This is a genomic window from Mucilaginibacter rubeus, from assembly GCF_003286415.2.
GTDB classification, from domain to species: domain Bacteria; phylum Bacteroidota; class Bacteroidia; order Sphingobacteriales; family Sphingobacteriaceae; genus Mucilaginibacter; species Mucilaginibacter rubeus_A.
This window is the reverse complement of the sequence record NZ_CP043450.1, coordinates 115,343-576,715: the sequence shown is the minus strand read 5'-3', so window position 1 is coordinate 576,715 and position 461,373 is coordinate 115,343. Positions and strand designations below refer to the sequence as shown.

General features: G+C 43.6%; 371 protein-coding genes, 2 tRNA genes and 1 riboswitch (2 of these 374 only partly in view). Of the genes, 151 read left to right on the top strand and 222 right to left on the bottom strand.

The window, feature by feature from the left end; genetic code table 11:
• The 6 genes from DEO27_RS02350 to fbp all read right to left on the bottom strand — a co-directional run.
• Positions 1-571 carry the 5' portion of a helix-turn-helix domain-containing protein gene (locus DEO27_RS02350; RefSeq protein WP_112569349.1) on the bottom strand. It extends 317 nt beyond the left edge of the window, so 571 of the gene's 888 nt are visible here — the first part of the coding sequence; the start codon lies at positions 569-571; its stop codon lies beyond the left edge, outside the window.
• Between the two features lie 203 nt (positions 572-774).
• On the bottom strand, positions 775-2,916 hold the full coding sequence (locus tag DEO27_RS02345) for a family 43 glycosylhydrolase (protein WP_112569347.1): 2,142 nt from the start codon (positions 2,914-2,916) through the stop codon (positions 775-777).
• A 28-nt stretch (positions 2,917-2,944) separates the two neighbouring features.
• Positions 2,945-4,900 (bottom strand): alpha-L-arabinofuranosidase C-terminal domain-containing protein, encoded by a 1,956-nt coding sequence (locus tag DEO27_RS02340; protein WP_112569345.1) that lies wholly within the window; start codon positions 4,898-4,900, stop codon positions 2,945-2,947.
• Positions 4,901-4,915: 15 nt separating this feature from the next.
• Positions 4,916-5,875, bottom strand: a complete 960-nt coding sequence (locus DEO27_RS02335) for a family 43 glycosylhydrolase (RefSeq protein ID WP_112569343.1) — start codon at positions 5,873-5,875, stop codon at positions 4,916-4,918.
• 188 nt (positions 5,876-6,063) lie between these two features.
• Positions 6,064-8,529 carry a TonB-dependent receptor gene (locus DEO27_RS02330; protein WP_112569341.1) on the bottom strand — a complete coding sequence of 822 codons (2,466 nt, stop codon included), beginning with the start codon at positions 8,527-8,529 and terminating at the stop codon, positions 6,064-6,066.
• Between the two features lie 369 nt (positions 8,530-8,898).
• On the bottom strand, positions 8,899-9,942 hold the full coding sequence (gene fbp / locus DEO27_RS02325; RefSeq protein WP_112569339.1) for a class 1 fructose-bisphosphatase: 1,044 nt from the start codon (positions 9,940-9,942) through the stop codon (positions 8,899-8,901).
• 417 nt (positions 9,943-10,359) lie between these two features.
• Between fbp and DEO27_RS02320 the strand changes: the two genes are divergently transcribed.
• The 7 genes from DEO27_RS02320 to DEO27_RS02290 are packed head-to-tail and all read left to right on the top strand — an operon-like array spanning position 10,360 to position 19,985.
• Positions 10,360-11,526 carry an iron-containing alcohol dehydrogenase gene (locus tag DEO27_RS02320; RefSeq protein WP_112569337.1) on the top strand — a complete coding sequence of 389 codons (1,167 nt, stop codon included), beginning with the start codon at positions 10,360-10,362 and terminating at the stop codon, positions 11,524-11,526.
• A gap of 11 nt (positions 11,527-11,537) precedes the next feature.
• Complete coding sequence (locus tag DEO27_RS02315; protein ID WP_112569335.1) at positions 11,538-12,470, top strand: dihydrodipicolinate synthase family protein; 933 nt, start codon at positions 11,538-11,540, stop codon at positions 12,468-12,470.
• A complete protein-coding gene (gene pdxA / locus DEO27_RS02310) occupies positions 12,467-13,507 on the top strand; it encodes a 4-hydroxythreonine-4-phosphate dehydrogenase PdxA (protein ID WP_223818141.1) in 1,041 nt (346 codons plus the stop codon). Before DEO27_RS02315 ends, pdxA begins: the two co-directional genes overlap by 4 nt.
• A gap of 3 nt (positions 13,508-13,510) precedes the next feature.
• Positions 13,511-14,677, top strand: coding sequence for a four-carbon acid sugar kinase family protein (locus tag DEO27_RS02305; protein ID WP_112569333.1), 1,167 nt, complete (start codon positions 13,511-13,513; stop codon positions 14,675-14,677).
• Complete coding sequence (locus tag DEO27_RS02300; protein WP_112569331.1) at positions 14,674-16,239, top strand: sodium:solute symporter; 1,566 nt, start codon at positions 14,674-14,676, stop codon at positions 16,237-16,239. Before DEO27_RS02305 ends, DEO27_RS02300 begins: the two co-directional genes overlap by 4 nt.
• 9 nt (positions 16,240-16,248) lie before the next feature.
• Positions 16,249-17,670, top strand: a complete 1,422-nt coding sequence (locus tag DEO27_RS02295; protein WP_112569329.1) for a sialate O-acetylesterase — start codon at positions 16,249-16,251, stop codon at positions 17,668-17,670.
• 2 nt (positions 17,671-17,672) lie between these two features.
• Positions 17,673-19,985, top strand: coding sequence for a DUF5703 domain-containing protein (locus DEO27_RS02290; RefSeq protein ID WP_112569327.1), 2,313 nt, complete (start codon positions 17,673-17,675; stop codon positions 19,983-19,985).
• 413 nt (positions 19,986-20,398) lie between these two features.
• Here the strand turns inward: DEO27_RS02290 and DEO27_RS02285 are convergent, their stop codons facing one another.
• The 23 genes from DEO27_RS02285 to DEO27_RS02175 all read right to left on the bottom strand — a co-directional run bounded on the left by DEO27_RS02285 (position 20,399) and on the right by DEO27_RS02175 (position 63,164).
• Positions 20,399-22,441: a glycoside hydrolase family 127 protein gene (locus DEO27_RS02285; protein WP_112570025.1), complete on the bottom strand. Its 2,043-nt coding sequence runs from the start codon at positions 22,439-22,441 to the stop codon at positions 20,399-20,401.
• A 4-nt stretch (positions 22,442-22,445) separates the two neighbouring features.
• Positions 22,446-25,775 (bottom strand): glycosyl hydrolase, encoded by a 3,330-nt coding sequence (locus DEO27_RS02280; protein ID WP_112569326.1) that lies wholly within the window; start codon positions 25,773-25,775, stop codon positions 22,446-22,448.
• Complete coding sequence (locus tag DEO27_RS02275) at positions 25,772-29,080, bottom strand: glycoside hydrolase family 2 TIM barrel-domain containing protein (protein ID WP_223818140.1); 3,309 nt, start codon at positions 29,078-29,080, stop codon at positions 25,772-25,774. The genes DEO27_RS02280 and DEO27_RS02275 overlap by 4 nt, the downstream gene beginning before the upstream one ends.
• Positions 29,077-31,224, bottom strand: a complete 2,148-nt coding sequence (locus tag DEO27_RS02270; protein WP_223818139.1) for an alpha-L-rhamnosidase C-terminal domain-containing protein — start codon at positions 31,222-31,224, stop codon at positions 29,077-29,079. The genes DEO27_RS02275 and DEO27_RS02270 overlap by 4 nt, the downstream gene beginning before the upstream one ends.
• 54 nt (positions 31,225-31,278) lie before the next feature.
• Positions 31,279-32,868: a sodium:solute symporter family transporter gene (locus tag DEO27_RS02265; protein ID WP_112570023.1), complete on the bottom strand. Its 1,590-nt coding sequence runs from the start codon at positions 32,866-32,868 to the stop codon at positions 31,279-31,281.
• An 8-nt stretch (positions 32,869-32,876) separates the two neighbouring features.
• Positions 32,877-33,956 (bottom strand): Gfo/Idh/MocA family protein, encoded by a 1,080-nt coding sequence (locus tag DEO27_RS02260; protein ID WP_112569320.1) that lies wholly within the window; start codon positions 33,954-33,956, stop codon positions 32,877-32,879.
• A 22-nt stretch (positions 33,957-33,978) separates the two neighbouring features.
• On the bottom strand, positions 33,979-34,731 hold the full coding sequence (locus DEO27_RS02255) for an L-rhamnose mutarotase (protein WP_223818138.1): 753 nt from the start codon (positions 34,729-34,731) through the stop codon (positions 33,979-33,981).
• Positions 34,728-36,650 carry a hypothetical protein gene (locus tag DEO27_RS02250; RefSeq protein ID WP_223818137.1) on the bottom strand — a complete coding sequence of 641 codons (1,923 nt, stop codon included), beginning with the start codon at positions 36,648-36,650 and terminating at the stop codon, positions 34,728-34,730. Before DEO27_RS02250 ends, DEO27_RS02255 begins: the two co-directional genes overlap by 4 nt.
• A gap of 10 nt (positions 36,651-36,660) precedes the next feature.
• On the bottom strand, positions 36,661-37,545 hold the full coding sequence (locus tag DEO27_RS02245; protein ID WP_112569316.1) for a sugar phosphate isomerase/epimerase family protein: 885 nt from the start codon (positions 37,543-37,545) through the stop codon (positions 36,661-36,663).
• 3 nt (positions 37,546-37,548) lie between these two features.
• Positions 37,549-38,949 carry an acetylxylan esterase gene (locus DEO27_RS02240; protein ID WP_112569314.1) on the bottom strand — a complete coding sequence of 467 codons (1,401 nt, stop codon included), beginning with the start codon at positions 38,947-38,949 and terminating at the stop codon, positions 37,549-37,551.
• A 121-nt stretch (positions 38,950-39,070) separates the two neighbouring features.
• Positions 39,071-40,204 (bottom strand): sialidase family protein, encoded by a 1,134-nt coding sequence (locus DEO27_RS02235; RefSeq protein ID WP_223818136.1) that lies wholly within the window; start codon positions 40,202-40,204, stop codon positions 39,071-39,073.
• 4 nt (positions 40,205-40,208) lie between these two features.
• Complete coding sequence (locus tag DEO27_RS02230; RefSeq protein ID WP_223818135.1) at positions 40,209-40,934, bottom strand: DUF3826 domain-containing protein; 726 nt, start codon at positions 40,932-40,934, stop codon at positions 40,209-40,211.
• Positions 40,935-40,946: 12 nt separating this feature from the next.
• The gene (locus tag DEO27_RS02225) at positions 40,947-43,703 is read right to left on the bottom strand and encodes an alpha-L-rhamnosidase (protein WP_112569312.1); all 2,757 of its coding nucleotides are present in this window, start codon (positions 43,701-43,703) and stop codon (positions 40,947-40,949) included.
• 3 nt (positions 43,704-43,706) lie between these two features.
• A complete protein-coding gene (locus tag DEO27_RS02220; protein WP_112569310.1) occupies positions 43,707-46,493 on the bottom strand; it encodes a glycoside hydrolase family 2 protein in 2,787 nt (928 codons plus the stop codon).
• 8 nt (positions 46,494-46,501) lie between these two features.
• Complete coding sequence (locus tag DEO27_RS02215; protein ID WP_223818134.1) at positions 46,502-47,959, bottom strand: sialate O-acetylesterase; 1,458 nt, start codon at positions 47,957-47,959, stop codon at positions 46,502-46,504.
• A complete protein-coding gene (locus tag DEO27_RS02210; RefSeq protein WP_112569308.1) occupies positions 47,959-49,794 on the bottom strand; it encodes a six-hairpin glycosidase in 1,836 nt (611 codons plus the stop codon). Before DEO27_RS02210 ends, DEO27_RS02215 begins: the two co-directional genes overlap by 1 nt.
• Positions 49,787-50,737 (bottom strand): glycoside hydrolase family 43 protein, encoded by a 951-nt coding sequence (locus DEO27_RS02205; RefSeq protein WP_112569306.1) that lies wholly within the window; start codon positions 50,735-50,737, stop codon positions 49,787-49,789. The genes DEO27_RS02210 and DEO27_RS02205 overlap by 8 nt, the downstream gene beginning before the upstream one ends.
• A complete protein-coding gene (locus DEO27_RS02200) occupies positions 50,738-52,123 on the bottom strand; it encodes a glycoside hydrolase family 140 protein (protein ID WP_112569304.1) in 1,386 nt (461 codons plus the stop codon).
• Positions 52,124-52,293: 170 nt separating this feature from the next.
• Complete coding sequence (locus DEO27_RS02195; RefSeq protein WP_146749996.1) at positions 52,294-55,389, bottom strand: DUF6298 domain-containing protein; 3,096 nt, start codon at positions 55,387-55,389, stop codon at positions 52,294-52,296.
• Between the two features lie 269 nt (positions 55,390-55,658).
• Positions 55,659-57,320, bottom strand: coding sequence for a polysaccharide lyase family 1 protein (locus DEO27_RS02190; protein ID WP_112569300.1), 1,662 nt, complete (start codon positions 57,318-57,320; stop codon positions 55,659-55,661).
• Positions 57,321-57,384: 64 nt separating this feature from the next.
• Complete coding sequence (locus DEO27_RS02185) at positions 57,385-59,193, bottom strand: RagB/SusD family nutrient uptake outer membrane protein (RefSeq protein WP_112569298.1); 1,809 nt, start codon at positions 59,191-59,193, stop codon at positions 57,385-57,387.
• 12 nt (positions 59,194-59,205) lie between these two features.
• Positions 59,206-62,391: a SusC/RagA family TonB-linked outer membrane protein gene (locus DEO27_RS02180; RefSeq protein WP_112569296.1), complete on the bottom strand. Its 3,186-nt coding sequence runs from the start codon at positions 62,389-62,391 to the stop codon at positions 59,206-59,208.
• A 107-nt stretch (positions 62,392-62,498) separates the two neighbouring features.
• Positions 62,499-63,164 (bottom strand): DUF3826 domain-containing protein, encoded by a 666-nt coding sequence (locus tag DEO27_RS02175; RefSeq protein WP_112569294.1) that lies wholly within the window; start codon positions 63,162-63,164, stop codon positions 62,499-62,501.
• A gap of 436 nt (positions 63,165-63,600) precedes the next feature.
• Between DEO27_RS02175 and DEO27_RS02170 the strand changes: the two genes are divergently transcribed.
• Positions 63,601-64,494 (top strand): AraC family transcriptional regulator, encoded by an 894-nt coding sequence (locus DEO27_RS02170; protein WP_112569292.1) that lies wholly within the window; start codon positions 63,601-63,603, stop codon positions 64,492-64,494.
• A 220-nt stretch (positions 64,495-64,714) separates the two neighbouring features.
• Here the strand turns inward: DEO27_RS02170 and DEO27_RS02165 are convergent, their stop codons facing one another.
• From DEO27_RS02165 to DEO27_RS02065, 21 genes are all read right to left on the bottom strand, one after another.
• Positions 64,715-65,647 (bottom strand): dihydrodipicolinate synthase family protein, encoded by a 933-nt coding sequence (locus DEO27_RS02165; protein ID WP_112569290.1) that lies wholly within the window; start codon positions 65,645-65,647, stop codon positions 64,715-64,717.
• 10 nt (positions 65,648-65,657) lie between these two features.
• On the bottom strand, positions 65,658-67,214 hold the full coding sequence (locus DEO27_RS02160; protein WP_112569288.1) for a sodium:solute symporter: 1,557 nt from the start codon (positions 67,212-67,214) through the stop codon (positions 65,658-65,660).
• 362 nt (positions 67,215-67,576) lie between these two features.
• The gene (gene galB / locus DEO27_RS02155; RefSeq protein ID WP_112569286.1) at positions 67,577-69,976 is read right to left on the bottom strand and encodes a beta-galactosidase GalB; all 2,400 of its coding nucleotides are present in this window, start codon (positions 69,974-69,976) and stop codon (positions 67,577-67,579) included.
• A complete protein-coding gene (locus tag DEO27_RS02150) occupies positions 69,977-71,098 on the bottom strand; it encodes a glycosylase (RefSeq protein WP_112569284.1) in 1,122 nt (373 codons plus the stop codon).
• A gap of 319 nt (positions 71,099-71,417) precedes the next feature.
• Positions 71,418-74,180, bottom strand: a complete 2,763-nt coding sequence (locus tag DEO27_RS02145) for a family 78 glycoside hydrolase catalytic domain (protein ID WP_112569282.1) — start codon at positions 74,178-74,180, stop codon at positions 71,418-71,420.
• Between the two features lie 9 nt (positions 74,181-74,189).
• Positions 74,190-77,681, bottom strand: coding sequence for a malectin domain-containing carbohydrate-binding protein (locus DEO27_RS02140; RefSeq protein ID WP_223818133.1), 3,492 nt, complete (start codon positions 77,679-77,681; stop codon positions 74,190-74,192).
• 330 nt (positions 77,682-78,011) lie between these two features.
• Complete coding sequence (locus DEO27_RS02135) at positions 78,012-80,819, bottom strand: glycosyl hydrolase family 95 catalytic domain-containing protein (protein WP_223818132.1); 2,808 nt, start codon at positions 80,817-80,819, stop codon at positions 78,012-78,014.
• 5 nt (positions 80,820-80,824) lie between these two features.
• Positions 80,825-83,572 (bottom strand): hypothetical protein, encoded by a 2,748-nt coding sequence (locus tag DEO27_RS02130; protein ID WP_223818131.1) that lies wholly within the window; start codon positions 83,570-83,572, stop codon positions 80,825-80,827.
• A gap of 220 nt (positions 83,573-83,792) precedes the next feature.
• Positions 83,793-85,340, bottom strand: a complete 1,548-nt coding sequence (locus tag DEO27_RS02125; protein ID WP_112569274.1) for an MGH1-like glycoside hydrolase domain-containing protein — start codon at positions 85,338-85,340, stop codon at positions 83,793-83,795.
• 3 nt (positions 85,341-85,343) lie between these two features.
• Positions 85,344-86,357, bottom strand: coding sequence for a zinc-binding alcohol dehydrogenase family protein (locus DEO27_RS02120; protein WP_112569272.1), 1,014 nt, complete (start codon positions 86,355-86,357; stop codon positions 85,344-85,346).
• Positions 86,358-86,507: 150 nt separating this feature from the next.
• Positions 86,508-88,160, bottom strand: coding sequence for a UxaA family hydrolase (locus tag DEO27_RS02115; RefSeq protein WP_112569270.1), 1,653 nt, complete (start codon positions 88,158-88,160; stop codon positions 86,508-86,510).
• A gap of 11 nt (positions 88,161-88,171) precedes the next feature.
• Positions 88,172-89,665 carry a tagaturonate reductase gene (locus DEO27_RS02110; protein ID WP_112569268.1) on the bottom strand — a complete coding sequence of 498 codons (1,494 nt, stop codon included), beginning with the start codon at positions 89,663-89,665 and terminating at the stop codon, positions 88,172-88,174.
• Positions 89,666-89,689: 24 nt separating this feature from the next.
• Complete coding sequence (locus DEO27_RS02105; protein ID WP_112570013.1) at positions 89,690-91,591, bottom strand: glycoside hydrolase family 88 protein; 1,902 nt, start codon at positions 91,589-91,591, stop codon at positions 89,690-89,692.
• A gap of 8 nt (positions 91,592-91,599) precedes the next feature.
• Positions 91,600-92,592, bottom strand: coding sequence for a pectinesterase family protein (locus DEO27_RS02100; RefSeq protein WP_112569266.1), 993 nt, complete (start codon positions 92,590-92,592; stop codon positions 91,600-91,602).
• Entirely contained in the window at positions 92,592-94,247 is a 1,656-nt protein-coding gene (locus DEO27_RS02095; RefSeq protein WP_112569263.1) for a glycoside hydrolase family 28 protein, read from the bottom strand. Before DEO27_RS02095 ends, DEO27_RS02100 begins: the two co-directional genes overlap by 1 nt.
• A gap of 535 nt (positions 94,248-94,782) precedes the next feature.
• Complete coding sequence (locus DEO27_RS02090) at positions 94,783-96,828, bottom strand: hypothetical protein (protein ID WP_223818130.1); 2,046 nt, start codon at positions 96,826-96,828, stop codon at positions 94,783-94,785.
• 27 nt (positions 96,829-96,855) lie between these two features.
• Entirely contained in the window at positions 96,856-98,283 is a 1,428-nt protein-coding gene (locus DEO27_RS02085) for a hypothetical protein (RefSeq protein WP_223818129.1), read from the bottom strand.
• A 122-nt stretch (positions 98,284-98,405) separates the two neighbouring features.
• On the bottom strand, positions 98,406-100,004 hold the full coding sequence (locus DEO27_RS02080; protein ID WP_112569258.1) for a solute:sodium symporter family transporter: 1,599 nt from the start codon (positions 100,002-100,004) through the stop codon (positions 98,406-98,408).
• 9 nt (positions 100,005-100,013) lie between these two features.
• Positions 100,014-101,024: a GntR family transcriptional regulator gene (locus tag DEO27_RS02075; RefSeq protein ID WP_112569256.1), complete on the bottom strand. Its 1,011-nt coding sequence runs from the start codon at positions 101,022-101,024 to the stop codon at positions 100,014-100,016.
• A 72-nt stretch (positions 101,025-101,096) separates the two neighbouring features.
• On the bottom strand, positions 101,097-102,749 hold the full coding sequence (locus DEO27_RS02070; protein ID WP_112569254.1) for a RagB/SusD family nutrient uptake outer membrane protein: 1,653 nt from the start codon (positions 102,747-102,749) through the stop codon (positions 101,097-101,099).
• Positions 102,750-102,760: 11 nt separating this feature from the next.
• Positions 102,761-105,859, bottom strand: a complete 3,099-nt coding sequence (locus DEO27_RS02065) for a SusC/RagA family TonB-linked outer membrane protein (protein ID WP_112569252.1) — start codon at positions 105,857-105,859, stop codon at positions 102,761-102,763.
• An 817-nt stretch (positions 105,860-106,676) separates the two neighbouring features.
• Between DEO27_RS02065 and DEO27_RS02060 the strand changes: the two genes are divergently transcribed.
• On the top strand, positions 106,677-110,108 hold the full coding sequence (locus tag DEO27_RS02060; RefSeq protein WP_112569250.1) for an SUMF1/EgtB/PvdO family nonheme iron enzyme: 3,432 nt from the start codon (positions 106,677-106,679) through the stop codon (positions 110,106-110,108).
• A gap of 307 nt (positions 110,109-110,415) precedes the next feature.
• Here the strand turns inward: DEO27_RS02060 and mnmE are convergent, their stop codons facing one another.
• Positions 110,416-111,783, bottom strand: a complete 1,368-nt coding sequence (gene mnmE / locus DEO27_RS02055) for a tRNA uridine-5-carboxymethylaminomethyl(34) synthesis GTPase MnmE (RefSeq protein ID WP_112569248.1) — start codon at positions 111,781-111,783, stop codon at positions 110,416-110,418.
• A gap of 227 nt (positions 111,784-112,010) precedes the next feature.
• Here mnmE and DEO27_RS02050 point away from each other — a divergent pair, with 227 nt between their 5' ends.
• The gene (locus tag DEO27_RS02050) at positions 112,011-113,069 is read left to right on the top strand and encodes a nucleoid-associated protein (protein ID WP_112569246.1); all 1,059 of its coding nucleotides are present in this window, start codon (positions 112,011-112,013) and stop codon (positions 113,067-113,069) included.
• Between the two features lie 81 nt (positions 113,070-113,150).
• Entirely contained in the window at positions 113,151-113,444 is a 294-nt protein-coding gene (locus DEO27_RS02045) for a hypothetical protein (RefSeq protein ID WP_112569244.1), read from the top strand.
• Between the two features lie 12 nt (positions 113,445-113,456).
• Here DEO27_RS02045 and DEO27_RS02040 read toward each other — a convergent pair whose 3' ends face one another.
• The 3 genes from DEO27_RS02040 to proS form a co-directional block, all read right to left on the bottom strand.
• On the bottom strand, positions 113,457-114,290 hold the full coding sequence (locus DEO27_RS02040; RefSeq protein ID WP_223818128.1) for a TIGR02757 family protein: 834 nt from the start codon (positions 114,288-114,290) through the stop codon (positions 113,457-113,459).
• Between the two features lie 46 nt (positions 114,291-114,336).
• Positions 114,337-115,476, bottom strand: coding sequence for a cystathionine gamma-synthase (locus DEO27_RS02035; protein ID WP_112569242.1), 1,140 nt, complete (start codon positions 115,474-115,476; stop codon positions 114,337-114,339).
• A 144-nt stretch (positions 115,477-115,620) separates the two neighbouring features.
• Positions 115,621-117,093, bottom strand: coding sequence for a proline--tRNA ligase (gene proS, locus DEO27_RS02030; protein WP_112569240.1), 1,473 nt, complete (start codon positions 117,091-117,093; stop codon positions 115,621-115,623).
• Positions 117,094-117,193: 100 nt separating this feature from the next.
• On the opposite strand from proS, the gene DEO27_RS02025 reads away from it, so the two are divergent.
• The 3 genes from DEO27_RS02025 to DEO27_RS02015 all read left to right on the top strand — a co-directional run bounded on the left by DEO27_RS02025 (position 117,194) and on the right by DEO27_RS02015 (position 121,717).
• Positions 117,194-118,138: a hypothetical protein gene (locus DEO27_RS02025; protein ID WP_146749995.1), complete on the top strand. Its 945-nt coding sequence runs from the start codon at positions 117,194-117,196 to the stop codon at positions 118,136-118,138.
• 33 nt (positions 118,139-118,171) lie between these two features.
• On the top strand, positions 118,172-119,653 hold the full coding sequence (locus DEO27_RS02020) for an OmpP1/FadL family transporter (RefSeq protein ID WP_112569236.1): 1,482 nt from the start codon (positions 118,172-118,174) through the stop codon (positions 119,651-119,653).
• A gap of 279 nt (positions 119,654-119,932) precedes the next feature.
• Complete coding sequence (locus tag DEO27_RS02015; RefSeq protein ID WP_112569232.1) at positions 119,933-121,717, top strand: DUF885 domain-containing protein; 1,785 nt, start codon at positions 119,933-119,935, stop codon at positions 121,715-121,717.
• A 272-nt stretch (positions 121,718-121,989) separates the two neighbouring features.
• On the opposite strand, the gene DEO27_RS02010 is transcribed toward DEO27_RS02015, so the two are convergent.
• The 3 genes from DEO27_RS02010 to kduI form a co-directional block, all read right to left on the bottom strand.
• Positions 121,990-122,769 carry a DUF4350 domain-containing protein gene (locus tag DEO27_RS02010; protein WP_112569230.1) on the bottom strand — a complete coding sequence of 260 codons (780 nt, stop codon included), beginning with the start codon at positions 122,767-122,769 and terminating at the stop codon, positions 121,990-121,992.
• Positions 122,770-123,235: 466 nt separating this feature from the next.
• Positions 123,236-124,051: an SDR family oxidoreductase gene (locus DEO27_RS02005; protein WP_112569228.1), complete on the bottom strand. Its 816-nt coding sequence runs from the start codon at positions 124,049-124,051 to the stop codon at positions 123,236-123,238.
• Between the two features lie 31 nt (positions 124,052-124,082).
• A complete protein-coding gene (kduI, locus tag DEO27_RS02000; protein WP_112569226.1) occupies positions 124,083-124,913 on the bottom strand; it encodes a 5-dehydro-4-deoxy-D-glucuronate isomerase in 831 nt (276 codons plus the stop codon).
• Between the two features lie 266 nt (positions 124,914-125,179).
• Here kduI and DEO27_RS01995 point away from each other — a divergent pair, with 266 nt between their 5' ends.
• Positions 125,180-125,794 carry a YhcH/YjgK/YiaL family protein gene (locus DEO27_RS01995; protein WP_112569224.1) on the top strand — a complete coding sequence of 205 codons (615 nt, stop codon included), beginning with the start codon at positions 125,180-125,182 and terminating at the stop codon, positions 125,792-125,794.
• A 355-nt stretch (positions 125,795-126,149) separates the two neighbouring features.
• On the opposite strand, the gene DEO27_RS01990 is transcribed toward DEO27_RS01995, so the two are convergent.
• Entirely contained in the window at positions 126,150-126,668 is a 519-nt protein-coding gene (locus DEO27_RS01990) for a lipocalin family protein (protein WP_112575992.1), read from the bottom strand.
• Between the two features lie 111 nt (positions 126,669-126,779).
• Between DEO27_RS01990 and DEO27_RS01985 the strand changes: the two genes are divergently transcribed.
• From DEO27_RS01985 to DEO27_RS01970, 4 genes are all read left to right on the top strand, one after another.
• Positions 126,780-127,577 (top strand): SDR family oxidoreductase, encoded by a 798-nt coding sequence (locus DEO27_RS01985; protein WP_112575991.1) that lies wholly within the window; start codon positions 126,780-126,782, stop codon positions 127,575-127,577.
• 75 nt (positions 127,578-127,652) lie between these two features.
• Complete coding sequence (gene guaA, locus DEO27_RS01980) at positions 127,653-129,182, top strand: glutamine-hydrolyzing GMP synthase (protein ID WP_112575990.1); 1,530 nt, start codon at positions 127,653-127,655, stop codon at positions 129,180-129,182.
• Positions 129,139-130,398 carry an ABC transporter substrate-binding protein gene (locus tag DEO27_RS01975; RefSeq protein ID WP_146750157.1) on the top strand — a complete coding sequence of 420 codons (1,260 nt, stop codon included), beginning with the start codon at positions 129,139-129,141 and terminating at the stop codon, positions 130,396-130,398. The genes guaA and DEO27_RS01975 overlap by 44 nt, the downstream gene beginning before the upstream one ends.
• The gene (locus DEO27_RS01970; RefSeq protein ID WP_112575988.1) at positions 130,395-131,567 is read left to right on the top strand and encodes an RsmB/NOP family class I SAM-dependent RNA methyltransferase; all 1,173 of its coding nucleotides are present in this window, start codon (positions 130,395-130,397) and stop codon (positions 131,565-131,567) included. Before DEO27_RS01975 ends, DEO27_RS01970 begins: the two co-directional genes overlap by 4 nt.
• 243 nt (positions 131,568-131,810) lie before the next feature.
• Here the strand turns inward: DEO27_RS01970 and DEO27_RS01965 are convergent, their stop codons facing one another.
• From DEO27_RS01965 to DEO27_RS01950, 4 genes are all read right to left on the bottom strand, one after another.
• Positions 131,811-132,383, bottom strand: coding sequence for a MarC family protein (locus DEO27_RS01965; protein WP_090528400.1), 573 nt, complete (start codon positions 132,381-132,383; stop codon positions 131,811-131,813).
• Between the two features lie 12 nt (positions 132,384-132,395).
• A complete protein-coding gene (locus tag DEO27_RS01960) occupies positions 132,396-133,559 on the bottom strand; it encodes an MFS transporter (RefSeq protein WP_112575987.1) in 1,164 nt (387 codons plus the stop codon).
• Between the two features lie 96 nt (positions 133,560-133,655).
• On the bottom strand, positions 133,656-135,212 hold the full coding sequence (locus tag DEO27_RS01955; RefSeq protein ID WP_112575986.1) for an amino acid permease: 1,557 nt from the start codon (positions 135,210-135,212) through the stop codon (positions 133,656-133,658).
• Positions 135,213-135,706: 494 nt separating this feature from the next.
• Complete coding sequence (locus tag DEO27_RS01950) at positions 135,707-136,066, bottom strand: hypothetical protein (protein ID WP_112575985.1); 360 nt, start codon at positions 136,064-136,066, stop codon at positions 135,707-135,709.
• 150 nt (positions 136,067-136,216) lie between these two features.
• Here DEO27_RS01950 and DEO27_RS01945 point away from each other — a divergent pair, with 150 nt between their 5' ends.
• Positions 136,217-136,555 (top strand): single-stranded DNA-binding protein, encoded by a 339-nt coding sequence (locus DEO27_RS01945; RefSeq protein ID WP_112575984.1) that lies wholly within the window; start codon positions 136,217-136,219, stop codon positions 136,553-136,555.
• 254 nt (positions 136,556-136,809) lie between these two features.
• On the opposite strand, the gene DEO27_RS01940 is transcribed toward DEO27_RS01945, so the two are convergent.
• The 5 genes from DEO27_RS01940 to DEO27_RS01920 form a co-directional block, all read right to left on the bottom strand.
• Positions 136,810-137,478 (bottom strand): DUF6624 domain-containing protein, encoded by a 669-nt coding sequence (locus DEO27_RS01940; protein ID WP_112575983.1) that lies wholly within the window; start codon positions 137,476-137,478, stop codon positions 136,810-136,812.
• A complete protein-coding gene (locus DEO27_RS01935) occupies positions 137,471-138,850 on the bottom strand; it encodes a PAS domain S-box protein (protein ID WP_262714153.1) in 1,380 nt (459 codons plus the stop codon). The genes DEO27_RS01940 and DEO27_RS01935 overlap by 8 nt, the downstream gene beginning before the upstream one ends.
• Positions 138,851-138,969: 119 nt before the next feature.
• Positions 138,970-139,674 (bottom strand): SDR family NAD(P)-dependent oxidoreductase, encoded by a 705-nt coding sequence (locus tag DEO27_RS01930; protein WP_112575981.1) that lies wholly within the window; start codon positions 139,672-139,674, stop codon positions 138,970-138,972.
• Positions 139,675-139,793: 119 nt separating this feature from the next.
• Complete coding sequence (locus DEO27_RS01925) at positions 139,794-141,575, bottom strand: aromatic amino acid hydroxylase (RefSeq protein ID WP_112575980.1); 1,782 nt, start codon at positions 141,573-141,575, stop codon at positions 139,794-139,796.
• A gap of 102 nt (positions 141,576-141,677) precedes the next feature.
• Entirely contained in the window at positions 141,678-142,637 is a 960-nt protein-coding gene (locus tag DEO27_RS01920; protein ID WP_112575979.1) for a YbhN family protein, read from the bottom strand.
• Positions 142,638-142,883: 246 nt separating this feature from the next.
• Here DEO27_RS01920 and DEO27_RS01915 point away from each other — a divergent pair, with 246 nt between their 5' ends.
• From DEO27_RS01915 to DEO27_RS01905, 3 genes are all read left to right on the top strand, one after another.
• The gene (locus DEO27_RS01915; RefSeq protein WP_112575978.1) at positions 142,884-143,753 is read left to right on the top strand and encodes a carbon-nitrogen hydrolase; all 870 of its coding nucleotides are present in this window, start codon (positions 142,884-142,886) and stop codon (positions 143,751-143,753) included.
• A gap of 148 nt (positions 143,754-143,901) precedes the next feature.
• Positions 143,902-144,957, top strand: a complete 1,056-nt coding sequence (locus tag DEO27_RS01910; protein WP_112575977.1) for an agmatine/peptidylarginine deiminase — start codon at positions 143,902-143,904, stop codon at positions 144,955-144,957.
• A 213-nt stretch (positions 144,958-145,170) separates the two neighbouring features.
• Positions 145,171-145,578: a LiaF transmembrane domain-containing protein gene (locus DEO27_RS01905; protein WP_112575976.1), complete on the top strand. Its 408-nt coding sequence runs from the start codon at positions 145,171-145,173 to the stop codon at positions 145,576-145,578.
• Positions 145,579-145,668: 90 nt separating this feature from the next.
• Here the strand turns inward: DEO27_RS01905 and DEO27_RS01900 are convergent, their stop codons facing one another.
• Entirely contained in the window at positions 145,669-146,817 is a 1,149-nt protein-coding gene (locus DEO27_RS01900) for a hypothetical protein (protein WP_112575975.1), read from the bottom strand.
• A gap of 216 nt (positions 146,818-147,033) precedes the next feature.
• On the opposite strand from DEO27_RS01900, the gene DEO27_RS01895 reads away from it, so the two are divergent.
• The 5 genes from DEO27_RS01895 (at position 147,034) to DEO27_RS01875 (ending at position 150,960) form a co-directional block, all read left to right on the top strand.
• The gene (locus DEO27_RS01895) at positions 147,034-147,888 is read left to right on the top strand and encodes a LiaF transmembrane domain-containing protein (protein ID WP_112575974.1); all 855 of its coding nucleotides are present in this window, start codon (positions 147,034-147,036) and stop codon (positions 147,886-147,888) included.
• Positions 147,889-147,921: 33 nt separating this feature from the next.
• Positions 147,922-148,257 (top strand): DUF4288 domain-containing protein, encoded by a 336-nt coding sequence (locus tag DEO27_RS01890; protein WP_091218060.1) that lies wholly within the window; start codon positions 147,922-147,924, stop codon positions 148,255-148,257.
• A 26-nt stretch (positions 148,258-148,283) separates the two neighbouring features.
• Positions 148,284-149,318 (top strand): sensor histidine kinase, encoded by a 1,035-nt coding sequence (locus DEO27_RS01885; RefSeq protein ID WP_223818127.1) that lies wholly within the window; start codon positions 148,284-148,286, stop codon positions 149,316-149,318.
• A complete protein-coding gene (locus DEO27_RS01880; RefSeq protein WP_112575973.1) occupies positions 149,315-150,061 on the top strand; it encodes a LytR/AlgR family response regulator transcription factor in 747 nt (248 codons plus the stop codon). The genes DEO27_RS01885 and DEO27_RS01880 overlap by 4 nt, the downstream gene beginning before the upstream one ends.
• Before the next feature lie 200 nt (positions 150,062-150,261).
• Entirely contained in the window at positions 150,262-150,960 is a 699-nt protein-coding gene (locus tag DEO27_RS01875; protein ID WP_112575972.1) for a L,D-transpeptidase family protein, read from the top strand.
• A 168-nt stretch (positions 150,961-151,128) separates the two neighbouring features.
• On the opposite strand, the gene DEO27_RS01870 is transcribed toward DEO27_RS01875, so the two are convergent.
• The 3 genes from DEO27_RS01870 to DEO27_RS01860 form a co-directional block, all read right to left on the bottom strand.
• Complete coding sequence (locus DEO27_RS01870) at positions 151,129-152,019, bottom strand: flavin reductase family protein (RefSeq protein WP_112575993.1); 891 nt, start codon at positions 152,017-152,019, stop codon at positions 151,129-151,131.
• 138 nt (positions 152,020-152,157) lie between these two features.
• Positions 152,158-153,153 carry a fumarylacetoacetate hydrolase family protein gene (locus DEO27_RS01865; RefSeq protein WP_112575971.1) on the bottom strand — a complete coding sequence of 332 codons (996 nt, stop codon included), beginning with the start codon at positions 153,151-153,153 and terminating at the stop codon, positions 152,158-152,160.
• Positions 153,154-153,419: 266 nt separating this feature from the next.
• Entirely contained in the window at positions 153,420-154,592 is a 1,173-nt protein-coding gene (locus tag DEO27_RS01860) for an IS4 family transposase (protein WP_112576068.1), read from the bottom strand.
• A 331-nt stretch (positions 154,593-154,923) separates the two neighbouring features.
• On the opposite strand from DEO27_RS01860, the gene DEO27_RS01855 reads away from it, so the two are divergent.
• From DEO27_RS01855 to DEO27_RS01815, 9 genes are all read left to right on the top strand, one after another.
• Complete coding sequence (locus DEO27_RS01855; protein ID WP_223818126.1) at positions 154,924-156,162, top strand: homogentisate 1,2-dioxygenase; 1,239 nt, start codon at positions 154,924-154,926, stop codon at positions 156,160-156,162.
• A 113-nt stretch (positions 156,163-156,275) separates the two neighbouring features.
• Positions 156,276-157,400, top strand: coding sequence for a 4-hydroxyphenylpyruvate dioxygenase (gene hppD, locus DEO27_RS01850; RefSeq protein ID WP_112575940.1), 1,125 nt, complete (start codon positions 156,276-156,278; stop codon positions 157,398-157,400).
• 103 nt (positions 157,401-157,503) lie between these two features.
• The gene (locus DEO27_RS01845; protein ID WP_112575941.1) at positions 157,504-158,757 is read left to right on the top strand and encodes a TPR end-of-group domain-containing protein; all 1,254 of its coding nucleotides are present in this window, start codon (positions 157,504-157,506) and stop codon (positions 158,755-158,757) included.
• 97 nt (positions 158,758-158,854) lie between these two features.
• Complete coding sequence (locus DEO27_RS01840) at positions 158,855-159,094, top strand: hypothetical protein (protein ID WP_112575942.1); 240 nt, start codon at positions 158,855-158,857, stop codon at positions 159,092-159,094.
• Positions 159,079-159,378, top strand: a complete 300-nt coding sequence (locus DEO27_RS01835; protein WP_112575943.1) for a type II toxin-antitoxin system RelE/ParE family toxin — start codon at positions 159,079-159,081, stop codon at positions 159,376-159,378. The genes DEO27_RS01840 and DEO27_RS01835 overlap by 16 nt, the downstream gene beginning before the upstream one ends.
• Positions 159,379-159,414: 36 nt before the next feature.
• Positions 159,415-159,885 (top strand): YciI family protein, encoded by a 471-nt coding sequence (locus DEO27_RS01830; protein WP_112575944.1) that lies wholly within the window; start codon positions 159,415-159,417, stop codon positions 159,883-159,885.
• A complete protein-coding gene (locus tag DEO27_RS01825) occupies positions 159,886-160,542 on the top strand; it encodes a DNA alkylation repair protein (RefSeq protein WP_112575945.1) in 657 nt (218 codons plus the stop codon). It abuts the gene before it with no gap.
• 452 nt (positions 160,543-160,994) lie between these two features.
• Positions 160,995-162,476: a PAS domain-containing sensor histidine kinase gene (locus DEO27_RS01820; protein ID WP_112575946.1), complete on the top strand. Its 1,482-nt coding sequence runs from the start codon at positions 160,995-160,997 to the stop codon at positions 162,474-162,476.
• A 17-nt stretch (positions 162,477-162,493) separates the two neighbouring features.
• Positions 162,494-162,937, top strand: a complete 444-nt coding sequence (locus DEO27_RS01815) for a two-component system response regulator (RefSeq protein ID WP_112575947.1) — start codon at positions 162,494-162,496, stop codon at positions 162,935-162,937.
• A 16-nt stretch (positions 162,938-162,953) separates the two neighbouring features.
• Here DEO27_RS01815 and DEO27_RS01810 read toward each other — a convergent pair whose 3' ends face one another.
• The 3 genes from DEO27_RS01810 to DEO27_RS01800 form a co-directional block, all read right to left on the bottom strand.
• Positions 162,954-163,430, bottom strand: coding sequence for a hypothetical protein (locus DEO27_RS01810; protein WP_112575948.1), 477 nt, complete (start codon positions 163,428-163,430; stop codon positions 162,954-162,956).
• A gap of 19 nt (positions 163,431-163,449) precedes the next feature.
• Complete coding sequence (locus DEO27_RS01805) at positions 163,450-164,430, bottom strand: type I phosphomannose isomerase catalytic subunit (RefSeq protein WP_112575949.1); 981 nt, start codon at positions 164,428-164,430, stop codon at positions 163,450-163,452.
• A gap of 135 nt (positions 164,431-164,565) precedes the next feature.
• Complete coding sequence (locus tag DEO27_RS01800) at positions 164,566-165,795, bottom strand: NADP-dependent isocitrate dehydrogenase (RefSeq protein ID WP_112575970.1); 1,230 nt, start codon at positions 165,793-165,795, stop codon at positions 164,566-164,568.
• A 210-nt stretch (positions 165,796-166,005) separates the two neighbouring features.
• Between DEO27_RS01800 and DEO27_RS01795 the strand changes: the two genes are divergently transcribed.
• Entirely contained in the window at positions 166,006-166,716 is a 711-nt protein-coding gene (locus DEO27_RS01795) for a hypothetical protein (RefSeq protein WP_112575950.1), read from the top strand.
• Positions 166,717-166,803: 87 nt separating this feature from the next.
• A complete protein-coding gene (locus DEO27_RS01790; RefSeq protein ID WP_112575951.1) occupies positions 166,804-167,226 on the top strand; it encodes a hypothetical protein in 423 nt (140 codons plus the stop codon).
• A 78-nt stretch (positions 167,227-167,304) separates the two neighbouring features.
• Here DEO27_RS01790 and DEO27_RS01785 read toward each other — a convergent pair whose 3' ends face one another.
• From DEO27_RS01785 to DEO27_RS01775, 3 genes are all read right to left on the bottom strand, one after another.
• A complete protein-coding gene (locus DEO27_RS01785; protein ID WP_112575952.1) occupies positions 167,305-169,092 on the bottom strand; it encodes a DNA polymerase III subunit gamma/tau in 1,788 nt (595 codons plus the stop codon).
• Between the two features lie 106 nt (positions 169,093-169,198).
• A complete protein-coding gene (locus DEO27_RS01780; RefSeq protein ID WP_112575953.1) occupies positions 169,199-170,653 on the bottom strand; it encodes a capsule assembly Wzi family protein in 1,455 nt (484 codons plus the stop codon).
• Between the two features lie 424 nt (positions 170,654-171,077).
• Complete coding sequence (locus DEO27_RS01775; RefSeq protein WP_146750156.1) at positions 171,078-171,314, bottom strand: hypothetical protein; 237 nt, start codon at positions 171,312-171,314, stop codon at positions 171,078-171,080.
• Positions 171,315-171,475: 161 nt separating this feature from the next.
• On the opposite strand from DEO27_RS01775, the gene rpsF reads away from it, so the two are divergent.
• From rpsF to mtgA, 4 genes are all read left to right on the top strand, one after another.
• Positions 171,476-171,844: a 30S ribosomal protein S6 gene (rpsF, locus tag DEO27_RS01770; RefSeq protein WP_091218122.1), complete on the top strand. Its 369-nt coding sequence runs from the start codon at positions 171,476-171,478 to the stop codon at positions 171,842-171,844.
• A complete protein-coding gene (gene rpsR, locus DEO27_RS01765) occupies positions 171,844-172,107 on the top strand; it encodes a 30S ribosomal protein S18 (RefSeq protein WP_022833472.1) in 264 nt (87 codons plus the stop codon). The genes rpsF and rpsR overlap by 1 nt, the downstream gene beginning before the upstream one ends.
• A gap of 15 nt (positions 172,108-172,122) precedes the next feature.
• On the top strand, positions 172,123-172,566 hold the full coding sequence (rplI, locus tag DEO27_RS01760; protein WP_091218124.1) for a 50S ribosomal protein L9: 444 nt from the start codon (positions 172,123-172,125) through the stop codon (positions 172,564-172,566).
• A 329-nt stretch (positions 172,567-172,895) separates the two neighbouring features.
• On the top strand, positions 172,896-173,564 hold the full coding sequence (mtgA, locus tag DEO27_RS01755) for a monofunctional biosynthetic peptidoglycan transglycosylase (protein ID WP_394339793.1): 669 nt from the start codon (positions 172,896-172,898) through the stop codon (positions 173,562-173,564).
• Between the two features lie 257 nt (positions 173,565-173,821).
• Here mtgA and msrA read toward each other — a convergent pair whose 3' ends face one another.
• Entirely contained in the window at positions 173,822-174,313 is a 492-nt protein-coding gene (msrA, locus tag DEO27_RS01750; RefSeq protein ID WP_190295296.1) for a peptide-methionine (S)-S-oxide reductase MsrA, read from the bottom strand.
• Positions 174,314-174,525: 212 nt separating this feature from the next.
• Here msrA and DEO27_RS01745 point away from each other — a divergent pair, with 212 nt between their 5' ends.
• Complete coding sequence (locus DEO27_RS01745; protein ID WP_112575957.1) at positions 174,526-175,617, top strand: alpha/beta hydrolase; 1,092 nt, start codon at positions 174,526-174,528, stop codon at positions 175,615-175,617.
• An 11-nt stretch (positions 175,618-175,628) separates the two neighbouring features.
• Here the strand turns inward: DEO27_RS01745 and DEO27_RS01740 are convergent, their stop codons facing one another.
• The 5 genes from DEO27_RS01740 to DEO27_RS01720 all read right to left on the bottom strand — a co-directional run bounded on the left by DEO27_RS01740 (position 175,629) and on the right by DEO27_RS01720 (position 180,070).
• Positions 175,629-176,240: a YdeI/OmpD-associated family protein gene (locus DEO27_RS01740; protein ID WP_112575958.1), complete on the bottom strand. Its 612-nt coding sequence runs from the start codon at positions 176,238-176,240 to the stop codon at positions 175,629-175,631.
• Between the two features lie 497 nt (positions 176,241-176,737).
• On the bottom strand, positions 176,738-178,549 hold the full coding sequence (gene typA / locus DEO27_RS01735; protein ID WP_112575959.1) for a translational GTPase TypA: 1,812 nt from the start codon (positions 178,547-178,549) through the stop codon (positions 176,738-176,740).
• A 93-nt stretch (positions 178,550-178,642) separates the two neighbouring features.
• Complete coding sequence (locus DEO27_RS01730; protein WP_112575960.1) at positions 178,643-179,026, bottom strand: type II toxin-antitoxin system VapC family toxin; 384 nt, start codon at positions 179,024-179,026, stop codon at positions 178,643-178,645.
• On the bottom strand, positions 179,026-179,241 hold the full coding sequence (locus DEO27_RS01725) for a DUF2281 domain-containing protein (RefSeq protein WP_112575961.1): 216 nt from the start codon (positions 179,239-179,241) through the stop codon (positions 179,026-179,028). Before DEO27_RS01725 ends, DEO27_RS01730 begins: the two co-directional genes overlap by 1 nt.
• 40 nt (positions 179,242-179,281) lie before the next feature.
• On the bottom strand, positions 179,282-180,070 hold the full coding sequence (locus DEO27_RS01720) for an alpha/beta hydrolase (protein WP_223818125.1): 789 nt from the start codon (positions 180,068-180,070) through the stop codon (positions 179,282-179,284).
• Between the two features lie 164 nt (positions 180,071-180,234).
• Between DEO27_RS01720 and DEO27_RS01715 the strand changes: the two genes are divergently transcribed.
• The 7 genes from DEO27_RS01715 (at position 180,235) to DEO27_RS01685 (ending at position 189,609) form a co-directional block, all read left to right on the top strand.
• Positions 180,235-180,942: an esterase family protein gene (locus tag DEO27_RS01715; RefSeq protein WP_112575963.1), complete on the top strand. Its 708-nt coding sequence runs from the start codon at positions 180,235-180,237 to the stop codon at positions 180,940-180,942.
• A 115-nt stretch (positions 180,943-181,057) separates the two neighbouring features.
• Entirely contained in the window at positions 181,058-182,263 is a 1,206-nt protein-coding gene (locus DEO27_RS01710) for a RimK family alpha-L-glutamate ligase (RefSeq protein ID WP_112575964.1), read from the top strand.
• 178 nt (positions 182,264-182,441) lie between these two features.
• Positions 182,442-183,539 carry a carboxylate-amine ligase gene (locus DEO27_RS01705; protein ID WP_112575965.1) on the top strand — a complete coding sequence of 366 codons (1,098 nt, stop codon included), beginning with the start codon at positions 182,442-182,444 and terminating at the stop codon, positions 183,537-183,539.
• A 179-nt stretch (positions 183,540-183,718) separates the two neighbouring features.
• The gene (locus DEO27_RS01700) at positions 183,719-184,552 is read left to right on the top strand and encodes a type 1 glutamine amidotransferase (RefSeq protein ID WP_112575966.1); all 834 of its coding nucleotides are present in this window, start codon (positions 183,719-183,721) and stop codon (positions 184,550-184,552) included.
• Between the two features lie 120 nt (positions 184,553-184,672).
• Positions 184,673-185,866, top strand: coding sequence for a hypothetical protein (locus tag DEO27_RS01695; protein ID WP_112575967.1), 1,194 nt, complete (start codon positions 184,673-184,675; stop codon positions 185,864-185,866).
• 59 nt (positions 185,867-185,925) lie between these two features.
• Positions 185,926-186,087, top strand: coding sequence for a FeoB-associated Cys-rich membrane protein (locus DEO27_RS01690; protein ID WP_091218164.1), 162 nt, complete (start codon positions 185,926-185,928; stop codon positions 186,085-186,087).
• A gap of 66 nt (positions 186,088-186,153) precedes the next feature.
• Complete coding sequence (locus DEO27_RS01685; protein ID WP_112575968.1) at positions 186,154-189,609, top strand: glycosyltransferase; 3,456 nt, start codon at positions 186,154-186,156, stop codon at positions 189,607-189,609.
• 153 nt (positions 189,610-189,762) lie between these two features.
• On the opposite strand, the gene DEO27_RS31820 is transcribed toward DEO27_RS01685, so the two are convergent.
• From DEO27_RS31820 to porV, 4 genes are all read right to left on the bottom strand, one after another.
• A complete protein-coding gene (locus tag DEO27_RS31820) occupies positions 189,763-190,170 on the bottom strand; it encodes a transposase (RefSeq protein ID WP_112576067.1) in 408 nt (135 codons plus the stop codon).
• Between the two features lie 5 nt (positions 190,171-190,175).
• On the bottom strand, positions 190,176-190,961 hold the full coding sequence (locus tag DEO27_RS01675; protein ID WP_112576066.1) for an IS4 family transposase: 786 nt from the start codon (positions 190,959-190,961) through the stop codon (positions 190,176-190,178).
• 137 nt (positions 190,962-191,098) lie between these two features.
• Positions 191,099-191,581 (bottom strand): 2-C-methyl-D-erythritol 2,4-cyclodiphosphate synthase, encoded by a 483-nt coding sequence (gene ispF, locus DEO27_RS01670; protein ID WP_112575933.1) that lies wholly within the window; start codon positions 191,579-191,581, stop codon positions 191,099-191,101.
• Positions 191,581-192,750: a type IX secretion system outer membrane channel protein PorV gene (porV, locus tag DEO27_RS01665; RefSeq protein ID WP_112575932.1), complete on the bottom strand. Its 1,170-nt coding sequence runs from the start codon at positions 192,748-192,750 to the stop codon at positions 191,581-191,583. The genes ispF and porV overlap by 1 nt, the downstream gene beginning before the upstream one ends.
• A 242-nt stretch (positions 192,751-192,992) precedes the next feature.
• Here porV and DEO27_RS01660 point away from each other — a divergent pair, with 242 nt between their 5' ends.
• Positions 192,993-194,651: an SUMF1/EgtB/PvdO family nonheme iron enzyme gene (locus tag DEO27_RS01660; RefSeq protein WP_112575931.1), complete on the top strand. Its 1,659-nt coding sequence runs from the start codon at positions 192,993-192,995 to the stop codon at positions 194,649-194,651.
• Positions 194,652-194,744: 93 nt separating this feature from the next.
• Here the strand turns inward: DEO27_RS01660 and DEO27_RS01655 are convergent, their stop codons facing one another.
• The 30 genes from DEO27_RS01655 to DEO27_RS01505 all read right to left on the bottom strand — a co-directional run bounded on the left by DEO27_RS01655 (position 194,745) and on the right by DEO27_RS01505 (position 225,408).
• A complete protein-coding gene (locus DEO27_RS01655) occupies positions 194,745-195,131 on the bottom strand; it encodes a nuclear transport factor 2 family protein (protein ID WP_112575930.1) in 387 nt (128 codons plus the stop codon).
• Between the two features lie 90 nt (positions 195,132-195,221).
• Positions 195,222-196,643, bottom strand: coding sequence for a RagB/SusD family nutrient uptake outer membrane protein (locus DEO27_RS01650; protein ID WP_112575929.1), 1,422 nt, complete (start codon positions 196,641-196,643; stop codon positions 195,222-195,224).
• A 15-nt stretch (positions 196,644-196,658) separates the two neighbouring features.
• Positions 196,659-199,715, bottom strand: a complete 3,057-nt coding sequence (locus tag DEO27_RS01645; RefSeq protein ID WP_112575928.1) for a SusC/RagA family TonB-linked outer membrane protein — start codon at positions 199,713-199,715, stop codon at positions 196,659-196,661.
• Positions 199,716-200,387: 672 nt separating this feature from the next.
• A complete protein-coding gene (locus DEO27_RS01640; protein WP_223818124.1) occupies positions 200,388-201,050 on the bottom strand; it encodes a DUF4159 domain-containing protein in 663 nt (220 codons plus the stop codon).
• The gene (locus tag DEO27_RS01635; protein ID WP_112575927.1) at positions 201,047-201,757 is read right to left on the bottom strand and encodes a 16S rRNA (uracil(1498)-N(3))-methyltransferase; all 711 of its coding nucleotides are present in this window, start codon (positions 201,755-201,757) and stop codon (positions 201,047-201,049) included. Before DEO27_RS01635 ends, DEO27_RS01640 begins: the two co-directional genes overlap by 4 nt.
• Positions 201,758-201,770: 13 nt before the next feature.
• On the bottom strand, positions 201,771-203,111 hold the full coding sequence (locus DEO27_RS01630) for a hemolysin family protein (protein WP_112575926.1): 1,341 nt from the start codon (positions 203,109-203,111) through the stop codon (positions 201,771-201,773).
• Between the two features lie 7 nt (positions 203,112-203,118).
• Positions 203,119-203,667 (bottom strand): inorganic diphosphatase, encoded by a 549-nt coding sequence (locus DEO27_RS01625; RefSeq protein WP_112575925.1) that lies wholly within the window; start codon positions 203,665-203,667, stop codon positions 203,119-203,121.
• Positions 203,668-203,704: 37 nt separating this feature from the next.
• Positions 203,705-204,340, bottom strand: coding sequence for a DedA family protein (locus DEO27_RS01620; RefSeq protein WP_112575924.1), 636 nt, complete (start codon positions 204,338-204,340; stop codon positions 203,705-203,707).
• Positions 204,341-204,395: 55 nt separating this feature from the next.
• Positions 204,396-205,778, bottom strand: a complete 1,383-nt coding sequence (locus DEO27_RS01615) for an NADH-quinone oxidoreductase subunit N (RefSeq protein WP_112575923.1) — start codon at positions 205,776-205,778, stop codon at positions 204,396-204,398.
• 22 nt (positions 205,779-205,800) lie between these two features.
• Entirely contained in the window at positions 205,801-207,276 is a 1,476-nt protein-coding gene (locus tag DEO27_RS01610; protein ID WP_112575922.1) for a NuoM family protein, read from the bottom strand.
• Between the two features lie 25 nt (positions 207,277-207,301).
• Positions 207,302-209,215 carry an NADH-quinone oxidoreductase subunit L gene (gene nuoL / locus DEO27_RS01605; RefSeq protein ID WP_112575921.1) on the bottom strand — a complete coding sequence of 638 codons (1,914 nt, stop codon included), beginning with the start codon at positions 209,213-209,215 and terminating at the stop codon, positions 207,302-207,304.
• A 193-nt stretch (positions 209,216-209,408) separates the two neighbouring features.
• Positions 209,409-209,738, bottom strand: coding sequence for an NADH-quinone oxidoreductase subunit NuoK (gene nuoK / locus DEO27_RS01600; protein WP_090533902.1), 330 nt, complete (start codon positions 209,736-209,738; stop codon positions 209,409-209,411).
• Complete coding sequence (locus DEO27_RS01595) at positions 209,738-210,241, bottom strand: NADH-quinone oxidoreductase subunit J (RefSeq protein WP_112575920.1); 504 nt, start codon at positions 210,239-210,241, stop codon at positions 209,738-209,740. Before DEO27_RS01595 ends, nuoK begins: the two co-directional genes overlap by 1 nt.
• Before the next feature lie 56 nt (positions 210,242-210,297).
• Positions 210,298-210,795: a NuoI/complex I 23 kDa subunit family protein gene (locus tag DEO27_RS01590; RefSeq protein ID WP_112575919.1), complete on the bottom strand. Its 498-nt coding sequence runs from the start codon at positions 210,793-210,795 to the stop codon at positions 210,298-210,300.
• A gap of 16 nt (positions 210,796-210,811) precedes the next feature.
• On the bottom strand, positions 210,812-211,843 hold the full coding sequence (nuoH, locus tag DEO27_RS01585) for an NADH-quinone oxidoreductase subunit NuoH (protein ID WP_112575918.1): 1,032 nt from the start codon (positions 211,841-211,843) through the stop codon (positions 210,812-210,814).
• On the bottom strand, positions 211,843-212,832 hold the full coding sequence (locus DEO27_RS01580; protein ID WP_394339788.1) for a 2Fe-2S iron-sulfur cluster-binding protein: 990 nt from the start codon (positions 212,830-212,832) through the stop codon (positions 211,843-211,845). The genes nuoH and DEO27_RS01580 overlap by 1 nt, the downstream gene beginning before the upstream one ends.
• A 163-nt stretch (positions 212,833-212,995) precedes the next feature.
• Positions 212,996-214,354, bottom strand: coding sequence for an NADH-quinone oxidoreductase subunit NuoF (nuoF, locus tag DEO27_RS01575; protein WP_112575916.1), 1,359 nt, complete (start codon positions 214,352-214,354; stop codon positions 212,996-212,998).
• 3 nt (positions 214,355-214,357) lie between these two features.
• Positions 214,358-214,882, bottom strand: a complete 525-nt coding sequence (nuoE, locus tag DEO27_RS01570) for a complex I 24 kDa subunit family protein (protein ID WP_112575915.1) — start codon at positions 214,880-214,882, stop codon at positions 214,358-214,360.
• Positions 214,875-216,086: an NADH-quinone oxidoreductase subunit D gene (locus DEO27_RS01565; RefSeq protein WP_189549459.1), complete on the bottom strand. Its 1,212-nt coding sequence runs from the start codon at positions 216,084-216,086 to the stop codon at positions 214,875-214,877. The genes nuoE and DEO27_RS01565 overlap by 8 nt, the downstream gene beginning before the upstream one ends.
• 119 nt (positions 216,087-216,205) lie before the next feature.
• A complete protein-coding gene (locus DEO27_RS01560) occupies positions 216,206-216,709 on the bottom strand; it encodes an NADH-quinone oxidoreductase subunit C (RefSeq protein WP_112575913.1) in 504 nt (167 codons plus the stop codon).
• Complete coding sequence (locus DEO27_RS01555; protein WP_091175781.1) at positions 216,709-217,251, bottom strand: NADH-quinone oxidoreductase subunit B; 543 nt, start codon at positions 217,249-217,251, stop codon at positions 216,709-216,711. Before DEO27_RS01555 ends, DEO27_RS01560 begins: the two co-directional genes overlap by 1 nt.
• A gap of 124 nt (positions 217,252-217,375) precedes the next feature.
• Entirely contained in the window at positions 217,376-217,747 is a 372-nt protein-coding gene (locus DEO27_RS01550) for an NADH-quinone oxidoreductase subunit A (protein ID WP_090533920.1), read from the bottom strand.
• 178 nt (positions 217,748-217,925) lie between these two features.
• Positions 217,926-219,614, bottom strand: coding sequence for a tetratricopeptide repeat protein (locus DEO27_RS01545; RefSeq protein ID WP_223818123.1), 1,689 nt, complete (start codon positions 219,612-219,614; stop codon positions 217,926-217,928).
• Positions 219,615-219,630: 16 nt separating this feature from the next.
• Positions 219,631-220,557, bottom strand: coding sequence for a PstS family phosphate ABC transporter substrate-binding protein (locus tag DEO27_RS01540; protein ID WP_112575911.1), 927 nt, complete (start codon positions 220,555-220,557; stop codon positions 219,631-219,633).
• Between the two features lie 223 nt (positions 220,558-220,780).
• Positions 220,781-221,611 (bottom strand): energy transducer TonB, encoded by an 831-nt coding sequence (locus tag DEO27_RS01530; RefSeq protein ID WP_112575909.1) that lies wholly within the window; start codon positions 221,609-221,611, stop codon positions 220,781-220,783.
• Between the two features lie 40 nt (positions 221,612-221,651).
• A complete protein-coding gene (locus tag DEO27_RS01525) occupies positions 221,652-222,197 on the bottom strand; it encodes an ExbD/TolR family protein (protein ID WP_112575908.1) in 546 nt (181 codons plus the stop codon).
• A gap of 6 nt (positions 222,198-222,203) precedes the next feature.
• A complete protein-coding gene (locus tag DEO27_RS01520; RefSeq protein ID WP_112575907.1) occupies positions 222,204-222,827 on the bottom strand; it encodes an ExbD/TolR family protein in 624 nt (207 codons plus the stop codon).
• A gap of 88 nt (positions 222,828-222,915) precedes the next feature.
• On the bottom strand, positions 222,916-223,752 hold the full coding sequence (locus tag DEO27_RS01515; protein ID WP_112575906.1) for a MotA/TolQ/ExbB proton channel family protein: 837 nt from the start codon (positions 223,750-223,752) through the stop codon (positions 222,916-222,918).
• Positions 223,753-224,180: 428 nt separating this feature from the next.
• Complete coding sequence (locus DEO27_RS01510) at positions 224,181-224,516, bottom strand: translation initiation factor (RefSeq protein ID WP_112575905.1); 336 nt, start codon at positions 224,514-224,516, stop codon at positions 224,181-224,183.
• A gap of 4 nt (positions 224,517-224,520) precedes the next feature.
• Positions 224,521-225,408, bottom strand: coding sequence for a diacylglycerol/lipid kinase family protein (locus DEO27_RS01505; protein WP_112575904.1), 888 nt, complete (start codon positions 225,406-225,408; stop codon positions 224,521-224,523).
• A gap of 216 nt (positions 225,409-225,624) precedes the next feature.
• Between DEO27_RS01505 and metK the strand changes: the two genes are divergently transcribed.
• From metK to DEO27_RS01475, 6 genes are all read left to right on the top strand, one after another.
• On the top strand, positions 225,625-226,875 hold the full coding sequence (gene metK, locus DEO27_RS01500) for a methionine adenosyltransferase (protein WP_112575903.1): 1,251 nt from the start codon (positions 225,625-225,627) through the stop codon (positions 226,873-226,875).
• 159 nt (positions 226,876-227,034) lie between these two features.
• Entirely contained in the window at positions 227,035-227,553 is a 519-nt protein-coding gene (locus tag DEO27_RS01495; protein WP_112575902.1) for a hypothetical protein, read from the top strand.
• A 379-nt stretch (positions 227,554-227,932) separates the two neighbouring features.
• Positions 227,933-229,009, top strand: a complete 1,077-nt coding sequence (locus DEO27_RS01490) for an AAA family ATPase (RefSeq protein WP_112575900.1) — start codon at positions 227,933-227,935, stop codon at positions 229,007-229,009.
• Between the two features lie 493 nt (positions 229,010-229,502).
• Complete coding sequence (locus DEO27_RS01485) at positions 229,503-229,919, top strand: hypothetical protein (protein ID WP_112575899.1); 417 nt, start codon at positions 229,503-229,505, stop codon at positions 229,917-229,919.
• A 12-nt stretch (positions 229,920-229,931) separates the two neighbouring features.
• Positions 229,932-230,387, top strand: coding sequence for a helix-turn-helix domain-containing protein (locus DEO27_RS01480; RefSeq protein WP_112575898.1), 456 nt, complete (start codon positions 229,932-229,934; stop codon positions 230,385-230,387).
• Positions 230,387-230,896, top strand: a complete 510-nt coding sequence (locus DEO27_RS01475) for a hypothetical protein (protein WP_112575897.1) — start codon at positions 230,387-230,389, stop codon at positions 230,894-230,896. Before DEO27_RS01480 ends, DEO27_RS01475 begins: the two co-directional genes overlap by 1 nt.
• 672 nt (positions 230,897-231,568) lie before the next feature.
• On the opposite strand, the gene DEO27_RS01470 is transcribed toward DEO27_RS01475, so the two are convergent.
• Both DEO27_RS01470 and DEO27_RS01465 read right to left on the bottom strand, forming a co-directional pair.
• Positions 231,569-232,114: an REP-associated tyrosine transposase gene (locus DEO27_RS01470; protein WP_112575896.1), complete on the bottom strand. Its 546-nt coding sequence runs from the start codon at positions 232,112-232,114 to the stop codon at positions 231,569-231,571.
• 536 nt (positions 232,115-232,650) lie between these two features.
• Positions 232,651-233,415, bottom strand: a complete 765-nt coding sequence (locus DEO27_RS01465; protein ID WP_112575895.1) for a hypothetical protein — start codon at positions 233,413-233,415, stop codon at positions 232,651-232,653.
• A 426-nt stretch (positions 233,416-233,841) separates the two neighbouring features.
• Here DEO27_RS01465 and DEO27_RS01460 point away from each other — a divergent pair, with 426 nt between their 5' ends.
• The 4 genes from DEO27_RS01460 (at position 233,842) to DEO27_RS01445 (ending at position 236,618) form a co-directional block, all read left to right on the top strand.
• Positions 233,842-234,234 carry a hypothetical protein gene (locus DEO27_RS01460; protein ID WP_112575894.1) on the top strand — a complete coding sequence of 131 codons (393 nt, stop codon included), beginning with the start codon at positions 233,842-233,844 and terminating at the stop codon, positions 234,232-234,234.
• Between the two features lie 204 nt (positions 234,235-234,438).
• A complete protein-coding gene (locus DEO27_RS01455) occupies positions 234,439-234,915 on the top strand; it encodes a DoxX family protein (protein ID WP_112575893.1) in 477 nt (158 codons plus the stop codon).
• A gap of 73 nt (positions 234,916-234,988) precedes the next feature.
• Positions 234,989-235,735 carry a sulfite exporter TauE/SafE family protein gene (locus DEO27_RS01450; protein ID WP_112575892.1) on the top strand — a complete coding sequence of 249 codons (747 nt, stop codon included), beginning with the start codon at positions 234,989-234,991 and terminating at the stop codon, positions 235,733-235,735.
• Between the two features lie 67 nt (positions 235,736-235,802).
• Positions 235,803-236,618: a DUF5995 family protein gene (locus DEO27_RS01445; protein WP_112575891.1), complete on the top strand. Its 816-nt coding sequence runs from the start codon at positions 235,803-235,805 to the stop codon at positions 236,616-236,618.
• 328 nt (positions 236,619-236,946) lie between these two features.
• On the opposite strand, the gene DEO27_RS01440 is transcribed toward DEO27_RS01445, so the two are convergent.
• On the bottom strand, positions 236,947-237,384 hold the full coding sequence (locus tag DEO27_RS01440) for a hypothetical protein (RefSeq protein WP_146750153.1): 438 nt from the start codon (positions 237,382-237,384) through the stop codon (positions 236,947-236,949).
• Positions 237,385-237,708: 324 nt separating this feature from the next.
• On the opposite strand from DEO27_RS01440, the gene DEO27_RS01435 reads away from it, so the two are divergent.
• From DEO27_RS01435 to DEO27_RS01410, 6 genes are all read left to right on the top strand, one after another.
• Entirely contained in the window at positions 237,709-238,659 is a 951-nt protein-coding gene (locus DEO27_RS01435; RefSeq protein WP_223818122.1) for a TIGR01212 family radical SAM protein, read from the top strand.
• A gap of 500 nt (positions 238,660-239,159) precedes the next feature.
• Positions 239,160-240,377, top strand: a complete 1,218-nt coding sequence (locus tag DEO27_RS01430) for an acyltransferase family protein (protein WP_146750152.1) — start codon at positions 239,160-239,162, stop codon at positions 240,375-240,377.
• A gap of 31 nt (positions 240,378-240,408) precedes the next feature.
• Positions 240,409-241,251, top strand: coding sequence for a hypothetical protein (locus tag DEO27_RS01425; RefSeq protein ID WP_146750151.1), 843 nt, complete (start codon positions 240,409-240,411; stop codon positions 241,249-241,251).
• A gap of 5 nt (positions 241,252-241,256) precedes the next feature.
• On the top strand, positions 241,257-242,597 hold the full coding sequence (locus DEO27_RS01420; RefSeq protein WP_190295295.1) for an acetylxylan esterase: 1,341 nt from the start codon (positions 241,257-241,259) through the stop codon (positions 242,595-242,597).
• A 14-nt stretch (positions 242,598-242,611) separates the two neighbouring features.
• Positions 242,612-243,946 carry an acetylxylan esterase gene (locus tag DEO27_RS01415; RefSeq protein ID WP_112575885.1) on the top strand — a complete coding sequence of 445 codons (1,335 nt, stop codon included), beginning with the start codon at positions 242,612-242,614 and terminating at the stop codon, positions 243,944-243,946.
• Positions 243,947-243,958: 12 nt separating this feature from the next.
• Positions 243,959-244,810, top strand: coding sequence for a hypothetical protein (locus tag DEO27_RS01410; protein ID WP_112575884.1), 852 nt, complete (start codon positions 243,959-243,961; stop codon positions 244,808-244,810).
• 400 nt (positions 244,811-245,210) lie between these two features.
• Here the strand turns inward: DEO27_RS01410 and DEO27_RS01405 are convergent, their stop codons facing one another.
• On the bottom strand, positions 245,211-245,771 hold the full coding sequence (locus DEO27_RS01405; RefSeq protein WP_112575883.1) for a 5' nucleotidase, NT5C type: 561 nt from the start codon (positions 245,769-245,771) through the stop codon (positions 245,211-245,213).
• A gap of 66 nt (positions 245,772-245,837) precedes the next feature.
• Here DEO27_RS01405 and DEO27_RS01400 point away from each other — a divergent pair, with 66 nt between their 5' ends.
• The gene (locus DEO27_RS01400; protein WP_112575935.1) at positions 245,838-246,587 is read left to right on the top strand and encodes a DeoR/GlpR family DNA-binding transcription regulator; all 750 of its coding nucleotides are present in this window, start codon (positions 245,838-245,840) and stop codon (positions 246,585-246,587) included.
• A gap of 11 nt (positions 246,588-246,598) precedes the next feature.
• Entirely contained in the window at positions 246,599-247,777 is a 1,179-nt protein-coding gene (locus tag DEO27_RS01395; protein WP_112575882.1) for an MFS transporter, read from the top strand.
• Between the two features lie 128 nt (positions 247,778-247,905).
• On the opposite strand, the gene DEO27_RS01390 is transcribed toward DEO27_RS01395, so the two are convergent.
• From DEO27_RS01390 to DEO27_RS01375, 4 genes are all read right to left on the bottom strand, one after another.
• A complete protein-coding gene (locus tag DEO27_RS01390) occupies positions 247,906-248,379 on the bottom strand; it encodes an SRPBCC family protein (protein ID WP_112575881.1) in 474 nt (157 codons plus the stop codon).
• Positions 248,380-248,562: 183 nt separating this feature from the next.
• Positions 248,563-249,399: a sulfurtransferase gene (locus tag DEO27_RS01385; protein WP_112575880.1), complete on the bottom strand. Its 837-nt coding sequence runs from the start codon at positions 249,397-249,399 to the stop codon at positions 248,563-248,565.
• 59 nt (positions 249,400-249,458) lie between these two features.
• Positions 249,459-249,932, bottom strand: a complete 474-nt coding sequence (locus DEO27_RS01380; protein WP_112575879.1) for a ribonuclease H-like YkuK family protein — start codon at positions 249,930-249,932, stop codon at positions 249,459-249,461.
• Between the two features lie 334 nt (positions 249,933-250,266).
• On the bottom strand, positions 250,267-250,671 hold the full coding sequence (locus tag DEO27_RS01375) for a putative quinol monooxygenase (RefSeq protein ID WP_112575878.1): 405 nt from the start codon (positions 250,669-250,671) through the stop codon (positions 250,267-250,269).
• A 176-nt stretch (positions 250,672-250,847) separates the two neighbouring features.
• On the opposite strand from DEO27_RS01375, the gene DEO27_RS01370 reads away from it, so the two are divergent.
• Complete coding sequence (locus DEO27_RS01370; RefSeq protein ID WP_112575934.1) at positions 250,848-251,243, top strand: cupin domain-containing protein; 396 nt, start codon at positions 250,848-250,850, stop codon at positions 251,241-251,243.
• A 118-nt stretch (positions 251,244-251,361) separates the two neighbouring features.
• Here DEO27_RS01370 and DEO27_RS01365 read toward each other — a convergent pair whose 3' ends face one another.
• The 8 genes from DEO27_RS01365 to kdpF form a co-directional block, all read right to left on the bottom strand.
• Positions 251,362-252,093: a lysophospholipid acyltransferase family protein gene (locus DEO27_RS01365; RefSeq protein ID WP_112575877.1), complete on the bottom strand. Its 732-nt coding sequence runs from the start codon at positions 252,091-252,093 to the stop codon at positions 251,362-251,364.
• A 39-nt stretch (positions 252,094-252,132) separates the two neighbouring features.
• Positions 252,133-252,693, bottom strand: coding sequence for an NUDIX domain-containing protein (locus DEO27_RS01360; RefSeq protein ID WP_112575876.1), 561 nt, complete (start codon positions 252,691-252,693; stop codon positions 252,133-252,135).
• A gap of 161 nt (positions 252,694-252,854) precedes the next feature.
• Positions 252,855-254,576 (bottom strand): ATP-binding protein, encoded by a 1,722-nt coding sequence (locus DEO27_RS01355; protein WP_112575875.1) that lies wholly within the window; start codon positions 254,574-254,576, stop codon positions 252,855-252,857.
• 2 nt (positions 254,577-254,578) lie between these two features.
• Positions 254,579-255,709 carry a sensor protein KdpD gene (locus tag DEO27_RS01350; RefSeq protein WP_112575874.1) on the bottom strand — a complete coding sequence of 377 codons (1,131 nt, stop codon included), beginning with the start codon at positions 255,707-255,709 and terminating at the stop codon, positions 254,579-254,581.
• A gap of 393 nt (positions 255,710-256,102) precedes the next feature.
• Positions 256,103-256,669, bottom strand: coding sequence for a K(+)-transporting ATPase subunit C (locus DEO27_RS01345; RefSeq protein ID WP_112575873.1), 567 nt, complete (start codon positions 256,667-256,669; stop codon positions 256,103-256,105).
• A 109-nt stretch (positions 256,670-256,778) separates the two neighbouring features.
• Complete coding sequence (kdpB, locus tag DEO27_RS01340) at positions 256,779-258,809, bottom strand: potassium-transporting ATPase subunit KdpB (RefSeq protein ID WP_112575872.1); 2,031 nt, start codon at positions 258,807-258,809, stop codon at positions 256,779-256,781.
• A gap of 155 nt (positions 258,810-258,964) precedes the next feature.
• Positions 258,965-260,680, bottom strand: coding sequence for a potassium-transporting ATPase subunit KdpA (gene kdpA, locus DEO27_RS01335; protein ID WP_112575871.1), 1,716 nt, complete (start codon positions 260,678-260,680; stop codon positions 258,965-258,967).
• A gap of 9 nt (positions 260,681-260,689) precedes the next feature.
• Positions 260,690-260,767 (bottom strand): K(+)-transporting ATPase subunit F, encoded by a 78-nt coding sequence (kdpF, locus tag DEO27_RS31950; protein WP_083879072.1) that lies wholly within the window; start codon positions 260,765-260,767, stop codon positions 260,690-260,692.
• 622 nt (positions 260,768-261,389) lie between these two features.
• On the opposite strand from kdpF, the gene DEO27_RS01325 reads away from it, so the two are divergent.
• Positions 261,390-262,562: an IS4 family transposase gene (locus DEO27_RS01325; RefSeq protein ID WP_112576068.1), complete on the top strand. Its 1,173-nt coding sequence runs from the start codon at positions 261,390-261,392 to the stop codon at positions 262,560-262,562.
• Positions 262,563-262,661: 99 nt separating this feature from the next.
• On the opposite strand, the gene DEO27_RS01320 is transcribed toward DEO27_RS01325, so the two are convergent.
• From DEO27_RS01320 to DEO27_RS01290, 7 genes are all read right to left on the bottom strand, one after another.
• Positions 262,662-264,008 carry a sigma-54-dependent transcriptional regulator gene (locus tag DEO27_RS01320; protein ID WP_112572310.1) on the bottom strand — a complete coding sequence of 449 codons (1,347 nt, stop codon included), beginning with the start codon at positions 264,006-264,008 and terminating at the stop codon, positions 262,662-262,664.
• 143 nt (positions 264,009-264,151) lie between these two features.
• On the bottom strand, positions 264,152-264,352 hold the full coding sequence (locus tag DEO27_RS01315) for a YqaE/Pmp3 family membrane protein (RefSeq protein WP_112572312.1): 201 nt from the start codon (positions 264,350-264,352) through the stop codon (positions 264,152-264,154).
• Positions 264,353-264,407: 55 nt separating this feature from the next.
• The gene (locus DEO27_RS01310; RefSeq protein WP_112572314.1) at positions 264,408-264,959 is read right to left on the bottom strand and encodes an acyl-CoA thioesterase; all 552 of its coding nucleotides are present in this window, start codon (positions 264,957-264,959) and stop codon (positions 264,408-264,410) included.
• A 209-nt stretch (positions 264,960-265,168) separates the two neighbouring features.
• Entirely contained in the window at positions 265,169-266,419 is a 1,251-nt protein-coding gene (locus tag DEO27_RS01305) for a DUF5103 domain-containing protein (RefSeq protein WP_112572316.1), read from the bottom strand.
• 172 nt (positions 266,420-266,591) lie between these two features.
• Positions 266,592-268,514 carry a ribosomal protection-like ABC-F family protein gene (abc-f, locus tag DEO27_RS01300; protein ID WP_112572318.1) on the bottom strand — a complete coding sequence of 641 codons (1,923 nt, stop codon included), beginning with the start codon at positions 268,512-268,514 and terminating at the stop codon, positions 266,592-266,594.
• A 183-nt stretch (positions 268,515-268,697) separates the two neighbouring features.
• A complete protein-coding gene (locus DEO27_RS01295; RefSeq protein ID WP_112572320.1) occupies positions 268,698-269,471 on the bottom strand; it encodes an SGNH/GDSL hydrolase family protein in 774 nt (257 codons plus the stop codon).
• Between the two features lie 233 nt (positions 269,472-269,704).
• Positions 269,705-270,064, bottom strand: coding sequence for a hypothetical protein (locus tag DEO27_RS01290; RefSeq protein WP_112572322.1), 360 nt, complete (start codon positions 270,062-270,064; stop codon positions 269,705-269,707).
• Between the two features lie 159 nt (positions 270,065-270,223).
• Between DEO27_RS01290 and DEO27_RS01285 the strand changes: the two genes are divergently transcribed.
• Positions 270,224-270,721 carry a TspO/MBR family protein gene (locus DEO27_RS01285; protein WP_112572324.1) on the top strand — a complete coding sequence of 166 codons (498 nt, stop codon included), beginning with the start codon at positions 270,224-270,226 and terminating at the stop codon, positions 270,719-270,721.
• A 66-nt stretch (positions 270,722-270,787) separates the two neighbouring features.
• Positions 270,788-271,321 carry a hypothetical protein gene (locus tag DEO27_RS01280; RefSeq protein WP_112572326.1) on the top strand — a complete coding sequence of 178 codons (534 nt, stop codon included), beginning with the start codon at positions 270,788-270,790 and terminating at the stop codon, positions 271,319-271,321.
• A gap of 193 nt (positions 271,322-271,514) precedes the next feature.
• Here the strand turns inward: DEO27_RS01280 and DEO27_RS01275 are convergent, their stop codons facing one another.
• The gene (locus DEO27_RS01275) at positions 271,515-273,878 is read right to left on the bottom strand and encodes a BamA/TamA family outer membrane protein (RefSeq protein ID WP_112572328.1); all 2,364 of its coding nucleotides are present in this window, start codon (positions 273,876-273,878) and stop codon (positions 271,515-271,517) included.
• On the opposite strand from DEO27_RS01275, the gene DEO27_RS01270 reads away from it, so the two are divergent.
• The 3 genes from DEO27_RS01270 (at position 273,869) to DEO27_RS01260 (ending at position 274,940) form a co-directional block, all read left to right on the top strand.
• Positions 273,869-274,618: a TrmH family RNA methyltransferase gene (locus tag DEO27_RS01270; protein ID WP_112572330.1), complete on the top strand. Its 750-nt coding sequence runs from the start codon at positions 273,869-273,871 to the stop codon at positions 274,616-274,618. The two genes, DEO27_RS01275 and DEO27_RS01270, sit on opposite strands and share 10 nt — an antisense overlap.
• Before the next feature lie 46 nt (positions 274,619-274,664).
• A tRNA-Cys gene (locus DEO27_RS01265) sits at positions 274,665-274,735 on the top strand.
• A 31-nt stretch (positions 274,736-274,766) separates the two neighbouring features.
• Positions 274,767-274,940, top strand: a complete 174-nt coding sequence (locus DEO27_RS01260) for a spore protein (RefSeq protein ID WP_090527770.1) — start codon at positions 274,767-274,769, stop codon at positions 274,938-274,940.
• 337 nt (positions 274,941-275,277) lie between these two features.
• Here DEO27_RS01260 and DEO27_RS01255 read toward each other — a convergent pair whose 3' ends face one another.
• The gene (locus DEO27_RS01255) at positions 275,278-276,324 is read right to left on the bottom strand and encodes a quinone-dependent dihydroorotate dehydrogenase (RefSeq protein WP_112572332.1); all 1,047 of its coding nucleotides are present in this window, start codon (positions 276,322-276,324) and stop codon (positions 275,278-275,280) included.
• Between the two features lie 649 nt (positions 276,325-276,973).
• Here DEO27_RS01255 and DEO27_RS01250 point away from each other — a divergent pair.
• On the top strand, positions 276,974-278,434 hold the full coding sequence (locus DEO27_RS01250) for a glycoside hydrolase family 30 protein (RefSeq protein ID WP_112572333.1): 1,461 nt from the start codon (positions 276,974-276,976) through the stop codon (positions 278,432-278,434).
• A 51-nt stretch (positions 278,435-278,485) separates the two neighbouring features.
• Here the strand turns inward: DEO27_RS01250 and DEO27_RS01245 are convergent, their stop codons facing one another.
• Entirely contained in the window at positions 278,486-279,367 is an 882-nt protein-coding gene (locus DEO27_RS01245; RefSeq protein WP_112572335.1) for an endonuclease/exonuclease/phosphatase family protein, read from the bottom strand.
• 164 nt (positions 279,368-279,531) lie between these two features.
• Between DEO27_RS01245 and DEO27_RS01240 the strand changes: the two genes are divergently transcribed.
• The gene (locus DEO27_RS01240) at positions 279,532-281,421 is read left to right on the top strand and encodes a tetratricopeptide repeat-containing sensor histidine kinase (protein ID WP_112572337.1); all 1,890 of its coding nucleotides are present in this window, start codon (positions 279,532-279,534) and stop codon (positions 281,419-281,421) included.
• A gap of 171 nt (positions 281,422-281,592) precedes the next feature.
• Here the strand turns inward: DEO27_RS01240 and purU are convergent, their stop codons facing one another.
• The gene (purU, locus tag DEO27_RS01235; RefSeq protein ID WP_112572339.1) at positions 281,593-282,417 is read right to left on the bottom strand and encodes a formyltetrahydrofolate deformylase; all 825 of its coding nucleotides are present in this window, start codon (positions 282,415-282,417) and stop codon (positions 281,593-281,595) included.
• Positions 282,418-282,535: 118 nt separating this feature from the next.
• Between purU and DEO27_RS01230 the strand changes: the two genes are divergently transcribed.
• Complete coding sequence (locus tag DEO27_RS01230; RefSeq protein ID WP_112572341.1) at positions 282,536-282,958, top strand: hypothetical protein; 423 nt, start codon at positions 282,536-282,538, stop codon at positions 282,956-282,958.
• Between the two features lie 146 nt (positions 282,959-283,104).
• Here DEO27_RS01230 and DEO27_RS01225 read toward each other — a convergent pair whose 3' ends face one another.
• The 6 genes from DEO27_RS01225 to DEO27_RS01200 all read right to left on the bottom strand — a co-directional run bounded on the left by DEO27_RS01225 (position 283,105) and on the right by DEO27_RS01200 (position 288,148).
• Positions 283,105-283,464 (bottom strand): hypothetical protein, encoded by a 360-nt coding sequence (locus DEO27_RS01225; protein ID WP_112572343.1) that lies wholly within the window; start codon positions 283,462-283,464, stop codon positions 283,105-283,107.
• 20 nt (positions 283,465-283,484) lie between these two features.
• A complete protein-coding gene (locus DEO27_RS01220) occupies positions 283,485-284,084 on the bottom strand; it encodes a DUF998 domain-containing protein (RefSeq protein ID WP_112572345.1) in 600 nt (199 codons plus the stop codon).
• A 466-nt stretch (positions 284,085-284,550) separates the two neighbouring features.
• Positions 284,551-285,459, bottom strand: a complete 909-nt coding sequence (locus DEO27_RS01215) for a LysR family transcriptional regulator (protein ID WP_112572346.1) — start codon at positions 285,457-285,459, stop codon at positions 284,551-284,553.
• A gap of 9 nt (positions 285,460-285,468) precedes the next feature.
• Positions 285,469-286,251: a hypothetical protein gene (locus DEO27_RS01210; protein WP_112572348.1), complete on the bottom strand. Its 783-nt coding sequence runs from the start codon at positions 286,249-286,251 to the stop codon at positions 285,469-285,471.
• Positions 286,252-286,323: 72 nt separating this feature from the next.
• On the bottom strand, positions 286,324-287,064 hold the full coding sequence (locus DEO27_RS01205; RefSeq protein ID WP_112572350.1) for a hypothetical protein: 741 nt from the start codon (positions 287,062-287,064) through the stop codon (positions 286,324-286,326).
• Positions 287,065-287,140: 76 nt separating this feature from the next.
• Entirely contained in the window at positions 287,141-288,148 is a 1,008-nt protein-coding gene (locus DEO27_RS01200; protein WP_112572352.1) for an aspartate-semialdehyde dehydrogenase, read from the bottom strand.
• Between the two features lie 534 nt (positions 288,149-288,682).
• On the opposite strand from DEO27_RS01200, the gene DEO27_RS01195 reads away from it, so the two are divergent.
• The 5 genes from DEO27_RS01195 to DEO27_RS01175 all read left to right on the top strand — a co-directional run bounded on the left by DEO27_RS01195 (position 288,683) and on the right by DEO27_RS01175 (position 292,531).
• Positions 288,683-289,636: an NAD-dependent epimerase/dehydratase family protein gene (locus DEO27_RS01195; protein WP_112572354.1), complete on the top strand. Its 954-nt coding sequence runs from the start codon at positions 288,683-288,685 to the stop codon at positions 289,634-289,636.
• A gap of 152 nt (positions 289,637-289,788) precedes the next feature.
• Positions 289,789-290,514 (top strand): YebC/PmpR family DNA-binding transcriptional regulator, encoded by a 726-nt coding sequence (locus tag DEO27_RS01190; RefSeq protein ID WP_112572356.1) that lies wholly within the window; start codon positions 289,789-289,791, stop codon positions 290,512-290,514.
• A gap of 149 nt (positions 290,515-290,663) precedes the next feature.
• On the top strand, positions 290,664-290,879 hold the full coding sequence (locus tag DEO27_RS01185) for a DUF2442 domain-containing protein (RefSeq protein ID WP_112572358.1): 216 nt from the start codon (positions 290,664-290,666) through the stop codon (positions 290,877-290,879).
• A 93-nt stretch (positions 290,880-290,972) separates the two neighbouring features.
• Complete coding sequence (locus DEO27_RS01180) at positions 290,973-292,124, top strand: hypothetical protein (protein ID WP_112572361.1); 1,152 nt, start codon at positions 290,973-290,975, stop codon at positions 292,122-292,124.
• 110 nt (positions 292,125-292,234) lie between these two features.
• Positions 292,235-292,531 (top strand): GIY-YIG nuclease family protein, encoded by a 297-nt coding sequence (locus tag DEO27_RS01175; protein WP_112572363.1) that lies wholly within the window; start codon positions 292,235-292,237, stop codon positions 292,529-292,531.
• A gap of 238 nt (positions 292,532-292,769) precedes the next feature.
• Here the strand turns inward: DEO27_RS01175 and DEO27_RS01170 are convergent, their stop codons facing one another.
• The 7 genes from DEO27_RS01170 to DEO27_RS01140 all read right to left on the bottom strand — a co-directional run bounded on the left by DEO27_RS01170 (position 292,770) and on the right by DEO27_RS01140 (position 306,510).
• Positions 292,770-293,567 carry a dienelactone hydrolase family protein gene (locus DEO27_RS01170; protein WP_112572365.1) on the bottom strand — a complete coding sequence of 266 codons (798 nt, stop codon included), beginning with the start codon at positions 293,565-293,567 and terminating at the stop codon, positions 292,770-292,772.
• Between the two features lie 103 nt (positions 293,568-293,670).
• Positions 293,671-295,023 carry a glucoamylase family protein gene (locus DEO27_RS01165; RefSeq protein WP_112572560.1) on the bottom strand — a complete coding sequence of 451 codons (1,353 nt, stop codon included), beginning with the start codon at positions 295,021-295,023 and terminating at the stop codon, positions 293,671-293,673.
• A 117-nt stretch (positions 295,024-295,140) separates the two neighbouring features.
• A complete protein-coding gene (locus DEO27_RS01160; RefSeq protein ID WP_112572367.1) occupies positions 295,141-296,622 on the bottom strand; it encodes a RagB/SusD family nutrient uptake outer membrane protein in 1,482 nt (493 codons plus the stop codon).
• An 11-nt stretch (positions 296,623-296,633) separates the two neighbouring features.
• Positions 296,634-299,657, bottom strand: a complete 3,024-nt coding sequence (locus tag DEO27_RS01155) for a SusC/RagA family TonB-linked outer membrane protein (RefSeq protein WP_112572369.1) — start codon at positions 299,655-299,657, stop codon at positions 296,634-296,636.
• A 249-nt stretch (positions 299,658-299,906) separates the two neighbouring features.
• Positions 299,907-302,801: a triple tyrosine motif-containing protein gene (locus DEO27_RS01150; protein ID WP_112572371.1), complete on the bottom strand. Its 2,895-nt coding sequence runs from the start codon at positions 302,799-302,801 to the stop codon at positions 299,907-299,909.
• Between the two features lie 102 nt (positions 302,802-302,903).
• Positions 302,904-303,860: a rhodanese-related sulfurtransferase gene (locus DEO27_RS01145; protein WP_112572562.1), complete on the bottom strand. Its 957-nt coding sequence runs from the start codon at positions 303,858-303,860 to the stop codon at positions 302,904-302,906.
• Positions 303,861-304,029: 169 nt separating this feature from the next.
• A complete protein-coding gene (locus tag DEO27_RS01140) occupies positions 304,030-306,510 on the bottom strand; it encodes a DUF5686 and carboxypeptidase regulatory-like domain-containing protein (protein WP_112572373.1) in 2,481 nt (826 codons plus the stop codon).
• Positions 306,511-306,640: 130 nt separating this feature from the next.
• Between DEO27_RS01140 and kbl the strand changes: the two genes are divergently transcribed.
• From kbl to DEO27_RS01100, 8 genes are all read left to right on the top strand, one after another.
• Positions 306,641-307,831, top strand: coding sequence for a glycine C-acetyltransferase (gene kbl / locus DEO27_RS01135; protein ID WP_112572374.1), 1,191 nt, complete (start codon positions 306,641-306,643; stop codon positions 307,829-307,831).
• A 102-nt stretch (positions 307,832-307,933) separates the two neighbouring features.
• Positions 307,934-308,968, top strand: coding sequence for a phenylalanine--tRNA ligase subunit alpha (gene pheS / locus DEO27_RS01130; protein ID WP_190295294.1), 1,035 nt, complete (start codon positions 307,934-307,936; stop codon positions 308,966-308,968).
• The gene (locus tag DEO27_RS01125; protein WP_112572378.1) at positions 308,965-309,378 is read left to right on the top strand and encodes a Rieske (2Fe-2S) protein; all 414 of its coding nucleotides are present in this window, start codon (positions 308,965-308,967) and stop codon (positions 309,376-309,378) included. The genes pheS and DEO27_RS01125 overlap by 4 nt, the downstream gene beginning before the upstream one ends.
• Entirely contained in the window at positions 309,378-309,959 is a 582-nt protein-coding gene (locus DEO27_RS01120; RefSeq protein ID WP_091220479.1) for a TetR/AcrR family transcriptional regulator, read from the top strand. The genes DEO27_RS01125 and DEO27_RS01120 overlap by 1 nt, the downstream gene beginning before the upstream one ends.
• A 337-nt stretch (positions 309,960-310,296) precedes the next feature.
• The gene (creD, locus tag DEO27_RS01115; protein ID WP_112572380.1) at positions 310,297-311,631 is read left to right on the top strand and encodes a cell envelope integrity protein CreD; all 1,335 of its coding nucleotides are present in this window, start codon (positions 310,297-310,299) and stop codon (positions 311,629-311,631) included.
• Between the two features lie 546 nt (positions 311,632-312,177).
• Positions 312,178-313,590 (top strand): 23S rRNA (uracil(1939)-C(5))-methyltransferase RlmD, encoded by a 1,413-nt coding sequence (gene rlmD / locus DEO27_RS01110; RefSeq protein ID WP_112572382.1) that lies wholly within the window; start codon positions 312,178-312,180, stop codon positions 313,588-313,590.
• A gap of 132 nt (positions 313,591-313,722) precedes the next feature.
• Complete coding sequence (locus tag DEO27_RS01105; protein ID WP_112572384.1) at positions 313,723-314,118, top strand: hypothetical protein; 396 nt, start codon at positions 313,723-313,725, stop codon at positions 314,116-314,118.
• Between the two features lie 85 nt (positions 314,119-314,203).
• Positions 314,204-314,716 carry a phosphoribosyltransferase family protein gene (locus DEO27_RS01100; protein WP_112572386.1) on the top strand — a complete coding sequence of 171 codons (513 nt, stop codon included), beginning with the start codon at positions 314,204-314,206 and terminating at the stop codon, positions 314,714-314,716.
• A 118-nt stretch (positions 314,717-314,834) separates the two neighbouring features.
• Here DEO27_RS01100 and DEO27_RS01095 read toward each other — a convergent pair whose 3' ends face one another.
• From DEO27_RS01095 to DEO27_RS01080, 4 genes are read right to left on the bottom strand one after another with little or no spacing between them, the layout of a single operon-like run.
• Positions 314,835-315,335, bottom strand: coding sequence for a shikimate kinase (locus DEO27_RS01095; protein ID WP_112572387.1), 501 nt, complete (start codon positions 315,333-315,335; stop codon positions 314,835-314,837).
• Between the two features lie 10 nt (positions 315,336-315,345).
• The gene (locus DEO27_RS01090; RefSeq protein WP_112572389.1) at positions 315,346-316,404 is read right to left on the bottom strand and encodes an ABC transporter permease; all 1,059 of its coding nucleotides are present in this window, start codon (positions 316,402-316,404) and stop codon (positions 315,346-315,348) included.
• A 1-nt stretch (position 316,405) separates the two neighbouring features.
• On the bottom strand, positions 316,406-317,572 hold the full coding sequence (locus DEO27_RS01085; protein ID WP_112572564.1) for a BT_3928 family protein: 1,167 nt from the start codon (positions 317,570-317,572) through the stop codon (positions 316,406-316,408).
• Between the two features lie 4 nt (positions 317,573-317,576).
• Positions 317,577-318,068 carry a DUF1599 domain-containing protein gene (locus DEO27_RS01080; protein WP_112572565.1) on the bottom strand — a complete coding sequence of 164 codons (492 nt, stop codon included), beginning with the start codon at positions 318,066-318,068 and terminating at the stop codon, positions 317,577-317,579.
• 117 nt (positions 318,069-318,185) lie between these two features.
• Here DEO27_RS01080 and folP point away from each other — a divergent pair, with 117 nt between their 5' ends.
• The gene (gene folP, locus DEO27_RS01075; protein ID WP_190295293.1) at positions 318,186-319,115 is read left to right on the top strand and encodes a dihydropteroate synthase; all 930 of its coding nucleotides are present in this window, start codon (positions 318,186-318,188) and stop codon (positions 319,113-319,115) included.
• Positions 319,116-319,304: 189 nt separating this feature from the next.
• Here the strand turns inward: folP and DEO27_RS01070 are convergent, their stop codons facing one another.
• The 3 genes from DEO27_RS01070 to recJ all read right to left on the bottom strand — a co-directional run bounded on the left by DEO27_RS01070 (position 319,305) and on the right by recJ (position 323,420).
• Positions 319,305-320,825 (bottom strand): GH3 auxin-responsive promoter family protein, encoded by a 1,521-nt coding sequence (locus tag DEO27_RS01070; RefSeq protein WP_112572391.1) that lies wholly within the window; start codon positions 320,823-320,825, stop codon positions 319,305-319,307.
• 6 nt (positions 320,826-320,831) lie between these two features.
• Complete coding sequence (gene lptB / locus DEO27_RS01065; protein WP_112572569.1) at positions 320,832-321,572, bottom strand: LPS export ABC transporter ATP-binding protein; 741 nt, start codon at positions 321,570-321,572, stop codon at positions 320,832-320,834.
• Positions 321,573-321,722: 150 nt separating this feature from the next.
• The gene (gene recJ, locus DEO27_RS01060; RefSeq protein ID WP_112572393.1) at positions 321,723-323,420 is read right to left on the bottom strand and encodes a single-stranded-DNA-specific exonuclease RecJ; all 1,698 of its coding nucleotides are present in this window, start codon (positions 323,418-323,420) and stop codon (positions 321,723-321,725) included.
• An 83-nt stretch (positions 323,421-323,503) separates the two neighbouring features.
• On the opposite strand from recJ, the gene DEO27_RS01055 reads away from it, so the two are divergent.
• A complete protein-coding gene (locus tag DEO27_RS01055) occupies positions 323,504-324,274 on the top strand; it encodes an MBL fold metallo-hydrolase (RefSeq protein ID WP_112572395.1) in 771 nt (256 codons plus the stop codon).
• Here the strand turns inward: DEO27_RS01055 and DEO27_RS01050 are convergent.
• The 3 genes from DEO27_RS01050 to gcvP all read right to left on the bottom strand — a co-directional run bounded on the left by DEO27_RS01050 (position 324,271) and on the right by gcvP (position 328,202).
• Positions 324,271-324,690 (bottom strand): response regulator, encoded by a 420-nt coding sequence (locus DEO27_RS01050; protein ID WP_091172136.1) that lies wholly within the window; start codon positions 324,688-324,690, stop codon positions 324,271-324,273. The two genes, DEO27_RS01055 and DEO27_RS01050, sit on opposite strands and share 4 nt — an antisense overlap.
• Positions 324,691-324,893: 203 nt before the next feature.
• Positions 324,894-325,256, bottom strand: coding sequence for an antibiotic biosynthesis monooxygenase family protein (locus DEO27_RS01045; RefSeq protein ID WP_112572397.1), 363 nt, complete (start codon positions 325,254-325,256; stop codon positions 324,894-324,896).
• Between the two features lie 54 nt (positions 325,257-325,310).
• A complete protein-coding gene (gene gcvP, locus DEO27_RS01040) occupies positions 325,311-328,202 on the bottom strand; it encodes an aminomethyl-transferring glycine dehydrogenase (RefSeq protein WP_112572399.1) in 2,892 nt (963 codons plus the stop codon).
• A 401-nt stretch (positions 328,203-328,603) separates the two neighbouring features.
• Between gcvP and DEO27_RS01035 the strand changes: the two genes are divergently transcribed.
• Positions 328,604-330,958, top strand: coding sequence for a gliding motility-associated C-terminal domain-containing protein (locus tag DEO27_RS01035; RefSeq protein ID WP_112572401.1), 2,355 nt, complete (start codon positions 328,604-328,606; stop codon positions 330,956-330,958).
• Here the strand turns inward: DEO27_RS01035 and DEO27_RS01030 are convergent.
• Positions 330,955-331,671, bottom strand: a complete 717-nt coding sequence (locus tag DEO27_RS01030; protein ID WP_112572403.1) for a pyridoxine 5'-phosphate synthase — start codon at positions 331,669-331,671, stop codon at positions 330,955-330,957. The two genes, DEO27_RS01035 and DEO27_RS01030, sit on opposite strands and share 4 nt — an antisense overlap.
• Positions 331,672-331,726: 55 nt before the next feature.
• Here DEO27_RS01030 and DEO27_RS01025 point away from each other — a divergent pair, with 55 nt between their 5' ends.
• Positions 331,727-332,266 carry a hypothetical protein gene (locus DEO27_RS01025; protein WP_112572405.1) on the top strand — a complete coding sequence of 180 codons (540 nt, stop codon included), beginning with the start codon at positions 331,727-331,729 and terminating at the stop codon, positions 332,264-332,266.
• On the top strand, positions 332,247-333,245 hold the full coding sequence (locus tag DEO27_RS01020) for a polysaccharide deacetylase family protein (protein ID WP_112572407.1): 999 nt from the start codon (positions 332,247-332,249) through the stop codon (positions 333,243-333,245). Before DEO27_RS01025 ends, DEO27_RS01020 begins: the two co-directional genes overlap by 20 nt.
• A gap of 82 nt (positions 333,246-333,327) precedes the next feature.
• Here the strand turns inward: DEO27_RS01020 and DEO27_RS01015 are convergent, their stop codons facing one another.
• From DEO27_RS01015 to DEO27_RS01000, 4 genes are all read right to left on the bottom strand, one after another.
• Positions 333,328-333,924: a hypothetical protein gene (locus DEO27_RS01015; RefSeq protein ID WP_112572409.1), complete on the bottom strand. Its 597-nt coding sequence runs from the start codon at positions 333,922-333,924 to the stop codon at positions 333,328-333,330.
• Positions 333,925-334,360: 436 nt separating this feature from the next.
• Entirely contained in the window at positions 334,361-335,677 is a 1,317-nt protein-coding gene (ahcY, locus tag DEO27_RS01010) for an adenosylhomocysteinase (protein WP_112572411.1), read from the bottom strand.
• 263 nt (positions 335,678-335,940) lie between these two features.
• Positions 335,941-336,324, bottom strand: a complete 384-nt coding sequence (locus tag DEO27_RS01005) for a polymer-forming cytoskeletal protein (RefSeq protein WP_112572413.1) — start codon at positions 336,322-336,324, stop codon at positions 335,941-335,943.
• A 140-nt stretch (positions 336,325-336,464) separates the two neighbouring features.
• On the bottom strand, positions 336,465-337,334 hold the full coding sequence (locus DEO27_RS01000) for a M23 family metallopeptidase (RefSeq protein WP_112572415.1): 870 nt from the start codon (positions 337,332-337,334) through the stop codon (positions 336,465-336,467).
• A 200-nt stretch (positions 337,335-337,534) separates the two neighbouring features.
• Between DEO27_RS01000 and DEO27_RS00995 the strand changes: the two genes are divergently transcribed.
• Positions 337,535-337,945, top strand: a complete 411-nt coding sequence (locus tag DEO27_RS00995) for a BrxA/BrxB family bacilliredoxin (protein WP_112572417.1) — start codon at positions 337,535-337,537, stop codon at positions 337,943-337,945.
• Positions 337,946-338,194: 249 nt separating this feature from the next.
• Here the strand turns inward: DEO27_RS00995 and DEO27_RS00990 are convergent, their stop codons facing one another.
• From DEO27_RS00990 to DEO27_RS00975, 4 genes are all read right to left on the bottom strand, one after another.
• Positions 338,195-340,588, bottom strand: coding sequence for an ABC transporter permease (locus DEO27_RS00990; protein WP_112572419.1), 2,394 nt, complete (start codon positions 340,586-340,588; stop codon positions 338,195-338,197).
• A gap of 122 nt (positions 340,589-340,710) precedes the next feature.
• Entirely contained in the window at positions 340,711-343,071 is a 2,361-nt protein-coding gene (locus DEO27_RS00985) for an ABC transporter permease (RefSeq protein WP_112572421.1), read from the bottom strand.
• Between the two features lie 89 nt (positions 343,072-343,160).
• The gene (locus DEO27_RS00980; RefSeq protein ID WP_112572423.1) at positions 343,161-345,590 is read right to left on the bottom strand and encodes an FtsX-like permease family protein; all 2,430 of its coding nucleotides are present in this window, start codon (positions 345,588-345,590) and stop codon (positions 343,161-343,163) included.
• Between the two features lie 171 nt (positions 345,591-345,761).
• A complete protein-coding gene (locus DEO27_RS00975) occupies positions 345,762-348,545 on the bottom strand; it encodes an ABC transporter permease (RefSeq protein WP_223818121.1) in 2,784 nt (927 codons plus the stop codon).
• Between the two features lie 331 nt (positions 348,546-348,876).
• Here DEO27_RS00975 and DEO27_RS00970 point away from each other — a divergent pair, with 331 nt between their 5' ends.
• Positions 348,877-349,923: a sterol desaturase family protein gene (locus DEO27_RS00970; RefSeq protein WP_112572425.1), complete on the top strand. Its 1,047-nt coding sequence runs from the start codon at positions 348,877-348,879 to the stop codon at positions 349,921-349,923.
• A gap of 51 nt (positions 349,924-349,974) precedes the next feature.
• On the opposite strand, the gene DEO27_RS00965 is transcribed toward DEO27_RS00970, so the two are convergent.
• Both DEO27_RS00965 and DEO27_RS00960 read right to left on the bottom strand, forming a co-directional pair.
• Positions 349,975-350,529, bottom strand: a complete 555-nt coding sequence (locus DEO27_RS00965) for an arylesterase (RefSeq protein WP_112572427.1) — start codon at positions 350,527-350,529, stop codon at positions 349,975-349,977.
• A gap of 12 nt (positions 350,530-350,541) precedes the next feature.
• Positions 350,542-350,751 carry a hypothetical protein gene (locus DEO27_RS00960; RefSeq protein WP_091175047.1) on the bottom strand — a complete coding sequence of 70 codons (210 nt, stop codon included), beginning with the start codon at positions 350,749-350,751 and terminating at the stop codon, positions 350,542-350,544.
• Positions 350,752-350,852: 101 nt separating this feature from the next.
• Here DEO27_RS00960 and DEO27_RS00955 point away from each other — a divergent pair, with 101 nt between their 5' ends.
• Positions 350,853-351,602, top strand: coding sequence for a YdcF family protein (locus tag DEO27_RS00955; protein WP_112572429.1), 750 nt, complete (start codon positions 350,853-350,855; stop codon positions 351,600-351,602).
• Here DEO27_RS00955 and DEO27_RS00950 read toward each other — a convergent pair whose 3' ends face one another.
• Together DEO27_RS00950 and DEO27_RS00945 are read right to left on the bottom strand one after the other, a co-directional pair.
• The gene (locus DEO27_RS00950) at positions 351,603-351,827 is read right to left on the bottom strand and encodes a hypothetical protein (RefSeq protein ID WP_112572431.1); all 225 of its coding nucleotides are present in this window, start codon (positions 351,825-351,827) and stop codon (positions 351,603-351,605) included.
• Positions 351,828-351,895: 68 nt separating this feature from the next.
• Entirely contained in the window at positions 351,896-352,900 is a 1,005-nt protein-coding gene (locus tag DEO27_RS00945; protein WP_112572433.1) for a nucleoside hydrolase, read from the bottom strand.
• 748 nt (positions 352,901-353,648) lie between these two features.
• On the opposite strand from DEO27_RS00945, the gene DEO27_RS00940 reads away from it, so the two are divergent.
• Positions 353,649-354,386 carry a peptidase gene (locus DEO27_RS00940; RefSeq protein WP_112572437.1) on the top strand — a complete coding sequence of 246 codons (738 nt, stop codon included), beginning with the start codon at positions 353,649-353,651 and terminating at the stop codon, positions 354,384-354,386.
• Between the two features lie 4 nt (positions 354,387-354,390).
• Positions 354,391-355,239, top strand: a complete 849-nt coding sequence (locus DEO27_RS00935; RefSeq protein WP_112572439.1) for a transglutaminase-like domain-containing protein — start codon at positions 354,391-354,393, stop codon at positions 355,237-355,239.
• Between the two features lie 365 nt (positions 355,240-355,604).
• Here DEO27_RS00935 and DEO27_RS00930 read toward each other — a convergent pair whose 3' ends face one another.
• A complete protein-coding gene (locus tag DEO27_RS00930; RefSeq protein WP_112572441.1) occupies positions 355,605-356,006 on the bottom strand; it encodes a transmembrane 220 family protein in 402 nt (133 codons plus the stop codon).
• A 305-nt stretch (positions 356,007-356,311) separates the two neighbouring features.
• Positions 356,312-356,426: riboswitch (SAM riboswitch) on the bottom strand.
• A 458-nt stretch (positions 356,427-356,884) separates the two neighbouring features.
• Here DEO27_RS00930 and DEO27_RS00925 point away from each other — a divergent pair.
• On the top strand, positions 356,885-357,646 hold the full coding sequence (locus tag DEO27_RS00925) for an SDR family oxidoreductase (protein WP_112572443.1): 762 nt from the start codon (positions 356,885-356,887) through the stop codon (positions 357,644-357,646).
• Between the two features lie 162 nt (positions 357,647-357,808).
• A complete protein-coding gene (locus DEO27_RS00920) occupies positions 357,809-358,744 on the top strand; it encodes a DUF72 domain-containing protein (RefSeq protein ID WP_112572446.1) in 936 nt (311 codons plus the stop codon).
• Here DEO27_RS00920 and DEO27_RS00915 read toward each other — a convergent pair.
• Both DEO27_RS00915 and DEO27_RS00910 read right to left on the bottom strand, forming a co-directional pair.
• The gene (locus DEO27_RS00915; protein ID WP_112572449.1) at positions 358,736-359,239 is read right to left on the bottom strand and encodes a hypothetical protein; all 504 of its coding nucleotides are present in this window, start codon (positions 359,237-359,239) and stop codon (positions 358,736-358,738) included. The two genes, DEO27_RS00920 and DEO27_RS00915, sit on opposite strands and share 9 nt — an antisense overlap.
• A gap of 9 nt (positions 359,240-359,248) precedes the next feature.
• Positions 359,249-360,514, bottom strand: a complete 1,266-nt coding sequence (locus tag DEO27_RS00910; RefSeq protein ID WP_112572573.1) for an ectonucleotide pyrophosphatase/phosphodiesterase — start codon at positions 360,512-360,514, stop codon at positions 359,249-359,251.
• Positions 360,515-360,673: 159 nt separating this feature from the next.
• Here DEO27_RS00910 and DEO27_RS00905 point away from each other — a divergent pair, with 159 nt between their 5' ends.
• On the top strand, positions 360,674-361,642 hold the full coding sequence (locus DEO27_RS00905; protein WP_223818120.1) for a glycoside hydrolase family 5 protein: 969 nt from the start codon (positions 360,674-360,676) through the stop codon (positions 361,640-361,642).
• 212 nt (positions 361,643-361,854) lie between these two features.
• Here the strand turns inward: DEO27_RS00905 and DEO27_RS00900 are convergent, their stop codons facing one another.
• A complete protein-coding gene (locus DEO27_RS00900; RefSeq protein ID WP_112572453.1) occupies positions 361,855-363,429 on the bottom strand; it encodes a GDSL-type esterase/lipase family protein in 1,575 nt (524 codons plus the stop codon).
• 186 nt (positions 363,430-363,615) lie between these two features.
• On the opposite strand from DEO27_RS00900, the gene DEO27_RS00895 reads away from it, so the two are divergent.
• A complete protein-coding gene (locus tag DEO27_RS00895; protein WP_112572455.1) occupies positions 363,616-364,083 on the top strand; it encodes a hypothetical protein in 468 nt (155 codons plus the stop codon).
• Between the two features lie 134 nt (positions 364,084-364,217).
• Here the strand turns inward: DEO27_RS00895 and DEO27_RS00890 are convergent, their stop codons facing one another.
• From DEO27_RS00890 to DEO27_RS00875, 4 genes are all read right to left on the bottom strand, one after another.
• Complete coding sequence (locus DEO27_RS00890; protein ID WP_112572457.1) at positions 364,218-364,640, bottom strand: BLUF domain-containing protein; 423 nt, start codon at positions 364,638-364,640, stop codon at positions 364,218-364,220.
• 96 nt (positions 364,641-364,736) lie between these two features.
• Positions 364,737-365,177, bottom strand: coding sequence for a BLUF domain-containing protein (locus DEO27_RS00885; RefSeq protein ID WP_112572459.1), 441 nt, complete (start codon positions 365,175-365,177; stop codon positions 364,737-364,739).
• A 72-nt stretch (positions 365,178-365,249) separates the two neighbouring features.
• Positions 365,250-366,011 carry an MBL fold metallo-hydrolase gene (locus tag DEO27_RS00880; RefSeq protein WP_112572461.1) on the bottom strand — a complete coding sequence of 254 codons (762 nt, stop codon included), beginning with the start codon at positions 366,009-366,011 and terminating at the stop codon, positions 365,250-365,252.
• Entirely contained in the window at positions 366,008-366,280 is a 273-nt protein-coding gene (locus tag DEO27_RS00875) for a hypothetical protein (protein WP_110586553.1), read from the bottom strand. Before DEO27_RS00875 ends, DEO27_RS00880 begins: the two co-directional genes overlap by 4 nt.
• Before the next feature lie 117 nt (positions 366,281-366,397).
• Here DEO27_RS00875 and DEO27_RS00870 point away from each other — a divergent pair, with 117 nt between their 5' ends.
• From DEO27_RS00870 to DEO27_RS00860, 3 genes are all read left to right on the top strand, one after another.
• Positions 366,398-367,459, top strand: a complete 1,062-nt coding sequence (locus DEO27_RS00870) for a polysaccharide deacetylase family protein (RefSeq protein ID WP_112572463.1) — start codon at positions 366,398-366,400, stop codon at positions 367,457-367,459.
• A 9-nt stretch (positions 367,460-367,468) separates the two neighbouring features.
• Positions 367,469-367,930 carry a DUF4265 domain-containing protein gene (locus DEO27_RS00865; RefSeq protein WP_112572465.1) on the top strand — a complete coding sequence of 154 codons (462 nt, stop codon included), beginning with the start codon at positions 367,469-367,471 and terminating at the stop codon, positions 367,928-367,930.
• Positions 367,931-368,094: 164 nt separating this feature from the next.
• Positions 368,095-368,628 (top strand): AAA family ATPase, encoded by a 534-nt coding sequence (locus DEO27_RS00860; RefSeq protein WP_112572467.1) that lies wholly within the window; start codon positions 368,095-368,097, stop codon positions 368,626-368,628.
• 466 nt (positions 368,629-369,094) lie between these two features.
• On the opposite strand, the gene DEO27_RS00855 is transcribed toward DEO27_RS00860, so the two are convergent.
• Both DEO27_RS00855 and DEO27_RS00850 read right to left on the bottom strand, forming a co-directional pair.
• The gene (locus tag DEO27_RS00855) at positions 369,095-369,772 is read right to left on the bottom strand and encodes a LolA family protein (RefSeq protein ID WP_112572469.1); all 678 of its coding nucleotides are present in this window, start codon (positions 369,770-369,772) and stop codon (positions 369,095-369,097) included.
• Positions 369,773-369,841: 69 nt separating this feature from the next.
• Positions 369,842-372,454 (bottom strand): FtsK/SpoIIIE family DNA translocase, encoded by a 2,613-nt coding sequence (locus DEO27_RS00850; protein ID WP_112572471.1) that lies wholly within the window; start codon positions 372,452-372,454, stop codon positions 369,842-369,844.
• Positions 372,455-372,727: 273 nt separating this feature from the next.
• Between DEO27_RS00850 and DEO27_RS00845 the strand changes: the two genes are divergently transcribed.
• Positions 372,728-373,375 carry an ankyrin repeat domain-containing protein gene (locus tag DEO27_RS00845; protein WP_112572473.1) on the top strand — a complete coding sequence of 216 codons (648 nt, stop codon included), beginning with the start codon at positions 372,728-372,730 and terminating at the stop codon, positions 373,373-373,375.
• Between the two features lie 128 nt (positions 373,376-373,503).
• Positions 373,504-374,487 (top strand): GlxA family transcriptional regulator, encoded by a 984-nt coding sequence (locus DEO27_RS00840; RefSeq protein WP_112572475.1) that lies wholly within the window; start codon positions 373,504-373,506, stop codon positions 374,485-374,487.
• Positions 374,488-374,510: 23 nt separating this feature from the next.
• Here the strand turns inward: DEO27_RS00840 and DEO27_RS00835 are convergent, their stop codons facing one another.
• The 7 genes from DEO27_RS00835 to argH all read right to left on the bottom strand — a co-directional run bounded on the left by DEO27_RS00835 (position 374,511) and on the right by argH (position 380,956).
• The gene (locus tag DEO27_RS00835; protein WP_112572477.1) at positions 374,511-374,912 is read right to left on the bottom strand and encodes a helix-turn-helix domain-containing protein; all 402 of its coding nucleotides are present in this window, start codon (positions 374,910-374,912) and stop codon (positions 374,511-374,513) included.
• Between the two features lie 9 nt (positions 374,913-374,921).
• Positions 374,922-376,556 carry an amidase gene (locus tag DEO27_RS00830; RefSeq protein WP_112572479.1) on the bottom strand — a complete coding sequence of 545 codons (1,635 nt, stop codon included), beginning with the start codon at positions 376,554-376,556 and terminating at the stop codon, positions 374,922-374,924.
• Between the two features lie 386 nt (positions 376,557-376,942).
• Positions 376,943-377,641 (bottom strand): DUF1345 domain-containing protein, encoded by a 699-nt coding sequence (locus DEO27_RS00825; protein ID WP_112572481.1) that lies wholly within the window; start codon positions 377,639-377,641, stop codon positions 376,943-376,945.
• A gap of 62 nt (positions 377,642-377,703) precedes the next feature.
• Positions 377,704-377,907, bottom strand: coding sequence for a YwbE family protein (locus DEO27_RS00820; RefSeq protein WP_112572483.1), 204 nt, complete (start codon positions 377,905-377,907; stop codon positions 377,704-377,706).
• Between the two features lie 70 nt (positions 377,908-377,977).
• Positions 377,978-378,439, bottom strand: a complete 462-nt coding sequence (locus DEO27_RS00815) for an HAD domain-containing protein (protein WP_112572484.1) — start codon at positions 378,437-378,439, stop codon at positions 377,978-377,980.
• 39 nt (positions 378,440-378,478) lie between these two features.
• On the bottom strand, positions 378,479-379,576 hold the full coding sequence (locus DEO27_RS00810; protein WP_112572486.1) for a TlpA disulfide reductase family protein: 1,098 nt from the start codon (positions 379,574-379,576) through the stop codon (positions 378,479-378,481).
• 45 nt (positions 379,577-379,621) lie between these two features.
• Complete coding sequence (gene argH / locus DEO27_RS00805) at positions 379,622-380,956, bottom strand: argininosuccinate lyase (RefSeq protein ID WP_112572488.1); 1,335 nt, start codon at positions 380,954-380,956, stop codon at positions 379,622-379,624.
• A 300-nt stretch (positions 380,957-381,256) separates the two neighbouring features.
• Here argH and DEO27_RS00800 point away from each other — a divergent pair, with 300 nt between their 5' ends.
• The 9 genes from DEO27_RS00800 to DEO27_RS00760 all read left to right on the top strand — a co-directional run bounded on the left by DEO27_RS00800 (position 381,257) and on the right by DEO27_RS00760 (position 391,517).
• A complete protein-coding gene (locus DEO27_RS00800; protein ID WP_112572490.1) occupies positions 381,257-383,926 on the top strand; it encodes an alpha-L-rhamnosidase in 2,670 nt (889 codons plus the stop codon).
• A gap of 136 nt (positions 383,927-384,062) precedes the next feature.
• The gene (locus DEO27_RS00795; protein WP_112572492.1) at positions 384,063-384,707 is read left to right on the top strand and encodes an START domain-containing protein; all 645 of its coding nucleotides are present in this window, start codon (positions 384,063-384,065) and stop codon (positions 384,705-384,707) included.
• A 333-nt stretch (positions 384,708-385,040) separates the two neighbouring features.
• Positions 385,041-385,781, top strand: coding sequence for a (Fe-S)-binding protein (locus DEO27_RS00790; RefSeq protein WP_112572494.1), 741 nt, complete (start codon positions 385,041-385,043; stop codon positions 385,779-385,781).
• On the top strand, positions 385,778-387,166 hold the full coding sequence (locus DEO27_RS00785) for a lactate utilization protein B (RefSeq protein ID WP_112572496.1): 1,389 nt from the start codon (positions 385,778-385,780) through the stop codon (positions 387,164-387,166). The genes DEO27_RS00790 and DEO27_RS00785 overlap by 4 nt, the downstream gene beginning before the upstream one ends.
• On the top strand, positions 387,163-387,756 hold the full coding sequence (locus DEO27_RS00780) for a lactate utilization protein C (protein ID WP_112572498.1): 594 nt from the start codon (positions 387,163-387,165) through the stop codon (positions 387,754-387,756). The genes DEO27_RS00785 and DEO27_RS00780 overlap by 4 nt, the downstream gene beginning before the upstream one ends.
• Positions 387,757-388,029: 273 nt before the next feature.
• The gene (locus DEO27_RS00775; RefSeq protein WP_112572502.1) at positions 388,030-388,767 is read left to right on the top strand and encodes an SDR family oxidoreductase; all 738 of its coding nucleotides are present in this window, start codon (positions 388,030-388,032) and stop codon (positions 388,765-388,767) included.
• 83 nt (positions 388,768-388,850) lie between these two features.
• Complete coding sequence (locus DEO27_RS00770) at positions 388,851-390,392, top strand: DHA2 family efflux MFS transporter permease subunit (RefSeq protein ID WP_112572504.1); 1,542 nt, start codon at positions 388,851-388,853, stop codon at positions 390,390-390,392.
• A 30-nt stretch (positions 390,393-390,422) separates the two neighbouring features.
• Positions 390,423-391,025, top strand: coding sequence for a TetR/AcrR family transcriptional regulator (locus DEO27_RS00765; RefSeq protein ID WP_112572506.1), 603 nt, complete (start codon positions 390,423-390,425; stop codon positions 391,023-391,025).
• 102 nt (positions 391,026-391,127) lie between these two features.
• Positions 391,128-391,517 (top strand): two-component system response regulator, encoded by a 390-nt coding sequence (locus DEO27_RS00760; protein ID WP_112572508.1) that lies wholly within the window; start codon positions 391,128-391,130, stop codon positions 391,515-391,517.
• 77 nt (positions 391,518-391,594) lie between these two features.
• Here the strand turns inward: DEO27_RS00760 and DEO27_RS00755 are convergent, their stop codons facing one another.
• The gene (locus DEO27_RS00755; RefSeq protein ID WP_112572510.1) at positions 391,595-392,056 is read right to left on the bottom strand and encodes a DUF4268 domain-containing protein; all 462 of its coding nucleotides are present in this window, start codon (positions 392,054-392,056) and stop codon (positions 391,595-391,597) included.
• 158 nt (positions 392,057-392,214) lie between these two features.
• Between DEO27_RS00755 and DEO27_RS00750 the strand changes: the two genes are divergently transcribed.
• From DEO27_RS00750 to DEO27_RS00740, 3 genes are all read left to right on the top strand, one after another.
• Positions 392,215-392,502, top strand: a complete 288-nt coding sequence (locus tag DEO27_RS00750; protein ID WP_112572512.1) for a DUF3892 domain-containing protein — start codon at positions 392,215-392,217, stop codon at positions 392,500-392,502.
• A gap of 176 nt (positions 392,503-392,678) precedes the next feature.
• Entirely contained in the window at positions 392,679-393,497 is an 819-nt protein-coding gene (locus DEO27_RS00745) for an oxidoreductase (protein ID WP_112572514.1), read from the top strand.
• A 29-nt stretch (positions 393,498-393,526) separates the two neighbouring features.
• Complete coding sequence (locus tag DEO27_RS00740; RefSeq protein WP_112572516.1) at positions 393,527-394,330, top strand: helix-turn-helix domain-containing protein; 804 nt, start codon at positions 393,527-393,529, stop codon at positions 394,328-394,330.
• Positions 394,331-394,336: 6 nt separating this feature from the next.
• Here DEO27_RS00740 and DEO27_RS00735 read toward each other — a convergent pair whose 3' ends face one another.
• Entirely contained in the window at positions 394,337-394,693 is a 357-nt protein-coding gene (locus tag DEO27_RS00735; RefSeq protein ID WP_112572518.1) for a nuclear transport factor 2 family protein, read from the bottom strand.
• Positions 394,694-394,834: 141 nt separating this feature from the next.
• Here DEO27_RS00735 and DEO27_RS00730 point away from each other — a divergent pair, with 141 nt between their 5' ends.
• From DEO27_RS00730 to DEO27_RS00720, 3 genes are all read left to right on the top strand, one after another.
• A complete protein-coding gene (locus DEO27_RS00730; RefSeq protein ID WP_112572520.1) occupies positions 394,835-395,326 on the top strand; it encodes a hypothetical protein in 492 nt (163 codons plus the stop codon).
• 612 nt (positions 395,327-395,938) lie between these two features.
• On the top strand, positions 395,939-396,511 hold the full coding sequence (locus DEO27_RS00725; RefSeq protein WP_112572524.1) for a Crp/Fnr family transcriptional regulator: 573 nt from the start codon (positions 395,939-395,941) through the stop codon (positions 396,509-396,511).
• 71 nt (positions 396,512-396,582) lie between these two features.
• On the top strand, positions 396,583-397,020 hold the full coding sequence (locus DEO27_RS00720; RefSeq protein ID WP_112572526.1) for a carboxymuconolactone decarboxylase family protein: 438 nt from the start codon (positions 396,583-396,585) through the stop codon (positions 397,018-397,020).
• A 70-nt stretch (positions 397,021-397,090) separates the two neighbouring features.
• On the opposite strand, the gene DEO27_RS00715 is transcribed toward DEO27_RS00720, so the two are convergent.
• Positions 397,091-397,381, bottom strand: coding sequence for a YciI family protein (locus DEO27_RS00715; protein WP_112572528.1), 291 nt, complete (start codon positions 397,379-397,381; stop codon positions 397,091-397,093).
• Between the two features lie 88 nt (positions 397,382-397,469).
• Here DEO27_RS00715 and DEO27_RS00710 point away from each other — a divergent pair, with 88 nt between their 5' ends.
• Both DEO27_RS00710 and DEO27_RS00705 read left to right on the top strand, forming a co-directional pair.
• Positions 397,470-397,970: a DUF3859 domain-containing protein gene (locus tag DEO27_RS00710; protein ID WP_112572530.1), complete on the top strand. Its 501-nt coding sequence runs from the start codon at positions 397,470-397,472 to the stop codon at positions 397,968-397,970.
• A gap of 79 nt (positions 397,971-398,049) precedes the next feature.
• Positions 398,050-398,400, top strand: a complete 351-nt coding sequence (locus DEO27_RS00705; protein WP_112572532.1) for a nuclear transport factor 2 family protein — start codon at positions 398,050-398,052, stop codon at positions 398,398-398,400.
• Positions 398,401-398,523: 123 nt separating this feature from the next.
• Here the strand turns inward: DEO27_RS00705 and DEO27_RS00700 are convergent, their stop codons facing one another.
• The gene (locus tag DEO27_RS00700) at positions 398,524-400,479 is read right to left on the bottom strand and encodes a sialate O-acetylesterase (protein WP_112572575.1); all 1,956 of its coding nucleotides are present in this window, start codon (positions 400,477-400,479) and stop codon (positions 398,524-398,526) included.
• Between the two features lie 228 nt (positions 400,480-400,707).
• Here DEO27_RS00700 and DEO27_RS00695 point away from each other — a divergent pair, with 228 nt between their 5' ends.
• Complete coding sequence (locus tag DEO27_RS00695) at positions 400,708-403,095, top strand: TonB-dependent receptor (RefSeq protein ID WP_112572534.1); 2,388 nt, start codon at positions 400,708-400,710, stop codon at positions 403,093-403,095.
• Between the two features lie 58 nt (positions 403,096-403,153).
• On the opposite strand, the gene DEO27_RS00690 is transcribed toward DEO27_RS00695, so the two are convergent.
• On the bottom strand, positions 403,154-403,510 hold the full coding sequence (locus DEO27_RS00690) for a winged helix-turn-helix transcriptional regulator (RefSeq protein ID WP_112572536.1): 357 nt from the start codon (positions 403,508-403,510) through the stop codon (positions 403,154-403,156).
• A 97-nt stretch (positions 403,511-403,607) separates the two neighbouring features.
• Between DEO27_RS00690 and DEO27_RS00685 the strand changes: the two genes are divergently transcribed.
• Entirely contained in the window at positions 403,608-404,351 is a 744-nt protein-coding gene (locus tag DEO27_RS00685; RefSeq protein ID WP_112572538.1) for an SDR family NAD(P)-dependent oxidoreductase, read from the top strand.
• A 77-nt stretch (positions 404,352-404,428) separates the two neighbouring features.
• On the opposite strand, the gene DEO27_RS00680 is transcribed toward DEO27_RS00685, so the two are convergent.
• Positions 404,429-405,178 (bottom strand): hypothetical protein, encoded by a 750-nt coding sequence (locus DEO27_RS00680; protein WP_112572540.1) that lies wholly within the window; start codon positions 405,176-405,178, stop codon positions 404,429-404,431.
• 685 nt (positions 405,179-405,863) lie between these two features.
• Here DEO27_RS00680 and katG point away from each other — a divergent pair.
• Entirely contained in the window at positions 405,864-408,137 is a 2,274-nt protein-coding gene (gene katG / locus DEO27_RS00675; protein WP_112572542.1) for a catalase/peroxidase HPI, read from the top strand.
• Positions 408,138-408,194: 57 nt separating this feature from the next.
• On the opposite strand, the gene DEO27_RS00670 is transcribed toward katG, so the two are convergent.
• From DEO27_RS00670 to DEO27_RS00660, 3 genes are all read right to left on the bottom strand, one after another.
• Positions 408,195-409,187: an amidohydrolase family protein gene (locus tag DEO27_RS00670; RefSeq protein WP_223818119.1), complete on the bottom strand. Its 993-nt coding sequence runs from the start codon at positions 409,185-409,187 to the stop codon at positions 408,195-408,197.
• Positions 409,188-409,967: 780 nt separating this feature from the next.
• Positions 409,968-410,039, bottom strand: a tRNA-Arg gene (locus DEO27_RS00665).
• Between the two features lie 88 nt (positions 410,040-410,127).
• Positions 410,128-410,970 carry a helix-turn-helix domain-containing protein gene (locus DEO27_RS00660; RefSeq protein WP_112572544.1) on the bottom strand — a complete coding sequence of 281 codons (843 nt, stop codon included), beginning with the start codon at positions 410,968-410,970 and terminating at the stop codon, positions 410,128-410,130.
• Positions 410,971-411,057: 87 nt separating this feature from the next.
• On the opposite strand from DEO27_RS00660, the gene DEO27_RS00655 reads away from it, so the two are divergent.
• Both DEO27_RS00655 and DEO27_RS00650 read left to right on the top strand, forming a co-directional pair.
• Positions 411,058-411,453 (top strand): DoxX family protein, encoded by a 396-nt coding sequence (locus DEO27_RS00655; protein WP_112572545.1) that lies wholly within the window; start codon positions 411,058-411,060, stop codon positions 411,451-411,453.
• Positions 411,454-411,457: 4 nt separating this feature from the next.
• The gene (locus tag DEO27_RS00650; RefSeq protein WP_112572547.1) at positions 411,458-412,402 is read left to right on the top strand and encodes a polysaccharide deacetylase family protein; all 945 of its coding nucleotides are present in this window, start codon (positions 411,458-411,460) and stop codon (positions 412,400-412,402) included.
• Positions 412,403-412,707: 305 nt separating this feature from the next.
• Here DEO27_RS00650 and DEO27_RS00645 read toward each other — a convergent pair whose 3' ends face one another.
• The 5 genes from DEO27_RS00645 to DEO27_RS00625 form a co-directional block, all read right to left on the bottom strand.
• Complete coding sequence (locus tag DEO27_RS00645) at positions 412,708-414,921, bottom strand: alpha-galactosidase (RefSeq protein WP_223818118.1); 2,214 nt, start codon at positions 414,919-414,921, stop codon at positions 412,708-412,710.
• Between the two features lie 14 nt (positions 414,922-414,935).
• Positions 414,936-418,274, bottom strand: coding sequence for a DUF5107 domain-containing protein (locus DEO27_RS00640; protein WP_112572550.1), 3,339 nt, complete (start codon positions 418,272-418,274; stop codon positions 414,936-414,938).
• A gap of 13 nt (positions 418,275-418,287) precedes the next feature.
• The gene (locus tag DEO27_RS00635; RefSeq protein ID WP_112572552.1) at positions 418,288-419,646 is read right to left on the bottom strand and encodes a sugar porter family MFS transporter; all 1,359 of its coding nucleotides are present in this window, start codon (positions 419,644-419,646) and stop codon (positions 418,288-418,290) included.
• Positions 419,647-419,747: 101 nt separating this feature from the next.
• Positions 419,748-421,709, bottom strand: a complete 1,962-nt coding sequence (locus DEO27_RS00630; RefSeq protein WP_112572554.1) for a glycoside hydrolase family 97 protein — start codon at positions 421,707-421,709, stop codon at positions 419,748-419,750.
• Positions 421,706-422,746: an aldose epimerase family protein gene (locus DEO27_RS00625; protein ID WP_112572556.1), complete on the bottom strand. Its 1,041-nt coding sequence runs from the start codon at positions 422,744-422,746 to the stop codon at positions 421,706-421,708. The genes DEO27_RS00630 and DEO27_RS00625 overlap by 4 nt, the downstream gene beginning before the upstream one ends.
• 223 nt (positions 422,747-422,969) lie before the next feature.
• Here DEO27_RS00625 and DEO27_RS00620 point away from each other — a divergent pair, with 223 nt between their 5' ends.
• Both DEO27_RS00620 and DEO27_RS00615 read left to right on the top strand, forming a co-directional pair.
• Positions 422,970-423,866 (top strand): AraC family transcriptional regulator, encoded by an 897-nt coding sequence (locus DEO27_RS00620; protein WP_112572558.1) that lies wholly within the window; start codon positions 422,970-422,972, stop codon positions 423,864-423,866.
• A gap of 127 nt (positions 423,867-423,993) precedes the next feature.
• The gene (locus DEO27_RS00615) at positions 423,994-424,620 is read left to right on the top strand and encodes a DUF6886 family protein (protein ID WP_149301861.1); all 627 of its coding nucleotides are present in this window, start codon (positions 423,994-423,996) and stop codon (positions 424,618-424,620) included.
• Positions 424,621-424,864: 244 nt separating this feature from the next.
• On the opposite strand, the gene DEO27_RS00610 is transcribed toward DEO27_RS00615, so the two are convergent.
• The 5 genes from DEO27_RS00610 to DEO27_RS00590 form a co-directional block, all read right to left on the bottom strand.
• A complete protein-coding gene (locus DEO27_RS00610) occupies positions 424,865-426,076 on the bottom strand; it encodes a DUF5000 domain-containing lipoprotein (RefSeq protein WP_112573496.1) in 1,212 nt (403 codons plus the stop codon).
• Between the two features lie 20 nt (positions 426,077-426,096).
• The gene (locus DEO27_RS00605; RefSeq protein ID WP_112573494.1) at positions 426,097-427,323 is read right to left on the bottom strand and encodes a DUF4959 domain-containing protein; all 1,227 of its coding nucleotides are present in this window, start codon (positions 427,321-427,323) and stop codon (positions 426,097-426,099) included.
• A gap of 51 nt (positions 427,324-427,374) precedes the next feature.
• On the bottom strand, positions 427,375-429,294 hold the full coding sequence (locus DEO27_RS00600) for a RagB/SusD family nutrient uptake outer membrane protein (protein ID WP_112573492.1): 1,920 nt from the start codon (positions 429,292-429,294) through the stop codon (positions 427,375-427,377).
• Positions 429,295-429,315: 21 nt separating this feature from the next.
• Positions 429,316-432,603: a SusC/RagA family TonB-linked outer membrane protein gene (locus DEO27_RS00595; protein WP_223818117.1), complete on the bottom strand. Its 3,288-nt coding sequence runs from the start codon at positions 432,601-432,603 to the stop codon at positions 429,316-429,318.
• Between the two features lie 539 nt (positions 432,604-433,142).
• A complete protein-coding gene (locus tag DEO27_RS00590) occupies positions 433,143-435,608 on the bottom strand; it encodes a TonB-dependent receptor domain-containing protein (protein WP_112573490.1) in 2,466 nt (821 codons plus the stop codon).
• Between the two features lie 400 nt (positions 435,609-436,008).
• Here DEO27_RS00590 and DEO27_RS00585 point away from each other — a divergent pair, with 400 nt between their 5' ends.
• The 3 genes from DEO27_RS00585 to DEO27_RS00575 are packed head-to-tail and all read left to right on the top strand — an operon-like array spanning position 436,009 to position 438,342.
• Positions 436,009-437,142, top strand: a complete 1,134-nt coding sequence (locus DEO27_RS00585) for a sensor histidine kinase (protein WP_112573488.1) — start codon at positions 436,009-436,011, stop codon at positions 437,140-437,142.
• Positions 437,139-437,879 carry a LytR/AlgR family response regulator transcription factor gene (locus DEO27_RS00580; RefSeq protein WP_112573486.1) on the top strand — a complete coding sequence of 247 codons (741 nt, stop codon included), beginning with the start codon at positions 437,139-437,141 and terminating at the stop codon, positions 437,877-437,879. Before DEO27_RS00585 ends, DEO27_RS00580 begins: the two co-directional genes overlap by 4 nt.
• Positions 437,880-437,919: 40 nt before the next feature.
• Positions 437,920-438,342 carry a DUF1801 domain-containing protein gene (locus DEO27_RS00575; protein WP_112573485.1) on the top strand — a complete coding sequence of 141 codons (423 nt, stop codon included), beginning with the start codon at positions 437,920-437,922 and terminating at the stop codon, positions 438,340-438,342.
• A gap of 163 nt (positions 438,343-438,505) precedes the next feature.
• Here DEO27_RS00575 and DEO27_RS00570 read toward each other — a convergent pair whose 3' ends face one another.
• Positions 438,506-439,948, bottom strand: coding sequence for a PLP-dependent aminotransferase family protein (locus DEO27_RS00570; RefSeq protein ID WP_112573483.1), 1,443 nt, complete (start codon positions 439,946-439,948; stop codon positions 438,506-438,508).
• A gap of 90 nt (positions 439,949-440,038) precedes the next feature.
• On the opposite strand from DEO27_RS00570, the gene DEO27_RS00565 reads away from it, so the two are divergent.
• The 12 genes from DEO27_RS00565 to DEO27_RS00510 all read left to right on the top strand — a co-directional run bounded on the left by DEO27_RS00565 (position 440,039) and on the right by DEO27_RS00510 (position 454,005).
• The gene (locus DEO27_RS00565; RefSeq protein ID WP_112573481.1) at positions 440,039-440,506 is read left to right on the top strand and encodes a GNAT family N-acetyltransferase; all 468 of its coding nucleotides are present in this window, start codon (positions 440,039-440,041) and stop codon (positions 440,504-440,506) included.
• A gap of 7 nt (positions 440,507-440,513) precedes the next feature.
• Positions 440,514-441,716 carry an aminotransferase class V-fold PLP-dependent enzyme gene (locus DEO27_RS00560; protein WP_112573479.1) on the top strand — a complete coding sequence of 401 codons (1,203 nt, stop codon included), beginning with the start codon at positions 440,514-440,516 and terminating at the stop codon, positions 441,714-441,716.
• Between the two features lie 275 nt (positions 441,717-441,991).
• Entirely contained in the window at positions 441,992-442,849 is an 858-nt protein-coding gene (locus DEO27_RS00555; RefSeq protein ID WP_112573477.1) for a helix-turn-helix domain-containing protein, read from the top strand.
• A gap of 67 nt (positions 442,850-442,916) precedes the next feature.
• Positions 442,917-443,489, top strand: coding sequence for a DUF417 family protein (locus DEO27_RS00550; RefSeq protein ID WP_112573476.1), 573 nt, complete (start codon positions 442,917-442,919; stop codon positions 443,487-443,489).
• A 20-nt stretch (positions 443,490-443,509) separates the two neighbouring features.
• Complete coding sequence (locus DEO27_RS00545; protein ID WP_112573474.1) at positions 443,510-444,049, top strand: carboxymuconolactone decarboxylase family protein; 540 nt, start codon at positions 443,510-443,512, stop codon at positions 444,047-444,049.
• 14 nt (positions 444,050-444,063) lie between these two features.
• The gene (locus DEO27_RS00540; RefSeq protein ID WP_208644907.1) at positions 444,064-444,465 is read left to right on the top strand and encodes a nuclear transport factor 2 family protein; all 402 of its coding nucleotides are present in this window, start codon (positions 444,064-444,066) and stop codon (positions 444,463-444,465) included.
• 312 nt (positions 444,466-444,777) lie between these two features.
• A complete protein-coding gene (locus DEO27_RS00535) occupies positions 444,778-445,380 on the top strand; it encodes a DUF1684 domain-containing protein (protein WP_112573472.1) in 603 nt (200 codons plus the stop codon).
• Positions 445,381-445,872: 492 nt separating this feature from the next.
• Positions 445,873-446,472 (top strand): RNA polymerase sigma factor, encoded by a 600-nt coding sequence (locus tag DEO27_RS00530; RefSeq protein WP_112573470.1) that lies wholly within the window; start codon positions 445,873-445,875, stop codon positions 446,470-446,472.
• Between the two features lie 73 nt (positions 446,473-446,545).
• Positions 446,546-447,487, top strand: coding sequence for a FecR family protein (locus DEO27_RS00525; protein ID WP_112573468.1), 942 nt, complete (start codon positions 446,546-446,548; stop codon positions 447,485-447,487).
• A gap of 121 nt (positions 447,488-447,608) precedes the next feature.
• Positions 447,609-450,959 carry a SusC/RagA family TonB-linked outer membrane protein gene (locus DEO27_RS00520; protein ID WP_223818116.1) on the top strand — a complete coding sequence of 1,117 codons (3,351 nt, stop codon included), beginning with the start codon at positions 447,609-447,611 and terminating at the stop codon, positions 450,957-450,959.
• Positions 450,960-450,985: 26 nt separating this feature from the next.
• Entirely contained in the window at positions 450,986-452,524 is a 1,539-nt protein-coding gene (locus DEO27_RS00515; RefSeq protein ID WP_112573466.1) for a RagB/SusD family nutrient uptake outer membrane protein, read from the top strand.
• A gap of 134 nt (positions 452,525-452,658) precedes the next feature.
• Positions 452,659-454,005 (top strand): alkaline phosphatase family protein, encoded by a 1,347-nt coding sequence (locus DEO27_RS00510; RefSeq protein WP_112573464.1) that lies wholly within the window; start codon positions 452,659-452,661, stop codon positions 454,003-454,005.
• 176 nt (positions 454,006-454,181) lie between these two features.
• On the opposite strand, the gene DEO27_RS00505 is transcribed toward DEO27_RS00510, so the two are convergent.
• The 5 genes from DEO27_RS00505 to DEO27_RS00485 form a co-directional block, all read right to left on the bottom strand.
• Entirely contained in the window at positions 454,182-455,186 is a 1,005-nt protein-coding gene (locus DEO27_RS00505; RefSeq protein ID WP_112573462.1) for a basic secretory protein-like protein, read from the bottom strand.
• A gap of 15 nt (positions 455,187-455,201) precedes the next feature.
• Complete coding sequence (locus tag DEO27_RS00500; RefSeq protein ID WP_112573460.1) at positions 455,202-456,155, bottom strand: hypothetical protein; 954 nt, start codon at positions 456,153-456,155, stop codon at positions 455,202-455,204.
• A gap of 69 nt (positions 456,156-456,224) precedes the next feature.
• The gene (locus tag DEO27_RS00495) at positions 456,225-458,042 is read right to left on the bottom strand and encodes a RagB/SusD family nutrient uptake outer membrane protein (RefSeq protein ID WP_112573458.1); all 1,818 of its coding nucleotides are present in this window, start codon (positions 458,040-458,042) and stop codon (positions 456,225-456,227) included.
• A gap of 20 nt (positions 458,043-458,062) precedes the next feature.
• Positions 458,063-461,221, bottom strand: a complete 3,159-nt coding sequence (locus DEO27_RS00490; RefSeq protein WP_223818115.1) for a SusC/RagA family TonB-linked outer membrane protein — start codon at positions 461,219-461,221, stop codon at positions 458,063-458,065.
• A 51-nt stretch (positions 461,222-461,272) separates the two neighbouring features.
• Positions 461,273-461,373: the 3' portion of a discoidin domain-containing protein gene (locus tag DEO27_RS00485; RefSeq protein ID WP_112573454.1), read on the bottom strand. It continues 451 nt past the right edge of the window; 101 of the gene's 552 nt are visible here — the last part of the coding sequence; its start codon lies off the right edge, out of view; its stop codon occupies positions 461,273-461,275.

Genomic DNA, 461,373 nt, shown 5'->3' with positions numbered 1-461,373 from the left:
TGAGTTTACCTACCGGATCATCATTGTATTCATGGTGCTGAATGATATTGCTGATCAAGCCTAACAATTGTAAGGTCATGGCTGATATTTGCTGAGGATAGCCCGGTAATGATGAACGCACACTTTCAACCAAATTATGAAACAGCGCCAGGATATCTTTATTCAGGCAGGAAGGAACAAGCGGGTTCTTCCGGTCGAAAAAGCCGTTGCTCATCAGCTGCTCCACATAAAAACCATTGAAGCCCACCCAAAACTCCTCCCAGCCCGATCCGGGATCGGGTTTATACCGGTGCCATACTCCCGGATACAGGAAAAAGCAAGTACCTTCAACAACTTCAGCCGGCTTGGTAAGCGCTGAACCATAAACACCTTTGCCTCTTGAAATGAATACGATATAATAATCGTTAAGTATGCGGCCACGGTTCCAGGTAAGTTGATGGCTTTCGGGATGTACCTGGTTAGGGTAATTATCATTAGGCTCAATTTTGGAATAGCCTACCGTAGTTACATAAATCCCCCATCGCTCTTCAAGCTCACTTACGTTAAGATATTTGAAATAATTCTTCAACATCAGTACAGGTTTACATTGGTTAACGGCTCATTTGGTCAGCCTTGAGTTTTGACCAAAACGATAGCGATTTTATAAAATTACGAATAAGCTATGTACCAAAACTTACTATTATTTGCACTTTTTGATATTTTACAAAACCAAACCGGCCCGAAGTGATCATCTCCGGGCCGGTTAATTATTTACGCTACAGTAAATTTGTCGGCTTATTTTTTTACATGCACTGGCTGAATACCTTCGTGTGTTGGTATCACCTGTTTAATCATTCCTTTATCGTCAAACTCCATTTTATCGATGCATACCTCGCGGTTATACCCGGCAGCATCGCCCATGGTGATCCCTTTAGGATAATTAAAGCGATGGTAAACGATATACCATTCATCCGTCCCCGGTATTTGTATCACCGAATTGTGGCCGGTACCGTAAATGCCATTAGCAGCATCTTTAGTGATCACGATGTTGTTTTCTGGAATTTCGATTGGGCCATAAGGCGATTTAGCAGTGCCATAATGTACGCTGTAATCCGGACTACGGGTATCATTTTCTGACCACATAAAGTAGTAAGTGCCCTTACGATAAAATACATAAGTCCCCTCGTTATAATGCGAATATGGTGTCAGGATTTTGGTAGTACCAGGCTTTAACGAAATCATATCGTCATTTAATTCGGCCACGGCCATATAGCCATTACCCCAATACAAGTAATTTTTGCCGGTTTGCGGATCTGAAAACACATCGGCATCAATTTGCTGGCCGCCTTTAACGCCTTCGGGCAGTTGAGCTAATAATGGTTTGCCAGAATCGGTGAACGGACCTATAGGATCATTCGCGACAGCTACACCTATCTTTTGCGCGGCAGCGAAATAGTAGAAATATTTATACTCGCCGCCAATCTTTTTCTCGATGATGCAAGGTGCCCATGCATTCTTTTTTGCCCAGCTTACATCTTTTGGCAAATCAAGGATCTTACCTTCATCTTTCCAGTTAACCATATCATCCGAAGAAAAAGCCTTGAAATAAGTACCTGACCAGCCATCGAAACCATCGCTGGTTGGGTAGATGTAAAACTTACCTGTTTTCTCGGCATATAATATCTCCGGGTCAGCATAGTAACCGGCTATAGCGGTGTTATGCAGCTCCTGAGCGGTAACTTCAAAAACCTGCGCCTTTTTACCGGCTATAGTTACCGAATATTTAACCGGGCTTTTAGTAAAATCCTGCGGCTTTGCCGGACTAACAGTAACGCCGGGGAATAGGATAAACTGCGGATCAAACGATTTCAGGTCAGTACCAGGTTTCACTGGCAGATGAACCTTGTGATTTGCAGAATCAACCACGATATTGATAGTTTTTATCTGCTTGTTAACAGCCGAGAGCATCACATCTTCGGCGGTTTCCCATTTAGCGGTTAGGGCAGCGGCTTCTTTTGCAGTAATTGGCATTACGGTACCGTGACGAGGGTGGAAATTCATGGAAACCTCGTCGTCAATCAGTTTAAAGTTTTCCAGATCTGTGGTGCGGGTAAATTGGTATTTGCCCTGCGTGTACATATCGTACATCAAAATGTAGCCGGTACCGTTGTTTAGCTTGAATGTACCGGCGCCTTCTACCGGGTCTTTGGTTTGTTGTACATATTTATCGCGCAATACATATCCGGATGTCAGTTTATCCGACACCGCTATTTTTATACCGGCACCAGATCCCTCGGTTTTGAAAAACAGGTAATATTTCTTGTCTTTATAAACAATATCACCATCGATACAAGCACCGCCATCGGGCTTGAAAAAAAGCTGTTTAGGCTCGGTTTCCAAACCTGTAAAATCCTTATTGGCATAAGCGTAATAAATTTTATCAGCCTCGTTCCCAAAACGCATAGACCAGTAGATCATATACTTTTTTACCTGGGGATCATAAATAGTTTGCGGAGCCCATACCCTGTTTACCCCGGCAAATTTTTCATAGGTTTTAGTGATATCAATTGATTTTGACGACCAGTGCACCAGGTCGGTTGATTTTAATAACACCATCGAATAGTCTGGGCCCCAACCGTATTTTTCGGTGTTCATATCGGTAGCCACCATGTAAAAAGTTTTCCCATCAGCAGCGCGCATAATATGCGGATCGCGTACGCCGCCTGTAACGCTGATATCGGCCGAATTTAAAACAGGGCGGTTATTATTCAACGCGCGAAAGTGATAACCATCATTGCTCAAAGCAAAACGAATGGCTTCGCCGCTTTTATTACCTGTGAAATAAGTAAAGAGATAGGCACTGAATTTTTGCTGCGGCTGCGCGATGACTGCCGTATAAAAGCTAAATAAAACGCCCAGTAAAACTATTTTTTTCATGTATGTATTGGTTGGATTTTTTAGATGATTATTTCTGCTTTCCTACTGTTCCGGCACTTATCCTGACAACCGTCAATGAATGAGCAGGCACCGTGAAAGCCCATTTCTTCTGCAATTTTACGGTTGATGATTGAGGAAGAACAGCCTGAGGATTATCCGCGCCATTTTTCACCTCCGGGTTATCGGAAATGACAGTAAGCGTGGCGGATTCAGGTAACTTACCAATTGCAGAAAGATCAGCCTGCCCCGAAATTTGAGTAGTACCAGCATTGGCTATCTTTAGGATAATATCACCGGTAGCGCTATCTTTTACCACTGAAGTTCCGGCAGTAGTATCAAGCGTAGTCTTTTCGCCTTTTAGCTTTACCATACCCGGCAAATACACATCGCCGGCGTTAGCGGCAAACTGCTGCTGAACATAGTAGTTTACTGTTGGGAAAACCTTTGTGCCATTAAAATATATCAGGTTGGGATTCCATGATGTATGACCAATTCTCGCTATTAGCGGCGCATATGATGCCATCCTTACCACATCTCCATTACGTTCTAAATGGGTCATGTATACAGCCTCGGCCAGGGCGTTATAAAGCGTATTGCCCCATGAAGCATATTCACCAATGTAAACTTTTGACCTTCGCCTGTTGTAGCTATCATAGCGGGTAGTATTTTTCAAAAACCATTGCGGTTTTTCGTAGTAATGCTCGTCAACAATACCAACTGACAGTTGATCGGCCAGCTTCCAGCCTTTCTCAAAGTCTTCGCCGTTGGGGCTTGGGCCTACTGTGCCAATGATCTTAATTTCGGGATGAGCCTTGTGAACCGCGTCATAGATCATCCGGAAACGTTCTTCAAATACACCGGTGATCTTATCTTCATTACCTATACCAAGATATTCTAAATTGAATGGAGCTGGGTGCCCCGCCGCGGCGCGTTTAGCGCCCCAGGTAGATGTGGCAGGCCCGTTGGCATACTCAATCAGGTCAAGCACATCTTGTACATAAGCTTTCATTTCATCCATCGGGATACCCTTTTGCCCTGTCGAGCCTATTTTCCAGGTACCACCCGAATTTTGGCAACTCACGCCTGCCGCAAGTACCGGCACCGGCTTAGCGCCAATATCCTCACAGAACTGAAAATATTCAAAGTACCCCAACCCTACCGATTGATGGTAATTCCAGATGTTGCGCTGTTCAACCCGCTGCTCAACCGGACCGATAGTATTTTTCCAGCGATAAATGTTGGCAACGCCATCTCCATGAGTAAGACAACCGCCGGGGAAACGCATAAACTTCGGCTTTATATCGGCAATAACCTGTGCCAGATCGGCCCGTAACCCATTTTTATGGTTTTTAAAAGTTTCTTCAGGGAATAAGGACACCATATCAACCCCAACTTTTCCTTTCGCTTTAATTAACAGTACCAGTTTGGCGCTGTCATTATCAAAATTCACATGGATCTGCTCTGCATATTTTTTCCAGCCTTTATCTGCCGCTGTAAATGACGATGAACCCAACTCCTTTCCATTCTTATCCACAAGCGCAACTTTTACCGGTAATGATTCACCGGATATCACGTTCAAAAAAACCGAAAAATCATAGTTTTTACCGGCCTTTACAGGTATGCCGTCAAAGCCCGAATTTTCAAGTCCTACGCCTTTTTGTCCTTCATCCTGAATATCGAGTAAAATATAGTGTGGGTTATTGGGATGGATTGGAGCAGCCGTTTCTACAGAAATAATTCCATAACCAAAACCATCGGTCTGGTATTTCCAGGCGGTCAGTGAGTTCCAGTCCCGGTTATCGGCCGGACTGTATTCAAATGAGCGGTTTTGAATCAGTTCGGCATAAAGGCCACCATCAGCTGCATAGCTTAAATCTTCAAAAAAGATCCCAAAAAGGTCGGGGCTTATCTTCTTAGGTTTATTTTGAGCGTTAGCTGCAAAACAAAACAATAGCAAAGCTGTGAGAACGAAGCCGTAGCGCATAAATTTCTATCTGGTTTAGTTAAACTTTTGAACACCTTTAGTACTCACCTTTTTGATATTTCCGTTTGAATCAAAATTCAAACTATCCAGGCAAAGCTGCCTTAATACAAAAGATTCCTTTTGAGGAAAAATGCGGTGATATAAAATATAGCGCTGCCCTTTTTCAACAAAGGTGGTGTGATGACCGGGCCCAATCACAGTACTATCAGCAGAAGTGCTGAGTATAACCCGGTGTTCATCCTCCTGAAACGGGCCCAGCGGACTGTTTCCTTTAGCATAACCAACCTGATAACTGGCATCAATAGCTTTACCTTCCGAAAACATAAGGTAATAGGTTTTATTACGTTTCACCAAATGCGCGCCTTCAAAAAAATGAGGTGTGGTAATATCCTTAGGGGCTCCATCAAACGAAACCATATCATCCTTCAGCTTTACAGCCATACAATGTCCGTTGATCCACTTATAGCCCGAACCCCAGTAAAGATAGATGCTGCCATCACTGTCAATAAAACAATCCGGATCGATGTTATGCACATTTGGATAGTCTGTTGATTTCACCATTGGGGTGTTATCTTTCTTCAGGTTTTTCCAGGGACCGAGCGGTGTGTTACCTACACCTCCCCAAATCTCGCCGCCTACGGCTACATACATGTAAAACTTATTGTCTTTCCCTTTTACTACCGATGGTGCCCAAACCATTTCATCAAGCGAAGTGGGACTGGTACAAGCTTCTTTTGTAGGCCAGTTGATATGATGACGTGTAAATTTAACAAAGTCGGTTGTTTCCAGTACAGCCAACTCTTTAGCACCCCAGGGATCAATGGTAGCGTAAATGAAATAATGGCCTTTATCTTTAACTATGGTTGGGTCGGCAAAGTATCCTCCTGTTATCGGGTTCGGGATCATTTGCTTTTGCGCCAGCGCCGCCACGCAAAATAACATGAAGGCAAAAAAGACAGATACACGCTTCATCATAATTAAAAGGTTAAAAAGGAAACCCAATATTAAGTGTTATTTTAACAATTAACTAATTTTTAGCAGGATTTTATCTCATTTATTTTGGAGGATTGGTTTTCAGTTAGAATCGAGAGCCGTAAAACCAGATTTACGAAGTTTTAAAAACTCCGTAAATCTCCTGCTTTGAGATTCTTAACACAGATTCATTAAAACGGAAAAACCAGTTTAAAGCTAACATTCCGCCCGATGTTATAAATACCGAGGTGCCCGTTTGGCGACGATTGGTAATATTCAAAATATTTTAAGCGGTTAAGATTTGATTGATAGGCCTTATCAAATAGGTTATCCACCTGCAAAAAAAGCTCGCAAATGGTTCTGTCCGCTTTATTTTTAATGGTGGATCCCGCACCCAAATTAAACAGCGCATAGCCTGGTGTGGCCGTCTCGGTGTTATCCAGGGCATAGTAGCGGTTTTGTGTAGTATAGGCATCCATTTCGGCCTTGAAATAGATCTTTGAAAAAGCCCCGTACGCTTTCTGTAAACTCACTTTAAACTCCGACCGGATATGCAACGGAGGAATAAAAGGCAGGTATTTAGCCGCGCCGTCAGATTCATCAATGAGTTGTTTGTTGCCGTTGATACCCGTTACATAAGCCAGGCTGTTGTTAAAAGCCAGCCACTTGATATTCTGCGGATGCATATTAAGCGTAAATTCTGCCCCGTATAATCGGGCACTGCTTTGCTGGTATTGATAGGTACTGTTACCCGGAACAATCACAACAGGATTGCCGTTGACATCAGTGAGTTTGGCCTGGTAAATATAATTGTTGATATGGTTGTTAAACAGCTCGGCAATCAGGTCTACATCCTTCAGATAAGCAATAAAGCCAACATCTTCCTGCAAGCTGAATTCAGGGTTAAAGCCACGATTGCCTAAGTACACGATATGCGCGCCGGGATCCAGTCCGTTGGAGCCAATTTCGGTGATATTGGGTGCGCGATATCCTCTGGCAATATTCGCCTTAAGCAGCAAGCGCTCGCTGATATTATAGGTTATACCCAAACTACCCGATACGCCCTGGTATACATGCTTAAAAGCCGGGAACTGCAAATGAGCGCCTGCTGTATCCGGTAATATCACATGCTGTTCAAATCCGTTTTTAGGATTTGGGCCAACGTAAAAATCATGCCAGTTGATTTGCCGATTATCATACCTGATACCGCCGGAGATATCAACTTTCCCGATAGTTTTTTTGGCGAAAAAGAAAGTCCCCGCATCAAAAAGATTATAATCCGGGATGGGAAAATCTGTTGCCGCCTTGCTCCGGTTGGTTTGATACATACCGTTCAACCCGAGGGTACTTTCAATACCTGCTATAGTCGGCAGATTGTATTTTACATCGTAATTAAGTGTATTAAGCACAACATATAAACCCGGCTGGTTTGCCTGTGTAGGGTGGTTATATTCCCGGCGGATACTCTGCTGTAAACCAAGCGAGGCATTGATACTGCTGCCTTCGCCCAATTTAAACTCATTGTTTGCGTATACACGATAATGTTGAATGCGCTGGTGCAGAGGGGTTATAGTGTATGATCTTAGCTCATCATTACTTACAACCGGCCGGTTCCTGATATTGTCGGTGCTGCTTTCGGCTACCTGCCTGGTAAACTGCCGTGTAAGTGAATCCCGACTGCCATCAGGTATTTCCTGCCGGTTATCGTAAACTGTCGCCGCTATTTGCGAGTAGCCCCATTTTTTATCAACCCTGGCCATTCCCGACAGGTTAAACTCACGAAAACCAGTATTATACACATAGCCATCAATACTGTTTTGATAATCATGTGCAGCTTTCGCGGTTGCCCGGAAGGCGTACCGCCAATCATCTTTTCTGTAAGATAAGCCAAGCGAAGTACCAATCATGCCGTTATTGGTATGATAGTCGGCAGTGTAATCGCCTTTTAAAACCCGGTTTTCGCCTGCAAGCAGGTAAGGGATCATATTGATCACCCCGGCTAAGGCATCAGATCCATAAGTTAAACTTGCCGGCCCTTTTACTACTTCCGCACGACCGATACCGTATTGATCTATCTCAATGCCATGTTCATCGCCCCATTGTTGCCCTTCCTGCCGTACGCCGTCATACAAGGTTAAAACACGGTTGTAGCCCAATCCCCTGATAAACGGTTTGGAAATATTAGGCCCGGTGGTAACCGCGTTAACTCCGGGCACGCCCTTTACAATAGCATCAATAATGTTGTTGTTCACATTCTGATCCATCTCTTTCCGGGTCATTACCGCTATGGGTATGGGGTTACTCCTTAATTCGGTTTTACGTGATACCCCGGTTACGGTCACCTCATTCAGCTTAGAGCTGCTTTCTTTCAGATTTCCGTTCAGTAACGTGGCCTCACCAGGCTTTACGCTCACATTATAGCGCTCGGTGACATACCCAATGTTCGAAAAAACAACGGTGTAAGTACCCGCCGGAACATTTTTTAAATAGTAATAGCCTTTATCGTTCGTGGTTACGCCAATTGCGGTTCCGGAAAGCGTGACAGTAGCAAAGGAAAGCGGCTCGCTACCGGTGGTTAATCTCCCTTTAAGGGAGCCATGCTGCGCCAAAACCAAACCTGGGATTAATAAAAAGCATAGTATAGATAATATTTTCATTCGCTTTAGCATATCTTAAATAATATACAAAACAAATAAAAAAAATTAGTCTTACCTAATTTTTAAATTAAAGAAAGTAAAATTATAACCTATGCCACTACAAATGACACAAGTCTGCAAACCGAGAATAGTTTATTAATTAACGAGAGTTAGGAATAAGAGAAATTTGCCCTATTTAATAAAAAATGTCATTTCGATAGAGCCGGGTGGTAAAGAGCGTAAGGGCGAAAGAGAAATCTTCTACACCCAGCAAGTCCCTATGCATAGTTCACAGGTAGGGCGTAGAAGATTTCTCCTCACTCCTCCATCCCAATCCTTCCACGTTCGTTCGAAATGACATTGGCTTTGCTTATCTCGAACTCACATTAACTAAATAACTTTTTTATGCGGAGCTATAGATGGTTGTTGCGGAGAAAAGGCCAGCATAAACTCTTCTGCCCGTTTAATCATGTTTTCCGAACCGATAAAAATAGCCGAACGCTGGTGAAGCTCATTCACATCCAAATCAAGGATCCGGTCATAACCTGTAGATGCCAGGCCTCCCGCCTGCTCCACAATAAAGGCCATAGGGTTGCACTCATAAACCAGTCGCAATTTTCCGTTTGGATACTGGGCTGTAGTAGGATAAAGGAAGATACCGCCTTTAATCAGGTTACGGTGAATATCGGCTATCATAGATCCGGTATAGCGCGAGGTATAAGGACGGTTGGTGCCCTCGTCCTCAACCTGGCAGTACTTGATGTATTTTTTTACGCCTAAAGGAAAATGCGTATAATATCCTTCATTGATAGAATACAGATTACCATCTTTCGGCATTTTTATATCAGGGTGCGACAGGCAAAACTCCCCTATTGAAGGATCAAGCGTAAAGCCGTTAACCCCTTTACCTGTAGTATAAACCAGCATGGTTGATGATCCGTAGATCACGTAACCGGCGGCTACCTGCTCAGTACCTTTCTGCAGTACATCCTGCAAAGTAGCTTTACCGTCCACAGATTTACGGCGGTAAATGGAAAATATAGTGCCCACACTCACATTTACATCGATATTTGAGGAACCATCCAGCGGGTCAATAGCTACGATATATTTGGCATGCTTGGAGATCTCAGATTCTATCAGGATGTGCTCATCATTCTCCTCCGAAGCCACTACGCAGCACTCGCCCCCACTCCGCAACGCCGAAATAAATTGCTCATTGGCATAAACATCCATCTTTTTTTGCCGCTCGCCATGAGAGTTTACCGAGTCGGTTTCGCCGATGATGTCAATAAGCCCGGCTTTGCTGATCTCGCGGTTTACAATTTTGGCTGCGATGCCGATATCGCGTAAAAGTCTTGATAACTCGCCTTTGGCAAATGGGAAATCTGCCTGTTTCTCTATAATAAATTGTCCTAACGTTATTACTCTTTTCATGAGGATGTGTATTTAATCGGTTAACAGAAATATTAAAAAATACCGGCGGTAGACCGGGTTGTTTATAATTAGGATGTGGCGTTATGATTGGCAACAAATAGGAATAAAAATATTAACCCAACAGGTTCAAACTGCGTCCTATTATCTCATAATCAACTTTTTGCTAAGTTACCGGCCTTGAGTTACCGAACTGTCATGCTCCGTCTCCCGGCATCTTAGCACCTGTTCACTACCATTGCTGCCTTCAAAAGCCAATTACAAGCAGATAATATCGCAACTGTTTACCTGCCAGTATTCCTTTTGATAATATCGTACAATAATTGGATAACGGTTGGATGAAAATGGGAGACGGCAGTATCCATCTTTGTTTTATATCAAAACCAATTAAAAAGGCCTGTTATTATAATTTATAAGTATATGCCGCAAACTGTACATCCTTATCGCGACATCACTATCCGGTTTCCGGGCCAGGTAATTGTTGGCAAAAACTCGCTTTTAAAACTAACCGATGAAGTTGTTGGCCAGGGTTATAAATCAGCTTTGATAATCACCATCAACCCGCTTTTAGATAAGCTTGAGCCACTTTTAGCTCAGCTCGAGGAAGCCGGAGTTACCGTTCATTTTGATACATCGATAGTAAGGGAGCCATCATTTAAAGATTTTGAAGATCTGCTTACATCTGTTAAAAACACCCGGGCAGATGTGATCATAGGTATTGGTGGCGGCAGTGTGCTTGATATAGCTAAACTGATAGCCGCGCAAATTGATAATGATCAGACTTTGAAGGAAATTACCGGCATAGGCCTGCTTAAAAATCGTAATAAAAAACTTATTTGCGTGCCTACAACAGCGGGTACAGGCAGCGAAGCCTCACCTAATGCCATATTGATAGACAATGCGGACAACCAGAAAAAAGGGATCATAAGCCCATACCTTGTTCCGGATGTGGTGATCATTGATCCGGAATTGATGATTAGTCTGCCGGCCGAGGTTACCGCGGCTACCGGTCTTGATGCTTTAACCCATTGCCTTGAAGCTTATACCAACCTTTATGCGCATCCTTTTATAGATATGTATGCCCTTGAAGGGATCAGGCTGATAGCCCGCAACCTTGTTAAAGCAGTAAACGATGGTACCGATGAAGATGCCCGTACACAATTGGCCATTGGCAGTTTAATGGGTGGTTTTTGCTTAGGCCCGGTTAATACGGCAGGTGTTCACGCGCTCTCCTATCCGCTGGGCAGCATGTATCATATCGCTCACGGCTTATCAAATGCCTTACTGCTGCCTTTTGTAATGGAATACAATATCCCTGCAGCGCCGGAAAGATATGCGGCAATTGCACGCGCGTTGGGTTGTAGCAGCAGTATCAACGATTTTGAAACGGCCCATGCAGGCGTAGAAAAGATCCGCCAATTGATTAGGGATTGCGGTATCCCGGCAACACTGAAAGAAATAGATATAGATAAAAACACCATACCACAAATGGCCGCCGACGCCATGAAAATTACGCGCTTGCTTAAAAACAATCCGCGACCGATAACAATAGATGACGCTGTAAACATTTACGAGGCTGCTTATTAATACATCCATAAATGAAACTAAAAAAGAAATATAATGGCCTGGTAGTGCCATCAATTACGCCACTGACCGATAGCTACAAACTTGATCACGAAGCGGTTGAAAAGATATTCGACAATATTTTCAACTACGGCGGCGTGCCTTTTATACTGGGCACCACCGGCGAATCGGCCTCCTTACCAAACGATCTTAAGCTTGACTTTATTAAACTGGCAACATCGGTAAGGCAGCCCGGCAGATTGCTTTACGCCGGCATTTCATCAAACTGCCTTGCCGACTCAATTGAGCTGGCCAAACGCTGTGCCGATGAAGGCATTGACGTTGCGGTAGCGCACTTGCCTGCCTATTTTACTTTAACTGAATACGAAATTAAAACATACTTTGAAACGCTGGCTAACGAGGTACCTATCCCACTGATAGTTTACAATATACCGGCTACAACCAATGTATCTATAAACCTAAACCTTCTCGACGAATTAAGCCATCACGATAATATTGTTGGAACCAAAGACTCGGAACGTAACCACGACCGGCTAAAAGATTCGCTTAAATTATGGGCTGGCCGGGCCGATTTCAGTCACTTCCTGGGCTGGGGCGCACAATCTGCCCACGCCCTGTTTACCGGCAGCGACGGCCTGGTGCCAAGCACCGGAAACCTTTTCCCCGATATTTATTACAAAATGATAGTGGCGGCCGACAATAATGATGAAGCGGCAGCATTGCTATTGCAAAGGCACTCCAACCTGGTTGGCGATATTTACCAGGGCAAACGCCTGCTTGGCGAATCATTAGCAGCATTAAAATCATTAATGCAAAGTGCCGGGTTATGCCGCTCGTACATGATGCCGCCGCTGTTAAAAGTAAGTGAGGCCGAAGCTACCGAACTGCAAAATAAACTACAGGCTATGCTCAATGTTGAGAACCTAAGCTTACCTATTTACCAATGATAGCCGAGAAACCGATCATAGCGATAACCATGGGCGATCCGGCCAGTATTGGCCCAGAAATTGCCGTTAAAGCCCTGCTTACCGAAAGGTTGTTTGAGATCTGCCGTCCATTGATTATAGGTGATACCGGGGTATTTTTTGATATCATAAAACGATTAGGTTTAGAGGCACGCATCAACTCCATAAAAGATATCCGCAAGGCCAACTTTGAGTTTGGTAAACCCGATGTTTACGACCTGCAAAATGTGGATATGGAACAGCTGCGCTTTGGCGAAATCTCGGCCATGGCAGGCAATGCCTCTTTTGAAGCGGTAAAAAAAGCTATTGAACTGGCACTTAGCGGTGAAGTTGACGCTACGGTAACAGGCCCTATCAACAAAAAATCAATTAATGAAGCCGGGCACCACTTTGCCGGGCATACCGAGATCTACGCGCATTACACCGGCACAAAAAAATACGCCATGCTGCTGGTTGAACATAACATGAAGGTAATCCACGTATCAACCCATGTTTCGTTAAGGCAAGCTTGCGATCTTGTAAAAAAGGATCGCATCATTGAGGTGATTGAACTATTGCAGGATGGTTTAATTTCATTGGGCGAGAAAAACCTGAAGATAGGCGTAGCCGGACTTAACCCTCATGCCGGTGATTCGGGTTTGTTTGGTACAGAAGATGAATTTGAGATCCTTCCGGCTGTGCAGGAGGCTCTAAAATTAGGTTATGATGTGGATGGCCCGGTACCTGCCGATACCTTGTTTTCCAAAGCATCAACCGGGTATTATGGTGGTATCGTGGCTATGTACCATGATCAGGGGCACATCCCCTTCAAGCTTACCGGCTTTAAATGGAATGCCGAAAAGCAGCAGATGGACAGTGTAAAAGGTGTTAACATCACCATGGGCCTGCCTATCATCCGTACTTCGGTGGATCACGGTACCGCTTTTGAAATTGCCGGAAAAGGGATTGCAAGCAGCGACGCCATGATACTGGCCATCGAGTCGGCAGTGCAATTGAGCAAAAATAGAGTAAAAGTATAAGCTATGATCGCTGTAATTGCAGATGATTTAACGGGAGCCGCCGAACTGGCAGGCATAGGCCTCAACCACGGGTTAAGAACCGAGGTGAGCACCACTGTTGATGAATACTGCGATGCAGATTTGCTGATCATAGCTACCGACACCCGTTCGCTTACTGAAGCGCGGGCTAAGGAGATTGTTCATGACCTTACCGTTCAGTTACAGCGACTGAAGCCCCGGTTTATTTTTAAAAAGATAGATTCGGTTTTACGGGGGCATATTATTGAGGAATTGCAAAGCCAGCTTGCTGCATCAGGTTTAAAAAGAGCTTTGATTATCCCCGGCAACCCCCATCATTCAAAAAAACTTATCGGCGAAACGTTCCATTACAACGGCGCGCCTATCCATCTCAGTAATTTTGCTAAAGATCCAACCTTCCCGGCATTAAGCTCAAATATTATTGAATTATTAAGGGCCGATGAAAAGATCCGGTTGATTAAAAAAGAGGACAAGCTACCAGCGACAGGAATCGTTATAGGAGCGGCCAATGACGAGGATGATCTTAAATATTGGATCAGTAAAACAGATAGCGATACCCTTTTAGCTGGCTCGGCAAACCTTTTCACTACTTTGCTCCAATCTTTAACCAATCCGCAAAAGGTTGAAACCACTGACCCCGAAACTACCGGTAGGCGGCTGTTTATATTTGGCAGCACGTTTTACCAGGGCAAGCTAAACCTAAGCGATGGCCGGCACAACAATATCCCGGTACATTATGTACCTGCCGCAACCATCTGCGCCGAAACCAGCGGCGACAATGTTCATGCTCTTTTTGCCAGTCATGTAGCATCAAGCATTGTGGCGGGCAACAACGCCATCATCGCCATAAACCCCGATTTTATAAAGGATATAAAAGTAGATCCCCTATTACTGAGCCACAAAATGGCAGATATTGTAAAACAGGTTATTGACCACACTTCCCTTCACGAATTGCTGATTGAGGGTGGCGCGACCGCCTGGGCCATACTTGAGCGTTTAAACATCAAAAAATTATATCCCTCAAAACTAATAGCTCCCGGAGTTATTCATATGCGCATAGCAGGCAATAACCAATTATGTTTAACTTTAAAACCGGGCAGCTACCCCTGGCCTGCTCCCGTTTGGGAAACCAACAATTATACCTGCATATGAAACATGAAACCCTGCACCTGGCAGATTATATTATCATAGCCCTGGCACTGGCCATTTCATTAACCATCGGTCTCAAATTTTCAAAAGGACAAAACTCCACCAAAAAATATTTCGTATCGCGCGGCTCTATTCCGGCCTGGGCCATAGGCATGTCGTTAATGGCTACACTCATCAGCAGTGTAACTTTCCTGGCCTATCCCGGCGAGGGTTTTGCATCCAATTGGATCTTGTTGGTTCAGGGCTTAATGGTTCCGGTAGTTTTATTGCTGATGGTTTGGTTTATAGTCCCCCTTTACCGCGAGGTAATAGGCGTAAGCACCTACGAGTATTTTGAAAAACGCTTCGGCCTGTTTGCCCGCTTTTATAGCTCCATCAGTTTTGTGCTCACCCATTTTTCAAAAATGGGAACGGTATTTTTCCTGCTGGCGCTTGCGCTTTCTAATATGACCAATACCAATACCTTCGCCATTATCTGGGTAATAGGGTTTGTGATCATCGTCATTACGCTTATTGGCGGCATCGAGGCCGTGATCTGGGCCGATGTTGTGCAGGGCTTTTTGCTGATAGGCGGCGGCATTGCATCGTTCATCATCCTCATCTGTTCAATTAAAGGCGGCTTTCCTGAGCTTTGGCATATCGCCAGTGTTAATCACAAAAATAACTTCGGCCCCTACTCCTGGAATTTCAAGAAGCTTACGTTTATCGTTATGGCTATAAACGGCGTATTTTACGCCATCCAAAAATACGGCACCGATCAAACTATGGTGCAACGTTATCTGACAGCAAAAACCGACAAAGCAGCTATTCGCGCATCCATATTAGGAGTGGCGCTTACCGTGCCTTTATGGGCTTTGTTCATGTTTATTGGCACTGCATTATTTGCCTATTATCAGCAAAACCCACTACCTGCAGATATTAAAGCCGACGCGGTTTTTCCTTATTTTATCATGAGCCAACTGCCTACCGGCGTTGTTGGATTGATATTGGCGGCATTGATCTCGGCGGCTATCTCCAGCCTGGGAGCTGATCTCAACTGCCTTTCGGCCATTGGTGTGGAAGATTATTACAAAAAATTCAGGCCCCATAAATCAGATAAGGAATACTTAAAAGCCGGTAGATGGATAGTAGTACTGGCAGGATTTGGAGCAATGGGGATTGCTACCCTGTACCTGTTGGCGGGCGACGAGGGAGCGTTGGGCATTGTGTTTACCCTCTACGCCATATTTTCGGGCGGCATAGCCGGGATCTTTTTATTGGGATTATTCAGCAGCAGGGCAAATAGCCAGGGGGTAAACATCGGCATCATTGCCTGTATCCTGTTTACCGGTTACGCCTTTTTAACATCCGCCAAAATTGGCTTGGGCGCCGATAAACATATCCTGCTCGATCTTGGAAAATACAATTTCAACCAGCATAAATACATGCTCGGGGTATACAGCCATCTGGTGGTGATCATAGTTGGCTACCTGGCCAGTTTGTTTTTCCCTAAACCCGAATTAAATAAAAACCTCCTTTTCAGCGGGTGGCTTGAGGCAAAACGCGCCGGAAAGCTTATAAAATAATCTACAGCAATGAAAAAGTTACTGGCATCCGGCTTGGGTTTGTTCCTGTTTATATCCACACAGGCACAGGTAAAATTGGCATCCATTTTTACCGATAACATGGTGCTGCAACAGCAAAGCGAAGCTCCTGTTTGGGGTTGGGACAAAGCAGGATCTACAGTTACCGTTAATACTTCATGGAACAAAAAAACCTACAAAGCCAAAGTAAATGCCAATGGCAAATGGCTTGTTAAAGTAAGTACCCCGGTTTATGGCGGACCATATACTGTTACCATAAGCGATGGCAATACAATCCAACTAAATAATGTACTTATTGGCGAAGTTTGGCTTTGCACGGGACAATCAAATATGGAAATCCCGATGAAGGGCTATAAAAATCAGCCTATCAGCGGTTCAGTTGATGCCATCCTGAAATCAGCCAATAGTAACATCCACATTTACACCGTCCCCCACTCATCTGTAACCGAAGTTCAGGAAAATAGCAAACCATCCGAATGGCATGTGGCCTCGCCTGAGTTTGTAGCCAATTTTAGCGCTACAGGTTATTATTTCGGCAGGTTATTGAATGAGATGCTTCATGTGCCCATCGGTTTGATCAGCGACTGTTATGCCGGTTCAAATGCCGAAGCCTGGCTGGACCCAGAAGGGTTAAAAGAGTTTCCGGAGATTAAGATCCCTGCTAAAACAGATACAATCAAAGCTGTATCACGCACGCCTACTACCCTATTCAATGGCATGCTGAACCCGGTTATTGGCTATGGCATTAAAGGCTGTATCTGGTACCAGGGTGAATCAAATTACGACAGGCCGGATCAGTACCAAAAACTTTTTCCGGCCCTGGTAAAACGCTGGCGTGAGCTTTGGCAGCAAGGTGACTTCCCGTTTTACTATACGCAGATTGCCCCTTACGATTATGCCCAGTTACCACCATACAATACGGGTGGCAAATACAATTCGGCTTACCTGCGCGATGCTCAGCGTAAATCATTAAAGATTATCCCCAACAGCGGCATGGCTGTATTGCTTGATGTTGGCGAACAGGCTCTTATTCACCCTTCACGTAAAGAACCCGTAGGTACCCGGCTGGCTTATCTTGCATTAGCTCAAACTTATGGCATCAAAGGTTTCGACTATGCAAGTCCGCTGTACAAAGAAATGACTGTGGATGGCAATCAGGCTACCATCAGGTTTGAACATGCCGAAAACGGGCTTACGTCCTTCAACAAGTCTATCCAAAACTTTGAAATTGCCGGTAAAGACAAAATATTTTACCCCGCTCAGGCCATGATATCGGGCAGCGCAATTATTGTATCTTCACCTTTGGTAAAAGAGCCTGTTGCTGTGCGTTACGCCTTTAAAGATTTTGTTGTAGGCGATTTGTTCGGCACCAACGGGCTCCCCGTTTCCTCATTCAGAACCGACGATTGGTAATTATGAAAAAACTCCTGCTGCTCTGCTTCCTGTACTGCAATATTGCGTTAGCTCAAAATAAAGGCATCGAACAATACAATGAAGTGTGGACCAGCCAAAGCCAAAATTCAGGCCAGTCGATGCCATGCGGCGGTGGCGATATCGGCCTAAACGTTTGGGTTGAAAAAGGAGAACTGCTTTTTTATATAGCCCGGAGCGGCACTTTTGATGAAAATAATGCCATGCTTAAACCTGGTCGGATAAGGGTTAAACTATCGCCCAATCCTTTTGATGGCAATGATTTTAAACAGGAACTCAAACTTCAAAATGGCTCGGTACTCATCAACGGAAAAAAAGGAGATTTAAAAGCCGAAATAAAGCTTTGGGTTGATGTTAACCGCCCGGTGATCCATGTTAATATCAGCAGCAATAAAGCTATTAAAACTGAAGTTATTTTTGAAAGCTGGCGTTACCGTAACAGGGAAGTTAAAGGCCTCGAAAAAAATGAGGGCTCGTGGAAATTCGCACCGCGTAATGATGTAAAAACGCTGAAGGATAACATAGCGTTTCAAGGCGATGCCATCCGGTTCTATCACCACAACCTCGATTCCACCATATTTGATATTACGGTAAAGCAGCAAGGAATGGATGCGGTTATGGATCAGATGTACAATCCGCTTAAAAATCTAACCTTTGGCGGGCAGGTGCAGGGTAAAAACCTGAAAGCAGCCGGGAACACCGAAGGGCAATACCTCAACACTGATTTTGAGGGCTGGAAACTGGAAAGCATTAAACCGGCAACTAACCAGGATATCGAAATCTATCTCAATACCCAGCAAACCGCATCCGTAAATGAATGGCGGCGAGGCCTCGAAAAAGTAATTAAGGAAGCCGAAACCAATACAAAAACCGCCTGGCAAAAAACGGCCGACTGGTGGAAACAATACTGGGACAGGAGTTTCATCTATATCAACCCGACAAAACCTGACAATGATACAACAGCCTGGCAAACCGGTAAAAACTACCAGCTTTTCAGGTATATGCTGGGCTGCAACGCTTACGGACAAGCACCCACCAAATTTAACGGCGGGTTATTTACCTACGATCCCGTTTTCATCAACCCTCAATATGCTTTTACACCCGATTTCCGCAATTGGGGCGGTGGCCTGATGACGGCCCAAAACCAGCGGCTGGTTTATTTCCCGATGCTCAAAAGTGGCGATATTGATATGATGAAACCGGAGTTCGATTTCTACCTCCGTTCCCTTAAAAACGCCGAGCTACGCAGTAAGGTTTACTGGGGCCATAACGGTGCCTGCTTTACTGAGCAGATAGAGAATTTCGGTCTGCCCAATAGCGCCGAATATACCTGGAAGCGCCCTGCCGATTTTGACAAGGGGCTGGAGTATAACGCCTGGTTGGAATACACCTGGGATACCGTTTTTGAATTTTGCCTCATGATGCTGGAAACGGAACGCTACAAAGGCGATGACATTCATCAATACATTCCGTTTATTGAAAGCTGTCTCATTTTTTTTGATGAGCATTACCAATACCTTTCGCGCAAGCGCAGTGCCAAAGCGCTTGATGGCAACGGGCAACTTGTGCTATATCCCGGCTCATCTGCCGAGACATTCAAGATGGCCTATAACTCCAATTCGACTATCGCCGCCCTGCAAACCATCACCAAACGGATGCTGGCCTTACCGGATAATTACCTGAGCAAAGAAGAGCGCGGCAAACTGGAAGGCTTTTTAAAGCGCATCCCTCCTATTACGTTTGGCGAGATTGAAGGGCATAAAATCCTGACACCGGCAAAATCATGGGAACGGGTTAACAATGAAGAAAACACCCAGTTTTACCCGGTATATCCCTGGGGCATATTTGGCTTAGGCAAACCAGGATTGGATACCGCTTTGAATACCTGGAAACTGGACACCCTTGTAGCAAAATTCAGGAGCGGCATTGGCTGGAAACAGGATAATATTTTTGCGGCCAGATTGGGTCTGACAGATGAGGCAGCTAAACTAACCACCTTCAAGCTCAAAAATTCCGGCAGGCGTTTCCCTGCTTTTTGGGGCCCGGGCTTTGACTGGACACCCGACCACAATTGGGGAGGCTCAGGCATGATTGGCTTACAGGAAATGCTGATGCAGGTAGATGACAAAAAGATCATGCTGTTCCCCGCCTGGCCAAAGGATTGGGATGTACATTTTAAGCTTCACGCGCCTTATAGTACCACTGTTGAAGCTACACTGAAGGATGGAAAAGTTGTTGATTTAAAAGTTTTTCCGGAAGAAAGGAAGAAGGATATTGAGGTGATGTTAGATAAATAAAGGCTCCTCAAAATCTCCGCCGCCGCTTGGCTCCAGCCGAGTGGCAATTATCAGGGCGGCCTCTGGCCGCCGCGACTAAACTTGGATTAAAATAGCTTTTACCCTTGCGCTTCGGCGGCCAGAGGCCGTATAATAGTTGCCACTCGGCTGGAGCCGAGCGGCGGCGCGTTTTTTTTACAAACTTTTGCCTTTTACCTCATCACTGGCCAAGCGGCTGCGTAGAGGGTTAACAGGGTTAACACTTTTCGAATACTCACAAAGCAAATAACTGACAATCAAATATTTAAAAATCAACAGGGGTAACACTAAAGATTGATTAAAAATATCAGCCTCACGCCGCCGCTCGGCTTGAGCCGAGCAGCGACCTGTGCATTTTTATTGCAACCTTTTGCCTTTAACCTTTCGCCTCGAAACTACCTGTCCAGCGGCATCCAGGTCTCCATATCCACATGCCCACGGTTACCCCATGCGTAGTATGGAATCAGCCTGATATCGACAGCATTTTGCTTTGGTGCAGATACCTGTTTATATAGCTGATTACTCCAATTGTTTTCATCACGTAGGTCGGCTTTACCAACAAGGCTCACGATCTCGCTGTTATCTATCTTGATCAATTCAGGTTTAAGTTGATTATTGGCAGATAGCGCTACATTGAAAACCTTTTGCCCCTTACCCAAATCGGCCGATTCCAGGCAATAAACCACTGGGCCACGTTTTACCGCTACCTGGTTGCGGGTTTCCTCAACCAGCGGGTTGGCTTCCATCAGGGTAACCGGCATAGGCAGATCAAGATCAATAGTCATTCCTTTTTCCCAAACGGCGTTAATTTGAGTATAGGTCCCAGGCGTAGTATCCAGTTGTGGTACCGGCTGACCAGCAAGCTTTATACTTGCGCCCTTACACCATCCCGGGATCCTCAAAAAGACGGAGAACGCTTTATTGCCCGGCACTTCATCAAACCGGATGCGGATCTTGCCATCCCATGGGTAATTGGTGGTTTGTGTTAGTTTTACCGGCGTACCATCTTTCAGTTTTGCGGTTATGGTATTGCTGCCGTATAGGTTAAACCAAAGCCCTTTATCCGATACGCTGTAGGCATAATCGCTCACCTCGGCAATGGTACGCACTACATTTGGCGGACAGCAGTTGGAAAGTTTAATGTAGCCAACCCTATCTTTGGACCAGCGCTGTTTAAACGGCAAACTATCCGAATAAGCCAACGGGTTGGTATACAAAAAATTACGCCCATTAAGACTGATACCCGAAAGTACACTGTTGTATAGCGCCAGTTCCATCACATCGGCATATTTGGCCTCGCCGGTTATCTGCAGCATGCGCCAGTTCCAGAGCACATTGCCAATGTTGGCGCAGGTTTCATTGTGGGCTGTAAAGCTCGGTAATTGATAATCACGCCCGTATGCCTGATGTACCTTTTGTACCTCGTTAGGGTTATAAGAAGTGCCGTCGGGCGAAACTCCGTCATACAACGCGCCACAGCCACCGGTGATGTACATTTTACGGTTCACTACATCGTTCCACATCAGGTTTAAGGTGTGCATTAGAGAGGTATCGCCGGTTTCGGCATAAACATCGGCAGCGCCCGCGAACAGGTAATTGGCACGGACCGCGTGACCCGTAGCCTGTGTTTGCTGGCGGAAAGGTGTTCTGTCCTGGTTATCGTCGGTACCATCCTTCATCAATCCCCGGATATCGATCAGATTTTTAGCCAGTTCAAGATATTTCGGATCGCGGGTGGTTCGGTACATTTCGACTACCCCCATGTAATGCGAGGGGCAAATGGCATTCCGTGCCAGCTCGGGAGAAGCTGTTTTATAAAACTTATAAAGGTAATCGGTTGCCTTGATAGCTACTTTCAACAAGGTAGTTTTACCCGTAACCCGGTAATGAACACAGGCCGCTGTCATGAGGTGACCAAGGTTATAGGTTTCAAAATTAAGACGATCGTTAAAAGCCTTTTCCTTACCGCTGTTCTTGCGTTCTTCAATAAGGGTTGGCGTGTGGATATAGCCATCAGCGCGTTGGGCTTTGGCGATGACAGCTATGGTTTTATCCATCAACGCATCCAATTTGGGATCATGCGTGGAGGCGTACATGCTGGCTACCGCCTCAAACAGTTTATAAAAATCACCGTCATTAAATGGCGGTCCCTCATGCGATCCGGTATCCAGTCCCGCGGCTATCTCAAAATTGCGGTAGGCATGACTGATCTTCGGATCGGTATAAACGCGCCACAGGTTGGGGATCATGGTATCGCGGCAAACCTTAAACCTGTCGGCCCAGAAGCCGCCTGTCCACTGTACTGCGCCCATATCAAGGCTGCTGAGTTTTGCGTAACTGCTTTTACTTGTATTTACAAGGGATTTGTTTTGGGCCGATAGTTTTAACGCGCAGCTTAACAACAGTGCAACTCCAATATATTTAAAAGTTCTTTTCATATCATTAAGGGATATCAATGAGCAATTTCACCGGGCTCAGCAAGCCGGCCGGTAAAAGCGGGCGACCTTCCAACCGGTAAGGCGCGTTTGTCCATGTAATACGTTTATTTTCGGACAGGGCATGATCGCCCATCAGGCGGTTTGCCCAGGTGTTGGTTACTTTGATTACCAGCTTATTTTCACCATGCTTAATGGCTTTACTGATGTCTACCTGGTAAGGATATGTCCAGGCCGTGCCGCAATTGATACCGTTTACATACACTTCGGCTATGTTAGCGACATTTTCCAGGTCAAGATATGTTTTGACCCCTGCTTTTCCGGTAAACTGAAACGTGTGACTGTAAACCGCCGTTCCTGAATAATACTTTATGCTATCATTGGCATAGCGCGACCAGTCTTCAGGCTGATCGAATATTACAGGTTTCGCAGGGCCTCCATATTTAGGATCGAACTGTACCTGCCAGTTTGTAAAAGTTTGTATCGTTTTAAAATGAGCAGATTTATTATCCTTGATTTTTGCCTTAGAAGAGGAATTTCTGAAAATGATAAAGGCAGAGCCGTTGGCGGCCAACTCAAGCTTAATATTTGTACGGGGTGATTTACTGGTTGTATGCAATTGCCTGATCTCACCGGTTAAAGGATCCCAAAGTTCAGGGGTACGGCCTGCCGCCCTCAACGATAAATCAATTGTACGATTTAAAGCCTGCTGATTGGAAATAAAATAGATATCAAGATTAGCTGAGCTCCGATGTGTCCAAGCCAAATCCTTTGCGGGCTGATTAACGGAGTCTGTCGCGGTCAAATCACGGGGTAGACCTAATTCATCAAATGTTTCTTTTTGGTAAGGGCCGATGAGTACTTTATCTTTCAAAACAGCTTTCATCCGCTCATCGCCCAATAGAATGGTAGCACCTTCATTAACCAGTTGCTGAAGCTTTTTAACGACCTCTGCCGATAATTGCCAGGGCTGAGGCGACATCGGGCTTACCCCGGGAATCACCAGCATGGCATAGCTTGCACCACCGGGCAAAATGATCCTGCCGTTTTTTACCGTAGCTAAACGCAGCAGCGCGTCTTTATTGAAGGAATCGTAGGCATATCCTCTCAGCGGGTCTATCCAGTTTTCGGGTAACGCCATATTAGCCGAGTGGCTCGCATCTTCAATTGAATTAATGATGGGCACACCTTTGTTGGCCAGGCGTTCAGTTTCTTGCCTTACCCGTTCCACACCGAAGATTCCAGGCAAAGTAGTAAGCAACCTGTCGGGCAAAATAGCACGGCGCGGTGTTTCTTCGCCGGTAAAAACAGCGATATCGGCCACCGGGTGTCCCTGCTGTAACATGGCCTGGCAGCGACTGATATAATCAAACCAGGCTTTACCGGGTTGCCACCAAGTTTGGTCGCGCTGGAAAAACAGGCCTATACCATCCAGCGTCATACCGGGCTTACGGTCAAGCCATGGGTTATGTACGTTTACATGAAAAACATAACGGTTGATGCCGAGGGCAAAATTGCGGTCGGCAGTGGTTTTGAGCATACCGGGATGTTCGTCCCATAATAACCGCAGTTCGGTAAAAGCCTCAGCCTGGATAATATTTTTACCATAGATGTGCCCGCCCGATATGGCATCCAGCATATCATTGGGCTTATCATGCGTAGGACTCCGGAACCAGAACTCGCCCATCGGGATATCGGCCTTTTGGTAATGCAGCATGCCATCGCTCATCATGGTTGGTGCCATGCTTTCGGCGGTGAACGTGCAGCCTTTTTCATGCGCCAGCTTGGCCATTGTACCGTAGAAATTATCTACCAGTAATTCGGCTATGGTTTGCCTTACATCGGCCAATACTTTTTCGGATTTTTCCGCGCTTTCCATCGGCACGCCGGCCATTAAAGGCAGATACGGCAGCAGGTCATACCCGCGTCGCTTCTGAAATTTGGCAGCAAATACCGGCGACCAGTTTTGGCTTCCGCATTCCCAGCTATCCACATGAAAGATTTTCAGTACACGCTTTGCCAACTCCGGCCCCGCCTGCTTCACGGCCTCTCCAAACCAGTTATCAAACTGTATTTTGGCGGCTTCGGGATTAAACTTATCGCACTCCAAACCAATACCGCCACCGCCGGTAGCATTGGTATGCCCGGTAGAAGTATGTCCGATACGGATAATTGTCCAATTACCCGCAGGCACCTGCCAATTCAGTTTGCCGTCTGCTCCTAATTTATCGGTAAGGTTAATGATCTTGCTTTTATCTACACAAAGGTTAGCCGGTAATTGGGCATTTGTAGTTTGCTTGCTCAAACGCCAAACCTCACCGGTTTTGCTTTCATACTGATGAATGCGCGGTTCGCCTAATAATTCAATGCCCGATAATTTTAAAGTTGGTTTCCATTTGGCAAAGTCAAGGTCTTCTGCTCCGGGTTCCGAACCTTCTTTATCGTAGGTGAACCTGAAATATCTGGCAGTCGTCGGAGCGATGGAGTTTGTGATCTCAGCATCCCCATCCTGCCAGCCATGGCGTGGCGGCTCCAACCTACCTATCGAACGATAATTTTTACCGTCATCACTTATCTCAAGCAACAACCGTTGCGACTGGTAATTACTTGCCGAAGTATGGATAATGAGCGAGCGGCAGGTAAAAGGCTTTTCAAATTCAAGCTGCAGCCAACATTGCTCGTTGCTTGTAAAACTTTTGGTATTTCCTTTTTCTGCAAGATATTGCACGTCCGTATTCGCTACACTGGTGCTTACCTTCGGATGCTCATCATAACTGCTTATCCCCTCGCCCTGGAGCGACGGATAGGCCAGTATCTCGATATCTTTATAATAGTTTTTATAGTGCTTAGGGACAGGCAATGTATCGTGATAAACTTTGCCACCTTCAAGCTCAACTTTTGACCATACTACTTTTTGCATGGAAAGCTCCGGGGTTATCCATGGGCCACCCGCCAATGCAAAACCATCGCTATCGTGCATAGCCAGTTTTAAGCCCATTCTGTCGGCTTCCTGCATGGTAAACTTTACCATCGCCCACCACTCCGGGCTTAGCTGATTGATTGATGGGGTAATAAATGGCGGATTAGCAGGCCCCTTAATGGGCATTAAATATGCCCCAGCAATGCCCGCCTGTTTCATGGCCTGCAAATCGGCGGTGATCCCTTCACGGCTTACAGCGCCTTGCATCCAATACCAAAATACCCAGGGCTTTGCCGATTCGGGCGGGTGCAAAAAGGCCTGCTTCAAACCATCCTCGGAGGTTGATGCTTTTCGCTGCTGAGCTATCCCCGGTAAAAACAGGCAGCAAAGGCAAATTGTGAAAACGTATTTTCTCATGGCTTCCTGTTAAATTTTATCTGATATGCCGCGTTTCCTGCCGCCTCAGGTTTACCCTCATATGGTTTCAGGCGAAAACTGTATTGATACTTTTTGGCAGGAATGCGGTATTGCTCCAAAGGCTCGGCCACTTCCGACCAGCTATCGTTACCGCCTACGCCCATTTGCATCAGGTCGATATTCAACGTAATAAATCCTGCATCCATTAGCTTATTGGTGTGCTTTGCTTTTTGAATATTCTCTTCGGTATAGGGCCAGGCACTCATGCTCAGCAGGCTATCGGCAGTTATCAGCAAACCGCCCGTTTTATGGTGTAGCAGCATCCAGCGTACATCCGTGCGGTTGCCATTTTCCTGGGGCACAACATAGGGTTCCATAAACTGACTGATGGATTGTGAATAGATGCCCGCTTCTGAGCCGGTACGCCTGTCGATATAGTTTTCAAAAGGCCCCCGGCCATAATAACTGATATTACTATCGGCCTGTGCAATCCCCATTTGCATGCCAACTTTAGGAAGGTTTGGCAAGCCCGGTTTAGCGTCAAAATCATAAGCAACATTCAGCAAGCCATTACCGCGAATGGTATAACTTACTTGTACCGAGGCACTATCGTTAACCATAGAATAAACACTTGTAACCACTACCGAACCATCTCCGGCTTTTTGGCCTGAGATCTTTTTCAGTATCGGCACAGCCTTAAACCATGCCGCCAGTTTCTTTTCCATTTTCCAGCCACGACGATCATTATCGGTAACCGGTCGGGTAAAATGTGGCAATAAAGGGGCGAACACCTGCTGAGCGCCTTTGTACAGGTACGAGGTTAAAGCACCATTTTCTTTGCTGATGCCTATCTCAAAATCCTTTCCACTGATATGATAAGCCTTATCATCTTCAGATAATTTGGTTTCAGGATAACGCTTATCATTAGCGTTTGCGGCTAATGTTTTCGGCTTGGTTAGCTGAAACTGGTCGCTTGCTATTTCGTACCCTTTACCTGCCCACGGCTTATCTTCGGCAAGGGTAAAGTGAATATCGGCCATGTATTCATGGTTTGCTTTTAAATTTGGCAGGTATTGTTTAATGCTGATGGTTGTATCACGCCCGGCTGCAAGGTTGATATGGGGAATTTGTTTTTTTAGGATGATATTGCCGTCTTCCCTCAACTGCAGGGTAACATCGTAATCAGCCAGCGAAGCTACGCTATGCCAGTTTTTGATGTGGATAGTTGCCTTATCAGCGTCAACCAATTCACAAACTGCCGGCTGAAAAACGTGCTTACATTCGTAAATGGCAGGCTTTGGTCGCCCATCGGATGCTACGATGCCTTTAATGGTGAAATTATCAAAATAGCGTTCGCCGTAATCACCGCCATAGGCATAATACGCCTTTCCGGTTGAATCATATTTCAACAAACCCTGGTCTTTAAACTCCCAGATGGCCCCACCAATAACCCGTTTTGTCGATCTCCACTGATCCCAAAACTCTTTTAGGTTTCCGTTGGAATTACCCATCGCATGCGAGTACTCCACAAAAAATATCGGGCGGTTATCGCCATTTTTCTGGTTAGCCAGCAAAGGCGCGGTATAAATGCCAGGATACATCCGGCTTACAATATCCACATAAGGCTGGTCGATTGGGTTCTGCAACCTGTGCGAGTGATCATTGGTTTTAGGGTAACGCGGATCGGTTGGATCGATATAACCTTCGGCCTGCGGCGTGCCCTGGGCCGGTTCATAATGAACCGGACGGGTGATATCAAAATCATGGATCCAACCGGCCATTGCCGCATGGTTTGGCCCGCGACCGGCCTCGTTTCCCAAACTCCAGATGATTACACTTGGGTGGTTTTTATCACGCATCACCATGCGCGTTGCCCTGTCAAGATAAGCGCCGGTCCACATGGGGTCGTTGCTTAGCTTTGATCCCAAACCGTGAGTTTCCAGGTTAGCTTCGTCTATAACCAATATGCCATATTCGTCGCACAGATCATACAGGTACGGATCCATTGGGTAATGGCTGGTGCGGATACAATTAAAATTGAAACGTTTGATGGTGCGCACATCATTCAGGATATCCTCGCGCGATAATGCCTTTCCTTTTACCGGATCGTGATCTGGCCGGTTTACACCGTACAGGTAGGTTACTTTTCCGTTGATGAGGAGCTTGCTGTCTTCTTTACTAAACTCGATGCTCCGGATACCCACCTTGCAGCTTTTAACCTCCAGGGTTTGGCCCGTACTATCAACCAGGGATAAAGTAAGCGTATACAGGTTTGGCTTTTCATCGCTCCATTTCTCCGGGTTTTTCAGCGTGGTTTCCAGCAAACCGAATTTCACGTTATCCAACCGGGGATAGATCTCATTGATGATGCTTTCCACACTTCGCTCCAAAGGTTTCTGCAATACTTCTTTATTATTTCTATCGAAAAGCCTTGCTTCAATTTTATAACCGGGAACAGCTTTGCCCGTCAGGTTTTCAATCCGCGGGCGGATACTGAAAACGGCGTCTTTGTATTGCTTATCCAGTTTTGCCTGCCATTGAAAATCGGCTATGCGTAATTTAGGCTCGGCTAACAGCATTACTTCCCGGTGGATACCGCTCATGCGCCACTGATCCTGGTCTTCCAGGAAATAACCATCGCTCCATCGGATCAACTGTACCGATATTACATTTTCACCTGCTTGCAGGTATGGCGTAATGTTAAATTCAGAAGGCAAAAAGCTATCCTCGCCATAACCTAAAAACTTGCCATTGAGCCAAACCTTAAAACCCGAACTTACACCGCCGAAATGCAGGGTGATGTTCAGATCCTTCCAGTTGGCAGGCAAAGTGAACGTACGCTGGTAACTGCCAACGCCATTATAATCCTGCGGTACATGAGGCGGGTTGACCGGTCGGAACGGATAAACCGCACTTTTATAAATAGGCTTATCATAGCCCTGCATTTCAATACTTGAGGGTACAATGATCTTCTTCCAGCCACTTACCCTGCTTTTATAAAAATCTTTAGGTGCGTCGGCCGGTTTTGCGGCGTAGCTAAAATCCCAGTAGCCATTCAGGGATAACATTCTGCCCGATTTTTCCCTGTCACCCGCCAGTGCATCTTTAATATTGCTATATGAATAGGCTGTAGCACGTGCGGCATCCCGGTTTATACCATCAACCAAAGGGTTTTCCCAGGGTTCGGCATCATAAACCGTTGGCGCGTTGGGTATGGCAGCGGGTGTTTTATCAACCAGCTGCGCGTAAAGCCCTGTTGATGAAAATGCTGTTAAAAGCAGGATATTTATGAGCCGTTTCATCATTTTTTTGCGCTATAGTTTATGGTGTATTGTTTTTGCTTTTGGATGGTAAGTTCATAGGTACCGTTAGCTTTTGCGGTTAATTCTCCCTCTCTGCAAACCGGTTTAGATGTACTTATAAAGCGTAATAGTCCAGTCCCGGTATTACTGCTTACTTTAATTTGTTTAGTACTGCACGATACTTTGATATCCCCATTAGCAGTTGGTACACTACCTTCCATCCACTGTAGGTCACCTAATTGCGGCTCAATTAAATATTGCTGATAACCCGGTGCTGTTGGCTTTACACCCAGATAATATTTACCCAGCAGGTAGATCGGGCTTGCACCCCAGGCATGGCACAGGCTTTTACCAAATGGGCGCCCATACATAGCGTAGCGGTCGGCGCCGGTTTTGGCGGGATTGTATTCTTCCCAAAAAGAGGTAGCGCCGAGGTTGAGCATGCCACCCCAGTAGTCCTTCATTTCTTTAAGCACATAACTTTGCTCGCCCATGGCGCAAAGCGCTTCCAGTTCATAAAAGCGCATGTAGGGCGTAGTTATCTTTTGGATATTATCATTCAGCAGTACGTATTTTTTTATTTCCTGCTGCTGGCCGGGATTCAGATAATTGAAAAATATCGAAAACATATTAGTATAGCGGGTAACATTATCGCTTTGCTTACCATCAACCAGGCTGTGTACAAAAGCATGCTTATCACTGTTCCAGTACAGGGAGAAGATCTTTGATTTCAGATCTGCCGACAGTTTTTGGTATTGATCGTTACCTGTTTTATCATCCATAACATTGGCGCATAAAGCCATGGTTTCCAGGCTGCGGCAGAGCAGTAATTGCTCAAAGCTTACATCTCCTTTTTTGCTGAGTTTATCGGCCCAGTCAATAAATACCCAATCGCCGGGTAAGCCTTCCATGAGGCCATTTTTATCGCGGCGTTGCAGGCAATAGCTCATCAGGCTTTGCATGCGGGGATACATTTGTTTAATGAAGCTTTTATCGCCGGTGTATTGGTAGTAATCATAAATACCCATGAACCAGTAAAAGGTATAATCCATAATGGTGTTGATATGGCTGGTTACCGGGTCTTTACCGCGGAGGGCATACAATGTTCTGGTTACCGTTGGCGAATCAAAATACAGGTAATAATTCATCAGATAACTTTGGTAAGCATCGCCCGACCAGATCCACCTGTCGCGTTTTATACCATCGATAAAAAACTCGCGGGTGTTCAGGTGCAGGGTATAGGCCGAAACATCCCAGATCTTGTTGATCAGCTCGTCCGAACATTTGAAGCTGCCCCGCTGCTCAATCGGCGAATACTCGTAAAGCATGGAAACATCATCGGCGCTTACATTAGCATCAAACAATATATTGATGTAACGGAAAGCACGGGAACCTTCCATGGTATAATCGGCTTTCTGAGGCTGATCGATGTAAACACTATCCAACAGTTCACAATTGGTTAAGGATAAAGCTTCTTCCCTTGATTCCCCGTAACAGAATTTAACATTGCCTTTACCTTTTAAGCCGATAAGCTTAGCGTAACCAAAGGTTTCCTTACCAAAATCAACTAAAATAGAGTGTTCCTTCCGTTCCGTTTTTTCAGGTTTATGTTCTTCTGTGGGCAAATGAAATGCAGAGGGTAATTTGTCAGCCGAATCAAAATTCCAGTTACCGGCATTTACATATTTTGTGGCCGATACATCTGAAGTTTTCCCCGATTCGTCAATCCATTCCTTATCCTCATAAGTTACCAGCCATGAGGTATCTGACACCAGTTGCCGCCCCTTAACAAATATGGCGGGAGCAGCGGCCTGGTTATAGACTTTGAGACTAAGCCTGTGCCTGCCAGCCGGCACATGAATATTTTTTGGGTAACCTGCCAAAGCCTTGCCATCAAGCTTTACATTGTATTGGCCCTCAACGGCCAGTTCAACCGTTTCGGGGTTTGTAAGCGTAAAATCCTTATGAAAATCAACCAGTAGATAATGGCTGTCGAGTTTCCAGAACGGCGGAAAGAAAGCGCCCCGCTCGGTACGACGGTTTTGCATCCGGTTGCTCAGCCATACCTCGTAATCGCCGGGATACCAGATCCAGGTAGCTTTTTGCGCTTTGGCGATATCAGTACAAAACATAAAGCTTAGCAGCATTATAAATACGTAATGCTTATTAAATTTTATATGGGTAGCTATTTTATGCATAGATTAATGTCCGTTAAAAATGAGGTATAAGGCGATCATGACTACCGTAAGCAGCAGCCAGGCTATTTTCACACGCCGGGTAGGTTTTGCAGTATTTTCGATTTCGGATTGTTCGGCAACATACACCGCGGGTGTCTTATCAAGCAATGAGATAAGCACAGCCGATACCGCCAGAGAAACAAATATGAAAAACGACAACATCAGGTAATGCGGCCAAAAGCTGTACTTATCGGGTGGTAATACCCACAGGTAAACTACCCCGGTACCCAAACTAAAAACCGAACCCGCCGAAAGAATGATATTCACCGCCTTGCGGGTAGTGCGTTTCCAATAAACTGTAAGCAGGAAAACCACAGCCAAGGGCGGAGCGATGAAACCCAATACGGATTGAAATACATCAAACAAATTGAGGCCTTTAATGCTGTCAATAGCCAGCGCCATACCTATGGCAAACACGCAGCCGCCAATTACGGTGTAACGCCCCACACGGATAAGATCTTTATTGGTGGCGTTTGGGTTAATTTTTTCAGCGTAAATATCCATGGTAAACACGGTGCTCAGCGAGTTGAGCGATGAGCCAATGGTACCCACCAAAACCGCTATCAACACTACAATAACCAGTCCGTTCATCCCAGGCGGAAAAAGATTAGTAACCATGGTCATGTAGGCTAAAGCAGGATCGCTCAGATGCGGAAAAAGGATAAAACACAGGATACCCGTTAGGATAAACAGCGGCAGCGATAATATTTTAAGCCAGCCAATAAAGTTAACGCCAAGCTGCCCCTGCTCCAGGTTTTTAGCACCCAATACCGATTGTACCATGGCCTGATCTGTACAGAAAAAAGCCACAGCCGACACCGGGTAACCCAGCAAAATAGCATACCATGGGTATTTAACATCACTTGCCGGATGGATAAGGTTCCAGTAGTTCGCGGGTGTGTGATGAAATACGGCTGATAAGCCTCCGGCTTTGTTTACGCCTAAAACAGTCAGCGTTAATGATACGCCGATGAGCAGCAACATTTGGAAAACATTTACTTTGGCAATAGCCTTTAAGCCGCCGGTAAACGCGAATAAGCCCGCGAAAGATACCAGCACAATAACCGATTGCCACATGGGGATACCCAATATCTGCCTCACTAAAAAGCCACCTGCAAACAGGCCTAATGAAAGCCAGGAGATCAGCATTTTGATGAGTGCGTACCAGGCCAGGATATTACGGGTGGAATCGCCGTACCTGTTACCCATAAACTCGGGCATGGTTGATACTTTGGCGGCGATGTATTTAGGCGCGAATACCAGGGCCAGCAGCATCAGAAAAACAAAGGCATACCAATCGAAATTGACGGCCACTATACCTGTGCTGTAACCAATGCTTGCAAAAGCCAGCAACATGGACGGCCCCACATTGGTGCCCCACATATTAAAACCTATACTTGCCCATCCCAATGATTTATTGGCCAAAAAAAGCGTCTCATCCGTTTTGTTCTTATTACTAAAGCTGGCGCGGAAGCCGATTACCATTAAAACAACCAGGTACAACGCAACCACCGAGTAATCCAACAGCGTAAGGCGCGATACGATATTGCTCATGCCCAATATCATGCGCTTAGCTCGTTTACGGTTAAATTAAATTCGGTCAGGATCTCATCAACCTTTACGGGTTTGCCAGTTTGTAACGACCTATCCATGGCCTGAAGCAGGGCGATGGTGCCGATACCTTCTTTAATATCCGGATAAGCGGTGTAGCCTTCGGTAATGCTATCGGCAAAGTATTCGAGGTAGTTTTGGTATTCGCCGGCGTGGTGGCTTTTGCCCTCAAACCGGAAGTAGTGTTTAAGCTTGTGCTCCCAGGTGATGATGCGTTCTTCGCCGGTATTATCGGTGATGGCATAGCGTAAATCCATGTAATCCCCTTGGCTACAGCCTTCGGTGCCACGTAAAATGCAGCTCATTTCACTATCGCGGGTTACGGGTTGTACCGGCCCGGTATAACAACCGCTCACACGTGCAATACGGCCATCCTTTGCTTTGAATATAAAGTGCATCGTGTCGGGATTCTTTAAACCGCCTTTGGCGCCATTAGCGCTTAGCATACCGTATCCCATCACCTCTTCAATCTCCGGCAGATACCAGCGGATAAAATCAACCGGGTGACTCAAGCCGCCGTATAGCCATTTAAAAGCCTGTTGTAACGACCATGGTTTCTCTAAAAACCAGCGGTGATCTGCATGGTAGTAAGCTTCAACAGTTATCAAATCCCCTATCAAACCTGCCTCATAATCTTTACGCTGCTTTTTCATAGGTTCAAAAAATCGTGAGCTTTGACCTACAAATACCTTTTTGCCGCTTTGCTCAACCAGTTCAAGCAGCTCGGCGGCTTTCCTTAAATCATCAATAAATGGCTTGGTACATACCACGTGTTTGCCATGCAGTAAAGCCTGTTTAACGTGCTCGGCATGTAAATGATCGGGCGTATAAATGGCAATGATTTCTATTTCGGCATCGTTGAGCATGTCCTGGTAATTGGTGGTATAGTTATGAAAGTTAAACTCCTCCGCACGGTGTTTACACATTTCAATATTCATATCGCATACCATTTTCAGTTCAAGCTTTTCGCTTTTTAATACTGCCGACATGGTGCTGCGCCCTTCGCCTAATCCTAATATTCCTATTTTCATGTTATATCTTATTGCTGATGCTTTAGTTAGTATGAACAGGTTTAAATCCAACCCAAACCTCGCCCAGCTTTGTACCGGGGATACCTTCCTGGTATTTTTTCATCAGGCGGTTCCATTCGTTTACTCTTGGGTTATTTTCGGTGGTTTTAGGGTTCAGTTTGTCCAGGGTTTCTCCTTTGGGAATGCTGATGACCAGCATTAACTGCCTGCCGTTTTTAAACACAAGCAGTTGCTGAAAATTAGCATTGCAAAAGCCTTTTGCTACCTCCGGCCAGTTCTTAAACTGTGTAGCATGGTAGTTTAAATATTCCTGCTGAAGCTTAGGATCGTTAACCAGGTTAGCGGTCATGACTATATTTTCCCATTGTTTGGCCCTAATGGTATCCGCGCACATTTTCCGGTTAAATGCGTAGAAAGGTTTTTCGTAGTATTTGATCGAATCCTGCGGATATGATTTCTTTATTTCCTTAAGTACACTTTCGGGATTTGGGATGTGGAGGTAAATGGTAAAATGATTTTTCCATTGGCGAATGTCGTCAATATCACCGTCTACACTTTTGCCGATATCGAACAACCCGTCATAGTCAAAGTGGGCCTTATCATGTGTAATAATTTCAATAACAGCCGGGCGCACAATCAAGCGTGGTTTTACCTTAACTACAGCCTTTGGTTGGCTGGCCTTTTTGGGAAGAGGAAGATCACAAGCGCTTAAAATCGATGTAAGGCAAGCTCCAAAGGACATCGTGAACAATAAATATTTTCTCAACTGCCTCATTCTGTTTTATAATTAATGGGCCAATTGTCCCTGTTTATCGATTTGTATTTAAGCAGATATCTATAAGGTACTTCCAGCCCCGCGGCATTCTTTATGGCAGCATCAACCTGCGGACCATTATTTTCCCAGACATTGCCGGGGCCATTGGCATTTTTCAAAAATTTATCTGCCGGGCACCAGTTATTTTTTAGGGTGATGTATGACGATCCCTCATCAGTGTACAGGTAAAACCAATGCTGCGGATCATGCGCGTAAGGGGCTTTATAAATGCTATCCACATAGTTATCACTGATAACCGAACCGGGCTGCGCAGATAGCGTATAGATAGCCGCCACATCATACATATTGCGGGCGTAGTGATGAATTTTATTAGCCGCGATGCGATTATCACTCATGGCGTTAACGGTTTTGGTCCAGCCCCAGCCCATGCTTATGCCGGTATAGTTTATGTCGCAAACCTCGTTGTGGGTTATGCTGATGCCTTTAACATAACCCGCGCCAATGCCCACACAGCCCCAATCTTCGTTGGTAGCGTCGGTGATTAAATTGTTGGTGACGGTATCATAGGTGCAGATCTCCCGTTTATCGCCTGGGTTATAGGGCAAATGCACTTCCTGTGCTTCGTCAGAATATACGCCGTCAAGTACCGCCGTACCGCCAATATCTTTAAAGAGACTGCCTTTAACCACATTATTATGTGTGCCACGCTGAAAATCTAAGCCGGTTGAGGCCATGTGTTCAAAACCACAACCATCGAAGTTGATATGCGAAGCGTAAGCCACCTCCACGGCAGCCTTTGGCCGGCCTACCCATGCCTGGTTTTCCAGTCCTTTCTTATCCGGTGTTCCGGGGATCTTCAGCTTGTAGGCGTCCAGCATATACATTCCCGCCTGGTGCGGTACCAAGCCTTCTTTTGAAGGGCGAAGCCAGCTACTATGTTCAAAACTGAGATTTTTAAAGCTGACGTAATTAACCGGGTTATCAATAGTCCCCTGCATTTTAACCAGGGTTTCCAATTGAGGGACTGTTGCCGTGGCCGTTTGCAGATCTTCTCCCTTGCGGGAGATGTAGTAAATTTTGTTAGTCCTGCGGTCATGGTACCATTCGCCGGGCTTATTTAAAAAGCTGATAGCATTGCTGAGATAAAAAGCTGAATTACCTGTTTTTTTGGAGATCCAGGGCGCGGGCCAGGGGTGCTCTGACTGGATACGGCTTTCGGGCTGATAAAATGATAAGCGGGCGCTATCACCCATCGCTTTAACAGCCTTAACCCGTAAAATGGCAATGGCCCACCACTGGTGAATAAACATATCCATCCCCTTGAGATGAGAGGTATCTACCGAAGCCGACCATGGAATTACGCAAGTCTGAGTTTTATGATCCCAGGAAAGGATGCGGTTCATCAATGGCGCTTCGGTATCCCGGGCACGAACAGCCTTTTCGTTGTTCACCCAAAGCTGCCTGAATTGCACTGGCTCATCGCCGATTACGGGGCCATCGGCAACCCAAACTTTACCTTTGGCTTCCGCAGGCAAGCCGGGGATTTTGTTGTTTACTTTATGCCAACCATTTACTTTGATACCGCCGCTTAAAATAGCTTTACCAATGCCCTCGCCCTCAATAACGGTCGGGCTATCGGCAGTACCCGAATCTTCCGGGCGAATAAATAACGGCTCATTTAAATAGTAAACTCCGGCAGCTACCCTGATATAAATGCCGCCTTTTACCGACGCGTCATTTAAGCGCCTCAGTTCACGGGCTTTCCTTATGGCCATGACTACGGTGGCCAGCGGCTGTTCTCGGGTACCGGTGTTGGTATCTGAACCCTGGGGTGATACCCAGATTTCGGCCGCAAAAAGGCTGCCTGTCAAAATAACATTTAACAGAAATACCAAAACAATGATGCGGCGGATGCTCATTTACGTTTTATTAATTAGCCTGAAAAATTGATTTTACATAGGTGGTGTTCGCGCTGAAATTCCACTTCACGTTATGCGGGTCTTTTGCATCGCGCGATCGTTCAATCACCAACCAACCCGACCAGCCCATTTTGTCTAAAGTGGCTTTTACATGCTCCATGTTGATTTTAGGATCATTTTGCAGCCAAACGCCATCGTCATTGGTGCAATGGATTTGAATAATGTTGGTTTTACCCAATATTTTCAACTCCTTATCCAGATCGCGACCGTTCCTGATGGCGTTTTCAAAATTGAAATAGCTTTTGATAGCCGGCGAGCCTATATCTTTCAAGAGCTGCAACTCGCCCTTGGCATCTAACGCCGTTTCAATACCAATTACCACACCCGCTTTTTCGGCTATCTTGCCTACCTCTTTCAGGCGGGAAACTATATTCGGTCGCAATTCAGGAAATTTCACCAGGTCGCCTTTTACGCCCATAGGCAAAAAGCCAACTTTAACACCCATTTGCTTCATGGTCTTGACACCATCGGTAACGGCTTTAATTGCTGTTGGCCGTTCGGCAAATGATTGGGCGAAGAAGCCGGTCATGCCTATAGATGGGATTTCGAGATTCAGCTCTTTCGCCTTGCTCAAAAACACTTTTCTGATCGAATCATTGGCCAGTTGGTTATCAAAAGTTTCCCGGTCGCCAAGGCCGCCCATATCAACTTCAACCCCATCAGCACCGATGTCTTTAGCCAACTGAAAGGCACCCGGCTTTTGCCGTTTAAGGATCATCAAATCAACCACCGCAACTTTATAACGCTGTTTTGAGGTGGTTTGAGCAACCGACGGCAAGTCAAAGGCGCAAACCATTAACCCTATCCAAAAACCTGATATCAACCTGTATTTCATATCTTATTTTTTTATTGACTGCGCAAATACTTTCTCTAACTGATCAAATCCTTTTATGGCATTGGCCGGGAGGTTTTCGCCTTTATCACCAAATACATACATGGCAGGTTCTTTTTGTATTGTGACCTTTTTGTCATCGAAATTGCCGCTGCCGTCTTTGATCTTATTAAGATCTAACCGGAAGTTTTTAGCTACGAAAGCATACAACGCTGCCCTTTTTGATGGCCCGAAATCATGCCCTTCGTTGGGCAGGTGTACATTCTCTACTTTATCTGCAACGCCGTAATAACCGTACATTTTTTGGAGGTATGGAAAATCATGTTCAGGCATATTGGCTGTCCAGTCCTGCCCGTCCGAGATCAGCAATTGAGGTCTTGGCGCTGCCATAGCGGCCAGTTCTACATTATCGGTTCCGTTGCCGCATTGATGGATAGGCATGCCGCTTTCGCAAGGGCATCCCCCATAAAAATAAGATGACACCGACACCACCGGGGCGCTCAATTTGATCCGGTCATCCAGGGCTGTCATTAAAACGGTATGACTGCCGCCACCCGAACCGCCGCTGATGCCTACCCGTTCAGAGTCGGTTTCTTTAAGTGAAAGCACATAATCCAATATCCGGATAGCGCCAAGTGCCTGAATGGTTTGTGCCAGACTACGGCGATGATCTTCGTCTTTAAATTGCAGCAAGGATTCGCCCCAGGCAAAAAGATCATAACTGTAGGCCATCGCCCCCATCCGCGCCAGCGACGCACAACGGATCTGGCAATCGGCACGGTAACGCTGATGCTCCCAGTGTCCGTCAGGACTCAGTATCACCGGTATTTTACCCTTAATTTTTAACGGTTTGTACAGCGAACCATTGATGTACAAGCCCGGCAGTATTTCAATAGCGATATTCTCAACCGTATAACCATCAAAGGTTCTTTTAGAGGTAATGATTGGTTTTGATGCAGGCTTGGCAGGCAAAGGTGATAATTCCAAAGCTTTGTAAAGCTCGGGCTTTAGTATGGCCTTGCGTTGTTCCCAGGTATCACGATCGTGGTACTGGGCGGCTATCCTGTCAAGCTCTTTCCAGCCGTCGCTTATCGCCCAGCGGAAGTATTCATATTCTTTGAGCTTATACCTGCCGGGAGCCTCTTTATTCACTTTCAGATCGAGCGGGGTAAGGATATTGGCCAGCGTGGTATCCACATTGGGCCTGAAACGCCATTGCGCGTAGTTAACCCATTTACCATCAACCTGGGCGGCAGTGTATTTGATCTTTACATGGTATTTGTCCTGCACTTCATCAAGCACCTCCTTCAGCGTTTTCCTGTACATGGCATCGGTAGTTTGCTGCGCATGGGCGACAAAGCTCATTGCTATAAAGCAGGTTACCAGTATATAGATCAGTTTTTTCATTGTTTATTTTTTGTTAAAGCAATCTTAAACAGCGTCATTGCGAGGTACGAAGCAATCCCCTATTTGCAAATCCGCTCTGTACAATTTGGGATTGCTTCGTACCTCGCAATGACGTTATTGTTTACAAATCCTTGGTTTCTCCTGTCGGTACCTGAGGCGTATACCCCTCCACCTTAGGCCAAATGCCATCCTTTATTTTTTTCAGCTCCAACTTTGAAGGATCAATAACTACATGCTTTATCTTTTGCCTGCGCCAGGTGTAAACCACATGTACCATTCCATCAGAGGTTTGAATAACCGATGGATAGGAATACTGACTGATTGGCGAATCTTCAAGGATCAAAGCCGCATACCACGTAATGCCATCTTTAGAAACAGCTACATTCAAAGGCGTACGGGCACCTTTAGCCAGATTGCCCGGCGGCAAAACATGGTTGTAAACCAATAGTTGCCGACCATCTTTCAAGGTCACAGCGTCGGTACCGGAGTTGTTATTTGGCAGATTTGTCTTTTCCAAAGGCGACCATGTTTGCCCGCCATCTTTAGACCAAGTGCTTAATATCGCCCGGTTCTGGCTCCTGCAAAGCGCCTGTAGCCTGCCATCCTTATAAGTTAAAATACTGGGCTGTATGGCTTTCAAATCTTTGCCATCACTGATAGGGCCTATCATTGTCCAGTTTTCCCCAAAATCTTTGGTGGCTTCAAAATGAACCTGCCAGGCCTTACCTTCGGTACTCACCGGACTCAACAGCATGCCGTTTTTAAACAATACCGGCTTGTTTTTGATTGGGCCTAAAAAGCCCTCGGGCAAAGCCTTTTGCTCCGACCAGGTGATGCCGCCATCTTTTGATGTTTTTACAAAGCCTTTCCATTTTGCCGGGCTTGGGCCTATTTTATAATAGAGCTGCAATTCGCCTTTTGGTACCTGGTACAATACCGGGTTCCAGCAGGCGTAGCGTAAAGTATCATTCTGGATGCCGTTGGCTACGTTGATACTCTCAGTCCATTTACCGCCAACAAAACGGCTTACCCAGATACATACATCGGGGTTACGCTCCTTGGTGCCGCCAAACCATGAGGCTACAAGGCCGGTCGGCGTTTCGGCTATCGTTGCAGCGTGACATTCAGGGTATGGTGCTTTATCGTATATAAACTCGTCCTTCACAATGCCCTTACGCCAGGGATTTTGGGCAATAGCATTGATCATGAATAAGCAGCTTACCGCTCCGGCGAACAAGATCTTTTTTAACATCATAACATTATTTTTGAGTGGCAGCCTTATCTTTTGCAACTTTGTCAGCAGCCTTTTTTGCGATGATTGCTTTGGTATAATCGCCGTATAGTTTGTGCCAATTGCGGCCGTTGCTGTTGAGGTATTGTTCGTTTTTGGTTTTGTAAATCTCGAAAATGGCCGATACCTGCTTGATATTCTTAAAATCGACTGCCTGTTCGCGGGCTTGCTTCAGGTTAGCGAGGATTGCAGCTTCTTCAACCGGTGTCAGGTCGGGGATAATAGACTTATAACCAGCCAGCGTAAAAGCTACTTTACCAATGGTGTATTTATCAAGCACGGTTTCAACCTGCTCTTCGGTCAGGTCGTTATGCAAACCAGTCATCAGGTTTTCGTGTACCGATTTTGGCAGCGATGAATTAATGATGATCTGCCTGTCCATGGTGCTCAAAGTTTTACCCGTAGCCGGATCAATACCTGCCGGAACTGATTCATAGGAATGGGTATTGTTCCAATCGCGGATGGCTTTGAGGTGGGTTGCTATCACATTTTTTACGCGGGTAGCCTTTGCTGTATCGGTAAGCGATAATGAGGCAACCCAATCCGTAGCTTTCTTTTCAACCTCAGCATCGGCTTTGGCCTGGGCTTCGGGAGATGGGACTGCTTTAGTTACCTGTTGCTCCTGGGCTTTCAACGTACCCGCCAGCGCTAATAAGGCTATTAGCATAGCACCCGCCATGTTTAATTTTTTCATATCGATGTTGCTTTAATATTTTACTTCAAAATCATAATCGCCCGAACCTATGCTGAGTATCGCTCTCCCATTCTCCATTTTTACAGGTTTAATATCTTTTATGGCCGATACCTTCTTTCCGCCCTCGGTGACTGCATCCGTGTTTTTTGCAGGCACATAAACCAACGCCGAACTGTTTGGCGGTACGGTAACATGCCAGTTAAAACTGCTTTTAGTATTGGTATAACTGCTTTTTATAAGGCCATAGGCGGTTTGGTACGAAGCGTTAACACTATCCAACCCTTTGATAATAGCCGGTTGCATCACCAGTTGCTTAAAGCCGGCGTTAGCCGTTTTTATGCCGGCTACGTCCTGGTAAAACCAAGTGATCAGATCGCCCAGCAGCATAATGTGATTACGTGAATTCATAGCCGGGTTGGCAGTATCGCCATTCCATAATTCCCAGATGGTAGTAGCGCCCCTCTCGGCCATATAGCCCCAGCTTGGGTAAGTGGTATTAGATGCAATTTTCCAGGCCAGATCGGGGCGGCCAAACTCGGCAAGTCCGCGCATGAGCCATTGGGTGCCGATTACACCGGTACTGATATGATCATGCGCCTCGTTGATCTTGGCCACTATATTTTTAAATACCGCTTGTTTATTCGCCGATGGCGTGATCCCGAAATACAATGGCAGCAGGTTGGCTGTTACTGTATTGTTACTGTATTTCGATGTAGGTTGATCAAAATATTTATCATTAAAAGCTTTAGCTACGGCTTGCTTTATGACAGCAAAAAACTGTGCATCAGCAGGTTTGTGTAGCATTGTCGCGAACTTTTCCATCAAACCTGATAAATGATAGTAATAGGCAGTGGCAATCAGTTGTCCGTCTGTATTCAGTGATGAATCTTTGGCGTGGATCAGTTCAAGTGATTCCGGCGGTACGCACCAATCACCGTATTTATCTTTGATGATGATGTTGTTCTTCATGTACTTAACCCGCATATAATCCATCCATTTTTTCATGGAGGCATAATGCTTTTCAATAGGCGCTTTATCGGCAAACTGGCGGTAAAGCATATCGGCCACCAGGATATAAGTGCCGGGCCAGGTCATGTTATCGCTGTAATAATTCCAGTAAGCGGGCGCTACATCCGGGATAGCGCCCACCAGGGTTTGCGATTGTGCAATATCATCCAGCCATTTGGCGTAGAAATTACCGTTGGCAAACACAAAGCTTTCGCCAAGCGAGCCTACCGCCCTGTCACCAAGCCATGGCATCCGTTCGTTGCGCTGCGGGCAATCTACGGGCATACCTTTGTAATTGCTCAGGATCCCCCAATAAGCATTGTGGTAGATCTTGTTGACGATAGCGTCAGATGTTTCAAAACTACCGATGGTTGGCAAGGCATCGTAAACCACCTGCCCCTCAAAATCGGCTAATTCAGGCTTACCGGGATACCCGCTGATTTCTACATACCTGAAACCATGGTACACAAATACCGGGTGCCAGGTTTCTTCCGCCCCGCCTTTCAGGGTATAAACATCGGTTACCTTGGCATCGCGAAGGTTAGCTACGTAAAGTTCATTGTTGGGCTGCAGCGTTTCTGCATAACGGAGCGTTACTTTATCACCCCGGGTACCCTTTACACGCATTTGGATCCAGCCCGCCATGTTTTGTCCCATATCCAGGATCCACACATCTTTTTTAAGCTGACTGATGCTAACAGGTTTAACCGTATCCATCACCCTGATCGGCTCATTCATTTGCGCGCCGAGCTTCCCACCGGGGGCCTGCACCAGTTCGGCTTTAAGCCATTGGCTGTCATCAAAACCAGGAGTATTCCATCCCGAAAATTCTTTGGTAGCATCGTATTCCTCACCGTCATATTCGTTATTGGTGCGGATAGGGCCATCAGCGGTAAAATGCCAACTGTTATCGCTTATGATAGTTTGCTTTGTTCCATCTGTATATTCTACCTCCAGTTGAAGCAGCATTTTTGGGAAACCAAATTCCTTGATCTTTTTAGGTTTATATTTTGGCCGCATGGTAAAATACCTGCCGTTGCCCAATACCGTTCCTATGGCATTACCTCCCTGTTTCAAATAGCCTGTAACATCAAAAGTATTGTACTTAACGGATTGGGTGTAGTCGGTAGGTGCTTCGGCCAAAACCTGGTCGCCGATGATTTGGCCGTTTACATATAACTCGTAATGCCCTAAGCCAACTATGTAGGCTGTAGCCTGTTTAATAGCTTTATTCAAACTAAACCCTCGGCGATAATACCGGGCCGAAAGGCGTGAAAACTTGGAAACACTATCCCAGGCAAATCCACGATCACAGCCTATCCATCTGGCTTTCCAGTCGGCAGGATTTAAAAGTCCAACGCTCCATTTAGCCGGTTGGCTCCAGGCACTGGCACCGTTGTTTGTCCAAACCCTTACTTTCCAGTAACATACTGCACGACTCACGAGGGGCTTGCCCGCGTAGCTGATCATGATGGATTCAGCAGAATTTACTTTGCGCGAATCCCACAGATCGCCCTGCCCGGCTGTTAGTTTTTCGGGAGTTGAGGCTACTATAATTTGATAAGCTATCTGCCTGGTGTTACGGACATCGCTTATGATCTGCCAGCTTAACCGTGGTTTATTAGTGCCGATGCCTAAAGGGTTGTTCAGCATTTCGCATTTCAAGTTTTGCAAACCGATACGGGCATCTGCATAGCAATTGCCCAGGCAGGTTAACATAACCGCCACAGCCAAACTGATATGTGCGAGCAACCTTCTCATCGATTATTTACCCGAAAAGTCGAAATACAGGTTTAGCGAAAGCGCGTCTTCTATATTCCTGTCGTAATTAAAATATTGGTTCTTTTGTCCGCCTGGCCCGAGTTTTTCAGGCTTTTGCGATTTGGTGCCTATTGGCGTGATACCATGCATAAATGAAATATCGCCCGATGGAAAAGCCGGAGCTGTATTGTAAACCTTTGCAGGGTTTGCCGGCGTGAACAGGCGCATAAAAACATCGCGGCTGTTGCATACAATGGTTACAGGCTGCCCTGTAGTTTGCAACTTCATCCAATACAGGTTGGAGTAATAGCCTTTAAACTCGGGATAAACAACTTTGCCCTGCCCGGTTACGGTGTTGTTATAGGTTTTATCCCATACACCCAACGATGTACCCTTCATCCTGTTTTTCCATACCCGGTAAGGGCCATCGCCCATGTAGGTTACGCCTTTGATCTCTTTTTCGGGGAAGGAGAAATTAACACCCATTAACGTAGCATCCTCGCCAATTGGCCAGTATTTAAGATCAAGCTGCACCCAGCCCGATGGGTAGATAATCCATTTCAGTAATGGCTCTGATTTTTTAGGCGGGAATACCGCTTCAACTACCAGGTTGTCTGCCTCGTAATGATAGCTGAGTTTTTCAAAACCTGTTTGATCCTGTCCTTCAACCAAAACAGGGCCCTTGTTAAAAGGAATATCACCTTTAGCATTTTTCACACTAACCAATATGCCCGAATTACGGTTAAACGCCAGTTCGATCCCGTTGCCGGTTTTTACTTTATACAGCGAATCTGTCTCGGTAATTACCGCCTTACTTCCGCCTTTTTTTGTGATGATGCGGTTGGTGATTTGATCGTGGTTGCTTACCGGGAAACTCCAGGTAAACAGCTCGTGCTTATTTACATCAAAAGCCGATATATACAGCACATCATAATTTTGCCAGTCGTGAGGCAATTGCAGTTGCAAGTTTCCGTACTGACCGGGCGCAACATCCGGCGAAGTGATGGTACCGGTTTTACTTGTTGAACCGGCGCCATTAAGTGTAGCCAGTTTATAGCTGAATGTGCATTGTTTGAGGTTAGTATAGGCGTACCTATTTTCTAAACGAAGCATACCGTTAAACGCGGGAGTTATTTCGCGGGGCTCGAGGTAAACCGGACTCCAGATTTCTTTAATAGCATAGTAGCTACCTTCTTTTTCGTGGTAAGGGCCTACTATACCATCGGGGCCATGGTCGCCATCGCTGTCAAGCTCGCCGTTTTTATCTGTACGCACTACGGCTTCATCGGCAAAATCCCAGATAAAACCACCTGCCGAGATCGGGGTATGCCACATCTGTTTCCAGAAATCATCCAGTCCGGCACCGCCGCCGCCATCATATAGGCCGTGTAAAAACTCGGTCGGGAAAAATACTTCATGCCCGTTTATGCCTGTGTTGGTACCGTAATCATAATTGATATAATGCTGTGTGTTTGTTCCGCGGAAGATCCCCCATGGATGGATGAGCGGGCGTTTTTGAAGATCCAGTTCATCAAACCAATGATCGAGGTTAAAGTTGAAACCGCCCTCGTTACCGTTGTCCCATATCACGATGGATGGATGGTTGATATCTTTTTCGATAAGCTCTTTCGCTAATTTCGATCCTACCACATCATCATAAGCATGGTGCCAGCCGGTGAGCTCATCCAATACAAAAAGGCCTAATGAATCGCACACGTCCAGGAAATGATCATCGGGCGGGTAATGCGACATACGCACGGCGTTCATGTTCATATCCTTCATGAGCTGAACATCTTCGATACTTACTTTTTTACTTAAGGCCCTGCCTGTAGTTGGCCAAAACGAATGGCGGTTTACGCCTTTAAACTTGATCTTTACGTTGTTCACATAAATGCCGTCATGCTCCCTCAACTCAACCGTACGGAAACCGATACGTTGTTTTACGATATGAACAGGCTTGCCATTTTCATTCAGCGTAAACACCACATTATACAGGTTAGGAAACTCCGGTGACCATAATTTTGGCGAGGCAACATGCGTGCTAATGTTGGCAACGGTATCACCCGCGTTAACTTTTACAGAAAAGGCAGCACCAAACTTTTGCCCAGCCAAGGTATACACCTGCCCGGTTACCGTGCCGCTTTTTACAGATGCAAGTTTCAATTGTGCTTTTAAATTACCATTGGCTTTTGCATCAACGGCGTAGTAACTGATGTGCGATTTAGGTGCCGCCTCCAGAAATACCGGCCTGAATATTCCGCCGAAGATCCAGAAATCACCTTTGCGTTCGGCCGCGTTTACCGATGCATTGGCCGAATGTTTGGATACTGTTACCTCCAGCAGGTTCGGTTTTCCGTAGTTGAGCAAAGCGCTTACATCATATTTAAAACGATAAAATGATCCCTGATGAATTGGCCCGGCCGATTTGCCGTTTAGTTTCACTTCGGTATCGGTCATCGAGCCATCAAAAACAATATTGATTGCCTTGCCCTGCCATGACGTGGGCACGTTAAACTCGTATTTATAAAGTCCTTGTTCCTTACCTTTTAAACTATCTTTTGCAAGCCCATAATTGTACTTGCCAAAGCCCTGAAACTCCCAGTTTGATGGCACCGGAATGGTAGTCCATTTACCTGAATTATTGCCCGCGGTACAGTAAAACTGCCAGTTTACGGTATGGTCGCTCCCTGTACCCGAAAGGAATAACTTTTGCGTTTCCTGGCCATGGCTTACCGACCAGTTGATAACAAACAGTAAAGCAATCCATATTTTAAAGCAGGCAGATCTCATTAGTATATTCAGTTAGCAGTTAAAGTAAATTTCAAAGGGTTATCTGTGCGGAAAGGGGCAGCAGGCAAACCATCTTTGTTATAAAAATTGGGTTGTGCCGATTCCGACCAGGCAAAGCGCACGGCTACAGGTTTGGCAACCGATGCGGCCGATACTTCAACCGTGTTCCCTTTTATTGTGGCCGTAGCCGCGACAAAATTTCCGTCGACACCGGCAATGGTGAAATCAGTAAGCGGCTTAGCATCATGGCTCACCAGTCCGACTCCTACATGATCAAACTCAAGGATGATCTTATCGCCGCTTATCTTCATGCTTTTATATACCGGGCCCGAAAAAATCACCCGTTGCTTGTAGGTATTGGCCAGGGCCTGCAGTTCAAGCCTCCTGCCTATTTCCCATTTAAATGGCGGGTGAATATTTTTAAGATCATCGTTTAAATCGGTAGTGATGATCATGCCTGTATGAGGAATTTGCAGTGCGGCGGCTTGCGCCTCACGAAATTCGGGCTCGGTAAATGGCGTATAGGTTACGGGGCCTTTTCCCTGGGTATAGTAATAGGGCGCTATCTGCACATAATAAAACGGCAATGTTTTATCGCCCCAGAGTTTGCGCCAGTTATTGATCAGCGCCTCCATTTTGTAAGTGTAGCTGATGGTTTCACCTAAAAAACAGCCACTTTCGCCCTGGTACCATAAAAAACCTTTAAGTGCGAACGGCGCGACAGGCTCAATCATTTTGGCATAAAACTTACCCGGATCGCCATCAATTTTAATGTTGTTTGCCTTGAAATAAGGAATAGCATCAAAACCTTCCTGCGATACCCAGGGCTCGATCCTACTACCGCTTACCGCCGATGAAATAATACCTACCGGTACATTCAGATCATGCTGCAGATTTTTGGCGAAGAAATATCCTGCCGCCGAAAATGCCCGCAAAGCCGAATCTTCGGCCACACTCCAACCCGAATGGGTTGAATCGGGCTTTAGCAAATTTTTCTGCGTAACCAGGAAGATCCTGATCTGCGCATTATGCGCGTGGTCCAATTCATCAACAGGTGAATTTGCCGTGCTTGTATCCGGCTTTTTCATCTTGCTGTTCTTGCGCATTTCGTACTGCATGTTTGATTGGCCCGAACAAAGCCATACCTCACCCACCAGTATATTTTGCAGTTGAATAGTGTTTTTACCTGATATGGTCAGTGTTTCGGGTTTAGCAGATGCCGGCATCGCGTCAAGCTTTATCATCCATTTGCCCGCTGCATCAGCTGTAGTTGTTTTGGTTTGCTTATTGAACTTTACCGTTACCTTTTCGCCGGGCGACGCGGTGCCCCAAACAGGTACAGGTGCATTGCGCTGCAATACCATGTTGTTGCCCAAAACTTTAGGTAAAACTACCTGCGCCCTGGCAATCCCGAAACTTAGCAGGCAGACCGTTAACCAACAATATTTTATCAGGCGCGGTATCATTAGTAATTACTTGTTTTAAATGATTTGATATAGAAAACAGCTTGTTTTGCTGCTTCACCGGCGTTTGGCCGGTCGAAATCCTGATCGGTAGGTGTATCGGCATCCGGGAACCTTCTGATATCCCCCGTACGGAATACAACCCGATTTACGCTTAGCACCGGCGCGAAAAACAGGCCGGTAATTACATCCTTGCCGTTCACATTCACCGTGTAAAAGCGGGTATCGGTATTGAGCCTGATCACTACATGATACTGGGTACCGGCTTCATATTTCATAAAGTTTTTATTGCGGTACCCAGCTTTTGTCCTAAACTGCCCAGCCGAATCAAGCGTAAGCCTGATGGCAGCCGTACCTTTTTCATCCTGAAATTCAATGTCCAGCATACCTGTATTATTTTGCCCGGCCGTGATGGTGAAATCGGTCATCAGTTTTTTTGACACCGGCACAACACGCTCTGCTTTAGCAAAGTCAAATGGGTCGCTGTCTTTTAGGGTTAACGCGCGCTCACCATCAGGCGACTTGTCGATACTTGCTGGCGCCCACTGCGGGCTGTAAATATTCCATTTCTCCAGTTCTTTGCCAGCAGGTAATTCGTTAAAAACCTCGTTAGCGTGCGTATCCGCTTTTTCGGTGATCGGCACCGGGATGGATGATACCCAGATATCCTCCTTATTCATGCTGTAGGTTACCCAGAGCTTACCATACGGCGGGGTGCCGTTTCCTTCCTCAATACCGCGTGTATATTGCGGCCCGTATGATTTATAGGCACCGCCATAACGCATGGTGGTTATCTCGCCATTAACCAGTAGTAGATTAGTATAATCTAATCCATCCTTACTAACGGACAAAGCCAGCGGCCAGCGGAACTCCGAGGGATTGTAAACCGTAGCGTATTTGCCGTCGGATGTGCGCTGCCCCCAGATCTTGGCATTGGCGGTTACAAAACGTGGTGCGCGGGCAGCATTGGTAGGCCATGTTTTGCCATTATCTGTGCTGATGGCGGTAAGCGCGTATTTCCATAGACCGACAACGCGGCCATCGGGCAGGTGGTAGAAGTTAAATGCCTTATAATCCTTATGCAGCGGAATTAATGGATCTTTCCGGTCGGTTTCCTCAACCCATTGCATCATCATCAGTGGGTTGGCCATCAGCTCGTCACAGGCCTGTACAAAACCTTTGTCCTTACTGGTTTTGTAAAAAGGATATGAGGTATTCTTTTCGTTCCATTTAGGGTTATAGTGGATAAAATATATCGGCCCAAATTTGCCGTTAGGTAAAACCTCACGCACCACACGGCCAATACCTAAACCATCGTTAGGATCGTCATGGCCATCTAAACAAATGCCATAAAAACCCAGCACCAGCAAGCGTTTTGATTTGGAAGTATAAAAGCCCATGCGCTGGTGCATTACCGAATACAGGTCTTTAGCCACGCCGGGATGCCCTTCTTTAGTGGTGCCATCCGGTATTTTATACTGAGGAAAAACTACCGTAGGCTTTGACCAGGTTTCGCCATCTTTTGAAGTCATGAGTAGGGTTTGACCCGGTGGCACGCTTTCACCTACCTTATCGCTCAGGTATTCTACATAAAAAGTATTGTTCCAGTAGGCCAGCATGGGCGCATGGTTGTAAGTAAAACCAAACCCATCGGCCAGTTCCGGGTGTTCGCGATTAGCCCTAAAGATTTGTTTGCTGTGCACACCTATCACCGGGGTTAACTGCCCGTGATGATAATCAACATTGGCAACCGTATTGCCGCTGTAATGCACGGTATCCTGTGCATTGGCAACGCAGGCCATCGATATAAAAAACAATATGCTGATGAACTTATTCATGTTTAGCTGCTTTGGTTTGCTCGGCTGCCTGTAAAAGCTGCGCAAGCTGTTTTTTGGTAACCTTAAATATGGTGCCATGCTTATGCCCTACCGGTACGCTTACGCTATCGGCCAGGTCTGTAAAAGTTTTAAAGTCGGTTGTGCGCATTGCGCCATATCTCTTTAATCGGTACGAATCATAATAGATCAGCCAGCTATCGCCTGCTTTGGTCATGCTCGGGCCTTCGCTGTAAGGTTCGGTAAACCTTGCCGTATAATTGCTATATGGCCCAAGCGGATTATTGCTAAACGCCACCAGGATATTGCGGTTAGGCCGGGTGTTATCCTTCATCACCAGCGCGTAATCATTTTTGGCCCGCTTTACAATCTCGGCATCAATCACACTAAAACCCGGGTCAAGAAAAAGCGTTGAAGGACTAAAGGTTTTAAAATCTTTGGTTGTGGTATAGTAAAGTCGGTGATTGTTATTTTCATCCTCCTGCCCTTTTGGAAAACGGAACGGTACTGTTGAAGCCCAAACAATAATGAAATACTTATTCTCCTCATCATAAAACAACTCCGGTGCCCAGGCATTTACCGCGGTGGGCTCGTTGGCCATTACCTCAATATGCTCTTCGGCCGACCAGTGGATCAGATCTTTTGAACTGGCATAACCAATACCTTTATCATTTTTCCAGCCGGTTGTCCATACCAGGTGATAAACCCCGTCTGGCCCCTGGGCTATGGATGGGTCGCGCATGATTTTGGCGTCGCCAACTTCCGGTTTAATGAAAATATGATCAATGGCATTCCAGTGATAAGCATCATTACTGTATAAAAAACGTAAACCTTCATTAGCAGGCTCATGAAACGATGTAAAAAGGTACACGCTTTTACTGGCCTTGCATGAAAACATCAACGCAATGGCAAATAGTAAGCTGATATGTTTAATCGCCCTTTTCATTTATATCGCGTCGACAATGAGCACCCAGTCGTTTCCGTTTGATACTTTACCGGGCGGTTTAAATTTGATTGTTTTAGCTTTCGCGAAGGTGCCAATAGCCGTAGTTTGCCCGTTGCGAGGGTTAAACCATGATGCTTTTAATTTCGAGCCCTCCAGATTATCAGCATTGATATTGATCTCGCGGCCGGTACAGGTATACACAAAAGCATAATTTTTACCACGGGTGGCGATCAGCCTGTTATATTTTTCGCCATTGTTACCCGCTATTATTGATTGATCGGGCACACGATCAAAATACGGGTGCGACAGCATCAGTTTTTTCAGGTAAACCATCTGCTTAGCTCCCGGATCATTAACCGAATTATACCAGTAGCCTTTTGAACCGTACGCACTGCCTTTATCAGTTGGCTTGTGCATCTGCATCACATCATTATCGCCATAAGTATATCCGCAAGCCCCGGCAAAAACCGACCAGTAACCGTAGCGTCTTACATCGGCAGCAGTCCAGCGGGGCAGCTTGATGTCATGCAGACCATAAGGGATCTTTTCATAGGATGGTTCGGCATCAAGCGTTGGTTTTGCAGGCGATAGATTGTAATCCGTTTGCACATAGCGCCAATTGTCCTCACCATATTTCAGATCTTTTTTTGAGGTATCCTGCGCATAGGTACGATGGCCGGATTGGAAGCAATTAAAATCTAACCAATTCTCATTTTGAAACCATTTTGATGATTGCGTGCGGCCACGCGGATGGTACGTTACCAGGTGCGTTCCGTCCTGATCATGCAGCGTGTTGCCTATAGCATTCCAGGTTTTTAATGAATCTGAACCGGCGATGTCACCACCATTCATCCAGATCACATTCGGCCGGTCGCGATATCTTTTGGCCAAAAATTCGGCATAGATTTTAGCTTTATCAGCACCAATATGGCTTTCCTTCACAACGGATCCCCAAACAGGAACCAAGGCAACGTATAATCCTTTTTCTGCAGCTTTGGTGATGATCCAATCGATATGATCCCAATAGTCATACTCGTTTCCTTTACCAAAAGTATTGCCGGGAGTTGTTTTTGGTTGAGCGATATTTTTATTGCTTAGCGCGGAATCCCCGTAAGCATTGGTTTCCTTAATGCTGTGCACTACCATCACCTGTATCACGTTAAAGCCCTGTTTTGCGCGAGTATCAAAATACTGTTCTGCTTCTTCTCTTTTCAGTTTGGAGAATAACAACCAGCCTGTATCACCCAGCCAAAAAAACGGCTTATCCCCGGCCATGAAATAGCGGTGATTGGCAGATATGCTTAAACGAGGCATGGTTGTTTCATTGCTTTTAAATGCAAAAAACAAACAGGCTATAGCGATTAGTATTGTAGATTTTTTAAGCATAGTATAGTAACATTTATAAGTTCCCCTCTTGAGAGGGGGCGCGTTGGGTTGAGCATTGGCAGGGGTGTGTTTCGCACGCGTTTATTATCGCTTGGTTAAACACGCCCCGCCGCCCCTCTCGAGAGGGGAATCGCGCGAGCCCCCGCTTTTTATTTATATTTTTCAATCATTCAATTTCTGCTTAGCCACAAAATAGCAGCCTCATTACCTTGCGCTTTAATTTCTGTATTCCCGGCACCTTTTATCGTTTCATTACCGGGTAAAAGTTCACCAGTTCTTGGGTCAATCCATTGTGCTTTATATGTGGTACCCACTGATAAATTAAGATGGATAGCATTACTTCCACCATTGTAAACGATATACCCTTTTAATGAGGCCAATCCCCATTGATCTTTAGGCGAACCCGGCAGATCGGCAGGTTTCATACTGCTTGCATCGGCCAGGAAAGCTTTGTTAGTGTTAGCAGGCAGCACAGGCAATGAGCCACCGGCTATGAAAACAGCCCAACCGAAACGGTCATAATCATCAGCAGAAAACAATACCGCTTTATCAGGGTATTTGGCGCGATACTCGTGAACCGCGCGATAAACCTGCTCAAATGATGTTGCCTTTGGTTTTAAAATGCGGGCCTGCTGGCGTGGTGCAAGGCTCTGACCACCTTCAGGTTGGTAAGCCGTTCCGTTGGCCTGGTAATACCAGTAACGGATATCTATTACGTTGATCACCGAAGCTGTCGCCGAGTTGGCAAGAATGGCATCCTGCACATCCTTTGTGGCGCTTAAACCTATGATCTGTTTCTTTTTATGCGTGGTTTCCCATTGTTTAATGGTCTCTACCCAAAACTTCATAAAATGCAACGGACCGGTAAACTCTGCCCCTATCTGCTGGATTACACCAGTATTGCCGGCAAAGTTGTCCATGCATTTGTTGATGTAAGCGATATGAAGCTTACGGCGAGAAGGATCGTTTTCATCATAAAACTGCTCGGCCATAAACTGGCGCTTGTCACCGGCATAAGGTACGGGTTCGGGAAAACCACTGCCATTGATGTTATTGGCCGTACGCCAAGGAAAATCAGTGTAATGCGCTCCTGCCTCAATGATATTATGCTGAAAGTAGTTTTGATGAACCAGTACCAAACCTTTTTCATCGGCCAAATCGGCAAATTGTTTAAGGCGGTTCCAGTACCAAGTATTGTATTTAGTAAGATCGTATTTGCTTAAGCCATCGTAAGCCAGTTCTTTACCACTGCGGGCAAAAGGCAACTCATAAAACGGTGCCCAAACATCACCATCCATCCGGCGAATGCGCTCATGATCATCACGACGGCGATCATACCATAAACCGTAGTTATGTTCAAAAACCACGATATTATCTTTCTTCATCCAATCGGTTACCGCATTAAGATCGTCAGTTAAACCGGTTCCGGTTTGTCCGGGTACCCAACGGGAGATAGCTGGCTTGGCCTCTTTTTCCGTATAATCCGGATGAACCGTACCATTCCACCATGGTGTTTCAAAATGTTTCCCGGTTAGCACAACATTACCACGGGTTAACCAACCGTTGGTAACAGTCATTTTAGGGGCTAAACTTTTCGGTGCGATGGCTTTATATCCAATTTCATCAATAGTTTTTGCACCAGCCGACTCAACGCTAATTGTATTTCTTTTTGGCGATTGATCTATCCAGTTACTGATGGTTACAGCCGGTTTACGGGCAGCAGCCATTAACTCGGCAGCCTGCTCAACTGTGGGGCTGCTTGATGGCTCAGTGGCCGGATACAAGATATCGGCTTGTTTGCTTACATCTTTGTTAAGCCTGTTAGCTAATTGGGTGTAGTAAAAGCTGCGTGGGCTTATGGTGCTGTTTGGTGTGCTCCAATAGCCATCGCCTGCAAATTGCGCCCATGTACCAAAAGCCCAGTTTTGAGCAGTTGGCGGCTGGTAATTATCAACGCGCGCTGCTGTACAATTCCAGAACAGGCTGTTGGCAGCGCTCCATCCGGCACCCTGCCCGTCCTGTCCGCGGTTCATATAGCTTAGGGGCTGCCCGTCGATATTTGCGATATCAAACAAAACGCCCGAAGCCCAGCTATCAATACCTCCGCTGAAACCCAACGAACCTACCGACATACATTGCACAAATGCGTTTGGCCCCGGCGCGCAATACCCGGTGGCAAAATCATGAAATCCCTGCTCAGAATATAAACGCTGAAACAGGTTTTGCCCGCCCATAGTCAGAAAGGTGTTTCGTCGCTGTCCGCCTATTTCTGAAACTGGCGCGAGCGATTTACAATCCTCAACTGTAACCCGGTTACCGGTAGTGCCAACAAATACCGCCGAGCCTGCAAAATGTTCGAACGTTACCTGCCGCACCCAGGCATCGCTTACGTTTTCCATGGTGATAGCCATCCAGCGGTGAGCTTCATCTTTGGCATTAGCAGTGTTATAAGCCGACTGTAGTTTTAGGTTTTCGATACCTACCTGCGCGATCCTGCCAGGCCATTGGTAGGCTGCTATTAAGCCCCCTCCGTAAGTAGTATCTAAAGCTGTTGTTAAGGGCGCATTAAGGGTTACGGTGTTGCCATCAACCGAGGTTACTTTACGGTCCCAGTAAATATCACGTTCGCCGGGTTTCCAGGCCAAGGCGGTTAGGTCGCCACCAAAATGATCGGTTTTGATGGTACTTATCCAGGCCTGTGTACTTGGACGGTGGATTAAAACCGGATCGCCGGTTTTAAGATCCGCGCCATCCGCAATATGCACCGTATTGGCGTTTACCGGTACGTAAGCATCAGTAATTTTAATTTCTTTGGATGTTTTCCGGTCATTTTTACCGGCTACGTGGATAAAAGTTTCCCTATCCGTTCCGGCAGCGAATAGTACGGTACCGTTAGCTCCCATCCCACTTCCACGTAAAACAACGCCTGATGCATTTATTTTAAGGCTACCATTAACCTGGTAAGTGCCTTTGTTGAGCAGAACCGCCCCACGAAATCCGTCTTTATCGGCAGGTAAACCGGCAACATAATCTAAAGCGGCCTGGATCCTCAGTGTAGCATTACCTGCTTTTACAGGTACTACAACTTTTACAGGCACAAAAGGGATGGGCTTTTCGGAAGCCATGTACCCGCAGTATGAATAATCAGGAATACGGTCGCCGTTTGGGGCAACTGCGTAAGTTAGCTTGCCGTTTTTATCGGCAGTAACGGGCGGCTGTGGTTTAGGGGCTTTTTTCTTATCCTGTGCAAATAAGGGGGAATGCATAAGCATCCCCCCAGTCATTAAACCAACCCAAATATAAATCCTTGAAAACCTCAATCCCCGCATTATAGCAGTTGTTTAAAATGTAATTTTTTTCATTGCCGTTGGTTTTAACCAACGGTTATAGAAGCTAAAAAATCCGGGCTTCAGCCAAATTATGCATTGTCATTTGGGCTAAAGCCCTTTGTTTCCATTTATTATTCCGTTGGTTAAAACCAACGGCAATGATTTTTATAAACGGCGCAAATGACTTCAAGGCTTTCTATATCTCTTTACTTTAACGAAGCCAATTTCTTTTCGCCTTTAGCGGCTACTGTATTTAAATATACTTCGATATTGGTATAACCACCGCCATTTTTTGCAGGCAAGGCCGAGTCTTTACCATCTTTAGGGTTCAGGCCATGAGCGGTTTCCCAATCATCCGGCAAACCATCATGATCCGAATCTTTGTAAGGCGTGCCTTTGTATTCAGGGTAGCCACCCACCTGCCATGGAGCAGTGATAATACCCAGCTTGTACGAGTCTTTAGGTAATTTACGCACTTTAAACTGGTAAGCGGTATCGGTTTCCATTTCCTTGTAAGTAATTTTACCGGTGCGTACCTGCTCGGTGATGCGCACATCAACGGGGTCGCGTTTGGGTAGGGTTGCTCCGGCGTTTGCCACAACAAATTTGAAAGCATCCTTTGCCGACATGATCGTCATTGAAGGCATAGGAAACGGATCATCCGATTTCATGTAATCTTTATATTCACCTGCATCAGGCAATTCTTTACCACCGGCACCTTCAACCTGGATACCACCGTTCCAGGCGTCTTTAGTTACTTCAGGATAACCTTCCATAATATTGCCAGAGGCATAAACCCTGCCGAATACTTTCTCCTTCAGTTTGCTCCTGCCCGATTCCGGTTTCAGGATGCGGTGGCCTACCGGCTCATCTTTTGGTGTAACCGGACCCGGTTTAAAATAGTTATTGATAACGTTGTAGTTGGTAGTATAGTCGCCGCCATCCATTGAACGGTGGTGCCAGTTAAATACCACGTTGTTTACAAAGTTGTAAACACCATTCCAACCTACAGATGGGTTACGGCCTGTATTATCAGCCCAAAGGTTACGCATTAATGAGCTGTTTTCGCCCCCGGTTGTCGAACCGAAAGCATGGTTCCAGTAATCCAGTGATTCTGAATAGATACAGTTTTGGATGGTGATATTCACGGTACCCAATTTCTCTTCTTTTGAGCCGTCACCAGGGTCAAACATGTGACGATACATAGAGAAGTTCTCGTCCAGGCCCCAGCTTGCAGAAACGTGATCGGCAATGATGTTACCAACCGGGTTACCACCCAAAGCGTCATCCCTGCGGCCAACATTGGTTTCGCCACGACGGAAACGCATGTAGCGGATAACCACATCATGTGTATTTACCCAAAATGATTCCCCGGCAATACAAACGCCATCACCTGGCGCTGTTTGTCCTTCAATGGAAATATATGGGGCCCTCACAATGATCGGTGTTTTGATGCGGATGATACCGGCAACATTAAATACCACGATACGGGCACCACCTTTTTCACAGGCTTCGCGCAGAGTACCGGGGCCATTATCTTCCAAACTGGTAACTACATACACCTTACCGCCACGACCACCAAAAGTGAATTTACCACCACCTTCGGCACCCGGAAAAGCCGGGATCTTAGCCTGCGGCAAATCGGTTGGGCGCGCGGCCCACGGTACATATACCTTGCCTTTTCTTTGATCGGCTTTTATAATGGGCAGTGCAACCGCCCATGCTGAATCTGAACGACGGGTAGCCTCTTTCATCAAAGCTTCACTCTCTGCTTTAACCTTCTCCGGCACTTCAGGGTACTGGGCAAAAGCCGGTTTAGCTAAACCCAATGCCGCTGCTACTAAAAATAAAGCTGTGTGTTTTTTCATATTTGTATCGATAATATTCTTTTTGCTGAGTGATTAGCAGGCACCCATCGTTCCATTAATTTTATTATTGAAGCGGATCAAACGGCCCACCCCAAGTGTTGTTTTGTTGTAAATTGATATTGTTTAACAACGCTGCCGAAGGGATCCCGAAAAAGTAATCACCTGCCTGAACCGCGATGTTGTATGAATCTAAAGCTTTGGTTTTAACTGTGAATGAGGTGCTGTACAGGGCATCTAAAGATGCAGCTGCCGAGGCATCGCGTGTACCGGTGATATAATCTTTAGCGCTCGCGTTGTTGTTCAGGGTAACTGTCAAACCGGTTCTTTTTGTTCCGTTCAGCGTGCTTTCAAGCAGTTTACGGCGACGAAGGTCCCAGTAACGTTTACCCTCAAAGGCGAACTCAATCTTACGCTCGTTCATGATAGCGGTGATCATCTGATCTGGGCTCATGCCCGCGTCTAAGCCATATTGGCTATCGCCACCGGCTTCAATGCCTGCACGTTTTCTGATAGCTATAATATTGGTATAACCGGTAGTTACGTTACCCAACGCTGCGGCGCATTCGGCCTGGTTAAGCAACACTTCGGCATAGCGGATCTCCATCCAATCGGTACCCACATATTGCGCGTTAGATACGCTGATGTTGGGGTCGATAGCTTTACGCAAGTAAAAGCCTGAACCGGTTGCCGATGTAGGTTCGGTAGTTTTAACACCCGAGCCATCTGCCTTGTTGTAGTAAAAATAAGTCCACAGGCGGTATGAGGTATTACCGTTTATAGGCCAGTTACAACCGTTGTAAGCAATGGTTTTGTTAAACCTTGGGTCGCGGTTGGCAAAAAACTTTGAATCATCATAAACGTATTTGGTTGACGCGCCAGGGGCTTTACCATCAAGCATCGGGTATGATTTTACAATATCCCAGGTTGGCTGGTTTGAACCGCCTTTGGTACCTAAATAAGCCGGACGGGTTGCATTATCGTACGTATTGTTATTCTGGTTCTGATCGGTTGTTGATGTGTTATAGCCCGTAACCAAAATAGCTTCAGGGTTGCTGCTGCTTTCGGTAAACCACATATTATCATATGATGGGTTTAAGCCATAGTTATTGGCATTAAGTATCTGAATGGCCTTGTCATTGGCGTCAGCAGCAGCTTGCCAGCGGGCAGCATCATTATTAGCGTTAAACTGAGGGCTTGCATAAGTTAACAATACCCTGCCTTTGAAAGCCGCGGCCGCAGCCGATGAGATCCTGCCGTAGTCGCTTCCGCTCCATTTGGCGGGCAGGTATTTGATACAGCTGTCTAAGTCGCTTACAATTTGGTTAAAGCATTCTGAAGTTTTGTTACGAGGCAATAAAGCCGCGTTTTTAGCGTCCTGACCAATGGCATCCAGCGGTTTTAATACCAGCGGAACACCACCGTATAACCTTACCAGATCAAAATACCTGAAGGCCCGCCAGAAATAAGCCTGTGCTTTATACCTGTTTTTGGTTGATGCCGGTAAAGTACTGGCATCAAGGTCCTGCAGGGATTGGTTGATGTTACGGATGCGGCCGTAGTTATTACTGATGTTTACCGATGTACCGATATCGCCAACGGTTTCGGTAGTAACGGTACCTTTTACGTACGCGTTATCGCTGTAAAACTCGTCGCATTTATCGCCGCCACCACCAAGGGCGCCGCCGGTATCGCCAAACCAGCCGGGCTGATTGGCAGTGTAAAGGTAATTTATGTTTAGTATGGCTACTGTTGAGTCATTAAACACCTGACCGGGAGTACTATGGGTAAGATCCTCCTTATCAAGCACCTTTTTACAGTTTGTAAACAGGGCTGATACGATCAAAGCTGCAAATATGGTTTTAAATAATTTCATGTCTTTCAAAGTTTAGAAGCCTAAGTTTAAACCAAAAGATACTGTACGTAAGTTGGGATATGCCCCAAATGGTGATGAAATATCACGGTAATGATCAGGGAAAGGGTTTACAAAGTTGATAGGGTTTGTTGCTACCACGTATGCCCTTATGCTTGACATGCCAAGCCTTTTGGTTAAACCGGCAGGCAGGGTATAGCTTAAGTTAGCGCTGGAAATATTCCAGGTGAACGGACTAACAAACCAGAAATCACTTGTAGCACTTACATCATCTGAATAGTATGGATCCGGATATCTTGCGTTTGTGTTAGTCGGGGTCCAGTGATCGGCCCAGAATACCGGTCTGTTTTGGTTAGCCGTACCCTGTTTAATGGCCGCGCTCTCAATTGATTGCGTACCGCCCCAGCTCATTCCCATTACCACATTAAGGCTTAGTGTTTTATATGAACCACCTAAGTTTAAACCAAGATTATAGTGGTTGTTGGCTTTATGACCTAAATAAAACTGATCGTTAATATCATTCTGCTTGATGATACCATCGCCGTTTTTATCAACGTAATTGATCATACCAGGAGCCGGAGTGTAACCGAAGATCTTAACGTTTTGCGCGCCACCGGCAGCGGCAGCTCTTTCAGCAATGATCGCGTCGGCATCAGCCTGGGTACGGATGATGCCCAAGGATTTGTAGCCCAATGTACCTGGGTCGCCAGATTTGCCTGTCAAATCCTGGATGGTTCCAACCTGCGCGGCAGCGATATCATATTTGATATATTTATTATCGCTCCATGAAAAGAACGGGCTGAAGTTGTAGCTAAAGTTTGATCCTATTTTATCTTTCCAGCTTACCGATATTTCATAACCAAAAGTATTGATGATACCATAGTTTTCGGCAGATGGCGCGGCGCCAATAGTTACCGGAACCGAGGTATTCAATGAAGCTAACATATCATAACGATGCTCCCAGAAATAATCGGCCGAAACTGATAAACGGTTATTCAGGAAAGCCGCGTCCAAACCGTAGTTTGTTTTCAAGTCGTGGTCCCAGGTTAGGTTAACGTTAGGGATAGCGATGTTTAACAACGCGCCCAGTCCCCTATCGCCATTACCGCCGAAAACCGCACCGCCCTTGTTACCTGTACCAAACTGGTAGTTAACTGCGTACAGGAATGAAGGTGTATTATCAGAACCTAACAAACCTACCGAACCTCTGAATTTCAACAGGTCAACAAAGCTTACTGATTTAAAGAAGTTCTCCTTCGAAATTACCCAACCTGCCGATGCCGAAGGGAAATATCCCCACTGGTGGCCTGGTGCAAAGTTGGTATTGGCATCGGCCCTCATGGCCAGTTCAACCAGGTATTTATCAGCGTAAGCGTAGTTTATCCTGCCTGCAACCGCTTTACGGCCATATTCTTTAACCAATGTAGCCTGGTTTGATGATTGATCACCGATGGTGAAGGTCTGATTGTCTTTTCCGCCTACAATTACACCGTCTGCCTCAGCTGCAACACCTTCGCTGTATGATTCATACTGTTCATACAACGCAAGGGCGGTAATTTCATGCGCGCCAAAGCGTTTGTGGTATGTCAGGTTAGCGTTAAATTGGTAATTATCAGCCAATGATGGTGTAAGACGAACCTTGTCACCATTTTTGATGGCTTTTACACCTACCACAGTGCCTCCCGGGATGTGGTTGTTATCGCCTTCGCCAGAGTATTGGTTGTAATAAAATGTTGAACCATATTGCTTGTTAAAAGCGTTATTGATGTTACGGTTATAGCTTACATTGGCGGTTAACCCGTTAATGCCCGGAATTTCGTAACTCAAATTGGCTAAACCATTAAATACAGTATTATTGTTACCTGTGTAGTTATTTGAATTTTGAACAGCAAAAAAGTTAAGGTTATCGTTATTGCTGGTTCCTAAGTATACAGGATGCCCGTCGATAAAATATTTTTGCCATGGTGGTGCCTGGTTAAGCGACAGAAAGTCGTTATCAGGGCTTTCGCTGGTGCTTGCCAGTTTATACCAGTATATTTTACTTTTGGCAAGATCCTCACTCAATGATAACGATAGTTTTAAACCTTTGGCCACTTTAGCATCAACACTGGCCCTAAAGCCAAAACGGTTGGTATTTACACCTTTAAAGTTTGAATTTTGGTTTACGTAATTGGCTCCTGCAAAATATGTAACCTTATCATTACCGCCGGTTATGCTAAGCGCGTTCCTGGTGGTTACGGCCGGTTTAAATGCCTGTTCCAGGAAATTTTGGTTATTGTTTTTAAAGTACTCCAGCTCATCAGGCGTATAATATTTTAAGTCTTTATTGCTTAAATCGCCGTTGATGTAACCTTCGGGAGTAATGGTGTGGTTATACCTTGTTTGCTCAATATCATTCAGATAAGTAGCCATTTGAACCCCCGACATCATTTTCGGTAACTGAATAGCATCAGCAACACCTACTGATGAACTGAAGCTCACTTTAGGTGCACCTGCCTGACCGCGTTTGGTAGTTACCACAATAACACCATTCGCGCCTAAAATACCATAGATAGCAGCGGCTGCATCCTTCAATATCGAAATATTTTCAACCTCACTCTGATCAAGCAGGTTGAAATCGGCTTCGGTACGTTGTACTCCGTCAATAATATATAAGGGAGTTGTGCTACCACCATTTTTGGCCAGGAAAACCGGGTTACGGATAGTGATAGTACCGCTTTGACCCGGCCTTGCTATACCACCGGTAACGCTAACTGCCGCGTTAGTTCCGCGCAATGCTGCCGCAAGGTTGGTAGTAGGGATATCCTGGATGGTTTTCATATCAACCGGGGCAACAGCGCCTGTTAAATGAATTTTCTTTTGGGTGCCGTAACCAACTACAACCACTTCCTCAAGGGCGTTTTGTGATGGCAACATTTTAAAGTCGGCATTCATTTCGCCAATCTTCAGGGCTTTTTCCTGGTAGTTATAGCCCAGAAATTTAACTCCAACCACAATGGCTTGCAAGTTGGTAGCCTTAAGTGAATACTTACCATCGGCATTGGTTAATGTACCGGTGTTGCTGCCCTTTACCTGTACAGCAACCCCTGGCAGCGGAGCACCTTTCTCGTCCGTAACGACACCCGTTATGTTACGATCCTGGGCTTTTAGCGCGCTGCCTAAACACAGCAACACCGAAAGTAAGAGGAAAAGTTTTCTCATAAACTTGATAATTTAATTTTCATGATCAGGTTAATTAATTGGTATAATTGGTTTGCCCGGCTAAAGCTTATATCATGATACCGGGGATATTTAGGTTAGTTCAAAAATTACTGCTTTGCAGCCTGTCGCTCCTTGATGCGCTTTTGCCATTCTTCCCCCTCCTTCTTCATATCGTAGCCCTGTGCAGACAGGTAGTTATTAATGCGGCCCTTAAATTTGCCAAACCAGGCATGTTTTTTCTCCGATGATTCGGCATCAATGGCGTTTTCCCGTGCTTCCAGCAGCCAGCCTTTAATCTTGCTTTTTTGATCTTCGGTTAGGTTAGGGATTTCGTCCTGGTAAGCGGTGTAGGTGATTGGATAAATGCGGTAAGTCATGCCATCTTTTATCTTATCAACCTCATCGGCACTTAACTCTTTATTTAAGTTCTTGATGTATGCAGTATGTAAAACTTTAACCTGCTTTACCACATCGGTATCTATAAGGGCTATTTTAGTATTAGCACCTGCTTTATCATCTGGCATTTGCGCTTTAATATCGTTTACTTTTGTTTTACGTGCTTCGTAAACTGTGTTTAAATCGTTGTATTGTGCAACCACGATATCACGCACTTTCTTAAATTTTACCGAATCGGTAATGCCTGCCCCGGTAACAATTTTGTTTGAGCGCTCGGTTATTACTTTAATGTAGTTGTTATCAGCAGGGGCCTGTGCAAAAGCGGTGCTGCCTGCAACTGATAATAACAATAGGGCTATGTATTTAAAGTGCTTCATGGTGGTTTTAATTGGTTAAAATATTATACAGCTTATTTAAAAAGCCTCTCAAAAATTCATAGAATACTGCCGTTTTTCACGCAATTAATTGTTTATATCACAATTAATTAAATGTTAAAATCTTGTCAGTTCTAAAAGCCTGATAAAAAGTATAATTAATTTTATTGGTTTATATTTCCTGGTATCCTGCAGCCTGATTTACAAGTTGCTTGAACAAATATCACGTGTTAGGCTTTGCGTTTCCTATTTGTATTTATCTATTTATTATACAATCTTACCATAACCCATTTTTCCTGTAAAGCTAAATTTTTGTCAAAAGAAAATTACATTGTCGCAAATAGGGTTTAATTAAAAATTGTTACTTTTAAAAATATAAACCGAAGCGGCGCATACCTAATCGCCTGCCGATCTGCTAACCTTTATTGATTTTTATAAAATGAAGCCCCATTTCCTTAAGGTTGCGGTAAAACCGCAAAATTCATTCAGTATCAGGCATGATATTTTGCCCACCTTCAGGGGTATCTGGCATTACCATCCTGAGCTTGAATTGCACTACGTAATAAAGGGCGAAGGGGTTAGGTTTATCGGTGATAATATCAGCAATTTTTCGCCAGGCGAAATTACTTTACTTGGTGAGGCCCTGCCGCACTGCTGGCGCTGCAAGGACGAATATTTTTTGCCCGATTCGGGATTGAACGTTGAAGTGATTGTGATTCATTTTTTGCCCGACTGCCTTGGCCGTTACTTGTTAAATTTACCCGAAGCCTACATGCTGCCCAAGCTTTTTGAAAAAGCCAAAAGCGGTATGGTAATTAAGGGCGAAGCAAAAACCGAACTGGCCAAACTGATGCGCCAGGCTGTTGAAGCAACCAACCTCGACAGGATCATTATCCTGTTATCGATATTGAAAGTGCTTGCCGAAAATGAAGAATTTGAACCGATAACGCTATCGCACAGCGACTTCCACCAATCCAACGAATCGGATACCATCCGCCTCAATAAAGTATGTTCATATACACTGGCCAACTATAAGCAGGAGATCAGCCTGGAGAAAATAGCAGCTATCGGCAATCTTAGCGTTACCTCATTCTGCCGCTATTTTAAACTGATGACCAAGAAAACTTACTTTGATTTTTTAACCGAGATCAGGATCAGTCATGCCTGTCGCTTTTTGATTGAGGACAAGCTGCCTACCGAAGTTTTGTGTTTTGAATGCGGTTATAACAATATCTCTAACTTCTACCGTCACTTTAAAAGGGTTACCGGGATGACACCGCTTGAATATAAACGCCGTTACATCAAAGGGCAAAAACAGGCGGTGTCTGCTTGATTTGGTTAAGTCTTAAGTCGTCAACTGAACCCTTAAGTAACAAAGCGAAAATTCTTAAAAGTTTTTTAAAACGATTCAATAAAATTGATATCCTCCAACGTCATTGCGAGGTACGAAGCAATCCCCTACTTTACAGGGCGGATTTACATAGCCTCTCTGCCTGTTGGGGATTGCTTCATACCTCGCAATGACGTTTTTTTATTTTTAAACAGCCTCTTACTTAATATTGATATATACCTATCTCGCTTCGCAACATTGTATAATTGCTATGCAGATCTTCGATCTTATTGCGGATAGCGGGTGAAAAATAACCAACATCGCGCCGGGTGATAGTTGATATTTTCAGACCCCGTTTGGTAAGATAATATTTTGCGATAACCGGGTATACATTGTGCATTACATCCATGTTTTCGGTTAAAAACTCCTGCACCATAGCAACCTCATGCTGACGCGATTCATCTGCATAATGATCACATAACCAAACAATAAGCTCCGGAAAGAAATTACCCTGAATACATGACAATCCTGCCGAACCGGCTTTCAGCGATTCTACCGCGTGGACCATGTAAGCATCATACAAACCAAAGGCTGGGTTAATTTTGCTCGCCTCCAGCTTCTGTTTTACCATGTCAAGATTCAGGCAGGTATCTTTATGATATATTATCCTGCCGGTGGCTGCAAAATGATGAAGCTGCTCTGCCGATAATAACCTTTTGTAGGGCACCGGGCATTCGTAAAAACCTAAAGGAATATTTTTGGTTTGATCGAAGAGATCAAACACGCGGTCATTAAATACCGCATCGGGTTCATCGGCATCGGCCAATAAACTTGAGATGGCAATTACCGCCGAAGTGCCTGTATCATAAACTCTTTTTACAAAATCGGCTTGCTTTTCAACCGGGCCGCCAAAGGTTCCAGTAGCAACTACGGGCACAGCGCCGTCAACAGTTTCAACCACGTGCCTGATAATGGCCAGCCGCTCCTCACCACTCAGTTCAAACATTTCGCTTGAGAGACAATTGGCAAACACACCGGCGGCGCCGGCGCGTAAATACATTTCGGTAAGGCGGGTCAGGGCTACATAATCAACCGCGCCGTTATCTTTAAAAGGCGTTAACATTACCGGGATAAAACCCTTTTTTGATTGTTCCATTTGATGATGATTAAACTGTTAACTGCCTGGTTTTGGTTAAAAATATTCCTGTTAAAAATATGGCAAGCGTACCCGCAACAATGATCATATTGGTATTGAGCGTGCTGCGGAGAGCGGCATACTGTTCCGGAATGAGCGATGGAAAAGTAAGCCAAAGGATCACTAAAACGCCAATAATACTGGCGATAATGGCTTCATGGTTACGGGTTTGCCTGCTAATAATGCCCAGCAAAAACAAGCCCAGCATACCCGCGGCAAAAATGCCCGAAAGCTGCCACCACAAATCAAGGATACTCTTTACCCCTATCATGGCTATCCCAGCCGCCATACCCGCGAACCCGAAAAGTACGGTGCCAATATGCAGGGCATTCAAAGTATTTTTGTCGTTGAGTTGTGGCTTAAAATACCTTTTATAGATATCGATGGTAAAAACAGTAGCTGAGGCGTTCATGCCCGAACTGATGGTACTCATAGCGGCCGATAAAATAGCTGCCACAATAACGCCAACCAGCCCTGCCGGGATTTTGGTAACCATAAAATGCGGCATGATCTTATCACCGTAATCAGCAGGCGTAAGTTTGCTTATAAATGCCGAAACCTCATTTGCCGAAGCCGTAGCAGGCAGGCGCTCAATGGCTACCTGGTGTTTAAGGCTCAGGATCAGATCCGGATGCTGACTGTAGTAAGCATATAAGCATGAGCCTATTACAAAAAACAGAAAAGATGCAGGTACATAAATACCAACGCAAAGCCAAACCGATTTGGCCGCCTGTTTAGTAGATGTAGCAGCATGATAACGCTGAATATAGTTTTGATCCATCCCAAAATTGTTAAGATTGATGAAAAACCCGTAGAATAGGATCACCCAAAATGTCGGCTCGGTGAGGTTAAGCGAAAAACTGCCAAGACTAAATTTATGATCGGCTTTGCCAATTTCTACAATCTTATCAAAGCCGCCGGGGATACTGTTTATCACCAGGTAAATGATCAGCAAAGCTCCTAAAGTTTTAATGATAGCCTGTACCACCTCCGTCCAGATCACAGCCTTGATCCCTCCGGATACGGTATACAATATGATGGAGATGCCCATAACGATCATGATGGTCTTCATAGAGAGCCCGGTAAGCGCCTGCAAACTCAATGCAATGCCGAAAAACACGGATCCCATGCGGGCTATCTGCGTAAGCAAAAAACATATAACCGCGTAAACCCTTGCCCAGGGACCAAAGCGTTTTTCAAAATGCGTATAGGCCGATATATTACCGGTGTTACGATAAAATGGTATAAAATATTTAACCGCTATCCATGCTGCAAATGGCATGGACAAGCTAAATACAAAAGCGTTCCAGTTGCCCCCGTAAGCTTTGCCGGGTACTCCCAAAAAGGTGTTACTGCTTAAAAAAGTGGCATAAATTGATAAACCGATGGCCCAGCCGGGTATTAAACCTGAAGCAACGGTGAACTGCTCGGCATTTTTATTTTTACGCGAAAAATAAAAACCAACCAGTACCATAGCTATAAGGTAAATACCTATAATCGCGAAATCTAACACAGGCAACACTTTCATGCGTTAATCGGGTAGTACGGTAAAAATTAGTATTGTGGTTTAAAATTGTATAACAAATTTAACGCACCACGGGTAACCTTTACTGTAATATTTTCTCCTGCTATTGTAGGATATTATCTTCAATAAATAAAGCGCTACCACCCGGCTGGAGGCAATAGTTATTAGAAATACAAAAAACGCCGCCGCTCGGCTGTAGATTTTAAAATTCCCCTCTTGAGAGGGGGCGCGTAGGAACGTGTGATAGCAGGGGTGTGTTTCTGCTATGTACCTATCAATGCAGAAACACACCCCTCCGCCCCTCTCAAGAGGGGAATCGCACAATCCTGCCTTTTTTTCGTTAACGGCAATGAATAAATAACTGCTTAACGCTTGGCTTGAATAACTAATCTGGCCGGTTGTAACCCATCAGCAATAGCGCTAACAGTAATCTTACCAGCGACAGATTTAGATCGGATAATTGCCAACCCCAAGCCGTTAAACAAATGGTGCTGATCAGATACAAACGGATCCAGATCGGTTTGCGAACCATTGTCCACTCCTTTCAATATACCTTGTCCGGACACTTTAAACTTCACCAACTGATTGGCATCAGGCACCGGTACATTGTTTTTATCCAGAACAGATACGGTAATATATGACAAGTCTTTGCCATCTGCGCTAATCTTATCCCTATCTGCTTTTAACTGTATTTTATAAGGCTCGCCTGCTGTAACCACCTGCGTGGTCATAACCACTTTACCGTTGCGGCGCGATACAGCTTTTAACACTCCCGGCTCGTATTTAACGCGCCACATCACATGCAGGTCATCGCCGATTTTCTTCCTCACACCTATCGATTTACCGTTTAAAAAAGCTTCCACTTCATCGGCATTATTGTAATAGGCCCAAACATCAATTATCTGTCCAGGCTTCCAGTTCCAGTGCGGTAACAGGTGTAAAACAGGCTTGGTTGTCCACTCGCTTTGGTACATGTAATAAACATCTTTGGGGAAGCCGGCAAGATCAACAATGCCAAAATATGAGCTGCGGGCAGGCCACAGGTATGGAGTAGGTTCGCCAATGTAGTCAAATCCTGTCCACACAAAAAGGCCTGAAAGGAAATCATGTTTTTTGATGATCTTCCAGGTTTCCTCGTGCGTTGAACCCCAATAGGCCGAAACATTATCGTAAGATGATACCGTAAAATCGGCATTACCATCTTTCAAAGGAGTTTTACCATCTTTTGGCCAGCGCCTGATACTATCCGAGGGCATATCATAATGTCCCCTTGTTGCCAGGGCCGACATGTTTTCGGTGCCGATAAACTTTTGCCCGGGATAGTTTTTCTGAAAATCGGCGTATACTTCCTGGTGGTAGTTTAAGCCAACCAGATCAAGCGCTCCCGACTGGTAAATGAAATTCTTTTTAGGATCCGCATCGCTCAAAGCCGATGTAACAGGCCTGGTATTATCCAACTGCTTTACAATGTTCACCAGCTCTCGGCCTATGCTCACGCCGGTACTATCAAATTGTTCCCTGATCTCGTTGCCGATACTCCAGGCAAAAATGGATGGATGGTTGCGATCGCGTAAAACCTGGTCTTGCAAGTCTTTCACATGCCATTCGTCCCAATCTTCGTGATAGTCGTGTTTGCTCTTTTTCTTCTTCCACATATCAAAGGCTTCATCCATCACCAGCAAACCCATTTTATCGCACAGATCAAGTAACTCCGGCGCTGGCGGATTATGTGAGGTACGGATGGCATTGCAGCCCATATCCTTCAATATCTGCAATTGTCGTTCAATAGCGCGTGTATTAACAGCCGTGCCCAAAGCCCCCTGATCATGATGCAGACAAACACCAAGAATCTTCATTGGCTCACCATTTAGACTGAAACCTTTATCTGCATCGAAATTAAAATACCTAATGCCTGTGGTAGTAGTATAATCATCAATAACCCGATTACCAGCTATCAACTGCAATTTTACTTTGTACAGGTAAGGATGTTTTACCGACCATAGTTGAGGATTACTTAACCGAATACTTTGCTGAATTACGGTATCGGTTATTGGTGTTATGACAGATCCGACAACCTTAACTTGATCATCCAGAACAGAAGCTTTAAGCTTAAACCCTGAGTTTATGGAACCCGGCAAAACCGTGCGAATACTGATCTCCGCATTTTGATGATCAACCTGCGGTGTAGTGATAAATGATGACCATTGTGGCAGATGAATTTTATTGACGGTCGTCAGCCACACATTACGGTAAATGCCCGAACCGGTATACCAGCGCGAATTAGGCTGATCGCTGTTATCCACCCTCACAGCTATAACATTTTGTTGTGTGCCGAATTGGAGGTAAGGCGTTAAATCATACCTGAATGAGATATAACCGTTAGGTCGTTTACCTAAATAATGGCCATTGATCCAAACTTCGCTGTTATGAAAAACACCGTCAAAATCAATCAAAATAGTTTTAGCTTTTGATGATGCCGGGATGAGAAAGTTTTTACGGTACCAGCCAATGCCGGCTGGCAATCCACCTTCAGCCTGTGTGGAGGGGTTTTTACTGTCGAATTTACCTTCGATGCTCCAATCATGCGGAAGGTCGAGTTTCCGCCAGTGACTATCATCATATTTTATCGCGTTAGCAACGCTATCATCGCCTAAAAAAAACTTCCAGCCGGCATTGAAGCTCTCAGTTTTGCGTATGTTTTGGGCAGATACAAAACCGGCCGTGAAAAACACCAAACACAGCGTATATAAATAACGTAGCCTCATTTATTTCGATTTGCTTTTCTTAACAGGCGGCGCTACAAAGTTGAGCTCGCTTTTACCCAAATCTTTTGATACAGCAACTGCTATACCTCGCTGATCGGCTTTGTTTACGGCACAATAAAAGTGATAAACTACGCCTTTATACTTCACCACGCACGATTTATGGGCAAACATATTATCATAAGGCTCGGACGATTGAATGAGCTTCTCGCCTGTCCAGTCTGTCCAGTGTACCAGGTCATACGAGCAGGCAAAGCGATTAAATACGCCCGAGTCACCAGTCTTCCAGAACGCTCCGAAATAGAACATTACATATACGTTTCCTATTTGTTGGATATACGGATCGCCGGTGATACCGTCGCCGTGATTCAACACCGGGTCTTTACCGAAGCGTTTCCAATGCAGCATATCATCAGATACGGCCATGCCAATCCGCTCGGCACCACGTTTTTTATTTACGCTGTCGCCATTGGCATTGTAATACATAATGAAAGGGTGACCTGTCAGCTTCTTTTTATCCCAGATTACGGTTTGCTTATACTGCGTATGGTTATCCCACCAGCTTACATCCTTATCAATGCTTGATAATACCGGATGATCTAAGCCTTGCCACTCATGTACCGTACCCGGATCTTTATCAGTAGAAGCTACGCTTATAGATAGCAGACCTTTTTCATACCCCTTGCTTTGTCCGCCGAAGTACGATAGCCAATACTTGCCATTATACTGCTGCAATTTGTATGAGCCACCCCATTTGTAATCCTGCAGACCTACATAACCCGCCTTTTGATTGTTATCCCATTTGGTGGTATCGTCAGAGAACGACAGGATCCTACCACGGGTTTTCCAGTGCAGCAGGTCCTTACTATCGGCCAGCCAGGTTTCATAGCCCCTGCCATTGAAAATAATATAACTCATATACCAGCTATCGCCCTGGCGAAAAACCGTAGGACAATCGGCCTTTTGACTATTATCTTCCGGCGCTATCACCAGGCCATATTTATAGGGCGTTTTTACCTGTTCATAAATGCCTTTCATCACCTTTTCGGGTACATCCTGGGCATGTGCCTTCAGCATTAAGAAAGCACAAACAAAGAATGCAGATGATTTGAAAATGTGTTTCATATTTTGTTTTAAATAAAGTCTATTAATTAATTTCACATACAACCATCACCCCAAACTAATAATCAATTCATTAGATTTCAGAGAAATCGCTTTTAAAATCTGTAGTAAACAGGAGGCACCTACGGAGCCAATCCTCTTCGATTTTCATTTCTACAAACATGTTACTCCTCCGGAGTTTAAAAAAGTATAATTATAACTCCGTAGGAGTAACATGTTTATAGCAAAACCAACAGATATGTATTGGCTCCGTAGGTGCCTCCTGTTTAAAAGCGATTTCCCTGTTTCAGCTTTATGCGTTTGGCCTTAGCTTTTATATATTTTATTTGGCGATGAATGTATAGTTGCCTGAACCTGCCTTGATCTCAGCTTTCCCATCGTGATAGCCTATAAATTTGATATCATGACGGGTTTTAATATTTTGCCCGTCTACCATAATAGCTGCGTTATTTTTCACAGGCATAAAGATGCTCGCAGTTGTATTTGCAGGGATGCTCACCTCCAGTTTAAACTGCCCCTTCCCCTTCGCCCAACTGCTCGAAATATTGCCATAGGGCGATTGATAATTGGCTTTAGCCCAGGTTACATTGCCCACCGCTTCCGGCCTGATCTCTATTTTATTAAACGCGATGGCATCATCAGTTGGCCGGATTCCTGCAAGGCCGCTGTAAAACCATTCCATCAGGTGCCCCAACATAAAGTGGTTATTGGACACTGAAGGCAGCGCCGCCCATGATTCCGTTAAGGCTGTAGCGCCATGAGCCAACTGATAACCATAACCCGGCACATCGGCACGACTGTTCATATCATATATTACATCCGAAAGGCCTTCATCATCCAGCACACGCAACAAGTAACGATAACCTATATCGCCTGCGGTAAGAGCATTGCCACGGCCACGGATATCTTTTACGATATTGTTCACCACAGCTTTTTTATACTGTGACTCAACCAAACCGGCATAAATCGACATGGCGTTGGCTGCCTGACTGCCGGTGCCATATTGCTTTGTTTCAGCGTTAAAAAATGTTTTATTATAAGCCTGCTTTACTTCAGCAGCCACCTTTTTATATGATACGGCATCATCGTTTTTGCCAAGCAGGGTAGCTATTTTGGCGGCTATATCCAGATCGTAATAATAAAGCGAGGTTGCCGTAATGCCCTGAGGTGTTAATTGCGAAACACCAGGAGGGTTTGGGCCCAGATCATACCAATCGCCCAGGCCCTGGTACAATAAATGATTTTTTGATTTTTTGTCGAGATAGGCCAGGTACCGTTTAATCATATCATAATTTTGCGTAAGCACTTCCTTATCGCCATACCATTGGAACACGTACCAGGGCAGGATCACCGCATTACTCCCCCACTCGGGCGAATCGCGGAATGGCTCGTCAAACTTTACATATTCGGGCGAAATCTCGGGAATCAGCCCATCCTCGGTTTGGGAAATACGCATATCGTTGATACACTTACGTGCCAACCCAACTATATCGTAATTGTAATGCAGCGAACTGCCAACCAAGTGCGCTTCTTCCAGCCAGCCCAGTTTTTCGCGGTGAGGGCAATCGGTAAATACGCTGGCCATATTGCTTTTCATGGCCCAGTCAATCAATTTAAAAGTTTTGTTAAACAGCTCGTTTGAGCAGGCGAAATTCCCGACTGTTACTGCTGAGTTACGGGTGTGCAGTCCTTTAACATCAACAATTATGGGTTGCTGCGATGTGTTGGTTTCACCCTGGGGAACCGCGCCCTGCACCTGCAAATACCTGAAACCGTAGTAAGTAAACAGAGGATGCCAGGTTTCAATGCCGTTACCCTTCAATACGTAGCTATAATAATGCGGACTGCCGGATGCTTTCTGGTTGGCGCTACCATCCTCGTTAACCAGTTCGGCAGGGATAATGCGTACGGTATCTCCTTTTTTGCCCTGAACGCTGATCTGTGGGATGCCTGAAAAGTTTTGACCAAGATCATAGATCCATGCGCCATTAGCGAGTTGCTTTTTACTTTGCGGTTTCAGCTCCTGCATAATTTTCAAAGGCTCGGCCATTTGCGCGTTTAGCTCAGGTATGCCATCTACCTTAACCACGCCGCGCCATTTTGAATCATCAAAGTTGTTGGTATCCCAACCCGGTTGTTCAAGATTGGCGTTATAATCCTCTCCGCCGTAAATACTGCTGAAAGTAACCGGCGAAGGAGTTGTTTTCCATGAGCCATCACTAACCACATTATCTACCCTACTCTTGTCATATTCTAACATCAAACGGCAAATCATTTTGGGATATCCGAAAGCACCGGTGAGCTTTCGGTAACGCCTATCGCGCGGGATATAGTAGAACCCGTTGCCCAGCGTTACGCCAATGGTATTTTTACCAGAAACAAGCTGATCAGTGATATCAAAAGGCACATACAAGGCCTGTTTATCATACTTTGTCCAACCTGGATCAAGGAAATGATCTCCTACTTTTTTACCATTCAGACTCAGCTCAAAATGCCCCAATCCGCATAAATAAAGCGTGGCTTTTTTTAGCTTGCCATTAACATTAAAACCCTTACGCATTAAAGGCAAAACATCATTGGCAGCACCCAACTTTTTGGGACCTTTACCATGATAAAAGGGAACAATGGCCGATGAATCAGGCAGTTTATCGTAAGCAATCCACTCGGCATTGTGCCAGTCGGCTTTTGTGAGCAGGCCCATTTGCCAATTGGTAATATTGCTCCAGGCCGATGCTTTGCCATGATTATCCCAAATCATCACCTTCCAGTAATAAGTTTTTGCGGCCTGCATAGGCTTGCCATTATAGGAAACCTGTAAAGATGCGCTGGATGAAACCTTGCCCGAATCCCATACATCCGCATTATTGTTTGCCAGCTTAGCAGCGTCATCGGCCACCAAAACCCGGTAAGCGGTTTGCATTATATTGCGGGCATCGCTTTGCATTTGCCAACTCAACTTTGGCTTAAGCGATTCGATGCCCAGCGGGTTTGTTTTATACTCGCATTGCAGGTTTAACACCTTCAGGCTTTGAGCAAAAACGCCGAAGGGCAGTAACAAAAACAATAGGCAGATACTTTTCTTCATGTTAATATTTTATTGCATTTCGATACCCGAAACAGCTAAACCATCGGCCTTAATGCCTGTGATTACCAGTTTATAATTACCCGCGTTGATACTTGTGCCCGTATTAGTTGTAACCGTGCCCGATTTATTTTTGGCAACCGGTTTAAAACTCAGTTCTTCCTCCTTCATCACCGTACCATCGGCGGCCAGTAATTGCATTTTTGCCGTAAAAGTTTGATTGCTCAGGTTATAATATTTTATGCGTAAGGCATACAGATCGGCAACACCCGGTGTTAACGCGAATGCCACACTGCCACCTGCCACACTGCTAAATTTAATTACTTTCTTTCCGTTCAGGGTATCGGCTTTTAAGCCCTCGCCTCTTATTTCAGCCGTCTCCGCCTTATAGCTTACGGTTTTACGAAGATCAGTAGCCGGTTGCAACGAAGTAACAGGCATCACCACCACGGTGTACATGAACCTGCCTTTATTTTCGCCCAACGTAACTACATCAGCCTTTCTGAAACGCTTCCTGTAAACAGACAGTTGATGCCGCCCATCGGCATCATTTTTTACAAATAAACCGGTATTTTCATAACCGGCAACCCAATCTGTCCTGTCCGATGCTGACTTGTCCATGGCAACATATACGTCAGCATCAGCATTCAAACTAAACGAGCCTGTTTGCCCTTGAACCGAATTTGCTGTACTTATCCAATCTGCACCGTAAAATATCGGCGGCAGATCATTAAAGCTTACCCCGGCATCGGTGTATTGTTTTTGGCCGATGTCCATCCAGTTTTTTATCGCCCACTTACTATTGCCTTGTAATTGGCCGATTATCCCTTTGCCCGACTGGTTTGGCTTTGTAACCTTATTTAAAGTACTGATAGCTATGCCTGATATGATAGCTTCGCCGGCCGCGGCATTTGGAAAAGATATGGTTAGCATCCCGCCCATAACGTGCGCGGTGATACTTTTCTTAAGCGCCTCAGCATAGCCTGCTTCCTTCCAGATGTCCAGATTGCGGATCATGGTTTTATTATTCACCGCTATATCAAACAAACGCCAGCCCGAGCAGTCTACCCCGCCACCTGTGCCATACCAGGGTTCGGTAAAATATAGTTCGATGCGGTAATCGCCATCCGGTACCGGAAAATTGAATTTCAGTTTATCCAAACCATACCTGAAAGTCTGGAACAACCCCCCATCCGCAGTATTGCTGATCCTGTCAAAAGTGCGTTGCTGACTGGCAAAAAATGCAGGCATACCAGGGTAATCATCCGTCCACGATGTAGAGCCGGGCTGTTCTTTATTATCCTGATGCTTATCGGCCATCCAGGTATTGCCATAGATATCGGTGTAATCCGGTCCGCCGCAATTGAGGCGGTACAAATAGTTATAACCGGCTTCCGGTTTCAGGATAGCTGGATTCTCTTTGGGCAGATGAGGTGCCAGCGGCAGGTGGTTCAGCATAATCTCATCGTGCGTTACCTGCTTACCATTAACATATCCCACAGCATACAGCACATTGTATTTAATATCTACAGCATCCCACTGAAAATGTGTGCCGATACCCTGCCGTTTTCGTTTGCCTAATGACGCATGATTGACATCATTAAAAAGCTCAACCTCATCGCAGTTGGAATAAACAATTATGCTATCCTTTTTGCCGGGAGCCAACCAGCGGTTTGGCCAGGTATGCGATACAATGTAAACCATCGGCTCCTTATCTTTTGGCGCATAATTGGCCCTGTACATGTAAAAAGCATCGGTTGGCTGCCCCCAGGGTGTAAACAGACCCTTGTAATTAACAGGACCAACCCTGTCCAGCTCGCGCTGACCTTCGCCACCTTGCGTTCTTCCGGGGTTTTCATGCGAGTATAACAGCCATTGAAAATGGCCCGCTACCTGATCTTTTACAGACTCGGCCAGGCGGGCTTTAGTTTCCATCAGCTGGGTCATACGGTCTTCACTTAGCGGGCCGTTTGCATCAAAAGGCCCTTCGGTATGTAAACCAAGGCTTCGCCAGGCCCCATACTCACCTACTAATATTTGTTTTTTTAGGTCTTCGCCGTAAGTAAGCGGATTACCGCCGTAAGTGCCTGTCCAGTTTTGAGGCACGTCCCAATCGGTACCTTCACCGCCGTTGCAGGTTGTTATTTTGCGTTGCGACGAAGCCGTAGGATCAAGCTTGCGGATAATGTCGCTGCATTCCCGGGCAAAGTCAGCAGGTAGCTTACTTTCGTTCTGTAAGCCCCATAATATAACCGAGGGGTTGTTACGCCGTTCCTTAACCCAGTCAACCAATAAAGCTTTATAATTGGCCCTGAACTCCGGCGAATCATACCAGATATGCGCCGAATACTGCGGCCACCATAAAATCCCCAGCTTATCCCAATACTCCTGATAGGCAAGATTATGTGGTTGATGCGCATCCCGGAAAGCATTAAAACCGGCGGCCTTTACCTGCATTACCCGGGCTTTGATCTCCTGGGCTTCAAAAGCCTGGCTTTTTCCCATCAGGTGTTCATACTCGGCAATGCCATTGATAAAAACAGGCTTTCCATTGAGGTAAAAACGATTGTCGTTATTATTCCTGCCAATGGGCCAGCTAATCCACCGGATACCATAAGGTGTTTGCATCCTGTCGATCAATTTTCCATCGGCCCAAACCTCTGTTATTACATGGTACAGGTAAGGTTTCTCCAACGACCAAAGCTGTACATTTTTAACATCGGCAAACTGTTGACTTACCGTATTAACTTCACCGGCTTTTAATATTTTATTTGTTTTTGCTTGCGCGATAGTTTTACCACCGGCATCAACCATGCTGTTTATTATGGTTATTGCAGATGGCTTACCGTTGTAGTTTTTAACTTCAGTTTCGAGGTTAAGTGTAGCTGATTTTTCGCGAACGGTGGTATCATTCCAGATATGTACGCCAAAGGGTTCAATCCTGATAGCGTTTGTAACCATCAAATGCACCGGTCTGAAAATCCCCATTGGCTGCGAACCCTCCGAAAACCCCGGATCATCTGAACAGGCGCCGCAAACCCAGGGCAGATCTTTAATAAACGAAGGATGATCTGCCCGGACGCATAACAGGTTTTGTTTGCCTGCTTTGATAGCATCTGTTACATCAATAGTAAAAGACGTACGTCCGCCGGCGTGGTACCCAACCTGCTTTCCGTTGAGCCAAATAGTAGCATAAGAGCCTACCCCCTCAAACCACAGGAAATACCGCTTATCGTTTTGTTTTTTCTCAAGCGTGAATATTTTGCGGTACCACGCGGTGCCGTGCCTGTTGCCATGTTTGAGGCGGCGATAGCCTCCGTAAGTGTCCCAGTTATGAGGTACGTTTACCCTTTGCCATTGGGCATCAATAAAACCGGCTTTTTCAAAACCGGCATTAGCTTTTGGATTGTTATCATCGGCGATGCTTCTCCAGTTGGTATTTAATAAAACATCTTTACGCTGTGCAAAAAGGTAACTATTGGAAAAAAGGAGTAGAAGCAGCAATGAGGCGATTAGCTTAAAAAAAGGGAAACACAGCCCTCCCTCTTTCCCAAGAGTAATAGCCCATGAATTGACAATTCCCTCCCCTGGGAGGGGCGCGTTAGGATTGCGTGTTGGCAGGGAGGGGTTTATGCGCCTTTCTGACGACAAGATATCTCGCCGAAACCCCTCCCTACACCCTCCCTGGGGAGGGAATCGCGCAACCCAACGCGCTTTAAACTTCTCTATAGCCTTATGGGCTACTACTCTCTCAAAAGGGCAATCACACAGTGCTAAAACACATTGTTCTTTTACTGCAATCCCGCTGCGATATTTTTGCGCTTCGCCCATCTTTTACAATTGTTTCAGATCGGCATCAAAGCGATAGTTTTTACCTGTTTGAGTTTCAATGCTGATTGTCCTTCCGGCATAAGCCAAGCGACAGGTTTTACCCAATTTTGAAAGTACCTGCAGATTTTTCAAGCGCCCGTTTTGCCATTCAAGATCCAACACGAAACCACCCCTGGCACAAATACCTTTGATACTACCTTGTGGTAAAGCAGTTGGTAAGGCTGGCAGCAATTCTATAGCATCGCCCTGACTTTGTAAAAGCATTTCGGCTAAACCTGCCGCACCGCCAAAATTTCCATCAATCTGAAATGGCGGGTGTGCGTCGAACAGGTTATGGTAAACTCCGCCCTTCTCCTTACCCGAGCTTACATCGGCAGGCGACAATAGTTTGGTTAACATGAGATAAGCATGATCGCCCTGGTGCATCCGCGCCCAGATATTTACCTTCCAGGCAATGCTCCAGCCGGTACCTTCATCGCCACGGTATTTCATAGATTTTTCGGCGGCATTCAATAGTTCCGGCGTTTTAAAAGTAATATCCGTTCCGGGATAAACGCCCCACATATGCGAAACGTGGCGATGAGTATCCGTGGTATCATCTTTATCTTCCATCCATTCCTGCAGCTGGCCGTATTTGCCAATTTTATTGGGCGCTATCTGGCTGTATTTTAACTTGAGCGTATCGGCAAAAGCCTTATCAATGTTAAGCACTTTAGCTGCTTCGAGGCAGTTTTTTAACAGATCACGGATGATTTGATGATCCATTGTTGGCCCGGCAACCAAACCACCATGCTCCGGCGAGTTAGACGGCGTGCTGATGAGGTATCCTGTTTTAGGATTTTTAACCAAAAAGTGTACGAAAAACTCCGCGGCACCTTTCATTTCGGGATATGCTCTTTTTTGCAGAAAACCTTTATCGCCGGTGTACAAATAGTGCTCCCATAACTGGTGACAAAGCCACGCGGCCCCGCTAACCCAGATACCATGGTTGGAAGCGTTAACAGGTGCCGCCCCTCGCCATAAATCGGTATTATGGTGCAATACCCAACCTGGCGCGCCATAGTGTTCAGCCGCGGTTTCATGACCTGTTTTTGAAAGGTCATCAACGATACTAAAAAACGGCTGACTGCAAGCTGATAAGTTAAGCACCTCAGCAGGCCAGTAATTCATTTGAAGGTTAATATTAGTAGTAAACTTGCTGCCCCAGGGCGGCGTGAGCAGGTTGTTCCACAAGCCCTGCAAATTTGCGGGTCCGTTGCCCGGTCTTGATGATGAGATCAGCAAATACCTGCCATATTGCGCATAAAGGCTGATAAATGAGGGATCGACCGACTGGCCAAATTTCAGGATCCGTTCATCCGTCGGCAGGTCCGCGTTTTCGCCCTTACCTAAATCGATGGAAAATGTATTGAAATACCTTTGATAATCTTTAATGTGAGCATCTCTGATAGCTGCATAATTCTTGTGCGTTATTGCCGCTATTTGAGCTTTGCAGATAGCCTCCGGATTACCTGATACATCATGATAGTTTTTAAAATTGGTTGCCGCTGTGAGATAAAATGTAGCTTCGTTAGCTCCTGTGACTGATATATTCTTTGGGGTTACCACAACCTTACCACCCATGGCCTGTACATGCAAGTAGCTTACGCCACGCAAAACACCATCTTTTACTTTTAAAGACAGGCCGAGCGTATGATCATCAATTTTACGGATAACGTAGTTTTTGTGCAGACTGCCAAGCAAAGCTTTCAGGCTAATTTTGCCCGGTTTATCGGCAATTAAATGTACAGCCATCACCTGATCAGGCGCACTGCTAAAGTACTCGCGGGTATAAATAACACCATCTGCTTTATAACTCACGTGCGCGGTGGCGGTGGTAAGATCAAGATCGCGTTTATAGTCTGTTACCTCCTGCTTTGGAAATTGCAGGTACAAATCAGCGAAGGGCTGATAATCGGCATTGTAGCGGGGATATGCAGGTGGCTTATCATCCTGTATAAAATACTTCCATTCACCGGCAAGGCTAATCGCATCATTTTCACTTCCTTCGGGATAAACTGATAAAGTTTTAGCGTTGCTCGTAAAGCCACCCTTATCATAAAAGTTGATTACCTGTACTGCAAGCCTATTCTCACCGATATGTATTTTATTTGCCGGGATAATGTATTTCCGGTAGGCGTTACCCGAAGTTGTGCCGATGTAATCTCCATTAAGCCAGGTGCGGTCGATATCTCGTATCCTGCCTAAACTGATCACCAGGTTCTTCCCTTTCCAATCAGCCGGAACATTAAAATGTTTTATGAACCAAACCGCGCCATCAACTCCTTCAAACCCTGGCGAGACTTCCCATCCCTGTTCTGTCGGCAAATTGATAGTTTTAAGATTATCATCATGAAATAGCTCGTCTTGTGGCAAATGGTACGAACCTATCATCTTAAACCACTTTGCAGAATCAGCAGCATAGGTAGCTTCATCGCTCTTCGTACCCATAAAATGTTGTTGGGCCATGGCCTCTGCTTCGGCTTGTTTACCATCAGCAAGGAGCTTACGGATGGGCTCCAAATATTTCACGGCACCTTTGCGGTTATAGTCGCGCGGGCCGCCTGTCCACAGGCTTTGTTCGTTATATTGGATATGGTCTTCGGTAACGCCGCCATAAATCATGCCACCAATGCGGCCATTACCTATGGGTAAGGCATCCGTCCATTTTTGAGCGGGCTGTTTATACCAAAGCTTAAGGGGTTGCTGGGCAAAAGCCTGTACAACTCCAAACATTAACATAGCGATATAAAAACTTTTCCTGCTATTCATAAACATCAGTTAAAAAGCCAGCGTAAATCTTTGATATTACCTTCGTTGCTTAAGCCGGCATCGTACACCGGCACATTGGCCTCCGCATCAACAATGCCCAAAACCAAGGCCGCACCTTTACCCAAGGTAAGTGTATTTGAACCAGCTTTAAAGGTATAAGTATGAATATTTACCGGCGGCAAGCCATCAATTTGAATAGCATTGGCAATCTTGATATCTGCCTGACCATAATCGTTAGCGCTGGCATCTGTTTCCAGTTGTGGTTCGGGCAGGTATTGAGGCATTTTACTGTTGAAAAAGCCAACCAATACCTTTACCGGTCTGTCATTTTTAAAGCTGATGGTTGTACCGTTCTTTTGCTGATCTGCCTTAGGTAGCTTTACACCTTTTAAACCTGCCAGTTCTTTCGCGATATTTTTGATTGCTGCCGATGTATCGGCAAATACCCTCTCACCGGCGTTGACCTGATAGCTATTATTTTCAAACTTCACAGGCGCATCTTTCAAAACTGCAACCTCTTTTTGCTTTTGCTGTGTTTGAGGCGATTTTAGCGAATCAATATTGCGTTTAAAATTGTCCAGTTCCTTTTGGTAAACCGGCAAAAGCTCGGCCCAGGTTTTCATTTTGGCATCATTACCTCCAACCGGGATTTTGCGTTGTTTGGTTTGCATGCTGTTGGCATACAGGTAAGTATTTTCGGTTAGTTTCACCAGTTGTTTATAATAATCCAGACTGATTTGCAGTTCGGGCAAAGCCTTTTCCAGATCGGCAACATTATCCGAATATTTATAGCGCAATACCCACAAAGCCGCTTTTGCCTTGTAGGCATAGTTATTGGCCATGGCGTTATAGCAATACATGTCGTTTTTCAGGCGATCAAACTCTGCTTTGTCTTTAGTTACCTTTGCAGACGCTTCGTTGATAGCCTCAACCGCCTTTTGTCCCTGTAGTATTACGCTATCGATCACCTTAACCGGCGTTTCGCCGACATGCAGCTGGTGTTTCCATTCTCTCTCGGCATATTCGCTCATCATTTCACCAACCGGGCCCTCTGAATTGTACAGCAGCGAAAACAAACCATATTTTTCGGGATTAACCAACTGGCTCATCAGCATGCCCAAAGTCATGGTTTGGCGGTTGCCATCGGTAATACCAAAGCGGCGCAGCAGTTCGGGCGAGATATTGCCCGATTGCTCATAAGCTTTTAAGATGGCCTCGCCATGTGCCTGATCGCATCCGTATTTATCAGCCAGTTGCTTTGCCCAATAGCTTATTTCGCCGGCCCTGTCCCGCTTGCTATCCCAGGCATAGCGCGACCATGCTTTATACCAGATCCAGTCCCTATCTAACTGCAGCAAACGCTCGCCGCCGGTATTATCAGCAGTATAAGGCCAATCCCAATATGATGCCTGCGGGTATAGGTGCAGGGCATTAGCACCATAAACCGTATGCATGGCCTGTACACATTTCTGAATAAAATCGGCCGAGCCATAACGGAAAGGCTCCAGGTTAGCCATGATATGCACATTCTCTATTTGTACGGTACCAATGCTACTCAACGTGCGGTGCAGATCGGCCCAGGGGCCATGGGGTTCATAAGTAGTTAGCGCCTCGCCGTTGTACTTTGCTTCGGTGTATAAATTTGAATAAAGCGGCTTGGCATATTTCATCACCGCGGGGGCATCGGTATCATGAGCCCGGAGTACAATCGGCGGTTCATCGGTGCGGCCCAAAGCTTTTAATCCGTCCTTTACCCCCGGAATAATGGTTTGCGTAAACCAGTCGATATCATCTTGCCCTACGCCTTCCATGGCCTCGCCCAGCGTAACCAATAAACCCACATGCGGATATTTTTGAACAAAGGCCGCGATAGATTTGCGGGTATAGTCGGCAATGATAGGTACAATGTGCCGGTTCCTGTCCTGCGTTTTCAGGTTATTTTTTTCGGCGAAGGGTTTGGATACAATGATATTATAAAATCCCTGAATAAGCCAGATGCCGCGCTTATCAGCTTCATCGGCTAAAAAGCTGTAGATCTCTTCATTTTGCTTAAAAGTGGCGTCATCAACCTCAACAGCGTAAGGATATTCCTTTACCCGCACCAGCGAGGCAAAGGGGTGCCCGTTCCATAAATACAGGGAATTCATCCGGTTATGCGCCAATGAATCCAGGTAACGGATCCATAAAGCTTTATCATAAAACCATGGGAAGTTTTGAGGGGTGTAAGGATACTCATAAGTGCCGCGACCGGGAAGTAAAGCAGGTTTCTGTACACCGATACAAGTACCCCGCAAAACCATTTCAGGCTGATCATGCAGGTTGATATTTACCGGAAGTTTTTTATTTATGTCGATCCTATCTGCCAGTTCAAGACAGCCGTAAAGCGCACCGGAATTATCGGAACCGGCTATTAGTAGTTTATTTTTAAGGCCGCTATCACTGATGATAAAACCTTCTTTGCCCGGATGATTATTTACAGTGCCAGCCAATTTCTTAATCGGGGCATCCGTAAGTAAACCAACAACTATGGCATTACCTGAAGGAAATGTGCCTTTATAAGATTGCTCAGTAACCAAATACCCGGCATGGCGCAGAGCCAGCGTCAGTTTTTGTACACCGTAACTTATCCTTGCGTGATGCTGGGGCAAAGTAACGATGGTAATTTTTTTAAATTGGTTTTGAGCGTGTGAAGTTGAATAAAAACAAAAGATCAGCGTAAATAACAGCAACAGGTAACGGTTGAACATCTTCATTTTCATTCGTATTAACAGGCTTACCAAAGCCTCTTTCGTTGATTTGAATGAAGGCTTTAGTATCTTAAATGATACCCAGGGTTTTGAACTTAATTGGTTGTATAGTATTCAAAAATATCAGTGCAAGGCTGCAATTTCATCTGATATTTTCTCTATCTACTATACGATATTATCATCATTAAAGTCAGCAAACCAACAAACAAGAAAAAATGAGTCAAGATTAGCCCGGAAGCTTAACCAGGATACGTTTCAATTGCGCACTCCGGGATATCACCTTACCATCGGCATAAATAATAAAACCTTTGCCTTTATGGTATTTGGTACCCGTTTTATCCCATACCACGCTGATGGTATAACCGTGATAAAGCACATTATCCAGCGCAAACCATTTCCACTGGTTTTGAGGGATAAGCGGGAAAACTTCTAACATATTATCTTCACGTGGTTTCAGGCCAACAAGATCATTGATCACCAGATCACAAAATCCGGAGTGGTTGTAATAGCTGCTTCGCGGGTTATCGCCTTTAAGCCAGTAGCCGGTCTTTTCGTCCTGGTATTCGCCAAGGTAAGGTTGCCCACGCTTAATGTGCGAAAGGGCATACTTGTGCAGTTCATCATAAAAAATACCCGGCGTCATGCTGCCTTTGTTTTGATAAGCGGTTAGCAGGTTAGCCAGTCCCTTCAGGGTTTGCGTAGTAGCAAAAGGCCATACCGCACCGTCCCATTCACAACCATGCCCCGTACCATGGGTACGGAACAGCGGGTGCCTGCGTTCGGCTGTGGTAATGCCCCAGGGGGCATTGAAGCCTTTGTCATCGGTTAATTGATCCCATTGTTTGGCATAAACCGCTTTATCATCAGGCAGGCTAAAATACCAGGGAATGAAACCCAGTTCTTCGCGGGCACCGGCAAAATGGCCATCGGGTTTACGCACTTCAAAAAAGGAGACACTATCGTTCCACAAGCTATCCTGCACCAGTTTTTTCAGGTCGATAGCTTTTTGTGTGTATTTTATTTTCAGCGAATCATTGCCGGTTAAAGCCGCCATTTTTGATAGCGCCATGGCGTTGCCATACATATAACTGTTAATGGTAGGCCGGGTGTTTTTTACCTTGCGGCCCCCGCTGATACTTTCTTCCATGGCGTCGCGCACATCAAACTGCCAGAACAATTTGGATGGCAGCTGTTTTTCCGTTTCCCAAACACGGTAATCGGTGTTAAGCAAGGGCAAAGCCTGTTCAACAAAATGTTTATCAAGATTTACCAGGTAGTAATTATACACAGCGTCATCAATCCAGCTGCTGAAAGCATGTAAATGCGGCTTCTTTTGCTTAGGGTCAACATACAGCCAGAAGTTGATATATTGGTTTATATATTGCGGATCATGCAGCCAGCGCCCTTCATAAATCTGGTGACCAAGCGCACTGCTCGAACTGTTGTAAACACCGGTAAAGCTAACGGGAGTTATAAATTCTGTAAAAATAAAACCATCTGGTGTTTGTTTCAGGTGTTTTCGGAATGTCCACCAACGGTAATAATAGATCTTTTGAATAGCCGAATCCGGGCACTCAAACAAGGGTACATTTTTGGATAACCATTCGTAGGCATGATCGTTAGTGATGTAATTTTTAACCGTTTCGGTATCGGCTTTATTAAAACTATTTACATAAATTTTCAGCTTTTCAAAACCTAATACACGCTTTTGCTGCGCAAAAACATTACCTGCCACACAAAATAACAAACTAATTAAAAATGCCCTTTTTATCATCACTTATACCTCTACAATAGCCTTGATAACTCCATTTGCCGGGTTCAGCCAGCTCTCAAACTGATCTTTTACTTCATCAAATTTTACCCGGTGGGTGATGTAAGTCTGCGGGTTTACCAAACCGCTTTTCATTGACCTAATCACATGCTCAAAATCCTCGCGGGTAGCGTTACGGCTGCTCATCAACGTACTTTCGCGTTTGTGAAACTCTGGGTGACTTACAATAATCTCATCACGCTGTAAACCAACCAGCACATACCTGCCGCCATGGGCCAGGTACAAAAACGCGCCATTTATAGCCTTTTGATTGCCGGTAGCATCAATGATTACGGTAGGCATATCGCCATTGGTGATCTGTTTAAGTCGCTCCGTTACATCTTCGTTTTTTACGTTGATGGTATAGTCGACTTTAAGGTTTTCACGGCAAAAATTCAGGCGTTGTTCGTTTACATCGGCAGCAATCACTTTTGCTCCGGCAATGCGGGCAAATTCCATAATACCCAGACCGATAGGTCCCGCGCCGATGATCAGCACAAACTCGCCTGGTTTTACATCTGCCCGTCGCACACCATGCGCACCTATAGCCAGTGGCTCAACCAATGCCAGTTCATCAAAGCTCAATCCCTCGCCATGAACCAATAAATGTGACGGTACCTGCAGGTATTCGGCCATACCGCCATCGGTATGTACACCGCAAACCTGGATATTTACACAACAATTTGGTTTGCCCGAGCGACAGGCAATGCAATGCCCACAATTGAAATATGGAATAAATGTAACAGCCTCAGCCTTTTCAAAACCTTCGGCGTCGCCTGCTTCAACCAGTTCGGCCGCGAGCTCGTGGCCCAAAATTCTTGGATAGCTAAAAAAGGGCTGGGTACCTTCAAAGGCATGCAGATCGGTGCCGCAAATGCCTATACGTTTTATTTTGAGCAGCGCATTACCCGGCTTTAATTGTGGAGCTTCGGCAGTGCCGTACTCCAGTTGACCGGGCGTTGTACAGGTTAGTATTTTCATTGGTTTTTCGTCATGTTTTTATCCCGTTTCCGTGTCCTCACGGAAACTTGGTGTTTTTTTACTATGGTTGTTCTCTTTTCATTCCATATACCCCTCAATACCTGTCTACGGGTGTTCGTGGGGACACGAACACGGGAGGAGGAAATTAAACTATAGTGAAACCCCTCTTTTCCAGGGGATAAAATCATCCTGCCCGTGACGTACAGCATGAACTTCAATTTCGCCGCTGGCTACTTTTACCACGTAATCCAGGATTCGCTCACCGGCTTGTTCAATGGTTTCGTCACCTTCTACAATAGTACCGGTATTGATGTCGATAATATCACTCATGCGGTTATATAACGCCGTATTGGTAGCAATTTTCACAACCGGAGCTATTGGGTTACCTGTGGGCGTTCCTAATCCGGTAGTAAACAATACAATATTAGCGCCCGAGCCAACTTCGGCCGTGGTTGATTCAACGTCGTTCCCTGGCGTGCAAAGCAGGTTAAGTCCGGGTTGTGTTACCTTTTCAGGATAATCCAATACATCGGCAACCGGCGATGTGCCACCCTTTTTAGCCGCCCCGGCCGATTTGATAGCATCAGTGATCAATCCGTCTTTAATATTACCCGGCGAAGGGTTCATATAAAAGCCAGAACCGGCTTCTTCTGCACGCTGGCTGTAAGTACGTACCAGATCGGCAAAGCGATCAGCTTTAGATTTATCTACACAACGGTCAATCAGGTTTTGCTCAACACCACAAAGCTCCGGAAACTCGGCTAAAATAACCGAACCGCCCATAGCCACCAACAGATCGGAAGTATAACCAATAGCAGGATTTGCTGAAATACCCGAAAAACCATCCGAACCACCGCATTCCAAACCAATGGTCAGTTTGCTTAATGGGGCCGGTTTACGGCTATGCTGATTGGCCTGCATTAAACCGGCCAACGTTTGCCTGATGGCCAGCTCCATCAAATCGGCCTCCTTGCCTGTTTTCTGCTGATCTAATATGTATAAAGGCTTGTTAAACTCCGGCGAGCGTTTATTGATCTCTTCCTGCAGGGTTTTTACTTCGGCATTCTGGCAGCCCAAGCTTAAAACGGTTGCCCCGGCTACGTTGGGGTGGGTAATATACCCCGCCAGTAAGCCGCAAAGCGCCGATGAATCCTGACGGGTACCGCCGCAACCGCCGGTATGTGTTAAAAACTTAATGCCATCAACATTTGGGAAAACTTTGTTACCGGCGTTTTGATTGGTATCACTGCCTATTTCGGTATATAAAACCTCGTCTATTTCAGCTCCGGCTTTAATTTTACCAATAAGTTCCTGCGCTTTGATCTCGTATGTTTTTTTGCGGCCGTAACCCAGCGGCTTCACCAATGCTTCCTGCAATACCTCGATATTTCGGTTTTCGCAAAACACCATCGGTACTACCAACCAGTAATTGGCTGTGCCTACGCTGCCATCTTCACGATGATAACCATTGAATGTTTTACCCTCCCATTTGCTGATATCCGGCTTATGCCAATCGGTATGGCTTTGGCCTGTCAAAAAGCTGTTTGCAGCGTGCTTAACATTGGCAGTACTGATTAAACCACCAACCGGGATCGGGCTTTGGGCCTTGCCTACCAACACGCCGTACATAATAATTTCGCCGCCTTCGGGAATATCCACAATGGCAAATTTATGTTTAGCCGGGATCAGTTCTTTTACGGCATAAGTTTTATCCTGGTAAGTAACCTGCTCGTTAGCCTGTAAATCTGCAAGTGCCACAAGCACATTATCGGCAGGGTGTACTTTTAATATATTCTGTTTCATTGTTATTCTGTTTAAATAGCACGTAAGGCTAATTCTCCCTCTTCATTAATCAGTTTAAACTGACGTGTTACTGCTTCGGTGAAGCCGGGTAAAGTTGTCAGATCGTTATCCCAAAGGCTTTTATTTTTTAGGATGGCGGCTATAGCGGTTTCGGCATCAGCCCCATTCCATGCTTTGCTTAAAGCAGGTGCCTGATCGTCAGTTACCGTATAATTATCCGAATGAGCTGTACCCGTGTACTTGCCTTCCGCAGTTTCCGTAATCTGCATAAAACGGATAAATGCCGCGAAACCGAGGGCTATCATCTGCGGTGCTTTATTGTTTTGTTTATAGTAGTTTAATAATAACGGAATAACACGCATTTTAATTTTAGTAGCGTATTGTACCGAAATACTTAACCACTCATGCCTGATGTTAGGGTTACGGAACCTATCAAGCACTTTATTACCAAAATCGCGGGCTACATCCTCATCAATTTGGTAAGGGATGGATGGCATGATTTCGGTGAACATCAGTTGGGTAATAAACTTGATAAAATGCACATCGTCCATAGCTTCCTTAACAGTGTTGAAGCCTGAAAGGTAGGCTACAGCACAACTTAGTGTGTGCGTACCGTTAAGCAGGCGAAGTTTCAGCTCCCTGAACAGTTCAATGTCTGGGGTGATCACAACACCTTTATCAGCCTGGGCAAACGATAAAACTTCGGCTATTTTTTCATCACCCTGGATAGCCCAAAGACTATAAGTTTCGGACATGATGCTCAGGTTATCGGTATAACCACGCGCTGTTTCCATAGCATCGCTTAGCTGCTGATCGGGCCTACCGGGAACAATCCTGTCTACCAGCGAATTGCAAAAGCTATTGCTACTCTCCAGCCAATCCATAAACGCGGGCTCCAGTTTATTTAAATGCGCAAGCTCCAATACTATGGCTTCCAGTTTTTTGCCGTTATCAATGATCAGCTCGGTTGGAATGATAACCAGGCCAGTATCCGGTCGGCCATCAAATGCCCTATAGCGCTCATACAAAATAGCCAATAACTTACCGGGGAACGATACCGGCGGATGCTTGCGCACATCTTCCTTTACCAACTGAATGCCTACTTCAGTTGTATTGGAAATCACTACTTGTAAACTTTTACTACGCGCTATCTCCAGGATCTCTTCCCACTCGTTTGAGGCGGAGAGTACCCGGCTTATCGCCGAACAGATCACCTGCTGGTTAACTTCTTTACCATTTTCGATACCTTTTGAGTAAATGGTATACAAACCATCCTGCATATCAAAATCTGTGGTCGAACCTTTATCTGTCGATTTAACAACGGCTACCCTTCCGTTAAAAATGGCCGCGCGGTTAGCCTTATCAATAAAGTAATCGGGCAGGCCACGCAGCAGTACGCCTGTACCAAATTGCAGCACCTTTTCAGGCAGATCGAATACATTGGCAGGCGGTAGCTCGGTTGCCGGTACAGTTGTTTTGTTCAGATTATATCGTGATAATATCATTTGCTTATGGGTTGTAAGGGGTTACTATTTTTTTGTTTGAGGGATTTGTTTAACCAGCCAGCTTACCAAATCGTTAGCTGCTTTAAAATTGTCATATTCAGGAGGCAGTTTCCGGCCGTCTACATACTCGTTATAAAACCAGGGATCGCCAACGGCGAATACAGTGCCTTTACCATATTTGGCAGTGGCAACAATAATATCCTTGCCATTGGTTAGCTGCGGAACTGCCGGGTTGCTTAATTGTAGCGTGCTCAACTCTTTGATGTAAACTTTACGGGCTGTTTTAAAGATGGCGTTGCCCGCAGGAATAATGATAGCGCCCTGCTCAAAGCTACGCCCAACCACTTTGTTAACACTATTTTGGTTAAAGCTGATGCCAAATTTAGCCATCAGTTTGTTCAGGTGTGTAAACTCGGCATTGCCGGTATCGTTATTTAAAACCAACAGTACACCGCCATTTTTCACCCAATTGCCAATGGCATTGTTATGGGGTTCTTCGATATACTTAGCATCCGGGTTTTCCTTTAGGATATCCGGGTCAACAATAATATAAACCGAAGCTTTTTTAAGGTTTGCATCATCCGGGGCATCGTTTAAAGTCTGGGTATGCAGACCGTAATTATTAAAGATCTGCGCTAAGAACGAAAATCCATTAGGACTCAGTTCATCCCATTTGTAGTGATATGGGATACTTTTACCGGTAACATCTGTGCGGTGCTCGTTGTTGAAATAGCTATCCAACAGCACCGTTCTACCTTTTCCCTGGTTCAGGTTGGCAATGCGTTCCATCTCCACGCTGGCCAACATAAATGCGCCTACACCTTTGGTTTCATTGGTGATAGTTTTTACGCTTGTATAATATTCGTAGCTGCCATCGCGGTAAGGTTCGCCGCCAAGGCCTACAGCACCTGCCGTACCTTTAAGATTTACTTGGCCGGAAGCATCTGTTTCGATAAAGTTTTTGATGATACTATCATAAGCCTTTTGGGCAACCGGTAAATATTTTTGAGGCAGATATCCTTCCCTTACACCTTTTGCCAGTGTATAAACAAACATGCATGATGCGGATGCTTCCAAATAATTATCTTTTTTACCGCCCCGATCAAGCACCTGGTACCACAAGCCGGAAGCTTTATCCTGGCTGCCTTGTATAGCTACAGCAAGGCGGTTTAAAATAGATATTAACGCCGCCCGTTTAGGATGATTAGCCGGAAAATATGGCAACACATCAACCAAGGCCATGGCGTACCAACCATCGGCACGGGCCCATAAACTGGCAGATAAACCGGTTTGCGGGTTGGCCCAGCGTTCTTTTTTGCTCTCGTCCCAGGCATGATAAAGCAAGCCTGTTTTACTGTCGCGGGCGTGTTGTTCCATCCAGATAAATTGATCGGCTATCTGGTCAAAATCCGCATCTTCATGATAAACAGAAGCATATTCTGCATAAAAAGGTTCGGCCATGTACAGGCCATCAAGCCACATTTGGTTTGGGTATCTTTTTTTATGCCAGAAACCGCCCTCAGGTGTTTTAGGTTGTCCGTCCAGTTGCTTGCGAAGCAATGACGCTGCTTTATAATACTTTTCGGTGTTTAATACCCGGTGCATCAGCAACAGGCTCCGGCCTGAAAGGATATTATCCAGCGTATAATCATTGGCTTTATAAGTGCGAATATTTCCATCGGCACTTACGTACCTGTCCATTGATTTTTGGATATAACTGAAATACTCGCCCTGTGCCGATTGCTGCCAAACGCTTTGCAAGCCCAGCAAAACAATCCCCTGATCGTACGACCAATTGGTACCCGGCAATGAATCCTTCCAGATATGCAGAGCGGTATTAGCCATGCGTTGTGACCAGGGCAGTGTCTGCGCGCTAATCCCCAAACCCGTAAACAGGAATACACCCAACAACCATATTTTTTTCATCGTCCAATTCATTTTATCAGCGTTACATCCCATTTGTCGTTCCCGGCAAGTATGTTATTCAAAGTATATTTTTTCGCTTCAGCATCCGTCAATTGGTGCGACCATGGTGCCCGCTTACTTATATCGGTACCCTTACTCTTGTATTCGGCAAAAAATGCGGTCTTTTCATTTTCAGGATTACGCCAGTTGTCCCAGCCTGTGGCGGAGATGTGAGTATCCATCTGCGTATTGATAAAAACCGATTTGGCATAAGGTCGCCATGGCCTGCCCAGAAAAACTTTTTTAACAGCCGTATCAGCAGGAATCAACTTACAGCTCAAAAACACAAAGCCAAACTGCTGCCTTGCTGTGGTTGCGGGAGCGGTTATGAAAGAGTTTTTAAGGCTCCTGATCACACAGTTTTGAAAAACCGCCGTGGCTTCGCCAAAAATAAAATCGGTAGTACCTTCAATATAGCAGTCCTTATAAAACTGGCGACTGTTCTCGGTTCCCGCGTAAACCGTATCCTGATTGCCCAACAGCCTGCAATTGATCACTGCGCACCTGTCACCCTCAACATGTAAAGCTACAGCCTGGCCTACCGGTCCGGCGGCATTTGCAATGGTTAAATTACGGGCTATAAAATCGTTGCCCTGAGCCAAAACCGTGTAGGAAGTATAAGTTGTAAACTCGGCTTTTGCGAAAGCATCCTTTCCCTGAGGATTTGGCTTGCCGGAGAAATCGCTGTTGATTACGATGGTTTTATTCTGATCCTCACCCAACAGTTCGATATTGCATTTCCAGGATGGGATCACCAGTTTTTCCTGATAAATACCAGCTTTGATATTAATAACAACCCTTTGCTGCGACAGATCACGGACTGCGTTTACAGCCTGCTGAATGGTTTTAAAATCGCAGCTGCCATCCTGCGCTACAGTAAAATGATTTGGATAAGTAACAGCCTGTGCCAGCAGCAGAGCAGGTACAAAAACAATCCACATCAATAGCGCCGCCCTCTTCATTATTTTGAACCGATTAAAGCGTTTTCGGTTGCCCCTGAACTAAATGCTGCTTTGTTTTTAGCTTTCGAGGTATCTGTACTCAGCAGTTTTATTTGCTGCGATTTCTTTCCGCTGATCCTGAGCAGCAACTGCGTATCGCCATAAGTAATATGATCAAAGCTGATATTGCTGCTATTTTGAATATTGATGAGCGGGTTGGTTTCTTTACTTTCGAAATGGATATTTTTCAGGGAGATATTCTGTGCTTCAATCACATCCGCTCCTTTAGTAGTTTTGAATGTACTGTTTTCGATGTGGATATCCTTAATTCCCATCTCGGGTAGTCCCCTGATCATGAGCGCTTTTTCGGTGCCGTTGCAAGCCACATTATCTACATAAAATTTGCGGAAAGCAGGTGTAGCTTCGGTTACCGGTACAACGGCCTGGTCATTTACATCGCCATCTTCGCCGGGCGATTTACCGCCATAGTACATATCAAACAAGATGGCCTCATGAACAATATCTTTCATGGCGATATCCTTAATAAAGATATTTTCGACCACGCCACCCCGGCCACGGGTAGTTTTAAAGCGCAAACCAATATCCGAGCCTATGAATGTGCAGTTAGATACAAAAATATTCCTCGCCCCGCCAGACATTTCGCTGCCTATCACAAAGCCTCCGTGCGAACGGTAAACCACATTATCCCTTACAATTACATTTTCGGTAGGTTTGCCCCGTTTGCGGCCTTCCCCGTCCCTGCCCGATTTGATGCAGATACCATCATCGCCGGCATCAAAAGTGCTGCCTTCTATCAGAACATTCCTGCACGATTCTACATCGATACCGTCACCATTCTGCGCGTTCCAGGGATTTCTAACCTTTACGTTTTGCACCGTAAGATCTTCGCACAATAGCGTGTGAATATCCCATGCCGGCGAATTTTGCAGCGTAACGCCCTGCAACAATACCTTTTTGCAGTTGGTAAGCACCAACATATTGGGCCTGAAAAAGTCTTTAAAGGCTTCGTTATCTTTTATAGTTTTGCCGTTGCCTATTACCCCGGCTCCTGGAGCTTTTAACCCATTGACATAGCTTTGGGATGGATACCATGCTTTGCCGTTTTCGCTCACCACACCACCTGAAACTACCAGTTTATTCCATTCGGCTTCGGTTAACCTATCTTTACCAATAGCCCGCCAAACCTCGCCATGTCCATCAATGACACCCTCACCCGTTATGGCAATGTTTGTAAGATCGGTTCCCGATATCGGCGATTCATTACGTACGGCGGCGTGACCTTCGTAATTGCCTTCAACAAGCTTGTATTGGGTTTTATCATCGGTAAATTGTAACAGTGCCGCACGGCTTACATGCAGGTTAACATTACTTTTCATCGCCAGCGGACCAGTCAGCCATAATCCCTGCGGAATAAGCACTACCCCACCGCCTTTGGCGCTGCAAGCAGCTATGGTTTTGTTGATACTAACCGTATTCAATGTAATGCCATCGGGCTTAGCGCCGTATTTTAAAATGCTGATGGTGTCCTTTTTAAACACAGGCTTGCTCACCTGCGGCAAATGCTGCCAGGAGTATTGCTGTACCTGTGCCTGCGATGTAACACAGCCTGCCAAAAGCAAAACCACTACCCTAACCGTTGTTTTTATTACCGACATGTTTTTATTTTAAAACAGCTATTTATCGCCTTATAATTGGATGCAGGATTGTTAAATCCCAAACAAGATTAAAGGCTGAGGGCAATAAAAAAAAGGAATTGTCCAACTAAAAAAGCGCAAACGTTCCCAGAAACGTTTGCGTAAAATTTTAAGCGGTTTGAAAACATAGCCGGATTGCTAAGTTGGCCGGACGGACACATCCCGCCAATTTGCACCGTCAGTTGCTGTTCAATCAATACACGGGAGAAGCATGTTTGAAAGGGTAGCACCTACGGCGCAAAAAATCCAATCTGTTATTCTGCTACAAACAGGTATCCCCTACGGGGAATTAAGGTCTGATAAAAATTATGCTCATGGGGATTGGGCCAATTTGAAAACATAGCAGAATAGCTATCCCAGTTGGATAGCAATCCTGCCAATTTGCGCCGTTAGGTGCTACCTATTTGTAGATTATCATCCCGAAAATCCAATTGCGCCGTAGGTGCTACCCAATCGCCCATGGAAGAATCATCTTTAAGAGGGTATCATCAAGGCCCTACAATACCACTTTTACGGTATCGCCGTTTTTGATAACGTAGGTATGCTGTTTAGCTCCCTGGATAACTTTTACGGCAATTTTTCCACCCGCCTGTCTTGAAATACGGAGGTTAAAAACTTTTCCGAAGGCTTTAATTCTATTCAAGGCCATATCGTTCCAGTTACTTGGTAGCCTGGGCGTGCAATTAAAGCTGTTAAAACCGGTAGGTCTTATACCGAATAATCCCTCGGTGAAGATCCGGCAATACAGACCACTTTCTGCCGATAAATGGCGTTGGTTGCCCTCGGGATAAGCCTCGACCGGGTATGGCACATGCTCTCCCAACAGTCTGCGGGTTGAGTAATAATGCAGATAGTTTATTGCCTTGTCAGTTGCACCGGCCTGTAACACACCACGTAAGGCATACAAAGTTGACCGATCCCAGAATGTTTCTTTTCCGGCTTCGGTTGCCAGTCCATCTGCTGTCCATAGTTTTGGCGAAAACAGCGCCTGGATAGTTCCTTCTTTCCTGTCGAAAATACCCATGGCCAATGGCATACAGATCCAAGCCCGGAGGGTATTGTTGGTTTCGTAATAACGATAGGTTTGGTATCCGTCGATAGTCGCGCCAAAGTATTTTTCTATTGCGGCTTTAAGCTGGGCCGCTTCTTTCCGGTAGCCATCGGTAATTTTAGCAGGAACCTGCAACTGTTTACCAAGCAGCGCTGCTGATGTCAAAGCATCATAATACAAGCAATTGGTTGATAAATTGGCTTTCCCCGCCGGAAACCGTCCTTCCAGTTCGTCGGCATCAGATGTTACTACACCTTCCTGGTTAATGTGCCTGCGGCTGTACTCCAGGCACCAGGTTATCAGCGGCCATAATTTGCGGGCCGAATCTATTTTACCATAAGCAAGCGCAAATCTTGAAGCTCCGTAAGCTATCATAGCCTGGTCGCCGCGGTCGCCTGCCCCATTCCAGTAAGTATCGCCCTCGGCTACAATTGAACTGGGGATTGGCTTGTATTGCGGGTTCATATAACTTGCAAATAAGCGATAACAATTCATGGCCGATAAAACGCCTATGCTATCGCCAGAAAAAGCAAAATACGGACTTACATATTCTGCCTGGTCATTAGCCCAGATAGCCGCATAATATGATAAACCACCTGGCCCGTGCATATAACCTGCTTTTGTTTTAAAAATGCTCTCTGTGGCGCGTATTTTGGCAAAAGCAAACTCGGTATTTAAAATGCTATCGGGCGTTTGCAATTGCAGGGGCGATAAAATCTCCGCTACACGTTGTTTCCTTGCGGTTTCTTCGGCTGAGGGATTAACCGGGTTTAACATTCCCGGATGATCGGTAGCGAGGTAACAAACAGACAAGGCTACCGATTGCCCCGGCTGCAATACATGCCTGCCATCATTAACCGTTTGCATGATCACTGTATGCGGTGCCGATTTACTGGTGGCGGAATCGGTTGTAACCATCCGGCTTAATTTTTCCATCGAAACAGTTACCTGTTCGCTGCCCTTATTTGTGATGGTAAACTTTTCAATAGCCAAAGGTTTATCAACCGAAGGAAACAAACTGCGGTCTATACTGATTGTTCCTTTTTTACCTGCCTGGCCCAATACATGCATAATACCATGTTGGTTAATGCTTTTAACTTTTAGGTTTATATCCCCGGCACCTTGTTCACTGGTTATATGCAGCAGCTGGTTATTAATATAAATGCGCGGCAGTTCATTATCATGAAAGGTGTAAGCGATATGGCTCCGGGTGTCATCAGGCAGCATCCGGAAAGTAGGAAAAACCACGGTGCGGGTCAGGTTAGCCAGGCCGCTGGTATCCACTCCATACTTAACCCATAATGAAACCTTTTCGCCCGACATTTCGATATGGTCGGTATGTGGTAGGCGGTTATCTGTTTTCCAGGAGATACTGCCATTAGGTTGTATAGCCCACCTGTTATTTTGTTTAGCAAGACCAGCTTGTTGCGACTGAGCACAATAGGCCGATAAAATAGAATATAGAAAGATGCAGTTTTTAATAAACTTCATAAGGCAGAAAGCATAATTGCCGATAGATTAATATACTTTGATGTTAACTTTTTGATTGGGGTTAACGGTGGTTTCAACAAAAGATACTGCTTTGTTTTGCAGATCCTTTCCCGCTTTAGCGGCCATAGCTTTACCGTTAACATTGGCATGTTTAAAACTGCCGTAAAACATGGCTTTCCATTTAAAAGACCGGCCCCCTGTATTTTTTATGGCCGATTGCTGCCCGCTTAAATGATCCAAACTGATATTGGTGTTTAAAAGCGGCACATCGCTGATAGCAGCGTTACCAGAGGCATCGGTTTTGTAAATGGTGCTTAAAGTTTGTGTACGGGCGTCGGGCGATATCCCCATTAAGCCTTGTACTACACCCTCTACTATGCCGTAAGATACTTCAGGATATTCCCGGCGAGCGGTTGAGGGATCGGAAAGCAACAGGATATAATCACGGGCCTTTTCCCACCGGCCAAACTTGTAAAACAGGAAGGGATAGTACGACATATTTTCGACATTGATCCTGGCCGCGGTAACCCTATCCAGGGTTTTGCCCGCCCTTGCGCTATCTTTCAAGGCATCAAACCAAAGCAAAAACGTTTCTCCTTCATCTTTTCCAAACTGACCGGTGTTGCTGTGATAGGTATAGTATTGGTTATCCTTATCGCTCCACCAGTCGGCCTCAAGGCGGTCGAGATATTTTTGTGCTTTTTTGGCGTAAACCGCAGCCTCTTTTGTTTTTCCTTTAAGGGTAAGAATATCCGAGTAGGTAATCATCCCACGATAAAGTGCTGCTACCAGATCGACACCGGTTTTAAGGTTTTGTACTCCTTCCGAATAAGAAGGTAAGCCCCGGCAACGGTGAAAGGAATCACTTTCATTATACGGAACGGGCGCGTTAGGATGCGCGGGACGTTTCAATAAAGAATCGGCGGCCAATACCCAGCTGTTGATATACTCGTTCACAGATCTCTGCTGAAAATTAACAAACGCAGGGGCATCAATATAGTGACGGTTGCCGGTCCACAGGTACATTCGCCAGCTTGCATTTAACACATCAAAATTCGCGGGCAGGTTATACCAAAACTCCTTATCGTTGCGGTAATCATCGGGAGCAGGCTTATTCCATTTGTTGATTTCCCAGTATGAGCACCAATCTTTTGACTGCGAAATGTTACCGGCAAATAAATTGAACATATTAATGTTCTCCCGGCTCAAGCCTAATACTTCGGCACCAATGCACTGATGTGACACATCCCGCATACAAAATGCAGATCTTGGAGGAAGCGCAGATTCATACCAGGGGCCAACAGGGTCTGTAGCACCACCTCTGTAATGCAGGGCTTGCTCTTTTGCCCAATTAAAGGCCTTTTCAACAGCCTTATCCGACGATGTAAAGGCCGGTTGAGCGACGGCGTTAAAACATACAAAAAGCAATAAAAGCAGGCTTGCTTTATATTTCATTAAGGCCATATCGTAAATTATTTAATGTTTATAATGTATTAAGGTTATAGCAAATATACAATAAAGTATAAATTCTATTCTGTTCTATTCTATAAATTATAAAATATATTTTAAACCAAGATTTACTTTGCCAGAATCAATGGGGAGAACATCACAAATAACGCTATCATGAGGATAAGCAGGATAGCTGCAAAATAGTACCGGTTTTCCCAGGGGCGGATATCTACCAGGTTATTCAGCTTTAAAGTATAGGGCACCGGCATAGGATATAACTTACCGATAAGCAACATCAAACCACATGTAATCACAAACAAAATGGCCAGGATATGCAGGAAATGAATATGCGTATTCACCACCAATTGAGTACACGCGTAGCAGGTAATAAAAAAGCCCAACCCTATTTTCGCAGCTACGCCAGGCACTTTTTTAGTTACAAAACCGATGAACATGATGGTAAAAATGGGCACGTTGAAAAAGCCGTTAACAATTTGTACGTAGGTGTAAAAACCATTTTTAACAAACATGATAAGCGGGGCTATAAACATGGCCAGCAGGCAAATCAAAATCTCAAACTGTTTGGCTGTGCGCACCAGCTTTTTTTCTGTAACCGGTTTTGAGTGTTTTTTCAACCATGGCTTGTAAATGTTCAGCATAAAAAGGGTGCTTGAGCTGTTGAGCCCGGCATTAAACGTTGTAAGCGATGCCACAAAAACAATTGCCGAAATAAAACCCGCGATAAAAGGCGGCGATACCTGGCTAACCAATCTTGGAAAAGCCTCGGCGGTGTTGTGCATATTGGCAAAAACATGTACAGCAATAATCCCGGGGATATTGAGCAACAGCGGCGATATCAGCTTTCCTAAACCGGCAAGCGCGATACCTTTTTGCGAGGTTTCCAGATCTTTTGACGAGAGTACCTGCTGAATAATATATTGCTCAGTGCCCCAGTAATAAAGGTTAACCAGCAGCATTCCCGTAAACAGAGCGCTAAAAGGTATAGCATCGTGTACTGAACCTATACTGTTCAAGTGCCAGGTATTTTTGGTTAGCACCTGCTGTAACCCGTTCCCTATGTTTCCGTGGCCAATGTACTTAAGGCCAAAGAAAGGCAGCAGAACCCCTCCGCAGAAAAAACCCACACCCAATAATATATCAAGCTTTGTAATTGCCTTTAATCCCCCAATAATGGATACAATGCAGCCGATAATCCCCATGATCCACACCAACACCACAATCACGGTAGTATATGATATTCCCCATACATCAGAAAAATGGTATAAACCATTAAATGCGACTGCGCCTGCATAAAGCACGGACGGTAACAGGTTGAATATATAACTGATCAGGAATATTACCGACACCAGTCGGCCTACATCTGCCCCATATCTCGCCGTCAAAAAATCGGGAGTTGTTGCTATGCCCATTTTGAGGTACAGCGGCATCATAAATTCGGATACCAGCAGCATAGCCACTACCGAACTTACGCCCCAGGCCATAACCGTCATGTTATTGGTATAGGTGAGCTCGTTTTCGCCAATGATGGATGCCGCGTTAATATTGGTAAACAACAAGCCACTGCCTACCAGCACAAAGCCAAGGCTCCTGTTGGCAAAAAACAGGTTATTCAGGGTATTAACCCGCGCAGTGCCTCTTCGGTACCATGATATAAAAACTACTATCCCGGCAAAAAATAAAAAACCGGCAATCATCATGGCATTCATATCGGTGGGTTATAACGTATTCCTGTCAAACAATAACATCGGAACGGTTAGCTGCAGTTTCTCCTTAGATAAAACAGCTTGCCCGGCCCTTTGCCCCATGCTTGAGAAATCGGCCGAGAAAGTGGTTATGCCGATAATTTCCTTAGCGGGCTCATCATTGTGCGATAATACGCCAAGGTCCTTACCAGGTTCAAGCATCTGCGTTTTACAGTCGCGCATAATTTGCCAGAGGGCAAAGTTGTCAAGCGTAAAATATACCTTCCCTTTTTGGATAGACCCGGGCACGTATTCTTCCAGTATCTTACCTTTCACGTCAAAATCTTTCAGAAATTTATTGAACGATTGTACGATCTCTTTTGGATCGAGCGAGTTTTTAGAATGGTAAAATATAAACTCATCAAACTGCTTTATCCGCGGAGCAAGCTTCGAAAACACATCGTAAGAGCTGTGCCCAAACTCCTGGGTGATGTGGTTAAACTCCCCTTCCAGCGGTTCAAACCTGTCAAACATCAGGAATTTATTACGGGGGATAATCTCCAGCAACTCTTTAGTTTTAGGATGCGGGATAGGTGCAACTACATACATTTCGTACTTCCCTCTTATCTGCAAAAGTATGGTTTCAAATATCTCGATATTACCGTGATGAAAATAGGTGGTGAGCTGTACGGTTTCCCCAAGCTCATGCCTGAAGTTACGGTAAAACTGCTCCTCAAAAGTATCCAGGTTATACATGAGCAAGGCTACATTTAAGGTTTGCCCGGTATTTCCGTTGCCAACAAAGTAGCCCAGCCTGTTTTTACTCTCCACAATCCCCCTGCTGATGAGATCTTTATAACCCTTCATGATGGTTTCGCGCGAGAAACCCAGTTCCTTGATCAACCTGTTCACCGATGGTAACACCTCATCCTGGCCGATGAATTTTTCGTCGATAGCGTTGATAATTCCCTGAACAAACCTGTCATGCTTGGAGTAAGAAGGAACTTCCGCCAGCTTTCTTATCTCATCAAATATCTTATCCATTAAGTACGTAGTTTTAGGCAAAGTAAGAAAAAAAGGCAGCTACGCTGCTGCCTTTTTTATGCATTGTTTATTTTAATTGTAATTAGGGTTCTGTTTAATATTAGGATTGATCTGGATCTCTTTACGAGGGATCGGGTAATAATAAAAACTTGGCACCCAGGTACGTTTTTGTATCGTGGTTACTTTATAAGTGAACGATGTATTGGCCGGCGAGGTTGGAGTAATAGTAATACCCAGCGCGTCTTTAGAGCCTATTTCGGCCATGCCCCATCTCCTGATATCAAAGAAGCGGTGCCCCTCAAAACATAGCTCGATCCGGCGTTCGTGACGGATGGCGTCTGTTAGCGCCGCTCCTGTAGCGGTAATAGTTGGCATGCCGGCCCTCACCCTGATCTTGTTCAGGTAGTTCAGTGCCTCGCTGCTGTTGCCAAGTGCGGCTTCAGCCTCGGCATAGTTCAGGTAGATCTCGCCCAAACGAAAAGCAACCCACTGGCAGGCACTATAAGGCTGTACATTAAAGTCATAGCTCTCATCAACCATCTTCCTGATTGTGTAACCTGTTTTTGAAGCGTTCCATGGAGATAATGAGCTTGTTTTTGAATCAAGCCCGCCCTCATAAAACTGCGCACTGCGCTTCTGAAAAGGCGCTCCATTATATAAGATATCCGCATAAAAACGTGGCTCCCTGTTTTGATATGGGTTGGTACCATTTGCAGTCCAACTAAAGTGGCTGCCATCGGCCATATCAAAATCCTCAACCATTTGCTCCAGTACATTGTATGCGCTGTAGCCATTGTAACCGTTGGGGCTCAGGTCGCGGTAAAGGGTATTGTAGCGGTCTTCCTGTACCTGGGCATTAAATACCCGCGAAAAGATCACTTCGCTGTTAAAGAAATCGGTAAAGATGGTGTTATAGGTTGTCGCGTTTCCGTGTAAGGAATAAATATTCAGGTCTATCACCGCCTTTGCAGCATCGGCGGCAGCCTGCCAGCGGCTTACATCATTACCGGTGTTAAAAGTTGGACTGGCAGCATACAACAACAAGCGGGATTTAAGGGCAAGAGCCGCGCCAAGCGTAGCCTTACCATAATCGCTGCTGTTGGTATACGTTTTTGGCAGTATCGCGGCGGCGGCGGCTATCTCGGTCAGGATAAAATCGCGTGTCTGATCATAAGTAGCCCTTGACTCAGTAAAAGTATTATCGTTAGCGGTATAAACTTTGGTGATCAGCGGAACGCCGCCAAAACGCTTTAACAATTCAAAATAGCATAATGCCCGTAAAAAGTGCACCTCTCCTTTCATATTGTTCAGCTGTGCACCATGTCCAACGCTATCGGCCATGCCTACGTTTTGAAAAAACAGGTTCGTTTTCTGAATGGTGCTGTACAGCGTTGTCCAGTAATTTAATGTGGAGCTGTAATTTAAAGGGAATGAACTCGATTGGTTATCAGGCGTTGCCTGGCCCATGATATAGGTATTTTCATTACACCAGTTAAAATTACTGTACAATTCGTCTGTTTGTGATCCCCAGCCAAAGCCGCCGTCTTTAAAGGCAAATACCGATTCTTTATAGATCTGGTTAACAAACACCTGTATCAGCGAGGGGTCCTTCCAAACGTTGTTGGTTGTAAAGGAGCTTGTGGGCTGCAGATCGATCACTTTTTTACAGGAAAAACCCGTAATCAGCAGCAGTAATAAACTAAAGGTTATATATATCTTTTTCATCACTCAATTCATTAAAATGTAACATTTACGCCCAAATTGATGATCCTTTGTTGCGGGTAGATCCTGCCATCGTTAACAGTACCTGTAGCACTTTCAGGATCAAACGAAGGCCCGAACTTATCAAACGAAAACAGGTTGTTACCGCTTACAAATACCCTTGCGCCTTTTACTTTAATCTTGCTCAGCAGCTCTTTTGAAAAGCTGTAACCCAATTCAACATTTTTGAGGCGAAGGAAGGAATCATTACGCAGCCAGAAAGTTGAGGGATACGCATTTGACCCGAACGTACGGCTGGTTGGGCCGTTAAACGTGCGCGGGTAATTGTTATCGCCCTCTTTTAACCAGCGGCCATCAAAAAACTCTTCGGCCATATTTAAGCCATTAGGTTTTAAAATAGCCTGGGCCCTTGCCTGCCCCTGGAAAAAGACAGTAAAGTCAAAGTTTTTGTACCGGCCCCCAAGCGTTAAACCATAAAGTATCTGGGGTGTGTTGGATAAGGTATTCCTTACTTTATCCAGGTCATTGATAACACCATCATGATTTACATCTTTATACCTGATATCGCCCACACCTGTACCTACCGGATGTGGATAAGCGTTAAGCTCGGCAGTGTTTTGAAAAATGCCATCGGCCTGGTATAAAAGCCATGAATCAATCGGATGACCGGTAACGCGCTGGTAATCGGGTACATTGGCCGGCTCGGCACCATAAACTACTTTGTTAACCGCGTAAGTAAGGTTTCCGTTGATGTTAAAAGAGAAATCATTGCCGAGTTTTTTGCTGTAGCCCAGGTCAAGCTCGATACCTTTGTTATCAACCTTACCCAGGTTTACATCCGGCAAAGTCAAACCGGTGTAATCAGGTACCGACGCGCTTGGCGGAACCAGGATATTTCTGCGCGATGAACGAAACGCGTCGACACTTACCGAAAAGGCATGGAATAACTGCGCGTCAAAACCGATGTTAGTAGTTGTAGCAACCTCCCAGGTTATATTAGCATTAGGCGTTGGACCTAAAGTAAAACCAGGTGTCTGTGTAGCGTTAGGGCCATAGTAATAACCGGCACCCAGGTACTGCGAAATCTGACCGGCCTGCAATCCATAAGTTTGCAGATACTGAAACGAGGCCACAGCATCGTTACCTGTTTTACCCCATGAACCCCTCAGCTTCAGGTCGTCAATAACTGATGAATGAAAAAACGGCTCCTGTGAGATACGCCATGCAGCCGAAACAGACGGGAAGAAACCGAAACGTTTACCGGCTGGGAAGTTTGGCGAACCATCATAACGCATATTATAATCAAGCAGGTACCTGTCGTCATAATTGTAAGATAGCCTGCTGATGAAGTTTTGGCGGGCAAATTGAGTAGTTGCCGAGTTATTGGTTTGCCCTTCGGTACTGCCTGCAAATAGTTCCTGCACGTTATTACTCAGGAAACCGGTGCGGTAAGCATCCAACTCGGTATAAGTTTGTTGCTGCTGCTCGTAAGCCACAAAAGCCTCAATCCCATGTTTACCAAATTTACGCTCATAACCAAGTTTGATGTTGGTTAGCCTGCTTTTGGTTTGATAATTACTGATAGAAAGGTTTGGCGGCACCGTAGAGGTATACTCATCATAGTTAGTGGTGATTTTGTTATAGCTGTAAGCAGGCGGCGGCATAGCATTAAAGCCTTTGTATGCCCTGCTATTGACATCGTAAGCAAAATAACCGTCCAAATGCAAGCCCGGGGTAACTTTGGGTAAAGCCCAGCTAAATGATGTTTTGGTTTGTAAAAAGTCGTAGGTGTTGTGGGTATAACCTAAATCCTGGTTCAGGATGTAGACCATACTGGTAGCCGGACCGCCACCAATACCAACGCCAACTTTACCATTTGGATAAACCGGGGTAAGGTAAGGATATGCGTTCCACAACTGCTGGAAAATGCCGTTGGCGTCATAACCCGGCGCTTCGCCATTTTTAAATTCGCTCCGGTACATCACATCTACGCCAATTTTAAAATTGTCGGTGGCGGCAATGTCGATATTGGCGCGGGCATTATCATTTTTATAATAATCGGCACCGCTGTTATAAATACTGTTTTGGTAAAGGTGCTGGCCAGAAATGTAATATTTCACCTTATCCGAACCGCCCCTTAATGTAAGGGTATTATTGGTTTGTGTTGCCCATTTACGCATAACGGCATCCCACCAGTTGGTATTTGGGTGACCAAGCGGATCAGATCCGTCGCGGTATTTCTGAATATCATCGGCTGTATATTCGTGCTGCTGGCCAACCAAATCGTCATATTCATTGGCTGCCTGCGCATACTGCCATGAACTTAACATTTTAGGCACCCGGGTAGGCTGCGTAATAGAAAAATTAGAGGTAAACGATAAAGTGGCTTTGCCTGCAGTACCCCTCTTGGTGGTGATCAGGATTACGCCGTTTGCCGCTCTTGCACCATAGATAGCGCCCGAAGCGTCTTTCAATACCGTAAAAGATTCTATGTCGGCAGGATCTAAACGGTTAAAGCCACGGTCGGGAATACCATCAATTACCACCAGCGGACTGGTGTTGCCTAAAGTTCCCTTACCACGTACAAGGATGCTGGCATCATCCGCACCGGGTTCACCACTGCGGGTGTTAACGATGAGGCCGGGTACCGCGCCCGCCAAGGTATTGGATACGTTAGCAACCGGCGATTTCTCCAGTTCGGTACCTTTAACGGTACTAACCGCGCCGGTAAGGTTTGCTTTTTTCCTGCTTCCGTAACCTATAACTACAACCTCGCCAAGACTGCCCGCGTTTTTATCAGGCGTCAGGGATACGTCGCCGTTCCAGTCTTTAGTAACGGATACGATTTTTTTAGTGTAGCCAACAAATGAAAACGAAAGCTTTGCATTGGCATCGGGAACGCTGATCTTATAAAAGCCGTTTTGGTCGGTACTGGTGCCCAGGCCTGTGCCCTCCAGTAAAATACTTACTCCCGGCAGGGCCTGACCATGCTCGTCGGTAACATGGCCGATGATACTTCTTTTTTGCTGGGCAAAAACGTGCTGATAACAAAGCAGCATGATACAGCACAGCAAATACATGCCCAGTTTTTTAGGTGGTACTTTTTTTTTCATAATGGTTTTTAATTTGAATAATTGGTTATTCTGTTCTGGTCTATTCTTTAATAAAGGTAGTAACAAAAATGATACGTCCAAACATTTTTATTTTTTTTGGTGAAGATTTATTGGGGAAAGGGAAGATTGGCGAGGGAACAAGGGATTACTACTTACGGTAGGTGTCCGCCTGAATAATAGATTGCTGAAAGTTTCGAATAGGAAATCCGTAATTATTAAGCTGGATTAGAGTAGTTGAGAGAAACCGTTTTTTAATTGAGTTAAAACCGGTGACGGTGTTCCAGTCAGGACTACATGGTTAAACAGCCGAGCCTGGAAATATTCAGCACGTAGTTGAATAATCCCGATCGGGAAGGTTTGACAATTAAGCAAGGAGCGTCTATTATAATAAAAACAAATTTTTATACGCTCAAACTGTAAAACAAAAGATAAATCAGAATGATAAATTATTTAGGTAAGCTTATTTAATGCTGCCTTTAATTCTAAAAAATATTGTTGCGAGCGTATCAAATCCTCATTGTTAGCTGGCAAGACTTTCTCCCAAATATTTATTGCTCTTTGCATAAATTCATAACAATTTTTAAGATCGCCTAAGTATGAATATGTGATAGCTGTATTATAGTATGCCTTGCCTAAATCCGGAAATAAAACAAGAAAATCAATTCTATGGAAATTACACTGATCGACTTTGCTGTAAACATTGATTAGGGATATAAAAAAATGATATTTTTATCTTTTGAAATCAATATTAATCATTTACTCCTTTTTTTGTTTTGTATGAATAATTAATTTTAAGCATGACTTTATAATAGGCACTATGTCGGCAAGGCAAACCAAAAAATACGACGTATTTCTCAGTCATAACAGTTTAGACAAACCAATCGTCGAAGAGATAGCCCAATGGCTGGTTAAAGAAAGCTATAAAGTTTGGTTTGATAAATGGGAGCTAATAGTTGGGGAAGCGTGGCAGGAAGAACTGGAATTAGGATTAAGCCATTCAGCTTGTTGCATCATTTTTTTTGGTTCGAATAAACTAAGTCCTTGGCAAAATGAAGAAATGAGGGTAGCCTTGTCTGCAAAAGCGTCCAATCGTTCGATAAGAGTTATACCTGTTTTATTACCATTAGCCAAAAACGAAGAAAAAGAAAGCCAACTGCCAGCTTTTCTGCAACGTTTAACCTGGGTTAAATTTGAAAACAACATATATGAAGCGGAGCCTTTGAGGCGGCTAAAATGCGGTATTGACGGAATCCCCCCAGGCCGACCGAGTAAAATTTCTAATAAAAGAACTTCAGAAAAAAATCCCTTTAAAGGCCTAGAAGCATTTGGAGAAAAAGATAAAGAATATTTTTTTGGCAGAGATTTCTTTATCCAAAAGCTAAAAAACCATATTGATCTTTACAAGCTATTAATCTTAACTGGCCCTTCAGGTAGCGGCAAGTCATCAATTATACTAGCAGGTTTAGTCCCATTACTGAGAGAGAGTAACTTGATTACCGCGATTTTCACTCCGCGGATAGATCCGATTAACGAGCTTACTGTTGCGTTAAAAAGAAGTATCGAAACCAAACAGACAGGGGAATCTTTAAAAAAAGAATTAAAAAATTCGGAGAGTGGTGAAGCTCTATATTTTTTTTTAAGACACTTTACCTCAGAAGACAAAAAAATGCTGCTTATTGTTGATCAGTTTGAAGAGATTTTCACGCAAACAACGGAAGACCTACGGATACAGTTCATAAATCTGCTTTTAAAAGCAAGAGATGATGAGAACGTCAGGATTATATTGACCATGCGTTCGGATTTCATCGGCAACTGCGCGGTGTATCCCAATTTAAATTTACTTGTTAACGACCATTTGGTTCAGATTGGCCCAATGAGCGAGGACGAATTAAGGGCAGCTATTGTTGAACCTAGCATGTTAGAAAATTTGCGGCTTGAAGAGGGGTTGGTAGACCGAATAATTTCAGATTCAAAAGGAGCATCAAGTGAATTACCTTTAATTGAATACGCATTATCTGAACTTTGGCGAAAAAGACAAGGTAATACGCTGACAAACATTGCTTACAAAAGTATTGGAGGCGTTGAAGGCGCGTTGGTAAATCGTGCAGACGCAGAATATAATCTTCTCAGCCCATCCGAACAACAACTACTCCGCAGAATGATCTCATTAAGACTTATTCAGCCCGGAGATGGAGCAATGGACACAAAAAGAAAAGCGAGCAAGACTGAACTACACTCTATGGGAGAAGAAAAATCCGTAGAAAAAATGATTCAACTTTGGACTGGCAAAAACTTAAGAATGATGACAGTCTATGAGGATCCAATTAGTAAGCAAGTTTATGTCGAATTGGCTCATGAAACATTAATCAGAAATTGGGGAAAGATTCAAGAATGGATGCAGGAAGATCGTGAGACCTCAAAGATTATAAACAAGATAAGACTCCTAGCAATAGATTACACAAATCTGGGAGAAGACTATTTATTACATGGCACTCAATTGCAACATGTAATTAAGTTTTCAGACATTTTAAGTGGTAGATTGACAGAGACCGAAGAAAAGTTCATTAAAGATAGCATAGAGAGGGAAAGAACACTAAAGGCTCGAGAGTTCAAGACAGCGCAGGATTTGAAAAATGCAAAGTCAAGGTCGTTGACTTTGCTTGTAATAACTTTAATAATCATTTTTCTAGGTTTAACAACCGTTACCATTTTGTTCTATTCTAAAAAACAGACCTTGAATGAATACGAAAGGTTAGCGGATTCAGAACGGATCAACCGGGCAAAAACGGAAGCGGAAAAGCTTTGGCCATTAGGACCTAAGTCGATTGAACCTTTGAATCAATGGATTATCAATTATAGTTTTTTGATAAACAGGCTCAAATTACATCAAGCTGCGTTAGATCGGCTTCGTTTATCAGCCTTGCAGTATACTCATAAAGAAAAATTAGCTGATTTTTTTCCAGAAATAACCGCGTTGAAGAATGCGGTTGAAGCTGAAACAAAAATCAAATCTCGACTCATGTATGCTAAAGAAAAAGAAAAACCTCCTTTAAAAAAACAGTTGAAAGAAGAAGAAGAAAGGATAGCCAAACTGAGATCGGACACAGCTGGACGCAGAACTTGGAATTTCGGAGATGATCTAGAAAAACAGTTTCGTCATGATATCCTAAGTAAACTTGTCGTGGCTTTAACTGATTTCTCGGCAAAAAACGGCTTGTTTGCCGACATAAAAGCCAGGTTAAACAAATCAAAAAAAATTAAGAAAAGCACCATTGATGATTTTAAAGCTCAATGGGCTCAAGTTAATATGCGTCTTGCTCGGAGTAAAAAATACATGAACTTAAGACTAAGTCCGCAGCTCGGATTAATTCCTCTTGGCCCCGATCCAAAGTCCGGTCTAGAAGAATTTATAGATTGGCAGACAAATGAGAAGGAACTACCGGAAAGAGCCGAAACAGGAAGTTTCACAATTAAACCGAGCACAGGAATTATTTTCGTTCTAATACCTGAAGGTGAGTTTTACATGGGCGCTCAAAAAAAGACACCGAGCTTAACTAACTACGATCGACAGGCATTAGAAAACGAAATGCCTGTCAGGAAAGTCAAGCTTAAAGCATTTTTTTTGTCAAAATATGAAATGACACAAGGGCAATGGCTTCGAATAACAGGCAAAAATCCAAGTTTTCATAAACCCGGCTATATTAGGCAACCAATGCCAAGTCCAGTAACTCTTTCGCATCCTGTAGAGCAAGTAAGCTGGAATGAGGCGAAGAGCACATTAAGCAAACTTGGTCTTGACCTACCAACTGAAGCACAGTGGGAACGGGCTGCAAGGGCTGATTTGAATTTAATTTACGCTGGAACATCAAAAATCAGTGAACTAAGCAGATTTAGCAATATCGGCGGAATAGAAGCCAAGAAAGTTTGGCCGGATCTGAAATCCACATACAAAGATAGTTGGTTGATACACTCTCCTGTGGGAAGTTTCGAGCCCAATAATTTCGGGTTGTATGACATGACAGGCAATGTTTTTGAATGGTGTAAAGATCAATATAGCGACTATTCTATTCCCCCCCGAAATGGAGATGGTTTAAGAATATCGGGCGAAACCGCTAGAATTGACCGTGGCGGAGGCTTCGCTTACGATCAACTTTCAGCCCGGATCGCTTCTAGAAATAAGGTCGACCCTGATTATAAAGATTATTTTCTGGGAGTCCGGCCTGTTCGTCTCATTTCCTATCTAAAATAACAAAAGATTTTTAGGAGATAGAACATTTATAATGTAGACTGTTATGAATAAACCGAAACTCACTGGCCAAATATTTGATAATTGGAACAATATGTATAGAAGACTTACTATGCTACTATCACCCTAAAAACTTCGATAACAAATTTCCTCACATCTTTTAGGTTATTTTTGTTACTTTCTTGCTTTCGGAGTGTGGAAAACTTATGAAGTTAGGCATTACTTTCATTAATCGTCAAATCATTTTCCTTGATTAATTTATATTCATTAAATAGATGTTCTTAAAATAAGATCAGTAGTCTCAACCAGATTACTTGCCGATACAAAACTTACTAAATATATTCTCCAATAAATCGTCCGTCGTAACAACACCGGTAATCTCACCGAGGTAGTGAAGCGCTTGTTTAATATCCATCGACAGGAAATCAGAAGTAATACTGCCATCTATGCCGCCAAGCACTCTAATGAGGGCTTCTTCTGTTTTTTGCAGGGCTTCGAGGTGACGGATATTTGTTATCAATGTTTCGTCGCCACTTAATTGATCTTTCACTGCCGACGAATAAATCTTGTGTTTAAGCTCATCGATATGTCGCTTTTCTTTGGCCGAGATAATAATAGCCCTATCGGTATGTGGCAGGGCCGATAGTTGTTCAGGATTAAGCAAATCAGCTTTATTGGCTACTACCAACATGGTAATCCCTGGCTTTTGCAAGCTTTCTATATCCTTGTTCAGTTCTTCTATGGTGATTTCCGCCGCGTCAAACACATAAATCAACAAGGCCGACTGGCTGATCTTCTCCATGGTACGCTGCACACCTATCTGTTCAATGGCATCTGTGGCTTCGCGGATTCCGGCGGTATCTATCAGCCTGAAATTAATGCCCTGGATATTCAGTACTTCCTCAATCGTATCTCTTGTGGTACCGGGGATATGGCTCACTATCGCGCGCTCTTCATTAAGCAGCGCGTTCAACAGCGTTGATTTACCGGCATTCGGCCTGCCGGCTATTACTGTATTTACACCGTTTTTAATAGCATTCCCCAACTCAAACGAATTGATAAGCCGGCCTACGATCCTGGTAATTTCATGGATCAGATTTTTCAACTGATCACGGTTAGCAAACTCTACATCTTCTTCGGCAAAATCAAGTTCCAGTTCTATCAGGGAGGCGAAGTTTACCAATTGTTCACGTAGGGCCTGTAATTGGGTACTGAAACCTCCGCGGAGTTGCTGTAGAGCTACTTGCTGCGAAGCTTTAGAATTTGAAGCAATCAAGTCGGCTACCGCTTCGGCCTGGCTCAAATCAAGCTGACCATTTAGGAATGCCCTTAGGGTAAATTCGCCGGGCTTGGCTGATCTTGCACCTTTTTTGATGAACAGCTTAATAATACTTTCAACAATATATCCGGAAGCGTGGCAGGATATCTCCACAACGTTTTCGCGGGTGTATGACCGCGGACCAACAAACAATGATACCAGCACCTCGTCCAAAATCAGGTCGCCATCGGCAATGCTACCAAAATGGATAGTGTGTGATGCCTGTTTACTCAGGTCTTTACCCTTAAACACGCTATTGGCAATGCTTATGGCATCAGGGCCCGAAAGGCGGATCACTGCTATGGCACCCACCCCATTCGGTGTGGCAAGGGCTACTATGGTATCGGTATTATCTGTCATCTTTTAGTTGATAGTTAATGGTTCATAGATCATAGCCTAAGCTCGCCTAATTACCAGGGCACAAAGGTCGTTATTTCAGGGATATTTTCCCGCCGGCCAATCACAATCCAATATTTATATGACCTAACTATTAAGAAAACCTCGCTCGTGGCCATGATCCATGAACTATTATCTATGAACTCTCCCCATCAACCTAATGACTAAAAACCTTACCTTCGCAGGCAATTATGGTAACTTTTTTTGAAGCTTCGCTCGAGACTATTTCGGTACATCATGTTGGTAATCAGTCGCAGGAAGAGATGTATGCGCTTTCCGAACAGCCTCTGGAATTAAAGGATGATGTAATCCCCAACCTGCTTATGCAATACTTTCTGAAGCCTTTTGAAAAGGCCAACGAAGTTTATCACCTGATGCACAGCAGCGGCGATCTGCAACTGAACGAGCTTCATCACTTTGCCACACAGGTGTTTGATGATAACACAAAATTCCATGAGGCATCTGAGAAAATAGCGAAGCATTTGTATAAAGTTACCAACCACCCCAACATTAAAGGCGGCGAACTTTATGTGGTTTACTTCAACAAAGTACAAATTGAAGGCAATCCATTAAATGCCATCGGAATTTTCAAATCAGAAAATAAGGAAACCTATCTTAAGGTTTATCCGGATAAAGGCGGTTTCCAGGTTGATTATGAGCAGGACGCCATCAACATCAATAAACTGGATAAGGGTGTACTGATTTTCAATATCGAAAAAGAGAACGGCTACAAAGTGGTAGTAGTTGATAAAACCAATACAGGACAGGAAGCGGCCCGATTCTGGAAGGATGATTTTCTGCAGCTCAAAATTCGTAACGACAGCTTTAACCAAACCAACAATACGCTCGGCATCTACAAAAACTTTATCACCGAAAAAATCGACGAAGAGTTTGAGATGAGTAAAGCTGATAAAATCGACTTGCTCAATCGCTCCATGAAGTATTTTAAGGAGAAGGAAACTTTTGATATGGAAGAGTTTTCAAACGAAGTGATAGGCAACGAGCAGGCTATCGAGTCGTTCAAAAACTTTAAAAACCAGTATGAGGAGGAGTTTGACAGCCCTATTGCCGATAATTTCATCATTTCAGAAAACGCGGTAAAAAAACAGGCCCGTGTTTATAAAAGTGTGCTCAAGCTTGATAAAAACTTCCACATCTACATTCATGGTGATAAAGAACTGATTGAGAAAGGCTTTGATGATGGTCGGGCAATGAACTATTATAAAGTTTATTTTAAGGAAGAGGCTTAATCGCAAAAAATAACAGATTGTAGATAAACCTTTGTTTTTCGTCAGAGTCATACCTGTAACACGAAAAATAAACTTAATCACATGTCTGCCTTAAAAAACGTACTGATAACGCTGTCCTTTTTGCTGATCCTTGCCGGTTGCAGTGTAAAACACTATACCATTGGAATGAGTGAAAGCGAATTTAAAAACTCAGAAAAGTATAACCTCGAGTTGGTTGAAGAAACCTCGCAACATGCTGTTTACAGACGGGTGGCCTCCGCAGATGCTCAAATGAAACCGCTTTCATATCATTATTATTATTTCAATAGCGGCACACTGGTACGCACAGAGCTTATTGAAACGAACAAGCCGGACATTGTTTTACTGAGTAAATAAGTGCGCTTATCTTTAAAACTGCACACCCCAACGTTCTTCTATCCCCAATCCAAACAAAGCGAAATCGTACTTAACCGGATCATTAGGATCAAACTCGCGGAGCCTTTGGGTTAGTTCCACGGCGGTTTGCCAGTCGGTTTGTTTGCGGTTAATGAGATTGAGTTTACGTGATACCCTGTCTACATGCAAATCAAGCGGACAGATCAGGTCGGCAGGTTTAATGCGGCTCCAGATACCAAAATCAACACCGTTATCGTCCTTACGCACCATCCAGCGCAAAAACATATTTAGCCGCTTGCAGGTAGATTTTTGCGAAGGCGATGACACATGTTTTTTTGTGCGATGAGGAAAATCAGGCAAAGAAAAGAAATACGACCGGAAACTATTAAGCGCATGCTCTACAGCTAACCCATGCTCCCGCTTTTGGGGTCCAGGGGGCAAAAACGCATCTTCCAGCGATCCAAACCGTTCATAATGCTGCCTGAAAAAAGCTATAAAATAAAGCGTATCCACATCGTTAAACGTGCGGTGCTTAAACTTTAAGAGTCTTTTAAGATCAGGCTCTTCGTGATTTATAATGAAATCATAAGGCGCGCCATCCATCAAAGCGATGAGTTCCTTACATTTTTTGATGATGGTAACCCGTTGCCCCCAAGCCAGGGTGGCTGCCCAAAAACCCATGATCTCGATATCCTGCTTCTGGCTAAACATATGCGGGATAGTCACGGGATCATTCTCAATAAATTCAGGGCGATTGTACTGGGCAACTTTAGCGTCGAGGAAGGCTTTGAGGTTTTCTGTCATGATTTTATTGGTGGCAGTTGCGGTAGCAGTAGCAGTTGTCATTAACTGAATTAAAAAAACAACTGCTACTAATTTCTGCCACTGCTACTTAACTCAATGCTTGCTTAATATCCTCCAACAAATCCTCAATATCCTCTACCCCTACGCTCAGGCGCAGCAGGTTGTCAACTACACCGGCTTTTTCACGCTCGGCTTTAGGGATTGAGCCGTGGGTCATGCTTACCGGGTGGTTGATCAACGATTCAACACCGCCTAACGACTCGGCCAATGAAAACACTTTAAATGATGACGCGATGCGGAAAGTTTCCTGCAAATCGGCATCTTTTAATACGATGGAGATCATGCCACCAAAATCACGCATTTGTTTTTTGGCGATGTCATGATTTGGGTGATCGGTAAAGCCCGGCCAGTAGATCTTTTCAACTTTAGGGTGATCTTTCAAAAACTCAGCTATTTGCCTGCCATTCTCACAATGTGCTTTCATGCGCAGGTGCAGGGTTTTGATACCACGCAGCACCAGGAAGCTGTCCATAGGTCCCGGAGTGGCACCGCAGGCGTTGTAAATGAACCAAAGCTTTTTGTAAAGTTCTTCATCATTCAGCATCAATGCGCCCATTACCACATCGCTGTGGCCACCAATGTATTTGGTTACGGAATGCATTACAATGTCTGCGCCCATATCTATAGGATTTTGCAGGTATGGCGAAGCAAAGGTATTATCCACCACAAAAAGCAAATTCTTCTCTTTCGTGATCTTACCGATGGCTTCTACATCCACAATCCGCATTGTTGGGTTGGTAGGTGTTTCTATCCAAACCAACTTAGTTTTATCATTTACATGAGCGCGAACAATCTCCGGATCAGACAGATCCAAAAAATGGAATTTAACCCCGTAGTTGGCAAATATTTTAGTGAAGATACGGTATGAACCTCCGTACAGGTCATTACCGGTAATCACCTCATCGCCCGGAGCAAGCAATTTCATTACGGCATCGGTAGCACCCATGCCGCTCGAAAACGCCAGACCAAACTTCGCGTTTTCCAAAGCAGCCAAACAATCTTCCAAAGCCTTACGGGTTGGGTTGGTGCCACGCGAGTACTCATACCCCTTATTATCCCCCGGCGATTTCTGCCAGTAGGTTGATGTCTGGTATATCGGCGTCATGATAGCGCCGGTTGTTGGATCGGGCTCCTGCCCTGCGTGTATTGCTTTAGTTGCGAATTTCATAAGCCCCCCAGCCCCCTAAAGGGGGTGTTTGGAATGCGTTTCAATCCCTACAATGAAACCTGTTTACATTAATTATATCCTTTAGGGATGGATACATAAATTAGCCCTCTACTCCAGCACTCCCCCTTTAGGGGGCCGGGGGGGCTAATAAGCCCTTGCAAAAAGAACCCTCTGCGTGGAAGGCTTACCGGTAAAAATACATTTGCCTTCTTCCTGCTTGTTATTCAAAGGTATGCAACGGATTGTCGCCTTAGTTTCCTCTTTTATTTTTTGTTCGGTTTCAGATGTGCCATCCCAATGGGCGCTGATAAATCCAGGCTCTTCGTCAAGTACACGTTTAAACTCTTCCCAGGTGTCAACCTCTTTAGTATTCCCGGCACGGAAATCGAAAGCTTTTTTGTAGATATTTTGTTGAATCTCCTCAAGCAGGTTTTCGATAACCTGCGCAAGACCTTCCTGGTTAACAGTCTCTTTAGTCTTCGTATCACGGCGGGCCAGCTCAACAGTACCGTTCTGCATATCACGGCTACCGATGGCTACACGCAGAGGCACGCCTTTCAACTCGTACTCGGCAAATTTGGCGCCTGGACGATGGGTATCGCGGTTGTCAAACTTAACCGAAATGCCTTTTGCCTTAAGCTCCTTGCTCAACGCTGCTACATAAGCCGAAATATTGTCAAGCTCTTCCTGGTGTTTATAGATAGGCACTACCACAACTTTTATAGGGGCAATTTTTGGAGGCAATACCAAACCGGCATCATCACTATGTGCCATGATCAGCGCACCTATCAAACGGGTTGAAACACCCCATGAAGTAGCCCAAACGTAATCAAGCTTATTTTCTTTATTGGTGAACTTTACATCAAAAGCTTTGGCAAAGTTTTGTCCTAAAAAGTGTGATGTACCAGCCTGTAAAGCTTTACCATCCTGCATTAATGCCTCAATACAATAGGTATCCAATGCTCCGGCAAAACGCTCGTTAGCTGTTTTACGGCCTTTTACTACCGGTAACGCCATCCAGTTTTCAGCAAAATCAGCATATACATCCAGCATTTGCTCGGTTTCGGCAATTGCTTCTTCTGCTGTCGCGTGTGCAGTGTGGCCTTCCTGCCATAAAAACTCGCTGGTGCGTAAAAACAAACGGGTACGCATTTCCCAGCGCATTACGTTTGCCCACTGGTTAACCAGGATAGGCAGATCACGGTATGATTGGATCCAGCCTTTGTATGTATTCCAGATAATAGTTTCTGATGTTGGGCGAATGATCAGCTCTTCTTCAAGCTTGGCTTCTTCATCCACAATAATATTCCCCTCGCCATCATTTTTGAGGCGATAATGGGTCACAACGGCGCATTCCTTTGCAAAACCGTCAACATGGCTGGCTTCTTTACTAAAAAAAGACTTGGGTATTAAAAGCGGGAAATAGGCATTGCTGTGCCCGGTTTCTTTAAACATTTCGTCAAGCACCGCCTGGATCTTTTCCCATATCGAATAACCGTACGGTTTAATGATCATACAGCCCCTAACCGGCGAATATTCGGCCATGTCAGATTTAATTACTAAGTCGTTAAACCATTGCGAATAATCTTCGTCTTTACTAATAACACCTTTGCTCATATTGATTGGATAGAATTTGGACTTGTGTAATTGTTGTATATTGCTGCCAAATTTATAAATTTAAAACTTATTTGACCTTGCACTTTTTACTTACCTGCATATGAAACGGAACATCGCGATAGGAATGTTTATTATCGGTGCCATGGCGCTGAGTTCCTGCTCTACAACCAAGCTTGCATCAACCCAAAGTAATGACGACGTTTATTTTTCTGACGCGCGAGCGGGCGATGAACCTGTTTACGCACAGCAGCCAGCCTACAACCAAACTCCGGCTGCCCAGGACGGCTACAGCGATGACGACGATGACTACTTTTATTACGATGATTATGCTACACGCATAAACCGTTTCAGTTATTTTTCTCCTTTTGGCTATTACGATGATTTTTATTCGGCATATAACAACTATCCTTACTATAACTACGGATTGGGCTATGGTGGCTTAGGCTACTATGGTGGCCCTGGCTATTACAGCGGTTGGGATTTAGGCTATGGCTACGGCGGTTATGGTTATGGCTGGGGCCTTGGCTACGGTTATGGTGGCTTAGGTTTAGGTTACGGCTATGGATACGGTGGCTGGGGACACGGCTATTACGGCGGTGGTTACGGATACGGTGGTGGCTATGGCGGTTATTACGGAGGTGGTTATGCTTCATCCGGTACGGCAAGACCTTACCGTGGCAATGGCAATCCGTTTGCAGGTAGCGGCGGTCGCCCTGTTAGCAGCGCCGTTTCGGGCATAGGGTATGTTCCCGGAGGCCGCAACCGACCTCTTGGCAGCCGCACAAATACTTACAGTACATATAGTACCGGTAGCAACGGTAGCAACAGCTATAATAATAACACGGGCACCCGTTATGCACGTCCGGCCCGTACAGATGCGGCCCCTACACGTGACTCGCAACCTGTTTACAGGCAACCACAGGTTGAGCGCGCATCGCAGCCGCAACCATCATATACACCGGCATCATCAAGCTCAAGCGGCGGCAGTTCACGCAGCACCGGCAGCAGCAGCGGAGGCGGCGGTGGCAGACCATCAAGACCATAAACCTAAATCTTATATCTCTTTTACCTGAATTTTATGAAAATCAAGTATTTACTAAGCGTAATTGCTATAGTAGCAATTACTAAAGATAGTTTTGCGCAATACTCACAGGATGCCATCAGGTTTTCAACCTTTCAAACCGGGTCAACATCACGCATTAAAGCTATTGGCAACGCGGGTACAGCCATAGGCGGCGATCTGAGTTCGATAAGCGGTAACCCTGCAGGTTTGGGCTTTTTCACCCACTCGGAAGTGAGCCTTACGCCTGAGTATGACAACTCAAAAATAAACTCAAGCTTTTTTGGGCAGGCCGGCAGCGCAAACCGCAACGATCTAAACATGAGCAATGCCGCGGTAGTGTTATATCAGCAGCTTAATACCACGCACAAGGATAAAAGCAAAGGCTGGCTAAGTATTAATTACGGCGCGGGCTACAGCCGTACCAACAATTTTTATGAAAACGTTGCTTACGGTGGTACCAATCAAACAAGTTCCATTTCTGATTACTACGCTGGTATAGCCAAACGCGAGGTTTCCCAGTACGGCAGCGTTAACCCCAACGGTCTTGACGGCTGGGCTTATGATCATGTATTAATCGATAACTTTGGCCCGGCTACCGATCCAAACTCTTACTCAAGTACAGTAAATGTTCCCGTAAGACAGCTGGCAGGTATCACCCGCACTGGTGGCCAGTCGGAGTTTAACCTGTCATTCGGTGCCAATTACAGCAATAAACTTTATGTAGGTTTAGGCCTGGCTATTACAGATATCAGGTACAACTCAAATAGCGCGTTCACCGAAAATGGTAACGCTGTTATCACGAATGGCGGTGCCCCTACCGATTTTTCATCAACCTTTTTGCAAAGTCAGGCAACTAAAGGTTCGGGCTTTAACGCCAAACTGGGTATCATTTACAAACCGGTACAGGCAGTACGCTTAGGTTTCGTATTTACTTCGCCAACGTTTTATAATATCGACGACTCTTACACTGAAGGACTTCAAACCCAATACACCGGCGGAAGCAGCTACAGGAATGTATCTGAGCCATATCAGCTGAGTTATAACCTGCGCACACCATTAAAATTAGCAGGTGGTGCCTCCGTTTTCATTGGCAAATATGGTTTTATAAGCGGCGATGTTGAATATATTGATTATACCACTACACACCTGAGCAGCAACGATAGCTATACTGCTGATGGCGATAACAGCGATATCAAATCACTTTATCGCTCAACAGTAAACCTGCACGTAGGTGCCGAAATTAATGTAAACAGCCTGGTTTATTTGCGCGGCGGTTACAGTCAGCAAGGCAACCCAATGAAAGATCTGGGTAGCGATATTAAAACCGTTAGCGGTGGTATAGGCGTGCACTTTGGCGCTTACTTTATTGATGCTACCTACGCGAGGGTAACCGGCAGACAAACCTTGTTCCCTTATGATGTTGGAGCAACCAGTCCTTTCGCCGATTTGAAAAAAACTAATAATAATGCGTTCCTAACTTTAGGATACCGTTTTTAGACCGTTGATCTTTTTGATTGATTACGCTGATTGCGTTGATCTGTTCAGCCTCCCTTTTTATGAAAAAAGGGAGGCTATTTTTTTTATCAAGAATTCAACATTGCGCTATTGTTAGTGACAACACCAACGACGGCAAAAAATCAACTATCAAAAAACATCTGCGAAATCAACGTAATCAAAAAAGTCAACAGTCAAAATATGCCATTATCAGCGAAATCAACGCAATCAAAAAAATCAACGGTCAAATAACTAACTTGCCATTCAAAATTTAAATTGACTATGAATAAAAACCTACTTAAAAGCGCGGGCATACTGATGCTATTGACTGGTATCGGCATTAATACCCGGGCCCAGCAATCTGCTGAAACCAAAGCCTGGGTAGCTAAATCAAACGAGTATACTAAAATCATTATCGATCTGGATAAAAAATATTCGCCCGAATACGGATCATCACAGGGGCTGGCGGAGTACGACAGCGATATTGCCGTACCAACCCTGCAAAACATAATGGCCGAACGTAAGGACGAGGAAGCCGTTGTAGCCAAACTTACCGAAGCCCTTAAAACCGAGAAAAATACTTTTATCCAGCAGGATATCAATATCATCATCACCCATCTTAAACTGGGTTTCCGTCAGCAGGATTTTGAGCTGAGCCGCCAGGTGCCTTTTCTTAATGCATCATCAACCATTTATAGTGGTTTGGAAACCCTGCTTGACGATCAAACACCGGAAGCCCGCCGCCAGGCAGCTGTAATGCGCATCCGTAAATATGCCGGACTTGAAAAAGGCTATAAACCTTTAGCAACTATTTACATGGAGCGTGTTCAACAACAGATGGCAGGTAAAAACATGATCTATCCGTCAAAGCAACGTATGGAAACCGATCTGTCGCGCAACGCCAGCATCGTAAGCGGTATTGCAGAGCTTTGCACCAAATACAAAGTAACCGGCTGGGAACAACCTTACGCAACTTTAAAAAAACAACTGGAAGGTTATGACAAATGGGTAAAAGCAAACGTACTGGTAAAGGCCCGTACAGATTTCCGCCTGCCGCCCGAAGAATATGCTATGAATTTAGAATCCTATGGCATTGATATCCCACCGGCCAAAGTAGCTGAAATGGCACACGCCTTATTCAATGAACTTCAGAATGAAATGAAACCCATTGCCGAGCAGATTGCAAAAAAACGTAACCTGCCGTCAGGCGATTATCGTGCGGTGATCCGTGAATTAAAAAAAGAGCAGATCCACGGTGATTCTATTATCCCATTATACGAACAGCATTTAAAGGATATTGAAGGTATTATCCGTGAGCATCAGCTGGTAACCTTGCCAAACCGTCCGGCCATTATCCGTTTGGCTACTGCTGCCGAAACCGCGCAGGGCCCGGCCCCGCATATGGTGCCGCCGCCGTTCCTGAACAATACCGGCCAGCGCGGTGTATTTGTACTCCCTCTAAACATGCCTGCATCGCCCGGCGAAAAAGCGACCGACAAATACGACGACTTTACTTTTGATGCCGCCTCATGGACCATCATAGCTCACGAAGCACGACCAGGTCATGAATTACAATTTGATAAAATGGTAGAAGAAGGCGTATCACAGGCACGCGCGCTGTACGCCTTTAACTCAACCAATGTTGAGGGCTGGGGTTTATATTCTGAATACATTACCCGCCCGTATATGCCTTTAGAAGGTCAGCTGGTATCATTAGATTACCGCCTGCTCAGGGCAGCCCGCGCTTTCCTCGACCCCGAACTGCAGGCTGGCAAAATAACCCAGCAGCAGGCACTCGATGTGCTGATGAACGATGTAGTACAATCGCGCGCTTTTGCCCGTCAGGAGGTTGAACGTTATACCATTAACGCCCCCGGTCAGGCTAACAGCTATTTTTATGGATTTACCAAAATGATTGCCCTGCGCAAGGATACCGAAACCGCTTTAGGCAGTAAATTCAACGCCTTGCATTTCCATGATTTTATCCTGTCGCAAGGTATCCTGCCTCCGGCCTTGATCCGCGAAGCGGTCATGAATGATTTTGTGCCGAAAGAGAAAGCTTTGTAAGATTATTTCAGGAAGAAGACATCCCCCAAACGTACCATCAGGGTCTCTCGGAGAGGACCCTGATGTATACGCTATCCAGGTTCGCTGTTTAAAACACGCAGAGCCTCAGGGTCCTCTCCGAGAGACCCTGAGGGAACATGAAAAGCTCTATTTCTGGAAGGACATAAACACCAAAACGTCATTGCGAGGTACGAAGCAATCCCAAACTATACAGGGCGGACCTGTTAATCGGGGATTGCTTCGTACCTCGCAATGACGCTCTTTTATATCTTCTACTTCCTCGCCTGCTTCAGCAACCATTGTGCTACATCATTTGCAGCCTTATCATTCTCGTATCCGGCGGGTAACCTGCCGTTCACGTATTCATTGTACAACCATGGGTCGCCAACGGCTATTACGGTTCCTTTGCCGTATTTAGCGGATGCGATGATGGTTGCCCCTTCTTTGTTTTTGAGTACGGATACTGCGGGGCCGCTTAAGCCTATTGAACAGGCATCCTTCATGAAAACTTTGGTCGCGGTTTTTAAAACCGGGTTGTTTTTAACATAAACGGCACCATCTTCAAAGTGGGCATCATCAATTACGTGGTTTTGCAGATCATTATTAAAATGCATCCCGAACTTAGCGGCGAGATTATTAAAATGAGGTAGCTCAACGTTAACACTGTCATTGGCCATCATCAGTAACACGCCACCCTTTTTAACCCAGGCTGCAATTTGCTCAATATCATTTTCTTGGATATAGTTAGGATTTGGGCTTTCCTTTTTGGTATCCGGGTCAACAATAATGTAAACCGATGATCCTTTCAGGTTTTCCAATGTTGGAGCCGAGCCAAGTGTATCCAGCTTAGCGCCGCGACTTGTAAAAGCTTCACCAAAAATCTTGAAACCGTTGTTATCCGTTTCATCCCATAGGTAATGAAAACGCTCAGGTTGGCCATTAGCACCTTTGTGTACCTCGTGGTTAAAATAATAATCGAGGGTTACGGTTTGGGCGCTTGCCGCAAAACCCGCAAGGGTGAATAATGTGATGAGTGATGATTTGAGTTTCATTGTAGGCTTATTATTGGGTTAGCTTTCGGTAGGCGTTATTAACTTTTATTATCTGTTTTTCCATGTGTTCAACTTTTAAAGTGTAAACACCCTCACTTATTTCAAAAACAAAACACCACTGATAATCAACAAGTTGAATTTTATAAAAACAGTTACTTTAGCAAAATAGAACACATTGGTATTGATAATCAACAAGTTACATTAGAGCAAAATAAAAAATTGAACACCCGTTTTTCAAAAATTGAACACTCATTTCCGGATGCAATTTTGCAGCTTGTGGCCATCATTATTACAACAACTATTCCGATGATTTATAATTCCCTCCCCCGGGAGGGGTGCGGCTGGATGTGTGATGGCAGGGAGGGGTTTATTCGCTTTGCTAAATGTTTTACATAGCGACGAAACCCCTCCCTACACCCTCCCAGGGGAGGGAATCGCACAGGCCTCTCTTTCTTCTTTTTTTTAATTACACTCCTCCAAAAATCGAGAACCCGCCGTCAACGCAGATCATCGAACCGGTTACAAATGCCGAGGCATCACTTAGTAACCATACCAACGCGCCTTTAAGCTCATTGGCCTGGCCAAAGCGTTTAAATGGCGTTTGTTTGATCACCAGCTCGCCGCGCTGGGTATAACCTCCCTCGGGCTTGGTTAGCAGGTTACGGTTTTGTTCGGTAAGGAAAAAACCGGGAGCTAATGCGTTCATCCTGATCTTGTCGCCATGACGGTTGGCCAGTTCAACCGCAAACCATTGGTTATAGCAATCAACAGCGGCTTTGCCCATATTGTAGCCCAAAACTTTAGTAATGGCCCTTTTGCTGTTCATGGATGATATATTAACAATGCTGCCTTTACCTGTTTGGGCAATGGCTTCGCCAAAAACCTGCGTAGGGATCAGTGTGCCCCAAAGGTTCAGGTCCATTACTTTTTTCATCCCTTCGATATTCATTTTAAAAATATCCTCGTCGGGCTGCAAAACACCTTCGGGCATGTTACCACCGGCTCCATTTACCAGGCCATCTATCCTGCCAAAAGCTGCCAGCAATTTATCTTTAGCCGCTACCAGTTCGGCCTCATTCATCACATCAGCTACCAGGGCAATAGCTTTACCACCTGCCTGGTTTATCGCGTTAGCACGCTCTTCTGCTACTTCAGCATTACGACCCAGGATACCTACGGCACCTCCGGCTTCAACAATGCCATCAATAAACGCTTTTCCTAATATGCCTGTTCCGCCGGTAACTACTATTACTTTACCGGCTAATGAAAATTGATTATCCACTTAAATTATATTTTTCGGGTTGATTGTATGATTATTTCAGATCTGTTATCGCGATGGCATCCATATCGGTATAATCCAGGTTTTCACCTGCCATACCCCAAATAAAGCTATAGTTTGATGTACCACTGCCCGAGTGAATACTCCATGGCGGCGATACCACTGCATCGTAGTTATCCATAGTGATATGCCTGGTTTCCTGTCCCTCGCCCATATAATGGAAAATCTTTTGTCCTGCAGGCACATCAAAATAAAAATAAGCCTCCATACGGCGGTCGTGCACGTGTGCAGGCATGGTATTCCAAACGCTCCCCTCGTGCAGGATAGTTAAGCCCATTACCAGCTGGCAGCTTCTTACACCCTCCAGATGGATGTATTTATTAATAGTACGCTTGTTTGCTGTGGCTATTGAGCCAAGTTCAACCTTAACAGCATCGGCATGGGTAAGCTGCGTTGTAGGGTAAAGCGCGTGCGCCGGCGACGATAACAAATAAAATACAGCAGGTGCAGAGGCATCCTTACTTTCAAAAGTTACGCTCTTAGTCCCTTTGCCAATGTACAGGCAATCCAGTTTGTTCATTTCAAAGGCCTGTCCATCGGCTGTTATGACGCCTGCACCGGCTACGTTGATGATGCCTATCTCGCGGCGCTCTAAAAAATATTCGGCGCGCAGGTTTGGGTAGTTTGGCAACTCGAGTGTTTTATTTACCGGGTTGGCCATGCCTACAATCATCCTGTCGTAATGGGTATAGGTGCAATTGATCTGATCTGGCTGTACCTGTTTATCAATCAAAAATCGTTCACGTATGGTGGTGGTATCGTAGCTTTTAAAATCCGATGGGTGGACGCTGTGTATTGTTTTCAAAGCAAATGTTGTTTTAGAAAGACATTGGTTAATAACTACAATTCTACAACGTTAAAAAGTATTAAAAAAGGTATCCATGCCTTATTTTCACTCAAACGTTATAGTTTATCTGCCGTACCTTAGCGCTAATAAAAATCAAACTATAACGTTAAAGTAAATATTTAACGGTTAGTATATTGTTTTATTTATTTAAGCTTGTATAATTGAATGCCTTAACCGGACTTGTTGCCGCGCTACCAATTCAATAACCGATAAATAAAAAAACTATGAAACATTTAACAACTTATAAATATATCATGTTGCTAATACTTTTTTCGCTTACAGCTGCAGGTGCTTCGGCTCAACAGCAGGACATTACGGCAAAAAGCGCCAAAACCTGGGTAAAAAGCCGCGTTTGGGCCAATGGCCTTAAACTTAAGTTAAACTCATCAACAAATGATGTGGAGTTTGCCAAGCAATATGCTGCCAACAAAGCCGCATGGGATAAAGCGTTTGAATTTCTTCGCGAACGTAACCTCGAAACTATAGAACCAGGCAAATACACTATTGATGGTGATAACGTTTATGCCATGATCACCGAAGGCCCTTCAAAAGAGCCTGAGCAGGCAGCATGGGAATCGCACCAAAACTATATCGACGTGCAGTACGTGATCAAAGGCAAAGAAAAAATCGGCGTTGCCGCTATTGAAAGCCTTACTGTTACCAAACCTTACGACGCTGAAAAAGATTTTGCCAACTACAGCGGCGAAGGAAAATATTACACTGCAACACCCGAAGAGTTTTTCCTGTTTTTCCCAAGTGATGGTCACAGGCCTAATATGAAGGTTAACGGCTATGACAAGGTGAAGAAACTGGTTATTAAGGTTAGGGAGATAAAGTAAATTTCCCGTTTGTCATTGCGAGGAGGAACGACGAAGCAATCGCATACTATACAGGGCAGACCTGCATAGCATGAGATTGCCGCGCTTCGCTCGCAATGACATATTTATGTCTCTATTTATCTTCGCCGTTGTTGGTGTTGTCACCAACAACTTTACTTCCGTATTTTTCAAGGATCAATAAAGCCGTCATGCGCGGCATAGAGTTGTTGGTGACAACACCAACAACGGCAGTGTAATCGTTTATTAATAAAACGTCATTGCGAGGAACGAAGCAATCCCCGATAAGCAGAGCCGCTCTGTATAGTTTGGGATTGCTTCGTTCCTCGCAATGACATTTCTTTTTTATACCTGTAACTTATACCTGCACCGTTTTCACCAGCTTTCTCACATCAAATCCCTGTTCGGCGGCCTGCACTACCAGCTGGTTATAGATCTGCTCATCCAATGTTGAACGGCGGCTTATTATCCACAGATAATTTCTGTTAGGATGCCCTACCATGGCGTAGCTATAATCATCGGCCAAAGCTATTATCCAATACTTGCCTTTAAAGGGCCACTGAAATTGAACTTCAAGCTTCGCGTTACTTGTTTTATCAGCAACAACGGCACGGCCTTCGGCTATTTTTATTTTATTATCTTTTATACAACGGTTTTTAACAACGATGCTGCCGTCTTTGGCTAAACCATAGGCCGCTGAAGTAAAAGTGCATCCCGATTCAAAACATTGCGGTAAAGCGGCAATTTCAAACCATGAACCAACATATTTTTTCAGATCGACGTAGGGAACAGTTTGCAGTGGTTTGCAGCGGGTAGCCTGCAGGGCCAAAGCTGTTAAACCTAATGCTACAGAGGTTGCAATAATCTCTTTCTTCATAAAACATTAACGCCCGGTATGCCCAAAAAGTTTAAAACAAAAGCACATTAATGGCAGCCAAACACCATATCATTATTTAATTACCTTTGCGCCAAAGCATTATTTTACAACATGCCCGGTATAACAAACATCAGTATTTTAGGCTGCGGCTGGTACGGCAGCGCATTAGCAAAAGCTTTGCTTGCCAGTGGTATGCAGGTAAAAGGATCAACTACCTCGGCAGCTAAACTTGACGACTTGGCGGCTATGGGTATCAAACCTTACCTCATTAACTTTTTGCCCAACCAGGAGATATATGATGCTGATTTTTTTAACTGCGAGGTTTTATGGATAGCTATCCCGCCCAAAACCCGTGGCGGCGAAGCAGGTATTTTTTTGGATAAAATAAAGAGCATCATCGAAGCCATAAAACGTCATCAGATCAAAAATGTAGTTTTCATCAGTTCCACAGCAGTTTATGCCGATAGCAATAAGCATGTAAATGAACAAACCGATCCTCAGCCCAATACAGAATCAGGGCGCATATTATTGGAGGCCGAAAACCTTTTCCTTGCAGAGAGCAGATTCAAAGCAACCATCATTCGCTTTGCCGGATTGTTTGGCCCTGCACGTAACCCCGGCAGGTTTTTCGCAGGTAAAAAGGATATCCCTAACGGGGATGCACCTGTAAACCTCATCCACCTTGATGATTGTATCGGGATAAGCAAGGCCATATTAGCTAAACAAGCTTTCGGATATTTATTTAACGGATGCTCGCCCGATCACCCTGCAAAGGCCGACTTTTATACCCGCGCCGCTATTGATTCGGGACTTGAAAAACCTGAATTTATACGTGAGCTCAACGAATGGAAAATTGTGGATAGTTTGAATACCAGCGCGATCCTTGATTATCAATACAGCGGTTTATGATCAATCATTTCAATCTCCCATAAAAAATCCGGAATCGGGAATCCCTATTTTCAAATCAAAATCCTATCTTTGCCCATGCAAGAAAAAATCCTCATTCTTGACTTTGGCTCGCAATTCACCCAACTTATAGCGCGCCGTGTCAGGGAGCTCAATATTTATTGTGAGATCCACCCCTTCAATCATTATCCCGAAATTGACAGCACTGTAAAAGGTATTATCCTTTCAGGCAGTCCTTATTCTGTAAGGCAGGAAGACGCTCCTCATTTCGATTTTGAAAAATTCCACACCACACGCCCTATTTTAGGTGTTTGCTATGGTGCTCAATACGTTGCCCATTTCCACGGCGGCGAAGTATTGCCATCAAGCACCCGCGAATACGGTCGTGCAAACCTGGAATACATTAAACAGGATAATCCATTGTTTAAAGATGTTCCCGGCGGCTCACAGGTATGGATGTCGCACGGCGATACCATTGCTACCATTGGCGATAACTTTGAGGTAATTGCAAGTACCGATAGTGTTAAAGTTGCGGCTTACCAGGTTACCGGTACCCAAACTTACGGTATCCAGTTTCACCCGGAAGTTACCCACAGTATTGACGGCAAGCAATTGCTGCAAAACTTTTTGGTTGATATTTGCGGTTGCAAACAAGACTGGACACCAGACTCGTTCATCGAAACCACTGTTGCCGCTCTTCGCGAAAAACTGGGCGATGATAAAGTAGTACTTGGCTTATCAGGCGGTGTTGATTCATCAGTTGCGGCTGTGTTACTGCACCATGCCATCGGCAAAAACCTGCACTGTATATTTGTTGATAACGGCCTTTTGCGTAAGGATGAATTTGAGCAGGTGCTTGAATCATACAAACACATGGGCTTAAACATAAAAGGCATCGACGCCAAACAACGTTTTTATGACGCGCTTGCCGGCTTAACCGATCCTGAAAAGAAACGTAAAGCTATCGGTCGGGTATTCATTGAAGTATTTGATGATGCCGCGCACGAAGTACAGGACGTGAAATGGCTTGGTCAGGGTACCATTTATCCGGATGTTATCGAATCGGTATCGGTTAAAGGCCCTTCGGCTACCATCAAATCGCACCATAACGTAGGTGGCTTGCCCGACTTTATGAAACTTAAAGTTGTTGAGCCACTTAATACTTTGTTTAAAGACGAGGTAAGGAAAGTGGGCAAGGCATTAGGTATCGATCCTAATATTTTAGGTCGCCACCCATTCCCGGGCCCTGGTCTGGCTATCAGGATTTTGGGCGATATCACCCCTGAAAAAGTGGCGATATTACAGGAAGCCGATGCAATTTATATAAACAATTTACGTGCTGCCGGAGTTTACGATAAAGTTTGGCAAGCCGGCTCTATATTTTTACCGGTTCAATCGGTAGGTGTAATGGGCGATGAGCGTACTTACGAAAACGTGATTTGCCTCCGTGCCGTTGAATCGGTTGACGGGATGACCGCCGACTGGTGCCATTTACCGTACGACTTGCTGGCTAAGATCAGCAACGAGATCATCAACAACGTAAAAGGAATTAACCGGGTAGTATATGATATCAGTTCAAAACCACCGGCCACCATTGAGTGGGAATAAGTGGTTACCGTTTTTTTGCATAGCATTGCTGCTGGCCGCGTGTTCACCAAAAACGCGGCCGGTAGCAACTACCGTAAAAAAACCGACTGATAACACCGAAAAAAAGCCCGGCAATACCACCGAGAAACCGGCAGAAAAGGCTTCGGAACAAAAAGTGGCAAACATTGCCATGCTCCTGCCCCTGAATTTGGAGCACTTAAATCCGGCTCAAAAATACAGTCCGCTTCAGATAAGCCAGGCAAATATCGCGGTTGAATATTACCAGGGATTTAAACTCGCCCTTGATTCGCTTACTGCTTACGGGAATAACTATAAGCTGCAGATCTTTGACTCAAGAGACGAGGCAATGCAGGCGCATGACCTGGCTTTAAACGCGTTTGTCCGCTCGAGCGATCTGATCGTAGGCCCTGTTTTTCCGGATGGTGTAAAGGCATTTTCCGGCGCGCTATCTTATTCAAAAGGACCAATCTTGTCGCCGTTGTCGCCGGCTAACCCGGCTACTATCAACAGCAAAAACTTAATAACTGCCATCCCTCCGCTTGAATACCATGCCTGGGGCGCTGCTGAATACCTCAACAGAACAGTTAAGCCTAAAAAGATCTTCATACTGCGTTCGGGCTTTAACCAGGAAAATGATTACGCCGTCAACTTTAAAAAAGCTATTGATAGCTTAAGCAAAAAGAAGATTAAGGTTACCAATGTATATGTTGTACGCGGGAAATTAAGCAGCCTGCTGCCGCAGCTTTCCAAAACCGAAAAAAATGTGTTTGTGATCCCCGCTACCGATCAGGCATTTTTAGGTGTAACCCTCCGCTCATTAGATACTTTGAACAAACATTATCCCGTTATGGTTTTCGGGCACCCCAGCTGGGAAAAGTTCAGCTTCCTGAAACCGCAACTTTTACAACGTTTGAATACGCATATCACCTCTACCGAAAAAATAAATTACAAAGCAGGGGCTACAACAACATTTTTACGTAACTATAGGCGCGCATATCACGTTGAACCGACCGAATACGCCATTAAGGGTTTTGATGAAGGATTATACTTTGGAAGGCAGCTTTTTGCTGATAAAGGATTATCATCAATTGAGGGAACCGATTTTACCGGCTTGCATAACAGCTTTCATTTTATAAAGAAGCCGGGGCAGGGCTGGATCAATACCCACGTAAATATATTAATGTACACTAACTTTGAGCTAAAACAGGTAGAATGAAGGCTATAAATCAGCTTAAAACGTTTCAGCGAATTTTGGGTGAATACCCTGCCGATACGCCACTAAGTAAATTTTTACCCGGCTTTTACCGGCAAAACAAACAAATGGGCTCAACCGACCGGCGGGTTGCCAACCGGTTGGTGTATAACTACTTTCGCCTGGGCAGGGCATTGCCCGATGTGCCCGAAGACGAGCGCCTTTTAGTCGCCGAGTTTTTATGCAATACCCAAACTAACTCCTACCTGCAAAACTTTAAGCCCGAATGGGCCGCTTGTATAGGTTTTAGTGACGATGATAAACTGGCCCTGGTAAAAACCTCCTACCCCGATTTTAAACTGGAAGATGTTTTCCCCTGGAGCAGCCAGCTTTCGGAAGGGATTGATAAGGAAGCTTTCCTGAAATCGTTTTTTTGCCAGCCCGATCTGTTTATCCGTGTCCGTAACGGTTACGATCATTTGGTGAAGGCCGAGTTAACCAAAGCCCAGGTTGTATTTAAAGATGAGGGTAACGGCTGCTATTCGCTTCCAAACGGTACACGCCTTGAAACCATATTTGCCAAGCAGCACTGGTTTGAGGTGCAGGATTATTCATCGCAGCAAACAGGTAATTATTTTAAACCGCAACGCTGGGATAGCTGGTGGGATGCCTGCGCGGCATCGGGCGGTAAGTCATTATTGCTTCACGAGGATGAGCCTAATATTAAACTGGTTGTATCCGATATCCGCGAGTCCATACTGGCCAATCTTGATGAGCGCTTTCAACTGGCCGGATTAACCAAGTATCAGAAAAAGGCACTTGATCTTACGCAGAACATCGATTCGGTGATGCATGATTACGCTTTCGACGGGATCATCCTCGATGCGCCCTGCAGCGGTTCTGGCACCTGGGGACGTACTCCTGAAATGATAGCCCAGTTTGACAATCATAAAATCGAGTTTTTCCAGAAGCTTCAAAAAAGCATCGCCCAAAACGTAGTAAAATATCTTAAACCCGGTAAGCCCCTTATCTATATCACCTGCTCTGCCTTTAAAGGCGAGAATGAAGATGTGGTTGATTACCTGGTAAACGAGCTTGGATTAAAGCTTGAAGAAAAAGCAGTATTAAAAGGATACGAGCGTAAAGCTGATACTATGTTTGTAGCGAGATTGAGCCCTTCTCCAATCGTTTAATAAGAAATATGTCATTGCGAGCGAAGCGTGGCAACCGCATGCTACACAGGGCGGCTTGACTTCCATGCGATTGCTTCGTTGTTCCTCCTCAATGACATGGTTTTTATTTAAACAACTGCCCTTGCTCCGCCGGATATGTCATTGCGAGCGAAGCGTGGCAATCGCACGGAGACAGAGACGCTCTGTATAGCATGCGGTTGCTTCGTCGTTCCTCCTCGCAATGACATGTAGTATATTGAACACCTACAAATGCGTATTACTCCTGAACAGCTTAATCGCTATCGCCAATAGAATAATCCCGAATGCCTTACGCAGCACGCTTAATCCTATAGGGCCAAGCAGCCTTTCCAGCCATTTTACATTTTTAAGCACCAGGTAAACTACAAGGGTATTCAGCACAATACCTACAAGGATATTCTGCGTTTGATACTGCGACTTAAGGGAAAGCAGCGTGGTCATGGTTCCTGCGCCGGCTATAAGCGGGAAAGCCAGCGGTACGATAGACGCCGCCTGCGGCAATTCTTCTTTAAAAAAATCGACACCTAATATCATTTCCATGGCAATGATGAAGATCACCAGTGAGCCAGCGATGGCAAATGACGAAATATCCAGACCTATTACCGCCAGCAGTTCATCTCCAATAAAAAGAAAGGTCACCATAAGCACCAGCACGGCTATACTGGCCTTTTCCGATTCGATGTGACCTACACGTTGCCTCAGCTGAATAATTACCGGTATAGCGCCCAAAATATCAATAATAGCAAACAGGATCATCGTAACCGAAATGATCTCCTTAAAAATAAATGGGTGCGGCATGGTGTCTTGAATTTATTCTTTTTTCTTTAACCGGATACTTAGCAGCAAAGCAGCCAAAATATAGCATGAAGATAAGAAGAAAATAGCATGTACCGATAGCAAAGCTGCAAAGCCCGCGGTAACCGGACCCAGGGTTTGACCAATAGAGGCGTACGATTGGTTGATCCCCAATATTTTGCCTTGCTCTTTATGATCAATATGATCGGCAATAATAGCGTTGAGCATAGGATTTCGCAAACCATTGAAAAGGCCATAAATACAAATACCGATGACAAAAGGAATGAAATGATTGGTGAGCCCCGTTACAAACATGGCCGCCAAACAAAGAAAAGTAGAAAGCATCAGGATCATTGATTTGGACGAGAACCATTTGGTGAACAATGGCACGCAGATCTGCATAATAATACCGCTTACGCCGAAACCGGCATACAAAATACCAATCTGTGTAGGATTGATCTGCAGTACATCAACACTAAAAGTTTGAAAACCGATGATCATGGTAAACTGCGCCATGGTGAGCATAAAACCGGTAAACACCGCCGTACCAATGATGGGGCGCTTAAGCGTAGTGGCCAGGGCCGTGAACGAGAATTTAGTTTTTTCTGAATCTTTCTTTGTCTTATCTGGCGGATTGGTCTCCTTCAAAAAGAACAGGCTGCAAAGCGTGCCGATAAGCGATATACCCGCCGCGAAATAGAAAGGCACCTGCATACCATACCTGTTCAGCAAACCGCCTATAGCCGGCCCTATCACAAAACCAAACCCAAATGCAGAGCTTAGTATACCAAATCTTTTAGCCCGGTTATCCGGCCCGGCCGTGTCCGATACCATGGCTTGCGCCACAGATACGTTGCCGCCGGTAAGGCCGTCCAGGATGCGGGCCGCGAAAAGCATAGCCATACTTCGGGCTTCGGCAAAAAGAATGAAGGAGATACAGGTACCCGCCAGGCTGATCACCAGTAAAGGTTTTCTCCCCCATTTATCCGACAGGGAACCTAAAACCGGTGTGGCAAAAAACTGTGCTACCGAAAATGAAGCGGTCAGGATCCCCAATGTTTCGCCGGTAACGCCGAAGGTTTTACCGTACGAGTAAAGTATCGGTACAATGATGCCAAACCCCAGGGAGTTAATAACACATATAAATACTAATACCCACAGGTTTTTATCACCCTTCATGAAGCGGTTTTATTGGTTTGATAATGTAAAATGGAATGTAACAAAAAAGGTTCTGAAAATTCAGAACCTTTTTTGTTTATCATAACATTGTTATGATTACTCAACAAATTTAGGATTGATAGGGTTATTGGCGGCTTCAACCTTGCCATGGCGTACATGTGAGCGTTTGATGCTATAGCGGAAGTAAATTACAAAGCCAATCAGCAACCAAACAATAAGCCTTGCCCAGTTTTCCCAGCCCTCACTTGCAATCATACACAAGCAAATGATGGCGCCCAGAGGGCAAACTATCATGTAAGCCGGGGTTTTGAACGGACGCACAATATCTGGATCAGTTTTTCTTAAAATTAAGATCCCAATGCATACCAGTACAAATGCGAACAATGTACCTATACTCACCATGTCGCCAACATATTTATCAGGGATAAAACCGGCAAATAATGATACAAACACAAAGAATAACCATTGTGATTTATACGGTGTGCGGAACTTAGGGTGCAACTTTGAAAACACTGAAGGAATTAACCCATCTGTACTCATGGTGTAAAACACGCGGGTTTGGCCCATCAGCATCACCAGGATCACTGAAGAGAAACCTGCAAGTATAGATACAGTAACAAATGAAGCCAACCAGCCATAACCAGGCATAGCTGTCTTAATAGCATAACTTACAGAAGCCTCTTTACCCTGGATAAGGAAATCCTTATATGAAACCAAGCCGGTTAACACGTGTGAAAACAAGATATAAAGCACAGTACAAAACACCAATGATATCAAGATACCCTTTGGCATATCTCTCTGTGGGTTTTTAGCTTCCTGCGCAGCGGTTGAAACAGCATCAAAACCGATAAAGGCAAAAAACACAACACTTGCACCACGTAAAACACCGAGCCAGCCATGGTTAAAAGTATCAGCATAATCAACTACGCCGGCGCTAACCTTGATCTTACCGGCATCGGCCGGGATAGTATAAGGCGTGTGGAAAGCCGGGTTAATAAAATGCCAGCCTAAACCTATGATCAATAATACGATGGCAACTTTTACAACCACAATAATATTGTTAACAATTGCCGATTCGGCTGTACCGCGGATCAACAACAGGGTTAGCAGGAACAGAACCAGGATAGCCGGCAGGTTAATAATACCTCTTGTACCCAATTCGGCGGCATACATACCTGTGGAAGTATTTGAAACCTCCATAAACGAGTGTGACCACGCGTATGGTATATGCACGTTAAAGAAAGTTGTTAAAAACTCATTAAAATACTGCGACCAGCCAATAGCAACCGTAGCGGCGCCAAGGGCATATTCAAGCACTAAGTCCCAACCAATGATCCAGGCAATAAACTCGCCCATGGTAGCATAAGAGTAGGTATAAGCAGAGCCCGCGATAGGGATCATACTTGCAAATTCGGCATAGCATAAACCAGCCAGGGCGCAACCTGCAGCTGCTATAAGGAAAGAAATGGTAACCGCAGGCCCGGCGTGTTCACCTGCCGCAGCTGCCGTACGAACAAAAATACCGGCACCTATAATTGCGCCGATACCGAGTGCTATAAGCGAGCCAACACCTAAGGTTCTCTTAAGCGATTTCTCTGTTTCTGCCGAAGCAGCCATTAGTTGAGCAATCGGTTTCTTAATAAATAATTTCATTTTAAATTAGTAAGATCAGTCAAAAATTAAAAATTTACATTTCCCCAAACGTACTTAAATTTATTGAAAACATAAAGAGCCGAATGAAACAACAGTTAAGTATTAATTATCAAAATATTAAACTGTTAAATGCTATTAAATCTATAGAGATTGAGACTATGCATTGATATTTTACCGCTCAGATAATTGTTTAAACCGGCAACTTAAAGGATAATTACGATTTTCTATTCTCCAAAAACAGATTTATGGGAGTAATCTTAGATTTTACCGGGCTTACATCCGTGCTTAAATCGAATTGAGCGATTCAGCAGGTATTTTAGGATTTAAAAATTATTGTTTTTTTGTCTGAACCAGGATTTTTAGGATTAATGGATTTTCGGATTCCTGCCGCCCCAACAAAGCAGAAGTACCGCAACTGCAAACTATAAACTGCCCACTTAAACTGCTACTGCAAACTGCCACTGCTACTAAAACCTGAAAACTGCCCACTGAAATTACTCCCCTTCCCTTTTCACCAGCAACACCTCATCATTATCCAACAGCAGGTAACCGTATTCGTAATTAAAAAAATACGTTGATCCGGTTTTGGTTTGGTAGATGCTGGTGATATGGTCAAAATCAAAACCCTTTGCGGTAAGTTTTTTTCGGGTTGTTTTGGTTTTACCTGTTGGGTTCAGTTCTTCCAGTATACGGCGGTTACGGCGCAGGATATTATTGATATTACGCACCAGGTTATAACTGTTACTGTTGAGTTGATTGTTATAATTATTGCGGCACAGATCGTTACAAAACTTTTTGTCGGCACGGCCTTGTAGCGGTGTACCACAATCTAAGCATACTCTTTCCTGGTTCATAGTATAAAGGTAACGAATAATTTATCCGTTTGCAAACGCTTACAAACGGATACTATCGACTATAAACGGTTATTATCCGGCTAATTTTTCCTGTCCTCCCCACCTTTGTATTGTTAACTCAAACAATATTAAACAGTAAATATTAAAACGATGAACTCATTAAGAAACAGTGTACGCCTGGTAGGTAACTTAGGTATGGATCCGGAAGTAAAAGTATTTGACAGCAATAAAAAAATGGTGCGCCTATCTATCGCTACCAACGAAAGCTATAAAAATGATAAAGGCGAAAAAATAACCGACACCCAATGGCATAACTTAATTTTCTGGGGCCCACAAGCCAGCCTTGCCGAAGACCTGCTTAAAAAAGGCGATGAATTAGCTATAGAAGGCAAACTGACCAATCGCAACTATACTGATAAAGATGGCATTAAACGCTACGTGTCAGAAATAGTAGTTAACGAATTTTTAAAGGTAGGTGCTAAGGCCTGAAGAGCAAATGGCGAAATATCTAAAACTACAGGACATTGGCGGATAAAACCTGTAAATGTAGTAGGTATGGTATCTCCGAAAAATGAATAACTATTTTATACGAGACATGCCTCTCAACTAACGGAATCGAAATGTATCAGTGACAATACCGGCAGAAAAAACCTCCCATTAACTTGACGGAGAAATTAAATTATAGAAAGTGGCTTTAAACCTAAACCTTATCTTAATTATAACATTTCTCCCTGCTGGTATTGTCATTTATTAGCTTGTTCACGTACCAATTTCTCTATCTCGGGCAGTTGCCTTTTATATTCCTCAGTATCCCAGTTTTTTGCATAATCTTTCATTGGCGGCATTCCCATTGCTTTGCGTCGCTCATCCAGATGGTCAACGTCAACAATGGGATAAATATATGTTTTACCGGTTTGTTTGTCGGTAAATCCCTGGCTCCCGTAAACTTGCTTTTTGCCGGTCCGCATGTTGATCCTGTCTTCAAGGATAGCCATGTTACTTGACAGGATCTCGCCGTTTTTCTCTGCTGTCCGGATCATCGGTAAGTAGTTTTGCTGTGTTTGCAAATCGGCATGTTGAATTACCAGGAACAGGGCCTGGCTGCCTATAATGCCCACCTTTTGCGGACCTAACCAACCATATTTTGTTAATATCGTGTTTACCCTGATCAAATTTTGGCTATCCGTATTACGCATAACCTTTTGCAGGCTATCAACAATATTGATCTGAGCATTATCTTTTTTTGCCTGAAGATATTTTATTCTTACCGATTGATCTGATTGGAAAATGGTATCCAAAACAGCCATTAAAGGCTTGTTTAATTTACTGCTATCAATAGTGAATGAAGTAACCTGGGCCGAAGAGATATTTCCCAACAATAGAAAAACACTTATGATAAAAAGCCTATGCATCAGCCCCAAAAGCTTTGATAAAGGCCGTTCTTTCCACAATAGAATGGATCACCCCATCAAGTTGTTGTGATGTTGTATCAATATGTTCGATGATCTCTTTATTGAGCGGATTTTGCAGATCATCGTTATCAAATAAATTAACCAGGCCTAAAATAGTGGCTACCGGCTTACGCAATTCGTGCGAGCTGATATTGGCGATAGTTTGCAGCCGGTTATTCTGTTCACGGATATTGTCTTCTGTTTTTTTGCTTTCTATTAACACCCTGAGAATGTTAACTGTACGCTCTATGATGCTTTGCTCATCATTGCTTGGCTCACGTGTTTCATGATAATAGATGCCAAACACGGCCAAAACTTTTGATCCTTTTGAGCTCAATACCGGGGTAGACCAGCAGGCTTTTAAACCGTAAGGCCTTACCATATGTGCATAATTATCCCAAAGCGGGTTGTTTTCTATGTCGCTTACAATTACCTGTTCCCGATGGTATACCGCCCTGCCGCATGAGCCTATATCCGGGCCTACAGGCAACCCCTCAAGCAAATCGCAATGAGCCTGTGACAAACGCGGGGCGGCCAGTACATGCATTTTTTCCTGTCGATCATCAACTTCAAGTACCGAGCATACCATGTCCGGAAAAATCCGCTCAATGCCCCGTAATAGTTCACGCGTAGTTTGCCCAAGTGTGTATTGTGCTGTAGCATTCAATTCAAGCACTTCTTTTTCGAGTTCCAATACCCATTCCTGCATCTTGATTTCTGTGATGTCGCGGATAAAAATGGCTAACTGGTTTTTATAAGGGTAAACATTGATGCGTAACCAACTATTGGAATTGGTATTGAGATATTGTACCTGTATAGATCGTCTCTCGGTTAACGATAACCGGAATTCATTAGCAACCCGTTCACTTAAGCCCAGGTTTTCTATCTGCATAAAATTAGCCTCTTTCACCTCTTCAACACTTAAGTTGGTCATGGCATGAAAGGCTGGATTAAACGCAGTAATGTTCCAGAACGAATCCAATACGGCAAAACCTTCGTTAAGGCCCTGAATGGTATGCTGAACTATATCATTTTCCGGCTGCCCTACCATACCGGCAAGGGTATTACCGCTTGAATAAATGAGGTTATCGTCCTCATTTAATATCACCGACCAGATAATGCTGAAATAACACCCGTCTTTGGCCTTTATCCGACTTTGATAACCTACCAGCTTTTTATGAAGCAGGAGGCTGGCCTGAGATTCGGCCTGGCGTTCCTTATCGGCAGGGTGACAAATAGATGCGATATTTAAACCTGCTAAATCCTGATCGGTATAGTTAAATGTATTTCGAAACGCGTAATTGGTATGAAGGATCACACCATTCATATCCATGACAAAAAAAATGTCTTTCGAATGAGTAAAAAGTGATGTAAACCTGGTGTCCATTAGCTAAGAGCATAACATATTTATAATAACTAAGTTATAAAAATGTTTGCAATATTATTCAATATTCATGGAGTAGTTGCCGCTACAGGTATTATTTTTCCGTTAAAAAATTTACTACCGGTTAATGCGAAGTCGGCAATATATTTTCCCATTTCAAAGGCCATCACCGGCGATTCATACCCAGGAAAGGCCTGTTCCAGCATCTCGGTTTGTGCCGATCCTAAAGCCAGGCAATTCACTTTGATACCTTGCTCGGAAAACTCCTGTGCCAAACATTCAGTCAGCGTATGTAAAGCTGATTTACTTGCCGAATAGGCTGCGAGGCCCGGGAATTTAGCACTCCCCTGGAAACCACCCATACTACCGATATTAAGGATATGTGCGCCTGCAGGCATTAAAGGTAACAGTGCCTGAATCGCCCTTACATGACCAATAAAGTTGCTTTGCAGCATCTCTACAAAGTCCGACTCAAGCAATTGGGCAAATGGCTTATTGATAAGCACCCCGGCGTTGTTGATCAAAATATCAACCCGGTTATCAAAATGCGACGCTATAAAATGCTGCAAGCCTTCGTAATCGTCATGCACAATATCAAATTTCAGGGCAAACAACTGGCAATCGGGATTTAAGCCATGAGCTATTTCCAGCAAACGTTCCAGTTTATCCTGTGAGCGGGCCAAAGCAATTACTTTATGGCTGCCCGATAGTATCAATTCAATTACGGCTTCAAAGCCCACGCCACTACTGGCGCCGGTTATTACGATGTTCATATGCCCCCTAACCCCCTAAAGGGGGAATAATTGTTTGTTATTAATTTTATTTCCCAACGTCATTGCTTCGTACCTCGCAATGACGCTTGATTTAATACCCCTAAGATGGTAAATCAACGCTAAACTACCAATTTTTGCTCAACCGGGTGCTTGATCAGGTAAAAACCGTCGCTGATGAGTTTACCGTATTCGGATTCGGTGCTTCCTTTTTGTTCCAGAAAATGTTTGATTTCGGTGGCTAAGGGGAGATCTACTTTTTCATGATCGAGTATTTCAAGGATCTCCAGGGCGCAAAGCCAGTCGTCATGATGGTCTTTTTGCAATTGCTGCCAAACGTTGCCTAAAAAACCATAATCACCATGGTTAATGCGACAAGCGCGCACCTGCTGGTAAAGCCGGTGCAGTTCTTTGGTTTTATGATCGTGCACAACATGGTGGGTTTCTGTTTTTGATTTATAAACGATGGTTTCGTAAGCCTCCCTATCGGCCGCGCCGCAAAATACTGAAACAATTTCCTCACCTACAGCCATATCATAAACACCCCAGGCCGGGTCAAACAATATCGTTCCCTTATCATCAGTAACAGTTACATCGTTAAAAGTGATCAGGCAGATTCTACCATCCACCGAAAGAACATTTTTCACAACGCCGCTTACTGTGATCCCGCTTTCAAAAAGCAGTTCAGTTCTGTTAGCATTTACTATGCCGGCTGCTTTTAAATCTTCTTCCGAAAAATTCTCTAAAGCCACTTCAGTGTTACTCTTCAGTTTACCAACCGGCGAGCTGAAACCATCTTTATGATAATCTTTTCCTTGGCCTTTTAACTGTTTGTTATTAAATGCCAAAGCAGTAGGGCCGGTTGTTTTGATAAAATAAGGCTTACCATCGGCACCTGTTTTAAAATCAGTAATGGTACCGGAAACCTGCAGACCCGAGCTATAAACCGCGGTACAGGTATTTTTGCTCTCTACAGCTTTATTTAAACCGTAAGCCCCACCCTTTCTGAATGACATGGTATCGGCAAACTCTTCCAGTACATTGATCAGGTTCTGAAAATTGGGGGTTACAAAAAGCTGAGGTTGTGGTTTGGTAATATCATATGAATACTTAACGGCATCAATAGTATACCATAGTTTTTCAACATTCTTATTCATACAGGTGGAGCTTTCGCCGATGGATGAAAGCAAGCCTGCTCCATAGATCTTTGGCTGCTCCAAAGTCCCGATCAGCCCGTATTCTACCGTCCACCAATGTAAACGGCTCAATAAGGCCATTTCTGAAGGTTCGCCTATGTTTTCCTGGCAATACGTTACCAGTTCTTCTGCCTTTATGATCTCCTGTTCATCGGCATCAGGCATTTCTTTTAAAATCGATAAAGCCCGGATAGCTTCGTACAACTCAAAATCCTGTGCCGAAAACATGGCCTTAGCCCCTATTGATCCAAAATAACTCAGATATTCGTGATAGTCCTTATCTGCAATAATGGGTGCATGACCAGCCGATTCATGGATAATGTCAGGTGCAGGTGTATATTCGATATGTTTTAACTGGCGAATATCTGCCGCGATAACCAACACCCTGTAAGCCTGGTACTCCATAAATGCAGCCGGCGGGATAAACCCATCAACAGTAACTGCCCCCCAGCCAATTTTGCCGAGGGCATCATTCATCTCCTGTAAATTGGGGATATGCTCAATGGTTAAACCGGCTTTCTGCAATCCAGGTATATAAGGATAGTAAGCCACATCTTTCAGATAGCTATAATTCTGACGCATAACGTAACGCCACACCGCATGGTCAATAGGTGTATAATGCTCGTAGTGCTGGTCGACTATAAATTGTTTTAAATGACCGGGCAATGCCGCAACCTGCGGATTATTAAAATCATTAAAATGGCTCATTGCTAAACTTGACGATTTATAATATAACGCCAAGTTTAGCAGATGCTTGCCATGAAAACAAGTTTCAGTTTATTATTACGAAATTAAATTTTAAACAGAATATTATTCTTCTATTGGGTGATTTTCCATTTTTGGTTCTTCGCCTTTTTTAAGATTGCCATCCAAACGCTTAGGAACAAGCACGTAATACACGCCTAATAAAGCCACAATAATAGAGATGAGATAAAACCCGAAGCTCAGGTAAACAGCCATGTCTTCGGCTAAATTAAACTGACGGGCTAAGGTAAGGAACAACGCGTCGCGGATACCGCCACCGCCTAAACTAAACGGAATAATTGCCGCTAAGGATGAGAAAAGAAACGACAGTAAATACGGAGCAAATTTACCGTTGAAATCCTGTGCAAGCAGTAAACAAACAATGGTAAGCAATTGCATGCTTTGTACACCTATGGCTTTTAAATGCGCCTGTACAAAGTTGTGGGTATATTCTTTAAAAAACTTGCGGGCTACAAAGTAATAGATCACCGAACCAACCGACACTATGCCAAGCGGCCAGCCCAGGTGATAAGGGAAACTTGGTATTAATATAACCAGGCCCACTACAATAGCACCAATGGCCCAAAAACCACTAAGCCTGTCAAACAGGATAGCCCAGAATACTTTTTTTGTAGGCAAATGATAGCGTTTGTGCAGCAGGTAAATTTTGTAGCCATCGCCGCCTATACCGCCGGGCAATAGCACGTTATAGCACAAGCCAAGAAAATACAGGCGAAGGTTAAAACGCCAGTCTAATCGTAAACCAATGGATTTAAAATAACTTAATAACCGCCATGATGAAAAAAACATCGAACCGACATAACAGGCTATAGCAGCGGCTAACCAGGCACGGTTAGCATGAATTAAACGAAATTTTATTTTGGCAAAAGGCACTTTACTGAAAACCCAATAAAGCAAACCGCCGGTTATTACTATGATAAGAATTACTTTTATAACGCCCCAAAGCTTACCTTTCCAGGTTTTATGTTCGGCACCTTCGTCAATGATGTCTTCTGTTTGTGTCATTCGGCTGCAAAGCTATGTTATTTTTTTATTTGGATGTACAGGATAGTCAATTAACAATTTTTCTTCATTTTGTTTTCAGAAACATTAAAAGCAGTAAATCAGGTTATTATTTAAGGCATACTGTAATTTAAAACAACAGACGCAATCTCACGCCAGTGTAATCCTACTTTCAACTCAGTGTAATCATAATATTAAAAGGCTGAAATCCTTGTTACAAAGTGTTACTTTTGCGCAAATTTTTTGAAGATGAGTAAAGTAAAAGTTGGTTTAGTACAAATGAGCTGTACTGCTGATAAACAGCAGAACCTGGAAAAGGCGATTGTTAAAGTAAGGGAAGCTGCTGCTAAAGGCGCGCAAATAGTTTGTTTACAGGAACTTTTCACCTCGCTTTATTTTTGCGATGTAGAAGATTATGACAATTTTAAGCTGGCCGAAGCTATCCCTGGCCCATCAACTGATGAACTATCAAAAGTTGCTGCCGAGCTTAACGTAGTGATCATTGCTTCATTATTTGAAAAACGTGCTCAGGGTGTTTATCACAACACTACCGCGGTGCTTGATGCCGACGGAAGCTATTTAGGCAAATATCGCAAAATGCATATCCCTGATGATCCGGGCTTTTACGAAAAATTTTACTTCACCCCTGGTGATCTGGGTTACAAAGTATTCAATACTAAATTTGCCCGTGTAGGCGTATTGATCTGCTGGGACCAATGGTATCCTGAAGCAGCCCGTATCACTGCTTTAATGGGTGCCGATATATTATTTTACCCAACCGCTATCGGCTGGGCTACCACACAAGACGAAGCCACAAATACCGAACAATACAATGCATGGCAAACCATCCAGCGTTCGCACGCGGTAGCTAACGGCGTACACGTAGTAAGCGTAAACCGTGTAGGCGAAGAAGCCGGTGTAAAATTCTGGGGCGGTTCATTCTTTGCAAATCCATTTGGCGCAATCATCCACCAAACATCACACAATGATGAGGAAGTGGTAGTACAGGAGCTTGATCTGGATAAATCTGATTACTACAGGAGCCATTGGCCGTTCCTAAGGGATCGTCGTATCGATTCTTATCAGCCGATAACTAAAAGGTTATTAGACGAAGACTAATATAATACACGCGTCATTGCGAGGTACGAAGCAATCCCTAATTGGCAGGTCGGCAATGGAAGGCCGCTCTGTAAAATTCGGGATTGCTTCGTACCTCGCAATGACGTTTTCTTTGATGTAATACTGTTACATTTGCATTAACCAAATTATGAGCCAACAAATATCAACTATACTCACCCCTGCTTCACAAGGCTTCTCCTTTCCTGCCGAGTGGGCCAAACATACAGCTACCTGGCTTAGCTGGCCTCATAAAGAGGCTTCGTGGCCGGGTAAAATCGATACCATTTACGCGCCTTACATTGAGTTTATCAAAGTAGTTACCCAAGGCGAACTGGTACGTATCAACGTAGCAAACGAAGGCATGAAAGCCTCGGTGATTTTCCAGTTGCAAAACGCCGGCGTTGACCTTAATAAAATAGAGATCTTTGAATTCCCGACTAATGATGCCTGGTGCCGCGACCACGGGCCTGCGTTTTTGATCAACCCTACTACAAGGCAAAAAGCTATTGTGGACTGGGGCTATAACGCCTGGGGCGGCAAATACCCCCCTTTTGACCTGGATGATGTGATCCCTACCAAAATAGGCAACCACTTTGGCTTACCGGTATTTAACCCGGGCATTGTGATGGAAGGCGGCTCTGTCGACTTTAATGGTAAAGGCACTATTTTAACTACCACCGCCTGCCTGCTTAACAAAAACCGCAACCCGCAGCTTAACCAGCAGCAGATTGAAAGCTACCTGCAAAACTATTATGGTGCAGAACAGATCCTTTGGTTAGGTGATGGCATTATAGGCGATGATACCGACGGTCATATTGACGATATCACCCGCTTTGTTAACGAGGATACCGTAGTTACCGTTGTTGAGGAAGATAAAAACGATGAGAACTATCACATCCTTCAGGAAAACCTTGAAACGCTGAAAACCATGCGCCTGCTTAACGGCAAACAACTAAACATTGTTGAGTTACCGATGCCTGATGCAGTAATTTATGAAGATACCCGTTTACCGGCCTCATACGCTAATTTTTATATAGCCAACTCGGCCGTGATAGTGCCTACTTACCGTTCAAAAAACGATGATAAAGCACTTGAGATATTAACCCAATGCTTCCCCGACCGTAAGGTTGTAGGCATTGACAGCACCGACATTATCTGGGGCCTTGGCAGTTTCCATTGCCTGAGCCAGCAGGAACCGGAATAAGCCCCACCCAACCCTCCCCTGAAGGGGAGGGCTTTAAAATACTCAACTTTACTCACCTTGCTATTAAAAGTCTCCCCCTTCAGGGGAAGATTTAGAGGGGGCTTTCACCGCCTTTATCCCCTGCTTTACCGACTTCTCCCCTTACATCGCCAAGTATTGATTGCCCAGCCTGCCGCACTGCTGTAGATTTGGGTAACATTAAAACTTAAAGCGATGAACAACGATATAATAAACACCGAAAACAAAAGAAATGGCAAAATCATGTTAGGAATAATATTACTGGCAGCCGGTGGTTTATTTCTGATAGATCAGCTTAACGCCTTCCTTATTCCCGATTGGCTTTTTAGCTGGCCAATGTGGTTCATAGCCTGGGGCGCTTACATGGGTGCCAAACACGACTTCAAGAAACCATCATGGATCTTTATGATACTGTTAGGCGTAATATTCCTGGTAAATGATAACGTTAACGATGCCGACCGCATAACCTGGCCAATTGCATTGATGCTGCTTGGCACCTGGATAGCCATCAGGCCGGCTAAACAAACCGACAGGGATTTCTGGGAAAAGAACGAAAAAGCCAAACAACATTTTGATTTTGAACAACCCAAAACCGAAGCTTAAACTCAATCATCCATCATATATAAATCAAAGCCGGGGCATTTTTAAAAAGCCCCGGCTTTTTGTTTTATCTGCTAATTGTGTTTGAGAACTTTAGCGACTTATGTAAAACCAGGGTATATTAAAAAACCCTTTTTTAACATTCACATTCACAATATCTCCCGGCGATATGGTTTTATAAAGTGAGCCAGGTATATCAACATCTTCATTTTGCTTTCGGTGCCCCCACGGCCCCAATGTTAACGTATAAGTAGTTACTTTTTCGGTCGTTTTAAACTGGCTTTCTACTTTGGCCGTAGTAATTGCCGGGACTGATCTGTCTAAATCACAATTGATAATTATAGTACCTCCAAAAGCATAACATGCTATTATGATTACTATCAGTATGTACTGGCTTTTATAAGTTTCGCCGGCAGTATTTTTATTTACCCGGCTAAATAAGCCGAACAAAACGGCACCTATTACCAGGGCAGGCATCCATACCCTTGCATAATCAAGTACTTCGTATCTAAGCAATACAATAATAGCCATACACAGTGGCGGCATTACCAACCCTAAGCCAATGTTTGGATGGTTTGATTTGGCAGTTGTATCCAATAATATTACACCTCTATTTAAAAATAATATCAGGATACCAACAAAAGGATAAATCAGCATAATGCTATTCACTGTTATATTGCCATCTATATAAGGCGTTGCAATAAAGCCAAAGCTTATCACATTATAGACACGGGTTATAAGCCTGGCGCGTTTAAATTTAACGGCCTTTTCGCCGGTGGTAAAGCCAAAATCCGGATTAGCGAGAATCTCCTGGGTTTCTTTTACATATGCCAGGTGATTAAGCTCATTAAACTGATAGCTGAGCCAGTTGATAAGACCTCGATAATTTCCAAGATACCGATAACCATTAATACGGATTTTCTTTTGGCCCTTTTGACGCGGAAATATGGTAAGAATGTTACCATCAATTCTAAAAGCTTCGATATCGGTTCTGTGAATAACAATCGTAGTAAACGCGTGTATTTCGGTTATTTGCCGATCAGATATGATAAGTTTATATTTCCATATACGGATAAGCATATAAACCGACCATATAAAAAAAGGGATTGAGTACGCAAGCAACACCGGTTTACCTTCAATAAGCACTCCATATGACATGCCCACCGCCGCAGCTATAAATAAAACACAAGCTATATAACAAAATATTTTCCAGCCCCTGGCAAGACTAAATTCTTGTTCCATTTTGATATGATAAGTTTAGTGTGGTTATTTATCGATAAAAAACCGTCACAACATACAAATTTTTATTTTTGCCGAATGTTAAAAAATCAAACACAACTTTTTCACCGCCAAAACATCCCTCTTTACCGATTTCTTTAAATACGTCGCCAGTTTTTGATTGACTCAACTATAATGTTACCTTAGTTTTGGATATGATTTCAATTTGCAGATAATACAATGAACAACGATATAGAACATCCAAAAGATCCCAACAAAGGCAAGTCTGTTGCCGGGATCATTTTACTTGCTGTAGGCGGCATATTGCTGCTTCAGCAATTCCGAATTTTTTTCATACCCGATCATCTTTCCCTATGGCCATTGTGGCTTATTTTCTGGGGAGTATATGTAGGTGCCAAGCATAATTATAAAAAGGCTTCATGGGTAATGCTGGTAGCTTTAGGTGTCATATTCCTGATAACCCAAAACATCAACAACTCCGATCGTATAGTAGGCCCTTTGGCTGTAATTGGCTTTGGCATGTGGTTAATATTAAGGCGCAACAAACATTTTGATCCAAACCAGTGGAAAAACGATTTCAAAGGCGAAAAATGGACAAACTGGGATAAAAAAGAGCCCTTTCAATTTGAAAAGACCGAACCTGTTGACTACACTGTAAAAGACGAAGGTGATCCGGTACCTCCCGTTGATCCGTACGCCCAGAAACAGCAGCAGTACAACACTAAATACTCTGGCGACGACTATATAGATACCGTATCTATTTTTGGCGGGGTTAACAAAACTATTCTTTCCAAACAATTTCGCGGAGGCGATATCGTAAACATATTTGGCGGCGCCGAGCTTGATTTTACCCAGGCAGATATCAACGGCAGGATCATCATCGATATTACCCAGATCTTTGGCGGCACTAAAATCATTGTGCCATCCAACTGGCAGGTAGTATCTGACCTTGCAGCTGTTTTTGCCAGTGTTGATGATAAACGCATCAGGAGCACCGCAAGTGTAGGCAGCGAAAAGGTGCTGGTACTTAAAGGTGTATCCATTTTTGCAGGGGTAGATATCCGCAGTTATTAATTAAGGCAGCTAATTACGAAAAGCATAAACAACATGAACTGGTACGTAGCAAAATTAGTTTTCAGGGTGATAAGCGGGGATGGCGATCATCAGGCGCAATTTGATGAGCAATTAAGGCTGATCAGCGCTGACAGTGAACTGGTAGCTTATGAAAAAGCAAACCGCATTGGTCACGCCAACCAGGATAGCTTTAAGAACATTGAAAAGCAAACCGTTAAATGGCAATTTATTGATGTAGCCGAACTAAACCAGCTTGGCGAACTTACCGACGGTACCGAGTTGTATTACAACATACATGAAACGCCCGATGCTGATTTATATATTGCCTGGGCGCATCATAAATCGGCCTTACTGGGCATCAGAAACTAAACCTTAAAAACAGAAAGCAACCCGTTTTGGAAGTCCCATCAATACAATCATCAAAACTATACGCGGCATTTGTAATATGCGGTGTGGCCTGGGCTGCATTGCAAACCTACATCATCCATAGTTTTGGTTTTTTATGGTTCACTGCCGCTACTGATGGTCTGCTCAGCGCAATATTCCTTTCATGTGCTTGCTGGCTTATCAATAATAACTTACGCTACTACCAACCGGGTAAGGGCAGCTACATTAACCTGTTTATCTGGTGCGTTGCGCTTGCAGGTATCTGTACCGCGGGTTGCCGTTACATCTTACCGCTAATTAATAGCGACACGATCTACACCGGTTTCCTGGCCCAATCATTAACCATCCGCTTTTTTACCGACTTTTTGGCGATAGGCTGGATGGCGATGATAAGCTTGTTGTGGTTTTCACAACTGGATCAGAAAGAGACCCTAAAACGTAAAACCGAAGCCGAGCAACTGGCTCGCGAAGCCGAATTATATAACCTGAGGCAGCAATTGCAGCCACACTTTTTGTTTAACAGCTTAAACTCTATCAACGCGCTTATCGGCTTTAAGCCCGATGAAGCCCGCAGGATGATTCACCAGCTATCTGATTTTTTACGCGGAACACTAAAAAAAGACGATCAGTTACAGGTGAGCCTCACTGAAGAACTTGCGCACCTCAACTTATACCTCGATATAGAAAAAGTACGCTTTGGGCACCGTTTACAAACTGAAATAAGTTGTGACCCAAAATGCGGAACCGCCATACTGCCATCAATGCTGTTACAGCCTTTGGTTGAAAATGCCATTAAATTTGGCCTTTATGATACCATAGGCGAAGTTACCGTGAGCATTCGCGGCGAAATTGAGGATGGCTATCTGAATTTAATGGTACAGAACCCGTATGATCCGCAAACATCAAAACCAAAAAAAGGTACAGGTTTTGGTTTGCGGGGAGTGCAACGGCGATTATATTTGCTGTATGCCCGCAATGATTTAATGGAAACCCATGCGAGCGATGATCTGTACACTACCATTATAAAAATACCGCAACTATGAAGCGAGCTTTAATTATTGATGATGAACCTTTAGCCCGCATGGTTGTAAGGGAATACCTGCTTGATTTTAAAGACATTGAACTGATACAGGAATGTAACGATGGCTTTGAAGGTCTTAAAGCTATTCAGCAGCACCAGCCCGATTTGGTTTTTTTAGATATCCAGATGCCTAAAATTACCGGCTTTGAAATGCTTGAACTGGTTGAGCAGCCCCCTGCCGTAATATTTGCCACCGCCTTTGATGAATACGCCATAAAAGCTTTTGAAGCCCACGCGGTTGATTATTTGTTAAAACCTTTCAGTAAAGAACGCTTTAATAAAGCTGTTGAAAAGTTCCTGGCTACTGCTGCTCCAAAACCGGCAGCTAAGCAAACGGAAGAACTGTTGGAAACCGCAGCCACCCAGTCGCCGGCACAGCATGAGCGTATTGTGGTAAAAACGGGCACTAAGGTAAAGATCATCCCGGTTGCCGATGTTGAATACCTGCAGGCCGATGATGATTACGTAAGCGTGATCACCAAAGAAGGTTCGTACCTTAAAAACAAAACCATGAGCTTTTTCGAGCAAACGCTTGATCCCAATCATTTTGTGCGTGTGCACCGCTCATACATGGTAGCCATTCCGCAGATCACCCGTATCGATCCATACGAAAAAGACGCGCACCTCGCTATCCTGAAATCCGGCGCCAAGATCCCGGTAAGTAAAACAGGATATGTGAAATTAAAACAGGTGTTGGGCATATAATAGTATCCCCAACACGTCATTGCGAGGCACGAAGCAATCGCATGCTATACAGAGCGGCTCTGTACCGTTCGCGATTGCTTCGTTCCTCGCAATGACGTGTTAAGAATAGCAGGTTTCAACTACAACAAAAAAATCTCCAGCCCCACATAATTTCCTCCCGGCAACTCCGTTAACTACAATTATAGTTAACAACCTGACCAATGCCTAAACTAATCACATTGCTGCTATTAATCCTATTATTAGCACTTCACAAAACCGAAATTCCAGATAGCAAACGAGCCAGCGATGTACGTCTTAAAGTTTGGCCCAAGCTTCAGAAAGAGCTTAAAGAGAAAGGCCTCGCTCCCTATGGTTCAGTATATCTCCGTATTATTAAAGACATTAGCGTGCTTGAGGTATGGGTAAAATCGGCCAATAAATACCAGCTATTTAAAACTTACGATGTATGCACCTACTCCGGCGGCCTCGGTACAAAAACCCGCGATGGTGACGGCAAAAGTCCGGAGGGATTATATACCATTGAACCTAAACAGCTTAACCGGGTAAGTAATTATTATTTGGCTATTAATGTTGGCTACCCTAACGTGGTTGATCAAGCCAAAGGCTATACCGGCAGCGCTATTATGGTACATGGACATTGTGCTTCGATAGGCTGTTACGCCATGACTGATGCCCGCATAGAAGAAATTTACACCCTGGTTTACGAAGCGTTTACAGCCGGTCAAAAACAAATCCGGGTTGATATTTTTCCTTTCCGGATGGATGATACTAATTTAAAGCGCTATGCAGTATACAAACAAGATGCCTTTTGGCGCTCATTGAAACCAGCCTACGAACTATTTGAAAAAAGACAGCTACCGGTTGATTATCATCTTAAGGGGAAGGATTATGCTTATTGAAGGATAGTCGGACAATAATTTGGCGATAAAAGAGGTCATTTCGAATAACAAAACCATGTCATTGCGAGCGAAGCGTGGCAATCGCACGGAAGCGTAACCACTCTGTATAGCATGCGATTGCTTCGTCGTTCCTCCTCGCAATGACATAATTTTATTAAATTCACGGAATCACTCCATCAAAAGCACCATCAAAGCTTCCTCTACCCTTTCCAATTCCAAAAGCTGTTTGGCTTTCAAATGCAGTTGCAATTCGCGGGTTTGGCTATCGCCGATGGTGGCATCGAGTACTTCTTTTATCTCGGGAGTGAGCGCGAAGGCTTCAATAGCTTCGTCGGTGGGGATGGTTTCCAGGTTGCCTAATTGCCCAAGGTTGTTACCGGTTAATATTCTTGAATTACGGATGGCATAGGGCAAGGCATCAACACCAATGCCTATCCTGATGTTTGGTTTGGCTACTTTAAACAGGTTGTCTTTAGTAACACGGCAATACCAGTCGCCGCCAAGACGGGCTACCAGGTCCATTTTGGCCTGGTCTATTTTTCCGTCCGCGTCTAAAACAGCATCACTAATGTGGATCAGCTTAATTTCGGCGAGTACCAGGTTACCGGCACCGTGGCTTTGTCCTAATTCAATTACCTCATTAACTACACATTCCAGTTGCACATATGATTCGGCTACCCGCGGTGGTTTTACCAATTGTGATGGCACCGGTGTTAAACCCGATTTGATAAACTCGTTAACCCCCAGCGGATATTCTACACTTGAAAGTGAGGTTTGCTGTACCATATCGTAATTAACAATATTGATCACGCATTCGGGTACTTCTTTAACATTTTCGAGCGTGTGTTTAGTAGTATTGTCCCTCACCCGGCGCGATGGTGAGAATATACATATAGGCGGATTAGTGCTGAAAAAATTAAAAAAGCTGAAAGGACTCAGATTTACATTACCTGCTTTATCAATAGTAGAGGCCAGGCATATAGGCCGTGGTGCTATTACAAAATGCAGGTAGCTTTGAAGCTGAACAGGAGAAAGATCGGCTATATTAATGGTGGGCATGGACGTTTTATTCACAACCGTCATTGCGAGGTACGAAGCAATCGCTAACTGTACAGAGAGACTTGCATAGTCGCCCTGCAAATCGGGGATTGCTTCGTACCTCGCAATGACGCGTTTTTATGTTTATGCTATTATCTTTTACTTCTTCAATTTCAATATCGAAAAATCACTATTGGCTTTTTCAATAATATTGCCCAGCATGCCTAAGCCGGTGATCTCCATTTCAACCAGATCGCCGGGTTGCAACCATTGTGGTTCGTAGTCGGCATTATTAAGTACACCGGTGCCATTCAGTTCAAGGAAGCAACCGGTACCAACCGTGCCCGAACCTATCACATCGCCAGGCAAAACATCGCAGCCATAGGCAGCGCGCTCAATGATTTCAGCAAAGGTCCAGTCCATATCGGCCATATTACCTGCCGATACCTGTTTGCCATTCACCACACATTTCATCTCCAGGTTATAGGCGTTACCCGTGTGACCAGGTTTTGCGGGCACTTTATATTGTTCCAGTTCATCTGGCGTTACCAACCACGGACCAATAACCGTCGAAAAATCTTTACCCTTTGCCGGGCCAAGGTTCAGCAGCATTTCTTCCATTTGCAGGGTACGGGCACTCATATCATTCATGATCATGTAACCCGCAATAAAGCTATCGGCCTCAGCAGCTGTAATGTTGCGACCCTTCTTATTCAGTACCACAGCTACTTCCAGTTCAAAATCCAGCTTCTGAAAATGATCGGGCATGCACTCAATTTCGCCGGGGCCTTGTATGGCATTATGGTTGGTGAAATAAAAAATAGGATACTGATCAAACTCCGGTATCATATCCAGTTTACGGTTGCGCCTTGCTGAGGCTACGTGCTGCCTGAAAGCGTAACCATCCCTGCACGATGTTGGATGAGGTACAGGCGCCATCAGCTCAAAAAACAATTCTTCCTTAGCCTCTATCTTTCCCGAACGAATATCTTCATTAACCCGCGCGGCATGCTCCATCAGTTCGGGCCCTCCCCATAAAAATTCATTCATATTGTCGGGGATCAGCTTATCGCAGGAGTTTAAATTATAGATGTGGCCATTAACAAAAACACCAAGATGTTCGCGGTCTTCAGTTTTATAGGATACTAATTTCATAGAGTAGCTTAATTGGTATAATCAAAGCTAATGATTTTGGTTGATGGTTTATGAGGTGAATGGTTGATTAAGTTGATTGGAGAGTGGTGAGTAGTTGATTGGGTTGATTAGGTGATTAGTTTCTTACGCGGATATATATTCCGCCGCCGCTCGGCTCCTGCCGAGTGGCCGTTATCCCCAGGCCTCTGGCCTGTATACATCACGCCGGCGGCCAGAGGCCGTGAAATAGTTGCCACTCGGCAGGAGCCCACAGGTGTTGGGAAGAGTTACCAAAAAGGGATGTGTCCATTTGTGGGAGGTTTATCGGGATCTCCACCATAAAGTCTTACAATAAATTTCATGAGTTCGGCTTCCATTTCCAAGGCAAACTGTTGTTTAGCAGACTTACTACTTTTAATTCGATTTAACTTTTGGTAAGTTATTATTAACAGCGATAGGATCATCCTGACATACAGTACGGCTTTGATGCCGTTTATGCTTCTGGATAGTAGATGTGAGAAGTTAAGTTCTTGTTTGATGAATTTGAAGAACACTTCTATATCCCATCTTTTCTTATACAGTGCGGTTATTTCATAAGCTTGAAAATCAAAGATATTGGTCAAAAAAGCGAGTACTTCTCCATTGGGTTTGACTGCTTCGATATATCGATAAACGTTCTTTGTCTTTTTTCCCTTCCTGTTATATAGGTAAAGCTTACGGTCTGTTACCAGCCTAAGCTTATAGTCATCAGGAGTAGCTTCAAATAAGTTATTCTCTTCAACAACTACACTACGTGGGTTCGGATTGATTCGTGTAATAAAATTGATTCCCTGGTCAAAGAGCTCATCATAGGCGTCTCTTGATTGTAGGCCGGCATCGACTATAACGATACTTTTATTAGATGCAGGACAGCCAACAATGGCTTGTTTCAAAGCTACGTTCTCACTGTTAAATGTAGCCTGATGATGAAAAGCCACATACTCAGGTATTTCTGAATAGCCTATAGTAAATTTAAGCTGTTTTACATGTTCCTGGCTTCCTCCGGAACGAAATCCGATCCTGATCAGCTTGGATGAAAGTGATATCAGCGTTGAATCAAAACGCAACAACTGATGCTGTTTATTATCTTTCGAAGGTAATTGGGCTGAAAAACGTTCAATACAATCCTGGTATAAAGCTTCAAAAAAAACCGCGTCCGCACGGCTTAGGCGTTCGCTGATTGAACTGTAATGTATCTTTTGCGCTTCGGATTTGTCAGATAAATGACTGAAAGCATACGAATTAAAGATATTCTCCATTACCCTGAGGCTATTGTGCTTTACTTCGAACTGACTGTAAAGTAATAGCTTAAAAAGGACTGAGACCGGTAGTTTCTTTACCTTATGGTCTGTTTTATGATAGTCAGCCAAAAACGCAAGACGCTCCTCTGGAATTAACTTTAACAAGTCGGGCACACGCATATGCCACTAAAAATACAATTTCTATTTCTCTTCCCAACACCTGTGGGCAGGAGCCGAGCGGCGGCGTTAAAAAATAATAGCAACCACTCACCCAATCAACTTAATCAACCACTCACCATCTTCCAACCAAAACTTGCATCCTAAATATAATCCTGCTAACTTAGTATCATGTTACAGGTACAAATGCATTTTCTGTTTTCATTGGGGTTAACCTCCATGAGCGATGCTTCATCGTTCAGAGATGCTATGCTCGCTAAGATCGTATTGGCGCAATACTAATTCCTCCCTTCCGCTTTCTTCATTTTTTTTAACCATTATTTATTAAATGGTTATGGCTACGCGTAACGGACTTTTTAGCCCGAACACAAATCAGCATTTTATACGTTTTATTGTTAACCAATTAAACCAATCCATGCCTGTATATCATAGTTTAGGATTAATTCCGCCTAAGCGGCATACGCAATTCCGTAAGCCCGATGGTAGTTTATATGCCGAAGAACTGGTATCAACCGAGGGCTTTTCGAGCCTTTATTCATTAGTGTACCACGCCTACCCGCCTACCATTGTAAAAACCCTGGGCGAGCCCTACAGCGTGGAGCCTAAAATAGCGCGCGAAAAGCACCTGAAGCATACCAGCCTGATAGGTTTTAATGTACAGCCCGAAGATGATTACCTGCAAAGCCGCAAGCCGGTACTGGTAAACAGCGATCTGCATATTTCACTGGCAGCACCGCGCCAAAGCATGACCGACTATTTTTACAAGAACAGCCAGGCCGACGAGGTAGTTTTTATTCATGAGGGCACCGGCACCTTAAAAACCGGTTTTGGCAATATAAAATTTCAATATGGCGATTACCTGGTGATTCCGCGCGGTACTATTTACCAAATGGAGTTTGATGGTACAGCAAACAGGCTTTTCATTGTAGAAAGTTTTAGCCCTATTCGCCCGCCTAAACGTTACCGCAACCAGTACGGGCAGCTGATGGAACACTCGCCCTATTGCGAACGCGATATTAAGCGACCGGCCGATCTGAAAACTTACGATGAGCATGGCGATTTTAAAATTCTGATTAAAAAGCAAGGCCTCATTTATCCTTATATCTATGGCACCCATCCGTTTGATTTTGTAGGCTGGGATGGCTTTCATTATCCATGGGCTCTATCCATTCATGATTTTGAGCCGATAACCGGAAGGCTGCACCAGCCGCCGCCTGTACATCAAACTTTTGAGGGCAACAACTTTGTGATTTGTTCTTTTGTGCCCCGCAAGTTTGATTATCACCCGCTATCTATCCCTGCACCGTACAACCACAGCAATGTGGATAGCGACGAGGTATTATATTATGTTGATGGCGATTTCATGAGCCGCAAAAGCGTGGTAAAAGGACAGATCACCCTGCACCCCGGCGGTATCCCGCACGGGCCGCATCCAGGCTCTGTCGAAAAATCGATAGGTAAGGAATCAACAGACGAACTGGCTGTAATGATAGATCCATTCAGGCCACTAATGTTAACAGAGGACGCGATCAGGATAGAGGATGAAAATTATTATAAAAGCTGGCAATATTAACCGCTATATCATTACGAGCGAAGCGTGGCAACCGCACGGAAGCATATTCGCCCTGTATAGCATGCGATTGCTTCGTCGTTCCTCCTCGTAATGACATATTTAATTTAATTAAAATGACTACTCAAACTTTAGATAAACAACAAACCACAACCGATTTCCTGCCCCTTAACGGTACGGATTATGTTGAATTTTATGTAGGCAACGCCAAGCAGGCGGCCCATTATTATAAAAGCGCTTTCGGCTTTCAAAACCTGGCTTATGCAGGACCTGAAACCGGCGTGCGAGACCGTGCCTCATATGTTTTACAGCAGGGCAAGATCAGGATTGTGCTTACTACCCCCCTTCACTCCAGCCACCCCATTGCCGAGCACATCAAAAAACATGGCGATGGCGTAAAAGTACTGGCCCTTTGGGTTGATGATGCATATGATGCCTTTGAGCAAACTACTAAGCGCGGTGCCGAGGCCTATCAGCAACCGCAAACTTTAACCGACGAACATGGAGAGGTACGTACCAGCGGTATTAAACTTTATGGCGAAACCGTTCATATGTTTGTAGAACGTAAAAACTACAATGGCTTGTTTTTGCCCGGCTACCAAAAACTCGAAAATACCTTTAATCCAACCGATACAGGTCTGCTATATGTTGACCATTGCGTAGGTAACGTAGGCTGGCATAAAATGAATGAATGGGTTAATTTTTATGAGGAAGTTTTAGGCTTCAGGAATATCCTCACCTTTGATGATAAAATGATTTCAACCGAGTATTCGGCTTTAATGAGTAAGGTGATGAGCAACGGGAATGGCTATGTAAAATTCCCGATCAATGAGCCGGCCGAAGGCAAAAAGAAATCGCAGATTGAGGAATATCTGGAATTTTATGAAGATGAAGGGGTACAACACCTCGCCCTTGCTACCCATGATATTGTAGCTACGGTAACCGAATTGCAAAGCCGGGGTGTTGAATTTTTAAAGGTGCCGTCTACCTATTACGACGATCTGCTTGATCGTGTAGGCCACATCGACGAAGACCTTGAACCTTTAAAGCACTTAGGTATTTTGGTTGACCGTGATGACGAAGGCTACCTGCTGCAGATCTTCACCAAACCAGTAGAAGACAGGCCGACCCTGTTCTTTGAGATTATTCAGCGCAAGGGTGCCAAATCATTCGGTGCCGGTAATTTCAAAGCTTTGTTTGAAGCTATTGAACGCGAACAGGAAGCACGAGGAAACCTTTGATTTCGGATTTCGGAATTTCGATTTCGGATTTTTCTAAATTTGATTTATGATTAGAAGCCGGGCGCTGCCCGGCTTTTTATTTTCATTTTGCTATTTTTAGCTTATGTATAAATACCTGACCTTTTTCTTTACGCTGCTATGCTCCGCAGTATTTGGACAAAAAAGCCTGAGCAGCAAGGGCGATAGCCTGTACGAGGCAAAAAACTTTATCCAGGCGGGCAGTTGTTACCTGCAATCGGCCAGGCAAGCTGAGTTTAAGGCCTCTGCCACCGGCGATTATTATAATGCCGCCTGTTGCTACGCCCTTGCCGGTAAAGCGGATAGCGCCATGACCATACTGAAATTGGCAGCAAGCAGCGGTTATAAAAATGCTGCACACCTGGTAACAGATTCCGACCTGAATTCGCTGCATCAAATGCCGGATTGGCGGCCGCTGCTAAACTCCGTAGAAAAAACAAAAGGGTTCACCGATGATCCGTCAAAAGTTCATTTGGTAACAACGGATGTTAAAAATTTCTGGACAGCTTATGACCTTGCTCAAAAAGACACGGCCAATCGCCTCAAAATTTACAGGCAATACTACGTTGACCCGGGGTCGCCGGGCTTGCAGGATTATTTTGCTTACAAAGTTGTGAGCATGAAAAGGTTTGTAAGAGGGCACGATAAAAAACCGAAGTTTTATGCAGCCATCCGCAAAAACACGTTCACTGTAGATAAGCAAAAGCCGCAAATGATGGCATCATTCGCGAAATTTAAAGAGATCTATGCTCAGGGCAAACTTCCTGATGTTTACTTTATTATCGGCTCATTTTCATCCGGCGGTACATCAACAGATAACGGTCTGCTTATTGGGCTTGACCAGGCAGTGCGTACGGCTGATATACCTGTGGATGAGCTTAGCCTTTGGGAAAAAAATAATTTTGGAAAACTCGACTACCTGCCAAACCTCGTAGCGCATGAACTCATTCATTATAACCAGGGTGGCATGTTAGGCGGCGATACTACTTTACTAAGGGCTGTTTTGGTTGAAGGCATGGCCGATTTTTTAGGTGAGCTGATATCTAGCCGCACTGCCAATGAGCGTCTGCATGTATGGGCAAAAGGCCATGAAAAGCAAATATGGGCCGATTTTGAGAAAGAAATGTATTTAAAACGGGCCTATAACTGGATAGCCAATTCCAATCAGGAAACTGCCGATAAACCATCCGATCTGGGATATTGGGTTGGTTACCAGATTTGCAAAGGCTACTATGATAATAGCGCAGATAAAAAGCAAGCCATTTATGATATGCTTAATATCAAGGACTATAAAGCCTTTTATGAAAAAAGCGGAACCAGTAAAAAATTCGGTAATTAGCGTGAACACATACTCCTTATAGATTATGAAGCCGGGCGTTTGCCCGGCTTTGTTGTTAATGATTAAATTAGTAATTTGACATTATAAAAGGAAGGCAATGAATATTAAGGAAGATTTTCATCATTTGATAGATACCATTGATGATGAGCAATTATTGAAAAGTTATTATCAGTTAATTCAGCAATTAAATGCTAACCAAACCGGTCATCTTTGGAATAACCTGAATGAAGCTGAAAAACAGGAGCTCTTAATAGCCTACGACGAAAGCTTTGACGATGCTAATCTTTTGTCCCATGATGCAGTAAAACAGATGCATAAAAAATGGCTAAAACAATAATCTGGAATCGCAAAGCCAGCGATAAATTCAATTCCATTATAGCATATTTAGAACAGGAATGGGGTGAAAGTGTTACAAAGAATTTCGTTATCAATACCTACAAAATAATTGAGCTCATAGCAAATTACCCTGAGATGGGGACTTTAGAAAATAAAGAAAAGCAAATAAGGGGCTTTGTTATAACCAAACACAATACTCTATTTTACAGAATTGAAGAAGATAAAATAATCCTGATCACCTTTTTCGACAACAGGCAAAATCCAATAAAAAAACCTAAAGGCTAACCAATTAATATTTCTGGTTGTATAAATCATAAATCAATGAAAAAAGCTTTACTCATCATTGCCTCCGTAGCATTAAGCCTTAACTGCTTAGCCCAAAGCTCCCCTGCCGCCAAGCCAGTTTATGATGCCGCCCTGGCTAAAAAACTGGGAGCCGACGATTATGGCATGAAAAAATATGTAATGGCATTTTTGAAAGAAGGGCCAACCCAACTGAAAGATTCGGCGGCTAATATGCAGCTGCAAATGGCGCATCTTAAAAATATTGGCAGGCTTGCGGCCGAAGGTAAGCTGGTTGTTGCGGGTCCGTTTTTGGATAATCAGCCCCTGCGTGGTATTTTCATTTTTAATGTAGAAACCGTTGAGGAAGCGAAAAAACTCACAGAAACAGACCCGGCTATTAAGGCTGGAGCTTTAGTAATGGAACTACACCCCTTTTACTGCAGCGCGGCGCTGATGCAGGTTGTGCCCATCCACAATACCCTCCAGAAGAAAAGCATGACCAATTAAATGGATACCGTAACATTTGTACTTGAACATCTCAAAGAAAAGGCCGACGCCACCTACTTAAAAGGCATGGCCCGCTTTGGTATCGACAGTTCGCGGGCTTTGGGTGTAAAGTTGCCCGAGATCCGTAAGCTTGCCAAGCTCATTAAAAAAGATCATGAATTGGCCTTAGCGCTTTGGGATACTCAAGTACATGAAGCCAGGATGCTGGCATCAATGATTGCCGAGCCCAAACAGGTAACGCCCGAACTCATGGATAAATGGGTTGCAGACTTTTATTCCTGGGATATTTGCGACCAGGTTTGCGGCAATCTTTTCGACAGGACTCCATTTGCTATTGATAAAGCTATTGAGTACAGCAGCCACCAGGAGGAGTTTGTAAAACGTGCTGGTTTTGTGCTGATGGCCGAATACGCCATCCACAATAAAACCGCACCCGACGAGGTTTTCCTGAACCTGTTCCCCATTATGGAAAGGGAAGCCTGGGATAACCGTAACTTTGTTAAAAAAGCCATTAACTGGGCCTTACGACAGATAGGCAAACGAAATAATATATTAAAAGTTAATGCTATTAACACAGCAAGAAATATTTATAACCAATCCTCCAAATCGGCCAAGTGGATAGCTAAAAGTGCAATAGATGAACTAATAAGCAAATAAGCTTGATAATATTTTTCTATATAATTAAAAACACCCAAGTTGCCTGTAAAATAGGACATTATAATACCCAATAATAGTTCACCCATATTCACTAACTTAGTGCCCGCTATTTTTACAATCAAATTACGTCAAAGTATTTTATAGGGAATATCTTCAACTTTTAGTGTATTTAAACAAAGTTTAGGTTCTTTGATGGCTGTTTTACAAAATAATACTTCAATTAGGAGTACATATAGCCAAATATTCTAAAAACCGTAATTACCAGTAAAAGAATACATTATAAAGTATCAAAAATATTATATTTGAGGCTGAGCAAATGTGGAATAATGATTGAGAAGAATATAACAACAAAACAACTGGTAGTTGTAAGTTAAAAAACTTCAAATCATGGCACATATTTTATAATAAGCACGTGTCAAAAAACAAATTGAATTAGTGAACGGATTGTTGATATGAGTTTTTCGGAAAAGGGTAAACTTTCTGGCGATGACATTCATCTTACCCCTTTGATCAATGATCTGGATACGGGTATTTGGCAATATAATTTCAATACCAGGGAAGTAAAATGGTCATCTGGCTTTTATGCTGTATTAGGCTATCAGTTCAATGAAATTGAATGTTCTGTCAATACTTTTTTTGAGCACCTGCTTTACCATGGCGATAAGCCTGCTTTTACCAACGCAATCAACAACAGGGTAACCGACGATACAACTCCCCTTCAGTTACGTTTTTTAACCAAAAAAAATGGCTACCAATGGTTTGAAACTACCATCAGGAAGCAGGATGACGAAAACGGCAGTATCGTTTACGGTTCGCTTATAAATATCAACCGCTACAAGCACAACGATTTATTATCGGCCCACAATCAGGCTACAAATGATGATGCCTTTAAAACAGCCCGCTTGGGCATTTGGGAAATTGACACGCAAAACGTTAATACCATTGTATTGTCAAAACAGGTTTATGAGTTGTTTGATCTCCAGAACCACTTAAACCTGAGCGTTGAAGAGTTTATCAGCTTTTTTGAGCCTCCGTACCGCCCGGTTTTACAAAACGCTGTTAATAATACTATCAACCACAGCCGGCCTTTTGATATCGATCTGCTTTTACGATCGGCCAAAAACAATATGCTTTGGCTAAAAGTGAAGGCCGTACCGGTAATTAACCACTTTGGTAAATGCACCGCTATTAAAGGGATTGTTCAGGATATCGACAGCGATAAAAGAAAGCTGCTTAAGCTGGAGCAATCCATAAATCTGCTTACGGACCAGAATCGCCGTTTGCAAAATTTCGCGTACATCGTATCGCATAATCTCCGTTCGCATACAGGGAACCTTCAGTTTATGGTGAACCTGTTTGAGCAGGCAGACGCCCGGGAAGAGCGGGAGGAGATCTTTTCGCACATCAAAGCTATCAGTGAAAGTTTGGATGGCACCATTGAGCACATTAATGAAATAGTTAAGATCCAGACCGAAATTACAAAGGAACGGAAGGTAGTTGAATTGGAGCCGATGTTCAGGACTATTTGCTCAGCGTTAAAAAATAACATCGAGGCTATAAACGCCCGTGTTGAATGGGACTTTACCCAATGCCGTGAAATTAGTTACATCCCGGCTTATATGGAAAGCATTTTGCAAAACCTGCTTACCAACTCGTTAAAATATAGCAGCCCGGAAAGGCAACCCATCATAAAATGTTACACGCTGGCCGAAGGAAACCACATATATCTCATTTTTGAAGATAACGGCCTGGGTATCGATCTTGAACGGTATGGCGACAAGCTCTTCGGAATGTATAAAACATTCCATAACAACAGTGACGCCAAGGGAATTGGCTTGTTTATAACCCGCAACCAGGTTGAAGCGTTAGGCGGTAGCATTAAAGTTGACAGCACTGTAAATGCTGGCACAAAATTTACTATCAGGTTGGTATAATTTACAAATACGGAGAGATGATTGAAGAGCGAAATTCCACAAACACCTGGATTGTGGACGATGACAGCATTTATGTTTACGGCCTGAAAAAACTGATAGGCATAAAGGGGGTGAATACCAATTTAAGTCACTTTATTAACGGACAAGAGGGCATTAACGCACTAAAAAATGCAAACGAAGATCAACAATTGCCGGATTTGATATTACTGGACATTAATATGCCCGTAATGGATGGATGGGAGTTTATGAATGAATTTGCGAAATTAAAGCCACAATTAGGGAAAAACATTACTGTATATATCGTGAGCCCCTCTCTTGATCTCAACGATATCCACCGGGCTAAAAGTATTCCGGAAGTTGCCGACTATATTTTTAAGCCTGTAAAGATCAGTCAGCTTACAGAAATTTTTTCTCAAACCCAGTATCAGGCAAACGAAAGAATAAGACAATACGGAACATGATGTTCCGTATTGCTTTTTATTGTTTTACCAAAACCGATGTGGATATAAAGTTTTGAGAAGTATCCTTAAATGTAAGCTGAACTTTTCCACCCACATTACTCAATTGCCCATATGAGGCGTTGTTGCCCGAAACGGTAAATTTTATCCTGTTACTGCCACTCATTACCCACTGACCTGCGGCAGCATCACCTTTTGCCCCTATTATAGTAACGCTATTCGGTGTTCTTGAAACATAACAATCTTCCGCCCCTACGTAACCCCCGGTCCAGGTTCCATCGTCTTTAAGCGTAGTTTGGTTATCGCTCAAACATGGCGAAACTGTGCTTGTATATGTTTCGGAAGCACCCGTGCTGGTGTCAAAATCGGTTTTAGATATAAGCACATATTTACCAGCATATGCGCTTTTGGGATTACTGTTTTCCTTTTTGCAGCTATTACCGGCAAACAATACTGTTAGGACAAGGCTAAAAAAGGTTATTCGTTTTTTATACATGCAGGTGTATACGTGTTAATTATTCGATATAGCTTTCCAGAATTTTAAAGCCACCGGTTGTTTCCAATTCAATTTTATCAATGCTTTTTGGCAACAGGATACACTCGCCCATTTTAACGGCATATGCCTCGTTGTTATATTTTACAGTGTAACCGCCTGCAACACAAACATGGATAACAAATGAATCCAGGGCCGAATAGTCTTTAGATGTACTTTCGTCAAAATCAAGCACATTGGTTGTAAAGTAAGGGCAGGTAACCAACTTTACTGTTTCATTCTTTTTAGGCTCGTATTGCGTTTTGTACTCGTCGTAATGTTTGTAATCAATAGCGGCAAGGGCCTCTTCGGTATGTAATTCACGTTTCTGACCTTTGTCATCAACACGATCAAAATCATAAATACGATAGGTAATATCTGATGTTTGCTGAATTTCGGCAATCAGTAATCCTTTACCAATGGTGTGTACCCTGCCTGCAGGCAAAAAGAAAACATCGTCGGCAACGGCCTTCTCCTTGTTCAGGATATCCATAATGTGTCCGCTGTTTAAAGCATCTACATATTTTTGCTCGGTCATTTCCTGGTTAAAGCCGGTAATCAACGTCGAACCAGGATCGGCCTCGATGATATACCACATTTCGGTTTTACCAAATGAGTTATGACGCTCTTTTGCCAGTTTATCATCAGGGTGTACCTGTACAGAAAGATCATCATTGGCATCAATAAATTTCACCAATAAAGGGAAGATATTGCCAAAATGATCGTAAACCTTTTTACCAACCAGTTCGTCTTTATATTGCTCCAGCAAATCGGCCAATGACTCGCCTTCAAGCGCGCCAGATGCTACTACCGAAACATCAGATTTTACGCCTGATATTTCCCAGGTTTCGCCACAGTTTGGCAAGCTGCCAAAATCTTTATGCAAATAGGTTTTGATCTTTTGACCGCCCCATATTTTATCCTTATATATGGTTTTGAATTTTAACGGATATAATGCCGACATAGTGTTGAGTATTTTGACTGCTAAGTTAGGAGTTAAATAGATAATTGAAAATGCTAAATTGATTTACTTAACATATTGTATAACAAAAAAGCCCATGCTAATGCATGGGCTTTTCTATATTAAACTTGTAGGTAATTACTTGCCTAAGCGTTTTTTCAGGTTTTCGTCAATTGCAGCCAAAAACTCTTCGGTGTACAGGTAATCAGTACCGTGCTCCACTTTGGGTTTAATGGTGATGGCCAAATCTTTGGTCATTTTGCCACTTTCAACAGTTTCGATACAAACTTCTTCCAAAGCTTTGCAGAAATCAATCAGTTCCTGATTTTTATCCAGGATACCGCGGAATTCCAAACCTCTTGTCCACGCGAAAATTGACGCGATTGGGTTAGTTGAAGTTGGTTTACCAGCCTGGTGGTCACGATAGTGACGGGTTACTGTACCGTGAGCTGCTTCAGCTTCCATTACAGTACCATCCGGGGTAACCAGGGTTGAGGTCATTAAACCTAATGAACCAAAGCCTTGAGCTACGGTGTCAGACTGTACGTCGCCATCATAGTTTTTACAAGCCCAAACAAAGTTACCGTTCCATTTCAGGGCCGATGCAACCATGTCGTCAATTAAGCGGTGCTCATAAGTGATGCCGGCAGCATCAAACTTTTGTTTGTAATCACTTTGATAGATCTCTTCAAAAATATCTTTGAAGCGGCCATCATATTTTTTAAGGATCGTATTTTTAGTTGAAAGGTATAAAGGCCAGCCTTTCATTAAAGCCTGGTTAAAGCAAGCATGGGCAAAGCCTCTGATAGACTCATCGGTATTGTACATGGTTAATGCAACACCATCACCTTTAAAGTTAAATACCTCATATGACTGCTCTGGGCCGCCATCTTCTGGAGTAAATTTAACGGTAAGTTTGCCTTTACCTTTAGTTAAGAAATCGGTAGCGCGGTATTGATCGCCAAAAGCATGACGGCCAATGCAGATAGGTGCTGTCCAGTTAGGTACTAAACGAGGTACGTTTGACATAACGATTGGCTCACGGAAAACAGTACCATCTAAAATGTTACGGATAGTTCCGTTAGGTGATTTCCACATTTGTTTTAATCCAAATTCAGCAACCCTTGCTTCGTCGGGAGTAATAGTAGCACATTTGATACCAACACCATATTGTTTAATAGCGTTAGCTGCATCAATAGTAACCTGGTCGTCGGTTTGGTCGCGGTACTCAATACCTAAATCGTAGTATTTGATATCAAGATCAAGATACGGTGTAATCAATTTGTCTTTGATGAATTTCCAGATAATGCGGGTCATTTCATCTCCATCCAGTTCAACTACCGGATTTTCTACTTTTATTTTTGACATGCCTGATGTGGTTTTTGTTTTACAAACGGCCAAATATATAAAATAGACTTTATGAATTTTATCAAATAATGCAATGAAAAATCACACATTTCGTTATTATGACAATTATTAACGCGGGTATTGTTGTTTTTATAAACTTTGGTGCTATTTTTACTAAAACAAAATGCTTACCATAAAACAAACTCCTTTTAGCCGGGGTTAACGTTTATTATGATAAAACTGATACTAAAAACCTCCTTTATAATCCTGTTGTGTTCTGTTTCGTTTTTAGCCAAAGCCCAGATTGGGTTCGACTATGCACAATATGATGTTGGTTTTGCCGCAGGTATTAACCAGGCCAGTTCGGCCGATGTGCAAACCCTAAAAACAACACCTTCCATAAATCTTAACTTTACTTACAATCAAAGCCCATTCATTAATTATATATTTAATGTAGAGGTGGGCAGATTAAAAGGTGGCTCTCCAAACACTACAACACAAAGGCAGTTTGAAAATCATTTCAGCGCCTACTCATTCAGGGTGCAGGTGCAGGCCGGCGAATTAATTGACTATTCGCAAAGCGCTATAGCTAATGCCTTTAAAAACCTTTACCTGTCATCAGGTTTGGGCTATATTAATAACAACATTGTATACAGAACGGATGACGCTCTTTTATTAGCGTACAACCAGGTTTTGCCATTTGAACCTAAAACAAATGAAATATTTATACCAGTTAGATTAGGGTATGAATTTAAATTCTTTAACAGCTACAACCAACCTTCTGTTAAAATTGACCTGGGCTATCAATACAACTTTATTATGGGCGATAACCTTGACGGATATGTTGCCGGCGCTCATAATGATGCCTATTCGCAGGTTACCTTAGGCTTTAAATTTGCTATTGGCGGCGTTACTTCGTACCGCAAACAGATCCATTATTAAGCTTTACGTAAAAATCTTTTTTTTAATCAGTTTGTTTTTTTGGCAGGGTTTTTACTGTGTATATTTATACTATAAAAACACAGACCTATGAACAACGATCAAATTGACGACGCAGGTTTTAACGACGAGCTGCCTGATCGCGACGAAACACTAAAAGATGAGCTGGGTGAAACCATTGATGAGGAAAACCTGAACTACAATCCGGACGATAACAGTTACGAATACGATGTTAAGAGTGATGACCCGGATTATGACCATCCGGATCCGTATCATACCACGGCAAAAAACGGCGAGGACTTTAACTCCACTTATGATGAGGCAAACCCCTATGATGTTGAGGGCGAATTTGACGAAGACCGCTCGCTTGAAACTGATGTAGACGAATTAGGAATGCACATTGACCACGGCGAGAGTGTGGAAGTTGATCCCGTTGATGCCGCCCTTTCTCATACTGCTGAAGATGACAGGGACGACCTTGACGAGGAAGGATACCCAAAAAACGACAGATAATCAATTACCGGGAATATTTTTATTGATACTGAGTTGTTGGTATTATTAATACCCGCGACTCAGTATCCAAACGTGCCATTAATCAAAATCAAGATTAAACCTGCTCTTTAACTCCAATAACTGTGGATTGCGGGTGGCCATATGCTGAAACTTTTCGGGAGCTGTATAAGGCTTACGTACTACCTTTAGTTCGTCAACACGGGCATTTACATCAATAGTAAAATTTTTAAGTGTGCTGCGCAGATAATTCAGCATAAGAGGTTTTTCATCCCTAAACGTGGTTTCCTGCACCATGTTGCCTACTATTACCTCAAAAACATATGGTTTTAGCATACGTGGCGCGTTTGATGTAAAAATGGTTACCAGGTTTTTCTTACCCTCTTTTTTGGCAAACGCGGCAAAATCACTCCAGCATTGCAAGAAGGCATCCATGGTAAAATCCTCATTGTCATCACCCTTTAAATAAGGATCTTCCTCTTCAAGTAGTTGCTCCTGCGTTTTCACCTCGCCTGTTAATGAAGGGGTGAGTGTACTGCGCAACGGCATTATTATCTTAGGCTTTTCGGCCGGAGGGGCTTCTTTTACCGTTACAGGTGGAGTAGCTACCTCTTTAGGGGCAGTTTTATAAACGGGTACTGCTTCACTCACTACCGATACCGTGGAGCTTGCCAGGATATTATTAACCGGCGCTACTGCTGAGGTATCAGGTTTTTTTTTTAATCCCCCGTCGGCTGCGGGCGTTACTGTGAGTGGTGTGGTTGCCAGGTTAAATACCGATGGCAGGTGGCACATCTTGAGCAACGCCAGTTCCACCTGTAGTCGCTGATTTTTACTTAGCTTATAACTGATATCGCACTGGTTGGCAATATTCATAGCCGAAAGCAAAAACGACACCGATGACTGTTGCGATTGCTGCAGGTATTTTGTTTTGATGCCATCACTTACCTCAAGCAGCTTTAAGGTTGATTGATCTTTTCCAACCAACAGGTTCCTGAAATGCTCAGACAAACCGGCTATGAAATGTGCGCCATCAAAACCTCGTGAAAGGATCTCATCAAAAAAGAGCAATACTTTGGCGGTATCCTCCCTAAGCAGGCTTTCGGTTATATTAAAGTAGTAATCGTAATCAAGTATGTTCAGGTTATCAATAACCGACCGATAAGTTACCTTGGCACCCGAAAAGCTAACGATCTGGTCAAACATCGACAATGCGTCGCGCAAACCGCCATCGGCTTTCTGGGCTATGATGTGCAAACCATCAGGTTCATAGCTAATATTTTCCTTACCGGCAATTGATGCCAGGTGATTAGCCATATCCTCAACCCTGATGCGGTTAAAATCAAAGATCTGGCAACGGGAAAGAATGGTTGGTAGGATCTTGTGTTTTTCGGTAGTGGCTAATATGAATATAGCATAGTGAGGCGGCTCTTCCAGCGTTTTCAGGAACGCGTTAAAAGCGGCCTGCGATAGCATGTGCACCTCATCAATAATATACACCTTGTAACGCGCGGCCTGCGGTGGGATCCGTACTTGCTCTATCAGGCTCCGGATATCATCAACAGAGTTATTTGACGCGGCATCAAGCTCATGTACGTTGAAGGAATTTCCATTTTCAAAGGCTTTGCATGACGGGCATTCACCACAGGCTTCGCCATTAGGTTGCAAATTGGTGCAGTTAATGGTTTTTGCCAGGATTCGCGCACAGGTAGTTTTACCCACACCACGCGGACCACAGAACAAAAATGCCTGTGCCAGCTGGTTATTTTTTATAGCATTTTTGAGCGTGTTGGTTATATGTTGCTGACCAACAACGGTTTCAAAAGTAGCCGGGCGATACTTACGGGCCGAAACAATGAAATTATCCACAAGTGCTAAGGTAGTGAGAAATTAGATTGGGTGAAAGAGCGCATTTGCTAATTTTTTACACATTGACAACCTAAGCGTCTCAAATAAATACCGATCCCGGCTTTAATTACATAAATGATTTTGATACTTTCAGGATAACGCCCAACGAATTATAAAGCAGCCCTCCATGATCATAGGCCAGATCATAACCAACAGTATAGCCGTTTTTTAATGGCCTGATCCCTTCAAGAAAAACCGAATACTGGTTCACTTTTGTGAACGCTCCGTAATTGGAAGGGTTTCTTATTTTTCCTCCAACAGACCGGTAAGGCTCAGTACCATTATCAAAAGTACCCATGTTTTGCGAGTAAGAAAACTTACCCGTGTAAAACCAGTTAAACGCATAAAACTGAACACCGGTATGCAAGGCTAAAACCCTGTTATTTACAAAAAACTGCTTATTATTATTACCTATTTGACTCTTTCTTACATCATTTACGGTAGTTATAAACGGATTACCTAAAGCCATTTCGTTGTAAGACCATCCTTCTTCATACTCATAGTTGTTATAATAATTTTCGGCGCCCGATTTTGTTTTCTTTGAGCTAACCATACCTGCCTGATTTGCAGTATACAGATATTCAAATACAAATTTCTTCCAGTAAAAATCCCCCGCACCTGGCCGGTTATTAACAATGCTGACTCCGTTTAATCCATCATTAATATTAGCAAGTGACCTTAAAGCACCTATATCATAAAAGTTTTGGCGATACAGTAACACCGTGAAAGCATCAAATCTATATTCTGCTCCAAAATCTAACGAACCTAAATGATTACCAACTTTGCTTCCCTGGTATAACTTACCCGTTAGCACATACCAATACGCTTCTGCAGATGATAATTGAAATTTGTTGAATACCCGTTTTTCATCTCCCCACAAGGCTTCGTGATTGTACCCACCCTGAACTTTAAATCGCCAGGATGGTTTACCTATTTTAAAGTAGAGCGTATTTTCAAGATAATAGCCCTTAAAATCTTTTGGCCTTTCGCCAACTCTGACCTTAACATCTCCCAAATAACCGTTTGCCAATGATGCTTTAACCGCAAACAGTTTCCCCAAAACAGGGATACTGTAATACTCGGGAATACTTAAACTAACCTTGGGGATACCCAGGGCGTTACCTGATACAGAAAAAGAACCGGAAGAAAGCGTTGAATCGGCAAGTCCTATAATATCCTTAGAGCGACCTGCTTTTAATTCAAAAATACTCGCATGGGCTTTAATTGATCCTTCAATGAGCGAAAAGCGGCTATCTTTTCCCGCATTGCCCCGACCTTCAAATGAAAATCCCCAGCCAAACGTTTTTGTTGTATCATAATCCTTCCTGATTTTTCCAATCAAGCTACCGGAACCTCCCGATAGCGGAACACTCCCAAACTGATTTGCCCTTAACCAAAAAGGAACCACATTATTCGTGGTGACAATACCCTGAGCTTCCAAACTGATGTGCACATTCTGATCTTGTGCTTTCGCTAAAAAAACGAACGAAAGTAGTGGCAATAAAACAAGTAGCTTTTTCATAGATAGATAGTTTCGGCAAACGATTAATTTCAAATAACGAAAAATGAACTTTTACTAATAATAATGTTATTTCATTGTTAAATCCATATCATTATCACCAATAAAAACGCATAACTATCACAATATATTCTATTTAGTTCGATAATTTAAATTAAACCAATAATTAAATTTAACTATTTGTTTAAATATATGAAAATCAGGTCGAAAAAATTTAAATCCTAAAGAAACAATAAAATCCATGCAGACCAAGTCTGCAATAAGCTTTTTGTTTAAATTTTAAAGGATAAAGGACAGTTTAGAAAATAACTATCCAGGTTGCCTCAAAACGGCAACACGTAGGGTAATAAATATTAATACACTATACTATTAAGCTTACACGTAGTACATGGAATAGTGAAGCTTTTGATTTGATTGAGATATCTATCTAAAAATCGTCATCAGGTAAATGATCATCATCTTCCGGGTCGGGCTCGCCCATATCATCATCAACCTGTATTTCATGCAAGTCCTCCTTATCATCAAGTATATCGTCAAAATCTTCATCTTCCTGGTCATCCCAATCACCCTCAAGAGGTTCATCCCCTCCGCCATACATCAGGATATCGTCAAATGAAAGCACTTTTGAGTTGTCAACACCGGTTAAGTCTGTCAGTAACTGCATAGCTATAAGTTTTTTAGGATAGAACGGCACATTACTCTATAAGTTTTAAAAAAACGCTTAAATAGTTATTAACCAATATCAACATTGATTTGAAAATCAGAAAACTATTTGTACATTTGCAGCCCCGTTAATAGCGGGTAAATAATTAAAAATCAAGTATAATGCAACAGTACGAAATCGTGATCGTTCTAACCCCGTTGCTTTCAGAAGAAGTTGCTAAAGAGGCGAATGCCAAATTTAGCAAGATCTTAACTGATGGCGGAGCCGAAATTGTCCAGGAGGATAATTGGGGTTTGAGAAAATTAGCGTACCCTATCCAAAAGAAAACTACAGGGTACTATCACTTAACTGAATTTAAGGCTCCGGGTGAATTAATTAACAAATTGGAGGTAGAGTTAAGGCGCGATGAGCGTGTATTGCGTTTCCTGACCATTGCTTTGGACAAACATGCCATTGCTTACAATGACAAAAAACGCAGCGGTGCTTTTAACAAAAAACCAGCAGCTAAAGCAGAGGAGGCAGCAAACTAATGGCTAACGAACAAATTAAATACGTTACCGCTCCAAAAGTGGAGGATAACCGTAAAAAATACTGCCGTTTCAAAAAGAACGGTATCAAGTATATCGATTACAAAGACGCAAACTTTTTATTAAAGTTCATTAACGACCAAGGTAAAGTATTACCACGTCGTTTAACTGGTACTTCATTAAAATTCCAGCGCAAAGTAGCTCAGGCTGTTAAACGCGCTCGTCACATCGGTTTATTACCTTACGTTACAGATTCATTAAAATAATAGGAGATTTAAGAAATGGAAGTTATTTTAAAACAAGATGTAAAAAACCTGGGTGATAAAGACGATATCGTAAATGTGAAACCAGGTTATGGCCGTAACTACCTTTTACCTAAAGGTTACGCCATATTAGCTACTGAAAGTGCACGTAAAGTTTTAGCTGAAAACCTTAAACAAGCTCAATTTAAGCAAGAGAAAATCCGTAAGGATGCTGATGCTATTGCAGCCCGTTTAGAAGGTGTTAAACTGAACATTGGTGCTAAAGCCGGCGAAACTGGCAAAATCTTCGGTGCTATCAACACTATCCAAATTGCTGATGCATTGAAAAAAGAAGGTTTTGACGTCGACCGTCGTCGTATCACTTTTGATCAGGAGCCAAAATTTGTTGGTGAATACGTAGCCAACATCAACCTGCACAAAGAAGTTAAAGTTCAGGTTCCGTTTGAAGTAGTAGCGGAATAATTATATTTCGGAATTCGGATTTGAGATTTCGGATTTTGAAAAGTTTAAAAAGGTGTTTTGAATTATCAAAACACCTTTTTTTATGATTAAAATCAAATAAGAGCGAATCCGAAATCTCAAATTCGAAATCTGAAATCAAGAATATTTATTTCGGATTTCTGGAAAAAATTTAGAATTTTAGAGGGTGCTTTGCCAAACCAAAGTACCCTCTCTTTTTATAAGGAAATATTATAGCAGTGTTAAAGTTCTTCAGTAAAAACAACCAGAAATCGAAGTCGAACGCGCGAAATTCAAAATCGGATTCTAAATATTACGGCATACCTAAACTTATCTTCAGGATCTTTAAACTGGCTTTCCTCCTCTTTTTTGGTCTGAGTTTATTAGGTGTGATATTTTACCGCTTTGTTAATCCGCCTTTTACCTGGCTCATGATTGAACGCGGCTTTCAGCGTAAATCTGCCGGTAAGGAATGGAAGATTGATAAAAAATGGAAAGATTTTGATGATATCTCTGACAATATGAAACGGGCGGCCGTTGCTGCTGAAGATCAAACTTTCCTGGAACACCACGGCTTCGATTTTAATGCTATTGAAAAAGCTATTGAAAAAAACTCGCACAGTAAAAAACTGATTGGCGGTAGTACGATATCACAACAGGTAGCCAAAAACGTTTTCCTTTGGGAAGGCCGCTCCATACTTCGTAAAGGTATCGAAGCCTATTTTACCGTATTGATCGAAACCTTCTGGAGCAAAAAACGCATTATGGAGGTTTACCTCAATGAAATAGAAATGGGCGACGGTATTTATGGTGTTGAAGCAGCTTCGCAGGCCTATTTCCATAAATCAGCGTCGGACTTAACCCGTCAGGAGGCCGCTGCCATAGCGGTAATTTTCCCGAGCCCGCTAAAATGGTCGGCCACTAACCCTACCAAATATTTAAAGCACAGGCAATATCTCATCATGAAAAACATGAAGAGGTTAGGGCCTTTGGATTTTTAGAAATAGCAAAAAATTGTCATTTCAACGAGGAACGAGGAGAAATCTTGTACGTCATACTTTGCAAACCATACAGAGTAATGACTTACATGTTGTATAAGATTTCTCTTTCGCCCTGCCGCTCTTGCCCTACCCTGCTCTATCGAAATGACATCGCTTCTAACTTGCTCTAAGTTATTATCCCTTCCTGATCGAAGTTACGCTATCGCCAAACTTCGACCAGTATTAATATCAGAATTTATTCAGCTTCTTATTTATAATCAACTCAATTTCCAATCAGGCCGTTCAAAGTGACAGGTATAGCCATATGGATTTTTTTGAAGATAATCCTGGTGTTCAGCTTCGGCATTCCAAAAATCAGTTGCCGGTACTACTTCCGTAACAATTTTTCCAGGCCAAATACCAGAAGCCTCCATTTCGGCTATCAGCGCGTTTGCCACTTCCCGCTGGCTTTCATTCAAATAAAAAATAGCCGAACGATAAGAAGTGCCGATATCATTTCCCTGCCTGTTCCGGGTAGTAGGGTCATGGATCTGAAAAAAATATTCGAGGAGCTTACGATAAGACAATTGAGCAGGATCAAATTCAATTGCAATACCTTCGGCATGTGTTCCATGATTTCGATAAGTCGCGTTAGGTACATCACCGCCTGTGTATCCCACTACTGTAGAAATAACACCGGGATAATGTCTGATCAATTCTTCTACCCCCCAAAAGCAGCCGCCTGCTAAAATGGCTTTTTCCGTATTCATAATACTTTATATTTAATAAGATAAAGGTAGGTTACAAATGAGTAAATGACAAAAGATAGATGAATGATATCTTCTGCCGGCGAAGCCCGGGCTACTATTAAATCTATACGCGTATCCGATAATTCACTAAACCCCATACTCCTCTTTTTATTTTACCAGGACTGTAACCTTTTGTAAATTAAGGCTATCTTAACTACATAACTAAAACTGCCATGTTAAAACAAAACCTAAAATCCAGCATAATCCTAATTGCGATTTTGTTTGTTGTCGCAAACATCACAACCGCGCAGGTTAAAAGTGACACCCCTACCCCCTTTTCTGATAAAGGCTTGGTGCAATGGGATTACCACTCAACGGTTATAGGCGAGGATTATACCATCTATGTACTTTTACCACCCGGTTATGATACCACCAAAAATAAATATCCGGTTTTGTACATGACTGATGGCGACTGGAACATGACCGTTGCCATGAACTGCTTTAACATGCTCAGACAAGATTACGAAACCACCGAGGCGCTCATTGTAGGCATAGGCTACGGCAACCGCCCCAACCAACGCAGCCGCGACCTGAACCCGGCAACAGGCGGCCCAAAATTCATTTCATTTATTGAACGGGAGGTAATGCCATTTATACAAAACAAGTACCGTGTAAGCGATAATAAAGCCTTGTACGGCTATTCATATGGCGGCATGTTTACTACCATGGTATTATTTGAACATCCCAACCTGTTTAACATGATATTTATTGGAGCGCCGGGAAATAGCGGCAGCGAACTTATCCCTTCGGCTAAGAAATATTTTACAAACAACCATGATCTTAACAGTAAGGTATTTTTAGGCGTAGGCTCCTTTGAACATACCACAGCCAAAAACATTGAAGACTTTAAAACCTACATGGTAAACCAGCATTGCAAAAGTTTGGATATAGCCACTGCAATCACCCCCAATGCCGGGCATGGCGCGGCGCTTGCCCAGGTGATGCAAAACGCCATAGCCTTTGCCTATTGTAAAAAACACAAAGAGATTACGATACCGGTAAAAGATCTGCAGCAATATACCGGCACCTACATTATAGCCGGAGATACTACTAATAGCAAATTCAAGCTGTACATAGCTGACAATAAACTTTATTTTGCAAATAATGGCCAACCGCCTATAGCGTTTGTGCCGTTTGCTAAAGATTCATTTTTCATGTACGAAAACGAAAGGGATGAGGTTTTCTTTCATACAGAAGCCGGCAAAATGTATATACTTTACAGTCCGCTTCATGAAAAACCGACAAGATTGGATAAAGTGAAATAAGCTTACAGCTCTTACTTATACTTCCAATGCCTTGATTTACCTTCGGCAAGCCACTCAGCGGCTGTTTCCATCCGTTTAAGGCGGGTAGCTTCTGTCTTGGCTTCGGTTATCCACTCTATGTATTCTTTTTTCTGTGAGTAGCTAAACTGGTTGAGATTAAGCCAGGCTTGCGGGTGGGCTTCTAAAAATTTCACAAAGTAATCGGGCACAACCAATTCGTCGCGTTGGGCGGGTGTTTTCTTCTGAGAGGCTGGTCTTACCTTATTATCTTCATTTAGCATTATGGCCTGATGGATGAATTCGATAAGCACTTCTTTGGGAGGTAGGTCATCAATACTGGTTAAACGGCCGAAACTACCGGCGGCCTGATCGGCCAGGCTCAGTATTTTCTGTGGATCGTGCAATAACGATGCCTTCCAAAAGCCAAACGAGCAATGTTGTTTAAAAGCGGCCATATTGCAAACCACACCCTTATAATCAAAAAAAGGCATGCTCCATTTCATGGTTTCAACTATTGCAGGTGAGGCCTCGTGTACTACAGTCCTCAGATAATTTAAAATTGGTTTTGCAAAATCGGGCGATTTCTCAATGTAGGCATCAATCCGGTTATCGTAATGTTCCATAAAATTAAAGGTAGCAAATTCGTTATAAATCTGATTATAGCAAAACCTCCCTGAAAATCACTTTTACGATACGAGGCACCTACGGAGCCCTAAAATCAACATAGCTATTGCTATAAACACGACACCCCTATGGATGGGACTATCATCAGCGTTCTGCACTCACTCTGGTGTATAAGTGCTGGAAAGATAAGTATCGCCGGGGATGTCAATATAAAAAAATATGTCATTGCGAGGATGGACGACGAAGCAATCTCGTAGCTGTGCATATCGGATATGCATTGGCTACGGGATTGCCACGCTGCGCTCGCAAAGACATGGTTTTTGTTTGTTTTTCGGAAAACTTTCATCTTCCCAACACCTATAACTCCGGAGGAGTAACGTGTTTATAGACAAAGTTAAAAGCCACCTTTGGCTCCGTAGGTGCTCCGTGTATATCAATAAACAAAAAAGCCCCTCCGAATAATCAGAGGGGCTTCCAAAAAACATATTATAATCAATTATTGATTAACAAACCTTTTAGCGTTTACTTTACGCTCATTTTCGGTTAAGTAGATTTTACGTAAACGCATGCTTTGCGGTGTAACTTCGATGTATTCATCGGCCTGGATATACTCCATTGATTCTTCTAATGAGAATTTGATAGCCGGCGCGATACGAACGTTATCATCACTACCTGATGCACGCATGTTGGTTAACTGTTTACCTTTAACAACGTTGATCACCAAATCGTTATCGCGAATGTGCTCACCAAGGATCTGACCTTCGTAAATATCAACACCCGGATCAACGAAGAAACGACCACGATCCTGCAGTTTGTCAATTGCATAAGCAGTTGTGTTACCTTTTTCCATCGAGATCAATACACCGTTTGAACGGCCTGGGATTGGGCCTTTCCATGGTTCGTAAGCTTTAAAGCGGTGTGCCATGATAGCTTCACCGGCAGTAGCGGTAAGTACGTTGTTACGTAAACCGATGATGCCACGTGAAGGGATTTCAAACTCTAAGTGTTGCAAGTCGCCTTTTGGCTCCATGATCAACAAATCACCTTTACGTTGTGTTACCAGTTCAATTACTTTACCGGCAACCTCACCAGGAACGTCAACTATCAGGGTTTCAACCGGCTCACATTTAACACCATCAATGTGTTTAACGATAACCTGTGGCTGACCTACCTGTAACTCGTAACCTTCACGACGCATAGTTTCGATCAATACCGACAAGTGAAGGATACCACGGCCATACACCAGGTATGAATCAGGCGATTCGGTTTCAACAACCTTAAGCGCCAGGTTCTTCTCCATCTCTTTGTACAGACGGTCACGTACGTGACGTGAGGTAACAAATTTACCTTCTTTACCAAAGAAAGGTGAGTTATTGATGGTGAACAACATGTTCATTGTTGGCTCATCAATTTTGATAACCTCTAATTGCTCTGGGTTTTCAAAATCGGCAATAGTATCACCAATGTCAAAACCATCGATACCAACTACAGCGCAGATATCACCAGATTTTACTTCGGTAGCTTTTACTTTACCCAAACCTTCGAATGTGTAAAGTTCTTTAATCCTTGATTTTTGGATAGTGCCATCGCGTTTTACCAAAGATACCGGCTGGTTTTCTTTGATAGTACCACGAGCCACACGACCGATAGCGATACGACCTACGAAAGATGAATAATCTAACGAAGTGATCTGCATTTGCAGCGTACCTTCAGCAATTGGAGCCGGTGGAATGTTCTCCAAAATAGCGTCCATCAACGGGAAAATATCTTCCGTTGGCTTTTTATAATCTGTGCTCATCCAGCCTTGTTTTGATGAACCGTAGATAACCGGGAAATCCAGTTGTTCTTCGGTAGCTTCAAGGTTGAAGAATAATTCAAAAATTTGTTCGTAAACTTCTTCGGGGCGGCAGTTCTCTTTATCAACTTTGTTTACAACCACAATTGGCTTAAGGCCTAAAGCCAAAGCTTTTTGAGTTACGAAACGAGTTTGAGGCATGGCGCCTTCAAAAGCGTCGCAAAGTAATAATACACCATCGGCCATTTTCAATACACGCTCAACCTCGCCACCAAAATCGGCGTGACCAGGGGTATCAATAATGTTGATCTTAACATCTTTATACCTTACAGATACGTTTTTTGAAACGATGGTGATACCACGCTCACGTTCAAGGTCGTTGTTGTCGAGGATCAGCTCTCCGGTTTGCTCATTGTCCCTGAAAATGGTACAGCTGTGCAGAATTTTATCAACCAAAGTAGTTTTACCGTGGTCAACGTGCGCAATGATTGCGATATTTCTTATTTTTTGCATGAAAATGCTCCCTAAAATTTGGCGCAAAGGTACGCTTAATATATGAGATTATAAAGCGTTTACAAGTTATAGTTGATAATTAATTCATTAGGTTTACCAAACAACGCTCGCCGGATAGGCTTTAAAGTGCTGATCGGCCGAAATGATAGTAAGATTTTCAGAGATAGCCTGGGAGATAATGAGACGATCAAAAGGATCTCCGTGATGATGGGGCATAGACGTTAATTTACTTAAATGATAAGGCGTTATATCAAGAATCTCAAATTGCTTCCCTATCAGATAGCTATAAAAATTTTCATAGCCAATTTCGATATCAAGCTTTTTTAAAGCAACCTTAATAGCCATCTCCCATAGCGATGCCATGCTTATATAGCATTGATTAGCGGGATCTTCAATTAGTTGTTTGGCTGTTTTAGATAATCTATCATCAGAAGCCTGGAACCAAAGGATTGCTTGTGTATCTATAAGCAATTGCATTACATATAATCTTTGAAATCCTCAAGCGGCTCCTCAAAATCTTCCGACATCCAAATTTTTCCTTTCAAACTTCCATATCCTCTTACAGACTGATCATCATTTAATGATTCAGCATTGGTAAACTTTTTCAAAAGCTTATCTACGTCTTTCTCTATCTGAGTTTGCAGGTCAGGTGGTAATTGATCAAGCTTTTTTATAAGTGCAGCACTAACCATGTTCTTAAACTTAATAAAGCTAATTTACAAAAACTATACCTTATCTCCCAAAAGCCCAAACCAAAAACTTGGCCATTGCTTTACCCCAGGTAGCGGTGTCATGGGTACCTCCTATTATTTCAACATATTGAATTTCGTCCGGGCGTTTAAAGCCTTTGACTTCCATTTCTTTGATCAGGTCGATAGTATCATCAATGGCGTCAATAATTCCGTTTTTATTGCGGTCGCTGGTTTCATCTTTGGTGCCGGTTTGCAGCCAGGCGTTGATAGCCGGTTTGGTTTTAGTTTCCCGTATCGCCTGGTGCATCAGCCTGTCTGCATCAGTATAGCCTTTGGCAAGGTCTTTTCCCCTCCACCAAAATGAACCCGAAAAAACACCGGTTTTATTAAACAATGCAGGATTGTTCCAAACAATATCAAAAGCTGATAAACCACCAAGCGAAAAACCTGCGAATGCAGTGGTATCAAATTCATTAAAGCCGGTTAGTTGTTCTAATTGTGGCAGCAATTCTTCTTTTATAAATTGTGTATACACATCGGCTTTAGCACCGCGGCCTTTAAAATCGGGCTTGCCGGCAATGCCATATTCGTCAAGGCGGTTATCACCAGCATGAATTGCAACAACCAAAACTGGTTTAAGGCGATTGGTATTATATAATGTTTCGAGCGTATTTCTTGCCCCCAGGTTTTCAAGCTCCTGACCATCGTTAAGCAACAGCAGGTTCAGCGGTTCGGCAATATCACTGTCCTCGGGTTTCAGGATGGTTAAAGTTACTTCCCGCTCAAGCAGCGCAGAGGTTATATTTATTTCTTGTTCGGTTATCGTCATTTCAGTATCAAGCCAGCCCGGGTACATCTCTTTCTAAATTAAAATTAAGGGCACAAAAGTAAGCTATACTTTTTACTTTTTGGGGCTAAGGATTAATATTATCAGGCTGTTGCCTTTTTCAAACAAACCTCCTAACTTACAATCATTATAAAAACTACACTGCTTTGACCGAAAAATTTCACCGCTGGCACTCCCCCAACACCAACACCGACCTTGAAATGCTGGTATTCGGCGACCGCGGTTACCCCGTTATCGTTTTCCCTACCACCAAAGGTCGTTACTATCAAAATAAAGATTTCGGCCTTATTGAGAGCGTAAAATGGTTTGTTGACAATGGTCTGGTGAAGATCTATTGTCCTGATACTATTGACGACCGCAGTTGGTACAACAAAGGCATCCATCCGGCCGACAGGGCCAAAACCTATGCCGGGTATGATCGTATGCTGACGAACGAGCTTATTCCCTGGGCCATGCACGAAACGGGAGTTGGCAAAGTAGCCGTTGCCGGCTGTAGCTTTGGCGGATACCACGCGGCTAACTTCGCTTTTAAGCACCCCGAAAAAGTCAGGCATTTATTTACCATGGGCGGGGCATTTGATATTAAAATGTTTACCGATGGTTATTACGATGACAACATTTTTTACAATAACCCGGTCGACTTTTTACCGGGCAACAATCGCCACGACCTCTGGCAAATGAACATTATTCTCGGCACGTCTGAGTACGATATATGTAAAGGGTATAATATCCAGCTTTCAAACATATTAAAACAAAAAAACATTAAACATTGGTTGGATATCCGCCCGTTTGCCAATCATGACTGGCCTATCTGGCGCGAAATGTTCCCGCACTATTTATCAACGATTAAATAAAGAACCAAGAGATCAAGATTCAAGAAACAAGAAAAGACAATTTAAAAAGCAGGAAACAGGAGGCAAGATATAACACACTGAAACCCCAAAAACAAACAAATAAATACCTACTACCATGAAAAAAATTGGCATCTTATTCGGACAAGAGGATTCATTTCCGCAAGCATTTGTTGACCGTGTAAACCAAAAAGCAGAAAAAGGCATCAGTGCCGAGTTTGTAAGGCTTGATAAGATTATGCAGGCCGAGCCGCTTGACTATGCTGTTATTGTAGACCGTATTTCGCAGGATGTTCCCTACTATCGCGCGGCCTTAAAAAATGCAGCTATTTGCGGTACCGCCGTAATTAACAACCCTTTTTGGTGGAGCGCCGACGAAAAGTTTTTCAACAATGCCCTTGCTGTAAAAATTGGAGTACCGGTGCCTAAAACCGTGATCCTGCCATCAAAGGAGCTTCCGGACGATACCACCAATAAATCGTTCCGTAACCTGGCCTACCCACTCGACTGGAATGGCATTTTCAACTACGTAGGTTTCCCGGCCTATATGAAACCTTTTGATGGCGGCGGCTGGAAAGAAGTTTATAAGATTGAGAATGAGAAAGACTTTTTCAGTAAGTATGATAAAACCAAACAGCATGTCATGATGCTGCAGGAAGAAGTTGTTTTTGACGATTACTTCCGCTGCTATTGCATTGGAGGCAAACATGTACGCATTATGCAGTATGAGCCGCGCAACCCACATCATTTGCGCTACGAGCACGGCAAAGCGCCTGCCGCCAAAAAACTGCTGGATACCGTTAAAGACTATGTTATAAAATTAAACCAATACTTAGGTTACGATTTTAACACTGTTGAGTTTGCTGTTCGCGATGGTGTTCCTTATGCTATTGATTTCTGCAACCCTGCTCCCGATGCCGAGGTAACCAGCGTTGGACAGGAAAACTTTGACTGGGTGGTTGAAACCGCCGCCGACTACGCCATCGAACGTGCCAAAAACCAAAAAGACGGTCTGGACAACCTTACCTGGGGCGAGTTTGTAAAAACATCGGCAGCAAAAAAAACTTTGGTAGTGGCTCCATCTAAAGCCGCGGCAAAAGCCGATGTTACTGTAGCTAAAGTTGATCACGCAATTGAAGACGAAGGCAAAGCGAAGAAAGCTAAAACAACTAAAGCACCTGCCGCAAAAATAGCTGCGACAAAAGAGCCCGTGGTAGCAAAAGAACCTGCAACCAAAGCAGCGGTCGTGAAAGAACCTGTTGCTAAAGCAGTCGCTGTAAAAGACAAAGCGGCGCCTAAGCCTAAAAAGGCAGCTAAGAAATAGAAATTCCAAGACTCCCCTCTCGAGGGGGGGGCGCGGAGACAGCGAGCGGTGGCAGGGGTGTGTTTATACGATTAGAAAATCAAAGCAGAAACACACCCCTCCACCCCTCTCAAGAGGGGAATCGCACTTCCCCCTCTTTTTATATTTTGAAGAAGAAGAGTACTAACCACAACCAATTATGAACGAATTTACCTTAGGCGTTGAAGAAGAATTTATGGTGATTGATCCCGTATCGCGGGAACTTAAATCACATGAGCAAAGAATTGTGGATGCCGCCCAAAAGATCCACGAAGACCAGGTAAAGGCCGAAATGCACCAGGCCGTGGTTGAGGTAGGCACACATATTTGCCGCAATACCGAAGAAGCCCGTAAAGAAGTAGGTAAACTTCGCACCACAGTAGCCCAACTGGCCGGCGACATCGGCCTGCGTATTGGCGCTGCAGGAACGCACCCCTTCTCGCACTGGCAGCATCAGCTCATTACCGATCATCCAAGGTATTTTGAAATTGTGGACGAAATGCAGGAAGCCGCCCGCTCTAACCTCATTTTTGGTTTGCATGTCCATGTGGGTATCCAGTCGCGGGACATGGCTATTCATATTGCCAACCAGGTACGCTATTTTTTGCCGCACGTGTATGCGCTTTCAACTAATTCGCCGTTTTGGGAAGGGCGAAATACCGGCTTTAAATCGTTCCGTACCAAGGTTTTTGATAAATTTCCGCGTACCGGCATTCCTGATTATTTCAGCAGCATTGAAGAGTACGACCGTTACATTAAACTGTTGGTAAAAACCAATTGCATTGATAACGCCAAAAAGATCTGGTGGGATATCCGCGTACACCCATTCTTTGAAACTATTGAATTCCGCATTTGCGATTGCCCCATGCTGGTTGATGAAACTATCGCTTTCACTGCACTATTTCAGGCATTATGTGCTAAACTGTATAAACTCAGGGCACAAAACATGAAGTTCATCAACTATTCGCGCGCACTTATCAATGAAAATAAATGGCGTGCGGCCCGTTATGGTATTGACGGTAAAATGATTGATTTTGGTAAGGAAACGGAGGTAAATACCCGTTCGTTGATATTAGAATTGCTTGACTTTGTTGATGATGTGGTTGATGACCTTGGCTCGCGCGATGACTTGCAATATGTGCACAACATACTGGAGCATGGTACCGGCGCCGACAGGCAACTGGCCATTTACCAGCAAAATAATAACTTTGCCGACGTGGTTGATTATATTACATCGCAAACATTGAAGGGTTTGTAAGCCCATCCTGACTAAAAATGTCATTTCGATAGAGCAAAGACGGGACTGTGCGACGGGGCGAAAGAGAAATCTTATACGCCATACAATACATAATGCTCCGAGCAAAACTTATGACAATTGTTTTTTAATTGCTAAATGCGGAATCCTAAATCAAGGATAATAATAGATAGATACAACAGATGACTGAGAAACCGGAAATAAAAGTAGCCATACTTGATTTGTATGATGGGATAGCGAACGAGGGTATGCGCGGCTTCCAGGATATTTTGAAGCGATACAAAGCCGAACACCATCTGAATTTAACATACCAGATTTTTGATGTACGCCGCAAATGTGAAATGGCCGATCTCAACTTTGATATTTATATATCAAGCGGTGGTCCGGGTAACCCGCTGGAAACCGAGGGCACCGAATGGGAAAAGAAATACTTTAACCTGGTTAACAAGCTTGAAGACCATAACCTGTCCAACAACAGCAATAAAAAACATGTGTTATTCGTGTGCCACTCGTTTCAGTTGATGTGCCGTTATTACAAACTGGGCGATATTAATATGCGCCGCTCTCCTTCATTTGGGGTGCTGCCGGTAAATAAAACTGATCTCGGCTTAAACGAACCTTTATTTGAAGGTTTGGCAGAACCTTTTTATGCCGTTGATTCGCGCAGCTGGCAGGTAATCAACCCTGATGAAAAACGCTTTAATGAATTAGGCATGCAATTGGTAGCGATAGAAAAAGAACGCCCGCATATTGATTTGCAAAGGGCCATGATGGCTATAAGGTATAGCGACTACTTCTTCGCTACGCAATTCCATCCCGAGGCCGATGCCGGAGGAATGAAAGGCATGCTGCTTCGCGAAGAAAAAAAACAGGAAGTGATCAGCGAGCACGGCGAGGTAAAGTATAAAGAGATGCTGGAACGCCTCGACGATCCGGATAAAATAACACATACCCAGCACACGCTTATCCCTAACTTTTTGGATATAGCGGTGGGAAGTGCGTTGGGCGTGGTATAATTATAACATTATGTCGTTGCGAGCGAAGCGTGGCAATCGCAGGCTATACAAAGCAGCCATGCTTCCGTGCGATTACTTCGTCGTTCCTCCTCGTAATGACATGGACAATATGAAAAGGTAATGAATCCATCAGCCAGAAAAACATTTAACGAAACGTTCAGCGACGAAAAGTACAGCCAGTTTCTGAGTCATCTTAATGAGGGGTTACGCGAACCTGTCCCTTTCCGTGTTGCGGAAACACCTGTTTTTTTAACCGCTGATTTTCGTGACAAACTCATAACCGCGGGCGATGAGATTATTGATACCATCCTCCGGCCCGACTTTAAGGAGATTACAGAACGGGCCATCCCCGATTTCTGGCGGGTAGCTAATGAAGGGAATCATCCTCATTTTATCGCGTTGGATTTTGGGATCTGTAAAGATGAGCAAGGCAATATCGTACCCCAATTAATAGAATTACAGGGTTTCCCTTCGCTTTATGGTTTCCAGGTACATTTGGGCGATACCTACCGCGGGGTTTATGATATTCCCGGCGATGAAACCATCTTTTTCGGCGGATTGGACAAGGAAAACTATCTCAATCTGCTCAAAAAAACAATCGTTGGCCCTTATCAACCCGATGAAGTTGTGCTGATGGATGTTAACGCTCCGGAACAAAAAACCGCGGTAGATTTTTACCTCACCCAAAAATACATTGGTACACCGGTTGTTTCGCTATCCGATCTGATCCAGGATGGTAAAAAGCTTTATTACTTGGCCGGCGACGAAAGGAAACAGATCAAGCGTATTTATAACCGTCTGATATTTGATGAAATAGCCGGCGACCCGGATGTTTTTACCAAAGTAGCCGATATCAGGCAGCCGCTTGAGGTTGAATGGATCACCCATCCCAACTGGTTTTACCGTATCAGCAAGTTCACCATGCCATTTTTAAACGGCGATTACGTCCCCAAAACGCAGTTTTTACATCAATTACAACAAATCCCTGCCGATTTGGAAAACTATGTACTTAAACCGTTGTTCTCATTTGCGGGTCAGGGGGTAATTATTGATATTAGTAAGGAGGATATTGAGGCCATTACCGATTCGGAGAACTGGATCCTGCAGCAAAAGGTAAATTACGAACCCGTTGTTCAATCGCCCGAAGGTGGTGTAAAGGCCGAGATCAGGCTGCTTTACCTTTGGCCAAATGGCGATGAAAAGCCAACGCTGGCCATTAACCTTGCAAGGTTAAGCAGAGGAAAAATGATAGGTGTACGTTATAACAAAGATTACAACTGGGTTGGTGGTACAATTGCTTTTATGCCCCGTTAAACTTTACACTAATTACCCTGTCTGTACGTATATATTAAATAATGTTTAATTTTGTCTTTATGAATATGCAAATCATCATTATCGCGATACTTTTTGCAGGCGCTGTTTTTTACATAGGCCGTATGATGTACAGGGCACTTACTACCAAAAAAAGCTGTGGTGGCAATTGCAAATGTGGTGTTGATTTTTCAGGTATTGAGCCTGGAAAAACCGCCAAATAGTGCTAAATTCCCATTTCATACAATCTTCATAAGTAACCTATACTTTTAAAAAAGTAATTTCCCTTAATGTCGTCAAGCAAGCAAGTTTTTCAGGCTGATAACCCCGGTAGGTGGAACCGTTTTAAATGGTTAAGCCGCGTACTACTGGCTGTGTTGGTTATTGGCATCATAGCCGTAATCGTAACTATACGTTCAACATACTATCCCGAACTTCCTAACCTTAATCCTGCTCCTAAAAAAATGACCAAGGAGGAGCTTGAGCAGTTAAAAAGGTCAACCAAGTTCAAATCGTTCAAGATTCAAAAATCAGAAATAGAAGCTCTTGAACGTGCCCGCAAGCAACACCAGCTTAAACAGCCCAATAATAAAGACCGTATCAATGCCGCCTTTTACCGCGCGTGGGAACCACAGGCTTATAACTCGCTGGTAGTGAATATCAGCCACCTGGATATGGTGGTGAGTGAAGGTTTTTTCATTGCACCCAAAACTGATACGGTTGTTACCAAGCTCGATACCGGACTAATGAACCTTAACAAAAAGTACAATAAGCCTATTATTGTATCGCTGTCAAACTACGTGAACCTTGACAATGCTCATGGTGGCTATGACACTAAGGATGTTGACCGTATTGTTAATAATAAAGCCCTTCGCGGTACATTTATCAACAGTATAGTTAACTCGCTTACTAAACATAAGCTTAAAGGTATCAACGTTGATTTTGATGAGCTGCGCGATCGCAACAGCAAAAACTATATCGCCTTTCAAAACGAGCTTTACAATACACTGCATGCCAAAGGCTTCCTGGTTACACAAAATGTAGTGCCCGAAGATGAAAGTTTTGATATTACAAGACTGCAGCATGTGAACGATTTCCTGTTTATCATGGCTATTGATGAACACTATGAGGCCACCAATGCGGGCGATCTTTCAAACCAGCGCTGGGTTGAACAGATCCTGGATGATGTTTGCTCAAAAGTGCCGTCAGAGAAAATCATCTTAACTTTTGCTGGTGGCGCTTATGACTGGCCCGAAAACAGCGTAGGTAAAACCATCGGTTACCAGCAGGCAATCAGTACCGCCGAAGAACAAAAAAGCAAGATCACGTTTGATCCTAACTCGGCCAATCTGCACTTTACATACATGGACAAGGATAGCCTTGACCATACCATTTACTTTACCGATGCCGCTACAAACTTTAACGTAATCCGCATGGCCGATGACTGGGCAACCGGTGGTGTGGCTTTATGGCGTTTAGGCGCCGAAGACCCTCGTCTGTGGACTTTCTTCCAGAAAAACCTATCGATAGATTCTTTAAAGAAAACCGGTATCGATATGCGCAAGCTTACCTCGGTAGGTTTGAACAACCGAGTAAATGTTGATTATGACGGTGATGGCGAGGTGCTTGACCTTATCACCACCCCTACTACAGGTGTGATTGATGTAAAAATGGACAGCTCCACTTTTACCATTCTTGATCAGCATTATATCAAACTGCCAACCAAATATGTGATCCGCAGGTATGGTTATGCGCCTAAAAAAGTGGTTTTAACTTTTGACGACGGGCCTGATCCCGACTTTACCCCACGTATTTTAGATATTCTTAAGGCCGAAAAGGTACCGGCGGCATTCTTTGTTGTGGGCTCAATGGCCGAAAAGAATATGCAGCTGCTTCGCCGCGAGTATGAAGAAGGTTATGAAATAGGTAACCACACCTTCTTCCACCCCGATATTTCAACAATCAGCTTAAAAAGGGTAATACTGGAGCTTAACTCCACCCGCAAGCTTATTGAGTCGGTAACGGGACGAAGTACTATCCTTTTCCGCCCACCATTTAATGCCGATGCCGAGCCGCAGACACTTGCCGAGGTTATTCCGGTTGCTGAAAGCCGCCGCCAAAGCTATATCACCATTGGCGAATCTATCGACCCATGGGATTGGCAGCCAGGCGTAACAGCCGATAGCATCATTGCCCGTACCATCAGGCAAAAAGACAATGGTTCGATGATATTGTTGCATGATGCCGGTGGCGATACCCGTGAAGAAACGGTTAAGGCCCTGCCCGAGATCATCCATTACTTTAAATCGCACGGTTACCAGTTTACAACCATTGCCGATGTGTTGGGCAAAACTAAAGATGACCTTATGCCGCCAATCAAAAACGATCCGAGCACAGGCATTTTTGGTCCGGCTTATGACGTTTTTGTACATGGTTATTATTACATTAACTGGGCGCTGATCTATATCTTCCTATCAGCGATATTCCTGGCCATTGGTCGTATTGTGCTTATCGGTATACTGGCAGTAAGGCAGCGCAGCGTTGATAAAAAATCTAAAAAGCTTGATCGTGATAAAGACACGATGCCTGCGGTGAGCATCATTGTACCGGCCTTTAACGAGGAGGTTAACGCTGTAGCAACCATTCAAAGCTTGCTCAAAACCGATTACCCATCATTTGAGATTATTTTTATTGATGACGGATCAAAAGATAAAACCTTTGAGGTTGTGGAAGCTGCTTATAAAGGCAACCCACTGATCAAGATCCTAACCAAACCTAACGGTGGCAAAGCATCGGCCTTAAACTTTGGTATCACTCACGCCCAAAATGATTTTGTGGTTTGTATCGATGCTGATACCCAATTGAAAACTGATGCGGTTTATCAACTCATGACCTATTTCACCGATGAGGAAATAGGCGCGGTAGCCGGAACGGTTAAAGTTGGTAACGAAACCAATATCATTACACGCTGGCAGTCGATAGAGTATATCACCGCTCAAAATATGGACCGCCGTGCGTTCGACCTCATCAACAGTATTACTGTTGTGCCGGGAGCTATTGGCGCGTTCCGCAAGTCGGCTATTTTCCGCGCGGGTGGTTTCACCTATGATACCCTTGCCGAGGATTGTGACCTTACTATGCGCATCCTGAAACAAGGCTATGTGGTACGTAACTGTGCCGAGGCTGTTGCTTATACCGAAGCTCCTGAAACCATAAATATGCTGCTTAAACAGCGTTTCCGCTGGAGTTTTGGCGTAATGCAAAGTTTCTGGAAAAACCGCGACGCGCTGTTTAACAAAAAATATAAGTTTTTTGGAATGGTGGGGATGCCTAATATCCTTATTTTCCAGATCATATTACCGTTGTTCTCTCCGCTGGCAGATCTGATGATGCTGTTCGCCCTGTTTGGCGAAAAACCAGAGAAGATGTTGCTTTACTACGTAGCGTTTGTTGTGGTAGACTTTATTGTAGGCATCATCGCCTTCCGGATGGAAAAAGAGGATTACAAAAAACTCATTTACATCATACCTCAGCGTTTTATGTGGCGCCAGCTGATGTATTATGTACTGTTTAAATCGCTGCGTAAAGCATTAAAAGGCGAGCTAAGCGGCTGGGGCGTACTCAAGCGCACCGGTAACGTAAAAGTAGACGGATCAGGCGGCAAAAAAACTCAGCCGATATATATTGTGATCGGTGTGGCGATAGTTGCGGTGATCATATATTTGCTGTATAAGCATTATAGTTAGACTTGCTTGAGCCTGTAGTTACAAACTACAGGCATACAAATTCGAAGTCAGAGACTATTAGTGTCCGGTAAAGATCCGAGGCGACTAAATAAGTTCAGAAATAGAATAGATATCTACGATTTTAGGCAATAATGTGAACAGCAGGCCCAGACCTTATGTAATTAAAAGCAGTTGTTTAGAGTTTGGTGAACGAATATTTGAAAATTTGCTTTGTAGTGCCTTTTCAGGCGATCTGAGAAAACCGCGTATATCTATGTATGTCATAAGATGTAAGCGGATCATAGCAGCTAAATTAGCGAAAGACCATTTAGCTGCTATGCCTTTTTTGAGGATTTTTAATATTAGATCTGCTATCAGAGCTGACCATATTTGTAACTTGATAGCGTTTTCAGAATCACCAAGAAAATACTTAAGCGGATAGTTTTGCTTTATTCTTTTGAATAACAACTCTATTTGCCAACGTTTACGGTATAATTCAGCTATAGTCATCGCACTCATTTTCATGTTGTTGGTCAAGAACTCATATATTTCACCACTATCAGGACTTTTAAATTGAACCATTCTGCCTAAACACGATTGCAGCCTCTATGGCCCAGCCGAATGCGTTTGTCTGCAATAACTCCTTTTTCTTTGTGGGGATTATCCAATTCTTCCAGTACATCATAAGCCGATCTACTTCGCCTTCGTGTAATCCATGTTACCCCTGATGCTGAAAAACTGTTAAGTTTTATATAGTCTGCATAGCCTCTGTCAAAGACAAGAATAGAACCTTTAGGTAGATGAACCTCTTTTAAAAAACTGGAATCGTTTGCAGCAGCAGCACTATAACAAATCATACAAGGTATATCCAGATCGCTTCTTATCAGCGTATGGACTTTGATCCCGCCCTTTCGCTTCCCTACAGGATTTTGACCAGAGGTTCGTAGTATTTCCTGAAATAATGATATAGTGGTCGAATCAAAGATATACAGTCGGGAAGCTATGCTTTTCTTCCTGCTGTCCGATAAAAATCCCGAGTATCGTTGATATAGCTTGTAATAAATAGAACCGAATACATCAGCTTGTCGCCTTTGATTGGCGTCTGATATGGTACTACGCCTGGGATGATAGCGAACGCCAAGGTGATTAACCCGTTGCTCTGCTGCAAGCATACCTGTTGTCACCTCCCGTAATGAATTACAGTGATTGAAAACGGCATAAAGCATGGTTACCAAATGCTCGTAAGTATTGAATCGCTTGCAATACCTATCCGCGTTATGTTCAGCGGATATGCGACGGATCATATCCCGGGGAATAAATCTTAATAACTGCGCGAATATCGGCTGTCCGGTAAAAAAAGTACTTTTGTTCATTGGTGTTTTTTGTGTGGTAACTTAAAACTACCAATAAAGGGGGGCTGTTAAAAGCCTCCCTTGCTTTTTATTATCTTTTACCGGACACTAATAGTCAGAGACTTCGGATTTATATGGCTGTAGTTTGTAACTACAGGCTACTCCCGCTCAATCAAACAAACAGCATAAGCCACTACGCCTTCCTCCCTGCCTATAAAGCCCATTTGCTCATTGGTAGTAGCTTTAATAGAGATGTCCTCTTCGCCGATACCGGCGGCTTCGGCTATATAAGTTTTCATTGCCGGAATATGCGGATTGATCTTTGGCGCTTCGAGGCATACCATGGCATCTATATTGCCAATAACAAAACCTTTCTCTTTGATCAGCGCCACCACATGTTGTAAAAGGATCAGGCTGCTGATACCTTTCCAGCGATCGTCTTTATTTGAAAAATGAAAACCAATATCACGCAGATTTGCCGCCCCGAGCAGGGCATCGCAAATAGCATGTAACAATACGTCGGCATCTGAGTGACCATAGGCACCCGCATAGTGCTCAAGCTTTACTCCGCCTAAAACAAACGGGTGATTTTCTTTTAACTGATGTACATCAAACCCAAACCCTACCTTAATTTTACCCATTATCTTCTTGAAGCATTTGTTGTGCCACCAAAACTTGCCGACAAAGAGAAGCGCAAAGTATTGGCCAGGGCACTATTTTGCTGGCTGGCCGCCAGGTATGAAAAGTCGAAATCAAAAACGCTATACTTAAATCCTAAGCCCATGGTAAGATAATGCCTATCTCCTTTGTTAGGGTTTTCGTAAAAATAGCCTGCCCTTAACGCAAACTGTTTATTGTACCAATACTCAACACCTGGCGAAAAGCTGATCTCTTTCAGCTCTTCACTGAAACCACCCGGTGCATCGCCAAATGATTGAAAAATACCGGCAGGTACCGATACATTGTCATCCTTGCCTTTGATGATATTACCATTCTGGTCACGCAGAGGTGGAGTAGGCACCAACAGTTTATTGATATCAAAAGTTGCAGTAAACTCATTAACATCATCCAACTGCCATGTATTGGCTACACCCAGTTTGAGGTTGGCCGGTAAAAAATATTTATTACCTACATCGCTGTAGCTGATTTTGGTACCAATGTTCGATATGTGTGTTCCAAAGGCAAAAAGGTTACCATCACCATAAGGTGCCGTGTAATACAGTGAAACATCGGCGGCAAAGGCATTACCCGCTTTTGCTGCCTGACTTGAGCCGGTAGCAAACGATATGCTTGAAATATTAGAGTGAATATACCGCGCGGTTAAGCCTAATGAAAAATTATCACCAAACTTACGGGCAAATGAAACATCTAACGAATACTCATTAGGCGTATAGGTGCCCTGATCGTTGGTATTATCATCGGTAAGCTGGATGGAACCATAATTAAAATACCGGAGCGAGGCGCCTAAAGTATTGCGCTCATCAATTTTATGGGCGTAGCTTAAATACGACAGGCTGATATCAGGCACCAAATGCCTTAACCATGGGCTGTATGATACCGATAACGCGTCGTTACTTTCCAGGAATGCAAGTTTTGAAGGGTTCCAGAAATTTGCATTTACATCCGGAGAAAGTGCCACACCAGCATCCCCCATTGCTCCCGAACGCGAATCGGGCGAAATATTTAAAAAAGGTACTTCGGTAGGGATTGCATTAATGTTACTCCCATTGGTATTGGTTTGTGCCGAAGCAGCAAGAGGTATTAAAAGGGGGGTAATGAAAGCAAGGCCTCGAAATGTAAAAAGCTTCATTTGTAGGAGTTAGGTTGCAAAATTCTATTATATGGTATGTAATACTAACGTGCTTTGCCTGTTTTATGTTACATCCCATTTGTTGAAAGTTAAATCAAAAATTCAAATCAACGCAACTAATTTCATCAATTTTTCGTTAAAACCCCTGATAACTGTACTATTTATTTATAAATAATGATTTACGAGCGTAAGCAACGTATCCAATTTTTTATAAATTTACCACACATTAGAACTGTAAAAATATGAAAATACTTTTTACTAAAACTGCTTTGGGATTGTTGGCTTTAGGGGCCGTGCTTAGCAGCTGCAGTAAACGTGAGCAATCGCAAAAAACGGGTATAACTTATAACGACAAAAACAACGGCGGTTACGAGCGTTTCAGGCAAAGTCATCCTTCTCCGGGCCCAGGATTGGTGCCTATTGAAGGCGGTACCTTTGTTATGGGTGGCAGCGCAGATCAGGACATTACTTACGATTATAACAACGTACGTCGCAGGGTTACCGTACCATCTTTTTACATGGACGAAACGGAAGTATCAAACCAGGATTGGCTTGATTACCTGCACTGGATCAATATTACTTTTCCTCAGGACCGCGAATTATATTACAACGCAACACCTGATACATTGGTTTGGCGCCGCCCATTATCATATAATGAGCCTTATGTAGATAACTATCTGCGTCACCCGGCTTTTCAGGATTATCCCGTTGTAGGTGTAACCTGGGATCAGGCACAGGCTTATTGCGCATGGCGTACCGACCGTACAAACGAAAACATTTTACGTGAAACCGGTAAACTTGTAGCGTGGAAAGATCAGGGCAAAAAAGGTGGCGGTGGCGATGCCGGTGCTGCAATTAACGGCCAGCCTTTCAATACCGATATTTATCTGAACGGTCAGATGACAGGAGCAGGCATTGATGGTAAAAAAATGATGCCTAACCTGAGCCCTAACGCCCAGGCAGGTACAGGTAAAGGCGGTAAAGCCGTTAGGCCGGTACGTATGGAAGATGGTATCCTGAAACAAGCTTACCGTTTACCATCAGAAGCCGAATGGGAATACGCCGCATTAGCACTTGCAGGTAACACCCAATTTGAAAATATCGACGACGGCAAAATGTATACCTGGAATGGTATGGGTGTACGTTCGGCAAAAAGCAAAACCCGCGGTTTGATCATGGCTAACTTTAAACGTGGCAGCGGTGACAACGCAGGTGTTGGCGGTTACCTGAATGATAAAGCCGACATTACAGCTCCTGTACGTTCTTACGCTCCAAACGATTTTGGTTTGTATAACATGGCAGGTAACGTTAACGAGTGGGTTGCCGATACCTACCGTCAAACATCATTTGAAGAGTTCGAAGACTTTAACCCTTTCCGTGGTAACGAGTTTACCAACAAACGTCTTTCAGATCCAAGCAAAGGCCTTTATGCTAAAGATAAATATGGCAAGCCGATCAAGGATCCTGCACATGCTAACAAAAAATTAAAATATAGCGAGCTTTTGGCCTTACAACAGCAAACTACAGCTGCGCAAAGTGCTAATCCAAACGCGCCGCTTGCAACTACGCAAACAGGTTCGCTTCCGGTTGATTCATTGTTGCCTAAAAACTCAGGTAAAGCTTATAACCCTGATGCAAGGGGCGAAAAAGATGAAGTTAACAAAGCCCTTTACGGTACAACAACACTGGTTAACGACCACTCTAAAGTGTACAAAGGCGGCTCATGGAACGATATGGCCTACTGGTTAAACCCAGCTACCCGCCGTTTCATGGATCAGGATGAATCAAGTGCCGAAGTTGGTTTCCGTTGCGCGATGACCCTGGTAGGTGCTCCTGAAATTAACCCTAATGGTAAACCTCATTATCCGGTAAAAAAGGCAAAACCTTTTAAAGCAAGATAATTTTTAAAACATAATACATGCAAGGCCTTTTCAGAAATGAGAGGCCTTGTTTGTTTTATAGCCCATTCATTGCCTCAGGTATGCCCCAGTATGTTATCCGTCAATTGGCTCAACCCATTGGCTTCGCCACGCAGGTGCCTCAAAGGGATCGGCAAAATATTGTGTTTCGTGTATTACCTTCCCCTCACGAAACTCCATAATACTTACTGTGTATGCCGGCTTATCCTGATAGTTAATGGTATATTCGGTAATCCAGGTATCCCCGCTCCCCAGGATCCTCCTGACACGAAAGCCTGACGGTTTACCTGGATGATGCCCTCGCAAAGTCTGCAAATTAGCCCGTCCAAAAATTCGCTCGCCCGACTGCGGGTAATCGCAAATTACATCGTTATCATAAATATCATGTTCCGCATTGATATCACCGGCTGCTGATGCCTGCCAATGTGCATTCAGGGCTGCAAGTATTTGTTCATCTTCCATGGTGTTTTAGGTTTTGGTTAGATTTTGTTTTTATAAAAAAATCCCGGTGACGAAACGTCACCGGGATATATACTTTTAATAAATTTACTACTATTGATACCCTTCGTTTTGCGTTAAGCTGGGATTAGCATCGCGTTCGCGTTTAGGAATCGGAAATATTAATTTAGGTGAATTCCATGGGAAAGAGGCAACCACATTTCCATCCTCATCTGTTGTTTCAGTTGTTTCTTTGTAACGTTTCAAATCCCATAACCTGAAGCCTTCAAATGCAAGTTCTACGCGGCGTTCGTGTTTAAGGACGGTAAATAAGGCGGCGGCTGTATTCGCGGTTGTGTTAGCCAATTTAGCCCTGTTCCTCACAATATTAATGTCCTGTGCAGCACCTGTTAAATCCGGCGCAGACTTTCTGATCCGCGCTTCGGCTCTTATCAGGTAAATTTCGGCCAGGCGCACAACTATAACGTTACCAAAAAGGTTATTGAACTTTGAAGTAAAGTTATCAGAGCCATCGTTATAAAACTCCTCTGCCCTTTTATCGCCGGCCTCATATCTTGCAAAATGCTGATCGTTGATCACCGTTTCGCCACGGCCACCAAAATCGGCGCTTGCGAAAACTTCGTTCAAAGCATTAAATCCTGATTGGTTAGAAATCTGGATCGCGAAAATATCTTCGGTGCTATTGAACACACGGGTAGGCTGCGTAGGGTGCTGAAATTCGCTTCCGAAATCACTCACTAATGAAAATGCACCCGAGCTTATGATTTTTGTTGCTTCTGTTTCAGCATCTGCAAACTTTTCCTGGGTAAGATAAATGCGCGCAAGGATCGCTGATGCTGCAAAAGAATCAGCATAAGGAGTTCTTGACCCAGGACTTGGATCACTGTTAAGCTTTGCTTCTGCAACCAGAAGGTCAGATATCGCCTGTGCATAAACTTCCGCCACTGTATTACGCGATACCCGCTGAATACCCGGAATGCTTGTTGTAGGAGCTAAAACTATAGGCACCGCCAAGTTTGATGTTGGTGTTCCATCATTCCATGCTTTGCCAAAACAACGGGCCAGGTCAAAATAGGCAAGACCGCGTAAAAATTTAGCTTCACCCTCAACCCTGTCTTTGTTAGCGGCGTCAACCAAATTCAGGTTAGCCAAAACGTTGTTACATACGTTAATGGCGTTAAAACCTGCATCCCATACCCCTTCAACAAAGAAATTATTAACGGTGATGGTTTTATTTGAAAGCTCGGTGTATTCGGAAAAAGTGCCGAAGTAGGAGAAATCGCCGTCATCAGCTAAAAAATCATTGGTTGACATTACCCTGCCACCATATAATCCCCTAAGGGCTGCTGCTGTGTAAGCTCCAATAAGCACACCCTGAACATCTTTTGATGTTTTAATAGCCTGATCCTGCTCAACTGTATCTTTTGGCTTTATATCCAGTTGCTTTTGGCAACCGGTACTGTATAGCACCAGTAACGAGCTTAATGCTATGATTGTATATTTAGTTTTTTTCATCTCTGTCAGCTTAAATTAAAATCCTACGTTTAATCCAAAAGTTATTGTTTTAGCCTGCGGAGCGGCATAAAAGTCATAACCTTGTGTAATGTTGCCCGAAAAAGCATCTGAGTTTAACTCAGGGTCCCAACCTTTATATTTTGTCCATGTAATTAAGTTGGTTGCCTGTGCATAAACCCTAATGCTCGACAGTTTGATTTTACTAACCCATGCCTTAGGGAAATTATAACCCAAAACAACATTCTTCAAACGAATGTATGATCCGTCATCTAAAAACCTTGAGCTTGGACTTATACCATTACCGCCAAACAACCGGGCCTGAGGCACATTGGTAATTTGCCCGGCTTTTGTCCAGGATTGAAGCTGATCAATAGTTTGGTTATCAAAACCGTTGCTAAAACCGGTTGACATGTACTGACCACCACCATTATAGATCTTATTTCCGTGAACCTGTTGTAATAAAAAGCTGAAATCAAAACCCATATAAGAAACCGAGTTATTTAAACCGGCCAGATATTTAGGATTTGGATCACCTACCACTACAGGTACCGCCTGATTGTAATCATTTGTAGTAGTTCTGTCTCTTTTACCATTTCCGAGATCAGTATTCTTATAATAAAGCGCATCGCCATTTTTAGGATCGGCACCGGCAAACTCAGCAGTATAAAAAATGCCAAGCGGCTGGCCTTCAATAGCACGGTTAACCTGATCGCCGCCGCCAAGCAGGATCTGTCCTTTAAGGTCGGTGATCTTATTACGATTAATAGAAAAGTTAAAGCTTGTTGACCATGTAACCTTACCAACAAGGTTTTTAGAGTCGATTTGAATTTCCAAACCTTTATTTTGCAGTTTACCCAGGTTTTGAGTTATTGTTGTAAAACCTGATGTAGCTGGTACCTGTACGTTTAGCAAAAGGTCTTTGGTTTTTTTCAGGTAAACCTCAAATGAACCAGATAAACGGCCATTAAAAAAGCCTACATCCACACCAAGGTTGGTGGTAGCCGTTGTTTCCCATTTCAAATTAGGATTTGGTAATTGTGTTGGCCTCGCACCGGCTACCCCGGCATAACCAAATGCCGAAAATAAACCACGCGAAGGGAAATTACCAATTTCAGAGTTACCTGTTAAACCATAGCTGGCCCTCAGTTTCAGTTCAGATACCAGCTTTTGGTTTTTCATAAATTCCTCCTGAGACAATACCCAACCAACAGAACCTGCCGGGAAGAAACCATAACGGTGATTAGCTCCAAACCTTGACGAACCGTCGATACGGCCGCTTAATGTTAAGAGGTATCTATCATCATATTTATAGTTGGCCCTGGCAAAATATGAAAGCAGTGAGTAGCTTGTTGAATTTGATGCCGCGCCGGTAATATCAGCCGCGCTGTTCAGCTTTTTGTAAGCGTCTGAAGGGAACTGCTGACCGTTGATAGAGTTGAGATCGTTCTGCTGTCTTTGGTAAGTCATACCACCTACCGCGTCGATATTACTTTTATCGATGTCTTTTAGGAAATGTAAAAAGTTATTGGTGTTAAAATTCAGCGATGTAACTGATGAATTAAAACCCACACCATTTCCTGTACCCGAGTTACGCAGGGTTAAACTTCCTGCATAACTATCTTCAGTAGAATTTAAGATATCCATACCAACCTCTGACCGAAAGGTTAACGACGGCATTAATTTTATCTCGCCAAAAACGTTACCAAGGTTGCGGTAATCGGTAGTGATAAAATAACTGCTTTCTGAATTCAGCAAAGGGTTAAAATAAGTTGGGAAGTTACCGTTAGGATTACCTGTGGCTGGGTCAAGCGCACCGCTTAATAAACCAGTACGTGGATCGATAACAGGGGTTATTGGCGCCAGGGCCACAATTTGCTCCGGTGTCGAAAACGCGTTGTCATTATCCAAACGATGGTTCTGGGTACGTGAAACACTCAGGTTGGCCCCTATAGTTAACCAACTGTTGGCCTGGTTTTCGATATTAGTACGTAAGCTATATTGGTTAATCTGATTTTTAAGGATCCAGCCTTTTTGATCGTTATACGTGCCCGAAATATAAAACTTGGTCTTTTCCGTACCTCCGGAAAAAACAAGATTATAATTTTGTACCGGGGCATGCTGAATGATCTGCTTTTGCCAATCGGTATTTACTTTGTAAGTTTTATAATCATCATTACCGGCCGAGTAACGTAGCAGCCTGCTTTCAATAGTTGCTGATGAGTAGCCGCCTGCCGTACCTGCTTCTCTTAATAAAGTAACATACTGCTGCGCATCTAAAAATTTACGCTCGCCCGTTGGCTTGCTAAAACCGTAGTATTGATTATAAGTGATTTTTGTAGAACCCGCTTTACCTTTTTTGGTAGTAACCAAAACCACACCATTTGATGCCCTTGAACCGTAAATGGCTGCCGCGGATGCATCTTTTAAGATGTCGATAGATTCGATATCATTTTGGTTCAAATCAACCAACGGGTTGGTTGATGCGCCATTGGTCGAAAAATCATCAACCGTAATGGGCATACCATCTATTACATACAATGGCTGATTACCTGCGGATACAGAAGACGCACCACGGATACGAACCTGGATGCCCTGCCCCAATTTACCGTTTTGAGCCTGGATATATACACCCGGACTACGGCCCTGTATAGCCGATTCAAGACTTGGTACCGGAATATTTTCTATATCACCGCCTTTGATTTTTGAAACGGATCCTGTTAATGAACGTTTGCTTTGTGTTCCATACCCCACAACTACAACCTCATTAAGCAGCTTCGAATCGGCACCTAATTGCGCATCAACCGATGTTCCGGTTATAGCGACTTCCTTAGGGAGATATCCTAAAAAACTAAAAGTCAAAATTTTTGCTGTTGCCGGCACACTAAGCTTGTAGCTACCGTTAATATCGGTTTGGGTGCCCACCCCCGTAACACCTTTTACGGTTACGCTTACCCCAGGTAAGGGCGAGCTGTCCTTCTGATCTGTTACTTTACCTGTAATAACCCGGTTTTGAGCAAAACCAAGGGTAATACAAGTACATAACAACAGGATTGTTAGTAAATGTTTCTTCATAAAAGTTAATATTGTTAATTAAGAAAGTAAGTTCGTAAAAAAAATGTGTAGAAACAACAAATACCTCAAAATCACGTTGCGTTCTTTACAAAAATGTTATTATCGCACATTTAAAACCATGACAATCAAATAAAAACACATTACCACCTTTCTTTTACAGGCCCAATCTTCCGGGGTTTATCAATATGTTTTTTAATTGCGGCCTCTTCCGGTAATTAATAGAGGCCTTAATTTCTATTCGGGCAGATGCAAAGCAGCCAATGCAACATCACTACACAAATAACTCATTTACAATAACTTCTATAACAAACCTTGTAATTACTATCTTTACTTCGCTGGTATTAGCGATATTCAAATCCCTTATTTCAAATTATCCTTACTAAAATCAACCGGGGGTAAAACGATTAACCTTTATTTTATTCATATTTTCCCTCCTGTTAAAATTAACTATCAGGAAATTATAATAACACACTGATTAATCCATTACCAGCCATTAATACTTGATCTGCAAAAGGGACGGTTTGCTACACAGCCGATACATAAATTGACTGGCGTTGATATAAAACTAAGCATATAAATTTTATCCACGGCGATCCTACGGGTAAACTCAACCCTTAATTGACAGTGCAGGAAAAAAATTGTCGGATAGAAAGCCGCAGGTAAAACCGGTGGCTATTGAGTGAAGATATACTGAATTAAATTTGCGCCCATTTTTAAGGCTTTCTGACGGGCTTCCTGGGTGTCGCCGGCATAAGTACCATAATCTTCCCAACCGTTGCCTAAATCGCACTCATAGGTGTAAAAACAAACCAGCCTGCCTTTGTATATTAAGCCAAATCCCTGCGCACGCTTGCCATCATGCTCATGAATTTTGGGCAGGCCATTGGGGAAGTCGTATTTTTGATGGTAAATGGGATGATTTACAGGTAGCTCCACAAAGTCAAGCTCGGGGAATACTTTTTTCATTTGCGGGCGGATGTATTGATCAAGACCATAGTTGTCATCAATATGCAAAAAACCACCGCCTGTAAGATATTTGCGAAGATTGCGGGCTTCCTGATCGGAGAAGATCACATTGCCATGCCCTGTCATAAAAGTAAACGGGTAATTGAATAACGAAGCACTCCCTACTTCCACTACTTCGTCATCATCATCAAAATTAGTCTTGAGGTTTTCGTTGCAAAACTTGATCAGGTTGGGTAGCGCCGTGCGGTCGCCATACCAGTCGCCGCCGCCACTGTATTTAAGCCGGGCAATTTTATAAGCAGGCGCATTAAAGCTGCTCATCGCTATAGCTGCAAATACAACAACCAATGCTACCCTTATCCTTTTCATATCCTATTTAAAAAATTCACCTCAAAGCAGGCTTCCAGTGCGGCAGTTTCTGTACGCAGGCGGCTTGTACCTAAAGATATTGGTTTAAAACCGTTACCTAAAGCCTTCTCTATCTCTGCCGGGGCGAAATCCCCCTCGGGACCTATCAATATTAAATAACGCCCATTAAGCACCAGTTCGTCTTTCAGGTTAAGCTTTTCTCCGGGCTCGCAGTGGGCAATAAACTTTTGACCATCAAAAGGCTTATCAAGCAACTGGTTTAACGTAACCGGTTCATTTAATACAGGATGGTATGCTTTAAGGGATTGTTTGATTGCAGCGGTAACAATCTTATTTAAACGCTCAACCTTGGCTTCCTTACGTTCCGATCGCTGGGTGATGATCAGCGATACTTCATCGATACCTATCTCTGTGGCTTTTTCCAAAAACCACTCCAGGCGTTCGATATTTTTAGTTGGGGCAACCGCTATATGAAGGTAATGGTTCCGTTTTTCAAATTCGGTGCTTACCGATGTTATTTTAAGAATGGTTCGCTTAGGATGCGCATCATGAATTTGAGCAGTATAAAGGCCTCCGCGGCCGTCAATTAACTGCACCTCATTGCCCACTTCAAGGCGCAGCACACGTATGGCGTGTTTGCTTTCTTCTTCGCTCAGAAAGTATTGGGGATGCGAGGCATCGATATCAGGTGTATAAAAAAGTTGCATTATGGTAAGCAGATTAATGTAAATCTACTGCATCTTCTTCATTTATCAGTAATTCGAGTTTAACTGATTCGATATTTTGGTCGGATTTTTTTAGTACAGTGATATTATACCCATTAGATTCCTTTTGCTCGCCAACATCCGGGATCTTTCCGAAGATATCGCCAAGCCAGCCGGATACGGTATCAAAATCACCATCCTCGGGCAAATCATGCGGAAGGTGCTCGTTCACATCGTAAATAGATGCAAGGGCGTTAACTATAAACTCACGTTCATTTACCTTTTCAACAATAGGCTTTTCCTCGTCATACTCATCCTGGATCTCACCAACAAGCTCTTCTACGATATCTTCCAACGTAACCATACCGGCGGTGCCGCCAAATTCATCAAGCACAATGGCTATCTGAATGCGTTTCTGCTGCAGCTCGGCCATCAGATCGTTGATCTTCTTTGTTTCAGGGATGAAGTATGGTTTACGGATAATGTCTTTCAGAACAATCTCCTCATTACGGGCCAGTAGCGGCAAAATATCTTTGGCATGTACAATACCAATGATTTTATCAATTACATCATCATAAACGGGCATACGCGAGTATCCCTCATCGATGATCATATCTAATAACTCTTCTTTTGTTGAAGCGATATCAACACCCGAAATTTTAGTACGGGGCACCATGATATTCTTCACAACACGCTCGTTAAAATCAAACACATTCTGGATCAGTTCGTGCTCATTTGAATCAAGCGCGCCGGTTTCTTTACCCTGCTCCAACAAGTATTGCAACTCTTCAGAACTGTGATGTGTTTCTCCGCCTTCAACAGCGCTTATACCCAACAGTTTCAGAATGAAATTGGCAAAGTTATTCAGCACCCATATAAATGGCCTGAAAACCACAAAGAAGAACCTCAGCGGCAATGAAACAGCCATTACTGTACGCACAGATTTTTGGATAGCTAACGACTTAGGCGCAAGCTCACCAAAAACAATATGCATAATGGTAATAAAACTGAAGGCTAAGATGTGACTGGCAGTAATATAACCCGGAGAAAGGGTTATACCTACACCCAGGAAGGCGCGGATAACAAGGTTAGTGGCAACCTCTTCACCCACCACACCAAGGGCCAGTGAAGCAATGGTAATACCCAGCTGCGTGGCAGCCAGGTAACCATCTAAATTATGTAGTATGCCCCGGGCAACTTTGGCTACGCCACTGCCGCCTTTGGCCTTAATTTCTATCTGCGAACCCCGAACCCTCACCATGGCAAACTCCGCGGCTACAAAGAAGCCATTGAGTAAAACCAAAAATATGGTAGCGAAAATGTAAAATAAACTAATCTCGTAATGTGCGGGGTCCATTTATTTTTTATGATTGATAAACAGGGAACGTCGATTTGTACAGCTCCAAACTTTCGTTAATCACTTTGTGGGCATAACGTACGCCTAACAGATGCTCTATAGTTACGTTTTTACCTTCCAATTTTTTGTAATCTTTAAAAAAGCGAACAATCTCTGTCATAGCGTGCGGAGGCAGCTCATTTAAATCATTGATGTAATTTACCGACATATCGTTCTTAGCTACTGCAATAATCTTATCGTCCTGCTCGCCGTTATCAACCATGTGCATTACACCTACCACTTTAGCCTCGATGATTGACATTGGGAAAACGTCAATTGAGCAAAGTACAAGGATATCCAAAGGGTCTTTATCGTCGCAATAAGTTTGAGGGATAAAGCCGTAGTTAGCAGGATACATTACAGATGAAAACAACACACGATCAAGCTTTAACAAACCCGATTCCTTGTCAATTTCATATTTTGCTTTTGAACCTTTAGGGATTTCAATGATAGCATTTACTACTTCAGGAATATTATCACCTGGTGAAACCTGGTGCCAAGGATGTTGAGTACTCATTTATTTTTTTATTATATAAAATTATTAACTAATCAGTTTATTCGCCCTTCTCGGTAAATTTCTTCTTAAGATAAGCAATAACCAGCGGAATTGTTGTAACTACAATTAATCCAAGTATGATATATTGCAAATAATCTTTCAATTGCGGGAACCTTCGCCCTAAAAAAAAACCACTTAAAGTAAATACGCACACCCAGGTTACGCTGCCGATAAGGTTGTAGATCGAAAATTTCCTGATATCAACCTTAACCACTCCTGCAAATATAGGAGCAAATGTCCTAACTATAGGGAAAAATCTCCCTAAAATAAGCGCCATCCCCCCATGCTTGTTGTAAAATTCGCTTGCTAACACTACGTAGCGCTTCTTGAAAAAGAGCGAGTCGTTTTTATTGAATAACACCGGCCCCGTTCGGTAACCGAACCAATAACCGGTAAAATTCCCTAATATGCCGGCCCCTATTAACGATAGTACCAATGTGGTTATAGATACATCAACCTTACCCGCCGCACATAGTAAACCGGCCATAAACAGCAGGTAATCGCCGGGCAAAAAGAAACCGAAAAATAAACCGGTTTCAGCAAAAACAACAATAAGCAAGAGATAAAAACCACCCCTGCTTATTATGGATTGAGCGTCAGTTAAATTTTGAAGGTATTCCCAAAAACTTTCCATTCACTATATCTGTAAAACTACAAATATTATATCAATTTGCAGTTATCATTACTGATTATATGAAACGGGCTATAAGATCGGGATAAACACCAATAAGAATTGTAGCCAGGGCTGATAGTGCGAATACAACTTTGTAGTAAACCGGCACTGTAAGTTCAGCGCGCTCGTCGGCACGGAAATACATCGCTATAATAACCCTGAAATAGTAGAAAATACTAATGATAGCATTAATTACAGCTATAATAACCAAACCGATATGGTAACGGCTTACCGCTCCCGAAAACATGAAGAACTTACCAATAAATCCTGCAGTAAGCGGGATACCCGCCAATGACAACATAGCAACGGTTAATACAAATGCCAGGAAAGGGTTCCTTTTGCCAAGCCCGTTAAAGCTTTCAAAGTTATCGCTTCCGCCTTGCTGTTGTACTAATATCAAACCACCAAATGCTATAATTGAAGCAATTGAATAAGCCGTAGCATATACGAATACCGAGTTACCTGAAGCAGCACCTAATGATACTATTGCAAATAACAAGTAGCCTGCGTGTGAGATACTCGAAAACGCAAGCATTCTCTTAAAGCTTTGCTGATACAGCGCGGTGATATTACCGATAAATAAAGTGATAATGGTAATTACCAATAATATTGGTGTCCAGAAATCAGATAATGGTTGGAAGCAGGCAGAGAACAAACGCAGAAATGCCGCGAAGCCTGCAGTTTTAACCACTGTAGACATGAATGCAGTGATCAATGTTGGCGCCCCTTCATATACGTCCGGAGTCCAGAAATGGAATGGAGCAGCGCCTACTTTAAAGCATAAACCTACAATTAAAAGCGCTATACCTGTGTAGAACATCGGGTCGATATGAGGGTGGTTAACCACATATTCCCTGATAGCGTCCATATTGAACGAACCAGATGATCCGTATAACAGGGCCATACCAAACAATAAAAAGCCTGTTGAAAAAGCACCCATTAAAAAGTATTTCAAAGCTGCCTCATTTGATGCGAAATCGCTCTTTTTAATACCTGCGAGGATGTATAAGCTAACCGACATGATCTCGATGCCGATAAACAACATCACCAGGTTATTGAAAGATACCATTACGATGATACCTGCTAATGAAAACAGGATAATGGCATAATATTCGGCAGTATGCCTGCTAATACGCTCAAAGTAACCTTTTGACAATAACAGGATCAGTATAGTTGATACGATGGTAACACTTGAAAATACAACAGAAAAATTATTGAACAACAGCATGCCGGTATAAATCGGCGCGGCTGTGTCTTTTGCAGTCCATTGGCAAATTGCGCAAGCCAAAGCAGCCAGTAAGCCTATAACGGTAACCGGAAGCAAAGCCTTTTGCGCTTTATATAACCCTAAATACAGAAGCACTATAGGTAAAACAGATATGATGATTATAGTATTCATTCTTTTCTTTAAAATCTTAAACCTACATTGTAAACTTTGAACCTATCTGGTTTACCAACTGCGTAACCGCAGCCTCAGATATATGCAGAATAGGCTGAGGATAAATACCTAATGCAATTACAAGTACACAAATTAAACACAGGGTAAACTTTTCGGTACCGCTAACATCAGCAAAGGTGGTTGTAAGCGGGTTGGTTTCGCCTTGCATTACATTTTTGTACATGCGTAACATATAAACCGCTCCGAAAATAATAGTAAGACCAGCTACAATTGCTAATACCAGGTTTACATAATGCTGTACACTAAAATCAAATACACCTTTCAGCAATAAGAACTCGCCGATAAAACCATTGGTAAGCGGTAAGCCTACTGTCCCCAGTAATATAATAAGGAAACCTATTGCAAACCTTGGAGCCACCTTAGCAATACCGCCAAGCTGGTCAATCTCGCGGGTATTTAACCTGCGGCTGATGATATCCCAGATAAAGAACATACCAACAACGTTGATACCGTGGTTCAGCATCTGGATCATGGCACCCTGAACACCGGCAATGTTCCATGCAAAAATACCGGCAGCAATTAAACCAACGTGTGCTATTGATGAGTAAGCAACAAGGCGTTTACCATCTTTTTGTTTAAAGGCAATAATTGAAGCATATACTACACCTATAACACCAAGGATCATGGCCAAAGCCTGAAAATGGAAGAAACCAAGTGGAGCATTTGGAATCATCCAGCGGATAACACCGTAAATACCCATTTTAAGCATGATACCCGATAACATCATGGTACCGCCTGATGGCGCTTCGGTATAAGTATCCGGCTGCCAGGTGTGGAAAGGGAACAAAGGCATTTTGATAGCAAAGGCCAGGAAAAACGCCCAGAATACCCAACTCTGGTGTTTTACATCCAAAGTCATTTTATAGAAATTATGGATGTCGAATGTTTTATCAGGCGATTGCAGGTACAGGTAGATAATACCAACCAGCATAAACAGCGAACCCGCAAATGTGTAGATGAAAAACTTGATAGTGATACGAATACGGTTTTCGCCTCCCCAAAGGGCACATATAAAATAGATAGGGATTAGTGCGGCTTCCCATCCAACGTAAAATAAAAATCCGTCGAGGGCGGTAAACACAACCAGCATACCTGCCTGCATAAATAAAATAAGGCCATAAAAAGCGCCTTCATTTTTATATTGATGCTGATAGGTTGTTAAAATAATTAAAGGCACAAGTACTGTGGTTAATAAAACCAGCACCATGCTGATGCCGTCGATACCGGCACTAAAGTAAATTCCATAACTGCTGATCCATGGCACATCAATAACAAACTGGGTTGATGCATCCGGAACAAACTTGCTTAAAAATATAAGCGCTATTACCAGTTGGGCAACAGAGAAAAATAATGCTGCATGTTTAGCTATCCCGTTTTTAAGCAGGGCAGTTATAACAGCGGCAACTATTGGCAAAAAAAGTAATATACTAACGGTCATTTTTATGTTGCTAAACGCTTATCGTTTATATTTTAGTTAATCCAAATACGCTATACAGGAGTACTGCGATAATTCCCAGTACCATGATGAATATGTAGAAACCCACATTACCGGTTTGCAGCAAACGCAGACCTTTACTGGTTTCAATTGTTCCACGGCCAATCCCGTTCACCAAACCATCAATACCTAATTTGTCTATTACATTATAGAAGAAGGTTGAAAGCCAGTCAAGCGGTTTACGAACAATCAGGTCGTAAAGCTCATCCAGGTAAAACTTGTGGTACGAAAGGCTGGTGAGTGCAGGACGCTCCTCAGTATCAGCAACCGGTACACTGCCATTTTTAGCATATTTAACATAGGCATAAAGCATAGCAGCTAAAGCCAAAGCAACTGACGCCCCCATTAATCCCCATTCAAGGCTGGCAGCCATATGGTGCTCACCCATAATCTCTGTTGATTTTGCAAATACAGGCGCCAGGAAGTGCTCCAGTTCGTGATGTCCGCCCATAACTTCCGGTATACCGATGAAACCACCTACTATAGAAAGAATAGCTAATATGATCAATGGAACCAATATAGTTGGAGGCGACTCATGTAAGTGGTGTTCCTGATCATGCGTACCACGGAACTTTCCGTAGAAAGTAAGGTACATCATCCTGAACATATAGAAAGAAGTAAGCAATGCTGTAAATGCACCTACTGCCCAGAATACCGGGTTATGTACATAAGCATGTGCCAATATTTCATCTTTTGAGAAGAAACCTGCAAACGGAGGGATACCGGCAATAGCAATAGTACCGATCAGCATAGTGCCGAAAGTAACTTTGATCTTTCCTTTCAAGCCGCCCATTTTACGCATATCCTGCTCGCCGCTCATCGCGTGGATCACAGAACCTGCACCAAGGAATAATAAAGCTTTAAAGAAAGCGTGTGTTAACACGTGGAAGAAAGCACCGGTATAAGCACCAACCCCCAGGCCTAAAAACATGTACCCTAATTGAGATACGGTTGAATAAGCCAATACCTTTTTAATATCTGTTTGCGTTAACGCGATGAGTGCCGCGATAAGTGCCGTTGCTAAACCTATATAAGCTATCAGCTCCATGGTAAAAGGTGATAAAGTATATAAGATATTTGAACGGGCAATCATATAGATACCAGCTGTAACCATGGTAGCTGCGTGGATCAGGGCCGAAACGGGGGTCGGGCCGGCCATCGCGTCTGGTAACCAGGTAAACAATGGTAACTGCGCTGATTTACCGCAGGCACCGATAAATAATAATATGGTAATTATTAACAGCGGACCTGCGCCTGATTTCATAGTAGCCGCCTTTGGAAAGATCTCCGCAAACTGGATACTACCGAAAACGTAAATTATAGTGAAGATACCTAATAAAAAGCCAAGGTCACCGATGCGGTTCATCACAAAAGCTTTTTTAGCGGCATCAGCATAATCCGGGTTAGTGAACCAGAAACCGATAAGCAGGTACGAGCATAAGCCTACACCCTCCCATCCAATAAACATGATGAGATAGTTTGAGCCTAAAACCAGTAACAGCATGAAGAAAACGAATAAGTTCAGGTAAGCAAAAAACTTTCCGAAACCTTCGTCGTCATGCATATAACCGATAGAATACAAGTGGATCAGGAAACCAACGCCTGTAATGATCAGCAGCATAATAGCACTTAACTGATCTATCAGAAACGCGAAAGGGAATTTTAATGCACCAACCGCAAACCAAGTAAAGTAGTTAACGTTGATGGGTACACCAGTTGATTTTACCTGGAAGAAAACGGCAAGACTTAAACCAAATGATACCAGTACGATTAAACTGCCAATAAAGCCGATTACGCTTTTTGATAACGAATTACGGCCAAGTCCGTTTATAACAAAACCGGCTAACGGTAATATAGGAATAAGCCAGATATATTTATCCATGTTCGATGTTGTACGTTTTACGTGTTACGTTATACGTTTTAAATTATCAGATCCATCATTACCAGGAATAAGTAACCCCTTTCAAACATCTCTGTATAGCCGGGGATTGCTTCGTACCTCGCAATGACGCTTTTAATATTTATTAGAACTTATCAAATCCGAAATCGAAACTCCGAAATCCGAAATCACAGATCTACCATTTTAATCTGTTCAGTACGTTGATATCAATTGAGTTGGTGTTACGGTAAATCATCACGATGATAGCTAAGCCTACCGCAACTTCGGCAGCGGCCAGCGCCATGATAAAAAACACGAACACTTGCCCGGTAGCATCACCCCTGTATACCGAAAATGCGGTAAGCAACAGGTTAACCGAGTTAAGCATCAGCTCAACCGACATGAAGATCACGATAGCATTACGGCGAATTAATACGCCCATTACGCCTATAGCAAAAATGATGGTGCTTAATAATATGTAATGATTAAGCGGCACGGCGTGCATAGTATTTGTTAAACTTTCCATTATGCTGCTTTAGGTTCTTTTTCTTTAGTGGCCAATAATACCGCGCCTACCATTGCCGATAGCAACAGTACTGATGACACTTCAAATGGCAATAAAAATTCGTTGAACAATACTTTACCTAAGTTTTTTACAAGGCCCAGATCGGGGTTTTGTAACAATACAGGGTTTGATGCTCCAATCAGTTTAAGTGATGATGCTACAGCAACAGCCAATATGCCACCACCAAAAACACCTGCTACTTTAACCATAAATGGTTTTACAGGTTCCGACTCCTTGTTAAGGTTGATCAGCATCAGCGTATACAGGAACAATACCAATATAGCGCCCATGTATACAATGAAATTTACAATCGCCAAAAATTGAGCGTTAAGCAAAATGTAGTGGATGGTGAAAGTAAAAAAGGTAAGGATCAGATAAAGGATACTATGTACCGGATTTTTGGCCGAGATTACCAATATCGAAAAGAATATGGACAAAAATGCGATGAAGTAAAATGTACTCATGTTTTTATTTACAAAATACCTTTACCCTTTAGGTAGGGCAAAGGTATAAAACTTCTTTATTGATTTAAGGGTGCTTCTACTAATTTGTCTTTACCGTAAATAAAATCCTTCCTTAAATAGTCAGAAGGTACAATATCACCGTCAAGATAAATAGCTTCTTTAGGGCAGGCCTCTTCACACAAACCGCAGAAAATGCAACGCAACATGTTGATTTCATAAACTGCTGCATATTTCTCCTCGCGGTACAGGTGCTCTTCACCTTTCTGACGCTCAGCAGCTGTCATAGTAATAGCTTCGGCTGGGCATGATAATGCGCAAAGGCCGCAAGCTGTGCAACGCTCTTTACCGTTCTCATCGCGCTTCAAAGAGTGCATGCCACGGAAGTTTTCCGAAAATTCACGCTTCTCTTCAGGATAGCTGATGGTTACCGGCTTTTTGAAAAAGTGTTTCATTGTAGTGGATAAACCGCCTACAATAGCCGGCAGGTAAGCACGCTCCAAAAAATTAAGTGGCTTAACTTCCAGTACTTTTCGTTTATTGCTTAATGATTCCATTTTTTAAAACTCCAATCTATTTAAGTAATGTACTAATCACGCCTGTAAGCACGATGTTGGCAATAGCCAATGGAATTAATATTTTCCAACCCAAATCCATCAACTGGTCATAACGGAAACGCGGGATTGTCCAGCGTACCCACATGAAGAAGAAGATAGAGAAGAATATCTTACCAAATAACACCACAACACCAATCAGCGGACCGATAGTTGGGCCCACATGCGCGGCAACCCAATCCATGCCCGGGTAGTTATAACCACCCCAGTAAAGGGTAGCCATTACTGCCGATGAAATGAACATGTTGATATATTCGGCAAACAGGTAAAAACCTAATTTCATTGATGAATACTCGGTGTGATAACCACCTACAAGTTCGGTTTCGCACTCAGGTAAGTCGAACGGTGAACGGTTGGTTTCGGCAAAAGCACACACCAGGAACAGCAGGAAGCCAAGTGGCTGTCTCCAAACGTTCCAGGCAAAGCCATGTTGTTGTTCGGCAATTTCCTTAAGGCTTAAAGTACCGGTAAGCATCAGCAAAGCGATGATAGATAAACCCATCGAAATTTCATAGCTGATGTTTTGTGATGCGGCACGGATAGCACCTAACAATGAATATTTATTGTTTGATGCCCAGCCACCTATCATAATACCGTAAACGCCTAATGATACTACACCAAAAATGTAAAGTACACCTACGTTGATATCGGTAACCTGCAGATCAAATGTATGACCGCCGATAGAAATAGCTGATCCCCATGGAATAACGGCCGAACCTATACAAGCAGTTAAAATAGCCAATGAAGGACCCACAATGAACAGGAAACCGGTTGCATTGGTTGGAATGATCTCTTCTTTTAAAAACATTTTACCACCATCGGCAAGGGGTTGTAAAATACCCCAGGGGCCGGCGCGGTTAGGGCCTATCCTATCCTGGAAAAATGCGGCAACTTTACGCTCGGCATAGGTTGAGTACATAGCTACAACCAGGCTGATAGCGAAAATCACAACGATCAGTACGATCCTGAATATTAAATCGGTAGTTTCCATTATAAGCGGGTCTCCCTTTCAAATTGTTCTTTATTAGCTTCCATCAATACCGGGTTGGTTTTAACAACCGGCAGTGGTGTAAACTCGTAATGGTTAGCGCTGATCACTGATTGATGAGATACCTTACGCGGACCTTCAATTACCCAATCGGCAGTTTTCTTTTTATCGAAACGGCAGGTGTTGCAGATAAACTCTTCAACCTCGCCATAAACATCTTTACGGCCTGTTACCCTGATCACATCCTCACCTTTATACCATAAGGTAACTTTACCACAGCATTTATCGCAATCGCGGTGCGCTTCAACCGGTTTGGTAAACCAAACACGGTTTTTAAAGCGGAAAGTTTTATCAGTTAAAGCGCCTACCGGGCAAACATCAATCACGTTGCCAGAAAAATCGTTATCAACAGCTTTGCTGATGTAGGTAGATATTTCTGAATGATCGCCCCTGTTCAGGATACCGTGTAAACGGGTGTTAGTGATCTGATCAGCAGTGAACACACAACGGTAGCAAAGGATGCAACGGGTCATGTGCAGCTGGATCTTATCACCGATATCGATCTTTTCAAATGTCCGGCGGTCAAACTCGTAACGGGTTTTTGCAGCACCATGTTCAAAACCAAGATCCTGAAGATGACATTCGCCGGCCTGGTCGCACACAGGGCAATCAAGCGGGTGATTGATCAGCAGCATTTCTACCACACCTTTACGGGCTTCAACAACCTCAGGCGAAGTGATATTTTGTACCTCCATACCATCCATAACACCGGTACGGCAAGAAGCCACCAGCTTAGGCATAGGGCGCGGATCTTTCTCAGATCCTTTGGTAACCTTAACCAAACAGGTACGGCATTTACCGCCGCTGCCCTGCAGCTTAGAGTAATAGCACATTGCAGGCGGAACAATATCGCCACCTATCTGCCTTGCGGCATTCAGGATGCTTGTCCCGGGTTCTACATCAACGGTTATTCCGTCTATTGTTACTTTCATTGACATTTAATAATAACGTCGTTTGTTAATTTCTAAAACTTTTTGTTTTCAAACCCAAGTCTGAAAACTGCCGTCATTGCGAGGAACGAAGCAATCCCCGATTTGCAGGTACGCCCTGTATTTTAGGGATTGCTTCGTACCTCGCAATGACGCTTTTTATCTCTTACGCGGTCTCAACAACTTTCAACGGATCAGCATAATGTGCCAAACCATAGTTTCTTGAAGTCGCCTCGCTCGCGTTAGTTACGTGCCATTCAAATTCATCCCTGAAATGGCGGATAGCGCTGGCCACCGGCCATGCTGCCGCGTCACCCAGCGGACAAATGGTATTTCCTTCTATTTTCTTTGATACATCAACCAGTAGGTCCATATCGCTCATTTTGCCATGACCATACTCCAGGCGATGTAATACTTTCTCCATCCAACCGGTACCTTCACGGCAAGGCGAACATTGTCCGCAGCTTTCATGATGATAAAAACGGGCAAAATTCCAGGTATTACGTACGATACAGGCATCCTCATCGTAAGCGATGAAACCACCAGAACCTAACATGGTACCGCTTACGAAACCACCGTCTGATAATGACTCGTAGCTCATCAAACGGGCTTCGTTATTGATGGTTTTCAGGATCAGGTTAGCCGGTAAAATCGGCACAGATGAACCACCCGCAACAACAGCTTTTAAGCGTTTACCATTGGCGATACCACCGCAATACTCATCCGAATAAATAAATTCTTCAACAGGTACACCGAGTTCAATTTCATAAACTCCTGGTTTTTTTAGGTTACCACCTGCCGAGATCAATTTAGTGCCAGTACTACGACCGATACCTATTTTAGCATACTCGTCGCCGCCTTCGTTAATGATAGGCACAACAGCCGCGATTGATTCAACGTTGTTAACAACCGTAGGACAGCCATATAAGCCAGCAATAGCCGGGAATGGCGGTTTGATGCGTGGGTTACCACGTTTACCTTCCAATGACTCCAGCAAAGCGGTTTCCTCGCCGCAGATATAGGCACCACCACCTGGCTGAACGTAAAGTTCAAGATCGTAACCGGTGCCCAATATGTTTTTACCTAAAAAGCCTTTTGCTTTTGCTTCCGCAATAGCTCTTTCCAGGATCCTTACCTGAGGCATCATTTCACCACGCAGGTAGATATATGATGTGTTTGCACCAAGCGCGAAACTTGATACAATCATACCCTCAATTAATAAGTGAGGGATATAGGTCATCAAATAACGGTCTTTAAAAGTACCGGGTTCAGATTCGTCACCGTTGCAAACCAGGTAACGTGCTACGCCTTCGGGTTTAGCCAAAAAGCTCCACTTCATACCTGTAGGGAAGCCTGCACCACCGCGGCCACGTAAGCCCGATTTTTTAACCTCTTCAACAATCGCCTCGGGCGACATGGTTTTTAATGCTTTCTCAACAGAAGCATAGCCACCTTTTGAGCGGTAAACATCAAATGTATTGATGCCGGGTACGTTTATATGTTCTAAAAGTAATTTCCGTCCCATAGCTTAGTTCTTAGCTTTCGCTTTTAAATCACTGATCAATTTATCTACCGACTCGTTGGTCAGGTTTTCATAAAAAGTATACTCAGGGCCAATTTGTAATACAGGGCCAAAACCGCAGGCAGCAAGGCACTCCACCCCTCTCCAGCTAAATAAGCCGTCGGGAGTAACTTCACCTTCTTTTACGCCAAGGGTTTCTTCAATATGATCCATGATCTTTTCGGCACCTACCAGGCAGCAACCGCTTGTACGGCAAACTTCCAGTACGTACTTGCCTTGCGGGCGTAAAAAATACATGGTATAAAATGTAGCAACCTCATACACCTCAATAGGCAGGATGCTTAAATATTCGGCAACTTTATCCATTGCAGGCGCGCTTACCCAACCAAACTCCGCCTGTACCAGGTGAAGGATTGGCAACAAACCCGATTTTTGTTTTCCCTGCGGATAACGGCTAACTATCTCATCAAATTTGGTGATCAGTTCCGGCGAAAATTCAACCGGTTCCTGAGCTTCGTCAACTCTAAGCATCTAACTCTCCGGCTATAACGTTTAAACTACTCATGTTAATAATAGCATCTGATAATAACATACCGCGGCTCATTGGCGCATACATCTGGTAATTGATGAAGCTTGGCCTGCGGAAATGCAAACGGTATGGCGAACGGCCACCATCATTAACCAGGTAAAAACCCAGCTCGCCGTTAGCACCTTCAACCGAATGATAAACCTCGGTAGTTGGGGTTGGAATTTCACCCATCACAATTTTAAAGTGATAGATCAATGCTTCCATATTGTTATATACTTCCTCTTTCGGAGGCAGGTAAAATTCAGGTACATCTGCGTGGAAAATATCGCTTGGTTCTTTATCAAGTTTGGCTAATGCCTGCTCAATAATCCTTAAGCTTTGCCACATCTCCTCATTACGAACCAAAAAGCGGCTGTAAACGTCACCATTATCACCTACTGGTACTTCAAATTCAAAGTCCTCGTATGATGAATATGGGTTCATAGCCCTCACGTCATAATCTACACCCGCGGCACGCAAAAGCGGGCCGGTCCAGCTGTAGCTTAAAGCTGTTTCTGCAGATACAGCAGCAACATCACGGGTACGGTCAACGAAGATCCTGTTACGGTTAAACAGGCTTTCAAACTCTTTAAGGGTTTTAGGAAAGTTCTTTAAAAACGCACGAAGTTTGTCAAAAGCACGGCTGTTGAAGTTACGCTCAAATCCGCCTATACGACCGATATTGGTTGTTAGACGTGAGCCGCAAACTTCCTCGTATATTTCATAAATAGCTTCACGGTGCTCCATCATGTACAGGAAGCCTGTAAACGCGCCGGTATCTACACCCAATACACCGTTACAGATAATGTGATCTGCAATACGGGCAAGCTCCATTACAATTACACGCAGGTAATCAACACGTTTAGGAGTTTGGATATTTAAAAGCTTTTCAACCGTCATGTGCCATCCCATATTGTTAATAGGCGAAGAGCAATAATTTAAACGGTCGGTTAGTGGAGTGATCTGGTAAAATGGCCTGTGTTCGGCAATTTTTTCAAATGCGCGGTGAATATAACCAATGGTTGATACACCGCTAACGATACGTTCGCCATCAAGTTGGAGCACGTTTTGAAACACACCATGGGTGGCCGGGTGCGTTGGGCCCAGATTCAGGGTCGATAGCTCGCTTTGCGGATCGTTATCTGTATATACAGGATGATTTTGCATCAGTATTGTTATTAGCGTCTAAGAGCAAGGAAGGCAGGAATCAGAATGAAGACTTGATCTTACTTCTTAATTCTCAAACTCTTGTTTCTCGATTCTCAATTTCTTAATTCTATATTTTACTATCTTCCGAAATAGAAATCCTTTTTATCAACACGGTTAGGATCTTCCAGCGGAAATTCCTTGCGCATTGGGAAAGCGGTCATGTCATCTACGTTCAAAATACGACGAAGATCAGGATGCCCATCAAAAATAACCCCGAAAAAATCATAAGTTTCGCGTTCCATCCAGTTAGCACCATCCCAAAGTACAGTAGCTGTTGGAATGTGCACATCAGTGTCTTCTAAAAACACTTTGATCCTGATACGGGTATTAGTTGTTAAACTGTGCAGGTGATAAATAATGCCTATCGGCTTTTCCTGCTCAGGGTAATGGATACCTGTAATATCTGTCAGGAAAGTGAACTTAAGCTCAGGATCTGTTTTCAGAAACGATAGCAGATCAATGATTGTTTCACGACCGGTTTCTACAGTAAGCAGTTCGTACGGCTCACCAATAACCGTTACTGAAGTATCAAATTTATCGGCTATAGCCTTTATAAGCTGTTCGTTAGGTATCTTAGCCATTATTGGATTCCGTATTTAGCTAACAATTCCTGGTATTTAGGCTCATTCCTTCTGCGGAGAGATTCTGTTTTAACCAGTTCCTGAATATTCATAAAACCATCAATAATCGCCTCTGGCCTTGGCGGGCAGCCTGGTACATAAACATCTACCGGGATAACCTCATCAATACCTTGTAAAACGGAGTAAGTATCAAATATACCACCGCTTGAAGCACAAGCGCCAACAGCCATAACCCAACGTGGTTCGGCCATTTGCAGATAAACCTGGCGAAGTACAGGGGCCATCTTTTTAGCAATGGTACCCATAACCATCAGCAAATCTGCCTGACGTGGCGAAAAGCTCAAACGCTCTGCACCAAAACGCGAAAGATCATAGTGAGATGCCATGGTGGCCATAAACTCGATACCGCAGCATGAAGTAGCAAAAGGTAAAGGCCATAATGAATTTGAGCGAGCTATACCTATTACTTTATCAAGCGAGGTAGCAAAAAACCCGGCGCCTTCAACTCCGGCAGGGGCATCAACTAATTGAATATCACTCATTGAACTAAATTGATAGAGAAAACACTATCTGCTAAATGCAGATAATGAGAGCAAATTTACAATAATAACGATGTAAAATGTACACTACGGGTGTACAGGGGGTATATTTAGAATCAATCTAAATTTAATCCCAATCTAAAGCACCCTTTTTTATTACGTAGATAAAACCCAGTAAAAGTGTAGCCATGAAAATGAACATTTCAATAAGGCCGGTAGTACCTAAAGCCTTGAAATTTACAGCCCACGGATACATAAATATTACCTCCACGTCAAATAATACAAACAGGATAGCTACCAGGAAGTACTTGATGGAGATTGGTGTACGGGCATTACCTACCACCTCAATACCCGACTCAAACGGGGTCAGCTTATCTTTCGTTTTCCTTTTAGGGCCTATTTTGTGTGTTACAAACATAGTTGTTACCACAAACCCTAAAGCAACCACCATTTGAAATATGATGGGCAAATAATTAACCGGTAAACTTTGTGCTTCCATGCTGCAAATATACTAATGCCTTAATAATAAAAAAGTGTGTTTTACAAGCTTATCAATCATTTCTGCAATTCATTATTAATCTTGATAGCAAACTGCCGCTCAAAAATCAATTCCCAAATCAGGCAAACAAAAAAGGCCTCTTTTTCAAGAGGCCTTTTCTTATCAATTAGATATTTTATTATTTGCTTTTACCAGCTCCTCCTTTGCGTTGGAAGAATGCTACCGCTTGCTTGTTGGTAGGATCATTTTCCCTTGCTTTGGTGAAGTTTTCGGTTGCTTTAGCTTCATCCTTTTCTTTGTACTCATAATAAGTACCTAAGTAAGCGTAAGCGTTTGCAAGGCTCTTTTTAGTTTTGTCGTCAGCAGCACCTTTTGCAGTTACAAGCTCAATATATTTTTCATAGAAAGGCTTAGCATAACCGTTAATGTTGTTACGATCTTTTTCTTTCATATCGTTAACATATGCACGGTAAAGGTAACCATCAGCAGTGGTTGGGCTTTTTTGGTTTACATAGCTAAACGCTGAATCTGCTCTTACCAACAATGAATCGGCATTTGGTTTCTTTTCATCATAACCAAAATAGTAGCTGATACCTTCATAAAAATAGTCGGTAAGTTTCACGTTACGGCCGGCTTTTAAAGTAACCTGACGGTAAGCATCACCTGCCTGCTCGTATTTTTTCTGGTGGTATAACGCTTTTGCAATTTCGCCATAAACATCAGTTTGAGTGCTGTCAAGCTCTAATGCTTTTTTCAAGGTATTGATACCTACCGAATCCTGACCTGTAGCCATCTGTAAACGGCCCTGATATAAGTAATCACGAGGGATGATACGTTTTGGATCGGCTTTTTGGAACCAGGTATTGATAGCGGTTAAGCCGTTTGAGTAATCTTTGTTTTCGTAAGCTGCATAAGCTAAATAACGGTAAACCCTTGCATTTGTACTTGCTGATTTTGACAAATCAGTAGCAACCTGTTGTAAGGTTTTGTAATCACCTGCAAGAATCAGGAAGTCTGCATAACGCATTTGTGACTCTACAGACTGATCGGTTAAGCTCAAATATTGTTTGTAGTGATCAACCGCCTCTTTGATTTTAGCCGAAGCCATTTTAGGATCAGTTAATGACCAACGTAAGTCGGTTTCAGCCCACTCGCGGTAAGCAGGGCCGTAGTTAGCATTGATAGCCAAGGCATCTTTAAACTGTTGCTCAGAACCGTCAAAGTTGTTAGCGAATTTGTACAATACACCTGTTGCAACTTTAGCTGCAGGGTTTTTAGGATCAAGCGTAGAAGCGTCAGAGTAGTTTGAGTAAGCTTCGTTGCTTTTTAAAACTGAACGGTAAGCATCACCTAAAGCGATAAGCAGATCAACGTCTTTTGCATTGATAGCTTTTCCTTTGGTAAGTACAGCAATAGCAGCATCAGCATCGGCAGGGGCTACTTTCTTATCAGTAGTTGTAGGCAATAAATAAGATAAACCTACATAAGTATAAGGTTTTGTATCCTTAGCAGCTAAAGAAATAGCCTGGTTAAAGTTAGTAGTAGCACCGGCGTTGTCTTTATCTAAACGGGCAACAGCACCTAAACCTGCATAGTTTAATGCTGATTTTGGATTTGCAGCAATCCCTTTATTGAAAACGACTTTCGCCGAATCAGAATAGTCCTGTTTAATGTACACCCAACCCAGGTAAAAAAAGTTCTCGTCTTTAGTTGGCTGAGTTGTAGTAAGCGTTTTGAGCATCGACTCTGCTTTCTGATATTGTTCGGCGTCAATAGCTTTTTTGGCGTCGGCAAGACTTTGCGCAAAAACTGATGATGAACCTAAAAATACCAGTCCTAATGAAGCCTTAGCTATTTTACTGATCATTTTCATCTTTATTTAGTTATAGTTTACTTTTTAAATTTATCTCTCTTGGCGGAATTGAATCAGGCAATAAACCTGATTTTAAAATAATTCTCTGCCCCACATCACTTGCTAAGAACGTAACAAATCCGGCCGCTAATCCGTTCTTACTTGAGCAGTTAACCATATATAAAGTTCTGCTCAAAGGGTACTGTTTTAAGACAAGCGATTCTTGCGAAGGTTTAAAATACTCGTTGGCATACTGTTTATTGCCCTCGTCTTTAACACCTACAATTTTCACTTTATCCACATAATCAGCGTAAGCTTTTTCCGGATTGTTAAGCCAGCTAAACCCTATAATTCCCAATGCATCGGGATGCTCACTTACGTATTTAATAACCTCAATATTCGATTTAAGCGCGTAAATGTTTTTCTGCTTAAACTCCTTATTACCAGAGAAATCCTTCAAATATCTTACCAAACTTGAGTTTGGATTATCAAAAACGATAGTTTTATTTCCGCTACCCTGCCCGTTAAGTTCTTTCTTTAATTGGGCAATTGTTATGGTAGTATCATTGGATGCATTGTTCACTACCAATGTAACGGCATCAACCGCAAATGGCACAACTTCAACACTCAACGAACGGCGGGTAATTATATTACGTTCCGCGGTATCCAGATCACGCGATAATACCGCAACCCTTACACTGTCATTTAACAACATATTTACAGCCTGGTTTTCGGTTTTATAAACAAAAACAGGGTCGGCGTTGGGGTACCGGCTTCTGTAAACATACTCTTCTTGTCCTATTATAGGCGAAAACGATTCATCGGCCACAAAAGTTGCTTTTCCGGCGTTGAAGCTATCGGTTGGTACAGACTTTACTTGCTTTTGCTTGCATGCCTGTAAACCGGCTATTGAAGCAACTAAAACCAATACATATACAACCTGTAATTTAATCTTCATACTGATCCTTCTTAAACAATCTTGAAAACCTTAAAACCGCGTAACATATAATGAACCCACCGAAAAGTAAACGTTGATAATGTTGCATCTGCAACGGGAGGGCGTCCCAGAACATGATCATGAGACCTAAAACCACGAAGCAGATAAATGCAGCGGTTCCTAAAATAAGCAAAAACCGCCTTTTGGGCGATTTTTGCTCTTTATTGTAATTAAATGGCATTCTTTATTCTTCAGATGCTAAAGTAAAGCTGATTGGAACGCTGTACTGTACACGCACCGGACGACCGTTTTGTATACCAGGTTTCCATTTTGGTGAATTTTTCAATACACGAACCGCTTCCTCGTCGCAACCGCTGCCGATGCCCCTAACAACTTTAATGTCTGTTAAAGAACCATCTTTTTCCACAACGAATGTACAAATTACACGACCTTGTGTATTGTTTTCACGTGCTACAGCCGGATACCTGATGTTTTTGCTCAGGTACTGACCAAATTTCTCTAAACCGCCGGCAAATTCAGGAACCTGCTCAACCGAAGTAAAGATCTGGTTAGGATCGGCTTCTACCACTTGTTTAACGTCTGAGTTACCTACCGGCTCATCAATCCTGATGTCGGCGTTAGGATCACCTTTTTGGTCTTTCTGACCTGGATCCGCAACAGCAAGTTCTTTTACTGTTGGTGGATCTTTCTCCTTAACCTCGTTATCTGGTTTTACAACCGGAGGAGGGAAACGTACCTGGTCTACCTTTGGTTTTGGTGGTTCAGGTGGCGGCGGAGGTGGTTTTTTGGTTTGGTCAACCGGTGGCGGAGGTAACAGAACCACGTCTGTTATCTTCACCTTTTGGTCTTTCTCAGGGATAAGACCTTTGATCTTGTTGATGATAGTAGGCAAAGAAACAACAAAAACGAAGAACACAATAGCAAGAATTAAAGCCTTACTTGTATTTTTTGAATTGTCTTTCCTTAGCTCGTAAGCGCCATAGGCCTTGTTACGATTACTAAAAACAACGTCGATCCATTCCTGCTTTAGTATGTCTAATTTTGATCCTAACATCTGTTAAGGCTTTAATGGAAATTAATAACGTTATTTAATACTATTTATTATCGTTGTACAGGCCGTCTTTCTTCAACAGGTCAATCTCCGGTTGAGATATATCAACAATACCATAACTTTGAATATTGGCAATGTTGATTTCGTCAAGCGTGCTCACCATATTTCTATATTTCGACTTATCGCTTGGCTTAATAACAACAAACATAAATTTGCCTGTTTTTTGCTGTACTTCTTTGCTTTTTTCAATTAACGTTTTACGTAATCCATCCGGACCGAAATTGTCAATTGTTGGCGGAGTTTTTCCTGGTTCACCGATATACCACTCCAATTTGTCGTCGCTGCCCAATAAAATGGTCATTGAACGTGAAGCGGCAATATCCATCTGATCCTTCGTTTTCTCATCTTTATCAGGCATGGCCAAGTCCATCGCTTTTGCTTTCGCAAGCGTAGTGGTCATGATGAAGAAGGTGATCAACAAGAAAGCCAAATCCACCATCGCGGTTAAATCTACACGGGTTGATTGCTTTTTACTGCGAACCTTCCCGCCTTTGTGTTTGCCTCCCCCGGAGGTATCTAATTCTGCCATGATCTTTTATTTTTTAGCAGCACCACCGGCACTACCCAAATCCGTAATTAAACTAAACTTGTTAACTTTTTGCTTTTGCAAAATACCGATAACATCCTTAATAACCGGATATTCTTCTTTGCTATCACCTTTAATAGCTAAACGAAGCTCCTTGTTATGTAAAGCTTTTGTAGCTATACGGGCCTGGCGGATCCAGTTAGTTAACTCACCTGATACAGAGTCACGAGGTATACCCGGCTGGGCAAACTTCTTTTGCTGATCAGCAGTCAAAGCAATAAATTGCTTTAATTGGCTCATTGGCACGCCAAATGAAGTGATGGTAGAAAACCTTGTTTGCTCCTCAGGAGTAAAGGTCATGTGATAAATTGAACCCATTTGGTTCAATGTTTCCTTACGGATATCAACACCTTCAACACCGAAGAATGCTTTTTGAGCACCTACAGATATTGTAGCAAAGTCAGATTCAGGTACCGGCTGCTGGATTGAAGATTTTGGTATATCAATAGGTACCGGATCTTCGGTTTTTACTTTTGCAGTTAATATAAAGAAAGTAAGCAACAGGAACGCCACGTCGCACATAGCGGTCATGTCAATTGCGGTGCTCTTTCTTGGGACTTTTATCCTTGCCATGTTAAATTTCTTAAAAATATATAGTGTTTCAGTATTAACTATTTTGCCCCTAACTTATTGTGCATGAGGCATAAGCACTACTATATTTTTATTTGTTTTTGTGCGATGCTGCAAATGTTTGAACGATGCTGAAACCAGTTTCGTCGATAGCGTAAGTCAATTTATCAATTTTTGATGTAAACACGTTGTACATGATAATTGAGATAGCTGAAGTACTGATACCGAATGCAGTGTTGATCAAAGCTTCAGAGATGTGTGAAGAAAGTTCAACCTGGTTAGGTACACCTGCTGTTGCTAATGAAGAGAACGCACCGATCATACCCACAACCGTACCTAATAGACCGGTTAATGTACCGATAGATACTAATGTAGCGATGATAGTTAAGTTTTGCTCAAGCATTGGCATTTCCAAAGCGGTAGCTTCTTCGATATCTTTTTGGATAGCTAAAGTTTTTTGATCTACGTCAAGGTTTGGTTCAGCTTCCATTTCACCATATTTTTTCAATGCTGATTTGATAACGTTCGCAACAGAACCTTTTTGTTTGTCGCACTCTGCAGAAGCACCTGCAATGTTACCAGCATTTAAAAGAGCTTGAATTTTCCTTACAAAGCCATCAACACTACCAGTACCAGAAGCTTTACCGATAACTACGAAGCGCTCGATTGAGAAAACGATAACCATTAATAAAAATGACATGATCAAAGGTACAATTACACCACCTTTGTGGATTGTGCCGAAGATATCAGAAGGGTATCCGTTAACTACGTCGCCGCCTTTGAAGTGGCTTGGATCACCAAGGACGAAAACGAATATGCAAATAGCTACTGCCAGACAGATTGGAATAGTTAAAGAAGCAAACATGCCCGATGCACTTGAGCTTTCTTTCTTAACAGGAGTAGTTGGTTTTGTTGGTGCGTTTGCCATTACTTTTGAATTTTTAGTTTTTGTTTTTGTTTATTTTATAAGTTAGTTAAAATGCGCTGTTTGTTGGGAATAACAAAAATAGAATTTTATTGAATTAAAAAAACCATTTATGTTATTCTTTACAATTTTTTAATACAGAATATCATTCTGTGTATTGTTGGTGTTTATAAACGCAACAATACAAATTTATTGTGTGTTACCAACACAATTATTTGCAATGAAAACCATTTTTTTTAAAAATAGCAAGTGATAACATATAAAATTTGTGTTACCAAGCTAAAATCGGGCATTTTTTTTCAAAGTTGCTAAAACGTAGCCGGTATATTTAACTACGATGCAAGCTTTGTAACACATAGTTTTACCTTTTGTTTAAAAATGCGGCTTTCAAATAATTCTGTTAAACTACGGTTTATAATGTTTATTTAATGTTATCCGCCTGCTTTTTTAGCTTTATAGCCGTCGGTTTGGAGTAAAGTTAACACTTTGTCCCTAAAATCACCCTGAATCAGGATCTCGCCATCCTTAACTGAACCGCCAACTCCACATTTAGATTTTAGCTTTTTCCCAATCGCCTCCAGGTCGGCATCAGCACCTATAAAGCCCGTAATGCGCGTAACCAGTTTGCTACCGCCTTTACGGTCAAGGTATATTTTAAGGTTTTGTTGCTGTGGTGGTAATGTTTCGGCATCCCCTCCCCCATTCTCCTGGTATTGAAAATCAGGGTCGGTTGAGTAAACTACGCCTGTAAAATTTTTCTTTGCCATACTATCAATTTTTAAATGTGGGGCCTACTATTACTTTTAACGACTCCGGCAGTATATTAATATCTATACCCGTACCCGCCATTTGCGGTTCGCCATCCAGGTGGATGGGGCCGGTATGTTCTCTTTTTATCAGGATCTGCTTTCCGCGGATGATCTTAACGTATTTTGAACTTTCGGTTGCTTTGATCAGCATACGCAAACTCATTTCCGGGAACCGCCACAATGGGAAGGGCTTTATCACGCACACATCCAGCAAACCATCCTGCAGGCTTGCCTTAGGCGAGATATGCACATTATTGCCATATTGCGATGAGTTGGCTATACTCAACATAAACGCCTTATAATCATATTTCTCGCCGTCGATATCCAGGTGATAGTTTTGCGGCTGATAGCCAACCACCTCTTTTATAGATGATTTAATGTAACTGATAAATCCCCGCTTTTTACCGTGCGAAAAGATCTCGCTGATATGGGCATCAAAACCCATACCTGCCATGTTAAAAAAAGCTTGTCCGTTAACCCTGGCCGAATCAATAACTTCCACACGGCCCATCGCCAGGTTTTTAATAGCTTCCCTGGTATCCATCGGAATGCCCAAAAACCTTGCAAGCCCGTTACCCGAACCAAAAGGCACTATACCAAGCGAGGTATCGGTACCAACAATGGCCGATGCCACTTCATTAACTGTACCATCGCCGCCAACTGCCACTACGGTATCAAACTTACCAACTGCTTCTGACGCGATAACCCTTGCATGTGCCACGCCGTCGCTAAAAGCTATAACCGGCTCCATAACAGTAGCATCAACTGTATCCTTGATCAGTTCGGGCACCCCGTCTTTCTTCTTCCCGCCCGAAATTGGGTTTATTATAAATAACGCTTTCCGTTTCAACTATATATATTATTTCAATCGCCAAAAGTAAATGTATTTTCGGCTTTGTGAAATTTGTTTTATTTTTACCGCCCGAATGTGGACTGATTTAATGCTCCTTTTACGATGGGGCCGGATTGCAACCACGTAAAAAAGTGCTAAAACCATGCTTCTTTTTACCGCTCGATCCGTCTTAAAGCCCTCCCACTCGATTTTAATTTTACTTATTTAAATTTTATGTCATATTTATTTACTTCAGAGTCCGTATCAGAAGGTCACCCGGATAAAGTAGCTGATCAGATCTCGGACGCGCTGATTGATCATTTTTTAGCATTTGATGCCGAATCGAAAGTTGCCTGCGAAACGCTGGTAACCACAGGCCAGGTTATTTTAGCCGGCGAAGTAAAATCAAAAGCCTATCTGGATGTACAGAAGATTGCCCGCGAGGTGATCAACAAGATCGGGTACACCAAAGGCGAATATATGTTTGACGGCAGTTCATGCGGTGTGCTATCGGCTATCCACGAACAATCGCCCGATATTAACCAGGGTGTTGACCGCACCGCTAAAGAAGAGCAGGGTGCCGGCGACCAGGGTATGATGTTTGGTTACGCAACCGTTGAAACCGACAACTACATGCCGCTTGCCCTTGATATCGCCCACGCTTTATTAATTGAGCTTGCAGCCATCCGCCGCGAAAACAACGAGATCAAATACCTTCGCCCGGATGCAAAATCACAAGTTACTTTAGAGTACAGCGATGACAACAAACCGCAACGTATCGACGCTATCGTTATCTCAACTCAACACGACGATTTTGGCGACGAACCAGCTATGCTGGCTAAGATCAAAACTGATATCATCAGCATCCTGATCCCGCGCGTTAAGGCTAAATACCCTAAATATGCCCACTTCTTTAACGACGAAATTAAATACCACATTAACCCAACCGGTAAATTTGTGATCGGCGGTCCGCATGGCGATACCGGCTTAACCGGCCGTAAAATTATTGTGGATACTTACGGTGGTAAAGGCGCTCACGGTGGTGGTGCTTTCTCTGGTAAAGATCCATCAAAGGTTGACCGCTCGGCTGCTTATGCAACCCGTCACATTGCTAAAAACCTGGTTGCTGCCGGTTTGTGCGATGAAGTACTCGTACAGGTATCATACGCCATCGGTGTTGCACAGCCAATGGGTATTTATGTAAACACTTACGGCACTGCTAAAGTTGATCTGCACGACGGCGAGATCGCTAAAAAAGTAGAGGGCATTTTTAACATGACCCCTTACGCCATTGAAACCCGCTTTAAACTACGGAACCCAATTTACAGCGAAACCGCGGCTTACGGCCACTTCGGCAGACCAAACGAAGTTGTTACCAAAACTTTTGTTGGCCACGACGGCAGCAAATTGGAACGCGAAGTTGAACTGTTTACCTGGGAAAAACTTGATTATGTTGACCAGGTTAAAGCAGCCTTCGGTTTGTAGTTAGCTACACCTATATAATATAAGGCAATAGCGGCGGGTAATCCTGTCGCTATTGTTGTTTACGGGGGATATATAAACAAGGATTTTAGGTAAAGGCGCCTTTCTTATTAAATTATAAATACATACATTTATCACCCAAATCTCCCGAACCTGATTTAAATGCCCAACAACACCTGGAACGCCGTAACCGCTATCCTTTATTTTGCTGTATCTATTATAATTACTGCTTGGTTTATTGAGCAAAAGTTTGGCTATGTGGCTACGCCCGAAGCTATATTATTATCCAATATTGTAGCGGCAAGTAAATGGGTGATTATTACCATAGCCGCCCTGGTCATGCTTGAAGAAAATAAATGGATCTTTATCAGGCGTACGGCATTTGCCGCGCTGGCAGGCAGTTGCGCCATGTACTCCACCTACGCGTTCAGGTTTTTCGCCATTAGCAGCTGGCAGCAATTTACCTTTGCCATGGCCTTAGCCATGCTGGTGATGGTAATCTTCTTTTTAAAAGCCGTTACCGATACCAGGCTGCCGCTTAAATGGTTTGCCGTGTGGATGACATGCCTACTGATCAGTGTTATTATGCAAACCAGGGTGGTATTTAGCTTACACCCGGATCTTGTAACAAATGGGGTGTCCCAATTTTTTGATTCCCGAAAAAAAAGTGAAATTTCCTGATCGCTCGTTTTCTTTTAAAACTCAGGTGTTCCATTTTTGAAAAGCAGAAACGCGGAACAGTCTTTTTATGAAACATGTTAAAAGTCAAACATTTAACTTTTTACGTGAAACACTATAAAATAATTGATTATCAGATACTACATCTTTTAAAGCGTTATTTGCACTATCCATCAAACAAGGCCTTTAATTAATTTTCCACGCTACATTTTCTCTATTTTTTGTTGTTTTTTGGGCGATTTCTATTTGGCCCTGAATTTTATCATAAGGTACTGACAAAACAGCGCCACCAATATTGCGAAAATCTGCGGGTAAATTTGAGCCTCCCCCCCTCTCCTCCGGAGAGGGCTTATAAAAAACGCCCCGGTGAGAAAACCCCAATATGATTAAAAAAGATGGAAGACCGTTAGTGGTGGAAATAATCCGCACCGATGTCCGCGATGCCGCGCGAAGAGATGCTAAAAGGGGCATACGCCCCAGAGTTTATGACCCTGACGCTATCCCGCCCGACGCGTTTATTATTCACCAGGCCAGCACATGGATGGCGATGGAGCGCGAGCGCCAAACGCCCCGAATGCTGTTTGGTGAGTTTTGGCTGGAGGGCGAACTGTGTATCCTGTTTGCCGATACCAATATGGGCAAAAGTTTGCTGGCCGTACAGCTGGGCGACAGCATTGCCCGCGGACAGGCCATTACACCTTTTAAAATGGATGCCGAACCCTGCGCCGTATTATACATTGATTTTGAGCTAACCGGCAAACAGTTTGAACAACGCTATACCGACAGCTCCAGCACCCACTCCTTTCACGAAAACTTTTACCGTGGCGAGTTTGACCAGATGACCGGCCTGCCGCAGGACTTTAAAACTTTTGATGAGTTTATCACGCACGCGCTTAGTCGCGCTATTAAGCGTACCGATGCCAGGGTGCTTATTATTGATAATATTACCTGCCTGCGCAACGGCACCGAGCGCAGCAGCCAGGCACTCTCGCTCATGAAGCAGCTCAAATTGCTTAAAACACGGCATGGCCTCAGCATCCTGGTGCTGGCCCACACGCCCAAGCGCAACCCGGCGCTCCCCATTACCCGCAACGACCTGCAAGGCAGCAAAATGCTCATCAACTTTTGCGACAGCGCCTTCGCCATGGCCGAAAGCCAGACGCTGGCCGGCTACCGCTACCTGAAACAAGTAAAACAACGCAGCACCGCCGAAATGTACGGCAGCCATAACGTATGCCTCGGCCGACTGGAAAGGCAAAACGGCTTCTTAAAATTTGTATTCTCCCATACCGATAATGAGATTAAACACCTGCGCCGCTACAGCCAGATAGAACGTCAGCGCCGTGCCGCCGATGTACTCGCGCATCATAAACAGGGTTTGAGTCAAAGGCAAATTGCAGGTAGGTTGGAAATGAGTTTATCGGCAGTGAATAGGGTGTTGGGCGTTGCGGGAGGGTGAAGGGATTTTTCTTGTTGTCGTTTAATCGTCGCTTGTGGACAATGTGTAAGATCTGCCCTGAAGCTCGGGCTGTTGCACGCGTGTCGCCTGTACCTTAAAAATCAAGAAAGGTATGGCTGTGGTAAGCTTAGTGAATTACCAAGCATACGTACGGGACACATGCGGCACGCGTGCGCCAGCGAAGGTAACATCTGATAACAATTTATATAAAGCCATATTAATATCTCGCATATGATTCATCATTTTTGCTGATTAAACAATCACCTTTCTTCACCATTTTGAGATAAACAGATATACAGTTCAATATATCGCCGACTACGTCTATAGCCAAGTTCTATTAGATATGCAATAAGTTTTCAATCGATCGAAAGCTTCTTATGATTACAATTATATAGTATTATTCTATAAAAAGTCATAATATTGTATACCGTTACCTCCTTGAGTATACAATTTGATAAATCATTTGCAATTAATTAACCTATAGCTTAATTTCGTGTCTCAAAAAAAAGCAAAAATATTTAAATCATTAGGAAATAGGCATATTGCTTTTGATGTTGATGCTAAAGAAGATATCATAGCGTTTATAAAAAGCAAACCCATTTACAATAAAAAATTCAATTTGATAATTGATGTTATATTACAGAACTTGAGAGTGCCTGATTTATTCGATAAAGAGGATATTGATAATAAAAGCAAGGATGTTTGGGCGATGAAATTTCTAAAAGGCGGCGACAATCCCCGCATTTATTGTAAAGAGGTAAGAACGGCAGATAAAAATTATGTTATAGTGGCCGCAGCCGTTTTAGAAAAAAAGAAAAATCAAAAAAACAAAGCAAAAGAAATTTCCTTAATTCATCAAGTCGCTGAAAATATTTATACAATTATCGAACCTAAAAAAGAAAACACATAACACACATTACTTATGAAACCAAATAGTTTAATTGAAGAGTTTGAAGATTTGTTATCTTTCAATGATGAAAGTGAGCAACTTGAACATGATGCTACTTTGCTTTCATTAAAATTCATCAGTGAGATTAACGAGTTGATGTTAGAGAATGGCATTAGGTCAAAAAAAGAAATGGCTAATTTGTTAGGTAAAACCCCAAGCTTTGTAACCCAACTTTTTAATGGGGATAAAAAGTTAAATATGGACATTTTAGCTAAATTTCAAAAAGTACTAAGAACTGAATTTTCAATATCAACTGCGGCAAAACAATGTTTATTAAAGCCGATCAATTTGAGTGACGCGATGAAACTGACTTTTGAAGATCCTGATACAAAAGGCTTTTGGGCGTTTCATAACGTTAGGCCTTACGACAACAATTTAGAAATCCAAGCAGTTTCCAATGATAAGTTTGAGCACTTAAAAGTATCTTAATGAAAGTAAAAGAATCACCTTTAATATTAAAGGACTTTTTTGTTTTAAGGCAACAATTTGAATATATCGCTCCAGATGCCAAATCGGTCGACCGCAGTACTATTTTAAGTTATTTTAGCAAATACGATATAGATATTGACTTTATGATTCGTCAACATGATGCGAATGATGACATTTTGTTTTATATCAAAGTTTTCATAAATAGCAATGAAGATGAGCCGTCATTACCTGGCTATTCTATTTATTGCGAATGCTTGTCAGTAATGGATTTTGACAGAACAAGTTCATTTGACGAAGATCAACGTCTTTCTTTGCTATATAATAGTGCATTAAGTATGAGTATTAGTCAACTAAGGACTTTTATAGCATTAATGACATCAATGTGCCCTTTAGGAAAATATGTATTGCCATCTATCGATTTGAATTCTTTGATTGAAGCAAAAAAAGAAGCAGTAAAAAGAAAAAAAACTTCATCAAATAAATCAAAAAAGACAAAAAGCATTAAATAATCATTGACATCTAATATTTAGCACCCTACACCTTGTCGCGTTTGCCCAACATGCTCAGCTATACTTTTGCCAATCATAACCATGCCCACATGCTCTGCTATACATTTGCAAACAATAGCTATACCTTTGCTTTTCAGATACACGCGAGACGCGTGCACCAGCTTCAAGTTATATTTTCATAATCATTGGTGGTTACTTGTTCGCGAGGATTTAATAATCTCACTTTATGGCTTACTTATCACTGAGGCCCCTGCTACCGCAAGCAACTTCGACGCTGAGCATACTTACCACAAGGCACAGCCTTGCGGTAGCGATAAAATAATTTGAAAAAGTGTGCAGTAGCAAAAAATTAAAATCGCTGCCCCTGCTACCGCAAGCAGCTTCGACGCTAAGCCTACTTACCACAAGGCACAGCCTTGCGGTAGCGATAAAATAATTTGAAAAAGCGTTGCGGTAAAAAAATTAAAATCGCTGCCGCCCCTGCTACCGCAAGCAACTTCGACGCTAAGCATACTTACCACAAGGCACAGCCTTGCGGTAGCGATAAAATAATTTGAAAAAGTGTGCAGTAGCAAAAATTAAAATCGCTGCCGCAAGGTTGTGCCTTGTGGCCCGCATGCAAGGTATAAGCCAGGCTTCTGCATCATATAAAGTATAAACTATGCACCTGTATTAAGTAGTTATCACTTCAACCAAACCTTTTGTACCAGAATAATCACGCGCGCTGCTGTGCAAATACTCGTAATCGCTTTCCACTAATCCGGCAACTACGGGGTTATCATGAACATAATCTATCTTTTGCTGAATTACAGCATTACTCCAAAGTTCAATAGGCTTGTTATGTTGCTGCCAAAACTGATTACCGGGATTATTGCTATTTTTAAATCCGGCTTTTTTAAAAGCATTCAACATCCATTCCTTCCGGCTTTCCTGGTTACTTTCGTTAATAAGTTTGATAAGTTGTTTTGAAGTCTGTGATTTAAAATCTCTCAATAAATCTTCAGGTTTCTGAATTGTTGATCTGTACACTAAATGAATATGGCTTGGCATTATGCAATAGGCATAAATTTCCATCCCTTTATTGGCCACACAATAATTTAAATTCTTAACCAGGCAGTCAAAGTATTCTAATCGTACAAAAACATCTATCCAAAATACCGTAGCAAAACTCACAAAATAAAGGCCTTCAGAATTATGAAATTTATAATTACGACTCATGAATTAAAAATACATTTTTCTCCGGCTGCAGCAATCAAATTCAATGCTTAGCAAATTTCCACAAGGCACAGCCTTGCGGTAGCGAAAACATTAAAAGTTATACCAACAACAAAGGCTAACCGTTTCCGATTAGCCTTTTACATAATTACTACGCTTAACCTATTACATTTAACATTCATTTTCATCTGTACTGTGCGCTACAAAAAAACCACATATTGCACTTGCTGTAAGTGCTATTAATAACGTAATCATAGTGTTCAATTTTAGGTGAATAATTAATTAATACTATAATTAGTACGAATAAAAGTCTTTAAAGTTTTGCGAAACAACTGCTTTTTAGCCACCCAAACGCACTTTTACAATTATTATTTCCTAAAGGTTAATAAATTAGGATTTTATTATTAATACCTCTAAATAGCTAATAAATTCAAAATAGATTTCATCCTCACAACTGTCCGGAATATTGGGTAATATAGCCCTAACAGGCTGTTTTTGCCATAAAAGGAACCGAGAACATATAAAAAGTGCCTTACCGGCTACAATGTATTCAAGGCCTTATACAAATCTTTGGCGTTCGTTACGGTATTATGCATATTATCCAGCTTCATTACCTTTTGTAAAAAGTCCTGAATTTTGGCTTTGTTCACTTTTAAAACGCTGCCGTGCATATTTTGCAGCACAACCACCGTATTAAAAATACCGTTGGCGTTGTTCATGTTTTGTAATGCATAATCCACCAGTTGCGGTACTATACTGGCTGTTTTGTACCAGTTCACCATAATATCGTTAGCGCTGTTAGTGCGAGTGGAGGCGTTTTCAGAAAACAGACCGGCCACCAGTTTGCCCTGCGTACTGTCTAAAGCGGTCTGATATTTTTTGGTATTTGCCGGATCGGAAGTGATGGCTGTTTTTAAAAGCTCGGGGGCATCGTTGGGCAATACTTCGGTAATAACTTTGGCGGCGTAAACCCGTTTTTGCGGATCGGGGTTGTTCACCATAATATCCAGCAGCGGGGTAACAAACTTATAGGTTTCCAGGCGCTGGTTCTGGATGGATAGCTGCATCTGCTGCTGGTACTGCTGATTGGCAACGGCATCATGATCACGCGATTGCTCCATGTCCTGCTTTTTGATGGCCTGCGAAAACCAATAGCCCGACGCCGTGATAGCCAGCGGCAAAAAGATGGACGAAAAAAACTTGAGCCAAAAATCCTTCTTCTTATCCTCGTCCGTAGTTTCTTTGAGTTTGGCAAGCTCTTTTTTAAGGTCGTCTATTTCTGTTGTTAACTGTTCTGTAGTCATAGGTAAAGGTTGATGTAGAACATTAAGAAATCCGGTTATAAATATAACTTATTAATTAATAAGACAATACATTTTGTTTATACTGTGCGGGGAAGTTGCGTGTATTGTTCTTTATTGAAAATAATAGTCTGTTAAAAAGCAATTCCCTCCCTTGGGAGGGGTGCGGAAGGATCGCGTGTTGGCGGGGAGGGGTTTATACGCCATTTAAACAAATGGAACGTATTTCGCTGAAACCCCTCCCTACACCCTCCCAGGGGAGGGAATCGCACGGCCCAATCCTCATAAATCCATCTTTAGTGTCAATGTATGAGCTACCGGCTCCTGTTAGCTCCCTCCCTCATCATCTTGTTACAAAACGCTTCTTCAAAACATGCTATCTTTGTGATACCGCTTTAATCAATACAACAACCAATTGTTATCAAAGCCATGACACACAGCAAAAACAATAAATCACTACGCCAGACACTAAGCCTGATGATGGTGTTGGTTTTCCTGATGCTTGGTTATTGCCCGGTAAGGAATGTTTTGTGCTCGCTCGCCAGCCACGCATCTCAAAACAAAGAACAAAAGACTCCGCGCGACATCAGGGCCATTGTTGAGGATGTATGCAACGCTTACAATAGCGGCGACAAAATCATCCCGTACCAGGAGGTTGTATCAAAAACAGCAGTCCCTTTACTGCTGGCGGTTGTTGTAGCGGTAGTATTTTTTGCAGGGATTGTCCTGTTAAAAAAGCTTATTGTTTTATACCCTGACACCCCTGCCTGTAACTTAAGCGCTATTCCGCTTTATTTGGCAAACAGGGCATTGCTCATCTGAATCCCCTTTTTTCAAATGCTTATTGCCCGGCAGTCAATTGTGCCGTGGCTTGATTAATGCATTCCTGCTTAGCCTTTTCGACTATTTGTATTTCACATTTTTTTGATGATCATTCGGTTGGCGCCGCTATTGTTCCTGCAATCTGTAGCTGCATTAGCGCATAACGCACCTCAATGATCGTCGCATATCAGTTATTTAAAAATCATGATCAATCCTATTTTTTCTATAGTCGGCAAAAATTACCGGCAAATGGCTCCCCTGCTTTTACGCATGGCCGTTGGCTTCGGCTTTATGGCACACGGCTGGGCGAAATTGATTAAAGGCCCCGAAGCCTTCGGGAACCTGTTGGCTCAGATCCACGTGCCCTTTCCTCATGCTATGGCGTGGGTCTCTACCTTAACAGAGCTGATTGGCGGCCTGGCCATGTTTATCGGTTTTATGGTAAGCATCACCGCCGTACCGCTTATAGGGATCATGCTTGTAGCCATGTTCGGCATCCAAATTAATTATGGTTACAGTTCGGTAAAAACCATCGGCTTAACTCCTGGCGGACCAATTTTCGGTCCGCCAGGCTATGAGATCAATTTATTGTACATCGCAGCGCTTATCTCGCTGCTAATTTCGGGAGGTGGTATGTTTTCTGTCGATTCCGTCCTGGCTGCAAAGCGAGGCACCAACTAAATCATAAAAAATAACAACCTATTGATCATTAAGCCACTAAGGCAAATGATCAATAGGTTTAATAAACATCAATATGTATACTATTTTTCTTTATATTTTTATCATAAGTTTCATTGCCACGCTGGTACGCTCAACCTTTGGCTTTGGCGAATCGCTGGTAGCTGTACCGCTGCTAAGCATATTTATTCCTCTTGGCGTTGCCGTTCCGCTTTCGGTACTTATTTCTGTTTTGGTTGCACTGGTTGTTGTGATTCAGGATCATAGCAAAATCCAGTTGAACAGCGCGAAATGGCTCATCCTTTTTGCCTTGCCCGGTATCCCGATTGGTTTACTGATTTTGATTTACGGTAACGAGCTTTGGGTAAAAACCGGGCTGGGCACGCTCATCATCCTTTACTCGCTATATGCCATGTTTGGCAAAAATAGCTTTCAGCTTAATCATGATAGAAAATTCTGGCTGTTTGTATGTGGCTTTCTGTCGGGAGTTTTGGGAGGAGCCTATGGTGTTAACGGGCCGCCGCTGGTTGTTTATGGCAATATGCGCAAATGGAACGCTAAAGATTTCAGGGCCACGCTTCAGGGCTATTTTTTGCCGGCAAGCTTAATTGGGGTAATGGGCTATATTTTTAAAGGGTTAATTACCATCGAAGTATTAAAATATTTTATAGTATCACTTCCGGCTGTTTTCCCGGCGATTTTTTTAGGGCGATACCTTAATCATAAGCTGGGCAATGCTTCATTTTTCAGATATGTGTATTGGGGTTTGCTGCTCATCGGCGTATTTTTAATTGTGTTTAGCCTGTTCAACATAAAAACCTGACGTACAAGCTATCACCAAAAACCCTATCTTTAAATTGCAATTATTTACCTGGACTTATCTGCCCGTTATGGAACCTACTGCACAAGCCCAAACTATCGATCAGATCATTGAACAACTGGAAGCCATTATCGCCGATGCCATAAAGACCGACAGCCGGGCCGGTTTTTTCGCGGCGTTGTATCATAAGGTTACCTGCAAGGTAAGGGAAGGCATCCAAAACGGCGAATTTGAAAACCCTGCCCGAATGGAACAATTGGATGTGATCTTCGCCAACAGGTATATCGCGGCTTATCGTTCCTGGCAGCAAAAGCAACCCTGTTCCAATAGCTGGCAATTGGCTTTCGGCATTTTTGATAAATCATCAAAACTGGTATTGCAGCACCTACTCATCGGCATGAACGCGCATATTAACCTCGATTTGGGCGTTGCCGTTGTTGAAGTAGCCCGCAAACTTAACCAGCCGCTAACCGAGGTCCATAAAGATTTTAATTCCATCAACACCATACTTTCGGCACTTACTTACGAGGTGATCAGCGAACTGAATCAGATTTCGCCCCTATTATCGCTGGCCGGTCTGCACGCGCAAAATAACTCTATCCTAATCCAGTTTGCCCTCAGCAATGCCCGCGACGGCGCATGGTGTTTTGCCGAAGACCTGTTTACCCGTACCGGGGATGATTACCCCAAGCAGATAGCCAGCAGGGATAACGACATTAATAAACTGGGGCTGGGCATTGTTAACCCCGTGGGCATGCTGCGGTTTACGGTATGGATCATCCATCTATTTGAAAAACGCGATTCATCCAAAATAACCGAGATCCTGACCACATATAAAAAGACTTATTTAAAGGTAAACCAGTACCCTACCGATGGAGTGAAATAAATGATAAGTTAAATCTCAAGAAACTATTATTTTCCAATTGCAATCAACAGAAAAAACAATACCAGCATTCCTAAACCTACAAACCTTACATAATGGTCAAGCCATTGGGGTACATAAAAAAGCCATCGGTAAGCAGGAACCTTTTGCCCGGTACAAACCGCATGCACCGCCCTATAAATATATAAAGGGATATTGCACAGGTATACACCAAGTAAACCAATTATTTCGAGCGTTGAACCTATATGCAACACGGCTTAGGATTTTAATTATTTACGATACAATAATAACACAGTCAAACTAAAATACGAGTCCTTGTTGAAAGTAATGGTCAGGCTTGCTGTATATCTTCCAGGATTTTACGGGGCGATTGCGTAATAATTTTATCGCATTTTTCCGGGCTGATATCTTTCTTAGCCGCTTCCTTTACACTTTCCTTTAGTAACTGTTTGTCAACTTCGTTTGTAAGCCATTTAGCACCGGCAACGCCTACCAAAAAGGCACCGGCAAGCGCCGAAAATGTTAAACTGATATCCTGACGCGCAGTAGCCGTAGTTTTTGCCAGTTCTATCGAAGCCCCAGATCCGTAAAACGACCATGAACTGAATGCCGACGTTGCCCCGATCAAAATATTTGACAGAAAGCCCGGGCAAAGGATCCCGTTTTTGAGCTTAGGGACAATAAACTTGTTGTCGGTTAGCAGTGCATTAACCATTCCCCCAACCATCCCGGCCAGAGAAATTAAAAGTGCGCAAATCCAGGGGTTCATAATTTGGTTGTTTATTGGTTGTTGTTGATAGATCACCATCCTGATAACAAGAAGATATTCGCAATAGATTTGATTTGCCGCTTGGAATACTATTTCATTTTTTGTGCGGCAGATAAAAGGTTATTTTTATAATCTACTTAAAGTTAACAGATTACAATCCACAAAGCAATAGGTAAAAACACGCTATTTAACAGTGGGCTTTCTTTCGATAAGCGCCGCACCGAACATGATGAAAACACAGCGCTCATCAAAAATCACTATCTTTGCGCCTCAACCGCTGATAATGACAATATAAATCAGTGAGATCATCAAAAGGCAAGCAAAGTGGAACAGCAAACAATAACAACCTGGGAAAAAGGCTATAACAATTACGGGCCATGGCTTAAGGAAAAATACAAAGGCCATCGTGTGTTTAAAGTGATTGTTGATGGTGGCTTTACCTGCCCTAACCGCGATGGCTCAAAAGGCTACGGTGGCTGTACCTATTGTAATGTTGACTCATTTACACCATCGGTTAGTCGCAACGCCCCTACTGTGCGCCAGCAGGTTGAGGAAGGTATGGAGCGTGCCCGTAAAGGCAACAAGGCCGATAAGTTTATCATTTACTTTCAGCCCAATACCAATACTTACGCCCCGGCACATTACCTTAAAATGCTTTATGACGAAGCCCTGAGCTACGGCACCGAGGATATTGTAGGTCTATCGGTAGGTACCCGTCCCGATTGTATCGACGCCGAAAAGATAGCCCTGTTAGAGAGCTATACCGACCGTTTTGATGTAGACCTGGAAATGGGGATGGAAAGTATCTATAACGATACCCTGACCCAGATTAACCGCGGCTGCAGCCATGAAGAACTGGTAAAAGCCCTGAGCCTGGTCGAAAATTCAAAACTGGATATTTGTGTGCACACCATTTTCGGTTTCCCCTGGGAAACTAAGGAGATGATGCTGAAATATGCCGATGAGATCAACCGTTTTAAGCAGATCAAATTTGTAAAATTTCACCACCTGCATATTGTTGAAGGCTCGGTAATGGGCGTAAAATACAAACGCGAACCGTTTCACCTGTTTGGCATTGAAGAATATGCCGATTTCCTGTGCGAGCTATTACCACTTGTTCGCCCCGATATCGTAATCCAGCGCCTCTTCGGCCTCAGCGACCGCGAACTGCTCATCGCACCTAACTGGGGATTAAAAAAATCAGAGATCCAATATTATATTGATCAACGGATCCTGAGCAAAGGTGTGGTGCAGGGGAGCAAATACGCACTGTAATTTCTGAACCGAGATTTTTAGGATTTAAGGATTGGCAGGATTTTTCATGCCGCCCGGCGGTCTTGTCCTTAATGGATTTTAAAATCCCCCTTGAGAGGGCGCGCGGTGGAAAGAGCGAGAGCAGGGGTGTGTTTGTACCATTTACATATCAAAGCAGAAACACACCCCTACACCCCTCTCAAGAGGGGAATCGCACGATCCTCCGCTTTTTGTTGTTTGAGTTAACAACTATCATCCAATACGATCCGTGAGGACACGGATCGGGGGAAGTAAGAAAAATCCATCAATCCGGCAAATCCCGCCAAATCCCGGTTCTGATTTAACGAATAAGCAAACCACACCCTCCTAACTTCTAATCAAAAAACTGCCACGGCCACTCAAAACTGCTACTGATTTTAAAACTGCTACTTAATTCAACCCTTACTTATTCAAACATTGGTATCCCTTTTGCAAATATTTACGTATAATTAAATTGATCTAAAAGTTAAAATACGTCTGTTTTGTCACAAAGAGCGCAATCCAATTATATTCCTGCATTAACCGGTGTGCGGGCCATGGCGGCTTACCTGGTTTTTATCTCGCATTTTGCGTATGTATTTGATGAAAAATTTCCCCACTCCGTGCAACGTTTCTTTAACGAGTTCCATATTGGGGTTACCATTTTCTTTGTGCTTTCGGGCTTTTTAATTGCTTTCCGGTATTTTGACAGTTTTAAATTAAGCAAGGAGTGGTTTCTGCAATACCTGAAAAACCGGGTGGCGCGAATCTATCCTATGTACGCCCTGCTCACTATTGGCGCATTCATAGCTTATCATTTCACGCAAAACCAAACGGTAACCGCAGGACAAAATCCCGTGGTGATGTTTTTCATGAATATCGTTTTTCTGCGTGGCTTTTTCGATCAGTTTAAGTTTACAGGCATAGCGCAAGGTTGGTCATTAACTGTGGAGGAATGTTTTTACTTTTCGGCCCCATTCATATTTCTGATCGCTACCAAATACAAAAAGTTTTATATCCAGCCCATCGCCGTTACAGGTTTAGGTGTTTCGCTGGTGCTTATTTTTAGTCATTTTAACTGGTTTGGTTTCTTCGGCAACTTTACCTTCATGATGCTGTATACCTTTTTAGGCCGGTGCTTTGAATTTTTCGCGGGCATTCAGCTGGCGCTAATTGTTCGTAAGCAAAAACTGGATGGCAGCAGTAAAAAGAAGTTTACTTACCTCGGTTTCTTCCTGATCTTTTTCTGTGTTTGGATCATGTCAACATTAACCATTCCACAAGGCTATGAGGCAGGTTTGCATAATCCATGGGGTATTTTAACCAATAATTATTTCCTGGCTATATCTATAACGATATTCTTTTACGGTTTGCTTACCGAAACTACCCTGCTTAAAAAATTCCTGGCGCATCCGTTTATTGAACTACTGGGCAAAAGCTCGTACATATTTTACCTTATCCACCTGGGATATATGTACAACTTTATACACCAGGGCATGAACAGCCTTAATGATTATGTTTTTGAACTTTATGATAAATGGGGCGTGGACTGGCATTCGCCGTTTGAGTACGATAGTTTAAACCTTTTATACGCGTTCATCGTTTTAAATATCATTTCAATAACGCTGTTTAAATTAATTGAAGAACCGCTTAACCATTACATCCGCAAGTCTGATTTTTTGGTTAAACATAAGGCCGTACGTGAAAAATCGATAGTTTAACAGTGCTACCTAAAACTATGTCTATCTATCAATGAAGAAACAACTACGCTGCATTTTAAGCATCTTACTGCTAACGGGTATGCTGCTGCCACAAAAGCTGTACGCGGGATGGCCAATTGGCAAATACAGGGACCTTGTTATCCCATCCATGTTCCTCTATCACCAAACTGACCGTTTTGACATCGACGGACGGCGCATTAAAGGCGATCCGGGAGCCAGCTTTACTTCCTACTCGGCCAACCTTTATGTAGGCTACGGCTTATCACGCAGGCTTGACCTTATAGCCAGCGTACCATTTGTATATTCTCAAAACCGATTATTTGACGGCAGAACTATCACCAATCGCGGTCTTGGTGATTTGTATATGGGGCTGAGCTACAACCTTGTTAACTTTAATTACGTACGGTTTCTGAGTTTCCAGATATCGGGTATAGCGCCGCTTTATAACAGAAAAAATCCGCTGTCCGATCTGGGTTATGGCAATTACGGCGCCGAAGCCAAGCTGATGTACTGCGGCAATCTGCCTAAAAGCATTGCATCAAAAGGCTATTTTAATACCGAATTATCTTTCCGCAGATACTTTGATGAGCAGGGGCCAAGCCAGGTAAGCCTGAGCGCTATGGTGGGCTACCCTGTAAGCAGACATGACCAGTTTGGATTGGAGCTTTTGTACCTGCGTTCTATCAGTTCAAACAAAACGTTCAACGCCAATATCAACAACGCCCGCGACTATTCTTTTTTTAAGCCGACATTGAATTACGGACACCAGTTCAGCCGCAGGTTCTCAACCTTTTTAGGCGGTTATTATACCCCAATTGGCCGTAACACCGGTGTGGGTTACGGAGGTTCATTACAGTTAATATTTAAAATATGATGTTGATGAAAAAGTTTAATATCAGTTTTACCCCCATTATATTTTTTGCAGCAACACTTTTATTGCTATCATCAACCAACGTTTTCGCCCAGGATAAGGATGACAGCGACGGCGAAATGTTCATCGAGGCCAAACCCCGTAACAAGAACGGCATTTTTAAAGGTAATGATGAGATCAGCTACAAGCTTAACATCAAAAGTACTTATAAAGATAAACAGGAAGGTAAATTCAAATACGTTATCACCACCGACGAAGGCAAGCCTGTATTCAAAGATTCATCGGATTTTTCTATCGGCGCCGGTTCCTCCAAAAGTCTTAATGTAAAAGTTAACACTAAAAACGCGGGGTTTTATCATATCGATTTTATGTTTAACCTGTCGGCTTATGATGATACGGTGCGCAAGGTGTTTGGATTAAACCCCGAATCCATTACCTCGCAATTACATAAACCTGCCGATTTTGATAGCTTCTGGCTGCAAACCCGCCAGCAACTGGCCGATGTAAAACCGCAGTACAAAGTTTTAGAGCGTAAAGACCTATCAACCAAATACAAAAAGGTTTACCTGGTAGAGATGAAGTCGTACGATAACCTGCTGATCCGTGGCTGGTTGGTGATCCCTACTGATGGTCGCAAGTTTCCGGTACATTATCGTGTACCCGGCTATGTGGTTGAATTGAAGCCCAACATGGACAATGATGATTATATTGCTTTTGATATCAACGTGCGTGGTAATGGCAACAGTAAGGATGTGGTGCACATTAACACCGATAATTATAATGTTACCAATATTGAGGATAAGAACAAGTACATTTATCGCGGCGTTTACATGGATTGCCTGCGCGGGCTCGATTTCCTTTACTCGCATAGTAACCTTGGTATTGATACCTCAAAAATTTATGTAGAGGGCGGCAGCCAGGGTGGTGCGTTAGCTGTGGTAACCGCCGCGCTTGACAAAAGGGTTAAAGTATTAACCATGCAGGTACCTTTATTTGCCGATATCCGGGATAATTACAATATTTCGGCTTCGTACAAAGAACAGGTTGTGCCGTTCAAAATGTTTAGACGGTATAAGGCTTCGCGTGCGGAATTTACATGGGACAAGTTTTTTGAGAACTTTGATTATTATGACCCGCAAAACTTTGCGCCAATGGTAAAATGCCCCGTGTTGATGGGCATAGGCTTGCTTGACCAATTTTGCCCGCCGCGTTGCAGCATGTCTTTGTATAACCATTTGGGTACAACCAACAAGGAGTGGGTAAGTGTGCCAAACTCAACTCACGAGGTTGACCTGAATTATTTTATGTTTCAAAATCTCTGGATCCGGGAAAAGTTCCGGATTCCATAAATTGTACTTTTTTAATGAACTGTTTTAACTTCCTGATCACAATTAAATTTAAGCCGTACTATCTTGTTTTAGCTGTATGTTTTTTGTTGTTCAACGGCGCGAGGCCCGTACTGGCCCAGGACAAAGAAGATGGTGAAGAAGTATCAACCGTACTCAACATCAACGATAAGAACGGCACTTTTAGCTCAACCGCGTCATTCAGTTTCGAGATAAAAAACAACCACGACACCAACCAGGAAGGTACCATCTCATACATTATTACTACCGAAAAAGGGCAGGTTATTAAAACACTGTCGAAACCGGTAAACCTCGCCAAAAAGAGCACTTCAAAATATGACTTTGATGTTCCAGGCTTGAAGGCGGGCTTTTACAAGCTCAATATGATGATCAACGTAAGCGATTATGACGATACCACCCGTCGCGCTTTCGGGATTAAACCAGACGATATCAGGTCGCAGTATGCTAAACCTGCCGATTTTGACCAGTTTTGGCAAACCGCTAAAGATGAACTGGCTAAGGTGAAGCCCAACTACAAACTCACCGAGCTACCCGACAGGCAAACGGAAAATCGCAAGGTTTATCAAATTGAAATGAAATCGCTTGATGATATTCTCATCCGTGGTTTCATGACGGTGCCTATCACTAAAAATAAAGACAAAAAGTTTTCGGTACTGCTGGGTTTGCCCGGTTACCAGGTTAACCTGCAGCCCATAGTTGGTGACGACCCGGACCTGGTGATCATCACCCTGAATACCCGCGGCCAGGGAACCAGTAAAGACGTGGTGCATACCGAGCGCGATGCCTTTATCTCCTATCATATTGAAGATAAAAACAAATACGTGATGCGCGGCGTGATCATGGACTGCGTTAGAGCGGTGGATTTTATTTTCGCCCAGCCTAACCTTCGTCATGATCAGATCCTTGCGAGTGGTGGTAGTATGGGCGGCTTTCTGTCACTGGCGGTTTCAGGACTTGATCACCGCATTGCTTTATGTTCGGCACAAAACCCTATCATGAGCGATGTACATAACCTGGTTGGCGCGGTAACATGGCCCATTAACGATATCAGGAAATACTGCAACAGCAAAGCCGGGGTAAGCTTTGACCAGGTGATCAACAACCTTGATTATTACGACACCAAAAACTTTGCAAGCCGGATAAAATGCCCTACACTTATTGGTTTAGGCTTACTTGATCCCTTTGTACCTCCTGCTAATGGTTATGCTGTTTACAATTCATTGAATGGCGATAAGCACATGATCATATTTAAAAATCTGGGCCACGAAGTAAGCGTGGAGTATAAAGAGTACGAGGGCCGTTGGATGCGTGATACATTTGGTTTATTTTAGCACGTTTAAACCATGGGCCTGAAGTTATCCATTTCAAAATATTATCTGTTTACAGCAATTACGCTTGCTGCTTTTATACCTGCTAAAAGCTACGGCGGCGGTTTCCCGGTACGACCGGGCAGGATCACGCTTACGCCATCAGCAACCTACTTTTTTGCCAATAAAGCCTGGGACGAAAACAGTCATAAAGATGCCTTTGCCAATAATGGCAAGTTTACATCATGGAGCTATGCGCTATACTCGGAGGTTGGCTTAAGTCGCCGGTTTACGCTATCGGTACTGGCCCCCTATGTCATGAATACTTTCGCGACAGATCTTGGTACCAGCAAAAGCTCCGGCTTTCAGGACCTTGAAGTAGGCATCAGGTATTATTTAGCCAACATTAATTATAAATATTATTTCAGCTTACAGGGTACAGCCATTGTACCTATGTATACCAATACCGCGTTGGGCTATAACCAAAAAGGAGCCGAACTCAGACTGGCCTTTGCAGGCAGCGGGCATCTGTTTGGAAAAAACTCATTCTTCATTTTAGAGAACGGCGTACGCGAGTATTTCGGCTACGAAAGTGTTTTCCAGGACAGGTATAATGCTACTTACGGCGTAACGCTCGATAAAAAATTCCGTGAGCAAATTTCATTAAGCGTAGGCGGATTTTATGCTACCAGTATCAATAAGGAATTTAACGTAAACCCAAGTGCCAGCAAAAACTTCGCGTTTAACCAGGTTGCATTAAGCTACGGGCATTCCTTTGCCAAAAGCCTATCGATGTTTTTAACGGGCGGAACGTTTGTTACCGGCCGTAATACCGGCGCGGGCACCAACCTATCGGCGTCGCTTATTTACCGGATTGATACTAAATAGCTTTTAAAAGCTCAAGCCCGAAGGCATAAAGCTTTTAGTCTTTGATTACTTGAATGAAAAACATTAATTGCCTTGGTTTTAACCAAACGTAAAAAAGCTGAAATAGAACCGGCTTTAGCCAATTTATGCAGGCGGGTTTAGGCTAAAGCCCTCTTATAGACTGCCATTACTCCGTTGGTTAAAACCAACGGCTATGAAATCCTATCTGTCGGTAAATATAAAAGCGGAACACGTAAAACTTAAAGCACTTAGCTACCATAAGCTACTCAAAATGCAAGGCATTCATTGCCGTTGGTTTTAACCAACGGTAAAAGAAAGCCGAAAATTATTGGCTTTAGCCAAACTATGCGGTCGATTCTATACTAAGCCCTATCAACCTATCGATTCTTGCCCGATTAAATTACACCAAATCAGCAGCGGATTTTTCCGTTTCAAACAGGTTTAATACTTCGTCCCAATTGTGAACGCGTACGTGCTGGTGTTCGTGCTTATTGTGATGCGCGTTGAACATGATGGCCTTACCGCTGCAATAATCAAGGTTTTTGCAATGATCATCTATCATGTAATCGGTATGAATAATGCTTTTATCGCCACACAGCACAATATTACGCCAGCCGATAAAAGGAAAATACTCCTGAAGCCATTCCAACTTCTCGAATAATGATAATGGAAACTCGGTAGCAGCCGACACAATGTATACCTCATAATCCTCCATCAGCTTTTTAACAGCTTCAACAGCGCCGGGCATCACAGGCAATGTGCGGAAAAAACCCGGCAGGTTCAAAGAAGCTTTTGTTGCAGCATCCAGCGGAAAAGCCTCTGCATGCGATAAACCGTTAATAGCTTCAAGGGTTGTTGTAATACCATACAACTGCTCATAATATTTGATCAGTTGCGGCTCGACATCGGCCATAACGCCGTCCATGTCGATTGCGATAGTTTTTCTTTCATGCAATTTCATGCAGCAAAACAAAACAAATTTGCAATATTTTGCAAATTATTTGTAACTTTGCATCATATTGCAAACATGGTAAGAGAAGAAAGACTCCAGATCATTTTAGATCACGTATCAAAAGATAACAAGGTTATGCTTACCGAACTGAGCGAAAAACTCAATGTTTCGGAAGATACCGTACGCCGCGACATCAAAGTACTGGCCGATCAAAAGCTGCTAACCGCGGTAAGGGGCGGCGCGGTGGCCCACTCCCCCATTCCGCATCATTACCGGGCAAGGGAAAAGCACGACGTAGCATCCAAAAAGGTGATCGCATCTAAAGTGCTCAGCTTTTTAAAAGATGGACAAGTGGTAATTTTTGATGGCGGTACATCAACACTGGCTGTAGCCGAAAGCCTGCCCGACGATTTAAGGATCACCGTAGTTACCAACAGCTTTCCGGTAGCAAACGCGCTGGAAGACCATCCAACAGTTGAAGTGATATTTGCAGGCGGTCGGCTATATAAATCATCATTCACCACCATCGGCCACGAAACCATCAACGCGTTCAGGAACATCCGGGCCGATCTGTGTATTTTCGGGATCTGTAGCGTGCATCCTACCATAGGCATTACCACCCGCGATTACGAAGAGGCGGAGATCAAGAAAACGATGATCGAAATATCAAAGGAAACCATTGCGCTATCCACCTTAGAAAAAATAAACAAAGCCGATTCTTATTACATAGGCCCGGTTACAGAACTGGCCACTATCATTACCGATGTATCTCCCGACGACGAACAACTATCGACATACAGGGAAGCAGGCATCAACATCTTTTAACATCCAACAACGTGAAAAAAAGTTTACTACCGCTTACCTTAGGCGGCCTCGGCATAGGCACTACCGAATTTGTAATGATGGGCATGCTGCCCGATATTGCCAATGATTTTCATACCAGTATCCCTGTTGCAGGGCACCTTATTTCGGCTTATGCTTTAGGCGTGGTTATTGGCGCGCCACTGTTGGTAGCATTTACCAGCAGCTATCCTCCTAAAAAGATCCTGACCGTATTGATGATCATTTTTACAGTCTTCAATGCTTGTTCGGCCTTTGCGCCAAATCATTATGTGTTGTTGTTTTCGAGGTTGTTAGCCGGCTTGCCACACGGTGCGTTCTTCGGCGTAGGCTCGGTAGTGGCTACCCGTCTTGCCGAAAAAGGTAAACAGGCGCAAGCCATATCCATTATGTTTGCCGGGCTTACCATTGCCAACCTACTTACCGTTCCTTTGGGTACTTATATCGGTCACCATTATTCATGGCGCTATACCTTTGGGATGATCGCTGTAATTGGCTTGCTCACTTTAATATTTATCCAATTATGGCTGCCACGGTTAGCACCCAACAATAGCGGCAACATCCGCTCTGAGCTTACATTTTTCAGAAAAAAGCAGGCCTGGCTTATCATTGGTCTTACGGCTATTGGTACCGGCGGTCTTTTTGCATGGATCAGTTACATAGCCCCGCTCATGACCGAAGTATCTAAATTCGCGGCCAGCAGTGTTCCTTATGTATTGGTTTTAGCTGGTCTGGGCATGGTAGTAGGCAATGTTATTGGCGGTAAACTGGCGGATAAAGTTTCGCCGGTAAAAGCCTGCTTAATATTAATGATCACGATGGCCATATCATTAATTGTGATCTTCTTTGTTTCGCAAAATCAGATCCTGTCGCTGGTAATGACATTTATAACCGGTGGCCTTTCAATGGCCATAGGTTCGCCTATACAAACATTGATGATCAATACAGCCAAAGGTGCCGAAATGCTTGGCGCGGCTGCTACACAAGCCGCTTTCAACATAGGCAACGCTTTAGGCGCTTTCCTGGGCGGCTTACCTATTGCCTGGGGATTAGGCTTTACCTCGCCGGAAATTGTGGGTGTGATCATGGCCTCAACCGGTGCATTATTTGCTTTGACACTGAGCAGGCAAAAGGTTAAGATTGTTGAGGAAGAAGTGGCGTTGGCGGGTGAATAAAAAAACTAAATATCTACCGCAAATAAATAATATGTCATTGCGAGCGAAGCGCGGCAATCGCACGGAAGCAAAGCCGCTCTGTATAGCATGCGATTGCCACGCTTCGCTCGCAATGGCATGGAGTAGATTTACGGCAGGTATTTTCCAAACAAATCCTCAATCACCTTTGTACGATAATCAAATATCTGCTCAACTTTGCTTTTAACAAAAACGGCATTGGCAAACCTGCCTATCGCGCCATATGGGATGGCGTAGTGCAAAAGATCGGTCATGTGTACACCTCCGTCTATCTCCTTAAAATGGTGCTGGTGATGCCATAGGGCGTAAGGGCCAAAACGCTGCTCATCAACAAAATACTTTTTATCATCAACGTGGGTGATCTCGGTCATCCAGTTCATTTTGATACCCAGCAATGGCGATATTTTGTAGGTGATGATCATGCCCGCATACATTTTGGTATCGGCGGTATAATCAGATGTAACTACAAAACTCATATCCTTCGGCGTGATCTTAGCCAGGTTTAAAGGGGACGAAAAAAAATCCCAGGCTTCGTTAAGGGTGATGGGGAGGCTTTGTTCTCTTTTTAAAATGTATGTTTTCACTATGGGGTAACAAGGATGAAGGGGGAATGTTATAAAAACACAAAAGAAACTGGAGCCGCCGCTCGCATCCTTGCGAGTAGCAACTATCAAGCGGCCTCCCGGCCGCCGGGCTACGGAGGCCAGAGACCTGGAAATAGTTGCCACTCGGCTGGAGCCGAGCGGCGGCAAAATTCAATAATTTATCTACCTCTCTTCCTTCCCTATTGGCAAATCCCTTCTTGACCATTCGCTCCATGAACCCACATAAAGCTTGGCACCAGCGATACCGGCATAATCCAAACCCAGCAAAGTATGGCAAGCTGTAACACCCGATCCGCAGTGAACAATCACCTCATTATGCGCTACATCGCCAATAACAGCGTCATATGCTTTACGCAATTCATCGGCAGGCAAATATCTGCCATCCGCGCCGAGGTTGTTGGTATAGGGCAGATTATGAGCGCCAGGAATATGCCCGGCAATCAGATCCAAAGGCTCTGTCTGGCCTAAATATCTTGGTGTTTCGCGAACATCTATCACTACACGCGAAGGGTCTTTGGCTGCTTCGCCTGCTTCATCAATCAAAACTGTATTGGCATACTCATGTGTTACCGGGTACGGATCAACCGGGGTTGGCGTGTAAGCCTCGGTGCTTAGCTCAACACCGGCATTTTTAGCCGCCTGCAAACCGCCATTCAGTACCTGCACATTTTCGTGGCCAATAGCCCGCAGCATCCACCATAAACGCGAGGCCGCAAACGCGCCCGACTTATCGTCATAAACCACCACATGGCTTTGAGGCGTAACACCCCAGTTGCCTAACTGTACAGCAAATTCCTGTATGTTGGGCAGCGGATGCCTGCCGCCAAAAGCGGGATCTTCGGGTTTAGTGGTAAGGTGCTGGTCGAGGTCGGCGAATATCGCGCCTTTCAGGTGACCGGCCAGGTAACGCTGATAGGAGTCTTGCCCTGCGCGGGCATCAATGAGAATAGTATCCTTGCCGGCCAAAGCCGGATCGTTGATTTCAATTAATGACGACATAGGTATATCTGATATGTTTAAATATCAAATATAGATACACCGCTTTTAGTTTGGCAAATTTACTGCACTATTTTGTTGGCGCAGTATGAACTTGCAAAAGCCTCGGGTTTAGCCTTAAACACAAAACCCATGCTCAGGATGTAACCCATAGCCTCGTGCAGGGCCGCGTTACTTTTAAACATCGGATTGGTGTTAATGTCGGCATGTACCTCAAGGTCTACATCGTACAGGTCAAGCAAATCGCAAAGCTTGTAAGCTATGTCAATTGATTTCTGCACTTCGCTCAGCATCCTTTCTTTGATGCTCATTTTTTGCGATGTGCGTTCCTGATGGATGAACATAAAGGCACCACGTTTTTCGCGCAGAAATACGATCACCGTCGCGAAATCTGTAATAGATCCCTTAACTTGAGAGTCGGTGCCGATACATACTTTGAGTTTGTTACCAAGGAGGGCTTCGCGTTCAATTGCCTTTTCAACCTCTTCCATAATGGGCGATTGGATTACTTCGCCGCTGAATTTTCTCCAGGTCATAAAAATTATTTTAGGTAAATTTTAGGCGACCTTTTTTATGGGTCTATAAAAATAAGCGATTAGCTTTCATATTAACGTAAATAACATGTGATTTATTTGTTAACATTTATCTGATTGTTAACAAGTTGGGGATTTTCAGGTGAAAGGCGAAAGGTAAAAGGCGAAAGGTGAATAGTACCCAGCGCTGACGCTCGGCTCCGGCCGAGTGTCGACTATTAAGCGGCCTCTGGGCGCCGAAGCTGGAGTAGCAGGCCTGAGGCCTGGGAATAGTTGCCACTCGCGAGGACGCGAGCGGCGGCGGGAAGTCACTGTTTGAAGTCGTTAATAGAACCGCCTACAGCTTTCCCTTCGCCTGTAGTTCAAGCGGCACAACAACAATCAGCTCAAGTGATTTTACCATATCCTTAGTTCCGATTTTGTATTTTTTAAAATGTGGCGTTTGCAAATGAGCTTTGTAGGCCGTGGTATCGGCATATATTTCGAAAACAGTAATATGAGCCGGATTATCCTTGTCTGCTACAGCATGCAGGGTCAAAACGCCGGGTTCAACACGTACCGCGGTTTCAATTTGCTCCTTCAGGAAAACTTTATAATTATCAAGCTGGGCAGGGTCTATTTGTAATTTGGCAATGTGCACAACCTTGTCACCTTGCTGGGCCGAAGCATTTTGATTAGTAAATATCATAATTAAAAATACCAATATGATTAGCAGCAATGCCTTGATGTTTATTTGTTTCATTTTGAGTTGGTTTGAATAAATGGGTAGCAAGGATGTATATTCAAATATGCCGATATTTTTCATGCACTATATTATACCAATTACTGTTTTATTTACCATTATCACTGTTTAGCCCGGCAAACAAAATCATAAGCTGTAATTTTGATCTGTTTAACAACAACTATATAAACAACACTATGGAAATTAAACGAAACGGCTCGCAGGCATCAGGCAAAGGCCCGGCCGAATATTTTACCGGTTCAGTACGTATCGATCCGCTGATGAGCCCGCCAGAACCTTCACGCGTGGCTATGGCCTTGGTTACCTTTGAACCGGGTGCCCGTACGGCCTGGCATACCCATCCATTTGGGCAAACATTAATTGTTACTGCCGGCGCGGGCTGGGTACAGCGCGAAGGCGATGCCAAACAAAATATTTACCAGGGAGATGTAGTTTATTTCCTGCCGAACGAAAAGCATTGGCATGGAGCCACCGATACCACAGCCATGAGCCACATAGCCATACAGGAAAAATTAAACGGTTCGCCGGTTGACTGGATGGAGCAAGTGAGCGAGGAAAGCTACAAGGGTTAGTTTTAACAAGCTATTGATATTAAACCCATAACCAACATGTCATTGCGAGGCACGAAGCAATCGCACGGAGGCGCGACCGCTCTGTGCGATTGCCACAATGACATGGTTTTTATTTAAATCAAGCTAACGCAGTTTTAATCCGATTCTCAGCCTCAAGCACCAGTTCAGCTACGGGAGTTTTGCCGGGTTCAATGGGCTCCAACACCGTCCAGGTTACTGCGGTAAAAGTATTAAGAGGAAAGTAGCCGTACTTCATAACCTTCCAGGCATTATTTATTGCAATTGGAACAAGCAAGGCGTCGGGACATTTTTTTAGGATAGCGGCAATACCTGCCGAGTGAAATGGTTTAACCGTACCGTCCTTTGAACGGGTGCCCTCAGGAAATATTACTGCCGACCAATTATTTTCCTTCATCCGCGCGCCCAACATCATTAATTCGGTCATGGCTTGCCGCTGATCTTTTCTGTCGATATTAGCACCGCCCCCATGTTTCAGGTTATAGCTGATAGAAGGGATATTTTTGGTAAGCTCAATCTTAGAAACAAATTTGGCGTGATATTTACGCAGATAATAGATGAGTGGGGGGATATCAAGCAAACTCTGGTGATTGGCCAGAAATATAATAGGGCGGCCTACCGGTAAATTTTGCTCATTAATAAAAGTTACAGTATCGCCGAGTAAATAAAAGGTTCTTAACAGGAACAGGTTTAGTATATCAACAACCTTTTTATGCGCAGTGTAGCCAAACACACGAAAACTAATCCACTGCAAAGGATGAAATATAACTAAACACAAGGAAAATGCAATGGCGGTTAGCGGTGTTAAAATAAAGCCTAATAACTTTTTCATCAGTGGGCAAAGTTATATTTTTTTAAACAAAGCGGTAATTTACAAACGGTTTTCTGTGAGGAGCAGCTGTACTTTGAGCACCGCTGCAACCGTCATGGCATCGGTAATTTCGCCATCACAAACCATGCGGTACATATCGGCAAAGGGTACTTTTTTTATGATAAGCTGCTCGGTTTCCTCGGGTTCGGCCTCAAATTGTTCAAGACCACGTGCCAGGTATAATATACTCAACTCGTCACTTACCGAATTACTGAGGTGCAGGCGTTGGATCTCTGTCCATTGGGACGCTTTTAAACCTGTTTCTTCCAGCAATTCTCGTTTGGCCGATTCAAGTGGATCAGTACCTTCCGGACCACCACCTTCCGGCATTTCCCAGCTATACTGGTTCAACGGAAAACGGTACTGCCCCACAAGGTAAGTGTTCAGCTCTTCATCTAAAGGTAAAACGCCTATAGCTAAATTTTTATAATGAACCTTGCCATAAATACCGGGATTACCGGCGGGATTAATAACCTGGTATTCGGTAACATTGATCCAGGGATTATCATAAATATTTTGTTCGGAGGTTATTTTCCAGGGATTATCTTCAGGGTGATGCATGGCCTAAAAATAATGGATTAGGCTTGATGGAAGGAATAAAATTGAATTTAAATAAAAAGGCGGTTGTGAGGACACAACCACCGGGAAAAATTAAATTAAATAAGGGACAGCGGTTGTGAATACACTCACCCCAAGGTCGTGTCCCCACGACCGGATACAAATCAAGCCGCAGCTATCGCTCTCTTCAGCGTAAAATAAAACGTACTCCCCGATCCTATTTCACTATCTACACTGATCTTGCCGGCCTGGGCCTCAATAAAATCTTTGGCAATGGCAAGGCCTAAACCTGTTCCGCCCTGCTCAGATGTGGTGTTAGGCACTTTAAAATAGCGCTCGAACAACCGGGGCAGATATTGATCTTCAATACCCTTTCCGTGGTCTGTTACCGAAAACTCTATTTCATCGTTTTTATGCTTTTTAACCACCAGTTCCACGGTCGATTTTTCGTGACTGTATTTTATGGCGTTTGAGAGCAGGTTAATGAGTACCCAGGTAGTTTTATCCAGGTCGGCATGTACTTTAGGCAAACTTTCATCGCATTTTACTTTGATCTCCACATGCTTTTGATCAGCGATAAACTTAATTGCCTTTACAGCATAATCCACAATATTTTGCGGGTGCGTACTGCCGAAGTTGAGTTGCAGCTTACCGGTTTCAACCTGGGCCATATCCAACAGTTCACCCGTAATGAGCAGCAAGCGGCGGGTATCATCATCAATATTACTAATCAACTGGCGCTGTTCGGGGTTCACATCGCCAATACGCTCATCTTCCAGTAGTTTCAGGCTCATTTTTATAGATGATATCGGCGTTTTTAGTTCATGCGATATGGTTGCGATAAAATTGGTTTTAGCCTCATCCAGTTGCTGGTATTCGGTAATATTTTTCAGGATGATCACCTTCCCTATCACTTTATCCTTACTGCTTACCGATAATGATTCGCGCGAGTAGAAACCCTCATGATTATCGGCAAAGATGCGCAGTTTCGCCTGATCGTTCACCAGCAGCTTGCGCATCAGGTCATTCTCCAAAGCAATATCTGGAGCATATTCGCCATTAAGTTGACTGGCCTTCATGCCTATCAGGTTACAGGCTACCTGGTTGGCAAATATGATCACCTGCTTTTCATCCAAACCGATAATGGCATCCTGCATAGAGTTAATAATGGTTTCTATCCGTCTTTTCTCAAACAGGATACTTGCCAGGTTACTGTTCTCAAATTCATCAAGCTTGCGGGTCATGTTATTAAAAGCCTCTCCCAGCTCCCCAAATTCGTCGTTAGATTCAAAATGGATCTGCTGATGATAATTTTTATTTGATACTTCTTTGATTCGAGCCGTAAGTTCCTTGATAGGGTTAGCAATGTAACCCGGGAAGTTAACCGCGAAGCTAAAGGCTACCAGAAATAAGAAAGCACCCAAAAAAGCAACTAATAACGAACCACGTTTTGAAGTAGCATTAGCAATATCGTTTTTGCGTGATATGGCATCCATGTTAACCCGCATAACGTTATAAAGGTGCTGGCGAAACCTTAAGCTTAACTGTCTTTCCTGAAGCTCGTCGTTGCCCGCTTCCTTCAGCTTTTCAAAAGTGAGCCTTGCCGAATCGGTAAATTGCCGCTCGCCAACCTCGGTTACGTTGCGGTCTTGCAGGGCCATATTTTTATCAATGACTTTGATTTGCTCAGGCGTAAGTTTTCCCGGGTGCGAATCAATCGTCGACAGTACATTTTGAACGTATTGCACACTTTTGTAGTTATCTTTCAGTATGGCACCCGCGTCAGAAGAGAGCTGATTAAGAAAGTATATCGACATTCCGCAGCAAATTAATGCCAGTGTAAACAGGAAGCCTATCCCTGCCCGGAGTTTATTTTTAATTGTCATGGCTATGAGAGTATTACAAGGTCAATATCAGTTTTGGACATTTTATTTAGTAGCTGTGTAAACACGGCTGTTTTCATAATAAGCTGGTAAAATTTAAACCTCGGCTTGCCAATGCAAATCGTGGTGATATCATATTTTTCGGCAGTTTCCCAAATGGTACGGGCCACATTATCGTCTTTTACTTTCAGCACCTCACCGCCCAGCTGCGTGGCCAGCTTCATGTTATTGATGAGGTGCCTTTGAGCGGCTAAGTTAATCTTATCGCTGCTCTCACGCGAGGTTTGCACATAAAGCAAATACCATTTTGAGCGATAATATGATGACAACCTTGCCGTTTTACGGATAATAACCTTAGCCGACTCATCATTGGTGCTTATACAGGCCAAAAACAGTTCCGGCCGCAACTTAATGGTTTTAGGCACTTCAATGTCAATCTTCCGCTCAACCTGGTGGGCCACCTCGCGCAGGGCCAGTTCACGTAACTGCAATATCCGCTCCGCCTGGAAAAAATTACTCAGTGCGGTAGGGATTTTTTTTTCATCATATATCTTGCCTTCTTTCAGGCGCTCAATCAGTTCATCGGCAGTTAAATCGATGTTTACTACCTCATCAGCCAGTTGCAGCACTTTATCCGGAACCCGCTCATTGATGGTAGCTCCGGTTATCCGCTGCACCTCCTCATTAAGGCTTTCCATATGCTGAATATTTACCGCGCTGATCACATTAATACCAGCGTTCAGGATCTCCATCACATCCTGCCAGCGCTTTTCGTTGCTGCTGCCTTCAATATTGGTATGGGCAAGTTCATCAACTATAACCACCTCGGGCCGTAAGCTGATCACGGCTTTTAAATCCATCTCCTCCAACTCCTTCCCTTTGTAAAACAACTTACGCCGGGGAATTACCGGTAAACCTTCAAGAAGGGCATGGGTCTCTTTCCGGTTATGGGTTTCGATGTAACCAATTTTCACGTCGATACCATTGCGCAACAGGGTCTGAGCCTCCTGCAGCATCCGGTAGGTTTTACCCACACCCGCGCTCATGCCAATGTATACCTTAAACTTTCCCCGGCGCGATTTTTTAATCAGCTCCAGAAAATGCTCAACCGACTGCTCTTTGGTATCTTCGTTCATAAGGCAAACCCTTTAAAAAGGGAGACTTTTAAATTTATCAATTTTATTTTTCAATTCCCCTCTTGAGAAGGGGAGCACTGGAATGGTGCGGTTGCAGGGGTGTGTTTCATCGCGTGACGAATAACACACCCCTCCGCCCCTCTCAAGAGGGGAATCGCACAGTCCCGGCGCATTTAATTTATTGGTATTGTTATTTATTAGTTATTATTCCTTTTGTCATCCTGAGGCCCCCCGCCGTTGTTGGTGTTGTCACCAACAACTCTCCGCCTTTCAGTTTCCTTGCTGGTTACCTTGTCTCGTGGTTGTTGGTGACAACACCAACAACGGCATCGGCGGCTTTGCTTCCGTGCGATTGCTTCGTCGTTCCTCCTCGCAATGACATAGTTTATATTTCTATTTCTTCAAACCATCCAAAGCCACATTCAGCTTCAATACATTCACTTTAGCAGGGCCAAACATACCTAACCACGGGCCTTCGGTATGTTCATCAACCAGTTTGTTTACAGCATCAGCAGAAAGACCGCGAACTTTAGCTACGCGCGCTACCTGAACTTTTGCACCGACCGGTGAAAGATCAGGGTCCAGGCCACTACCGGATGCGGTAACCAGTTCGGCAGGGATCTGTGAGCGGGTTACGCCAGGGTTGTGTTTCATAAAATCGTCGATACGGCCTTCAACCTGTTTCAAATAATCAGGATTTGACGGGCCTTTGTTTGAACCTCCTGAACCGGCAGCATTATAATCAACCGCAGAGGGGCGGCCCCAGAAATATTCATCTTTAGTGAATTTTTGACCGATGTTGGCATAACCAACTACGCGGCCTTTGTAAGTAATGGTTTCACCATCACCTTTGCCCGGAGTAAATTTACCTATACCGGCTATAGCTAAAGGAAATATGCCCGCTGTTAATACAATGAGTATTAAAGTTAGCTTGATGGATGGCAACAAATATGTTTTCATTTTATTTAATTTTTTAGAGATGAGTTTGGAAACGTGGGGTTTGTGACGGATGGTAGTTAAAGCTTATCTGTCGCCCTAAATCCATACCCCACGTCCCCGGCTCATTTTTTTATATGAATAATGAAACAGCTAAATCAATTAATTTAATGCCTATAAAAGGTATAATTATACCGCCTAAGCCATAAATAAGCAGGTTACGGCGTAACAGGGCGCTTGCACCAATCGGCTTGTATTCCACACCACGCAATGCCAGCGGTATCAACAATGGAATAATAATAGCATTAAATATTACCGCCGAAAGTATAGCCGATTGCGGACTGTGCAGATCCATAATGTTCAGCGCCTTTAAAGCCGGCATAGACACCATAAACAAGGCCGGTACAATGGCGAAGTATTTGGCCACATCGTTAGCGATACTGAAAGTGGTGAGCGTACCACGGGTCATTAATAACTGTTTACCTATCTCCACGATCTCAATCAGCTTGGTGGGGTCGTTATCAAGGTCAACCATGTTACCGGCTTCTTTGGCGGCTTGTGTACCGCTGTTCATGGCTACGCCAACATCGGCCTGGGCCAGCGCGGGGGCATCGTTTGTACCGTCGCCCATCATGGCTACCAGTTTACCGCCCTGCTGTTCTTTTTTAATGTAGTTCATTTTATCCTCCGGCTTAGCCTCGGCAATAAAATCATCTACACCGGCCTTTTCGGCAATAAACTTGGCGGTAAGCGGGTTATCACCGGTCACCATCACCGTTTTAACACCCATTTTACGGAGGCGCTCAAAACGTTCGGCAATGCCGGTTTTGATGATATCCTGCAATTCGATAACGCCCATGATCTTCTCGTTTTTTGCAACCACCAATGGGGTACCACCGTTTGATGAGATTTTTTTCACCTGCTCTTCCACATCGGCAGGAAATGGGTTACCGGCTTTCAGGGCCATGTTACGGATAGAGTCGAAAGCACCTTTACGGATTCGCAAACCATCCGGGGTATCCAAACCGCTTGAACGGGTTTCGGCCGTAAACTTGATGAATACCGAATCGGCAGGGGCATGAATTTTCAATTTATGAGCGCCCACTTCAGCAAGTTCCACTATCGATTTACCTTCGGGGGTTTCATCAGCTAAAGAACTCAATACACAGGCCATTACAAACTCCTGTTCATCTACACCGCTTGCAGGCCAAAAGTTGGTGGCTTTACGGTTACCAATGGTAATGGTACCGGTTTTATCCAGTAGCAAAGTATCTAAGTCGCCCGCGGTTTCAACAGCTTTACCGCTTTTGGTGATCACGTTGGCACGCAAAGCCCTGTCCATCCCGGCAATACCGATGGCCGATAAAAGGCCACCGATAGTGGTAGGGATCAAACAAACAAACAACGATATAAAGGCGGCTATAGTGATGGGCGTATTAGAGTAATCGCCGAAAGGCTTCAGGGTAACGCATACAATCACGAAGATTAATGTAAAACCTGCCAGCAAAATGGTCAGGGCAATCTCGTTAGGGGTTTTCTGGCGCGATGCACCTTCTACCAGCGCGATCATTTTATCCAGGAAGCTTTCACCAGGCTGGGTAGTTACCATCACTTTTATCCTGTCGGATAGTACCTTGGTACCACCTGTAACCGATGATTTATCACCACCTGCCTCGCGGATCACCGGGGCAGATTCACCGGTAATGGCCGATTCATCGATGGTAGCGATACCCTCAATGATCTCGCCGTCGGTAGGGATGTTGTCACCTGTTTCGCAAATAAACACGTCGCCTTTTTTAAGTTGTGACGACATCACCTTTTCTTCTTTACCGTTAACCAGTAAACGGGCGGGTGTTTCTTCGCGGGTTTTACGCAAGCTTTCGGCTTGCGCCTTACCACGTGCTTCGGCAATGGCCTCGGCAAAGTTGGCAAACAATACGGTTAGTAATAATATGATAAACACGGTAAAGTTGTAACCAAAGCTACCCTGGCCTTTATTGGTAAGCGAAAACAGGCTTACAATAAGCATTACAACCGTACCAATCTCTACGGTGAACATCACCGGGTTACGGAACAGGACGCGTGGGTTTAATTTAATGAAGGACTGTTTTAAAGCATCCCTCATCTGATCGCCCTGGAACAATGTATTTTGAGTTGAGTTCATGATTTTCTATTTTTTGTTCCCCTCTTGAGAGGGGGCGTGTTGGGATTGTGCGGTTTGCAGGGGTGTGTTTTTCGTACGCTAAGTAACACACCCCTCCCCCCTCTCAAGAGGGGAATCGCGCTATCCTTTGCTTTTTCTTTTTTAATACAGCCTCATTATTTTAATGAAAAATGTTCAGCAATAGGACCCAAAGCCAGTGATGGGAAGAATGACAGCGCCGCAATGATCACAATCACCGCGAAGATCATCAACCCAAAGGTTGAGGTATCGCTCTTTAGGGTACCGGCTGATTCCGGGATATATTTTTTGTTGGCCAATAAACCGGCTATTGCCAGCGGACCAATTATTGGCAGGAACCTGCCCAATATCATCACGATACCAGTGGTGTAGTTCCAGAAAATATTACCATCGCCCAGCCCCTCAAAGCCCGAACCGTTGTTGGCTGCTGATGAAGTGTATTCGTACAGCATTTCGGAGAAACCATGTGTGCCCGGATTATTTAACCATGCGGAAGGTTTAACAGCCCAATCGGCACCGGCTACGTTAACCGCAACGTATGATGATATGGCCAAACCTACCAGGATAATGAAGGGGTGAAGCAAAGCTATCAATGAAGCTATTTTCATTTCCCGTGCCTCAATCTTTCGGCCTAAAAACTCTGGCGTACGACCAACCATCAGCCCGGAAATAAATACCGCTACAATAATGAAGATGTAGAAGTTAAGGAAACCTACACCGCAACCACCGTAAAAACAGTTGATCATCATGCCAAGCATCATCATGGTGCCTGAAACCGGCATAGCGCTGTCGTGCATAGAGTTTACAGAACCGGTAGAAATAATGGTGGTCATGATGCTCCAGTAAGCTGAATTGGCTGGGCCAAACCTTACTTCCTTACCTTCCATAGCACCAGTTGGCTGGCTGATGCCCATTTTAGCTATAGCCGGATTGCCATGCAGCTCGGCATTCATGGTTGGGATCAACAACATCAGCATTCCCAGCGTCATCACGCCGAAGATTACATAGGAGAATTTCTTTTTATTGAGGTAGAAACCCAACGCGAATACCAAAGCGATTGGAATAATACATTGTGCTACCAGCTCTACTGTATTAGTTAAATAATTAGGATTTTCGATTGGGTGGGCAGAGTTCGCGCCAAACCAGCCACCACCGTTAGTACCCAGGTGTTTAATAGCAACCAATGGAGCAACCGGTCCGCGGGAAACATGAACGGTATCGCCCTGCATGCTGATGAAAGTATCTTTACCTGCATAGCTGGTAGTCATACCATTGAAAGCAAAGATCACGGCTATTACAAACGAAATAGGTAGTAATACACGGGTGATTGATTTTACAAAGTACTCCCAAAAATTACCCAGTTTATCGGTAACCTTATCTTTCATGGCCCTGAATACTACCACTAATGCGGCAATGCCTGTAGCAGCCGATACAAAGTGCAGGAACATGAATACAAAATGCTGTGTAAAGTAAGTAGCACCGCTTTCGCCTGAGTAATGCTGCAGGTTACAGTTAACCAAAAAGCTGATAGCGGTATTAAAAGCCGTATCTGCCGACTGACCTGGATTTGCGTCGGGGTTAAGCGGCAAATGGCCTTGTGCCATAAGGCAAACAAAAGCATATATTAACCAAACGCTGTTGATGGTAAGCAGGGCCAGCAGGTGCTGTTTCCAGTTCATTTCGCGTTTGGTGTCTATACCGCTGAAGCGGAAGATAAAACGATCAAGCGGGGCAAGAAAATCAAGCCAGGTTTTTTCGCCTTTAAATACCTTAGCTATGTAGCGGCCAAGGGGAATGGCAATAGCTAAGGTGAGCAGGTAGGTGAAAATTACACCCGTTAGTTCAGTGTTCATAGTTTAATTTTAAAATTTTTCGGGTTTGAGAAGTACGTATACCATGTAAATGAACACGGCTATTGCTACGATGAATAATGCGGCCATGACTTTAGATTTTTTCGAAATATGTTACAGATTTGAAGAAGATCCAGAATACCACTACAAATGTGGCCAGGTAAGCGATTGTGAGTAAAGCATCCATTTTTATGTGTTTTGCAAAGGGCTTTGCCAAGGGGATGCCAAGAAATTTAAAATCTGTATAAATAATTGACTATTAATTATTTACATAGATTAAGAAATAGTATTTTATTTATTTATGGTGATTTAAACTATCATTTTGATAGTTGATTATCAAAGTGGGATTTCGCTTTATGTCATTGCGAGGAGGAACGACGAAGCAATCTCGTAGCTCTACAGGGCTGCTATGCTTCCGTGCGATTTCATACTGGTCGAAGTTTAGCGGCAGCGTAACTTCGTCCTACAATAGGTTAAGCTTTCAGCTTAACTATTCGCAAAGCAAAAAAATGCGATAACGTTACCCGGAAGCAGGATGCTTCCACTGTTTTAGGACGAAGTTACGCTGCCGCTAAACTTCGACCAGTAACGGGCAATGACATGATGGAGAAAGCCTGCGTATTCCGGCGGCCAGAGGCCGCTTGATAGCCGACACTCGGCTGGAGCCCACAGGTGTTGGGAAGAGAAATAGAAATTGTATTTTTAGTGGCATATGCGTGTGCCCGACTTGTTAAAGTTAATTCCAGAGGAGCGTCTTGCGTTTTTGGCTGACTATCATAAAACAGACCATAAGGTAAAGAAACTACCGGTCTCAGTCCTTTTTAAGCTATTACTTTACAGTCAGTTCGAAGTAAAGCACAATAGCCTCAGGGTAATGGAGAATATCTTTAATTCGTATGCTTTCAGTCATTTATCTGACAAATCCGAAGCGCAAAAGATACATTACAGTTCAATCAGCGAACGCCTAAGCCGTGCGGACGCGGTTTTTTTTGAAGCTTTATACCAGGATTGTATTGAACGTTTTTCAGCCCAATTACCTTCGAAAGATAATAAACAGCATCAGTTGTTGCGTTTTGATTCAACGCTGATATCACTTTCATCCAAGCTGATCAGGATCGGATTTCGTTCCGGAGGAAGCCAGGAACATGTAAAACAGCTTAAATTTACTATAGGCTATTCAGAAATACCTGAGTATGTGGCTTTTCATCATCAGGCTACATTTAACAGTGAGAACGTAGCTTTGAAACAAGCCATTGTTGGCTGTCCTGCATCTAATAAAAGTATCGTTATAGTCGATGCCGGCCTACAATCAAGAGACGCCTATGATGAGCTCTTTGACCAGGGAATCAATTTTATTACACGAATCAATCCGAACCCACGTAGTGTAGTTGTTGAAGAGAATAACTTATTTGAAGCTACTCCTGATGACTATAAGCTTAGGCTGGTAACAGACCGTAAGCTTTACCTATATAACAGGAAGGGAAAAAAGACAAAGAACGTTTATCGATATATCGAAGCAGTCAAACCCAATGGAGAAGTACTCGCTTTTTTGACCAATATCTTTGATTTTCAAGCTTATGAAATAACCGCACTGTATAAGAAAAGATGGGATATAGAAGTGTTCTTCAAATTCATCAAACAAGAACTTAACTTCTCACATCTACTATCCAGAAGCATAAACGGCATCAAAGCCGTACTGTATGTCAGGATGATCCTATCGCTGTTAATAATAACTTACCAAAAGTTAAATCGAATTAAAAGTAGTAAGTCTGCTAAACAACAGTTTGCCTTGGAAATGGAAGCCGAACTCATGAAATTTATTGTAAGACTTTATGGTGGAGATCCCGATAAACCTCCCACAAATGGACACATCCCTTTTTGGTAACTCTTCCCAACACCTGTGGGCTCCTGCCGAGCGTCAGCGTATGATGGGGTGGGCTGAGAGAAAATTAAAAATCCGAAATCGAAAATCCGAATTCCAAAATCACTCCAAATTATATTCCTTCAACTTCCTGTACAGTGTAGCTACACCAATATTAAGCAGGTGCGCAGCTTCGGCGCGGTTACCGTGGGTATGGTTTAACACCCGCTGAATATGCAGTTTCTCTACAGAAGAAAGATCAAATGCCGAAATTGGAGCACCGCTTTTTACCTGTTGCTGCTGAACTTCGTAAGGCAGCAGGCTTTCGTCAAGTACATTGCTATCGGTCAGGATCACCGCACGCTCTACAATGTTTTTTAGCTCACGGATGTTGCCGGGCCATGGATAGGCTTCCAATTTTTCAACAAACTCGTCGCTTAGTGTGTTTACCTGCTTTTTTACTTTAAGGGCGAAGTGCTGCATAAAGAACTCGGCCAGTAGTTTGATATCTTTTTTACGCTCGCGCAGGGCCGGCAACGTGATCTGGAAAACTGAAAGACGGTAATATAAATCCGACCGGAAATGGCCATCATTGATCTCGTTCAGCAAATTGCGGTTGGTGGCCGCAAGGATGCGCACATTAACCTGGGTGGGTTTAGTATCCCCTATTTTAATAAACTGCTGTGATTCAAGCACGCGAAGTAGCTTGGCCTGCAGATCGTGATCAAGTTCACCTATTTCATCTAAAAATATAGTACCGCTGTTGGCCTCTTCAAAAAGTCCCTTTTTATCTTTTACAGCTCCGGTAAATGAGCCTGCTTTATGACCAAACAATTCACTTTCCAGCAACTCTTTGGTAAAAGCGCTGCAATTTACCGCTACAAATGATTTGGCGCTACGGTTACTGGCCTGGTGAATAGCCTCGGCAAAGATCTCTTTACCGGTACCTGTTTCGCCTAATAATAAAACTGTGGTATCGGTAAGGGCCACCTTTTGGGCCAGCTTAATGACATCGGTAATGGCGTTAGATTTTCCTATCAACCTGTCGAAACCAAACCGGTCATTCAGTTTACTTTGCAAGTCCATTACTTGCTGTTGCAGCAGGGCTTTATCCATGGCCTTGCTCACCAGCGGAATGATCTTTTCATTATCATCGCCCTTGGTGATATAATCAAATGCCCCGGCCTTAATGGCTTTTACGCCATCATTAATGGTACCATAGGCGGTAAGGACAATAATTTCCGTTGTAGGGTAATTTTTCTTGATGGTTTCGGACAGGGTGATGCCATCAATATCGGGCAGCTTAACATCGCTCAAAACCACCTGGATGCTTTCATGCTGCAGCTTTTTCAAGCCTTCCTTGGCAGTGCCGGCAGTAATAACCTCATGGCCTTCCAACTGTAAAATGCGCGCCAGCAGGTTGCGCAGGCGTTCTTCGTCGTCGATAATTAATAGCTTACCTTTTTGCATCGTGGCAAATATGGTAAATTATTTTGAACCTTGATTTTCGGGATTTTAGGATTTCCTGATGATTAGTAATGTGTAACCTATCATCTCAAACAATTTCAGCCAACAGCATCAGGGAATCCTTTAATCAGGCTAATCATGGTTCCTCACCACCTCGCCCTTCTTGTTGCCCGCATTAGTTGCCTGTGGCGTTTGGCATCATAGTAATCGCTGGTTACCAATATGGCATGGATTACGCCCGGAATCCAGAAAAACAGGGTTAAAAATATATTGAGTATAAAGGCACCAATCCTGCCTGTAGTAAGGATGGCAGCAGGTGGGAATAAAAAACACAGAAAATATCTCATGGCTACAAATAATCTTATTGTTATTTATCTGTTAGACCATCAATAGCAAGTTTTGTTACTGTTTAATTTCTTCGCCCAGGTTAGGCGGCAGCTGATCACCGTAAAACAGTGCTTTTAATTCGGTGGCATCGTTAGGATTCATTTTACCGCCCAGTATCAGCCTCAACTGGCGGCGGCGAAGCGCACCTTCAAATAATGCCTGTTCTTTTTCAGTTTCAGGCAATAACTCCGCTACGGCTGTTTTCTGACCGTCTTTATCCAGGGCTACAAAGGTGTAATAAGCCTCATTGCTTTTTACTTTGGTGCCGGATGGTATATTTTGGGCCCACACGTCCATCCTTACTTCTACCGAGGTAGTGAACGCCCGGGTAACCTTAGCCTCAATGCTTACCACATCGCCCAGCTTAATAGGGGCTTTAAATGATACGTTATCTACCGAAGCGGTTACCACAATACGATTGCAATGTTTCTGCGCGCAAATAGCGGCAGCAATATCCATCCAATGCAACAGGCGACCGCCCATCAGGTTATTCAATGTATTGGTATCGTTGGGTAATACCAACTCGTTCATGATGGTGTATGAGTCCTGCGGCGATTTTGTGGTCATGTCAGTCAGATTTGGGGCAAAGATAGGAACCTGGCTGTAAAAAGTGTCATTTCGATGCGAGGAACGAGCGAGAAATCTTATACGACAAGCTTTTACGAATGCTATATTGCTTTACAAGGCGTATTAGATTTCTCTTTCGCCCCATCGCACATGCCAACCCTCTGCTCTATCGAAATGACAAAAATTATTAATTGGGTTTAGGTCGGGCTCTACCTCTTTGTCACCAACTCTCTGAAACCTACCAGTTCATCCCACCTTGCACCGGGCGGACGATAGTAGGTCAACATCTGGTACTCGTTCTCGGTTTCAAAATGGCTGCCCTCAAAAGGTACATCGTCTGCTTTGCCGGTTTTGGCATCTAACCAAACGTATTCATAATCATATACGCCTTGTTTTAACAGCATGTTTACGGTATACCTGCCGTTATCAAGTGGGTGCAGTTTGTTGCTTTCTTCCAGGCGATAGTTATTAAACTGTCCTACTACATAAGGAGCGCCGTCTTTGGCATCCTTGTTGGTTGATAACGTGAAGTATACATGCGCGTAATCAGCGTCGGTGGCCGGGGTTGTGCCATCGTTGTTCAGTATGTAAAATTTACCGTCGTTATCGTACTGAAAAACATAATTAGGCTGATCGCGAACCGGATCGCCAAGCAGTACCACTACGTTTGTTGAGTCTTTATAAATCTTGGCTACCCTTTGCGAGTTGAGCTTTAATGTGCGTGTATCAAACAGCCTAAACTCGTTTCGGCCTGGGAAATCGTTAATAGCTACATCGTTATAAATCAACTGCGTGCCGCGGATATACGTAGGCTGCCCGTTAAGTACTGCCGTTTCGGTACGGGCATTTTGCATGATGAACGTGCGCAGGGCATAAGCGGGGTTTTGTACCACAAGGCCCGAATAGTCCACTGTAAAATTGACCTTTTGATTGGTTTGCCGGGTTACATTATTAGCCGAAGGTACCAGATCGGCAGCTATTGAAACCCGTTTGCCCAGTACATACAACCTACGGGTAAGCACCATTTTGTTTTGATCGCCATCTTCATAAACTTTCAGCACATAATTACCCGATATTTTAGGGGCGATATTATTGTTGGGAAGCGAGATTTCGTAGTGCGTATACTTCTGCATGGTACCGGTTGAATAGTTGTAATTGTACAACCTATCGTCGGTAAAGCTTTGCAGATATTCGGCAGATGAAAGATTTGATGAGTTCCAGTTGGCATCACAATGCTCAATGGTATAATAGTAATTACGGCTACCGCCGCGCAAGTCATCAAAGGTCAGCAGCACTTTTTCGTCCGATCCTAAATTGATCACCGGGAAAGAACCCTGCTTAGCTGTATTATAAAACTCAACGCTTTTTATGGCTGATGAGTAAACGTTGTTGTTATAAGAGGATTGCGCGAAGGTTTTTAGTGACAGGATGATGAACAGAACGATGTAAAGCTTTTTCATATAAACCTGTTAATTTCATTTAAACACTATGAAACAAACGTCATTGCGAGGAACGAAGCAATCGCGAACTATACAGAGAAACTTGTACAGTTACTCTGCTAATTGGGGATTGCTTCGTGCCTCGCAATGACGGGGAAGTTACAAGATCGCTCGCAATTACATGCTTTTGCGCCTACGATTCCAACTCCAAAATCTGCTCGGCCAGTGCTTCCCACTTTTCCTGAATTTGTTTCAGTTCGGCTTGTTTAGCAGCGTAGGCGGCGTTGGTTTGTTTTAGTTTGGCGTTATCGCTATATATTTTCTCGTCGGCCAGCTGGGTTTCAAACTGCTTTACCTCTTTTTCGAGGTTAGCAATCTGTTCTTCCATTTTGGCCAGGTCCTGGTTCAGTTTTTTAAGCTGCTGGTGCTTGTTTTCGCCTTGTGGCTGTTTAACAGGCTCAGGCTTTTTCTCTTCCTTTTTAGGCTGAGGCGCGGGGGCGGCAGCTTTGGGTTCCAGTTTGCGTTTGGCGTTCCATTCGTCAAACTCGGCATAGGTACCTGGATAGATCTTGATCTTCTGATCTTCAATAAACCAAATCTTGTTCGCTACGTTATCCAGGAAATACCTGTCGTGCGATACCACAATGAAAGTACCTTCATATTGGTCAAGCGCCTGGATCAGGATATTTACCGATTGCATATCCAGGTGGTTGGTAGGCTCATCCAGTACCAGAAAATTGGCATCGGCAGTAAGCGCTTTAGCTAAAGCCACACGCGATTTTTCACCACCCGATAGTACTTTGATCTTCTTGAACACATCATCGCCGGTAAACAGGAACGAACCTAAAATGGTGCGTAACTCGGTATCGGTATGTTTTGGGGCGAATGCCTGTAGCTCCTGAAGTATCTGGTTTTCGAGGTGTAATGACTCTAACTGGTGCTGGGCAAAAAACGTTGTGGTTACGTTATGGCCTGTAGTCATGGTACCTGTATAATCCTTATCGGCCGAAGCGATGATACGCAACAGGGTTGATTTACCTTTACCGTTGGCACCTATCAGCGCAATTTTATCGCCTTTTTCAATTACAGCCTCGCCGCCATTTAAAATATCAATTGCAGGATATTTTTTGACTATATCCTCTAAGGTTACCACATGCCTGCCCGATTGCTTGGAGAAACGGAAAGCGAAGTTAACCGATGGGTTATCATCGTCAACATCATCAATACGTTCCATTTTATCCAGCATTTTAATGCGGGACTGCGCCATTTTAGCTTTAGAAGCCTTGGCGCGGAAACGCTCGATCAAACGCTCTTCCTGTTTAATTTTTGATTGCTGATTTTTAAACTCACCACGCTGAATTTCTTCGCGCAATGCTTTTTCTTCAAGATAGAAAGTATAGTTGCCCGCGTAAACGGTCAGTTTACCTTTACGCGATTCAACGGTGCGGTTGATCACCTTATCCAGGAACCATCTATCGTGCGATACGATGATGATAGCACCTGTAAAAGCTTTCAGATAATCTTCCAACCATTGAATAGATGGTAAATCGAGGTGGTTGGTAGGCTCATCCAGCAGCAGGATATCGGGTGCCTGTAACAGGATCTTGGCCAGCATTACACGCATACGCCAACCGCCCGAAAAAGTGCTCAGCTTACGTTTGCAATCCTCATCGCTGAAACCTAAACCCGCCAAAATTTCGTGGGCTTTGTATTCGATATTGTAGCCGTCAAGCAATTCAAACTCGTGCTGCTTGTCGCTTAGTTTATTTAACAGTTCTTCGCTATAGTCCGTTTCCAGCTTTTTAAGCAAGTTCTCTATCTCATCGTGCAGTTGGTTCTGGCGCTCAAAAGCTTCCATAGCCACGTGCACAATATTTTTATCAGATGAATAAGAAAGCAGATCCTGGTTAAGGTAACCCATGGTAAGGTCCTTAGCCATTGAAACAGTTCCGGAGGTAGGCTTGTAATCGCCTACAATAATTTTTAAAAGGGTGGTTTTACCAGTACCGTTGGCACCAATTAAACCAATTTTTTCACCGGGTTTAATATGCCAGTTGGCTTCATCATATAAGGCCCGCGCACCAATCTCGAACGTAAGGTTATTTATAGCAATCATTTACGCGCAAAGATACGGTTTTTGTTGTAAGGTTAAAGGCGAAAGGTCTTTTGGGGAAGGTGAAAGGATAAAGGTAAAAGGCGAAAGGTTAAAAAATGCAGGTTAGCCACTTGCAAAGCTGTAGCTACCTTTTGCCTTTTACCTTTATCCTTTTACCTTAAAACAATCTTTACCCTTTTACCTTTAAAAGGCTCCCGTAGCCTTAAGCCATGTTTGGGCCATGAGGGCTTCGCCGGCTACGCTGGGGTGTACGCCATCAAGGTTCCAGTAGGTGGCCGGAGCGGTTTGTTCGGCTTTGTCAAACGCTGATTGATAAGGCACAAATACCGCGTCAAACTCGGCAGCTATATCTTTGGCCGCTTTGCGGAACAAATCAAACGTTGGGTACCATTTATCATCAACAGCCTTTACATTTTTTTCGGCAAAGGGTTCGCAGATCACCAGTTTAATATCCGGTAGGGCCTGTTTGGTACGGGTAAGCAGTTTTTTATAATCGGCGATATAAGTATCAATTGTGCCGGTGTAGCCGCCGGTAAGCGTATGCCAAAAATCGTTAACGCCAATATGGATGCTCAGTACATTTGGCTTCAGGGCTAAACAATCGGTATCCCAGCGCTCGGCTAATTGATACACTTTATTACCGCTGATACCTTTATTGTAGATCTTTAAACCTTTATCAGCGTGTTTTAGCAACAATTGCGAAGCGGTAAGCAACGCATAGCCGGAGCCTAAAGCACTGGTAGTATTGGGTTCGGTTTTGTTATGATCGCGCCCCCAGTCGGTGATGGAATCGCCCTGAAAAAGCACTACATCGCCCTGGTTAAAGGTTAATTTTTTTGCCGGTTTTTCTGCAGCCAATGCCGATGACACGATAGATGGAATGCCCATGGAGGCGATAGTACCTAAAGCAGCTGTCTTTAAAAAATGGCGACGATAGTTTTGTTCGGTATTTTTCATTTGTGGATTATAAAAGGTATTTGCCGAATTTACTGATTTGCCGCAACTATGGAAACTTTGCTCGGTTTAGTATCAGTATTTGTAAAAGGAATATTACTTGCACCTATAATCTGCCGCGGGTTTTTAACCCGTGGTGACACATCATTGAAGCTTCCACCTTCAAGGCAAAGCTGAAAACTTCGGCTATACTCAACCACGGGTTACGCTTCGCTAAACCCGCGGCAGTTATTCTTTTATTTATCTGCCACAAAATTTATAGGTTTTGCCGGATCATAGCTAACATAAACCCGTTTCCAGGGGGCATCATCAATTAATTTCCATTTATGTGCTGTACCTGTGGTGTCCTGTGCTATCAGGATCTCGCCGGGTTTCAGAATAAACTTTTCGCCGGGATATGTTTCAAATTCAAGCGTTCCGGTAATGGAGATCACATATTGTTCGACAGGGGCATTATGCCAATCAAAAAAAGCATGCGGTTCCGACTCCTGGAACCTGATGGCCAGCGCCTCATTCAACGGCCCCAATTCAACCATACCTTTTTCTATGTGCGAATGACCGTCTTCGCCGGTGTATAACCTGTAGGCTTTTATCATGGTGGCTAAACTAACATTTAACTGTTAATACTACCTGTTTGCTGTGTAATTATTGCAAAACGGTTGCTATATCACCACAAATTGTTCATTTTATTTAGTTTTAAAATTATCAGCCTTTTTCTGAAACTTAAGGCCCTTCTAACGGTTCAATAAAATATTATGCCTGTAGCTGTATCTACCAAACGTTTCCAACTTTTGCCGTATCTTATCAGTCTACTGATTGTTTTGGCTATCGGATTTGCGGCCTCGCTGGTAACCCGGCCCGAAATTGCGGGTTGGTACAGTATGCTCAAGAAGCCTCCATTTAATCCCCCATCATGGCTATTCGCACCGGTTTGGACGGTAATTTATATCATGATAGCAACCTCGGCTTACCTGGTTTGGAAACAACGCAGCCGCAAGCCCGCATACATCATAGCCCGCTCAGTGTACTTTATTCAGCTGATTTTAAATTTTTCATGGTCAATCATATTCTTCGGCATGCACCAGATAGCCGGGGCCATGATCGTGATCATTTTACTGTGGATCAGCATCATCGTAAATATAAATTGGTTTAACAAGCTTAGCCGGACTGCCGCATGGCTGCTTGTCCCTTATTTACTATGGGTAACTTTTGCCAGCGTGCTCAACGTGAGTATTTATTTCCTTAACCTATAGCTCATAAAAAACACTATTTTTATTGCAGATAATTACAGCGTCGATAAAGGAGCTTTATATCAAACCATGAAAAAACTCTTACTTATTTTTTGCCTTATTACAGCTGCACACAGCTTTGCATTTGCCGATAAAATTGCCATCAACAACTTTGTAATTAAAGAAAACCCCTTTGCGGTTGATGAGGTTGCCGTAGTGGCCACCGATACAGCAGGCGTGATACAGGAAAATGTAAACGGCGTTTTTACCTTTGTAATGAACGGTTTTACCGAAGAGCTGAAGTTTGACAAGGGTACAGCCTTTTATCGTCACAAGCTTGATCGTTCAAGCTTTCTTTATGCCAAGCACATGAACGATAGCGGTACACATGCTATATTATATTACATCTACAAACACGATAGCAAACTAAGTCCTTTCCATATCAGCTGGATATTACTGGTGGCTATCCCACTGCTACTGGTACTACTGGCCTATATGTTTAAGCGGTTCATTATTATCGCGGTAGTGATCTTCTGTATTTTCTTATACTTCAACTATCACAACGGTTTAAGCATCCCAACCTTTTTCGAAAGTATTATTGACGGATTGAAGAATATGTTTTAGGAAGAAGGTGAAAGCTAAAAGGCGAAAGGTTAAAGGTTTTTCTAAGGTTAAAACTAAAAGGCCTGTAAAATGAAATAAAGGCGAAAAAACGAAAATTACATCTAAACATATATGTATGACGCAAAAGGTGCAGCTACCTTTTGCCTTTCACCTTTACCCTTTTACCTAACCTTTTACCTAACAAACACCGCCCTTAAAATGGCAATCCTATACCAAAGTTAAGCTGCATAAAGTTGTAGCTTTCGCCTCCGTTGGCTGCTTCGTAAGCTTTTTTGAATGAGCCTTTGCTGAATAATTCGCCGGCATGGTTAACCAATACCCATTGGTCGCTGCCATTAAATTGAGGGTCTTTAAATTTAAAAGCTGCATCCAGCCTGAAAACAAAGAAGCTTAAATCAAACCGGAGACCGGTACCTATACCCATTGCTGTAGAACTTAAAAAGTTACTGAACTTGAACTGACCATTCGGGTTATCCGGCTCGTCGTGTAAGCGCCATACGTTACCTGCGTCAACAAAAAACGCACCTTTAAGCTTCGCTCCAAAAAAATTATCGGCAAGCTTGTAGCGGTATTCGGCATTGGCCACAAATTTAATTTCACCAAACTCATCAAGATATTTTAAACGGGCCCTTGTGGTATTGTCTGAGCCATAATAGGTTCCCCGGTTAAACTGTCCCGGCCCAAGGGTACGCGGTAACCAGGCCCTGATATCATTGGCACCACCGGTATAGAAGTTCTTCTCAAAAATAAGCTGATTACTATTGCCGTAAGGGATACCAATACCCGGGTTAATACGGAACACAAACTGCCTTTCGCCGCCTAAGCTGCGGTAAAAACGGGTATCCAGTTCAACCTTGGTATATTGGGCAAAGGTGTAACCAAAAAGTTTATGCTGTCCCAAAGTATCTTTAGGAGCGTTGGCAATATTACTGATGAGGTTAAGAAAGTTGCCGCCAAGATCTAAACTACCGCGGAAATAGGTAAAGTTTTCGTAGCTGTTAAGCTTTATAGCATTAACCTGGTAAGTGTACTGACTTCCTGCCGTAAAAACTGTACGCCCGATAAGATAAACGTACGAGTACCTGTTTTGCTTAAGCAAGGTATCACGTGCAGCCGGATCAATTATACCTCTGGAAAATTCAATGCTGATGGGCGTAATAGTATGTGATTTATATGGCGTATCAAAAAAGTCGTAAGTAATGGAGTTGATAAAACTTTCGCGCTTAACCAGATCTTTCTGAAAGAACAGTGAGTAGTTTGACGAGAATGTAGTATGTGGAACCGCGAATTTACCGAGGAAAGGAAATTTAAACGGCAGCAAAAGGCGCGGATAAGTAAGCTGTGCACCCGCCCTGAACTCCTGGTTTTGGATACTGCTGTGATCATTACCAACAGTATTGCCATTATCAAAAAGGATACTCCAGTTAACTTTTAGCTGCAAAATAGCCGCCTGTTTAAACAGGTTCCTGTCGGTAAAAGTATTGCCTACGTTGTAACCAAAACGCCCGCCACTAAACAACACCTCGCCTTCCACACGGTCGCTCATACGTTTCAGGGGCACTATATCTATCCGGGTGTTGAGTCTATTGGAGCTATCTTTCAGTTTTTCATAAACCGGGTTGGGCACATTTCTGAAAACGTTTAACTCCGATAAGCGCGTAGTGGTGCGTGTTTGCTTATCAATATCATATATCTCGCCCTTTTTCTGGAAAACATAATCGGTTACTACCCTTGGCTTAAACCTTTTTGAGTAATCAACAAACCTGAATTGTGAGTCGACCTGTATGGTATCAACCTTACCCAAGGTACGTCCCTGGCTGTTTGATATGGTGATCAATGTATTGTTGATGGTATAAACCGGGTGTTGGTTTTTCCCTGCCGGATTATCAATGATCATTTTCACATCAACAACACTGCTGTTAAAGGTTGAATCATAAGTAAAGTTGATATACTGACGGTAGAAATCATAATAGCCATTATGCTTCATCAACAGATAAAGCTGATCGCGGTCGTAAGCTAAACTATCGGTATCAAAACGCCCGCCGGGTTGTATATGCGTAATTTTATTGCGGTTGGCGTTGTATAGGTTTTTGATATTGTTATCGCCGATACTATCGGTAAACTTACGGATGCGGAACATCGGGCCTTCATCGGCGGTAAAAACCAACTCCGCCTTTTGCTTTTTGATCACTACGCTATCGGTAACCCTGCCTTTAAGATAACCACGACTACGGATAAACTTTTCCATTTGCAGGCGCGAGTACTCAATCAGGTTGCTATCCACAACCACGGGAGCTTCACCAATATTTTTTTTACCTTTTTTACTGAAAGTGTAGTAAAGCTGTAAATTGAGCCAGTTATTAGGTTGCTGCTCCTTATCTACATAATTTATAGCGGCTTCAGAAAATTCCTCGTCGATACCTTTAATGGTAATTTTACGTACCAGCGCCTGGTCTTTGCGGATGCCACGGGTAATACTGCAGCCCGAACCGATAATAACCAGCAAAATACTTAATATTGTAAGGCGGTAAACAGCAGGTTTAGTATATGCTTTCAAAATCACAGATCAGTTTATTAAAGTCCTTACAACATAAAAAATTCCGTAAAGAGCATGGCTTGTTTTTGGTTGAAGGCTACAAATCGGTTATCGAGTTTGTAAATGCCGCATACCAGGTTGATACTATATACCATACCGCCGAAACTGCTCCAAAAATGCTGAATTTATCCCGAAAAATAAATTTTCAGGAAATTTCATCGGCCGACCTCGAAAAGATCAGCAGTTTGAAAACCCCGCAAGAGGTAATTGGTTTAGTTAAAATACCAAAATGGCCCGCATTAAATTACAACTTACTGAAAAACAAGTTTTCGCTGGTACTTGATGGCGTGCAGGACCCCGGCAATATGGGTACCATTATCCGTACGGCCGACTGGTTTGGCATTGCCGATATTATTTGCTCTGAAGATACCGTTGATGTTTATAACCCCAAAGTAGTACAAGCAACCATGGGCTCCTTAGCAAGGGTAAATGTACATTACGGCGATCTTTTAACCATCCTACCCAAAATACAACTCCCATTATTTGGCGCGATGCTGGATGGTGAAAATATTTATAGTACAAATTTCGGCGAGGAGGGTTTATTAGCTATGGGAAACGAGGGCAATGGCTTACGCCCTGAAATACAGGACTTAATCAATAAAAAAGTAACTATTCCGCGCGTAGGACAGGCCGAATCATTGAATGTTGCCATTGCCACGGCCATACTTTGTTCAGAAATTAAGCGAAATTCGTTCAAATAAATTTGTTCGCTAAAAATAATTGCTATCTTTGCAGTCCTTAAAAAAGGGTCGGATGGCCGAGTGGCTAGGCAGAGGTCTGCAAAACCTTTTACAGCGGTTCGAATCCGCTTCCGACCTCAGGGTTAAAAAATATTTAAAATACAAGACAATGGGCGTTACTCGTTTAAAAAGAAAAGACAGGAGAAATAAAACTTTTTCACGTTTAGAAGTTCAGTTCCTTAAACTGGCTACTAACCTGGAATACGGAAGCCGTTCTGCTGAGTCAAAACACAGCCAGATAGCTAAAAACAATGCAGCTTTAGATATCGCATTAGGTAAATAATTTATCTCCTTCTTCTTTAGAAGAAAAAAGACTTAAAGTCCTGCCGGTATCCGGCGGGACTTTTTTTTATGCCTGAACCCTGATTTTTAGGATTTAAGGATTCGCTTGATACTTCCCCCTTACTTTCGCTGGTTTATTGAGAAAATACCGATTTATAGCGGAACTAAAAAGTATTGAGGTTTCCGTGGGGACACGGAAACGGGGAGAGTTAACAGCTGTTCATTTTCCCGCGACCGTGTCCTCACGGTCGCCAGCAGACAAGTGTTGGAATACATCGACGACAGGAGTTGAAAACACAGAATATCCGCGGGGCACGGGGATCAAAAAGAAAATCCGTTTAATCCCGGTTCAGAAGCTTCTTATTAATCCTGCCAATCAATCCCGGCCCCTCATAAATAAAGCCCGTATAAAGCTGCACTAATGACGCACCAGCGTTTAGTTTCTCAATAGCATCTTCGGCCGAGTGAATGCCTCCTACTCCTATAATAGGGAATGAACCGTTTGATTTTTTATGCAGATAAGCGATCACTTCAGTTGAGCGTTTGGTAAGTGGCTTACCGCTTAATCCCCCCGTTTCTTCTTTTAGCTTTGATGGAGATGATAGATTTTCCCTGCTGATAGTAGTATTAGTAGCTATTAAGCCTGCTATACCTGTTTGCTGAACAATATCAACAATGTCATCCAATTGTGAGTCGGTTAAATCAGGGGCAATTTTTAGCAGTATAGGTCTGCTGACACCGTTTTTATTATTGCGTTGCTGCAAGGTGTTCAGAATTTCCATCAACGGGCCTTTCTCCTGCAGGGCACGCAGGCCAGGGGTATTAGGTGAGCTTACGTTCACCACAAAATAATCAACCACATCAAACAAACGGTCGAAGCATTTGATATAATCGCTTACCGCATCCTCATTAGGGGTAACTTTGTTTTTGCCGATGTTTCCGCCGATGATTAAACCTTTATTAGCGTTTTTAGGATCGCGCCTGAAGGCAGCAATGCGCTCGGCAGCTATATCCACACCAAAATTATTAAAGCCCATGCGGTTAACAAGCGCGCTATCTGCCGGCAGGCGAAACATACGCGGCTTATCATTACCCGGTTGAGGCAAGGGTGTAACAGTTCCTATCTCCACAAAACCAAAACCCAGGTTAGCCATCTCGCCCATCATTTCGGCATTTTTATCAAAACCGGCGGCAAGGCCAACCGGGTTCCTGAATTTAAGACCAAAAACTTCGCGTTCAAGCTTTGGATCTGTTACATCCCAGATTGCCTTACTCAATGCTGTACCGCCCGGAAAACGGTTAAAACGTTTCAGGTTACGGGTAACAAAGTAATGCACATTCTCGGGATCGAACTTAAACAGGATGGGTTTTATCAACGGATACATGCCGCGAAGTTAGCACATTCCAACGCGTTGAACAAACAGGATATGTGGAGGTGATCGACATTTGGTGTGGAGGACTGTCATGCTAAGTGGGAGAAAATAGAGATCTGTGAAGGTCAAATGACATATCCGCCGCGTCATTGCGAGGCACGAAGCAATCGCACAGAGGCAGGTAACGACTATTGTTGTGATGAACTTACATCGTCGCGCTCCTGGCCGCGCGGGGCCAGGTACTTTTGTCGCCACAAAAGCCCCCCCAGCAGAAAGGCTTCTTTGCGCCGACTTATCCAGACTTACGAAGTTTTTGAAACTTCGTAAGTCTTCAAAAGGAATAAGATATAGTATCCTCCCAAACCATGCAATCCGGTTAACAACCGTGTACAAAATACACCACAATTTTTAACGGATTTTAGCGCATCAAAACCCAACGGAAATCCCATTTTAAATTCGATTTAAATTACTAATAATCAATAAATTAAAAACAAAAAATATTTGGTATTGATGCGTATCATTTTTATTAAAATGGGTGTAAATCGCAATAATTTATATTTCGCATTTTGCTTTTTTCTGATTAAGTTTAATAAATTTGACAACTCCGGTTAGCCATAGTCCAGGCTCATAACCAAACCGGCAAGCCTATTTAATTAAACTCATGCAAAAAAAGTATTTAATTGCCTGTTTCATAGCGGGCGGATTATTAAAGGCTGGCTTTGTCAGCGCTCAGAGTAAAGCCCCGTATTCGGCAGCAGGTAAATCTGTAAAAGTGATCGTATCTGAGCAAAATGCCGGGTACAAGTTCAAAGAAACCGAAACGCTGAAATTTGCCGACAAGCCGCAACCTGCCGAAACTGAGGTAGCAGTATTTATTGATCCTGCCAAAACATTCCAAACCATGATTGGTATTGGTGGCGCCCTTACCGATGCTTCTGCCGAAACTTTTGCCAAGCTACCTAAGGATAAGCAAAAGGAATTTTTAACTGCTTATTATGATAAAGCCAGGGGTATTGGCTATTCATTTGGCCGTACCAATATTCAAAGCTGCGATTTTTCGAGTGATAGCTATAGCTACGTAAAAGACGGCGACAAGGAGCTAAAAACCTTCGATATCAGCCATGATAAAACCTACCGTATTCCATTTATTAAAGCAGTCACGGCTGCCGCTGGTGGCAAACTTACTATGTTTGTATCGCCATGGAGTCCTCCTGCTTTCATGAAGGACAATAACGACGTACTACATGGCGGCAAGCTTAAAAAAGAGTTTGACCAAAGCTGGGCCAACTTTTATGTGAAGTTTATCAAAGCTTACGAAAAAGAGGGTATTCCAATCTGGGGACTTTCGGTACAGAATGAGCCTATGGCTAAACAAACCTGGGAATCATGTATGTACACCGCCGAAGAAGAGCGTGATTTTGTAAAGAACTTTTTAGGCCCAACACTGCAAAAACAAGGCCTGGCAAGCAAAAAACTAATTGTTTGGGACCACAACCGCGATTTGCTTTATCAGCGTGCCAGCACCATCCTGGAAGATCCCGCTGCTGCTAAATATATCTGGGGTATCGGTTTCCACTGGTACGAAACATGGACAGGTGCAGGCCAAAACTTTGAGGCAACACGCCGTACCCACGAAGCGTTCCCTAACAAAAACCTGGTATTTACCGAAGGTTGTATCGAAAAGTTTGATTTCAATAAGATCAATGACTGGTCGCTTGGTGAACGCTATGGTTTATCAATGATCAATGACTTTAACGCCGGTACCGTAGCCTGGACCGACTGGAACGTATTGCTTGATGAAAAAGGCGGACCGAACCATGTTGGTAACTTCTGCTTTGCGCCGGTACATGCCGATTTACGTAACGGAAGCCTGATCTATACCAGTTCATACTATTACATCGGTCATTTCTCTAAATATATTCACCCGGGTGCTAAACGCATCAGCGCTGTGGCCAGCCGCGATAAACTGTTAACAACAGCTTATCAAAACCCGGATGGTTCAATCGCTGTTGTGGTAATGAACAAAACCGACGAAAAAATAGATTACAGCCTTTGGATAAAAGGAAAAGCGGCCGGCACTACTGCCCTGCCGCATTCGATTGCTACACTTATTGTGAAGTAATCTTTATAACGATCTTAGTTAATCAATCAACTAAATCTCTGGTATGGTGGGTCATTTATGATCCACCATTATCATTACCGGAAAATGGTCGCTTGGCTCTTTAGCCTCGTATTTGTCACTCCCTTTTGCCTTTGCCCTGTAGGTATCTGTTAAAATACCGTACCGTTTCACTTTAAAATCTTTTGTTACAAAAATATGGTCGATACGGCCGGTGGTTTTGTCGTTAGCATCAAAATCATTAAACGTTCCGTTAGTGGCATATTTAATGGGCGAAAGTTCGTAGCTATCCCTCAATACCCCCGAGTTGTTGATCACCGCGTAGCTATCAGATGTTTGATCAACATTAAAATCGCCCGATAAAATGGTTGGCGAATTGCCGCCCATTTCCTTTACTTTTTTCAATACCAGCTTAGCACTTTCGCGGCGGGCCACCACACCAATATGATCCATGTGCAGGTTAAAGTAGTAAAATTTAAAGCCGGTTTTTATTTCCTGAAAATATCCCCATGAACAGATCCTCGGCAGTGCCGCGTCCCAGCCTTTGTTTGGCTTATCCGTAACTGGGGCCATCCAGAAATCGCCATGTTTGAGCAGTTTAAACTTGTCCTTTTTATAAAATATAGCCGAAAACTCACCTTCTGTTTTGCCATCATCGCGGCCAATACCGGTATAGTTATACTGTGGCATAGCTTGTTTTAAACCGTTAAGCTGGTGCACTAATCCCTCCTGGGTACCAAAGATGTCCCAATCATGAAAACGGATAAGCTGAGTGATAATGGGCAGGCGCTGTTTCCAACCATTGCCACGTACAGAATCATCGTTTGTGGCATTATCATTGCGCAAATTGTAGGTAGCCACAGTAAGCTGACGCTGACCATAACTTACCGAAACAGAAAGCATAGCCATGAACACTAAGGGAAGTATTTTTTTCATAGGTAAATAGTTAAGTAAAATGCCGCCGGCATTTGAACAAATTAAAAGCGAATATTGAGTTATATTTTTTAAGACCAAGATTATTTCCAGAAAAAGTTAATAATTAATTAAAAATATTCTTAATTGGTGTGCGGATTAACCCGCGCCTTAAACATTGTTGCTTTATGTATAAACAGCCTTTTGCAAAAACACTTAAATCTTTGGTGTGCCTTGCTTTGGGCTTGTTTTTACACATCAGTGTATCTGCCCAAACAGCCGATATCAGCAAGCTGAGGCAACAAATGGCGCAAACGAACGATAGCGTCACTTACCTTAATCTGTTTAACAAATTGGGCTTTATGCTGCATATGGAAAGTGCCGATAGTTGCTTTTACTATGGCATAAAAGGCAATGCCATGGCTACCCGGCTTCATAATGAGCCTGGTAAAGCTGACGCTTTAGCCAATATTGGCGCAGCCCTATCCCTTAAAGGTTTGTACAGTCAAGGCTTAACCTATTACAGCCAGGCACTGGCCATTTATAAAAAGTATAGTAACCATGGCGAGGTAGCGTCCATGCTCATGAACTCCGCCATTACCTATAGCTTTATTGGCGATAGCATTAAATCACTGCAATTCACCAAAAAGGCGCTTAACGAAATGTTAAAAGCCCCCGCAGATACCATGGCCAGCATGCTCTATGCCAACTACGCGGACATGAACCCGGTACTTCCCCCGGATTCCGTTACATACTACCTGAAAATGGCGACGGATGTAGCCAATCATTTTAAAGACGACCGTACCCTGCTGGTTATCGATCAGCTTTATGCCGACAGGCTGATGCAGCAAGGCAAACATGAACAAGCTTTGCCATTTATAAAACACTCGTTGCAAATTGCCCGAAGTAAAAACTGGGAATACCACGAATTGGAGGCTTATAATGCTTTTGCCGATTACTACCTTGCAAAAAAACAGGTTGACAGTGCCATAGCCGAGTATAACATCATTTACAAAACCGCGATGGCCAATAAGTTTATTTATTGGCAAACCGAAGTTTTAAAATCATTACTACACTGCTACGAACTTAAAAATGATGCTGCCAGCCAGGCCCGAATTAATAAGCTGCTGGTAAAATCGCTTGAGCAAACTAACATCAATAGTAATGCCTTTTTGGGCGATTACATCGCCTACAATAATGCCCAACAACAGGTGAAAAGCCTTGAAGTAGTTAATAAAAATAATAGTGTAAAGATTTGGCTCCTGATTGCACTCAGCGTATTGGGCATTGTATTTATAGCCTTACTATCGCGCATGAATGGCAAGGTGCGCCGGCACTCGCGGATGTTATCGGTACTTAATGAAAAAATAGCCGGGCAAAATGAGGAGCTAAAGCTTACCGACGAATTTAAAGGCAGGCTGATATCTATGCTGGCCCACGATTTCAGGGCACCGCTGGCTTCAACAATTTCGATGATCCGTTTGCTGCGCGAAGATGAGGGCGATTTTGAAAAAGAACAATTACTTGGCCTGTATGACCAGATAGAAACCGACATTCAAAATATCCTGCTCACCTTTGATAATATCCTGCAATGGATAAAAAAACAGCTTTCGGGCTATGTTTTCAATGCACAGACACTATCTGTAAAAGAGCTAATTGATGACGCGGCATCCATGTTCAAGCTTAGTATCGATGCTAAAAAGATTGTGTTCAGGAACGAGGTCCCGGATGATCTGGATTATTTTTCGGACAAAGAGATCATCCAATTCATTAACCGCAACCTCATCCATAATGCCATCAAGTTTTCGCCAGCAGGAGGTGTAATTACAGTAAAAGCGCAGGTTAACGCCAATGAACTCATCGTATCTGTAAAAGATGAAGGGCGAGGCATCAGCGAAAACATGATAAAGCAATTGTTCTCGTTCAACAACAATCAAAAAACCGATTCGCTTGATAAAGGAGCCGGTATAGCCTTAACCATTTGCAAGGAGTTCATCAATAAAATAAACGGCCGCCTTTGGGCCGAAAGCAAGGAAAAGAAGGGCACTACGTTTTATTATGCTTTGCCGTTAAGCTAAGCAGATTTTTCTCATTCACCGGTTTATTCATTCCCTCCCTGGGGAGGGGCGCGTTAGCATTGTGTGTTGGCAGGGAGGGGTTATACGTATTGCGAGATTGAGCATCTTGCAGAAACCCCTCCCTACACCCTCCCAGAGGAGGGAATCGCACTTTTCCGCCCGCTTTAAATCTTACCCAAACACTACCGTTTTATTCTTAAACACAAACACCCGGTCTTCAAAAACAAGCTTCAGGGCTTTGGCCAATACGGCGGTTTCAACCTCCTGCCCGGCTTTTACCATATCTGTCCAGCTGTAGGAATGATTTACAGGAACAATCTGCTGCGCGATGATGGGCCCCTCATCAAGTTCGTTTGATACGTAATGGGCGGTAGCCCCTATGAGTTTAACACCACGTTCAAATGCCTGCTTGTATGGGTTAGCACCTATAAACGCCGGTAAAAACGAGTGATGAATATTGATGATCTTCATCGGGAATTCGGCCACGAACTCCGGTGACAGGATCCGCATAAATTTGGCCAATATTACATAATCAGGAGTGTACTGCTTGATAGTCGCTATTACCTGCTGTTCAAACTCAGGCTTGCTTACCCCTTCATGGCTGATGTAATAAAAGGGGATATCAAAGCGCTCGCATATGTCCTGTAGCTTGGCATGGTTACCAATAACACATTGAACACTTGCACCGAGGGTATTAAAATGGTTGCGTACCAGGATATCGCTCAGACAATGATATTCTTTAGTAGCCAGCACCACCACCTTTTTAACAGGTTCGGGGTTTACTGAAATGTAGGCTCCCTCGGGTAATATTTTCCTTAATGAATCTTCAATCCCGGAATCTTCGCCGTCTTCAACCTCCAGGCGGGTAAAGAAAACATTTTCGTTATGATCAACATGCTCACGCATGGAAACTATGTTAAGAAGGTGTTTGGCTAATGTTGCAGATATGGCAGCCACAAGGCCCACTTTGTCTTTACACTGTATTACAATTATCATGCTTTAATGATACAAAGAATTTTGCTGAATATGCAAGAAGCATTTTCTTTAAATTATTTACAACACATTGTAGCAAAGTGAAATAATATGCCGTAAAGTATTTTATAAACCCACAATTATGAAAAATATCCTGCTATTAATCTCCGCGATTGTATTATGTAGTATCACAGCTTGCAATAAAGACAATATTCCCGGCGCGGGCAGCAACACCATCGTTGGCAAATGGCGCTGGGTAAAGTCAGTTGGCGGCATTGGCGGTTCTACCAGTACCCCGCAAAGCACCGGCCATACCGCTCGTTACGAATTCAATGCGGACAGCAGTTTTCGGAGTTTTCAAGACAATAAGTTATTGATAGAAGCCAAATTCCGCACAACCAAAAATTTCAAGGTTAGTTCAACCCAAACTGTGGATGCATTGTTGATATCCGGCCCTACGCTGGATACCCGCCCCGTTGCGTACCTTATCAGGAACGATAGCCTCTATATGTATGATATTTATATAGCCGATGGTTATAACGAAACATATGTAAGGACGAAGTAAGGTATTGTTAATCAGTTGTCTTATATAAAAAACTTCTTTTTTAACTTTTTTCATCCTTAGGCACAAAGAATCTTCTTCAATATGCTCGATAGCCCTGCATATTGAAGAAGATTCTTCGCTCCCGCTCAGAATGACAGGCATTTACGCTATTTATTACTATGCCCTACCTTCATCATATCCCGTACGGCACGCGCTAATGAGATCTTCTCGTTGTTATCCAGTTCCTTTTTCTTTTCGCCGTCATTAAACTGGTAGGTGATGCGGCCATTATAATCACTTTCGGCGCTTATTTCAAAGTCGTCGTTTTTGTATTTCACCTTGCCATTTGGCGAGATCTGTGCGATGCCTGTGCTATCGGCCGAAAAATATACATGTCCCCAGTATTCAATCCGTCTTTCTTTTCCATTGCCGTTTTCAACAATAACAGTGTGCCTTCCGCCTATGTGGCAGCCATCTAACAGGGCTATCACGCCTATTATAATCAATACGTATCCTAATTTTTTCATGTTGTTATTTTTAATGATGATTATTTTAATTGATGTTGTTTGCTATTTAGGAGTTTTATAAAACAAGCTCCCATCGATACAAACCAAACCGACCAGCCCAGATGGGCAAATCGTTGAATAAGTCCGGTATAATTGTTTTCAATAGTCGTCGAAGGAATAAAGCGGATAAAAATGAGCAGCATAATACCAAGGCTGAGTAACGAGAGCCTTCTGATTTGTTTAAAGCTATCTCCCCGCCATAAAATAGCAGATAGCAGCGCGCCTACATAAAGCAGCAAAAACACCGGCCCAGATGCCGAATGCAGGTGATTACCGGAGTGAAAAATAGCCGCCCAGCCAAACATAACCGGGAAACCTACAACCCCAAACACAGGCAGGATATTAAGCTTCAACTGACTGCACGCTATAAACAACCCGGCCATAAAAAATACACTAAGCACCGTGCAAAGCAGCGTAAATGTTTCCATCAAAGTTTCGGATTTTGTGCCGATGGCCCCCAGCTCGCTTATGGTATTACTGATATGATTGTAATTGCCGTGTATAAAACCGCATATAATGGTTGAAAGCCAGAATATAACGGGAATGATGATGCCCGTATACAGCAGAGGTTTAGTGTCCATTTTAATAATATTAAAATTGTTTTCTTCTGATTAAAACAAAGTTAATATTAAACATGGTACTATACAATACATAGTACTATATTTTTAAGATTTATTTTTTAGAGAGGATGTCAAAAGTATAATGTCCAGTATCCGTCCTATCTTTCAAAGGCATATAATGAAAAAGGCAGCACATGACGCTGCCCCTTTAAAGAGTCTTAAATCTGCCAACCCGCCATTGATCAAAACAATCGCGTAGCTGTTTAAAATTCAAAATATTCATTGCTGTTGGTTTTAACCAACGGTAAAAAAACTAAAAAGTCTTGGCTTTAGCCCAATTAAAGCGAGCAGATTTAGGCTAAAGCCCATTTGCCGCTATTCATTATTCCGTTGGTTAAAACCAACGGCAATGAACATTCACATACCTGTAATTTGCATTAATGAATTTTAAATATCTTCTAAGAAAGATCAAATCTTTCGCATTCGATTATTCGGCAGAGTGCCCAATATGCTGCAAGGCGTAGTTAATAAAATTGCTCGTCAACCCGTAGTCCTCAGTACCTTTGCGACGGATAAAGAAGAAATCACGGGTAATTTTTAAGCCTTCAATAGGTACTTCAACCAGGTCGCCTTCGGCAAGCTGACGGATAATAGATGGTCGCGGCATAAAGCCCAGGCACTGATCGGCCAGCAGGAAGTTTTTCAAAGCCTCGGTACCACCCAAACGGATCTTTACCGACAAATCTGCCGGTTTTATATGTAAAGCCGACAAAGCCTTCAATACCGCATTCAGGGTACCGGAGCCACGTTCACGCACGGCTAATGGCGTTTTTACAAACTGCTTTAAGGTTAATGATTTACCCGCCAGTGGGCTCTTAGCCGAGCAAACCGGGATCACCTCATCGCTCATAAAAGGTTTATATGATACTTGAGTAATCTTATTATCTACTTCTATAATTCCAATATCAACTTCATGATCAAGCAAAGCGTTTAGGATATACTCACTGTTGCGGTTTACCAATTGCACATCAACATTGGCGTACTCGTGCTGAAAACCAGAAAGTATCGAAGGTAAAATATACAGGGCAATAGTTGTACTCGCCCCCAAACGCAAATGCCCGGCAGCTTGTGACAAGTTGCTTAACACCGAAAGATCGTACTCAACCTTCCGTTCAATCTCTGTTGCCTGCTGCAGGTATTCGTTTAGTTTATTACCTGCTTCGGTAAGCAAAATACTGTTGCCTTTACGCTCGAACAAGGGCACTTTGTATTGATCTTCAAGTGCCTTTACATGCTTGCTAATGGCGGGCTGCGTAATAAACAGCACCTGTGCGGCCTTACTGAAACTCAAGTTGGCGGCAACTTCCATAAATACACGGTGAGCGAAAGAGATCATGCGGCAAAGTTAGTTTTTTACCCGTTCAAAATACTTGCCGGTAAATTTATATACGATATAGTCGCGGGTAACCTGTCGTTTTGCATTAACTAAGGGGCTATGGATGGTTTGTGTTTTGGCATCGTAATAAATAGTCGGGATCACCTTCATATCAACCACCGACAGAAAATTGTAATCAAAATACAGCTTGCTATGCAAACCCGTTGTGGTTTTAACCAACAGTACTGCACCGTTCAGTTTAGCGTTCTCGATAGCAAAAAACTGGATGCCCTGCGTGGCGTCAACACTCGACCGTACCGAATTATACGCTGCAAGGTAATAGGTTTTGCTCCCCGCTTTAAGCGTGTAGATTTTTGAATACCAAAACACCGGGTTATGCTTTTTCCCTACCGAATCCATTTTTAAGGAAGAGAAAACCTGGCCGTTAAATTTGTACTGCAAAACGTTATCAAAATCATACCCGGTACTGCCCAACCTGGTATCCCATGAATAGGTACGGAACAAACCATCGGCAGATGAGGCAATCACTACCCGCTCTTTAACCAGTTCGGTAAAAGGATAATTAATGGTTTCAGGATATTTGGAGGTATAATACTTTAGCTTAAAGCCAAAGATCTTGTTCATTTTTTCTAATGAATCAATAGCCTTCCACTCTTTTTTGTGGGAGCCGTAATAGTTTACCCTTTTAAAAATCCGTAACAGATCGGCCTCAATGGCCTGCGGACTTTGGGCAAACAAATTTGCTGAGTAAAAACAGCAGCAGAAAACAATTATAAACTTAAAGGTTTTCATCGGTAAACAAGATACGCAAAAAAAGCAAACCGGGCGGATATTCTGTTATCATCGTTGCCAGTTACCTGTTTTTTAGCTTTTTATTTTTTCAAAATATTGCCCGTTAAATTTGTAGGTGATAATATTGTCGGTTACTTTTCCATCGCCAATAACAACAGGAAATGTAATTATTTTTTGTTCCGGATGGTATTCAAGCCCGTTTTGGAGTTCCTCACCAACATGATAAGTATAATATAATTTATGGGTTAAACCGCTCCTGGTTTTTATCAGTTTTGCCTTATCATTCAGTTTACCATTCTGAATGGCAAATACCCTGATCCCGGCTCCCATGTCATATGTATGGAAAATACCATAATAAGTAGTAAGGTAATAGGTTTCGCTCCCAACCTTCAAAGTATGTAACTTATTATAGGCATATATGTAATCATCGTCGTTTTTTACAGTATCTACAATGGTGAAGGTTTTACCCGCCGACTTATATTGGATAATGTTTTCATAAGCATGTTGCGTGCCCCCGGTCATGGTATCCCATGATAATATCCTGAACAAACCATCTTCGGATACAAGACCTATGTTTTTAAACGCCTGATCAAGTGCTGCAGGGCATTTTTGGGTATAAGATTTCACTTTTGCTTCAATCTGCAAATTGGCAGTAAATAACCCGTCCCCATTGGTGTCTTCAGATGAATGCTCATTCCAATAGCTAATCTTTTCAAATGCTTTGTCAAAATCGGCCTCAATGGATTTGGGAGTTTGCGCAAAGAGACGGGTAGAAAGGGCGCAAAAAATTGCAATAAGCTTTAGGATTTTCATATCAAATATTACGGCATAAAAATAGGGATAATCAAATGACTATCCCTATCCTATTCTTTTGAAAAGTAATAGCTATTTACGCCTCAACCGGCTGACCGATCAGGTGCTGAGCAGCAAGGTACTCGGCAATTTGTACCGCATTGGTAGCTGCACCCTTACGCAGGTTATCAGATACTATCCAGCAGTTAAGTGTATTATCCTGAGTTTCGTCACGGCGGATACGGCCTACAAATACCTCATCTTTATCATGCGCGTCAAGCGGCATTGGGTATTTCAGGTTAGCGGTATCATCAACCACAACAATGCCCGGTGCGTTAGCCAACAGCTCACGAACTTCGGTCAGGTCAAAATCATTTGCAAACTCTATGTTAACCGACTCAGAGTGACCGCCCATTACCGGGATACGCACTGTGGTTGCAGTTACTTTAATACTATCATCGCCCATGATCTTTTTAGTTTCGAGGATCATTTTCATTTCCTCTTTGGTATAACCGTTTTCGGTAAATACGTCAATCTGCGGAATCACGTTTAAATCGATAGTGTAAGGGTATACTTTCGGTCCGTCAATACCTTTACGCTCGTTAAATAACTGATCAACAGCTTTAACGCCCGTACCGGTAACAGATTGGTAGGTTGAAACTACTACCCTTTTAATTTTGTATTTATCGTGCAGTGGTTTTAAAGCCACTACCATTTGTATGGTTGAGCAATTTGGGTTAGCGATGATCTTATCTTCGGCGGTAAGTACATCAGCGTTTACTTCGGGCACAACCAGTTTTTTGGTTGGGTCCATGCGCCATGCCGATGAATTATCAATAACAGTTGTACCAGCAGCCGCAAATAAAGGAGCTTGCTGTAATGAAGTGCTTCCGCCGGCCGAGAAAATTGCTACGTCCGGCTTCATCTTAATCGCATCCTCAACAGAAACCACCTTAAACTGCTTACCCTTAAAAGTAATTTCTTTACCAATACTTTTTTCTGAAGCTACGGGAATTAATTCTGTAACGGGGAAGTTGCGTTCTGCAAGAACCTGCAACATTTTGGTGCCTACTAATCCTGTAGCACCTACTACTGCGACTTTCATTTTTTAAATTGTTTTTGAAATGTATCAGGCTGCTTCACAGCGCCTGTTTTTAATTAATTATGCGTTTTAAAAGTTAAACCCTCAAATATGCACATTTTTTTGGTATCCTGAAAATATAAAGTCTATGGTTTTTATGGAGTATTGGGTTGGAGGTTGATTGAGTTGATTAGGTGAGTGGTTTGTTTGTCTGAATCAGAATCTCCAGAATTTGAAAATTGACAGAATATCTTTTACTGGCGCAAGTCTTGAGCGACGGACTGGCGGGTGGCTGACTTGTGACTTATGAAAGCGATTAATTTCTCTGAACCGGAATTTTTTAGAATTAAGGGAATTGATAGAATGCCGAGCAAAATTCAAGAAATTCTAATAATTCGTTTAATTCGAGTTCAGATTTCTGAGCAATTCTGTAAATCCTTAAATTCTGGAGATTCTGATTCAGACAGAAATCAACGGTCAAAAAATCAGCGTAATCAACGCAATCAAAAAATAATCAACGGTCAATTTCCTACCTTTGCGCGGTAAACTCAAAATTGCATGAGCGAAAAGATTTTAGTGATAGGCGCCAATGGCCAGATAGGCACCGAACTGGTAATGGCTTTGAGAAATATACATGGGGCCGAGGCTGTTGTAGCTTCAGATATTAATAGCCCTACCTATGCCATGCGTGGCAGCACCGGGCCGTTTGAACTGATCAACGTGCTTGATAAAGACAACCTGCACCACATATTTGACAAGCACCGCCCCACGCAGGTTTACCTGTTGGCCGCCATTCTTTCGGCAGTAGGCGAGCAAAAGCCTAAAATGGCCTGGGACCTCAACATGACCGGCTTGCTGCACGTACTTGATTTCGCGGTGGAGTTTAAAACAGCTAAAGTTTTTTGGCCAAGTTCAATAGCGGTTTTCGGTCCGCATTCACCGCAGCATGATACGCCGCAGTATTGCGTCATGGATCCCAATACGGTTTATGGATTCAGTAAACTGGCCGGCGAACGCTGGTGTGAATACTATTTTAATAAATACGGACTTGATGTACGCAGTATCCGCTATCCGGGATTAATAGGCTGGAAAGCTAACCCCGGCGGTGGCACAACAGATTATGCGGTACATATTTTTCACCATGCATTAAAAACCGGCAGCTACGAAAGTTTCCTGGCCGAAGGTACTGCCCTACCCATGATGTATATGGATGATGCCATCAGGGCTACTATCAGTTTGATGGACGCGTCAGCAGAACAGATCAGCATCCGCTCATCGTATAACCTTGCAGGCATCAGCTTTACGCCCGAGCAATTGGCGGCAGAAATCAAAAAACTGATCCCTAAATTTGAGATCAGCTACAGCGATAATGATCCGCGCCAGGCTATAGCCGATAGCTGGCCAAAATCAATTGATGATAGCTACGCGCAAAATGATTGGGGCTGGAAATTGGAATATGATCTGCCTAAAATGGTAGCCGATATGCTGACCAACTTGAAAACGATAATTTAAGGTTAAAGGCGAAAGGATAAAGGTTAAAGGTTTTTATCCGCCTTTTTATAAACAAATATTATATTTACCGCCTTGTCTTTATAGGGCAAAGCTTTGTAAAACAACAAGGTTGATCCATGAACCATCAACCATGAACAATGAACTAAAAACACATGGGAAGAGCATTTGAATTCCGCAAAGAAAGAAAGTTTAAGCGCTGGGCCAAAATGGCAGTGCAGTTTACCCGTTTAGGGAAGGAAATTGTAATGGCTGTAAAAGCCGGCGGCGGGGATGTTAACACCAACTCACGCCTGCGTACCGCGGTGCAAAACGCCAAGGCTGTAAACATGCCTAAAGACCGTGTTGAGGCAGCCATAAAACGTGCCAGCAGCCGCGATGAAAAAGATTACGAAGAGCTTGTTTACGAAGGATACGCGTCTTACGGCGTTGCTGTTTTGGTTGAAACCGCAACCGATAATACCAATCGTACCGTTGCCAACGTGCGCAGTTACTTTACAAAATATGGTGGTTCCTTAGGTAAAACCGGATCGCTTGATTTTATCTTCACCCGTAAATCGGTTTTCACTTTTGAGCCCGGTGACCGTGACCTGGAAGAGCTTGAATTTGAATTGATTGATGCAGGCCTGGAAGAAATATTTGTTGAAGCCGACGAAAACGGCAACGATGTTGCAGTAATCCACACCGCTTTTGAAGATTTTGGTAAAATGCAAAAGACTTTAGAAGAAATGGGTATCGAAGTAAAATCGGCTAAACTGGAGCGCATTCCGCAATCATTCCACGCTGTTAGCGAAGATCAGGTTCCTGAAATCATGAAACTGATTGACCGTTTGGAAGAAGACGACGACGTACAGGCGGTTTATCACAATATGGCGGAGTAATTCTGATATCGGATTTCGGAATTTCGATTTAATAAAAAAAACATGTCATTGCGAGCGATAGCGTGGCAATCGCACAGAAGCATAGCCGCTCTGTACAGCATGCGATTGCTTCGTCGTTCCTCCTCGCAATGACATAAAATGGAAACAACATGCCACTATTAAACACACGAAAAGGCGAGCGGAAAGTAAAGGTAACCTTTGCTAACGGATTGCTATTTGTTGAAACCGATGGTGGCAAACCCCAGGCTTTCCCGTTAGAATGGTTCCCGAAACTACTAAACGCTACCGACGAAGAGCGTGAAGACTGGAGCCAAACCGAAAAAGGCATCCGCTTTAATAAGCTGGATGTGGATGTAACGCTGTAGTTTAGAATTGAGATATGAGACCTGAGATATGAGACAAGGCTCTCGGCCCTCATTATCTCAAATCTCATATCTAACATCTCATATCTAAGAAAAATGGTTTTTGAAGAATTTTTAAAGAAGAAAAGAATTGACCTTGTAGCTCTTGAACAGGGTGAACCGGCTTTATTTTCTGAATTTAAAGATCATTTTGAGCAGATGGGCGAAAAAAGTTTCGACCATACAAAAAAGTACTGGTTTAATAAATTGAGGCGTCAGTTCCCGATCCCGCTTGAAGTTAAAACCGAAAAAGTACACATCAAAAACCCACTTGCTGAGCAAACCATTACCGAAAGCCTGATAGAACCAGGTACTTCGTCCAAAATTGGTTTTACGCCAAAGTTCCGGGCAACAGCGACACCTAAACCCGTGACTCCTGCCGAAGAACCTAAAGAGGAATCGACAGAACCTGCAACACCGGAAACCCCATCGGCAGAAACTACACCAAAGCCGGCATTCAAGCCACGCTTTAACCCGGCCATGGCAAAAGCTAAACCGGCAACAAGTGAGACATCAGCAGAAACCGATAAAGAACAACAGGCTGAAGCCCCTACCCTGGCTGTAGAAACGCCTGCAGCAACTGCCAAACCAGGTTTCAAACCACGCTTTAATGCGGCTATGGTAAAACCAAAACCTGCGGAGACGGATACACCACAGGCTGAAGATAAAAAAGAGGAAGCTGCGGCGAACGAACCTCAAACTCCCGCTTCGGAAACACCGGCACCTAAAATGGGCTTTAAGCCACGTTTCAACGCAGGCATGGTAAAGCCTAAGCCCGCAGAAAATGAAGCGCCTGCTGAAGAAGAAAAACCTGCTGAAGAGCCTAAATCACAGGTATCCGAGGCACCTGCTCCTAAAATGGGATTCAAACCCCGCTTTAACGCGGCTATGATGAAACCGAAGCCGGCAGAACCAGAACAACCGGTTGAAGAGGAAAAACCATCGGCCGAATCTACAGAGCCAACAGAAGAAGAAAAGTCGGGCTCTGCTGAAGCTCCTGCACCAAAACTTGGCTTTAAACCACGCTTTAACGCTGCCGCGATGAAGCCCAAAGCAGCTGAACCAGAAGAAGCTTCTGATGGTAAAAAGGAGGAAACTTCAACAGATGAGCCTCAGGCTCCTGCTACAGAAACGCCTGCGCCTAAATTAGGTTTTAAGCCGCGTTTCAACGCCAAAAATCTTCCTAAAAAATCAGAGGGAGAAGAATAGGTCAATAACTTTCTCATTCAAATTAAAGGTTCATGTCATTGCGAGCGAAGCGTGGCAACCGCATGCTATACAGAGTCGCTTTGTTATCGAACATTTTGTAAATTAACAGCATGAAACTACACCAATACTCTGTTTACATTATAGCTAATCAATCAAACACTGTGTTATATATTGGTGTAACCAATGACGTTAAGAATCGCGTTTCTGAACATAAACTGAAAATATTTAATGGTTTTACTGCGACGTATAATTGCAATAAACTTGTTTACATCGAAGATTTCCAGTGGATTCAGGATGCTATTGCAAGAGAAAAGCAGTTAAAAGCGGGTTCACGTCAAAAGAAAATTGATCTGATAATTACAGAAAATCCATTATGGAAAGATCTAAGCGATGGTTGGTACGATTGAGAAAAACGGGCTTATACTTTATATAAAAACTCTGTATAGCATGCGATTGCTTCGTCGTTCCTCCTCGCAATGACATGGCTTTTATGTTACCATCGCCGTTCGCTTTAAACCCGCAAAATAAACAAAACCATGTCATTGCGAGCGTAGCGTGGCAACCGCACGGAAGCACAGCCGTCCTGTATAGCATGCGATTGCTTCGTCGTTCCTCCTCGCAATGACATAGTTTTTATGTCTTCCATTACTTACTATGGGAAAACAGCCAGTGCAGCAGATCCGGTTCCTTAAAAGCATTATCCCAGCTGTTATGGCCTACGCCTGGATATAGGGTGAACCTTGGGCTACCTCCCGCTTCTTTAATGGCATCAACCATTACCTGCGAATGGTCTGCCGGCACCACTGGGTCATTATTACCGTGGAAGATCCAGAGTGGAACTTTTTTGGCGTATTTTTTAGCGTTTAGGGTGTTGTCGCCTCCGCAAATAGCAAAAGCGGCTGCGAACACCTTAGGCTCGCGACCAATGATCTCAAATGTACCCATTCCGCCCATGCTGAGGCCTCCTACGTACACCTTATGCTTATCGACAAAGGGTTTATCTAAAAATTGCTCTACAAGGCCCATAAGCATGATCATAGCCATAGTTGGCGGCGCATCTTCCTGGAAAATAAATTTACGCTTATTGCTTGCCGAATCGGTAACCTGCTTTACATTGCTCCAATAGCTTTTTGCCGGGCATTGCGGAAAAACAACGATCGACTCATACATTTCACGTACGCTATCCTGCAAAAACCTTTGAGCGCCATAAGCCAGCTGCGATTCATTATTGTTCCCCCGCTCGCCCGAGCCATGCAGTACAAACACCAGGGGATATTTCTGTCCCGGATTAAAGTGTTTGGGGAATAAAATGCGGTATGGCAGCGTATCTACTTTATAGATATAACTCCCCCTGTCAAACGAGGTCAAATTTTGGGCTCCGGCTGAAAAAGAGAATGCTAAGAGCAAGCTTAGCATTCCTGTTACGAGTATTGTTTTGATCATGGGCTAAACAGCGTTTTTGTTTTATAACCAATATAATCACTGGTTATTGCTTTAAAACAAATTTAACTGCTTTAACCGCGTTTTGTTTATCAACTATACTGATTTAATTTTTGGCGATAGCCGGGCTCTCAAAGCCAAGCTTCTTCAATCCGCCCTGAACCTCGGGGCAACTCATGAAAAGTTTCCATAATAATCCTGTACGATAGTTTTCAATCATCACAACAATGGGTCCCTGGTCAATAGCCAGGTACGACTTTGCATACCAGTTATGCGATTCGCTGAAAGCATCCGTAAAACCGTATTCACCCCAGATCTTATCGCCCAGGTCATAATAAAAATGACGCAGTGCTTTCATCGAATATTCGGGCGTATAAGGGAATGCCGAAAGCGCCGCCGTTGGTGTAATAACCCCCAGATCATTAGTTGGCGAATGCGCGTTGTAGCCTTCAAAGTTATCGCTGGCAGTTAAGCCCCAGCAGTTTTCGCCGTACCCTTTAAATTTTTTAGGGTTATCAACACAGTACGCGTGGTTTATTAAGGTGTGATTTTTGTTTTGCTCCCAATAGTCGGCATACTGGTCTTTCAAGCCTTTAGGGTTTAAGCCAAGGAACGAGTACTGAGAAAAGAACAGCGGACCACCATAATCAAATCCCAGCGGTAATTTAAAACCATAAAAAGTTCTTCCGTTTTTAAAGAAATCGCTTTGTGCCCAGCCATTATGATAAACGTTGGCACCAACCGGGTAACGCTCGGCAGACGCGGCAAGTACATAAGTGATCAAACATTCGTTAAAACCATGGATAGGAAAGTTCATGGCCCAACCATTGTTAGGGCTCCAGTGCCAGTAAAGATAGTCACGGCCATCGCGGGTAAACCAGTTCCATTCCATTTCACCCCACATCCAGTTAATCACATCACGAATGCGGCGCTCTTTGGGATCATCGGCGGTAAAGTACTGCCTGGCGCATAATAAGCCCTGAAACAGATAAGCCGACTCCACAATATCCGCCCCATCATCCTTACGGCCAAAACGGATCACTTTACCGGTTTCGCCATTTAACCAATGCGGGAAAGCACCGTGAAAAGCATCAGCCTTGTATAAAAAGTTAACGATTTTCACCATGCGGTCAACCGCCTGATCATGGGTGATCCATTTGCGGCTGTCGGCCACAATGAGCGACATAATGCCGAAACCAGAGCCACCCGTAGTTACTACCTCACTGCCATAATCAAAAGAAGTATTGCTGCGCTCGCGGGCCAGGCCGCTTACCGGGTGACCAAAATCCCAGAAATAACGGTATGTTTGGCGTTGCACCACGTCAAGCAGGGCACTATCCGTCAGGTTTTTAATAATACCAACAGGCTTAATGCCATCTTCTGATTTCTTTGCTGCTTTTTGGGCAAAGCAGCAAATGGCAGCCAACATAAGTACCGGGGTAATTAATAGTTTTTTCATCAAGCTTTTGCGTTTGAATATGAAAAACAGGGTTTTCATTAAAAAAGAGAGGTTGCCCGTTAAACCCAACAAGGCAACCTCATAATCAAATCAACTGTGTGTATTGTTATCGGTTAATTAATAACCAGGATTTTGTGTTAATGCACCACCACTCAGGTCGATCTCGGTTTGAGGCACAGGCCAAACTTCGTTTTTGCCTGCTGTCCAACCGCGTGAGCCGAAAACTGCAGTACCCCTACCCTGACGGATCACGTCGAAATAACGTTCAAATTCCATAGCCAGTTCAACCCTTCTTTCCTGGTATATAGCAGTACGAAGCGTAGCCTGATCAGTTGTAGTTACCTTTGGCAAAATAGCGGCATTACTGCCGCGGGCGCGGGCACGAACCTGCTCCAACGGAATTAACGCTGCCGCAGAGTTACCCAATTCGTTATTAGCTTCAGCGTTCATCAACAACACATCGGCATAACGAAGTACAATTTTGTTTTGCTGACAACCTTCGTTAAAGCCAGAAACATACATACTGAACGGAACGTATGATTTTTGGTTGTACATCGGGTTATCGCCTGTTGCAGGGATCTTATCACCTTCTGGCGTAGTTTCGCCCCTGAAAATGATAGTAGCGTCGCGACGTGGATCGCCGGTTTCGTAAGCAGCAGCTAAACCTGCGCTTGGCACGTTAAAGCCCCAGCCACCGCCGGTAACACCACGTACACCCTGTACTTGCGAGTATTGTGAGTTTGAAGCATCCGGATTGTTAGGAATTAAAGCGCACTGTACTTCAAATACCGATTCCTGGTTGTTTTTATGATTAGTACGGAACATTTGTTCATAGTCAGGAAACAACGAATAGCCCATACCCATTACCTGGTTTGTGTAATTTAATACATCAGTCCATTTTTTAAGGTACATAGCAACTTTAGCATGCAAGGCAATAGCGGCGCCCTTGGTAGCATGGCCTATATCGGCAGCGCTGTAGGTTTGCGGCAATACATTGGCTGCATCATTTAAATCTGTTTCAATAGCTGCCCAAACCTGTGCTTTGGCAGTACGTGGCAAATTGTACTCCGACGCACTTTTAGGTAACGTTAAACGCAATGGCACATCGCCAAAAGCCCTAACCAACCTGAAATATGCATAAGCCCTGATAAATTTAGCTTCGGCCAGATATCTTGCTTTTAAGGTTTCATCCATGGTGATGCCGGGAACATTGGTCAGGATTTGGTTGGCAAAGTTGATAGTTTGATACTGCCCTCTCCAGAAACCACCTAATTGAGCATCGCCCGAAGTAATGGTAAAGTTGTGGTAGTCGTTAAAAAAGGTAGCATCGCTGGCGGTACTGCCTTTTTCCACATCGTCAGAACCCATGCTTTCTACAGCGATAGGCGCAAAAGCGATATTGTTCCACTCGCGCAGGTTAGCATACATGGCGCTAACCGCTTTAGTGGCATCATCTTGTGTTTTGAAAAACTGGGTTGCCGCGGTATTTTGAGCCGGGTCAACATTTAAGAAGCTTTTTTTACAGCTCTGGAACGATATGATTGAAGCGATAAGACCTAAAGCAACGACCTTACGCGAATATTTTGTACTATTTTTCATCTTTATATTGATTAAAAAGTAACGTTAACACCAAAATTATAGGTAGCAAACAACGGATACACACTTGCATCAATACCACGGCTGCCTACATCACCACCAATTTCTGGCGAGAAGCCTTTATAGCCGAACAGGTTGATAGCATTTTGCGCATTTGCATAGATCCTGACTTTTGAAATATTCAGTTTCTTCAGGAAATCGCCCGGTATGGTATAACCCAACTGCGCATTCCTCATCCTGAAGTATGCACCACTTTCAACATAAAATGAGTTAGGCGCCGCGTTGGCTGTTTTACCAACGTTTACTGATGGGTAGGTATTTGAAGTACCTGCACCGTGCCAGCGGTTTTGATAAAAGTCTTGTGTGAAGTTTTCGTTACCGAAACGGTAAGCGATATTGGCATTATAAACACTTACACCGGCAACACCTTGAAAATCCAACGCAAGGTCGAAGTTTTTATAAGTGAATGATGTGTTGATACCGTAGTTATATTTTGGCAGCGGGCTACCCAAGGCTACACGGTCGCGGCTATCTAATATGCCATCGTTATTGGTATCCTGGTAAATGAAATCGCCCGGAGCTGCACCTTTTTGTTTTGAGTTAGCAACTTCCTGAGTTGTTTGGAAAATGCCGGTTACTTTATAACCATAAAACTGACCGATTGGCTGGCCAACCACAGTACGGGTGGCCAATGCACCGTTGGCAATACCTTCGCCACCATCGTAAATTGGGTTTTGGCCGGTTACTACGTTAAGCACTTTATTGTTGTTGATACCAAGGTTAGCGCTAACGCTGTAATTGAAATCTTTAGACGGGTTATCTCTCCAGCCTAATGAAAACTCCCATCCCCTGTTTCTGATGCTTGCCTGGTTACCTATCAATGAGCTGTTGTTTGTACCCAATGAACCGGCTACCGGGATTGCGAAAATAGCATCCTGGGTTTCCCTGTTATAGTAATCTGCTTCAAAAGTTAACTTGTTATCAATTAATCCGCCTTCGATACCGAAATCAGATGACACTGTTCTTTCCCAAACGATAGATGGTGGTACTATAGAGTTAATACTTGCACCCGGATAAGTTGTAAGCGGGTTACCGAATAAACCTGTCAGGTAAGGATCAGTAGCTATAACCTGTACGGTTGGGTTAATTGGTACGCCTGAGTTACCTACTTTACCCCAGCTTCCGCGTAATTTCAGGTTGCTGAATACTTTCTGATCTTTCATGAACTCCTCGTTGGTAATTACCCAGCCGGCACCAACCGAAGGGAAGTAGCCATAAGTATGATCGCCATAAAACTGAGAAGCACCATCACGACGAATAGATGCGTTCAACAAATATTTATCTCTGAACGAGTAATTAACACGGGCAAATTGTGATAACGCACGAGTGTGGATCTGGCTGCCCGGAGTTGCAAAGAAATTTACATTGGTGGTATCCGGGAATGAACTTCTGATGCTTCCGTTTTTCACATACGGAACATAATCGGCCTTACCATCTATTTGCCTGGTACGGTTGTTCTGGGCGCTGTAACCTACCAAAGCTGTAATCTTATGATCTTTTATTTTAACATCATAGGTAAGTGTGTTTTCCCAAATCCAGTTACGTACATCGGTATGGTTGATATCCAGATTGGTTTTATTGCTTTGCTGACGCAGGGTGGCCATATACTCAGGTGTAAATGCCCTTACTTCATTCTGGCTGATATCACCGCCAAAGCTTGATTTAAATTTGAAGTTTTTAAGGAAGGTAACCTCACCGTAAGCATTGTAAGTAAAACGCTTGTTTTTTGTTCTCTGGTTAAAGAAATCAATAGTAGCCTGCGGGTTATAGTTATTACCGTCGCCGGTGTTGTAATCATTAGGATCACCGTAGCTGCCATCAGCTTTACGTACAGGTAATGTAGGGGCGGCGCCAAACAACTGGTGGAAAATAGCGCTGTTAACATCGCGTGATACATCAGATAAAGCACTTGCAGTATAACCGAATTTTACGTTTTTAGTCGGTTTAAAATCATTTGACAAGTGAACGGTGTAACGCTGATAGTTATTTGTTTTTGCTATACCATCCTGGTTAAGATAACCGAACGAATAGTTGTAGGTATACTTATCGGTACCACCGCTTATTGATGCCTCATGGTTTGTAGTAAATGCTTTGCGCAATATTTGCTTGTACCAATCGGTACCTGTACCGTACGATGCAGGATTGGTGAATATAGGACTGCCACCGTTTAATGCCGAAAGCTCATTTACCGCTGTAGCATATTCGCTGGCATTTGCCATTTTCACCTGGTTGGTAACAGCCTGCAAACCTACGTAGCCATTATAATTAATAACCGGTTTGCCTTTTGTACCACGTTTGGTGCCTATCAAAACTACACCGTTAGCTGCACGGATACCATAGATAGCAGTACTTGACGCATCTTTCAAAATGCTGAAGCTTTCGATATCCTGTGGGTTAAGGAAGCTGATATCATCGTACCAAACACCATCAACAACAAACAAAGGTTTAGTATTACCATAAATAGTACCTAAACCACGAATGGTAATATCCGGTGATTTACCCGGCGTACCGCTGTTGGTGATTTGTACGCCTGATACTTTACCCTGTAAACCGCTTAACGCGTTGGGTGAAGCCTGCTTGGCAACATCGGCACCTTTAACCGTAGCTATGGAACCGGTTACGTCAAGCTTTCGCTGGGTACCATAACCAATAACAACTACCTGCTGCAATTCGTTGGTTTGTGGCTGAAGGGCTACGTTTATGGTTGTTTGCCCGTTAACGGCTACCTCTTGTGTAGCATAACCTATATAAGCTACTGATAAAGTTGCATTGCCCGGGGTTTTAAGTGTAAAAGCTCCGTTTACATCTGTTTGGGTGCCTATAGTTGTTCCCTTAACTGATACAGACACGCCTATTAAAGCCTCGCCTGTTTTGCCGTCAGTTATTTTACCTTTTATTGTAACGTTTTGTGCAAACGCCGCGTCATAACAAAGTAACAGTAACAACATCAACCCTGAAATAGTAAAAATTCTTTTCATAGTGGTTAATAAATAATACGGATTGAAAAAATAATTGGTTTATTGATTTGCAAAGCTGAACAGATAATCAGCCTTTAACAAATATTGTAACTCAACATTAATACATCTGTATAAGAATACTTTCTCAAGAAATGTTTTAACCAACCATAACAAACTATTTAACAGCGAGTTAAAAGCACCGACACTACTACACAACATGCATGGCAGTCAATGCCTCAAATTGACACAATGAGAGGTAATGATGTAGTGTTAAAGCTCGATGAGAAACTCGGTGAGGTTCTTGTCATGCTCCAGATTTAGCTTTTTGCGCAACCTGTAACGACGAATTTCGACGCCGCGCAGCGAGATGTTGAGCAGTGACGCGATCTCCTTGCTATTCATATTCATGCGCAGGTACGCGCATAGTTTAAGGTCATTTGGCACCAGGTCCGGGTGACCCGCTTTTAGCTTTTTAAAGAAATTTTCGTGTGCTTCGTTGAAACTGGTTTCAAAAATATTCCAGTCACGATCGTCACTCATGCCCTCGTCAATCACTTTTTGTATGCGGCGCAGCTGCTCGTCGGCAAGCTTCTTACCGTCGCCTCCTTTAAGGTGGGTTAACTCATCGCTTATTTTTTGCAGCAGTTCATTCTTGTAAACTATGTTCATAGCCGAATTGGCAAGCTCACGACTTTTACTGGCCAGGTCGGCCTGCAACTGCTCGTTCTTTATGTTGACGATATGCTGCTCATTAGCTATAGCCTCCTGTTTCAAAAACTCTTCTTTCTCTTTCTGTAGTTTTTGCTGAATCTGCTGCTGATGTTTTTTCAATTTAAGCCCGTAGTAATACCTGATCACATAAAACAACAATACAGCCAGCAGAACATAAAACACCATGGCTATTTTACCGGCATACCATGGCGGCAATACCGTAAAGGTTATTGTTGAAACAGCCGACTGATACTGATCATTGATCTTAGCCCGCACCTTGAAATTATAGGTGCCCTGGTTAAGGTTGGTAAACTCCTTCTGGCTTTGCGGCGCCCATTCGCTCCATTGATGTGAGTAGCCTTCCAAGTAATACTGAAACCTGATTTTGGCTTGCGTGTAATAGGGCAAAGAGTAACTTATGCGGATGTTATTTTCGGCATAAGGTATTTCAATGTTATTGCTATCCTCGGCGGCTTCACTTATTAATGATACCTTATCTGTAACATTCTCTATCCTGCGGATGAGCACATTGGGTATTTTGACCATATTGGGCAGTTGGGCATCGGCATCATTCAGTATCACAAACCCGTCATCAACACTTATCAAATAAGTTGAGTTATTAATGCGGTTGATGGTTTCATAATGCTGTACCATTTGCCCGTTGAGGATAGAAAACCTGTTGGTATCGATAGTTAGCTTCCCGGTAACAGACATATCGGCCAGACCTACCCTGCCCTGGTTAATAAACCAGTATTTTTTTCCTATGGCCTTAATGATTTTGCTCGAGGTTGCAAATGTGCCCAGCTTACTGTTAAGCTGCTGGTATTTATAAAAACGGTCGGTAATATCGTCATACACATAAAAACCCGAATCTGACGAGAAAACGGTGCGATTATCAAGGTCAAATACGTTAATGTTGTAGCTGCCCGGCAAACCATGTTTTTGATCGTAATAAACATGCGATACCACAGTGCGCTGATCGGCACTTAAAGTGAGTTTATAAATGCCTTTATAAGCGTGGCTCACCCAAATCTGGCCTTTGGCATCGCGTTCAACATAGCGCGAGGGTTCACTAAAACCTGCCAATTTATGGCTGTATTGCCAATTGCCCGCCGCGTCTTTCCGGTAGATCACCAAGCCGGTATAAGTACCCTGCATCAACATATCGGGTGCCATTTTCTTGATGTTCCACCCGCCTGTTATATCCGAGATCTTTTTTATAGAGGCTCCGTTTACCTGGTAGGTTCCGTCATTATGGCCGCAAAGCAACCTGTTATCCTGTAAGGATAAATCCCATACCTGCCCCTGCGAACCTGGGATCAGTTTAAAGTCGAACGTTTGAAAGGGACTGTTATGGCTATCAGGCAGCCAATCGCTGTAAAACAAGCCCTGGTTAGTGCCGAGATAGATCTTTTTATCAAAAATGATGCTTGAATAAACTGTGCCAAATTTGCCCGTTTTATCGAAATAAAAATACAATGGCGAGTTAACTTCAATTCTGTCGATACCGTTATCCAGTCCGGCCCAAAGGTTTTGGCTGGCATCGGTATATAGGCTCAACACAGTATTGTTTTGCATACCGCTGGCCTTATTGATGTGCTGCACTACACGTCCCATTGTATCAATGATCACAATACCATTCAAAATTGTACCATAGGCAAAATACTTACCGGCGATGGCGGCACCATTATTTAACTGATACGTTGTTAAAAAATCATTAGCCTGGTTTGCCCAGGGTTTAACCGTTTTGCCATCATAAATAAACAAACCGTTTTTCGCCGTACCGATGAGATATTTCCCCTGCTGAAATGGTAAAATAGATAACACACCACTTGCGCCTAAAATATTGCTGCCCTCAATATATTCAGTCTTTGAGCCTTTAAGCTCAAAAAGTCCTTTGGTTAACTGCTCCACAAAAAAGCGGTTACCGCTTTTAAAAAGGAACAAATAGGGCTCATGCGTTTTTACAACCTCTATTTTACCCGCCGAATAAATGTAAATAGCACCGAATGATTGGAAAAGCACCCTATTGTTATCGCAATATATTTTCCATATTTCTTCGGTTACCGGCAAAAACTTTTTAGGTACCAGGTTTATAAGTGAGGTATATTTTAAAATGCCCTTGCCATCGTTATGCCAATAGCCAAATTCGCCGTAGCCACCGGCATACACCCTGCCTTTACCATCGGCACTAACCGAGCGCACTATTAAACCATTAGGCATGTGGTATTGCTGCCAGTATTTGCCATCAAAGGTGAGCAGACCTTCGGCGTTACCAAAGTACATGATATCATGCTCATCGCGCGTTACCGACCAGTTTTGATTACCAAACTGGTATGTTGCCTTGGTGTAGTTTTGAATGTAGGGAACACCTACACTTTTAATATCTACCGACCACGCCGGCCAAACCGATATAAAAACAAGAACGATAATAATACACAGGGTTTTACGCATAAAATATAGCGGCTCAGTTTACTAAAGTAGTGTTTGTACCCGACAAAATAAAAAAGCCTACCCTTAAGGGTAAGCCTTGTATAATTAATTGTACCACAGCTATTATGCTATTGGCTGTAGTTTGCTTTTATTAACGTTAACCGGCTGAGGAACTTTTACGTAATAACCGGTGCCATCATAAACACGTTTGCGCGGATGCTCTTTACAAGCGTCGCTGCAGCAGCCATCCATGGCAGTTCCGCATTCATCGCACTGGGTAAAATGCTCATTACACTCAGGATTGGCGCAATTGATCATCTTAGGCGTTGTTTTGCCGCAATTGAAACAGGTTGAAATAACAACCGGGTTAACGTTGTTCACATCAACCGAAAGGCGATTATCAAACACATAACATTTGCCTTCAAAATCCTCGCCGCCTGCTTCCTTACCATATTTAATAATACCGCCATGCAACTGGTACACTTCAGGGAAACCTTCGTGCAACAGCAATGCCGATGCTTTTTCACATTTGATACCACCTGTGCAGTAAGTCAGGATCTTTTTATCCTTGTATTGGGCAAGCTGGTTGATCATATCCGGAAAATCGCGGAAGTTATCGATATCAAGCGTTACCGCGTTTTTAAATTTACCTAATGAGTGCTCGTAATTTGAACGTACGTCAAGCACAACCACATCGTCCCTGTCTTTCATCGCCAAAAACTCTTTTGGTTCCAGGTGGATGCCGGTTTTTTGTTTAGGGTCAATAACGTTAGGATCGCGAAGACCTGAGTGTACGATCTCTGATTTATAACGCACATGCATTTTCACGAACGAAGGAGTATCTACCTCGTCGATCTTAAACTCGGTTTTGGCAAAACGCTCGTCGGCGTGTACGGTATCCATATAGGTTTTACAAGCCTCAACAGAACCTGAAACGGTGCCATTAAGCCCTTCATCGGCCACAATAATGCGCCCGGTTAAACCTAAGCTTTTACAAAATTTTAAATGATCGGCAGCAAATTGCTCCGCATTATCTATTGTTGAATAACAATAGTATAGTAGGGTATTATACATTTCCATAAAATCATTGATACTGCTGCAAACAGTGTTAAATGAGCGGCGCAAAGATAATTATTTTAGGTGAAAGGCAAAAGGTTAAAGGCGAAAGGTAGCTGCGACTTTCTGGTTTAGATAAAAAAACCTTTTACCTTTCGCCTTTATCCTTTTGCCTCCGAAACAACCTTTCACCTTATCTTATCCCATAAAATATCCTGAAGCCCTGAATGTATTTTTGATTGCCGGCGTAGGAAATACCATAATCAACACGGAAGATGAGGCGTTGCACACCGATGTAAAACTCGCGATAATTGCGGTTGTTTTTTGTGGTGAGGTAGTTGGCGCCGATGATTTCTTCCAGTTTGGCCTTGCGTAAAAAGGGGATGTGATTAAATAACGATCCGGCAAAGTTATGTTGATAGTGTGCCTCTAAAAACGCGCCGTTGGTGCTGTAGGTATAAAACGGCAGGAAATGGAAGCTCCCTACATAGGTAGGGTCGAATGTTGTACCCTGGTTACCTAAAAAGTGGTTGTAATCCATGTAGTACAATTTTTTATTGTTAAAAAACCCGCCACCTGATATTTTAAATGATGAATAGCCTGAAAGGCCAACCTGTATATGATCCTGCGAAACATCAACAGAGGCAAAGTCATAATCCACATCCGAACCAAAAATATTCTTAAAACCTTTACGGTAATTAACTTTTACCATGGGATATCTGGACGGCAGATTAAACTTGCCGGTAGGCCGGGTCTCGTACCGCTGATCGAAGGTAAATAAGGCCGATGCGTTAAACACCAGCGCCTGGTTGTCGGGAAAAAGGAACGAATGGTCATCAGCTGGGGTACCCGGAGGGGCCAGCGGGTTATTGGAGGTAAACTCCCGATCTTTAATATCCTTTATCTTACTAAATGATGTATTATACAATTGAGAACGACTTGAATAAGATAGCCCGCCTTTTAATAAAACCCCGTTTACCACTTCGCGCTGATACCCAAAATCGCCGTAATGGCTTCGGTAGTATTTTACGTAGTTGTTTTCGCTCAGTAAGGTACTCAGGGTATTGAAATACAATGAACGCGTACCCACGTTATTCAGATCGAGCACATCGCTGCCAAAATCGGCATAAAACTTAGCCGCATGGAAGGGATCATTCAGGTATTCGGCAGCCACGTTAGCGCTGAATATTTTATTGGAGAATCCGTAGCGTACCGCGGGTGTTATGGTAAGCGAGTGAAAATCATCATAAGTGCGGATATAACTTACCTTGGCGTTGATACCAAAACCCTCAACCGTGTTGTAATAAAAAGTTTGGATAAAAGGGTATATGTACAGCGAGTCGCGGGCGCTTTTGTTACTTGCGGCATAGCCAAAAATCAGGTATCCCGGGTAATTGATATGGTTTTTGTGATGCTGTAACGAGTCGAGGTACCTGTCGGTTTTCTTGTACTCTTCAAACGCGTCCTTCTTTTTATAGTCGCGTGTTTCATAAGCCGTTAAAGGGATAGGGCGTGCATTTTCCCAATACTCGGGCTTTTTACTGTTTGCCACAGTATCAATCTTTAATATCTCGCCGGTAAAAAACCCATCCGGGAAGGTGGGATTAATTTTATAGTTGTTGTATACAGCGGCGTAGTATCCGCCAAACTTAAAGCCTAATACCGCTCCTTTAAAGTTATACTGGGTTGATGCTGGCATCCAAACACTATCGGTAATGGCAATGTATTGCTGCCTGATATTTAAAGTATCTACCAGGTTAAGGTTACTTACTTTGTTATCAATAAAGAAATCGACGCTGTAAATACGCCAATCGCCTTCAACAATGTAAATATCGCCCTGAAAATACTGCCCGTGGCTGTGTTTAGGCGTAATGCGGATCTTATCGATAGTATGCCCGTTCTCGACAGAAGTCCCCAATAGTTTATAATTATAAAACCGCGGACCGTAAGCCGCTACCGGCGATACAAAGCCCCTCGAGGCTAAACCGGGAATGATAAAAACATTTTCGTAAAAATTAGCCTGCAGATCCGATGCTTTTTTATAGCCGAAAGCTGTGTTCTGACCGGCCATTCTATTGGCAATGGTTATTTCCCTGATCTTATCGGGCTTTTGAAAATTATATTCGGACAATGACTCCGACTGGTAAAGGATACCGCGACCATTGGAGTCAAGATCGAGTGTTCGCTGCACCTCCTGCCCTATCAGTGATTTTGGTACACTCAACAGCTTTTGCACACCTTTGACATAAACCGCGCATGAAAATGAGGTGGCCTCTTCCATGTAATACTTGCGTTTTTTAATAACCTGCTTAATGATGGTATCCGCCGCATCACGGTTTTTCCGGTAAGTTTCTGACACTCGTTCTGTGCTAAACTGCTCGTCGGCCATTTGTACGTTGTGCTCCTGGTCATGATCGGCTATAGTAACCTGTTCTATCTTTTCGGTATAACCAACATAACGATAAATTACATTATAGGTTCCCGGGTTAAGTTTAAACTGGTAAACACCGTTTTCGTTTGCCGTGGTGCCGTAGGTTGAGTTGCGGATATAAATAGAAACGAACGGAATCACCTGTCCATTCTTATCGGTTATCTTCCCTGTTAAAAGGGATTGCTGTGCAGAGGCTGTTATTACGCTGAAAGCAATGATTAATAGTAGTATATATTTTCTCATATGTTACTTATGTGTAATGCTTTATGGCTTAAAAATGTTTTATTATGTACTTAATAATTATTTAAGGTTTAATAAACCCCATCAAGTGCCTGCGAATGCTTAATTTTGTACCCTTTAAAACACGCACACTATGTACAACACACTACAGCCGGTTTTACAGCAGGAATTAACCGACATTGAAAATGCCGGGTTATACAAAAAGGAACGGATCATTACTTCGCCCCAGGGTGCCGATATCACCGTACAAGGCGGTGCCGAAGTAATTAACTTTTGCGCTAATAATTACCTTGGCTTATCGGGTAATGCCAAAGTTATTCAGGCTGCCAAAGATGCTATGGACACCCATGGCTACGGCTTGTCGTCAGTACGTTTTATCTGTGGTACTCAGGACATTCACAAGGAACTTGAGAAAAAGATAGCTGAGTTTTTAGGCACCGAAGATACGATCCTGTACGCCGCGGCATTTGATGCTAACGGTGGTGTGTTTGAACCTTTGTTTAACGATCAGGACGCTATTATATCTGACGAATTGAACCACGCCTCGATCATTGACGGTGTACGCCTGTGCAAAGCACAACGCTATCGTTATAAACACGATGATATGGCCGACCTGGAAGAAAAGCTAAAAGCTACCCAGGAGCTTCGTCACCGTATTATTGTAACCGATGGTGCTTTCAGCATGGATGGTACTATTGCCCAGTTGGATAAGATCTGCGATCTGGCCGATAAATACAACGCGCTGGTAATGATCGATGAAAGCCATTGCTCTGGTTTTATGGGCAAAAGCGGTCGCGGAACACATGAGCATCATAATGTAATGGGTAGGATTGATATCATTACCGGTACATTAGGTAAAGCTTTGGGTGGTGCGTCTGGCGGTTTTACATCTGGCCGTAAAGAGATCATTGATATGCTGCGCCAGCGCTCACGCCCGTACCTGTTTTCCAATACCTTAGCGCCTGCTATTACAGGTGCTTCAATTGCAGTACTGGATATGCTGAGCGAAACCACCGAATTACGCGATAAACTGGAAACCAATACGCAATACTTCCGTAAAAAAATGACAGAAGCAGGTTTTGACATTAAACCTGGCGTGCATCCTATAGTCCCAGTGATGTTGTATGATGCCAAACTGGCCCAGGAGTTTGCCGCAAAAATGCTTGATGAAGGTATTTACGTGATAGGTTTTTATTACCCGGTAGTACCTCAGGGCAAAGCAAGGATCAGGGTACAGATCTCGGCTGCGCATGATATGCACCACCTGGATAAGGCCATCGAGGCGTTTACTAAGGTTGGTAAGGAGTTAGGAGTGCTTAAATAGTCGTATATTTGCCGTCCTGCGTGTAAAGATCAACTCATATATCTCTGAATCCGGCCAGGAAGCAGCGATGACAACAAAAAGAATTACAAACAATACATTATAATGCAAGCTCAGATAGACCAATATACCGCCGAGATCAATGCCTTTTCGCCAGCCAATGCCGACGAACTGGAAGCGTTCCGTATTAAGTTTTTAGGCACAAAGGGGATCATTAAAGACCTTTTTGAGCAGTTTAAAAGCGTTAGCCCGGAAGAGAAACGCACCTTTGGTAAGGTACTTAACGAGTTTAAACAACTGGCCGAGGCTAAGTATAACGAACTGAAAGAAAACATTGGCTCAGGAGCACAAAGCAAAGGCAATGATCTTGACCTTACTTTACCCGGCGATGGCTTCACCGTTGGCTCACGCCACCCGCTATCACTGGTTCGTAACGAGATCATCGATATATTCAAACGTTTAGGTTTCGTTGTTGCCGAAGGACCGGAAATTGAAGACGACTGGCATAACTTCTCGGCCCTGAACTTCCCGGATGAGCACCCGGCCCGTGATATGCAGGATACCTTCTTCATTAAAAAGAATAATGGTAAAGACGATATCGCCCTGCGTACCCACACCTCATCGGTACAGGTACGTATGATGGAAGCAGGTAAACCACCGTTCCGCGCTATTATGCCGGGCAGGGTTTACCGTAACGAGGCTATTTCGGCCCGTGCGCATTGCTTTTTCCACCAGGTTGAAGGTTTGTATGTTGATGAGAATGTATCTTTCTCTGATCTGAAACAAACCCTTTATCACTTTGTGCAGGAGCTTTATGGCGAAGGTACAAGAGTGCGCTTCCGCCCGTCATATTTCCCATTCACCGAGCCATCAGCCGAAATGGATATTTCATGTACCATTTGCGGTGGAGCTGGCTGTAACATGTGTAAGCACAGTGGTTGGGTAGAGATTTTAGGCTGCGGCATGGTTGATCCTAACGTTTTGGAAAACTGCGGTATCGACAGTAAAAAATATACAGGCTTTGCATTTGGAATGGGTATGGAGCGTATTGCCAATCTTAAATACGTGATCCGCGATTTGCGCCTGTTCTCAGAAAACGACGTGCGCTTCCTGAAACAGTTCCAAACCGAAATGTTATGAGGAAACTCACTATAATATTACTGGTAGTTATCAGTTGCTTTTCGTGCGGAAAGGCATCTGATAACGTACCAAGCGTACCTGTTAACTTCCAGGCAGCCCTGGGTACTCCGGCTTTAAGCCCGCTTAATGTTTCGGGCGGGGCGGTAGCTATTAACGGTTATGGTGTAGCCGGGTTGATCATTTACCGTAAAGTAAATGGTACTTATGCCGCGTACGACAGGTGCAGCAGTTACCAGCCCGAAAAAAAATGCGCGGTAACAATTGATAATACAGGCTTTACAGTAACCGATCCCTGCAGCGGTTCAAAGTTTAGCCTTGAAGACGGCACACCGGTAAAAGCTCCGGCAACAAAAGCATTAAGGTCATATAGGGTAGCCGTTACCCAGTTTGAAATTCAAGTAACTAATTAATGGAAGCCGATAAAATAAAAGATAGTATTAAGCGGGCAGCACAGGAACTTTTCCGCAAATTCGGGTACCATAAAACCAGTGTTAATGAGATTGCCAAAAAGGCTAAAATTGCCAAGGCAACCATCTATAAATACTTCGACAGCAAGGAGGCCGTTTTACACGTGCTGTTGATGGACTATATTAAAGCCAGCGTTGACGATCTGGTGCAGGTCAATTCAAATGATATTGATGAAGAGGCATATCTTAATAACCTCATTATGAAAACCTGCCGCCTCTCCTACACTGTTTGTAATGAGTTTATCGGCTGGGATTTTATCCGCGAATCAACCAACTCCCAGGATTTTTTAAAGAACCTCTCTAACGAGTTGGAAGAACTACTAATGGCGTCGTTTATCCAGTTGCCCGGTATCCGCAAGCATGAAACCTATCAGCAGCGCTTACGCTTCCTGATCAAATGCAGCAAAAGCATAGTATTCAGTTTTGCTTTTACCTCGGTAAGCGATTCGGATGTGAGGAAAAATTTTGTTTCTTTTCAGAAAGAAATACTGCCTTATTTGGTTAAGGCTGCGGTTTCGGTTTAATCAGCCCTTCCCTTAAGCTATCTAAAAAGTTTTCATTGCCGTTGACTTTAGTCAACGGTTAAAGGAACATACAGTCGGGCTTTAGCCCAATCCAAGCGATATTTTTTGGGCTAAAGTCTCTTTCTCCAGCAATTATTCCGTTGACTAAAGTCAACGGCAATGAATTTATCTGATAATTAATCGAACCTCTTTTAAAACAGCTTTTAATTATTAAAAATAATTCATCATTTACTTTGAAATACAAAGTACTTTATGCTATATTTGTCACAGGCTTACTTAAAGCCTTTTCTTTTAAATATTAACTTTGAAATACAAAGTACTTTATATCTAAATAATCATGATCGGGGAACAATTTCCAAAACAAACAACAACAGACTGGCTCAAGGAGTCGGCGACTTTTAAATTGATCTTTATCGGGGTATTGGCGCTTTTATTGTTAATCCCTTCGGCTTTCATCCAAAACCTTGTAACCGAACGTGCCAGCAGGCAGGATGAAATGGCTAAGGAGGTATCAGACAGCTGGTCGGCCAGCCAAATCATCAAAGGCCCGGTGTTAGTTATCCCTTACAGAAAAGGAATAAACATAACTGATACAACTAAGCAGACACCTGTCGAGAACCTGTATATACTACCCGATAACCTGCACATCAAGGCCAGTCTTGCAACGCAGATTTTACATCGGGGCATTTTTGATGTAGCAGTATACAATACCCAGGTAAAAGTAAGCGGTAATTTTGCCAGGCTCAATCTTTCATCGCTGGGCATAAATACAAACCAGCTCATTTTAAACAAAGCCAGATTTGAGTTTAGTGTGAGCGATCTGAAAGGTTTAAAAAGCAACCCGGTTATCAAGACAAATCAACCTATACTTAGCGCTGAGCCCTCGTTTGAATCGGTATTTGGCAATGGTCTGCAAGCCCCTGTTGATCTTTCTGCTGTAAACGATAATGAAATCCCTTTTGATTACACGCTCGATTTAAAGGGCAGCGAAGGATTAAGCTTCCTGCAACTTGGCAAAACTACCGATGTGCAGGTAAATAGCAACTGGAGCAGCCCCAGCTTTGATGGCAACCACCTGCCCGACGAGCGAAAAATTGATACCGGCGGGTTTAGTGCCGGCTGGCGGATGATGTATTATAACAGGCCTTTTCCGCAGCAATGGACAGGCTCACAAAAAATATTGGATAACGACAAAAAACTTGCAAACGCTACTTTTGGCGTAAAACTTCGCCTTCCGGTTGATCAGTACCAGAAAACCATGCGTACCAGCAAGTATGCCATATTCATCATACTGCTCACCTTTATCTCTTTATTTTTAACTGAGATTATCCGCAAGCAGCCGATACATATGTTCAATTACATATTGATTGGCGCCGCAATGGTCATTTACTATACCCTGCTGCTATCCTTTTCGGAGCAGGTTGGCTATAACATGGCTTACCTGATTGCCTCTGTATCAACAATAATGCTGATATCCGTATTTATATCCTCACTGCTAAAAAACAGTAGGGCGGCCTTGCTATTCGCTTTCATTTTGGCTGTGTTTTACGCATTCATCTTTGTTATTATCCAGTTAGAAGACCTTGCTTTGATGGTTGGCAGTATCGCCCTGTTTATCATTATAGCAGTGCTGATGTATTTTTCGCGCAAAATAAACTGGGATAAAAATTAAGCATTGCATAAGCTAACCGGCAGAGGATTCAGCATTCTTTGTCGGTTAATAAATATACCTTATACTATTTTGGTTTTTAGTTTAAAAATTACTATGTTAGCATAGTAATTTTTTATTTTATGAGCCGCGAACTAACAGAACTTTCCGACCTGATTGATGAGCAATTTGAAATAGAAGATATTGATGTTGACGACAACGTGGTTAATTATCTGCTAAGCCTTTTTGCTTAACAATCTTACTTCGACATGTTGACGCCTTTTAAAGGCGACCGGGTATCTTTTGCGCTTCCCCGGGCGATTCGCTCTTAGAACGAGGCACCTACGGAGCCCCCGATGTTGCGTTTATCCAAGCTATAAACACGGGACTCCGCTGGAGTCACTCATCTAATGTTTACAACTCCAGCGGAGTTGCGTGTTTTTTATAGTAAAAGCAAGTCGGATTTTCGGGCTCCGTAGGTGCCTCGTATATTTCGTTGAATTTAAAACCGATTAACGGCCTCCCCTCCCATTTTCAGGATTAAATAAATAGGGTTAACTTTGCAGCCTGATGAGTAAAGCTAACAAACCAAAGTTTTTTGAGAACGTACAGATCATTGATATTGCCGAAGAAGGCAAAGGCGTGGGCAAAGCCGATGATTTTGTACTTTTTGTAGATAAGGCCGTACCCGGCGACATTGCCGATGTACAAGTGTACCGTAGTAAGAAAAACTTCGGCGAAGGTAAGATCACCGAATTAAAACAAGCTTCTGAATACCGCACCACTGCTTTCTGTGAGCACTTTGGCACCTGCGGTGGCTGCAAATGGCAGCACATGACCTACGAGGCACAGCTTAAATTCAAACAAAAATCGGTTGTTGACGCGTTAAGCCGTTTGGCTAAGATCAACGTTGAGGGCATTATGCCTATCGTTCCCTCTCCTGCCGACAGGTATTACCGCAATAAACTCGAATTTACCTTCTCCAACAAACGCTGGCTTTACGATGGCGAAAACAAGGAAGATGGCACGCTGAACATGAACGCTCTGGGTTTCCATATCCCCGGCCGTTTTGATAAAATATTAGATGTAAACCATTGCTATCTGCAAGCCGAACCATCTAACAGTCTGCGTAACGAGATCCGTGATTTCACCGTTCAGCAAGGTTATACTTATTACGATTTGCGCAATCACAGCGGCATGCTCCGTAATTTGGTTGTACGCACCTCATCAACCGGCGAGATCATGGTAATAGTAGTTTTCGCTTATGCAGAGCAAAGTGAGATTGATAAGTTGATGGGCCACGTTGATGCCCGCTTCCCGGAAATCACCTCATTGCTGTACATCGTAAATCAGAAAAAGAACGATACCATATTTGATCAGGACGTTATAGCTTTTAAAGGGCCTGAATATATTCATGAAGAAATGAATGGCATCAAGTTCCGCATAGGTCCTAAGTCATTTTATCAAACCAACTCGGTACAGGCACTTCGTCTGTATGAAATAACCCGCGATTTTGCCGGTTTCAAAGGCGATGAACTGGTATATGACCTTTACACCGGCGCCGGTACCATCGCCAACTTTGTTGCCGGTCACGTACGTGAGGTTGTGGGTGTTGAATATGTGCCAACTGCTATTGAAGATGCCAAAGTTAACTCGGCCATCAATAATATCACCAATACCAAATTTTACGCGGGTGATATGAAAGATGTACTGGTGGCCGATTTCGTAGCCGAGCATGGCAAACCGGATGTGATCATCACCGATCCCCCGCGCGCAGGTATGCATCCGGACGTTGTGGCCCGCCTCATGGAAATAGAAGCGCCTAAAATTGTATACGTAAGCTGTAATGCTGCCACTCAAGCCCGTGATTTGCTGGTATTGAAAGAGAAATACGATACGGTTAAAATTCAACCGGTTGATATGTTCCCGCATACCCAGCACGTGGAGAATGTGGTGTTGCTGGTTTTGAGAGATTGGAGATAAGAGATTAGTTTTTTAGCAAATGGTTCATGGATCATAGTTCATAGCAAAAAGCCTTGATCAGCGCAATCAACGAAATCAAAAATCATCAACGGTCAAAATCGGTGTAATCCCCAAAAATAAAAATCAACGGTCATGAACCCTGAAGAACTGCTTAACGAAAGTAACGAACGCAATAAACCGGCGGCTGATAGTCCGCTGATAAGTTTGGAGCGCGACCTGAAATATTTTAATGAATCAATCAAAGAGGTAGCCGAAGAGATCATCAATGAAGGCCTGTCTTCTTACCCTATTCTTATAGCCCACCAGCATGAACTAAGTTTAGGCGAGTTGATACTTGACCGCCATGACTTAAACTCTGAATGGAGCATTCATGCATCTACGCTGGAAGAGTTTGTAGAGCGTGACGTTATAAAACCCGTATTAAAGGAACGTTTTGTCAATAGCTACAAAGATCCTTATCAGTACATGTGCGTATTTGTTGTAGTACCCGAGGGTGCAAACTTTGTATTTTTCCCGTACGTGAAATAATTATTGAAAGTTAAAAACTGTGGGGTTGCTTGTATGAGCCTTACTTGTATATTTACCACAGTTTAGCCAACGTTACAACAATAACATGCCTGAAAAAAAGCTTCTCATATTAAATAAGCAACAGATCCAGCAAAAGCTTGATAGGATGGCCTACCAGATCCTGGAGGATAATTTTGAAGAGGATGAAATACTGATAGCGGGCATACTGCCCCGCGGTAACCACATTGCCGAACGCCTGAAAACCATACTTGATGGCATCGCACCCTTTAAAAGCCGCATACTGACCATCGAGCTGGAAAAACAAAGCAGCAGCCTGAGTGCCAGTATTGATTTTGAGGTTGAAGAATGCAGTAACAAAGTAGTGATACTGGTTGATGACGTGCTGAACAGCGGTAAGACGTTAGCTTATGGCTTTGGCGTATTTTTAGATGTACCGCTAAAAAAGCTCCGCACAGCTGTTTTGGTTGACCGTAACCACAAAAGCTTCCCTATCACTACCGACTTTGCCGGCGTAGCCCTTTCAACCGTTATCAAAGAGCATGTTGATGTAGTGCTTCAAGAGGAGGACGCGGAAGAGGATGCGGTTTACTTGAGGTAGAATACCTACACATAAAAATCATGTCATTGCGAGCGATAGCGTGGCAATCGCACGTAAGCAAATCCGCTCTGTATAGCATGCGATTGCTTCGTTCCTCGCAATGACATGGTGAGAATAATTATACCCCCAGCGCCTCTTCCAGTTTCTCAACCGACATATCTATCCCTTCAACAATATTTGTTGCCTGCAGATAAAAGTCTTCGCGCTCGGCCAGTTTACCGGTTATAAATTCAACCAGTTCATCGCCTTTTTTTCCTTGTAATACCGGGCGAATGGTTTTGCTGTTCTCCAACCTGTCGGCTAAGGTTTTAGGTGATAGTTTAATATACAGCGTTTTGCCGTTGGCTTTCATCCAATCCATATTATCAAAAAAGCAAGGCAAGCCTCCCCCTGTTGATACTACTATATTTTCAGGGTAATCGGTTTCTTTCAAAACCTGTGATTCCAGCTTGCGAAAAGCATCTTCGCCAAAAGATGAAAAATATTCGGCTATGCTCATGCCTGCTTTGGCTTCAAGCACATGATCAAGATCAATAAATTCGTAGCCCCATTTGGCGGCCAGTTTGCGGCTCCAGGTTGTTTTGCCACAGCCCATAAAGCCCACAATAAAGTATTTCATAAAAATTTCTTCAGCTTAATTTTACCCGCGGATCAATCCAAACATAAATTACATCCACCAGGATACTGATCACCACAAATATAAACGCGATAAACAATATAGAGCCCATAACTACCGGAAAATCCGACATTTCAAGCGCATCGACGGTCGCTTTACCCAATCCGTTGTACCCAAAAATGTATTCCACAAAAAACGAACCCGCCAATAACGATGCAAACCAGTTGGCAATGGCAGTTATAACCGGGTTCATGGCATTTTTTAGCGCATGGCGATAAATGATTGTCCGGTTACTTAACCCTTTGGCTTTAGCCGTACGGATATAATCCTGGCCCAAAACATCGAGCATGGCATTGCGGGTAAGCTGTACAATAATAGCCAGCGGCCGCAAGCCTAAAGTAATAACCGGCAATACCAGGTTTTTAAGCGTGATCACTTCACCTTTAAAAGGATCATAGCTATACAAACTACCCGACATGTTCAGGTGAGTATAGTTACTGAGCACAAAACCAAATATCCAGGCAATAATGATCCCCGCAAAAAATGACGGGGCTGAAATCCCCAGCGTTGAAAAACTCAGCGCCAGCTTATCAATCCAGGTATCTTTATGTACCGCGCTCGCCACACCTAAAAACACCCCGATAATGATAGCGAAGATCATCGCAGCCGCGGCAAGCACCAATGTGTTGGGGATCACCTCCATCAGCAATGAAGCCACATCTTTGCGGGTTTGATAGGAGCGCCTCAGGTAAGGCCATTTCAGCGCCAATACCTTACTTTTGCTCACCGGGAACAATTTTACATAGCCATAGCGCTGTTGCTCGTCAACCGTGTTAAGGTGGATCCCTAAAGGCGAAAGATCATTCAGATAATAGGCAAACTGCACGGGCACCGGTTTATCCAGCCCAAACTCTTTACGCACAGCCTGTAATGACTGCACATCGGCACGCTGCCCCTGGGTCATGCGGGCCGGATCCACAGGCAGAATATTGAACAGAAAAAAAACAACAACCACTACCCCCAGCATTACTGCCAGTCCGTATACTAATTTGCGGAACAGGTAGGGGATCATTTTATTGTTTCTGCAGGTATTGTTTTACGATATCCTCATATTTAGGTACCGAATGATAATGCCATTTGTTAATCACGGTGCCGTTCTTCATTAGCAAAACACCCGGGTTAGAGCGCACCATTGACTTCAACGGAACACCATCTGCATAAAATACCTCGCTGATCAGTTTATGCTCCTTCGCGAAAGCTTTTGCATCAGCCGCCGAATTTGAAGTAAGCAATATGGTACGGATATTATAATTATCAGTAAGATTGATGGCCAGCGCGTTTAAGCGATTGATGGCATCTTTATCCGTTTCGCTCAGATCATAGGCCACTATAAAAAGGCTATAAAACGGGCTCGAAAGTAATTCTTTAGTATAATCGTTCCGTTGTGCATCCTGGATAGCCAGGTCACGGATCTTTGGTTCATATCCTTTTTTCACTAGGCGATTTTCCGGATCGCCGATCACTTCCCAGTTGGCATCTTTCCAGATATTAGATTTAAGGTATTCCTTATCATTCATCACCTTGGTAGCACCTGTTTTTTTGTTTTTGAGGTGATAGGTCAACTCAAATTCATCAAGCGGGGCACCCGGCGGAATCTTCATTTCATCGGGCAGGTTAGCGCCTATTTTATATGGCAGAAAATCAATAATCGGCGAAAAGTTGTAGGTGTACTCACCAAACCCTATCGAAACAATTGCAGCACAGATTAACCATTTATCGCCAACCTTTGCGTTAAACAAAGGCGTAATCTGCTTACGTTTAACAAACAATATCAGCACCAAAGCCAGCAACACCATATCCTTACTGAACGATTGCCATGGCGTTAACGGAATAGCATCACCAAAACAACCACAGGTTTGCACCACTTTAAAAAATGCAGAGTAAAAAGTCAAGAAGCCGAAAAAGATGATCAGCAACAACAATCCCCAGGCAACCTTAACGGCACGTGCCCCAATAAGCAGGGCAAAACCCAGCAGCATTTCAAGCGCGCACAGCACAATAGCCATAGTAAGCGCCAGGCCGTTCAAAAAAGTCATATGAAAAACCTCAAAGTATTCTACCAGCTTGTACGAAAAACCAAGCGGGTCATTAGCCTTGATCAGTCCCGAAAATATAAACAGTAAGCCCACCAATAAGCGGGGAATCCATATAACGGCGCTGTTTGATGATGTTTTTTTCATAAGCTTATTTACCCAGGTGTACATTAAGCTTAATGAGCGCGAAAACAGCATAATTCAGCATATCCTGGTAATTGGCTTTCACGCCCTCCGATGCCTCGGTAAGGCCTTTATTATCTTCTATCTGTTTCACCCGGAGCAGCTTCATCAGTATCAGATCGGTCAACGAGCTGATACGCATATCGCGCCAGGCTTCGCCATAATCATGGTTTTTGGCAAACATCAGTTCTTTAGTCTCGTTTACCTTCGCGTCAAACATTTCACTTACATGATCCGGGTTAAGTTCAGTCGACATTTCAGGGCCGCATTCCAGCTGCATCATGGCAATAACGCAGTAGTTAACAATGCCAATGTATTCGCCGGTAATATCATCCCCAACCTTTGATATTTTTTTTTCTTCGAGGGTACGAATGCGCTGTGCTTTGATAAAAATCTGATCGGTGATGGATTGCGGACGAAGGATACGCCAGGCGGTACCGTAATCACGGGTCTTTTTCATAAAAAGGCCTTTACATATATTAATTACGCCTTCGTATTCTGCTGCTGTGTCTTTATTACTCAAAGGATGATGTATTTGAATGTTGTAATGTTTAAATGTTGCAGGGTTGTGAAGCCCATGCTTACAAAGTTAATTAACTTTACCACATTCAAACTTTACAACACCCAACTAACCGTGGTAAAAGATACATTTTTCCGTAAAAAAGTTACACTCAATGCCGGCGGCAAACTAATCGACTTGTCGTCGCCAAAAGTGATGGGCATCATCAATATCACCCCCGATTCGTTTTTTGCCGACAGCCGTAAACCCAGCATTGATGAGGCCTTACTTCAGGCACAAAAAATGCTAACCGATGGTGCCACATTTTTGGATATCGGCGCATATTCATCGCGCCCCGGTGCGGTTGATATTTCAGCACAGGAAGAAACGGACAGGCTATTACCCGTTGTTGAGGCCATTGCCGCCCAATTCCCGGAAGCTATTATGTCGATAGATACTTTTCGCGCAGGTGTTGCCGAATCTGCCATTAATGGAGGCGCGCACATCATCAATGATATTTCGGGCGGTACGCTTGATATTGATATGTTCACCACCGTTGCCCGTTTAAATGTACCGTATATCCTGATGCACATGAAAGGCACCCCTCAAACTATGAATCAGATGGCCGATTACGATGATGTATTTGGCGAGGTATTTGATTATTTTGTATCTAAATACAGTGAACTCAAACGTCTCGGCGTTCACGATGTAATCCTTGACCCAGGCTTCGGCTTTGCCAAAAAAGCGGAGCATAGCTATGCGTTAATGAGCCGTATGAATGAATTTGACCTGCTGGGTTTGCCCATACTTACGGGCATCTCCCGTAAAAGGATGGTCTACGGTTTGTTAGGTAATACGGCCGAGGAGGCATTGAACGGCACTACTGTTTTAAATACTATCGCATTGATGAAGGGTACCAGTATTTTAAGGGTACATGATGTGAAAGAGGCTGTGGAAGCTGTGAGGATTTGGGAGGCGGTTGAGGGACCGCCAGAAGCTGGACAATAACAACTGACATTTAATAAAACCATGTCATTGCGAGGAGCGAAACGGAAATGAGCCCGGACGCGACGCGGCAATCGCATGCTATACAGGGCGGATATACTTCCGTGCGATTGCCACGCTACGCTCGCAATGACATGATTTTTATTTATTTCTCCCGCAACTTTTTTATATCTTTCCTGCCTCCAACTACATCTACCCCACCAACTCCATCATCTTCAAAATAGCGTCCACATATTCCCTGTCATTAGCCAGGCGAGGCACCTTGTGCTGACCGCCCAGCTTTCCTTTTTCCCGCATCCAGTTAAAGAAAGTGCCATCCGGCGCACGGCGCACTACCGGGCGGCGTAGGGCAAGGTCTTTAAAACGTTTGGCATCATAGTCCGAGTTGATACGGCGCAGGGTTTCATCAAGCAGGTCGACAAAACGTTCAAACTCCGCCGGTTTTTTTTCAAACTCAATGATCCATTCATGGGCGCCACAGTCGTCGCCATTAAAATAAACCGGGGCAGCTGTATATTCCCTGATAATGGCACCGGTTTGCGTACAGGCTTCTTCCAGGGCACGTTCGGCATTATCAATGATCACTTCCTCGCCAAAGGCATTGATAAAATGTTTTGTCCTGCCGGTGATCTGGATCCTGAACGGGGCAAGCGATGAAAACTTGATGGTATCTCCTATCATGTACCGCCACAGGCCCGCGTTGGTTGATATGATGAGTGCGTAATTTTTATTCAGTTCTACCTCATCCAGGGTGAGGGTTTCAGGGTTTTCATCGTACAGGTGTTCGAGTGGTAAAAACTCGTAAAAGATACCATAATCGAGCATGAGCAGCATATCGCCGGGCTCTTTGGTGTCCTGTATACCGAAGAAACCTTCGGACGCGTTATAATTTTCGAGGTAGTACATTTCCTCGTTCGGGATCAGCTTTTTAAACTGCTCGCGATAAGGTGTAAAGTTAACCGCGCCATGAAAGTACATCTCCAGGTTGGGCCACACTTCAAGCAGGTTCTTTTTACCCGTTATCTCCAATATGCGTTTAAACAGCACCAGGTTCCAGGTTGGTACGCCGCTGATACTGGTCACGTTCACATCCTTGGTAGCATGGGCTATCTTTTCAATCTTTTCCTCAAAGTTTTCGAGCAGGGCTATATCTAAATGCGGCGTACGGTGAAACTCGGCCCACATGGGCAAGTTTTTCATGATCACTGCCGAAAGATCACCAAAAGAAGTATCCGGACTTAACTGACTGATTTGGTGACTGCCACCAAGCGTCAAGATCTTCCCGGTAAACATGCGGGGATTGGGCTGGTTATTGAAATAAATGGTAAGCAAATCCTTACCTCCTTTAAAGTGGCATTCTTCAAGTGCTTCTTCACTTACCGGAATAAATTTGCTCCTATCACTGGTAGTGCCCGATGATTTGGCAAACCAACGAATCTCCGACGGCCACAACACGTTTTTTTCGCCCTTGAGCATCCGCTCAATAAAGGGCTTTAAAGTATCGTAGTTTTGTATAGGGACCCGCTCCTTAAACTGGCTCAGGTTTTCAATACTTTTATAATGATATTTTTTACCCCACTCGGTATTTTCAGCAACTGAAACCAGTTGCTCAAACCATTCTTCCTGCACTTCATTCGGATATTTCATGAAAAGCTCAATCTGGTGGATCCGCTTTTTCATGAACCAGGTAAATACGGAGTTAAAGAGGGTCATAGGCTGTTATTGAGGAAAAACCTTTCTTTTAAGTACAAAATTAGCCCCAAGATACACTTTCCTCACCATTTCATTCTCAGCCAATACCTCAGGAAATCCCGACTCTAATATTTTACCTTCAAAAAGCAGGTACGCGCGGTCGGTAATCGACAATGTTTCCTGCACGTTGTGGTCGGTTATCAGGATGCCGATGTTACGGGTACGCAATTTAACCACCATCGACTGGATCTCTTCAACCGCTATCGGATCTACACCGGCAAAAGGCTCATCAAGCAGGATAAAGTTAGGCTCGGCGGCTAAAGCACGGGCAATCTCCGTACGACGGCGTTCACCGCCCGATAGCAGGTCGCCCCTGTTTCTGCGCACTTTATGCAAGCTGAACTCATCTATCAGTTCTTCCAGCTTATCTTTTTGCTTATCCTTGGGCATGTCGCCCATTTCAAGTACTGCCTTAATATTATCCTCAACCGAAAGTTTACGGAATACCGAAGCCTCCTGTGCCAGGTAACCTATCCCCTTTTGGGCGCGACGGTACATCGGGTCCTGGGTGATGTCTTGATTATCCAGGTGGATACTGCCTTCATTAGGCTTTATCAAACCCACTATCATGTAAAAGGAAGTTGTTTTACCGGCACCATTAGGCCCAAGTAAACCAACAATTTCGCCCTGCGCCACATCAAACGATACATCGTTTACAACGGTACGCTGCTTGTATTTTTTAACTAAATTATCTGCTCTTAGTATCATTTTTGTTTGAACCATGATTTATGGGATTCATGGATTACCCTGATATTTGACCGTTGATAGCTTTTTGATTTCGCTGATTCCGTTGATTAAGACTTACGGCTATGAACCGTGATCCATCAACTATGAACCTAACTCACCAACCTCTAATCTCTAAAATCTAATTCCCTTCACATTTAACTGTATCGTTCTTCTTTCGCGCCAAACGTTTTCTTCTATCGAATAGCACATTTCAAACGGCACACCAGGCCGCAATTGTTCCAGATATTGGCCGTGGTTAAAGGCTATGCAGTCAAACGCTGCCGATCCTTCCTGCATTACGCTCATTTTAATATGCGAACCACCTACCAAACCGGCGTTACCACTAACATACACATTTTTACTTATGAAAACGGGGGCCATATTTTCAGGCCCGAAGGGCGCAAACTGATTCAAAATCCTGAAAAATTTGGGTTCTATCTGGCTTAAACGTAATTCAGCGTCAATTTGTATTTGTTGTATCAATTGTTCCGGTTTTATGGTTGAGCTTACCACCTCTTCAAACCTTTCAATAAAGGCTTCAAGGTTTTCTGGCTCCATAGTTAAACCGGCAGCATATTTGTGCCCGCCAAACTGAATCAACAGGTCTTTACATCCACAAAGGGCTTCGTATAAATCATAACCCAAAACAGAACGTGCCGAACCTGCAACATGGCCGTTAGAACGGGTAAGCACAATTGTTGGGCGATAATATTTCTCGGTCAGGCGAGAGGCCACTATACCAATAACCCCCTTATGCCAGTCTTCGTTAAATACAACGGTTGATTTACGGGCGATCAGCACCTCATCATTGTCAATCATGCCGAGCGCTTCGTCGGTAATGGAGAGGTCATGCCCTTTTCGTTCGGTATTGCGTACATTGATCATGGCGCTTTTTTCCTTAGCGGCATCCTTATCTGTCGCTATCAGGAGTTCAACGGCATGTTTGGCATCGTCTATCCTGCCGGCAGCATTAATACGCGGGCCAAGCAAAAATACCACATCCGATATCGTATATGGCCCCGTCCTCCCCGCTATCTCCATTAACGCCTTAACGCCAATACATGGGTCGGTATTTATTTTTTGCAAACCGAAATGCGCCAGCACCCTGTTTTCACCAGTGATATGCACGATATCGCAGGAGATACTGATCACTACCAGGTCGAGATAGCAGTTTACTTCCTCAATCGGGATATCATTCTTTTCGGCGTAAGCCTGGATCAGTTTAAAGCCGATGCCACAACCGGATAATTCTTTATATGGATATTCGCAGTCTTCGCGCTTAGGGTCAAGCACAGCCACCGCGTTAGGAATTGATGCTCCCGGCAAGTGGTGATCGCAGATGATAAAATCAATGCCTTTTTCATTTGCATAGTCGATTTTATCAATTGATTTAATGCCGCAATCGAGCGCTATGATCAGGCTAATACCATGCTCAGCGGCATAGTCAATTCCCTGGGTAGAGATGCCATACCCTTCCTTGTAACGATCGGGGATATAATAATCAATATTGTTATAAAGCTTTTTGAAAAAACTGTAGGTAAGCGCCACGGCTGTAGTACCATCCACGTCATAATCCCCGTAAATCATGATTTTTTCGCCCGCGGCTATGGCCTGCTCAATACGCAGTATCGCCTTTTCCATATCCTGCATCAGGAAGGGGTCATGCAGGTGCCGGTGATCGGGCCTGAAAAAGTAGCGGGCATCTTCAAAAGTGGTGATACCGCGCTGCACAAGCATGGTGCTTAAAACGGTATCGATATTGAGTTCGGCGGCTAATTTTATTACATCATCATGGTTTGTATTATCCTTTAGCGCCCAACGTTTATTCATATCTTTGCAGCTTGAAACAGTAAATATACTTATGCTCTGTTAAAGAGCCAAAGTTACATTCAAAATCTGATACTACGTTTACTATGGAATTTTTTGCTTTAGGTGAAGGCTCTTATTCGGTTGATGCAACCAAGAAATTTATCCCGTTCAATCCGGAAACCGATAACCCCAAAGATCGCCCGGCTTCGTTGTTCATCCACGTTAACCCTTTCCTTATTAAAACAAAAACCGATTTGATAGTATTGGATACCGGTCTTGGTTTTAAAGATACCCGCGACGAATTAATGCTGCACCAGAACATCCGCAACGCCGGCTTCGATCCTGATGATGTTACTTTGGTGATGATGTCGCACCTGCATTATGACCACTCGGGTGGTTTAGTGGTTGAACGTAATGGTAAATTAGTACCGAGCTTTCCGCAGGCCGAGCACGTGATCAATAAACAGGAATGGGAGTTTGGCATGAGCGGCAAAGGCTCGTCATACCATGTTGAAATATTTGAAGCTTTACAGGCAAGCGCTAAAATCACCTTTATTGAAGGCAGCGGCGAATTTAAGCCAGGCATCAGGTATGAGCATTCGGGCGGTCACTGCCCGGCACACCAGGTGTTTTGGTTTGATATGGAAGGCGAAAAAGTATTTTTTGGCGGCGATGAACTTCCTGAACCAGAGCAACTGCTAAGAAAATTCATAGCCAAATATGATATGGATGGGCGCAAGGCTATGATGCTGCGCGAAGAATACGGTAAAAAAGCCGCCGCCGAAGGATGGAAATGCCTGTTTTACCATTCCAAATCATTTGCCATTGGAACGGTAGAAACAGAAGGTGACCATTTTAAAGTTAAACCTTTTTAATTTTCGGCAGCTACTTCAAAAAGCTCTTTTATTTTTTCAACATTAAGCGGCTTAGAGATAAAATCCTTCACCAACGGGTATGAACGCGCTTTATTTATATCATTGCTAAAAACAGACGATGAAATAATGTAGATTTTGCTTTTGCCCAGCGGGTCGAGGTTGAGGCGCTTATACTCATCCAAAAATTCCCAGCCATTCATGATAGGCATATTAATATCGAGCAAAATATAATCGGGCAGTTTATTTGGGTCTTTACGCTGAATATCTGAGAGTTGCTCAATAGCATACTTTCCGTTCAGGCAGGCCATAATTTCCGTATTCAGTAAAGCTTTCTTGATCAGTTTTATGGAGATGAAGTTATTTATTTCGTCATCATCAACCAGTAATACACTAATGGCTTTATTGTTAATGTTCATATCTATAATTTAAGCGCTCCCTCTTTATACGAGGCTACAATTTAAAAAGTTATATTCCTTTTAGTTGTAAATACTAAAAAATAATATCTCTCACAAATCCAGTTAAATAACCCATTCGGGGCCATTTTATTTTATTTTGAAAAATAAATAAAGTCAGCAAAAAAGGAAATTAAAGGCAAAAACTAACCGTTGAATATTATATTTTAAAAAGTATAATCACGCTCAACCTTACAAATACGTACCGTATAATTTTGATACCACTTTTCGCGCCCCTGCTGCTGGGCAAACAGGTGACGGGCATTAGCTTTCCAGTTTTTAATTGCTTCTTCCGATTGCCAATAAGACACCGTTATCCCGACATTGTTACGGGCCGATTCAACGCCAAGAAAACCTTCCTGCTGCCGGGCCAGCCTCTCCATTTCAACAGCCATATCGCCGTAGCCTTCATCTCCCGGAGTGCGTACCGAAGTAAATATCACCGCGTAATAAGGCGGTTGAGGAGTTGAAGCGATAAGCTCTTCTGAGTCCTCACTAAAGAGAGTAGCATTTGAATTATCTGAACTCATATTTTAATAATTTACATAAAACAAAAACCCCCGCTTTGAGGCGGGGGTTTTAAATTATTCTATCACACTTTCTTCAAACTCATACTCTTCTAACGGAGGGCATGAGCAGATCAGCGTTCTGTCGCCATAAGTGTCATTAACCCTGCCTACCGAAGGCCAGAATTTATTGGCAGCTACGTAAGGCAGCGGGAATGCCGCTTTTTGACGGGTATAAGGGTGCTCCCATTCGTTACCGGTAATTACTGCTACGGTATGAGGTGCATTTTTTAACGGATTGTTTGTTTTGTCGGCAAGGCCATCAACCACATCGGCAATTTCATGACGGATAGAGATCATGGCATCGCAGAAACGGTCAAGCTCATGCTTAGGCTCAGATTCGGTTGGCTCAACCATCACTGTACCCGCAACCGGGAACGATACGGTTGGCGCGTGGAAACCATAATCCATTAAACGTTTGGCGATATCGGTAACCTCGATACCTGCCGATTTAAATGAACGGCAGTCCAGAATCATTTCGTGCGCACAACGGCCATTAGCTCCGGAATATAATACCGGGTAGTGTTCCTGCAGCCTCGCTTTAATGTAGTTGGCATTCAGGATAGCGTAACGGGTTGCATTGGTTAAACCTTCGGCACCCATCATAGCGATGTAAGCATGTGATATAATCAGGATAGAAGCCGAGCCCCATGGCGCTGCAGATACAGCATGGATTGATTTACCTCTATCGATATCAACCACAGCGTGGCCTGGCAAATAAGGCACCAGGTGTTTTGCAACACCGATTGGGCCCATACCCGGACCACCACCACCGTGAGGGATACAGAATGTTTTATGCAGGTTAAGGTGACAAACATCGGCACCAATGTTGGCCGGGCTTGTTAAACCTACCTGTGCGTTCATGTTAGCACCGTCCATATAAACCTGGCCGCCATTTTCATGAATGATCTCGCAAATTTCAATGATGCTTTCTTCAAACACACCGTGTGTTGATGGATAAGTAACCATCAAACATGAAAGCTCGTTTTTGTATTGCTCTGCTTTAGCGCGCATGTCGGCAACGTCGATGTTACCATTATCGTCGCATTTAACTACAACGATCTTCATGCCGGCCATCGCTGCAGAAGCAGGGTTGGTACCGTGGGCAGATGAAGGGATTAAAGCGATGTTACGGTGAGTATCGCCCCTGTCATTATGATAAGCACGGATCACCATTAAACCGGCGTATTCACCCTGTGCACCTGCATTTGGCTGCAAGCTCATGGCCGCGAAACCGGTGATCTCGCTTAACCAGTTATTGATCTCGTCAAATAGCTGCATATATCCGCCAACCTGATCGGTTGGGGCAAACGGGTGAATTTTGCTGAACTCGGCCCAGGTAACCGGAACCATTTCGGTAGTAGCATTCAGCTTCATGGTACATGAACCCAAAGCTATCATGGAGTGGCAAAGCGAAAGATCTTTTGCTTCTAATGATTTGATATAACGCAGCATTTCATGCTCAGACCTGTGGGTATTGAACAAGCTGTGTGTTAAGTAAGCCGAAGTACGCTGAAGCGCTGTAGGAATAACCGTTTCAAGGCTTGCGTTGGCGCCATCGAAATCAACATCATTAATGGTTTTGCCTTTTACTTTGGCAAAGAACCTCACAATGGTTTTGATATCCTCAACCGAAGTTGTTTCGTCGATAGAGATAGTAACTATTGAACCTTCGTAGTTAAGGTTCATTTCGTTATTTAAAGCTTCAGAATGAATTGGGCCTGCAAGGTGGGCTACATCAAACTTAACGGTATCAAAGTATGATTCGTTAAGCTGCTCGTAACCAAGCTGTCCTAAAGTTTTGGCTAATAAAACTGCTAAGCCGTGAATACGTTCAGCAATCAACTTAATACCATCCGGACCATGATATACGGCATACATACCGGCCATGATAGCCAATAATGCCTGAGCGGTACAGATATTTGAAGTAGCTTTATCACGGCGGATGTGCTGCTCGCGGGTTTGCAGGGCCATACGCAGGGCATAGTTATTGGCGCTGTCGATAGTAACACCAATGATGCGGCCTGGGATAGAGCGTTTGTATTCTTCTTTAGTTGCAAAGAAAGCGGCATGCGGGCCACCAAAGCCCATTGGTACGCCGAAACGTTGTGATGAGCCAACTACAATGTCGGCGCCCCATTCGCCCGGAGGCGTTAACAGGGCAAGGCTCATGATATCGGCAACAACGGTTAGTTTAATTCCTTTTTCGTGACCTTTAGCGGCAAAGTCGGCATAGTTATAAACAGCGCCGTCGCCTGCAGGGTATTGTACAATGGCGCCAAACATATCGTCGGTTAACTCAAGGGTACGGTGGTCGCCTATTCTTAGCTCAATGCCATAAGGCTCAGAGCGGGTTTTTAAAATATCTATGGTTTGCGGGAACAGCTCCTCAGAAACGAAGAATACATTGGCGCTGTTGTTTTTACGCAAGGTGTATTGCATAAACATAGCTTCGGCAGCGGCAGTACCCTCGTCAAGCAATGAAGCATTGGCAATTTCCATACCGGTAAGATCAATGATCATGGTTTGGAAATTCAACAAAGCCTGTAAACGGCCCTGTGCAATTTCTGCCTGGTACGGGGTGTATTGGGTATACCATCCCGGATTTTCAAGAATGTTGCGCTGAATAACGCCCGGTACAATTACATCATAGTAACCTTTGCCAATAAACGACTTGAAAACTTTGTTTTTTGAAGCAGTTTGCTTTAAAGTGTTCAGGTAATCAAACTCGCTTTTTGCAGCTGGCAAATTAAGCGGTTGGGTAAGCCTGATCTTTTGCGGTATTGTTTGCCCTATTAATTCATCAAGCGTACTTACGCCGATGGTTTTTAACATTTTGGCCGTGTCGGCCTCGCTTGGAGCAATGTGCCTCGACTGAAACTGCTCCTGATAGGTTGTATTCAACTTCATGAATTAATCGTCCCTCTTAAATTTACCGCAAAGGTACGGTTTTACAAATTGAGTAACAATGAGGTAATATGATATTGACAATGCATTTACAGGAAAAAAATGTAATTTGCCTTATGAATACCCAAACATGACGGGCAGGCGAGTTTTACTTTTTATCACGATTTTTCTTTTCATTCCCGGCAAAAGCCGCAACCAACTCCCGGAAGCCCGTCAAGCATCAGGTAAATATCAGAATTCCCTCCTGCTACAGTTGGTAAGTTAACTCAATATTTCACAAAGCAGTAACAACCTGTTTGGTACTGTAGCGTTATTGCCAACAAAACCGTAACTTACTAACGGACAATATCAACCAATTTATTGCCAATTAATTATAAACTAACATTCATACCCAAATTGCAACCATGAAACAAAGGTTGTTGCTGTTTACGTTATTCCTGGTACTGGCCGGATCGCGCGCTATGGCTGCTGTATTTACTGTAACCAGTAATGCTGATGCCGGACCGGGTACGTTACGTGAGGCCCTCACCCAGGCAGCCGCCAACGGAACGGTTCAGCAGGATGTTATTAATTTTAATATAACTGGCAATCCAACTATAACGCTGTACACGCAGCTTCCGGAAGTTACCTCAAATTTAATTATCGACGGCAGTACGCAACCCGGGCCCAAATTTGGCCGGAGCGACGCCAGGGTTTACATCATACCTGATGTGAGCTATACCTTCCCAGGCACAAAAGCCGCCGCATTTCTCATGACCGAAGTTACCGACGTTAGTATTTATGGCTTATGTGTAAAAGGCTACAGCAGTAAACTCACAAACTTTAACGGCAACCTGCTTTTCACTGCTATATCGGCTTATGATTGTACTAATATCACTATAGGTGCCCCCGATAAAGGCAACGTTTTTTGCGATAATATTTATGGCGTTTACTGCGGTACAAACTCGTTAACCGATTCAAAGAACAACGACAACATAGTTATCCAATCAAACTTTATCGGTTATGACGAGTCGGGAATTAATGTTGTTGAATTGGGCTATGCGCTTGACATTACTGCAGATAACTCGTTGATAGGTGGCGCGTCACCAAAAGAACGAAACTATTTTGCTACCGCTATAGCCCTGAACGGGATCGATAATAAGTTTATTAACAATTCGCTTTCGCTTGATGTAAACGGACAGGACAACCGTGGTAATTCATCTATTTTGTTACGGTTTCAGGGAAGTAACGCACTGATAACTGATAATGATTTTTGCGCTACACAGTTTCAATTTGTTTCAGTAAACGGATTCCTGTTTGTACGGAATAAACAAAGCAGTATACAGGGCAATTCAGGCATGTCCTTATTTAAATGCAATAATGCTTTTATTGGCGATAATAATGACAGCGATATCAATATTTTCAGAAATGATGGCGGCGCGTTTTATGCCGTGCAATCAACCAATATTACTATAGCTAAAAACAGTATCATGTGCAATACTGTACCTTATCTTATTTCGCAAGGCACAGCCATACCTGATATTAATGTACTCATCAGCAATGCCGATGAATTTTCAGGAACAGCATCGCCCGGGGCTGCCGTCTACATTTATAATGATAATACAGATTGCGATGTTTGTAACCCGGTTCAATATATAACTACTATTATTGCCGATGCCAACGGCAAATGGAAGTTTACCGGCGACCTGCACAATAAAAAATTGGTAGCAAACGCTACATTTAACAACAGCTCGTCTGAATATACCCAGCCGGTTATTTCAACTTTAGCAGCTGATTATATTAAGGTTAATCCCACCTGCTTTAAAAATAACGGCTCAATTACCCTGCAAAATTTAAAGAATGTGATTGGGGTTGATTGGTATAACGATCAGGATCACCTGGTACAATCCGGAGGCCCTAAACTGGAGGGCGTAGGTATTGGCACCTATTATGCCAAATGCTATAATGGCAATTGCTTTGCAAAATCTATCCCGATAACATTAACCAGCTCAAATCCCGGGGTTGATGATTCAGGAATACAGAAAGTTAATGCCTCATGCGATGCCGCAAACGGCAGCATCAGCAACTTAAAAATCATAAACACCAATGACGTTGTACCACCATTAAAGTGGACAAACGAAGCAGGCGATGTAATACGTACCACTCTTGACGTGGATAAACTTCCGGGCGGAACCTATACACTTACCATTGATCCTGACGGATGCGCTGTACCATATCATGTTACCATCCTTAACCAGGAGCTTATTCTTGATCCGCCGGTGGTTAAAAATTTTCAACTATGCGGCCCCGGCGAAACCATTATTCCGGTTAGCAACCCAGTGGCAACATCAACCTACAGGCTTTATGATAACGAGACTGATGCTACTCCGCTTGATGAGGAAACCAATGGCAAGTTTAAGGTAAACGTTACCGCTAACAGGAGTTATTACATAAGTCGGTTTAGTAATGCCTGCGAGAGCACCCGTACTAAGATTGATGTAAGTGTAGGCCTGTCCAACCTCAATATTGCCAATGTGATTACCCCAAACAATGATGGCGTAAACGATTACTGGCAGATAGCAGGTATGGAAAACTACCCTTTGGCAACGGTAAAAATATTTAACCGTTACGGGAAAGCCATTTTTGATTCAAAAGGATACAGCCGCCCGTTTAACGGCATGTATAATGGCCAAAAATTGCCTTCGGGCAGTTATTACTACATCATTAACCTTAGTGCGGGTTGCGGCCTGCTATCAGGCAACTTAAGCATTATCCGCTAAGCCAGTTGTCGTAAATACATCTGGATGGTATTTTCCAAACCGTAATACAGGGCATCGCTTACCAGGGCATGACCGATACTTACTTCAAGCAGACCCGGTATATTTTCGGCAAAGTATTTCAGGTTGTGCAAATCAAGATCATGACCGGCATTTAAGCCCAGGCCTGCTTGCTGAGCGGCTTTCGCAGCTTCAACGTAAGGAGCAATAGCCAATTCTTTTCCTTGTGGGAAATGGGTAGCATAACCTTCGGTATACAGTTCTACGCGGTCGGTACCGGTTTTAGCGGCACCTTCAACCATTGCGGGAATAGGGTCAACAAAAATAGATACACGGATACCGGCTTCTTTAAACACCGCTATCATATCTTTTAAATAATGATAATTGGCGATAGTATCCCAGCCGTGGTTTGAAGTGATCTGTCCCAAAACATCGGGCACCAGGGTAACCTGTTCGGGCCTATTGGCCAATACCAGGTCGATAAATTTTTGTTCCTGGCAATTACCTTCGATATTAAACTCGGTAGTAACAATTTTCTTAAGCTCAAACACATCGTTATAACGGATGTGACGCTCATCGGGACGGGGGTGCACGGTGATACCCTGTGCGCCAAAACGTTCACAATCTTTAGCAACCTGTATCAGGTCGGGGTTATTACCACCGCGCGAATTACGCAAAGTGGCTATTTTGTTGATATTGACAGATAGACGGGTCATATTTCAAAGTTAGATATCATTTAGATAAAATGCCCGATATATTTAACTTTAGGTCATGAAGCCTAAACAAATTGCTATTGAGTTATGCATACTCATCGTAATATATCTTGTAGCATGCTTTTGCTGGCCGGTTTTATTTGGAACGCTGTATGGTAATATGGCACTTGATATTAATCTGCACGATACTTATTTTATGATGTCTGCCTCTCCATGGCAAATCCTTGTACTGTCAACTTTTTGCGTTTTAAGTACTTTAACCTATTTAGTACGAGCCATCATTAAACGTTATAAAAACAATTTGGTCAATGTGATATTACTAACAGGCGACTTTCTGCTAATTATTATATTGATAAAAGTATATCGGGTGATTTTACTTTTGGAACAAAGCATAGATGCAAATGCTAAAGGATGGACTATCTATCCTCCCCTTTCAGGACATGACGGAAACGAGTTTCCGAAGATCCCTGTAGAACACCCGCATTTCGACAGCTACATGTTCATTCCCATAGTTATCTTTATGCTGATATTAGTAATCAGCAGTATACTTACCGGTAAAAACTGGAAAACAAACACGTATGAACAAACACCTTCTTAGAATATCTCTATTACTTTTTATTCTACTACCTCTTTGTCGTGATATATCAGCCCAAACTATCTACCGCAAAATAGAAAACTATAAAGTTTACTACGGCTGGGCGCATAACTATCCTCAAGATTGGATGATCCTTCGCCGTTTTGATAATGAAGGGCGCAATTATCTGTTGATGGTAAATCCGCAAACGCTCGAAACCAAAATAAATGAGAGCAGCTTTTACCAGATCAAACCCATGACGATGGAGCAGGCGCGTGAGTTTTTTAAAAGTACGCCCTATCAAAAGGCATTGGCCAAAGCTGAAAAACAATCCATAAATATCCAGGACGCGGGTATTGAAAGCGGCATTCCCAAACAAACAGGCATCAGCCTCACTGCTGATCTTTGCCCCTCTCACCGTCCGCTGGATAAACGCATTTTTACCGATATCTTTACAGAGTTTAAAAAAGTGGAGCGCCCGGTTCCTATAGCACTTTCGGTAACCGGTATCTGGATGCGCCAACACCCGCAGGACCTGGCCTGGCTTAAACAAATGCAGGCGAACCGCGAGATCTATATCACCTGGATCAACCACTCCTTCAATCACCGGGTAAGCCTCAAAGCTCCCCTCAAAGAGAACTTTTTGCTGGAACCCGGCACCGACATCAATTATGAAGTATTGGAAACGGAACAAGCCATGTTACGCAACGGTCTGTTACCCTCGGTATTTTTCCGTTTTCCTGGACTAGTGTCTGACCAGCAACTGGTTTACCAAATCACCAACTTCGGATTGATACCAGTTGGTACCGATGCCTGGCTCGCTAAAGGACAGCAGCCGCAAAACGGCAGTATTGTGCTCATTCACGGCAATGGCAACGAACCTGTTGGCGTGAACGATTTTATTAAGCTGTTGCAATCAAAAACACGATCCATAGCAGGGAAGCAATGGTTGCTGTATGACCTTCGTGAAAGTGTAGATGAAGAGTTTAGCGAAGCTCCTTGATTTCAGTGGCAGTTGCAGCTTGTAGTTGCAGTACTATGCAGCCTTACGAAGTTTTGAAAACTTCGTAAGGCTTTTTAATATGTTATAAACTTTTATCGAGCGCGTCCAACTGCACCCAAACTTTATGATCGTATGATTGCGGTGATGCTTCAAAATAAACTGCGGTTGCATCACTGCCGGGTTTAGTTTTTTTAACGTGGATACGAAAGTTAAGGATTAGCGGATCCTGCGTCATATAATCAGTCATTGCCGCCTTACCTTCAAAAGTCTGAATATCCTTCTCAGCTGTTTTGATATTTCGAAGTTTTACTTTTACGGGTGCAGCAATCACGGTATCAATTTTTGCTTCTTTTAAATTGGCCTTTACCAGGCCTGTATAATAATCGCACATGTATTTTTCAAGTTGTGTTTTGGTAAAAGTGGCCTTTTCGCTAATTATCCATAAAAAAGCATAAGTCCAGTAACCTTCCGATCCCTTTTTTGCCCAGTCAGGTGAAAAGCGAATGTCCTCAGTACCTTTAAAAGGCAAGCTATTTGCAAACTGCGGAGGCAACGAAAAAGTTTCGGTACGCCAATTTTCGGGTTTAGTTAGCGCATATGCCGGTGCGGCTTGCTGGCCATAGCAAGCGCATTTCAATAAAACGATGAACAAACACGTAAAAAACGTTTTGAAATGCATAATAGTTTAGATTTATGATCAAAGTTAAGATAAAGCAACCTGGGTATTTGTTAAAAAGAGTTAAGAGCGCGGGTAAAATAAAAGCCCCATAGCACTCGCTGCATGGGGCTTTAAACCTAAACCTTATCACAAATCCGGGTGTAGATACCCGTTATTGAATTGTAAATATAATATGAATTTTGATAATTGTATCACGTTTGTTACAATTTTTCTCGTTTATATCATATCACATCTATTGTTACGGATTTCTTAGTTTTTTGTTACGATTAGCGAAATATTTGTACTAAAAGTTGCATAAAAGTATAGGCATACAAGCCCGTTATCCGCTTACGTTACGGTAGAAATAAACCAAAAAAGGCACGGTTTTGAAAACCATGCCTTTTATATTAAAATAGCAAAAACCTTTCAGCTTTCGCCTTTAACCTTTCACCTAAATTTAGTAACGGTAGTACTCAGGTTTAAACGGACCTTCAACAGTTACACCGATGTAATCAGCCTGATCCTGGTCAAGTACTTCCAGCTCAACACCAATTTTAGCAAGGTGCAAGCGGGCTACTTTCTCATCAAGATGTTTTGGCAGGGTGTAAACTTTGTTTTCATAAGCGGCACCGTTTGTCCAAAGCTCTAACTGGGCTAAAGTTTGGTTGGTAAACGAATTACTCATTACAAAGCTTGGGTGACCGGTAGCGCAACCTAAGTTAACCAAACGACCTTCGGCTAATACGATAACGTCTTTACCTTCAATGGTATATTTATCAACCTGTGGTTTAATTTCAACTTTAGAATTGCCATAAGCACCATTTAACCAGGCCATGTCAATTTCATTATCAAAGTGACCGATGTTACAAACGATAGCTTTATCTTTCAAAGCACGGAAGTGTTGCTCACGAACGATGTTTTTGTTACCAGTAGCGGTAACCACGATATCAGCTTCGGTAATAGCAGTGCTTAGTTTTTTAACTTCAAAACCTTCCATTGCGGCTTGTAAAGCACAGATAGGGTCAATTTCGGTAACAATAACACGCACGCCAGAGTTACGTAATGAATCTGCCGAACCTTTACCTACGTCGCCATAACCACAAACAACGGCCACTTTACCGGCCATCATTACGTCGGTTGCACGACGGATAGCGTCAACCAATGATTCGCGGCAACCGTATTTGTTATCAAATTTTGATTTGGTAACCGAGTCGTTAACGTTAATTGCCGGCATTGGCAGGGTACCTGCTTTCATGCGCTCATATAAACGGTGTACACCGGTAGTAGTTTCTTCTGATAAACCTTTGATAGCAGCAACCAGCTCAGGGTATTTATCCAATACCATGTTGGTTAAATCGCCACCGTCATCAAGGATCATATTAAGCGGCTGGCGTTCTTCGCCAAAAAATAAAGTTTGTTCAATGCACCAGTCAAACTCTTCAGCATTCATACCTTTCCAGGCATACACAGAAATACCGGCAGCAGCAATAGCAGCAGCAGCGTGATCCTGCGTTGAAAATATATTACATGACGACCAGGTAACTTCGGCGCCAAGTGCAATCAGGGTTTCAATTAAAACAGCGGTTTGGATGGTCATGTGTAAACAACCGGCAATCCTTGCGCCTTTAAGCGGCTGGCTCGGACCGTACTCTTTACGCAAAGCCATTAAGCCAGGCATCTCAGCCTCAGCCAGTTCAATTTCTTTGCGACCCCACTCTGCCAGCGACAGATCTTTTACTTTGTATTTAACGAATGCAGTTTCTACTGATGACATATCGATTTTTATTTTTGAGAGTGCAAAGTTAACTTATATCCTTGTGAAAATGAAATGTTTGGTTTCCCCCTAAAGTATTATCGATTTGGGGGTTGCACCTACGGAGCAAAAATCCGATTGAGTACTTTGAACTATAAACATGGTACTCCCACGGAGTTTTTAGAAAGCCATGCTAACACTCCGTAGGAGTATCGTGTTTGTGGTATTAATATAAACGGCAATTTGGCTCCGTAGGTGCCTCCTCTCTTCATTATCTCATAACCCTACGCCTGTAGCTGCTTTTGCACCTCTGCCTGTTGCATGGTAAGGTTGCCATTGTAAACGCCGCCATTTTCTACGGCCAGGTTCTGTGTTTTGATGTCGCCGGTGATACGGCCGGTAGCTTTTATTTCGAGAGATGAAGTATTGATATCGCCTCTTACCGTACCATAAACAAATATCTCTTTGGTACTTATATTTCCCTTAACCTCGCCTTTTTCGCCCAGGATCAGGCCTTCATCAACGGTTACATCGCCATTAACTACGCCGTCAATGCGCGCAAAAGCCGGGGCTTTTAAATTACCTTCCAATACACTGCCTTCACTAATGAGGGTTGAGATTGCCTGCAGGTCGAGCGCAACCTTCTCTTTTTTAGAAAAAATAGCCATGTTGTTTTTAGTCTTAAGTTCTAAGTAGGTAGTCCTAAGTCATTAGTTCCAAATCTGAAATTCTAAGCTTAAGGTAGTAAATAATCCGCAGCCGACTTAGGGCTCACGACTTAAGACTCAGAACTTCAGACTAAAAAAACCTATTTATTAAGGGTTAAAAAGTTTACAGGATTAACTGGTTTTCCGTTTTTACGTACTTCATAGTGCAGGTGTGTACCAGTTGAATGGCCGGTTGAACCTACTTTGCCAATATTGTCGCCAACGGTAACTTGTTGACCAACCTTTACTTCAATTTTTGAAAGGTGACCGTAAAGCGTTTCCAAATCATTGATATGTTTTATTCTGATGCAATTACCGTAACCGCCGGCCCATCCCGCAAAAACAACTTTGCCGCTGGCAGTACATTTTACTTCGTCACCACGATGGCCCTGAAAATCGATACCCGGATGAAACTCGGCATGTTCCGAATTAAAAGGATCGCTCCGGTAACCAAAAAACGAGGTGAAAGAACTGATCCTCGGGTAACCCATTGGGGTAAATGCAATGGTGCTGGTTAAATGTTTAAGATAATCGTCATACAGGCTGTACGCCTCGGTATCTGGAAGGTTAGCCGCCTCATTATTACCGCTGCCCCCGGTTCCTTTAATGGCGAAGCCTTTAAGGCCTCTTCTCTTCAAATATTCGTTTATTGTTTTAAGCTTTACTTCGATAGATTGAATATATGACTGCGCAGTAACTTTGGTATTTACTACAGGGCCCTGAGCTACCGGAATAGCACCCTTAAGCTTAGCAATTTGTGCCTGTAACTGTAGGTTTTGAGCTTCCTGTTCGGCACTTTTATGATGCAGATAAAACACCAGGCCGCCAAGTACTGCTACAACTGCTGCAATACTCCATGCATAGTGTTTTAACCTGTCAAGATGTTTGGTTTTTATTTGTAAGGATTTAGTTGGTTGCTGGTTTTTGTTGATGATAACAACGGTACTAATATCAGATGTTTTACGCTTCATCAAGTTTAAATAAATTAGGGAATGCAAGTTATAAATTACCGATAATAAAACAATATTAAATGTATGTAAACAGGTTATCAATAGAATAGCCTTGTACGCTAATCGTCAACCAATTGTTATTATTAAGTTTTTATAAACGTAAACCAAGTATCATTTCTTATTTTTGTAATACTGATTTTATTGTAAAGCAAAAAGAAATGATGTATCCTGAATATTTAGTAGCCCCGATGCGGGAAGACCTTACCAAGGTTGGATTTGAGGAATTGAAAGATGCAGATGCTGTAAAAAACGCTATTGAAAGCGAAGGCACAGTATTTGTAATGGTTAATTCGGTATGTGGTTGTGCTGCAGCTAATGCACGCCCTGCTGCTAAAATTGCTGCCGCTAATGGCAAACATCCCGATAAACTGGTAACAGTGTTTGCCGGTATGGAAAAAGAAGCTGTTGATACTGCACGTAACTACATGTTGCCTTACCCACCGTCATCACCAGCTATGGCGCTGTTTAAAGATGGCAAACTGGTACATATCATCGAGCGTTACCAGATTGAAGGTCGTCCGGCACAAATGATTGCCGATAACCTGATCGACGCGTTTGAACAATACTGCTAATTAAAGCGGAAGACTGAAAGCATAGCTAAAAGCTGAAAGCCTAAAGCAGAAAGCTAAAAAACAAAAAAAAGAGCTGAGGGAAAATCCTTCAGCTCTTTTTTTGTTTGAATCAGAATTTACCGAATTAAAGAATTTGTAGAATTTCCCTTTTCCCAAATTCTGGTAATTCATTACCTCTATAAATTCGAGTTCAGACGAATTTCCAATTCTCTAAATCCGAAATCGAACTTCCGAATTCCGAAATAAACCTTACTCCGTTTTCAAACTTTTTACCGGATTCATGGATGCAGCTTTTATACTTTGATAACTTACGGTGAGTAATGTGATCGCGATAGCACCAATCCCGGTTACCCCGAATATCCACCAGGATAGCTCGGCCTGATACTTATAATCCTTCAGCCAGCCCGCCATAAAGTAGTAAGCTGTTGGTATAGCGAACAATAAAGAGATACTCACCAGTACCACAAACTCCTTCGACATTAGTTGCCACAGGCTGAATACAGACGCGCCCAGTACCTTGCGTACCCCAATTTCTTTGGTGCGCTGTTCGGCCATGAACGATGCCATACCGAATAAACCCATACAACTGATAAAAATGGCCAGCAGTGTGAAAAAACCGGCCAGTTTGCCTATGCGTTCTTCATTAGTGAATTTACGGGCATATTCCTCGTCGGTAAATTTATATTCAAACGGACTGCCAGGGGCATACTGTTTAAAAACCGGCTCTATTTTGGCAATAGCGTCGTGCGCGCTCATTTTGGGATTTAACCGGATATCTACAAGCCCGCCCGGGTCATTATCCAGCAAAAATATCGATGACTTGACAGGCTCGTACGGCGATGACATCACCATATCCTTTACTACGCCTATGATCTTAAATTTTTTGCCCCAGTCTATTGTTTCACCTACCGCATGCTTAAAATTCATAAAACGGGCGGCAGTTTCATTTACAATCATGCTTGATGAATCGCCCAGTCTGTTGCGTTCAAAATCGCGGCCTTCAACCAACTTCCACTGAGCAACCTTGCCAAACTCCGGACTAAGCGTTATCGTCGCGAAGTCGTCCTGTAAGCCGGCTGGTTTGCCTCGCCAGTTTAGTCCGCTATTGTTTGAATACACAGCAGTAAGCGGACTACCCGACTCGGCAATTTCAATGATAGCCCCCGATTTAAGCAAATCGTTCCTTACGGCTTCAAAATGTTTATGAATTTCATCGGTGCGCATATCTATCTGTACCAACCCGGTACGCTCATAACCGATAGGCCTGTTCTTGGTGTACTGCACCTGCCTGAAAACAATGATTGTACCAATGATGAGCGTAACCGATACGGCAAACTGCAGTACCACCAGTATTTTACGTGGCACCGCGGCATAACGCCCTGCCTTAAATGTACCCTTAAGTACTTTAACCGGCTGGAATGACGACAGATAGAACGCCGGGTAACTGCCCGCTATTAAGCCGGTAGTGATACTGAAGCCTAATCCAAGTAGCCAGAAAACAGCACTCCCCCAAAGGATGTGCATGGTTTTGTCTGCAACTGTATTGAACCATGATAGCGTAAGCTGAGCCAGCAAAATTGAAATAAGAAAAGCAAACAGCGCCAATATTACCGACTCGATAAAAAACTGGCTAATGAGCTGGCTCCTTAACGAACCAACCGTTTTACGGATGCCTACTTCTTTTGCCCGCTTTTCGCTGCGGGCAGTGCTCAGGTTCATGAAGTTAATACAGGCCAACATCAATACAAATACACCTATGATGCCAAACATCCACACAAATTTGATATCTCCTCCGGTATTAAAACCATCCTTAAACTCAGAGTGCAGATGCCATTTACTCATTGGGTGCAGGAATACTACTGGTTTAAAGCTGGCCCCCACATCGTCACCCTGGGCTTTGATGGCATGCAATTTAAGGTCTTTGATTTCGGCGGAAACTTTAGCGGCATCAACACCGGGTTTCAGCTGTGCGAATATTTGCCATGAGTTATTGCCCCAACGTGTTTCAGCTCGTTTTAACCACGGCGCGGTGGTCATATATAAATCCCACGGAGCTATAAAACCCAGTTCGCGAAATTCTGAATTGTGCGGCATATCCTCATAAACGCCGGTTACTTTAACATTCCATACATTATCAATTTTGATGGTTTTAAGCATCGGATCGGTATCACCAAACAAAGCCTTAGCCAATGTAGCTGAAAGTAAAACAGATGATGGATCTTTCAATCCATCACGCGTGCCCCTCAGCATTTTTAACGTAAGCATATTGGGCGCTTCGGCTTGCATGTAACTTCCGTCCTTGGTGAGCTTTTTCTCACCATAGGCCATAATATGTCCATAATTCCAGGAAGAAAGCACCACGTATTTAAAATCGTGTTTATAATCATCTCTTAACTTATAACCCAGGGGTATAGGCATTGCCGTTTGAGACCCTGTTACACCGTTAAAAGTCTGGTTTTGCCAAACCTGAACTATCCGGTCATAATTATCAAAGTTTTTATTGTACGATAACTCATCCCAAACCCACAGGCCAATAAGCATAGCCACTGCCATCCCTACCGAAAGGCCGGTAATATTAATAAGCGTATGCGCCTTGTTCTTAACAAGATTTCGCCACGCAACGGTTAAATAGTTTTTGAACATGATATTATATCATTAGGTCATTTACTTGTGCGTCATTGGGTCATTTTTTCGCTCCATTTTGTTTTGGTTATCGTCATACAAAAATGACTTAATGACGCAAAGCGAATGACTCAATGAAAAGTTTATTCTGATCTCAAATTCTTTACCGGATTAGCCAGCGCCGCTTTTATGGCGTGATAACTTACGGTTAGCAGTGTGATTACGATAGCGCCCACTCCTGACGCCCCGAAGATCCACCAGGTTATGGGCGACCGGTATTCGTACCTGTGCAGCCAATTGTTCATATAATAATAAGTGGTTGGTATGGCAATTAACAGCGATATGGTAACCAATACTACAAACTCGGTAGAAAGTAATCGCCATAGGTTAGCAACCGATGCACCAAGTACCTTACGCACGCCGATTTCCTTAATACGTTGCTCGGCTACAAATGAAGCCAGGCCAAACAAACCAAGGCATGATATAAAGATAGCCAGCACCGCGAAAATGGTAGCCAGGTTACCGATGCGCTGCTCGTCCGAAAACTTGTGCGCATATTCATCGTCATTAAATTTAAAATTGAAGGGGCTGCCGGGATTATATTTTTTAAACACAGGCTCTATCTTCTTTAATGCTTCCTGCATTGGCATGGTTGGTTTAACCCTCAGGGTTATAAAGTTAACCCAACCCGGAATCATCATAAATACAGTGGCCACTGGTTTAGCATATGGCGATTCCATTACCATGTCCTTCACCACACCGGTAACAATATGGTCCTGCTTGTTCCATCTGATCACTTTGCCAACCGGGTTTTTAATCCCACTCATTTTTACAGCCGATTCATTCATGATAAAGGCCCCGGTATCGGTTGGGAAACTCCTCGAAAAGTCGCGGCCTTCAATAATTTTCCAACCAATAGTATGTCCAAAATCATAAGTTGTGGCAATGGTACCAAAAGTTGGATCAAAACCAGCGGGCTTACCTTCCCAGTCGAACCCTCCATTGTTTGACCAGATTTGGGTTGTGGTACTGTTTGATTCGGCCATGTCTTCAACCGCCCCTGTTTGGATCAGGTCATTACGCATAGTTTCATAATGCCCGTAAATTTCCGGGGTATTCATTTCGATGGAAAGCAACCCCGCGCGTGAATAACCTACGGGCCTGTTTTTGGCATACTGAATTTGCCGGAATACAATGATGGTTCCAATAATAAGCGCGATGGAAACTGTAAACTGCACAACAACCAAAACCTTACGGGGCAGCGATGCAAAACGGCCTACCTTGAAAGTCCCTTTTAAAACCTTCACCGGCTCAAATGACGACAGGTAAAACGCCGGGTAACTGCCGGCGATAGCACCGGTGAACAACGTAAATCCTAAAACCATCATCCAGAACCAGGCATTACCAAAAGGTATAGCTATCTGCTTATCGGCAATATGATTAAATGACGGCAGTGCTATCAACACTATACCAAGTGTAACCACCAGCGCCAGACAGGCAAATATTATCGACTCACTTAAAAACTGGTTAATGAGTTGTGAACGTAATGAACCAATAGACTTTCTGATTCCTACTTCTTTAGCGCGTTTCTCGCTGCGGGCGGTACTCAGGTTCATGAAATTGATACAGGCCAGCAACAATACAAATACACCAATGATACCAAATAACCAAACCATCTCAATCAAGCCGCCAACAGGTTTACTGTTTTTAAAATCACTGTACAGGTGCCATTTACTCATCGGATGCACCTGGATGCTTTCATCATTCATCTTAAAGTGAGGCTTGGTGATATTCCTGATCTTCGCCGATACTTTGTCAAAATCCACATGATCGGCCATCTGCACATATAATGAGCAACCATGGTTATCCCAGGCAGCGGTTTGTGTGCCCCACCAGCTGTCTTTGTTAAAAAAAGGCATCAGGAACTTGGTTTCATAAAACGAGGTATTGCGCGGCAGGTCTTCATATACGCCGATCACCTTCAGGTTGGTTTTGTTATCAGCCTTAATGGTTTTGTTGATCGGGTCCGCATCACCAAACAGCGATTTGGCAATTGATTGAGATATGACTATAGATGTAGGGTCTTTGAATCCCGAATAACTGCCTTTTACCATCTTCAGTGCCAGCATGGCCGGCAAGTCACTTTCGGCCCAACCACCTATTTGTGATATTTTTTTATCGCCAACCGAAAGAATATGTGCCCCACCCCAAAAAAGTGCAACATGTTTAAAATCGCTGGCATATTTGGTTCGTAACTCCGCGCTTAACGGCACCACTGTCGACCGGAAAGTAGCTGTTTCGCCATTGGCTGTTTGCGTTACCATGATCTGCCCCACGCTGTTATAGGTGCTGTGGTATTTATCAAACGACAGCTCATCCCAAACCCAGAGACCGATAAGCATAGCCACCGCCATCCCTACCGATAAACCCGCGATGTTAATAAAGGCATGCACCTTGTTTTTAACAATATTGCGGAACGCGATTTTAATGTAATTCTTTAACATGACATTTCATTCATTAGGTCATTGAGTCATTATTTCATTTTGCCCGCTCAATGACTCAATGACGCGAAGCAAATGACGGAGTGACTAAACTACTCCGCTTTTAAACTCTTCACCGGGTTCATTCTTGCCGCTTTGATGGCTTGTGAGCTTACCGTGATAAGGGCTATTACCAACGCCAACACGCCTGCAAGGGCAAACATCCACCAGCTAATATTCACACGGTACTCAAAGGCCTGAAGCCATTTACTCATGCCCCACCAGGCTATTGGCGTGGCTATTACAAGTGCTATCAGTACCAGCTTTACAAAATCTTTTGATAACAGCTGTACAATGCCGGTTACGCTGGCGCCAAGCACTTTACGTACGCCAATCTCTTTGCTGCGCTGCTCGGCGCTGAATGCTGCCAGGCCAAACAAACCAAGGCAGGAAATCACGATAGCCATCAGCGTAAAGGAGTTGATGATTTGCGACAGGGTAACTTCACTTTCATATTGCTTTTGTACTTCGGCATCTAAAAACGAATATTCAAATGGCGCATCGGCAATGTCTTTTCGCCACAGGGCTTCCATTTTGTCAAGCATCGATTTATAGTTTTTGCTACTGGTTGATACCACCATTACATTAAACTGCCGCGGATCGTTACGGTAAACCAGCATGAATGGCTTTACTTCCATATGCAGCGAGTTGTAATTAAAATCTTTCATTACACCGGCCACCTCAACAAAGGTTACCGGATCCGGTGCATATTGGGTATAAAGTCGGGTGCCCGGAGCAGCGTCGGGTTTTATTCCTAATCGTTTGCATAAAGTTTCATTGATAAGTACGCGGGTAGTATCGCCAATACGAAAATCCCTGCCGGCAATTATTTTAATGCCGTTTGCTTTGGCAAAAAATTCATCGGTAACAATATTTTGTGCGTCGGTAGCAGTAGCCATGTTGCCCCCTGCGGTATAAACTCCATGGTCGTGAGGTACAAACTGACTCAGGTAATTATCGGCATTGCTTACGGTTTTTACCCCAGCCAGCTGCCTTAAATCGTTTGCAAAATTTTTCATTTTGCCCTGGGTGGTTTCGGTATAAAAATTAAAGATCAGCTTCTGGTTCTGGTCGAAGCCAAGATCTTTATTCTTCACGAAGTTAAGTTGGCTATATATCACAATAATGCCGGTTATGAGTACTATCGACAATACAAACTGGAATACCACCAATGATTTACGAATGCCCGCTGCCGAAATATGATTGGTAAAATTCCCCTTGATAACTTTAATGGCTTTAAATGCAGACAGGTAAAAAGCCGGGTAGCTGCCCGCCACAAAGCCGGTAACCACTACCATACATACCAGCATTATCCAAAGCTTGTAATTGCTAAAAAATGATAAGTGAATATCGGTATGGGTTACCTGATTTAAGAACGGAAGCAGTACTATCAGCAATGGCAGGGCTATAGCCACGCCAATTAGTGTGAGCATAAATGATTCGCCCAAAAATTGTTTCATCAAATCGCCCTGGCCGGCACCTATTACCTTACGCACGCCAACTTCCTTAGCCCGTTTTGATGCGCGCGCGGTTGAAAGGTTCATGAAGTTAATACAGGCCACTACCTGTATCAACACAGCTACCAATATCATGATATACAAAAATGCCGGATCAAGCGTTTTGGTAAGCTCATGCTCATGCCCGGGCGTGGTATGAATGGTGGTTACCGGCTGCAAGTGCAATACCTTTTTCATACCGATAGCTTTCAATTGGTCGGCACCGTATTTATTTAAAAAGTCGGGGAGTTTTTTTTCAAGCGCGGCAGCATTGGCATCCGGGCGAAGTTTCACATAAGCGTACAAAAAGTTATTGCCCGCCCAGGCAGTATTTTGCCTTACATACTGGCCTAAGCCACCGCTGTTCATAGCCATGAACATACTTACTTTGATGTGCGACTGGCCGGCACTCTCATCTACCACCCCGGTAACCTTAAAATCATGCTTTCCGAATGAATTATCGATAGAGATCATTTTCCCTACCGCGTTTTCGCTGCCGAAAAGTTTATCGGCAACCGGTTTCTGCAATACGATGGTATAAGGCTCAGATAACACTTTGTTAGCGTTGCCGGCTACAAAATGGAAGTTGAACACATCAAAAAACGTAGAATCAACATATGCCGCGTTTTGCTGATAAAATGATTTTTCCTTGTAACGCAGCAGGTGTTGTTTAGCGCCAAAACCCTCGGTAGTTACCAGGCGGGTATATTGCAATACCTCACCAAACTCGTTCTTCATGGCAGGTGTAATTGGCGGCGAACTGGTGGCGCTATTGTGTTTATCACCGGTTAGTTCAAGCGCGGTGGTGACGCGATAAATATCTTTAACATCCTTATGTTGCTTATCGTAACTATACTGGTCCTGCACATACAGCAAAATGTAAAGGCAGCAAAGCGTACCCGTAGCCAACCCAACTATATTAATTAAACTAAAGGTTTTGTTTTTCAACAAAAACCGCCATGCTGTTTTTAAATAACTCTTTATCATTTTATTGGTTCAATGGTTCATTCAAATATGTCATTGCGAGCGAAGCGTGGCAATCGCACGGAAGCAGGGCCGCTCTGTATAGCATGCGATTGCTTCGTCGTTCCTCCTCGCAATGACATGAATTATTACATTCAGCCTACCTAACCTCTAATCTCCAACCTCTAACCACCTCTACTCCGTTTTCAAACTCTTTACCGGGTTCGTTAACGCGGCTTTTATGCTTTGGTAACTTACCGTGGCCAGCGCTATCATGATAGCAGCTACGCCTGCAAGAGCAAACATCCACCACTTCAGCTCTACCCGGTAGGTAAAATCCTGTAGCCATTGTGTCATGGCGTAATAGGCTATCGGTGTTGCTATTACAATGGCAATAAATACCAGTTTCACAAAATTCATGGATAACATGGTGGTGATGTTCCCTATGGTAGCGCCCAACACTTTACGGATCCCTATTTCCTTGCTACGCTGCTCGGCCATAAAGGCTGCTAAGGCAAACAGGCCAAGACAAGCTATGATGATTGCCAATACCGCGAAGCTTGTAAAAATTCGCCCCATGCGCTGAACATCGGCATACATACTGGCAAATCGCTCATCCATAAAAGTATAGCGGATTGGTTGGTTAGGAGCAAACTGCTTCCAGGTAGTTGTGATCTGCGCGAGGGCGTTCTTTACATCTCCTGCTTTTATTTTTACAGATACTATTGATTCGCTGGCTTCCAGGTGCAGCACCATGGGCTCTATGCCATCACGCATGGATTCAAAATTAAAGTCCTGAACCACCCCAATAATAGTTCTGCCGGCACCATAGTTTACAATCTTTTTACCTATCGGATTTTTGAGCCCCAGTTTACTGGCCATAGTCTGATTAATGATTACCGCCTGCGAATCGGTTTTCATATCAGGGTTAAAGTCACGGCCTGCCACCAGTTTAATACCTAAAGTTTTCAGGTAATCATGATCAACATCCCAAAACTGCCCGCCAACACCGGCTTCCGTTTTTTGCTTGCCATCATTAAAAAACTGGTTGCCATTACGCTTGGTACCTGATACCGGCAAGAAATCACTGATGGAAGCACTTTTAACCGTAGGCAGCTTTACAAGCTCATTCTTGAATGCCTTCACCTGGTTATCAAGTGTGTTGGTGCCCTGGATCATCACTACCTGGTCTTTTTCAAAGCCTACCTTTTTATTAAGGATAAACTGCATCTGGTTATAAATAACCACCGTGCTGATGATGAGTATAATAGATGTTGTAAACTGAAAAACTACCAGCACGTTCCTGAGGCCCGAGCTTTTGCTACCGGTGCTTAGTTTGCCTTTCAGCACATCAGCTGGTTTAAAGCCCGACAGGTAAAACGCGGGATAAATGCCGGCCACAATACCAATCAGGAAAGCCGAAACTAATATCACTGGAACCAGCCACCATTGTGCCCATGGCATATGCAGCGATTTGGATGCCAGAATATTAAAGTAAGGCAACATAACCCAGGCCAGTATCAAGCCTAAAACAAAAGAGAAAAAACTATAGAGTAATGACTCGGTAAGGAACTGCCTGATCAAACCAGCCCGTTGCGAACCAACAACTTTGCGCAAACCAACCTCTTTGGCCCTGTTGGCCGACTTAGCGGTTGAAAGGTTAATAAAGTTGATACAGGCAATGACCAAAATAAAGCCAGCTACCGCGCCAAACAACCAGATAAACCTCATATCCCCATGCGACATACCATCATGAATATCATAAGAGAGCAGGTTGATATCCTGGATATTCTGCACTTTCATGCTAAAAATATCCATTACCCGGCTTGCCCGCTTATCGCCGTTTTTAATCATGTTGGGCACATAGTAGTTTTTAAGAATATTGGCGCTCACCTTTTTTTCAAACTGCGCTATATTGGTACCGGGCTTCAGCGCCATATAAATATGGTAGTTATTGGCGTCCCAGGTGGCCTGCTCACCATTCCAGAACTCAACTCCGGCAAGAGTTAGCAAAAACTTAAACTCGTGCAGGTGCGAGTTATTTGGCATATCCTGCATTACTGCCGATATTTTAAAAGGCTTGGTTTTGTTATTATTCAGGTAGATCACCTTCCCTACCGGGTTTTGGCCGGGAAAGTATTTATCGGCCTTGCTTTTTGAGATAACGATACTCAAAGGTTCGGTCAGCGCGTGTTTAGGATCGCCATAAACCATGGGCACATTCAAAATGTCAATCAAACCCTGATCGGCATAGGCAAAACCTTCTTCATGGGTGTTATCAGCCTGATCTGCACGTTTTAGTTCATTGCTGCCGGCACCCCAAAAAAGCGAATTAGGCATCAGCCGACCCGATTTCTCCACTTCCGGAAAATCCTGCTTGATCACCTTCCCCATAACCGAAGGCCAGTCGACACCTTTTTCACGCGAGCCGCCATCGTGGTAATCGGCAATTAAACGATAAATATTACTGGCGTTAGGATAGCTTCTGTCAAAGCTCAGCTCGTCACGAATGTACAGGGCTATTAAAAGACAGGCTGCAATGCTAAACGCAAAGCCACCAATTTTAATAGCGGTATACATCTTTTGTTTACGCAACTGTCTGAGAGCTACTTTCAGGTAATTTTTGATCATGGCTGTACGGTTAAAAAACGGACTATATGGTTTTAATTCCCTATTGCTGTTATGATTAGCTGGTTTGCGCTGCGTCCCTTTAGCCGGGGATCGCTCTCCAACTACAGGTTCAGGCGAGATACTCCCTTCAATATCTTTGATCTTTGCCTGGATCCTGCCAAATAAAGCTGAGCTATTATTTTCAGGCTTTTCTTCTCCTTCATCCCACCATTTAGACATTAATTTTAGCTGACTATGCAGTTCGGGATTTTCGGCCAATAAAGCGTTCAGCTCGCGCAGCTCCCCATCCGAAGCTTCGCGGGCCAACTTCTTTGAAGCCAGGTTCCAAACGTGGTCATCTAAGTTCATATCCCAAACAGGTTATCAGTTTATCAAAAGGCAGTACACTACTGTTAATGCTAAATAAAACATGTGCCATTTATATAACTTATTAATTATCAAATATTTAAACAAAAACAAATAGCATTACTGTACGAAACCGTACATGCTGCGTCCGCTTTTATAACAAAATAGACGGTCACCCGGGTTCCGGGCCGTTAAAAAGCATAAAGCATTACGCTCATTTACAACACATTTAAAGAGACGTTATTTTTAAAAAAAAGTAACATGTACCTACATACATACAAATAAAATTTATAGATTTGGAAAAACCTTTTACCGGTTAACCTAATTTTTCAAAATGGATTTTTTAAAAGCGATATACGATCAGATTACAGGATTTTTTGGCTTAGGCGGATTATACGACATCGTCAAATCTGGCGATTACGGTAAGCTGCTCACCTATGACGGCATTACAGCCTTATTAGGCCCCATGCTGCCTGTACTTCTGGTATTCGAGATCATCAGGGGGGCTTTTTATAAAAAATTCAAGGTAATCCATTACAAAATCTCATTCTGGACATACGTACTCAATGCTTTTATAGGCAGCGTGCTATCCATAGCCATGGTAGGCTTCTGTATCGGCTTTTTTTCAAGGTTTGCCGTTCTTAAAACCACGTTTACCTGGTACTGGTTCATTTACGGTTATATCGTGTGGGAATTCGCGCATTTCTGGTACCATTATCTTGCACATAAAGTAAGGATTTTATGGTGCCTGCATTCAACTCATCATGCGCCCGAAAGCATGAACCTTTCGGTTACCTTCGCGCACTTTTTCCTTGAAGCTCCTTATGCTGATCTCATCCGTACCAGCATTTGCATTTTACTGGGCGTAAACCCGCCAATGCTGTTTGTGATTATGTTTATAGATGGTTTCTGGGGATCAATGATCCATATCGGCGAAAACCTTATTCAAGACGGTCGCCTTGGCTTTTTGAATAACATTGTTCTTACACCTTCGCACCACAGGGTACACCATGCGCGCAACCCATTATACATGGATACCAATTTTTGCAACCTGCTGCCTATATGGGACAAAGTATTCGGTACTTTCCAAAATGAAGACCGCAAAATCCCGATTGAATATGGCATCAGCCGCCCTATGATTAAAAACAGCTTTTTAGATGCCTACTTTGGCGAGATCATAGCGCTGGCTAAAGATGTGCGCAAGGCCCCGGGTATCAAAAACAAGTTCCTGTATATTATTATGCCTCCCGGCTGGAGCCATACCGGCGATCATAAAATGACAACTGTGGTTAAAAAGGCCTACTTTGAATCGCTTGAGCCAAAAGACCATCAACAGGAAAAGAAAACTGTAGAGCAGGGTAAAAAGGAAGAAGTGGTATAAAAGCTGAAAGCAGAATGCTTAAAGCCTAAAGCCAACACATTCAGTATTAATTTACAGCAACTTTTTTATCACCGGCCAAACGTTATCGGCTATAATCTTATAGCCTTCGGCATTGGGATGAAGCCTATCGGGCAGGTTAAGATGGGCAATACCGGCAACATCCTGTAAATAAAACGGGACAAACGCTGTATGATTTGTTTCTGAAAGCTTCCGGAAAATGGCTTTAAACTGTGCAGCAAATGCACCGGGAATAAAAGCAGGAATTTCCATACCCATTAAGGCTATCTTAACGTGAGGATGCCTTTGTTTAACCCTGTCAATTATGGTTTGCAGGTTATGCGCTGTAGTTTGGGGCGGGATTCCCCTTATGATATCATTAATACCCAGTTCCAACACAAATACAGCTACAGGCCGGTTTATCCAGTAATCAAGCCTGTACAGGCCACCTGAAGTAGTATCACCGCTGAGCCCACCGTTAATTGTATGATAGGCCAAACCACCGGCATCAATTCTTTGCTGGATTAGTGCGGGTAATGATTCATTCTTTACATCTTTAAGGCCATAGCCTGCCGTAAGGCTATCGCCAAAGAATAATATATTGTGCATAAGCAGGGTAAGTTAACGCCTGCTGTTGTCCCTGAAATTTTGAGTACGTACGGCAATTTGCTCTAAAGTAAGCTCACCGTATTTTTTAGCGCGATCTGCCCATTCAGGGGCATTGTCAACCAGGTTATCGATAATTGATTTACCGTCCGGTCCTTTTTTGGTTACGTAATTTATGCCGTAAGCAACTGCAGCACCTATAGCAAGAGTTTTGATAAAGCCCATTTTAATTTTCTTTTCTGATATATGACAATGATAATGCCAGTTTGTTACCCGGTTTACTAAAAGCTTCTATATTTGAAGCACTTAAACACAATAGCCACAATATGTTTTTTATATTTTCAAAAGTGCTTTCATTTATAATGAACCTGCTTTTATGGGTATTCGCATTTTTACTGATAGCCCTTTTTTCAAAGAACGTAAAACGTAAACGGAAATTTTTGCTTATCGGTATTATCGCACTTTATATTTTCTCCAACCCACTGGTAATTAACTTTGTAAGCTGGTGCTGGGATATCAGGGAAATAAATGTACCGGCAGACAAAAAATATACTTGTGCAATTGTGCTGGGTGGTTTCAGCTCGGATGATGGCAATGGCGGGGGCTTTTTTAATGGTGCTGCCGATAGGTTTATCCAGGGCGTACGATTACAAAGAACCGGCCAGGTTAGTCATATTTTGGTAACAGGAGGAAACGGTCTTTTGATGCCATCAGCATTTAGGGAGGGCGATTGGACAAGAGAGCAACTCAAGGAAATGCAGGTACCCGACAGTTGTATACTCAGCGAATCCAAATCGCGTAACACCATCGAGAATGCTGCATTTTCAAAGGTAGTACTGCAACAGCACAAACTTAAAGGCCCATATCTGTTGGTTACCTCGGCATTTCACATGCGCCGCTCCATGATGATATTTAAAAAGCAGGGGGTTGATGTTATAGCGTACCCATGCAATTTTTCAAGCCGGAGATTTGCCGTATCATTCGATGACTTCCTGCCCAATGCCGGCGCCCTGGCCGGTTGGGGAACGTACATAAAAGAAGCCATCGGCTACGTAGTAACTCGCTATTTTAAATGATCAGCCATGCCTTAGCTGACTGGGTACAAGCATTTTAGGATCGCGCTTATTATGCTTATTCCAGTTGGCAATATCAACCAAACCCGGCGGAGTTTGATAATGATCCGGATTGGCACCGCATCTCACTATAAATTTACCCTTGGCCTGTGCAATTACAGGTCTGCTGCCGCAAATGATGCAAGGCTCGCAAAAAATTGATACCTGAATTTTAATTGGTTTGCTCATAATTTAAAACTAAGGTGCCACCAATCGGCCGAAAATTCAATACCAAGTAGTTGGTATTTTTTTAACCACTACCGTTTGGCCTTTTTTAAAGGCTGATGCATCATCAGTTGTTCAATATCTTTTGCAATAGCTCCCGGTTCCATAGCAAACTGAAGGTATAAAAATCGTTCGCCGGGTATTACCACGTCGGTACCATCATCCTTTATCTCCATATTAAGCTTTCGGTACGCAAAATATGGCTTAGGCCCTCTGATGGCAGTTAGCACGGCTGTTTCATCCCAACTGTTACGGCCTATTGTATTTTTATCCCTGTCCAGCGCAATCTGAAAGGCATCCTTTATCGGGCTGTTTTGTATCGAATAGTTATGGGTGAGCTTAATTCCCGTCAGGATCTTTTCGCCTATTTCAAAACCGCTTAAGGTTATCGGTGTAGGCCAGTTTTTAAATACTTCCTGCGCCGAAGCTGCATCTACATTTACGTTGTACTCGCTGAAAGTTTTACCATCAGCACCTATGCCGGTAGCCATGGATACCAGGTTTTTCACTTTCTGTTTTACCAGTTGCACTCCTGTTAACTCGCTGTATTTATCAGCTCCTGAACGAAGCAGATCGGCCAGGTTGGTAAAAAAGCCAACCGAAATAACGGTCACACTGCCATCGGCCTGGCTTGCCAGTATTTTGCGGTAAAGCGACACCGCCTCAACTGCCTGGCTGTTTGATTTAATTTTATGCGGATATCCTGCTATGATAGCTTGTGCCCAGCGTTGCGCACAGTCTTTATTGGGTTTATCTTTTTTTACAATCCCTATCGGGATATCGGGCCTGCCAAAATAAGTATTGATCACGCTGATGGTTGGCGCAGTAGTTTCAAAAGCATTACATGATATGGTAGCCAATATTTTTGCTTCGCCTTTATCGGCAAAGGCATGTAACAACGCCATCGCGCCTACATCGTCATAATCGCCGGCAATATCAGTATCAAAAATAACAGGGATAGGATTGTGTTTTTGCGCTTTGGAAAAGCTCAACGTAAAAAATAATAGCAAGGTGAGGGATGCTGATCTAAGGTTCATTTTTTACAATAAAATTTTAGGTAGATGCTATTAATAATTGGTTATTAACAAGTTGCGATACTATAAATCTAAGAAATTAATTCGCATTTATTAAAATGATTATTCTAATCAATTAATATTAGATGCGCGGTAAAAAGAAAAATATAGATGCCGCCCCGAATTATTTAAAGCCATGTTATGCATTTGCAGTTGTGGATTTTGTTCTTTAGCTAAGTCCTTCGTCGGGGTGCTTTTCTAATCTCTTATCATCATATTAAATTGATTTTCGATTGTAGTTTTTTTTGTATCTAAAATTTGTCTTAAATGCTGCATGTTAGCTATAACCGCAGAGAGTTCATTAACTCCGACGCTATCTATAAGAAATTGTACGTGACCTTGAATAAGGAGTATTGAAAACTTGACATTCTTAGTCATCCCAAATGAAAACTTCAAATTATATTTCGACGTGGAGTCTTGATAGCAGAACTTTTCATAAAATTTGTTCTTATTGAGGTTGGTTAAAATCGGTTGTATTTCCTGTTGCGAGTAGTGCATGGAGATAGATTTTAAACAAGGTAGGAATATTTTTGCGCAAAATAAGCTTTGTGAACTTTCTTTTTAGGATAGGATATTATATCTTAAGGCAGTTAATTAAATTCAAATTTAACTTCAGGAATTCCTAAAAGGCTGCGATGGCTTTTTAAAGGTTAATTATCACATTATTTGATTACTTTGGCAGGTATTAATTTATAACGAACTCGCTAATCAAATGACTTATTGCCTGGGAATTAAAGTTAAAGAGGGGTTGTTGGCCATTGCCGACACCCGCATAACTTCGGGGACTGATACTACTGTAAAAAAGAAGATCACAATAGAACAAAAAGATCACTTCTCGCTGTTTATCATGACCAGTGGCTTGCGTTCGGTGCGCGATAAGGCAGTGATCTATTTCAATGAACTACTGGAAACAGCCGAGTTCAACAAAATGTACAAAGCCGTGAATGCTTTTGGCGAGCAGGTGAAACGTGCCGCCCAGGAAGATAAGGAATCGCTTGATGCCTCTGGCTTACGGTTTGACCTGAATACCATCATAGGCGGACAATTACGCGATGACGATGAGCACAAGCTGTTTTTGCTTTATCCCGAAGGTAACTGGGTTGAGTTGGGACAAGGTGCGCCTTATGTGGTTATCGGTAATTCGGGCCATGGCAAGGCTATCCTAAACCGGATTCTTGATGAAAACTCGAGCCTGAAATTGGCGTTGAAAACAGGTTTTCTTTCGTTCGATTCAACAAGGGTAAGCTCAAATAATGTTGATTTCCCTATAGATGTTGCTGTTTATAAAAAGGATAGCTTTAATATTGTTGAGCAACGTTATAACAAGCAAGATCTGGAACACATCTCCACCCAATGGGCCGAAGAACTGAAACTTGCCCTCGACCATATATCGGAAGACTGGATGGACGCGACATTTAACAAATTAGAAGAAATAAAAACAGAAAGCTGATAACATGAAATTCGATGTGTTTTCCCAAATGGAATATGTGGTGCGGTCGCCCGGCACATTGATTTTAAACATACATGCATTACGCAGCCCCAATCAAACCATACTAAGCGAAGAATTTAGCTTAGAGCCGTACATTAAGTTTGAAGAACTGCAAACGCTGCAGGGCGAAAGCCGTTTAGTGCGCTTTGATGTGAGTGCCGATACGCCTGATATTAAAGTCACTTACAAGGCTGTAGTTGATAATTGTTATGAAGTAGCCGATTTCAGTGAGCTACAGGAAACCCACGTTTCGGAATTGCCTTCGCCGGTGTTGCCTTATCTTAACCCGAGCCGCTATTGCCAGTCGGACAAGTTATATCGTCTTGCCCATAATATGTTTGGGCATATAACCAACCCTTTTGAGCAAGTAGTTGAATTAACCAACTGGATCCATAAAAACGTGCAGTACTTAAGTGGTTCAACCAATTCGCAAACATCCGCTTTTGATACGGTAACTGAACAGGCAGGTGTTTGCAGGGACTTCGCGCATTTAGGTATAGCTCTTTGCCGGGCCTTAACTATTCCGGCAAGATATTTTACTGGTTATGCCTATCACCTTAAACCGGCTGATTTTCATGCCTGCTTTGAGGCATACCTTGGTGGAAAATGGATTCTGTTTGATGCTACACGACTGGTACCATTAAACGGCCTGGTCAAAATAGCCACCGGTCATGATGCCGCCGACTCGGCCATAGCCAACATTTTTGGCGACGTTACCTTTACAACCATGCAGGTAAGCTGCGAGCTTGCCGAAGACGGCTTTGAACCATTTTATTATGTTGATGGTGAGTTTAAGGGATTGTCGTATTTGTAAAAGGGAAGCTCTGTAAACCGCCCCTATCTATTTGTCATCCTGAGCGATAGCGAAGGATCTCCTTCAGTAGACAAAGCCGCTGTACAGAGCGAAGAAGATGCTTCGTTCCTCAGCATGACAAAATTTTAAAACAGGTGTCAAAAAATGTCATTTCGATAGAGCAGCGGGTTGGGCTGATGTACGGGCGAAAGAGAAATCTTATACTCAAAGCAAAGCGAAAATGCATGGTGTATAAGATTTCTCCTCACCGGAGCTCAAACCCAACGCTTTTTCGTCGAAATGACATCGCTTATTTATGATCAGCTTTAAAGGATAGATCGTGTAATAGCCTTCAAGGTATTTGAAACAAGCCCCTTGGCAAATCTTTACCTTTTCCCCTTTTTAACCGGCACTTTTTTACGCTCTTTCACCGCGTAAACCCAATTGGCTCCCAGTACCGCTATACATATCACCAATCCAAAAAACTCACGTACTTCTTCAACCCATGGCTTTTCGGCTTTCATGGTTTGTACAAGGCTTTCGGCATGGTGGTATTCAAACCAGTCTACCAGGCCATTATTGTCAAATATTTTATAGATGGCGTAGCCTGTAAAAACAGCGATACCTACCGCGTACCCAATTGGATAAAATTCTTTTTTTGCCGCAAGGTAGCAGAACCAGGCACAATACAAATAAATAGGCATCCAAAGGTATGGGTCGGGATCATTATACTGTAAACCCGCGAAGATGATAAAAAGTACAATCCATACAATGTTGAAGATTTTCATAAGTAAAAAGCAATTGCAATAATTTATACTGGTTTTGGCGCCTAATATGCAGGTTAAGCAATGCTAAATATAGAAATTTAGTTTGCACTTTTTAAAGGCAAAAAATAGTTTTTATATACTTAAAAAGTGGCAAAAACAGGCAGGAAAATTGATGTATATAAAATGAACCTGATGAAAATTTGATGTCGCGGGCAGATTCGAACTGCCGTTTAGGGTATTGCGGACCCCCACCTATCCTCTCGGTCACGCGACTTGAAAACTATAGAAAAAAATCACTTAATCAGATCGGTTGTGGGGTGTAGATATAATTATCTCTCTCCCGTTTTGCACAGGAGCAGGAATTAGCACCTTTTACATTATGCGGATGTACAGGTTGCTAAGACGTCTTTGGGCCTTTCCCTCAGTCTTTCTTGATAAGTTATAAAAGAACGCTTTGTCGTTGTTGACAGTGCAAATGTAATAATTAATTATATAAATCCTATGGTTTTAGTAGTTTAATTTCATTTATATTTGTTTTATATTGATTTTGAGGGAGATAAATTCAGGAAGGGAGTGATTGTGATGTCTTTGTTTGAGACAGGATAGCCATTAGACCATAAAAAGGAAGAGCGCGGGCCGTGCGATTCCCTCCCCTGGGAGGGTGTAGGGAGGGGTTCAGCGAGATGCCGGTCATTGCAAAGACGTATAAACCCCTCCCTGCCAATACGCAACCCTAACGCACCCCTCCCGGGGGAGGGAATTTCCGATATCTTCACTTTGTTTTTTGGTACTCCCCACTAAAAAACTTAAATGATCACCATTTAATCTGAAGTAGTCACCATAATTTTATTAGCTAACCATTGCACCTTTGTATTGTTAAAACATTAAAACACACCATAATGAAAGCAAACAAAATAGCATTAATAACCGGCGGTAGCCGAGGCCTGGGCAAAAACGCCGCAAAACACATCGCCCAAAAAGGCATTGACGTTATAGTTACTTACCGCACCAAAAAAGAAGAAGCCGAAGCTGTTGTGGCCGAAATAGAATTGATGGGGCAAAAGGCTGCCGCTTTGCAGCTGGATACCGGTATTGTATCAACATTTGATGCTTTTATTACAACACTAAAATCAACCCTAAATGAAAAATGGGGACGTGATACTTTTGATTTTCTGATCAACAACGCGGGTATTGACGCGGCCTCGCCATTTGCACAAACCACCGAAGAGGATTTTGACAACCTGTTTAATGTGCATTTTAAAGGCGTTTACTTTTTAACCCAGAAAAGCCTGCCTATAATTGCCGATGGCGGCCGCATCATCAATTTTTCGACCGGACTGGCTCGTTTCTCAACTCCCGGCTATGCTGCCTATGCATCCATGAAAGGCGCTATTGAAGTATTTACCAAATACCTTGCAAAAGAACTGGGCGGTCGCGGTATAGCCGCAAACGTTGTGGCTCCGGGTATCATCCAGACCGATTTTACCAAAGCGGCATTTGACTCACACCCCGGTTTGGAAGAAATGATGTCGAAATCAACAGCTTTAGGCAGGGTTGGTCAGCCGGATGATATCGGAGGCGTAGTAGCCTTCCTTTGTACAGAAGATGCCCGCTGGATCAACGCTCAGCGTATTGAAGCTTCGGGCGGGATGTTCTTGTAGTTTAGTGAGTGGTTGATTTTTAGGTGAGTGGTTGACTGGGTTGATTAAGTGAGTAGTTACAGGCGGAATGCTTGTTTGCGAGCTTTCAACCTAATCAACTATTCCCCCAATCAACCACTCACCTAATCAACCAAATCACTATCTTTCCCACAAAAAAAGCAAATGGAATTTGGTAGAGTAACAGATGAGGAATTAGTAAGGGTTGATTTTACCCTGCCAGCAGATCCGCAGATTACTGTTGATACGCTTGCAGCCGCCAAAAATGATGTACCTCTGCAGGTACATGTTGGCTGTGCTAAATGGGGACGCAAGGAATGGATCGGCAAGATCTATCCGCCAAAAACCAAAGACGCCAATTTCCTGGACGAATATGTTAAGCACTTTGATTGCATAGAGCTTAACGCTACCTTCTACCAGGTTTACGGCACCGACACTATTGCTAAATGGAAAACCAAGGCCGATAGCAACCCCGGTTTTAAATTTTGCCCCAAATTTTCACAAAGTATCAGCCATATTCGCCGTTTAAAAAACGCCGATGATATTACCACTACCTACTATGAAGGTATTTTAGCCTTCGGCGAAAAGCTTGGCCCGCTGTTTTTACAGCTGAGCGATAACTATACGCCTAAAAGCTTCCCGGAACTTAAAGCCTACCTGGAGCAATTGCCGAAAGATATCCCGGTATTTGTTGAGCTACGCCATAAAGACTGGTTTGCCGTTGCCGAAAACCGCGACAGGGTATTTAACCTCTTCCGCGAACTCAATATTGGTTCAATTATAACTGATGCCAGCGGCAGACGCGATGTAGTGCACATGGCTTTGCCCACACCGCATGCCTTTATCCGCTTTGTAGGTAACAGCCTCCATCCTACCGATTACGCCCGCGTTGACGAGTGGGTTGAAAGGATTAAAAACTGGAAAGATCAGGGACTTAAATCGGTATGGTTTTTTATGCACCAGCACGATGAGCGTTACTCGCCCGAACTGGCCGATTACGTAGTTGAAGAATTAAACAAAGCGCTGGGCACGCAGCTAATGCGCCCAACGTTTATCCAACGCGACGATAAGCCAACCGCACAAACCTCGCTCTTATTGTAATGGCTCGGTAGTAGCAGGCGGAATTTTTAAAGCCGGGTTAAAGTTTGGGATCAGTTGCTTCACCTTATCGGCGGTAGAGTTGTTCATATCCAGGAACGACCAGCTTTTACCACCATCGCCGCTAACCGCCAACAGGTAGCTATGCATAGCTACCCTGCCTTTAGGGCTTGACATAACGATGGTTTCCGGCAGCAGGCAATGGGTTTCGGTACCGGCCTTGTAAAACTTGCCGGGGTCGCCTACGGTAATACTTTCAAAGTTTATACCAGCGGCTTTCATCTGCTGCATGGCTGCGCCCATCATGGCTGTCATTTTTTCTTTACCACCGGCCATTTGCACCGCTTTAGGATAAGTGTAATTAACGATGCCTTTGTAATCGCCTTTGGTCATGCTTTGGGCCATTAAGGTAGCCTGTTGTTTTACTACAGCCGGGTTTTGCGCGTGTAAAGCCAGTGGCGACAATATGATGATCAGGAGCCTGAATACTTTTTTCATAGGATGTTTTTATTTTTTAATGAGGATCTCATCGGCAAGTTGATCGGTGCCATCAACCTTACCATTGTATTTAAGCCCCAATATCCGATTTACTAAATTAAAAACATCAACATTTTTAAAAGAAGGTACTTGTTTGCCTGTTTTAAAGGCCGGCCCCCAAGTCAGGAAGGTAGCGTGCATATCTTTTACAGCGTATGGATCATAACCATGCCAGCCGATATTTATTTTTTTATTGTTCCATAAATTAAAAATCAGGGGATAATGCGGAATCAGCAAAATATCGCCTATGCGGTTATGCCAATCGTCGGCAGTACTATAGTGCATGTTAGCCGGCATATTGGCTTTCAGATATACATCGTAATCCTTCGCTTCAGCTTTAAGGCGATCATAAGTTGGCTGGATAGCCGCTTTATCTTTGGCATACAATTCAACCAGTATACCGTCGCCGGAGATCTTGAATTTAGCCGTGTCAATGGCAGCGGGAATGCCCATAGTATGCTCACGGTCAATTTTGGTCATACCGTGGTCTGATACAAAAATGAAGTTAACATCAACGCCGGTAGTTTTTACAGCCTTGTTCAGCTCATTAACTGCCGAATCAACAAAATGTACCTCATGCTCGGTTTCCGAAGCATCAGGGCCAAAGGTATGGCCCGCGTGGTCAACCTGTGGAAAGTAAAATGTGATCAGGTGCGGGCGTTTATCTTCAGGAAGCTTCAGCCAGTTTACCACGGCACTGATCCGGTCATGAATGTCTATCTTATCATTATAAACATAATAGTAAGTAGGGTTAATGCCCTGTATGGCCGCCTCCGAAGCCACCCAGTAAAAACTTGCCGAAACCATTTTTTGCTGCTCGGCCAAAACCCAAAGTGGCGAACCAAAATACCAGCTGCTGTCCTTTACCTTTTGCTTATTGCCCATGGAATAACTGTCGTCACGCGCACGATCATAAAAGGAGTTATTAACCAAACCAGAGTGCGATGGATATAAGCCACTTACTAAAGCATAGTGATTAGGGAAAGTTACCGAAGGATATGAAGGGATCATAGATTCGGCCTGTACGCCTTTGGCGCTTAAACCAAGTAAATGCTGCGCGTTGTATCTTTTAGCATAATCATACCTGAAGCCATCTGCCGAAATCAGGATAACGTAAGGCTTTTTCTGTTGAGCAATGCTGTTTTTACGGTTGGGGATTATTTTTTGCGTGGTATCCTGCGCGAAAGCGGCGCTAACCAGTAATAGGAAAACTAAAAGAATACTGTACTTTTTCATGCTGAAACAATGATGCGCGAATGTAGCCATACCGCGTTACCTGAATAAAAACAACCGGTAAACTTTGGCTGTTTTTAGCATTATCTAATCAAATTTTTACATCTTGCTATAAAAGCAGCAACGTAGCTATAAATTACTTTCCTCTTAATTTAATTGCGAATGAAAATCCTTATAGCGCTATTATTGTCAGTTGCCTTTAGCTGGTCTGTATCGGCCCAAACACCTGTTGCCCAAAACGGTAAGCTAAAGGTAGAGAATGGCAAACTTGTAAACGAACATGGTGTTGCCCCTCAATTAAGGGGGATCAGCTTTTCATGGTCGCTTTGGCAGGGGCGTAAGTATTTTAATCCGGGCGTAGTAAGCTGGTTAGCCGACGATTTTAAAGCATCCATTATCCGGGCCGCAATGGGTGTGCAGCCCGATGGCGGCTATCTGCAACAACCTGAAGAGCAAAAAGACCTGATTGTAAGTGTAGTTGACCAGGCGATAAGGAGCGGTATTTATGTGCTGATAGACTGGCACGATCATAACTCAAACCTGCATGTGAGCGAGTCGAAAGATTTTTTCAGGCAGATGGCTAAGAAATATGTCGGTATACCTAACGTGATCTACGAAATCTGGAACGAACCTGAAAAAACCGACTGGAAAACGGTTAAGGATTATGCGCTGCAAATCATCCCAGTCATCCGCAAATACGATAAGAGTAATATCATAGTAGTGGGCAGTCCGCACTGGGACCAGGATGTAGATATTGCCGCTGCCGATCCGATAAAGGGCTACAGTAATATAGCCTATTCTTTCCACTTTTATGCCAGCGACCCGTATCATCAGGATGCTTTACGGGCAAAAGCTGACAAGGCTATCGCCATGAAACTACCGTTGATTGTTACCGAATGGGGCGTTGGCGAAGCCAGCGGCGACGGTGAATTTAATCTGCAAAAAACTCAAGCCTGGCTTAAATGGACCGAAGACAATAAACTAAGCTGGACTAACTGGAATATCACCGATAAACACGAAACCACCGCCCTGCTGCAAAACAATGCCCCCATACAAGGTGGCTGGACAAAAGCCAACCTAACCCCGGCCGGCATCTTTATCAGGAATGTATTGAGGGAGTTGAATAAGTAAGCCTTTAACAAAGGGTGGTAATAGCAAAATGCGAAGCCGGCAAAATTCCCCTCTTGAGAGGGGGCGCGGCGGTATGAGCGCAAGCAGGGGTATGTTCTACGATTGACTTATCGAAGAAAGAACACACCCCTACACCCCCTCTCGAGAGGGGAATCGCACCTGCCCTTGCTTTCTGCTTGATTGCGCCTCATTCATGAGAGATTTAACTGAAGTTATTTCAGAGCCTCTGCTATCCCTTTCTCTACCAACGGCCCCATTATCCGGTAGCCCTCTAAAGTAGGATGTACACCATCGGCGGCAAGATTTTTTGGCAGGCCTTTACGCTCGTCGGCCATGGCGCGGTGGTAATCTACATAAACCATTTTCTGGGCATCGGCAAATGCTTTAAGCATGCTATTAAGCTGGATAACTTTTTGGGCAGGCTCCATACCCGGACGCCATGGGAAAGCATAAGCAGGTAATACCGAACAAATCACCACTTTAATATTGGCAGCTTTGGCCAGCAAGGCCATGGATTGAATATTGCCAAAAATATCTTCAATAGCTATAGGGCCGTTATTTTGGGCTATATCATTAACACCCGCCAGGATCACTACCGCGCCGGGTTTCAGGTCAATTACATCTTCACGGAAACGTACCAGCATTTGGGTAGTGGTTTGGCCGCTGATGCCACGATTATAATATGGCTTGCCGCTCCAAAAGGTCGAATCCCTGTTGAGCCAGAAATCGGTAATGGAATCGCCCATATAAACTACACTTTTAGGGTTTGGGGCCGATGCTTTTATTTTGTCATTATCGGCTTTGTAACGACCCATATTTGCCCAGTCTTTATGAAAAGCGTCTTCCCATTGCTTGTGGTAGGCTTCCCACTGTTCGTTCCTCTCTTTCACCGATTTTATCTTAGGGTCAACCGGTTTCAGTAAACCGTTTAGTTCCAGCCAGTCGTTAAAACGTTCTATCCAGTTGTCGGTAGGCAGATTTTGTTTGCGCATGCCAAAACCATGACCGCCTTTTTGGTACATATGCAATTCGGCGCTGTGTTTTGATGCCAGCCATTTGCTGTAAAGCTCAACACTATGCGGTGCAAGGCCAAGTTGATCATCAGTAGCGGCGGCAATGAACATTGGCGGCGCGTCATCAGGAATTTGTGAAAGCAATTCGGGCGGTACGTAAGCGTAAATAGGCGCGTCAAAATCGGGTTTATTAGCGGCCGTATAATTAAATGCGGCTGCACCAGCCAATGTACCTCCTGCCGAAAAGCCCATGATCCCGATGCGCTTCGGCGAAACATGATATTCGGCAGCATGTTCACGTACATAGGCAAGAGCCGTGCGCGAGTCAGCTACGGCCAGAGGGATAATTGGCGCTACCTGTTTAGGAAAATCTTTCTGGCTCATTTTGCTCATCAGCTCTTTTACCGGATCATTGGTTAAACTGTGTGCCAGTCGGTATTTGAGTACAAAACAGGCCACCCCCTGTTTGTTGAGCCATTTAGCTACGTCATACCCCTCGCTGTTGATAGAAAGGGTATGAAAACCGCCGCCCGGACAAATAACTACGGCCGTACCCGTGGCAATAGCTGAATCAGGCAGGAAAACGCTTAATGAGGGACGTGTAACGTTGTAAACTACTTTGGTGTTAAAAGCATTGTTTTCGCTTTCGGCTTCGTTCCAGTTCCAGCTTTCAGAACCGGGGGCCGCACCGGGATACAACGGAATAACTTTTTGCTGAGCTTGCGCACCAAGACACGCTAACAGGAGTAAGGAGCCTATCAGTTTTAATTTCATGGGAGGTTTAATTCAGGTTAATGTTGATATACAAAAATAACAGCATAAAGCTAATAAGCAAGATGCCGAAACGTTTTAGCAAAGATAAATTCCTAATTAGTCACCGTATCTGTAACCTCGCTGTAAAATATCTGTTATAAGGTTTAGTGACAGATATTTTCGCTATCTTAAACATTCCTGATTTATATGACTGCGGCGTTTATCCATATCAAAAATCTGCTCCGGATTTTTCCGTTGCTCATTTTGCTTGGAGCATGCGCCAAACAAAAAAAGATCTTTCAAAGCGATTGCAATATCTCCAAAGATTACAAGAAGATTTCATTTACCGAACTGGTCAATCATATCGAAAAATATGACAAGCAATATGTTGAGGTGAGTGGCAAATACAAAGAAGGAAATGAGCAGTCGGCGCTTTTTAACGACAGTCTTTTTTCAAATCACGATCTGCACAATGCTTTATGGATTGATTTCAGTCAGGATTGTCCGCTTTATTTGCCTGGTACACATATTGGCTTGTTTACCTATAATGATGGGCAGTTTACCCAAATGAATAAACGTAAGGTAACCATTCGTGGCGTGGTTGACGTGAGCGACAAAGGCCATTTAAAACAATATAAGGGGACTATTGACAGGGTAAGCTTTATTGAGTTATAAGTTCCTACAGACATTCATGCATATAACACTGATGAAGCCGGCTAAGAACCTAACGGATCATTAACCAAGGCCGAAGCATCTAAAGGGATAAGTGAACTGCAACATAAATAGGCACTGGTTTAAACAATTATTTTTTAAAATGACAGGGATAACTTGTTGATTTTCACAAAAGTTTTGAGCATCAAAATGGTAGCATGATTACTATCGCCAATGAAATTTTTGTTTGATGGATTTAGATAGCCTTCTATTAATTCCAGTACATCCGCATTTACTGAAGCAAAACCCATAGACCAATTAGGGAAAATCCTTTCTTCAACACTCCCGGATACCATCAAGATAATATTACGATGGCGGGAGTCAAGCGTAATAGCGTTATAGATAGCGTAAAGATTTTCTTTTTCACCCTCAAGGGCTTGAATAAAAGTCCCTTCACTATAAAGGAGCATACCTGTCACATTATGTTCGGCATTTTTTATCCGTGCCGCTTGTAACAGATCCAATAGTTCTGCATCGCTCATGAATTTTTTAGCGGTGCTGACATAAACAAGATATTCCATGACATTAGGGTCAATATTACCTCCTCAATATACGAAGAGTTAATACAAAAAAGCACAAAAATATTAATGTAGCAATCCGGTTTCTAACCTAAATAACTAATTAAACAGGGTAAAAACGGGTATTGTAAGTCTGTTACTTTCTGCAAAGGTTTTTACCATATTAACCGTTGGGTGGTTATTAACATCAGCCGCAAAGCTCATCTTTGCCGGGTTTAAATAACCCTCAACCACTTCAAGCACATCCCCATTTACTGACGCGAAAGACATTGACCATTTTGGAAAAATCCGTTCATTAAGTATCCCACTGATCATCATAATTATGTTGCGGTGCCTGGAATCGGCCTGAATGGCGTTATAAACCCTGTGCAGATCGTCCTTTTCACCTTCAAGAACCTGCAAAAAGGTGCCCTCGCCATAAAGAAGCATTCCGGTAATGTTGTTTTCGGAGTTTTTTGACCTGGCCGATTGCAGCAGGTCCAATAGTTCAGCATCGCTCATTAGCTTTTTAGAGGTGCTAATAAATACAAGATATTCCATATAGAAATAAAATTAGGGGCTATTTTATTTTCATAACTACGAAGAAAAAGAGGCGGTGGTTTTATGTCGATGTTAAAAAGTCAATTTTAACCCGTCATAAGCCAGTTCGATACCCGCAGGTAGTTCTTTAGAAACATCGGCATGTTTGCCCAGCCTGTGGCTGATGTGCGTAAAATAGGTGGTTTCCGCCCCTATATCATTGGCAAAAGCAATGGCCTCACTAAGTGTAAAATGCGAGATATGGGTTTCCTTTTGCAGGGCGTTTATCACCAGCGTTTTTGTGCCCCGTATTTTTTCCTTTTCGGCATCTGGAATGGTTTTGGCGTCGGTGAGATACGTAAAATCTTTGATCCTGAAACCTTTTATAGGAAGCTTGTAATGGAATACCTCGATAGGGATAAGCTCAACGTTACCTATCCTAAACGGCTTAAGCGCGATGGTATGCATTTTTACCTGCGGAATGCCAGGATAACCTGTGCCGTCAAAAATATAGGGAAATTCACGCGCCAAAGCTTTTTGAACCCGTTCATCCGCGTAAATATCAATTGGCGCATTCTGTTTGTAATTAAACGCCCGGATATCATCCATACCGGCAACATGGTCTTTGTGCTCATGGGTAAAAACTATGGCATCCAACCGTTGTACATTAGCGCGGAGCATCTGGTACCTGAGATCGGGCCCCGAATCAATTGAAATAACCTTGTCTTCGGCTTCAATTAAAATAGAGCTGCGCAGGCGCTTATCATGCTTATCTGTAGAGAGGCATACCTCACAGTTACACGCTATAACAGGTACGCCCTGCGATGTTCCGGTTCCTAAGAATGTTATGGTCACAGCTGCAGTTTTGTTTGTTTAATCTCTTGTAAAAATGCAATCTGTTTATCATCAAGCAGCTTGTAATCAACCTCAAGTTCGCGTAACAGTTCTGTCAAAGCAAGGATCTTACTTTCCAGGTTAGAGAAACGGTTCACCACAATCATTTTACTGCTGAGCAGCAAACATGCACCGGTTTTAAAGTTGCCTTTTTCATAGCGAACCTTGTAACCTGCCGTTTTTAACAGCATTTCCAGTTTCTCAAGCGTATGGTTTGTTGCGGTAAGCATTAATTTCAAAAGTAGTAAAAACAGGGGTATTTAAAGTACCCAATTTGGCATTTGCATGTCACATTTGCTAAATAAATTTCTATTTTTATTTACCTTTTATATCCTAAAACTATCCAAATGAAGAACTTACTGCTCACCACAGCCGGTATTGTTTTTAGTATCAGCATTTACGCCCAGCAAACAAAAACCTATGCCGAAAAGCTTGGCTGGCCCAAAGGCGCCCGTGTAATTATTTTGCACGTTGATGATGCGGGAATGTCGCATGAATCAAATGAGGGCGTTGAAAAAGCCATTGGTGAAGGTGTAGCTACATCAACCAGTGTGATGATGCCCTGCCCCTGGGTGCCCGATTTTAAACATTATATGGATCAACACCCCGGCATAGATGCCGGCCTGCATTTAACCCTAACTTCCGAATGGCAAAATTACCGCTGGGGACCACTTTCCGGTAAAGCCGCGGTGCCCGGATTGGTGGATAAAGAGGGGGCTTTCTGGCCGGGAGTTGCCGCCGTATATTTCCGTGCTACCGCAGATGAAATTGATAAGGAAATACGCGCCCAGCTTGACCGTGCCTTAGCCATGGGCTTTACGCCAACACATCTCGACTCGCACATGGGAACACTGTTTGCTAAACCCGCTTTCCTCGAAAAATATATAAACCTGGGCATCGAAAAAAAGATACCGGTAATGCTGCCCGGCGGCGAAGATGCATTTTACCGTGCTGAAGCTAAAAATGCCACCATTGCCCAACTCAAAAAAGATGGCAAGTATATCGAGGGCATGATCATTCCCGAACCGGCAGAACTGGCTAAAGTACGTGAGCTTGGCGAGCTGGCCTGGAAAGGTGGTCTCCCGGTATTGGACGATCTGGATAACTCAAGCTACGATTGGGTAATGCCCGATATTGACAAGGTTACCGATAAGGAGTTACAAAAATGGTATACCGAGCATTATATCGAAAACTTCGACCGATTTTCACCTGGCTTAACCATGGTGTTGATGCATTGCACCCAGCCATCATCACAATTTAAAAATATCTGTAACGAAGGCCAGAAACGCAAAGGCGACTTACTGGCCATGACCGATCCACGGTTGAAAGCTTACCTGAAACAAAAAGGGTTTATTTTAACTACGTGGAAAGAGGTAATGGAACGCAGGGCTAAGGTGGGAAATGAGTAAGTTTGTTTTATGAATGATGATAAACACGTTAAAGTACTATTCAGGGTATATAGCAATATTTTAGAAGAGATTACTGTAGAAACCATGTGGACTAAAGTAATTGACGAAGTTCAAGGACTTTACGAGTTAAATAACATTCCTTTTTATCTGCCCATTATAGCATCGGGCGATATCATATTTGCTGAGTTTGATGAAGATGAAAAAATGCTTACTTACCGTGAAACCCGGGAGTATTCGGGCAATTCAACTATCCACGTGATTTTAATGGATGATACCGCAGAGCTCAAAAACATTGGTAAACCATTTGAAGAACTGGGATGTAACTGGGAAGGGATGGGCAATAAATATTTTGCCGTAGACGTCCCCGTTTCGGTCGATTACGTTTTAGTCAAGGCCCGCTTAGAGGAATTAAAACAGCAGGATATTATAGGTTATGCTGAATCGTGTTTATCAGAAGAGCATCAATATTAACTATCTGAAATTACTCAATACACTGAGTAAAATTACTCAGTGTATTGAGTAAAACAATAACCTAACCATAACCAACTGATTTATAGCTTATTTTAAATCTACTCTACATTACATTACATCTTTGGCGAAATTTTAGTTACTTGCCGAACATTCTATCTGCTTTTATGCGCATCAACATCTTTGGAGCATCAGGCTCAGGAGTAACCACGCTCGGCCAGGCTTTGAGCGAAAAACTTGGCTACCCTTATTTTGACAGTGATCATTATTTCTGGTTCCCTTCCAATCCTCCTTTTACCAACCGGCGACCACCCGAAGAGAGAAATGCCATGATCAACAATGAAATGGCCGGTAACGAAAACTGGATCCTCGGTGGCTCGGTTATCAACTGGAACAATAATTGGCAATTTGATCTGTCGGTATTCTTATATATTCCGCCGACCATCAGGATCCGGCGTTTGCAGGAAAGGGAGTATGAACGCTACGGCGATATCATCCATACCGACAGAGAGCGGAACAGGCTCTATAATGAATTTATTGAATGGGCACGAGGCTATGATGAGCTTATCACTAACAGCCGCAGCCTGCACTCGCACAAAAACTGGATGAATAACCTAAAAACGCCTTTATTGGTTATCGAAGGTGACACTACTGTGGAGGAAAGAGTTGAAGCTGTTTTGAGGAAGTTAAAAGCGATTTAAAACAACTCCCGCCTTAGCACCCCAATAGACCGTTATTGGCGTTATCTCCTAAATTGTCATTTCGAATGAGCAGAGGGCAGGGATCGTGCGTCGGGGCGAAAGAGAAATCTTATACGCCATGCAAATTCAGCCCGAATAGTTCGCTCAGCATCTTGTATAAGATTTCTCCTCGTTCCTCGTTCGAAATGACAATTTTTCTATTTATAGCCAAGAGGTGAGCGACAGGGGCAAATTTAAAGAAACAAAAAAGCGGAAGATAAAACCTTCCGCTTGCCGTTGTTGGTGTTGTCACCAACAACTCTACGACGTACAATTATCATATTTCGTTGCCAATCTTATGGTTGTTGGTGACAACACCAACAACGGCGTAAGGGGCAAATTTAAAGAAACAAAAAAGCGAAAGGTAAAACCTTCCGCTTTAAAATATCTCAAATCTCACGTCTCGAATCTCACATCTAAATAAGACTTACCTCAAGTCCACAAGTTCAACACCAGGGTGACCTTTGGCATCCCATGCAAAAGTTGCATCGGCTGCAGGTACATTTGGGGTAAAGGTGCGCACGGTATAAGTATACCTGTTTCCGTTCTTATCGAACAGTAAAGCACTGTAAATTTGTTTTTTTACCTTATCGATAGTAAGCTTCACTTTGTAAATAGCTTTTTTATCATCTTCCGGAGTAAGCTCAATAGTTTGATAGGTTTTACCTGCTATCTTCTGTTCGCCGGTGTACAGGTATTTGAAACCTTTTTCATACATGGTAAAAATCTGGGCCGGGTTGCTTAGTCCGTCGCCGTTTTTATCGGCGTCGCTTACCTGTACTTCTTTATCTTTTTTCAGGTATGTCCACTGGCTTTTGCCATCGCTTAGTATTTCCTTATCAACTTCGGGTTTTGCCGCCGAGTTATACAGCGTAACCCTGTATTTTCCGGATTTTGCTTTTGATACCAATGTACCAGTTTGTGTTTCTTTGATGTTGGCTTGCTGGTTATTGAGGCTCAGGGTAAAATCAGTTTTTATAACATCGTATGAACGATACTTTTGACTAACCTCACCTAAAATCGCTTTTGCCTGGCTGTCTTTTTGCGCAAAAGCCGTGCTGTATGTACTTATTGCTAAAATGGTATATGCTATGATCTTTTTCATTCAGTTTTATTCAACAACAACTATAATCATTAATAGTTATTGGATTAGAGTAATTAAATTTTGCTTGGTTTAATCTTTAATAGGTTTTTGCAGCGTTTCCAGGTAACGCTCAAGGCTGTACTCATCAGGATAAAGCACGTCGCGGGCTTTGCTGCCTTCAAACGGACCAACAATTCCGGCTGCTTCCAGCTGGTCAATGATACGACCGGCACGGTTGTAGCCCAGTTTCATTTTACGCTGAATAAGTGATGTTGAGCCCTGCTGATGCAATACAATTAAACGCGCGGCGTCCTCAAACATCGGGTCGCGGTCATCAGGATCATATTCTTTGGCACCGCTGCTGGCTTCACCTTCACCAACGTATTCAGGCAGGTACATGGCCGATGGATATCCTTTTTGGTTACCGATAAAGTCGGAAATAGCCTCAACTTCGGGCGTATCAACAAAGGCACACTGTAAACGGATCAGGTCGCTTCCTGTTGAGAACAACATATCCCCGCGACCGATCAGCTGATCGGCGCCACCCGCATCCAAAATGGTACGTGAGTCTATCTTAGAAAGTACCCTAAATGCCAGCCTCGACGGGAAGTTGGCTTTGATAGTACCCGTAATGATATTTACCGAAGGACGCTGTGTAGCGATAACCAAATGGATCCCCACCGCGCGGGCCAGCTGCGCGATACGGGCAATAGGCATTTCCACCTCTTTACCGGCGGTCATCATCAAATCGGCAAACTCGTCAATTACCAGTACAATAAATGGCAGATAGCGGTGTTTTTCAGGATCGCTGATCTTACGGTTCACAAATTTGGCGTTGTACTCTTTCAGGTTACGTACCTGCGCATCTTTCAACAGGTCATACCGCTGATCCATCTCAATACAAAGCGAGTTGAGCGTGTTTACCACCTTTTTGGTATCGGTGATAATGGCATCGCCATCATCTGGTAATTTCGCCAAAAAGTGCCTTTCTATCTTACGGAAAAGCGTAAGCTCCACCTTTTTAGGATCAACCAGTACAAACTTCAGTTCGGCAGGGTGTTTTTTGTACAGCAGTGATACCAGGATAGCGTTAATACCAACCGATTTACCCTGCCCGGTGGCACCAGCTACCAGTAAGTGAGGCATTTTAGCCAAATCGGCAATAAACACCTCGTTTGATATGGTTTTACCTAAAGCGATAGGCAGGTCCATGGTAGTGTTCTGGTATTTTTCTGTCGATAGTATCGAGCGCATCGAAACCATTTCCGGATTCTGGTTTGGTACCTCGATACCGATAGTACCTTTACCCGGCATAGGAGCAATGATACGGATACCCAAAGCCGCCAAACTTAGCGCGATATCATCTTCCAGGTTCTTGATCTTGCTGATCCTTACACCCGGAGCCGGGATAATCTCATACAAAGTAACTGTTGGCCCGATGGTCGCCTTGATCTTATCAATCTCGATGTTGTAGTGGTTCAGGGTCTCAACAATTTTGTTTTTGTTGGCCTCCAGTTCTTCGGCGTTAACCGAGATCTTGTTTGAACCGTGATTCTCTAACAGCTCGATGTGTGGTAGTTTATAAGAAGCCAGGTCAAGCTTGTGGTCATAAACACCAAACTTGCTTAGCAAATCATCCTTCTTAGCTTCATCGGCCTGCTCCACACTCAGCTCAGGCAGTGGCCTGCTGGTGTCAATGGTAAGTGGGATCTCATCATCCTCTTCCGGCTCGTGCTTAAGGGTATTTTCCGGGCGCAAAACAACAGGCTCGTGATACTCGGGCACCTGCTCCATAGGAGGCTGTCTGAATTGTGATGGAGGAGCAATCGGTTCCTGCACCATGGGCTCAGGCATAATACTGCTTACATGAGTTTCACGAATATTATTATTTCCCCGCGGCCATTCAAGAGGTGCTGATGGTTCTTCATCAATCAATTCAACCGGTTCAGGCGCTACTTCTTCAACCTCCATTGGTGCTACCGGACGGTCTTTGCGTTTAGGTATTTTAAAGTCGATGTTATAGGCTATTACCAATACGGTAAGCGCCAAAAACACCAGCAGGCCGCCGGTGCCCGCCTCGCCTATCTGCGCTGCAAGTAAACGGTTGCTCCAAAAACCGAAACCTCCTTCAAGGTAGTGCGGATAATCGATGATAAATGAGTGAAAATATGCTATCGCTACCGAAATAAAAACAATGCTGAATAATGAGTATGCCAGTGTTTTACGGATAGAAAACAACCTTGCCTTGAAAAGCAAACGGTATCCCGCAACAAAAAACACAAAAACAAATATGAACGAAGCCACACCAAACCACTCATAAATAAACTGGTTTGATAACAACGCTCCAAACTTACCCAGCCAGTTTTGCGCCCTGACGGTTTGATCGTTGAGGTCTGCTATTTCATGAATAGTGGTACCAGTTGAAAGGTTATGCCAGCCACCATTTGTTTTGGAAATATAGCTTTGGTCTTCCTGCCAGGTAAACAGGTACGAGGTAAAAGCAATCAGGAAAAAAACAGATAAAAGCAGCGAAAACAAACCCGCAATTTTAACAGCTTTGCCATTTTCATAGTCAAAATCAAAGCTGGGCAGCTTAGGTAATCTCCTGCCTGTCGCACGTTCCTTTTCAGCTTTACCGGTTTGGCGTGGCTGATTTTCTCCCTTGAAATTATTAGTTCTAAACTGGTTTCCTTTTGCCGGCATCCTGATGTAACAATCGTTTATGTGCAAACTTACGTAAAATTTCACCTATGTAAACTTTGCGGCTACCCCCGGTAAATATTTTATATAAGATTCATTAACCTGCCAAAAATTACAGGCCGAATGAATATAAAGTTAACAGATTATATAACTTATTGGTAACATTTTTAATTTTTTAGTATAATTGAAAAACAACATTTACCTCTAACATAAAAAGCAACTTTAATCAAGTAAATATACAGCGGGCTTAATAGTCACGCTTTACTTAACCGAGTAATGAGCATAGAAAGACTGGAAGAATACATTGCATCTGCCGATTTAGATAGTATCAATACCCTGCTTGGCCGCGACCGGGCATTGGCTACCCAAAAAACGAGCCTTAGGGTATCTCCGCTTATGCTTTCGTGCTATTATAAAAAGCCCGAGGTTACCAATTTGCTGTTAAATTACGTAAGCGATATCAGTTTATTTGAAGCCGCCGCGGCCGGCAAATTTGATATTGTTACCCACCTTGTAAGCAGCAATCCCAATGCCCTTGATGACTATGCCGATGATGGCTTTACAGCCCTTGGATTGGCCTGCTATTTCGGCCAGTTTGATGTGGCTCGGTACCTGGTGCTGAAGGGAGCAAATGTTAATCTCCAATCAAACAATGGGTTCAATGTATTTCCTATTCACTCTGCGGTTGCCGGTAATTATACCGAAATTGCCCGGATGCTGATTGAAAACGGCGCTAAAGTAAACGTTGTACAACAAGCGGGTGCTACGCCCCTGCATTCTGCCGCGCAAAACGGTAACCTCGAGCTCATTATCCTGTTACTGGAAAGCGGTGCCGAAGTTTTCACCCGCATGGAAGGCGGTAAACTCCCTGCCGATCTGGCCCGTGAAAAAGGCTTTGAAGAAATAGCCGACATCTTGAGTTAATGTTTAAACGCTTAATTTTAAACCTATTAAGCGATAGTATTTTATAGTTCATGGGTGTTTTTTAAAGCTTATCGCATGTTTTTGTGTCGGGCGCTTTTATATATTTGTAATAACCTGAATTATAACAAATGAGAGAAATAGCGCTGCTTATTCACGAAGACATCAATCTTTCAACCATTTCCGGGGTATTGGATATGGTGAGACATACCAACCGTTTTTTGGTAGAAAGCGGCAAAACCGAAGCTTTCAGCGTGATGCTTGTAGGCGAAAAAATAAACAATAACCTGCTTTACTTCCCTGCACAGTTTACCGGTTTCAAAACCATTGACGAGATCGATAATATCGACCTGGTTATTGCCCCGGCATTTTACGGTCCGCCTGATTTGGTCATGCGTAAAAACAAAAACCTGATAGATTTTATCAAAAACATGTATGACAAGGGTGCCGAAGTAGCCAGCCTGTGTTTTGGCAGCTATTTTTTGGCCGAAGCCGGGGTACTTAACGGCAAACCCTGCACCACCCACTGGGTTGCTGTTGATGATATGAAACGCCGTTACCCGCAGGTGGATATTTTACCCGATATGGTAACCACAGATAAAGATGGTACCTACACCAGCGGCGGGGCTTTTTCAAGCATGAACCTGGTACTATACCTAATTGAAAAATATTGCGGCCGGGATACCGGCATCTGGGCCAGTAAAATGTTTTCGCTGGACATTGACCGTACCAGCCAGGCACATTTCAAGGTATTTGAAGGGCAGCATCAGCATGAAGACCAGGAAATTATGCGCTCGCAATTATTTATTGAAAACAATTACCATCTGCCTATTTCGGTAGAGGAAATTGCCGGGCAAACCAATATGAGCAAGCGCAATTTTATCCGCCGTTTTAAAAGCGCTACCCAAAACACCCCTATGGAATACCTGCAAAAGGTAAAGATCGAATCGGTAAAAAAAGGACTGGAGAAAACCAACCACAATATCAGCGAATTGATGTATAAAGTGGGCTATAATGATCTGAAGACATTCAGAAAGATATTTAAAAGGATAACAGGCTTAACCCCGCAGGATTACCGGAGCAAATATTGCAGAAGGGCTGTGTTAGAGAATTAGATTTACGTTTTCACATCCCATGTTTACGGTTCAAGCTTAGCAATCAGCCATTGCTCGCGGTATTGCTTGGGGGTTACCCCTTCAAAACGTTTAAAGAATTTAGTAAAATTTGACGGATCGAAGGTAAGCCTGCCTGCTATTTCGGCTACGCTTACCTGATTTTCCTGTAGCATGGCTTTGGCAATTTCCATGATCTTTTCCTCGAAAAAGAAACAGGGATGCTTGCCGGTAGTAAGTTTGATGGTATTGCTTAAATGTGTAGGATGGATATGCATTTCATCGGCAAAATCACGGATCTCGTACATATCCAATACGCGCTTGTTCAGCACATCGTCAAGATGTTTGTCAACAGCCTTTAGATAGTCGGCAGTAATTTCATGCTGCCGGGCCAGTATTTTCTTCGGAACGGTAAGCGTTGCTTCCATAACGCAAAATTAAGCAAACAGATCGGGCTTAAACAACGGGGCAACCCGCTTTTTAGATGCCTGCTCATAAGCATATCCTAATTTAATGATCTCCCCCTCTTTATACGCCGTACTAAAAAACGATAAGCCAATTGGCAGACCATGCGCCAGTCCCATAGGTACCGTAATATGCGGATATCCCGCCATAGCAGCCGGCCCGGAAAAGCTGAAGCCATTATCATAATCACCATTTACCAGGTCAATACATACCGCCGGACCATTGGTAGTTCCTATAATCGCGTCAAGCTTGTATTTGGCCAGCATATCATCGATAATTTTACGCGTGCCTGCATTGGTTTGCTTAACCGCTTCAAGATATTCCTTACTGTTCAAATCGCCTTTGGCCTGGGCCTGCTCCAGAATTTCTTGTTTAAAAAATGGCATGGCTTTGGCCTCGTTCTGCTTATTAAAGGCAATCACATCAGCCAGCGTTTTTATTTTGCTGTTAGCATTAACAAAATATTGGTTAAGGCCGTCTTTAAATTCATAAAGCAGCACATTAAACTCACTATTATTGATGGTTTTCAGCTCTTTGTTCAATTCTATCTCCACTACCTCGGCTCCTTTGCTTTTCAGCGTTTTGATAGCTTCCTGCAATAAGGCCACAACAGCCGGATTATCATTTAATGCCGATTTTTCTATACCAAGCCGTTTGCCTTGTAAACCGTTGGCATCTAAAAATTTGGTATAGTCAGCCTCTACTTTGTCTTTGCTTCCAAGGGTTGCCAGGTCAAGCGTATCTATCCCGGTAAGTGCGCCGAGCAGTATGGCGGCATCTTTAACCGTACGCGTCATTGGGCCGGCGGTATCCTGAGTTTTAGAAATAGGAATTATTCCCGACCGGCTCCATAAACCTACCGTTGGTTTAATACCCACCAAGCCATTAACCGAAGCCGGCGAAACAATAGAGCCATTAGTTTCGGTGCCAATGCCTATCACGCAAAGGTTAGCTGCTACAGCCGTTCCCGTTCCGGCACTTGAACCGCTGGGGTTTCGGTCTAAAATATAAGGGTTTTTAGTTTGCCCTCCCCTGCTGCTCCAGGCGCTGGTTGAATGTGTAGACCGGAAATTTGCCCATTCGCTTAAATTGGTTTTGCCCAATATCACAGCTCCTGCCTCGCGAAGCTTATGCACTATAAAAGCATCCTGTTTGGCAAAATTATCGGCCAAAGCCAATGAACCTGCCGTGGTATGCATGTTATCGCCCGTATTAATATTGTCCTTGATGAGTACAGGTATGCCATGCAGCGGACCGCGTACTTTGCCTTTTTCCCTTTCCCTGTCCATGGCATCAGCCATATTCAAGGCATCTTTATTAAGCTCGATCACGGAGTTGAGCATAATACCCTTTTTATCAATCTGATCTATACGTTTCAGGTACAGTTCGGTGATGAGCCTTGAAGTAAACTGTTTGCTCTGCATTTTTTGCTGCAGATCAGTTATCGTTATTTCGCTCAGTTCAAATATATCGTCCTTACTGTTTTCGGCAGCAACAGTATCATCGGCTTTGCTCGTCGCAGATGGCTGATTGCAGGAAGCAGCTACCAAAGTAGATATCGTTAGCCCGGCCAGCGAGCCGGTTTTGAGGAAATTTCTTCTATGCATAAATGTTTAAAATAAAAGGCATTACAAGTAACAAAATATTTAACTACTTTGAAAATTGTGGAGGGTGGAGATAGTTAAATGTTACAATGAGAGGTTAAATACTCGGAGGCGCTCTGTATTCGAAATCTCCTGTCATTCTGAGCTATAGCGAAGAATCTTCTCTAATATGCAAAGTCGCAATACAGAGCGAAGAAGATCCTTCGTCCCTCAGGATGACAATAATTAAAAAGTGGGTGTCATGCTGAGCCTGTCGAAGCATGGTGGGCAGGGCCTCTGCGCGCACCCTTCGACAGGCCCAGCATGACGGCTCCTACTTTTGTCATTTCTCCTTCACAGACCAACAAATTTAAACCACTCAGGATGACATCAGTAATCCGCAGTCAACCTTACTTCGATATCATCCCCGATATCACATTAATACTCAAAGCTACTATAGCTGTATTAAAGGCGAAAGAAATTAAACCATGCAACCAGGCCAGGCGGCGGATAGACTGGGCCGAGATCTCGACATCGGATACCTGGAACGTCATGCCAATAACGAATGAGAAATAAACAAAATCGAGATAATCAGGCTCTTTCAGATCGCCCGGAAAATCAAGGCCGCCTAAGGGCTTTATTTTTTTATCGTCATCAGGATCGGTGGCGTAATACATGTGTGCGTATCGCAACGTAAAAATAGTATGCACCAGCCACCATGAAACAATTACCGACCCCATGGCCAGTAAAACCCTTGCTGTCACTATCTCATCCGACTGATTTTTAGTAGATATCAGCAAAAACACTATTGCCAGCAAGCTTGCCATTGAAGCCACTATCACAAACAAAAATATCAGCGTACGGCTCGAGTCCTCGATACTCGCTATCCTTCGGATCTCGGCCGGTTGGGCTGTCAGGATAATGATCCAGTCCATAATAATAATGCACATACCAAACGCTATCCAGGTTACCAAAGCAATTACCGGTGCCGAAAAATGCCCCCAGGAAAGAAATAGAGTTATCGCGGCAGCTCCCAACGAGATCAGGAGGCGGTGATGGGCGTCAAGACTAAAAAAAACTTTTGTTTTTGTTCTGGCTTTTTGAGACATATCATTTAGGCTACACGGTAAATATGCAGATGATTAGTGTAGATTAAATGAAGATACTAAACTTAATCTTCTTCCTCAACAATCCATGCCACACGGCCCACCTGTCCGTCATCCAGCTGCACTTTTATCCCGCGCGAGTGGTAAGCCGCACTGGTAAGCAATCGCTTCACAAAGCCGCGTGTAAGCGTACCGGTACGCTGATCTTTTTTAAGTATAATGTCAACCTCAAGGCCTGGGTATATATCGCTTCTGTTTTGTCCGTTCATGACCGTTGATTGTTTTTATTACGTTGATTGCGCTGATTTCACCTTTTTGATATTTCTGATTGGTTTGATTTCACCGATCTAACAGGATTGATAAAGTCTTTTGTTTTGCTTCGTCGTCAATTCCTTTAAATGGCTTTATGGTTACCCATCGCTGTGTTATCCATTCGGGCAGTTGGTTTATTGACGGATCATCATCAAGAATTACAAAATTTTCATCACAATTATCTTTTGCCCACACTTCAATCTCTTTTCCCCTTTCCCCCAGTTCGGCAAGAGATAGCTTGTTGTTTAACTTCGAAATACTATTTATAGCAATCCCTCTTAACTTAAATATCTCAAACCACTGTTGATTGGTGAAATTAATTCGATGTGTTGTAGTTAAAACCACAGCGGCATTTGTTTCTGCTAAGATATGTGCAAGATTATTGGCGGATTGTTTATCAAACCGCATAAATCCGTCTGCTTCCGATTCAACTTTTCGCCATGCAGGTTCGGTTACCAATACACCATCAATATCAAGCAAAATCACCATGGTTTTCAATTAAAGAACGTGCCCATATAATCGCAAATATCAATTTTTCGCGAGATAATCGGCTATAAAAGTTTTAACGCGCTCTTCGTTACCCTCATCGAAACCGTCTATCTTTTTTACTACTATATTTTTATTATTAACCAGGTATACCTGTGGCACAAATCCCAAATTGTATTGTACTTGCGCTTTTTGAAAAATTGGCCGAGGGATGATCAACTGCTGCCAAGGCATATCTTCAGCTTTCATAACCGTTAACCAATTTTCTTTTTTTTCATCTACTGACACGCTCACAAACCTTACATCATCTTTATTAAATTGAGCTGCAATTCGCTTCAAGGATGGGATTTCCTGGCGACATGGCCCGCACCAGCTCGCCCAAAATATCACCATATTTAGTTTTTTAGTATTATCTACCAGGTTTACCGGTTTTTCATCAACATCATTGAAAATGCTGTTCGCAAACTGACTTTTATTTGCAGGTTGATTGTCTATAAACTGCTTCAGTTTTCTACCATAGTAAGATGTTCTTGCGGCATCGCCAAAAGAGTTGTATAATTCTATTAATTGGGCATGTTCTACGTAAAATCTAAAATTATGCAATGCTGATAAACTCCAATATGAGTCGGGGTTTTCACTAATAATTTTTTTTATCCTTTCTGTCTGGGCAGCTCTCCTAACGCTGTCTTTACTTATGCGGATATAAGGCAACGTTATATTCTTTAAATACGACTCAGATTGCGATCCACCGTTCAGGATTGCCCCCTCAGTTTTAGAAAGATCAGCGGTTATTGTTGTCACTCCCGTCCCTACAACAAAATCAACGTACCTGGAATGATTTTTAGCAGGTTCATTCGGATTACCAACAGCTATATACTCTCTTTTCCCCTTTTCATCTTTATAACTTAAAGAAACAATATCAGCGAAGAAGGCGGTATCAGGCCGAAAGTTAAATTCAAATTTCCCATCAGTGACTTTGGCCGAATCGATGGATTTGCCTCCAATAGGAAATGTAGGTTTATAATAAACCCACTTGCTTTTAAGGCCTTTGATGTTGCCTCTGATAGTAACTGTATTATCTTGTTTACAGGAAACCAGGCCGATGAGCATCAGCAAAATGATGTAATAAGGTTTTTTCATTGGTTTAGTATCAGGGTTTTCAGAATTATCCTGATACTAAGATAACTATTCAACCAACCCTTTTATTGCCTGCTCTACTTTTCCGAAGTCAAAATTATTGATCAGCTTGTCGAAAGAAGCCGAGATTTGCTCATTACCCAAGTTACCAATGCTGCCTTCATGTGTATGGTTCACGGTTTTATCTGGATTAAAATCACCAGCTTCGATAGCTAAACCAACCTGTTTATAAGCATCACGGAATGGTGTGCCGCTCAGGGTTAAACGGTTCACTTCTTCTACGCTGAACAGGTATGCGTATTTAGCATCATTCAGGATATCTGTTTTAACGGTGATATTTTGCAGCATGAAGGTTGCCATTTGAAGGCAGTGTTTCAGGTCGGCAAAGGCAGGGAACAGTAGCTCTTTCAGCAACTGAAGTTCGCGGTGGTAGCCTGATGGCAGGTTGGTGGTCATCATGGCTACATCGGTAGGCAATGCCTGCAGGCGGTTACATTTGCCGCGCATAATTTCCCAAACATCCGGGTTCTTTTTATGCGGCATAATGCTGCTTCCGGTTGTCAACGCATCCGGATAGCTCACGAAAGAGAAATTCTGGCTCAGGTACAGGGTTTGATCCATAGCCATCTTAGCAAGCGTTGCCGCGATGGTTGATATAGCCTGCGCTATAATGCGCTCGGTTTTACCACGCCCCATCTGCGCATAAACTACGTTATAATTCAGGTTATCAAAACCTAAAAGCTGTGTAGTTAAGGTCCGGTTAAGCGGAAACGACGAGCCATAACCGGCAGCCGAACCCAGCGGATTTTTATTAGTAATGCGATAAGCAGCTAAAACCAATTCCAAATCATCAACCAAACTTTCGGCATAAGCACCAAACCACAAGCCAAATGATGATGGCATAGCTACCTGCAGGTGAGTATAACCCGGCAATAACACATCTTTATGTTTTTCACTCAGTTCGATAAGCTGGCGAAACAGAGTTTCGGTACTTTCAACAACTTCCTGTAGTTGGCTGCGGAAAAACAGTTTAAGATCTACCAAAACCTGGTCGTTACGGGAGCGGCCGCTATGGATCTTTTTACCGGCATCGCCAATGCGTTGGGTTAATAGCAACTCTACCTGCGAATGCACATCCTCAACATGTTCTTCAATTTTGAAGCCGCCTTGCGCGATATCGGCATAAATATTTTTCAACTCACGCTGAACAAGCTCCAGATCGTTGCTGTCCATCAGCCCTACGCTTTGCAGCATACGGGTGTGGGCCAACGATCCTAAAACATCAAACGCCGCCATTTGCTCATCAAATTCGCGGTCGCGACCAACAGTAAAGTTTTCAACCAGTTCGTTAACGTTGGTAGTTTTTTGCCAAAGCTTGCTCATGGTGCAAATGTATAAATTTGTGTATTTATGTGCGTTATTGTGTATTATTTAATGTCACCACCGCTCGGCGCCAACAAACTGGCAGCGTGAATTTGTCTGAACCAGAATTTTTGAAATTAATTGAATTCTCAGAATTACAGCAAAATGGATGATTCGATAAATTCAAAAAATTTGTTTAATTCGAGTTCAGACAATAAGACAGTTCAGGATGCCAATGCCAATCTATCCGGTTAACATTGTTGATTGCGACAACATTTCATAGCCTTTGGCCAATATTGTATAAACCGCTATCTTAACCACATGAAACACCCTTTACGTAAGCCATTGCTTTGCATTGCCTTATTATGCTGCTCTTTTTCGGTAACACAAGCCCAAACGCCGGGGGCTGCAGGTCTTAAATCCGAATATCTTGTAAACCCCATAGGTATCGACAATGCGCATCCCCGCTTAACCTGGTTAATGAACGATAAAGCACAGGGTGCAGCCCAAAGTGCTTATCAGCTTTATGTAGGTACCGATTCAGTTGCTGTTTCAACAGGCCAAGGCAACGCGTGGACCACCACCAAAATAGCTTCATCAAATAACCTTGCCGTTTATAGTGGTCAACAACTAAAACCTTTTACTAAATATTACTGGAAGGTTCAGCTTTGGGATAAGACTGGTAAAAAGCTTACCGCATCGCCGGTAGCCAGTTTTGAAACCGGTATGATGAACATGCAAAACTGGAAGGGCTCATGGATTAGCGATAACAAAGGGATAGCGGTTAACCCTGCCCCCTATTTCCGCAATACATTTAAGGTAGCTAAACAAATTCGCTCGGCAAGGGCTTATATCGCTGTCGCGGGTTTATATGAACTTTATCTAAACGGTAAAAAGATCGGCAATCACAGGCTTGATCCAATGTATACCCGGTTTGACAGGCGTACGCTTTACGTATCTTATGACGTTACAGCACAATTACAAAACGGCAAAAATGCGGTTGGCGTATTATTAGGTAACGGCTGGTATAACCACCAGAGTACCGCCGTGTGGTTTTTTCACCAGGCGCCATGGCGCGGTCGTCCGGCATTTTGTATGGATTTGCGCATAACCTACGCCGATGGCACCGTTGAAACTGTAAAATCAGGTACAGACTGGAAAACATCACTCAGCCCCGTCGTTTTCAACAGTATTTACACTGCCGAGCATTATGACGGCAGGCTGGAACAACCGGGTTGGAATACCGCCAACTTTGACGATAGTAAATGGAAACCTGTCATTAACCGTTCGGCGCCTTCTATGAATATTGTATCGCAGGCTATGCAGCCTATCCGCGCGGTTGATACCATCAGCACTAAAAGCATTACCAAACTCGACAGTGATGTTTGGGTATTTGATATGGGCCGAAATATTTCGGGTGTAAGCCAAATTACGGTTAAAGGCGATTCGGGTACGGTGATCCGCCTTAAACATGCTGAAAGACTAAATAAGAATGGACACGTTGACCAATCAAACATCGATTTGCACTACCGCCCTACCGATGATAAAGATCCTTTCCAAACTGATATTTTCATTTTAGGCGGCAAAGGCCAGGAAACCTTTTCGCCGCGCTTCAATTACAAAGGTTTTCAATATATCGAGGTAAGCGCCAGCAAACCTATCCAGATTGGTAAGGACAACATCAAAGCGTTTTTTATGCACAGCGATGTGGAGCCTATTGGTACCGTTAAAGCATCTAACCAAACTATTAACCAAATCTGGACTGCCACTAACAATAGCTACTTAAGTAACCTGTTCGGTTACCCAACCGACTGCCCACAGCGTGAAAAGAATGGCTGGACAGGCGACGCGCACATCGCCAGCGAAACGGGTTTATACAATTTTGATGGCATCACAGTTTATGAAAAATGGCTGGCCGATCATCGCGACGAGCAGCAGCCCAACGGCGTTTTGCCATCTATTATCCCAACCGGTGGCTGGGGCTACGAATGGGGTAACGGCCCCGATTGGACAAGCACCATCGCCATTATTCCGTATAATATTTATTTGTTTTATGGCGATAGTAAGCTATTGGCCGATAGTTATAACGCCATCGAAAAATATGTGAACCACATTGATGAACTTTACCCAAGCGGTCTCACCACCTGGGGCCTGGGCGATTGGGTACCGGTAAAATCAGTTTCGCCGGTTGAGTTAACTTCATCGGTTTATTACTATACCGATGCCAGCATATTGGCCAAAGCCGCTAAAATATTAGGCAAACAGGCCGACTATATAAAATACTCGGCATTGGCCAACAAGATTAAAAACGCTATCAATGCTAAATATTTAGATACCACAACCGGTATTTACGGCAAAGGCTTACAAACAGAACTAAGCGTACCACTTTACTGGGGAGTTGTGCCCGAAAACATGAAAAGTAAAGTCGCGGCCAATTTGGCAAAACGTGTTGAGGCCGATAATTTCCATCTGGATGTAGGCATATTAGGAGCCAAAGCTATCTTAAGCGCACTAAGCGATAATGGCTACCCGGATGTAGCTTACAAAATAGCATCGCAGGAAACCTTCCCTTCATGGGGCTGGTGGATGGTAAACGGAGCTACTACCCTGTATGAAAACTGGCAGATAGATGCCAAATCCGATATTTCCCTTAACCACATCATGTTTGGCGAAATTGGCGCATGGCTTTACAAAGGCATTGCAGGCATTCATCCGGATGCCGAGCATCCTGGTTTTAAAAATGTATTGCTGCAACCGCATTTTGTACCTGGCTTAAATGAATTTACTGCTACTCACAAAGGCCCTTACGGTAACATTGTTTCATCATGGCAACGTACCGCCAGCGGAGTAACTTATAAAGTGACCGTGCCTGCAAACTCAAGTGCCACCATTACCTTCCCGGCGGGTAAAGTTTATCTTGCAGGCAAGGCGATCAACAACCCAGCATTGTACAAAATAAACGCGGGCAGTTATGTATTCGAGGTAAAATAATATTACCAGAAATGCCATAGCATTTTCATATTTTAATATCTGCACATATCAAATGACCATTTACTGACAGGCCGGGGCAACCCCGGCCTGTTTTTGTATATAAATTTGTCACACCTTATTTACAGTCACTTATACCATGCGCAGGATATTATCTATCATCGTTTTATTATTTATTGCCAAATTTGCCGTGGCAGGACCTGAAGAGCCATGGTCGCTAAGCACCGACAAGGAAGGCATCAGGGTTTATACCCGGCACATTCCCGATTCAAAGATCAAAGCCATTAAAGTAGAATGTACCGTTAATGCTACCGCGGCCCAGTTGGTAGCTGTACTAATGGATATTAAAACCTGCAGCGAGTGGGTTTATCATACCAAATCGGCCACTGTTATTAAAGAAGTATCTCCCTCAGATATATATTATTACTCGGAGGTAAATATTCCATGGCCGGTGCATAACCGCGACTTTGTGGCGCATTTAAAAGTAACCCAAGATCCCAAAACCAAAGTAGTTACTATCGATGCGCCGGTCATCTCAAACATGGTACCTGCCAAAGATGGCATTGTGAGGGTTGAAAACTCAACCGGCAGATGGGTTATTACCCCCATTGACAGTGCCCATGTGAGCATTATTTACACACTACATCTTGATCCCGGAGGCTCGGTACCAGCCTGGCTTATTAATATGTTTGCTGCGCAAGGCCCTACAGAAAGCTTTAAAGGATTAAAAAAACAACTTCAGAAACCTGCTTATAAGGATGTGAAGTTATCGTATGTGCAGTAAGTTCCTCCGTACCCTACTTCTTAATCCAACCGTCATTGCGAGGCACGAAGCAATCCCAAACTATACAGAGCCGCTCTACTAATCGGGGATTGCTTCGTGCCTCGCAATGACGTGGTGGTATATACGGGTCCCAAATCCCGGCTCAGACAATTCTCCCTTTTCTGCAAATAAACGTCAACATTTTGCAAATAAAATTGAAAACTCGTATCACACTTAGCTGTACTTTCGGTGTTTAGTGTATAACCGTTTAATTTGCCTACAGGATACCAAAGGATAGTTGTGCAAATTATAAACGCTAATATTGCTTTAACCAATAAAGTAAACGTGTAAACGATGAGAGTTGCCTTGTTTGTTCCTTGCTATGTTGACCAGTTTTATCCCAAAGCGGCCATTGCCACGCTGGAGTTACTGGAGAAACTTGGCTGTGAGGTCCATTACCCCAAAAATCAAACCTGCTGCGGACAGCCGATGGCCAATTCGGGCTATGAGCATTTAACCGGCGGTTGCAATAATTTATTTGTCGATAATTTTGCGGGATACGATTATATCGTTTGTCCCTCGGGGAGTTGTACTCTGCACATCAAAGAGCATTTACATGCTGATGGGAAAGAGGAACAGGCAACGGAGATCCGCAAAAAGGTTTATGAGCTTACCGAATTTTTGGTTGATATATTACGGGTGAAACAACTGTCGGCCAGTTTCCCTTACCGGGTTGGCTTGCACCAAAGCTGCCACGGCTTGCGTGGTTTGCGCATAGCCCAGATGAGCGAACTGGTTGCGGAACCTTTCAGCAAACCGGCCCAACTACTTGATATGGTTAACGGACTTGAACTGGTACCGTTAAGCCGCCAGGACGATTGCTGCGGCTTCGGCGGAACATTCTGCGTGGTTGAGGAAGCTGTATCGGCCAAAATGGGTAAAGACCGCGTGGCCGATCACGTATCACACGGGGCACAATACATCACCTCGGCCGATCTTTCATGCCTTATGCACCTCGAAGGTATTTTACGCCGCCAAAACAGCGATGTTAAAGTAATTCACGTGGCCGAAATTTTAAACCACAGCATGCAATGAGTACTACCACTACCAAAGATCACCCGCATTTAGCTGCCGACTTTAACCGCGATGAACCCCGTGTAAACTGGCACGATGAAACCCTGTGGTGGGTACGCGCCAAAAGGGATATTGCCGCGCATAAACTCCCCGAATGGGAATTACTGCGTGAAACGGCATCGCAAATAAAATTTAACGTACTCTCAAACTTAAGCACCTACCTGGAGCAGTTTGAGGCCAACGCCACTAAAAATGGCATCATAGTACATTGGGCTGCCGATGCTGCAGAGCATAACCAGATTGTACACAGCCTGCTTGAGCAACGCGGTATTACCAAAATGGTAAAAAGTAAATCGATGCTTACCGAGGAATGCCATTTGAACGACTACCTGAAAGACCATGGCATCGACGTAATTGATTCCGACCTTGGCGAACGCATTGTACAATTGGCCAATGAACCGCCAAGCCACATCGTGCTGCCGTGTATCCACAAAAAGAAAGAAGAGATAGGCGATATTTTTCACGAGCATTTAGGTTCGGCCAAAGGCGAATCGGATCCTAAAATATTGACGGAAACGGCCCGCCAGCATCTGCGCGAGGTATTTTTAACCCGTCGCGCGGCACTTACGGGTGTTAACTTCGCCGTTGCGGAAACCGGCGAATTTGTGATTTGCACCAATGAGGGCAATGCCGATATGGGGGCGCACCTGGCCGAGATCCATATTGCCTCGATGGGTATTGAAAAACTCATTCCCGAAAGAAAGCACCTGGGTGTATTTTTGCGCCTGCTTACCCGCAGCGCCACCGGACAGCCAATTACAACCTATTCGAGCCATTTTAGCAAGCCGCAGGATGGCAGCGAAATTCATATTATTATTGTTGATAACGGTCGCAGCATCCAACTGGGTCGTGAGGAATTCCGCAACTCATTAAAATGTATCCGTTGTGGAGCCTGTATGAACACCTGCCCGGTTTATCGTAAAAGCGGTGGGCATAGTTATCATACAGCCGTTGCCGGGCCAATTGGTTCTATCCTGGCCCCTAACCTGGATATGAAAAAATATGCCGATCTGCCCTTTGCCTCTACCCTTTGCGGTTCGTGCAGTAATGTATGCCCGGTAAAGATTGATATTCATGATCAGTTGTATAAATGGCGGCAGGTTATAGTGAAGGAGGGATATTCGCCTAAAGCAAAAACTATGGCCATGAAAGCCATGGCTTTAACGCTGGCATCGCCGACACTATACCGTATGGGCGGCAAAACCGGTCGACTGGTATTTAAATATGCCCCATTCGCGGTAAACAATAAATTAAACCCCTGGTATAACCAAAGAGAAATGCCTAAAGCACCCGACGAATCATTTGGCGAGTGGTATGCCAAAAGGAAAGGAGCAAAAAACTCATGAGCCGCGAAAAAATATTAGCCGCTGTAAAATTTAATCAGCCAGCAGCTTTGCCTCTGCCTGATATGGAGGTATTGAATACGTTAACCGATGTCAGAACGGACCTGGTATCAAAATACAAAACCATAGCTACAGCAGGCGGCAGCTTTGTTTACGAGGTGAATGGTTTTGACGAGATCAAAGCCATCATCAATAATGAATTTAAACCAGGGGTGAAGATCATATCGGCCCTTGATGAGCTGAGCGATTACATTTATGCCGAAACCGTAAAACACGAAGACGGCCACAACTTTGCCGATGTGGAACTAACGGTACTTCGCACCAAACTTGGCGTTGCCGAAAACGGCGCACTTTGGCTCACCGAAAAGGATATGGGCAGCCGGGTATTACCTTTTATTGCCCAGCATCTGGCAGTTGTGATTGGCAAAGATAATTTTGTGCCTACCATGGCCCAGGCCTACCAGGTCATTGGCGCGGCCGATTACGGCTATGGCGCATTTATTTCCGGTCCTTCAAAAACGGCTGATATTGAGCAATCATTAGTTATCGGTGCCCACGGGCCGAGGAGTTTATCGGTGTTTATACTTTCGTAAAAGGCTTTTTCAAAACATCCCAAAAACTCATGTCATTCCGAGCGAAGCGTGGCAATCTCGTAGCTAATGCATGTTCGATTTGCATAGCTACGAGATTGCTTCGTCGTTCCTCCTCGCAATGACATAGTTTTCTAACAATTGTACTCGTCCAATCGAGCGCAAACTCCCCTCCGTCCTTAAAAACCAAGTATTTACAACAATGACAGAAAGATGATAAAAAAATATACCAATCGGTATATTTTTGTCTTGTCGAAATTAATAACACTCAACAAAATGAAAAACTCACAAAATACAGTACTTATTACCGGCGGCAGTGCCGGCATAGGTTTTGAAATTGCAAAACAACTATCAGCTAAAAATAACCATGTAATTATAGTTGGCCGTAACCAGGAACGTTTGGATAAAGCAGCGGCCCAATTGCAAAACGTAACTGCTATTAAAGCCGATATATCAAATGCAGGTGATGTAGAAGCGTTAACCGCAAAACTGACTAAAGATTTCCCTCAATTGAACGTAGTGATCAATAACGCCGGTGCAGCATCAATCAACGACCTGCTTACTACGCCTAATGTTTTCGAAAACGCGCAAGCAGAAATGTTTACCAACTATATTTCAGTTATCCGTTTAAATGAAAAATTGTTGCCTGTTTTACAACAACAAAGCGAAGCTGCCATCGTAAACGTATCATCAATAGTTGCATTTTTGCCAGGTAAACAAACCTCTACCTATTCGGCAAGTAAAGCTGCTTTACACTCATATACCATCTCGTTAAGGGTAGCTTTAGAAGATACCAATGTTAAAGTATTTGAATTGATGCCACCATTGGTTGATACCGAATTTTCGGCAGAGATTGGTGGTCATAACGGTATCCCAGCTTCACAGGTTGCTGATGAGTTTATTGCCGGTTTTGAAAGCAATAACTTCGAAATCCGTGTTGGTGGTACCGAGCCATTTTACCGCTTGTTCCTGTCAAACCCAGCCGAAGCCCTGAAAGCCCTTCACCAGAGATAATTCTCTGGCTTAATTTTTTTACCCTAAAAAAATACCGATTGGTATTTTTTTAGGACGATTATTAGTACATAATTCATACTCCAATGAAAAAAAGCATCCTTATCATAACCGTTATAGCCGCCGCTATCATGGAACTGATAGATACCTCAATAGTAAACGTAGCCCTATCGCACATGAGCGGTAACCTTGGCGCCACGCTTGAAGATACTTCCTGGGTTATTACGGCTTATGCCATAGCTAACATTATAGTAATACCCATGACCAGCTTTTTGACCACAAAACTCGGTCGCCGCAATTATTATATCGGCTCCATCATCGCGTTTACCTTCTTTTCGGCTATGTGCGGGCTGGCCTCAAATATCTGGACGCTGGTCGCCTTCCGCTTCTTGCAAGGCATTGGCGGCGGTGCATTGCTATCAGTATCGCAGGCCATTGTATTTGAGGTTTATGGTAAGGAGCGCGTAAGCATAGCCAGCGCGTTATTTGGTGTAGGCGTGTTTTTAGGCCCTACAATTGGCCCTACACTTGGTGGTTTTATCACCGAGCATTACACCTGGCCATGGATCTTTTACATTAACATCCCTATCGGTATCGCTGTAACCGTATCAAGCTTATTGCTGGTTACCGAACCTGAGATAAAAGCCAAAGTAAAAAGTGTAGATTGGTGGGGTATTCTCCTGCTGATCATAGGCATTGGATCGCTTCAAACTGTGCTGGAACGTGGTGAAACTGACGATTGGTTTTCTGCCAATTACATTATCGTTTTAACTATTGTAGCTGTTATCTCGTTAAGCACATTTATCTGGTGGGAATTGACAACCCCTAACCCGGTTATTGATTTGCGTGTATTGCGAAGTAAATCTCTGGCAGTTGCCGCCATCCTTACATTTGTGACCGGCTTTGGGTTATTTACATCCGTATTCCTTACACCGGTACTTGCACAAAGGGTGTTACTATTTCCGCCTACCATTACCGGCCTTATTTTATTACCGGGCGCGGTGCTGGCCATTGTGGGTTTGTTGTTTTCAGCAACGCTGCTGAAGAAGGGCGTATCACCGCTGGTTATTATCACCGCGGGCTTCGTTATCTTCATCTCATTTACCTGGCAAATGTCGCACATGAATCTGGAGGCATCCCCCGGCGACCTTGTTGGCCCGCTTATTTATAGGGCTATGGGTATCGCGTTATTAACCGTTCCGCTTACCGCTTTGGCTGTATCCGGTCTTGAACCTAAAGATATTCCACAGGGTACAGCCCTTAATAATATGATGAGGCAGTTAGGCGGATCCTTCGGTATAGCGGTTATCAATACTTACGTAGCCCAACGTTTCGGGTTGCACCGCAGTGACTTGTTGCAGAACATCAATATCTTTAACGATCAAACTACGGCAAGGATAGCCAAGTTAACTAATTATTTCAGCAGCCGGGGTTTCTCATCGTTCGACGCGCATAACAAGGCCATAGCAGTTATCGACAGCACCATCAACAGGCAATCATCACTGCTAAGCTACCTGGATGCTTACCTGTTTTCTGGCCTGGTATTCTTACTGGCTATGCCGCTCCTGTTCCTGGTTATCAGCCGTAAAAAACAAAACAGACCTGTTGTTATTGTTAGTGATCACTAAAAACTAAATACCAGTTGGTATATTTGTATTATGGAAAACGAATTGTCAAAAGCCGAGCGTACGCGTCAGTTCATAATTGAGCGTACTTCACCTGTATTTAATAAAAAGGGGTACGCGGGCACTTCTCTTTCTGACCTTACCGAGGCTACCGGCCTTACCAAAGGCAGCATTTACGGCAACTTTAAAAACAAGGAAGAAGTAGCTGCCGAAGTATTTGAATATAACTCGGGCAAGGTGCGTAAACAGATCCAGGAGCGCATTCAACGGGCTACCAGCTATCATGATAAGCTATTGGTTTACGCCCAGGTATATCACAGTTTTACCCGGGGTGATTTTATCCCCGGCGGCTGCCCTATCCTGAACACCGCTGTTGATGCCGATGACACTAATCCGCTGTTAAAAGATAAAGCTGCCAAAGCGGTAATCCGCTGGAAAACCGGCATCGAAAACCTTATTAAAGGAGGTATTGAAGCCGGCGAACTAAAACCGGACATTAATATTACAGAGACAGCTTTAAGCATGATTGCAATGATCGAGGGCGGAATTATGATCTCGAAAGTAACTGATTCCCCTGCAAATCTTGATATAGTTTTGACATCTGTTCATAGTATGGTAGACAGCCTGAAGCTGTAATTTTATAGCCTCAGGTTGTGACTTGATTGTTACAATAATTGGACATAACTTTGAAAACAAAAGAAACGTTCCCAGCGTTGTCTCCTTTACCAATTATTATTTATGTCAAAAAAAATTTTGATCCTTGATGATAGCGAGGATATTTTGGAAGTGATGAAAGATGCTCTTGAAATGGAGCACTACGAAGTTGAGGTATTGAATTATACTGATGACATATGCAAGGCGGCCCTATCAGCCAATGCCGATCTTGTAATTTTGGACTACATTTTATTCGGTATTAATGGTGGCGAACTTTGCCACATGCTCAAAACAACCCCGGCTACAGCGCACATTCCGGTGGTGATGGTATCAGCCTACCCGCGCGTACTCGAATCATTAGGTAATTACGGTTCCGACGCTTTTATTGCCAAGCCCTTTAACATCAGCGATATTATTGACACTGTAAATCACTGCTTTTTAGGAGCCGGTGATGACGTGGCACACGTAGCGTAAGATTTTTCCGCTTGAGAATTATAAACTTACGAAGTTTTAAAAACTTCGTAAGTTTTCACTTTATCCAGCCTTAAAGTTTACTTAAACAATTCAAAACTATATTGCGCTACACTCCAGAATTCATCAAGCGCGATGATCCTTGGTTTAAAAAACGAGATAAGCGCGGGCCAGTCTTCCTGTTTAAATACACTTACATCGGGTAATCTTTTAATGATCCGGCTTACAGTTTTGTTATACTCGTCGATAGTATGCAATTGCCAGTCCCATTCTTCATCAAGCTGAGCGTTGAGTACATTCTTTAATTCCATAAATTGATCGAACATCAATTGCTGAATGTCGGCATCAGGATGGCTCATTTCAATAGCTATAAAAGCCGATTTTTTATCAGCTTCCATTTTAAAGTACAGGTGCTTGATACCTGTTTTATAGTTCACCCAGTTAGTGCGCAGACCATCTGCCGAAAGCTGGGGTTTGAGATACTGCCCGAACGCTGTCCAAAACGCCTGTTTTAATTGAGTTGCCTGTTCTTTTGAATACAAATTTGCTGGAATTAATAAGCGGCAAAAGTAAGGGTTTTAAAATTAAACGGTGTAATTGTCATCTTAGGATAGCTTAAATGTGTTTATACTGATAATCTCCGCAGATTAGTGTGATCTTATTTAATAAAGCATATCTTTAGCCATACCTCTTTATACTTATGGCAAGCTATCAGGTAAACTGCATCGATAAACCCAAGGCATCAAGCCCGATTGAACAGATCACCCACATTGGTTATTATGAATCGTTAGACAGGCCAAGGGTAGTGATTTCTGTCGCCGAGGCCATAGCCCGGATTGAAGACAATAATCAGGCCTTTTACGTAAGTACCGAACGGGGCAAAACCTATCTCACCGTAGTAAAACCTGAAGACGGCGGCAAAAAACACCTTAAATCATTAGCCGACAGGGCGGGTGTTGACAACCTGCTGACGTTGGAAGAAGTTTAATCAATCGTAAAAAATAAACCTTTCGCCTTTAACCTTTTCCCTTTCGCCTAAAAAATTGAGCTCCACACCAAAGCAAATTTGAGCCACACACCAAACCTGCCCCCTTGTTTTAATCCGACCTTTGTTTTGCTGTAAGGCTAATGCCATACAGCAAATAAAATATCAAAATTGAAACAATGGAAAAGAAAGTAATATTGGTAACCGGCGCCTCGGCCGGTATGGGGAAAGCATTTGCCGAAGAACTATTGAAAGATGGACATACAGTATATGGTGCCGCCCGCCGGGTTGAAAAAATGGAAGACATCAGCAAGCTTGGCGTAAAGATACTGGCCATGGATGTAACCAAGGAAACCGAAATGATAGATGGCATTGAAACCATTATAAAAGCCGAAGGCCGGATAGATGTACTCATTAATAATGCGGGTTTTGGCTCGTATGGAGCTATTGAAGACGTGCCGTTGAGCGATGCCCGGTATCAGCTCGAAGTAAATGTTTTCGGGGCTGCTCGCTTAATCCAGTTGGTGTTGCCCTACATGCGTGATCAGCGTTCGGGTACTATCATCAATATTTCAAGTATTGGCGGCAAATTTGCCGCGCCGCTGGGCGGCTGGTACCATTCAAGCAAATTTGCGCTGGAAGCAATGAGTGACAGTTTGCGCAACGAGGTAAAGCAATTTGGCATCAACGTAGTGGTTATTGAACCGGGGGGCATTAAATCTGAATGGAGTGGCATAGCGGCGGATAACCTGCTTAAAGTTTCTGGCAGGGGAGCATACGCTTCTATAGCAAATAAGTTCGCAAACATGTTAACCCAAACCGTTGAGGCCAAAATTCCCGGCCCAATGGTAATAGTGAACTTGGTACGCAAAGCCATCACCAGTAAAAAACCCAAAACCCGCTACCATGGCGGCTATATGGCTTCCTTGCTGCTTTTTTTACGCAAGCTGCTATCTGACCGTGCTTTCGACGGGCTCATCACCAGCCAGATGAAATAAGTTTGATTTATATTAGCGTTAAGCAAAACATGGAAGATAAAAGCCATATCCAGTTCAATAACCTGCTTTACTCCTGTACCGAGCAAAGGGAACGCGGCAACGAGCAGTTTGTACCCGAACACGCGTTTGGGTACATCATATCGGGCGAAGTACATTCGCTTAGCAATAATGAAAAACAGGTTTTTAAACAGGGAATGATTGGCCTGGTACGCCGCAATCAACTGGTAAAATCAGTAAAAGTTCCAGCGCCGGGCGGCGATTTTAAATCGATCAATATATTTCTGGAGCAGGGATTTTTACGTCGTTATGCAGCCGAAAACAAGTTCCCGCCAGTTGGCCATTATACCGGTGAACCTTTAATTGAACTGACTAATGATCCCTTTATAAAAGGCTATTTTGATTCGCTGCTGCCCTATTTCACCTATGGGGCGCAGCTTAACGCGCAACTGGCCGAGCTCAAAACCCGTGAGGCAATTGAGCTATTGTTAAGAGCGAAACCCGAACTAAAAAACTTTCTGTTCGATTTCAGCGAACCGCATAAAATAGACCTGGAAGCCTACATGAACCGGCATTATATGTATAACGTGCCAACTGCCCAGTTTGCCCGCCTCACAGGCCGCAGCCTCGCGGGCTTTAAGCGCGATTTTGAAAAAATCTTTAAAATCCCGCCGGGCCAGTGGCTGCAGCAAAAGCGCCTGAACGAAGCTTATTTCCTTATCCGTGAAAAAGGGCGCAAACCATCGGATGTTTACCTTGATGTCGGGTTCGAAAACCTGTCGCACTTTTCATATTCTTTCAAGAAAACCTTCGGCGTAGCGCCATCAACTATATGATGGTGCTTATTCTTTTTTATCAACTATATACGAGCTAAGCTTTTTTACTTTATCATTTTCCAGCTCATAAAAATCGGCATAGTACATAGCCATTTCTTCCCCGTTTTTGCCTTTACATTGAACAAGTCCGTCAACTGCGGCGATATTACCATCAACCACGATATGATCTTTAGTTGATGAAACCATTTTTATATCTTCCATTCCGCCGAAAAACTTATAAACCGAATCCTTGCCGTTCATAACAGTTACAGATGATCCTCTCATAGTCCATTCTACATCATCTGCAAAAAAGCTTAAGATCTTCTCCACGTCGTTATTGTCAAAAGCGTCCAGAACCTGCAATACAATTTCCTTAGTTGTCATGATAGTTTTGATTTTGTTTAGGATAAAGTTAGGGAGGATACTTCCGGGATAAGAGGGGCAAAAACGACATTATCGGGGCGGTTTGTGACCATTTCCCAATTTATTATTTAAATTGCTGCAATTAAATACCAGCCATATCACATGATTAGCAAACAAGTACAAAACCAAAGCCCGGCGGCCATCGTAAAAACCCTCCCAATAATACACATGGCCCTTGTAGCGGGCCAGACATTATTTGTAGCAGTCACATTTATCATCCCTAAAAACCCGGTAAAAAGCGCAGGCAATGATATGCTAATCTATATAGCACCTATATTAGCTGTAACCTGTTTTATCGCGGGCCATTTCCTGTTCCTGAAATTATTGGGTAATATCAAAAGCGATAGTACCTTGAAGGATAAACTTATGGCCTATCAATCTGCAACTATTGTCAGGCTGGCCTTACTTGAAGGCCCTTCATTATTTAGCATTGTAGGCTTTTTATTAACCGGTAATATGATTTTTTTGGGCATAACAGGCGCCATCATAGCCTACTTTATTTACCTGCGCCCAACAAGGCAAAAAATTGAAGATGATTTGAGTTTAAATTATGAAGAAAAGGCAGAATTAGACGGCACAGGTAAAGTTTACTGACGATAACCCATGAAATCGAAATTCAAATTTTGGCCTAAATTCTTTTTGCTGATCTGCCTGTTTTTGTGGTGTCTTATAATTGTTTATGCTTTCATTAATTTCGATGTTCTTTTTGCCCACGACGCGCCCATTCATTTCCTATCATTTCCTTTTATCATTCTTAACAGCGCCGTAATTAGTTTGATTGGGAATCAATTAAATCATAAAACACCCAAAATCATTATTAATGATAACACGATAACCAAAGTCCCCAACTTTGGTCTTGGCTTCACGAAAACTTATCAAATAAATACCATTGACGGATTCTTGACCTATACCACATCTGATAAGAATAATGCTAATGAATATCTATACTTGATAGCCGGCAACGAAAGAATACTAAAATTGTCAACCTACTACTACCAAAATTACCGGGAATTAAAATCTTCAATAATTCAGTATCCAGTCAAAAATTTGGGGAATGAACATTGGAGCATATGGAAACATCTTTTTTCATGATCTATTTGATCTTAGGCGTAGATAGCATTTATGTTCAATAGTATACTTACAAACACAAATTCATTAATTGAATCCAATTTCTGAGATTTGTGCCAACTAATTTGCGCCTGATCTATGTATCCCGAACTCATCAACCATATTAAACGATACATTCAACTATCCCCGGCTGATGAGGAAATCATTTGCCAGCATTTTGAACTGAAGAAATTTAAAAAGAAAGAAATTATTCTGGAGCCGGGCAAACTTTGCGCGGGCAACTATTTCGTGATCAAAGGCCTGGTACGGCAATATTTTGTTAACAATAAACTTAACGAGCAAATTATCCAGTTTGGTTTGGAAAGCTGGTGGATTGCCGACCAGGACAGCCTGCTTAACCATCAACCGGCTACCACCTATATTCAAACTATCGAGGCTTCAGAATTATTGCTGCTTAGCGAAAAGAACCGTGTAGCACTATTCGGAGCTGTGCCGCAAATGGAGAGTTATTTCCGGGTAATGATGCAAAAAGCCTTTGTAGCATCGCAAAGGCGCATCGGTTATATTTTTAATCAGAACGACGAAGAGCGCTATCGACACTTCACCGGCCTTTTTCCGGGCTTTGTACAACGGGTACCTCAGTATATGCTGGCCTCCTATTTAGGCTTCACCCCTCAGTTTTTAAGCAGGATCAGGGCCAAAAAAATCTGATTTTCTTAAACTCAGTTCATTTTTTGAGGGCATGTTTATCCCCAACTTTGTATCAACAAAAAGAAAAAAACATGAACCGCTTAAAAATCAACACCGCCGAACCAGCCGGATACAGGGCCATGATAGCCCTTGAAAAATACATTGAAAGCACCGAGTTAACTACCCGTCATAAAGACCTGATCAAGATTCGTGCTTCACAAATTAATGGCTGTGCCTTTTGTGTGGATATGCACACTACCGACGCCCGCAAAGCAGGTGAAACCGAACGCAGAATTTACAATATCAGCGTTTGGCATGAAGCTCCTTTCTTTGACGAACAGGAACGCGCTATCCTGGCTTTAACTGAAGAAGTAACCCTGATCACCGGCCGCGTATCTGACGAAACTTATAAAAAAGCAGCCGAACTATTTGACGAAAAATATTTAGCACAGGTAATTATGGCTATCATCACCATTAACGCCTGGAACCGCATTGGTGTAACTACCCAACTGCAGCCACCGCTTAATTAATTTTTTTAATTTTGTTGTTTTGATTTTAGGCCGCGCGGGTAATACCGGGCGGCTTTGTTATTAGCCTAAACTAAGCCTGCGTCAAGGCCATCATCAATGCAACCTCATAAGTCCCCAGCGCATTGGCCGGGTCATTGGCGATGATTTCCTGCACTTGTGTTTCATCATCAACAACCACAATGCCCAAACCGTAAACACCTTTAGGGTCGAAAACGGGGCCGAAGATAAGTACCAGCCCTTCCTTCATCTTTCCTTTCAGGTATTCAGAATGCGCCTGCATGATAAGCCGCTCATCATCGGTCATGTCATTAGGAAACGTTGGGCGCTTACCGGTTAGCTTGATTACGTAATGCTTTTTCATCCTAATAAATTTAAGCTATTTTTTTAATGCTTTATATGATAATGAAAGGGGCAATTATTACTTTAGCAAAACCATAAATCTTTACACAATGATCAAACCTTTATCACTTGGCGTAATCGCCTTCTTGCTGCTTATCAACCTACGTACAAACGCCCAGCAAACGGTAGTACATACATTTGAAATTGCCGAAATAAGCTATGGCATTTATACATCAAAAACAGTAGCCAAAGAACCCATGGCCGGTTCGCCTACAGGTTACCATAACGTGACCGACACCTCAGTACTGGTAAAAAGAACGCAAAGGATCCCGGCTAAATTGGGCATCCAATTTGGTGCCGAATACAAGGTATCGGCCGATGGGAATAGCACTGTTCCTGTCGAGGTTGAATGGGTACTTCCGGCAGTGTATGATCCTGCCAAAGGCACCACCAATACAAGCCTAAAATATCCCCTGGCCATCCCAGCAAACATGGTGAATAACAGCAGTTACACGCTCGAAAAAAAATCGGAGGTTTTAAAAGGTAATTGGGTATTAAATATCTACCATGATAGCAAAATAGTATACAGCAAAAAATTTGTGCTGTATTAAAAACTTCCGGTAAAGGCAGCGCTTAGGAATAATTATTGATAGTTATAAAACAATCACATTGTAACTAAAATATATTCCTATGGCGACAGAAGCAAATGCACCCCATGGCAGCGCTAACGATATAGTACTGCAATTTATAAAAGCATTAAATGAAGAAGATTTTGCGGCAGCCCGAGGTTACACCGCCGGCGACCTGAAATTTGTAGGCGTACTTGGCGAACGCGATGGCGCGGAAGCCTATTTCACCGATATGCGTAAGATGAAGTTAAAATATGATATCAAACGCGTATTCAGCGATGGCGATGACGTTTGCATCTTTTACGATATAGATATGGGCCGCACAACCATATTCAGCTGCGGCTGGTACCACGTATTTGAAGGCAAAATAAATTCCATCAGGGTGATATTTGATCCGAGGCCGTTGTTGTAGCTCCATTATATGATAACAACCGTCATTGCGAGGTACGAAGCAATCCCCTATAAGCAGCTCCGCCCTGTATAGTTTAGGATTGCTTCGTACCTCGCAATGACGGTCGTTTAAATACTATGCTTTTTACTTCCCCTCCCAATTATCTGTACGGAAAGGCGAAGCAGGCAATCCTACCCCGTTGTATAAAGTACTCACCGGGTTGTTGGCCCAGGCATAGCGTACCGCTACCGGGCTTTTAACATCGGGACTGCTCACAATAACCTTGTTGCCTTTTATTACTGCTGTAGCCCAATGAAATTTCATATCCTCACCTGCTATGGCAAATCCCTGCATGCTGTCGCCGCCCTGGGCTTTTAAGCCTCCATCAGTAAAGTTGAAGCTTAACTCAATTTTATCGCCGTCAATTTTTTGCGATTTATACATCGGTCCTGAATAAGGCTGCGATTTGTGATAGGTTTTATCCAGGGCCACCAGTGCCAGTCTCCGGCCTACTTCCTGTTTATTTTTAGGGTGGATATTATCGGCTTCGCCAAGGTCTACCGCTACGGCCATGCCTGTATTTGGTAATTCAAGCGTTTGGGTCTGCGCCTCTCTTAACTCGGCCCACCCCGAACGGACAGGTTCGGTATCACGTTTCTGCCAGTTGGCCAGCTGTACAAAGTAAAAAGGAAAATCACCTTCGTTCCAGATGCTGCGCCAGCCTTTTATCATCCCTTCAAACAGATCTTTATATTGGGCTGGCCGGCCGGTATTGGCCTCGCCCTGGTACCAGATAGCACCGCGGATTGCCATCGGTGTAAGCGGATTGATCATGGCATTGTATAATACTGCAAGCCTGTTAGGGTTATTTGCAACCGGTACAGGCGGCAGGCTTTTCATATTAAAACCTACTTTATAATCCCAATTGCCGGCCAAACTAATTTTTTCTCCCGAAGCCGAGATCAATTGCATATCGTCAACACCATAAAGGCCACCACCGCCGCCACTGTCAAAAACGCGCACGGTAATCACTGTTTCACCGGCTTTTACTTTTGAACCGGGAATAGTGTAATTGCGAGATTGTAAGTAACCTTCTGTAGCGCCTATTTTTTCACCGTTGATCCAGGTTATGTCGTTATCATCAATCTTACCAAGGTTAACTTTAACATCTTGTCCGGCCCAAGTTGCCGGGATAGTGATCTTTTTCCGGAACCAAACTACGCCGTCAAAATCGCCCAATACGCTTTTTTCAAAAAACTGGGGCAATGCCATGGTTCTCCATCCTGTTGTATCAGGGTTAAAAGCGTTGTTATTGGTATAGCCCCAATCTGCCGCCGTAGCCTGTTGGTTCCAGGCGTCCAGTTTTTGTGCAAAAGTTTGCTGACTTTCGGTTTTGGCTGTTTCCTGCTGTTGTTTGATTTGCTGACTAAATACGGGATTACCGGTTAATGTATTTTCATCGCTCCATGCTTCAATCATGGTACCACCCCAATTGGTGCTGACCACGCCAATCGGAATATTTGCCTGCTTGTTGATTTCCCGCGCAAAAAAGTAAGCTACCGATGAAAACTCGCCAATAGTTTGAGGCGAACATACCATCCAGCCGTTGTTAGCTATTTTAGCTTCGGTTTGCGGTATCAGGCTGTTAGCTTGCGATACCTGCAATAAGCGTATTTGGGGATAATTGGCATTGGCGATCTCTTCCTTGTAATTATTCACCTGGCCCCAACCGGCTACAGGCATTTCCATGTTCGACTGGCCTGAGCAGATCCACACTTCGCCTATCAATACATTATTTAAAACAACGGGATCTCTGCCATCGGCAATGGTAACCTTATACGGCCCACCGTATGATGGTGTTTTAATCTTCAGCTTCCAGTTACCATCGGCATCGGCTACCGCTGTGTAGGTTTTATTATTCCAGGATGAGGTAACAGTTACGGTTTTACCGGCATCGGCCTTACCCCATACGCGGGCCATTGTTTTTTGCTGTAAAACCATGTTATCGCTAAAAACTCCCGGCATTACTACTTTGGCAAATACACCAGTGTTAAGCAACAAGCCCCCGATTATTACAGGTAAACACTTTTTCAGGTTCATTAAATTTTGATTTAAGATTACAGGTTTATTGATTGATTTGATTGGCCTTAAAGTTAAGTGCTGTAACTGACAAATTAAAAAACGTTTTAGCAACATTTTACAAACAATTATTTCTATAAGGCCGACAAAAGCAACACATCCTATCAAATTTCATTTTATTTAGACTTAATATAAATAAGCGACTATATTTGCCGGCGTTTAAGTTACACTAACTCATATTGACTATTGATGAAACCCTTATTCTCCATCATCCTCGCATTTCTATTTATAACACCACTTGCTTTAAAGGCCCAAACAACGGGCAATATCACAGGTAAAGTAACCCTGGTAGATGGCCGGCCACTGGCATCGGGCTCAGTTTCCATCACCGAACTCGCCAAAACCACCCTTACCGACGAAAATGGTAATTACTCCTTTAACAACATTGCCGAAGGTAATTATACCATCAAGGTACAGGTGCTGGGCGCAGCCGAAAAAGATATCCCGGTAAAAGTTACCGCAGGGCAAACCGTTACGGTTAATTATCAACTTCCGAAAGAGAACGTTCAGGCCCTGCAGGAGGTAACCATAACTACCAACACCAACAAGTTTTCAAAAAAAGAGAGTGTTTATATCGCCCGTCTTCCTTTAAAAAATCTGGAAAACCCGCAGGTTTACAACTCAGTTTCTAAAGAGCTGATCCAGGAGCAGGTTGCGGTTGATCTGGGTAGTATCTCTAAAAACGTACCGGGTGCAGGTATCCCGATGATAGCCAATCAGGGCAGGGTTACTTTCCGTTCGCGCGGATTTGAAACCGAGCCTAACGCTCGTAACGGTGTTGCAGGCGCGGCATTTTCTTTTATCGATCCGGTAAACCTGGAACGTATTGAGGCCATCAAGGGGCCATCTGCTACATTATTTGGTACCAGTATCTCCAGCAGCTACGGCGGCTTATACAACCGTGTTACTAAAAAACCCTACAACGGCTTTGGCGGCGAAGTAGCCTACTACGGCGGCAGCTGGAATTTTAACCGTATTGCATGGGATGTAAATACCCCGGTTAATGCCGATAAAACAGCGTTATTCCGTTTAAACGGTGCTACTTCCTTTCAAAAAAGTTTCCAGGATCTTGGTTTTACCAATACTATAAGCCTTGCACCAAGCTTTTCATACCAAATAACCGACAGGCTTTCCTTATTGCTCGATATTGAATTTGGTCAGGCTAAAGCAACATCAGTAGTACGTTTTAACCCTTATGTTGGCAACAAAACCCCTGTAGCACCAAAATCAATTGCAGATATTGATTTCCCATACAATAAAACCTTCCTGAGCAATGATCTGGCTTATTCAACCCAGATGATCAACATTTTTGCTCAGCTTAACTATAAGATTTCCGAAAAATGGACCTCACAAACCATTATTTCACGTGCACGTTCAACCATAAACGGTTACATTACCGCGCTTAACGGTAAATCGGCAACTACCATGAGTCCGCAGGTTATTGCAGGTAATACATCGTTCATAGCTACGGACCTGCAACAAAATTTTATTGGTGATTTCAAGATCGGCAACCACCGCAACCGCGTAGTGGCCGGATTGGATTATTACAACAACTCCAACAGCTTTGACAGGGTAACGGTTAACCTGCCGGCAATTGATTTTATCAACGTTCCGTCAAGCTACCGTGTTAGCCGTTTCAAAATCGACTCGCTGACCAGCAAAGGAACATTAAGAAAAGAAAACAATGGCGACAATACTTACGCCGCCTACATATCGGACGTATTTAACGTTACCGATCAATTATTGGTGATGGCCAGCTTACGTGCCGATCGTTATCAGTATGGTGGTGTTTACAATATCGCTACAGGCGTAACAGCCGGTGGTCTTGGCGCCAATGGCGTTCAAACTGGTCCTTACGGACAAACTGCTTTCTCGCCTAAATTAGGAGTAGTTTATGAACTGTTTAAAGATAAGCTATCCTTATTTGGTAACTACATGAACGGCTTTTTTAACAAAAGCGGCGTGTTTAAAGATGGCAGTGCCTTTAAACCTGAACACGCTAACCAGCTTGAGTTTGGTGTAAAAGGCGATGTGCTTGACCACAGATTAACCGGTACCATCAGTTACTACGATATTGAAGTGAAAGATATCATCAGGCCTGATCCGGCAGACCCAGTAAACTATTCGGTACAGGATGGTAACCAACGCAGCCGTGGCGTTGAGGTTGACCTTACAGCCAACCCATTCGCCGGCCTTAACATCGTGGCAGGTTATGCGTATAATGACAGCAAGGTAACCAAAGGCGACTCAACAACTCAGGGCCTGCGCCCGGGCTTATCGGGTTCGCCGCATACCGTGAACTTTTGGGTTAGCTATCGCATCCCTACAGGCAACCTGAGGGGCTTAGGTGCAGGTTTTGGAGGTAACTACGGTAATGCTTCGTACCAAACCAATACCACCCTTACCAAAATCATTATCCCTTCTTATACCCTGCTTGATGCAACGCTGTTTTATGATCAGCCAAAATACCGCATCAGCTTTAAGGTTGATAACCTGACCAGTGAAAAAGCATGGTCGGTGAGGTTAACGCCACAGGCACCTGCCCGGTTTATAGGCAGTATGAGCCTTAAATTTTAATAACAGAACACCTTAAGCAAAACAAAGGCCGGAAGATTAAACTTCAGGCCTTTGTTTTTTATCTGTCGGCAATAATTACTTCTCGATGCTTCTTTCCCCAATCGGCAAGGTCATGAATAATACCTTGTAACGTCCAACCATATTCGGTTAAATTATACTGAACGGTGACAGGCTGAGAATCCAAAACAGTACGCTTGATCAGCTTATTCTGTTCCAGCTCCTTCAGTTCTTTGCTGAGCATTTTGTTTGATATGCCATCCACATCATTCAAAATATCAGAAAACCTCCTCTGGTTATAATAGCAAATTGATGATATAATGGAGATTTTCCATTTCCCGCTCAATACGTCCATCGCGTCATGGATGGCCATAATCTCCTTTTTGTGCCCTGCAATACATGCGTTGATGTCTGTCATAAGTTACCTGGTTACTCAAAAGTTACTGTTACTTTTAGTTACAAAGTAACGAAAATAAATCAATCTACCCTAAGTTTGCATCATAAACAAATTAAAAATGAACTTCAAAGACAAAAACGTAGTTATAACCGGTGGCAGTACCGGAATTGGCCTGGCAAGCGCACAGGCATTTATTAAGGCCGGCGCAAACGTATGGATCACCAGCAGAAGTGCCGCCAACCTGCAAAAAGCTGCCGAAGCCATCAACAGCCCAAAACTAAAAACCATAGTTTCCGACACATCAAACCTGGAAGGGATAGCAATTTTAGAGAAAGCTGTAGCAGAAAGCGGTAACAAACTGGACGTGCTTTTCCTTAACGCCGGTATAGCCATATTCACACCGATTGAACAAGCCACCGAGGCTGATTTTGACGCGCAATTTAATACCAATGTTAAAGGTTATTTCTTTACGCTTCAAAAGTTGATTCCGTATTTGGCAGATGGCTCGGCGGTAATATTCACATCCTCTACCGTTGCGACAGCTTCAAACGTAGGCACCAGTGTATATTCTGCCACCAAAGGCGCTGTCAATAAAATTGCCCAGATCGCGGCAAATGAATTAGCAGCCAGAAAAATCCGTGTAAACATTCTTAGCCCCGGGCCAATCCAAACACCCGGATTAGAATATGCTATACCTGCCGAAGCTAAACCACATTTGGCAGCCGCCACAGCCCTGCAACGTATAGGTGATGCTGAAGAGGTTGCCAGCACCGTATTGTTCCTCGCATCGGATGCAGCAAGTTTTATTACCGGAACTGAGATCGTAGTTGACGGCGGTTACCTCACTTACGGCTTAAAGTAAACCAGAGAGGCAATCTTGTAAAACCATTGAGGCCGGAAGAAATTCCGGCCTCAATGGTTTTCTTTTTATATAATCGCTTATTGTTTAACTGTAATTGCTGATGCCTCAACCTGCAGGCAGTAATTACAGCGATGGCGTACCGCTTTATAAGCTACGCCTTTGTAGTTTCCGGGAGATGGATCTTCCCAATCTTCCCTGATAATATATAAACCAGGCATGGTCGGTTTAAAAAAGGCTTCCCCTTCTTCATTGGTAATTAGCTCCTTTTCCCAGTTTTCCGGATTAAAAACCCTTAGCGATGTTTTTGGTTCGGCAATACGGCCATCTTTAAACGCTTTAACCGATATCAATCCCTTTTTGCCGGTTCCAACAATGATATCCAATTGCTGGGCCGGGGTTGAATTCATATTTCCGTTACCCACTACATAGGCGGAGCACAAATAATCAATAGGCCTGATATTTTTACCCCCGGTTTTGGAGCGGTCAACAACCTCATGGGTATCGTTTATGCCCAGGATACGGTAAACGCCGTTATGTGAGGGCGTAAACGCCGCCTCCCAGCAATCGGCTTTTTTAAGCATAGGTAGTGCTGTTTTGTTGCCGTTTTCATCCTGAAGCGATATCTCAAAATCGCCGGCGCGGTCAAGCTCAATTCCTGTGTCACGGTGCCGGATACTAAACTCATCAATATTGCCGTAGCAAACCTGGATATATGCGGTTTCGTTCAATTTACCTGAACCTTTAATCTCCATCCAATAAGCGCTCGCGTTACCGGCAAAAGGCATAAATATAAAAAGCAGAATAACCCTGAATACAGATAGTTTCATGGCGCCAAATTAGCAATTATAAACGGGCGTCAAGCCATACCGTTGAAGTACTACACACTAAAAAAGATTGGTATTGATAACTTGTTTGGAAGGAATAAAATCGGAAATACAACCATCCGAAGAAGAAAACAAACAATGTGCTATCCCTGGCTAACACATTGCTTTTTAACTAAAACTGTATTTTACAATGAAAATACCCATTAAAGAACTATCGGGAATATCGTTACGGGCAACACATGTTTGTCCGGTATATTCTTAATTAAATCTTTCAGCAAAAACATCACTAAACCAATTAACAGACATAGCTGTTAACATCTCTATATTTTCAATAAGACGACTTTGATCGGGTTATCGTTGCAGGATGGGATATTTTTTTCAACACTGAATAAGATTAAGGTTATTGCAAAACTAAACAATTCGTTAACAAAAAGATTAAAAATTGATTAGAAAAGTGTTTTTTACCTATTAATTAAGGTAAAATAAAAGTTACTTGCCATCTTTTGCCTTAGATAGATTGCATTTCTCCTTCCATTTTAATGATTTCGCGTCATTTAATCCTGTTATAGTTTTTAGCTATCAGCTTATAGAATTAATTGATTGTGATTGTTGAAGTTAACATCATAATTTTATAAAACTTAATACCTGACCAAGGGGTTAAGCAGCAGATTCAATATATAAACACATTATGGAAAACGGATCAAATGACATCAGTAAATGCCCGTTTCACAACGGCACTATGAAAAACAATGCTGGCGGTGGCGGTACACGCAACCATAACTGGTGGCCTAACCAGTTAAAGCTTAACATCCTGCGCCAGCACTCTTCGCTGTCAAACCCGATGGAAGAAGATTTTAACTATGCTGAAGCCTTTAAAAGCCTCGACCTTGAGGCTGTAAAAAAAGACCTTCACGCGCTCATGACCGATTCGCAGGATTGGTGGCCTGCCGATTTTGGTCACTACGGAGGCCTGTTCATCCGCATGGCCTGGCACAGCGCCGGAACTTACCGTGTGGGCGATGGGCGTGGTGGTGCAGGTGCGGGTTTACAACGCTTTGCGCCGCTTAACAGCTGGCCCGACAATGTGAGCCTTGATAAAGCCCGCAGGTTACTTTGGCCTATCAAACAAAAATATGGCCGTAAAATTTCATGGGCCGATTTGATGATCCTTACCGGTAATATCGCGCTTGAATCAATGGGCTTTAAAACCTTTGGATTTGCCGGTGGCCGCGAAGATGCCTGGGAAGCCGACGAATCTGTTTACTGGGGTGCCGAAACTACCTGGCTGGGCGGCGATATTCGCTACGCTCATGGCTCGCATGGCGTACAGGAAGGTCATGGCGTACTGGTATCTGATGATGACGCCGATGGCGATATTCACTCACGGAACCTCGAGAAACCACTTGCCGCTGTACAAATGGGCCTGATATATGTAAACCCTGAAGGTCCGGACGGCAACCCAGACCCGGTTATGGCGGCTAAAGATATCCGCGATACCTTCGGCCGTATGGCTATGAACGATGAGGAAACCGTTGCGCTAATAGCTGGAGGCCATACCTTTGGTAAAACCCATGGCGCGGCATCTGCAGATAATGTAGGTAAGGAGCCTGAAGCGTCTGATCTTGAACTGCAGGGCTTCGGTTGGAAAAACGGCTACGGATCCGGTAAAGGTGCCGATACCATTACAAGCGGTCTGGAAGTTATCTGGACTACAACCCCAACCAAATGGAGCAATAACTTTTTTGAAAACCTTTTTGGCTACGAATGGGAATTAACCAAAAGTCCGGCCGGCGCGCACCAATGGGTGGCAAAAAACGCGGAAGCTATTATCCCTGATGCTTATGATGCTTCGAAAAAACACCTGCCAACCATGCTCACTACCGACCTTGCCTTAAGGTTTGATCCCGCTTACGAAAAAGTATCAAGAAACTTCCTGGAAAATCCGGATGCTTTTGCCGATGCCTTTGCACGTGCATGGTTTAAACTAACCCACCGTGATATGGGCCCAAGGGTACGTTACCTGGGTGCCGACGTACCGGAAGAAGTACTGCTTTGGCAGGATCCAATCCCGGCTGCCGATTACGCGCCGATAGTTGAAAGTGATGTGGCCACCTTAAAAGGAAAGATCCTGGCATCGGGCTTAAGCGTATCTGAACTGGTTTCAACAGCATGGGCTTCGGCTTCCACTTTCCGCGGTACTGATAAACGCGGTGGTGCTAATGGTGCACGTATCCGCCTTGCTCCGCAAAGATACTGGCAGGCAAACAACCCTGTACAGCTGCAAAAAGTGCTGAATGTATTGGAAGGCATCCAAAAAGACTTTAACGGAGCCCAGACTGCTGGCAAAAAAGTTTCACTGGCAGATTTGATCGTACTGGCCGGAACAGCGGCTGTCGAAAAAGCAGCCAAGGATGGAGGTCACAATGTTACCGTTCCATTCACTCCGGGCCGTACCGACGCATCGCAGGAAGAAACCGATGTGGAATCATTTGGTTACCTGGAACCTGCGGCCGATGGTTTCCGTAACTACCGCAAAACAAAGTACCCGGTTTCTACCGAGGAATTACTGATTGACAAAGCACATTTGCTTACACTTACTGCTCCTGAGTTAACCGCGTTATTGGGTGGCCTGCGGGTATTGAACATTAACCATGACGGATCGAAACATGGCGTGTTTACCGCTCACGAAGGTGTACTTAGTAACGATTTCTTTGTGAACCTGCTTGATATGGGTACAGCATGGAAAGCTACATCTGAAAGTAAGGAACTTTACGAAGGCAGTGACCGTGAAACAGGTGCAGCCAAATGGACTGCAACCCGTGCCGACCTGGTATTTGGCTCCAACGCCGAATTAAGGGCCATTGCCGAAGTTTACGGCAGCGCTGACGGAAAAGATAAATTTATTAAAGACTTCGTAGCCGTTTGGACCAAGGTCATGAACCTTGACAGGTTTGATCTGTAATCTTATAAAAGCAATAATGAAAACGCCTCAGGTCGGATGATCTGAGGCGTTTCTGTTTTATTTATACTTATCAGGATCGAGCCTGAAAAATCTTACAGCATTATTGAAGAGAATGTCCCGTTTTTGATCATACGACAAATAATCGGCGTTTTCTATTACACTCAGTGATGTCTCAACCAATTTCGGCCATATCAGCATATCGGTGCCATACATGATCCGTTTTCCGAAACCTGCCTGCACCAATCTTTTCAGGTAAGTATTCACCTCAACTTGCGAATAACTCCAGATTAAGCCTGCTATATCCACATAAACATAGGCGTTAGCACCCATCAGCGCTATCATATTATCAACCATTGGGTATCCGGCATGCATTACCCATACTTTGAGTTTAGGATGGCGTGCCAAAAGGTCTTCCAGTAATAGCGGATCCCCTTTTGAAGCCCTGTATTTAGGCGATGTAAGGTTAGCCATGCCGTTGCCGCCAGTACCCATGTGGATGCCTACAGGGATATTATTTTTTTCGGCGGCGGCAAAGTACGCATCGAGTGACATATCACTTGGCGAAAGCCCCTGGTATTGCGGCGCCACCTCTCCCATCACTTTATAAAAACCGGATGAAAGCGAATCGGTAAACGCCATTACAGTCATATCGTTTGGCGAGCTTACACCGATGCCGGGAATAATACGGTCACCGGCCACTTTTTTCCAGTTGCGGATAATACCGGCATCGCCATAAACCACCATAGTCATGTTGAGGCGTTTCATGGTAGCCATGAGCGAGTCCTGCATTTCCTTATCAGAACGCGCGGGCTGCAGCGGGATGGCGCAACCAGTAGTTAAAAATGAGGGCGGTGCCGAATTGGGATCGCTACCGGGCATACCCCTCAAAAACCATGGGCATAAGGGTGCCATGCCGGGCGATACCTTCATGGCATGAACGTGAACATCAATAATGGGTAAGGGCGCGCTTTTTTTAGGGGCAGTCACTGTCTGGGCGTACAAAAAAGCGGGAAAAAGCGCACAGGCGGTTAACAAAGTAAATTTTCTCATAAAAAGCTTTGGGTTAATTGGTTATGGCTTACCCTCTAAATTTAAATAAAAGCAAATCAATTTACAATCGATTACCTAAATCAGTTTAGTGAGATTTTTGATTAAAAAAATTAACCAAAGGGCTTATGCTGCAACGTCCAATTAGGTCGTCTGCGGGTTTAAATTAGTCCAAAATCACCTACTTAGACTTTAATACGAGGCACCTACGGAGCCAAAAAACATGCTTTCTAAAAGCTATAAACACATAGCCCCGCTGGGGCAGTAGTTCACATTTGCTTTTGCTGTAAATACATAACAGGATTATCTCAAAATCTGTAAACCCATTTCAGTACAAGACATTTTCAACTCCGTAGGAGTATCATCGTGTTTATAGTCAAAAAACAGGGAGATTAAGGCTCCGTAGGTGCCTCGTAATCGCAAATGTGTTTCCCGAGGCGTGTTTTAGATTTTGTGGATTTATACTTGTTTTCAATACCCATGCAATAAACTTTATATTTGACTATGAACAAAGCGCGTCGACAAGAATTAAAGATGTTGTGGTTTAAAAAGAGATTGAAAAATTATAGCATCAATCCAAACTTACCAGGTAATACCAATGTTTTTAGAACCACAGGTAAACCATGTTCATGTTATTTGTGCAGCATGAGGTCGTATAAAGAAACCGGTGAAAAGAAAAGGCAGTTTTATGCTATTCGAAGCGAAATAAAAGAGATCTGGAGTTAAAAAACTTGTTCTTGATAAAAAAAGCCCTTGCTAACTAAAACAAGGGCTTTTTGTCTGTGCTCCCGACGAGATTCGAACTCATATCGATGGTACCGGAAACCATAATTCTATCCATTGAACTACGGAAGCAGATAGGGGCAAAGATATAAAATTGATTTAAACCAAAAGCATTGTTTAATACATTCTCTTCCTGTCGGGTTTCTTGCAGAATAGAGTATCATCCTTTCACCTCCGCGTATCTTTTCCTAAACGCCGTTGGGTTTTCACCTTTGTACTTTTTAAAGATCCGGTTGAGGTGGCTTTCATCGGTAAAACCAAATTCGTAGGCTATTTCGCTCATTCGTTTATCGGTGTATTGCAGGCGGGTTTCTATCAGTTTGAGTTTATAGCTGGTGATGTATTGCTGCAAACTTTCACCCGTGGTTTTCTTAAAGTATTCGCTGATATAGTTTGGCGAAAAGTTAAACGACAAGGCCATACATTCGGCCTTTAAGCGCTCGGGCTGGTAAATATACTCATGGATGTAATTAAGCAGCGGCAGCGTAGTTGTTGATGGTTGTTTAACAATATTGGCGTGTTGCTGCAGGGTAATGTTGCGGGCGGCAATGGTAATAATGGTATTCATCAATTGCTCCACCACCTCATTATGCTGCGGAAACTCGTTTGATGTTTCCCGTTGTAAAGCTTCAATCAGGGCCCTCACCAGTGGTTTATCGGTAACGGTTTTCAAAATGCAACCCGGCAAATGGTTGTGGTTATGAAAAATGTATTCCATTTTTTTAACCCACTTTTCGCTTTGTGTTTTCAGGTAGCTATCGGTAAAGCGGATAAAGTAAAACCGAGTTAGCTCATGCACTTCAAAGCCGTGCTGATCTTCCGGAAAAATCAGAAAAAACTTATTAGATGAATAAGGTAATTCGTGCCCGTTAATGATCTGGATCCCTTTCCCTTCCAACGTAAAAACCATTTCAAAAAATGTATTGCGGTGCGGCTTGGCCGTGTACTGGTTGGTTTCAAGCAGTTCCAACTCATACGGGCGGTAAAGGTTTTTGATCTCCATACCTGTAAAGTTACATATGATACCCTGAAATGTACAACGCCAGGGGCCTGATAATGCGGAACTTTGACATATCAAAACAAAACGAAAATGAACACTACATCTTTTTTACTTTTAAGACTGGCCATCGGAGCCAGTATGTTTGGTCACGGATTGGTTCGCTTACCTAAACTTCATGGTTTCAGCAACTGGATGGTTGGCACTTTTGAAAAATCAATGCTGCCCAAAGCTATGGTAACACCATTCAGCTACCTGCTTCCCATCGCCGAATTTACTATTGGTTTATTACTGATATCAGGCTTATTTACCAAACCTGCTTTAATTGGCGGTGGCCTGGTAATGATCATCTTAATATTTGGCAGCTGTATGATTGAGAACTGGGAGATCCTGCCCTCACAACTGATCCACGCTGCTTTTTTTGCTGTATTACTTCAGTTTGCAGCAAATAACACTTATTCATTAGATAAACTTTTCTTCAATAAATAAAATCATGAGCTCAAGAAGAGAATTTATGAAACAAGGCGGCCTACTGGGTTTGGCTGGTCTTGTAGGCAGTAATTTGGTATCTGCTAAAGAACACCAGGCTGCCAATAACGTTAACACCTCAAAATGGGTCGATGGCTCAAGACTGGTGGTTTCTGTATCCATGCAGTTTGAAGCGGGGGGGCAGCCGGATAACGCCGAAAGCCCATTTCCTCAAAATATGCAAAAAGGCTATATCGATCTGCCGGGTGCAACCTGGTTTCAGTATGGTTATAAAGAAGGTATTCCCCGCATGCTGGACAATTGGGATAAACTGGGCGTAAAAGTAACATCGCACATGGTTGGTTCGGCAGTGCTGAAAAACCCGACCCTGGCTAAAGAAATTGTTGATCGCGGGCATGAGGCGGCCGCGCATGGTATGAATTGGGCTACACAATATACCATGCCTTACGAGCAGGAAAAACAATTTATAAAAGATGGCGCCGACGCCATCAAAAAAGTAACCGGTTTTACCCCCGTGGGCTACAATGCCAACTGGCTGCGCCGCGGCGAAAACACGCTGAAAATATTACAGGAGCTTGGTTTTGTATACCATATTGACGACCTGAGCCGCGACGAACCATTTATCATCCCCGTAAATCAAAAGGATTTTGTGGTGGTGCCGTATACCCTGCGCAACAATGATATTGTACTTATTGAAGGAAAAAACTTCTCTGTTGATCAGTTCCTGAACCAGGTAAAAATGGAGTTTGACCAGCTTTATGCCGAAGCTGAGTTTAAACGCCGCCAAATGTCTATCAGCTTCCATGATCGTATTGGAGGCACCCCACAAATGGTTAAAGCCGCCAACGACCTGATTAAATACATACAGCAACATAAAGGCGTAAGCTTTAAACGCAAAGATGAGATCGCAAAAATGGCTTTGGAGGATAAAACAACGATAAGGGAGTAATAGTAAAAATTGGGGATAGCATATGAATGGTAACTCCCTCCCATGGGAGGGGTGTGTTGGGATTGAGCGAAGGCAGGGAGGGGTTTATACGCCTTTGCAACGATTGGGCTTCTCGCTGAAACCCCTCCCTACACCCTCCCAAGGGAGGGAATCGCGCAGCCCCCTAAACGAAAATCCGCTACCTATCTTTCCGTGGCTATTCCTTTTGAGAAAGGATTTTTGAAAAACCTTTATTCAGCATTATACCAAACAAGAAAGGCTACCTGATAAGGCAGCCTTTACTCGTTTAATAAAAATTATTTCAATCAGATTGCCTCCAACTGTAATACCACACTGGTGTGGTAAGTACTGGTTTCCGGGTTGATACCTACGTTCATCAGGAAATCGCCGGTAAAGGTTAAATCCTCATTACCTAATACCGAACCTGTGCCCGGGTAAAGGTTAATCTCTTTTACACGGTATTTTTTGTTAGGATCGAGGCCTTTTAAACGTACCGGAACTTTGGTGCCCGAACCATAACGGTTATTTACCAGGTAATTGAACATAACCGCTTTTGATTTATCAGTATTTACGTACATGATAGATGCGGCATCGTTATCCCATGGCGAAGCTAAACGGTACTGATCGCCATGCCAGATCGCATCTTTCAGACCATCGTAGTTTTTAAGGGCCGACTGGCAGAAGCTCAGATCATTTTCGCTTAGCTTGCCGATAACAATATCAAAGCCCATTTTACCCATCATAGCCACATCCACACGGTATTTAATAGGCTGCTTGCCCCAATCGGTTACGTGGTTTGAGCTGGTGATTGCCGGGTAAAAGAACGAATACTCCCACTGAATAAATACGCGCTCCAACGGATCGGTATTATCACTTGGCCAGTACTCGGTAAAGTATTGCAATGCTCCATAATCCACACGACCGCCGCCGCCTGAGCAAAGCATCAAAGGCACTTTAGGATACTTAGCACGAACACGTTTCAATACATTGTACAAGCCGTTCACATAGTCAACATAAATATGCGACTGGTCTTTTTTCAAATAAGCCGAGTAAGCATTATAGATAACCGCGTTACAATCCCATTTGATATAAGCCAGATCAGGATTTTTGGTGAACAGGCCATCAACCACGCCAAATACAAAATCCTGTACTTTAGGGTTGGCCAGGTCAAGCACCAACTGGTTCCTGAAATATTTTTCAGGGCGGTTTGGTTGTTTAATCACCCAATCAGGATGAGCTTTGTACAAATCGCTGGCCGGGTTTACCATCTCCGGCTCAATCCAGATGCCGAATTTAACGCCGTTAGCCTGCGCTTCTTTTACCAATGAGCTGATTCCGTTTGGCAGCTTTTGTTTATTCTCCTGCCAATCGCCTAAACCAGCATTATCGCCGTTACGCGGGTGGCTGTTACCAAACCAGCCATCGTCCAATAAAAACAGGTCGACGCCTAATTTTTTCGTATCCTTTAACAAACCGGCAAGTTTGCTCTCGTTAAAATCAAAATAGGTAGACTCCCAGTTGTTCAACAGCGTAAGTCTTGAGCCGTTACCATCAACAATTTTGTACTGGCGTGCCCAGCTTTGCAGTTTACGACTGGCATCGCCTTTACCATGATCTGAGTAGGTGTATAAAAACGCCGGTGTAGTGAATTCAACACCCGGTTTTAAATGATACTCGGAAGCAGCGTTGTTAATGCCCGCGATGATTTTCAGGTTATTGGCTACATCAAGCTCAAAATCAACCCTGAAATTGCCCGACCATTCCATAGCGCCATAAAGCACTTTGCCTTCGTCTTCGGTAGCAGGCTTATCCATCGATATCGCGAACATGGAATGCTCGTACAGGTTGGCACGGGTACCCAATTTGCTGTCGATAGTTTTAATACCGTGGGTTAAACGGGCCTCTTCCGGCTGAACTTCCATAGCCCAGTTGCCATGATATTGTTTAAGCCAGAAACCACCGGTGGTATTACCTTTCAGGTTTAAATTAGCCGATGCATATTTGTTAAGCGTAACAACGCCTTTTTCGTTGTGCTTAATAACCGACCATTGTTCGGTCACATCTTCTTTAAAGTATGTTTTGTAGTATAGTTTTACCTCAAAGTCATAAGCAGGATCTTTCAGGGTAACAACCAATAAAGAAACGTTATCATCAATCTTGCTAACCGTGTGGCTCACATAAGCCAGGTTCAATGACTTATTGCCATCGGCATGGGTAACTGTAATAGCAGGCTCGCCCAAACTTGCCGATCCTGATGGTGTATAAACATCATTCTGCACACCCGAATCATCTGCTTGTTTATACATTTTACGGATGCTGCTGTACTCGGCCGCGTTAGCAAGCTTTGCACCCAGGTACACCATGTTCAGGTGTTTCTCGGCATCGGTTTGTAATACCAGCGCGTTGTGCTGGGTTTCAACAGGAATGGTTACATCCTGTGCTGCCGCCCTTCCGGCCAACAGCATTGAGCATGCGAAAAGCAGGCCCAGCGGTAAAGTTTTTCTTTGAGTAGTTCTCACGTGTGAATTTTGGTTTAACCGGCTACTTCGGTAATTTGGTTTATCATGTTTTGATGTATCCTCGCGCCATAGTGCCCGGCATCAAGTTTCAGAACCTCGGTAAAGGCCTTTTGTGCCTGCTCAAAATCATGTAAACCGAGGTATCCCAGTCCCTGTAAAAAGTGGCAATGCACGCGGTTCCTTACCTGCAGATCATCTTCAAAAATGAGCAAATTTGGCAGCGAGACGGCAAAGTAATCAATTTTTACGTTATCATCCATGTGCTTAATACCATAATTAAGCAGTTTTTTGAAGATCCGCTCTGCTGATGTACTGTCACCCAGACATTTTTTAGCTAAACCCTGATAAAAGATCTTATCCGGCTGTTGATCGTTATAAAAAACAGCCGCTGTCGGGTCTTCCAAACCTATGGCTGCTTGCTCAAAATAAGCCTTTGCGTGTTCCGTTTCCTGCAGGCCTTCATAAGCCCTGCCCAGCCAATAAAAGATATCATTTTCCTGCGTGCCGAACAGCTTGCCCTCGCCTAAATTATTCGGGTAAGTTTGCGCCTGCGTTAACTGCTCAACGGCCTCATTATATTTACCATCGCGGATGTTTTGCTTGGCCATTTCAACCAGGGCTGCAACGTACTGGCCAGAAGCCTTACCTTCGCCTCCCTCCCATGGGTGAAATGTTCTTTGCATCACCTGCTCAAATGCTGTTTGATGCTCACCCAAGAAATTGTATAGGGTGGCCCGCTCTAAATAAACATCGTCACGTAGTTTGGCAGTTTCCAGGTTGGCTTCAACAAATTGCAGGCGTGAATCGGCGGCATGGTTCAGTTTTTTATAAAGCTGATCAAGCTCCATCAGGATCCGGGCATCGGTGGTATCCTGGGCAAAAGCCTTTTCAAAACAAGCCAGGGCTTTTGCAGGGTCGTTTCGTTTATTGTAATAAGCTATGCCAAGGTTCCTGAACACTGTTGGGAAAGTATCATCCAATTGTGCCGACGTTTCCCAGGCGGCAATGGCATCGTCATACTGCAGTTTATCATAAAACAAGTTGCCTAAGTAGTATGGCGCTTTGGCATCGGTAGGAGTTAAAACAGCGGCAAGCTTTAGCACACTGATATCTTCCAATCTATCGGGGAAACACAAATATGAATCAGCGGCAGATGCCTGTTTGAAATAGCCGGATGCCTGTTCGTTATTGCCTAACTGGCAAGCAAAGTAGCCAAGGTAATAATACACCATAGGGCTTGTAGCGTCACCATTTACAGCATAAATAAGCAAATCGGCAGCTTCCTGGTACAGGCCCGCGTTAGCGTAGTCAAGCGCATACTCAATGTAATTTTGGTAATAACCTCGTGACAGTTTGGTTAGTTCGTTAAGGCTGTTCATGGCTTTTTCTTCATTACCCAAAGCCTTGTAAGCATAAACCAGTTCAAACAAAGCACCTAAGTTAAACGCGTCCCTTTTTATAGCTGTGGTGGCTACCTCAACAGCTTCTTCAAAACGTCCCAACTTGCGGAAAGCCGCCGAACGTAAAACATAAGCCTTGCTGTTATTAGCATTTCTATCCAGTGACGATAACGAATGATCAAGCGCCAGCTCATAGTCACCATTTTCCAGGTCAATCTGGGCTACAGAGAAATAGCCGCTATCTTTCCAGGCGTTGCTCCAGGTAGCTTTATAGAAAGATTTGTAAGCCTCATCCTTTTTACCCAGGAACTTCAAGGCCAAACCCAAATTGTAATAGCACTCGCTATCATACGGGTTAGGGTTACGCTGTGTAATAGTTTCAACTGCCTTGCGGAAATAAGGCTCGCTTTTAGCAAACTGCCCACGGCGCAGGTACCATAAACCTAAAGCATTGTTATTCCGGATATCCTTCGGATCGCGGCGTAAAGCTTCTTCATAATATGGTACCGGGCTATAAGTAGCATGACGATACTGCTCCAAATGCTGAGCGGTTAAAAACAACTGCTCGTTATTTTCTACATCGGCAGGTAACAGGGCTGGTTTGGCCGCTTCCGGTATGTTATTAAGTTTATTGCTTGCTGCATCATACTTAATCAATTCTTTGCCTGCTGCCGAGTGTACGGTAAGCAATAATAAGTTCTCATTGATATCTTTAATGACTATCTCGCGGGTATAAACCTGCTCTGGTACAATACAAACTTGTTCGCTTAGCAACACCTTACCATCGTGCTGTAATTTGATGTTCAGGTTGTTTTGCTCGCCGGTTACGTAAACTTTTAACAATAATTTACCATCGGTGTAACCAAGCGCCAGCAAGATATCTTTTGTAGCATTTTTAATTACACCAAGTTCGCGGTATGGCATAAAGTATTGGGTAAAATGCTTTTCTTCATGCGGCATCAACCAGGTAAAATCGGGTTGGTTATCAGTAAACATACCGGTCATGAGTTCAATGTATGGGCCGTCTTCGTCGGTCAGGTTCCTATCCCAGGCCACACCGAAATCGCTATGGCCCCAGGTCCACTGTTTTTTGCCCGGCGATACATGGTGATTGGCTACGTGCAGCAAACCGGCCTGCGAATCATGCTCATATCCGCCCACAAAATCATAATTAGAATTGATAGCCATATACGACGTTGGCACCGGGATATTTTTATACCTCGAGATATCCGTACCAGGCGAATAATCAACCTTGTAATATGTACCTGTAGCTATAGGGAAGGTTGATACATCGCGCTTACCGTGGTCAAAAACCGCGTTCACATCCGGTGGAAAAACCGACTGGTAATCGTCATTAACCTTTACTGCCGGGTTAGCCCACCATAAAAAGGTTTGCGGCAAGGCAGAGCGGTTATAAAGTTTAGCTTTTATTTCGATGTATGCCTTATCAGGGTGCAGCGTAAAACCGGCCATGCCCTTGGTATGGAACATACGCTCTACCTCGTTAACCCAGACGGTTTTGCTGCCATCTGCGTTTTCTTCGGTTTTATAATCAACCGGTTCAAACGTACTTGGGCGGTGATGCTGCGGCCAGTTAAACTCGATGCCGCCCGAAATCCACGGACCGGTTAAACCTACCAGTGCCGGTTTAATTACCTGGTTGTAATAAATAAAATGACGGTCCTTGATCTTGTCATAAGCCATCTGGATACGGCCGCCAAGCTCGGGCAGGATCAGCACTTTGAGATATTTATTCTCCAGGTACAAACCTGTGTATTCTTTATCTTCTTTTTCGTCGTAAATTTTTTCGATAACAGGGTTTGGATATACCTTGCCGCTGCTGCCCTGGTAAACACGCTTTTCAAAAAACATGGGGTTTTTATCGGGCTTGCCTATACCGTAGGTTGGGATGGTTACCTTCTCTTCCCAAACATTTACATACAAATTGTTCATGTAGCTATAATTATTAATGTCTTATCAAATTTTCTTCTAACTCTTCAAGGGTCTGGCCTTTGGTTTCTTTTACCTTTTTCAACACAAACACGAAGCCTAAAAAGCATACCGCCGCGTACATATAAAAAGGCCCGTAAGTACCCAATACCTTAGCCAGTATCGGGAAAGTGAACACCAGTATAAAATAGGCTCCCCATAAGGATACAATAGCCACTGTTGATGCAGCGCTGCGAATTTTATTAGGGAAGATTTCGGCAATAAGTACCCAGGTAATAGGCGCCAATGAAAGCGCGTAAGTGCTGATAGCGAGTAGCACAAATACAGATACCAGTTTGGCCGATAAATGGTTTTGCAGCAGGTAAGCCAATACAATATAAAATATCGATAGCCCTAAGGAGCCAATGAGCATCAACGGCTTACGGCCCAGTTTGTCAACCTGCCACATAGCCAGCAGGGTAAATACCAGGTTAACTATACCTATAGAAACAGTTTCAAACAGTTGTTGATTAAGGCTTGAGCCCACTGAAGCGAAGATGGTTGAGGTATAGTTAAACACCACATTGATACCGCAAAACTGCTGAAATACTGCCAGGGTGATGCCGATCAGCACAGCAGGGCGAACAGCCTTTTCAAATACAGCACGGTATGACTCTTTGCTTGTTGCTCCCTTCAGGGATTTTTGGATAGCTTCCTGAGTAGAGGTAACAAATTCTTCGGAGCCAATTTTATAAAGTACTTTTTCAGCATCTTCATGGCGGCCTACTTTCATGAGCCATCTCGGGCTTTCGGGCAGGAATAATACACCTAACATAAAAACCAGCGCCGGTATCGTACCTAAACCAAACATCCAGCGCCAGGCGTTATCACCGGCATCGGCCAAAAAGTAATTGCACAGGTTGGTGATCAGGATGCCCAATACTACCGTAAGCTGATTAATAGCCACGTTACGCCCGCGCACCTTGGCCGGCGAAATCTCGGCGATGTACATGGGGCACAGCATCGATGCCATCCCTACGCCAATACCGGCGGCAAAACGCATGGTGATAAAGTAAGCGAGCCAGGTTGAAAATGAAATGGCTAACGACGATACCGCAAAGATGAACGCGGCAAGCATCAGCCCCGGCTTGCGGCCAAATTTTTCGGCAATACTACCGGCAATGATACAGCCCACAATACAGCCCAGCGCCAGCGACCCGGTAAGGAAGCCCTCCCAAAGCGGATCAAGCGCGAACTCTTTGCGAAGGAACGGCAACGCGCCAGATATTACGGCAAAATCAAAACCGAACAGGTAGCCGCCCAGCGCCGAAATAAAGGAAATCCCTATAATGTAGCTGCTGTTAAACTTAACTTCTTTTTTTAAATCAGTGATCATTTGTTATTGGTTAGCTTCTTCTTCTCTTTATAAATTTACTTAATTAACATCGGTTACTTAAAGCGTTCCCCTTTCCTACCTTTCACCTTTATCCTTTTACCTTATTTCCCGTGCAAATGCACTACCGCGCCGCCACCCGGCGCAAGTTTCAGGTTCAGTTTGGTTGAGCGATTAACGGTGATGGTTTTATGCTCGTATTTCTCGGCATTCTTATCTGCGTCGGTTGCATCAGCGTACAAATCGGCGGTGTAGCTAACGCCTGCGGGCAGGAAAGAGAAATCAACATTGATAATCCTGGCATCCCAGTTGGTCATGGCGCCAACATACCAGTCGCTACCTTTCTTTTTTGCTATCGCGATGTATTCGCCTACTTTGGCATCAAGCGGTTTTGTTTCGTCAAAAACGGTTGGCACGGCTGATAAATATTGTTCGATATCCGGGTACTTTTCATACTCAGTAGGCGAATCGCAAAACACAGCCAGCGGCTGATCAAACACCACAAACATGGCCAACTCATGGCAGCGGGTACCCTGGGTGGATGGCAATCCCTCGGCTATCGGTTTAAAAGTATCTTTTGATTTGTTGCGCATAGATCCCGGTGTATAATCCAGCGGACCGCCCAGCATCCTGATAAAAGGGAAAGTAGTATGATGTACCGGGTTGGTTGTAAAATCCCATTTTGAACATTCTTGTCCGCGTACAGCCTCGTAGTTAACAATATTTGGATAAGTGCGCTGCAAACCGGTTGGTTTTGAGCAGCCGTGGAAATCAACCATCAGGTGGCGCTTGGCGGCTCCTTCGGCAATTACTTGCAGCCATTTAATGGCTTGCTGATCGTCACGGTCAAAAAAATCAACCTTAATACCAACCGCGCCAATGTCTTTTAAATAATCAAGATTAGCATCCAGGTCTTTCAGTAGCGGCGCAGCCACACACCAGACAAAAATGCCTACATGCTTTTCATTAGCATGCTGAATTACCGCGCGGATATCTGTTTTTTGCAAACGCTTTTTAACATCGTAATTATCGCTCCAACCGGCGTCAATCATCATGTATTCCAGGTGATTTTTGGCTGCGAAATCGGTATAGAAATTATACAATTGCGTGCTTCGGTTTTCCATACCCGATGGGATTGGCGCGCCGGGCAAAATGGCGTCATGCCACCACTCCCATGCTGCTTTTCCAGGTTTTATCCAGGCTGTGTTTTCCAATACCGAAGGTTTTGATAACTTATAAACCAATTGGTTATTCAGTAAAGTTTTATCATCATCCGTAGCAATAATTACCCGCCATGGATACTCTTTTTTACCGGGTTCTTTAGCAATGTAGTTTTCGCGGGAGGTAACTACCGATACAAAATCGCCCCAACTGCCCATTTTGGTAGTCGCGGGGTAAGCAGCCCACTCACCGGTCATGTTTCCGTTTCTCTTTTTAACGTACATACCGGGGTAGTCAAACAGATCAGCTTCTGCAACAACCAGTTTTACGCCATTGTTATAAGCATACAAAGCCGGGGTAATAGCATGTTTATCTTCCTTTATTTCGCCGATAGATTTGTATTGGTTATAAGCCAGCTCCCAGGCCGTATAATTATCTGTTTCTGCAATGGTTGCGCCGGGGTTTCCTTTCAGGTTAAAACCAGCCCGTTCACTCATTACTTTAACCGAATCTTTCAGGTCGGTAACAAAGCGATAAGCTACACCTTCGTTATAAGCACGGATAAGCAGTTTATAATTTCCTGCAAAGCTGATGGCTAATTCATTATAATTATCGGTAAGCACAGCCGCTTTACCATACAGCGGGCGGATAGTTTTATTTACTGTTGATGGTTTAGCGCTTAATACTTTGCCATTCGTGCCAAGGGTGGTTTTATCCAGCTTTAGACCAATAGCCGATGGCGAGATCAGCTGATTATTTTTGTAGCTCAAGGCATAGCTAATGCTGTCATTTACCTTAAGTTCCAGTTTCAGGTTATTATCGGGCGATTTAACCGTGTACGTTTGTGCCGAAATACGAAGAGTAAAAGCAGATAGAATAAAAAATATCAGGGTAGTTTTTTTCATATAGTACCAAACTTGTATAAAATGCTTTGATCGTAAACATCGCCCACCTTTAAAATGGCCTGCGGGAAATTAGGATGGTTAATACTATCCGGGTAGTGCTGGCATTCGAGGCAAAGCGCGTCGAATGGTTTTGCCTGATTACCGGTGTGGGTTGGCGAGGTACTGGTTAAATAATCGCCGGTGTAAAGGAACACGCCTGGATAATCGGTATAAACTTCAAGGCTGCGGCCCGATGCTTCATCAATTAAGAGGGCCGAATTGGTCAGGGCACTTCCTTCGGCTTCTTTGTTGATGATATAAAACAAGTTAAGTCCTTCAACCCGAGTTTCATCTATCTTAAATTTATCGCTCAGCTTATTATTGTTAAAAACCTTTTGTTTGGCAGGTATAATAGCCCCGCTCGGCGTATAATCTTCATACGAATCCACAATATTATCCGACAACATGGTAAGCCTGTGGTTATAAATTTTGCTTTTAAATGCCGAGAGGTTAAAGTAAGCGTGATTGGTAAAATTAGCTATGGTGTTTTTATCGGCGGTAGCTTTGTAATGGATCAGCAATTCATTGTCGGCGCTCCAGGTGTAGGTTACCCTAAATTCCAATGCACCGGGATAGCCGCCATCTCCATCCGGACTGGTAAGCGTCATCACCACGCCATTATCAATTGTTTCAGCAGCAAACACCCTGTAATTAAAACCGCTGTTGCCCGCATGGTTGGAGTTTTTGCCATCATTGGTATCTAAATAACAGATCTTATTATCCAGTTTAAAGCGGGCATTAGTGATGCGGTTGGCGTAACGGCCTATGGTTGAGCCTATGTAACAGGTATCATTCAAATATCCATCCAGGTCTGGAAAACCCACTACCACGTTCTCAAATTGTTGTTCCCTGTCAGGCACCACAACCGATACAATGGCTGCACCGTAGTTGGTAAGTTCAACGTAAGCCCCGCTTTCGTTTTCTATCCTGAAAAGGAAAACATCGGCGCCGTTAACCTGCCCCCATAACCGGGATGAAGTTTTAACAGCCACGTGCATATTGATATTTAAATTGATGCTTCATGTATTTACTTGTAGTTGGGCAGGTAACTACCTGTTTTAGTCCCTAATTGGTTTTGGTAAACCTACTATGAAACGGCGGTTAAAAAAATGGATATTTTTCAAAAAGTGATGGATAATCCTATCATCAATACATCGTTTTTGAAAACTTGTATTGATCAAAAAAATAAATACCTTTAAACACCAATTATGCTGTAATGTTATGAGTGCCGTAGCTGAACCCAAAAAGCGGATCAAAGAGGGCTTTATAGGTCAAAAAATGATCGTATTGCCGCCAAACATTAAAAAATCAATCACCAACAATGCTTTGATCAAAGGCTTTTACCTTACCGCTATAGGCTATTATCCCAAAGCGGCCTATCATGACCGCGAGCGCCGCACGGGCAGCAGCGAATATATCCTGCTTTATTGCATAGATGGAGAAGGCTATGTTTATTTGGGTGGCCAGGACCATGTGCTTAAACCCAATACTTTTTTCATCATTCCGCGCAACGTTGCTCACCGTTACAAAAGCTCCGAAACCAATCCCTGGAGTATTTATTGGGTGCATTTCAGCGGCTTAAATTCGCAGCTCATTTATGAACGTTCGCTCGAAAACGGGCAGCCTGTAGTGCAATCCGTTCCGTACGATAGCAGCCGGATTAAATTGTATGAACAGGTTTATGCTGTGCTTGAACATAGCTATCATGAAAAGGAAATGGAGATCGTGAATATCAACCTGCTCAGTTTTATCTCCTCACTGGTGTATTACAAACAAACCAACCCGGTTGATTATGACAACGATTTTGTGAGCAACTCCATCGCTTACATGAAAAAGCATGTCAGTAAAAAGTTTGAGGTGATGCACCTGGCTAAGCAGCAGGGCATTTCAGCATCCCATTATTTACGGTTATTTAAACAGAAAACCGGATCATCGCCCATTAACTATTTTAACCTGCTCAAAATCCAGGCTTCATGCCAGTATTTATATTTTACCGACAGGAGCATCAAAGAGATCTGCTCAGATCTGGGTTTTGATGATCCGTATTATTTTTCGAGGTTGTTTACGAAATTGATCGGCATGTCGCCATCGAAATATCGGAAAACGCATAAGCGGTAGTTGCCGGGAGATTTTGGCTAAAGCCGGTTGGCCGATTATCTTTCCCCCGTCGGTTAAAACCGACGGCAATGAATTCCTTTTTTGTAGAGACGCATCACATGCGTCTCCTGTAGGACAGGCAATTTGCATGATGGCGATCACCGTTATTTGCATGCAGGAGACGCATGTGATGCGTCTCGGCAGAAAAACATATTTTCATTTTAAAAACTTCGTAAGTTTGGCTATGCGCCCGACCGTTCCAAGACTTTTCCACATCAGCGAACAACCGGGCATCAGCATATTTACTCCCCGCCCTTCCCCATCGCACTTTGATAATGTTACCGGCGATGTTGTTTTTGCCATCAGCGATCAACTACTACATAACTACCTGTTGCCTCGCGATTGCCCGAGGGTAACATTTTATGCAGGTAAAAACACAACCGACAATGATAAAAACCAGTTTATGGGCAATACAACAGCTCATTATGTTATTGCTGTTGAAAATGGTTGGTATCAACAGATCAGGGATACTACCCTATTTTGCTACGAATTTGCTCCCGACGATTTTATGCTGATAGATGAGTGCGCAGGTTACTATGTATCCTATAACCCGGCTTCGCCGATAGCGATAACTGTTATTGATGATATTATGGGCGCGTTATTAAGCAGAAATATCGAACTGCGGTTTATGCCATCGTTAATAGATATTGCGGCAGCTGTCAGGAATTCCAGCCTGCGGTTTTCATTGATCAGGATGAGGAATGCGAAAGAATAGCCCCCCTTAAAAAATTGTCATTTCGAAACGAGGCACGAGTGAGAAATCTTATACGCCTTGTTGAGTGGTTATGCTAATCGGCCTGCTTGGCGCATAAGATTTCTCTTTCGCACCAACGCTCATGCCTCCCTCGCTCAGTCGAAATGACATTCTTTATAAAGCCCCCGTATCCTCAAAAAACTACAAATCCCGCTGCTTCAATTGAAACAACGGGAATTTGCCATTATTAAACCAAACCAAGTTTTTATTTATCCACTTTGTACATCGTTAGTTCTATGAGGTGGAAATAATTTGTTCCGCCCCAGGTTTCCAGAACCTTGAACCTGATGTAACGGTAAGCAGGCAGATCGGCAGGGAAAGTGAAGGGCTCACCGGCGGCTGCAAAGTCGGCATCGGCCTGTGTGGTTTGCCCTGTTGGTAAACCCGATGGCTTAACCGAGGTAAAGCTTGCCAGTTTTGTCCAACTGTTGTAACTACCATCTGCAGATGGACTGTTACTACCGTAGATCTCGAACCGCTTAGGATTACCATAATTGTACAAGGCCGAAGTACGTTGCCAGATCTTCATTTTAGCCAGCGACGCCTGTTGCCCCATATCAAATGTAAACCATTGCGGCATGCTTGTTCCCGGTGTATGGAAACCCGGTTCATTGGTGCTCTTATCCCACAGGTAATAGGTTTCCCAACCATAGGCCGACGGTATATCGGTAGGCAGGTTATATGGTTTAAACAACGACTTATCACACTCCACTATCCCATAGATCTTCGGAAAATCATCAAAAGCCGGAGCGTTGAAAACATCCACCGCATCGAGCGTTGGCTTGTATGATGAGCGGTACTGGATAGCTGTTCCAAGTTTAAGATCGGTTAGGGTTATGCCGGCGCTATCCGCGCTAAGCTCTTTTGTTGCCTCGGCTCCGGCCGTATTGGTGTACTTGATAGTAGTTGACACGTTACCGGTATCAGCCTTAATAAAAAACAACCTTACCGAGCCGTTATCATTTACCAGGAACGGATTAGCCGTGTTGTACGACCTGTTTAACAATGCCGACTGGTAAGCCGGGCCATAAACACGCACATTATTAATATCCTGCCCTACCGAGGTATTGCCGGCATTATCACGAGCCACGAGCCTGAAGCTGTATACATACTCCTTCAAATTAGGGATAGATACGCTGATCGAATCGGCAGGGCTATGGCTTGAGGCATCAACAATTACCGAGTCGGTGGCATTGTTCCAGGTAATTTTATAATTTTTAATACTTGGATCGGGGCTTGGGTGCCAAACCAGCACCGCCCTTAAATTACCAGGATGAAAGCTAACTTTAGTTGCCAAACCCGGATATGTTACCTCATGGTTATTTAAAAAGCCCTTATAATCGTTATCGTACTTTTTACAGGCAAATATTGCAATACTCGCCAAAAAGAAAGCAGCTATACTATATCTGATCTTCATGTCTTTAATTTTTAATGGTATTACAATGGGTTGCCATACAGTGAAATCTCCAGCGCGTTCACATAATCCAAACCGCCCCAGGTTTGTGTACACTCCAGCCTGATAAACTTGGTAGCAGGCGCATTAATGCCAATTTTGAAATTAACACCGGCAGCCACAAAAGCGATGTCGGAAGCGTTAGCCTGATTTGGCGGTAAGCCCGATGGCGGGTTAGGATAAGTAAAGTTGCCCAGGTTAACCCAGTCGCCAGATACAGTACCCGGAGCCGAGTTTTTAGGCAACACAGAGTCTTTAGGTGCATCGCTGCTGGTGCCCCAGAGTGTTAGCTGTCTGATATTTTGATAGCCGAATACGCCGCTTAACCTCTCCCACAAAACAAAACGGCTCAGCTTGGCATTCACGCCCAGGGCAAAGGTGCCCTGTTTGGTAGGTGCGCTTAGTGTGTGCCAGCCGGGTTCGCCGGTATTGCCGTCAAACAGGTATTTAAACTCCCAACCGTAACCAATAGGGCTGTCGCTATCCAGGTGATAGGTGTAAAACTTACTTTTATCCAGCAGGGTTTCAAAAAGTGGTGTAAGCGTTTTATACACTGTGTCCGAAACATTGCCAAACCTGTCTGTAGTATATACGCCAAACTTTTTAGGGGTAGCATCGTATCCGCGAACCGAAAAATTTACCGAATCAGTATTGATGTACTGCGGGTCCTGCTCGTCATATTTATTGGTTTTATCATTTAACGAGAGCACATGCACGGCAATGGGCACTTTGTTAGGGTTTAAACCGAAGAAATTGGCGCCGCCAAAATCAGGAGTGATATCCAGGTTATCATTGATCAGCAAATAGTTGGGCGTTTTAGGGTTAACCTTTATCACCACCGGATCTGATTTAATATTAGCCCTGCTCACCGCGTAAAGGGTAACTTCATATTCTTTAGCCCTTGCAAAACCATCAACGGTAATGGTATCGGTGTAGTAGCTGGCCTTGGTTTCCCTTGTAGTTTTATCGTTGATGTTATAGCTGGCCAAAACGTACAACAGGTTTTTAGAATTAGGCAGCGTATAGGTAAGCCTTGCCGCGCCGTTCAGGTTTTCCACCTTTACGTTGGTTACCACTCCGGGCTTGGTGGTATCGTTGGATACCACCTCGATGTTCGATTCGCTCTTTTTACAGGAAACGATGAGCATGATGAGCAAAACCGGGACAAGCATTAAACCGGTAAGCCATCTGCGGTTATTAATCTTTTTCATAATTTATATCTCTATATTAAATTATCTAATCTTTCAAAAAGCAGGATGATCCTACCAGTAAGGGTTTTGGGTAAGGTTATTATTCACTATCAAATCGTTGGTGCTGATAGGCCATAAATAATCTTTGATACCAAACACCGGTTGTATGATGGTTTGCGGGCGATAGTAGTTAACCGCAGTACCTTCGTAAATATTCCATCCCTGTATTGGCTTACTCAGCACGTCCTGCAGTTCTTTCCAGCGGCGAAGGTCCCAGCCGCTTTGCGCTTCAAAACAAAGCTCAATCCGGCGTTCCTGGTGAATGATGGCCCTTAAGCCATCTTTAGAATTTGGCTTGGATGGATTTTTTGAGTAGTTGCTCCAAGAGGCTTGCACACCATCTAAACCGGCTCTTGCACGAACCTTATCTATATACGAGTAAACCTCTGCAGTTGGCCCCTGTACTTCATTCAAAGCTTCGGCGTACAGCAGGTATAAACCCGACAGGCGCATTACCGGCAAGTGATAATTTTCGGTAGTGAAGATATTATCATAAACCGACAGATAATTAGCCAACTTTTTAGGCCAGTAACCGGTGATATTGGTAGCGCTGATACTTTTAGGGCCGGCCAATGCGTACGGACCGCGGGCCTGCACGTAATAAGCAGTACTTTCGTCGCGTTTGCCATTACCAAACCAGATACCGCCGTCAAAACCGATATCAGCATAAAACCTTAGCTCGCGGTTAAAGTGGGCTTTGGCAGTTTCGTAACCACTCATGATTAGCGGCGCACTTGAGTCATCGCCCATTTGTGTTGAATTACGATTGGTATAATCCCAGGTTTTATCCTCATTAATCGGCACGCCTTTATCGGTATAAAACAGATCGGCTGTTTGGATAGGCACCGCGAAAGTACCCGGATTGGTAGAGGCCAGGCCTACGGCTGCCGAGGTCATCCTTGGGATGGTGAAATTCTGGTAAGTAAATCCATAGTTCATCGCCCAGATCAGTTCTGGGTTTTGCTCCCATTTTTCGGTGATATCGTTTTGCAGGGTTAAAACTTTCTTTAGCTTGTCCGATACATTACCTACACCTACTGTTGGCGGTGTGGTATATAACTTAAGTCCCTGCGCTTCACACTCGGTTATAGCAGCCTTGCAAGCATCGGCGGCTTTTTGCCATTTGCCTGCATCATAAGTTGCAGAAAAAAGGCTTTTACCGTCATGATCTTTAAAACCTGCATAATCAGGGTTACCATTAAACAGCGGGCTTGCAGCTGTGGTCAGGATCTCGGCTTTAACGGATAACGCTATAAATTTGGTGATACGACCAAACTCAGTAGCCTGGTTATCAATAACCGGCGGCAAATCAGGAATAGCCTCATCAAGCAATGATACCACATACTCAAAACCTTCATCAACGGATGAGCGCTTACGTTTCACCTCTTCTGCGGATGCGTTGATCGGGAAGTTTTCTTTAATAAGCAGCATTGGGCCATACATCCTGATGAGGTAGTAATGATAGTATGCCTTCAGGAACTTGGTTTCGGCAATCCACCTTTTCTTTTCAGATGCGCTCAGGTCGATAGGTTTATCAATGTTCTCGAGCATAATATTACATCGCCTTAAAGCCTGGAAAATTGCCAGACCTCCGTTAGCGCCATCCCAGTAGTTAAGGCTCACGTTCGAGTTACTTTGCAGGCCGCGGATCAGGTTAAAACCTGCCTCGTTAAAGTAATGATCGTTCAGTGTATTGGGATATACAATCTCCGATGAGTACACAAAACCCGGATTGTTCACCACATCGTTTAAATGCTGCATGGTGGAGTAGCAGGTAAACAGGTAGTCCTCCGCTTCGTTGCGGTTGCGGAAGGTATAGTCTATCGTGGCCACATTATCAGGAGTGATATCCAGGTACTTTTTGCATGACTGGCCCATGGTAACCAAAGCGGCCAGCATAACAATTTTATAATATGATCTTATATTTTTCATCTCTCTAAAATCCGTTTACGGTTATAAATTCACGTTTAAGCCCAGGTTAAACACTTTCTGTATCGGATAAGCAAAGCCGTTACCACCCTGCTCAGGGTCCCACATTTTGAAGGGGCTCCAGGTAAGCAGGTTAAGACCGTTAAAGTAAATGCGGCAATTGGTCAGGTGCATTGCTTTTGATATGCTTTTTGGCAGTGTATATCCCAACTCTACCGACTTGAGCCTTATGAAGCTACCATCGCGCAGCCACCAGGTGCTTGGCTGCAGGTTGTTAAGTACCGTGGTTGAAGTAGTGCCAAGGCGCGGATACAAGGCGTACAGGTCCTGGTGTTCTTCGCTCCAGTGACTATCGGCAAAAGCCTGCAACACCTGGGTATTTCCGTAGATGTAGGGATCATTACTTGGGATGAAAGGACTAACCTTGTTTGGATCGATAAAGAATGATACCCTTGCCTGCCCCTGGAAAAAGGCCGAAAGATCAAACCCTTTAAACCCGGTTGAGAAACCGAAACCATAAACAATTTCGGGCGTTTGCGGGTAGCCTAAAAAGGCCTGGTCAAGGTAATCTATCTTGCCGTCGCCGTTCAAATCGCGGTATTTGATGTCACCACCTTGTGGCAGGATACCGTTGGTACCGTTAGCGCTGAAGATCTGCGTCGGTGAGTTGCGGGCTTCCTGATCGTCAACAAATAAACGCTCGGCAATGTAACCATAACCACGACTTATAGGCTGGCCAATAAAATGCCTCCAGGGCTCTTTATAATCCGGCTCTTCAATATATTTATACCTGTTGGTGGAATAAGTGAAGTTACCACGGATAGACGCCCATGCGCCATTGCTGAAGCTCTGCTTATAATCCAACGACAGATCAACACCTTTTGAATTTACCTTGCCTAAGTTGGCACTGGTTGTTGATTCCAAACCTTCGCTGGTTGGGGTGTTGGTACGCTCCTGCAAAATGTTATAGCGGTTGTTACGATAAAACTCCGCCACTATGTTGAAGTTTTTCAGGAAAGTGGCTTCAACCGCGATATTGGTTTGTTTGGACGTTTCCCAGGTAACATCGGGATTGGCGTAGTTGTTAATGAATACGCCCTTACGCTCGTACTGGTTGTTAATACCAAACTGGGCATAGTTAGGCCCTGCATTAAGGGTAACATCCGATTGGTAGAAGAACCTTTGATTGCCAATAGCATCATTACCTACTAAACCATAGCTGGCCCTGATCTTTAAACGATCAAGGATATTAGGGTTCCAGAATTTTTCGTTTGATACCACCCATGAACCACCAATGGTTGGGAAAAAGCCATAACGGTGATTTGCCGAGAAACGCTCCGAACCGTTGTAACCAAAGTTAGTTTCGATAAAATACCTGCTCAGGTAGGAGTAAGTTAACCGGCCCGCCAAACCTAAATTGCGATATGGCAATGAGTAAGGCAGCGTAGTAGTATTTGTTTTTGGGTCCTTGGCGCTTGAATAAAGCGTTTGCTGTGCTGTACCAATTAAGGTTGAGCTGATATTGTGCCCTTTACCAAACGGCTTGTTATACTCCAGCGCGGTTTGCAGGTAAAAGAAAGTATTGGCGTTAGGCTCATTACGGCTGTAGTTGAGATATTCGGTTGCTACGTTGTTGCCTGTAGGCTGCGGGTTAAGCCAGGTTAGGGTGTATTTATTACTATCTTTATCATAGCTGCCAACGTTGTAATAAAAAGGCGAGTAAGCCAGTTGTGAATCAAAGTACGAATACCTGTTGGTATTGAAGATGCTCTTGAACTTTAAACCATCAGTAATAAATTTCAAATCCTGGTTTAACTCAAACTGGGCCGACATCCTTGACTCCGACGAGTTTTTGTGACCTCTTAGTAAAGCAGCATAGGGGTTATTGTACTGGATACTGTTACTGGTAGTACCTGATGCCAAACCTACGTTACCAAACAAGATGTGCTGAGCGTTGGCGTTAGCGGCGTCGGGCTCAAAATACGCAGGAAATAAAACCGGGCTGGTATGAATGGCCACATTGTAAAGATCGGATGCAAAAGAGCCATCAGATGTAATAGGGCCGTTATACTCACTGAATGTGCCCGATAAACGTACAATAACCTCGGTAGTTTTGGTAAGGTTCACGTTTACGTTTGAGCGCAATTGATAGTTTTTGAACTTAACGTTGTTGTTATTGTTGTTGCGAATATCTTCGCGCAAAACGCCGTTATCAATATTATATGAACCGGCAATATAATAACGCGCTGTTGGGCCGCCGCCGCTAACGCTTAAATCATTACGTTGTGTAGTAGCCTGCTTTTTGAATAACAATCCCAGCCAGTCAACCGCCGGATAAACATAAGGGTTACTGCCCGGCGTGTGGTTAATGGTGTTAATAGTATTGTTAATTTTTGTTTGAGGAAAGGGAAGCGGTAACGTAGGATCACGTGTTAGCGATGCCTCGTTATACAGGTTCATGTACTGGATAGGATCAACCAGTTGTGGGGTTTGGGTTGATTGCGACGAAGAAAACTCCGACCGGAAATTGATCTTGGCCGGACCTTGCTTACCCTCTTTGGTAGCAACTAAAATCACACCGTTGGCGCCACGTGCTCCGTACAATGCGGTAGCGCTTGCATCTTTCAATATCGAAAAACTGGCGATATCATCCACGTTTAAGCGGGCGAGGTCATTGGTTGATAACTCAACGTTATCAATCAAGATTAACGGATCGCGTTTGTAACCAAAAGTGGTTACCCCGCGGATAAAGAACGAGGCGTTATCCTGCCCGGGCTGGCCGCTGCGCTGATAAGCAATAATACCTGCCGCCTGGCCTGCAAGCGCGTTGGTAAGGTTACTTGCCGGAATCTTTAACTCGCCCGGCTTGATACTGGTAACCGAACCTACCAAGGCTTCCTTACGTTCCTTTTTACCAAAGGCGGTTACTACTACCTCCTCGGCCAGGAGTTTTTGTTCTTTAAGCCTGATGGTGATATGTTGATTATCTGAAGTTACCACCATATGCTGATCGATAAAACCAACAAACGAGATTTTAAGACTGGTACCTGCCGGCACTTCAAGCACAAACCGGCCGTTTATATCGGAGGTTGTGCCTGTGTTTTTGATATTTTCGGCAGTAATGTTGGCGCCGGGTATTTTTACGCCAAGTGTGTCGGTTACCTGCCCTACAACGGTGATCTTGTTTTGCGCATGCACATTAATGGCAAAACACGATAGTATCAGAAGCATTAATAACCGCCCAATAAAAAGATGGCTTTGCTGCCTGCCCCTCTTCACCGGAAATTGATCATAATTGTAAAATGGTTTCATAAAATTGGGTTCATATAAAGTATTTAGGGTTATTGGCCGGGTTTAAAATTCAATCTGCTCTTAGTTTAAGTCCATAACATTCCTATGTCGGCAGGCTTAACCAGGGGTTAAATGGCTAAGCGACCACACCAAAAGGAAAAACTAAATAATGGCTAATAATATCATTTGAGTAAAATGACCCAATGACTTGCCAGACTTATCCAGGCTCCGTGAATTTTAATTGTAGCAACGACAGTTTCGCCGTATTAAGGGAGTAGCACTTCTTTTCATAATTGTTTGCGTTTGATTTTACTAATTGGTTTTGTAAATCTATAAGTGTGCCGCAAAATTTAAAATGGATAAAACACATAAAAAGATGGATAATATTATCTTTCATGATACTCCATTTCGAAGTGAACCACAGGCAATTAACCAAACTTTCCGGACCGATTTAATCAAATAAACCCGCACCATTTTTCGAGCATTATAAAAAGAATAAGGGCCGCGTCGCGACCTTGATAAAAATGAACAATATTGCTTTTTACTATTGCAAAAACCTTTTAGTTATTCTTAAGACGGTTACGCTCTTCTTTCGATCCATTTTCCTGTTTACTACGATTTGCTGATCCGGTGCCCCCAAATGATTTTGTATAAGTAAGCTTAATCACCGGGAAACGCCTGGTTTCGGTATTGACAATCACATGGCTTTTTATATCAAAAGCTTCGCGGGTGAGCGTGCCATACCTTACGTGGATCTGTGATGAGCTTAACACATCGGCCACCGCCAATTGCAGACTGCCGCCATTGTTTTTCAGCTCTTTTTTTATCCCAGCATTGATCACCCCAAAACCATCAACCCGGGTTGTACCATTATATGAGAGGGAATTGTACTGCCCCGATACTTCCGCCGAAAAACTACCAGGCAACTTAAACAGCTGGTTAAAATTGAAGGAATAGCCGAAATATGATTTGCTTAAGGGATTCAAAGTGTAATTTTCCTTAAACTGCCTTAATCCCCCCACAAAACTATAGGTCATTTCCCACCAGTTGCCCACCTTAAACGGGGCATTTACCTGGAAACTCAGAAAGTTTTGACGTGACAAGTTTTGAGGCGAGATAAATAAAATATCGTGGTCAGGACTTTCGCTAAGCTGATAGCGGGCAATGGCATTATCATCCCGGCTGTAAAGCAGGGAAAAACTATAATCGCCGTAGTTATATCCCAATTTTATGTTATTGGTGATAGTTGGTTTCAGAAAAGGGTTACCGGTGTACACCGCGGTTGGATCACTATAGGCAAAGTACGAAGCCAGGTCGTCATATGATGGCCTCGCTATCCTTTTGGTGTAGGATAACTGCAACTCCGAGCGGTCGCCCAGTTTAGCGGTAAAAAGTACCGTCGGGAACAACTTTCCTAATTTGCGGTTTACAATGTTGCTGCCGGTTTGCGGGTTATCCATATTGGTGTACGAGTATTCATATCGTGCCCCGGTATTCAGGCTTATGCCTTTGGCCAGTTGCCAGTTAAGGGAAAGATAAGTGGCTCCGATATCCTCCTTCATATAAATATTAGCAGCGGTTTGCATGTTCCGCTCCCAAATGCCATTGTTAAAACTCTCGATGCCCGAAGAGCTCGAACTGCCGGTATGTGTTCCTTTAATACCTGTTTCCAGTTTTAATAAAGATGATAACTGATTGGTGTAATCGGCCTTGAATACACCTACATTGATGGTGGTATTGGCAAATCCACGCTGTTGTTGAGCGCTTACGCTGTTATTGGCATATACCTGCTCGCCATGTTTGTTGATAAAGGAAGTATTAACTACCGTTGGGCCATCGCTGTTATAATGGATATAATCCCCCTCCATGCTAACCTTCTCCCCTTCTTTCAGTACCCGCTCCATACTTAGTGAGCTTATGACGTTATCAATACCATCCCTCCCGTTAACATGTCCGATATATCTGATCAAAGAATCCGGAAGGACATTGTAACCGGCGTTGCTATAGGTATAAGTTGGCGAATGAATATTGTTATAGCTCACATTGCCGCTTAGGGTAGTTTTGCTGTCCAGCTTAATATCGGCCCCCAAATTGGCATTATGGTTATTGCTCACCCGTTTGGTTTTAGTGTAAAACTCCACTTCGGCATCACCGCCAAGAAAGGGCATGTTTTGACTACCCGTGATAAAAAGATCGGTATAGGTCCTGTCGTGCTGAAAAGTGTAGGAACCGTACAGATTAACATTTTGCGTATTGTGATTGAGATTGATGCTGGCTGTACCCTTTTCGCCCATGCCATAGCCACCGGTTAAAGAATAGGAACCGTTAGTCCCCTGCTTTTTACTTTTCTTCATCACAATGTTGATGATCCCGGCGCTGCCCTCAGCATCATAACCGGCAGGCGGGGTGCTCAGCAACTCTATCTTTTCAATATTATCGGCACTGGTACCGTTAAGCAGGTTCATGACCTGAGCAAGTGGCATCCGCACCAGTTTTCCGTTAATCATAACCTCAGCACCGCTTTTACCATTTAATGAGATGCCATTATCCCGGTGATCGATAGCTACCCCCGGCGAGCGCTCCAGTACCTGCAAAGCTGTACTACCTTTGGTAAGCACACTGTTTTCAACGTTTACCACCAATCCGTCGCTGCGTTGCTGATACAGCGGCTTGCGGGAACGGATCACAACTTCGCCCAATTGGCGGGTATCCTCCTTCATTACAATAACAGCAAGGTATTTTACCTCTTTGCTGCCGCTGATAGCGAAAGGCGATGAAAACCAGGTTTGATAACCTATACTGCTAAGCTTAAGACGGTAATTTCCGGCAGATACTTCGGCAATATTATAACTACCCTGCTCGGTAGTGAGCATACTTTTAACCGATGATGAATCGGCCGTTTTAACGAGCGATACGGTTGCGTATGCTAAAGGCTGACCGTTGACTGTAGTTACCCGGCCGGATACCTGCGCTTTCACCACTTGTAAAAGGCAAATAAATAACAGACTGATACTTAAAGTTTTCATAAGTTCTCACAACCTTTTTAGCGGTTATACCAACAAATAAAAACCGGTTATTAATCTTTAAAAAACTTCAGTGATGAGTAGCTGTGGATAATTGATAAGATACCGAAAAAGCGGGCTAATAAGGTAAAACCCTAAACTATATTACCTTTTTCGCTGCTTATACGCCGAAGCCTGCATTTGGTCAATTATTTAACCCGCTTGATACAATAACCATGTATAAATCAGCTCAATTGCCGTATCTTTAGGTATGAGGTTAAAAAAACATTGTATAAAAGTATAAAAGCCGTCATTGCGAGGAACGAAGCAATCCCCGATTGGCAGAGCCGCTCTGTATAGTTTGGGATTGCTTCGTTCCTCGCGATGACGGTCGTTTTTTTGTTTGTGCTTAACTATATCTGATATGACCAGATTATCCGTAGATACTTTAAACCAGAACTGGTTGTTTAAATACAAGCTGTACCACATTCCGTTTTGGTGCGTGTACCATTATTTCTGGTTCACTATAGCGGTGGCTAATCCTGTGGCCGCTGCCAAATCCATGTTTTTTTCAGCCTATAGTGTCAAGATGCTGGCTTATGTGGTTTTGCAGGCATTTGCGGTTTATTTTAACCTATACTACCTCATGCCCAGGTATATGAAAAAGGGCAGTCTTACAAAATACGTTATCTACCTTTCGTTAACGGCAATTTGCGCGTCGTCACTTATTAATGGAGGTTATTATTTGAGCGCATTCTTCGCGGGCTGTTCGGTTAAAACAATGTTCGGGGTTGATCCGGATAACTTCATGTATTTCTATAATACCTCATTCCCTTCAACCATAGCCAGCATGACCTTAGGTATGAGCATCAAGCTGACTAAAAACTGGCTTCAAACCCAGCATCGCCAGCAATTACTCGAAAAAGAGAAACTGGAAACCGAGCTCAAATTCCTCAAGTATCAGTTTAACCCGCACTTCCTGTTCAACAGTATCAACTCTATATTTTTCCTGATCCATAAAAATCCGGGAATGGCATCCGCTTCCCTTGCCAAATTTTCGGAGTTGTTACGATATCAACTTTACGAGTGCAACGACCATCAGATCCCCCTGGGAAAAGAGCTCACCTACCTCGAAAATTTTATCGAACTGGAAAAACTTCGCCAAAACAACAACGTGCATGTCACTTTTGAAGCTGATGAACCGATGCCCGGGCATTTAGGGATAGCCCCCTTCATACTCATGACCTTTGTAGAAAACGCTTTTAAACATGTATCAAAAGATGCGGGGCAGCCCAACTGGATCGGTATTAAACTTGGGTTAACGAATAACCTGCTTGACTTTTCAGTCGCCAACAGTACCTCCAACGAGCCGGGTATCGAAGTATTAGACTACGGCGGCATCGGTCTGAAAAATGTTAAACGCAGGCTTGATCTGATCTACCCCGATCTTCATAAACTGGAGATTCAAAATACTGGTAACCGCTTTGAGGTACACCTGCAATTGACTTTGGCCGAACTGGAACAATCGGCCACAACCCTTCAAATGGCCACCCTATGATGAACTGTGTAATAATTGACGATGAACCTTTGGCCCGGGAAGGATTGGCCAGCTATGTACGCGAGGTAGATTTCTTGAACTTAACAGGCACCTGCGAAAACCCGCTTGAACTCATCAAACTGCTCGACCGTGAAGCCATTGACCTGATATTCCTGGATATCCAGATGCCAAAAATGAACGGGATTGATTTTTTAAAGATCATGCAAAAACCGCCCATGGTGATCATCACCACAGCCTATCCAAGTTACGCGCTGGAAGGCTTCCAGCTCAATGTGCTTGATTACCTGCTGAAGCCCATCACTTTCGACCGCTTTTTCAAATCGGCCAATAAGGCTAAAGATTATCACCGGCTGCTTTGTAATTCGGTCCAGCCCGGCGCGCCAAAAACAGAAACTGATGAGGGATATTTTTTTATCAAATGCGGCAACAAGTATGAGAAGATCTATTTTGATGAGATCCTGTATGTTGAGGGCATGCAGAATTATGTGACCATTTTTACCACTAAGGCCAAATACGTTACGCTGTTAAACCTTAAAAGCCTGGAACAAAACCTGGATAGTAAATTGTTTATTCGCGTGCATAAATCATACATTGTATCTACCGGTAAAATTGATGGTATTGAAGGGAACGATATTTTTATCGGCCAGCATCGTGTGCCCATAAGCCGCAATTACCGCGAGCAGGTGATACAGCAGGTTGTTACCAATAAACTATGGGATAAAATAAAATTTTCATGATATATTTATATCAGTTTTAAACCTTTGTCCGCATAATGCCATGGCCAAAAACACCAATAAAACCACCGAAAACGAAAGCAGCGTTGCCGATTTCATTAACACCATAGCCGATGAAACTAAACGCGCCGACAGCTTTAAACTTGTCGAACTGATGGAAGAAGCCAGTGGACAAAAAGCAAAAATGTGGGGACCGGCTATTGTGGGTTTTGGCAGCTATCATTACAAATATGAAAGCGGTCGCGAAGGTGACGCACCGCTCATCGCTTTTTCACCGCGCAAGAGTTCCCTCACACTTTATCTTCCAAGCTTTGAGAGCAAAGAACAGCTGCTTCAAAAATTAGGAAAACATAAGCAAAGCGGCGGTTGTACACATATTATTAAGTTAACCGATGTTGACGCCGCTGTGCTAACGCAATTGCTTAGCGAATCGTTTAAGCACGCCGAAACAACGCACTGTAAGTAAAAAAATCATTACCGTTGGTTTTAACCAACGGAATAATGAATAGCAAAAGAGGGCTTCAGCCCAAATTCGCTTGCTTAATTGGGCTAAAGCCAGAACTTTTTTCAGCTTTTATTCCGTTGGTTAAAACCAACGGCAATGAATATACTTCATTTTTAAACTACCTTTAAGAAAGTTGCTTTACCAATTTTCCTAATACCCTGAAACTCTCTTCTACCACATCATCAAAAGCTAATCCAAAGCTAATGCGGATAAAATTGTTAAAACGCCCGTCCACGCTAAAGATCTGGCCTGGAGCTATACTGATGTTATGCTCCATAGCCGCCTGATAAAGTTCAAAGGCGTTAACCTTTTTATCCAGCTCAATCCAAAGGGCATAACCGCCCTGCGGCCTGCTTATTTTTGTACCCGCCGGAAAGTGTGTCGCTATAGCCTGCGTATACCTCAGGCATTGGGTGTATAGCGCTTTACGTAGGTGCCGCATGTGCAGGTCATACCGTCCGGTTTCAAAAAAATGACCGATAGCTGCCTGCGTGGGGGTAGCGGAGGCTATACTATGCATCATTTTGATATTCAGCACCTGCTCCTTAAACCGTCCGGGGATGCACCAGCCTACCCTATAGCCCGGCGCTATAGATTTGGAAACTGATGAACATAGGATCACCAGACCCTCGGTATCATAGCTTTTGCAGGTTCGCGGCCGGCTTTTGCCAAAATAGATCTCGCCGTAAATATCGTCTTCAATTAAGGGAATCTGCTTTTTGGTCAACAGGCGCACCAGTTGTTGTTTACGCTCGTCGGCCATGCAAACACCTATGGGGTTACTAAAATTGGTGACAAACAGGCATACCTTTACTGGTACTTCATCCATTGCCCGCTCCAGGTATTCCAGGTCGAGGCCGGTATCCGGGTTAACTGGGATTTCCAGTACTTTAAGGTCGAGGCTTAGCATCACATTAAAAATGCCGAAATAGGTAGGGCTTTCAATGGCGATGGTGTCGCCGGGTTTGGTAAGTGCCCGCAGGCAAAATATCAAAGCCTCCAGGCAGCCTTGTGTAGTAACCACATCATCCCCGGTAATGTTGCCGCCCCAGTTAAAGGCATTTTTTGCCACTTGCTTGCGTAAAGCCATATTACCCTGCGGATTTTCATAAGTGATATTTCCGGTGGGACTGTTACGAATAGACTCGAGCATGGATTTACTGAGCTTAGCCATCGGAATCAAACTCAGGGGTGGCGACGAGCGGGACAACTGTATCACGCTGTCTTCGGACATGTTGCGGTAAACCATGGCAATCATTTCGGCAACGCCAACCTGCTCCACTTTACTAACCGGGGGCTTGGTTTCCGGCACGCTGGTAAAACGAGCAGGCAGGTATTTTACATAATAGCCCGATTTGGTGCGGGCCTCTATCAAACCCATATTTTCCAGCTCCACATAAGCCTTATAAGCCGTACTCAGGCTAATGCCCTGTTCCTGGCTTAGCATCCTTACCGATGGCAGCTTATCTCCCGGCTTGAGCAGGTTTTGTTTGATCTGTTTTTCTATGCGGGCAGCTATCTGTGCATACAAAAAATCGTTATCTGTACTGATTACCGGGCTTTCCATACAAATCTGTTATGCTCAAAATTAACAAAACTGCATCTGTTTTACTATTGCCGGATACTTTTATTTTGTATCGATCAAATAATTAAGCACATGGAACTACAGGTTATCGATTATCAGCCCCAACATGCCCCCTACTTTGAAAAATTTAATAAGGCATGGCTTGAAGAGTATTTTACCGTTGAGCCTTTTGATAAATGGGTTTTGGAAAATCCGGACGAGGCCATCATCAAAACTGGCGGAAGTATTTACTTTGTTACTTCAAACCAAAAAATTATTGGAACCGTAGCCCTGCGCTATATTGAAGAGGGCGTTTATGAGCTTACCAAAATGGCGGTAGATAAAGATCACCGCGGCGGGGGCGCAGGTCAGTTTTTGTGTCAAACAGGAATTGATAAAGCTCGGGAGCTTGGCGTAAAAAAACTGATATTGTTTTCGAGCAGGGTATTGGAAAATGCCATCCACATTTACCGCAAATTGGGTTTTACCGAAATACCGGTTGAACCGGGCACCTACAAACGTGCCGATATCATGATGGAAATAAATTTTATTAATAACTAATAGCTCAATGAAAGATATACTAACCGAACAGGAAATACAACAGCTAAGGGCCGAAACCCGGGGTACCGAGAAAACTATCCATTTTAACAATGCAGGTTCATCATTGCCGCCCAATGCAGTGGTTGATACGGTGATAGATTACCTGTACGAAGAAGCGCAAAATGGGGGCTATGAAACCGAATACACTTACCGCGAGGAGCTGGAAAATACCTACAGCCTGATATCCCGGCTTATTAACGCCCGCAAAGATGAAATCGCCATTGTTGAAAACGCCAGTACAGGCTGGTGGCTGGCTTTTAACGGTATTGACTTTAAACCCGACGATGAGATCATTACCTGCGAAATGGAGTATGTAACTAACCTGATTGGTTTACTGCATGCACAAAAAACATTGGGCGTGAAGTTTAAAGTGATCCCGAACGATGAGCATGGCAATTTTCAGCTTAAAGCTTTTGAGGAAGCCATCGGCCCTAAAACAAAACTGATTGCGGTAACCCATATCCCATCCACAGCAGGAGGAATGATTCCCGTTGTGGAGATTGGCAAAATAGCCCGGAAGCATAACATCCTATACCTGCTTGATGCCTGCCAGAGCGTTGGCCATGTACCATTAGATGTAGAGGAAATAGGCTGCGATATGCTGGCAGTGACCGGCAGGAAATATCTGCGCGCACCGAGGGGCACCGGCTTTTTATATGTACGCAAAGAGGTGCAGGATAAACTAAAACTGTTTTTCATGGACGGCTTTACCACGCAATGGGTAACTGAAACTGATTTTAAACCGCGTGACGATGCCCGTCGTTTCGAGGTTTATGAAAAAAACCGTGCCCTAACCCTGGGCCTCGGAAAAGCTGTTGAATATGCACTTAATCTTGGCGTTGAGCGTACCTGGCAGCGAGTACAACATTTAGCTGGGCTGCTGCGCGAAAAACTGAAGGAAGTTAATGGCGTAACAGTTCATGACTTCGGTAATCAATTATGCGGTATTGTTACTTTTTCTGTAGACGGCACGGATGCCGCAACCGTAAAAAACAAACTGGCAGAGCGGCATATCAATGTATCGGTTGGGAAAGCAGTATCAACACTCATCTACATGAATAAAAACCACCTGAGTAATATTGTGAGGGCTTCGGTGCATTATTATAATACAGAAGAAGAGATAGCGATTTTGTGCGAGGTGTTGAAAGGGACGATTGGCGAGGCTGTTTAGTTTTGTATTTCCTCCGCAAGATTAAGCATCTACGCTTGATCGTTACCCTTATAGAGCGTCCACGCTCCCGTATTGCGTTATAAACGTAAGCGTGGACGCTTACTTTAGTCATAGTTCAAGCGAAAGACGCATGAACTTACATGTAAGAAATGTCAACAAAACAGCTGCATCTATTGGTATTTTGTAATTTTTTTGAGCCAAAACGTCGCCCATAAAAATTGCTGCCGGGGTATAGCAGCGTATATTTTATATTAGCGGCCTAAACCACAAGCGTTTTGAAGGAAATCCGCGATAAATCAGGAGAGTTTTTACTTGGGCTGAAAGAACCACAGGAAGACATTTTGTGTACACCTGCCCAGTTTTCAGAATATACCGTTTACCTGGTTCCGGAAGGCTCGGGTATTTTTCATGCCGATTTTGGCGCGTTTCCCTTTACCGGCCCGGTGCTGCTGTTTTCAACCCCGCTTCAAACTATTTATATAGATGAATGCCGCGCTATAAAAAGCAATCTATTACAGTTTCACAGCGACTTTTACTGTATTGAGTACCACAGGGAAGAAGTAGCCTGCAACGGGCTGTTATTTAACAACATTTATCTTGATCCCATTGTCCCGCTTAGCCCGCAGGATGTAAAGGTTTTTGAACTGCTGCTTATGCAGATGGACGACGAATTTATGCAGCCGCAACCGTCTGAAATTGTGCTGCGGGCCTACCTTCAGCTTTTTTTGGCCAAAGCCAGCAGCATAAAAATGAACGCTATCAATACCGATCAGGATAAGCCTCAGAAAGACGAGCTGATGGAAAAATTCCGTACACTGCTCAATCAGCATTTTCTTGATCTGCATAAACCATCAGATTACGCGTCATTACTGGCCATATCGTCTGATACCTTAACCAGGCGTTGTACCAAATACTTCCATAAGTCACCATCCCTGCTTATACAGGAGCGGCTCATTCTCGAAGCCAAAAAACAGCTTCACCTCACCCGGCAAAGCATTAAAGAAATTGCCTATAACCTTAAATTTCAGGACGAATTCTATTTCAGCCGGGTATTTAAAAAATTCACCAAAGTATCGCCGCAAACATTCCGCGATAAAACAGGAATTTCCATCGTAGCGGATTTGTACAAGTAAAACCCTTTTTTGTCCATGTTGGGGGAGTACGTGGCGTTGTAATTTTGCTTCATCAAACAACAACAACATGAAAACTTCAATAATAAATACCATAGCTAATCTTGATCAACTTGGTAAAAAAGCCGTTCGTTTCGGCATCGTAGTCGTATTCCTTTGGATTGGCGGTCTTAAATTTTTCGCTTATGAGGCCGATGGCGTAGTACCCTTTGTGGCCAACAGCCCGGTAATGTCATTCTTCTATAACCACCCAACCGAATACAAAAAACACGTAAACAAAGAAGGTGAACTGATTGCTGCCAATCACCAATGGCACATCGAAAATAACACATACGGTTTTTCCGTAGGGCTGGGGATCTTCCTGGTAACATTGGGTGTTTTGGTTGCCCTTTATAAAGTTGTACCAATTCCAAGTATGATTGCCAGCATCCTGGTATTTATCATGACCCTGGGTACTTTATCTTTCCTGATCACCACGCCCGAAAGCTGGGTACCACACTTAACCGATAACCAATGGGGCTTCCCTTACCTGTCAGGCCGCGGCCGTTTGGTAATCAAAGATATCGTAATCCTTGGCGGCGCTATTATCACTATGAGCGAGACTGCGCAGCTTTATCTTAAACGTAAAACAACAAGTAAATAATCTTAAACTATAATATAACCATGAAAACAATAACAGTTCCAACCCGCGACAAGGTAAGTGCCGAATCGCAGGTTATGTTTGATACATTCACAAAACGCGTTGGCAAAGTGCCAAATTTATACGCAACCATGGGCTATTCAGCTCCTGCTCTTAAAATGTTTATGGATATGGAAGATGACATGGGTAAAAGCGTATTTACCCCTAAAGAAAGGGAAGCTATTGCCCTTATCGTATCCGAAATAAATGGCTGTGCCTACTGTTTAGCCGGTCATAGCATGTTAGCCATAAAACGCGGTTTTACTAAGGAGCAAACCCTTGACATTAGGAGAGGGCATACTGATGATGAAAAATTAAACGCCATTGTTGGCTTAGCAAAGTCAATTGTTGAAAATAAAGGTAAAGCCGATGAAACCTCACTAAATGACTTCTACGCTGCAGGTTTTGACGAAGCTGCTTTAATGGAGCTCATCGCCTTTATTACCATACGCGTTTATACTAACTATGTATTCGCCAACACCGAAATCCCTGTAGATTTTCCTGCTGCCGATCCTATTAACTAAAACATTCTAACCACATGAAAACTACCGAAGAAGTAAAAGAGCAATTGGCCAATAAGTTTTTGACCGGCTTAAAGAATCGTGATTGGGAACTCATGCGCTCAGCCCTTACCAATGATGTTACCTGGACACTGCCTGGAACAAGCTTATTATCCGGGCCGGCAGTTGGTGCCGATGCTGTAATAAAACGGGCCAATCAGTTGCGTGATTTTGGGGTAATGGTTCAGCTTAACCATATTTTGTACGGATTGGATAGCGTGGCGTTATCACTTCATAACACAGCCAGCCGCGGCGATTTAATCCTGGATGAATATGTTGCCATAGTTTGTGATATTGTTGACGAAAAGATCAGCCGGATAACCACTCATTTGAGCGATGTGGAAGGCATCAACAAGTTTTTTATTGAAGGGGTGATTTAACCTGTTTAACATACAAAAAAAATCGCCATTGCCCGGAAACCAGGCAATGGCGATTTTTTTTATAACAGTTCTATAAGCTGTTAAACTTGATGGTTATTATTTACAGATAAAATAAACTTCATTGCCGTTGGTTTTAACCAACAGAATAATGAATAGTGACAAGGAAGGCTTCAGCCCAAAACCGCTTGCATAATTAGGCTAAAGCCGGGACATTTCAGCTTCATAACCGTTGGTTAAAACCAACGGCAATGAATATTTCCCATTTTTTATAAAGTTTCTGAGTTAACTTTGAGCCAAATCCCTGCGGTACATATGAAATATTTGAGCATCATTTTACTTATCTTCCTCGCCGGTCAGCGTGGTTTTGCGCAAAGCCACAAAGAACAAATCGCCTCTTTCAGACAAAATTATAAAGATGATTTTTTGAAGGATCCGCGTTCTCCGTTAAAACAGGAAGATCTGCAATATTTAAGATTTTATGATGCCGATAGTACCTACCGGGTTACCGCAAAAGCTGAGCTGCTAACCAATCAATCGCCGTTTGTTATACCGGCGTTTGATGGCACGGCTAAACAGTATGTACGTTACGCTTTGCTTTCGTTCACTTTAAGAGATAAGCCCATGCAGTTAACCATTTACAAAAGTATAGCGCTGTCTCAAAATCCAGCATTTAGCAATTACCTGTTTTTGCCTTTTACCGATGCTACCAACGGTACAACAACCTATGGCGGCGGCCGGTACATTGATCTCACTACGCGCGACATTAAAAACGGCTCAATAGTTATCGACTTCAACAAGGCCTATAATCCTTATTGCGCGTTTGCAAGCGGCTATTCATGCCCTAAACCACCCGATGAAAACCGGATAGATCTGGCCGTTGAAGCCGGAGAAAAGAATTTTGGTAAGGGGCATTAATGGTGATCTTGCTTTTTTGCTATTAACATGATAGCCAGATCATATGGGGCCTAAAGAGAAATATCCTCTCTTTTGTAAACTCGTTATGCAAACTTTGAAGCGGATGCATTTATCGTCCTCTTTCATCAGATAATCAGTTTATACAACTTTATCATATGCGAATTCCCCGTAGGGGATACCTGTTTGTAGCAAAATAAAAGCAAAAGTCTTTTTGCCTCGTAGAGGCTACCCTATAGGGTGATGTTTATAATCAATGCAGAAAGGGTAGCCTCTACGAAGCAAAAAAACTGCTGTTATATTTTTCTACAAACAGGTAGCGCCTACGGCGCATCTTAGCATAACGCCTATCCCAATAAAAGGGAACAGAGCAACCCAGGCTATTTCTTTTAAAAAAACTTATTTCATTAATAACCGGCTTAAAACATTCCTAAATCGTTTTCCAGCAACCGATTTAAAATTAAGTTAACATTGACGGTATAACTTTGGCCGGAAATGCTCACGGAAAGTTCGCCTGATAAAACGTTATTACTGCAAATTAAAGAAGACGATAGTTTTGCTTTCGACTTGTTGTTTGAACGCTATTGGGAAAAATTATACCAGGCAGCCAACGCCAGGCTTAACGATGATGCCATTGCGCAGGATATAGTGCAGGAGATTTTCATCAAATTATGGCAGCGGCGTAAAGTGCTTGAGGTACAATTATCGCTTGAATATTATTTATTGAGCGCCGTACGCTTAAGCGTAATGGGACATTTCCGTTCCCAAAAAACAAACGATATCCGGATGCAGGATGCCCTGAGGCGCATCACCTACCTGGAAGATTCAATAGAAAGCCATACAGATTACCTCGAACTTGAAAGAACCCTGGAACACGCTGTCAACAGTATGCCCGAAATGCTGCAACGCGTTTATCAACTCCGCAGTGAAAACCTATCTGTAAAAGCAATAGCGGGGCAGCTTGGCCTTGCCGAGCAAACTGTAAAAAACTACATTTCAGAGGTTTTAAGGCGATTAAGGCAGACCATCATCGAAAAACATCCCGAAAAGCATGTTACCTATATAGCTGTTTTAGCGGCACTACTTCACAAATAATTAATATAAACTTAACTGGAATTAAAAGTACCTCCGGGCCTTTTTAGCAACTATAAGCTGAAAACACCCGCGAATGGATATATATAAATTCAGAAAACAGTTGCGCCGCTACCTTAAGGGTACTGCCAACGAAACCGAAAACGCTATTGTTGAGGCCTGGTATAAATCATACCAAAACGAAAGCAACCAGCAATTACCACAGGAAGAACGCGAACGCATAAAAAACAATATCCATGCGGGCATCAAAGCGGCCATAGCTCAGCAGCGCAACCGTTCGTGGTACGTTTACCGCATAGCGGCAAGCGTACTGCTTGTATCCGGTTTATCATTGGCAGCATATTTTGCCGTCCGTAACAAGCAAGCAACAAACCAAACATTTACAATCATCCAAACCCATGCGGGCGAAGTAAGGCAAATTACACTGCCCGATAGCTCGGTGATCTGGGTAAATGCAGCAAGCCGCATCCGGGTACCAGCTTCTTTCAACGATACACTACGTCAGGTATATCTTGACGAGGGTGAAGCTTTTTTTAAAGTGAAGCATGACGAAACTAAGCCGTTCCGCGTAAATGCCGCTGTTTTAAAAGTGCAGGTATTGGGTACATCCTTTAACATCAGTGCCTACAAACAAATGCCGTTTATCAAGGTGGCAGTAGCCACGGGCAAGGTTTCGGTAAGCCGTGGAGATAAAACCCTATCAGTATTAACGCCGGGACAGCAATTAACTTATTTACCTGCTAAAGATACCTACAGTAATGAGCAGGTTAACATTGAAAACAGCCAGAGCTGGAAAGACGGCAACACCAGCCTTAACCAGGCAGGCTTTGACGAGCTGGCGCTTGTTTATAAAAACCTGTTTAATATTAATCTTCATGCAGGTAACACGCGGGCAAAAGGTTATCGCTTTACCATCCGCATAAAGCAAAATATACCGCCCGATGAAACGCTGAAAGCCATCAGCCAGTTACATAATACGCATTTCAGAAAGGAGGGCCATGAGGTAACCCTCTATTAACAAAAAAACCGGCTCCGTTACAGCGGTGCCGGCCTTAATTAATTTAAGCGGGCACAGGGTTTCCCTCCCTTACCTGCTAATGCTAAGCAACATTTTCACTCATTACAAAGCCATCAAAAATATGAATTTCTATACACAGTTATGGAGGCAGTTTATGCGCATTACATTTTTACTAATTTCAATATCAGTTACTATAGGCCTGGTATCCGTGCAGGCCGGGGAGCTTAAGGCACAGGCCCTGGGTACGCCCGTTGACATCTCTTTCGGAAAGGAAGACCTGTCATCGGCCATCAAAAAACTGGAGAAAAAAACCAATGTATCCTTTGCTTATGACGAGGACTACCTTAAGCTTAATGATAAATATACCAGCCCGGCGAAATTTACCAATCAGCCGTTGCAGGATATTTTAACCGTAATTTTTAAAAACCAGGGTATCGGGTTTAAAGAACAGGCAGGCAACATCACTTTGTTTAAACAAGCCTCGGGAAAATTAACGGGTAAAATAACTGATGATCATGGCGAAGCCCTGCCCGGCGCGACAGTAAGGGTAGCAGGCACTAACCTTGGAGATATCAGTAACTCACTGGGTATGTATAACATCGCTATTCCCGAGGGCACCTATACCATTGAAGTAACTTTTATAGGCTATAACAAGCTCGAATCAAAAAATGTAACCATAACCGGCAACCAAACCTCGGTTTTAAACCTGAGCATGACCGGCGGCAGTATGCTTAAAGAAGTAGTGGTGAGTTACGGTAAGCAACGCGCCCGCGAAATTTCAGGCTCCATTAGCCAGGTTGATGCAAGCCAGTTGCAGGACATGCCGGTGATGCAGTTTGCACAGCAATTGCAGGGTAAGGCTGCCGGTGTTCAAATAGCACAAAGCAGCGGTCAACCGGGCCGGGGTGTTGAATTCCGTATCCGTGGCGCGGCATCGTTTTATGCCAGCAACCAGCCGTTATTTGTTATCGACGGGATCCCGGTTACAGGCAGTATCAATAATATTAACCCGTCCGAAATTGAAAGCTACAGTATTTTAAAGGATGCATCGGCTACGGCGCTATATGGTTCGCGCGCGGCAAACGGCGTAGTGCTTATTACCACCAAACACGCCAAACCCGGCGAATCAAAAATTGAGTTTAACTCAAGCTATGGCATCCAGAAAATTCCGGGCAACAGGGTTCCTAAAATGATGGATGCTCATGGTTTTGCCCAATACATGAACGAAAAATTTGCCGATTCGCGCAAATATGAACCGGGCTTCACTACTGCTACCCCAGCCGATTACCTGGATCCCAATCAGTACGGCAAAGGTACCGATTGGTTTAAACTGTTAACCCGCACGGCACCTATTCAAAACTATGACCTGACTATCCAAACCGCACGCGAAAAATCAACTTCTACGGTTATCGCCGGTTACCAGGAACAGCAGGGCGTATTGATCAATACAGGCACCAAACTGTTTTCGTTACGTATTAACCAGGACCTTACTTTATCAAACAACAAGCTAAAAATAGGCTTCAGCGTAGCGCCAAGTTACCGTTTGGATCATAACAACCGTTTAACAACCGATGGTGTTGGCGGTCTTTTTGAAAGGATCTTTGAAGCCAGCCCGCTGAAATCACCTTATAATGCCGATGGCACCTATAACCGCGATACCTACTCGCCGGGCATGGTGGCATACATTAACCCGCTGGCCCAGTTTAAGCTTACTAATGATGATTATAAAACTACCCGCATACTGGCCAACGCCTATTTAAACTATGAGTTTTTAAAAGGCCTGAGCCTGAAAACCAATGTGGCTGTTGACAAAGGCAGCGAGTCGCGCCAGTATTTTCAGTCGGGCGTAGTGGCATCAAATGTTGGCCAGGCTACAGGCTTAAGCAGCTATGCAGATAACGGTTCATACACCGCCGAAACCAATTTAGATTACCACAAAAGTTTTGGCGATCATAACCTGGAGATATTAGCAGGTTATTCGGCACAAAAATATAGCGGCACCAATAACTCCATTACCGGTTTAGGTTTCCCGAGCGATGATATCCCTTATATTTCGGCGGCAACAAGCATTTCGGCTTTTGGCGGCGGTTACAGTGCATACTCCTTGCTATCGGGCATTGCACGTGTAAACTATAACTACAAAGGCAAATACCTGTTACAGGGCGCAGTACGCCGCGATGGCTCTTCCCGCTTTGGTGAAAATCAAAAATATGGTTCATTCCCATCGGTATCAGCCGGCTGGGTTATCAGCGACGAAAAGTTCATGAACAGGTTTACGTTCATTGATCTTTTAAAACTACGCGCCAGCTATGGTGTTACCGGCAACAACTTTTTTGGCAATTATGACGCGCTTGCAACAACCGCTAAATACTATTACGCTTTTGCCGGAGCATTAGCTGCCGGGCAAACCATCAACCGCCTGCAAAACGATGAGTTAAGATGGGAGCGCAACAAACAATTCGATATTGGTTTTGACCTGTCCTTATTTAATAACAGGCTTAACATTACCTATGATTATTACCACAAGATCTCTGATGGTTTGATCATGCAACGCCCTATCCCTAAAGCATCCGGCTTTACCAGTATACTGGATAACGTTGGCGTGCTTGAACTATGGGGGCATGAGTTTTCGGTAAACTCAACTAACCTTACCGGCAAATTTAAATGGAACACCAGCTTTAATATTTCGTTCGACAGGAATATCATTAAAGACCTGGTTAGTCCAGGATATATCCGTCGCAACAATACCGTTTCGTCCGATTATTTCCGTCAGCAGGAAGGTCATCATTTGGGCGAATTCTATGGTTTTGTTTTCCTGGGATTGTATAAAGACGCTAACGACCTGGCAAATTCTGCCCAATATGGCAAAGCATCTGATATGGGCACTATCAAAGTTAAAGACATTAATGGCGATGGTGTTATTGACGATGTTAACGACCGTACCTTCATCGGCGATCCTACCCCTACGTTTACAGGTGGCATCACCAACAACTTCAGCTACAAAAACTTTGATCTGAATATCAGTATGGCCTTTTCGGTTGGCGGACAGATCCTGAATGCTGCCAAATGGGCCTATCAAACCAATCTTGATGGTTCCAGGGTGATGCTGGCTGCCGCGGCAGATCGCTGGCGCTCTCCTGACGATCCGGGCTCAGGCATTTATCCGCGTACAAAAACCGGAACTACCGCTATGGGCCGCCAGGTTAACTCGCAATGGGTCGAAAACGGATCATACCTAACTGCCAAAAACATTTCCCTCGGCTATCGTATCAACATGCCAGAGAAGTCGATGATCAGGAATATCAGGATTTACGGTTCGGTACAGCAGGCCTTTGTTATTACAGGTTACAGCGGTATGAACCCAGAGATAAACTTTGCCGGTCTTGACCCTACACTGGGCATAGGTGTTGACGAAAACGCTTACCCTATACCAAGAACATTCTCGTTAGGCCTTTCGGCAACATTCAAATAGTTTGATCCCCATAAATTAAAATCAACATGAAAAAGATATATATCCTGATTGCCTTGCTTGCCATTACAGCAACCGCCTGTAAAAAAAGTTATATCGATCTTAATCCCGAGGATTCCTATACCGGGGCCAACTTTTACATCACCGCCGATCAGTTTAAACAAGCCGTAATAGCTGCTTACGCTCCGCTGCGCGATGTTTTGGTGAATGACTATTTCACCTCCGAAATGCGGTCGGACAATACCATCTATCAGCCTTACCCAAGTAACCGGGGCACCGCGTATATCTATCGCGAAAATATATCCGACTTTACCAATACCTCAACCAACGATTACGCTAACGCCGTTTGGCAGCACTGCTATACCGGTATATCGCGTACCAATATTGTTATTGAAAGGTTAGCAGCTTCAACTACTATTGATGCAGCTACAAAAGCTCCTATTGATGGGCAGGCCAAGTTTTTACGTGCCTGGTATTACTTTAAGCTGGTAAGGCTTTATGGTGGCGTGCCGTTATTTTTGAAGGAAGTTAAAAAAGCCGACGACGCGTTTTTAGCCCGTTCAACTCCCGAGGAGATTTATAACCAGATCATAGCCGATGCCAAAGACGCCATCAGCGAACTTGCTGCGCCTGCCAAATTCCCGCAAACGGGTGAGGCCACAAAAGGCTCTGCTACGATGTTGCTGGCAGATGTTTACATTACCCAAAAGAAATGGGCCGATGCCGAAACCTTGCTTACCACACTTGCCGGTATGGGTTACGGTCTTAACGCCGACTATGCAAACGCGTTTGTACCTACCAACAAAAACAGCAAGGAATCGTTGTTTGAGATCCAGTACTTAGAAGGTCTCGATGCAACTTCAACACCTAACGTGATTTCGTTTTACTTTTTGCCGCGCAGCACCAATACATCCATTATCACAGTTACGGCTGTGAATAACAGCAGCACCGGCGGTTGGAACACCCCAACCCAGGATTTGATCAATACTTATGAACCGGGTGATAAACGCCTTGACGCCTCTATCGGTATTGTTGAGGGCGCTTATAACGCCAGCGACCTGTTTGTTTACTCGGCTAAAAAAAGTGTGATTGGCTATGTGCCTGCCGCCGGTAAAATTGGAGTACCATACATTAAAAAGTATGAACATGGCCTAAATTTCAACACCGGCTCAAATGATAATTTCCCGATATACCGTTATGCCGATGCTTTGCTGTTGTTGGCCGAAGCTAAAAATGAGCAAGGCAAATCGCCTTTAACCGAATTAAATACTGTACGCGCTCGTGCAGGTTTAGCCGCTACAACCGCTACCGATCAGGCTTCTCTTCGTGATGTAATTTTGCACGAACGCCGGGTTGAGTTAGCCTTTGAAAACCACCGCTGGCATGACCTTACCCGATCAGGTAAAGCTATTGAAGTAATGAACGCGTTTGGAGCCGCGTTAAAACAGCAGGTTTCATATCTGTCGCCAGACGCTTATACCGTAACAGCCAATAAATTGCTGTTCCCGATACCACAGCCCGAGGTTGATCTTAACCCGGGTAAAATGGTACAAAATCCAGGTTATTAATTAATAGCCATTTCAATTTCATGTAGACATGCATAATTGCGTCTCCCGTATGCAAATCAAGCAGCTAAAAACCTGACAAAGCGGGAGACGCAACTATGCGTCTCTACAATAAACATTCTGTTAAAAAATCATTTATGAAGATATTTTTTAAAACCCTGCTTTTTATTTTGGCAGGCACATGCGCGGCTTGGGCTCAAAAGCCCAAATACGTGGTCATGATCAGCATTGACGGCTTCAGGCCCGAGTTTTATAAAGACCCAAGCTGGGGTGCTATTAACCTAATGGAAATTGCTGCCAATGGTGTTTATGCCGATGGTGTACGCGGCGATATGCCAACCGTTACTTATCCATCGCATACCACCATTATTACCGGCAAATACCCGGCAAAACACGGCGTGTTTTACAATACACCATTTGAAACCACCGATCAGATAGGTGAATTAGGCTATACCGATGCCCGCCGTATAAAAACCGAAACATTGTGGGAAGCCGCTCATAAAAAGGGGTTAACAACAGCTTCGGTACTTTGGCCGGTATCCGTACATGCGCCTGTTGATTATAACATGCCCGATGCGGCGCGTGATACTAAACTCCCCGATCCGCTAAGCCCGTTCCGTAAGTATGCTACCCCTACGGGTTTATTTGAAGAGCTGGAGCAAAATGCTACCGGCAGGTTGTATAACCGAGATCTGGATGGCCACTTAAGTACCGATGATAACCTGGCCCGCATGGCCTCCTATCTTATCGAAAAACATAAACCTAATTTAATAACCGTTCACCTGGTTTGCGTTGACCATTATGCCCATGCAGAAGGACGTATGGGGCCAACCGTTCGCAAAGCGGTCGCCAACATTGACCGTAACATTGGCCGCATTATTGAAGCCACCGAACGTGCGGGTATTAAAGACAGTACCGCTTTCCTTATCGTGGGCGATCATGGTTTCGTGAACATCCACACACAGCTTGCCCCTAACGTGTGGCTGGCCAACGCCGGACTGGTTGGCAAAAACCTGCAAAACGGCGACTGGAAAGCCCAATTTTTTCAACAAGGCGGAACAACTTTTCTGTACGTAAAAAACAACGACCAAAAAGTGCTGAAACAGGTGCGCACGCTTCTTGAGCAAGCCCCTGCGCCTCAACGTAAGCTTTTCAGGGTAATTGAACGTAAGCAACTGGATGAACTGGGGGCAGATCCGCAGGTATCATTGGCATTGGCAGCTATTCCAGGAGTATCATTTAACAATGCTACGGATGGGAACTCATTACGCAGTGGCAGCGGTGGTACCCATGGTCACTTCCCCGATTTTAAAGAGATAGAAACGGGATTTTTAGCATTTGGTTCAGGCATCAGCAATCAGAAGATCATTCACCAGATGGGCCTGGAAGATATAGCCCCGATAGTGGCCGCATTACTTGATCTGCAGCTTACAGATATTGATGGGGTACTTTACCCGGGGATTTTGAAACAGGTGAAAAAATAGATACCAATTACAACGTCATTGCTGTAAGGTACGAAGCAATCCTCACCACCCCGTCATTGCGAGGCACGAAGCAATCGCGAACTGTACAGGGGGATTTGCATAACCGCTCTGCCAATCGGAGATTGCTTCGTGCCTCGCAATGACGGTGTGATGGAGGGATTTGATTTCCGCTTTTATTATGCTCCCTTTTTAAGCTTTGCCTTATCGCTGTAAGTTAACTCCACAGCGGGGTTTTGACTATAAGCTTCCCAAAGCGCGTCAAGGTTTTTGCCGGTTAAGGTTACCCATGATTGATCATTGTATTGATGGGCACGCAACAGTACATCCAGATCTGCAATTAAGCCCGGTTTAACATTTTTTTCCAGCCATACAAAAAAGCGGGCGGTGATGCGATAACTGTTGGTGTAGCTTTGTTTGCTGTTAAAAGCAGGTAAATACCATTTTGAACCTACGTTATCAACACCATATTTATACCTTACATAATCGGCAATACCTTCCGTTAACCAAACAGGTCCGGCGCTGTAGCCGTAGCCCTGTACAAGGTGCATGGTTTCATGTGTTACCACGTCGATATCGGTTGGATGGGCTTTCAGGTATTTGGTACTGAAAAGGATACGGTTACCGCTGGCCTCGGCTACGCCACCATATGCCGTATCAGTCACAAACACCACACTTTTGGTTGTCTTTTTATTAAAGGTTTTGATCAACACCGGAAAAATTTCGAAGTAAGTGTCAATAAGGCTTTGCTGTACAGCCGGATCAATGTGTTGGTTTTTGTTAATGAAAACCAACTGAAAACCTTTCTTTTTAATGGTATCTGCGGATGCCCAATTTTTTGCCAGCGCTGCTTCCATCGCTTTCTCCAGTTTCTTTTCAGACAGATCTTTAACTACGGCAGCACTGATTTCCATTTTACCATCTTCCGCTGTAATTGCAGGGCTATCGGCAAAAGTAACAGATAAATGTTTTTTAGTGTGATAGCTATTGGCCCGGGCAAAGTCGGGATAAATTTTGTAGAACGCTTTTGTAAGCTTTTCTTTCGATTTTGCATCTAAAACACTGCTATCAGCGGGCAGGTTTAAATGATATTCTTGCAAGTCTTTTTCTTTCTCCTTGTCCTGCGCGAAGCAGGTGCCTGCAGCGCATAAAAGAGCAAGGAATAATAGTTTTTTCCTGATCATTTTTAAAGTTTTGTATTAGTAAGTAACACCCGGGAAATCTGTCCGGGCTTTTTCAAGCTGTGTAATCCAGCTGTTTCCGTGTTCATCTTTATCGCCGAAGGCATTTAATGCAAGTTGCTTCAAATCAGTACCGGCAGCGCCGCTCCAGAAATGGATAAACTCGCCCATATTTAAATCCCGTGAGTATTCGGGGTAGCTTTCTTTTCCGTTGTTGAAAGTTTGCTTAGGGAAGTATTTGGCCAACAGCACAAAGAAATTGTTTAAGGCTTTGGTTTGTCCGTGCTGGGTATAGATGGGATAAAACCAATCTTTGAACCAGTGGGTACCCGCACGCGGAAAATCATCGGTAGTGGTCAGCTTCATATTTTTCCAGCGTAGGGCATCGTCATTACGGCCAAGGCCGAGATAAACATCGTACTGGTAAATCTCCATCCACTTGCTATCATGCCAGATACCAAAAGCAGGTGAACCATGTACACCCTTTGCAGCACCTTCAACAATGTGACCAATTTCGTGTGTTGATAGATCAATATCATTACCCACACCCGATGTCCAGGCATTGGGGTCAGATGAACCACAATCGGTTACGTTGTGATAATCATGGCTGTCGTCCATATAGGTAGAGGGGTGCCCACCGGAATATTTACCGGCATGAAACACCGCATATAAGCGAGAATCTGCGCCGAAGTTTCCGTAAGTTTTTTTGGTATAGTTCCAGGCCTGCGCCATATAAGTTTTAGGCCAAGTAACAGATGGTTTCACATCGGCATCATAATACACTACAACACTGGTATCATAATATACCCTGTTAAGTGTTTGCGCATGTTCAAACCAGTGCTCTTTCCAGGTGGCAGCAGGTGCCGGCACATCGGCATTAACAACGGGCTGTTTAGCATGCGTAGTTGTTTTCTGGCTGCAACCGGTTACCGCTACCCCCAGAAGGCACATTAAATAAACTATTTTTTTCATTTTGGCAGATTTCTAAAAAAGCCCCGCGTTAAGCGGGGCCTGACTCAATAATATCAATAAAAAACCGGATTACCAGCCTGGGTTTTGAACCATGTTATTATTTTTCAATACCTCGTTATAAGGAATCGGGAACAGATAATCTCTTTCTTTCCTGAATACACGGGTTTCTAACAGCGTTTTATTATAAAAGCCGTTATCGCTTTTGCTCATATCCATACCGTAGAAATTACCGGCATCGGTAGTTTCGGCAATTTTCCACCTGCGGGTATCAAAGTAACGGGTGTTCTCAAAGGCCAGCTCAATACGGCGTTCGCTACGGATAGCATCTTTCATGGCCGCTTGTCCCGATGGTGTAGCAATTGCACCGGCACCACTACCGTACTGAGGCACACCTGCACGTTTGCGGATCAGGTTCAGGTATTTTACGATATCGGCATTTGACGGATCCGATTCATTCAGCGCCTCAACGTAATCAAGGTAAATATGCGCCAAACGTAATAATAGCGCACCGCGGCCATTACCGTTATTGGCAACGTTTTTACGTACTACGTAACCGGTTGGCGATACGTCGGAAGTACTTTGCGACCTGCCTGAGTTTCCGTTATAGAAAAAGTTAGTCACTATTTCGCTGCCGTTTTGCTGGTTTAACCAAAGGCTGTTATTGTAAGTAATCCCTACATAAAAGCGTGGCTCACGATTTACCCAGGCGTTGTAAGTGCTTCTTAACTTAGTATCAAAAGGAGCTTTAAAATCTGAAAATCCTGTCGCTACATATCCCGATTGCGGATCGTTTATTGGCAAACCGTTTGCCATTAAGTAAGCATCAACCATGGTTTGTGTTGCGCCTAACGCGCCTGCACCCTGGTAGCCGGAATCGGTATAAGGAGCTCCCACATGTTTAGGTGTACGGTCGTACTGTGAGTAATTACCACTTCTTGACCGGGCAAAGATCCACTCTTTATTCCAATCGGTGGTCATTACATTACGGCAAGATTTGTAAGCCGCCATAAACGGATCAGCATCGTTTTCGGTATAAAGATCATAAGTGCCGGGAACAAACTCGCTGATAAAATCCTTAGCCGCGGTAGCTACGGCCGCCCATTTAGCCACGTCATAGGTTTGGCTGATCAACTGGGTACCATCAGCATTTTTTAATGATGCGAAATCGGTATTACCATTATACAACGCGCTTGCTTTTAACAACAATGCCTCCACCTTGTAAGCTTTGCAAATACCTTTTGTAATACGTCCAAGTTCCTGCTCGGCAGTTGTAACAGGCACATCCTGATATGCAGCATCAAGCTCTGATACTACAAAATCAATACCCTGATCAAAAGTAGCCCTCGGCAGGCGCAAATCTGATACCGGCGCGTTAATGTCCAGTATCTTATCGCCAATAAGTGGCACCGGTCCGTAGGTACGCAATAAAAAGAAATAATATAAAGCGCGCAAACCACGGGCCTCGGCTTTATACACTTTTTTATCAGAAGCCTGGATTTCCTTCGAATTGGCGTTATCAATATTCTGCATAAAGAACGTTGCATTCCTTATGGCTTTGTAATAGTTATTCCAATAAAAACCAACATCAGCATCCGTCTTTTTCCAGGTGCTGCTGTTCATGTTGTTACTGTAGTTAAAATCCCAGTTGTATTTTGCCTCGTCAGAAGAAGCAGTCCACGGACCAGAATTATCAGTACCGTTATAACGTTGCGATAACTCATTGGGTAATGAGTGGTAAACATTAGCCAAAAAGCTTTCGGTATTGGTTCTTGAAGCAAAGATCTTATCAACCGTGATCACGTCATCCGGCACCTGGTTAAGATACTTTTTACATGAGCCCATGCTTAACATAAGCAAACCCAACCCTATATATTTAATTTTTTTCATCTCTGTAATTCCGTTTTTAATTAAAAATTAGCTTGTACGCCAAGTGTTGCAGTCCTTACGTTTGGATAAGCCGTACCGTTGGTGGTGTTAAGTTCCGGATCCCATAATTTGAAAGGGCTCCAGTACAACAGGTTAAAGCCTTGCAGATAAACCCTCGCGTTTTTAAGGCCTATGCTTTTCAAAGTACCTTTAGGCAGGTTGTAGCCAAAATCGGCAGTTTTTAAACGTATGAAGCTGATATCCTTAACCCACCAGGTTGATGCCGCTGAGTTATTTTTGTTTGCGCTGTTACCGTAAGCCAAACGAGGATAAAACGCGTTAGGATTTGGGTTTTCAGGTGTCCAGCGGTCTTCGGCTACCGCGAATAAGTTACTACGCTCAGGACCGGTGCTGTTGTTGAACGGAATGATACCATCGCCATTCAGCAGCCTGTCGGCACCGGCAACACCCTGGAAGAATAAACCAAAGTAGAAGTGTTTGTATTGAAGGTTGAAGCCCAAACCATAGGTAGTTGTAGGGACGTCGCCGTTACCGATACGGGTACGGTCATTTTCATCAATTTTGCCATCGCCGTTAAGGTCTTTGTACCTGATATCGCCGGGGCGCACAGTCCCAAAATAGTTCGACTGGTTAGGGGCGCTATCAATTTCCTGCTGATTTTGGAAAAGGCCTGTAGCTACATAACCAAATGTTGAAAGGTAATTTACACCTCTTGTATTCATATATGCATAAGGCTGAATCGGGCTATCATCCTCAATCACCTTATCGCGGTTGTAAGTAAAGGTACCGCGCACATCAAGGGTAAAGGCACCTATTTTAGTTGGGTTAAGCTGAACTGTTGCATCAATACCTTTATTGGTTATGATACCAAAGTTACCCAGCGGGTTGCTGTTAAGGCCTACAATTGCAGGTAACGATCCCCTTTGCAGGAATACGCCGCTCCTGCGCTCGTGGAATAAATCGACAGTTACTGATAAAGCCGATTTAAGCGCGTAAAACTCGATACCAAGATCTTGTTTATGTGAACGTGCCCATTGTACATCGGTACCGTAGCTGGTAATATAGGTGCCCCCTATTTGATGACTTGCACCGCCATCGCCAAAGGTATATCCGTTGTCGTTATCGCCGGTTTTAACAAGGGTAAGGTAACCAAAACGACGACCGCCATTACCACCATCACCCACAACACCGTCCGAGTAACGAATTTTGAAATAGTCAAATACCTGCTTTATTGGCTCATAAAACTTTTCGTTTGATAAAACCCAGCCTACACCAAATGATGGGAAGAAACCGGATTTTTTGCTTGGCGCGAAGTTTTCAGAACCGTTGTAACCAAAGTTAACCTCGCCAAAATATTTGTCGCGGTATGAGTACGTTGTACGGCCTACCAAACCCTGGTTGCGGTATGGTAACGACGAGGTAACATCATCAGCAAACTGCTGGGTAATTTCACGCTGGTTAAAAAGTGCTAATGCTGTAATGTGATGGTCTTTACTGAAGGTATGATCATAGTTGATTGATGCCTCAGTATAAAACTGGCGGTTACCATCGTTATAACGGCGATATGATAAATTATCAGATCCATCGCTCCTGATGATGTTCAAATTGATATCACCATTATCATCGTAAGGGTCGGCACGGTTAATTAAATACAGGTTACGGTTGCGGTACCTGCTGATGCCATGCGAGTTGTTAACGTCGAAAGAGTACAAAGCCGAAATTGAGAGGCCAGGAGTTAAAAACTTCAAATCCTGGGTAAGCCTCGCGTTGGTATAGATCTGGTTACTGAACAGGTTGGTATAACCTCTTTGTGTTGCAAGGTCCCACGGGTTTTCCTGCGCGCCCTGGTTACTTACACCTGGTACAAGATTACCTGGGTAGATTTTTGGATACAATACCGGATTGGTTTGCATTACCGCGCTAAAAATATCCTGAACGCTTTGATAAGGGTGATCAAGGTTAACCGCCGGATAATTGGTGTTAGAGATATTACCTTGTACACCAAGGTCAAATTTGGTAGTACTTGTCCAGTTGGTAGTTACGTTTGACGTAAAGTTGTAACGTTTAAAGCTGGTGCTTGCGTCATAGCTCTGCGAAGGGTCTGTTTTCAGCAAACTTTGCTCATCATAATAAGCACCCGAAATGTAATACGTTGAGTTATCAGTGCCACCACGCGCGCTGAAATTGGCTCTGCGGTTGTATGCGGTTTTACCATATAACTCTTTCATCCAGTCAACATTAGGATACAAGTAAGGATCCTCATTTTTAATGGTTGAGTTGATGTAGTTATTACTGTACTCCTTGCTTTGGCCGCTGGCTAAACGTGCCTCGTTCCGGAGCATCATGTAAGTTACACCGTCTGTTAACTCGGGGCGTTTGGTAAATGAAGTGATACCTTCATTGTAATTGAACATTAGGTTAGGTTTACCGGCACCACCTTTTTTAGTGTTTACGATAATTACACCGTTTGCACCGGCAACACCATAAACCGCTGTGGCCGAAGCATCTTTCAACACAGTGAATGATGAAATATCCTCAGCATCCAGGTTATCAATGTCCCTGCCCTGAACACCATCAATAACGATAAGCGGTGCCGCGCTGTTTTGCGAGTTAAAGGTGGAGATACCACGGATCCAGAGATCAGCTCCGTTTTGACCTGGCAGACCCGAACGCTGTACGCCAACCAAACCGCTGATACGGCCGGCCAGTGTGGCGCTCAGGTTAGCAACCGGCTGCTTGATATCTTCGAGGTTAACCGTTGATTGCGCGCCTACTACACTGATCTTTTTCTGTTGACCGTAACCTACAATAGCAACCTCATTTAAGCTGTTAGCTGCTGCCTGCAGAGTGATATTAAAATTGATCTCGTCCTTAACGGCAAAGGTAAAAGTCCTGAAACCGATAAAGCTAACGGCTATTGAATCGCCGCGGCTGGCCTGGATACTGAAGCGGCCTTTATCATTAGTAACTGAGCCTGTTTTAGTTTTAAGGTTACGTACAGTTACACCGGGCAGCGTTATGTTAAATTCATCCTTAACCGTACCGGTTACAGGTATTGCCTGGTGGGTTTCCTGCGCCCGTACGTTCATAACAAAGGCCATGCATACCAAGGCGATATACATGAGTTTGTTATTCTTTAAGCTTGCAAGAAATACTTTTAAGAGTCGATTTTTTGACATAGTTTCTTATTTGATAATTGAAAAGTATTTTGATTGATTATGGGCCGGTACCTACAAAGGCACATTGGTTACCCGCCACTCGGCTAACTGGAACAATGCACTCCCACCGTTAGCTGTTATGCTAAGCTTGTAGTAAGTGTATGTTTTGGTGT

Coding starts and splice junctions, on each gene's coding strand:
- DEO27_RS00650 (WP_112572547.1), top strand. CDS start 411,458: ATGAGCTCAAGAAGAGAATTTATGAAACAAGGCGGCCTACTGGGTTTG.
- DEO27_RS00580 (WP_112573486.1), top strand. CDS start 437,139: ATGATGAACTGTGTAATAATTGACGATGAACCTTTGGCCCGGGAAGGA.
- DEO27_RS00530 (WP_112573470.1), top strand. CDS start 445,873: ATGCTCACGGAAAGTTCGCCTGATAAAACGTTATTACTGCAAATTAAA.
- DEO27_RS01965 (WP_090528400.1), bottom strand. CDS start 132,383: ATGCCGCACCCATTTATTTTTAAGGAGATCATTTCGGTTACGATGATC.
- DEO27_RS01200 (WP_112572352.1), bottom strand. CDS start 288,148: ATGAAAGTCGCAGTAGTAGGTGCTACAGGATTAGTAGGCACCAAAATG.
- DEO27_RS01180 (WP_112572361.1), top strand. CDS start 290,973: ATGGTTTTTGAAGAATTTTTAAAGAAGAAAAGAATTGACCTTGTAGCT.
- DEO27_RS01830 (WP_112575944.1), top strand. CDS start 159,415: ATGAAAAAAGCTTTACTCATCATTGCCTCCGTAGCATTAAGCCTTAAC.
- DEO27_RS02100 (WP_112569266.1), bottom strand. CDS start 92,592: ATGAAGAGGGCGGCGCTATTGATGTGGATTGTTTTTGTACCTGCTCTG.
- purU (WP_112572339.1), bottom strand. CDS start 282,417: ATGATAATTGTAATACAGTGTAAAGACAAAGTGGGCCTTGTGGCTGCC.
- DEO27_RS01640 (WP_223818124.1), bottom strand. CDS start 201,050: ATGAAAAGGATAAGGGTAGCATTGGTTGTTGTATTTGCAGCTATAGCG.
- DEO27_RS01320 (WP_112572310.1), bottom strand. CDS start 264,008: ATGCAAAAAGGTAAGCTATTAATTATCGACGACGAAGAACGCCTGCGC.
- DEO27_RS01695 (WP_112575967.1), top strand. CDS start 184,673: ATGAATCCATCAGCCAGAAAAACATTTAACGAAACGTTCAGCGACGAA.
- DEO27_RS02025 (WP_146749995.1), top strand. CDS start 117,194: ATGAAACGGAACATCGCGATAGGAATGTTTATTATCGGTGCCATGGCG.
- DEO27_RS00605 (WP_112573494.1), bottom strand. CDS start 427,323: ATGAAAAAGATTAATAACCGCAGATGGCTTACCGGTTTAATGCTTGTC.
- DEO27_RS01145 (WP_112572562.1), bottom strand. CDS start 303,860: ATGGAAATGTATAATACCCTACTATACTATTGTTATTCAACAATAGAT.
- DEO27_RS01460 (WP_112575894.1), top strand. CDS start 233,842: ATGACACACAGCAAAAACAATAAATCACTACGCCAGACACTAAGCCTG.
- DEO27_RS01915 (WP_112575978.1), top strand. CDS start 142,884: ATGAGTAAAGTAAAAGTTGGTTTAGTACAAATGAGCTGTACTGCTGAT.
- DEO27_RS01005 (WP_112572413.1), bottom strand. CDS start 336,324: ATGGCTATTTTTTCTAAAAAAGAGAAGGTTGCGCTCGACCTGCAGGCA.
- DEO27_RS01120 (WP_091220479.1), top strand. CDS start 309,378: ATGGAAGCCGATAAAATAAAAGATAGTATTAAGCGGGCAGCACAGGAA.
- DEO27_RS01345 (WP_112575873.1), bottom strand. CDS start 256,669: ATGAAAACATATTTGTTGCCATCCATCAAGCTAACTTTAATACTCATT.
- DEO27_RS01720 (WP_223818125.1), bottom strand. CDS start 180,070: ATGACGATAACCGAACAAGAAATAAATATAACCTCTGCGCTGCTTGAG.
- DEO27_RS01515 (WP_112575906.1), bottom strand. CDS start 223,752: ATGGCAAACGCACCAACAAAACCAACTACTCCTGTTAAGAAAGAAAGC.
- ahcY (WP_112572411.1), bottom strand. CDS start 335,677: ATGTCATCAGTAGAAACTGCATTCGTTAAATACAAAGTAAAAGATCTG.
- DEO27_RS00890 (WP_112572457.1), bottom strand. CDS start 364,640: ATGGAATATCTTGTTTATGTCAGCACCGCTAAAAAATTCATGAGCGAT.
- DEO27_RS00725 (WP_112572524.1), top strand. CDS start 395,939: ATGTATCCCGAACTCATCAACCATATTAAACGATACATTCAACTATCC.
- DEO27_RS01530 (WP_112575909.1), bottom strand. CDS start 221,611: ATGTTAGGATCAAAATTAGACATACTAAAGCAGGAATGGATCGACGTT.
- DEO27_RS00700 (WP_112572575.1), bottom strand. CDS start 400,479: ATGAACCTGAAAAAGTGTTTACCTGTAATAATCGGGGGCTTGTTGCTT.
- DEO27_RS00820 (WP_112572483.1), bottom strand. CDS start 377,907: ATGAACGGACAAAACAGAAGCGATATATACCCAGGCCTTGAGGTTGAC.
- DEO27_RS02115 (WP_112569270.1), bottom strand. CDS start 88,160: ATGAAACAGAATATATTAAAAGTACACCCTGCCGATAATGTGCTTGTG.
- DEO27_RS00500 (WP_112573460.1), bottom strand. CDS start 456,155: ATGAAAAAAATAGTTTATTTAATGTGCCTTCTGGGGGTAGCGGTAACC.
- nuoK (WP_090533902.1), bottom strand. CDS start 209,738: ATGGAAAGTTTAACAAATACTATGCACGCCGTGCCGCTTAATCATTAC.
- DEO27_RS01140 (WP_112572373.1), bottom strand. CDS start 306,510: ATGAGAAAATATATACTACTATTAATCATTGCTTTCAGCGTAATAACA.
- DEO27_RS01895 (WP_112575974.1), top strand. CDS start 147,034: ATGAACAACGATATAGAACATCCAAAAGATCCCAACAAAGGCAAGTCT.
- DEO27_RS02215 (WP_223818134.1), bottom strand. CDS start 47,959: ATGATACCGCGCCTGATAAAATATTGTTGGTTAACGGTCTGCCTGCTA.
- DEO27_RS02260 (WP_112569320.1), bottom strand. CDS start 33,956: ATGAAAATAGGAATATTAGGATTAGGCGAAGGGCGCAGCACCATGTCG.
- DEO27_RS01185 (WP_112572358.1), top strand. CDS start 290,664: ATGCCACTATTAAACACACGAAAAGGCGAGCGGAAAGTAAAGGTAACC.
- DEO27_RS02135 (WP_223818132.1), bottom strand. CDS start 80,819: ATGAATAGCAGGAAAAGTTTTTATATCGCTATGTTAATGTTTGGAGTT.
- DEO27_RS01095 (WP_112572387.1), bottom strand. CDS start 315,335: ATGAAATACTTTATTGTGGGCTTTATGGGCTGTGGCAAAACAACCTGG.
- DEO27_RS01355 (WP_112575875.1), bottom strand. CDS start 254,576: ATGACAATTAAAAATAAACTCCGGGCAGGGATAGGCTTCCTGTTTACA.
- DEO27_RS01105 (WP_112572384.1), top strand. CDS start 313,723: ATGAACCCTGAAGAACTGCTTAACGAAAGTAACGAACGCAATAAACCG.
- DEO27_RS00720 (WP_112572526.1), top strand. CDS start 396,583: ATGAACCGCTTAAAAATCAACACCGCCGAACCAGCCGGATACAGGGCC.
- rpsF (WP_091218122.1), top strand. CDS start 171,476: ATGCAACAGTACGAAATCGTGATCGTTCTAACCCCGTTGCTTTCAGAA.
- DEO27_RS01410 (WP_112575884.1), top strand. CDS start 243,959: ATGGGCCTGAAGTTATCCATTTCAAAATATTATCTGTTTACAGCAATT.
- DEO27_RS01705 (WP_112575965.1), top strand. CDS start 182,442: ATGAACGAATTTACCTTAGGCGTTGAAGAAGAATTTATGGTGATTGAT.
- pdxA (WP_223818141.1), top strand. CDS start 12,467: ATGATAGCCGAGAAACCGATCATAGCGATAACCATGGGCGATCCGGCC.
- DEO27_RS00515 (WP_112573466.1), top strand. CDS start 450,986: ATGAAAAAGATATATATCCTGATTGCCTTGCTTGCCATTACAGCAACC.
- DEO27_RS01880 (WP_112575973.1), top strand. CDS start 149,315: ATGAAGCGAGCTTTAATTATTGATGATGAACCTTTAGCCCGCATGGTT.
- DEO27_RS00655 (WP_112572545.1), top strand. CDS start 411,058: ATGAACACTACATCTTTTTTACTTTTAAGACTGGCCATCGGAGCCAGT.
- kdpF (WP_083879072.1), bottom strand. CDS start 260,767: ATGGCCGCATTATTCATCGTAGCAATAGCCGTGTTCATTTACATGGTA.
- DEO27_RS01970 (WP_112575988.1), top strand. CDS start 130,395: ATGAAGGCTATAAATCAGCTTAAAACGTTTCAGCGAATTTTGGGTGAA.
- DEO27_RS00960 (WP_091175047.1), bottom strand. CDS start 350,751: ATGGGCTTTATCAAAACTCTTGCTATAGGTGCTGCAGTTGCTTACGGC.
- DEO27_RS00595 (WP_223818117.1), bottom strand. CDS start 432,603: ATGAAACCATTTTACAATTATGATCAATTTCCGGTGAAGAGGGGCAGG.
- DEO27_RS02320 (WP_112569337.1), top strand. CDS start 10,360: ATGCCGCAAACTGTACATCCTTATCGCGACATCACTATCCGGTTTCCG.
- DEO27_RS01440 (WP_146750153.1), bottom strand. CDS start 237,384: ATGAACCCCTGGATTTGCGCACTTTTAATTTCTCTGGCCGGGATGGTT.
- ispF (WP_112575933.1), bottom strand. CDS start 191,581: ATGGGTAAAATTAAGGTAGGGTTTGGGTTTGATGTACATCAGTTAAAA.
- DEO27_RS00920 (WP_112572446.1), top strand. CDS start 357,809: ATGGAATTTGGTAGAGTAACAGATGAGGAATTAGTAAGGGTTGATTTT.
- DEO27_RS01780 (WP_112575953.1), bottom strand. CDS start 170,653: ATGAAAAAGCTACTTGTTTTATTGCCACTACTTTCGTTCGTTTTTTTA.
- DEO27_RS01775 (WP_146750156.1), bottom strand. CDS start 171,314: ATGCAGTTACTGACAGACTTAACCGGTGTTGACAACTCAAAAGTGCTT.
- DEO27_RS01175 (WP_112572363.1), top strand. CDS start 292,235: ATGAAACTACACCAATACTCTGTTTACATTATAGCTAATCAATCAAAC.
- DEO27_RS01015 (WP_112572409.1), bottom strand. CDS start 333,924: ATGCATTTCAAAACGTTTTTTACGTGTTTGTTCATCGTTTTATTGAAA.
- DEO27_RS02240 (WP_112569314.1), bottom strand. CDS start 38,949: ATGAAAAAACTGATCTATATACTGGTAACCTGCTTTATAGCAATGAGC.
- DEO27_RS00800 (WP_112572490.1), top strand. CDS start 381,257: ATGAAACACCCTTTACGTAAGCCATTGCTTTGCATTGCCTTATTATGC.
- DEO27_RS01280 (WP_112572326.1), top strand. CDS start 270,788: ATGAAAAAACTCTTACTTATTTTTTGCCTTATTACAGCTGCACACAGC.
- DEO27_RS01875 (WP_112575972.1), top strand. CDS start 150,262: ATGCCTAAACTAATCACATTGCTGCTATTAATCCTATTATTAGCACTT.
- DEO27_RS01210 (WP_112572348.1), bottom strand. CDS start 286,251: ATGAAAACCTTTAAGTTTATAATTGTTTTCTGCTGCTGTTTTTACTCA.
- DEO27_RS00610 (WP_112573496.1), bottom strand. CDS start 426,076: ATGAAGATCAGATATAGTATAGCTGCTTTCTTTTTGGCGAGTATTGCA.
- DEO27_RS01090 (WP_112572389.1), bottom strand. CDS start 316,404: ATGATCCCCTACCTGTTCCGCAAATTAGTATACGGACTGGCAGTAATG.
- nuoH (WP_112575918.1), bottom strand. CDS start 211,843: ATGGAAACTACCGATTTAATATTCAGGATCGTACTGATCGTTGTGATT.
- DEO27_RS02255 (WP_223818138.1), bottom strand. CDS start 34,731: ATGAGGCAGTTGAGAAAATATTTATTGTTCACGATGTCCTTTGGAGCT.
- DEO27_RS02335 (WP_112569343.1), bottom strand. CDS start 5,875: ATGATGAAGCGTGTATCTGTCTTTTTTGCCTTCATGTTATTTTGCGTG.
- katG (WP_112572542.1), top strand. CDS start 405,864: ATGGAAAACGGATCAAATGACATCAGTAAATGCCCGTTTCACAACGGC.
- DEO27_RS00775 (WP_112572502.1), top strand. CDS start 388,030: ATGAAAAACTCACAAAATACAGTACTTATTACCGGCGGCAGTGCCGGC.
- DEO27_RS00810 (WP_112572486.1), bottom strand. CDS start 379,576: ATGAAAAAACCTTATTACATCATTTTGCTGATGCTCATCGGCCTGGTT.
- DEO27_RS01415 (WP_112575885.1), top strand. CDS start 242,612: ATGAACTGTTTTAACTTCCTGATCACAATTAAATTTAAGCCGTACTAT.
- DEO27_RS01495 (WP_112575902.1), top strand. CDS start 227,035: ATGCCCAACAACACCTGGAACGCCGTAACCGCTATCCTTTATTTTGCT.
- DEO27_RS01710 (WP_112575964.1), top strand. CDS start 181,058: ATGAAAAAAATTGGCATCTTATTCGGACAAGAGGATTCATTTCCGCAA.
- DEO27_RS02245 (WP_112569316.1), bottom strand. CDS start 37,545: ATGAAATACAGGTTGATATCAGGTTTTTGGATAGGGTTAATGGTTTGC.
- DEO27_RS01655 (WP_112575930.1), bottom strand. CDS start 195,131: ATGGAAGATGAACAAATACTTGCAGCCCTGAATGCACATTGGCAGGCA.
- DEO27_RS00995 (WP_112572417.1), top strand. CDS start 337,535: ATGTATCCTGAATATTTAGTAGCCCCGATGCGGGAAGACCTTACCAAG.
- DEO27_RS00875 (WP_110586553.1), bottom strand. CDS start 366,280: ATGCTTACCGCAACAAACCATACGCTTGAGAAACTGGAAATGCTGTTA.
- DEO27_RS01565 (WP_189549459.1), bottom strand. CDS start 216,086: ATGCAAAATCATCCTGTATATACAGATAACGATCCGCAAAGCGAGCTA.
- kdpB (WP_112575872.1), bottom strand. CDS start 258,809: ATGAACTCAACTCAAAATACATTGTTCCAGGGCGATCAGATGAGGGAT.
- DEO27_RS02295 (WP_112569329.1), top strand. CDS start 16,249: ATGAAAAAGTTACTGGCATCCGGCTTGGGTTTGTTCCTGTTTATATCC.
- DEO27_RS01620 (WP_112575924.1), bottom strand. CDS start 204,340: ATGGAAAGTTTTTGGGAATACCTTCAAAATTTAACTGACGCTCAATCC.
- DEO27_RS02060 (WP_112569250.1), top strand. CDS start 106,677: ATGTCGGCAAGGCAAACCAAAAAATACGACGTATTTCTCAGTCATAAC.
- DEO27_RS01025 (WP_112572405.1), top strand. CDS start 331,727: ATGAAGCCTAAACAAATTGCTATTGAGTTATGCATACTCATCGTAATA.
- DEO27_RS00505 (WP_112573462.1), bottom strand. CDS start 455,186: ATGATCAGGAAAAAACTATTATTCCTTGCTCTTTTATGCGCTGCAGGC.
- DEO27_RS01155 (WP_112572369.1), bottom strand. CDS start 299,657: ATGAAAAGAATTTTTACTATTTCAGGGTTGATGTTGTTACTGTTACTT.
- DEO27_RS02340 (WP_112569345.1), bottom strand. CDS start 4,900: ATGCGCTACGGCTTCGTTCTCACAGCTTTGCTATTGTTTTGTTTTGCA.
- DEO27_RS00925 (WP_112572443.1), top strand. CDS start 356,885: ATGAAAGCAAACAAAATAGCATTAATAACCGGCGGTAGCCGAGGCCTG.
- DEO27_RS00670 (WP_223818119.1), bottom strand. CDS start 409,187: ATGAGAAAATTTACTTTGTTAACCGCCTGTGCGCTTTTTCCCGCTTTT.
- DEO27_RS01490 (WP_112575900.1), top strand. CDS start 227,933: ATGATTAAAAAAGATGGAAGACCGTTAGTGGTGGAAATAATCCGCACC.
- DEO27_RS00900 (WP_112572453.1), bottom strand. CDS start 363,429: ATGAAATTAAAACTGATAGGCTCCTTACTCCTGTTAGCGTGTCTTGGT.
- DEO27_RS01510 (WP_112575905.1), bottom strand. CDS start 224,516: ATGGCAAAGAAAAATTTTACAGGCGTAGTTTACTCAACCGACCCTGAT.
- DEO27_RS01595 (WP_112575920.1), bottom strand. CDS start 210,241: ATGAGTACATTTTACTTCATCGCATTTTTGTCCATATTCTTTTCGATA.
- nuoE (WP_112575915.1), bottom strand. CDS start 214,882: ATGCTTAGAGTTGACGAAGCTCAGGAACCGGTTGAATTTTCGCCGGAA.
- DEO27_RS00745 (WP_112572514.1), top strand. CDS start 392,679: ATGGAAAAGAAAGTAATATTGGTAACCGGCGCCTCGGCCGGTATGGGG.
- DEO27_RS01030 (WP_112572403.1), bottom strand. CDS start 331,671: ATGACCCGTCTATCTGTCAATATCAACAAAATAGCCACTTTGCGTAAT.
- DEO27_RS00735 (WP_112572518.1), bottom strand. CDS start 394,693: ATGACAACTAAGGAAATTGTATTGCAGGTTCTGGACGCTTTTGACAAT.
- DEO27_RS02020 (WP_112569236.1), top strand. CDS start 118,172: ATGAAAATCAAGTATTTACTAAGCGTAATTGCTATAGTAGCAATTACT.
- DEO27_RS00965 (WP_112572427.1), bottom strand. CDS start 350,529: ATGCACAATATATTATTCTTTGGCGATAGCCTTACGGCAGGCTATGGC.
- DEO27_RS01840 (WP_112575942.1), top strand. CDS start 158,855: ATGAATATTAAGGAAGATTTTCATCATTTGATAGATACCATTGATGAT.
- DEO27_RS01845 (WP_112575941.1), top strand. CDS start 157,504: ATGTATAAATACCTGACCTTTTTCTTTACGCTGCTATGCTCCGCAGTA.
- DEO27_RS02075 (WP_112569256.1), bottom strand. CDS start 101,024: ATGGATAAGATATTTGATGAGATAAGAAAGCTGGCGGAAGTTCCTTCT.
- DEO27_RS01245 (WP_112572335.1), bottom strand. CDS start 279,367: ATGAAAAAAATACTTCCCTTAGTGTTCATGGCTATGCTTTCTGTTTCG.
- DEO27_RS01405 (WP_112575883.1), bottom strand. CDS start 245,771: ATGAAATTGCATGAAAGAAAAACTATCGCAATCGACATGGACGGCGTT.
- DEO27_RS01260 (WP_090527770.1), top strand. CDS start 274,767: ATGGGCGTTACTCGTTTAAAAAGAAAAGACAGGAGAAATAAAACTTTT.
- DEO27_RS02150 (WP_112569284.1), bottom strand. CDS start 71,098: ATGAAACACATTTTCAAATCATCTGCATTCTTTGTTTGTGCTTTCTTA.
- DEO27_RS01555 (WP_091175781.1), bottom strand. CDS start 217,251: ATGAGTGATATTCAATTAGTTGATGCCCCTGCCGGAGTTGAAGGCGCC.
- DEO27_RS00660 (WP_112572544.1), bottom strand. CDS start 410,970: ATGGAGATCAAAAACCTTTACCGCCCGTATGAGTTGGAACTGCTTGAA.
- DEO27_RS00750 (WP_112572512.1), top strand. CDS start 392,215: ATGGCAAGCTATCAGGTAAACTGCATCGATAAACCCAAGGCATCAAGC.
- nuoL (WP_112575921.1), bottom strand. CDS start 209,215: ATGGATAAATATATCTGGCTTATTCCTATATTACCGTTAGCCGGTTTT.
- DEO27_RS01905 (WP_112575976.1), top strand. CDS start 145,171: ATGAACAACGATATAATAAACACCGAAAACAAAAGAAATGGCAAAATC.
- DEO27_RS02220 (WP_112569310.1), bottom strand. CDS start 46,493: ATGAGATCTGCCTGCTTTAAAATATGGATTGCTTTACTGTTTGTTATC.
- DEO27_RS02120 (WP_112569272.1), bottom strand. CDS start 86,357: ATGAAAATACTAACCTGTACAACGCCCGGTCAACTGGAGTACGGCACT.
- DEO27_RS02330 (WP_112569341.1), bottom strand. CDS start 8,529: ATGAAAATATTATCTATACTATGCTTTTTATTAATCCCAGGTTTGGTT.
- porV (WP_112575932.1), bottom strand. CDS start 192,750: ATGAAGCTTTTTACATTTCGAGGCCTTGCTTTCATTACCCCCCTTTTA.
- DEO27_RS01160 (WP_112572367.1), bottom strand. CDS start 296,622: ATGAAAAATAGTACAAAATATTCGCGTAAGGTCGTTGCTTTAGGTCTT.
- DEO27_RS02190 (WP_112569300.1), bottom strand. CDS start 57,320: ATGAAAAAACACACAGCTTTATTTTTAGTAGCAGCGGCATTGGGTTTA.
- folP (WP_190295293.1), top strand. CDS start 318,186: ATGCTTACAAAGTTAATTAACTTTACCACATTCAAACTTTACAACACC.
- DEO27_RS01590 (WP_112575919.1), bottom strand. CDS start 210,795: ATGGAATCATTAAGCAATAAACGAAAAGTACTGGAAGTTAAGCCACTT.
- DEO27_RS01985 (WP_112575991.1), top strand. CDS start 126,780: ATGCCCGGTATAACAAACATCAGTATTTTAGGCTGCGGCTGGTACGGC.
- DEO27_RS01520 (WP_112575907.1), bottom strand. CDS start 222,827: ATGGCAAGGATAAAAGTCCCAAGAAAGAGCACCGCAATTGACATGACC.
- DEO27_RS00850 (WP_112572471.1), bottom strand. CDS start 372,454: ATGCCGGCAAAAGGAAACCAGTTTAGAACTAATAATTTCAAGGGAGAA.
- abc-f (WP_112572318.1), bottom strand. CDS start 268,514: ATGATTGCTATAAATAACCTTACGTTCGAGATTGGTGCGCGGGCCTTA.
- DEO27_RS01195 (WP_112572354.1), top strand. CDS start 288,683: ATGAGCGAAAAGATTTTAGTGATAGGCGCCAATGGCCAGATAGGCACC.
- DEO27_RS00535 (WP_112573472.1), top strand. CDS start 444,778: ATGAAATATTTGAGCATCATTTTACTTATCTTCCTCGCCGGTCAGCGT.
- DEO27_RS01480 (WP_112575898.1), top strand. CDS start 229,932: ATGAAACCAAATAGTTTAATTGAAGAGTTTGAAGATTTGTTATCTTTC.
- DEO27_RS01020 (WP_112572407.1), top strand. CDS start 332,247: ATGAACAAACACCTTCTTAGAATATCTCTATTACTTTTTATTCTACTA.
- DEO27_RS01365 (WP_112575877.1), bottom strand. CDS start 252,093: ATGAAAAAGTTATTAGGCTTTATTTTAACACCGCTAACCGCCATTGCA.
- recJ (WP_112572393.1), bottom strand. CDS start 323,420: ATGAATAAACGTTGGGCGCTAAAGGATAATACAAACCATGATGATGTA.
- DEO27_RS00615 (WP_149301861.1), top strand. CDS start 423,994: ATGATGGCGATCACCGTTATTTGCATGCAGGAGACGCATGTGATGCGT.
- DEO27_RS00740 (WP_112572516.1), top strand. CDS start 393,527: ATGGAAGATAAAAGCCATATCCAGTTCAATAACCTGCTTTACTCCTGT.
- DEO27_RS31820 (WP_112576067.1), bottom strand. CDS start 190,170: ATGGTTCAATTTAAAAGTCCTGATAGTGGTGAAATATATGAGTTCTTG.
- DEO27_RS01370 (WP_112575934.1), top strand. CDS start 250,848: ATGGAAATTAAACGAAACGGCTCGCAGGCATCAGGCAAAGGCCCGGCC.
- DEO27_RS00495 (WP_112573458.1), bottom strand. CDS start 458,042: ATGAAAAAAATTAAATATATAGGGTTGGGTTTGCTTATGTTAAGCATG.
- DEO27_RS00970 (WP_112572425.1), top strand. CDS start 348,877: ATGGATTTTTTAAAAGCGATATACGATCAGATTACAGGATTTTTTGGC.
- DEO27_RS00840 (WP_112572475.1), top strand. CDS start 373,504: ATGAGAGAAATAGCGCTGCTTATTCACGAAGACATCAATCTTTCAACC.
- DEO27_RS02085 (WP_223818129.1), bottom strand. CDS start 98,283: ATGAAATATAAAGCAAGCCTGCTTTTATTGCTTTTTGTATGTTTTAAC.
- DEO27_RS02040 (WP_223818128.1), bottom strand. CDS start 114,290: ATGACAACTGCTACTGCTACCGCAACTGCCACCAATAAAATCATGACA.
- DEO27_RS00950 (WP_112572431.1), bottom strand. CDS start 351,827: ATGAGCAAACCAATTAAAATTCAGGTATCAATTTTTTGCGAGCCTTGC.
- DEO27_RS00945 (WP_112572433.1), bottom strand. CDS start 352,900: ATGAACCTTAGATCAGCATCCCTCACCTTGCTATTATTTTTTACGTTG.
- DEO27_RS00940 (WP_112572437.1), top strand. CDS start 353,649: ATGACTTATTGCCTGGGAATTAAAGTTAAAGAGGGGTTGTTGGCCATT.
- DEO27_RS01150 (WP_112572371.1), bottom strand. CDS start 302,801: ATGCGTAAAACCCTGTGTATTATTATCGTTCTTGTTTTTATATCGGTT.
- DEO27_RS02200 (WP_112569304.1), bottom strand. CDS start 52,123: ATGCTTAAAAAATCTACAATACTAATCGCTATAGCCTGTTTGTTTTTT.
- DEO27_RS01070 (WP_112572391.1), bottom strand. CDS start 320,825: ATGACCCTCTTTAACTCCGTATTTACCTGGTTCATGAAAAAGCGGATC.
- rlmD (WP_112572382.1), top strand. CDS start 312,178: ATGAGTAAAGCTAACAAACCAAAGTTTTTTGAGAACGTACAGATCATT.
- DEO27_RS01635 (WP_112575927.1), bottom strand. CDS start 201,757: ATGCAACTTTTTTATACACCTGATATCGATGCCTCGCATCCCCAATAC.
- DEO27_RS01035 (WP_112572401.1), top strand. CDS start 328,604: ATGAAACAAAGGTTGTTGCTGTTTACGTTATTCCTGGTACTGGCCGGA.
- DEO27_RS02110 (WP_112569268.1), bottom strand. CDS start 89,665: ATGATATTATCACGATATAATCTGAACAAAACAACTGTACCGGCAACC.
- DEO27_RS00690 (WP_112572536.1), bottom strand. CDS start 403,510: ATGACAGACATCAACGCATGTATTGCAGGGCACAAAAAGGAGATTATG.
- pheS (WP_190295294.1), top strand. CDS start 307,934: ATGCAAGCTCAGATAGACCAATATACCGCCGAGATCAATGCCTTTTCG.
- DEO27_RS02050 (WP_112569246.1), top strand. CDS start 112,011: ATGGTAACTTTTTTTGAAGCTTCGCTCGAGACTATTTCGGTACATCAT.
- DEO27_RS01900 (WP_112575975.1), bottom strand. CDS start 146,817: ATGGAACAAGAATTTAGTCTTGCCAGGGGCTGGAAAATATTTTGTTAT.
- DEO27_RS01730 (WP_112575960.1), bottom strand. CDS start 179,026: ATGCAATTGCTTATAGATACACAAGCAATCCTTTGGTTCCAGGCTTCT.
- DEO27_RS00545 (WP_112573474.1), top strand. CDS start 443,510: ATGAAAACAATAACAGTTCCAACCCGCGACAAGGTAAGTGCCGAATCG.
- DEO27_RS02210 (WP_112569308.1), bottom strand. CDS start 49,794: ATGAATAAGTTCATCAGCATATTGTTTTTTATATCGATGGCCTGCGTT.
- DEO27_RS02160 (WP_112569288.1), bottom strand. CDS start 67,214: ATGAAAGTGTTGCCTGTGTTAGATTTCGCGATTATAGGTATTTACCTT.
- DEO27_RS00635 (WP_112572552.1), bottom strand. CDS start 419,646: ATGATCACTGATTTAAAAAAAGAAGTTAAGTTTAACAGCAGCTACATT.
- DEO27_RS01865 (WP_112575971.1), bottom strand. CDS start 153,153: ATGAAATTAGTATCCTATAAAACTGAAGACCGCGAACATCTTGGTGTT.
- mnmE (WP_112569248.1), bottom strand. CDS start 111,783: ATGACAGATAATACCGATACCATAGTAGCCCTTGCCACACCGAATGGG.
- DEO27_RS01525 (WP_112575908.1), bottom strand. CDS start 222,197: ATGGCAGAATTAGATACCTCCGGGGGAGGCAAACACAAAGGCGGGAAG.
- DEO27_RS01445 (WP_112575891.1), top strand. CDS start 235,803: ATGGAACCTACTGCACAAGCCCAAACTATCGATCAGATCATTGAACAA.
- DEO27_RS00815 (WP_112572484.1), bottom strand. CDS start 378,439: ATGGTGATTTTGCTTGATATTGATGGTGTATTGGTAACCGAACCTGCA.
- DEO27_RS01550 (WP_090533920.1), bottom strand. CDS start 217,747: ATGGAAGCACAAAGTTTACCGGTTAATTATTTGCCCATCATATTTCAA.
- DEO27_RS02035 (WP_112569242.1), bottom strand. CDS start 115,476: ATGAAATTCGCAACTAAAGCAATACACGCAGGGCAGGAGCCCGATCCA.
- DEO27_RS01825 (WP_112575945.1), top strand. CDS start 159,886: ATGGATACCGTAACATTTGTACTTGAACATCTCAAAGAAAAGGCCGAC.
- DEO27_RS01295 (WP_112572320.1), bottom strand. CDS start 269,471: ATGAAAAATACCGAACAAAACTATCGTCGCCATTTTTTAAAGACAGCT.
- DEO27_RS01450 (WP_112575892.1), top strand. CDS start 234,989: ATGTATACTATTTTTCTTTATATTTTTATCATAAGTTTCATTGCCACG.
- DEO27_RS01700 (WP_112575966.1), top strand. CDS start 183,719: ATGACTGAGAAACCGGAAATAAAAGTAGCCATACTTGATTTGTATGAT.
- DEO27_RS01580 (WP_394339788.1), bottom strand. CDS start 212,832: ATGAAAGTAACAATAGACGGAATAACCGTTGATGTAGAACCCGGGACA.
- galB (WP_112569286.1), bottom strand. CDS start 69,976: ATGAGGCTACGTTATTTATATACGCTGTGTTTGGTGTTTTTCACGGCC.
- DEO27_RS01290 (WP_112572322.1), bottom strand. CDS start 270,064: ATGATAAAAGCCTACAGGTTATACACCGGCGAAGACGGTCATTCGCAC.
- DEO27_RS01165 (WP_112572560.1), bottom strand. CDS start 295,023: ATGAAAAAACTATTAATTACCCCGGTACTTATGTTGGCTGCCATTTGC.
- DEO27_RS00590 (WP_112573490.1), bottom strand. CDS start 435,608: ATGAAAACTTTAAGTATCAGTCTGTTATTTATTTGCCTTTTACAAGTG.
- DEO27_RS00935 (WP_112572439.1), top strand. CDS start 354,391: ATGAAATTCGATGTGTTTTCCCAAATGGAATATGTGGTGCGGTCGCCC.
- DEO27_RS02225 (WP_112569312.1), bottom strand. CDS start 43,703: ATGAGAAGGTTGCTCGCACATATCAGTTTGGCTGTGGCGGTTATGTTA.
- DEO27_RS02305 (WP_112569333.1), top strand. CDS start 13,511: ATGATCGCTGTAATTGCAGATGATTTAACGGGAGCCGCCGAACTGGCA.
- DEO27_RS01940 (WP_112575983.1), bottom strand. CDS start 137,478: ATGCATAGGCTTTTTATCATAAGTGTTTTTCTATTGTTGGGAAATATC.
- DEO27_RS01125 (WP_112572378.1), top strand. CDS start 308,965: ATGAGGAAACTCACTATAATATTACTGGTAGTTATCAGTTGCTTTTCG.
- DEO27_RS01610 (WP_112575922.1), bottom strand. CDS start 207,276: ATGACCGTTAGTATATTACTTTTTTTGCCAATAGTTGCCGCTGTTATA.
- DEO27_RS02285 (WP_112570025.1), bottom strand. CDS start 22,441: ATGAAAAGAACTTTTAAATATATTGGAGTTGCACTGTTGTTAAGCTGC.
- DEO27_RS00550 (WP_112573476.1), top strand. CDS start 442,917: ATGAAAACTTCAATAATAAATACCATAGCTAATCTTGATCAACTTGGT.
- DEO27_RS01855 (WP_223818126.1), top strand. CDS start 154,924: ATGGCTACGCGTAACGGACTTTTTAGCCCGAACACAAATCAGCATTTT.
- DEO27_RS00835 (WP_112572477.1), bottom strand. CDS start 374,912: ATGGAAGCAACGCTTACCGTTCCGAAGAAAATACTGGCCCGGCAGCAT.
- DEO27_RS00780 (WP_112572498.1), top strand. CDS start 387,163: ATGAGCCGCGAAAAAATATTAGCCGCTGTAAAATTTAATCAGCCAGCA.
- DEO27_RS01615 (WP_112575923.1), bottom strand. CDS start 205,778: ATGAATACTATAATCATCATATCTGTTTTACCTATAGTGCTTCTGTAT.
- DEO27_RS01380 (WP_112575879.1), bottom strand. CDS start 249,932: ATGACCTGGAGAAAATTCAGCGGCGAAGTAATCCAATCGCCCATTATG.
- DEO27_RS02015 (WP_112569232.1), top strand. CDS start 119,933: ATGAATAAAAACCTACTTAAAAGCGCGGGCATACTGATGCTATTGACT.
- DEO27_RS00585 (WP_112573488.1), top strand. CDS start 436,009: ATGACCAGATTATCCGTAGATACTTTAAACCAGAACTGGTTGTTTAAA.
- DEO27_RS02180 (WP_112569296.1), bottom strand. CDS start 62,391: ATGAGAAAACTTTTCCTCTTACTTTCGGTGTTGCTGTGTTTAGGCAGC.
- DEO27_RS01190 (WP_112572356.1), top strand. CDS start 289,789: ATGGGAAGAGCATTTGAATTCCGCAAAGAAAGAAAGTTTAAGCGCTGG.
- DEO27_RS02010 (WP_112569230.1), bottom strand. CDS start 122,769: ATGAAACTCAAATCATCACTCATCACATTATTCACCCTTGCGGGTTTT.
- DEO27_RS02070 (WP_112569254.1), bottom strand. CDS start 102,749: ATGAAAAAGATATATATAACCTTTAGTTTATTACTGCTGCTGATTACG.
- DEO27_RS01995 (WP_112569224.1), top strand. CDS start 125,180: ATGAAACATTTAACAACTTATAAATATATCATGTTGCTAATACTTTTT.
- DEO27_RS01470 (WP_112575896.1), bottom strand. CDS start 232,114: ATGAGTCGTAATTATAAATTTCATAATTCTGAAGGCCTTTATTTTGTG.
- DEO27_RS01385 (WP_112575880.1), bottom strand. CDS start 249,399: ATGTCGTCATTAATTGAAATCAACGATCCGGCTTTGGCCGGCAAGGAT.
- DEO27_RS01215 (WP_112572346.1), bottom strand. CDS start 285,459: ATGATCTCTTTCGCTCACCGTGTATTTATGGAAGTTGCCGCCAACTTG.
- DEO27_RS01465 (WP_112575895.1), bottom strand. CDS start 233,415: ATGACTACAGAACAGTTAACAACAGAAATAGACGACCTTAAAAAAGAG.
- DEO27_RS01910 (WP_112575977.1), top strand. CDS start 143,902: ATGAGCCAACAAATATCAACTATACTCACCCCTGCTTCACAAGGCTTC.
- DEO27_RS00685 (WP_112572538.1), top strand. CDS start 403,608: ATGAACTTCAAAGACAAAAACGTAGTTATAACCGGTGGCAGTACCGGA.
- DEO27_RS01045 (WP_112572397.1), bottom strand. CDS start 325,256: ATGAGTTCAGATAATTCAAATGCTACTCTCTTTAGTGAGGACTCAGAA.
- DEO27_RS01890 (WP_091218060.1), top strand. CDS start 147,922: ATGAACTGGTACGTAGCAAAATTAGTTTTCAGGGTGATAAGCGGGGAT.
- DEO27_RS02095 (WP_112569263.1), bottom strand. CDS start 94,247: ATGTCGGTAATAAAAACAACGGTTAGGGTAGTGGTTTTGCTTTTGGCA.
- DEO27_RS00855 (WP_112572469.1), bottom strand. CDS start 369,772: ATGAAAAAGATCATAGCATATACCATTTTAGCAATAAGTACATACAGC.
- DEO27_RS00825 (WP_112572481.1), bottom strand. CDS start 377,641: ATGTCTCAAAAAGCCAGAACAAAAACAAAAGTTTTTTTTAGTCTTGAC.
- DEO27_RS01650 (WP_112575929.1), bottom strand. CDS start 196,643: ATGAAAAAAACTAAATATACAATCATAGCATTAAGCTCGTTACTGGTG.
- kdpA (WP_112575871.1), bottom strand. CDS start 260,680: ATGAACACTGAACTAACGGGTGTAATTTTCACCTACCTGCTCACCTTA.
- DEO27_RS01960 (WP_112575987.1), bottom strand. CDS start 133,559: ATGAAGGGTGATAAAAACCTGTGGGTATTAGTATTTATATGTGTTATT.
- DEO27_RS01625 (WP_112575925.1), bottom strand. CDS start 203,667: ATGAGTACTCAACATCCTTGGCACCAGGTTTCACCAGGTGATAATATT.
- DEO27_RS01085 (WP_112572564.1), bottom strand. CDS start 317,572: ATGAAAAAAACATCATCAAACAGCGCCGTTATATGGATTCCCCGCTTA.
- DEO27_RS00570 (WP_112573483.1), bottom strand. CDS start 439,948: ATGGAAAGCCCGGTAATCAGTACAGATAACGATTTTTTGTATGCACAG.
- DEO27_RS00630 (WP_112572554.1), bottom strand. CDS start 421,709: ATGAAAAAAACTACCCTGATATTTTTTATTCTATCTGCTTTTACTCTT.
- DEO27_RS00705 (WP_112572532.1), top strand. CDS start 398,050: ATGGCGACAGAAGCAAATGCACCCCATGGCAGCGCTAACGATATAGTA.
- DEO27_RS00795 (WP_112572492.1), top strand. CDS start 384,063: ATGCGCAGGATATTATCTATCATCGTTTTATTATTTATTGCCAAATTT.
- DEO27_RS01930 (WP_112575981.1), bottom strand. CDS start 139,674: ATGAACATCGTAATAACCGGCGCCAGTAGTGGCGTGGGCTTTGAAGCC.
- DEO27_RS02290 (WP_112569327.1), top strand. CDS start 17,673: ATGAAAAAACTCCTGCTGCTCTGCTTCCTGTACTGCAATATTGCGTTA.
- DEO27_RS01250 (WP_112572333.1), top strand. CDS start 276,974: ATGCAAAAAAAGTATTTAATTGCCTGTTTCATAGCGGGCGGATTATTA.
- DEO27_RS00560 (WP_112573479.1), top strand. CDS start 440,514: ATGAAAGATATACTAACCGAACAGGAAATACAACAGCTAAGGGCCGAA.
- DEO27_RS02185 (WP_112569298.1), bottom strand. CDS start 59,193: ATGAAATTATTTAAAACCATATTTGCAGCTTTGATCGTATCAGCCCTG.
- DEO27_RS00895 (WP_112572455.1), top strand. CDS start 363,616: ATGACTGCGGCGTTTATCCATATCAAAAATCTGCTCCGGATTTTTCCG.
- DEO27_RS01925 (WP_112575980.1), bottom strand. CDS start 141,575: ATGAGCCATTTTAATGATTTTAATAATCCGCAGGTTGCGGCATTGCCC.
- nuoF (WP_112575916.1), bottom strand. CDS start 214,354: ATGGGACGGAAATTACTTTTAGAACATATAAACGTACCCGGCATCAAT.
- DEO27_RS02125 (WP_112569274.1), bottom strand. CDS start 85,340: ATGATAAAAAGGGCATTTTTAATTAGTTTGTTATTTTGTGTGGCAGGT.
- DEO27_RS01935 (WP_262714153.1), bottom strand. CDS start 138,850: ATGGATATGAATGGTGTGATCCTTCATACCAATTACGCGTTTCGAAAT.
- DEO27_RS01545 (WP_223818123.1), bottom strand. CDS start 219,614: ATGATCAGTAAAATAGCTAAGGCTTCATTAGGACTGGTATTTTTAGGT.
- DEO27_RS02250 (WP_223818137.1), bottom strand. CDS start 36,650: ATGAGCATCCGCCGCATCATTGTTTTGGTATTTCTGTTAAATGTTATT.
- DEO27_RS02170 (WP_112569292.1), top strand. CDS start 63,601: ATGAAGCCCCATTTCCTTAAGGTTGCGGTAAAACCGCAAAATTCATTC.
- msrA (WP_190295296.1), bottom strand. CDS start 174,313: ATGAATACGGAAAAAGCCATTTTAGCAGGCGGCTGCTTTTGGGGGGTA.
- DEO27_RS02270 (WP_223818139.1), bottom strand. CDS start 31,224: ATGCTGCTAAGCTTTATGTTTTGTACTGATATCGCCAAAGCGCAAAAA.
- DEO27_RS01945 (WP_112575984.1), top strand. CDS start 136,217: ATGAACTCATTAAGAAACAGTGTACGCCTGGTAGGTAACTTAGGTATG.
- DEO27_RS01315 (WP_112572312.1), bottom strand. CDS start 264,352: ATGAGATATTTTCTGTGTTTTTTATTCCCACCTGCTGCCATCCTTACT.
- DEO27_RS02080 (WP_112569258.1), bottom strand. CDS start 100,004: ATGAATGCCATGATGATTGCCGGTTTTTTATTTTTTGCCGGGATAGTA.
- DEO27_RS02300 (WP_112569331.1), top strand. CDS start 14,674: ATGAAACATGAAACCCTGCACCTGGCAGATTATATTATCATAGCCCTG.
- DEO27_RS00730 (WP_112572520.1), top strand. CDS start 394,835: ATGATTAGCAAACAAGTACAAAACCAAAGCCCGGCGGCCATCGTAAAA.
- DEO27_RS00575 (WP_112573485.1), top strand. CDS start 437,920: ATGGCCAAAAACACCAATAAAACCACCGAAAACGAAAGCAGCGTTGCC.
- DEO27_RS02105 (WP_112570013.1), bottom strand. CDS start 91,591: ATGAAAAAAATATGGTTGTTGGGTGTATTCCTGTTTACGGGTTTGGGG.
- gcvP (WP_112572399.1), bottom strand. CDS start 328,202: ATGAAGTTGAATACAACCTATCAGGAGCAGTTTCAGTCGAGGCACATT.
- DEO27_RS01400 (WP_112575935.1), top strand. CDS start 245,838: ATGGTAAGAGAAGAAAGACTCCAGATCATTTTAGATCACGTATCAAAA.
- DEO27_RS01675 (WP_112576066.1), bottom strand. CDS start 190,961: ATGAACAAAAGTACTTTTTTTACCGGACAGCCGATATTCGCGCAGTTA.
- DEO27_RS01170 (WP_112572365.1), bottom strand. CDS start 293,567: ATGATCAAAACAATACTCGTAACAGGAATGCTAAGCTTGCTCTTAGCA.
- DEO27_RS01975 (WP_146750157.1), top strand. CDS start 129,139: ATGATATCAGTTCAAAACCACCGGCCACCATTGAGTGGGAATAAGTGG.
- DEO27_RS02205 (WP_112569306.1), bottom strand. CDS start 50,737: ATGAAAAGGGCGATTAAACATATCAGCTTACTATTTGCCATTGCGTTG.
- DEO27_RS00710 (WP_112572530.1), top strand. CDS start 397,470: ATGATCAAACCTTTATCACTTGGCGTAATCGCCTTCTTGCTGCTTATC.
- DEO27_RS01475 (WP_112575897.1), top strand. CDS start 230,387: ATGAAAGTAAAAGAATCACCTTTAATATTAAAGGACTTTTTTGTTTTA.
- DEO27_RS01950 (WP_112575985.1), bottom strand. CDS start 136,066: ATGAACCAGGAAAGAGTATGCTTAGATTGTGGTACACCGCTACAAGGC.
- DEO27_RS01820 (WP_112575946.1), top strand. CDS start 160,995: ATGAGTTTTTCGGAAAAGGGTAAACTTTCTGGCGATGACATTCATCTT.
- DEO27_RS01220 (WP_112572345.1), bottom strand. CDS start 284,084: ATGGACACTAAACCTCTGCTGTATACGGGCATCATCATTCCCGTTATA.
- DEO27_RS00760 (WP_112572508.1), top strand. CDS start 391,128: ATGTCAAAAAAAATTTTGATCCTTGATGATAGCGAGGATATTTTGGAA.
- DEO27_RS01000 (WP_112572415.1), bottom strand. CDS start 337,334: ATGAAGCGTAAAACATCTGATATTAGTACCGTTGTTATCATCAACAAA.
- DEO27_RS01055 (WP_112572395.1), top strand. CDS start 323,504: ATGGAATTTTTTGCTTTAGGTGAAGGCTCTTATTCGGTTGATGCAACC.
- DEO27_RS01725 (WP_112575961.1), bottom strand. CDS start 179,241: ATGGTTAGTGCTGCACTTATAAAAAAGCTTGATCAATTACCACCTGAC.
- DEO27_RS02145 (WP_112569282.1), bottom strand. CDS start 74,180: ATGAAGAAAAGTATCTGCCTATTGTTTTTGTTACTGCCCTTCGGCGTT.
- DEO27_RS01860 (WP_112576068.1), bottom strand. CDS start 154,592: ATGCGTGTGCCCGACTTGTTAAAGTTAATTCCAGAGGAGCGTCTTGCG.
- DEO27_RS00870 (WP_112572463.1), top strand. CDS start 366,398: ATGAAGAACTTACTGCTCACCACAGCCGGTATTGTTTTTAGTATCAGC.
- DEO27_RS02275 (WP_223818140.1), bottom strand. CDS start 29,080: ATGATGAAACGGCTCATAAATATCCTGCTTTTAACAGCATTTTCATCA.
- DEO27_RS01050 (WP_091172136.1), bottom strand. CDS start 324,690: ATGAACATTAACAATAAAGCCATTAGTGTATTACTGGTTGATGATGAC.
- DEO27_RS01835 (WP_112575943.1), top strand. CDS start 159,079: ATGGCTAAAACAATAATCTGGAATCGCAAAGCCAGCGATAAATTCAAT.
- DEO27_RS01425 (WP_146750151.1), top strand. CDS start 240,409: ATGAAGAAACAACTACGCTGCATTTTAAGCATCTTACTGCTAACGGGT.
- DEO27_RS00980 (WP_112572423.1), bottom strand. CDS start 345,590: ATGATAAAGAGTTATTTAAAAACAGCATGGCGGTTTTTGTTGAAAAAC.
- DEO27_RS00640 (WP_112572550.1), bottom strand. CDS start 418,274: ATGAACAATTTGTATGTAAATGTTTGGGAAGAGAAGGTAACCATCCCA.
- DEO27_RS00830 (WP_112572479.1), bottom strand. CDS start 376,556: ATGCATAGAAGAAATTTCCTCAAAACCGGCTCGCTGGCCGGGCTAACG.
- DEO27_RS01270 (WP_112572330.1), top strand. CDS start 273,869: ATGCTTTCAAAATCACAGATCAGTTTATTAAAGTCCTTACAACATAAA.
- DEO27_RS01230 (WP_112572341.1), top strand. CDS start 282,536: ATGAAAAATATCCTGCTATTAATCTCCGCGATTGTATTATGTAGTATC.
- guaA (WP_112575990.1), top strand. CDS start 127,653: ATGCAAGAAAAAATCCTCATTCTTGACTTTGGCTCGCAATTCACCCAA.
- DEO27_RS01100 (WP_112572386.1), top strand. CDS start 314,204: ATGCCTGAAAAAAAGCTTCTCATATTAAATAAGCAACAGATCCAGCAA.
- DEO27_RS01955 (WP_112575986.1), bottom strand. CDS start 135,212: ATGAAATTATTTATTAAGAAACCGATTGCTCAACTAATGGCTGCTTCG.
- DEO27_RS01630 (WP_112575926.1), bottom strand. CDS start 203,111: ATGGACCCCGCACATTACGAGATTAGTTTATTTTACATTTTCGCTACC.
- DEO27_RS02175 (WP_112569294.1), bottom strand. CDS start 63,164: ATGAAGCACTTTAAATACATAGCCCTATTGTTATTATCAGTTGCAGGC.
- DEO27_RS01795 (WP_112575950.1), top strand. CDS start 166,006: ATGATAAAACTGATACTAAAAACCTCCTTTATAATCCTGTTGTGTTCT.
- DEO27_RS00620 (WP_112572558.1), top strand. CDS start 422,970: ATGAGTGCCGTAGCTGAACCCAAAAAGCGGATCAAAGAGGGCTTTATA.
- DEO27_RS01255 (WP_112572332.1), bottom strand. CDS start 276,324: ATGTATCCGTTGATAAAACCCATCCTGTTTAAGTTCGATCCCGAGAAT.
- DEO27_RS02315 (WP_112569335.1), top strand. CDS start 11,538: ATGAAACTAAAAAAGAAATATAATGGCCTGGTAGTGCCATCAATTACG.
- DEO27_RS00765 (WP_112572506.1), top strand. CDS start 390,423: ATGGAAAACGAATTGTCAAAAGCCGAGCGTACGCGTCAGTTCATAATT.
- DEO27_RS01455 (WP_112575893.1), top strand. CDS start 234,439: ATGATCAATCCTATTTTTTCTATAGTCGGCAAAAATTACCGGCAAATG.
- DEO27_RS01285 (WP_112572324.1), top strand. CDS start 270,224: ATGCCTGTAGCTGTATCTACCAAACGTTTCCAACTTTTGCCGTATCTT.
- DEO27_RS01310 (WP_112572314.1), bottom strand. CDS start 264,959: ATGACCACAAAATCGCCGCAGGACTCATACACCATCATGAACGAGTTG.
- DEO27_RS02265 (WP_112570023.1), bottom strand. CDS start 32,868: ATGAGCAATATCGTATCGCGCCTTACGCTGTTGGATTACTCGGTGGTT.
- DEO27_RS00985 (WP_112572421.1), bottom strand. CDS start 343,071: ATGTTAAAGAATTACATTAAAATCGCGTTCCGCAATATTGTTAAAAAC.
- DEO27_RS01685 (WP_112575968.1), top strand. CDS start 186,154: ATGTCGTCAAGCAAGCAAGTTTTTCAGGCTGATAACCCCGGTAGGTGG.
- DEO27_RS00905 (WP_223818120.1), top strand. CDS start 360,674: ATGAAAATCCTTATAGCGCTATTATTGTCAGTTGCCTTTAGCTGGTCT.
- DEO27_RS01360 (WP_112575876.1), bottom strand. CDS start 252,693: ATGCATCACCCTGAAGATAATCCCTGGAAAATAACCTCCGAACAAAAT.
- DEO27_RS00770 (WP_112572504.1), top strand. CDS start 388,851: ATGAAAAAAAGCATCCTTATCATAACCGTTATAGCCGCCGCTATCATG.
- DEO27_RS01800 (WP_112575970.1), bottom strand. CDS start 165,795: ATGTCAAAAATAAAAGTAGAAAATCCGGTAGTTGAACTGGATGGAGAT.
- DEO27_RS00910 (WP_112572573.1), bottom strand. CDS start 360,514: ATGAAAAAGTACAGTATTCTTTTAGTTTTCCTATTACTGGTTAGCGCC.
- DEO27_RS01240 (WP_112572337.1), top strand. CDS start 279,532: ATGTATAAACAGCCTTTTGCAAAAACACTTAAATCTTTGGTGTGCCTT.
- argH (WP_112572488.1), bottom strand. CDS start 380,956: ATGAGCAAGCTTTGGCAAAAAACTACCAACGTTAACGAACTGGTTGAA.
- DEO27_RS02235 (WP_223818136.1), bottom strand. CDS start 40,204: ATGATGTTAAAAAAGATCTTGTTCGCCGGAGCGGTAAGCTGCTTATTC.
- DEO27_RS01375 (WP_112575878.1), bottom strand. CDS start 250,671: ATGAAACAAATAAACATCAAGGCATTGCTGCTAATCATATTGGTATTT.
- DEO27_RS00845 (WP_112572473.1), top strand. CDS start 372,728: ATGAGCATAGAAAGACTGGAAGAATACATTGCATCTGCCGATTTAGAT.
- DEO27_RS02045 (WP_112569244.1), top strand. CDS start 113,151: ATGTCTGCCTTAAAAAACGTACTGATAACGCTGTCCTTTTTGCTGATC.
- DEO27_RS01420 (WP_190295295.1), top strand. CDS start 241,257: ATGAAAAAGTTTAATATCAGTTTTACCCCCATTATATTTTTTGCAGCA.
- DEO27_RS01990 (WP_112575992.1), bottom strand. CDS start 126,668: ATGAAGAAAGAGATTATTGCAACCTCTGTAGCATTAGGTTTAACAGCT.
- DEO27_RS02165 (WP_112569290.1), bottom strand. CDS start 65,647: ATGGAACAATCAAAAAAGGGTTTTATCCCGGTAATGTTAACGCCTTTT.
- DEO27_RS01225 (WP_112572343.1), bottom strand. CDS start 283,464: ATGAAAAAATTAGGATACGTATTGATTATAATAGGCGTGATAGCCCTG.
- DEO27_RS02130 (WP_223818131.1), bottom strand. CDS start 83,572: ATGAAGATGTTCAACCGTTACCTGTTGCTGTTATTTACGCTGATCTTT.
- DEO27_RS00490 (WP_223818115.1), bottom strand. CDS start 461,221: ATGTCAAAAAATCGACTCTTAAAAGTATTTCTTGCAAGCTTAAAGAAT.
- DEO27_RS00540 (WP_208644907.1), top strand. CDS start 444,064: ATGAAAACTACCGAAGAAGTAAAAGAGCAATTGGCCAATAAGTTTTTG.
- DEO27_RS01745 (WP_112575957.1), top strand. CDS start 174,526: ATGTTAAAACAAAACCTAAAATCCAGCATAATCCTAATTGCGATTTTG.
- DEO27_RS01690 (WP_091218164.1), top strand. CDS start 185,926: ATGAATATGCAAATCATCATTATCGCGATACTTTTTGCAGGCGCTGTT.
- DEO27_RS01810 (WP_112575948.1), bottom strand. CDS start 163,430: ATGTATAAAAAACGAATAACCTTTTTTAGCCTTGTCCTAACAGTATTG.
- DEO27_RS01080 (WP_112572565.1), bottom strand. CDS start 318,068: ATGAAAAAGACCCGTGATTACGGTACCGCCTGGCGTATCCTTCGTCCG.
- DEO27_RS00885 (WP_112572459.1), bottom strand. CDS start 365,177: ATGGAATATCTTGTATTTATTAGCACCTCTAAAAAGCTAATGAGCGAT.
- DEO27_RS02090 (WP_223818130.1), bottom strand. CDS start 96,828: ATGAAGTTTATTAAAAACTGCATCTTTCTATATTCTATTTTATCGGCC.
- DEO27_RS02065 (WP_112569252.1), bottom strand. CDS start 105,859: ATGAAAAAAAAAGTACCACCTAAAAAACTGGGCATGTATTTGCTGTGC.
- DEO27_RS00600 (WP_112573492.1), bottom strand. CDS start 429,294: ATGAAAAATATAAGATCATATTATAAAATTGTTATGCTGGCCGCTTTG.
- DEO27_RS00975 (WP_223818121.1), bottom strand. CDS start 348,545: ATGAACTTAGATGACCACGTTTGGAACCTGGCTTCAAAGAAGTTGGCC.
- DEO27_RS01560 (WP_112575913.1), bottom strand. CDS start 216,709: ATGGCTAAGATACCTAACGAACAGCTTATAAAGGCTATAGCCGATAAA.
- DEO27_RS01920 (WP_112575979.1), bottom strand. CDS start 142,637: ATGACACAAACAGAAGACATCATTGACGAAGGTGCCGAACATAAAACC.
- DEO27_RS00990 (WP_112572419.1), bottom strand. CDS start 340,588: ATGTTCAAAAACTATTTAACCGTTGCGTGGCGAAATCTTGTTAAGAAC.
- DEO27_RS01870 (WP_112575993.1), bottom strand. CDS start 152,019: ATGCCCACCATTAATATAGCCGATCTTTCTCCTGTTCAGCTTCAAAGC.
- DEO27_RS01645 (WP_112575928.1), bottom strand. CDS start 199,715: ATGAAGAAACATTTACTAACAATCCTGTTGTTATGTACTTGTATTACC.
- DEO27_RS01740 (WP_112575958.1), bottom strand. CDS start 176,240: ATGGAACATTACGATAACCGGATTGATGCCTACATTGAGAAATCGCCC.
- fbp (WP_112569339.1), bottom strand. CDS start 9,942: ATGAAAAGAGTAATAACGTTAGGACAATTTATTATAGAGAAACAGGCA.
- DEO27_RS00955 (WP_112572429.1), top strand. CDS start 350,853: ATGTTTTTTATATTTTCAAAAGTGCTTTCATTTATAATGAACCTGCTT.
- DEO27_RS01305 (WP_112572316.1), bottom strand. CDS start 266,419: ATGAAAAAGCTTTACATCGTTCTGTTCATCATCCTGTCACTAAAAACC.
- kbl (WP_112572374.1), top strand. CDS start 306,641: ATGTACAACACACTACAGCCGGTTTTACAGCAGGAATTAACCGACATT.
- DEO27_RS01815 (WP_112575947.1), top strand. CDS start 162,494: ATGATTGAAGAGCGAAATTCCACAAACACCTGGATTGTGGACGATGAC.
- DEO27_RS02230 (WP_223818135.1), bottom strand. CDS start 40,934: ATGAAAAAATTAAACATGGCGGGTGCTATGCTAATAGCCTTATTAGCG.
- creD (WP_112572380.1), top strand. CDS start 310,297: ATGATCGGGGAACAATTTCCAAAACAAACAACAACAGACTGGCTCAAG.
- DEO27_RS00915 (WP_112572449.1), bottom strand. CDS start 359,239: ATGAAAAAAGTATTCAGGCTCCTGATCATCATATTGTCGCCACTGGCT.
- DEO27_RS00860 (WP_112572467.1), top strand. CDS start 368,095: ATGCGCATCAACATCTTTGGAGCATCAGGCTCAGGAGTAACCACGCTC.
- DEO27_RS02195 (WP_146749996.1), bottom strand. CDS start 55,389: ATGCATTCCCCCTTATTTGCACAGGATAAGAAAAAAGCCCCTAAACCA.
- DEO27_RS00525 (WP_112573468.1), top strand. CDS start 446,546: ATGGATATATATAAATTCAGAAAACAGTTGCGCCGCTACCTTAAGGGT.
- DEO27_RS01660 (WP_112575931.1), top strand. CDS start 192,993: ATGAAAATACTTTTTACTAAAACTGCTTTGGGATTGTTGGCTTTAGGG.
- DEO27_RS00715 (WP_112572528.1), bottom strand. CDS start 397,381: ATGAAAAAGCATTACGTAATCAAGCTAACCGGTAAGCGCCCAACGTTT.
- DEO27_RS01790 (WP_112575951.1), top strand. CDS start 166,804: ATGAACAACGATCAAATTGACGACGCAGGTTTTAACGACGAGCTGCCT.
- DEO27_RS01350 (WP_112575874.1), bottom strand. CDS start 255,709: ATGAACGAAGATACCAAAGAGCAGTCGGTTGAGCATTTTCTGGAGCTG.
- hppD (WP_112575940.1), top strand. CDS start 156,276: ATGACTACTCAAACTTTAGATAAACAACAAACCACAACCGATTTCCTG.
- DEO27_RS00865 (WP_112572465.1), top strand. CDS start 367,469: ATGAATGATGATAAACACGTTAAAGTACTATTCAGGGTATATAGCAAT.
- DEO27_RS00625 (WP_112572556.1), bottom strand. CDS start 422,746: ATGCACGTGGCTGTTAAAACTTCATCCCGGTTATGGGGGCAGGTTAAC.
- typA (WP_112575959.1), bottom strand. CDS start 178,549: ATGCAAAAAATAAGAAATATCGCAATCATTGCGCACGTTGACCACGGT.
- rpsR (WP_022833472.1), top strand. CDS start 171,844: ATGGCTAACGAACAAATTAAATACGTTACCGCTCCAAAAGTGGAGGAT.
- DEO27_RS00930 (WP_112572441.1), bottom strand. CDS start 356,006: ATGAAAATCTTCAACATTGTATGGATTGTACTTTTTATCATCTTCGCG.
- DEO27_RS01540 (WP_112575911.1), bottom strand. CDS start 220,557: ATGAAGATTAAATTACAGGTTGTATATGTATTGGTTTTAGTTGCTTCA.
- DEO27_RS01325 (WP_112576068.1), top strand. CDS start 261,390: ATGCGTGTGCCCGACTTGTTAAAGTTAATTCCAGAGGAGCGTCTTGCG.
- DEO27_RS01205 (WP_112572350.1), bottom strand. CDS start 287,064: ATGAAAATCCTAAAGCTTATTGCAATTTTTTGCGCCCTTTCTACCCGT.
- DEO27_RS00520 (WP_223818116.1), top strand. CDS start 447,609: ATGAATTTCTATACACAGTTATGGAGGCAGTTTATGCGCATTACATTT.
- DEO27_RS00695 (WP_112572534.1), top strand. CDS start 400,708: ATGAAACCCTTATTCTCCATCATCCTCGCATTTCTATTTATAACACCA.
- proS (WP_112569240.1), bottom strand. CDS start 117,093: ATGAGCAAAGGTGTTATTAGTAAAGACGAAGATTATTCGCAATGGTTT.
- rplI (WP_091218124.1), top strand. CDS start 172,123: ATGGAAGTTATTTTAAAACAAGATGTAAAAAACCTGGGTGATAAAGAC.
- DEO27_RS00510 (WP_112573464.1), top strand. CDS start 452,659: ATGAAGATATTTTTTAAAACCCTGCTTTTTATTTTGGCAGGCACATGC.
- DEO27_RS02345 (WP_112569347.1), bottom strand. CDS start 2,916: ATGAAAAAAATAGTTTTACTGGGCGTTTTATTTAGCTTTTATACGGCA.
- DEO27_RS00565 (WP_112573481.1), top strand. CDS start 440,039: ATGGAACTACAGGTTATCGATTATCAGCCCCAACATGCCCCCTACTTT.
- metK (WP_112575903.1), top strand. CDS start 225,625: ATGTCATATTTATTTACTTCAGAGTCCGTATCAGAAGGTCACCCGGAT.
- DEO27_RS00785 (WP_112572496.1), top strand. CDS start 385,778: ATGAGTACTACCACTACCAAAGATCACCCGCATTTAGCTGCCGACTTT.
- DEO27_RS00790 (WP_112572494.1), top strand. CDS start 385,041: ATGAGAGTTGCCTTGTTTGTTCCTTGCTATGTTGACCAGTTTTATCCC.
- DEO27_RS00680 (WP_112572540.1), bottom strand. CDS start 405,178: ATGAAACTATCTGTATTCAGGGTTATTCTGCTTTTTATATTTATGCCT.
- DEO27_RS01805 (WP_112575949.1), bottom strand. CDS start 164,430: ATGTCGGCATTATATCCGTTAAAATTCAAAACCATATATAAGGATAAA.
- lptB (WP_112572569.1), bottom strand. CDS start 321,572: ATGATACTAAGAGCAGATAATTTAGTTAAAAAATACAAGCAGCGTACC.
- DEO27_RS02280 (WP_112569326.1), bottom strand. CDS start 25,775: ATGAGAAAATACGTTTTCACAATTTGCCTTTGCTGCCTGTTTTTACCG.